Genomic DNA, 461,373 nt, shown 5'->3' with positions numbered 1-461,373 from the left:
TCAGCGTTCTTGCGGATGTTGGTCAGATTGCCGGTCGTGGTCCAGATGATCGCGGCCTTCTTTTCCAGGAAGTCCTTGGGCGTGGTGCCCCAGTCGATCGTGCCCGTCGGCATGATCTTGTGCTTGGCCGACAGGTCATGCCAGAACTGGGCGGCTTCCACCACCGCAGGCTTGTCCAGATAGACCTCGTTGCCGGCTTCGTTCATCAGGATCGCGCCGTTGGGCGTGGTCAGCGCCTGGAACAGCCAATAGGCAAAGGCGCCGCCCGACGGGATCTCGATGCCCCATTGCGTCGTGTTGCCCGAGGCGTCCTGCTTGGTCAGCTTCTTGCCGTAGTCGACGAGCTCGGCCCACGTTGCAGGCGCGCGTTCGGGGTCCAGGCCGGCAGCCTTGAACAGATCCTTGTTGTAGTACATGACGATGGTCGAACGCTGGAACGGCACGCCCCAGGTGTGGCCGCCCGAGCGGCTGTTCTGCATGAAGGCGTCATAGAATCCGCCCAGCCACTTCTTGTCGGCATCGCTCTTGGCCAGCGAATCAACCGGAACAATCGCGTCCTCGTCGATCAGCGTGAACATGTCGGTGGACAGCAGCACGGCCAGTTGCGGCGGCGTGCCGCCCTTGAGCGCCGTCAGCGCCTTGGCAATGGAGTCCTGATAGGAACCCGCATAGATCGGCTTGATCTTGATGTTGGGATTTTCTTTCTGGAAATCCGTCACCATGTCATCAACGATCTTGGTGATCGGGCCGCCGACAGCGACCGGGTAATAGAATTCGACTTCAACGGGCTTGGTCTGTGCCTGCACAGGCAGGGACAGGCAGGCGGCGGCCAGGCTGGCGGCCAGGGTCTTCAGTACGATGCGTCGCATGGTGCGTTTCCTTCCTGTGGATTGGGCGTCTTCTAGCGCCCGACGGTGTTGATGACCGCCGAATCGGCGGCAAAGAAATGTTGTTGCCCATCCGGCCAGGACAGGCGCAAAGCTTCGCCGGCGCGGGCGAGCAGATGGCCGCCAACCCGCACAGCGACGCCGCTCGTGTCGCCAACGCGGCACACCACAATGGAGTCCGCGCCGAAGTACTCCACGCTTTCCACGATGGCGGGAATGCCGTTGTCGTCGATACGCATATGTTCGGGGCGCACGCCCAGTTTCACGGCGCCTTCAGGCGCGCCCGCGATCGCAGGGCCTTGCGTGCCGGTGATCGTCGTCGCGCCCTGCTGGCTTGTCAGGCCAATCAGGTTCATGGGCGGGGTGCCAATAAAGCGCGCTGCGAATTCCGTGGCGGGGCGTGCGTACAGGCCTTCAGGCGTGTCGTGCTGTTCGATCTGTCCGCCGCGCAACAGCACTACCTGGTCGGCCATGCTCATGGCTTCGGTCTGATCGTGCGTCACGTAAACCATCGTGATGCCCAGGCTCTGCTGCAAGGCGCGTATTTCGCGCCGCATTTCATGGCGCAGCTGCGCATCCAGATTGGACAGCGGTTCATCCATCAGGCACACCGGGGCTTCAGAGATCACGGCGCGGCCCAAGGCGACCCGCTGCTGTTGTCCGCCCGACAGCTGTGACGGCTTGCGGTCCAGCAGATGGCCCAGGCCCAGCAGGCCAGCCACACGTTGCAGGCGGCGGTCGAAATCACGCGCTGGCTCTTTGCGCACTTTCAGGCCGAACAAAATGTTCTCGCGCACCGACAGATGCGGAAACAGCGCATACGACTGAAATACCATCGAGATGCGGCGCTTGGCGGGGGGCAATTGCGTCACGTCGCGATCGCCGATGTGGATGGTGCCCGAGGTGGGCGTGTCCAGTCCGGCGATCATGCGCAGCGTGGTCGACTTGCCGCAGCCCGAAGGGCCCAGCAACACCGTAAAGCTGCCAACCGGCACCGTGAAGCTGACGCCGTGGATCGCGGCCGCGTTGCCGTATTGTTTGGTGAGGTTATCCAGAACGATGGATGACATGCTGTCTCGACGATCTAATTGTTAGATCCGCATTGTTGCCTGTTATGAAAACCTTTTCATTGTGCAGCGCAAACATGACGGAGTTATGGCAAAGCGCCCTACTGATATTCCGAAACCGGCCCTAGCCGAAGGGATACGGACCGGGGTATTCCCCAATCACTGCGTGATGCGTGACCAGGTTCTTTCCCTGCCACCAGTGCAACTGATATCCCGGCGGTTCCATGATGTATTGCAAGGTCGGGCGCGGTCCCAGTTCCAATGCGAGCTGGTGCGCAGTGCCCGGACAAGTAGATGCAATCGTGCCGCCAAACCGCTGGAAGATGGTGCGATGCAGATGGCCGCAGAGCACGCGCTCCACATTGGGAAAACGAGACACAATGCGCTCCAGTTCCGGCGCGCCAGCCAACAGGCCAATCGCATCCATGTGTTCAATGCCCGTCAGGAATGGCGGATGGTGCATCAGCACCAGCGTGGGACGGTCGGGCTGCTCCGCCAGACGAGCAGCTAGCCAGTCGAGCCGGTCCTGACAGAGTTCGCCGTGGCTCTTCATCGGCACCACCGTGTCCAGCGCCAGCATACGCAACGGATAGCTCTCCACCGCGTATTGGATGAATGTGCCGCTGCCTTGCAGATAGCCGTGATCGGGGAATGCGTTGCGCAGTTGCGCGCGGTCGTCATGGTTGCCCGGCAGCAGAAAATACGGAATCTCCAGCGCCTGCAGATGTTCGCGCAGCGCCTGGTATTCCTGCGGGCGGCCAAGGTCTGTCAGGTCGCCCGTGATCAGCACGCAATCAGGGCGTGGGGTCAGCGCATTCAGTGCACGCACCGCAGGGCCCAGAAAAGCCGCCGGATCAATGATGCCGTAGGCCTTGTCGCCCGGGGTGCGCATATGCAGGTCGGTGATTTGAGCGATGAGCATGATACGTGTGGCTGGAATTAGAGGTCGTGTGAAGTAGCGATTAGCGGCGCACCGACGCTGCGGTGCCGCCGACGACGATGCAATGCGGCAGCCGGTTCGATTGCGGCGGCTGGCCATGAATCTGCGCAAGCAGGTTTGAGCAGGCGGTCTGCCCGATACCGTCGCTGGGTTGCGCTACCGTGGTCAGCGGCGGGGTCAGCAATGCGCCAAAACGCATGCCGTCAAACCCGCAAACCGAGATATCAGAGGGTACGGACAAGCCTAGTGCGACCAGGTCCGCAATGACGGCAGTGGCCAGCAGGTCGTTCGAACAAAACAAGGCGGTGGGCGCCTGCTTGCCGCGTAACGCGGCTTTCAGCGCGTCGGCGTCGCTACCCGTGTGCGAACTCATCGCGATGTGCTGCACGGTTTCCAGCCCCAGCTTCTTGGCGCAGGCTCGCGCGCCCATCAGCCGGCGGCGAGCGCGGTCAGATGCGGTCAGGGGGCCTGTGACCAGCGCGATGCGCCGGTGGCCCAGCGCCGCCAGATGCGCCACCATGTCGCTGGCCGCGGCGCGATTGTCGACAGAAGCAAAGGGATGCGTGGACGACTCGTTATAGACCAGCACATACGGCATGCCCGAGCTGTCCAGATCATCCAGCGTGGCGCTTTTGTTCACGTCGGCAACGGTCAGAATCAGACCATCGACCTGATGGTCCATCAGCCCTTGCACTGCCGCCGACTCGACGGCTGGGTCGTAGCCCGTCGCGGTCAGCATGACGCTGTAGCCGGACTCACGGGCGCGCCGCTCGGCGCCTTCAAAACACTCGGCGAAGACGGGGTTGGACAGCGTCGGCAAGATCAGCCCGATGGTGCGCGTGCTGCCTGAGCGCAGGCTGCGGCCAACCCGATTCGGCCGGAAGCCAGCGCGTTTGGCCACATTGCGGATGTGCGCCAAGGTATCGGGATGCACGATTTCCGGCTGGTTGAACGCGCGCGAAACCGTCGCCGGAGAGACCCCTGCTTTGCGGGCCACTTCGATGATGGAAAAGCGGGGAGACGGGCGCGTAGCCATATCCAAATTACTGTCTGTTTACTGAAAACGATTTCATCTTACAAGAGGAATATGACCTTTGTATTGCACGGGTTTGCGCTATGCTGATAGCGACGCAACAACAAAACGCCTAGGCGTGGCGCAGCAGGTTTACTCTGTAAATCAGGGTCTTTTCGGTGTTTTTACCAATTGACGCGGCGCGCACAATGGCAGGGATGGGCTCACTCGAACCATGCAGCAAAGATGCTGCGTTGCGGGATTGGGCAGATCCCCGGTCAAGGGGACCGGGTGCGGAGTTCAGCTGCCGCGCATGATGCGCGGCACCGGTAAAGAGGAAAGGATCATGTCTACTGCCTTAAACAGCCTTGGCGCGCTTGAAGCCGCGCACAAGCTGCAACGGCGTGAATTAACGGCGGTGCAATTGGTGCGTGCCTGCTTTGCGCGCATCGAGCAGCGCGAGAACACCGTCCATGCCTGGACGGCGCTGCAAAAGCAGGCCGCGCTGGATCACGCGGAAATTCTCGACAACGGCGCGTTGCGCGGTCCGTTGCATGGCCTGCCGATCGGCGTCAAAGACCTGTTCGATACCGTCGATCTCCCGACCCGCTACGGCTCCCCTATTTACGAACGTCACCGCCCCGGCCTGGATGCCGCCTCGGTCGCGCTGTGCCGCGCATCGGGTGCGATTGTCGTGGGTAAAACCGTGACGACCGAATTCGCCACCTATCAAGCCGGCCCCACCCGCAACCCGCGCAACGAAGCCTACACGCCGGGCGGGTCGTCCAGCGGCTCCGCGGCGGCGGTGGCTGATGAGATGGTGCCGTTCGCGTTGGGCTCACAAACCGCAGGCTCCATTATCCGTCCCGCGTCGTATTGCGGCATCGTGGGCTTCAAGCCCACCTTTGGCGCGATTCCTCGCGCGGGCGTTAAAAGCCTGGCGGAATCGTTGGACACCGTTGGCGGCTTTGCGCGCTCGGTGCAGGACGTGGCGCTGTTCGCCTCGGTCATGATGCGCGATCCGCGCATGCTGAATCTGGCCTATGAGGGCAAACCGCGTATCGGCATGTGCCGCACGCTGCAATGGCGCCACGCTCAAGCCGAAACCAAAGAAGCATTCGCGCAGGCCGCAGCAACGCTGTCACGCGCCGGCGCCGTGGTGGAAGAAGTGCCGCTGCCGTCTCAGGACTGCATGCTGGTGCAGTTGCACGCAGACATCATGGCGTTCGAGTCTTCGCAGTCGCTGGCATACGAACGGCTTGAGCACGCGTCGCAGCTCAGTCCCAAGATCCAGGCCATTCTTGAAGCCGGTTCGCAAATTACCGCGGAAGAACATATCCGGAACCTGGCCCGCGCCGAGGAATCCCGGGCCCGCGTGAACAGCTGGTTTCAGGACTTTGACGTGGTGCTGGCGCCTAGCGCCGCCGGCGAAGCGCCGTTCGCCGATCTGGGCACGGGTGATCCACAGTTTTCACGCGCTTGGACGCTGTTCGGCCTGCCCTGCCTTAACTTGCCGTTCGCAACCGGACCGCAAGGGTTGCCTGTGGGCCTGCAAGTGATTGGGCAGCGCTATGACGACCATCACACGCTGGCCGTCGCCGCATGGGTTCACGAACGCTTGCTGGCCGCCAATGCGCCCGATATTGGCGCGTCGGACATGTGGCCGCGCGGCTGATTACGCCGCGCATAAAGAGAAAGCCCGCCGGATAAAGGCGGGCTTTTTTTGCTATACAGGCGCTTCAAGATGCCGGTGTGCTCTTGGGGCCGGCAAGCCCATGTGACGGGCTTGCCTGTTTTAGCTCAATGCCGGTCTGCGGATCACGCAGTTTCAGCAGTTTCCTGTTCGGCGGCCGTAACGGCGCCCGAATTGATATGGCGGTTGACGGCGCTCAACACAGCCTGGAACGATGCCGTCACGATGTCGCGGTCGATGCCTACGCCAAAGCCCGTGCTGGACTCGCCGACGCGCAATTCCACATAGGAGGCGGCGCGCGTGCCGGTGCCGGTGCCGATGGCGTGCTCGTGATAGTCCATGATGCGCACGGGCACGTTCAGCGCGGCCACGAAGGCCGAGATCGCGCCATCGCCCTTGCCGGTCACAATGCGGCGTTCGCCGTTGTATTCAAGTTCGGCTTCGATGCTGAAGTGCTGGCCTTCGCCTGCCGACGGATTGCCGTCAATGCGGTGGCGGATCAGCTTCCACGGGGTCTTCTGTTCCAGGTACTCGCGGTTGAAGATCGTGTGCACGTCATCAGCGGTGACTTCGCGGCCGGTCTCGTCCGTCACGCGCTGGATGGCGCGGCTGAATTCGATTTGCAGGCGGCGCGGCAACACCAAGCCGTGTTCTTGTTCAAGCAGGTACGACACGCCGCCCTTGCCCGATTGGCTGTTCACGCGGATGACGGCGTCATAGCTGCGGCCGAGGTCGGCGGGGTCGATCGGCAAATACGGCACTTCCCAGACGGCATCGGCCTGTTGCAAGGCCAAGCCCTTCTTGATGGCGTCCTGGTGCGAACCAGAGAAAGCCGTAAAGACGAGGTCGCCGGCGTACGGGTGGCGCGGGTGCACGGGCAATTGGTTGCAGTATTCGGCGCAACGGCGCACTTCGTCGATGTCGGAAAAGTCCAGGCCGGGATGCACGCCCTGCGTGTAGAGGTTCAAGGCAAGGGTAACGAGGTCAACGTTGCCGGTGCGTTCGCCGCTGCCGAACAGGCAGCCTTCGATGCGGTCGGCGCCGGCCATCACAGCGAATTCGGCGGCAGCCACGGCGGTGCCGCGGTCGTTGTGCGGGTGCACGCTAAGCACGATGCTGTCGCGGCGGGCCAGGTTCTTGTGCATCCACTCGATCTGGTCGGCGTACAAGTTGGGGCTGGTGGCCTCGATCGTGGCGGGCAGGTTCAACACCATCTTGTGGTCGGGCGTGGGCTGCCATACGTCAGCTACGGCATCCGACACTTCAAGTGCAAATTCGGGTTCGGTCGTGCTGAAAACTTCGGGCGAGTACTCGTAGCTCCACTTGGTTTCGGGACGCTGCGACGTGTACTGCTTGATCAGGCGGGTGCCAGTGGTGGCGATGTTCTTGATCTCGTCCTTCGACATGTTGAACACGACCTTGCGGAAAGCCGGCGCGCAAGCGTTGTACATGTGGACGATGGCTTGCTTGGCGCCTGCGGCGGCTTCCACCGTGCGGCTGATCAGGTCTTCACGCGACTGGGTCAACACGATGATGGTCACATCATCGGGAATGCGCTTTTCGTCGATGAGCTTGCGCACGAAATCAAAATCGGTCTGCGAAGCCGAAGGGAAACCCACTTCGATTTCCTTGAAGCCGATCTTCACAAGCTGTTCGAAGAAGCGGACCTTGCGCTCGACGCTCATCGGCTCGATCAACGCCTGGTTGCCGTCGCGCAAATCCGTGCTCATCCAGATCGGCGCCTTGGTGATACGGCGGCTGGGCCAGGTGCGTTCGGAAAAGTCGCGGGTAAAGGGCGCGAAGGGGACGTATTTGGTGGCGGGGTTGGCAAGCATCATTACTACACCTCGATCGGTTTCTTGTGAATCCCGTGAGCATCAGGCTCATCAGCGCAAGCGGCCGGATAACGGACTTGTGCCAGGGTTTGCCGGATTCAACCGGCAGGATTCAGAGATAAAAAGGGGAAATCGCGTGTGGCAAACGTGGATGCCGAGCTACCACGGGACACTAGGCCCGGCAACCGATCGGTAGGTATAGCGATAGCGCGGCAATCGACAAGCAGCGAGCGCGCAGGCCGGCGACCGGAGCGGCGGAGCGTCCGGTGGCAATCGCGAGGGGGGTGCGGTGAGCGGCCATAGGTTGCTAGTCAAACATACTTTTCCGGCAAGCGCAAATGCTAATGCCGAAAAAGATATAAGGGCCGGAACAAGCTTCGTACGGATTCGTCCAGGCCGCTGAAGCGTTTCATGGGCAGCCTGGGGAGGCTCGAAACAAAACAGGCCGCCAAAGTTGGCGGCCTGCAAAAAAGATGCTGGTGAAGCGTGCCGTTAGCGGCCCGTGCCGCCGATGCGGGGCTCAACGTAGCGGTCCCCGCGCGTTTCGCCTCGGACTTCACTACGGGGCTCACGACGGCTTTCATCACGCGGATCACGAGACGGCCGGCTGGCAGACGCGTCCAGAATCTGCGCCTGATCGGCCACCATTTCGATCTTAGCGATGCGATTGTGGCGAATTTCAGACAAAGAGCGGCGCAAGTCGCCTACAGTGAAGGGCTCCTGGCGGTCGCCCCAGGTCCAACGCAGTACGCCCAGCGACTCTTCAGACAGGTTCGGGGCCAGATTGGCCAGCACGTCAGTGCCAACCGGCGTTGCGCTGCCGGCGGCCAGGCTGGCGCTAAACCATGCGCGCACCGAGAAAAACACGATCAGCGACCAGATGCCGGCGGCGACCCACCAGATGTAGGGCGCGACCTTCTGCACCATGTCCATGGTCGGCTGACCCAGGGAATGGAGGAAGTCGTAATTCATGCGCTTGCCGAAATCCAGTATCCAGGAGGCGACCAGATACCAAAGAACGAGGGCGACAGCGATGACTATCGCGCGCACAACGAGTCGGGGAAGCGCCAGTTTGAGCAGGGTCTGACCGATTAGTCGGCAGTCCTGGCGAACGCTTGCGGGCGAAGTCAGATTCATCATGCAAAATATTGTACCTATGACCCGTCCAATTTTAGAACTGCGACCTGGCCAGCACCTGACGCTGACGCCGCAACTGCAACAATCCATTCGATTGTTGCAGCTGTCTACGCTCGACCTTGAGGCGGAGATCTCGCAAGTCCTCGCGGACAATCCCCTGCTTGAACGGGACGACGAGACCCCCGCCGCAGAAGCGCAAGCGGAATCCGAACGCGAATCCTCGGTGCAGGATGACGAACCCGCCGCCGAGCGCGAGTCTCCGGTTGACGAGATGCCGGGGTCGGGCGGGGTGTATTCCGATGATGATTCCAGCCTGCCCGAGGCGGCCCGCCCAGACACATTGCGTGAATATCTGCTTGGCCAGCTGGTTCTGACCCGGGCAGCGCCCCGAGACGCCGCGCTGGCGTCCTTGCTGATCGATGAGCTGGACGAAAACGGCTACCTCGGTTCGCCTTTGGACGAAATATTGAGCTGGCTGCCCGCCGAACTGGAGCCGGACATCGATGAATTGCGCGCGGCTTTGTCGCTGCTGCAATCATTTGATCCCGTGGGTATCGGCGCTCGTGACATGGCCGAATGCCTGCTGTTGCAACTGCGCAACCCAGATCTCACCCGCTTGCCCGAGGCGGCTGACCCCGCTGTGCTGGCCTGCGCCCGGGTGGTGTGCGCGCAGCACTTGCCTTTGCTGGCGACGGGCAATGCCGCTCGCCTCTGTGCCGCCGTGGGCTGTGACGAAGCGACGTGGCGCGTGGCTCATTCCTTGATTCTGCGGCTGGAACCGCGTCCAGGGCGCGCCTGGACCGTGCCAGCAGCCGACTACGCGGTGCCGGACGTCATTGTGAGGAAGACCCGCCGGGGATGGCAGGTGACACTTAACAGCGCTGCCGTGCCGCGTTTGCAGATCAACGGGCTGTATGCGCAGATGCTGGGCAACCAGAAAGAGTCGGCGCACGCCGGCCTGCAATCCCAGTTGCAGCAAGCCAAATGGATGATCCGCAACGTCGAGCAGCGTTTCGACACGATCCTGCGCGTGGCGCAGGCCATTGTGGAACGGCAGACCGCCTTTTTCAGCCAAGGCCCCGTCGCAATGCGCCCCTTGATTCTGAAGGACATTGCGGGTGAACTCGGTATGCACGAATCGACCATTTCACGCGCTACAACGCAGAAGTACATGCTCACTCCGTTTGGTACGCTGGAGCTCAAGCGCTTCTTTGGAGCGGGCGTATCGACCGATGGCGGGGACGCGACGTCGGCCACTGCGGTGCAGACCTTCATCCGCCAAATGGTGGCGGACGAGAACCGGGCCAAGCCTTTGTCCGACAGCCAGATCATGCAGAAACTGGCTGATCAGGGGATAGTCATTGCCCGCCGCACGGTGGCAAAGTACCGCGAAGCGCTGCGGATTGCTCCGGCTACGTTGCGCAAGGCACAGGCCTCTGCCCGTTGAAATTAGGGACGACATTAGGAAATTTGTCCCTTTTTTTCAACCACTTGCGTGACAAATAAGTTGCAATTTTTTTTGCTGCCAAGGGCTTGCCAGTTCCCGAATAATTTTCGATAATCATTCGCATGTACATTTGCGTATGTAATGCCATCACCGAACGCCAAGTCCGCGCCAGCGTGGACGGTGGCGCAACGACGCTCTCCGACCTGCAATTCGAGCTGGGCGTAGCCACGTGCTGCGGCTGCTGCGCGGCCACCGCCGCCGAATACCTGCCGGGCGGCCGCTGCTCCAGCGTGTGCGACGTGCGCTCCATTGCCGTTCCGGTCAATGCTCCGCCCGCCATGGTTGAATCGGGGGCTTCGGCTGCCAACAGCAGCTTCCCCATTCCGCTGGTCGCCATCGCCTGAGCATTGCCCTCTTTTTCCGGCTCGCTGCCGTTGTGCAGCGGGCCGCGTCGTTTTATTCCCCACCGTGTTCTTGATTCCTAACCCGTCCTTGCCCGGGCCGATCGCTTGCGCGCTATCGCGGTAAACCGTTAGTCATCGGACTCTCTGAAGCGCAGAATGCAGGCTCTGCGCTGCATGCGTGGCGCGCCGTTTTCCGGGACTCTCGATGAAGGCTTCGTCAGCCGTATCCGCCGTTCTGCCTTCCAATGGTTCGCCCGGCATCAGCTGGGCGCCCATTGCGGCGTTCTGCTTCTTATGGAGTTCGGCGTTCGCAGCGGCCAAGATCGCGGTGCGGGACTGTCCCCCGCTGACCCTGCTTACCGTCCGCTTCCTGATCGCTGGTCTGTTGATGTTGGGTATTGCGGCAATAAGCCAGCGCGGCAGGTGGCCGCGCGGCCGCGATCTGGCGTCGCTGATTCTGCTGGGCGTGTTGAACAACGCGCTATACCTGGGCCTGAGCTGGATGGGCATGACGACCGTGTCGTCCGCATTCACCGCCGTACTCATCAGCACCAACCCGCTTCTGATCGGCGTGCTGGCCGGTCCGGTTTTGGGCGAACGCCTGAGCTGGCGCAAGCTGCTGGGGTTGTGCCTGGGGCTGGCCGGCGTGGCGCTGGTGCTGCGCTCCCGCTTGTTGGGGATGCAGGAGGACATGCATGGCACGCTGCTGGTGACTGGCGGTCTGGTGGCACTGGTGGCAGGCACCTTGCTCTACAAGCTCCTGAAGCCGTCTGCGGGCTTGTGGGCATCGACAGGCATTCAGTCTTTGGCCGCGGCAGTGGCTCTGCTTCCATTCGCGTTGCTGGGCGAAAACCAGAGCGATGCGCATCTGACGGCCAGCCTGATCGGCAGCATGCTCTACATGATTGTTGCGGTGTCGATGGGCGGTTATTACCTGTGGTTCATGATTCTGAGCCGAGCCAGCGCTACGTCCGCCAGTGCTCTGCACTTTTTGATGCCGCCACTGGGTTTGCTGTTTGGCTGGCTGGTGTTGCGTGAACCCGTATCGTGGCTGGATCTGCTGGGTATTGTGCCCATCGCGTTTGGCATCTGGCTGGCCACTCGTAAAGGGGAATAATCCGCTCGTCTTCGATGCGGCCTTTGATGTGCCGATTTTGGGTTGCCGATATGCAACGGCGCGGAAACAATGATTCTCGCATCCGTTTGGGCGCGTCAACATAGCCAGATCGCAGCGCATTGACGCTTTGCGCGTACGAATAACTCGGTACAGCCATCCGGCAGGCCGCATGCAGCCTGACTTGCGTGAGCAAGGCATCAAGTACGCATACTCATTCTCATTAGCTTGTCGCTTTCTTGTAGCGGTTCTAAAGCCGTTTACCAAATGCAGCGCAAGGCTAGGCGAGGCCTAGCGGCTGGTGTTAGTCTGCCGGGGTTGCGTACGCGCGGCATCGTGCGCTCCTTTGTCGCGATGTATTCGCGTCGCGCCTGACTGCAAGGAGTCCATTATGAAAGGCGACAAAACCGTCATCCAGTTTCTGAACAAGCAACTGACCAATGAACTGACGGCCATTAACCAATATTTCCTGCATGCCCGCATGCTGAATCATTGGGGCTTCGACAAGCTGGGCAAGCACGAGTACGAAGAGTCCATCGGCGAAATGAAGCATGCGGATCGTCTGATCTCGCGCATCTTCATGCTGGATGGCCTGCCCAACCTGCAAGATCTGCATAAGCTGCTGATCGGTGAAGACGTGCCGGAACTGCTGGCCTGTGATCTGAAGCTTGAGCAAGCGGCTCATGCCACGGTCGTGGAAGCCATTGCTTATTGCGAATCGGTGCGTGACTACGTTTCGCGCGATCTGTTCCAGGACATCCTGGACGATACCGAAGAGCACATCGATTATCTGGAAACGCAGATTGACCTGATCGACAAGGTCGGCATCCAGAATTATCTGCAAAGCCAGATTTCCGTGCCTGAGTAACAGGCGTAGCCGGACAGTAGAAAGGCGCCCTTTCCGGGGCGCCTTTTTCTTGTCTGGTCCGGCGTGAAAACCGCCGGCCGGAAAGCGGTAGTACTACCGCTGCATTACTGCGCCGCTGCATTACTGCGGACGGGCCGGGCATTCGGCCATGGTGCCCCACGCGCGGTTCGGCGCGCAGTACTTGTTCCGCGCATTCCATGAGCAGGACGGGCGGTCAAAGAAGCCTTGGGCGGCGCATTGGGCCAGCTCGCGCTTTAACGCGTCTTGCCAGCCTGGCGCACCAGGAGCCGGCGACGTATTGGGCGGCGGCGGCGGAGCTTGCACCATTTGTGGAGTGCCATAGCCGCTGGCCTGCGTCTGGCTGCCATTGACCGCCGTACCCGTACCGGGCACTTGCAGATCCAGCGTGCTGACGTCCGACGTGCCCGAGGGCAACGGCACTTCAGAGGCCGCCGCGATCTCGCGGGCTTGTTCGGGGCTGATGCGTTCGCGGGACAGTTTCACGGCGGGATCACTGACGGAGTCGAACAACGACACCGTATTGACCTGCCATTGACGGTCAGCGGGCTTGTCCGGCACGCCTAGCGTGCCATCGATGCGCGGCTGCGGCGGCTGCGCCACATAGGGGCGTCCGTTGGCATCCAGAACCGGCTGCTGTGACGCTGCTGCATCCTGCCCAGGAGCCGGTATGGCCGGGGGCGCATGCGCTACCAGCCAGTCGCCCAATTGAATCCCGCCCCAGGCCGACGCGCCAAGCGCGATCAGGAGCGTTGCGAATAATAAACGCCAAGACATTGCTACCCTCATCTGCCGTGCGGAACCCGAACGGGTTTACGCCTTGTCCCCGAAAACCTTACCGCCGTGCTCTCGCATGGCGTGGAATTTCACATCGGGATACAGTTCCTCGGCTACGCGCAACTGCGCAGGGGAACTGACCAAAAACGCCGCCGCATCGACCACATCATAGGCGATATGAGCCGCATTGGCATCCATGAACTTGCGCAATGCCTTTGGGTTTTCAGACGTAATCCAACGTGCCATTGTGTAGCGGGAAGGCAGCATCCGGGCGTCCGCGCCATACTCGGTCTTCAGGCGGTGGGCCACCACTTCAAACTGCAACTGGCCGATAGCGCCCAACAGCAACGAGCCGCCAGCAGCCACGGGACGGAACACCTGAATGGCGCCCTCTTCACCCAATTGGGTCAGGCCGGTACGCAGTTGTTTGGTGCGCAGCGGGTCTTTGACTTCGACGGCCTGGAACAGCTCGGGCGCGAAGAACGGCAAGCCGGTGAATTGCAGCGTCTCGCCTTCCGTCAGCACGTCGCCCAGTTGCAGCACGCCATGGTTGGGGATACCAATCACGTCGCCGGCATAGGCTTCGTCCAGCAGCTCGCGCCGTTGCGACAAGAAAGACACCACGTTATTCGGGCGCATTTCCTTGTTGGTGCGCGCGACCTTCAATCGCATGCCGCGCTCGAAACGGCCGGAGCTTACGCGTACAAAGGCGACGCGGTCGCGGTGGGCCGGGTCCATGTTGGCCTGCACCTTGAACACCACGCCGGTGAACTTGGGTTCTTCGGGCAGCACTTCGCGTTGCAGCGCGAGGCGCGGGCCGGGAGGCGGCGCGTGGTCAACCAGCGCGTCCAGCACTTCTTGCACGCCGAAGTTGTTGATGGCCGATCCGAAGAACACGGGCGTCTGCTTGCCCGCCAGAAACTGCTCGCGGTTGAACGCGGGCGCGGCTTCATTGATGAGCTCGATCTCGCCACTGGCCTGCTCGAATGCCGAGCCGTAACGACGGCCGATTTCGGGGTTGGTCAGGCCTTCGATAACGTCATCGTTGTCCGAGCGGCGTTCCTGCCCGGGGCGGAACACGCGCATGCGGTCGCGGCGGATGTCGAACACGCCGCCGAACGCCTTGCCCATGCCAACCGGCCACGAAAACGGCACGGCATCCATGCCCAGGTGGCCTTCGATTTCCGATAACAGTTCCAGCGGTTCGCGCACTTCGCGGTCCATCTTGTTGATGAACGTGATGATGGGCGTGTTGCGCGCGCGGCAAACTTGCAGCAGGCGGATGGTTTGCGGTTCGACGCCGTTTGCGGCATCGATCACCATCAGCGCGGCATCCACTGCCGTCAGCACCCGGTAGGTATCTTCAGAGAAGTCCTGGTGGCCCGGGGTGTCGAGCAGGTTGATGACGCAGTCGCGGTATTCCATCTGCATCACGGAAGACGCTACGGAAATGCCGCGCTGCTTTTCAATTTCCATCCAGTCGGACGAGGCATGGCGCGACGCTTTGCGCGCCTTCACGCTGCCGGCGATCTGAATCGCGCCTGCGAACAGCAACAGCTTTTCCGTCAACGTGGTTTTACCCGCGTCAGGGTGGGAAATGATGGCGAATGTTCGGCGCCGCGCAACTTCTTGAGGAATAGTCATGATCGGGGGATTTTATTCAACGCCGCATTTAATCCGGCGCGGTCCGGTGTCGTGCATGAAAAGCGAGGGGCACGCGCTGCTGCCAGCGCGTGCCCCTCGCATCATATTCAGGAATGGCGGCGGAACGACGCCAGGAACACGCCGGCCAGGATAAACAGCGAACCAAAGGTCCGGTTCATCCAGCGGATGTGTTTGACATCGCGCAGCATGCGCAGCACGCGCGCAGCCAACAGCGTGTACACGCCCATGGCCACCAGGTCGGTAAACGCCAGCGTGGCCGCCAGCGCCGCGTATTGCGAGGCCAGCGGCAATGCCGTGTCTACGAATTGCGGCACCACGGCCAAGAGGAACACCGTGCCTTTAGGGTTCATGGTGTTGATCAGGAAACCGCGCATGACCAGATCACGAATCGAAGCCCGCTTCGGATCGCCCGAATCGACCGCGACAGGCGCGGCGTCGGTGCGGATCTGACGCACGCCCAGATAGATCAGGTAGGCCACACCCAGATACTTGACCACATTGAAGGCCATTTCCGAGGTGGCAAGCACCGCGCCCAACCCGACGGCAACGACGACAAACTGGAACAGGATGCCCATGATGAGGCCCGCCGTGTTCCAGTAGCCGCGCGCAAATCCGTACTTGAGACCGGAAGACATGGCCGAAATCGCGCCCGCCCCGGGTGAGAACGAAATGGCCCAGGAGGCCAGGAAGAACGTCAACCAGGTAGATAAGGGCATGATGGCGCGGGTCCGTCGGTCGCAGGTATGGGTTAGGCGGTGATATTACTTGCTTCGGATTACTTGCTTAGCAATGCCGCGCGCGGGCCACCGGACGGGCGTCCCTGAGCGGGGCGGGAAGCCCCTTCAGGACGGCGCTGGCTTTGCTGCGGACGGCCTTCGCCACGGCCGGCGTGAGCCGGACGGTCTGCGGGCTTGCCGTCGCGCGGGCCGCCGTTGCCGCGGCCTTCGCCGCCAGCACGAGCCGGCGCCGGGGCGCGGCCGCCAGCGGCAGCGCGGGGTTGGCCGCCTTGAGCCGGGCGTGAACGCCCCGCGCCTGCATTGCCGCCACCGTTGCTACGGCCTGCATTGCCGCCGTTACCGCCACGGCCGCCGTTGCGATTGCCGCCGCGCGGGCTGCGCGCGTCTTCATCGCGCTCTTGGCGTTCGAAAGCGGCCGCGCTGGTGGGCGACGGGGTCCAGCCTTCCACGGGCTTGCGCTCGATCGTCTTCTTGATCAGGCGCTCGATGTCCTTCAACAGCTTGATTTCGCTGTTGTCGACCAGCGAGACCGCGGCGCCGGTGGCGCCTGCGCGGCCCGTGCGGCCGATACGGTGGACGTAGTCTTCCGGCACGTTGGGCAGTTCGAAGTTAACTACCTGGGGCAGTTGGTCGATATCCAGGCCACGGGCGGCGATATCAGTCGCAACCAGCACCGTTACCGTGGCGTCCTTGAAGCCTGCCAGCGCGCGCGTGCGGGCCGATTGGCTCTTGTTGCCGTGGATGGCGGCGGCGGTCAGGCCGTCCTTGACCAGCTTTTCAGCCAGGCGGTTCGCGCCGTGCTTGGTGCGGGTGAAAACCAGCACCTGATGCCAGCCGCTTTCACGGATGATGTGGCTGATCAGGTCGCGCTTGTGGTGCTGTTCCACCATGTGCACCGTCTGGGTGACCAGTTCGGTGGCGGTGTTGCGCGGGGTGACGGAAACTTCACCCGGGTTATTCAATACACCGCGAGCCAGGGTGCGGATCTCGTCGGAGAACGTGGCCGAGAACAGCAGGTTCTGGCGTTGCTTGGGCAGCAGCGCGAGAATCTTGCGGATGTCGCGGATGAAGCCCATGTCCAGCATGCGGTCGGCTTCGTCCAGCACCAGAATTTCAACGCCGGACAAGTCCACCGTTTTCTGGCCGCAGTGATCCAGCAAGCGGCCGGGCGTGGCCACCAGGATGTCCAGCGGCTTACGCAGCGCGGAAATCTGGGGATTGATGTTGACGCCGCCAAACATCACCATGGACGTCAGCGAGGTGTATTTGCCGTAGGTTTGCACCGATTCCGCAACCTGCGCGGTCAATTCACGCGTCGGGGTCAGAATCAGGCAGCGGGGGCGGCCGGGCTTACGCAGCTCGGGCTTTTGTTGCATCAGCAGATGCAGGATCGGCAATGTGAAGCCGGCGGTTTTGCCGGTGCCGGTCTGGGCGGCTGCGAGCAGGTCGCCGCCTTTCAGAACTTGCGGAATGGCCTGGGCTTGAATAGGCGTGGGTGCGGTGTAGCCGGTATCGGCAATAGCGCGCAACAGGGAATCAGCCAGCCCGAGGTCGGCAAAAGGGGAAGAGGTAGTCAAAACAACTCCAGCGGCAGCCCGTCGCTCAAGTTGAGAGACTCCAATCCAGGCGGACGAATAAGGAGAAAAGGGAAGCGCCCTGATGGGCGAAGCTTGGCAGCGAAGGGCCTAGCGAACGTGTGCAGATTGGCAAAGCACACGCCGCGATTGTAGCTGATGTCGCGGTGCAGCACCGGATCGATTTAATGGAATGGCAATATTCAGCAACAAATCGCAACCGGTATGAACGAATTAAGTGTTTTCCCTAGGCGGCTCTCCCTATAATTCGATCGCTTATATCCATTTCAAGAATAAAGGATCGCAATGAAAAAGTCGGCAATATTGGGGATCGTCGTGGTGCTGGGCGCAGCCTGGACTGGCGGGGCTTGGTACACGGGCCAAAAGGCCGAGGATTTCATTAAAAACGAAATCGCTGATGGCAACGTGCAGCTGAAGAAGGGCTTCGATAAGTGGGGCATCGCTTCGTCCATGGAGCTGCTGTCGTTTGAGCGCGGCGTTTTCTCGTCCACCGCGCACTATCGCGTCCGGCTCACGACTCCTGCTGCCCAAGGCAAGCCGGCGCAAGAGCGCGACGTGCTGTTCGTCGAGCATCTGAATCATGGCCCCTTCCCCCTGTCCAACCTGAAGGCCGGCAAGTTTGCGCCCGCCATGATGGCCAGCGACTTCGCGCTGGAAGAATCGCCTGCCGTGCAGGAATGGTTCACCGCCGCCAAGGGCGCCGTTCCTCTGTCGGGTCATTACAGCGTCAGCTACAGCAAGAACGTCAGCGGCACGTTTGACGTGGCTCCGGTGACTTTCGCCCAGGGCGATACCAAGCTGACCTTCACGGGTATGAAGGGCGACATCGATTACACGACCAGCAGCAAGCGTGCCGTGTTTGCGCTGAACTCCGATGGCCTGGACCTTTCCGGCCCGTCCGACACCAGCGACATCGTGAGCATGTCGATGAAGGGCATCGCCATCAACGGCGACCTGACGCAGAACGGCGATTCCATGTACCTGGGCAGCCAGAAGGTGGCGTTCAAGAACTGGACGATCACCTCCAAGGAACGTCCCCCGGTCCAGTTGAAGGACACCGCTATTGCCGTTGACTTGACGGAAGCGGGCGCGGCCATGGGCGCCAAGATGGTCCTGGACTTCGGCATGATCAATGTGCAGGACAAGGACATGGCCGGCCTGAAGCTGGCGATTGATTTGCAGAAGGTGGATGCCAAGGCATTCAAGGCAATCAATGCTGTCTATGAAGCCGCGTCGACCCGCATGCTGCAAAGCAAGGGCGCGCAGCAGACGCCTGAGTTCACGGACGAAGAAAAGCAGATCATGAAGACCAATGCCGAGCTGATTCTGGCCGGCAACCCGACCTTGGCCGTTGCCCCGCTGGAAGTGCGCACCGCCAACGGCAAGTCCACCTTCAATCTGAATCTGGACCTGACCAAGCCGGCGGCGATGGATGGCGACGCTTCGCAAATGCTGATGCAAGCCGTGCGCAAGCTGGATGCCAAGCTGGTGCTGTCCAAGGGCAACCTGGGCGACCTGATGGCGATCGAACCGCAGGTGCGCGGTGTGCCGGCCGAACAAGCCGCGCAAACCGCCAAGGGCCAGGTTGAAATGATCGGCACGATGGCAACCGCGATGGGCGTGGCCAAGGTTGAAAACGACAGCATCGTTTCCTACCTGAACTACGCTGACGGCCAAGTGGACTTCAACGGCAAGAAGATGCCGGTTGAACAGTTCCTGATGATGGTCATGAGCGGCGCCATGGGGCGCTAAGCAGCGCTAGTAAGATAGCCGCCTTGAACAGAGGCGCAGGCGGGCTGTGGCGCGAGAGTGTGCCGCGGCCCGTTTTCATTTAAGGGTGCGCCCGTGGGTCAGGTGGCGGCCATAACGGTAAACCAGGGGCATCATGAAGAAACGGGTGTGGGTAATCGTGGCGGTGCTGGCGTTGGGCGCGGCCTGGACGGGCACCGCCTGGTACACGGGGCAACAGGCGGAGATCCGGCTTGCGCAACAGGTCGAACGCATCAATGCAGACGTGGCGCATTTGGCCGAGAAGCTGGGTCTGACAGCGGCTGTAGAAACGATGTCGTTTGAGCGCGGCGTATTCACGTCCCGCGCGCGCTACGGCTTGAACGTCACGAAACGTGCAGAGGCGGGGCAACCCGCCAAGGAATCCAGGCTTGAGTTCCTGGCGCAGATTGAGCACGGTCCATTTCCCTGGTCCAGACTCTCTGCCGGAGACCTTGTGCCGGCCCTGGCGGCCACCCGCATTCAGGTTGAGCAGACGCCGGACTCTGAAGCGTGGTTCGCGGCGGCCAAGGGCGTGACGCCCATGCACGCCGAGATATTGGCCCGCTTTGGCGGCAATGTATCCGGCAATATGGAAATGGCGCCTGTTGAATACACCAAGGATGGCACCACCCTGAGTTTCTCCGGAATGACGGGTCAGGCCAGCCGCCAAGCAGGCGGCAAGGGTCTTGTGTTCTCGGTCGCGTCAGATCGCGCAACGTTTTCCGAACCCAACCCAAAGGGTGATCGTCGTCTGTCCATGCAAGCATTGGCAGTTGCCTATGATGCGTCCGTGTCTTCCGACGGCATCGAGAAAGAGGTCACGAAGGTAGCGATAAAGCAGTGGGATGTGGTGTCGGATAAGTCGGTATTCACGCTGAAGGACATCGCGCTGGCGATAGACACGAGCGAAGCCGCCACTAGCACGGATGGCAATCTGAGCCTGGATTTAGGCGGTATCAGCGTACGCAACAAGCATGTGGCGAAGGCGCGGCTTGTTGCGGGTATGCGCAACGTGGATATGAATTCGCTGAGGGCGTTCAGAGAATTCTACGAAGCGCGCGAAAAGGAAAAAGCGGCGGGCGTTGAGCGCGAACGAGGGCTGGGATCAGAGCTGGTGGGCATGTCGCACGTCGTGAAGTTTCTGTCGGCCAAGCCGGAATTTTCGTTGTCGTCGCTGGAGCTCGAAACGGCCAGCGGCGTTTCCACGTTGCAATTCGACGTCAAACTGGATTCACCGATGTTCTGGAACCGGTCGCTCGCCGGAATCCTGAAAGAACTGATTCAGAAGTTGAATGTGCGGCTGGCGATCTCAACGGACAATCTTGCGGATTTTCTGGCGGCGGACCTTCAGGTTGAAGGGGTGTCAGATGCCGAAGCGCTGAGTGAGGCCCGGAGACGTGTGGAAGACATGCGCGACCAGATGGTCCAGCGCGGTTGGGGCAAGATTGAACAGGGAAAATTCGTGGTGAACCTGGCCTACAGCGATGGGCAAGCTGACTTCAACGGCGAGCGGTTTCCTGTCGAAGAGTTGTTCGCAAAACTCGTTCTGGGCGCGAAATAATGCGCTGCGACGCCCATGCCAGTCATGGGCGTCGTCGAGCTGGCGGCCGAGTTCAGCCAGGCAGCGCGCCTGCCGCGACCTCGCCGTTGCGCAGCACCGCAACATGGAAGCGCTTGTCCGCCGCTTTCAAGATGTCTTCGGTGGGGTCGCCCTGCACCAGCAGCAGGTCTGCCACGTTGCCATTGGCGATGACGCCGTGCTGGTCCATCCCCATCAGGTCATGGCCGCGCGACGTGCCTGCGATAAGCGCATCAACAGGCGTCATGCCGAATTCCACCATGAAGGCCAATTCCATGGCGTTGTCGCCGTGCAGATTGAACGGCGTGCCCGCGTCCGTGCCCATCGCAATGCGTCCGCCCGCCTTGTAGTACATCTGGAATGATTCGCGGTGGCGCTGTTCGACGGCGCGCGCCTTTTCCACCGCGTACGCCGGGATGCCGTTGTCGGCGTTGGCAATGATGTTGCGCACCGCCGCGATGGTGGGCACCAGATAGGTTTGCGCTTCCAGCATTTCGCGTAGGCAATCGTCGTCCATGAAGATGCCGTGCTCGATGGAATCGATGCCGGCCCGCACAGCATTCAGAATGCCTTGCGTGCCCTGCGCGTGGCTGGCGGTGCTTTTTCTGAAGCGCTTGGCTTCGTGCACGCCCGCTTTCAATTCATCAAAGCTGTAGTGGGCATCCATGGGGCTGACGCCGGGTGTCATCACGCCGCCCGTTGCCATGATCTTCACCAGGTCGCAGCCGGCATGGACTTGTTCGCGCACGGCGCGCACCACGTCATCACAGCCGTCGGCGATGCGGCCGATACGGTTGCCGTGGCCGCCCGTCATGCAGATGATGCGGCCCGACGCTTTGATGGTGGGGCCGGGGAAAACGCCGCGTGCAATCGCGTCCCGCACGCCGAATTCCAGATAATCCTTACCGCCGCAATCGCGTAGCGCGGTAACGCCGCCGCGCAGGCTGGCCTGTGCATTCTCCAGCGCCGTCAGCGTGATCTGAGCGGGTCCCTGCTTGTTGAGCTGCGCATTGGGATCTGCACTGCCTGTATAGACCAGGTGAACATGGCAGTCCGCCAGACTGGGCAATAGCGTCAAGCCTGCGGTGTTGATCTTGATGCCGCTAAAGCCTTCGAATTCGCCAGCCGGCGCTACGCGCAAGATACGCTGGCCCTCGACCAGTACGCCGTGGTCACGCAATACCTTGCCCTTGCCATCAAAAATCTGGCCGCCAATGAAAAGGGTCTGTCGTGTCGCCGTCATGTCTCGCTCCGGTTTGCGCTTGAGGCCGTCAGCCCACCACGTCCAGGCCCTCCCGGGACATGGATTGCAGGCGGGGCATCAGGCCAAGCAGGTGTTGGCTGTATGGATGTTGCGGATGCTGGAAGAGCGTTTCGGTGTCTGCCACTTCCAGCAGTTCGCCGTAACGCATCACGCCCACCCGATCGCACATCTGGCGGATCACGGGCAGGTCGTGGCTGATGAACAGCATGGTCAGGCCCAGCTCTTCTTGCAGGTCTTTCAGCAGGTTCAGGATTTGCGCCTGGATGGATACGTCCAGCGCAGAGGTGGGTTCGTCACAGATCAGAAAGCGGGGGCGCGTGGCCAGCGCGCGCGCGATGCAGATGCGCTGGCGCTGGCCGCCCGAGAATTCATGCGGAAAGCGCTCGGCGGCGCGGTCGCCCAGGCCCACCACGTCCAGCAGATTGGCCACAATGCGCCGCGCCTCGGCTTCGCTTGAGGCCAGCTTATGAAAGCGGATGGGTTCGGCGATGATGTCCAGCACGCGCATGCGCGGGTTCAAGGACGAGAACGGATCTTGAAAGATCATCTGAATCTGGCGCCGGAACGGATTGAGCTGCTTTTCGCCCTTGAGCGCGGTCAGGTCAGTGCCGCCAAAATTGACCGAGCCTTCCGACGGTGTGTACAGCCCGGAGATCAGGCGCGCGACGGTGGACTTGCCCGAACCGGATTCGCCGACCAGCCCGAAAACTTCACCTTCGCCGATTGAGAAGTTCACGCGTTTTACCGCGTCCAGCGTGCGTTGGTTGCGCTTGAGCAATGCGGGCTTCAAGACAAAACGCATGCTCAGGTCGCGCACCTGCACCAGCGGGCCATCCGTGTGTGCGCCAAAGTCGCGCCGCTGGCCCAGCCAATGTGTGGCCAGATCGAGCGGCTGGGATGGCGTCTTGACGTCTTCGATATAGGTGACGAGGGGAAAGCGCTTGAGCTTGATGTCGGGGCGCGGCACGGCCGAGATCAGACTGCGGGTGTAGGGATGGTCGGGGTCGCCCAGAATCTTTGCGGTAGAACCCTGTTCAACCAGCTTGCCGTGATACAGCACTGCTACACGATCAGTCACTTCCGCGATCACGCCCATGTCGTGCGTGATGATGATCATGCCCACCTGCTCTTCGCGGCACAGCTTTTTAAGCAGCTCCAGAATCTGCGCCTGAATGGATACGTCCAGCGCCGTGGTGGGTTCGTCGGCAATGATGACTTCGGGCTCGCAGCACAGCGCCAGCGCAATCACCACGCGCTGACGCATGCCGCCTGAGAATTGGTGCGGGTATTGTTTGACGCGCAGTTCGGGCTGGTCGATGCCGACCTGAACCAATAGCTGTATTGCGCGTTTCTTGGCCTCAGCGTGCCCCAGATTCAAGTGCACCTGCATAGTCTCGACCAACTGGCTCTCGACCGTTTGCAGCGGGTCCAGCGAGGTCAACGGATCTTGAAAGATCATGCCGATGCGGCGGCCGCGCACTTTGCGTTTCTGCGCGGGCGTCAGGGTGTCGATGCGCTCGCCGTTCAACAGTACCGAGCCTGCCGCCAGGCGCCCGGGGGCTTCCAGCAATCCGATTACCGCATTGCCTATGGTTGACTTGCCGGCGCCGGATTCACCCACCACGCCCAGGATCTCGCCTTTTTCCAAAGCCAGCGATACGCCGTCCACGGCCACCAGCGTGCCGCGGCGGCTGGGAAATTCAATACGGATGTCTTCAATGTTCAACAGGGCCATGACGTCCTCAGCGCAGCTTGGGGTTGAGCGCGTCGCGCAGCCAGTCGCCCAGCAGGTTGACTGATAGCACCAGCGCCACCAGCGCAATGCCGGGGAAGATGGAAATCCACCACATGCCCGAGAACAAATAGCTGTTGCCGATGCGGATCAAGGTGCCCAGCGATGGCGCGGTGGGCGGCACGCCGACGCCCAGGAACGACAGCGTGGCTTCGGTGATGATCGCGATCGCCAGGTGAATGGTGGCAATGACCAGCACAGGGCCCATGACGTTGGGCAGGATGTGGCGGCGCAAAATCGTGATGGGGCCAATGCCGATCAGGCGCGCGGCTTGCACGTATTCCTTGTTGCGTTCGACCAGGGTGGAACCCCGCACCGTGCGGGCGTATTGCACCCACCCGGATATGCCGATAGCAAAGATCAGCACGTACAGCGCCAACTGATCATGCATGTCGCGCGGCAGCACGCCGCGAGCCACGCCGTCGATCAACAGTGCAACCAGAATGGCCGGAAACGACAGTTGGACATCCGCGATGCGCATGATGAAGCTGTCGATGCGGCCGCCGGCGTAACCGCTGATCAAACCTAACGAGACACCCAGCACCATCGAAAACAGAACCGAGGCAAAACCCACCAGCAGGGACACGCGCGATCCATACAGCACGGCTGAAAGAATGTCGCGGCCCTGGTCGTCAGTGCCCAGCAGAAAGTCAGCGCTGCCGCCCTCTTCCCAGGCTGGCGGCGTGTTGGCGTCCATGATGCTCAAGGAGGCCAGATCAAAGGGGTTGTGCGGCGCGATGATAGGCGCGAACAGCGCGCCCAGCAGAATGGCCAGCGTAACGATCGCGGCGATGATGGCGCCGGGCGAACGCTTGAAGCTGTGCCAGATGTCGCTGTCGGCCGCGCGGGCGAAGAAGGGAGCGATGCGAGCAATCATACGGATTCCTTTACTTGCTCTGCACGCGCAGACGCGGGTCTACGGCGAAGTACAGCAGGTCGACGACCAGATTGATGACCACAAACATGAAGGCAATCAAGACCAAATAGGCGGCCATGACCGGGATGTCCACCATGCTGATCGCCTGGATGAACAAGAGTCCCATGCCGGGCCATTGAAAGACGGTTTCCGTGATGATCGCGAATGCGATGATGGAACCCAGCTGCAGGCCGGTGATGGTGATGACGGGCACCAGCGTGTTTTTCAAGGCGTGGCGAAAGTTGATCAGCCGTTCGGGCAGACCGCGGGCCCGCGCAAACTTGATGAAGTCAGCGCGCAGCACTTCCAGCATCTCGGCGCGCACCAGCCGCATGATCAAGGTCATCTGAAATAACGCCAGCGTGATGGCCGGCATGATCAACGCCAGCCATCCTGACTTGGTGAGAAAGCCGGTGGTCCACCACCCTATGCTCACAACATCGCCGCGTCCGAAACTAGGCAGCCATCGCAACTGCACGCCAAAGACCAGAATCAGCAGAATGCCGATGAGGAAAGTCGGCAGCGAAATACCCGCAAGCGAGATCGCCATGAACGCCTTGGACAGAACGCCGTGGCGTTTGAGCGCGGTGTAGATACCCATCGGGATACCCAGCGCCAGCGCCATGACGGCAGAGACAAAAGACAGTTCCAGCGTGGCGGGCATGCGTTCTTCGAGCAGTTCGCTGACTGGCCTGCGCTGGCGGTAAGAGATACCGAAATCGCCTTGCACCGCATTGCCGACAAAACGTGCGAACTGCACGACAAAGGGATCGTCCAGGCCAAGCTCGCCGCGCAACTGCGCGCGTTGCTCGGGCGTGGTGTCTTGCCCGACCATGCTGGCGATCGGGTCGCCAACATACCGGAACATGGAGAACGCGATCAGCGCTACCGTCAACATCACCAGCACCGACTGGATAAGCCGTTGCGCAATAAAAGAAAGCATTATTGAGTGCCCTCGAATTCAGAAAACGCCGGGCCGCGTTCCCGGGCAAGGCCGGAAGCGGGGCTGGGCCGGGCGCGCCCGGATGGCGGGCGCCATCCGGGGCTCACATCAGCCAGGGTTACGGCAGGACGACGTCGCGCAGGTCAAGCACGTCGTCGGCGCGCTGGATGACCTTGATGTTGTCCTTCACACCCCACGACATGGGCTGCTGATGCAGCGGCAGGTAGCCGAAGTCTTTGCGCACGATCTCGAAGGCTTCCTTGATCATGGCATTGCGCTTGGTCTGGTCTGTTTCCACACCGATCTTGTTGGTCAGATCGTCCACCGTCTTGTTGCAGTAACCACCCAGGTTGAATTGGCCGGCTGCGGTTTTGGCGTCGCGGCACGACGTCAGGTTCAAGAGCGCGTTGTGTGCGTCGGTGGAGCTGGGCGTCCAGCCCAACATGTACATGCTGGTCTGATTGCCGGCTTGCAGCAGGATCTTGCCGAAGTACTTAGACTTGGTCTGGGCCAGCAGGTTGATCTTGATGCCGACGCGGGCCAGCATGCCGGCCACCGCCTGGCAGACCTTTTCGTCATTGACGTAGCGGTCGTTCGGGCAGTCCATCGTGACCGTGAAGCCCTTCGGGTATCCCGCTTCGGCCAGCAGCTTCTTGGCGCGTTCGGGATCGGGCTTGTACGGCGCGCCGTAGGATTCGTCGTAGCCGTTGATGGCGGTGGCCACCAGCGAACCCAGCGGCTTGGCCGCGCCGCGCATGATCTTCTCGTTGATGGCCTTGGTGTCGACCGCCAGCACGACGGCTTCGCGCACCTTGGGATCTTTGAAGGGGTTCTTGCCCTTCACATCCGAGAACAGCAATTCGTCGCGGTCCTGGTCCATGCCAATGAAGATGGCGCGGGCTTCGGGTGCGGTCAGCGGTTTTACGCCCTTGGCGTCTTCCAGGCGCTTCCAGTCCTGAACGGGCACGGGTTGCACCAGGTCCATTTCGCCCGAGATCAGCGCGGCAACGCGTGTGGCTTCTTGCGTGATCGGCTGGAAGATGACCTCATCGACATTGGTCTTGATGTTCTTGTTCCAGTAGCCGTCATAGCGCTTGAGTACGGTCTTCACGTCAGGCTGGCGCGAAACCAGCATGAAGGGGCCAGTGCCGTTGGCGTTCAGGTTGGCGTAGTTGCCCTGGTTGTCGCCCTTGACGTTGGTGGCCTCGGTGGTCTTGTTCTTTTCGGCCCACGTCTTGCTCATGATGTACAAGAACACCCATTCACGCGGCAGGATGGGGTTCGGCGTGGGCGTGGTGACTTCAACGGTGTAGTCGTCCACCTTCTTGATGTCGGACGCTTTGGCGCCGTAGCCCTTCATGTCGGAGCCGGGCGTCAGGCTGCGCTTCCAGGAAAAGATCACGTCGTCCGCAGTGAAGGGCGAACCGTCGTGGAACTTCACATCCTTACGCAGCTTGAAGATCCACTTCGTGGGCTCGGGGTTTTCCCAGCTTTCGGCCAGTAGCGGAGTCAGTTTCAGGTTGCCGTCGTAGCCCGCCAGCGTTTCGTAGATATTGCCCTGGAAGCCCAGCGTGAACGTTTCGTTCAGCGCCATCGGGTCCATTGATGTGGCGTCGCCCTGATAGGACCAGTGGAAGGTCTTGGCCGAAGCGCCAGCGCTGAATGCCAGCGAGGCGGCGATGGCGGCGGCCAGCGCAGCTTGCTTTAGGTGAGGAAAAGTACGCATAGCCCTCATGCTCCGTGTGATGCGCGGATCGCGCGACAGAAGTGACAGGGCCCCGGCCCCATTAGGACGCGGGGCATGGCGTTGCTGCTTACGACGAAAGATGGTGTGGGGACGAGCGGCGCATGGCGCGAGAGGCGCACAGGCCGAAGATGGCGATGGCGGAAATCACTGCTGTGGACTTCGACTTCACGATAGACCCAACCCCTTGTGATTGTCATGGCGGGGACAGGCCCGCGCCGATGCAAAGCGAATCTTATAGATCGATTCGTTTAAGCGTCAATCGGTTTGGATTGGGGTTAGTACTTGCTTGCCGGCAAGCGTGAATGGTGCGTTTGGCGCGGCCTGCGGCGATGCGGCTCAGATCGCTTGTGGCGGTTCGCAGGCAAGGGTTTTCGCCAATTCCTGCACCACGTGCTTGCGGCGGTCGCTGTCTTCGTGGTGTTTGCCTAGCGCTGACCACTCGGGCCGGCTGCGCGCTTCTTTCAATGCGTCGGGCAAGGGGCCTTTGCGCCAGGCATCATCGTCTGGAAGCGCCAGCTTCAAGGGCTCGCGCGCGGCGTGGCCCCGGCGTTCCAGCGCATCAATCAGCTGGCGTTCACGCAGCGCCAGTAAACGCAGCACGGCATCGTCCACACTGATCTCACGCCAGCCGCGCAGCTTGCCTGCGACGCGTTTTCCCAGTTTTTCCACGCCCTGCCAGAGGCCGCCCGCCGCAGCTCCAATCAAGGTGCCTGTGCCCAGCGTGAGGCCAGCGCTGAACAGGTCCACAGCCGCGCCCGCCATGGCTCCGGCAGCAGCGCCCATGCCTACCTGCACGCCCATGTCCATGAGCGCCTGGGGGTGGAACAGATCCATGCTCCATCGCTCGCCTTGCAGCGGCAAGGTGTCTTCGGTGAAGTCGGAGGGTTTGAAGTTGTAGAGCGCGAGCAAGGCGGTCACGCAGGCCTGTTCACGCTGGCGTACTTTTTCGCGCAATTGGTTCGATGCGGCAGCCAGCGCGTCGTCGTTGCTGGGACTGGAAAGATGGAGCGCCGCGACGTCGATCAGCAGATCGGCCAGCAGTTCGTAGGCGGCAGCATGGCGCGCCTGCCGTTGGGCGCTCAGGCTTTCGGACAGCCGGTTCAGCGTGGCGGCGTGCCGGTCCAGCAGGACGCCGAGTTTGGCGTAGAGCTGTTGTTCGCCATCCAGCGCGGGTGCGACGGTGTCGAATTCCACAACGGCATGCAGGCCCAGCCGCGCCATGGCGGCGCGCCATTCATCTGCCCGATGGGCAGGCGCGTTCACGAAATTCAGTACCGGCAGCAAGGGGCGGCCGCAAGCCGCAAGAATGGCCAGTTCATCGCGATGTTTGCCCAGCACCGGATCGCGCGCGTCGATGACATACAGCGCGGCATCGCAATCCAGCATTTTCGTCAGGACGCGGGCTTCCTGTTCGTAGCGGCCATGCGCTTCGGGCGTATCCAGAAAACGGCGGATGCGCGAAGGGCCATCCAGGCGTTCGTCCGGGCGGGCCAGGCGTTCCAGGTATTCCAGCAAGGCGATGCTGTCTTCCATGCCGGGGGTGTCGAACCATTCCAGCACGGGGCGGCCTTCCAGCCGCAAGCGCGCGCCTTCTACGTGGCGTGTCGTACCGGGGCTGTCGGCAACATCGCCAAACGTGGTGTCGCGCGTAAGCGTGCGCAAGAGCGACGTTTTGCCGGTATTGGTGTGGCCAACCAGCGCAATCTTGATCAGCTCATCAGCCATGACCGGACTCCAGCCACTTAAGAGGCGCGTTAGGGGTTTGCAGGATGTCGGGGGCGGTCAGTCCCAGCGCCAGCAGGCGTTCGCGCCATAACGGCTCACGGGTGGCCGCAGCGCCAGCATCTGGCGTGATCAGCCACACGCGAGTCTGCCCCGCGTGGGCGGACAGTTCGGCAATCAATGACAAGGTGCCACGGTCAGGCGTCTGGCGCGCATCACAGGCGATCATCAGGCGCGAGGCAGCAGCCTGCGCCAGCGCGTCCAGCACGCGATTGCGCTCTTCCCGCGAGTCCAGATTGCCCGCAAGTTGAACCGACGCTGGGACACCTGCTGGCGGCCAGTCCAGGTCGGCGGGCAGTTCCAGCCCCAGCAGTACCGGTTGACCGCCCAGGCTGGCAAGAGAGGGGGCATGCACCCGCGGTTCGTGCAAAGGGTCCACGGGCCGGTCGATGCCGGTGGACTGCGCGGCAGGCTCCAGCCTGTCATGCAAGGGCAAGAAACCGGCCAGCAGGGGATCAATGCGCAAAGCGCGCAGGGTACGCAGCGTGGCGGCCACGCAGAGCGCGCCAGCCAGCAGACGGGGCAAGATGCCGTAGACCACCACGACACCGATAAGCCATAGCGACCATTGAACCTGGGCCTCGGCAGATAGCGTCTGCGAGCCATCGCTCGCGCGAACGGTCGCGGCGTCCGGCAATGGGAAACCCAGATGCGCCGGCAGCCAGCCGATGACCTGCGTCAGCCAGACAAAGGTGTCGGGGGCCAAGAGCGTAGTGGCCCAGATGAAGCGGTAGCTGGCGGTGGACAGCACCGCCAGCAGGGCCGCCAGGGCAGCGCACAGCGCCGTCAGCCACAGCAGATGACTCACGGCGCCAAAGACCCAGCGCAAGGCGCCAGCGCGTGCCAGCAGGTTCAGGAACGCCTGCGGAACCAGTGCGCTATCGGGCCCGCGCGCCAGTTTGCGTGTGGCCCATAACCACAGCCGGCCCAGGCCGGTCATGGCGGAAGGCCGCAGCAAGAAGCTGGCCAGCCATAGCAGAAAGGTCAGCGCATGCAGCCCAAGCAAGGCGCCTAGCGCCCACAGCACATTGACTGGCCGGGAACCATCGCCCAAAGCGCCGAGGGCGACGCCGATGCCCGATACCAGGGCCAGCACGAATAGCGCCGCCAGGATCGCGCGGGCGCTGCGGCTCCATGTGTCGACCAGCGAGGTCAGGTTTTCGCGTTGGGCCAGCAGCGCAGCGCGCGCCAGAATACGCGATGGCAAATCCGTGTTCAGTTGGCGCACGCGGCGGACGGCGTCCGTGTCGTCCAGCGGACCCCAATGCGTTTCACGCAGGCGGATCAGTTCGGCCAGCCAATGCGCGCGCAGGGCGCGCGGCTGGGCGGGGTCGGCCAGGTGAGCAGTGTCGCGAGAGGTCGGGGACGGCATCGCGTCGGATTGGGGGCGCGGTTGGACCGCGTCGTCAGGCCGCTATGGGCGATGCGCCATTGTAGACCCGGCCGATCGACAATCGGGGCCGGACAAACGTGCCGGTCAGTGTTGGCGGCGCGCGTTGCGGTACTGGCCAGGCGTGACGCCAACAGCCTCGTGAAACACCCGCGACAGATGACTGGCATTGCCAAAACCGCTGGCCTGAGCAATGCCGGCCAGATCACTCTTGCCTGCGGTTAGAAGGCTGCGGGCATGCGCCAGCCGGCGTCCGCGTACCCAGGCGTGCGGCGGTTCGCCAAACGAGGTGTGGAACATCCGCGCAAAGTGATAAGTGGACAGCGCCGCCACGCCTGCCAGCTGGTCCAGCGTCAGCGGTTCGCTCAGGTGGGCGTCCACGTAGTCCATGATGCGCCGGCGCACAGCGGGCGCCAGGCCGCCGCGGGAAGGCGGGCTGGACTTGCGGGCGACCCCTTGGTTCAGCAGGTGGTGCAGCACCGTTTCCGCTGCGCTGCTGGCCGCCAGGCGGTCTGCCGGTTGCGTCCAGTCGGTGCCTAGCAGTTGCCGGCACACATCGATCAGGGAGTCGTCCTGGATATAGGTGCGGTCGCGCAATTCCAGCGTGCGGGGTTCACAGTCCAGCCGCATGACGGCTTCGCGCGCCAGGCGTTCAGGGGCAATGTACAGATGCAGGAAATGCACCGTGTCGTTCATGCTCCAGCGCGAATAGTGCTCGGCCGGCAGCACGCAGAATTTGCCTGCCCCGCCATGCAGCGTGTCATGCCCGAGCCGGTAGGATTTATCGCCGCCCTGCAGGTACAGAGACAGCGTGTGATGTCCGGGCGAGTCATAGCCCAGCGTTTCGCGGGCGCTGCGCGACCATTGCGAAATAGCCATGCCCTCGCCCAAGGGGGCGGCGCGTTCCAGACTGGCGGTGGAACGCGACAAAGTGCGAAAGACGGAGAAATCGGCCGGGGCCGAGGCAGCGGAAGCCATAGAAGAGAAATGCTACTGCGAACTTGTTCACCGCGCGCGTGGCTGTTGAGCAAAAACCGCAAGATCAGGCAATTACGTCAGGCCGGACCCGCGCACACTGGTAGTCCGGCTGGCCGTATGAATGGCCAGCGTCATGTCCCCAATTCTTGCCGCGCATCGCATCGTGAATCTCTTTCTGTACTTTCTGACTGTCGTTATCTGGGGCACCACCTGGATTGCCATCAAGCTTCAACTGGGCGTGGTGGCGATTCCCGTGTCCATTTTTTATCGCTTTGCGTTAGCGGGCCTGGTGTTGTTTGTGGCTTTGCTGCTGGCCCGAAAGCTGCAAAAGATGGACCGGCGCGCGCATGCGCTGTGCGTGGGCCAAGGGCTGTGCCTGTTCTGTTTGAACTTTCTGTGTTTCTACACGGCAACGCAGTGGATACCCAGCGGCCTGGTCTCGGTGGTGTTTTCGGCAGCAACCTTGTGGAATGCGCTCAATGCTCGCTTGTGGTTTGGTACCCGGGTGGCGCCGCGCGTGATGGTGGCGGGAGTGTTTGGATTTTCGGGCCTGGTGCTCTTGTTCTGGCCGGAACTCGCCAGCCAGCAGGCCAGCCATGAAACGCTCTTGGGCCTGGGTTTCGCCTTGTTGGGCACGTTTTGTTTTTCCACCGGCAACATGCTGTCGTCCTTGCAGCAGCGCGCCGGCATCCGGCCGCTGACGGGCAATGCGTACAGCATGCTGTATGGCGCTGCGATCCTGCTGGCGGGTTGCACGGTGGCAGGCGTGCCGTTCCGCTTCGACACGTCATCCGCCTACGTCGGTGCCCTGCTCTATCTGGCGATCCCAGGGTCCGTCATCGGCTTTACCGCCTATCTGACCCTGGTGGGGCGCATGGGACCTGCCCGCGCCGCGTATTGCACGGTGCTGTTTCCCGTCGTAGCGTTAACCGTCTCTACGGTGGCCGAGGGTTATCAGTGGACCCCAGCCGCTTTCGCGGGTCTGGGGTTGGTGATGTTCGGCAACCTGCTGGTGTTTACGAAGTGGTCGCCGTTCAAGGCCCACGTCGCTGCGTAGCGACGGCGGGCGTGCGGTTTCAGCGAGTCAGCTGCCGCAACGCATCCAGCAAGCGGCGCACCTCGGCATCAGTGGTCAGGTAGCTGACCGACGCTCTTGCGATCTGCGTGAGTCCGCGTGCCTGCATGTCCAGCGGGGTATAGGGCACGCCGTTACTGCCGATGGTGATGCCCTCTGCCGCCAGGGCGCGTTGCACGGCAACGGCATCGTGGCCGGCCAGATTGAAGGCCACCAGTCCGGATTGTTCACGCCCCTGATCCAGCACCGTGATACCTGGAATAGCCGCCAGTTCGGTACGCAGGGTCTGGGCCGTGGCAGCAATAGTGGCGCGGATGGAGTCCAGGCCGATGTCCAGGGCTTCCTGCAAGGCGTTGGCCAGGCCGCAACGAAGGGCCAGCGAATTCTCGGCTGATTCCATACGCGCGGCGTCCTGGCGCAGCATGGGCTGGCCTTCCGCGCCCAGCGGCGCGGAATAGGTATCCACAAAGGCGGGCGTAATCTGGTCCAGAAATGCACGCCGGACGTATAACAGGCCCGTGCCGCGCGGGCCGCGCAAGGCTTTGCGGCCGGGGGCGGTCAATACGTCGCAAGCGATCGCCTCGACATCGACGGGCAATTGGCCCACGGCTTGGGCGGCGTCGACGAAATAAGGAATGCCGTGCTGGCGGGCCACGCGTCCGACCGCAGCAGCCGGGTTGATCAGACCGCCATTGGCGGGCAACCAAGTCAACGCTATCAAGCGCACGCGGTCGTCCAGCATGGCGGCCAAGGCATCGGGGTCCACGCAACCGCTGTCGTCTGACGGGATGGTTTCCAGCACTGCGCCGGCGCGCTCCGCCGTGAACCGCATCGTGGCCAGATTGCCGCCCCATTCGTGACGGCCGACCAGGATGCGGTCGCCGGGCCGCCATGGCGGCAGCGCGGCGAAGGCGGCGCCCCAGCCCGCTGAATGTCCAGTGGTCAGCGCGATTTCTTCCGGCTGCGCATTGAGCAGCCTCGCACCCAGCGTGCGTGCGCTTTCGGTCAGCGCACGCGAGGCGACGCCGGCCTCCATCGGTCCTTGCGTGGCTTCACGCTCCAGATGCGCGCGGATGGCTTGCAAGGTCGCCGCGGATGGCAGCGATGAGCCCGCGTGGTTGAAATGAACGCTGTGTTGCGCACCTGGCGTCAGGGCGCGTAGATTGCGGACCGCGTCTGCGGACAAGGGGGCGGGCATACGGAATTCCTAGTCTCGCGCCGGACGGGCGCCCGGCGCGGTCTGTCTCGGATCAGGCTTGCGTCAGGGCGATGACGGCTTCGACTTCCACGGCGACTCCCTGCGGCAAGGACGCCACGCCGACGGCGCTGCGCGCATGACGGCCGGCATCGCCGAACACTTCTACCATCAGGTCGGACGCGCCGTTGGCGATGGCGCTCTGGCGGTTGAATTCAGGCGTGCTGGCCACAAAAACGCCCAGGCGCACGACACGCGCAACCCGGTCCAGCTTGTCGCCGGTGGCGGCGGCGATCTGGGACAGGAGGCCAAGCGCAGATAGCCGTGCTGCTTCTACGCCGTCGGCATCCGACACCTGATTCCCCAGTTGGCCCAGATGAGCGGCCTTGCCGTTCTTGCGCGAGATCTGGCCCGAGATGTAGAGCAGATTCCCTTCCAACACATAGGGGACGTAATTGGCGGCAGGGGCGGCGGCGGCTTCCAGGGCCAGGCCCAGTTCGGCCACGCGGCCGGAGATCGTGCGGGTCATATTGGTTCACCTGAGTGGGAAAGTTGAAGGGGCAAGCGTTGATGCTATCGGTACCGGCGGCAGGTGACCAATCAATTCTTGCCCTGTACGCATGAGCAAAACTAATGCGTCTTCGGGGAACCCTATGCGCCGGATGTTGACCCCGTTTCCTTTAGCCAGTCATGCAGCGCCTGAGCTGCGGCGCTGGGTGTGCCGCGCGGCGTGACGAACCACCATCCAATGCGGGGATCGTCCAGCACCGCGTCAGGCAACACCTCCACCAGCGCGCCGCTGGCCAAGAAAGAAGCAATCAACCGGTGCCGGCCCATCGCTAGTCCCTGTCCCGCTATCGCGGCTTCGATGACGATGTTGTAGTCGTGCAAATGCACGGTTTGCGCGGGGCCCAAGTCCATGCCGAAACGCCTTGCCCAGGCGTCCCATTCAAACGGCTGCTGGGCGTGCGAGGTCAGGATGGGATGGCGCAGCAAGTCTGCGGGCGTGCGCGGACGCCGGCGGTCCGCGATCAAGGCGGGGGCGCAGACGACGGACAGCCGCTCCGTCATCAGCAGGCGGGATTTCACGCCAGGCCATGCGCCACGGCCGTAGCGGATGGCCACATCCACCTCTCCGCCTGCCACGTCGGCCAGTCCGATATCGGGCTGCAGTTGCAGATCGATGCCGGGATGTTCAGCGGCAAAGTCCGGCAGGCGCGGCGCGAGCCAGCGCGTGGCAAACGACGCCAGCAATCCGACTTTCAGCGTGCTGCGTGTTGCGGCCGGGGCGCGAATTACGTCGGTGCCCTTGCGCAACAGTTCGAAGGCGGTATGCACATGTTCGAAGTACGTCTGACCCGCAGGCGTCAACGCCACGGCGCGCGTGCGCCGTTCAAACAGCGCGATGCCCAGCTCGGCTTCCAGACGCTGAATATGGTGGCTGATAGCGCTTTGCGTGACGAATAGTTCCTGCGCCGCGAGCGAAAAGCTCAGGCGCCGTGCTGCCGCTTCAAAAGCGCGCAGTGAAACCAGAGCAGGCAGGGATCGCGTGGAACGCATGGTGATCGGACGTGAAGGCGCGAAGAGAAGATGCGCGTCATCCTACGCCCAGAAGGCCGCAATGCAAGAACCCACAATGCAAAAAGCCCGCAATCAAGTTGCGGGCTTTTTTAGGGGTACTGCGAGCAATGCCGGAAAAGAATGCATTGCCAAATTCTTGGCTCCCCGAGCTGGGCTCGAACCAGCGACCTGCGGATTAACAGTCCGTCGCTCTACCGACTGAGCTATCGGGGAACAGGTAGAGGGGGCGAATTATGCACAAAAATTCGAAAGAATGCAAAGCGGCCTGAAAACGCCCGGGAGCCGGGCCGCCTGCCCCCATGCGCTTGCCGCATCCTGCGGCACCCGGGGCTCGTCCAAGCGTCACAAGAACGAGGCGTCGAACGCATCCCCCTGAAGCACGGTCTTGAACAGGTCCACATCACTAGCCACACCTAGCTTTTTCATCGCGCTGCGTTTTTGGGAACTGACCGTTTGCACGCTGCGATGCAGAATATCTGCGATTTCGCTAATGGTGGTGCCTGAGCAGAATAGCCGGACGATTTCGGATTCGCGTGGCGTCAATCGTTCCCGGTCTTTTGCCAGAAAATTGATCAGCAAAGAGTCCTTAATCGTGGGCGAATAATATTGTGTGCCGCGATGTGCCGCGAATACCGCCTGCGTCAGATGTTCGGTGGAATCTCGTTTATTAACGATGCAATTCACGCCCTGCTTCACAATCGCCCAGACAAGCGCCGAGCCGTTAACCATGGTGTAAATAACGATTTTCAGTCGGGGATAATGGCGGCGCAAATAAGAGATCAACACCAGGCCATCGCCATATTTGCCGCCAGGCATGCTGTAGTCAGCCACCAGCACATCAATGGACCGGTCATTCAGCATTTCCATCAGATCTGTTGAGTTCGAGCAGTGTCCCTCCACGGAAAGGTCGTGGCTACGGCTTAATTCGGATGATATTCCGAGCGCCACCATTGGGTGATCATCCGCCAAACCCACGCGTATGCTCAGATCTGCCACTGTCATTCCCCAAAAAATAAAATTATCTCAATAAAAACCAGCGTGAATGGTCACTAATCATTCGGCGACGATCGCGCGTCAGCATCATTGGTTGGTGCCCTATTCTCAAACATCTTGGGGCATGCGCGGTAAATCGATTAGGTTTCCTATTTATATCTGAAAAAAGACAGGTAATTTTCATATTTATCTTAGAAGAATTTCAGATTTATATGGGATACGTGTTTGTGCTCGGCACGTATAGTCACTTCGATATGCAATCGAACGTTGCCAAAATAAAAACACTCTGCTGTTTATCCGCCTAAAACCGTCTGGTTTTCAAGCGCTTCACCTACCAAGTAAGTGAATCACAGAGCGGCAGTGTCTCGATTCCATTCCGGAAACTAAGACGAAAAATAGGACGGATGCCCGGCCGGGTATCCGCGGATCGTGAATAAAAATAATCAACTAGCCGTGTCCAGGCGCATTCCAACGCCTTGTCTGCACAGAGTTTTTCCACGTATACCCGCCCGCCGCGCCGCTCGAACTTTTATCTCAGGCATTGCGCTCTTTGCCACCACACTGCTCGCGAACGCGCAGATTCCCGACGCAGGCCGCGCCATGCGGGAAATCGAATCCACGTTGCCGGCATTGGGCCCCGCATCCTCGGAGCCCAAGCTTATTGTTCCGTCAGCAGAACCCTCCGCCGGCACTTCATCGGATGATGACGATTCTCCGCGTGTGCGGGTCGCGGCGTTTGTCATCAGCGGCGTCCACGTTTTTGACGATGCGACGTTGCAGTCCCTATTGCGCGATCTGGAACAGACGGACCAAGATCTTGATGGTCTTCGCGCCGCTACCGCCCGCATCACGGACTACTACCGCCGCCACGGCTACTTGTTGGCGCGTGCCTATTTGCCGCCGCAAGGCGTCGAGGACGGCAAGGTCAAAATTATCGTGCTCGAGGGTGTGTACGACGGGGTGGCGATCGATAACAACAGCCGCGTGCAAGATTCTGTGTTGCGCCGGATGCTTGCTCCGCTCAAGGCAGGACAGGCCGTGCACCTTGAGGAACTGGATGATCGGCTAGCGCGGATCAACGACCTGCCCGGGCTCAACATACAAGGCACGCTGCGGCCCGGATCTTTGCCAGGGTCCACCGAGTTGCTGTTGCAGGCCGAGCCTGGGCCGCTGATATCTGGCAGCGTGGACGCCGATAACTTTGGTGGCTACTACACGGGTGAGTACCGCTTGAGCGGCAGCTTGAACCTGAACAATCCGCTGCGTCTGGGCGATCAACTCAACTTGCGAGTGCTGGGCAGCGACAAAAAGCAGCGCTATTACCACGCCGCCTATCAGATCCCGTTCGGGCCTTCGGCCACGAAACTAGGCGTTAGCGTATCTGAGATGCGCTATGAGCTGGGTCGAGACTTTTCCATTCTTGAAGCCAATGGCCAGGCGCGCATTTCTACGCTGTTTATTCAGCATCCCTGGTTGCGCGGCAGATCCTTGAGTCTTCAAACGCAGCTTCAGTACGAGGACAAGTCCATGCGCGACAACATGGATGTTTTCGGCATCAGCAACCGCAAGCGCATCGGCCTCTGGACTCTGTCGGTCAACGGCACTGCCGAAGATGCGTGGCTGGGTGGGGGCCGCAGCGCGGCCTATCTGTCCTACTCCACGGGCAATCTGCGGTTTGGCGATTCCAACAGCAGGACGGGCGATCGCTTCTACAAGCGCGCGGCAGGCGCATTCAGCAAGGCCAATCTGACCCTGCTGCGGCTGCAGAACCTGCCCGGCCCCTTCTTGTTCCATGGCCTGATCACTGGCCAGCTCCCGTCCAAGAACCTGGACAGTTCTGAGCAGTTCAGTCTGGGCGGGCCATATGGTGTGCGCGCATTCCCTAACGGCGCCGGTTCCGGGGACAAGGGGTGGCAGGCCACCGCCGAGCTGCGCTATATGCCTGCGCCCGGATGGCAGATGGCGATGTTTGTGGACAAGGGCGGCGTACGCATCAACAAGCGTTCCTGGACCCGCGAGACGAGCGGCGTGCAACTCGGCGCTTACGGCGTGAGCCTGACGCAAGCCGGCCCGCAGCACCAGATCACGTTGACCGCAGCGTGGCCTATGCAAGTCCGCAACTACCAGCCGGACGGCCCCAAGCGAGAGCCGCGCATGTGGTTGCAGGCCACCCGCATTTTCTGAAGACCTCATCACGTTTTCGCAGCACCGCGCGCGTAGCGTTCTCGCGCGCGTCACCAACCTGAAGGAAAGCTATGAATAAGTCCTACACCGTTGTCTGGAATGAATCCAAAGGATGCTGGAGCGTTGCCGGTGAGTCCGCCAAACATCGCGGCAAGTCCAGCGTGGGCGGGGTACGCGTGGTTGCCGCCGCCTTGGTAGTGGCAGGCCTGATGGCGCTGATACCGGTGGCAAACGCCTTGCCGACGGGGGCCAAAGTCACCCATGGCACAGCAAGCGTCTTCTCGGCAGATGGCAAGAACTTGGTTATCAACCAGAGCACACCGAAAGCGGTCATCAATTGGAAAGCGTTCGGGGTGGAGACGAATGAAACGGTGACCTTCAATCAGCGTCCGACCGACATGACGCTCAACCAGGTTGCTTTCGGCGGGGCGCAAACCGCCATCAACGGCAAGATCACGGCCCCCGGCAAGATTTTTATCGTCAACCCATCTGGCGTCGTCTTCAACTCCTTAGCCAGTGTCAACGTGGGTAGTTTGGTTGCGTCAACGCAGCCTGTCGACCCCGCTCATTTCTACACGAACACAAGTGGGGCATACGTCTTCGAAGGCGGCGGCTCAGGTGCTGTCGTCAATAATGGCGAAATTTTTGCAGGTGACGGCGGCGATGTGGTGTTGCTTGGCCGCTACGTCAGTAATAGAGGCGCAATTCGAACCAATGGGGGCACTACAGCCCTGGGTGCCGGCAAGAAGTTCACGGTCACAATCGGCAGCGGCTTGCTCAAGTTGCAGGTAAACGCGGCGGATGCTAACGCCGTGGCGGAAAACATGGGCAGCATCCGGGCCGACGGCGGGCAGGTGCTGCTGAGGGCGCGGGCAGATGGCGCTGCCAACATGGTTCACACCGTGGTCAACAATGCGGGCGTGATCGAGGCCAACACGCTGAACGGCACGCGGGGGAGGATCGTGCTGGATGGCGGCTCGCGCGGCGTGGTCGAGGTGGCGGGACGTCTGAGCGCCAGCGCACTGACAGGCCACGGCAACGGCGGCACTGTTGACGCGAAGGGCAGGACGGTTCAGGTGCGCCTGAGCACCGAGGTCGACACGCGTTCGAATAGCGGAGCCACTGGCACCTTCAAGGTGAGTAGCCAGAACGTAAACGTGGAGAACACGACCGTCATCGCCCAACCAACCATTTATGCCGATACGTTGAATGCCAATCTGGCCACCACGAACATTGAGTTGGCTGCTACGAAAGGCAATGTCGTCGTTAATGCCGCAGTGGACTGGAAGAGCGATCACCGCCTTACATTGAATGCCAAAAGCGGCAATAGTGGCGTGACTCGGATCAATGGGATGGTGAACGCATGGGGCAGCAAGGCTGCCTTGAGTCTGTTGGCTGACGAGCGGATTGAATTGAATAATCGGGTGTTTGTCCGCGGTGCGGGTGCCAGCTTGAATGTGCAGACCACCACTGCGGCAGCAGGCTCCGGTGGCGCACCCAACAAGCCGGCCCTCGCCAACTTGGTGCTGTCGCCCGGGCAGCAGTCAGCGGTGACATTGGGCGTGGGCGCGTCGTATGTGTCAAACGGTATTGCGCACACGGTCATCCACAACCAATACCAACTTCAGTCAATCACCAACAATCTGAACGGATATTACGTTCTAGGCAACGGCGTGCTGGGTACGTTCTTTAATTCAATAGGGGGCTCGGGCACATTTGGCGGTGTGTTCGATGGTTTGGGTCATACATTGAAGGGCTTCGCGGTGATCAATGGCGGCAGCAATGTGGGACTGTTTGCGGCCTCTTCGGGGGTGATTCGCAACGTGGCCCTGGACGGCGTATATATTTCACCGGGCAACGCCAATGCCGCAAATATGTCCATCGGCGCTCTAGTCGGCTACAACTCGGGCGTCATCACCAATGTATCGGTCAAGAATGGCCATGTTAATGGCAATAAAGACCGTTCCAATATTGTCGGAGGCTTGGTAGGCACCAATAGCGGCGGCACCATTGATCGCGCTGTTTTCAGCGGTGTGGTGTCAAGCGGAGCTTCCACGCACACCATGGGTGGGCTGGTTGGTCTTAATACGCTGAATATCAACGGCGAAAAGGGCCGTATTCTGAACAGTCAAAGTCATGGCACCGTGAAGGGCGACTTGCAAAGGAGCTATGAGGGCGGAATGGGCGGTCTGGTGGGTGTCAGCCGCTACGGTGACATCCTTGACTCGGCCAGCACCGCCAACGTGGCAACGTCGAGTGCGCATGTCAACGTGGGCGGCCTTGTTGGCTATGCGCAGAATAGCGCGCTCACAAACGTTGCCAGCACAGGCGGCGTCAGTGCTGGACCCTCCAGCAACGTGGGCGGCCTGATAGGCCTTTCTGAGAACTCCACCGTTACCCATGCCCGGAGCAGCGGTAAGGTGAAAAGCGAGAACGGCGCCAACACTGGCGGCCTCGTCGGCGTCAACAAGGGAGGAACGATCGGAGAGTCCGAGTCGACTGGCGCTGTCCTGAGCGAAAACGGTCTCAACACGGGCGGTTTGGTCGGTTTGAACAGCGACAGAGGCCAGTTGATTAACGTCAGCGCAAGTGGCTCTGTGCATGATGCTGCCACAGCAGCTTACATAGGTGGGCTGGTAGGCACGAACGGATGGGCAAGCACGATCGTGGATAGCGAGGCCAAGGGCGCGCGAGTCTCGACAACCCGCAGTGCCGCCGGGACGGCCATAGGCGGTCTTGTGGGTTACAACAGCGGCGACGTAAGCTATAGCCTGTCGCGCGTGGCCGACGTATTTGCGGGCGACTCAGCCGCAGTTGGTGGGCTCGTGGGTCATAACACCGGCACCCTTTCGGAAACTAGGTCCATCAGCAATGTCGAGGGTGGGAATTCCAGCAATGTTGGCGGACTCGTTGGCATCAATGCCGGTGAAGTTTCGGGCAATGCGATGGGTAACGTGTACGGCACGCATTCTTCCATCTTGGGTGGTTTGGTGGGTCAGAATCAGGCCGGTGCAACCATCAAGCATTCGAGTGCATCGGGACTCGTAGGAGGCTCGAGAGATACCATCATCTACAACGTCGCAATGGGGGGGCTGGTTGGTATCAACGAAGGTATGGTGCATTCTTCAACGACCAGTAGCCAAGTCAGTACGCGCTATCACCAAAACTCGACCATCGGAGGTTTGGTAGGCAAGAATTACGGAACATTTAAAGGCAATACAACTACCGGGCAAGCCTCGACGATCAATGCGGCGGGGGTTAATCAGGGCACAATTGATTGACGCTTATTAATTGATCCGCTTGCCGGCCCCAAACCTAGGGGCCGGCTAATCCAATGCGGCGGCCATTTGTTGGACGCCGCATTTTTTTGATTATCACTAATCGTAGACGATGCGGAAATTCACCTGGCTATTGGCGGCGCCTGGTTTGACTCCTTCACCCTCCTGATCTATCCGCATGTACCGAGCGGCAAGATCAATACCTGCCGCACTGGCGTCCGCAACGCCGTCAGGCGGAATATCGTCGAACATGTAGGCGGCGCCTACAGACGCACCCTCACCAATCGACAGCGTTTTTTCTGGCTCTTTCGGCCTGACGATAACGATGCCCAGGTTCTTCGCTGTCTTTTCTAGCGGCTCAAGCTTCAGCGCTTGGTAGCCCGGTCCCGATATGACCCCATAGGGCGCATTGAATGAAATCTGCGGTTTGGCACCTTTCACGCATTGACTCACTGACACTCTGAAAGGGGCAGGCGCGCTCAGGGTGCCATTCTTGGGAAAATCACCAACGTTGAATGTGCCCATGTTTACGCGGTGACCGTTGCCGCCAAATTGTGAATCTACGGTGCATGTGACTTTGATTGGAGGCGGCGGTTCGTTCAGGACGTAGAAGATGTCTCTCCAATCGAGCTCTTTTTTCGCGTTGCAAGTATTTTTTGAGTATATGCCCGAGTAGTGGCCGGTATTGATCACAGAATCAGCGATCGGGGGGGTATCTTGGAATTGTGACACCCATCCCTCTAGCGTCGTCGCCTCGTAGCCCTTGGCGAAACCCGTGACTTCGTGCTTACCCGTCTCAACAGTGCCTGTCACAATCAGTTCCGCCAACAGGGTAACGTCCCTATTGAAACTGGCGTTAGGCGCTTCGGAAACTTGCGTTCGGATGATATCGGCAAACAGCAGGGTGGTTTTTCCAGATGGCTGAATCATTATTGGCAGTGATCTGTCGGCAGTCGTAATACGAAGACTTATCCCCTGCACGTTCGTGGGAAATATTGGGCTGATGCCAGACTTGGTGTTCCAGCGTGCGCCATAGAGCAGGTAGGATGCGCCGGGCGCCGGCACCCGGGTACCGTATTTGTAGTTGGCCGATAGGCTAATCGTTCGAAAAGCCACAATGTTGCCGAGCGTGGCTGCATTATCCCGGGCCCTCCAAGGGATGAGGTTTGATGACCCTTCACCGGGCTTGTCAATCTTGCATAAGTTAGCGTAATAATTTGCCAAATCCGCCTTGGCCAGTCCTGGTCCAGCGAGCAAGGCGGCCGCAATCAGCAGGCCCGCCCAATGTTGCGGCAGTGCGGTGGCGTGAAGTGGGAAGCGGTCTGTCATTGCTAATCCTCCGTGGTGTTGCGCCTTAAGGTATGCACCTGGGCGCGCAGGCGGCCAAGATCACAATCCTTCGGGGATCAGCCCGAGTGTTGCGCTGCCCGGTGCGGGCAGGCCAAAATCGTCGACCGCTTCATAGGTCAGCCGTGTGCCGTTTGCCCGCGGTGCCGCCGTGATTGCAGGCAATTCAAATCGGCTGGTGGAAAAGGGCAAGATGTTCAGGTTCTTGAGTACCACCGGCTTGTGCGTGGCGCTTAACGTCACGGTCGTCAGGGATACGGTATAGGGGGTGGGGTTCTGGGCCTCAAGGAATGGCGCCAAGCCCTTCGGGCCGCTGCCGGGCAATACACGCCATCGGATCTGTGCCGGCGCAAGCTTGGGATCGCCCGGCAGGCCCGCAGGCCGGTACAGAACCTTCATGACCGAGGTCAAGGCGATGCGCAACACGGCGTCATCGGTTTGTCCTGCGGGCAGATGCAGAAAGTTGATCCAGAAAACAGACTCGCGATCTTTTGGCAGCGCTTCACCGGTATGACGAAGTTGCAAGGCCTTTTTTTCCGCGGGCTCCAGCCGGAGCAATGGCGGCAACAGGATGAACGGCAAGCGCAGCTCGCTAAGGTCTTGTCCTGGTTCACCATGGTCCAGCCAGGTCTGCACCAATATGGGATGTTGGCCCGTATTGCGCACTCTGATGAGGACGGACTTCTCCTGCGCGGGATAGATGAAGCGGGTAGCTTCGATTTCCAGTCCCGCCATTGCTGCAGGAACCGCCAGGCAGCCAAGCAGGATGCTGCCAAGCCGGCATCGCCAACGTCCGGTGCGGCGCCACGGAAATGGAATCATCGCGAGGCCACCGGCGCAGGCACGCGTGGGGCCGCAGGCATGGGCATGCAGGTCAGCGTCAACATGACGTAGCCGTCCTGCTTGCCCGGCTCTTGCTGCGGCAAGGCGTAAGAGATCAGACACTGCTGTTCCGGCTTGGGTCCCCATGCCACCCTGGCCATGCCCTGCTCTGACGGCGTACGCATGACGATGCGGCTGCCTTGCCCGACTCCGCCTAGGGCCTCACCGCTGTCCGCGTCGAACACTTCGGCGCCAAAGGGCAGCGTGCCGCCATTTTGGAGCCTGCCGTCGACCAAGACCAGGCGGGCCTTGCGGGTGGGATACGACAGCAGCACCACGGCGCCAGCGGTAGGCGCAATGCTGCGGGAACTGGCCAGCAGTTCGATATCGTCAGACATCTCACCTGGGTTGAGCTCGACCGTATTGAGCCGGTAAGGGGATAGGCTTGTGACCAGCCCATAACCCCGGCTATCGATCCGGCTCGAACCGGAAGAGATCGCTGCGTCTTCAGCATCTGGCGCGTACAGCAAGCCTACCGTTTCACCCATCATGGGCGCAAACGTGATGCCGCCGCGGTGCGCCAGTACGCTGCCCGATGCTTGCAAAGTGCCTTGGCGATATCCCCTGCCCTGCGACACGCTAGCGCCCAGATGGGCGACCGAGGTCAGATAGTTCAGACTGCCACTGGCAGAGCGGGCGCCTTCGCGGCCACTGCGTGCAGCAGAGATCGCATAGCTCAGATCGCGGCTCTCGCCCAAGCTGCCGCCGACGCCCGTTGAGATCGTGGAGCCGCTGTCGCTGTCATTGCTGATAAACGTGTTGAGTACGGGGGCATTGCCAGACGTGGCGCGCCCTAGAGGAATAGAGATGTTGAAGGTCATCAGCGTGTTCTTGTAGCGGCCCGGCGCGTACGTCGCGCTACCCGGGTAGGCGCTTTGTGTCCGCTGCACACTGATCGAGTAGAACGTGTTGCGCCATTGGTTGGAATATCCCAGGCTGTAGCTCATCATGCTGTCGCCGTGTTTCCAATATTGCTGGGCCGATCCATTCGCAAAAATCACGCCGCTGGCCGAGCCGAGGTTTTGACTGATATTGACGTCAAGACGATGGCGCATGCTGCCCAAATTGGTATAACTGCTGGTCTGGTTCGTAGAACGTAACGCGAGCGCGTCGCTGAAGCCGATGTAGCCAGGGGTGGAATAGCGATACGCCAACAACGAGAAGTTGGTGCCGCTGTTCGGCAGGTTTTTGCTATAGGTTGCGCGGTAACTGGCGCCCGAGGTCGAGCCGCCGCCCGGAAGATTCGCCGACGCCAGGGTCAAGTCTCCGCTGATCGCGCCAATGGCCGTATTCATTGCCAGTCCGCCCATTGCAGAGCGGTAGTGTTCGCTTAAGGCCAATCCCCCAAAGCCGGTGAACCGATCGCTTAGCCCGACCCGCAACATGCCCTCGAAAATGCTCTGCCCGCTGCTCTGGTTGAGCGCGGACATGGCGCGTCCCACGGACACCGAATAGCGAGAGGTGCCAGGGCGCAGCAACTCGACTCCCGTGGCAAAGGGCACGACAAAATGGCGTTCTGAGCCATCGGCCTCGGTTACCGTAACGGTCAGGTCGCCGCCATAACTGGCGGCAGGAAGATCGTCCAGCGCAAAGGGGCCGGCGGGTACCGTGACTTCGTAGATAAGATAGCCGCGCTGCCGGACCGACACCGTGGCATTGCTGGTGGCGGTGCCGCGCACAACGGGCGCATAGGTGCGCTGGCGCGCCGGCAGCATGCGTTCGTCGCTGCTTAGCCTGAACCCACGAAACGACACGGCGTCGAAGTACGTGCCATCGGTGGAGATCTCTCCGATTTGGAACTGAGAGCGCCAGGGGGCAACCTCGGTAGTGGCGTAGAGCTGTCCGCGTTGATACGATGCGCCGCCCGCCGATGACCAGGTCAGCGTGCCGTACTGGCGCAGCCGCCAGGCGCCCACATTCAATCCTGAGGTCAGTCCGGCATAGCCGCGAGAACTGCGCCCGGCGCTGGTTTGCGTAGTGCCCAGGTTGGCGTTGTAGTTCAAGCGCCCTGCCGTGACGCCCTTGTCCCAGGAGGATGGGTCAATCGCGTTGTCGGACAGCCCCGAGTCGAGGTAGTAGGTGGGTATCGTGAGGTACAGCTGTTGTTCGCCGATGTCTGTTTTGACGACTGCCCCCGGAACGAACAGGGCCAGATCTTCGCAAACCCCGTCATCGCTTAGGGGTTCACGGCCGTTTTCAGCGCTGAAACGCGCGCTTTTCTGCACGTCCACGCCCGCGCGCAGCAGAAAGTTGATGTTGTAGCAAGGCTGTGCGCTCAGATCACTGTCTGCGGCACGATACGTAATTTCCTGGGTGCCGCGCCATCTTCCGTTGACGTAGATTTCCAGCTGATACTTGCCGGGCGCGATATAGCCCGCTTTTTCGAAGCGGGATAAATCTATCGACTCGATGCCAATGCCCTGGACCAGGGTCGCCGCATCGAAGCGCACGACCCGGTTGCCGCCTTCGGCGTTGATGTTTTCGGCTTTCACGCCCGCGATGGGTGTCAAAGTAAGGCAGGCTACCAATAGCTTCGGTAGCACACCGTGGCCGGATGTATTGTGGCGACGACGTTCGGCAAGTGCCCTCGCCTGCGCGATTGCCTGCATTGCTTCATTCCAATGTGTCCGCAAATTACGAATGTGCGTGATGCCTTTAATTCGACAAAGGCCGCTCCAGCGTGATTTGCGCTCCGTAATCGGTGATGATCGTGTACTGAATGCGCGCGTGGCCCGGCAGTTGCACACCCTTTGGCAGCTTGAAGTACTCGCTTGAATAGGGCGCGACCATGCCGTTGCCTATCAAGGTTGCCTTCTGGTTTATCAGAGCCTTGATGGACGCAAAAGACACGTGGTACGGGGTGGGGTTCTTGACCTCTAGTGCGGTGTCTGCGGCGCGTCCGGTCGTTCGCCAGGTGAGTGGCTCGGGCGCATCTTCCACTTCGCTGGGAAGGCCTGCCGGCCGAAAGAACAGCTTGATACGCGTTCTGAACGAAAAGCCTGCCGCTGCAGTGGCGTTCGAACTTGGCGCAGATTCCAACACGTTGAGATAAAAGAGGCTCTCGCGGTCATCCGGCAAGTGCGTCTTGTTGTACATCAGGCGAATGACGATGCTGGAACTGGGATCAATACGCGCGATGGCGGGCGACACAATAAATGGCACAGCCATTTCGGAAGGCAAAACACTGACCCGGCCGTCATCCACCCAGACCTGAGCCAACATCGGAATAGCCCCGTTGTTGACCGCGCGTATCGTCACATCCTTGGCATTGGACGGATAGACGACGCGTGTCCCCATCAGTACCAGCGCGGCCTGTGACGCACTGATGTCCGCTGCCCAGGCCATGACGCCAGCCGCAAGAATTGAACTCACTTTCCGCACTACTGGCGCCATGGTTGTCATCGCAGTCGCCAGCCTTTTAGTTGTACACAACCATGAAGGGGATAATCGATACGGCAGGCCCGGTGGTGACGGACCCCTCGCCCCTGACGTAGTGGGCGGTAAATTTCAGTTCAGCCGTGCCGCCGTCTGCCGCGATGACGGCTTTCTGAGGATCTGTTTCTCCTCTGCTCAAATTGATTTTTTCATCACCCGAGGCGGTTACGTTGTTGATTTGGATTCGTACCCCCCTCGCGCTACCCGTCAAACCTGCAAGGTTCAGCGTGCCCGAAGGGCCGTCGATATTCTGCGAGGTTGTGTCGAATGCAATCGATACGCTGGTGTCTTTAGGGCACGTGCCATCTCCGCCGACTTTGATCGAGAACGGCTTGGCATCGGTCTTGGTAACGGTGTCCGTAAAGAAGCCCTTCACGTACGAACCCAGTTCCACCTCAAGGATGTTGCCCATACCCGGCGCTTGGCCGTTGACGTTGCAAGTGATATCAGAGATTTTTCCTGTGAATCTGACTTGGCCGTCGAATTGCGCGAGGGCCGGCGCGGATGCGGCCAGCAATACGCTAGTCGCAATAAGGGATGCCAAATGATTGAGTTTCATGTGTGGAATTCCGGACACTGGATTAAGAGGTACACCGCCATGCCGGCGGGGTATTCGTGCTGGCGTCAGGCGCGGCGCATCCGTGATCTCTGACTGCCTTTGCTGTCGTGGGTGCCGGTGAGAACCGGGGGCACGAGTCAGCCAACGAAAGAATAGGATTTGTAGGGATAGGAAGCACTGGGAGAAGAACGAAAATGCCTTCGGATTTCTCTTAGTTCTTCTGTAACTGACCAAGCAGCGCTCTTTACGCCCGCGTGATCAATGCCTGCAAGGCATGAGATCAGTTGCGTGAAAGGCCGATCCCTTATCATGGCAGGCGGAAGGCTCGCAACCTCTCTTGTCTTTTTGGGTTCCCCTATGTCCTCGTTCGACATTCAATTGCTGCTCACCGCGTTGGTGAGTGTTTTGGTGCTGGTCGCACTTATCGTTTCGCGGATACGCATGCATCCGCTGTTGGCGCTGCTGATCGTTTCCATCGGCGTCGGCTTTGCCACGGGCATGGAACCCGTAGCCATCGTGAAAAGTCTGACCGATGGCGCGGGCAAGACGCTGGGCGCGGTGGGCGTGGTGATTGCGCTGGGCGCCATGCTGGGCAAGATCCTGGCGGATTCGGGTACGACTGAGCGGCTGGCCAATGCGATCTTGCGTCGCACTCCGGCGCGGATGATTCCATGGGCGATGACGCTAGTGGCGTTTGTCATCGGCATCCCCATGTTTTTCGAAGTGGGTCTGGTGGTAATGCTGCCGCTGATTTTTAGTGTGGCCCGCAAACTGGAGACCCAAGAGCGCTTTAAAGGGTCGGCTTATGTGTACGTGGGTGTGCCCGTAATATCGGCCCTGGCCGCCATGCACGGCATGGTGCCCCCGCACCCCGGCCCGCTCACTGCGATTGCCACCCTGAAAACCACGGTCGGTCCGACCATGATCTATGGCTTTATCGCCGCCCTGCCCGCCATGATTCTTGGCGGCCCGCTGTACGGCGCTTTCATCGCTCCGCGCATGACCACCCGCCCGGACGAGGCCTTGCTCGATCAATTCACAGCCCCGCAGGAAGCTCCCGTCGGCCGCGGTACGCCGAGCGTGGGCTTGGGCATTGTGGCGGCCCTGCTGCCCGCCTTGCTAATGCTGGTGCATGCTGTGGCCGAGATGCTGCTGCCCAAGGATTCCCGCGTGATGCACGTGGCGGCCTTTTTGGGCAACCCGGTGGTCGCGATGTTGCTGGGCGTGCTATTTGCCGCGGTCACTCTGGTCTTTCTACGCGGCGGCGATGCCGAAAAACTGCGTGATTCGCTGGGCAAAAGCTTGAAACCCATTGCGGGCATCATGCTGATCATTGCTGGTGGAGGCGCTTTCCAGCAGGTGCTGACCAGCGCCAAGGTCGGTGATGCCATCGTGCATCTGACGCATCAGTTTGCCTTTCCGCCGTTGATCCTGGGCTGGCTGATCGCCATGCTGCTGTCGGTGTCCACCGGTTCCGCCACGGTGGGTATTGTGGGCGCCGCCGGTTTGCTGGCGCCCTTGGCAGGCTCGGACGCTGCTTTGAATCTGCCGCTGCTAGCGCTGTCGATCGGCTGCGGTTCGCTCTTCTTTAACTATGCCAACCATGCAGGCTTCTGGATGGTGAAAGAGTCGTTCGGCATGACAATGGGCGAAGCCACCAAAACGATATCGGTCGTGCAATCGATTGTGTCGGTGGTTGGCCTGATCATGGTCTTGCTGTTCAACATGCTGCCGGCGCTGGGCTGATAGGGTTCGCGCGATCGCTGAAAAACAAATGCCCAACTGAATAGTTGGGCATTTTTTTAGAGATCAGTTGAGAATTTATGACCAGTTGGGAGCGGGTCGTACAGCCGGATTCATCGATTGCAAAAAGGCTATCGGGGGCGCCTTTCTCTGGATTTATGCGGGAACCATTTTTTTCAGTGGCGATGGGGGACCGGCATCTTCCCGGGCTCCTTGCCGAATGCCCGAGCTTCCGCTTGTAATCGCACGTACACCAAAGTCAGTAAGCGTCAGTTCACGGACTTTGATGACTGCACCGGGCCTTGAAATGAGCTTTGACTCTTTAACAAAAGGCTCTGACGACTTCTCGGGAGCAGCGTGCATATCAATACCTTTTCGTGACAAAGTCGCTAATGGCTTTCGTGCCAGCACCAACAATTTCCACAACATCGTCGCGCTCAAACAGAGCGCGGTCACTTGAATCCAAGTAGATCACGCCAATCGGATGCTGTCCAGATCGGTCCAAAACAGGCACCGCCATCGCTGAGTAGCGTCCAGGCCCGAGTTTGCGAGCCTCTGCTTCTGTGTATCCCCATTCGCTTACCAGCTCGGTGCGCAGTTGTTCTTCCGTTCCGTTTTGACTCGACATGACCAAGGGCTTTTTATTTCGGATGGCTCTGCCCGTGATGCCTGTATGGACTAGAAAAGTCCGGCCGGCACCTTCGCCATGAGCGCCCGCGTAATTGATGATTTGCTCGATCTCTCGTGGATCGTGAATGGGGGGAACGACCCGATGGAAGGTGGCTCGGATGTCCCCTCCGCATTTGCGTTTATCGCACCATTCAGAAAGCATGGTGTGTACGGTGGAGACCGCAGCATATAGTCCCTCGTGGATTACATCGGGGCCATCCTTTTGATCCTCGGCATGGGCAGTGGCGACGCGAACCAGGGTCGCTACGATCAACCACAGGCATGCAGCGGTTGCCAAGCCAAACATCCATGGATCAAAGATGGGGTCGCGCCAACTTTTTACAGCCGCAGAGCCTGCCACGATGATGGGTGGTCCATTAAACAAAACCTCTCTGGGCCATTTCTTTTGCCAGAGGCGTTTTTGCTGTGCCCCCGGAAGATGATTTGCATACATGCCGCCGAGCCTCCCCGAATCAAAGAGTGAGGCAAGTGTATTGCGCTGTTACCGTGGAATGGTTGGATTTAATGTCCCAAGCTAGCGCAAATCAGACGAAGGCTAGCGCTCAGCGCAACTAGATGATGAACGCTTGCACTGTCTCGCACGCAATAAAAAACCCGCATTGCCTTAGCAGGTGCGGGTTTCTCAAGCTGTCTGGAACTGATTTTTACTTTGAATTGGTGCCGGTGAAAGGAATCGAACCCTCGACCTTCTCATTACAAGTGAGCTGCTCTACCAACTGAGCTACACCGGCACGGCGTGCCAAGGCACGCGCAGGGACTGCATTGTAATGAAAAAATGAAGTCGCTGTGCGCGAGGTGCTGGAAGATGGGGTTAGCATCGTCCAGCGCCTTGCTTTACTGCGTCATTTGACGATGGTCAGGCGCGGGCGCTTGGGTTCATCGTCGTCGCCGCCATCGTCGCCAGGTGCGGCGGTGGCGTCGGAGCCTTCGGGCGCGGCGGTGTCTGCCGCGTCCTGGGCGCCTGGCGCTGGCGGTTCATAGGGCTGCACTTCGAAGCCCATGCCTGCGCCGGTTTCCCGGGCGTAGATGGCGCTGACGGCGCCAACAGGAACGTACACGTTTTCGGTCACGCCGCTGAAACGGGCTTGGAATTCAATGAATTCATTGCCCAGTACCAGACGGTTGGTGGCCAGCGTGCCCACGTTCAAGGTTATCTGACCATCACGCACATGCGCGACGGGCACCATGGTGTGCTCGTCGACCTGCACGGTGACGTACGGCGTGTAGCCGTTATCGGTGCACCATTCGTGCAGGGCTCGGATCAGATACGGTTTGGTCGAAGTTTCACCCATCACACAACCAGCCTTAACGACGCATCACTTTTTCCGAAGGCGTCAGCGCTTCGATGTAGGCCGGGCGCGAGAAGATGCGTTCGGCGTACTTTTGCAGCGGAGCCGCATTCTTGGGCAGTTCGATGCCGTAGTGGTCAAGGCGCCACAAGAGCGGAGCCACGGCCACGTCGAGCATGGAGAATTCCTCGCCCAGCATGTACTTGTTCTTCAGCAGCATGGGAGCCAGCTGTGCCAGGCGATCGCGAATGTTCTGGCGCGCATTGGCCAGCTTCTTCTCGTCGGGTTTGGCGCTGCGGTCTTCCAGCGTCGAGACGTGAACAAACAGTTCTTTCTCGAAGTTGTAGAGGAACAGTCGCGTGCGTGCGCGCATCACCGGATCAGCGGGCATCAGCTGCGGGTGCGGGAAGCGCTCGTCGATGTACTCGTTGATGATGTTCGACTCGTACAGGATCAGGTCCCGTTCGACCAGAATGGGCACTTGACCGTACGGGTTCATCACCGAAATATCTTCGGGCTTGTTGTACAGGTCGATGTCGCGGATCTCGAAATCCATCCCTTTTTCGAACAACACGAAACGGCAGCGTTGCGAAAACGGACACGTGGTTCCGGAATAGAGCACCATCATGGCGGTAAGTCCTTTATGAAAAACGAAAGGCCAGCGCCTAAATCTAGCAGGCGCTGGCCCCGATTGCCAGGCGGGATAGGCGTACAGCCCTATCCGCCAATACCGTCCCCGTTTAATATTAGGGACAGCTTACTTGCCTGGCGGGGCGTTGCGGTTAGCGCACGTGTTTCCAGTACGAGGCGTTCAGGCGCCAAGTAACAAGGAAGAACAACAGCAGGAACAACATGACGCCGACGCCGATACGGACGCGTAAAGTCTGGACGGGCTCGGCCATCCAGGACATGAACGCGGTCAGGTCTGCGACGTCGTTGTCGTATGTTGCGACTTGGGCCGGGTTGGCGGCCTTAAATTTGGCATCAAAGGTGGCATGGCCCCGGTAGTCAGCTACCGGTTCGGCCTTGACCGTGGAAAAACCTTGAGCATCGTACACCGTCGTGACCCGTTCCCAGGTTTTCGGTGTGCCTTCCTTCGCGCCTTTGACCTCGACTTCATGCATGGCCACGGTGGTCAGCTGTTGCGGACCCTGGCGTTCCCAGAAGGCGTGGGGCATGCCCACGGCCGGGAAAACCAGGTTGTTCCAACCGGTGGCGCGCGATGTGTCGCGGTAGAAGGTGCGCAGGTAGGTGTAGATGTAGTCGCTGCCGGACGGGCCGGCGTTGACCGATTTGGCGCGGGCGATCACGGACAAGTCCGGGGGCGTCGTGCCAAACCACTTCTTGGCGTCTTTGGGCGTCATGGCGATATTCATCATATCGCCCACCTTTTCGCCGGAAAACAGCAGGCTTTCCTTGATTTGCTGGTCGGTCAGCCCAATGTCCTTCAGCTTGTTGTAGCGCATCGAAGACGCGCTATGACAATTCAGACAGTAGTTGACGAACAGCTTCGCGCCGTTTTGCAGCGACGACATGTCATTGACGCGGTACGGCGCCTTGTCCAGCGGGTAGCCGCCTTCGGCGGCGAAAGTGGCGGTACACGTGAGCATCAAGGCCACGGCACCAATCAGCTTCTTGATCATGGTTAATCCGTTATCTGGTGGGCTCAGTGGGCGTGGAACGTCACGCGCTCAGGCACTTGCTTGAAGGTGCCAAGGCGGCTCCAGACCGGCATCAAAAAGAAGAATGCCAGGTACAGCAGCGTGCCGATTTGCGACGTGATGTTCAACGGCGGACTGGGCGGCTGCGTACCGATGTAGCCGAGCACCAGGAAGTTGACCATGAAGATGCCGTAGATCCACTTGTGCCAGGTTGGGCGGTAGCGGATCGACTTGACCGGGGAATGATCCAGCCAGGGCAGGAAGAACAGGATGACGACCGTGCCGCCCATGGCGACCACACCCCAGAACTTGGCGTCGATGGCGCGCAGCAAGATGGCCACGACGATCAGGATGCCGGGGATGGCGATGCGCATGACGCCCTTCAGGTTGCTCTTTACGAGCAACGCGATGGCGCCCAGCACGGACGCGCCTGCCAGCACCCACGTGAATTCGTCGGTAGTGGCGCGCAGCATCGAGTAGAACGGCGTGAAATACCAGACCGGTGCGATGTGCGGAGGCGTCTTCAGAGAGTCAGCAGGGATGAAGTTGTTGAACTCAAGGAAGTACCCGCCCATTTCGGGAGCGAAGAACACAATGGCTGCGAACACGAGCAAGAAGCCCGCTACGCCCACCAGGTCATGCACCGAGTAGAACGGGTGGAACGGAATGCCATCCTTCGGGCGGCCGTACTTGTCTTTCGGGCCTTGCTTGATCTCGATGCCGTCCGGGTTGTTCGAGCCGACTTCGTGCAGCGCAACCAGGTGAGCCGCTACCAGACCCACGAGCACCAGCGGAATCGCGATGACGTGGAAGGCAAAGAAGCGGTTCAGCGTGGCGTCCGACACGACATAGTCGCCGCGAATCCAGATCGACAATTCAGGACCGATGAACGGAATGGCTGCAAACAGGTTCACGATCACCTGCGCGCCCCAATACGACATCTGGCCCCAAGGCAGGAGGTAGCCGAAGAAAGCTTCGGCCATCAAACAGAGGAAGATCGCCACGCCGAAGATCCACACGAGTTCGCGCGGCTTACGGTAGGAACCGTAAAGCAGCCCGCGCAACATGTGCAGGTACACGACGACGAAGAACATCGACGCGCCGGTGGAGTGCATGTAGCGCACCAGCCAGCCCCATGGGACTTCGCGCATGATGTATTCGACGGATTGGAACGCGCGTTCGGCATCCGGCTTGTAGTGCATGACCAGGAAAATGCCGGTCACGATCTGCAGCACCAGCACCAATAGCGCGAGCGACCCAAAGAAATACCAGAAGTTGAAATTCTTCGGTGCGTAGTATTCGGACAGATGTGCTTTCCAGGTGGATGTCACCGGAAAGCGCCGGTCCAGCCAACCCAACAGGCCTGTCGTCTCGACGGTTTTCTCGCCAGCCATGTAACGGCTCCTTCTCTAATACGTGGCGTATTTGTTTTACTTACGTAATTCGGGAAAAAAGCGCGACGCGAGCGTCAGGCCTTGTTGTCTTCATCGACGCCCACGATGATGCGGGTGTCGCTGAGATACTGATACGGCGGAACTTCGAGATTATCGGGAGCAGGCTTGTTCTTGTAGACCCGGCCAGCCAGGTCGAACGTGGAGCCATGGCATGGACAGAGGAATCCGCCTTGCCAATCTGCGCCCATGCCGCCACCGCCGCCCGTTTCAAAGTGCGAGGTGGGCGAGCAGCCCAGATGCGTACAGATACCCACGCAGACGAACAGCTCAGGCTTACGCGAACGAGCTTCGTTTTCGGCATATTTGGGCGTGAAGCCGGGCCGTTTGGAATCTGGATCGGCCAGCAAAGGATCCAGCGCTTTCAGCGCGGCGAGTTGCTCGGGTGACCGGTGCATGATCCATACCGGTTTGCCGCGCCATTCCACGGTTTTCATGGAGCCGACGGGAATATCGCCGACGTCCACTTCCACGGGAGCCCCAGCCGCGCGGGCTTTGTCAGAAGGGGAAAACGTGCTCACAAGCGGCAATGCCGTTGCGACACCTGCTACACCACCCACAGCACAGGCCGTGGTAACCCAGAAACGTCGCGAAGGATCGGGTGGCAGGTTGGGATCAACCGCACCGTCATCATCGTGCACCAGCGTATCCTGACTCATCTTCCTATCCTTGTTGATGCGCCCGCTCTACGAGTAGCATCACTTCTGCGGCATCGGGTTCGCGGGAATATGTAACAACATAGCAACCGCGTATTATAGCGTCAGCCCACCGACGGGCGTATCACGAATGGAGTGCTTTTATGAGCAAAGCCACTGGTTTCGTCAAAGAATTTAGAGATTTCGCTGTAAAAGGCAATGCGGTGGACCTCGCTGTTGGTGTAATCATCGGCGCGGCGTTTGGCAGGATCGTTGATTCGCTGGTTAAAGACATCGTCATGCCGCTTGTCAACTTCATTCTTGGCGGTTCCGTCGATTTTTCGAACAAGTTTCTGGTGCTGTCCATGCCTGCCGGCTACAACGGTCCGATGACCTATGCCGAGTTGTCCAAGGCGGGCGCCAACGTGTTCGCGTGGGGCAATTTCGTCACCATCATCATCAACTTCGTGCTGTTGGCGTTCGTGATCTTCTGGATGGTCAAGGCGATCTATAAGGCTCGCAACAAGGCCGAGGAAGCGCCGGCCGCACCCGCCGCGACGCCCGAAGACGTGGCGCTGCTGCGAGAAATTCGCGACCTGCTCAAACGGCAATAACAAAGCGCCCCTCGGGGCGCTTTTTGCTGGCTCATGCAATGTGCTGGGCTAGCGGCGGCATCAGGCCGGGTTGTCCAGATCTACGAATTCGACCTTGATGCCGAAGTGTTCGGCCACGGCCTGCCCCAATGCCTGGGCGCCATAGCGCTCGGTCGCGTGGTGGCCGGCGGCGATGAAGCCAACGCCGGTTTCGCGCGCCAGATGCACGGTGGATTCCGACACTTCGCCCGTGATGTACGCATGGGCGCCGGCATCTACGGCGTCGGCCAGCATGCCTTGCGCACCGCCCGTACACCAGGCCACGCGTGAAATGCGCTGGTCCGGGTCACCCACGACAAGCGGCTGGCGGCCCAGGCGTTCCGCCACACGGGCGGCCAGTTGCCCCAGCGTTTGCAGGCCGGGCGCCTCGCCTTGCCAGACCAGATTGTCCTGGCCAAAGGTGCGTGGCGTGCCGTCATCGCGCAACGCCGGTGTCAGGCCCAGCACGCGCGCCAATTGGGCGTTATTGCCCAAGGTCGGGTGCGCGTCCAGCGGCAGGTGATACGCGTACAGGTTCAGATCGTTTTTCAAGGCCAGCGCCAAGCGTGTGCGGCGCGTGCCGATGACGCGGCGGTCCTCGTTGCGCCAGAGCCAGCCGTGATGCACCAGTACGGCATCGGCGCCGCGCTCGACGGCGGTGCGCAACAATGCTTCGCTGGCCGTGACACCGGTGATAATGTGTCCGACTTCAGATTTGCCTTCCACCTGCATGCCATTGGGGCAATAGTCCTTGAAGCGCGCGGCTTGCAGGGTGTCGTCCAGCCAGCTGGCCAGCACGTGGGAGTCCACTTTTTTCATTGCTCGTCCTATCAGAAACATGCGCCGATATTGGCTGATCTTTGCTCAGGCCGTCACGGTCTGCCTGGCTATTCTATTCGTGGTCACGACCTTGCGGCCCGACCTGTTGCGCCTGGCCGGGCCGGCCTCGGCGCCACAAGCGGCAGCCGCTGGCGTGCGCCCCGCTGCCGGCAGCGGCACGGGCGTGGTGTCATATGCCGACGGCGTGGCGCGCGCGGCGCCCTCGGTGGTCAATGTCTACACCACCAAACACGTCAATGTGCCGTTGATTCCGCTGCCCGATGATCCGGTGCTGCGCCAGCTCTTTGGCCAGATGCCGGGCATGAGCCGCCGGCAGGCTTCGACCAGCCTGGGGTCGGGCGTGATCGTGAGCCAGGACGGCCATGTGTTGACGAACTATCACGTTGTGCAAGCGGCCGACGCGATCGAAGTGGCCCTGACCGACGGCCGCCGCGATACCGCCAAGGTGGTTGGCGCTGACCCAGACACGGATCTGGCAGTGCTGAAATTGGCCACGTTGCGCGAGCTGCCCGCTGCCACGCTGGCATCTGACCGGGGCTTGCGTGTGGGCGATGTGGTGCTGGCGATTGGGAACCCGTTCGGCGTCGGACAGACCACCACGCAAGGCATCGTATCAGCGCTGGGCCGCAACGGCCTGGGCCTGAACACCTACGAGAACTTCATCCAGACAGACGCGGCAATCAACCCGGGCAATTCGGGCGGCGCATTGGTGGACGCCGAAGGCAGGCTGGTGGGCATCAATACCGCAATTTATTCCGAATCCGGCGGATCAATGGGCATTGGCTTTGCCACGCCTATCGACATTGCGCGCCGGGTCATGGACGACATCGTGAAGACAGGCGGGGTCAAGCGCGGCTGGCTGGGAGTAGAGCCGCAGGACGTGACGCCTGAACTGGCGCGGGCGTTCAACCTGGGAGCCGATGCGGGCGGCGTCATTATTGCAGGCGTGATGCGCGACGGCCCCGCTGCGCGCGGCGGCTTGCGGGTGGGCGATATTGTGCAATCGATCAATGGCAAGCGTATGAGCGACACCGCCACGCTGCTGTCGCAGATTGCGCAACTGCCGCCGGGCGAACGCGCCACGCTGGGCATTCTACGTTCGGGTAAATCAGCCGAGCTGGCAGTAGTGGTGGGCGCGCGCCCCGGTTTGCCGCGTTAAGCGGCGACCCGCTATTCAACCATCAGCCGTACGACGGTCAGCACTTTCTTTTTAGTGCTGACTGGTTGATGGCGCAGCAATGCGCAGATTTCGGCGCAATAGGCATCGACCGTAGCGGCATCCATCGGCTGCGCGGCGCCATAGCCTTGCAGCAACGTGCGCGGGCCCGGGTCGGTGACGCTGACGACGCCATCCGTCAACCATGGCACGCTGGTTTCCAGCGCATGAGCCAGCCGCAACAACGTGCCGCGCTCGGGCGAATAGCGGTCTTCGCGGGTCAGTATGCGATGGATACAGGACTGCGGCACGCCGGAGATGCGTGCAAGCTGGTTTTGGCTGTGGATGCCGCGCCACCGCATCAGGGTGCGCAGCCGTTGGGCGAGCGACATGCTTGCAATGTAGGGTTGCAAGCATGTTGCCGACAAGAGTCAAACTGTCTGACTTTGCGCAGGACCCCGGCTGGGGCGGCCTGCGCAGCGCCGCATCGAACCGCCTGCTTGGCGGCTGTGTGGCGTGATGGATCAGTGACGTTCAGACAGTGAATCCGATGTGGCGTCGTCAGCGGCGCCCGCCTTGGGCGTCACCATGCGGGCGCAGATCAGGCCCACTTCATAGAGCAGGCACAGCGGCACTGCCAGCATGAATTGGCTGACCACATCGGGTGGCGTGACCACGGCGGCGATGATGAAAGCGCCCACCACAACGTAACCGCGCGCGGACTTCAATTTGGACAGTTCAACAATGCCCATCTTTACCAGCAGCACTACCACCACGGGCACTTCGAACGTGATGCCAAACGCCATGAACATCGTCATGACGAAGCTCAGGTAGGCCTCGATGTCAGGCGCCGGGGTGATGGACTGCGGCGCGAAAGTGGCGATGAAGTGAAATACCGTGCGGAACACCACGAAATAGCAGAACGCCATGCCCGCGATGAACAGAAAAGTGCTTGAGATGATCAGCGGCAGTGCCAGGCGCTTTTCATGCCGGTACAGCCCCGGCGCAACAAACGCCCAGGCCTGATACAGCACCACCGGCAGCGCCACGATGAAGGCGGCCATCATGGTGACTTTGACGGGCACCATGAACGGCGTAATGACGCCTGTGGCGATCATGCGCGTGCCTTCGGGCAGCGAAGCCAGCATCGGGGCCGCCAGAATGTCATAGATGGTGGACGCGCCGGGATAGATGAACAGCACGATGAATACCGCCACCACGGCGCCAACGGCGCGCAGCAGGCGGGTACGCAATTCGACCAGGTGAGAGATGAAGGTCTCTTGCTGGCCTTCTTCTTGGGAGGCGTCCTGGGTCACGTCGGTGTTCCAGAGGGCGGGACGGGCTTGGCGGCGGGCGCGGCGTCGTCAGCCTTGGGCGCGCTGGGCGCCGCGGCGGGTTGTTGGGGGGCGGCGGCGTGGGCCGGGGCGGGCGTGGGCGCTTGCACCAGCACGGGCTCGGCTGACGGGCTCAGGTCCAGGTTCAGATTGTGATTCTGAGCGGGTGGCGCAATGCTGCGGGCGGCGTCTGCTGAGGTGTCTCCCACAATGACAGGATCGACCTTGCCGCTGGCTTCGCGGGCCACTTCGTCAAGCTCCGCGCGGAATTGCTGGACGGGCTCTTGCAGCGATGCGTGGGTGTCGTTCAGCGACTGTTGCACGCCTTGCGCGGCGTCTTCCATTTCGCTTTTGAACTTGCGCAGTTCGTCGAGTTCGATCTCGCGTTGGATATCGGACTTCACGTCATTGACGTAACGCTGCGCGCGCCCAAGCAGGTGCCCGACGGTGCGGGCGACTTTGGGCAGACGTTCGGGGCCAATGACGATCAAGGCGACGACGCCGATCACCATCAGTTCAGTGAGGCTGACATCAAACATTCGACGGCCGCTCGGGAATTGAAGCAATAAGGGCCGGCCCGATCAGGGCAGGCCCGGGAGACGAGCGGTGGCTCAGGAGTTGGATTTTTCCTTGGCCTGCACGTCGATGGTTTCGCCGGATACGCGCTGCTGCGCGATCGGGTCGGCAGTTTTTTCACCGTTGGCGTCTTTCATGCCTTCTTTGAAACCCTTGACCGCACCGCCCAAGTCCGAGCCGATGTTGCGCAGCTTCTTGGTACCGAAGATCAGCGCCACGATGACCAGAACCACCAACCAATGCCAAATGCTGAAACTACCCATGATGTTTCTCCGAATTACGCAGTGGGGGCTACGCGCCCTTTCCAGGGCCGCGAACCGCCGATGATGTGGAAATGCAAATGCGGGACTTCCTGGCCGCCTTCGACGCCAGAGTTGATCATGATGCGAAATCCGCCATCAGGGCCCGGACGGCAACCGTTCTCGGCTGCGAGCCGCGGCGCCAACGACATCATTCTACCCAACCAACCTGCGTCCTCGCCGGTAATATCCTGCATGGATGTGACATGACGTCGAGGGATCAGCAGTAAATGCACCGGTGCGGCCGGATTGATATCGTGGAATGCAACAAAGTCCTCGTCCTCGAAGACTTTCTTGGACGGGATGTCGCCAGCGGCGATTTTGCAGAAAAGACAGTTGTCGCTCATTTTTCCGGGCTCCGGGTTCAGTCTTGCGGACGGCTCGCTTTTTCCACCAGGCCCGACAGGCCTTCTCGGCGGGCCAGCTCGGCCAGCACCGCTTCCGGCCGCAGGTTGAAGTGCGTCAGCGCCACCAGGCAGTGAAACCACAAGTCGGCTGTTTCGCTGACGATGCGGTCAGGAACGCCGTCTTTGGCGGCCATTACCAGTTCCGTGGCTTCTTCACCGATCTTTTTCAGGAAGGAATCGGGGCCTTTGGCCAGCAGCTTGGCAGAATAAGACGCCGTGGGATCACCGCCGTTTTCAGGGCGGCGGGTTTCCAGGGTGTCGGCGATGCGCGCCAGGATATCGGCGGCGCTTAAGGTTTGATCGGTCATTTGTAGATCATTTCCGGGTCTTTGAGCACCGGATCAACCGTGACCCAGGACGCCTGGTCCGTCTGGCCTTCCAGGCGGCGGTAGAAGCAGCTGGCGCGCCCGGTGTGGCAGGCAATGCCGCCTTCCTGGTGAATTTTCAGCAGGATGACGTCGCCATCGCAGTCCAGGCGCAGTTCATGCACTTCCTGAAAATGGCCGGATTCTTCGCCCTTGCGCCACAGGCGCTGGCGCGAGCGTGAAAAGTACACGGCGCGGCCGGTTGCTGCGGTTTCGGCAAGCGCTTCGCGGTTCATCCAGGCCACCATCATGATTTGGCCGTTGTCGGCGTCTTGGGCGATGGCGGGGATCAGGCCGTTTTCGTCGAAGACGACGTCGGCCATCCAGGCGGGTTCAGTGCTCATGTCAGTTATCCAGTCTTACGGCAATGCCCTGTTCGGCCATGAAGCGTTTGCATTCGCCAACGGTGTGCTGCCCGAAGTGGAAAATGCTGGCGGCCAGCACGGCGCTGGCGCGGCCGGTGGTGACGCCATCGGCCAAGTGTTGCAGGTTGCCCACGCCGCCAGAGGCGATGACGGGCACCGGCACGGCGTCAGACACCGTGCGCGTCAATTCCAGGTCAAAGCCGGACTTGGTGCCGTCGCGGTCCATGCTGGTCAAGAGGATTTCGCCTGCGCCGTAAGAGGCCATGCGGCGCGCCCATGCCACGGCGTCCAGCCCGGTGGCCTTGCGGCCGCCGTGCGTGAAGACTTCCCAGCGCGGGGGTTCGCCCGCAGCGGACACCCGGCGCGCATCGATCGCCACGACCACGCATTGCGAGCCGTGATAGTCGGAGGCGGCGCGAACCAGTTCCGGGTTGGCTACGGCGGCGCTGTTGATGCTGATCTTGTCGGCGCCGGCATTGAGCAGACGCTGGATGTCCGACACCTGGCGCACGCCACCACCCACCGTCAGCGGGATGAAGACCTGCGAGGCCACCTGCTCGATGATGGGCAGGATCAGGTCGCGGCCGTCGCTGGTGGCAGTGATGTCCAGGAACGTGAGTTCGTCTGCGCCCTGCTCGTTGTAACGGCGAGCGATTTCGACGGGGTCGCCGGCATCAAGCAGGTTGACGAAGTTCACGCCCTTGACGACGCGGCCAGCCGTGACGTCCAGGCAAGGAATGATGCGGCGGGTCAGCGCGCTCTGAACGGGCGCGCCGGCCCCGGGGGTGCTGCTGGAAGTGGTCATTTTGCCAATTCGTCGGCGCGGGCTTGCGCCGCTTGGAAGTCGAGCGTGCCTTCGTAGATGCTGCGGCCCAGAATGGCGCCTTCGACGCCCTCTTCTTCGACGGCGCACAGGGCTTCGATGTCCTGGATGCCGGCGATGCCGCCCGATGCGTACACGGGAATGCGCACATGTTGAGCCAGGCGGACCGTGGCTTCGACGTTTACGCCCGACAGCATGCCGTCGCGGCCGATGTCCGTGTAGATGATGGCTTCGCAGCCGTAATCTTCGAACTTCTTGGCCAGATCCAGCACGTCGTGGCGGGTCAGCTTGCTCCAGCCGTCGGTAGCGATTTTGCCGTCGCGGGCGTCCAGGCCGACGATGATCTGGCCGGGAAAAGCGCCGCAGGCGTCGTGCAGGAAACCTGGGTTCTTGACCGCGGCGGTGCCGATGATCACGTAGGAGATGCCAGCATCAAGGTAGCGTTCGATGGTGTCGAGGTCGCGAATGCCGCCGCCGATCTGGACGGGGATGTCGTCGCCAACGGCGTCCAGGATCGCCTTGATGGGCGCTTCGTTCTTCGGTTTACCGGCAACAGCGCCGTTTAAGTCGACCAGATGCAGGCGGCGCGCGCCTTGGTCTAGCCAACGAGTGGCCATGGCGGCGGGGTCTTCGGAGAACACCGTTGCATCGTCCAGGTCACCCTGGCGCAGGCGCACGCAGCGCCCGTCTTTGAGATCGATGGCGGGGATCAGCAGCATGGTTGGCAGCAAGAAAAATAAAAGGTTGAATGGGCTGGTGCGCGCAGGCGTTTGGCCTACGGTTGCCAGTCTACAAAATTGCGATACAGGCGCAAACCGTGCTCGGCACTCTTTTCGGGGTGGAACTGCACCGCGAAAATGTTAGCTGCCGCCACTGCGCAGGTAAAGGCGACGCCATAATCGGTTTCACCAACGGTCAGGTCCGCATCGACCGGGTCGGCGTAGTAACTATGAACGAAATAGAAGTGCGAGTCGTCCGGAATGCCGTCCCAGAGGGGATGAGAGCGCGTATGGCGCACTTTGTTCCATCCCATGTGCGGAACTTTGAGCTTTTCAGGACGGACGTCGACCTGGCCTGCAGCGCCGGTGTCGGCCGCGCAGGCTTCGTCATCAGCCGGGATCAGGTCGGCGAAACGCGGGCCCGTGAAGCGGCGGACGACGCCGGGGAATATGCCCAGGCACGACGTGCCGCCTTCTTCACTGGAGTCGAACAGCATCTGTTCGCCAACGCACACGCCCAGCAGGGGCTTGGCGCGGGCGGCGCGCACGACGGCTTCGCGCAGGCCGGATTCATTCAGGGTGCGCATGCAGTCCGCCATGGCGCCTTGGCCGGGAAACACCACGCGGTCGGCCGCGTCGATGTCTTTAGGCTGGTTGCAGATGCGGATGTCCGCATCGGGGGCGGCGAACTTCAGGGCGCGTGCGACGGAGTGGAAATTGCCCATTCCATAGTCGACGATAGCGATAGTGGTCACTTCTTTCTGCCTGCTGCAAAGTGGAATTGGCGGACGTTACAGCACGCCCTTGGTGGAGGGCACGACGTCGCCCATGCGAGGGTCAACTTCCATGGCCATGCGCAGCGCGCGGCCACAGGCCTTGAAGACCGTTTCCGCCTGATGGTGGGCGTTAAAGCCGCGCAGGTTGTCGATGTGCAGCGTGATGAGCGCGTGGTTGACCAGGCCCTGGAAGAATTCACGCGTGAGATCGACGTCGAAATTGCCGATGTGGGCGCGGGTGAAAGGGATGTGATATTCCAGGCCGGGGCGGCCCGAGAAGTCCACCACCACGCGCGACAGCGCTTCATCCAGCGGCACATAGGCGTGGCCGTAGCGGCGCAGGCCGGCCTTGGTGCCGACTGCCTTGGCGATGGCCATGCCCAGCGTGATGCCCACGTCTTCCACCGTGTGATGCGCATCAATGTGCAGGTCGCCCTCGGCCTTGATGTCGAGGTCGATCAGGCCGTGGCGCGCGATCTGGTCCAGCATGTGGTCCAGGAAGGGCACGCCCGTGTCGATCGTCTGCTTGCCGGTGCCGTCAATATTGATGGCCACGCGGATGCGGGTTTCGTTGGTGTTGCGGGTGATCTCTGCGGTACGCATGTTAAGCACTCAAAATCTCTTGCAAGGCAGCCAGCAAGGCGGCGTTTTCAGCCGGGGCGCCCACCGAGATGCGCAGGCAGTTGGCCAGGAGCGGGTGGGCGTTGGAGAAGTTACGAATCAATATTTTGCGCGTTTTCAGCGCAAGATGCACGGCGTTGCCATCCAGCTTGCCGGAAAAGCGCGCGAGTACGAAATTACCGGACGAAGGGAATACCCTGGCGCCGGGTAGTGCGGCCAGCGCGGCGGCGAGCGGCGCACGGTCGGCGCGCAGCCGGGCGGCCTGCTCGTCCAGGACCGATTTGTGGCGCAGCACTGTCAACAGCGTGGCTTGCGTGAGCACGTCCAGGTTGTAGGGCGGGCGAACCTTGTTCAGCTCGGCAATCCAGGACGGATGTCCGGCCAGATAGCCAAAGCGCAGGCCGGCCAAGCCTATCTTGGATACCGTGCGCATCACGACCACATTGGACGCGTCCAGTACCTGCGGCATCCAGCTGCGCTCGGCAAAGGGCTGGTAGGCCTCGTCCAGCACCACGAGTCCGGGGGCGGCAGCGATGATCGCCTGCACGTCTTCATCGGCCCACAGGCCGCCCGTGGGATTGTTGGGCACGGCCAGGAACACCACTTTGGGCTGATGTGCGCGGATGGCGGCCAGCATGGCCGGCAAATCCAGCGTCAGATCGGCCGTCAGCGGCACGCCCACGAAACGGGCGTGGTCGAAGCGGGCCGCCATGTCGAAATAGACAAATGACGGCCACGGCGACATCACCGTATCGCCGGGGTTGCAGCAGGCTTGGACGATGATGTGAATCAGTTCGTCCGAGCCATTGCCAAACAGAACGTCAGCGCCATCCGGCACGCCGAAAGCGGACTTTACGGCCTGTTGCAAGGCGGACAGATCCGCGGCCGGATAGCGGTTCAGCGGGGTATCGCGCAGCGTGCGGGCGATGTCGTCCCGCACCGCTTCGGGCAATTCGTAGGGGCATTCCATCGCGTCCAGCTTGATGCAGCCGTCGGCGTTGGCCACCGGGTACGCCGCCAATTCGCGGATGTCGGCGCGGACCGTGCTGGCGATGCGGTCCGGCAGGTTCATGGCTTGTCGATCCGGTACTGGGCGCTGGCGGCGTGCGCTTGCAGCCCCTCGCCCAGCGCCAGTTCGGCTGCAATGCGGCCCAGCGTTTGCGCGCCCTGGTGCGAAACCTGGATCAGGCTGGAACGCTTTTGGAAGTCGTACACGCCCAGCGGCGACGAGAACCGGGCCGTGCGCGACGTAGGCAGCACGTGGTTCGGGCCCGCGCAGTAGTCGCCCAGCGCTTCCGAACTGAAGCGGCCCATGAAGATTGCGCCAGCGTGGCGGATCTTGGCGGTCCAGATCTCGGGCTGTTCCGTGGAGATTTCCAAGTGCTCAGGCGCGATGTCGTTGGCAATCTGGCAGGCTTCTTCCAGGCTTTGAACCTGGATCAGCGCGCCGCGGTTGGCCAGGCTGACGCGCAGGATATCGGCGCGCGGCATCGTCGGCAGCAAACGGGCGATGGAGGCTTGCACCTCTTCGATGAAAGCGGCGTCCGGACAGAGCAGGATGGATTGCGCCAGCTCGTCGTGCTCGGCTTGCGAGAACAGGTCCATGGCGATCCAGTCGGCCGGCGTCTTGCCGTCGCAGATGACCAGGATTTCGCTGGGTCCGGCGATCATGTCGATGCCAACCACGCCAAACACGCGGCGCTTGGCGGCGGCGACATAGGCGTTGCCCGGGCCGACGATCTTGTCCACGGCAGGCACGGTAGCCGTGCCGTAGGCCAGCGCGCCCACGGCCTGCGCGCCGCCGATGGCGAATACGCGGTCCACGCCGCTGATGGCGGCTGCGGCCAGCACGATGGGGTTGCGTACGCCGTCGGGCGTAGGCGTGACCATGATCAGTTCCGCGACGCCGGCGACCTTGGCCGGAATGGCGTTCATCAGCACCGAAGACGGATAGGCGGCCTTGCCGCCCGGCACATACAAGCCCACGCGGTCCAGCGGCGTGACCTGCTGGCCCAGCATCGTGCCGTCGGCCTCGGTGTAGGTCCAGGTCTCGGCGCGTTGGCGCTCGTGGTAGGCGCGTACGCGGTCAGCGGCGGCTTCCAGCGCATTGCGCTGGGCAGCGGGCAAAGTGGCCAGCGCGGCATGCCAATCGGCCTTGGGAATTTCCAGCGTGCCGGCCGATGCGGCAGGCATGCGGTCAAAACGTTGTGTGTATTCCACCAGCGCGGCGTCGCCACGGGTGCGCACGTCGGCCAGAATGCCGGCCGCGGCACGGTCGATGGACTCGTCCTCGGTGGCCTCAAAGGCCAGCAGCTTGGACAGGGCGGATTTGAATCCGGGATCGCGGGAGTCGAGACGATTGATCAGTGCCATGGCGTCATGGAGTAAAGCAGAAAACGGCTAGCGGCCGCCGCAATGACGCGGCGGGCGAAGGTCAGGCGTTACGGGAGGCGGCTCTTTCGAAAGCGTCCAGCAAAGGTTGCAGGCGGGCGCCGCGGGTTTTCAGCGCAGCCTGGTTGACGATCAGGCGCGAGGAAATCGGCATGACGTCTTCAACGGCGACCAGATCGTTGGCGCGCAACGTGCCGCCGGTGGACACCAAATCGACGATGCAATCGGCCAGGCCCACCAACGGCGCCAGTTCCATCGAACCATACAGCTTGATGATGTCAACGTACACACCCTTAGCCGCAAAGTGTTCACGGGCTGAGTGCACGTATTTGGTGGCCACGCGCAGGCGCGCGCCTTGGTGCACCGCGCCTTCGTAGTCGAAGCCGTTGCGCACAGCCACGGCCAGACGGCACTTGGCAATGTTCAGGTCGATGGGCTGATACAGGCCGCCCGGCTGTTCCTTGGCGTGCTCGATCAGCACGTCCTTGCCGGCAATGCCCAGGTCGGCCGCGCCGTACTGCACATACGTGGGCACGTCCGACGCGCGCACGATGATCAGGCGCAGGCCGGGGTCGCTCGTCGGCAAGATCAGCTTGCGCGAGCTCTCCGGGCTTTCCGTCACTTCGATGCCGGCTTCGGCCAGCAAGGGCATGGTTTCTTCAAAAATCCGGCCCTTGGACAGTGCCAGGGTCAGGGGCTTGATATTGGCATCACTCATGCCTGTTCCTTGCCGGTAACGCGTTGGATGTTCGCGCCCAGGGCGCGCAGTTTGACTTCCATCTGGTCGTAGCCACGATCCAGGTGGTAAATGCGGTCGACCAGTGTTTCGCCATCGGCGGCCAGGCCGGCGATGACCAGACTGGCCGAAGCCCGCAGATCGGTCGCCATGACGGTCGCGCCTGACAGACGCTTGACGCCGCGGACGATGGCGGTGTGGCCATCGATATCAATATCCGCTCCCATGCGGCACAGTTCCTGCACGTGCATGTAGCGGTTCTCGAATATGGTTTCGACAATGACCGAGGTGCCGTCGGCCACCGTGTTCAGCGCCATGAGCTGGGCCTGCATGTCGGTGGCGAAACCGGGGTATTCATGGGTGCGGAAACCCACGGCCTTGGGGCGCGCGGACATAGAGCCGCGGATCCAATCGGGTCCGGTTTCGATGGTGAGGCCAGCTTCGGTCAGCTTGTCCAGCGTAGCGCCCAGGATGTCGGCGCTGGTGTTCTTCAACAGGATGTCGCCGCCTGCCGCGCCGACGGCGCACAGGAAGGTGCCGGCTTCAATGCGGTCAGAGATGACGCGATGTTGCGCGCCATGCAGGCGTTCAACGCCATCGATCACAATGCGGTCGGTGCCGTGGCCGTGGATACGGGCGCCCATCTTGATGAGCAATTCGGCCAGGTCCACCACTTCCGGTTCGCGGGCGGCGTTTTCCAGCACGGTCTGGCCTTCTGCCAGCACGGCGGCCATCAGCAGGTTTTCGGTGCCGGTGACGGTGACCATGTCCGTATGGATAGAGGCGCCCTTTAAGCGCTTCGCGCGCGCCACGACAAAGCCGTGCTCGATGCTGATGTCCGCGCCCAGTGCAGCCAGGCCCTTGATGTGCTGGTCCACAGGCCGTTGGCCGATAGAGCAGCCGCCCGGCAGGCTGACGCGGGCTTCGCCGAAGCGGGCCAGCAAGGGGCCCAGCACCAGAATCGACGCGCGCATGGTCTTGACCAAGTCGTACGGCGCTTCCAGGTTATCGACCTGATTGGCTTGCAGGGTCACCACGCCGTCTGCGGCGCGGTCCGCACGCACGCCCATCCGGCCCAACAAACGCAGCATCGTGTCGGTGTCGTTCAGGTGAGGAACGTTGGCAAGCGTCAGCGCATCGGCGGTCAGCAGGCTTGCGCACAAGATCGGCAGCGCCGAATTCTTGGCACCCGAGATCGAGATCTCGCCGTGCAGCTGCGCGCCGCCGGTGATGCGGAGTTTGTCCATTACTTGCCTGCTTGCTCGTATTCGTCTGGGGTCAGCGTGCGCATCGACAGGGCGTGGATTTCGGCCTTCATGCGGTCGCCCAGGGCGGCATAGACCAGCTGATGGCGCTGAATCAGGCGCTTGCCCTCGAAGGCGGCGCTGACAATGACGGCGTCGAAATGCGAGCCATCGCCTTGCACGTCAAGATGTACACAGGACAGGCCGTCCGCGATGTATTGGCGGACTTGGGCGGGAGTGGGAAGCATGGACGTCAGTTCCTGAGTTTGTAGCCGCTGGCCAGAAGCCGCAGCGCATAAAACGACAGTGCTAGGAACACCCCCGTCACCACCGCCAGACTGCGCCAGGGCGAGACGTCCGACACCGAGAAGAATCCGTAGCGGAAACCGTCGATGGTGTAGAAGATGGGGTTCCAGTGGGACACGCTTTGCCAGAAAGGCGGCAGCGTGTGAATGGAATAGAACACGCCGGACAGAAAGGTCGCCGGCATGATCAGGAAGTTCTGGAAGGCCGCCAGTTGGTCGAATTTTTCAGACCACAGGCCCGCGATCAGGCCCAGCACGCCCATGATGCCGCAGGCCAGCACCGCAAAGACCAGCAGCCACAACGGGTTGGCAGGCACAAGCGATACAAAGAACAGGGCCACGAGCCACACGCAAATGCCGACGGCCAGGCCGCGCACGATCGCCGCCAGCACATAGGCGCCGAAGATGTCGCGGTGCGACAGCGGCGGTAGCAGCATGAAAACGAGGTTGCCGGTAATGCGACTTTGGATCAGCGACGATGAAGGGTTGGCGAACGAATTCTGCAACATGCTCATCATCATGAGCCCGGGAATCAGGAACGCGGTATAGGGCACGCTGCCGTAGACCACGACCCGCCCTTCCAGCACGTGTGCGAACACCAGCAAGTACAGCAGCGCCGTGATCACGGGTGCCGCGATCGTTTGAAAACTGACCTTCCAGAAGCGCAGCAATTCTTTGCGCAGCAGCGTCGGAAAACCGGAGCCCGCATCCAGGCGGGGCTGCACCAGCGGCTGGCTGGCGGTCGCGTCGGGCTGCGTCATGACGAAATCTCTTCGGGTTGCAAGGCGGGCGTGGCGGGCTCGTCGCCCTGGTGCATGATGCGTACGAAAGCGTCTTCCAGGTCGACACCGCCAACGCGGGCCATCAGCGCCTGCGTCGTGTCCAGCGCCACGATACGGCCGCGCTTGAGCATGGCAATGCGGCCACAGAGCGCTTCTGCTTCTTCGAGGTAATGGGTGGTCAGCATGATGGTGTGGCCGGCCTTGTTCAGGCGTGAGATGAATTCCCACAAGGTGCGGCGCAGATCTACGTCTACGCCCGCGGTGGGTTCGTCCAGCACGATCACGGGGGGGCGGTGCACCAGCGCCTGGGCCACCAGCACGCGGCGTTTCATGCCGCCTGACAAGGCGCGCATGTTGTTGTCGGCTTTGTCGGCCAAACCCAGGTTGAACAGGATTTCGTCGATCCAGTCGTCATTTTTGCGCAGACCGAAGTAACCGGACTGAATGCGCAACGTCTCTCGCACCGTGAAGAACGGGTCATAGACCAATTCCTGCGGCACCACGCCCAGCGAGCGCCGTGCCGACTTGTAGTCGGCAACGACGTCATAACCACAGACCGATGCGCGGCCGGAGCTTGCATGTGCCAGACCGGCCAGGATCGAAATCAGCGATGTTTTGCCCGCGCCGTTGGGTCCGAGCAGGCCGAAGAATTCGCCGTGCTCGATATTCAGGCTGACGTTGTCCAGCGCTTGAAAGCCAGCGGCGGGCGCGCGCCCAAGCAGCTTTTGCCACCCGCGTTGGCGCGGTGAGTAGACCTTGGAGACGTTTTCTAGACTGACGGCAGACATGACGGCGGGGGTAGCCCGGAAAAGAGCGAATTGATCATTATATAAGCGCACGGTGACGCCAAGCGCCTATGGCCCCGGGAGCCGCGGGGGGATGGCTAGGTGCGTCCCCAAATTAATCGGCCCGGCGGGCCTCTGGGGGCGCGCCGGGCCGGTGTCAGCCGGGACTGTAGGGTTACTGATTGCGTTGGTTCAGCGCCTGGATCAGACCGTCGATGCCGTTTTGGTTGATCTGCTGCGCGAACTGATTGCGGTAGTTCTCGATCAGCCAGATGCCTTCGACGTTCATGTCGTAGATCTTCCAGCCCTGGGGCGTTTTTTCCAGACGGTAGTCCACGCCAGTGGGCTGGCCATTGGCTTGGCTGATCAGCGTGCGGACGACCACATCATCGGCATTGGCGTCACCGCGGAAGGGCAGCGCGCGGACATTGGTGCTGGGCGTTACACGGGTCAGGGCGCCGCTATAGGTGCGCACCAGCGTGCCGCGGAAAGCCTCGGCCAAGGCCGTCTTTTGCTGCTCGGTGGCTTGACGCCAGAAGCGGCCAGCAGCCAGGCGCGTCGTCTTCTGGAAGTTGACGTAGGGCAGGATGTGCTGATTGACGACTTCGTTGATGCGCGCGGTATTGCCGGCTTTCACCGCGCCGTCGGCCTTCAGTACGTCGAGGGCTTCGTTCGCGGTGGCCAGCACGAATTGGTCGGGCGGGCCGTTAGGGTTGGGCTGAGCCTGCGCAGCGCTGGCCACGGCCAGGCCGAGAAGGCCCGCGAAGGCCAGCCGTTGCAGCAGGGAAATAAAAGCAAATTGCATCAAAACTCCTTACTTGACCTGATAACGCACTCCGCAGCTTACTTGGCAGCGGGTTGCGGGGCCGGGGCGCCCTTGGCGGCAGCAGGGGCATCGCCCTCGTCGTCTTCGTAGTTGGGCAGCGCGTCCTCTTCGTTCACGCGGTGGCCCAGGACCATGGCGTTACGGCGTTGCAGATAGGCGTCGCGGATGAAGCTGTACGGATCTAGCGCAACGCGGTCGATCGTGTCGGTTGCGCTCAACAGGCTGGCGCGCGTGTCAACCACACGCAGACCCCACAAGGAGTTGCGCAGGCGGACGTTGTCGATGGAATCGATCCCCATGTAGCCGTAGGTCGTGCCGGCGAAATCGCCGATCAGGCCGGCGCCGTCACGCACGGTGGACGAACCGAAGATCGGCAGCACCAGGTATGGGCCTTGGCTGAAGCCCCACACGCCCAGCGTCGTGCCGAAGTCGTTCGGGATCTTGCGCGCGCCATTGGCCGAGGCGACGTCGAAGCAGCCGCCCACGCCCATGGTGGTGTTGAACAGGAAGCGTCCCAGCGTGTTGACGAAGTCGTGGCCGCGGCCTTGCAGGAAGCTGTTCGTGCCGGACCAGAGGTCGCCGATGTTGCTGAAGATGTTGTGGACACAGCTGCGCACGGGTTGCGGCGTGACAAAGGTGTACGCCTGGGCAACGGGCTTGAAGACCGCGCGGTCGACTGTGTCGTTGAACTTGTAGACGCCGCGGTTAAAGCCTTCCCAAGGATCGCGCGGGTCCGGATTTTGCGGCGCTGCGCAGCCGGCCATCAAGGCACCCGCCACTGCGATAGTGGCAATCCGGGAAAGAGCGTACTTGTTCATGATCAGGAAATCCCTATCAACAATTCTTATGATATTGCGGCGAGCCACGCATTGTGGTTACGGCGTCTTTCACATCGCCTTTAATTTGGCGATTTCGCGGCGGGTTCGGACGCAGCGTTAGCGCCTTGCTTTTCGGCGGTTCCATAAAGGAACTGGCTGATCAGCTGCTCAAGCACAACGGCGCTTTGTGTATAGCGGATATTTCCGCCGTCGGTAAAGTTTTCCTCTTCGCTGCCCGCGGTCAGGCCCAGGTACTGCTCACCCAGCAGACCGGACGTCAGGATCGACGCCGAGGTGTCCTTGGGGAACTGGTAAGCCTTTTCCAGATTGACCGTGACAACGGCCTGGAAGGTCTTGTCGTCAAACGAAATGTTGGCTACCCGGCCCACCACAACACCGGCGCTTTTTACCGCCGCGCGCGCCTTGAGGCCGCCTACGTTATCGAACTTGGCCGACAGCGTATAGGTCGGCGCGAACGAAAACGCGCTTAAGTTGCCGGCGCGCAACGCCAGGAATGCCAGCGCGACCGCGCCCAGCAAGATAAACAGGCCTACCCAGAAGTCGGTTTTTTCGCGTGACATGATCGATCCGTATCAATTTCCAAACATCAAGGCGGTGAGCAGGAAGTCCAGCCCAAGTACCGCCAGCGAACCCACGACCACGGTACGCGTGGTGGCGCGAGCAACGCCTTCAGGGGTGGGCTTGGCCTGCCAGCCTTCGTAAAGCGCAACCAGCGTCACGGTGACGCCGAACACCAGACTTTTAATGACGCCGTTGGCCACGTCGTTCCAGACATCGACGCCGCTTTGCATCTGTGACCAGAAGGCGCCGGCATCAACGCCGATCATCAGTACACCGACGACCCAGCCGCCCAGAATACCCACCATGGAAAACACGGCGGCCAGAATGGGCATGGCGATGATGCCGCCCCACAGGCGCGGCACCAGAACGCGGCGCACGGGGTCCACGGCCATGACTTCCATGGCGGATAACTGTTCGCCAGCTTTCATCAGGCCGATCTCGGCAGTCAGCGACGTGCCGGCGCGTCCCGCAAACAGCAGCGCGGTCACGACAGGTCCAAGTTCGCGCACGAGCGACAGGGCCACGAGCAGACCCAAGGCCTCTTCGGAGCCATAGCGGTTCAGTGTGTAGTAGCCCTGTAGACCCAGCACAAAGCCCACGAACATGCCGGACACGGCGATGATCAGGAGCGAATAGTTGCCAATGAAATGGACCTGTTGCGACACCAGGCGCGGCCGCGACAACGCAATGCCGCTGCGCGCCAGCATGGCGCCGAAGAATCTGGCGAAACCGCCAATGGCGGAGACGCGGGTGCGGACCCAGCCCCCCAGCGCGCTTACGGCGTTATTTTCTCCGCTCATGCTTTGCGCCCCTTCTGTGCGGTAAGCCACTTTTGGAAAGCGGGCGTTTCGGGGTACTGGAACGCGACGGGGCCGTCGGGCTCGCCCTTCAGGAATTGCTGGACATACGGATCTTGCGACGCCGACAGCGATTCCGGGGTGCCCGCGGCAGCCAGCTTGCCCTGCCCCACCAGATAGACCTGGTCGGCAATGGCAAAGGATTCCTGCACATCGTGCGTGATCAGTACGGACGCGCATCCCAGGCGATCGGCCAGGCTGCGGATCAGGCGGGCGGTGATGCCCAGCGAGATCGGGTCCAGGCCGGCAAAGGGCTCGTCATACAAGATCAGTTCGGGTTCCAGCACGACGGCGCGGGCCAATGCCACGCGGCGCGCCATGCCGCCCGAGATTTCAGCAACCTTCAGATGCGCGGCGGCTCGCAGGCCGACGGCGTCCAGTTTGTCCAGCACGCGGTCGGTGACTTCCGCTTCGGTCAGCTTGGTGTGTTCGCGCAGCGGGAAAGCCACGTTTTCGAACACATTCAGGTCGGTGAACAGCGCGCCTTGCTGGAACAGCACGCCCATGCGCTTACGCAGGGACTGGAGTTCAGCCGGTTTGACGCGCGCCATGTCCTGGCCAAAGGCGATCACCTGACCCTGCTGGGCGGTGAGCTGGCCAGTCGCGGCCCGCAGCAGAGTCGTCTTGCCCGACCCCGATCCGCCCATGATGGCGACCACCTGGCCTGCGCGCACGTCCATGGAGATGTCGCGCAAGACGGTGAAATCACCATAGCCTAGCGCCACACCTGTCAGGCGCAAGGCAAATTCGGGGGTGTTGCTGGTTTGAGCGGACATGGGCAACGAAAGGGTGTTTCGGTGGCGGAGCTGGCCGTGCTGTCCTGGGACGCGCAGGGCGGATAACCGGCCAGCGCGGGTAAGACAGGCTGCGTCGGCAAGCGCCCTGTTACTCAGATGCGGGGGCAAGGTCGGGCTATGGCCCCCAGCGGCGAGGCGCCATTGTAGCCCGACGCATTGTAATCACAATGCGATAGGCCGCCCGTGGAACAGTGTTTTCGGGATCAGGAACAATCAAGCCCCCCGGGCGCGGTCCTGGCCGGGGGGCTGATTGCCATGTCAGGCGCTTAGCGGCGGGTTTGGGCCGCCCGCGTCTCGCTCGCCAGCCGGCGAACCAGATCGGCGGTCGTCTCGTGCCGTGCCAGCGGCGCGCCTTGGCCGGCCCACAGGGACAGCACGTTGATATTGCCCTCCTTGCCGCCCGCAGTGCGCATAGGACGCGTCAGGGCGTTCTGCAAGGGATAGGGCAGGATGTCGGCAGCGAGTGCGTCGGCATCGCGCATGAAGGCATTGACGATGCCCCGGGCCGGACGGCCGGAAAAGGCACGGGTGATGCGTGATTGTTCGGAACGGGATGCCGGCAGGACGGCCTTATAGGCATCGCTGATGCCGGATTCAGCCGTCGTCAGGAATGCCGTCCCCAATTGTGCAAGGTCGCCGCCCAGGGCCAACGCGGCGGCGATGCCCCGGCCGTCCATGATGCCGCCAGAGGCGATTACCGGGATAGAAACGGCGTCGGCTACCTGTGGCACCAAGGCCATCGTGCCAATCAGGGACTGATCGAAATCATCAAGGAAGGTGCCACGGTGTCCGCCTGCCTCGGCGCCCTGGGCCACGACGGCATCCACGCCGTCCTGCTCCAGCGCCACCGCTTCCCGCACCGTGGTGGCTGTGCCTACGGTCAGGATGCCCAGCTCGCGGCATTGCGCCAGCACCTGGGCGGGCATGCGGCCAAAGGTAAAGCTGAAGACCGCCGGGCGCAGCCGCAGAATGGCGTCTATCTGCCCGGGCAGCGGGTCGGCCTGCGGTCCGGGCAAGGCAGGCGCCGGCAATCCCAATTGCTCGTGATAGCGGGCCATCAGGGCTAGCATCCGGCTGGCGTCGCCCTGCGTGGGTTGCTCGGGCACGGACGCGAATAAATTGATGGCGAAAGGCCGCGAAGTGCGCGCGCGGATCGCGGCGGCGGCCGCTTCAATCTGTTCGGGGCTCATGTAGGCCGCCCCGAGCGATCCCAGCACCCCCGCCTTCGATGCCTCGCTCACCAGGTCCACCGTCGTCGCGCCGCCCGCCATGGGCGCCTGGATGATGGGATGGTCCAGTTTCAGCAGTTCAAGCAGACGGGTGGCCATGGGACGACTCCTAAAGGTTATTGAAGCTGGATGTTTCCAGCCTTGATGACGTGGGCCCACTTGTCGGTTTCGCTCTTGATGAACGCAGCGAATTCCTCGGGCGTGCCGCCGCCGGCCTGGCTGCCGGTGTCGGCGATGGCTTTTTGCACATCCGGTTCTTTCAGGATGCGGTTGAACTCGGCGTTGAGTTTGGCGATGATCGGCGCGGGCGTGCCGGCCGGCGCAACAATGCCCTGCCAGTTGTACGACTCGAAACCGGGCAGGCCGGATTCCGCCATGGTGGGCACGTCAGGCAAAACGGCCAGGCGCTGGGCGGACGTGACTGCAATGGGATGAATTTTCTTACCCTGAATGGCCGGTAGCGCCGAATAGCCCATTTCGAACATCATCGAGATATGGCCGCCCATCAGGTCGGTGGCGGCAAGGCTGCCGCCCTTGTACGGAACGTGCACGATATCGATCTTGGCTTGCTCGCGGAACATTTCACCCGACAGGTGATGCGCGCCGCCCACGCCCGACGAGCCAAACGACAGCTTGCTGGGTTCTTTCTTGGCCAGCGCGATCAGGTCAGCCAGCGTTTTGACCGGCAGCTCATTGTTCACGCTAAGCACCAGCGGGCTGTTCTCGATCAGGATGATGGGCGCCAAATCCTTTTGCGGGTTGTACGGCATTTCTTTCATCAACGACGGGTTGACCGCCATCGGGGCCAGATTGCCGGTGCCGATGGTGTAGCCGTCTGGGGCCGAGCGCGCGATCAGGTTGGTGCCCACCACGCCGCCCGCGCCCGCCTTGTTCTCCACCACGACGGGCTGGCCCAGCGAGTCGCCCAGCTTGCGCGCCAGCAGACGCACGCGGGTGTCGGCAAAACCGCCCGGCGCGTACGGCACGATCATCGTGATGGGTTTGGCGGGCCAGTCGGCGGTTTGGGCTTGTGCGGCGCCGCTGAAGGCGGTGATTGCCGCCAGGGCGGCAATCAGGGGGCGCAATGATTTCATGCTGGGTGCTCCTCGTTCTCTTTTCTAATGTGTACGGCCCTGGGGGCCGATCGCATTATGCCCAGCGCTACTGTCATCTGTCGTGATTTTTCCCAAGCGCCATGCCGACAGCGCCAACATCGCCGCACCGGCTCCCAGCACTTGCGGCAGACCCGCGCCCCAGTGTTCCGCCCAAGAGGCCAGCAGCGGTCCCAGAATCTGGCCCGCGGCGAACGCCGCGGTCATGACGGCGGCTGCACGCGCCGCCGAGGCCTTGGCCGCGCGCCTTGCGGTCAGCATGCCAGCCTGCGTGATCACCATGAACGTGCCGCCCACCAGCAGCGATGCCACGATCACGGCGGCAATGTGGTGCCAGACCGCGACGGTCACCATGCCCAACGCCATCAAGGCTTGGGCGCCCTGCCAGACGGCCTTCTCGTCGCGTCCGCGCGCCAGCCGCGGAACCAGCAGGCAGGACACGGCGGCAGCCAGGCCGAACAAGGGCCAGGCCCATCCAAAGATGGCCGGGTCGGGAATGATCTCTTTCGCCATTGCGGGCAGGAACGTGGCGGGAATGATGTAGCCGATGCCAAAAACGCCATAGTGCAGCGCCAGCCTGGAGATCGAGCTAGGCAGGCGGGCAGGTGCCGCGGCTGCGGCCGAACGGGTGACGGGCGCCGCGTGACGGTTCAGGCCCGGCCACGCGATCGCCGACAAGGCCAAGGTGATGGTGCCCAAGGTCAGCCACATGCCGTCCGCCCGCACATTGCCTGCCATCAGCGCCAGGCAGGCCAGGCCGGTCAGGGCAATGCCCGCCCCTACGCCTGCGTAGGTCACGGCGGCCGCCCCGACTTCGCGCGGGTCGCCAGGCGGCACGGGGCGCCATGCCACCACGCAAATAAAGGCGCTGGCGCTGGCGTAGCCCGCAGCCAGACGCAGCGCAGACCAAGCGGCCACGCTATGGAACAGGGGCATGGCAAGCGTCAGTAACGCCACGGCGAGCAAACTGACCGCCAGCCGGCCACGCAGGCGGCGTACAGGCCAGGCAACGGCGGCCAGCGCACCCAGCAGATAACCGATGTAGTTGGCCGAGGCCATCCAGCCGCCTTGGGTCAGCGACAGCCCGCCCTCTTCGGCCATCAGCGGCCACACGGGCGTAAAGGCGAAACGGCCAATACCCATGGCGGCGGCCAAAGCCAGCGCGGCCGGCCAAGCCAGGCTGGCGGCGTTTTGCGAGGCAGAGACAGAAGGGTAAGCAGGCGTTGACATGCACCTACTCTACGGCTGTACTAATATCTTTAATAGTGAATTATTAAGAACATAGGTTCTTGAAATGAGAAACTTGGATCTGGACGCGTTGCAAATATTCAAGGCGGTGGCCGACCAGGGCGGCGTGGCGCGCGCGGCGCTCCACCTGAACCGGGTGCAGTCGAATGTATCGACGCGGCTCAAGCAGCTAGAAGCATCATTGAACGCCCCGCTCTTCCGGCGTCAAAACCGCCGGCTGGTGCTGTCCGATCAAGGACGCGTGCTGTTGTCGTACGCCGATCGTTTGCTGCGTCTGTCGGATGAGGCCCAGGCTGCTGTACGTGATGGAGCGCCGCAAGGCGTACTGCGCATCGGGACCATGGAAAGCACGGCCGCCGCGCGGCTGCCGCCTATTCTTGCCGCCTATCACGCCGCATGGCCGCAAGTGGGTATTGAGCTGGTGACGGGCACGTCGGGGGCGCTGGCCGCCAAGGTCCGCAACTACGAGATCGAAGCCGCATTTGTGGCGCAGCCGTTTCCCGCTGACGGACTGACGGCAATCGATGCATTCAATGAAGAGCTGGCGTTGATTTCACCGCTGGCTTGGGGCGAGATCAAAAGTCCGCGCGAACTGGGCGATCGAACCGTCATCGCGTTCGCATCGGGGTGCTCGTACCGGCGCATTCTTGAGTCGTGGCTGAACCACGAAGGCATGGCGCCAGGCAGGGTGATGGAGTTTGCGTCGTATCACGCCATCGTGGCGTGCGTGGCCGCCGGGTCCGGCATGGCGATTGTGCCGCGTTCGGTGCTGGCGGTGCTGGCGGCGGAACACTCGGTCCGCGTCAGCGCTTTGTCGGGACCCTTTGGCCGGGCGCAGACTCAGCTGGTCTGGCGCGCCGATGACGATACTCCCGCCTTGCAGGCGCTGCGGCAAGAGCTGCAAGCGTCACAGGCCTGAAGGTTGCGCGGCAACGGCGCGCAACCTTCAGGCCTGCGGATTCAATAAAAAATACTTTAGAAGCGGTAGCCGACGCCGATGGTCGCGACCCACGGGTCGATGCGGGCGGTGCCGATGTGTTGGCCGTCCAGCTTCACCTTCGACTTGATGTCGATGTAGCGAATGTCTGCGTTCATGAACCAGCGTTCATTGATCTTGAAGTCGGCGCCCAACTGCGCGGCCACACCCCAGGAATCGCCCATCTTCAAATCAGAACCCTTCAACGCGCCTTCAGCCTTCGTGTCGAAGAAGTGCGTGTAGTTGATGCCCACACCGATGTAGGGTTGGATCATGCTGTCAGGCAGGATGTGCCATTGCAGGCTCAACGTGGGAGGCAATTGCTTGCTGGAGCCGATCTTGCCCAGGCCGCTGCCGCTGACATCGTGCTGGAACGGCCAGGCGCCCAACAGTTCGATACCGATGTTGCGCGTCACCATATAGCCCAGCGTGAAGCTGGGACGTACGTTGTTGTTGGCGTCCAGCTTCACCGAGCCGTCGAGCACGGTGCCGTTGTTGGAAGAGGGGCGAACCTGCGTCACGCCAACCCGGAACAGCACATCGCCCGCTTCGTGGGCATGCGCGGGAGCGGCGAATGCACCGGCTGCAATCAGGCCGGCGATAGCGGTGGCGCGAATACGCCCGTTCAGCGAAAACATTTTTCTTCTCCGATCTTTCCGTAGGGGTAAGACCACAGGTTCGCAGACCTGCCGCCCGGCACGATTGATATGTGTCAAACCGTGAAAAGATGGAGAACGGGCCGTGGCTGCACTGCAACAAGCAGCGTGTCAGAAGGCGCTACCCCCGGCTCACGATGGCGGCATTGGAAAGAACCATCAAGAAAGCGCCACCAGAAAAACGGCAGCGCCCAGGCCCAGCATGATGAATGGGCTGATGCGTGTGTAGACGAGTGCGGCGGTGGATGCGGCCGCAACGCCCCAAGCCCATGCGCCGCCTTCGGCCGCGCGCAAAATCGTGCATGACGACGCCAGGATCATGCCCGCCGCCACCGGCACCAGCCCGGCTTCAATCGCCCGGATGCAAGCGGTGTGACGGTATCGCGCCCAGACGCGCGCCAGCGCATAAATCAGCAGCGAGCACGGCAGAAAGATTGCGATCGACGCAGCGATGGCGCCGCTCCATCCGCCCACATGCCAGCCTATCAAGGTCACCAGCAGGGACGCCGGGCCCGGCGTAATGCGCGAGAGCGCAAAGTAGTCCAGGAACTGCGCATCGTTGATCCAGCCATAGCCGTCCACTGCCTGGCGGTGGATATCCGGCAGGATGCTTTGTCCGCCGCCCACCGTCAGAAAAGAAAGCGGCGTGAAGACTGAAAACAGATCGTGCAGGGTCGCCAGATTCATGGGCGCGGCTCCTGCCGGCGGATGCGCGTGTAGGCGATAAGGATCGACAGCGGCGCCATCGCGCCCACTACCCACAAAAGCGGCAGCCGCAACAGAAAGATGGCGGCAAACGTCGCGGCCATGATCACTGCCGGCACCACGCCAACCAAGGACCGCCGCGCTGCGCGCAGACCCGTTTGCAGCGATACGCCCACCGCCGCCGCAGCAACGCCGGCCATGCCAACGTGCAGCCCGTGCGACTGCGCCATGCTGGCAAACAGCGCTGCCAACGCAATTGCTACCAACATCGGGGGCACGGTGATACCCAAGCCACCCAGCAAGGCGCCGGGGCCGCCGCGCAGCCGAAACCCGATCCAAATGGCCAGGTTCACCACATTCACGCCGGGAAAGGACTGGGCCAGCGCCAGGCCGGAAAGAAAATCCGCTTCGGACATCCAGCGCCGCTGCTGTACAAATTCGCGCATCATCCAGCCGCTCAAACCCCCTCCGAAACTGGTCAGGCCCACTTTTGTGAATGCCAGGAAAATCTGCGGCAGGGTCGGCGAAGCGATGGGGGCGGTGGACATGAATGCGTACGCGGCAAAGGGATGCCGCATCTTACGGAATTGAAATTGTCGGGCGCCTGAATGGCATTCGCCGCCTTGCACCGGGGGCGCAAGGCGGCGAATGCAGGATGCAGTGCGCAGGGGTGTTACTCCCCGCACACAGCAGGAAAAATCAGCGCGGCAGTTCGCTGCTGCCCATCAGGTACGCATCGACTGAACGGGCGCACTGACGGCCTTCGCGGATGGCCCAGACCACCAGCGATTGGCCCCGGCGCATGTCGCCAGCGGTAAAGACTTTTTCCACATTGGTGCGGTAGTCGTCGGTGTTGGCGCGCACGTTGCCGCGCGCATCGCGATCCACGCCAAAGGCGTCAAGCACGGTCTGCACCGGCGATACAAAACCCATCGCCAGCAGCACCAGATCGGCCTTGATTTCGAATTCCGAACCTTCGACTTCGCGCATCTTCATCTGGCCGGTGGCTTCGTCCTTGAACCATTCCACGCGCGAGCCGATCAGCTTTTCGACCTTCCCATTGCTGCCCTGGAACAGCTTGGTGGTCACGGACCAATCGCGGTCGCAGCCCTCTTCGTGCGAGGACGAGGTGCGCATTTTCAGCGGCCAGTACGGCCACGTCATGGTCTTGTTTTCGGACTCGGGCGGCTGGGGCATCAGTTCGAATTGCGTGACCGAGGCCGCGCCATGGCGGTTGCTGGTGCCCACGCAATCAGAACCCGTGTCGCCGCCGCCGATCACGACCACGTGCTTGCCTTTGGCCAGCGTCTGGTCGGTCAGGCGGTCGCCTGCCACGGCCTTGTTCTGCTGGCGCAGGAAATCCATGGCGTAATAAACGCCCGACAGTTCGCGTCCCGGCACCGGCAGGTCACGCGGCGTTTCCGAACCGCCGCTCATGACCACGGCGTCGAATTCAGCCAACAGCGAATCCGGCGTGCGCACGGTCAGGCCATCGGCCACGGGGTCTTTCGGGCTGCCGATGTAGGTCGACGGCGCGAACTCGACGCCTTCGGCTTCCATCTGCGAAATGCGGCGATCGATCTGGTGCTTTTCCAGCTTGAAGTCGGGAATGCCATAACGCAACAGGCCGCCGATCCGATCGCTCTTCTCGAACAAGGTCACGGCATGGCCCGCACGCGCCAGCTGCTGCGCGCACGCCATGCCGGCGGGGCCTGAACCCACCACGGCAACCTTCTTGCCCGTCTTGCGAGCAGGCACCAGCGGCGCAACCCAGCCTTCCGCCCAGCCCTTGTCGATGATGGCGTGTTCGATCGACTTGATACCGACCGCGTCGCTGTTGATGTTCAAGGTACAGGCAGCTTCACACGGCGCCGGGCAGATGCGGCCCGTGAACTCCGGGAAGTTGTTGGTGGAGTGCAGCACATCCAGCGCACGGCGCCAGTCCTGCTTGTACACCAGGTCATTCCAGTCGGGGATGATGTTGTTGACCGGGCAGCCGTTGTTGCAAAACGGAATGCCGCAGTCCATGCAGCGCGCGGCTTGCTGCTTGGCCTGGTCATCGGTCAAATGCAGCACGAATTCGCGCCAGTTCTTCAGCCGCTTCTGCGGGGCCTCGGAGGCCTCCTGCAGACGCTGAAATTCCATAAAGCCGGTAATCTTTCCCATGGTATCCCTCACGCAGCCAATTGTTGCTGGTTGGCTGCACGCCACATTTCACCCAATGCGCGACGGTAGTCCGTCGGCATGACCTTTACGAATTTGCCGCGCGACGCTTCCCAGTCACCCAGGATCTCGCGGGCGCGGTAGCTGCCGGTGTAGCGGAAGTGGTCTTCCACCAGGCGGCGCAAGATGGTTTCATCCGTCTCGCGTTCGTGACCGCGTTGCGCGCTGTGCCAGACGTCGATGTTGTTCAACGCCTGTTGCTCCGCGTGCGCGGCCACGCCTTCCAGTTCAACCATCGACATGTTGACGCGATGCTTCAACGTGCGCTCCGGGTCCCACACATACGCCACGCCGCCCGACATGCCGGCTGCGAAGTTGCGGCCCGTAGCGCCCAGCACCACCACCGTGCCGCCCGTCATGTATTCGCAACCGTGGTCGCCCGTGCCTTCCACGACCGTGGCGGCGCCCGAGTTACGCACCGCGAAACGTTCGCCAGCCACGCCGTTGAAGAAGGCTTCGCCCGCCAACGCGCCGTACAGCACGGTGTTGCCGGCAATGATGTGGTCGGGGCCAAAGCCGCGGAAGTCGTTAGGCGAGCGCACGATGATGCGGCCGCCCGACAAACCCTTGCCCACGTAGTCGTTGCCTTCGCCCACCAGATCCATCGTGATGCCATGCGCCAGGAACGCGCCGAAGCTTTGGCCGGCGGTGCCGTTGCACTGAATATGGATGGTGTCGTCCGGCAAGCCGTCATGGCCGTAGCGCGAGGCCACAGCGCCCGACAGCATGGCGCCGATCGTGCGGTTGCGGTTGCGCACCGGAACGATGAAGGACACCTTTTCGCCGCGTTCCAGCGCGGGTTTGCTGCGTTCGATCAACTGGTGATCCAGCGCGCCCGCCAGGCCGTGATCCTGTTCTTCGGTCTGACGCACGGATGCGTCGGACTGCGTTTGATGGAACACGCGGGCGAAGTTCAGGCCTTGGGCCTTCCAGTGCTCGACGCCCGAACGCATGTCCAGCAGATCGGCGCGGCCGATCAGGTCGTCGAACTTGCGGATGCCCAATTGAGCCATGATTTCGCGGACTTCTTCAGCGATGAAGAAGAAGAAGTTCACCACGTGCTCGGGCTTGCCTTGGAATTTCTTGCGTAGGACCGGGTCTTGCGTCGCCACGCCCACCGGGCAGGTGTTCAGGTGGCACTTGCGCATCATGATGCAGCCTTCGACCACCAGCGGAGCGGTGGCGAAGCCGAATTCATCGGCGCCCAACAGCGCGCCAATAACCACGTCGCGGCCGGTCTTCATCTGGCCGTCGGCCTGCACGCGGATGCGGCTGCGCAGGCGGTTCAGCACCAGCGTCTGCTGCGTTTCGGCCAGACCCAGTTCCCACGGCGTACCCACGTGCTTGATGGACGACACCGGGGACGCGCCCGTGCCGCCGTCATGGCCTGCAATCACAACGTGATCGGCCTTGGCCTTGGCAACGCCGGCGGCCACCGTGCCCACACCCACTTCGGACACCAGCTTGACCGACACCGAGGCCTTGGGATTCACGTTCTTCAGATCGTGAATCAGTTGGGCCAAGTCTTCGATCGAATAGATGTCATGGTGCGGCGGGGGGGAAATCAGCCCCACGCCCGGCACTGAGTAGCGCAGCTTGGCGATGTATTCCGACACTTTGTGGCCGGGCAACTGGCCGCCTTCGCCAGGCTTGGCGCCTTGCGCCATCTTGATCTGGATCTGATCGGCAGACGACAGGTATTCGGCGGTCACGCCAAAACGGCCCGACGCCACCTGCTTGATCTTTGAGCGCAGCGAGTCGCCCTTCTTCAGTTCCACATCGGCTTCGATGCGGTCAGAGCCCAGCAGCGAGGCCAGCGTGTCGCCGTCCTTGATGGTGCTCTTGCCTTCGCGCATTTCGGCGCGGTAGCGCAGCTCGTCTTCGCCGCCTTCGCCGGTGTTGGACTTGCCGCCGATACGGTTCATGGCCACTGCCAGCACCGAGTGCGCTTCGGTCGAGATCGAACCCAGCGACATGGCGCCGGTGGCGAAACGCTTGACGATATCCTTGGCCGATTCAACATCGTCCAGCGGGATGGCGCGCGACGGATCAAAGCGGAACTCGAACAGGCCGCGCAAGGTCATGTGGCGACGGCTCTGGTCGTTGATGATCTGCGCGTACTCCTTGTACGTGCGGTAGTTGTTGGCGCGCGAAGCGTGTTGCAGCTTGGCGATCGAATCCGGGGTCCACATGTGCTCTTCGCCGCGGACGCGGTAGGCATATTCGCCGCCGGCGTCCAGGTCGTTGGCCAGAACCGGGTCGGTGCTGAACGCAGCGCGGTGCTGGCGCAGCGCCTCTTCAGCAACCTGGAAGATGCCGATGCCTTCAATGTTGGACGAGGTGCCGGTGAAGTACTTGTTCACCAGGCCGCTTTGCAGGCCCACGGCTTCGAAGATCTGCGCGCCGGTGTAGGACATATAGGTCGAGATGCCCATCTTGGACATGACCTTGTTCAATCCCTTGCCAATCGCCTTGATGAAGTTCTTCACGGCCTTTTCGGGGTCATTCATCTTGCCCAGCGATTCGAGCGCCAGGTAGGGGTGAATGGCTTCGGCGCCGTAGCCACCCAAGAGCGCGAAGTGGTGCACTTCACGAGCCGAGCCGGTTTCCACGACCAGGCCGGTATTGGTGCGCAGACCGGCGCGGATCAAGTGCTGGTGAACGGCGGAGGTTGCCAGCAGCGCGGGGATGGCCACGCGTTCGCTGTCGACCAGGCGGTCCGACACGATCAGGATGTTGTAGCCGCTTTGCACGGCATCGACGGCGCGCGCGCACAGCGCGGCCACGCGGGCTTCAATGCCCTCGGGGCCCCAGGCGGCGGGGTACGTGATGTCCAGTTCAAAGCTGCGGAATTTCTTGCCCGTTACCTGCTCGATGTCGCGGATCTGCGCCATCGCGGCGAAATCCAGCACCGGCTGGGACACTTCCAGACGCAGCGGCGGGTTGACGTTGTTGATGTCCAGCAGATTGGGCTTGGGGCCGATGAACGACACCAGCGACATCACCAGCTGTTCGCGGATGGGGTCGATAGGCGGGTTCGTGACCTGCGCGAACAACTGGCGGAAGTAGTTGTAGAACGGCTTGGCGCGATCGGACAGCACGGCCAGCGGGGCGTCATTGCCCATCGAGCCGATAACTTCTTCACCGGTCGACGCCATGGGCTCCAGGATGAACTTGTAGTCTTCCTGGGTCCAGCCAAAAGCCTGCTGGCGATCCAGCAACGCGACGGACGATTGCGTAGCAACAGCCGCCTGGCGCGGAGCCGGAAGCGATTCCAGCTTGATCTGCAAACGTTCGATCCACTGGCGGTACGGGCGGCTGTTGGCCAGTTGCAGCTTGATCTCGGCGTCGTCAATGATGCGGCCTTGTTCCAGGTCGATCAGGAACATCTTGCCCGGCTGCAGGCGCCACTTCTTGACGATGCGGTTTTCCGGGATCGACAGCGTGCCGGCTTCGGACGCCAGGATGACCATGTCGTCGTCGGTCACCAGATAGCGGGCGGGGCGCAGGCCGTTGCGGTCCAGCGTGGCGCCGATCTGGCGGCCATCGGTGAACGCGACGGCGGCGGGGCCGTCCCACGGCTCCATCATGGCGGCGTGATATTCATAGAAAGCGCGGCGGCTTTCGTCCATTTGCGTGTGCTGTTCCCAGGCTTCCGGGATCATCATCATCATGGCGTGGGCCAGCGAGTAGCCCGAGTTCACCAGCAGTTCCAGGCAGTTATCGAACGTAGCGGTGTCCGACTGGCCTTCGTAGACGATGGGGTACAGCTTTTTCAGGTCGTCGCCCAGTACGGCCGACTGCATCATCCCTTCGCGGGCGCGCAGCCAGTTGAAGTTGCCCTTGACCGTGTTGATTTCGCCGTTGTGGGCAATCATGCGGTACGGGTGGGCCAGCGGCCATGCCGGGAAGGTGTTGGTCGAGAAACGCTGGTGCACCAGCGCCAGCGCGGACACGGCGCGGGTATCGGCCAGGTCGCGGTAGTAGCGGCCCACCTGATCGGCCAGCAGCAGGCCCTTGTAGACCACGGTGCGAACCGAGGCCGACGGCACGAAGTATTCCTTGCCGTGAGCCAGATGCATGTTCTGGATGGCGTGGCTGGCCGTCTTGCGAATCACGTACAGCTTGCGTTCCAGCGCGTCCGGCACCATCACGTCGGCGCCGCGGCCGATGAACAGCTGGCGGATCACGGGTTCGCATTCGCGCACAGTGGGCGACATCGGCATGTCGACGTCCACGGGCACATTACGCCAGCCCAGCACGACCTGGCCTTCGGCGCGCACGGAACGTTCCAGTTCCTGTTCGCAGGCCAGGCGCGAAGCGGTTTCCTTGGGCAGGAACACCATGGCGACGCCATATTCACCCGGCGGCGGCAGGATGATGCCTTGCTGGCCCAGTTCGTCGCGGTAAAGCGTGTCCGGGATCTGAATCAGGATGCCAGCGCCGTCGCCCATCAGCTTGTCTGCGCCGACCGCACCGCGGTGATCCAGGTTTTCCAGAATCTTCAGACCCTGCTGGATGATCGCGTGGCTTTTCTTGCCCTTGATATGCGCAACAAAACCGACGCCGCAAGCGTCATGTTCGTTTTTGGGGTGGTAGAGACCCTGGGCCGCGGGCATACCAATGCGGCTGGCATCGATAGGGGTCGCCTTGGGGGTGGGACAGGATTCGATCGGGGTAATTTGGGGCATGGCGCGCTCCGCAGTGAGCCTGCGTCGTAATGTTGCAGTGCAGGAGACGGACAATACCCCCGCTGCAAGTAGGGTGCAATAGGAACAATAGGGGTGTGACCCTAATTATTACTATGCTCCATCATAGGGCATAAATATAGGGACATAACAACAGCCGCATGCTTATTGGCTTGGCGCCAAGGGTGTCCTTGCCAGCGCAGGCAGGGCTTAGTGAAAGTCCCGATTTTGGCGTTATGCGTCCCTAATTTAATAGGGCTGTTGGATGCGAAATATCAATTGAAGATGTGGCAAAAGATGAACACTTTTGCCCGGTATGCCGGTCATCCGTAGGTTGTGGGCCAATCAAGCACGAATCGTCCGCCGCTGCGCCAGCGCGGACGGACGGAGAGACTTGGGACGTCGGAAAAGCAGAACCCGCCTTGAAGGCGGGTTCTGAGTCAGGACGTAGACGGGGTCGGCGTCGAAGTCGGTTCGGTGTCGGCAGGTGCAGCCGTGGCGGCGGGTTTCTTGCGCGGCCGGCCACGCTGGCCTGGGGCCACGCGGCGGCTGGCGGTATGGGCCAGACTGGCAATGAAGCTAGCGCCGCCCAATGCCCACTGGCCGGATACGGCTTGATCGATGCGCTGGGTTTCCTCGCGCGACAGACCGTCGTGCAGCCGCTTGCGGTAATTGGCCTGGCGGTCAAACGGCGTGTTGCCGCAAGCCCAGTAATCCGCATGGTCGGATTGCCATTGGGCAGGCGCCGCAGTCGTATTGCCGGTATGACTGGCCGCGGACGACCAAGGCCAGGAATCGGGGTCTTGCGAGGCGCCGCTGCGCACCGGGTAGGTTTCCAGCCAGACCAAGGCCGGCAGCACCCACGCCCCGGGTTCAAGCAGCGCGGACCGGTATCGGCCTGCAAACACCCGGCCGCCGCGCAATCGCGCCGCCAGGTTGCGGCCCAATGTTTGCATCAGCCTGGGCAGGCCTTCTTCGTCGGCCGGTGTGGCCAGAAGCAATATGCGGTCATTCGCGAGCAGCCAGCCATGCACCGACACGCGATGGCGTTGGGCGGATTCGCCCAGCCAAGTGGCTAGCTGGTTCAGGATGTCGGCCGGCGCGGGTTGCGATGGCGCAGCCAGCGGCGAAATGAAGTTGGCCTGCACCAGTTGGGGCAGCCCGGGGGCGTACAGACGGGGCAGACGGGCCATAGTGTCAGGGCTTGCGTATCTGGAAGAACGGGTTGTCTTCGCTCACGGTATATAAATAGTGCCACGATGAGCGCTGGTCAAGTCCCGTGATCACAATATGGGCACGGAACCGGTTTTTTTTTGTCGTTCGGACCCTATGAGGCGCAGGTTAACATTCGGCGACGGAACGTCGTACCGTGGATATACCCTAACCTGTCCGCGAATTTTTCACCCCCCCAGACCGGAGAAAACCATGCCTGTGGCCTTGGAACTCATTTCCCAGCATCGCTGCTTTGGCGGTTCGCAGCGTTACTACCGCCATGAGTCCGTCGAAATCGGCCTGCCCATGCGTTTTTCGGTCTATGTGCCGCCGCAGGCTGAACACGGTCCGGTTCCCGTGCTGTTCTATCTGGCGGGCCTGACCTGCACCGAAGAAACCTTCATGATCAAGGCGGGTGCCCAGCGTGTGGCGGCCGAGCTGGGCGTCATGCTGGTCGCACCCGATACCAGCCCGCGCGGCGCCAATGTGCCGGGCGAAGAAGAAAGCTGGGACTTGGGCACGGGGGCAGGCTTCTATGTCAACGCCACCACGCCAGCGTGGCGTGATCACTACCGTATGTACAGCTATGTGACCGAAGAGCTGCACGCTATCGTCACGGGCGAAGCGCTGCCGGGCGACGCGTCACGTACCGGCATCTTTGGCCACTCGATGGGCGGCCACGGCGCGCTGGTTCTGGCCCTGCGTAATCCTGGCAAGTTTCGGTCGGTGTCAGCGTTTGCGCCGATCGCCGCGCCCAGTCAATGCCCGTGGGGCAAGAAGGCGTTTGGCGCTTACCTGGGCGACAACGCCGAGGACTGGGCGGCTTATGATGCGTCCGCCTTGATGCGCGCCGCCAGGCAGCCTTTTCCGGGCGGCATCCTGATCGATCAGGGCGAATCAGACCAATTCCTGGCCGAACAGTTGTATCCCGAGGTATTCGAAGCCGCCTGCGCGGCCGCCGATCAGCCGCTGCTGCTGCGCCGGCAAGCGGGCTATGACCATGGTTACTACTTCATCTCGACGTACCTGGAAGATCACATCCGGTTTCACGTCGAACGGCTTGGAAAACCGGCCGGCTGAAAACCGGCTTTTATACTGGGGAGCCTGCCGCCGCAGGCTTGTGGCGCCCTGGGCGCCCCGGGCTGGCGTCTGCGGCGTTTAATTAGGAACGGCTGATTTGATTAACGGTATCGCTCCCTTCGTCTGGATACTTCTGGGCGCCATCGTCGTCCTGCTGCCTGGCATTGCCATGTTGCTGGGCCGCGGCGGTCCGCGCGACGAGCGTGGCCGCCGGATTTTTCAGTTCCGTCCAGTGCGGCGGCTGTTCGGTCTGATGCTGGTGCTGCTGGGTTGTGTGTCGGGTTTGCTCGCGCTGTCCCTGGTGCAGTTTTTCCGGCTGACGACTGACGAGCCCGTCGCCCGCATTGAAATGCGCCAGCAGGCCGAAGGCCAGTTTCAGCTGACCGCAACCGCGCCCGGCGTCAGCCCCAAGCAGTATGTGCTGTACGGCGACCAGTGGCAGATCGATGCCAGGGTAGTCCGGTGGAAGCTGCCGGCTTTGATGGCGGGCGTGCCGCCTCTTTATCGCCTGGAACGCTTGTCCGGGCGGTATAGCGACGTGGCTCGCGAGGCTTCTGCCACGCGCTCGGTGCATGCGTTGGACGACTGGCCCGCTCCGGACCTGGGGTCACTCAAGAAGAGTTTTCCGAACTGGTTCCCCTTCGTAGATGTCCAATTTGGCAGCGGCGCCTATATGCCGATGTTCGACGGGGCCAAATACCAGGTCTATATGGACCCGCGTGGCGCGCTCTTCGTGCGCCCCGATGGTGAGGCTACCGCTGAAGGCTTAAAGCGCTTGGGCTGGTAGGTTGGGCGAGGCCCGCCCAAGGGGCGTAGTCCAAAAAATAAACGGGGACGCGTCAACAAAAAGGAAACTTTGACGCGCCGCAATAGTCGAATTAGCACTCCATCTACTAGAGTGCTAACATCGAATCCATGTCGTTACCCCTTCGCTTTCCGGAGACCCCCGCTATGAAACAACCCAGTACCTCGTTGGCCGCTTCTGGCAACGCCCTGGCGTTGGCCATTGCCAATCCGGGCGCACTTGGCACGATCGACGCTTATATTTCCTCGGTCAACCGCTTGCCGGTACTGTCCGCGGAGCGTGAAACCGAACTGGGCCGTCGCCTGCGCGACCAGGAAGACCTGGGCGCCGCGCGCGAACTGATTCTGTCGCATCTGCGTCTGGTGGTGTCTGTTGCCCGCCAGTACTTGGGCTATGGCTTGCCCCACGCCGACCTGATCCAGGAAGGCAACGTTGGCCTGATGAAGGCCGTGAAACGTTTCGACCCCGAACGCGGCGTGCGTCTGGTGTCGTTCGCCGTGCACTGGATCAAGGCCGAGATTCACGAATACATCATTCGCAACTGGCGCCTGGTCAAGGTGGCAACCACCAAGGCTCAACGCAAGCTGTTCTTCAATCTGCGCAGCATGCGTCCCGATGGCCAGACGCTGGACCCTGAGCAGGTCGATCACATCGCGCGTGAATTGAACGTGCGCCGCGAAGATGTGAGCGAAATGGAAGTGCGCCTGTCCGGCCGCGAGATGTCGCTGGAAAATCAGGATGATGACGATGACAGCTACGCGCCCATCGCCTACCTGTCTGATGATGGCCGTCAGGAACCTACCCGCGTACTGGAACGTGCTGCCCGTGATGAGCTGCAAAGCACCGGTCTGAACAGCGCGCTGGAAGCCCTGGATGCGCGCTCACGCCGTATCGTTGAGGCCCGCTGGCTGCAAGACGATGGCGGCTCCACGCTGCATGAACTGGCGCAAGAGTTCGGCGTATCGGCCGAACGCATTCGCCAGATCGAAGCGGCAGCGCTGAAGAAGATGCGCGGTAATCTGGCTGCTTGAGCTTTCCCTGCCGTGCAAAGAAGGGCCGCAAATAAATATGCGGCCCTTTTCCTTTTGGGCGCGCGAATGAGATGCGTGGTGCTTCCCATGAATAAATTGATACAAATTTGACGCGAAATTTGTCGTTATTACAGAAACTTAATGGGGATCGCACCGCCTAACTTTATGTAGACAGCGAACTCCGGTTAGCAGTCTTGTCATCCGTCTCGGCTTCTCCTCTTTCCCCTCCCCTATGAGACGGATGCTTGCGGGGCACCAAAGATCTATTTGGTGCCCCGTTTTTTATGGTGCCGCGGCAGCGCTCGATGGATGACGCGCGCTCACGCGTCGCCTGATCTGTCAGGCAACTCAGCCTACGCCCGCTCAAGCCGCTTGCGCATCGTCTGCCGCCAGCGCCGAATACCACAGCGCATCCTGCACGCGGCGTACGCCCGTGGCCATTGATCCATCCTGGTAAAGCTTGATCCAGCGATATCCGGGCGCCATGTTATCCACCGCATGCTTGCCGTCGCGAATGCTGAATTGAAAGCAGGTTGAGGGCGTGGCCAGCATGCGCAGATTGTGGCGGCGGCGATCGAACTCATGATGCACGTGCCCCCACAACAGCACGCGGGCCTGCGGCCAATGCGTCAGCTGCTTAAACAAAGCTTGCGGGTTGTCGATCATCATCGAATCATGCCAATGGCTATCGATTTGCATGGGGTTGTGATGCATCGCGATCAGCGTATGCCGGTCTGGAGCTTCGGCCAGCGCGGCCTCCAACATATCCAACTGGCTGTCGGGCAAATGACCGGCGTTGGAACCCGGCACGGTCGTGTCCAGCGTCACGATGCGCCACGCGCCCACATCGGTGACGGGCGCTGACCACTGAGGAAGTTCCTGGCGCAACACCGCGGGCAGATCATGATTACCGGGCAGACAACGGATCTGCGCGCGGTCTAGCGCCGGGCTGGCGCGCAGGATATCGGCAAAACGCCGATACGCGGCGGCCTCGCCGTCTTGAGACAGGTCGCCCGTGGCCAGCAGCAGGTCGGGATGTTTGCCATCCGCTTCAATCTGGCGCAGGACGGCGCGCAGACTGGCGTCGGTGTTGACGCCCAGCATGGCGGTGTCGGGTTCGCCAAACAGATGGCTGTCGGTCAGCTGGACGAGCATGGCGGGCGCGTCGTCGCGCCGGGCCAGGGAGTGGGCGCGAGGCAAGAGCCGCTCCTGCGAAGTTTGTACGATTGCACATTACCCAAAAAACATCGCGCAGCATGTATCGCACGCGGCTAATGGGGTAACGAAACGTGCATTCTCTTCGATTCTTCCCATTTTTCGGCCCGGACCCTCGGAAAAAAGCCGCTATTCTTGTGAAACTTCTCACAAGCTTCATGAACGGGACGCGGCACTACCCATGGATGTAGGTTTTCTCGTATTCGGCCTGGCCGGTCTGCTCACACTGGTTTGCTTCATGCCTCCGCTGGCTGGCCGCCTCAAGCTGCCGTACTCGGTGCTGCTGGCTATCGTCGGCTGTCTGCTCGGTATCATTATTCACGTCCACGGCTGGGCGCCCAGCTGGATCGGCGACTTTCTGGATTCGCTGGAACGCTTCGAGATCTCGTCCGAGACCTTTCTGATGGTGTTTCTGCCGGTGCTGTTGTTTGAGACCGCGTTATCCATGAACGTGCGGCGTTTGATGGACGACATTGGGCCAATCCTCATGATGGCCATCGTGGCCGTTGTGGTGTGTACGGTCGTGGTCGGGCTGACGCTGGACGCGATTTCGTCCTATGGGCTGATCGTTTGCCTGCTGCTGGGCGCCATCGTGGCTACGACGGACCCGGTGGCGGTGGTCGGAATCTTCCGCGAGGTCGGTGCGCCCAAGCGGCTGACGACCCTGGTCGAAGGCGAAAGCCTGTTCAATGACGCGGCGTCGATCGCCTTGTACTCGGTGCTGCTGGCCGTATTGAGCGGCCATGGAGAGCTGACCGTCAGCGGCATCTTCAACGACTTCATCGTCCACTTCATTGGCGGCGGCATTGCCGGGTTCGCCATGGGACGGCTGGCCTGCTTCCTGTTTGCGTGGCTGCGCGGATTTCCCACGGCCGAGATCACGCTGACGCTCACGCTGGCGTATTTGTCCTTCTTCATTTCCGAGCACTATCTGAATGTATCGGGTGTGGTCGCAACGGTGATTGCAGGCCTGGTTGTCGGCTCCACCGGCCGCACGCGCATGTCGCCCACCACGTTCGAATACCTGTCCAGTGCCTGGGAGCAATTCGGGTTCTGGGCGAATTCGCTGATCTTTCTGTTCGCGGCCATGCTGATTCCCAAGCTGATGGCCGCCGCGGATTGGCAGGAATTGGTGCTGGTGGCAGTGGTGTTCGTCGCGACGCTGATCGCCCGCGCCATTGTGGTGTTTGGTCTGCTGCCGCTGCTGGGGCTGACCAAGCTGGGAACCAAGGTCAGCAATCCCTATAAAGTCGTGATGCTGTGGGGCGGGCTGCGTGGCGCCGTATCGTTGGCGCTTGCGCTGGCCGTGACCGAGCAGACTGGCGTAGCGGAAGAGGCGCGCCAGTTCATCGCGGTGGCCACCACCAGCTACGTGCTGCTGACGTTGTTCATTAACGGGATCAGCCTGCGGCCGTTGATACGTATGCTGGGCTTGAACCAGTTGTCGCCGGTGGAGCGCACCATCCGTAATCAGGTGCTGGCCGTGGCGCTGGAAGACCTGCAAGGAAAAACGGACGAAGTCGCCAAGACCGAACACATCGGGACCGAGGTTCGTGACCGTATCCGGGCCGTGTTTGACGCCAGCCTGACCAGCGTGCATGACGGCCAGGTCAGTCAGATGAGCGACGAGCAACGGGTGTCAGTTGGGCTGGCCATTGTGGCCCAGCGCGAAGAGGAAATGTTCTTCGACATTCTGAAAGCGCAGCTGGTGGACTGGCGCATGGCCGAGGCGCTGCTGGCTCGCGCGGAGCGGCTGGAAGACGCCATTCGGCTGGGCGGCGTGCCGGGTTTCGAGCGCGCCATTGTGGCCGACGTGCGCTATTCCACCTCCTTCCGCCTGGCGCTGCGCATGCATTATGTGTTTGGCTTCCAAGGCTGGCTGGCCCGGGAACTTGGCCAGCGCTTCGCGAACCTGATGAGCAAGCGCTCAGTGGCGCAGCGGCTGATCGTGTTCGCGCGCGAACAGATCACGCCCTTGCTGGGCGAAGACGCGACGCAGCGTATTGTTGCTTTGCATCAGCGCCGCCTGGACCTTATTGAAAACGCGATGCAGGCGCTGAACCTGCAATACCCGTCTTATGCGCAGTGGTTGCAGGAAAGCTATTTGGGCCGCGTAGCGCGCGAGCTGGAACGCATGCGCTATCGCGACATGCTTGAGCAATTTTTGATCAGTGGTGAAGTCTATGCCGATCTGATGGCGCAATTGGAAAGCCGCTGGGCGCATATCGACACGCATCCACCGCTGGATATCGAAATGAGCGCGGCCGAATTGATCAAGCGCGTGCCGTTGTTCGAGGGCTTGTCGCCCGATTCGCTGCGCGCGATCAGCAAGCTGTTGAAGCCCAGGCTGTCACTGCCCGATCAGCAGGTGCTGACCAAGGGCCGTCATGGCGAAGAGATGTGCTTTGTGGCGTCGGGCGCCGTGGCCGTGCACCTGCCCGACAACACCATGATCGAGCTGGGCAGCGGCGAATTCTTTGGCGAACTGGGCTTGCTGGGCGAGCAGCAGATTGCGCCAGAGGTGACCTCATTGGGTTACAGCAAGCTGCTGATGCTGACGTCGCGGGATTTCCACGCCCTGCTGGCGCGCGACGAGCATTTGCGCGAACGCATTCAGGTCGTGGCCAAGCAACGTCTGCGTGCAATCGAGGTCTGGAAACAGTTCTCGCAGGCTTCCGCCGCCGCAGCCGTGCCGACCCCGGCGCCAGCTACCGCACCCAGCGCCGCGCAGGCGGCCGAGGCAGCAGAAGCGGCGGGTTCCGAGCCGGCGCCTGCACATGAGATTCACGGACCGCAGGCGCATCCTTCAATTGACCCGCAAGCCGCTCGCGAACTTCGAGAAGACGAAACGCCAGCGAACCCGATGCTTGGCGAGCCGGGGGTAGCGCCCCGCTAAGTTCAGATCTGGCCAGCGGCCTGGCGTTGCATGATGTCTTCGAGGATTACCAGCGCCGCTTCCAGCGTGAACTCGCCCTCGGCAACATGATGCACGGCGGTCGCCACATCAATCGTGGCGATCTCCATGACTTCGCCGTCGCGGTTGGCGGGCCGGGCGTCGGCTGCCAGCACGCAGGTGCTGGTCAGTACGTCTTCCACCTGATAACCCTCGGGCAGGCGGCGGTGAATGCGCAGAATGGTGCGCAACGGCGTGCGTTGTGTCAGATCGGGCGCATCCAGACCGGCTTCTTCGCCGCATTCGCGCACGAGCGCCAATTCCAGATCTTCACCGCAACCCGCCAGCCCGCCTACCAAGGTGTCCCACATTCCGGGATCGGTGGATTTGCTCAGGGCGCGCCGCGCGACCCACAAGCGGCCGTCGGGCGTCCACGCGTTCAGGTGCACGGCTTTGGTCAGCAAGCCCAACGGCCTGACCGCTGCCCGTTCAATCACGCCCAGCGATTCGTCGCCGTCCATCACGTCCAGCAGTTCGTTGCGCCAGCCGCGCAAGCAGTTGGCTCGACGCAACAGTTCGGCGGCTTGTTCCAGCACGGCATTCAGATCCGGACCCGGTGTCATGTCCGCGCCGATATGCAGCGCCGTGCCGTCCGATTGGATATGCGGCGCATCTCGCAATGCGTCGCAGGCGGCGTGCGTGGCCCAGCCGCAGCGGCGCCCCGCTATATATAGAGCGCGTGCGCCTTCCGGCGAAGGCTCCTGCGCGCGTGCGCTCAGGGCGGCATAGAGATCGGGCAACGGCTTGGGCATCGTGTGGCGGTATGAATAGGATGCGGATGATTTTAAGCCACCGGGTTTATGCGGCCTGCGTCTTGCTGCGGTTTATGCCATCCTGTTTATAGAGCGCGGTCAAGCGGCGCGTGCAGATGGGGGCATGCGCCCTTAAATCAAGAGCCTTGTCTTACATCTGTTTGCGTCTCCGCTATAATCCGCCAGTTTCTTTGTGATTTCGAGTGGGAATGCGGGGGCCGCTCTATCTCCCTGCCTAGCCCTGCCATCTAATAATTGCGCGTAGTCCTGTTGCAGTGACATCCGTGCCACTAGGCGACAAGGGCCCTCGCGTCGTGTTTCGAGGTAAGCATGAAGAAGTGGAGAGGGGTACTGGGAGCTTGTGCGATGCTGATTGGCAGCGTGGCCAGCGCTCAGGTGCAAGACATGCCCGGCGGCCCGAAGGTCAATCAGCTGAACCTGCATGAAGGCGTGACTTCAATTTCACGCGACATCATGTGGCTGCACTGGATGCTGCTCACGATCTGTATCGTGATTTTCATCGGTGTGTTCGGGGTGATGTTCTATTCCATCTGGGCACACCGGAAGTCCCGTGGGCACAAGGCTGCGACCTTCCACGAACATCTAGGCGTAGAAGTCGCCTGGACAGTCATCCCTTTCATCATCGTCATTGCCATGGCGTTGCCGGCTACCAAGACGGTCGTCGCCATGAAAGACACCTCCAGCCCTGACCTGACTATCAAGGTCACCGGCTATCAATGGAAGTGGGGCTACGAATACCTGGACGGCGCAGCCGCCGGGGTCAAGTTCCTTTCCACGTTGTCGACCCCGCGCGCGCAAATCGAAAACCGCGAGCCCAAGGGCGAGTTTTATCTGATGGAAGTGGATAACCACATGGTTGTCCCCGTGGATAAAAAAGTCCGGGTCGTGCTGACCGCGGCCGACGTTATTCACTCCTGGATGATTCCCGACTTTGGCGTGAAGCAGGATGCCATCCCCGGCTTCCTGCGCGACGCCTGGTTCCGCGCCGACAAGCCTGGCATCTATCGCGGCCAGTGCGCGGAGCTCTGTGGCAAGGACCACGCCTTCATGCCCATCGTCGTGGAAGTCCTGGCGCAAGCCGACTACGACAAGTGGGTTGAAGACCAAAAGAAGAAAATGGCGGCAAACGCCGACGATCCTAATAAAGAGTGGACGGAAGCCGAACTGGTTGCCCGTGGCGAAAAAGTATTCGCAGCGAATTGCGTGGCCTGTCACCAGGCCAACGGCAAGGGCATCCCGGGCACTTTCCCACCACTCGACGGAGACAAGGTTGTTCTGGGCCCCAAGGCGGCTCAGATCAACACCGTGCTCAAGGGCAAGCCCGGCACCGCCATGGCGGCATTCGGCGGGCAGCTCAATGATGTCGAGATCGCAGCGGTCATCAGCTATACGCGCCATGCCTGGAGCAATGCAGGCAAGGGGCAGGACCCGACGGTTCTACCGAAGGACGTTGCGGCTGCGCGTTGAACGCGCAACGCTCGTCACTGACCGATAGAACCGGTTCCGTTTAGTTAGAGATACCCTGCCGGCTTCGTGGAACGAGGCCGGCACTCAGCAGGAAGGAGTCCATCATGAGCAGCGTCACTGTAGACCACGTGTCGCCGGGCCACGGCCACGGTCACGATGACCACCACGCTATGCCCACGGGCTGGCGCCGCTGGCTTTTTGCCACGAACCATAAAGACATCGGGACGATGTATCTCATCTTCTCGTTTGCCATGTTGCTGGAAGGCGGCACGCTGGCCTTGCTGCTGCGTACCGAGTTGTTTGAGCCGGGCCTGCAGTTCTTCCGCCCCGAGCTCTTCAACCAGTTCACCACCATGCACGGCATCATCATGGTGTTCGGCGCCATCATGCCGGCCTTTGTGGGCTTTGCGAACTGGATGATCCCGATGCAGATCGGCGCATCCGACATGGCATTTGCGCGCATGAACAACTTCAGCTTCTGGCTGCTGCCGGTGGCTGCAATCATGCTGACGGCATCGTTCTTCGTGCCGGGCGGCGCCACCGCCGCAGGCTGGACGCTGTATGCGCCGCTGTCCTTGCAGATGGGCCCCGGGATGGATCTGGGCATCTTCGCGATGCACATCATGGGCGCGTCTTCGATCATGGGCGCCATCAACATCATCGTGACCGTGCTGAATATGCGCGCGCCCGGTCTGACGCTGATGAAGATGCCGCTGTTCTGCTGGACCTGGCTGATCACCGCTTTCCTGCTGCTGGCCGTGATGCCGGTGCTGGCAGCCGCCATCACCATGGTGCTGACCGACCGCCACTTCGGCACGGGTTTCTTCAACGCCGCTGCTGGCGGTGATCCGGTCCTGTATCAGCACGTGTTCTGGTTCTTCGGGCACCCCGAGGTCTACATCATGATCTTGCCGGCGTTCGGGATCGTGTCGGCCATCGTGCCCGCGTTCGCCCGCAAGCGTCTGTTTGGTTATGCCTCGATGGTGTACGCCACGGCTTCCATTGCCGTGCTGTCGTTCATCGTGTGGGCGCACCACATGTTTACGACGGGCATGCCGGTGACAGGCCAGCTCTACTTCATGTATGCCACCATGCTCATCTCCATCCCGACCGGGGTGAAGGTTTTCAACTGGGTCGCTACGATGTGGCGCGGCTCCATGACGTTTGAAACCCCGATGCTGTTCTCCATCGGCTTCATCTTCGTGTTCACGATGGGCGGCTTTACCGGCCTGATCCTGTCGGTGGCGCCTATCGACATCCAGGTGCACGATACCTACTACGTGGTGGCGCACTTCCACTATGTGCTGGTGGCCGGATCGCTGTTTGCCTTGTTTGCCGGCGCCTATTACTGGGTGCCCAAGTGGACGGGCCGCATGTACAGCGAAAAGCTGGGCAAGCTGCATTTCTGGTCGACGCTGATCTCGTTCAACGTGACCTTCTTCCCGATGCACTTCCTGGGTCTGGCCGGCATGCCGCGCCGCTACGCTGACTACGCTGCGCAGTTCACGACGTTCCATCAGATCGCCACCATTGGCGCGTTCTGGTTCGGCCTGTCGCAACTGATCTTCCTGTGGGCGATGTTGCGTTGCTACGCAGGCAAGGGCGAACGCGCTTCCGCCAAGCCGTGGGAAGGCGCCGAAGGATTGGAATGGACGGTGCCTTCGCCCGCGCCCTTCCACACCTTCGAAACGCCGCCCGAAGTGAAGTGAACAAACAAGCCTTTCATGTTTCAGGTAGCACAGCAATGACACCCGAGCAGCGCCGCCGTAACAAGATTGCAGGACTGGTCCTATTGGCTTTTGTTGTCGCCGTGTTTGCCTGGACTGTGGTGCGCGGTTCAGCGCTGCTGACCGGCAACGCGGTCAGCTAAGGCCAGGCCATGAGCGACGACCTGCACGAAACTTCTCGGCGCAAGCTGAGTTTCCTTCAGACGATGAAGGCGGTGGCGTGGGGGTTTTTCGGCGTGCGCAAGGGCGCGGGCTACCGGGAAGACAGCGCCAAGCTGAACCCGGTGCACGTGATCCTTGCCGGGCTGCTGGCAGCGGCTATCTTCGTTACTGTGCTGGTATTAATTGTGCGTTGGGCTGTAGCCAGCCTGACTTGACTCACTTAATCTATAAATCTGTACCAGGGAGAAAGCCATGAGTGCAAGCCACTCGGTTCAAGGTAAAGAGGCACCGTACTACTTTGTGCCCGCCGACTCGGGGCATCCCGTGCGTACGGCGGTGGCGCTGTTGTTCATGGGGCTGGGCGCCGCAGCCTGGATCAACGGCGTCAGCTGGGCCAAGTGGTCTGTGCTGGCCGGATTTATTGGCTTGATCGTGGTGCTGTATTACTGGTTTGGCGACGCCATCCAGGAATCCGAAGCGGGCATGAACAGCAAGCGCATCGACGGTTCGTACCGTTGGGGCATGAGCTGGTTCATCTTCTCCGAAGTCATGTTCTTTGCCGCATTCTTCGGCGCGCTTTGGTACACCCGCACCATCACCACTCCGTGGCTGGGCGACCTGGACCATCGCCTGATGCTGTGGCCGGACTTCAAGGCTGCCTGGCCCAACTTCGGCCCGGCCGGCGTGGTGGAAGACTTCCAGACGGTTGGCCCCTTCTGGCTGCCCACGATCAACACCGCGTTGCTGCTGTCTTCGGGTGTGACGCTTACCATCGCCCACCATGCGCTGCGTGAAAATCATCGCGGCAAGACGATGTTCTGGTTGGCCGCAACGGTCATCCTGGGCTTCATCTTCGTGGCCTGTCAGGCCGCCGAATATCACCATGCCTATACCGAGCTGAACCTGAAGTTCAATTCGGGCGCGTATGGTTCGCTGTTTTATATGCTGACCGGGTTCCACGGCTTCCACGTGATCCTGGGCGCCACCATGCTGACCGTTATTCTGATCCGGCTGATGCGAGGCCACTTCACGGCTGACCATCACTTCGGGTTTGAAGGCGCGGCCTGGTATTGGCACTTTGTGGACGTGGTGTGGCTGGGCCTGTACCTGTTTGTGTATTGGTTCTGACCGGCAACTGGCTGAAATTGCAGGATGGGGGCGCGCGAAAGCATCTGGGCAAAATCCCGGCGCCAGCGCGCGTAACCCATCAGGCAGCGCTGCGGCGATGGGCGGCCTCAGCTACACGGTAGTTGCTGCAACAGGTGTGTGTTTTGCCCTGGCATCTTGCCTGAAGGCTTGTTGCGCTTCATGGGCGGCAGTCAGGCCCAAGACGATGATGGGTTCATGCCACGCGTTTGAGGCAAGCGGGAACCAGTGTCCCGCCAGCCTATCTAAGTCCGGTGCTTTCGATCCAGCCCATGTGATGGGCGAACAGCACAAACAGGAACAAGGCCACCGACAGCCCGATGCGTATCGTCAGCGCATTGACGGTGCGGTTGGTGGAACCTTTGTCCCGCATCAGGTAGACCAGGGCGGATGCCAGACTGGCCAGAATACCGATGAAGGCCAGTACGACGAAAACGCGCATGGTGGTCTCCGGACAAATCAGAGTTAGTAAAGACACATGGCCAGACCGCATTCAACCAGGCTCACGGTAGCCGCCCTACTTCTGCTTGGCATCGCTGTGGTGATTCTGGTGTCGCTGGGGCAGTGGCAATTGCGCCGCAGCGATGAGCGACGCGCCATTCTGGCTGCTATCGAAGCAGGCCGCAAGCAAGCACCGCTTGTCTTGACCCCGGCAACGCCTTCCGACACCTTGAACGCATGGCGCGTAGCCCAGGCCCGCGGTTCGTGGCTGCCGCAGTTCAGTGTACTGCTGGATAATCGCAACCACGATGGCAGGCCGGGTTATTGGCTGGCGACGCCGCTGCTGCTGGATACGTCGTCACGCCAGGCGGTGCTGGTATTGCGCGGCTGGTTGCCGCGCGTGATCCAGGGCCAGGGTGACCCCGCGCTTCCCGCCACGCCGGCGGGTGAACTGACCATTACGGGTGAGCTGTCAGAACGCGTGCCGCGCATGTTTGAACTGTGGTCCATGGGCGGACATGATCAGTCCAGCTTGCCCGCAACCTTGCCCGTGGAAGGCGGGCGCGTGCCGCAGGTGCAGAATCTGCCGCTGGACGCTTACGCGCGAGCCACGGGGCTGAATCTATTGCCCACGGTGCTGAGCCAGACGCTTGCCGCTACGCAGACTGCGCCGTCTTCCCTTGGTGCGCAACCCGTGCAGACTGCGCAGGGCGCCGACGACGGACTGGTGCGAGATTGGCCTCAGCCGTCGGTAGATTTTCAGAAGAACACGTCTTACGCCGTGCAGTGGTTCGCGTTTGGTTTGATTGCCGCCATCGCATGGCTGGTGGTGCTGGGGGGCGCCATCAAGCGCATGCGCCAGCGCGCGCGGGCTGGGTCCCAGACCTGATCCGGCGCGTTAATAAACGATTCTTTCAGGATATAAAGTGGCTCGCGACATTTCATCTACCCGGCCTGCAGGCAAGCGTTCATTGACGCCCATGCTGCTGGTGTTTCTGTGTTCACTGGCGCCGATCGTGGCGGCTTTTGTGGTGTATATGAATCCCCAGTGGTGGCCGGCGGATTCCAGCAATTACGGCACCTTGGTGACGCCGCAGCGGCCCATGCCGGCGGCCAGCGAATTGAAGCTGACGACGCTGGATGGCAAGCCCTTTGATCTGCAAAGCCTGAAAGGCAAGTGGCTGCTGGTGGCGGCCGATGGCGCGGCATGCCCTGAAAGTTGCGCCCGAAAGCTTTATATTGCGCGCAATAGCCACGCCAGCCAGGGCAAGAACGTTGATCGCCTGTCGCGGGTTTGGTTCATCACCGATGACGCGCCCGTGCCGGAAAAGGTACTGGAAGCCTACAAGGGCACCGTCATGCTGCGCGTGAATCCGGACCAACTGGCGCGCTACCTGCTGGCGCGCGACACCGCCGCCGGCCAGCCGGGCTTGCAGGACCCGATCTGGGTGATCGACCCGTTGGGCAACCTGATGATGCAGTACCCTGCCGAAGCGGATGGGGTGAAAGTCCGCAAAGACATCAGCAAGCTGGTCTATAACTCCCGGATTGGTTGAGTTGCAAAACTTGCTCCCACTTTTTGGGGGGCAGCAAGCGCCCGAAGGGCGCGCAGCGTGGGGGCATTTTCTTTTTTTTGGTTGATATGGAACGCATCAAAGCGCGTTATCGCAAGCTCGTATTTTTCACCTGGTTCCTGACCCTGGACCTGATTATGTTTGGCGCCTTTGTGCGGCTGACGGATTCGGGCTTGGGCTGCCCCGATTGGCCCGGCTGCTACGGTAGCGTGACGCCGCTGGGCGCCATGGGCGATATCCACGAAGCATCCCAGGCCATGCCGTTTGGCCCGGTGACGCTGTCCAAAGCCTGGATCGAGATGATCCACCGCTACGTCGGCACCATCCTGGGCATGCTGATCATCGGCATTGTGTATATGGCGTGGCGATACCGGCGTGAGCTGGGCCGCTCGCCGGCGCTTGCCATCACCACGCTTGTCGCCGTGTGCGTGCAGGGCGCGTTTGGCGCTTGGACCGTCACTCATAAGCTGATGCCGGTGGTTGTGACGTCGCACCTGGTGTTTGGCTTGTCGGTGCTGGCGCTGATGACATGGCTGTCTGCCCGGGAGCGCCCGCATCTGGCCGTGGCTGCTGCTGCGGCTCGCTGGAAACCGTGGGTAGCCGTGGGTTTTGGCCTGCTGCTGGTTCAGGTGACATTGGGCGGCTGGGTCAGCACCAACTATGCCGCGCTGGCTTGCATGGACTTTCCGATGTGTCACGGCCAGTGGGTGCCGGACATGGACTTTCATGGCGGTTATTCGGTGATACGCGCATTGGGCGAACTGCCTTCGGGTGAAATGATCTCGCAGCCCGCGCTGACGGCCATACACTGGGTCCACCGCAATTTCGCCTTTGTCGTGTTTTTGTATCTGGGCATACTGGCCTGGCGGTTGCGGGCCGAACCGGGCCTGCGCGGCCCGGCCACGCTGATGCTGGCTTTGCTGGCGGCACAGCTATTTACCGGACTGACGACGATCTTCTTCCAGTGGCCGTTGCTGATCGCGGTGCTGCACAATGGGGGCGCCGCCGGCCTGACCTTGGCTGCTGTGGTGCTGATGGTGCGTTTGTCTACGGCGGGATGTGCGCCGGCCGGGGGGCTATGGCCCCAATTCGGTGCGCGTTTAAAATAGGGTCCACTATGACCAGTCTTGCCGCCCCTCAACCCGGTTTATTCCGCCAATACTTCGTACTCACCAAGCCGCGCGTCACGCAGCTGGCCGTGTTTTGCGCAGTCATAGGCATGTTTCTCGCCTCGCCGGGTATTCCTGATATGCGCCACGTGCTCTTTGGCACCGTTGGCATCTGGCTGCTGGCCGCAGCCGCTTTCGCCATCAACTGCCTGATCGAACAGGAAGTGGACGCCCGTATGTTGCGCACGGCGCGACGCGGCACCGCCCAAGGCACCATTTCCGCGTTTCAGGTGTTGAGCCTGTCTGGCCTGTTGGGCGGCGCGGGCATGTTCGTGCTGTACACACTGGTGAACCCGCTGACCATGTGGCTGACCTTTGCCACTTTTGTGGGTTACGCCGTCATCTACACCGTCATCCTCAAGCCGCGCACGCCGCAGAATATCGTGATCGGCGGCTTGTCGGGCGCGATGCCGCCCGCGCTGGGTTGGGCTGCCGTTGCGGGTTCCGTACCCGCTGAAGCCTGGATACTGGTGCTGATCATCTTCATCTGGACGCCACCGCATTTCTGGGCGCTGGCGCTATACCGCAACCACGATTACGCAAAGGCCGGACTGCCCATGTTGCCGGTGACGCACGGCAACCAGTTCACGCGCCTGCATATTCTGCTCTACAGCATTGCGCTGGTGGCGACGACGCTGTTGCCCTACATCATCCGCATGAGCGGCGTGCTCTATCTGCTGTCGGCCCTGGTGCTGGGCGGCATGTTCGTGTCGTATGCGTGGCGTTTGTATCGCGCCTACAGCGACGAGCTGGCGCGCAGCATGTTCCGTTTTTCCATTCTCTACCTGGCGTTGCTGTTCGGAGCCCTGCTGGTGGACCACTGGGTCGGCCTGTTGCGCTGACCCCCTGGAGGTTGTTGATGTCCATGTTTTCCGCCACCCGCCGCCTGGCCCTGCGCCTGGGCGTTGCCGCTGCTTTCACCGCCGCTCTGGCTGCATGCGGCGATAGCGCTCCCAAATTCAAGGGCAGCGACATCAGCGGCACCCAGTTGGGCCGCGGCATGGAACTGTCCGACTACAACGGCAAGACGCGTCAATTGTCTGACTTTGCCGGCAAGGTGGTGGTGGTGTTCTTTGGGTTCACGCAGTGCCCCGACGTGTGCCCGACCTCACTGGCCGAGCTGACCGAGGTCATGAAGAAGCTGGGCCCGGATGCGGACCGCGTGCAGGTGCTGCTGATCTCGGTGGACCCGGAGCGCGACACGCCTGAAGTACTGAAGCAGTATGTGACGGCATTTGACCCGCGTTTTCTGGGTCTTACCGGCACGCCGGACCAGGTCAAAAAGACGGCTGCGTCGTTCAAGGCGTACTACGCCAAGGCGCCGACCAAGGACGGCAACTACACCATGGACCACACGGCGGCGTTCTATCTGCTGGATGGCAAGGGTGAGTCGCGCGTGCTGGCCAATAACAATATTGGCGTGGATGCCCTGACGCAGGACATCCAGGCGTTGCTCAAGAATTAATCAATTGCAGTGGGTCAGGCGCGCGCACGACGCGCGCTGATCAGGGCTGGGCCTTGGGCTGCGCACTGGGTTGCGCGCCTGCGGCAGCCAGCCAGCCGGCCAATGCAGCCTGTGCTTTTTCGTTCAGTTCGGCGACCGGGATATCGTGGCGGTGAGCCATGATCATCAGCGCATAGGGCGTTGCCAGTGCGGCGGCCTCGGGGCACAGGCGAGACTCGTCGCCAACAGACGGCGAGACATTGCGCCAATAGTTGATTGCCTGTTCAAGCTGGGGCAGAGAAATGGAATTCATCTGCGTATTGTCCACGAAAGAACATCGCTGTCCACTTGCCTCTGCCTGCAAAGAAGCGTCACCATCGCAACATGCCGAAACCGCGCCTGAATGCTATACCGACACCCGGTTAGTTACGATGGAGCATCGTCATGAATACATCCACCCGAATTGATAACCCGCGCCGCGGCCTGCACCCGCTGGTGGCTGCCGCGGCGATTGCCGTCATCGTTATGTGCGCGGTTGGTGTTGCCGCCGTCATGGGCTGGCTGCCCTCGCCGTCGGCCAATCCGCACGCCGATGAGCCTGTGGCCGAGGCCGGTCCGGAAAGCGCCAATCTGGCGCCCGCGCCGCAAGCTGCTGCGCAGGCACCGCAGGCGCAGCAGGGCCAGCAGGCACGTCCGGCATCTGCCGCCGCCCCGCGTCCCCAAGCCCCGCCGCCTGCGCAGCAAGCTTGCCAAAGCTGCGGTGTGGTTGAGACCATCCGCCAGGTGCAGGTGCCGGTCAAAGACAACAGCGACCATCTGGTCGGCACCATTGGCGGCGGCGTGGTGGGGGGCGTTGTGGGTAATCAGTTTGGCGGAGGCAACGGCAAGACGGCGTTGACCGTGCTGGGCGCTGTGGGCGGCGCTTTGGCAGGCCGTGAAGTTGAGCGTAATATCAGACAGCAACAAACGGTGACGCACTATGAGCTTACAGTCCGCATGCGCGACGGTAGTGCACGCCAGTTCCGTAGCGCACAGCCGTTCACCTTCGCGTCCGGCGATCATGTGCGTGTGGAGAATAATCAGCTGCTGCCGGGTTGATCCCGGCAGCCAGCGGTAACCATCCGTCTTTGGGGAGACCTGGCATGAGCGATCAATTCACGAATCCGTTTGTCCTGCCCGGCATGGGGCAGCAATCCGATCTGTCGGGCAACCCCCTGCTGGCCAGCATGGAAATGATGCGCCAGGCTTGGGCTGGCCTGACCGGCCCGGGCGGGCTGGCCAGCAGCCTGCCCATGGCGCCGCCCATGAATCTGGAAGATCTGGATCGCCGCATCGCCGAGCTGCGTTCGGTGGAAAGCTGGCTGCGCATGAACTTGTCGATGCTGTCTTCCACCATTCAAGGCATGGAAGTGCAGCGTTCAACCATCAGCACTTTGCGCGCCTTTGTGGATAGCGCAGCCAGTATGGATTTGGGCGCGGTCCGCGACAGCGGCGCCGCCTCGCCGCTGGAAGTGGTGCTGGGCTTGAAACCCGCGCCCAAGACGTCTGCCCCGGCGGCGAGCGCTCAGGAAAACAAGTCGCAAGACGCTTCTGCGAACAAAGATGCTGGCCAGGAAGCAAATCCCAATGCTGCGCCGGATTCAGGCGCCGCGGCGATGAGCGAGCAAATGGGCGCCGCAGCGCAGTCGGCGTCCAAAGCCTGGTGGGATCTGCTCCAGCAGCAGTTCACCCAGATTGCCACGGCGACGGCCGCATCCATGCCGGCAAGCCCTGCCGCGCCTGGCGCGGACGCGGCATCTGCCTCCAAGGCCAAGCCGGGCGAATCCAAGGCTGCGGCCAAGACCAGCGCCAAGGCTTCCAAGCCTGCCGCAAAGAGCGCCGCCAAGACAGCAGTTAAACGCGGCACGGCTGCCGCCAAGAAAACCGGGCCTGCCGACGGCAAGCCCTGACCCTCTCTTTCAATCGACACGCGAGCCGGCCGCAAGGCCGCTCTGCCGTCTTCAAACCTGATAGAACTTATGCTTAATGTAGTGATTCTTGCCGCCGGACTGGGTAAACGCATGCAGTCCGACCTGCCTAAAGTACTGCACACCCTGGCGGGCAAACCGATGCTGGCCCACGTGCTGGACAGCGCGCGCCAACTGAAACCGGCGCGCATCATTGTTGTCGTGGGCCATGGAGCAGACCGCGTCAAACAGGCGTTCCAGGGTCAGGAGGATCTGCACTTTGTATTGCAACAGCCGCAGCAAGGCACCGGCCACGCCGTGCAGCAAGCCGTGCCGCTGCTGCTGGATGGCGACGGCAAGGACGATGTGACGCTGGTGTTGTACGGCGACGTGCCGCTGGTGCAGCCTGAGACGCTGCAACGCCTGCTGCAAGCCCGCGGCGCCGGTAGCGCTGTGCTGACAGAAGTGCTGGCGGACTCCACCGGCTATGGCCGCATTGTGCGCGACGACAAGGGCAACGTGTGCCGCATCGTCGAGCACAAGGACGCCTCTGAAGCCGAGCGCGCCATCAAAGAAGTGAACACCGGCATCCTGACCGCGCCGACGGCGAAGCTGAAAGACTGGCTCTCGCGCATCGACAATAAGAACGCGCAGGGCGAGTACTACCTGACCGATGTGGTCGGGCTGGCCGTGACCGACGGCGTGCCGGTGGGTGCTGCGCAACCGGGCGCTGGCTGGGAAACGCTGGGCGTGAACAGCCGCGTGCAGCAAGCAGAACTGGAACGCCGTTGGCAAGGCGAGCAGGCTCGCCGCCAGCTTGAAGCCGGCGTGACGCTGGCCGATCCGGCGCGCTTTGACGTGCGCGGTTCGCTGACGTGCGGACGCGACGTGTTCATCGACGTGGGCTGCGTATTTGAAGGCAACGTGTCGTTGGCTGACGGCGTGCGCGTGGGCCCGCATTGCGTGTTGCGCGACGTATCGGTTGGCGCGGGCACGCAGATCGAAGCCTACAGTCATCTGCACGAAGCCGAGGTTGGCCGCGACGCGCGCGTTGGTCCGTATGCCCGCTTGCGTCCGGGCGCTGAACTGGGCGACCGCAGCCACGTCGGCAACTTCGTCGAGATCAAGAAGAGCGTGCTGGGTGCGGACAGCAAGGCCAATCACCTGGCTTACATCGGCGATGCCGACATCGGCGCGCGCGTGAACGTGGGCGCTGGCACCATTACCTGCAATTACGACGGCGTGAACAAGCACCGCACCGTCATTGAAGACGACGCCTTCATTGGATCGGATACGCAACTGGTGGCGCCGGTGCGCGTGGGCCGCGGTGCGACGCTGGGCGCGGGCACCACTTTGACCCGCGATGCGCCGGCTGACAAGCTGACGGTGTCGCGCGCCAAGCAAATCACCGTTGAGGGTTGGCAGCGTCCGGTCAAAAAATCGTGACGCCCGAGAACGACCCAGCCAAGGGCGGCGGCGCCAAGTGCGTCCCGCCCGACGGTCTGCCGACGCCGCGCCGCTACTGGGCGGCCGCGACGGTGATGATAGGCATCAGCCTGTCTGTGCTGGACACCACCATCGCCAACGTGGCGCTGCCCACGATTGCCGTTGATCTGAACGCAACACCTGCCCAGGCGGTATGGGTCGTCAACGCCTACAACCTGGCGGTGGTGATGATGCTGCTGCCCTTGTCGGCGCTGGCCGAGCGTATCGGCTTTCGCCGCATGTTCACGTTTGGCCTCGTGCTATTCACCCTGGCTTCTCTGGGGTGCGCGCTGGCTGGCACGCTGTGGCAGTTGACGGCAGCGCGCGTGTTCCAGGGCGTGGGCGCCGCGACCCTGATGTGTATGTTCGGCGGTCTGGTGCGCAACATCTATCCCCTGAAAATGCTGGGACGCGGGATCAGTATCAACGCCACCACGGTGGCCGTGATGTCGGTCCTGGGCCCCACTATCGGGTCCGCCATTCTGGAAGTGGCGCCGTGGCCGTGGATCTTCGCGGTCAACTTGCCGATCTGCATTCTGGCCATGTTCGGGCTGCGTCATCTGCCCGAAGTGCCGCGCAATGACGTCAAGCTGGATTGGTTCAGCGCCCTGCTGTGCATGATTACGCTGGGCGTGTTCATTTCTGGCGTGGACATGATGGGCGAGGATCTGCTGCGCGGCATCGGTCTGGTGGCGATTGCAGCGGTGGTCGGCGTGGCGCTGGTGCGCCGGGCCAGCAAGCAGCCGGCTCCCTTGGTACCGGTCGACTTGCTTCGCATCCGCCCGCTGGCGTTTGCCGTGGGCGCATCAGCCTGCACCTTTGCCGCGCAGATGGCGTCGTATGTGTCGCTGCCTTTCTACTTTCAGCAGGTGCTGGGCCGGCCCTACCTTGAGGTCGGCTTGCTGATGGGCGCCTGGCCCGTGGGGACGGCCCTCATCGCTCCGCTCGCCGGACGCCTGTCCGACCGTTATTCCGCCGCCACCCTCAGTGGCGTGGGGGCGGCTGGCATGGTGGCGGGCATGTTGTGGTTGGCGCTCTTGCCCACCACGGCGTCCAATGGGGTCATCGTGGTGGGCATGTTCGTGGCGGGCGTGGGTTTTGGCTTCTTTCAAACCCCGAATAACCGCGCCATGCTGTCGGCGGCGCCCCGCTCACGCAGTGGCGCCGCAGGCGGCTTGCAAGCCACGACCCGGGTGTTCGGTCAGAGCTTTGGCACGGCGCTGGTGGCCATCGCCTTCAGCGTCAGCGTTGCGCATGGCCCGGGGCTGGCGCTGGTGCTGGGGACGTTTTGCGCCGCCCTGGCGGTGGTGGTAAATACGGTCCGTTTCAGCAAGCTGCGGCCCTAGTCCCCGGCCGCTTCTATAATGGCGGCCGGCGCCTGGTTCCAGAGACCAGGCGCAAAAGATTCCCCATTTTTGAAGGCGTGCAGGCATGAAAATCACGGTCGTGGGTACCGGTTACGTTGGGTTGGTGTCGGGTGCGTGCCTGGCCGACATGGGTAACGATGTCATGTGCCTGGACGTGGACGCGGCGAAAATCGCCCTGTTGCGCCAAGGCGGCATCCCCATCTATGAGCCCGGCCTGGAAGATCTGGTCCGCCGCAACGTGCAGGCGGGCCGCCTGCATTTCACGGACGATGTGGCGCAAAGCGTGGCCTTTGGCGACGTGCAATTCATCGCCGTGGGCACGCCGCCCGGCGAAGACGGCTCCGCCGATCTGAAGTACGTGCTGGCCGCCGCGCTGAACATCGCGCGGCACATGACGTCGCGCAAGCTGATCGTGGACAAGTCGACAGTGCCTGTGGGCACGGCCGACAAGGTGCGTGCCGTGGTGGTCAAGGAACTGGCTGCTCGCGGTGTGGATATTCCTTTCAGCGTGGCATCCAACCCCGAGTTCCTGAAAGAAGGCGCGGCCATCAACGACTTCATGAGCCCCGACCGCGTGGTGGTGGGCGCTGATGACGACTACACGGTCAGCGTGATGCGCCGCATCTATGAACCGTTCCAGCGCACCCACGACCGTCTGATGGTGATGGATGTGCGTTCGGCTGAACTTACCAAGTACGCCGCCAACGCCATGCTGGCCACGCGCATCTCGTTCATGAACGAGATGGCGAATCTGGCCGAAGCACTGGGCGCCGACATCGAGCAGGTGCGCCGTGGCATCGGCGCGGACCCGCGCATTGGTTATCATTTTCTGTATCCCGGCGCGGGCTACGGCGGCTCCTGCTTCCCCAAGGACGTCCAGGCGCTGGTCAATACCGCTGCCGAAAACTCGCTGCCCATGCGCGTGATCGAGGCCGCAGAAGCCGCCAACCACGCGCAGAAATTCCGCTTGTCCGAAAAAGTTGTGGCGCGGTTTGGCGACGACCTGCGTGGTCGCAAGATCGCGCTGTGGGGCCTGTCTTTCAAGCCCAACACCGACGATATGCGTGAAGCCCCCAGCCTGACGGTTATTGCCGAGCTGACGCGCCGTGGCGCCGAAGTCCGCGCCTACGACCCGGTTGCCATGCACGAGGCCGCGCGTATGCTGGTCGGCCAGCCTGGCATCAGCTTTGCCACCGACATGTATGACGCGCTGGATGGCGCCGATGCGCTGCTGATCGCCACGGAATGGAAGGTATTCCGCGCGCCCGACTTTGATCGTGTCAAAGCGCTGCTCAAGACCCCCTTGATCATCGACGGTCGCAATCTGTACACGCCCGCTGACGTGCGTGGTCTGGGCTTTGAGTATTCGGGCATCGGGCGCGCATGAAGATCCTGCAACTGAACTTCGAGAAAGGCTGGCGCGGCGGTGAGCGGCAGACGCTGTATTGCATGCGCGCCTTCCGCAAGGCGGGCCATGATGTCGAAGTGATGTGCCGTGAAGGCGCGCCGCTGGCCGAACGTGCGCGCCAGGAGGGCTTTGTGGCCCATACCTGCCGCAACGTGCCCGGCCAGTTGGCGTTCCTGGCCGGCGCCGGCCGTTACGACATCATCCACGCGCAGACCGCCAACACCATTACGTGGGCGGTGCTGACCAAGTGGCTGCATCGAAGTCCGGTTGCCTTTTCACGCCGTACCTCTTTCGTCGTGAAGCCGGGCGACGAATGGAAGACCGGTTTCAAGTGGCGTCATGCCAACCTGTTCGTTGCCATCAGCGAGATGGCGGCGGGCGAGCCGCGCCGCCTGGGAATCGAGCCCGTCATCATCCGCAGCGCGGTGGAACCCCACACGATAAACACCGAGAACGTCGCCAGCCTGGTGCGGGAATTCGACCTGGCCGGCAAGAAGGTGATGGCAACGTCCGCCGCGCTGATCCGCGACAAAGATCCGGTAACGCTGGTGCGCGCGATCGGGGAATTGGCCAAGACGCGCCGCGATTTTGTTTTTCTGCATTTCGGCGCCGGTGGCGACCGCGAGCAACAGGCCAAAGACGAAGCCGCGAAACTCGGCATCGAAGACGTTTATCGTTTTGCCGGTTTTCGCAAAGGCGTCGAGGACTTCTACAGCATCCTGGACGTATTCGTCATGAGCTCCGAGGAAGAAGCCCTGGGCAGCAGTGTGCTGGACGCCTTCCTGCAACGCGTGCCTGTGGTATCCACGGATGCTGGCGGCCTGAAGGAAAGCCTGGCCGATGGACGCGGGGTGCTGGTCGCGGTGGGAGACCATCAGGCGATGGCGGCCGGCATGGCGCGCTGCCTGGACGACGCGGCGTTCCGCCAGGACGTTACGGAACGCGCGTATGAGTACGTGCGCAACGAACATGATGTGCAGAAGATGGGAAACCGGTATCTGGCGCAGTTTGAGCGCTTGTTAGGGCGCGGTTAGGCCCGACTAGCCCCGCACAGCTATCCGCGTTTCAAACTTGGCGCGATGCACCGAGAAGAACGTGCGCACATTGCGCACGTTGGCTTGCGCGGTGAACGCGCGATGCACCAGCGCGTGATAGGCCGGCATGTCTTTCACCTGCGCAATCACCACGAAATCCGGGCCGGGCGACACCCGGTAGCATTGCAGCACGGCGGGTTCGTCCAGCATGCTTTGCTCGAAGATATCCAGGCTTTCCGCCGCCTGCACATCCAGCGTGATCTCAACAATCGCCGTTAACGTGCTGCCCAGCTTTTCGGCCGCCAGGATGGCGACCTGTCTGTCGATCACGCCCTCGTCCACCAATCGGCGCACCCGGCGCAGGCAGGTTGGCGGCGATGCGTGCACGCGCCCCGCCAGATCCTGATTGGTCAGCGAGCTGTCTTCTTGTAACTGTTCAAGAATGCGCAAGTCCAGATCATCCAAGTCTGGCAGCGGAATCGGCGGATTTTGCATAAATAATCCAAAAATCTATCTTTGATGAAAGATTATTTAATCACAAATATGTAAGGGAATTAACTTACAAAAATAGCTATATTAAGAAATCAAATTTCTTACGGGGTCGCGCACAATGCACCGGTACACGAACTTACCGGAGTCTCTCCTATGTGCGGCATTGTTGGCGCCGTCGCCCAGCGCGACATCACCCCGATTCTTGTTGAAGGCCTGAAGCGCCTGGAGTATCGCGGCTACGATTCTTGCGGCGTCGCCGTTTACGCCGACGGCAAGCTGCGCCGCACGCGCAGCACGCAGCGTGTGGCCGAATTGGCCGAGCAGGTCGCGCAAGACAAGGTGCAGGGTTTTACGGGTATCGCCCACACGCGTTGGGCCACCCATGGCGTGCCGGCCACGCACAACGCCCATCCGCACTTCTCGCACCTGGGCAACGAGGAACCGCGCATTGCGCTGGTCCACAACGGCATCATTGAAAACCACGACGAACTGCGCGCCGAGCTGCAGGCCGTGGGTTATGTGTTTGAAAGCCAGACCGACACCGAAGTGATCGCGCATCTGGTCAACCACCTGTACGCTGGCGATCTGTTTGAAACCGTGCAGAATGCCGTGCGCCGTCTGCATGGCGCATACGCCATTGCCGTGTTCTGCCGCGATGAACCGCATCGCGTGGTGGGCGCTCGCCAAGGCTCGCCGCTGGTGGTGGGCGTGGGCCAGAATGAGAATTTCCTGGCCTCTGACGCGCTGGCTCTGGCCGGCACGACCGACCAGATCATCTACCTGGAAGATGGCGACGTCGTCGATCTGCAGCTGTCGCGCGTGTGGATTGTGGACGCTGACGGCAAGAACGTGAATCGCGAAGTGCACACGGTGCACGTGCACACCGGCGCTGCCGAGCTGGGCCCGTACCGTCACTACATGCAAAAGGAAATCTTCGAGCAGCCGCGCGCCGTTGGCGACACGCTGCAAGACATCGAAGCCATCACGCCCGAATTGTTCGGCGACCAGGCCTACAAGATCTTCAAGGACATCGATTCGCTGTTGATCCTGGCTTGCGGCACCAGCTACTACGCGGGTCTGACGGCCAAGTATTGGATCGAGTCGGTTGCCAAGATCCCGGTTGCGGTCGAAATCGCCAGCGAATACCGCTACCGCGACAGCGTGCCCAATCCGCGCTCGCTGGTGGTGACCATCTCGCAATCCGGCGAAACCGCCGACACGCTGGCCGCGCTGAAGCACGCGCGTTCGCTGGGCATGGACAACACGCTGACCATCTGCAACGTGTCTACCAGCGCCATGGTGCGTGAGTGCAAGCTGTCGTACATCACGCGCGCCGGGGTTGAAATTGGCGTGGCATCGACCAAGGCTTTCACGACCCAGCTGACCGCGCTGTTCCTGTTGACCCTGACGCTGGCGCAAGTGCGCGGCCGCCTGACGGAAGAGCAGGAAGCCGATCACCTGAAGGCGCTGCGCCACCTGCCCGTCGCGATTGGTTCGGTGCTGGCGCTGGAACCGCAGATCATCGCTTGGGCCGATCGCTTCGCATCCAAGGAAAACGCCCTGTTCCTGGGCCGTGGCATGCACTACCCGATCGCGCTGGAAGGCGCGCTGAAGTTAAAGGAAATCAGCTACATCCACGCCGAAGCCTACCCGGCTGGCGAACTCAAGCACGGCCCGCTGGCGCTGGTGACGGAGCACATGCCTGTCGTCGTGATTGCGCCCAAGGACGAGCTGCTGGAAAAGCTGAAGTCCAACATGCAGGAAGTGCGCGCGCGTGGCGGCGAGCTGTATGTGTTTGCCGATGCCGACAGCAAGATCCAAAGCGTGGATGGCGTGCACGTGATCCGCATGCCCGAAAACTACGGCAAGCTGTCACCGATCCTGCACACGATTCCGCTGCAACTGCTGTCGTATCACACGGCATGCGTGCGCGGTACGGATGTGGATAAGCCGCGGAACCTAGCGAAGAGCGTGACGGTGGAGTGATGTGGGGGGATGGGCGGTGTTTCTGAATGGGAACAATAGCGCGGGTCGCTGACGGATACTGCCATTCGCTCACGAACTTCGTTAAGTTCAGATCCCCATGACTTTCTCTAAGGGCCGCGATTGCGGCCCTTAGCTTTTGAGTCAATCTCTTGTAGGCGCGTGCCGCATCAATTCGGAGTACGAGGTACTTTGTACGGCATCCACGAGATTACGTTGTTCGTCAGTGCTAGTGCGAGCCTAGGCAGTTGGGGGCGGACTGGCAGATCTGTGAGGTTGGGAATGCTTGGCGTGCTGTACCTAAGTTACATGTTTAAGGTACAACAAAGCGGACACTCCCGCGCTTGACCTAAAAGAGTATTTTGACCCCCTCCAGCTAAGGGCGCAGACAGGGGGCGGCGGTGCTGGGTCATGGGTCATCCCTGACATGCCCGGATTCACACTGGACTTTGTCACGCCCAAAACTACGCGCGAAGGCGAGGCGTTCAAACACGAGCAGTTAGGCATCGTTTTGCAGCCGTTGCGCTTCATGGAATATTCATTTGAGGACGTGCAACAGACTGTCATCTTCGACACGAACAGCGCATGTTCGCGCGGAGTGCAACGCAGAGCGGCCTTTTTCGCGTAATCCGCCCCTACCGTTTTCGAGGCGGCACCACCATGAAGCCTTGTTCGAATTGCCGGACTTCTTTGGTGTTGCCTTGCAGCGTCCACATGGCGGGGCCGGTGCTTTGGTTGGCGGCGATGGCGGGAGGAGCGCTGGTGACAGGGGGAGCCGATGAAGCCACGCTTGTCAACGCGCCAGGGCGGTACGCCGCCATGATCCGGCGCACGTAGTTGCGCGTTTCCTCGTAGTCGGGGATGCGGTTGCCGGCGCGTTGGACTGCGCCTTCGCCGGCGTTGTAGGCGGCCAGCGTCAGCTCCAGATTTCCGTCGTAGCGGTCCATCAGCGCGCGCAGGTAGCGGCTGCCGGCATCGACGTTCAGATCCAGCTTCCTCAAATTGGATTGCAGCGTGGCATGGCTGCCCGGCACGCCGTACTGGCTGGCTGTGGCCGGCATCAGCTGCATCAGCCCGACCGCGCCCTTGGGTGACACGGCCTCGGTGTCAAAACCTGATTCGGCCTCTGCCACCGCATGCAATAGCCCGTAGTCCAGCTTGTGGCGGTCCGCGGCCAGTTGCAGCGCCTTTCTGATTTCGGGCGTGGGTTCCGCTGAGCGGCGTGCGCCGCGCGCCCCGGAAGACATGTCGCGAAATAGCAGCCGATAACTGTCGTCGATGGCGGTGGGGGCAAAACGCGCGATGCCGTCCGCATCGAAAGAGACGTAGACATCGGCTGCCCAAGCGGGGACCGCGTGCAGCAAAAGGGCCGCGCCCAGCCAACAGCTGGTTCGTGCAAGAAGAGAGGACATGGTCGAAACGGGTGGCGGGCAAGGCGAATGTTGCCGCCAGGCCAGGGTCAGAAGATCGAACCGTATCTTACAAGAATGACAATCATTATTATTTAGAATAGAATTAAATCTTGTTAATTTTCAGCCCCTGCCCGTTGCCAGACGAATCGTGATCCCGTAAATACGTAGCCTGGCGCAAGCCGATCGGCTTGGGGGTTTGGGTTTGAGGCGCATGCGGCATGACGGGTTCGGCGAAAAACGCTGGCGGAATGAAGTGAAACGCGAGCGAGGGAATGCATGCGAATACTGCTAATCGAGGACGACAGCAAAGTCAGCTACTGGCTGGCGAGCAAATTCCAGGCTAGCGGTCACCATTGCGTGTCCGTCGATTCCGGGGAGCAGGCGCTATTGGCGCTGGACCGGCAGGCGTTTGATATCGTCGTGCTGGATCGCATGCTGCCGGGGATTGACGGCATAGAAGTGCTGCGCCGCCTGCAAGGGCGTCCGCACCCGCCTGTCATCATTCTGTCCGCCGTGGATCAGGCGTCCGACCGCGTCGAGGGCCTGCGCGCCGGCGCTCAGGACTATGTCGGCAAACCCTTTGATTTCTCCGAGCTGATGGTGCGCATGGGGCTGCTGGTGCAACGCAATGGCGACACGCCCAGCAACACCGCCCGCCTGTGCGTGCGTGATCTGCAGATTGACCTGCTGCGCCGCAAAGTCACCCGGTCGGGGCGCGACATCAACCTGACCGATAAGGAATTCCTGTTGCTGTGCACACTGGCTGAACACGCAGGCCAGACCGTGCCGCGCGGCATGTTGTTGGAAAAAGTCTGGGGCCTGCAGTTCGACCCGCAAACCAACCTGATCGATGTCCATGTCTCCAAGCTGCGTTCCAAGATCGACAAGGATTTTGCCCAACCCCTGCTGAAGACCGTGCGGGCCATGGGATACGTGCTTAGCTGACATGAGTACTGCGCCATTTGATATTCCCGAGTCGCTGCGGGCGCTCAAGCGTGGGCCGCTGGCCGGCCTGTCGCGCTCCTGGCAGTCGTTCTGGCGCGATGGGCGCGCCCACGAGCCCACAGCCGCGTTGCCGCCGACGCAGACCACGAGCCACTTCCGCCACACCGCCTGCTTCGCATTTATCTTTCTGCTGGTGACGCTGGGTTCGATCGCCTGGGGCCAGAACTTGCTGGAACATGTGATGGTCCGTCACGTGAAGGACATGGTGGCGGCGGAACTGCGCGCGCACCAGACCCTGAGCAGCCGCGACAGCGCATCGCAATTGGCGCGCGCATTGAGTCTGCGTGAAGCCACCGTGGCGCGCCGTGAGCGTGCGATTTCGGTGCAGGGGTCCGACGGCAACCTGTTGTATGGCGCGGCGGAGCTGCTGTCGCCTGCGATGTGCCAGGGCGGCTTGCAGCCTTGCCGCGGCTGGTTGCGCGCCACGTTGAACACGGAAGACGGGCAAAGTGAATGGCTGGGGCACGCGTCGCTGCTGCCTGACGGCGGGCGCTACGTCATCGCCTATGACATTTTGCCTATGCTCAACCGGATCTATCCCGTGCCGCTGGTGGTGGGTTTGAGCGTGTTCACGGCGCTGTTGCTGAGTCTGGGCGCAGGCCTGTTTTTCAGCATTGGCGCAGCCAATCGCATTACGCGGATACGGCAGACCATGGCGCGTTTTGCGCGGGGCGACCTGGAAGCGCGCGTCATGCTGCATGGCCGCCAGGATGAATTCGACCAGTTGGGCAAAGACGTGAATCAGGCGTTGGAGCGCATCGACTTCCTGATGGAAGAGGTCCGCAATGCGACCAATCACATTGCCCACGAACTGCGCACGCCGCTGACCCGCTTGCAGCAGCGCCTGAGCAATGCGGCTGACTCGATACGCGACAATCCCGCCGCGGAAGCCGAGATGGCGTTGGCTGAAGATGAGGTCCGGCGCATCCTGTACCTGTTCCGCGCCGTCATGCGCATCAGCGAAATCGAAACGGGGCGCTGCCATCATTCACCGGCAGAGCTGGACGTGCACGCCCTGCTGGCCGATCTGCATGAGTACTACGACGTCCTGGCCGAACAACGCGCCCTGACTCTGCTGACCCGCATCCAAGAAGACACGCCGCTGCTTGGCGACCGCGCCTTGTTGTTCCAGGCACTCGTCAATCTGCTCGACAACGCCATCAAGTACGCCCCTGCAGGTACGACCATCACGCTGCTGGCGCGCCGGCAGGGGGCGTGGTTGGAGCTGGGTGTTGCCGACCAGGGGCCCGGCATCGATGCCGGCCAGCGCGGCCAGGCCGTGCAGCGATTTCACCGCCTGACACGTGACAGAACGATTGCTGGTCATGGTTTGGGCCTGGCGCTGGTGCATGCGGTGGCCGCTCTGCACGGCGGCACTTTGGTGCTTGCCGACAACGATCTGGCCGACCCGCAACAGGATGCGCCGCGCACCTTGCGCGGCCTGCTGGCGGTGCTGCGGCTGCCCTGTAAACCCCCGGCTGGCATGGGTTCCTGAACGACTCTTAATGATTCGCTCGTTGCTCGCCAGCTGCAAATGAATCCTAATATCGTCTGTGCACTGAAGGCTCATGCAGCCCTCGATTTTCTTTCACGACGATTTATTTTTTGGACTTTTCCGTGACTTCCCGCATCCAACAATTCCTTCGTGACGAAAGCGGCGTGACCGCAATTGAATACGGCATTCTGGCCGCCGCCATGGCGGCCGCAGTCGGCGTGATCTTCGGTTCGGACGGCGCCTTCATTACGGCGTTGCGCGAGAAATTCGGCGCTATTGCCAACGACATCACCGAAGCGGGCACCGACTCCCGCTCCGGCGGCTGATCCACTGATTTCCGTGGCGTTCTCTCTGCCCAGCATCATCCTATTGCCAGCCCTGGCATGGGTGGTCGTGTCCGATCTGCTCTATCGCCGCATCAGCAACCGTTTGGTATTAGCGTTGCTGTTGATGTGGGCGATCTATGCCGGCTGGACGCTGATGCAGGGCAACGCCGCGATGCGCTCGTCGCTGCTGACCGGTGTGCTGGCCAGCGCCGGCGTATTGGTGGCGGGTTATTGTCTGTTCGCCATGCGCTGGATGGGCGCGGGCGACGCCAAATTGATGGCGGTGCTGTGCCTGTGGCTGGGTGAGCACACGTTCGTGTTCCTGATCGTGACCGCCTTGGCGGGCGGGGTGATGGCGCTGGCGCTGCCGCTCTTGCGTGCGCTGGAACGCGCATTGGCGTTAAGCCTGGTCCGGCTCAACGTCTGGCTGTCCGGGCTGGTCATTCCCACGCCGCACGCGCTGGGCGAAGAACCCATGCAAGGCATCCCGTACGGGTTGGCCATTGCCTGCGGCGCCATCTTTGTGCTCTGGAGCAACAGCTAGCTTCTATCGCGCAGGACCCCGCACCCGATTCGCGTGCAGTCAAGGCGACGTCCTGCCTTGATCGTAAATAAAAAGCCAAATCAATCTCATTTAATATGAAAACCCGATCATTGATCCTGCTTGCCTCGGCGATCACCTTGGCCGCTGGAGCCGCCCTGGTGGGCCGCGCCCTGATGCGCCCGCCGCCGCCCGTGACGATCGTCAAGCAGGTCGAAGCGCCGCGTGCGCCCGTGCGCCAAGTGCTGTCTGTCGCGGGAACACTCGCGCCCGGCGAATTCGTTGTTGGCCGTTCGCTGGTCTGGCGCGAGTTGCCCGCAGGCGAGATCCGGGCCGGGTATTACGCCGCTACGACGGACGAAGAGCGCCGCGTGGCCGAGCGCGCCGTGGCTGGCTCCACGCCGCGCCGTGCGCTGCAAGATGGCGAACCGCTGACGCGCGAGGGGCTGGTGTTCAACGGCGACCACGGTTTTGTGGCCGCTGTGCTGAAACCCGAGCTGCGGGCGGTATCCATACCGACCAGCGCTGTGACAAGTAATTCCGGGCTGGTGAGCGCCGGTGACCGGGTGGATGTGATTCTGCATCTGGAGCGCGACGAGACACAGCCGCAGACAATCGGACAGCCCGACGCGTCCTACACCGCTCTGGCGTCCCAAACCATCGTGCGCAATGCGCGAGTGCTGGGGTTGAACGGCAACCCATCAGGCATTGCCCCCGCTGCCAGCGGCCCCGCCGAAGCCGGTGTTGCGGACAAAAAATCCGCACCGCCACGCAACTACTACGAAAGCATCACGCTGGAAGTGTCTCCGAAGGATGCCGAGCGATTGGCGCTGTCCCGCGAAGTGGGCTTGCTGCAACTCGCCCTGCGCAGCGTGCAAGCCGATAGCGTTGCGCAAGTGTCTGACGAAGACAAAAGCGTTACTCGTGTTTATGACGCCACGGACATTTTCAAGAAGCCCGCCCGTCCGCCCATCATCGTGCAGACCTTTCGCGGCGACAGGGAGACAGCGCAAGTCTTCAGGTCGCCGCCGCAGCCGAACGATGAGCAATCTTTGGCCTCGGCCGCCCGATAACTGATGCGACCCCACCGCCAGCCTGCGGCGCAGCCCGCGTTTCCTACTGCCCTCCCCCTCGAACACGACATGATTCACCATAAGCCCCGACTGGGAGCCGCCCCTTTATTGTCCCGGCTTGGCCTGTCCGCGTTGCTGTGCCTGCTGGGCAGCGCCAATGCGCTGGCACAGTCTGCGGCTGTACGCCCGGCCGTAGAAGTCAAGAACACACCGACGTCGCTACCCAGCAGTTTGCAGAAGATTGCGCCGACCGGCGAGATCACCTTGCATGTGCGTGAAGGCCAGCTGCTGAAGCTGAAATCGGATGCCGCGAAGGTGCTGGTCGCTGACCCGCGCGTCGCCAGTTTCCAGGTGCCATCGCCAAACAACATCTTCGTGTTCGCGCAGTCCGTCGGCACGACAACGTTGTACGCGCTGGATGCGCAAGACAAGGTCATTGCCGCCGTCCGCGTCGTGGCCGAACATGATCTGTCGACGCTGCGCCAGCAGATCCTGCGATCCGTGCCAGGTGCGGACATCGAGCTGGAACCATCGCTGAACAACCGCATCATCGTGCGCGGCAATGTGCGTACCCCGATCGAAGCGCGTCAGATTGCCGATCAGGTCCAAGCCTATCTGGACGGCGTGTCGGCTGGCGCACAGGGCGGTGGCGGTGGCGGCGGTGCACGTGGTGCGCGTGAAGGCGTCATCAACCAGCTCAAGGTCGAGCTGTCGTCGCAGATCAACATTCAGGTTCGTGTGGTTGAGGTGTCGCGAACCTTGTCGCACGAGCTGGGCTTTGACTGGGCCGCCACGCTGAATTCAAGCAGCGGAGCCTGGGGGATCATGAGCGGCAGCGCGGCGGGCGGGTTTGCGCCTTCCACCGAAACCATCAATCCGTCGCTGTTTGATTCGGTGACGGGCAAGAACTTCTCCAGCCTGATCCCGGGCCGGACCACATCGCGTTTTGCGGCTGGGGGCATGACGACGCGTGGACGCTTCACCATGGGCGGCCTGATCTCAGCGCTGTCGGCTGAAGGTTTTGCTTCGGTCCTGGCCGAACCCAACCTGACCGCCATGTCGGGCGAAAGCGCTGCATTCGCGGCGGGCGGCGAAGTGCCCATCGTCATCATCACCAACAACAACGTCCAGATCGACTTCAAGTCCTATGGCGTGATTCTGCGCATGACGCCGACGCTGCTGTCGGCCAACCGCATCAGTCTGCACATTGCGCCGGAAGTCAGCGAATTGACGGAAGACGGCGCCGTGACGCTGCAAGGCATTTCGATTCCGGCATTGAAGGTGCGCCGCGCCGACACCACGGTGGAACTGGCGAGCGGCCAGAGTTTTGCGCTGGCCGGCATGTTGCGTTCAACGCAGGCACAGACCGTGTCCGGCGTGCCGGGCTTGAGCAGCATTCCGTTGTTTGGACGGCTGTTTGAACACGAGGTCTCGGCCAAAGACGAAACCGAACTTGTGATTCTGGTGACGGCCAACGTGGTCGATCCGGTGGCGGCGGGCGAACTACAGGTGCCGGGTCAAGGCCTGTCCGGCATTGACGATCTGCTGCCCCCACAAGCCCCTATCGGCTACCTGTACTGACCGCCGCTTACGAGACACGCCATGCACTACGACAAGACTCTCCCCACGAAAAAGCCGGCGCCCTGGCGCATGCTGTCGCTGGCGCCGCTGGCGTTGGCGCTGCTGTTGAGCGGATGCGGCACCCAACTGAACGACCTACGCTCCAAGCGTTTCGGCGCGGGCGAACCGGCCAAGGCGCCCGCCGTGGCGCCGCGCGCCGTGGCGTTGGCGTTGCAGGCCGCGCCGGATGGCAATGGCCTGACACCCGAATCGCTGAGCGCCGCCAACGAGATGCTCACGCGTCAAGGCCGCATTGAAGCGCAGGTGCTGACGCTTACCCCGTTTAACGCCCGCGGCGAAGAACTGGCACAGCGGCTGGCCAAAGCGCTGGCTCGGAGCGGCGCGCGCGCGCCGCGCGTGGAGTCCGTGCCGGTGGATGCGCAACGCCTGGAGCAAGCGTCGCAGGCGGGTTGGGACCTGGAGCTGCAATCCGAAGCGTTGACGGTGCAGACGACGCGTTGCGGTATTGCCAAGCCCGACGATTGGACCATTCACCCCTACTACGGCGTTGGCACATTGGGCTGCGCCAATCGCGCCAATCTGGCACGCATGGTCAGCGACCCGCGCGACCTGACGCGTCCGCGCACCTTGGAAGGCGCGGACGGCAAGGCTGCCGCTGGCGCCGTGGACCGATATCAGACCGGCGAGATTCGCGATCTGATCGACATCGACTTCGACAATTGACCGCCATGAGCAACACGACATCGACACGCAGCGGCGCGCCTTCCAACGGCCCGGCCGTCTTTGCCGCGCAGGCCGACCTGGCCGTCATTGGCGACCAGCTTATCCGCCTGCAACGCCCCGCCGTTTCGTTGCAAGCGGGCGGTCCGGATGCCGCGGCCGCCTGGTGCGCCGCGAACGAGTTGCCCAGCGTGCTGTTGGTAGACATCAGCGGCCATGCGCATCCCATCGCCGCGCTGCTGGAATTGGCGGCCCTGACCGGCCCGGCCTGCCGCATCGTGGCGTTGGGCGATAAGCAAGACGTGGATCTGTACCGCCAGTTGCTGCAAGCCGGCATTTTCGACTACCTGATGAAGCCGCCCAGGCTGGACCTGCTGACGGATACCCTGGCCCGCGCCGACGACGACGCGCCGCTGGGCCAGGGGGGCAATGCGCGCGCCGGACGGTCCGCGGCCATCGTGGGCGCAGCGGGCGGACTGGGCGTCAGCACGCTGACGGCAGCGCTGGGTCTGTGGCTGGCGCACTCGCGCCAGACGCCCACGGTGCTGGTGGACTTTGACCGCCGCAAGGGCGATCTGCCGCTGCTGCTGGGGCTGGAGGCGGACGCGGGTCTGGCCAGCCTGCTTTCCGCGCCGGATATCGACCCGCGCCTGTTGCAGCGCACGTTGCTGGCGGCGGGCCACGTTGAATCTCAAACGCCTGACCAGCCGTCCGCGCGCTTGCAGCTGCTGGCGCAGCGGCCGGGACCCGAGACGCCATTTGATCCGGAACGCGCGCTGGAAATCGGCGGCGCGCTGTGCCAATGGTTTTCGCTGTCGTTGTGGGATCTGCCTTCGCACCGCCCTGCCGGGGCCGACGAAGTGCTGGCGCACGCTGACATACGCGTCGTGCTGACCGAGCTGACCGTGCAAGGCGCCCGCAATACCCATCGCGTGCTGGCCGAGCTGGGCGACAGTGGGGGTAGCCAGCGCCTGGTGCTGGTGGCCAGCGAAGCGCGCCATGCACAGCACGCCCCGTTGGAGCTGGCGCAGTTCGAAGATTTTGTGGGCCGCCGTATCGACCAGCATCTGCCGTATGCAGGCCCCGCGCTGGCAGCCAGCCTGCTGAAAGGCCCGTTGTCTTTGCAAGCGGCGCCCGTCTACGCGCAAGCCGTTGCGCAACTGGGCACACGCATTCTGGGCCTGCCATCGGCAGCAGCCACTAAGGACGAGGGCGCGCTGCGCCGGCTGCGCTCCTGGTTGAACCGCCCGGCGCCGGCCCGACGCACCGCGCGCGCCTGATCCGTTACGCCACACACGACCGACATCATGCTGCCACGCCGCAAGACCGCTACTTCTTCCTCCCTGCCGGTGACTCATGCGCCGGCGGCTCCTGTGACGGCTGCGTTGGCGCAACCTGCGCCGCCGCTGGCCGCGCAGCCAGTGCAAGCGCCGGTTGCCGCGCCGCGCATGCCGCCGCCCGCACCCCGGCCGGTTGTTGCCCCCACGGCCCAGCAGACGGCGGAAAGCAACACGCAGCGCCGTGTCATCCGCGATGAGCTGTTCACGCAAATCGATCCGCTCAAGGCCTCGGCGATGCCGCGCGACCGGCTGCAAGCGCAGATCGATGCGCTGATCCGGCGCATCTGCGACGAGCAGCGCTTGCAGTTGTCGGGTCAGGAAGAAGAACTCATCTCGCGCCAGATGCTCGATGAAATGGTTGGCGTGGGCCCCATCGAACCGCTGCTGGCCGACGATACGATCAACGACATCCTGGTCAACGGCGCCGGCCAGATCTTCGTTGAGCGTTTCGGCAAGCTGGAACGGTCGTCCATCACATTCATCGATGAAGAGCACGTCTTCAATACGGCGCAGCGCATCGCCGCGCGCGTCGGACGCCGCATCGACGAAGCCAACCCCATGGTCGACGCGCGTCTGCCAGACGGCAGCCGGGTCAACGTCATCACGCACCCGCTGGCGCTGGACGGCACCACGATCTCGATTCGCAAATTCATGCGCCGCGATCTGTCGCTGGAGTCGCTGGCGCAGCGTGGCGCGATGTCGATGGACATGGCCGTGCTGCTGCGCCGCGCGATGGAAGCGCGGCTGAATGTCGTCGTGTCTGGCGGCACAGGCGCGGGCAAGACGACGCTGCTCAATGCGCTGTCGCAAAACATCAGTCCGTTTGAACGCATCATCACCATTGAAGATGCAGCCGAACTGCAACTGCAACAGGAGCACGTCATCCGTCTGGAAACCCGGCCGGAAAGCGCCGAAGGCGGCGGCCGCGTTGACCAGCGCGACCTGATGAAGAACGCGCTGCGTATGCGGCCCGACCGGATCATCCTGGGCGAAGTGCGCGGCGGCGAGTGCTTTGACATGCTGCAAGCGATGAACACCGGCCACGACGGCTCGCTGTGCACCGTGCACGCCAATACGCCTCGCGACGCGCTGATGCGTCTGGAAAACATGGTGATGATGGCCAATATGCAGCTGCCGCTTGCTGCCATACGCCGCCAGATCGCCAGCGCCGTGGACTTGATCGTGCAGATCGAACGCATGCGCGACGGCGCGCGGCGCGTGGTGTCCATCATGGAAATCTGCGGCATGGAAGAAGAAGTCATCCAGTCGCAAGAGCTGTTTGTCTTCCGGTCGCGGGCAGGATCAACCGCTACGCAAGTGATCGGTGAACACACTGGCAGCGGCCTGCGTCCGAATTTCTACACCGAGAAATCTCACCTTTTCGATCAGGACATCGCCTGACAGCGATAAGGCTACCCTGACATGCTCGATCTTTTCACTCTGCTGGTTTTTCTGCTGGTGTTTGTGGGCTTCTACGCTCTGCGCGCCAATAGCCGCCGTCAACGGCGGGAAGATGCCATGGCCGCCCGCCTGGCTGCGCTGCGCTTGCAGATGCAGCGGGAAAGCGGAATGGCGGCCGCCGTTCTGCAATCAGCCGATTCGATCGCGCTTCCTGGACAGGACGATCTGGTGTTGCGCTGGCGCTGGCTGGGTCAACGCCTGACGCGATTGCGCGGCGGGTTGCGGTCGCTGGGCTGGTTGCGGACGTTGCGCCAGCGGATTCTGGTGTCTGCCGCCGTGGCACTGATTGGCGCCCTGGCGCTGGTGCGCATGACCGGCACGCCGATTGCGCTGGCGCTGCTGGTAGCGCCGGTGTTGTGGGTGACGTTGTGCACCTTGCTATACCAGCAGGCCATGGGCAAGCATCTTGCCGCGCTGGCGCGCAGCCTGCCCGAAGCCATCGATGGCATTACGCGTATCTGCCGGTCTGGCGTGCCGCTGCACAGCGCGTTCGGGATTGCCGCCGACCACCTGCATGGACCGCTGGCGCCCGAGCTGCGTGAAATAGAAAACTGGTTGAAGCTGGGTGTGCCGTTGAAGCAAGCGATGCAGTCGTCGGCCGAGCGGGTGCCGCTGCCCGAATACCGCTTTTTTGCCGTCATTCTGATCATCAGCCAGGAATCCGGTGGCCGTCTGGGCGACACGCTCGAACGCCTGTCGGCCACGCTGCGCGCCCGCGCCGAGCTGGGCATGAAGGTACAGGCCAAGACTTCCGAGGCTCGTGCATCGGCCAAGATCGTCGCCATGCTGGTGCCGGGCGTGCTGCTCTACATGTACGCGAATTCTCCCGAGGACTTCCGCTTCATGTTCAACGATGCGGCGGGCGTCAAAGTCATGATCTATGCGGCCGCCAGCGTGGGCCTGGGCCTGTTCATCACACATCTGATGGTCAAGCGTATCCGCTGACCTGCACGACACATCGACATGCCATTCCTATCTGACCCCTTAGTGCCGATTCTGTTGCTGGCCTTTCTTGCCGGACTGGCACTGGTTGCCTGGCTGCTGCGCGCTGAAGCGCGGCGCAACCCATTGCACGAGCGGCTTGGCCGTCGCGGTGGCGAAAGCGCCACGCAAACCACGGTGTCCATTGCGCTTGACGACAACACGCCGCTTTCGCCGCTGGCGCAAAGCCTGGCCGCCTTCGGAATGAAGCTGGCGGGAACCGAGCAGGACAAACGCGCCATTGAACGGCTGCTGGCGCAAGCCGGCTGGCGCCGCACAGAGGCAAGCGGCCTGTTCATGGCGGCCAAGTATGGCAGCGGCGTGCTGTTGTGCGGCCTGGCGCTGTGGTGGCTGACCAGCCCGCAAACCCGCTTCGGTCTGACGGGACTGGCTGTGGGTCTGATCTCGTTGTTCGTGGGCACCACCTTGCCGGAGCTGCTGGTCAAGCTTCGTGCCGGCCGCCGCCACGAAGCCCTGTCGCGCAGCATGCCCGACGCCTTGGACCTGATGGTGATCTGCGCCGAAGCTGGTTTGCCGTTTCCGAGAATTCTGAAAGTGGTGTCGCGTGAACTCGCGTTCAGCGCACCGGCCATGGCTGACGAACTGGCCTACACCAGCGCCGAATTGCAATTGCTGCCCGACCGCGCCGCCGCGTTGCGCCATCTGGCCGACCGTACCCGCGTGCCGACCATCGAAAGCATGGTGGGCTCTCTGGTACAGGCTGAACGCTACGGCACGCCGCTGGCGCAGGCGTTGCGCACCATTGCCGAAGAAAGCCGCAGCCGTCTGATTCTTGAATTGGAAGAGAAGGCCGGCAAGCTGCCCGCGCAGTTAAGCGTGCCGCTTATGACGTTGATTCTGCCGCCTGTGGTCGCCATTGTGGCCACGCCCGCGCTCATGCGCGTTATCCGGACCCTGATGCAATGAACGCAACCCTTACTCTGTTTCCGATGCCCGTCGTGCGCGTTGGTAAAAGCGCCGGCATGCTGTTGATGCTGGCCATGTTGAGCGCATGCAGCGCCTTCTCCAGCAAGCCCGATTCCGCTGCCGCGCCCAGCAGCCGCAATTTGCTGACGCAATCCAGCGGGGCCAATGCGTCGCCGCGTCCGCCAGTGAGCAGCGGCGATACCGTGGCCGAAGGTCTGAAGCTTGCGCGGCTGTTGCGGGACCAGGGCCGCTACGAAGGCGCGGCTGGCGTCTACGCACAGCTGGAACAGCGCGGGAGCTTGAAGCCCCTTGAACTGTTGGAATACGCCAGCGTGGCGGCGCCCACGCAGTCTCCCCGTGACAATCTCGCATTGTTCGGCCGCGCTCGCCGCGCCCTGACCGAGGCAAGCATCAAGCTGACACCGGCGGCGACGGTCACGTTGTGCAATGGTCTTGGTCGCGCTCGCATGTCGCTGGGCCAGCGCGACGCGGCCATGACGGATTTCGATTGCACGCTGACGGCGGACGCCAACAATGTGGCCGCGCTGAACGCCAAGGGCGTGTTGCTCGACGCAGGCGGCGATCACGAACAGGCTCGCAAACTGCTGGGTCAGGCTTGGGAGTTGGACCCGTCCGACTTCCGGGTGCTGAACAACCTGGCGTTGTCGCACCTGGCCAGCGGCGATGCGCAGCAGGCCATACGCCTGCTGTCCCAGGCCGATGCGGCGCAACTGCCTACGCTCAAACTGAACCTGGCGTTTGCGCAAGTATTGCAAGGCGATGAAGGCAGCGCGCGCAAGACGCTGGAAACCATCATGGCGCCCGCGCTGGTGCCGCTGGCGCTGGAAGACTTCGCGCAGCGCCGTCAGCGCATCCGCGATGGCGCTGCGGTTGCCGCTGAACTGATGGCCGCCAGCCGTCACGTATTGCGGCTGCGCGAAAAAGAGGCCAGCAACAATGGCTGATCTCATTGAACGAAAGCAGCGCTTCCTGCGCAGTCAGCGCGGGTCGCTGTCGGTGGAAGCTGCCTATGTGCTGCCCGTTGTCATCGCTGCGGCAATGATGTTCATGGAGCTGGCCAACATCGGCCTCACCATCAATATGGGCGCCAGCGCACTGGAACGCGCAGTGCAGCAGTTTCGTCAGGACGGGGCTGCTGCGCTGGACGGCGGCTCGATGGAATCGCTGGTGCGCCAGCGCATGGTGGCGGCTTCGCACAATTATCTGGACGATGAGAACATCGCGACCGTCGAGGTGGAACGCTTCGCGTCGCTGGATGCGATGGGCGGCGGCGCGGCGGAAGATGAGACGGCATCCAAGGCGCTGACCAACGTGCCCGCATGGCGGATTGAGGTGGACGTGCGCAAGGACTTCATTACGCCTTTGCCGCGCTTGCTGGGCGTGGACAGCGGCGCGTTCCGATACCGCTATCAGCAAGTGCTGGCTTATCTGCCGCAACGCGCCGAGGAATCGCGCCCGTGAGGATGCTGCCAAGGCCCTTTCGCCGTGCCGTGCCTGCGGCTTCGTCCCGCCGCCGGCAACGCGGGGCTCTGGCCGTTGAAGCCGCGATTGCGCTGCCTATTTTATTGGGCGTTGGCATGATCGGCGCCGACATGCAGCGCATTCACAGCGAGCGCATCCGTGTTGAAAACGCGGCGGGTGCGATGGCGTTGAACCTGGCCGCGCAGCCCAAGCTGACTGCGGGCGGCGTCGATGCGCTGGCAGAGCTCGCGATGCAAGGGCATACCAATATGCAGCAGCTCATCATTCTGAATGTATTGCAGTCCGGGCGCATCGCCTGGGCGTTGCAGCGCGGCGGGGCGCGCGCGCTGTGCGAGGCGCCCGCTGCCGGCGGCCGCTACACGGGCACCTTGCCGGAAGATCGGCCCGATACCGGTCAAAGCAACGTCGACAACAGCACCATGTCGATGATTGTGGTCAAGGCGTGCCGCGACACCACCGATATTTCCTTGTGGGCGGGTATCCCGCTGCCCGAAGTGCTGGAAACCACCGGCATTTTCCGCGCTACCTCCAGAACCATCACGCTAGACGAAGCGCTGCGCGCTGAAAGCATTGCAACTGGCCTGGCTTATTCCGAACCATGAAGAAACGTTCCAATAGGGTCCCATCGCTAGCGCGGCAACGCGGCGCGTCCGCCGTGTTTCTGTTATTGCTGATCGCTGCGGTTGCTGTGCTGGCCGCGTTTGCGTCGGACGGCACCCGCATGACGGCGGATGCTGCGCAGATGAAACGCGCAACCGATGCTGCGGCGCTGGCTTCTGCCGCCGCCTACGCCAAGTCGCGTGATGCGGATCTTCAGGAGATTGCCGAGCGATACGTGGCCGTCAATCTGGGCATGGACCGTTCGCAATTGAGCCGGGCGTTGTCCGTCAAGGTCGAGACCATCACGAAGAACGACATGCCGGGTACGCGCGTGACGGCCATTTTCGAGGCGTCCAGCATGTTGTCCCAGACGCCGGCCGAATCCGTCACGGTGGCGTCCGCGGCGGTATCGCGTCAACGATCGCTAGAGGTGGCGCTGGCATTGCCCAACACGCTGGGCGAAGACGCCGCCAACCTGGCTGTGCTGCGCCGCTTGGGTAAGTCGTTCGCGTCCCGGTTGATCGAAGACGCTGAGAGCGCGTGGCTCGCGCTGGTTCCCTACAGCCAGTCCGTCAATATTTATGACCCGGCGCATGACAACCGCATCCGGCTGTGGAGCTCACCGGGCGCGCTGAATCCGGTGGAGTTGACCTCGCTGTTCCGCACCGGCTACGCCAGCCTGGCTGACCGCCGTATTCCCGACCGGCGCGCCAACCTGCTGTGCATGTATCGCGGCCTGAACCGCGGCAACAACTATTTCTGGACGGACCCGCCTTCGGGTCAATTCGGTGTTCATTACCGCCATGACCTGCCCATCAACGGCAGTCCGGGTGCTACGCCCATCCGCTGGATCGGCCCCAACCCGGACTTCGGCCTGGCAAACGGCGTGAACGATACGCGCTTTATGGTGGCTGACCGAGGCTGCCCGCAAGCCGCCTTGCTGCCGCTGTCCAAAAATCTGAACGATATCGGCGAACGGCTGGACCAGATGTCCACGCGCTTTAACGTGAATTACGCGATTGCTATGGGCTGGAGCGCGATGGCCTTGGCGCCGTCATTCCGTGGCGGTTCGGGCTGGGGGTTGGACGACGACTTGCCCAAGGACTTCGACGACGGCACGGGCGACCGGGTCAAGGCCATTGTGTTCCTGGTGAATTCCAGCGACCAGCGGTGGTTCGACACGGACTCGTACAACGCCTACACCGGTCAGAAGATCGATGGCGATTCAGATACGGGCGGAGGCGAAGCCAGCGTTGTGACGGAACGCTTTTCCCGCCTGTGCAGCAGCTTCCGCGCCCGTGGACTGAAGTTCTACCTGATCGTCACCGGCAACGACGAAGCCACCGACGAAGACGGCCAGATTCTCAGCGCGTCCGCGTTCCGCCGTATTGCCGGCCCTGGCTTATTGGTTTGCGCCGAAAAGGGTTCGGATCAGGTCTATCTGTCGGGCAAGGATTTCGTGGCCTCGGAAGGCCGCATTCAAAGCCGTCTTGACGACATCGTCGACGAACTGCGTCAGCTTGCCGCGCTGACCACGCTAGTCGAATAAGCCCATCTACGCACCATCCCATTCCCCAGGACTGCCATGACTTCCCGTCGACTCTCTACGCTCCGCCGCCAGGCACTGGCTTTAGAACCCCGTTTCCTGCTTGATGCGGCCGCCGTCGCAACAGCGGCGGACGTTGCCAAGAATGTGGCGCCCACCGACACGGCGCCAGGAGTGGAAGCGACGCCGAACCACGCCACGGTCACCATCACCGACAGCACGGACAGCATTCCCGATGTGGATCTGTTCAACAGCGTGCATGTGTCGCTGGATAACAGCAGTCAAGAGTTGACGAACCTGGTCATTACGGTGGATCGTACCGGCGCCAGCCATGCGCTGGTCATCGACGGCACCGAGATCAAGCTGCAATCAACATCCGCCGCCGGCAGCACCGCGAATAACGACTACTCCTACTCGGTGACGGTCAGCGGCAATATCACCACCATTACCTTGTCCATCGATTCGTCGGCGGCCAACAGCACGGCCAATGTCTCCTCAATGATCGACGGCATTGCTTACCGCGCGCTCGACACAAAGGTTGAAAGCGGCACCATCCATGTGCGGTTGGCGAGCTTGAGCGATTCCGGCGAAGAGACAGCGGTGTTGGATATCGGCGCCCAGGTCGAGATCCGAAACAACATCAACGTTGCACCGGTGCTGTCGGATACGGGTGTACCCAGCGTGGCGCAAACGTTCACGCTGGCGGACTTGGGCAGCAGCCGCGAGATCGCCTATTCCAGTGACGGCAAGTATCTGTATGCCGCCAACGCATCCGGGGCGATCGCGGTGTTTGCCGTGGGCGAGCACGACGAGCTGACGTTCAAGACGATCCACGCGGGTATCAATGGCCTGAGCAATATCGCAGACCTTGCTTTGAGCGCGGACGGCAAGCAGCTGTATGCCATCACGGGCGGCAATATCGTGGCCCTGGATATTGGCGTGGATGGCACGTTGTCCAATGCGCGTTCAACGGCCACTGGCGACAGTGTGCGCAATATTGCGCTGTCGGATGACGGCAAGCAGGTTTACGTCACCATGCAGTACAACGGCATGGCGGTGTTCAACCGCGACCCCGCAACCGGGAATCTGACGCACCTACAAAATCTGGATGAGGGTTCGCTGGGCGGCGGGCGCAGCCGGACAGTGACGAGCGCAGGCGACTATGTGTTTGTGGCGTCGGGCAACAATCTGGTGACCTTGCACCGCAATGCTGACGGCACGTTGGCCAAGCTGGATGCGGGGTCGCAAATAACCGGTATCTCTGTTGGCACGGAGCCGTCGCTGGCTGTGTCGGCCAATGGCAGCATGGCATTCATTGGCGACGGCTCCACCATCCGCATCTATGCCCTGCGTGATGGCGCTCTGGAAGCGCGCGGCACTTTGACGCTGAACGGCGTCAGTGCGCTGGCCGTGTCCCAGGATGGCTCGCGGCTATACGCAACGTCCAGCAACGGGTCGATGGCCATCTACAGCATCTCGGCCACGGGCGCGCTGACGCTGACCGGCACCTTGACCGGCGTCAGCGGCGGCGCGGCGCTGGCCTTGTCGCCCGACGGCGAGAACATCGCGGTGGCGGGCAACGGCGTCACCCGTCTGAGCATGACTCAGGCTTACACGGTGGGCGGTGATCCGATCCGCTTTGCCGGCAACCTGTCTCTGTCTGACGTCAACGCTGATCCGTTGGCCAATGGAGCGGGCGACTACAACGGCACTCGCATCGTTATTGGCGCGGGGGTCAGTACCGGCACGTTCGGTTTTGCCGTTGGCAACGGTCTTGAACTGTCGGGCGGCGTGATCAAGCGGGATGGCGTGGCCATTGCCACGTTTGCCGCTAGCGGCGATACGCTGACGATCACGTTCACCGCGTCAACCACGGCGGCGACCGCCAACCAGGTGCTGCGTCAGCTCACTTACGCCAACACTGACGCTGCCGCCGGCAGCCAGATCACCTTGACGGTGCGTGGCAATGACGGGGCGCTGGATAGCAACGCCATTGTCGTGGTCCTGCCCGTGAATCATGCGCCGCAGATCGACACCGGCGTGGCGGCCGGTTATGTCCTGGACAAGGCCACCAGCGAGACCAGTTATAGCGTCTCGCTGCCTGCCGACCTCTTCAAAGACGCAGATGGCGACACGTTACGCTGGAGCGTGACCGGCCTGCCCGCAGGCCTGAGCTTCAACGCCGATACCCGCACGCTGTCGGGCACGACACAGGCGACTGGCAGTTTCACCGTCACCATAACGGTCACCGATGCGTACGGCGCCACTGCAGAGCACACGCTGACGCTGGACGTGGACCAGATCGCCAATCGTGCGCCCGAGGTCAGCGTGAACGCGCCCGATACGTTGCCGCTGGCGCCCGCAGGCAAGCCGGGCTACAGCGTGACGCTGGACGCCGGTATGTTCCACGATCCGGACAGCCTGTACGCGGGCAGCACGTTGACGTGGAGCGTTGGGACGCTGCCGGCGGGTCTGGTGTTCGACGCAGCCAGCCGAACCCTGAGCGGAACGCCGGTTACGGCGGGCGCATACCAGATCACCGTCACCGTTACCGACGAAGACGGCGCAACCGCCGAGCACACGATGACGCTGCGCGTGATCTCGGAAGCCGAGGCCAGCAACAGCGCGCCAGCCTTGACGCCAGGGGCCGACACGTTGGGCTACACCAGCGACGGCTCCCTGAGCGGCTTCAACAGCTACGTCAACAGCCTGACGCTGTCGCATGATGGCAGCACGCTAGTGATTGCAGGCAGCAGCGGGCAGCTCGCTGGCGGCGACGGCACGCTTTATGTCTACAGCCGTGATACCGCCACAGGCGCCCTGACGCTGCTGCAAAGCTTCGTCCTGCCCGGCATCACGTCAGTGTCGTACACCGACGATGGCAGCCTGATGTATGTGGCCACGGGCAGCGGAACGGCGTATTCGATTGCGGTCTTTCATGTTGAGGACAACGGCGGCTTGACCAAGATTGGCACCGTTGCCAACCTGACGGAGAAGGTGCTGGAAATCAAGGCCGGCCAGGACCGCGATGCGTTGTACGTGTTGACCGCCACCACGTTGCGAGCCTATGGCACGGACGCGGATGGCGCATTGACGTTGCTGGGTACGTATGCGCCTGCTGCGGGGTTTGGTACGGCGGTGTCGCTTCAGTTGGGCGAAGACGGCACGGTCTATGCACTGAGCGGCGGCCGTCTGACCATCTTTGCAGCCTCGGCCGATGGCAGCCTGTCTTATTCGGGTCAGCTGACACGCAGCGCCTTGGTGTTGACTTGGACGGACGCGACGGGCGCGGCTACCCAGATTGCAACGCTGGGCAATAGCAACGCGTTCAGTGGCGCCAATGCTTTTGTTGTGTCGAAAACGGGCAACATCTATATCACCACCGATAACTTCTTTTTGACCACGTTGCGCTACGACAGCGCGGCCGGCAAGTTGAGCCTGGCCGGTACGACCAGCGTTTCCATCGGTGGCCAGACGGCATACGGACTCACGCTGTCGGACGATGGCAAGGTTCTGTATCTGGTTACTGCGGCAGGCACTGGCATCAGTCTCTATTCCGTGGGCGCGGATGGCCTGCCGACATTCTCGGAAACGATCGGCACGGCGGGCGGGATGTCGCGCGTGGTCGTCAGCGCTGACGGCCAGTCCATCTATGGAGGCAAGCATCGCTTCTTTAGTACGATCACCCTCAGCATGCTGAGCGCTGGGAGTGACAGCCGCGGCGCATATACCGAGGGTGCAACAACAACGCCTGCGTCGAGCATCACATTGTCTGATGCCGACTATGACGCGCTGGCCAACGGCGCAGGCGACTACCACGGCGCCACGATCACCATCGGACGTGATGTTGCCGCCAATACTGGCGACCGTTTCGGTTTTGTTGATGGCAATGACTTGAGCCTGGTGGGCTCGGAGATTCGATACAACGGCATCAAGATTGCCGACTTTACGAATGCGGGTGGCGTGCTGACTATCGCCTTTACCGCGCAGGTGAGCACGGCGACGGCCAATGCGGTGCTGCATCAAGTCAGCTATACGCACGATGGCAAGGACCCCGGCGCCATGATTCGTCTGAAGATCCAGGTGCAGGATCAGTTCGCCAGCGGTACTGACAGCGCGGTGGTGGCCCTGGCCGTGACTCAAGTGAACGACGCGCCGGTCGTTGTCTCTACTCCCGCCAACACAACGTACAGTCCGGGTGGCGCGGCCGTCGGCCTGTTCAACGGCACTACAGTTTCTACCGTGGAAAGCGGCCAGACCATCACCAGCCTGACTGTGGTGGTGTCGGGCGTCGCCAACGGCGCCAGCGAAACGCTGACCGTTGATGGCGTTGCCATTGCGCTTGCCGCAGGCCAGGGAGTGACGGCCGCAGGCCATGCCTACACCGTTACCGTTAGCGGCGGAACCGTCACGGTGGTCGTGACGTCGACGGCAGGCCTGACAGGCGCCGACGCCGCAGCGTTGATCAACGGGCTGGGTTACGCCAACAGCAGCGCCGCGCCGACGGTGGGGGAACGCAGCATCACATTGACCGCCGTGCGCGATAGCGGCGGCACCAGCAATGGAGGGCACGACACGGCCGAACCGGACCTGAGCGCCAAGGTGAACGTGCAGTTTGAAGCGCCCGTTCTCAACACGCCCATCGACTCTCTTGCGATGGCCGAACTGATCAAGCTGCTTGGCGAAGATAACTGGACCAATTTGCTGGAAGGCATTCTGGACGTGGCGAACGTAGACGGAAAATTCTACGTGTTGCGCACCACGACCGAATGGAACTCGGAAGTGTTCGAGGACATTGAAGTCAACACGTTGTTTGTCTTGCAACGAGGGGCAGATGGCACGCTGAGTATCGTGCAGTCCTTCGGCAACGGTGACGTAAGCGCGCTGGCGGGTGCGTCGGATCTGCGTGTATCGGCAGACGGAAAATCCTTGTATGTGATCGGCAATCAGGGCGTCGTGCTGTTCTCGCGTGATGCCGCCACGGGTGCGCTCACCACACTCGGAAGCTTTGGCGCGAACGTCGTGGCCGACTACGGCATGATCCGCGATGTGCTGTCCAGCAATGGAAACGTCTATGTGACGGCGGGCGACAATCTGCTCGTCTTCAAACAGGACGGCGCCACGTTGACGCTGGCGCACACGTATGCGGACGCCGGTGATAGCGGCCTGCAACTCGATGGCGCCAATGCCTTGACGTTGTCGGCTGATGGCCGCTACTTGTTCGTGGGTACGTCGGGCGGCAGCACACTGGTCAGCGTGTTCCGTTTGGACGCCAACGGCGTTCCTGCTTTCGTGATGGCGGCCCAGGGCAAAGACCCGGCGGCCTCGGAGCAGTACTACTACACGACGTCGATGACGGTTTCCGCGGACGGCAAGAGTTTGTATGTCGTTGACTACGACAACAATGAGTACCGTGTGCACACGCTGTCCATCAGCGCGGATGGACAGCTGACAGCGCTTGGCGCCATCCTGCCCGGCGGCGACGTCAAACAAGTCATCGTGTCGCCTGATGGGTCTGGCGTGTTTGTGATCAGCGCCGACAAGATCGGCGTCTACAGCCGTGGCGCGGATGGTGTGCCATTGCTGGTGAGTGAAATCACGAGTTATGACGGCTTGGACTTCACCGAGATACGCAGCGCGACCCTGAGCGCCGACGGCACGAAGCTGTATCTGACGGGCGAGTTTTCATACGACGCGGGCGTGCTGGTGCTGGACTTGAAACCGGCATCGGCGCATTACAAGGAAGGCACCGATCCGGTTGCCGTTCTGCCGGTTGGGACGCTGTCAGATCCGCAGCTGGACGCATTGAACAATGGCCAGGGCAACTACCAGGGCGCCAGCATCACGATCGCACGGGCCGAAGGCGCTCATGGTGACGACCGGTTCAGCTTTATCGACGGCGGCAACTTGCAGCTGGATGCGGCCAATGGCGTGATTTTGCTGAACGGCATGGCGGTAGCAACGTTTGCGCAGAGCGGTGGCGAACTGACGTTGCGTTTTACCGCTGCCATCAGCCAGGCCGATGCGCAGAACGTATTGCGCCGTATCGCCTATAGCAATGCCAGCAGCGACCCGACCCGCGACGGTAACGCCATTACCTTGCGCACCGTGTTGAATGACGGTGATGGCCACAGCGATGAGCTGCTGACCGGAGTTGATCTGGAAGGTGTCAACGATGCGCCCATCGCTGACACGACGCCGTTGAATCCGACATTCCACGCCGAGGGTGAAGCGGTCAAGCTGTTTGAGAACACCACCATTGATACCGTTGAAGCGGGTCAGAATGTGGCGCGGGTGATCGTGACAATCAGCCCTTCGGGCGCGCAGGACATCCTGGGCGCGGATGGCGGCCGGATTGCGCTGGACAAGGACTCCAACGGACCGCAGCGCACCGCGACAGGCCTGGAATACATGGTGACCCTGTCCAATGGCGTTGCGACCGTCACCATTTACCTGAACGCATCGCCTGCGCGTGCGGCCGAGGTCATCAACAGCCTGACCTACCGCAACACCGGCAGCTCGGTTACCGGTACGCGCACGATCAGCCTGACGGTGCAGGAATTCGGCAGCGAGAACGCTTCCACACAGCTCGCCAAGGAGGCGACTGTGACGTTGGCGGCCGCAACTGGCGTCAATACGCCGCCCTCGCTGGGCGGCGGAGCCACCGTGGATTACACGGAGCGTGCAGACGCCGTTCAAATTGCCCCGGGAGCAGTCATTGCCGATGCCCAGATGGATGCCTTCAACGGCGGCGCGGGAAATTATGACGGCAGCGTGCTGACCATCGAGCTGGGTGCAGGCAAGAGCGCGTCGGATACGATTGGCTTCCTGGCGGACAATGGCTTGACGCTGGAAAACGGCAGTCTGAAGAAAGATGGCGTGACCATCGGCTCCGTGTCCCAAGCCAACGGCGTGTTGGTCATACGCTTTAGCGATGCGGCGGGTTCGATTCCGACCACCGCTGATGTGCAGAACACCTTGCGTCAAATCACCTACGCCAACAGCAGCCACGCACCCGCCGAGAGCGTCCAGGTCAGCGTGACGATGACCGACCAGCGCGGGCTGACCTCATCGGTGATGCAGTTTGAGATCGACATTGCCGCCATCAATGATGCGCCTGTGGTCGGCGCCGATCCGGTGTTGTCCTTGGGCGACCTGACGCATGTGCAGGAACTGGCCACGATTTCGGGGCTGGGCACGCTGACCTCTAGCGTTGTGTCTGCGGATGGGTCCCGCGTCTATGTCGCGGATGGCAGGGGCGCCATCGCCGTGTTCAGCCGCGATGGCCAAACCGGGGCGCTGACCTACACCGGCGTCTTTGCAGGCGTGGGCAGCCTGACGGGCATCAGTCAGTTGGTGATGTCCGTCGACGGCAAGAGCTTGTACGCCCTGCGCGCGGACAGCAACGCCATCGGCGTGTTCAGCATCGCCGCAGACGGCGCGCTGACGCATCAGTCCACCCTCACCAGCAACTATGCGGTGGATGCCGGCAATCTGAACGACATCAAGGGCATCACACTGTCGCAAGACGGCAAGAATCTGTACCTGGTCAACAACTACAACCTGGCGTATTTCAGCCGCAACGCAGAGACGGGCGCGCTGACCTATGTGGGTGCGGTCGCCGGCGATATGTCGGCCGAACCCTATCTGTGGGCAGCCACCGATATGGTGTCGCGCGGCGACCTGGTTTTTGTCGTGACCCATGCCAGCAACGGCTCGGCCTTGATTGTCTATCGCCGGGACGGCAACGGTATGCTCACGGCGCTGGCGCACCTCTACGCCAACGATACCGATGCGGCGGGGCAGGCGGTGTCGCTTGCCAACCTGCAACACATTGCCGTCAGCGCCGATGGCAGCACAATCTTCGTCTCCAACAGCCGAACTTCGAGTTTCAATGGCTGGACGGGCGAATACGAGGTGCATGAGAACACGCAAGTCATCGACGCGTTCCGGCTGAATGCCGCGACCGGCGCATTGACCCATCTGGGCACGTTGACCGGCGACAAGACAGTGGAAGGCATTGCGTTGTCCGCAGACGGCAAGGCGCTGTTTGTCACCTTGGCCGATGGCACGTTGAACTACTACGCCACGGCCAACCTCAGCCTGGTCGGGTCCCGGAGCGGACTGGATGGCGCAGGCCAGATCGTTGTGTCGGCAGATGGCGGCGTCATCGTGGTGGGCAACGCGCTGGACGTCTTGAATGCGCCGCCCGCCGCTTCGCCCGTCTATGTGATTGATGGCGAGCCGGTGTTGCTGGCGCCGGTCTTGACGTTGAGCGACGCGGAGCTGGACGCCGCCGATAACTACCAAGGCGCCAGCCTGACCTTCACGGGCCAGGCTGGGGACCGCTATGCGGTGCAGACCGGTGACGGCTACACGCGCAATGGCGACGTCATCTTGTTCAACGGTCAAGCCATTGCCACGTTGACGCAAGCCAACGGCGTGGCGACGCTACGGTTCACGGCGGCGATCAGCAGGGCCGACGCCAATGCGCTGCTGCATCGCGTGACCTACGCCAGCACGGATGCGACGCCGGGCGCACGCAGCATCACCATCAGCCTGAACGATGGCCAAACGGCCAGCACGGGTTATGGCGTGGATGTCACGCTGGCCCTGCCCAATCAAGCGCCCGTAGAAGGCAACACGACTTACACGCCAGATGCGGCGCTGGCGGGCCGGCCCTATTCCGTTGTGCTGCCGGAGTCGCTGTTCAGCGATCCCGATGGCGACAAGTTGGCGTGGAGTATCAGCGGCCTGCCTGACGGGCTGGTCTTCAACGCGGAAACACGCACGATCTCGGGCAGAGTGACCGTGACGGGTCAGTTCACGTTGGTCGTCACCGTGACGGACCCTGATGGCCTTTCGGCCTCGCGCGAGCTGACGCTGGACGCTGCCCTGCCGCCCAACACGCTGCCGGTGGACAGCGGTATTCCGCTGGCTCCGGATACGGTACGCGTCGGTGTAGCCTACGTCTACACCCTGCCTGCCGGGCTGTTCACTGACGCGGACGGTGATGCGCTGACGTGGCAGGTCAGCGGCTTACCCGAAGGCCTGGTCTTCGATCCGGAAACGTTGACGATACGCGGCACGGCAAGCACGGCGGGCAGCGTTGCGCTGGTGATCAGCGCAACCGATCCATCGGGCGCCAGCGTGTCGCGCATCGTGACGCTGACGGTGGCCGCAGTCAGCGCCGAACCCAGCCCGGGTACGAATCCTGGGACGAATCCTGGTACAAGCCCCGGCGCCAATCCCGATCCCAACGCCAATCCGAATCCCGGCACACCGGCAATCTTTCCTCCGCCTGACCTGAGCACGCAGCAGCGTCCTGTCTTCTTCACTGGGGACGCGCAAGCCGGCGCCGAGGAAGACGCCTTGCAACAGCGTGCGCAACAGGCGGTTGAGCGTGCGCCGATAGCGCCAGCGCTGGAGTTCGGTGTTTCGCCGCGCGACGGGCTGACGCCGCAAGAACCGTGGACATCGTCGTCGCTGCTGGATGCCTTGCTGGCAGATTCGCTGGAACGGCGCGATTCGGATGCGGTACGGCCGTTCACGATGGACGCGCCAAACGGAATACGCACGCCGCTCGCGGTGCTGGCCAGCCCCGATGCGCCCGGCCTGTCATTTGCCGCAGCCGCGTTCACGGGTTATTGGCGCGCCGACGCGGCGGGCAACCGGCACGTCTATGCCTTGCCAGCGGGTCTGATCCGCAGCAGCAGCCCGGTTGCGACATTGGTCCTGCGCATGGCTGATGGCACCGAATTGCCACCGGGCGTGCGGCTGGATGCCGCGCGCGGACTTATCGTCGCCCCGGGGCTTGCGGGCGCCCAGACGCTAGCCCTGCAACTGGTGGCGCGCACCGTCAGCGGCGAGGTCAAGGTGGTACCCGTGACCGTGTCCGCCGATCGCCTGGGTGCTTGGCGCCATGGCAACGTTGCGGCGCGTGACGACGCACCGGCTGCTGCCGATAAGCCAGCGCTGTCCCAACAACTGCGCATGAGCGCTGCACAAGATGTGCTGGCGCAAGCCCAGCAGTTTCTCGCTTCCCTGGACGATGACGCCGCGGCGGGCGACTCCATTCATACGAACGCTGGCGCCCGGCCGTTCACTTCCATCAATGTAGCAAGCTGATCCCGACATGAATCTCTCTTCCCAATCCAAGCCGCCCATGACACACCGCGCCCGCCGTTTTGCGCTGACGGCGCTTGCCACTGCCGTCCTTGCGGGTTGCGCAGTCGCCCCGCCCGAGACGTTGAGCACGCAAGATCTGCTCAAGCTTGACCAGACCGACCGCAGCGTCATGTTTGCGCAGCAAGAGCCGGTGACGGGTCCGATTACGCTGGACGAGGCCATTGCACGCGCGGTCAAGTACAACCTTCAGCAGCGCCTGGCCTTGATGGAGCGTGCGCTGGAAGACGATCTGGTGGATGTGCAGAAACAGGGCATGCTGCCCAAGCTGACGGCGCGCGCTGGCATGCGTGCCCGCAACAATGACTATGGTTCGTCAAGCGAATCGCTGGCCACGGGCGTGCAGTCTTTGGTGCCGTCGACAAGCCAGGAACGCGACACCCACACCGCCGACTTGCAGATGACGTGGAACGTGCTGGACTTTGGCTTGAGCTATTTCGGCGCCAAGGCGCAGGGCAACAAGGCGTTGGCGGCCGAAGAGCGCCGCCGCCGCGTGGTGGCCGACATCATCCGCCAGACGCGCACTGCATACTGGAACGCGGTCACGGCCGAACGCCTGAAAGACCGAGTGACGTCGACTTTGGCCGAAGCCCGCCAAACGCTGGAATACGCGCGTCAGACCGAACAGAAGCGCCTGGTAGCGCCCATCCTGGCGCTGCGCTATCAGCGGGACTTGCTGAACATGGTGCGTCAGACCGAAGCGCTGGACAACGAGCTGGCGCAAGCCAAGGCCCGTCTGGCCACATTGATGAATCTGCCGCTGACGACAGACTTCACGCTGGCCGCGCCGGACGCTTCTACGCTGACGTCGCCCAATCTGGCCTATGAGCTGGCGGATCTGGAAGCGCTGGCCATGGTTCGCCGCCCCGAGCTGCGAGAAGAAAGCTATCTGGCGCGCAATGCAGTGCTGGAGACGCGCATGTCCCTGCTGCGCCTGTTTCCCAATGCGTCGCTCTTTGGCGGCCTGAGCTACGACAGCAACAAATATCTGGCTAACAACAACTGGGCGGATGCGGGCGTGCAGGTCAGCTGGAACCTGTTGAACGTGCTGTCGTGGCCTGCGATCAGCCGCGCGGGCGAATCGCGCGAGCAGGTGGCCGAGTTGCGGCGTCAGGCGCTGCGTATGACCGTGCTTAGTCAGGTGCATATTGCGTGGCTGGAACGCCAGCGCGCCGAGATCGCTTTCCGTCGCGCCAATGAATTGAGCCGCTTGCAGGATGCGATTCAGGTGCAGACTGAAAACGCCGCGCGCAGCAGCGCCGAAACGCATCTGGAAGTGGTGCGCGCCAAGGTCGAAACACTGCTGGCCACACGTGCCCGGGACCTGAGTTATGCGGAACTCGTCAACGCGCAGAACACGATCTACCAAGCTGCGGGCATCGATCCGCTGCCCGAGCGTATTGCCGACGAAACCCTGATGAGCCTGGCGCGCGATATCGCCGAGACCAACCGGAAGATCGAAAGTGGCCATGTGGAAGTGCCGCGGCTGGCTGTGGCGGAACCGGCGGCGGTCGCTGCGGCCGGGCAAGCCGTGGCCGAATCGGTGGCGCAGGCGGTTGCAAGCGAGCCCGCTCCGGCCCCGCTGCCTGCGTTGCGTACCGTCTCGGGCAGTATGTGGAGCCACCTGGGATCGGTGGCAGGCTCCAGCCAGGTCGCGGCGACCGCCCCAGTGGAATCCTTGCCTGTAGTTGTGCGCTGATATGGCTTCGTTGATTTTTCCTGCTTTGCGTCCGCGCGCCGGCTTGATGCTGGCCGCGTGGATGGGTGTATCGACGATAGCGTATGCAGAAGCGCCAATCCCGCCTGGGCAGGCGCTGTCGGCGACGCCCGCCGTGGACAGCGCCCGGGCGCAATTGGTGGCGGCGCGCCGCGCGGTTATTTCAAGCGGACTGTCCGGCAAGATCGACACGTTGCCGTTTCGCGAAGGCGACCGCTTCAAGAAGGGCGATGTGCTGGTGGCCTACGACTGCGCGCTGAATCGCGCTCGCCTGGAACGTGCCGTGCTGGCGGAGTCCGCCGCCCGCAAAAAGCAGGCAGTGGCCGAGCAGTTGGAGGTTTTGAAATCCATCAGCAGGTCCGATGTCGAACAGGCGCGGGCGACGGTGGCCGTCGCTCGCGCCGAAAGCAGTGCTGAACGCGTGCTGGTGGACCGCTGCACTATTACCGCGCCGTTCGCGGGCCGGGTCGGGGAAACCTATGCGCGCGCGGCAGAAAGCGTGGCCGAAGGTGAAAAACTCGTCAGCATCTACGACGACTCCGCCTTCGAGCTGGAAGCGATTGTGCCCTCACGCTGGCTGGCGTGGCTCACGCCCGGTTCGCCGCTGCGCATTACCGTTGATGAGACGGGCCGTACTTACGAGGCTGCCGTGTCGCACATTGCGGGCGCAGTGGATCCAGTCAGCCAGTCGGTCAAGATCATCGGCCGTCTCGAGGACAAGCAGAGCGCGTCGGTGGATCTTCTGCCTGGCATGAGCGGCAGCGTCCGCGTGGATCTTCCCGGCTCAGGCGCGCCGTGACAGAAGCCGTATCGCGAGACAAGCTGCTGGCCACGTTGTTGCAGCTGGAAAAGCGCGCACGCGCCTGCGCCAATACGCAAGAGCTGGCCTTCTTGATGGTCAACGACACCCACGCGCTGGCGCCGTATCGGCAGGCGGCGCTGTGGATGCCGGGCACGGGCGGTGATGGCGAGATTGCCGCGCTGTCGGGGCTGGCCGTGCCGGATAAGAACGCGCCTTACACCGTGTGGCTGGCCAGCGTGCTGGCAGACCGTGCGCGGGATGGCGCAAGCGGCGTCCTGCTGCCGCAGCCGGACGAGCAGGCCATGTGGGCAGAGCATCTGCCGGCCCATGGTCTGTTGTTGCGCCTGCCGTTGACCGCGCAAGATAGCAAGAAGCCTGGTGACGCGCTGTTGGCCTTGTGGCGCGACACGCCCTGGCCAGGCTCGGAATCAACAATGCTGGGACTGCTGGCCGATGCCTACGCTCACGCATGGCGTGCATTGACGCCCGTGGCGCGACGCAGGCGTGCGTCCGCCTGGTGGGGCCGGCTGCGCCACGGTGAGCGTCGTACGCGCTGGTGGCTGGGCCTGGGCGCGGCCGTGGCGGTGTTGATGTGCGTGCCCGTGCGTCAATCCGTTCTGGCGCCTGCTGAAGTCGTGGCGCGCGCGCCCATGGCGGTGCGTGCGCCGCTGCAAGGCGTGGTCGACCGCATTGCTGTCACGCCGAATCAAGCGGTGGAGAAAGGCCAGTTGCTGGCAGCGCTGGATGTGCGCGACCTGGAAGGACGGTTGGAAAGCGCGCGTCAGGCGCTGGCGGTGGCCGAAACAGAGCTGCGGCAAAACCAGCAGCAAGCGCTGGTGGATGACCGCAGCAAAGCGACGCTGGCTTTGGCGCAAGGTAAGCGCGAACAAGCCGCGAGCGACATGGATTTCTACGCCAAGGCGGTGGCGCGCGCGCAGTTGCGCGCTGAACGCGCTGGCATTGCCTTGTTCGATGACCCGGCAGATTGGATCGGCAAGCCGGTCGCGTTGGGTGAACGCATCATGATGGTGGCTGACCCTGCGGATGTCGAGCTAGAGATCCACTTGCCGGTTGGCGATGCCATCGAACTTCCCGCCCAGGCGCCGGTGCAGTTGTTCTTGAACACTGCGCCCGTCGCGCCTTTGTCCGCCACCTTGCTGCGCGTGGGTTATCGCGCCGCGCCAACGGCCGACGGCGCCATGGCCTATCGCGTGCGTGCCCGGTTTGACGAGGCCGGCGCGCAGGAAGTGCAGCCGCGCGTGGGGTTGAAGGGTACAGCCAAACTCTACGGTGAACGCACGCCGCTCGTGGGTTATCTGTTGCGCAAACCCCTGGCAACATTGCGCGTATGGCTGGGAATGTGAGCGGCGTGCCGTCACAGGCGGTCAGCCCTGCCGCATTGCCTGGCGCGTTGGCTGCCGGCGAGCGCCCGGCGGCGGACCTGCCTGCGCTGCGCGAAGAGCTGCTGTTGCATCGCGCACCGCCCAATCACGACGGCTCGCCTGCATGGACGCTGGAAGACCCGGGGCGCGGTCTGTTCTTTCAGATTGGCTGGGCCGAAGCGGAGATGCTCGCCCGCTGGCGGCTGGGCAGCGCCGAAGCCATCGCCAGCGCTGCGGGCAAAGCGACCACGCTGCCGATCGGCGCGGAGGACGTCAAAGACTTTGCGCAATTTCTACAGGCCAATAGCCTCGTGCAGATGCGTGGCCCCGACGCCATCGCGCGTTATGGCAAAGAGGCCGATGCGCGCCGCAGCAGCCATTGGCTGAAAAGCCTGGTGCACCAATATTTGTTTTTTCGCATTCCGCTGGTGCGGCCCGACGCCTTTCTGGCCCGCACCTTGCCGATGGTGCGGCGGTTGTTCCTGACGCGCACGTTCGCGCGATTGACGTTGGCGGCGGGCTTGCTGGGGCTGTACCTGGCAGCACGCCAGTGGGACCAGTTCGTGCACACGTTTCTGCACTTCTTCACGTTGGAAGGCGCGCTGGCTGCCGGCGTCACGCTGGGCGCGGCCAAGGTGCTGCACGAATTGGGGCATGCCTATGCGGCCAAGCACCATGGTTGCCGCGTGGCGACGATGGGTGTGGCTTTCATGGTGATGTGGCCCGTGCTGTACACCGACTCGTCCGGCGCCTGGCGTCTTTCCAGCCGCCGTAAGCGCATGTCTATCGGCGCGGCAGGAATGCTGGCTGAAACGGCGTTGGCCGCCTGGGCGACGTTGGCGTGGAGCTTCCTGCCCGACGGCATGCTGCGCAGCGCGGCGTTTACGTTGGCCACTACGACGTGGTTGTTGACGCTGGCCGTGAACCTGAATCCGCTGATGCGCTTTGACGGCTACTTCCTGCTGACCGATGTGCTGAATGTGCCCAATCTGCAAAACCGGTCGTTTGCGTTGGCCCGGTGGCGGCTGCGCGAATGGCTGTTTGGACTGGGCGAAGACAAGCCAGAGGTCTTCGCGCCGTGGCGCGAGCGGGCGCTGATCATCTACGCGTTCAGCGTCTGGATTTACCGCTTCTTCCTGTTTCTTGGCATTGCCCTGCTGGTGTATCACATGGCTTTCAAACTGCTGGGCATTGTCTTGTTCGCCATCGAGATCGTGGCGTTCGTGCTGCGCCCGATCTATACCGAACTGCGCGCCTGGCGCGAGCGCCTTTTGGGCAAGCCCGGCGCGGGCTGGAACCGCCGCAGCCGGCTTACGGCCTGCGTCGCACTGTTGTTCGCTATTGCCGCCGTTGTGCCCTGGCGCACCCGCGTTGAAGCGCCCGCTCTGCTGCGGGCGGCGAATCAAGCGCGCATCGTGGCGCCCGTGGGTGCGCAGATTCAGCAGATCGCGGTGGCGCCGGGCCAGGCGGTCCGTGCAGGTGCGCCGTTGTTCGTGCTGAGCGCGCCAGACATGACGCACGAGATCGAGACGCTGGCGCGTCGCATCCGGCTGTTGCAATGGCAGCAATCCTTCCAGGCCATGAATCGCGTCACTGCGGGGGCCGTGCCCGTTGCCGTGGGCGAACTGCACGCGGCGCGTGAACGCCATGAGGTGTTGATGCGTCAGTACGATCAACTGACAGTTCGGGCGCCGTTTGGCGGTGTGATTGCCGAACTGGCTGAACCGTTGGCGACGGGGGAATGGGTCGGCGAAGGGGAGTGGCTGGCATCGCTGGCAGACCCCTCGCAGGCCGTTGTGGAAGCCTATGTGTCGGAAGAGGATCTGCATCGTTTGCAGGCGGGCGGCCATGCTCGTTTCCTGCCGGAAGACCCAGGCCAGGAATCGATAGCGCTGGTGATATCGGACATTGCCGCCACGGCGACCCGGCGCTTGAGCGCTGCTCCCGAATTGAGCTCCACGCACGGCGGGGCCGTGCCCGCAATGCAGGCGCCGAATAACAGCGCGCGGCCGGACCCCGAGTCGCAGGGTCTGGTGCCGGAACGGGCCGTGTATCGCCTGACTCTGCGTCCCGCCGATTCCGGTAACGCTGCATTGCCCCGCTTGCAGGCGATGCGCGGTATCACGGTGGTGGATGGACAAGCCGAAAGCTTGTTGTTGCGAGTGTGGCGGCGCGGAGCGGCGATTGCCGTGCGTGAACTGGGCTTTTAGCAGCGTGGTGAGGCGGATTTCTTAAGCAACTTTAACGTGTCAATTGCGACCCGCTAAGAAATAATAAGACGCATCATCATCCAAGAACACACATCCACAATGACCACCGAAATTCTCGAACGCCCGTCGCTGTCGCAGCGCCTAAAGCACGAAACCGCGGACCAGCACGAGCGCATGCATCGCTTGATGGAACGTGGCGCCCCGTTCTCAAGCCGGGAGTCCTATGCCCGCTTCGTCGCCGCGCAGTACTTGTTCCAGCGCGATGTCGAACACCTGTTCCAGAACGACGCTATTAAACAAGCGGTACCGGACCTGGAAGCGCGCGGCCGGGAAGACGCGTCGTTGGCCGACTTGCGCGATCTGGGCGCCAGCGCGCCTGAAGATGGCATTGCGAGCGTGGGTGTGGGCATGCCTGAAGCGCTGGGCTGGCTGTATGTGTCCGAAGGGTCGACCCTGGGCGCCGCCTTCCTGTTCAAGCAGGCGCAATCGGACCTGGGCTTGTCGGCCGAGTTTGGCGCCCGCAACCTGGCTGCCTATCCGGATGGCCGCGCTGTCGTGTGGCGCCGCTTTGTGGCGTCTTTGGACAGCGACGCCCTCAGCCCCGAGACCCACGATGCGGTCATCGCTGGCGCCAACGCTGCTTATGACCGGTTTGGCGAATTGCTTGAACGGCACTTCGATCTCGGCGCATGACGCCACGCAAATCCTGGGTACGCGCGCTGTACCTGGTGCTGGCGATTGTTAGTATCGGGGTCGCAATCGCCGGCGTATTTCTGCCGGGCCTGCCCAGCACCGAATTCGTGTTGCTGGCCTCGTGGGCGGCGGCGCGTAGTTCGCCGCGCCTGCATCGCTGGCTACACGAGCACAAGTGGTTCGGCCCTATGCTGCACAACTGGAACAACGGGCGCCGCATTGCACGCCGATCCAAGTACATGGCGACGGTGTCGATGACGGTCTGCGCGGTAGTGATGGTGTATACGATTCCGCATGCGTGGGTCGTGTGGCCCGCATGCGCCTGTATGGCAGTAGTGCTGGCGTGGTTGTGGCGGCGTCCCGAACCGGCAGACGGGCGGGACCTTGCAACGCCTGCCGTAGCCGGATTCAGCAACGCGCCGCGATCTTGATGTTCTTCGCGGAGTTCCTATTAGGCGCATGAGCGGAGTGGCCGAATCTGGATGTCCGGCATTCCAACTGACCAAAAACAGCTGCCATTCATGGCAGCTGTTTTTTTTGCGCTGCAATTTTCACGCAAAGCGTTACGCATGGATGCGTAAATTCCGCTACAGCATTAATTAATAACCTCTGGCTTGCTATTATATTTTTTCAGTTTGGTTAAACAAAAATAAGATATACGTTTATTAATATTTATTAACAACCGGACAGCGGTGCTGTGTTGCGGTTTGTGTAATGAATGTAATTATTTGAGGGATTTCCCGGGTTTATTACGGGGCGGCTCTGATTTATTTCCACAGCAATAAACATTTTTAGAAAAAAAGTTTGCTGTGTACGCCCTCTACCATTCGTTGGCTCATCAACTCACACGTTTGATTGAGTATCTAGTGGTAATAATTCTTTAGTAATACGCCCGCCCAAATAGCACAATCGTATTTCGATTTCGCGTCGATTTCTTGTCTCTGGGCGTCAATTTCTAGTGTTCGCAACACGACGAAAACAGTGAGGTCCCCAGTGGTAAAGAGAATCGCAGTGTGTGGCCTTGGATATGTCGGCCTGCCCGTAGCCGTCGCATTTTCCAAGCGTTTTGATGTCATCGGCTTTGATGTAGATAAGCGGAGAATCGCACGGCTGAAAGAAGGGGATGACTGGACTGGCGAGATCGAACGCGATGCGTTGCTTGCCTCGCCCATGCAGTTCACCGATCAGGTGACGGAACTGGAGGGTTGCGACTTTTTCGTTATTGCCGTCCCGACTCCCGTGGACGAGAGAAATAATCCCGATTTTTCCCTGCTGGTGCGGGCTTGCCGCTCGATAGGCCCCGTGCTGCGCCCGGGCTGCATTGTCGTCTTCGAGTCCACCGTCCACCCAGGCGCCACCGAAGAAATCTGCGGGCCGGAACTGGAAAAGGTGTCTGGCCTGCGCTGCGGGATCGACTTCAAGCTGGGCTACAGCCCCGAGCGGATCAATCCGGGCGACCGTGAACACCCGCTGGAGAAGATCGTCAAGATCGTGTCCGGACAGGACGAGGCGTCACTGGAAATCATTGCAGGCGTCTACGAAAAAATCATTGATGCGGGGGTGCATCGCGCCTCGTCGATCAAGGTTGCTGAAGCCGCGAAGGTGCTGGAAAACACGCAGCGCGATATCAATATCGCACTGATGAACGAGATGTCCAAGATCTGCGATCTGGTTGGCATCCGCACCTCGGAAGTTTTGGCGGCCGCGGGCACCAAGTGGAACTTCCTCAAGTTCACGCCGGGTCTTGTGGGCGGCCACTGCATCGGCGTCGATCCCTACTACCTGACCTCCAAAGCGCAGGAACTCGGTTATCACCCGGAAGTCATCCTGTCGGGCCGCCGGATCAACGACGGCATGGCCAATCACGTTGCGTCGCGCATCGTTCAAACCCTGGCCCGCAACGGCCGCCTCAATGCGTCGACTCGCGTCGGCATCCTGGGTATGACGTTCAAAGAGAACGTGCCCGACATCCGCAATTCGAAGGTTGTCGATCTGTACAAAGCCCTCGGCAACTACGGCATTACCCCGGTTGCGTGCGACCCCATGGTCGATCCAGACCAGATGGTGCACGAGTACGGCATCCAGCTCGTGGAGCGCGACCAGTTCCGTGACATGGATGTGCTGATTCTGGCCGTGCCGCACCGTGAAACCATGGACTCGATCTGGGACGACATGCCCAGTCTGGTCAAGAGCGGCGGCTTGGTGTGCGACCTGAAGTCAGTGCTTGACAGCAAACGGCTTGCGCCCGACCTCGTGTACTGGACTCTCTGAGTCCGGTCGCGTCATCCAACAATCCAGGAGAGGCCCTGAATGACTGCTTTTACTATCGCTCCGATTGGAACCTGCCGCATCCATACGCCGCTGCGTGATGCCGTGGGACGCTACCCGATCAAGCTGCAACTCGGCCGCAACTACGGTTTCGTGCATACCAGCGCAGAGGCGCTGCAACAGGCGCGTTTCATGTACGGGCAGGGAGACATTCCCGCCGACGTGCAACGCCTGATTTTCCGGCCGTCCAATGGCGAGCAGGCTCGCCTTGCGGCGCATAAGCCGGCAGACCTGTACATGGTCGAACTGTCTTCGCGCAAGCTGCTGACCATCGACGGTTATCCCATCCAGTCCAACTATCTGGTGCGCTACTTCAGCGAGTTCTTCGCGGATCGTACGCGAACCCGGATGTTCTGGTCCCTGGCCAGCGCTGACCGGCTAGCCGAGCGCCGCACCTTGTTGGATCAAGACCCGCTCTTCAAGAGTCTGTCTTCGGATGACCGGGAGCTGCTTGCACGTATCGTCAAGCGCGATCTGGCAGACGACGAGATCGAGGGCGAAATGCGCCAGATCGTCGATCTGCTCGGCCGGGACAAAGTGGTGTTCGTTACGCACGTCAATGCCTTGACGCCGGACAACGTTCCGATTGAACAGCGAGAGCAGTTGATTGCCGCAGTAGCTGCGGCGGCGCAGCGCATCGGCGCGCCTTGCTACGATCCGACGCCGCTCATGAACAAGTTGGGGCAGAGCGATGCGATGGAAGACGGCGGGCTCGACCTGACCCACTATACGCAGAGCTTTGCCGAGCGCCTGTGCGCAGATTGGTTCAAGAACTTCATGCGTCCGCGGATGAGCGCCACCACGGTGCAGCCCGCCGTGCCCAAGCTGGGCTCCGACGAAAGCGCCGAACGCATTGAAAAGGTTTGGGATTCGGGTCAGTTGCGCGAGGCCTCGCGCCGCGTGCGCGATGTGCTGCGCCGTTACCCCGGCCTGCCCGAGCACATGTTGCTGTTCGCGAAAATCCAGGAAGAGCTGGGCGATTACGAAGGTTCGCTCGCGCTGCTGGAAAGCGCGGATGGCGCGCTGGCTTCCGGCAGCAAGGCCGAGCAGATCCTGATGCGCAATCAGTTCAAGCTGGGGCGCCATGATGTGGCGTACTCGCTTGCCGCCGGTCTGCTGGGCGATGAGATCGAGACGCCTGAAATCGTACGGATCGCCGCCGTTTCCGCAGGGCAATTGGGTCACGCGGACGAGGCTCTGGGCAACTGGAAGCAGCTGTTCCGCATCTCGTCCCCCGCTGATGCCGGGGCAGTGGAAGCAGCAGACACGGTGCTCTCGCTGTTGCAGGCAAGCGGCGACATGGAAGCCGCCATCCGTTGGGTGCATGAGGTTCGTGCCGCCAACCCTGCATATGGCCGCGGATTCGCGGTGCTGTGGCGTGATCGCCTGTTAGCCGGCGATCGCGCGGGCCTGCGCGCCTTGGCCTCTGAGTCTCCTGCCCTTGAAGACGCTGATGCGCTTGAACTCGTCAAAGAAGCGTCGTGGCGCGGTTGCATCATGGCAGGCGCCGCGCTGGCCGTGTCTTGCGACCTGGCAAATAGTGAGCAAGAAGATATTCGTGCGTGGCTGCTTGCGCAGTCGTCGGCGTGGGCCGAAGAAGGCAATCGCGCACTGGAAGAAGGACGCTTGCGTGACGCGGCTGAAAGAATCTGCGCGCACCGTCTGCTCAACCCCGACGCACTGGCTGGCATACGCGCCCAGCGCGCATTCGAGCGAGCGATGCGTCTTGGCGTGCGCGCCGCGCTTCTGGCCGGCAACCACAAGGAAGTGATGGACCTGACGGATATCGCACTGGATACCCAGGTCGACTTTCCTGAGCTTGACGCCATGCGCGGCCGGGCTGCCGATGCGTTGGGAGACAAGCAAACCGCCATGCGGCACCTTGAGCAGGCGGCCGCGAATGAGTCCGCCCCATTCAGCACGCAGCTGTACTTTGCGCGGGTGGCATTCAACGGCGGCTGGTTCGGTGAAGCCATCGACGCCTACAAGATGGTGCTGGCTAATGCGGCGGCTGACCAGAGCGCAAAAGAAGAAGCCGAGCGTCAGCTGGGCAGACTCGGACCTCGTGCGATTCGCGGCGCTCGCGAAATCTTGTCCGCTGGCGATCCGTTGAAGGCATGGACCTTGTTGGATCGTGTCGCGCAGTCGTGGCCGGAGATGACCGAAGTCGACCACGAAAAGCGCCGCATCATCGCCGTCTTGTATGCCGAAGCCCGTGCGCTGGAACCGTCGAGCACTACGGAACGTCTGGCGCTTGGCGAGCGGATCGTGCAACTCGTGCCCGACGATGCCATCGGCCTGCGTCTGGCTGCTGTCGGCGCCATGCGTCTGCATCGCTTTGAGCAAGCCTTGCCGTACTGGAAAAAACTACAGGAACGTTCCGAGAACCCGGCGCAGTTCGATCACTACATCGAACGGTGCCAGGTGTGGATCGAGAAGATGAACCGGAGGAAGGCAGCATGAATCCGCCGCTGATTTCCGAGCAGGCGGACGCCAAGTCCGATCTTCAATGGGTGCAAGCTCAATTGGAGGAGATAGTCGCGGCATCGGGACGGGTACAAGTTGCACTCGAAAACCTGACTCGCGCGAAAGTGCTGGCTCGCAATCATGTGGCAGATTCAAAGGTCCGCTTTCTTCTGCTCCGGTTGCAGGAGTCGGCGGGCCTGAACGAGGGCTTGTCTGAACAGTGGGCAACGCTGTTGCAGGAGTGCCCGGATGATCTTCAGATCGTGCGCTATTGCGCGACTCGCCTGGTGAAGGAACGGCATGTCGACGAGGCGTTGTCCTTGGTCGACCGCCACCTGCCCGAGTCCGCCGAGAGCCCCGACCGTTTGTTTGCCAGGGCCAAACTGCTTAGTGACATCCGTGCACACAAGCAGTCGGACGAGCTTTTTCGCCGGCTGATCTCGCAATACACGGATCGGAACATGCGTGTCGAATTCGCCAAGCGCCTGCGTAAGCGCGGCTTGCTGGCGGATGCGTTCGAGGCGATTGCGCCCGTTGCGAAACATCTGGCGCCGGGCAGCAAGGCGGCGGAGCTTGCCGAGGGGTTGGCAAGCGACTATGCGTTCTACCAGCGTTTCGAGTCCGAAGAAGGGCTGGCGGGAAAAGACATCAGGATCGTGTCGATGAAACACGCGATCCTGCACTTTCGCGATCGGCAGGTTGCCGAGAACTCACCGGATAAGCCGGTATCGGTGGCGCTTGTGACCGGCAGCTTGGGGCCTGGCGGCGCCGAGCGTCAGCTGACGCGGCTTGCTGGCGAACTGACTCGCCTGGCGGAGTCTCCCGATCAGCAGTTGGCCGATGTGCTCATGCGACCCAAGAAGGTCGAAGTGCTGGTTAAACAGCACACCGAGCCTTCGGGCGCGCCAAAGAAGCAGGAGGATTTTTTCCTGCCTGTGCTGATCAAGGCGCAGATCCCGGTGACGGAAATCAACCGACTGCCCGCTATTTCCGTATCGCATCAAACCGTGCCCGAGGGAAGCTTGGGCCGCCTGCTGGAACAATTGCCGCCGCCCGTTCACTACGGCGTGACGCGGCTGGCGCCAGTCTTGCGAGCCGATCCGTTTGACGTGGTGAGTCTGTGGCAAGACGGCACTTGCCTGTTTGGCGCGCTGGCTGCGCTACTGGCAGGCGCTCCGACCATACATCTGGTGTTTCGCGGACTTCCGCCGAATATCCGCAAAGACCGTTTCCGCGAAGAGTACCCCGAGCTGTACCAGGCCTTGGCTCAAGTGCCAGGGGTGGTCTTCGTGAGCAACAGCCGCAAGGCCGCAGAGGCCTATTCGGAGTGGCTGGACATTCCCATCATGCGCTTTCACATTCTGTACAACGGCGTGCCGGACCTGGCGACTGACGCGTCGGCCGCCGACGAGGAAAAGTGGAAGGCTTTCCAAGAAAGCACGACGGACGCCACCGAAACAATCGGCGGGGTATTCCGGCTGGAACCGGACAAGCGGCCGCAACTGTGGATCAAGCTTGCCGCCCTGTATCTGAAAGATCGTCCGCTAGCGCGCTTTGTCATCGTGGGCGACGGCCGCTTGCGCGAGATCATTGAGGCGTTGGCAGAAGAGCTGAGTGTGACTGACAGGTTGTTGTTGGTCGGGCTGTCCAACCACGTTGGCTACTGGTATTCGCAGATGGATGCCAGTGTGCTGCTGTCCCGGTACGAGGGCCTGCCGAACGTGCTGATCGAGGCTCAGTTGCTGGGCGTTCCAGTGATCTCCACACCTGCGGGCGGCGCGGGCGAGTGCTTTGTGGAAAACGAGACCGGTCACTTGCTTACCAGCGTCGATCACCCCGATCTGCACGAGGCATGCGAGAAAGTCGCGTCAATGGTGGATCAGGTCCGCAGCAATGAGCAATTGCGAGAGCAAAGCCGTCATCGCGCTCAGAAGCTGTTTTCGCTCGACGCAATGCTGACCAAGTTCCTGGGTTTGTGCATGCCCGTCATGTCCATGTCCGAGAACGATGAACGCATCGATGTCCCGGCCATGCGCAGGATGACCGCCTGATCGTCAAGCCCCACTTCTGGCTTGTCTTTCCGAGGTTCAAAAATAAAGGTTCTTATGCAAATGAATGTCCCAGCTTCGGGCCCGTGGCGCAAAGCAGGCTTGGCCACGGTGCTGCTTGCTGCGCTTTCACTCTCTGGATGCCAACTGCCGCGCTCCGGCCCGATGTTGAGCGAGATGACGGGCGCACACGATGACAAGGATGTCATCGTGATGCCCGTCTCGCGCCAACTCGCGCAGGCAAGCAGGGTTCCCGAAGTTGCCGATTTTCCCGTGCGCTATCGTGATCTCACGCAAGCGGGATTCGACAGTCTGGTTCCCGGCGACGGCATCAATGTAAAGGTGTGGGAGCGTGGCGGGCTGGGCGTTTTTGCAGCAGACCCTTCTGGCGTGAGCGACCTGGGAAATCAGGAGATAGACCGGGCGGGGAACGTTAATTTCCCCATCCTGGGAAAATTCAGGGCCGAAGGCCTGACGCTGGGCAAGCTGCATGACGCCATCGTTGCGCGCTTGGCCAAGCTTGTCGTGGGTGCTGACGTGAGTGTGACGCGCGCGGCCGATGCACGCGGGCAGATGGTGACGGTTCAGGGCAATTTGACCAAGCCCGGCATGTTTCCCATCACGCAGACAGCTCAACGCCTGAGCAGCGCGTTGGCGCAGGCAGCGCCGGTGCAGACGAATCCCGAGCAGCTCGTCATCAGCCTGCGCCGCGATAATCAGGTGGCGTCGGTGCGGCTGTCGGATGTTTACCGCAATCAGAACAATGACATCCTGCTGCGCCCGGGCGACGTCATTACCGCCTATGACTCGCGAGAGTATCTGACCGTATTGGGCGCGGCAGGGAATCAAGGCCGCGTGGCCATCAGCAAGCGCAACTACACGGTGCTGGATGCGCTGGCTGATTCCAAGGGTCTTGATGACAAGACGGCGGACCCGCGTTCCGTGTTCCTGTTCACGCCCGCAAAGGCTGGCGTCGAAGGAAAGCCGGACATGCTGCCGGTGGTTTACCAATTTGACCTGACTCGCCCGGAACAGGTGGCGTTGGCTCGTGAATTCACCGTGCATGAAGGTCAGGCCATCTATATTTCGGACGCGCCATTTACGCAGGTGCAGAAGGTTCTTTCGGCATTCCGCGTCACGATGAGCGCCGGTTTCAGCGCCACGCGAGCGATCGACAGCGATTCGGGCTCCAGCTCGGGCGTGTCTCAATAGCGTGTCGATGAGCAACGAGGACCGGATAAAGGGCTGGCGCTCGCGCCGCAAGGACAGTAACTACGCGGTGGGAACAGGCGTCGCCGATTGGCGTCTGGACCCGGCCGCGCTGTTTGAAGCAAAGGCGACTCCAGCCGTCTTGCTCAAGCCCTTGCTCGCGCGCCTGCAAGGCGAACCGCACGACTCTGTGGCCGCCCGGCGAGCGGTGTACGAAGCCGTGCAGGCGGAGTTGGATGCGGAGATTACGCGCAGCGAGATCGACGAGACGCTTGCCGATTTTTCCCGGCGGCGGCTGCGTCTCATCGTTCGCCTGCTTGAACAGGACATCCGCGCGGGCGCACAGGTGTTTGCGCCGGGCTACATGCCGGTCAAACTGGTGGCGGAAGACGAACGCCTGGCCGCGGCGCATGCACGGCGGGTTGATCGCCGTAAGCAGGACGAGGCGCGCGAAGCGCGCCGTCATGCCTCCCGCAACGACATTGCGTTTGAAATTGAGCTGCCGCAGGGCGAGGCAGGCGATCTCACGATTCTGCGGGAGCGTTTGCACGCGCTGCATGAAGGCCATCACCCGCTCAACGCAGGCAAAGGCCGGCCGGTCGGGCGCACGTTGTTGGCGTTGTTCGTCTATCAGTTGCGCGTGATACACGGCGAGAGCCGGATTGCATTGCTGTGGGCTCTGGTTGGCCCCGTGGTGCTGTTGACGCTGATTTCGTCGCTGTACATCCTGATGGGAACGCATTTCATCCTGGGCATGGATGTGCAGACGTTCTCGCTGCTGGGGGCAACGACGTGGATCATGTTCCGGCAGATCGTCTTCAGAAGCAGCACGGCCTATATATCGGCCCGTGGCATGCTGAATTTCCAGGGCGTCACGCCATTGATGTGTGCGTTGGTACAGGCGTTCATCTATGTATCGGTGTATCTGGTGGTGTTCGCGGTACTGATCAGCGCCGGTCACGCGCTCGGGCTCATCACGCTGCCGCAAAGCTGGGCAGGATTCATTCTGTATGTGGTGCTGATGGGATGCTGCGGCGCTGCGATGGGTGTGCTGTTCGGTTCTATTGCCACCTTCTGGCACTTCTTTCTAAGGCTCGCGCCGGTTATCGAGCGATTTCTTCAGATTTTCTCAAGCGTCTTCTTTGTGTCGGAGCAGTTACCGGAGCATTTGCGGCCTTGGATACTCTGGTCTCCATTCGCGCACGGCATGCAGCTTCTGCGCTCCGCCTACTTCGAGGCCTACGATTCGCAGGATGCGAGCCTGGGCTATTTCCTGACGTCGTTGGTGTTCATGATGGTGGTCGCCTTGGCGGCAGAGCGTCTTGCCCGCCCCAATGTCCAGCCCATGTGAGGAAAGACGATGATTCATCTCAATGGCGTCACTGACGAACCTTACGCATTTGGTAGCAGGCAACCGCTGTTGCTCAACGCCACGCTTGAAATTCCGGTCGGGCGCTATGCCTTGCTCTCGCAGTCGCCGGAACTGCATCGTCAGATTGTCGACGTGTTGTGCTGCCTGCGTCCGCCGCGCCAGGGTTTCGTCAAACACGATGGCAATGTTTCGTGGGCCATCGGCCGGCAAGGCTTCATCCGTGGCAAGGCAGATGGCCTGAGCATCATCGATTTCGTGTGCGAGATGTATGAGATCGATGCGGACGAGACGTACGAATTGGTCGCGGACCTGGTCAGTGATCCCAAATGCCTGGCCAAGCCCATGGAGCATTGGCCGCTCTACGCACGGCAAGAGTTTTCGTTTGCGCTGGCGCTGGCTCCCGCGTTCGATGTCTACGTCATCGAAGGGGCGATTCCTTTCGAACCTTGCCGTTTCACCCGCCTCTGGCTGGCTCTGTTTGAAGAGCGGCTGATTGGCCGGACACTTATTCTTTCCAGTTACCGCCAGAATCAGATGGCGGACTACTGCCTCAAAGGCTTGATCTATGAACGAAGTGCTCTCAGCATCGAAGACGACCTCGACCAGTGCATCAGCAAATTCCCCCCGAGACGATCTAGGAGCGAATCCGGCACAGGCGACGACGGCTTCGGAGGCGGCTTCGAGGACGGCGTCGGGCTCTGACGGCGGGTCCGAGATCGAACGCCGCCGCCGCGAGCGGCAGTCGTTGATGCGCGAGCGCCGCCGCCATCGCTGGATCAATGCGCTTATCGTGATCGCACCGGTCGCGTTTGCGCTGGTCTATGTGCTTTGCATCGCGACGCCACGCTACGAAGCGGAGTCGCGGTTTTTCGTGCAGTCGGGCTCGGGGCAGCAAGGCGGCGGTGGCGGCGCAGCCAGCCTGCTTACCACCGGGAACATGGGCGGCATGCTGGGCGGCTTTGTGGACGGCTGGGCGGTCAGGGATTTCCTCCAATCGCGCGACGCCATGCAGCAGCTTGATCAGAAAGTGGGCCTGCGCCAGTACCTGATCCATACCGGCATGGACCCGCTCAACCATCTTTCCGAAGATTCGAGCGAAGACGATCTGTATCGCGCGTACAAAGCGTCGGTTCAAGTGTCGTTCAACGCCTTGGAGCAGATCGATGTACTGCGCGTGAGCGCATTTTCCTCGGAGCACGCCGCGATATTGTCGAAGGCGCTTATCGGCTTGGCGGAAGAGTTTGTCAGCACGATGAACGAAAAAGGCGTGGCCGACAAATTGAAGGTGAGCGAGGAGTCGGTCAAGCGGGCAGAAAAAAAGGCGCTTGCGGCCCGGGATGCGTTGACGGCGTGGCGGACCACCCACGGCAACATCGATCCGACGGCGACGGTGGCCATGCTGTTGAACCTGTCCAGCCAACTTGAGGGAGAACTCAGCAGCGCGCAAATCAATCTCGACAAGATTCGAGCGCTGGGCAATAAGGATCACTTCATGCTGAAACCTGCCGAGCTTCAGGTCGCGGCCCTGAACAAGCGGATCAGCGCCGTGCGCCGCCGCTTGAGTGGCGAAGGTAATACCGAAGCGACACAGCTCAAGTCCTATGAGGCGCTGAGGAATACCCAGGCGTTCGCGGATTCGAATCTGACTTTGGCGCAGCAGTCGTATCAGCAGGCCGTGACGGATACCCTGCGATTGCAGCGGTACTTGTCCATCATCGCGCAGCCAGTTCCCACGGACCGCCCGAGCAGCCCGCGCACCGGAATTCTGCTGCTCCAGGCACTGGCGCTGGGCTTTGTTTTGATGTTTATTTCTCGTGTGGCGATGGCATTGTTGAGGGGGTTGCGTCATGGTTGATACGGTGATTGAAACGCGTCGCGCTGATGCCGGCGCTGCCACCCGGCTACGCGATGTCATCCAAGAAATCCATGGCGCGCAGGACCCCGTACGCGCCATGGCCATGCTTGCACCGGCGCTGGTGCAGGTTGACGAAGGCTGGCGGGACGTACGCCGATTGCTGGTTTCGCCGTACGTGCGAGAGAGCAAATTCGCGCCTGCGATCGCCGCGCTTGAGAGTCTTGCCGCCGCATATCCGGCGCGCGCCGACGATCGCCGGCTGCTCGCGAGCCTGCTGGGGCGTACGGAGCAATGGGAGCAGGCCATCGCCCAGGCGGATGCCGCCGCCCGCATTGAGCCGGATTCTGCGGCGCTGCATGGGGCGAGAATTCAATTGCGGGTGCAGGCCGGACGGGTCGCCGATGCGGCTGAGGTGGCCCGCGCAACCATAGCTGTTGCGAAGGGGGAACCCGGCGAAGCGTACTTCTGGATGTTGGCCTTTGCGCGCAATGGCGATGTGGCCGAAGCGGCAAGCATTGCGGCGGTTCTGGAGCCGGAAAAGCTGCAAAACGAACGCTTGGCGACGATGGCTATTCGTGCCTTGACCGAAGATGGCAGGGTGGAAGCGGCGATCCGGTTTGGCGCGGCGGCGTTGAGCGCTGGCCACGATAGCGCTGCGCTGCGCTCATCGCTCGGCATATCGCACCTTCGTCGCGGCAACGAAGACGACCGCAAGGTACATGCGTTGGAACACTTCAAGGCCGGCTTGAGTGCGGCGCCCGCGGACGTAAGACTGCTTTCGCTGTATGGCGAAACGTTGTTGCGCGCCGGGCGCTACAAGGAAGCCGTGGCGCCGCTGACGCAGGCCACTGAACTGGCGCCGGATTTGGAGCAGACCCGGGCCCTGTATGCGCGTGCCTTGCGATACACGTTGCAGTATGACCAGGCCGCCGATCAAATGATGAAACTGGTCGAAAAATCACCGGAGAAAATGCTTTGGCAGCGCTCGGCTATCGGCGCGCTGTCTCAAGCGGGCCGCAAGCAAGAGGCCGAAGCGCTGTACGATCAATACGTCGCAAAGCGCAGCAGCCATCTTCCCAAGACTTTCCAGGAGGCCCTGAGCCAGTTGGACGAACGGCTGGATACGGCTCCCATACCGCAGGCCCGGCTGGACTGGGCGTGGTCGTTGCGCGGTGATGCCGGCGCCGATCGCGTGCAGTGGGAACGGCGGGCGCGTTGGGGTCACCTGGTGGATCATCTTTTGTTCGATTGGCTTGAGTGCCGCGAAGACAACGTCGAAGAGGCCATGCAGGTGCTGGGTGAGCTGGATACCGGCGAACGTTTCTTTGCGCCGCTGTTGGCATCCGGCCGGGGCGTTGTGGTGGCTACTGCTCACGTCGGTCCTATGTACGCCGGGCTGATGGCGTTGGAATTGCTGGGCATACCTTCGCGCTGGCTTGCAACCGCGCCCAGCATCGCCAAAAGCAGCTATTCTGCGGCCTTGATTTCCACTGCGGATCAGACCGAGGCGCAGGTTGCCAAGTCCTGCCTGCGTGCGCTTGGAGCGGGCAACGTGCTGTGCCTGGCCATCGACGGCGCGGCGAACCCGGCCGCGCCGCGCACGACTTTCGAAGGGCAGGAAGTGACCTACTCCAGCTTTGCGTCCCATTTGGCACATCGTCTTGGCGTGCCATCGGTGTTCTACGCGCCTCGCTGGGAAAACGGCCATATGGCGTATACGCTGGAGATGCTGCCAGCAGTCAATCCCGGCGAGGATGCCGAAGCGTATTCATTGCGTTGGCAGAAGGCTTATTTCGACAGGCTGCGCGACCATGTGGCAGGCCCCCCGGAGAACCTGCGCCTGAGCGGCGGCATCTGGCGGCACGTGACATCGGCTGACCGGTCGGCGTTGGGGAGTGATCGATGAAGTCAGGAACCACTGCGATACGTTGGCTGCTTGCCTTGGCCACCTTGTATGGCGGCGCGGCGGCCGCGAGCGAGTCGTGCAAAAGCCCGGATGAACACTGCCCGTTTGTCTCCGCGCTGCTTGCTCAACGCGAAGGCTATGGCGCGAAGGCTACCGGCGGCTTGGGCGGAAAGTTTATCGAGGTTACGTCCGACAAGGACGCGGGGCCGGGTACGTTGCGGGACGCGCTGGCGCAAGCCAAGAAAGGACCCACATGGGTCCGCTTCGCTTCCGACATGACGATCGTCCTGGATTCACAGCTGCGTGTGCCGTCGAACATAACAATCGATGGACGCGGCAAGCAGGTCACCTTGATTGACGATGGGCTGGGCGTGTATGGCAGCAAAAACGTCATCCTGACCCATCTCACGATAGACGGGCGCTTGAACCGGCTGACGCAAGCGGTGAATGTGGCCAATGGCAGCCGCGACGTGTGGGTGGATCATATGGATCTTTCGCGGATGTCGGACAGGCTGCTGAACGTGAAGAACGGCTCGACCGACGTCACGATTTCATGGACGAAATTCCATAACTCGAACAAGGTCATGTTGCTCAACAACATAACCTCGAAGAATCTGTTCGAAAACTACGACCGCGATTCGATCGCGCGGGTAACGCTGCACCACAACTATTTCTTCAATACCGTGCAGCGCAATCCAAGAGGGCAATTCGGCACGTTCCATTTGTTCAACAACCTGCTGGAGAACTGGGATTTCTACGGCATGAGTTTCAGCCTGGAGGCCCGCGCGCTGGTCGAAGGGAACATATTCAACAACACCACGCAGCGCAAATGCGTGGAGCCCGAATTCTTCCCGACAGTGGAAGGAATCAACGTGAACTACTGCCGTTATATCCCCATCGCCGCCCAACGCAGTGCGCTGGACAATGGCGAATCAGATCGCGGCGCCTATGAAAAGTTGAAGACGCAGCATGGCTACACGCGCGACTACAAGGCCTTCCTGCGGCTGAAAGACAATCTGTATCTGGGCGACGCGAAACCGGTGCTGCAAGACTACCGCCCTGAATCGGCTCCGACGCCGCCGTATTGCTACGGCTACGAACGTCCGACGCCCGACCTGGCGGAGAAAATTCGTAAGTTCGCCGGGAATACCGCTGGCGATACGCCGTTGCCAGGGTCACAGACGGGGTCGGGTTGCACGCGTTGACACCGTGTGGTCAGGCCTTTTCATCCCAAGCAATCCCCAGCTCGGCGGCATAGCTTGCGAGCTGGTCGCCCACGTGCAGTTTGAGCGCATCGACGAATAGTTTGGTCTTCGCATCGACGAATTGACGTGAGGGGTAAAGCGCGTACACGTTGCGCGCGTTGGTGTAGTACCCGGGCAGCACGCGCACCAATGTGCCCTTGCGCAAGTCTTCGATGGCCGAGAATCCAGCGATCAGGCCCAGGCCTGCTCCATCTCGCAACGCTGTTGCCATGGCATCCATATCATTGACGCCCAGATGAGCCCCTGTTGGGCAGTGGGTGAAAGCGCCTTCGGGTCCTTCCAGATGCCACGCATCCGGGGCGTAGTCCACCGTGCTGAGTAACACGCAACTGTGGCGGGCAAGATCCTGGGGCGAGCGTGGGGCGGAGTGTTGTTCAAGATAGGCAGGGGACGCCGCCAGAATGCAGTGGCTGACACCGATTTTCTGCGTAACGTAATTTGAGTCTGGCAGCGAGCGGGCAATCACGATGCCGACATCCAATTGTTCTTCAAGCAGATTCGGCATGCGTTGAGAGAGCAGCAGGTCTACTGATACGTCGGGATAGATTTGCCGGTACGCCATCGCTGCGCGTGCGACAAGCTGCCTCCCCAAACCAGGCACCGCATGGACGCGCAAGACGCCCCGGGGTGCGATCAGTGCGTCGCCCGCTTCGGCTTCGGCGCGCTCGACGTCGCCCAGGATGGCGACGCAACGCTCATAGAAGCGGCGGCCGGCGTCCGTGACGGCCAAGCGCCGCGTGGAACGCTGAAGCAGGCGGGCATTGACCCCTTCTTCAAGCACAGTGACCGCGCGGGAGATGTTGCCGACCGTGGTGCTGAGGTGGTTGGCGACGGCGGTGAAGCTGCCCATTTCCACGACTTTCGTAAACACTGACATGTTGTATAGCTTGTCCATCGCCTGAGTCCATGGTGGTCATTCTGCGGCGCTTGCCCGCTACATGGGCATGCCGATTATGGAGATCCCATCTCCTGCGCGGCTGGCCGCCCTGTGGCGCAGTCCAGCACACCCCTGCATCAGACGACTTTTCCTCCTGAAAGAAAAGTCATTCCTTCGTATAGGGCTAAATCCCCGCGCGGCTCGCGCCTAGACTTTGGTCCATGGTCAGTCGCCGGCAGTTCCGCCAAGCAGAATTGACCCCGGCATGTGCCGGTCACCCTAGTCGGAGTGTGCAGTGATGAATGGCAACTATGATCCGCTTTATCTATTTATTAACGGTGAATGGATAGGCGCGAGCGAACGCGGCACGGCAAGCGTGGTCGATCCCGCCACCCGCAAAGAATTGGGCCGGGTGCCGTTGGCGACGGCCGCGGATCTGGATCGCGCGCTGCAAGCCACACAGCAGGCCTTCAACGTCTGGCGCGCTGCATTTCCCATCGAGCGGGCCCGGATTCTGAAACGCGCAGCGGACCTGATGCGCGAACGCGCCGAGCACATCGCCACCTTGATGACGCTTGAAGAGGGCAAGCCCTTGGCCGAAAGCCGCGATGAAGTGTCCCGTGCCGCAGAGTACTTCGAGTGGTTTGCAGAAGAAGCGAGGCGCATAGAGGGACGAGTCGTGCCGGCAAATCGTCCCGGTGTACAGCAGCTGGTAAAGCGTCAGCCCATCGGCCCGGTGGCCGCTTTCACACCGTGGAATTTCCCGGCGATTACGCCAGCGCGCAAGCTTGCGGCGGCGCTGGCCGCCGGTTGCAGCGTCATCATCAAACCTGGCGAGGAAAGCCCGGCGACCGCGCTCGCTCTGGCCCGCGCCCTGGATGATGCGGGTTTGCCCAAGGGAGTGTTGCAGGTGGTGTTCGGTGTGCCGGATGAAGTTTCCCGGCATTTGATCGCCTCCCCCATTATTCGCAAAGTGACGTTCACGGGGTCGGTGCCCATTGGCCGGCTGCTGTCGGCGCGTGCGGCCGAAGGCGTCAAACCCATCACTCTGGAACTGGGCGGGCATGGGCCAGTGCTGGTGTTTAACGACGCTGATGTTCAGCGCGCCGCAGTCGAAGGCGCAGCCAACCGCTATCGCGGCACGGGTCAGGTCTGCATATCGTCCACACGCTTTCTTGTTCAACGTGGCGTCTATGACGCGTTTCTTGAACACTTTGTAAAGGCGGCCAAGGCATTGAAGGTGGGCAATGGGCTTGACCCGGCTACTCAAGTCGGGCCGCTGGCCAACCCGCGTCAATTAGAGAAGATGCAAGCGCTGGTCGCCGACGCCGTGGACTGCGGCGCCACCGTATTGGCGGGCGGAAAACCCATCGAAGGCGAAGGTTATTTCTTTGAACCGACGGTGTTGGCCAATGTGCCGATGCAAGCCCGGATCATGCACGAAGAACCCTTCGGACCGATTGCCGTGGTGATGCCATTCGATGAGCTTGCCGACGGTCTCCAGGAAGCCAACCGATTGCCCTATGGCCTGTCGGCCTATGCCTTTACCACCAATGCACGCACGGCGATTGACGTGGCTGACGGCTTGGAAGCCGGAATGATCGGCATCAACCAGTATCGAATCGTGGCAACGGAGCTGCCCTTCGGAGGTATGAAGGAAAGCGGTCACGGGTCGGAAGGCGGTGTTGAGGGTATCGAGTACTACCTGACGCACAAATTCATCAGCCAGGCTTGAAAGGGAGAACACGATGTCCAATATTGATTTCAGCCATCCGCGCGAGGCTGCACGCGCCTTCACTCCCGAGCTCTCAGCATTTGTCGACAACACGCTTTATCCCGTCATCTGGGGCGACCCTGCGCTGGCGCCGCGAGACCGAAGCCTGATCACCGTGGCTGCGCTGATAGCAGCGGGCCACGCCGATGAATTGCCAGCGCATCTGCGGCGCGCCATCGGCAACGGGGTAAAGCGTGAGGAACTGGCCGCCGCCATCACGCATCTTGCGTTCTACGTGGGATTTCCTGCGGCAATTACGGCATCGGCCATCGCGCAAGCGGCATTGGCTGCGGCAACAACCGGCAACGGCACCAAGGACAAGCAATGAAAGCGATTATTTTCGACACGTTTGGCGAGGCCGATGTGCTTCAGGTGGCCGAGGTGCCCCAACCGGAAGTCAGGCCCGACGATCTGCTGGTCCGCGTATACGCGGCAGGAGTGAATCGTGCAGACTTGACTCATCGCCGTGGAGGTTACGGCCGGCCAAATTTCGGCGACTCAACCATCATGGGCCTGGAGATTGCCGGGGAGGTGCTGCAAGCAGGTAGCGCCGTGCGCGGCTACAAGGTTGGCGACCGGGTAATGGGTGTGGTCGGCGGCGGTGCTTACGCGGAGATCGCCAGGCTGGATTGGCGGATGGCGATGCCTATTCCACAAGCTCTGGATTACGTCCATGCCGCAGCCATTCCCGAAGTGTTCGTCACAGCGCACGAGGCCATGTTGCACTTGGGCCGTCTGGGGGCCGGTGATTCCGTGCTTATTCATGCGGCTGCCGGCGGCGTGGGCTCTGCTGCGGTTCAACTCGCCAGGGCGACGGGCGCCACCGTTTACGCGACGGCCGATGCCACGAAGCTGGATCAAGTCAGGCGGCTTGGCGCGGATTGCGTCATCGACTACCGCACGCAGGATTTTGCGCAGGTTGTGGCAGAACAGACCTCGCAACGTGGAGTGGACGTCGTGGTGGACTTTATCGGCGCGCCCTACTTCGCCCGCAATATTGCGTCCTTGGCCCACGGCGGACGGCTGGTGCAGGTTGGCATCTTGGGTGGCGGCGGCGAGGTCAGCATTGCGTTGGAGCACATTCTGTATCGGCACCTGCAGATTTTCGGCACTGTAATGAAGTCGCGTCCGCAGGCCGATAAGCACGCAATGGTGCGCCGCTTTCGCGAGCATTGGTTGGATCGCTTCGCACATGGAGCGGGTCTGGCTCCTGTGGTTGACAGTGTTTTTACATTGGAACAGGCGGCCGGCGCGCATCGGCGGATGGAATCGTCCGAGAACGTAGGAAAAATTATTCTGACGATGACGGCATAACGGAGCGGTGAGCGGTTTTTGAGTATCAAGACCCATAGTCCGGGTTTTCCGCCTTCAATAAAGATCACCATTACCCGAAAGAGGCCAGCGGCTGTGCGCTGGCCTTTATTTTGGCCGGCTTTGACCGTTTTTTAGAATGCTCGAATGTTGGAGCTCATCTTTACGCCGCCAGATGTATCGGATGTATTGCAATGCAAGGTGCATGGAATCCGGAGTTGCTGGTCACGGTTTGCGTAAAGAAGATAAATAAATAAGACACATAACTGATTTATTTCGACATCTAAATGATTTGAGGCGTTCGAGAGCTGGGAATAACCCTAGGCGTTCGGATTTATTGATGCTTTACCTATTTAGTTTCTCCGCAAGATGCCGTTCTTCTCCACGACCTTGCCCATCTTCATGTGGCAACCCTCTGTGAGACCGGCATAAATACACCGTCGCTCTCCTAAATTGTTGGAAAGCGAAAATGCCAATTTTTGTACGGAAACCACAATCGACACTTTTCGGCCTGCGGGTCGCTGGGTGGACAGGGGCTTACGCTCTGAGCTTGTTGTCGGGCTCGGCAGTTGCCCAGAACATAACGTGGACGGGCGCGTCAGGCGCGGATTGGGCGGATCAGCAAAACTGGTCGACTAATACGGTTCCCACAGGAGCTGGCTATACCTTCGTTACCGACGTGTCGGCGAATATGCCCGTCGTTTCCAATGGCGCCGCTCAAGCGGGAATTCTGTTTGTGGGCGGTGGCGGTAGCGGCGTGCGGCCCAGCCTTACCGTGAAAGATGGCGGCCAGTTGACCAGCGGTGCTGCACTCATTGGCAATTCCAACAACGGCAGCATCCCCGGTACGTCTGAGCTGGAGTCGGGTAGCGCGAAGATCACCGGCGTCGGTTCGCAATGGACGGCTGACTCCTTCACGCTCGGCCTGTTTGGTACGGGGACAATGACCGTGGAGTTGGGCGGGAAAGGAGTGACGGCCACCACGACCACGCTAGGGGCCAGCGCTGATGCCACAGGTTCGCTGACGGTGACCGGCTTAAACAGTTCCTGGCAATCGGGGCAGCTTACTGTCGGCAGTGCTGGCACGGGTTTCCTGACGGTTTCCAATAAGGCGCAAGTGAACAGCGCGAGCTTGCTGATGAGCTTCGCGGCAAATTCGACGGGCACTGCCGATATCACTGGCGCAGGCAGTTCCTTGCAGACCACCGGCAACGTCACCGTAGGTTCCGGTGGCACGGCAACGCTCAATATCACCAACGGCGGCAAAGTCACGTCAGGAGGCCGCACGTACGCAGGCCTGCAAAACGGCAGCGTGGGTACGGTGAATATTTCCGGCGCGGGCAGTATGTTGTCGTCGCTGGTTGATGCTTTTAACGTTGGCGCCCGGGCAGGATCGCAAGGGCAACTGCAAGTGAACGCCGGTGGCGGCGTCGATGCCTATCAGATCATCGCTGGGCTGGAGTCGGCTAGCCGGGGTGCTATCACCGCTGACGGCGCGGCCACCCGCCTGATGAGCACAGGGGCTTTTATTGTTGGTTACCAAGGCGCCGGCACGGCCACTATGTCCAACGGCGCCACGATAAGCACCGTCAATCGTGTACGTATCGCTGATCAGGTCGGCTCGACCGGTACGCTGAACATCGGCTCTGCGGCTGGCGACGCTGCCGTCGCACCAGGCTTGGTGCAAGCCGCGCTAGGGGTTCGTTTTGGCAACGGCACCGGCAAACTGGTGTTCAACCATACCAGCAACAACTATGTTTTTGATGCGGGTATCAACTCGCTGGTTGCGCAAGCAGGGGTTATTGATGTGCTTGCCGGCACGACGGTTCTTTCCGGCGATTCAAGCGGATTCAGTGGCACTACCAATGTGCACGGCGGCGCCTTGTCGGTGAATGGCATCTTGGGAGGCCAGGTCGCGGTAGGCCCCAATGCCACGCTGAATGGCTCGGGAACCGTTGCGCAAAATGTCGTCCTGACCGGCGGCGTGCTGCAAGGCACGCAAGGGCAAACCTTGAAGATCGGCGGCAATCTGACGCTGGATAGCGCGAGCCAAGTGAACGTGGCGCTGGGTGCGGCGTCTTCCCAGCTTCTTTTTGATGTGGGCGGCAATCTGGCGCTGGCCGGCAAACTGAATGTGAGCGACCAAGGCGCCTTCGGCGCGGGTGTCTACCGTTTGTTCGACTATGGCGGCGTGTTGACGGGCAGCGGACTGACGGTTGGCGCAATGCCAGCAGGCGTCAGCGCGGGCGCCTTGACCGTGCAGACGGTAGTGCCGGGTCAGGTCAACCTGGTGTCTACAGCCGCTACCGGACTGGGCTTTTGGAACGGCGGCAACGGCACCTGGAGCGCGGCTGGCAGCAACTGGACCAACGCGGACGGCACGGTGCGTGGCGTCTACCAGCCGAACCCGACGTTTGCCGTATTCCAGGCGCCGGCCGGAACGGTCACGGTGGACGCGTCCGCGGGTGCCATCGGCGTGACCGGCATGCAGTTTGCGGCTGACGGCTACCGCGTCCAAGGCGACGCGATTGCGCTACAAGGCGCGGGCGGCGAGACCATCATTCGCGTGGGTACGGGTTCAGCCGCAAGCGCTGGTATGACCGGCACCATCGCTTCCAGCCTGACAGGCAACAGCAAACTGGCCAAGACGGACTACGGCACGCTGGTGCTGGCGGGCGACAACACCTATACCGGCGGCACGGATATCCGTTCGGGCACGCTCTCGGTATCCAAGGACACGAATCTGGGCGCAGCAACTGGCGGCGTGACTCTGGACGGAGGCGTGTTGGCCGCCACGGGCAGTTTCGATACCGCCCGCAGCATCTTGGTGGCGCAATCCAGCGGCATCGATGTTGCGGCAGGCACGGCATTCGGCCTGACTGGCGCCATTGCCGGCAGCCAAGGTCTGACCAAGACGGGCGCAGGTACGCTTACCGTCGCGGGCGATGGCAGCGCCTACACCGGCCACACGCAGGTGCAGTCCGGCGTGTTGAACATTGCTTCCACCGGGCAGTTGGGTGGCACCTTGGCCATCGCCAGCGGCGCATGGCTGCAAGGCGCGGGCCGGGTTGGACCGACCACGCTGCAAAGTGGCGCCGTCTTGGCGCCGGGCAACCGCAACGAAACCCTGGGAGTGTCGGGCAACCTGACGTTGTTGCCAGGCTCGGTCTACCAGGTTGCCGCGGATCGGCAATCGCAAACCAGCACCCGCGTGGACGTGAGCGGCACGGCCAATCTGGCTGGCTCCGTCGTGCGCATTGCGCCGGACACCGGTTATGACAGCGGGCGTCAATACACCATCCTGACCGCAGGCGCGATCAATGGCAAGTTCGACTCGGTGTCGTCCAACTACGCCTATCTGAACCCGGCGTTGAGTTACGGCGCGCAGAACGTCACGCTGCAACTGAACCGCAAGCAGGTAACGGGAAGCGATGGCGCGACCCGCCCCATTACGTTTGCCGATGTGGCGCAAAGCACTAACCAGCGCGCTGTGGCTAGCGCCCTGGAGAGCCTGCCCGCAGGCAATGCGTTGCACAACTACATCCTGACGCTGCCCGAGGGCGCAACGACCGCGGTCTTCAACAGCCTGTCTGGTGAAGCACACGCTAGCGCCACGTCTAGTCTGACGGGTTTCAACAATACGATACGCACCGTGCCCCTGTCTTATCTGCGCACCAACCTGGGCGCAGGGTTGCGGGCGGGTTCCCCGACGGCGCAAGCCGGAGGCACCTTGTCCGCAGCGGCGCTGCCGTCGTCTAATGCGCAGCCCGCATGGGCCGAAGTCATTGGCAACTGGCAGACCTGGAAAGGCGGCGCCAACTCGGCACAAGTGCGCCAGCAGACGGGTGGTGTCTTCGCTGGTGTCGACCACGCCGTTGGCGGTGGCTGGCGTCTGGGCGGAGCGGTGGGCTTCACCGACGGCAATATCCGCGTGGACGACCGTTCGTCCAAAGCCGATGTCGCCAGCTATAGCGCAGCGTTGTATGGCGGCAAGACGTTCGACATCGGAGCGGGCAAACTGAATCTGATGGTGGGCGCGTCCTACACCTGGCACGACATGAATACCGAACGCTACGCGAGCGTTTCCGGTGGAGCGCAAAAGCTGACCGCCGACTACGGCGCCAGCACGACGCAGCTTTTCTCTGAGCTTGGCTACTTGGTGCCCTTGTCTGAGCGCGTCGGTATTGAGCCCTTCGTTGGCCTGTCGTGGGCGGACACGCGCACCCGGGGTTTCTCGGAATCTGGCGGATACGCAGCCTTGCGCGGGCATAGCGGCAGCGATAAGCAAACCAGCAGCACGCTGGGCTTGCGCACGCGGACGGACTTTACGATTGGCCGCACGGAAGCGCGTGTGCTGGCCACGTTGGGATGGCGGCACGCTTTTGGCGATGTGCTGCCGCAGTCGACGATGTCCTTTGATGGCGGACAAGCCTTCAGCGTGGCGGGCGCCCCGATTGCCCGTAATGCTGCGCTGGCCGAGCTTGGCGTGGAAATGGCGATCACCCGGAACGCATCGATTGGTCTGAACTACAGCGGCCAATTCGGCGAAGGAAACCGTGAAAATGCCGGTTCGATCAATATGACCTGGAGGTATTGAGCGCCAGCTCAACCTCTGCCTGATGGGTGCCACGCGCACCCATCAGGCAACCGATGCCGGCCTGAATGCCGCTACACATGACGGGTTACACCCCAGCTGGCAAGGAACCAGCCGCGCAGTGTTATCTTCTGCACATCTCCCGCCATCCCCTTCTATCCATGTCCGACGTTACTGCCCCTGCCGATTCATCCCTGCCCGACGAACCGGCGGCCATACACAGACCCTTTATTCAGAATGCCGGAACCCGGCGCACGCTGCATTTCACGCAGAAAGAAATCCAGAGCAGCATGTCTACGCTGAATCCGGATGCGCTTGAGCTTGAATACACGCGAATGATGATGGGTTTTGTGCTGTTCAAGCCCGAGCCCGCTCATATGCTGATGGTAGGTCTGGGGGGCGGGTCGTTGCCCAAGTTTTGCTATCGCTATCTGGCGGGCGCGGACATCTCGGTGGTTGAGATTGATCCTGCGGTCATCGGTTTGCGCGACGCTTTCATGGTGCCGCAGGACAACGCGCGGTTTCGCGTGATTCAGGCGGATGCCGCCGATTATCTGCATGATGCGCCGGATCAGGCCGACGTGATCTTTCTGGATGGCTTTGGCGTGGGCGGCATACCCGATGCGCTGTGCTCCACGGCGTTCTACGCCGATTGCTATCGCGCGTTACGCGATGATGGCATTCTGGTGATCAACTTTCACGTGAATCATCCGCTGCATCACGAGTATCTGGATCGTGTGCGCGAGTCGTTCGGGTCTTCCATGTTTGAAGTCGTCGATGACGACATGACCAACAGCATCGTGTTTGCCTGCAAAGGCAATCTGCTGGATGACCCGGCGGCTGCGGAACTCAAGCGTCCCGCAGCCATCCCCAAAGATGCCTGGCGTCAACTGATGCCGACGTTGCGCGTGATCGGCGCGACGTTGGAATTGAAGTGAGGGTTGCGCCCGTGCGTTACGCCGCCTTCTTGATCAACACCGGAATCGACTTATAACTGGGCGTGCCGCTTTGCTTGTCCTGGTAGTCCAGCGGGCAAAGATTGTTGGCTTCGGGGTAGTACGCGCCTACCGAACCCGGCGCGATATCGTAGGCAATCGCGGTCAGCCTTAGCTGCCGATGCGACTCGCCGGGCAAGCCGGTGCAGATGTCGACCGCTTCGCCATGTTCGATGCCCTGCTCCTTCAGATCCGCCGCGTTCATGAACAGCACGTCGCGCCGGCCGAACACGCCGCGATAGCGGTCATCCAGCCCGTAGATCGTGGTGTTGTACTGATCGTGGCTGCGCAGCGTGGTCAGTTTGAACGTGCCTGCCGCTGCGGCATCTTCTTGCAGACCATCGAACGGCAGGAACTCGGCCTTGCCTGACGGCGTCTTCCAGATGCGTTCGGTGGGCGGCAGCGGCAGGCGGAATCCACCTGGTTTCAGGATGCGTTCGTTGTAGCCCTGGAAGTCCGGGTAGACCTTTTCGATCTGGTCGCGGATACGGCTGTAGTCGTCGACCAGATGCTGCCACGGCACCTTGCTGTTGGGCAGCGTCGCTATGGCCATGGCGGCAATGATGGCGGGTTCAGAACGCAGGTGTTCCGATGCGGGCGCAAGCTTGCCGCGCGATGCATGCACCATGGACATAGAGTCTTCGACGGTAATGGATTGCGCGCCGCTTGCCTGGACATCGCTCTCGGTTCGTCCCAGAACCGGCAGGATGATCGAATCGCGGCCTAGCAGCAAGTGCGACCGGTTCAGCTTGGTATTCAGATGAACGGCAAGATCCAGTCGCTGCATGCCTGCGGCGCATTGTTCGGTGTCAGACAGCGCAACGGCAAAGTTACCGCCCAAGCAGATCAAAACGCGCGCGTCGCCGCTGATCATGGCTTTCATGGCGTCGACGGCATCATGCCCGTGCCGCTCGGGCGGCCTGAATCCAAAAGTCTTTTCGATGTTGTCGAACATGACCGGATCAATCTTTTCAGTGATGCCGACGGTACGGTTGCCTTGCACGTTGGAGTGTCCGCGCAACGGGCAGATGCCAGCGCCCGGCTTACCGAAGTTGCCGCGCATCAGCAGCAACGCCGCAATCTGCTGCACATTGCGCGTGCCCTTCGCGTGCTGCGTGATGCCCATGCCGTACGTGACGATGGTGGCGTTGGATTTGGCGTAGGCTGCGGCGACTGATTCCAATTCAGCCCGCGCCAGACCGCTCGCCTGCTCGATGCCGTCCCAATGTGTGTTGTCTAGGTCCTGTGCAAAGTCGTCAAAGCCATGCGTGTGTTCGGCAATGAAGGCGTGGTCCAGCACGCCTGGATTGATTCTGTCCGCTGCCAGCAGGGCTTTCATGATGCCTTTGAGGGCCGCTGCGTCGCCGCCCACCTTCACCTGGTAGTAGGTGGAGGCAATGCGGGTGGACCCCAGAGTTCCCATTTCGACGGCGTTCTGCGGATCGGCAAAGCGTTCCAGGGCGCGTTCGCGCAGTGGGTTGAACACAATGATGGGAACGCCGCGGCGCGCGCATTCGTGCAGCGTGCCCATCATGCGGGGGTGATTCGTTCCCGGGTTGTGGCCCATCGAAATGATCAGGTCACAGGTGTCGAAATCGTCCAGCGACACGGTGCCCTTGCCGATGCCGATCGCTTGCGGCAAGCCGACGCTCGTGGCTTCGTGACACATGTTCGAGCAATCGGGGAAATTATTGGTTCCATACTCCCGTGCGTAGAGGCTGAACAGAAAGGCGGCTTCGTTGGAGGCGCGGCCAGAGGTGTAGAACTCGGCCGCATGCGGGTCCGGCAGCGCGGCCAGCGTGCTGCCTATGCGGGCAAAAGCCGCATCCCATTCGATGGCCTGATAGGTGTCGCTGGCGGCGTCATACACCAATGGGTGCGTCAGGCGGCCGGCGTCTTCCAGATCATGATCCGTCCAGGTCCGCAATTCGGTGACGGTGTGGGCCGCGAAAAATTCTGGTGTGACGCGTTTTTTGGTGGCTTCCCATGTGACGGCTTTGGCGCCGTTTTCGCAGAACTGGAAAGTGGACGTGTGCGCCTTGTCCGGCCACGCGCACCCCGGACAGTCAAAGCCATCCGGCTTGTTGGTGCGCAAGAGCAGCAGCGGGGCTTCTGCTACGCGCATCTGGTCGGCGACGGCTTGGGCAGTCGCCTTGAGGGCGCCCCAGCCGCCGGCTGGCGCGTCGTATGGATGGATGCCTTTCAGGTTGCGTTCGGTCATGAATGTGCTTCGCTCAAGAGGTGCTGCGTACCGGCTCGTTTGCCGCTGCCGGGATTCTGGCCGCGCGTGCGGTGCAAAGTTGGTGAGTCAATGTGGAGCCCGCCACGGCCAGAATGATAGGCACCAGAAAACTCTGGTCGACACGTGTGAATTCCGTGATCAGTACGATGGCGGTCAGCGGCATGCTCATGGATGACGCCAGAAATGCTGCGGCGCCCACGACGGCGTAGGCGCCGGGTGGCGCGTCGGGCCACAGCAGACTCCATGCCGTGCCCAGCACCGTTGCCAGCAACGCGCCAATCGCGATGCCCGGCGTGAGCAAACCGCCGGAGGCGCCCGCGCGCAACGTGGTGGCGCAGATCGTCACCTTGAAAACAAGCAACAGCAGGGCGAGTCCCAGCGTCAGTTCGCTGCTGAATCCCAGTTGCGCGGGGCCCTTGCCGTTGCCCAGCAGCGCTGGCAGGTAAATAGCCAGGCAACCGATGAAGGTGAAGTTCAGCAAAGACGCGACGGGCAGTTGCCAGCCCCGGGCCGGGTGACGCCGCGCGGCAGTGGTCAGCCTGACGAAGCCATACGCAGCGGCGCCAAACAAGGGGCCAGTGAGCGCCGCCCAGACAATCAGGCTGGCGCTGACCGACATGGCGGGCACGATGTACTGGGTTTCGTTGCCCAGGCCGATCCACGCGACCACGGCGCCGATGCAGCAGGTCGCAAGCGCCATGGCGGCGGCGGGCCAGGCGAAGGTGACCAGCAGCACTTCCAGCACAAACACGGCCGCGCCCAAGGGCACGTTATAAACGGCTGCCAATCCGGCGCCGGCGCCGCAGGCGATCAACAGGCGCCGCTGCTCGGGTGGCAACCGTGCCCGGTCCGACAGCCAGCCGCCCGCGAGCGCACCGACTTCGCGCGGGGCAACCTCACGCCCCAAGGGCGAACCTAACGCAACGGTGATGATTTGCAGGATGGCGTGCGCCAGTGTGGTCGCAGGCGGCATTTTCAGCGTGGGGTCTTTCACGGTCTGCGCCACGCTGAGCAGGGGCCGGCCATAGCGGTAGATCAGCCACCAGCCGCCACCGGCCACCAGACCGCACAGGGTCAGCACCAGCAAACGCCGCGATCCGCTTGCGGCTTGGACGCCTTGCAGGAAGGTCTCTTCGCTGATTACGTGGCCCTGGCTGTAGCCATACGCCAGGTGCTGGACGGCGTGCAACAGCATCCCTAGCAACATGCCGCCCAGGCCAGCGCAGACCCCGGTCAGGATGACCGCCGCGAACAGGATGGGGCGCCGTAATGGCTGATCGTCATCCGATGATTTATTCATGCCAGATCAACCTTTTTCCGTGCGGTGCGGACCGGGGCCGGAAGCGTATTGCGATCAGGCAGTTTAAGCCCGGCAACGTCAATATTTGGTTAAGGAAAGCCCCCCGTTACCTTCGGTAGAACAGGACTAAGTCGCAAACAACCCTGTCCAATTTCTGAATGTTCTTAGAGTTTTCGCACCCGCTTCGCTCATATAGTTCTAGCCAGTTAATCAACGGCTTCTTGCGTACTCGCAGTGCAGGAATTTCTGCTGCGTTAGCGCAGGGTTACGCATCGATTAATGGGGATAGGACAAAAATACGGGGTATTTGGCACTTAATTCAATTGGTATCTATTGTATTAATTTGTATATACTCCCTGCTCGAATTCACGCTGTATTGCCGTCTTTCGCCTGTGGGTGACAGGGGCGGCCGGAGAGAAACAATGCTGAACAAGGTCGTAAAAATTGGCGCGCTGGCAGTTCTGTCGGCGGTAATTGCAGGCTGCGCTACCGAGCGTTCGCAAGCCGTGGCCGTACCCGCAACCGCCGCCGCAAGCAAGCCGTACGCCGGCGTGCGCAGCCCGATCTCGGTGGGCAAATTCGATAACCGTACGAACTATCTGCGCGGCGTGTTTTCCGATGGCGTGGATCGCCTGGGCGGCCAGTCCAAAACGATTCTTGTCAGCCACCTGCAACGCAGCGGCCGTTTCCAAGTGATGGATCGCGAGAACATCTCGGAGATCAAGCAGGAAGCCGCATTCAATAAGAAAGCCAACCAGATCAAGGGCGCGCGCTACGTCGTCACGGGCGACGTCACCGCGTTTGGCCGCAAGGTAACGGGCGACCAGCAATTGTTTGGCATTCTGGGCCGCAGCAAAGAGCAGGTTGCCTATGCCAAGGTGGACCTCAATGTCGTGGACGTCACCACGTCTGAAGTCGTGTATTCCGCGTCAGGCGCAGGCGAATACGCCCTGTCGAATCGCGAAGTGATCGGCTTTGGCGGCACGGCAGGCTACGACTCCACGCTGAACGGCAAGGTGCTGGACCTGGCGATCCGCGAAGCCGTAGACCGCCTGGTCGATGGCATCGAGCAAGGCGCCTGGCAGCCGACCGCTAACTAAAGGGGCTGGCCTTGAACCATCAATCGAACTCGTTTGCGCGAGCTGGCCGCGGCTTGGCCATCGTTGCCGTCGCCGTGTTGTTGAGCGCATGCGCACAGCCGCGCGCCAAGCCCTTGTACAGCTGGCAGGCTTACCAACCGTCGGTCTACGCCTACCTCCAGGACGATGGCGCGGACAGCGCGGTACAAGCCCAGGCACTGGAAAAGAACATTGAAACCGCGCGGTCGGCGAACGTTGAGCTGCCCCCGGGATTCCGTGCGCACCTGGGCATGCTCTACCTGAAGATGGGCGACGGCGATAAGGCCGTCGAGCAATTGCAGGGCGAGAAGGTGGCGTTTCCCGAGTCCACGCAGTTTATGGATTTCCTGATGCGCAACGTGGGCAAGGCCCCTGCGCAGCCAAGCGCCAGCGCGCCTGCCGATGAATCGGCCAGCGCCACCAAGCCGGAGTCGGCAAACGCCGCCGTTTCGAAGAAGGGATCATGATGATGACCAGCATTTTCCGAGCAGGTTTGTTGGCCGTTGTTGCCTTGCTGGCAGGTTGCGTCGCTCCGCAAAAGAGCAACCTGGATTACACCGCGTTCCGCGAAAGCAATCCGGCGTCCATTCTGGTCCTGCCGCCGCTGAACTCGTCGGTGGATGCCAGCGCGGCAGCAGCCGTGTTGTCGCAAGCCACGCGGCCGCTGGCCGAGTCGGGCTACTACGTGATTCCGGTGGGCGTCATGGACGAGACGTTCAAGCAGAACGGCATGACCACGCCCGACGAGATCCACGAGCTGCCCGCCGTCAAGCTGCGCGAGATCTTCGGCGCTGACGCCGCGCTTTACATGACGGTCAAGCAATACGGCTCAAGCTATGCGGTCTTGGCCAGTTCGGTCACGGTCGAGGTCGATGCCGAGCTGCTGGACTTGCGCAACGGCGCGAAGCTGTGGAGCGGGTCGAAGAAGGTAGTCCAGGGCAACAACAATAGCGGCGGCGGTTTGCTCGGCATGCTGGTGCAAGCCATGGTCGACCAGATCGTCAACACGCTGTCGGATCGCAGCTACGGCGTGGCTGGCATGACCAACAACATGCTGCTCAGCGCTGGCGGTTCGGGAGCCATTTTGTACGGCCCGCGCTCGCCGCACTACGAGTCGCAGCAAGCGGTCACCACGCGCTAGGCGCGATGGCGCGGTGGCTCAGTGTCACCGCGCCGCGTCGTCCGGTGTATGCCATTGCCGGGCCCAGGACAGCAAGGCATGATCCTGGTCCGGCCGTGCAACCCACTGCACTCCTACGGGCAAACCGCTTTCGGTGCGGCCAGCGGGCAAATGCAGTGCAGGCCAGCCCAGCAACGACCAGACTCGGTTGAACAGCGACGAACCGGTGGATTGCAAACCCCTAGGCGCCTCGCCAGGAGCGCTGGGCGTAATGATGAAGTCGACATCTTTGAAGCGATCCAGCCAGTCTTGCGACAGGCACAGACGCGCTTGTTGAAGCGACACATATTCGGCATGCGAAATCGACAGACCGTGCGCGATGGCATCTAGCAGCACGGGTGACAGCAAGGCGGCCTGTGAACTACGCAAAATTGGCAGCAGGGCACGCGCCAGTTCGGCATGCATGATTTGCGCGTGCAAGTGCAACACGGTATTTACGTCCAGGTCCTCAGGCGGGACGAGAACCGTTGCGCCTTTATCGCGCAATCGCGCAGCGCAGTCGTTTAGCGCCTGCCGTGCTGCGGCGCTGATTGCGCCTATGTCATCGCAGGGCAAGAGCGCGACGCGAGGCGCGCGCGTCTCCGCGCTTTCCTGATTCGTGCCATCTTCCGCCAACAGCACGGATGCCACGGATTGCGACTGAGCGACCGTGCGGCTGAACCAGCCGATGGTGTCCAGGGAATCGCACAGTACGTTCATGCCGTGCCGGTGGACCCGGCCGAAAGTGGGTTTGAATCCGACCACGCCGCAGAACGCCGCCGGCCGGATCATCGAACCGCCAGTCTGTGTGCCCAATGCAATATCCACCATGCCTGCCGCCACCGCAGCGGCAGAGCCGCTGGAAGACCCGCCTGGAGTATGAGCAAAATTGTGTGGATTGCGGGTGGGGCCGGGAGACGCGTAGGCGAATTCCGCGGTCACGGTTTTGCCTATTGGCACAGCGCCTGCGGCCCTTAATTGGGCTACACAACTGGCGTCCCATCTAGCGGGCGCGGATGACGTGGCGGGCGAGCCGGACCGTGTCGGCATACCGGCGACGTCGATCACATCTTTGACTCCAAACCCCACGCCAGCCAGGGCGTGCAGGGTCTGTCCGGAGCTTTGTGGCAACGGGCCGGCGGTTTCGGCCAAGTAAGCCCAGGCGCGGGTCCCGGCGTCCTGAGCCCTGCTTCTGGCCCATGCTTCTTGCGCGTTGAGCATTACTGAACCTTGATCTGCTTTTGACGGATCAATTGCGTCCAACGCTCGCTTTCGCTGGCTATGAAGGCCTGGAACTGTTCGGGCGTGCCGCCTGCGACCTCTCCGCCTTGTGACTCAACCACGCCGCGGTACTGCTTGTCTTGCAGGGCGCGGTTGATGTGTTCATTCAAGGTCTTGATGACTTCGGGCGGGGTGCCGGCGGGCGCGACGACGCCGAACCAGTTGGACACCACCATATCGGGCAAGCCAAGCTCTTTGAAGGTCGGCACGTTGGGCAGGCCGGGGACGCGCTTGGCGGATGCAAGCGCCAGGATCTTGATGCGCGGCGTGGCGCCGGTAGCGTGGGGCAGGAACAGGCTGGGCAATTCGATATAGAAGTCCACATTGCCTGCAATCAAATCGTTGACGGCAGGCGCGCCGCCCCGATACGGTACGTGGGTGGCATTGATGCCGGCCTGCTCCTTGAGCAGTTCGGTGGTCAAGTGTGATGCGCTGCCCGCACCCGTCGAGGCGTAATTCAGTTTTTCGGGGTTCGCCTTTGCATCTTGAATCAGCGCTGCCGGATTTGCGTATGGCGACTTGTCGTTCACGCCCAACGCCATAGGCCCCAGTTCGATAAGCGCCACGGGAGCCAGATCCCGTGCCGGATCGAAGGGCATCTCGTACAGCGCCTTGTTGACGGCCAGCGGTGCAAAATTGCCCAAACCGATGGTGTAGCCATCGGGTTTGGCCGTGGCAATCTGGCCGGTGCCAATGTTGCCGCTGGCGCCCGGCTTGTTGTCCACCACGACCGGCACGCCCAGCGAATCACTGAGTTTCTGGGCGAGTTGGCGCGAACGCGTATCCGAGCTGCCGCCAGCTGCATAGGGCACGATGAACTTGATCGCCTGGCTCGGATAGGCAGCTTGCGCCCAGGCATTGGCAGAAGCCAGGCACAGGCTGGTGGCGAAAGCGCTAGCCAGCAGTCTGATCGTTCCGGATGTCGCGCGCATAACTTTCCCCTGAGTTGGAAGGTGGGGATATCTCCCACCATTGATTGTCAGCGCATAGTAGGAAAGGCGTGATTAGGTTGTCTAATACCTTATTCTCTGAGTATTGATTCGTAGGAAAAATAAATGCTGATCGACAGCCGTTTGCTTCAGGTGTTTGCGGTGGTCGCCGAAGAGCTGCACTTCGGCCGTGCGGCGCAGCGGCTGCATTTGAGCCAGCCGCCCTTGAGCCAGAGCGTGCGCAAGCTGGAAGAAACATTGGGTGTGCAGCTGCTGGAACGAACTACCCGTACGGTCAGGTTGACGTCGGCCGGCGCCGAGCTGCAGCGCCGCATTCGGCTGATGGCCGTGGAGCACGAAGCCGCGGTCCGCTATGTGCGGCAGGCGGCCAAAGGCGATGCGGGCCAATTGACCATCGGACTGACGCCCAGCGCGGCCTATTCAAACGTGCCCCAGGCATTGTTCGTGTTCCGGAAGCGCTATCCGGGCGTGATGCTGGACCTGCAAGAAATGAACTCAAGCGACATGCCTGAAGCGCTGCATCAGCGGCGGTTGGACTTGGCGTTGTTGCGGCCTCCATTCGCAGATGCAGACCTGTCGCCAGTGCCGATCTATTCCGAGCCGATGGTGCTGGCGCTACGGCGCGACCATCCGCTGGCTGCCAAGCGTTGGGTGACGATGGCGCAGGTGCTGGATTTGCCGCTGGTGGGCTATGCGCGTGAACGCTCGCGCTATTTCAGTCAGGTGCTGCGCCAGATGATCGAAGCCGCGGGCAAGCCCGCCAACATCGTGCAAGAGAGCATGATTCCGACCATCCTGACGCTCGTCGAGGCAGGTTTTGGCGCTGCGGTTGTGCCGGCCTCGCTCGCGCGGATGCGCATGGACATTCTTGCGTATGTGGGTATCCGCGGACCGGGCGCTTTCCGCGCGGAGCTGGCCGCCGCGCGCCATCCAGATGATCCCAATCCGGCGATCGATGCCCTTCTGAGCATCATGCGTGAGATCAAGCAGCAGACTGCCTGAGTTGGGCGGGCGAGCCCCCTGCCATGTCACCTTACAACCGCAGCTCGCATGCGATCCAATCCAGCACGCTGCAGTGGGCTGGCAGTAAAGCCGCTGGCTCCGGTGACAACTATCTTCATACAACACGCTCCTGGCGCGACGGATAAGACGGGTAGTCGGTCAAACCCCGGGCGCCGCCGCCGAACAGCGTCGCGCGGTCATGCTCGGCCAGCGGCTCGTCGTTACGCAGACGATGCGGCAGGTCGGGGTTGGCGACGAACGGACGGCCAAAGGCAACCAGATCGGCCCAGCCGCTTTCCAGCGCTTCGCGTGCGCGCTCTGCGGTGTACTTGCCGGCGTAGATGAGCACGCCGGGATAGACGCGGCGCAGGGTTTGCTTGAAAGACAAGGGCATGTCCGGCGCGTCGTCCCAGTCGGCTTCGGCAATGTGGATATACCCGACGCCGATCTCGCCCAGGCGCTGGGCGGCGGCGGTATAGGTTTGCACCGGGTCCGCGTCCACGCAGCCGTTCAACGTGGTCAGCGGCGCCAGACGGATACCGACGCGGCCTGCGTCGCCGACCGCGTCGATCAACGCCCGCGCCACCTCGTCCAGAAAGCGAATGCGATTGTTCAGCGAGCCGCCGTATTCATCGGTGCGCGCATTGGCCTGCGAGTCCAGAAATTGATTGACCAGGTAGCCATTGGCCGCGTGCAGTTCCACGCCGTCAAAGCCGGCCGCCATGGCGTTGCGCGCTGCCTCTCGGTATTCCTCGACGATGCCCTTGATCTCGTTGATGGACAGCGCGCGCGGCGCCGACGCCTGCACGAAGTTCGGGCTGCCGTCTTCGTTTTCGATGAAGACGTTGACGCCGTCGGCCTGTATGGCAGAGGAAGACACGGGCTGGCGGCCGCCCAGCAGACTGGTGTGGCTCAAACGCCCCACATGCCACAGTTGGGCATAGATACGGCCTCCGGCTGCGTGAACGGCGTCAGTCACGCAGCGCCAGCCTGCCACTTGCCGAGGCGTGCACAGGCCCGGCGTGCCGGCGTAGCCCTTGCCCAAGGGTGAAATGTAGGTGCCTTCGCTGACGATCAAGCCGGCGCTGGCGCGTTGCGCGTAGTAGTGCGCCATCAACGCATTGGCCTCGTCGCCAGGCTGCGTCGCGCGCGAGCGCGTCATGGGGGGCATGACGATGCGGTTGGGCAGCGTCAGGGGGCCTAGCGCAAGCGGCTCAAACAAGGGATCGTGTGTCTTCATGGGGATGCTCTACGCGGGATTCAGTGGGGGCGCGCGTTAGTCGCTCTTGCGCAACGTAACGCGCCGTGATCATGGCCTTTACCCTTTAGTCCCAGGCGGCGGCCAAGCCGTCCGGGCTGACCTCACGGCCATTGCGTTCCAGCGTGGCGATCTGCGCCATGTCTGCGTCGCTTAAGCGCAGCTGCTGGGCGAGCAGGTTGCTGGCTAGATTCTCGCGTTTGGTTGACGAAGGGATGACGGAATAACCCAGTTGCAGCGCCCAGGCCAACGCGACTTGCGCGGGCGTGGCGTTGTGGCGTTCGGCAATCTGGCCGATGACCGGGTCCTTCAGCACCTTGCCGTAGGCCAAGGTCATGTAAGACGTGACGTGGATGCCCTGTTCCTTCAAGAACGACGTCAGTGCAGCGTTTTGCAGATACGGGCTGAGTTCAATCTGGTTGGTGGCGATTTGCTCACGGCCGACGGCGGCAATGGCTGCGCGGGTTTCGGCGATGGGGAAATTGGAAATGCCGATCTGACGCGTCAGGCCTTGGGCGCGGGCATCGGCCAGGGCCGTCATGAATTCCGCAACCGATACGCCGTTGCCGGGCGCCGGCCAGTGGATCAGTGTCAGATCTACGTAGTCCGTGCGCAGCTTGGCCAGGCTGGCCTTCAGGCTGGGCACGAGCTTGTCTTGAGCGTAGTTGGGCACCCAGATCTTGGTGGTCAAAAACAGGTCTTCACGCGCGACGCCCGATTCAGCGATGGCCTGGCCGACCTCGGCTTCGTTCTCGTAGATCTGGGCGGTGTCGATAGCGCGGTAGCCGACGTCCAGCGCATTGCGCACGGAATCAATGACGACCTGGCCTTGCAGGCGGAACGTGCCAACGCCAAATGCGGGAATGCTCATGTGAAACTCCTGGGGGATTCGTTGATACAGACAGGTAAAGTCTGGGAATGGATGTAGTGTGCCTGCCGGATACTTGCGGAAAAAGCCCAGTATCAGCGAAATACTTTTGATATAACGTCAAATATGAAAACCACACTCGACGAGATGCAGGTCTTTATCGCCATCGTCGACAGCGGCTCCATTACCGCTGCCGCCGACGTGCTGGGACAGACCATTTCCGCCACCAGCCGCAGCATGAGCCGGCTGGAAGAGAAGCTGCAAACCACGCTGATGCGCCGGACCACGCGCCGGCTGGAGCTGACCGAAGAAGGCAAGACTTACCTGGAGCAAGTGCGGCGGATCATCGCGTCGGTGGAAGAAACCGAAGAGCTGATGAACGTGCGGCGCAACCAGCCCGCCGGACTATTGCGCGTGGACGCCGCGTCTCCGTTCATGCTGCATGTGATTGCGCCGCTAGTGCCCGGTTACCGCAAGCGTTATCCGCAGGTGGAGCTTGAACTCAATAGCAACGAAGGCAACATCGATCTGCTGGAACGGCGTACCGATCTGGCCATACGCATCGGACGGCTGAAGGATTCGTCTTTGCACGCGGTGCCGCTGGGTCACAGCCGCGTGCGCGTGCTTGCCAGCCCTGCTTATCTGTCGGCGCACGGTACGCCCAAGCGCGTAGCGGATCTGGTCTCACACACGCTGTTGGGCTTTAGTCAGCTGGAATCGTTGAATGAATGGCCGCTGCTGGAAGCAGACGGGCAAGCCCTGCACATCAAACCGGATGTGCGCGCGGCAAGCGGCGAAACGTTGCGCCAGCTGGCGTTGAACGATGGGGGCATCGTTTGCCTGTCTGACTTCATGACACGCGGCGACCGTAAGTCGGGCGCCTTGCAGCAACTGCTGGTCAAGCAGACGCAAGACGTCCGGCAGCCGATTCACGCGGTGTACTACCGAAACACCGCGATCTCGTCGCGCATCAAATCGTTTATTGATTACGTCGTGGAGACGGTCGGGCCGCAGGGCTTCACGGAATAGCGCGAAAACGTATACTGCCCCCGTTTATTTTCATTGCCCTGGACACCTATGAGCATCTTCTCCCGTTTCTTTGGCCGCAAAGAAGAACCCACCGACGCGGCGGCGCTGTCGGCCAATCCGGCTATCGAGAATCCGTTGAGTTTGCAGGTGCTGTTTGCCGCGCCGCTCTCGATTGCCGAAGACACGCTGGCTGCCGCCCTGCGCGCCTATCATCCGTCCATGGACCGCGCGCGCGTCGAGATTGCGCCGGACATGCCCGAGATTCTGGGCCTGGCGGGTTGGGACAAGCATGTTGTGCGGCTGGTGGGCTTCAACGCGCCCTACCCCAAGGATGCGCTGGAAGCCTGCGTGGCGCCGGCCCACTATGCCCAGGCGGTCAAGGATGAAGTCCGCGGGCACGCCAGTCACATCATTCTGTATTACGCGGGCTTCGAGGAAGATCCGCTTGAGCAGTACGTGGCGATGGCCGCAGTGGCGGGCGCACTGACGGGTTTTCAAGCCATGGCGGTGCTGAACGAACATGCGCATACCTCGCTGCCGGCAGGCGTGTTCGACGCGGAATCGCTGGGTGAAGAAAGCCTGGACCTGCTGCGCACCTTGCCGCTGAACATGCTGTATTGCGGCTTTGTGAAATACGAAGTGGAAGGCGTGCAGGGCGTATGGATGCGCACGTATGGCGCCGACAAGTTCTCGCTGCCTGACTTCGCGGCGCTGGCCAGCGGCCATGATGAAGGTGAGTACTACTCCAATATCTTCAACAACATCATGGGTTATATGCTGGAGAGCGGCGCAGAGCTGGCCGCCGGGCACACCATGCAGATTGGCGAGAACGCGTTCATGAAGCTGCGCGACCCGGCCCAGGAAGAGTACTACCTGGATGGGCCGGGGGCGGTGCTGGTGGCCGAGATCATTACGTCCGACGAGATCAATACGCCGGAGTAGATGCCCGGCTTGTTGCTGGCCACAGGCGCATTGCCAGTGCGGCGGCTGCCGCGCCTGTCGCCACGACCGTCACGCCGGTCCAGCCCCAGTGGGCCAGCGCCAGGCTGCCCAAGGCGCCGCCCGCTGCCATGCCGATGAACACGCCTGTCATCAGGATGGCGTTGAGCCGGCTGCGGGCGGCGGGATCGATGCCGTAGACGATGCTCTGATGCGCAATCAGAGACGTCTGGATGCCCAGGTCGAAACCAATAGCGCTGCCGGCGATCAGCCAAAGCGCGGCATGCGCAGACAGGAAGGGCAGGAAGATCATGGCGGCAAAAGACACCATGGTCAGCCCTGCCCCCAGGCTGGCGACGGCCAGCGGACCTCGGGTGTCAGCCACTCGGCCTGCCAGCGGCGCGGCCAACGCGCCTGCTGCGCCAGCCAGGCCGAAGGCGCCGGCAGCGCCCGCGCCCAGATGGAACGGTTCGCCGTGCAACATCACTGCAAGCGTGGACCAGAACGCGCTAAAGCCCAGCGACAGCAGCCCTTGCGCCGTGGCGGCGCGGCGCAGGCTGGGGTGCTGACGCCACAGGGTCAGCAGCGAACCCAGCAAGTCGCGGTACGCCATCTGCGTTGACGGAACAAAACGCGGCAGGCCGCGCCACAGCGCTGCGCCGAGCGCCACGATGCTGACGGCGGCCGCAACAAACATCATGCGCCAGCCGAATTGTTCGGCCACGAACCCGCTGACCACTCGCGACAGCAGGATGCCCAGCAACAGGCCGGTCATGACGGTGCCGACGATTTTGCCGCGTTGTTCGGCGGGCGCCAGGTGGGCGGCGGCCGGCACGATGTCCTGCGCCAGGGTGGCCGACAAGCCGATGGCAAAGCTTGCCGCCAGCAGCAGGCCCACGGTGGAAGATACGCTGGCCAGCAACAGCGCCAGACTCAGCACGGCCGCCTTGATCAGAATGATGTGCTTGCGGTCATAACGATCGCCCAGCGGCGCCAGCATCAGAATGCCGAACGCATAACCCAGTTGAGTCAGGGTAGGAATCCAGCCCAGCGTTTCGCCGCTGGCGTGGAGATCTGCGCCCAGCACGCCCAGCATAGGTTGGCTGTAATAAAGGGACGCAACGCCCAGGCCAGCGCCGATGGCAAGAAGAAAGACCAGGCTGCGTGAAAGTGTCGTAGAGGAAGTCGGGGACATGATGGCTATCCGGTGGATCAGGTACGGGGCAGATTCTGTTCCTGCGACGTCCGCTTTGGTAGCCGGCCCAGGGGTACATCCGTTATACGATAGGCGTATGACCACCCCTGCCCAGACCGCCGCAGCCGGCACCGACCGCATGCTGCTGATCGAGACGTTCGTCCGCATCGTCGAGGCCGGCAGCTTGTCTGCCGCCGCCGCGCAAATGGGCGGCACGCAACCTACCGTGAGCCGCCGTCTGCAACTGCTGGAACGCACCATGGGCGTGCGCTTGCTGCAACGTTCCACCCATGCCATCCGGCTGACGGAAGACGGACAACGCTGCTATGAGCGCGCCAAGGAACTGATCGCCACCTGGCAATCGTTTGAAAGCGAAGTGCGGGGGGCGGACGACGAGCCGTATGGCACGCTGCGGGTGGTCGCGCCGCATGCCTTTGGACAGGATCAGTTTGTCGACCCGCTGGCCAGGTACTTGCAGCAGTATCCGAACATGCGCGTGGAGTGGCTGTTGCATGACCGGATGCCGGACCTGATCGCCGAGAATGTGGACTGCGCCATACGCGTGGGCGCCGTGACGGACCCTTCCGTGATCGCCGTAAAGCTGGGCGTAGTGCCGCGCATTGTCATTGCTTCACCGGATCTGCTGCGCGGAGAACCCGCGCCGCAACATCCGTCCGAACTGGCCCGGCTGCCGTGGCTGGCGCTGCGCACCTTTTATCGCACCGAAGTCAGCCTGACCCATTGCGAAACGGGCGAGACTGCGCGCTTTGGCATCCAGCCGCGCTTGTCCACTGATGGTCTGCATGCGTTGCGCAAGGCGGCGGTATTGGGTCTGGGCGTGGCGCTGGGCTCTGAGTGGGCCATGCAGGACGATCTGGCCGCAGGCCGGCTGGTGCACGTTGCGCCGCAATGGCGCGCCGACCCGCTGCCGGTATCCCTGGTGTACGCGCCGTCTCGTTTTCAACCGGCGCGTTTGCGGCGGTTTATCGAGATCATGCGCGAATATTTGCCGGTGGAATTGGGCGGGCCGGCTGACGCGGGTTTACTTCGCCGCTGACTCGTACACCAGCGTCGCCAGCGTCAGGTCTTCCAGCGCGCTGCCTACCGCTTTGAATACGGTGATTTCCTGGTCATTGCGCCGGCCGGGACGGGCGCCGGTAGTCAGCTGCTGCAAGGTGCCTTGGATGTCATCCAGGGTCAGCACGCCTGCATCGAAGGCCGACAGCAGATCGCCGGATTTGGTGGGCGCCTCGTCGGTATCCACGTAAACGGTAGTGCCGTCAAAGCAGGCCGTATCGGTTTCGCGCATCTCGGGTTTGAAGCTGCCGATCAGGTCCAGGTGCACGCCGGGGCGCAGCCAGGCGCCTTGGATCAGCGGCACAGTGGACAAGGTGGCGCAGCTTATGATGTCCGCCTGACGCGCAGCGCTTTCCAAATCCGTCACGGCCTGGGCGTCAAAGCCTTGCGCGCGTAGCTGCTCCGCCAATGCTTCGGCTCCTGCCGGACGCACGTTCCAGACCAGCACGCGCTCGATGGGGCGCACGGTGCGCATGGCTTGCGCGACCAGCCCCGCGATGCGGCCGGAACCGACGATCAGCAACGTGCTGGCGTCGGCGCGAGCCAGGTAGTCCGCGCCCAGCGCGGCGGCGCCTGCCGTGCGGTAGACGGTGACGATGTCGCCATCGACCTGCGCAATGGGTACGCCGGTGGTGGCGCTATACAGGTTGTAGGTCGCATGCAGCCCGGGCAGGCCCTGATGCGTGTTCTCGGGAAAGATGTTGATGATCTTCACGCCGAAGTACCCGCGGTCGCTCCAGGCCGGCATGATCAGCGTGGTGCCATGCGACGAGCCTGACTGGATGGCGTGGACATGCCGGGGCGGCACCGTTGCGCCGGCTTGAAAAGCTTCCCGCAACGCGGGAATGACGGCGTCAAAGGACAGCGCGTCCCGGGTTTGTTCTGTGTCGATAAAGCGCATCGGATGCGTACCTGCGTAGGGTCTGTCAATCAAAGGGCTTGGGGCAGTCTAGCAGCGCGGGTCCCACACCGCCCCGCGCCCGTTACAGACGGGCCCGCGCGGTCTATCAATCTTTGCGCAGGCGTCATAACGCCCCGTTATCGGATAGGCAATCAGCCGCCTCTGGAAAACCAATAAATCCATTGCATATCAATGCCTTGCGTAGTGATCGATGCGCGCCTGTGAAATGCCTGCATAGTGGATTTCCCTGGGTCCACGCGGCTCGGGCGCACTGGCATTCTTCGACCACCGTAAGCCCTCGGGCGCACCAAGAGAGGTTGTTTTATGCCGAGTTCCGTTCACCCCGCCCAAACACAGGCCGGTTCAGCCTGCTGCGTTGGCGGGCCGAATCCCGCGGACGGAGCCCGTCGCGCATGATCCGGCAACTACTCAACCGCTTGTACATCTCTTTGCCCGTCCTGCTGGGCGTAGTGGTGGTGTGCTTTGTGCTGCTGCAAGTGGCCCCAGCCGACCCCGCCGCGGTCATCGCGGGCCCCACCGCAACGGCTGATGAACTGGCGCAGGTCCGTCAGGAGCTGGGCCTGGATAAGCCGCTGTTGGTTCAGCTGACGGGCTATATGTGGCGTCTGGCTCATCTGGATCTGGGCCGCTCGATGATTTCCAACGTGCCCGTGATCGACGAGATCGGCAGCACGATCGGCGCCACCGTGGAACTGATGCTGGCCAGTGTGATCTGGTCGATACCGCTGGCGATTCTGCTGGGCACGCTGGCTGCCTACCGCCGCGGCAAGCTGATTGACCGCTTTGTCATGACCTTGTCCGTGGTCGGCGTGTCATTGCCGGTGTTTTGGGTGGGCTTGCTGCTGGTGCAACACGTCGGGGGCGCGGGCATCCTGCCTTACATCGGCCGCAACGGCCCCTTGTGGACGCTGGCCGGCCTGGAATCCGTGGCCCTGCCCGCGTTGACGCTGGGGTCTGTCTTGATCGGCCCGGTTGCGCGCATTACGCGCACTGCCGTGATCGAAACACTGAGCGGTGACTACGTGCGCACGGCGCGTGCCAAGGGCGCGGGCGAAAGCCGGGTCGTATTGCGCCATGCGCTGCGCAATGCCTTGCTGCCCATCGTGACGCTGGTGGGCCTGCAAGTGGGCAACCTGCTGGGCGGCGCGGTGGTCACCGAACAGATCTACTCCTGGCCCGGTGTCGGCCGCATGGCGGTCGGCGCCATCTTTGCGGGCGACTTCCCGCTGGCCCAAGGCGCGATCCTCGTCACTGCGCTGGGGTTCATCATCATCAACCTGATCGTGGATCTGCTCTACGGCTATCTGGACCCGCGAGGACACAAATCATGAGCGCAGGGTCGACTTCATCCATGGGCGGCCTGCCGCCCCAAGCCATGGCGACGCCGCTGGCGCGCATCGCATCGCGGCTGCGCCGCGACCCTATCCTGCTGCTGTCTCTGCTGGCAGTGATCGTGATTGTGCTGACGGCGGTGTTTGCGCCGTGGCTGGCGCCGCACGATCCCTATTCCACCAATATGTCCATTGCGCGCAAGCTGCCGGGCTGGATGTCGTCGGACGGCATCACCTACCTGCTGGGCACGGACGTGCAAGGCCGCGACATCCTGTCACGCATCATTTACGGCATCCGCGCCACCTTGATGCTGAGTGTGCTGGCTGTGATCGGCGGTTCGGGTATCGGCGCCATCCTGGGCATTCTGGCGGCGTACTACCGTCCGCTGGAAGGCGTGATCATGCGCGTCGTGGACGTGCTGCTGTCGTTTCCGGCGATTCTTTTCGGCTTGAGCCTGTCGGCCCTGCTTGGCCCCGGCACCTTGGCGATGGTGCTGGCCTTGGGTGTCTCTGCCATTCCCGGCATGGCGCGCATCGCCCGCGGCTCGGCCATGGTGGTGATGAAGCAGGAATACATGGAAGCCGGCCACGCCATGGGTTTTGGCAACTTTTATCTGATCACGCGCTACCTGCTGCCGAACTGCTCATCGATGCTGATGATCTACGCCACCTTGCAGCTGGGTCACACGATTTTGCTGGGTTCGGTGCTGTCGTTCCTGGGTTTGGGCCCGCAGCCGCCGTTCGCGGAATTGGGCAGCATGGCCGCCGATGGCCGCAAGTTCCTGCAGATCTTCCCGCACATATCCACCATTCCTACGATGACGATTTTCTTCATCGTGCTGGCCTTCAATTTGCTGGGCGACAGCCTGCGCGATGCGCTGGACCCCAAGCTGCGTTTCTGAATCGCGCCTGACCACACAACACACCACAACGGGGAAACCACCATCATGAAGCTCATCAAAGGCCTGGCCGTTGCGCCCTTGGCGCTGACCTGCCTGCTGGCCGCGCCGACGCATGCCGTTGCGCAGTCTGACAAGACCGTGCTGATTCTGCGCGAACTGGACACCGACAAATACGATCCGCATCGCACCACCGCGCGTGGCGCGGCGGAAGTGCTGTTCATGGCGGCCGACACCATGGTCGGCCTGGACTACGACATGAAGACGCCAGTGCCCGCGCTGGCCAAGAGCTGGACGGTGTCGCCGGACGGGCTGACCTACACCTTTGCATTGCGCGACAACGTCACGTTCTGCAGCGGCAAGAAGATGACGGCCAAAGATGTCGTGGCCAGCTACGAGCGTTGGTTGAACCCCGAGACCAAGGGCCTGGAGCGCTGGCGCGCAGGGCCTGTGGACAGCATCACGGCGCCTGATGACGTAACCGTGGTCTACAAGCTGAAGAAGCCCTACAACGAGCTGCTGCAACAGATGGCGCATTACATGCACTCGGTCATCAATATCGACCAGGTCAAAGCGCTGGGCCAGGATTATGGCGTGAAGGCGTTTGACGGCACCGGCCCGTACTGCTTCCAAAGCTGGACGCCGCGCAACGAAGTCGTGCTGACCAAGCACGCGGGCTACAACTGGGGCCCGTCGATCTACAAGGACTCCACGCCCAAGGTCGATAAGATCATCTGGAAGATCGTGCCGGAAGAAAGCACCCGTCTGACCGCGCTGCAAAGCGGGCAAGCGGACCTGTCGCGCTATTTGCCGCAGTGGTCCATCAAGGATCTGAAGGCGGACAAGCGCTTGTTCGTCAGCAAGGCGGACCCGTTCTACTGGACGTTCTTTTTGGGCTTCAAGATCGATAAGCCCATGCTGACCGACGTGAACGTGCGCCGCGCCATCAATCTGGCCATCAATCGCAAGGCATTGACGGAAGCGATTACGTTTGGTGAAGCCACGCCGGCTACCGGCATGCTGGCTACCAGCACGCCCGCAGGCAGCAATGACGCCTACCGCTACGATCCTGCCGCTGCCAACAAGCTGTTGGACGAAGCGGGCTGGAAGAAGCAGTCGGACGGCTTCCGCTACAAAGACGGCCAGAAGCTGTCGCTGCTGCACTACGGCATCACCGGCTACTGGAAAGACATCATGGAAGCCGTGCAAGGCGACATGAAGAAGGTGGGTGTGGACCTGCGCGTGCAGCTGTTTGATTCCACGTCGGCCTGGGGCAAGCTTGCCACGCAAGAGTTCGATGAATTCAGCATGAGCTTTGGCTACATGAGCACGGGTGAAGCGCTGAACAGCTACTTCCTGTCCAGCAGCATCCCCACGCCAAACCGCATGAACTGGAAGGATGCCGACACCGACAAGTGGCTGGCCGAAGGCGGCGAGGCGCTGGACCCCAAAGAAGGCGACGTGATCCTGTCCAAGGCGCTGACCAAGATTTCCGACGGCGCCGCATGGATTCCGCTGTACCACGACTCGCTGTACCTGGTGGGCGGCCAGCGCATGAAACCCATGCGCGCGCACGGCATCTTTGGCGCGGCGGCCTACAAGGGCCTGGACATCGAATTGAAGTAAGCGACGACACGGCGGCGCGGCCCTTGCCGCGCCGCCGCTACACCTTTTTTATGCAGCACAGAGAGCCTTCCGTGAGCGATACCAATCAAACCCGCATCACCCATTTCAAGAACCTGTCCACGCTCGTGGCATGGGACGCGGAACTGGGTTCGCACGTCTATATAGCAAACGCTGACCTGGTGATGCGCGGCAACACCGTTATCCACGCTGGCACGGGCTACACGGGTTCGGCCGATAGCGTCGTTGACGGCAGCGGCCTGATGGCGATGCCCGGGCTGGTCAACGTGCATACCCACCCCTCATCTGAACCCGGCAACCGCGGCCTGTTGGAAGAATTGGGCAGCGATAAGCTGGGCCAGAGTTCGCTGTACGAATACATGCCGGTGTTCCGCATGGGCATCGAAACCGCGCAGTACGCCAATCAGGTCGCCGTATCCGAGATGTTGTTGAGCGGCGTGACCACCTTTGTGGATATGTCCTTGCCGCGTCCGGGTTGGGCCGATGTGGTGGCTGGCACCGGCATCCGCGGCGTGTTGGGTCCCATGTTCCGTTCAGCAGCATGGCGCACAACGGACGGCCATTCCGTGGAATACACCTGGGACGAGGCCGCCGCCACAAAATCGTTCGAAGCTGCGCTGGACGTGGTGGACAGCGCCATCAACCATCCCAGCGGACGCCTCAGCGCCATGCTGTGCCCGTCGCAAGTGGACACCTGCTCGCCAGAACTGTTGAAAGAAGCGCAAGCTGCCGCGCGCCGCCTGGGCATTCCGATGCAGATCCATGCGGCCCAAAGCGTGGTGGAGTTCTCCGAGATGACGCGCCGCCACGGCCGCACGCCGATTGAATGGCTGGACGATCAAGGCCTGCTGGACCCCGACCTGATCATTGGCCATGGCATTTTCCTGAATGATCACCGCACGCTGTACTGGCCGCATGCCGACGACTTTGGTCTGCTGCAACGCTCTGGCGCGCACGTGGCGCACTGTCCCACCGTGTTCGTGCGGCGGGGCATTGCGCTGAGTTTTCTGGGCCGCTATCTGCGCGCCGGCATCAACGTAGGTCTGGGCACGGATACCTTCCCGCACAACATGCTGGATGAAATGCGGCTGGCTTGTTATGTGGCCCGTTTGCAGGCCGGGCACTTCCGCGCAGCTTCCACTGAAGAAGTCTTCAATGCCGCAACCGTCAACGGCGCCAGGATGCTGGGCCGCGAAGACATCGGGCGCATCACGGTGGGCGGCAAAGCCGACTTCTCGCTGGTGGACCTGTCGCACCCCTATATGCGCCCCGGCCGCGAGCCGCTGCGCAGCCTGATCTATTCCGCTGGCGACCGCGCTATCAAGGATGTGTATGTGGATGGCGCGCAAGTCGTGCAGAACGGCAAGCTGCTGACCATCGATATCGAGCGCTGCATGCAGGAAGTGGAGCGCGCCCAGGCGCAGACGATCGCCACGGTGTCGCAGCGCGACTATGCCGGCCGCAGCATCGACGCCATGTCGCCGCGCGTATTTCCCAGCCGCGCGTAACGGAGAGCTTTGATGAGCGAGACACTGCTGGCGGTTCAAGGGTTGTGCGTGGAGTTTGGCGCGCGCGCCAAACCCTATCGCGCCGTAAAGTCGCTGGACTTCACCATCGGGCGCGGCGAAACGGTGGCGCTGGTGGGCGAGTCGGGCTCCGGAAAATCGGTGACGGCGCTGTCTCTGCTGCGCCTGATCGAACGCGCAGGCGGCCGTATTGCAGCGGGCGCCGCCCGCTTCGTGCCGCGCGACGGCAAGGAAGTGGATCTGTTCGCCCTGGAAGAATCGGCGTTGCGCCGCATCCGCGGCAACGAGATCTCGATGATTTTCCAGGAGCCCATGACGTCGCTGAACCCGGTCATGACCGTGGGCGACCAATTGGCCGAAGTCTATTTGCTGCATCAGGATATCTCGCGCGAACAGGCCTGGGCCAAAGCCGAAGCCATGCTGGTGGCGGTGAAGATGTCTGAGCCCGCCCGGCGTATGACGCAATACCCTGGCGACCTGTCAGGCGGCATGCGTCAGCGCGTGATGATCGCCATGGCACTGGCCTGCCGTCCGCAATTGCTCATCGCGGATGAACCGACCACCGCGCTGGATGTCACGGTGCAGGCAGAAATCATCGACCTGATCCGAGACCTGCAACGCGAAGTCGGCATGGCCGTCTTGTTCATCACGCACGATATGGGCGTGGTGGCCGAGATTGCCGATCGCGTCGTGGTGATGCGCCATGGCGACAAGATCGAAGAGAACGCCACGGTGGCGTTGTTCGACGCGCCGCAACAGACTTACACGCGTGACTTGCTGGCCGCTGTGCCCAAGCTGGGCGACGGGTCTCCCGACGAAGCGGCCGTGTTTGACAGGCCGACAGTGCTGGAAGTCAGCGGCCTGGCCAAGCGCTTTCCCGTGAAGGCGGGGGCGTTTGGCAAGGTGGTGGCCAATGTGCATGCGGTTGAAGGCGTGTCGTTCAATTTGCGCGCGGGCGAGACGCTGGCGCTGGTGGGCGAGTCCGGGTCAGGCAAGTCGACCACGGGCCGCTTGCTGATGAAGCTGGTGCAGCCTACGGAAGGATCGATCCGCCTGGTGGGGCAGGATGTGACGCATATGTCGCCTGACAAGATGCGAGACATGCGGCGTCACATCCAGATGATTTTTCAGGACCCGTATGCGTCGTTGAATCCGCGTCTGCATGCCTGGGATCTGGTCAGTGAACCGCTGAAGGTGCACGGCGGCTACACGCGAGAGCAACGCCGCGAACGGGCGGCGCAGTTGCTGGAACGCGTCAACCTGCCGCGTGAGTTTCTGGACCGGTACGCGCACCAGTTCTCTGGAGGCCAGCGTCAACGCCTGTGCATCGCCCGCGCGCTGTCGGTGAATCCGAAGATCATTGTGGCGGACGAGCCCGTGTCCGCGCTGGATGTATCCGTGCAGGCGCGCGTGATCGAGCTGATGAAGGAATTGCAGGCCGAAATGGGCCTGTCATACCTGTTTATCTCGCACGACATGGCCGTCGTGGAAAAGGTCAGCCACCGTGTCGCCGTGATGTACATGGGGCAGATTGTCGAGATGGGTCCCACGCAGGAGGTGCTGCACCGCCCGCGCCATCCGTACACGCAACGGCTGCTGTCGGCGGTGCCGATTCCTGATCCGGCCCGCCGTCAGCAGCGCACTGTGCGCGCTGCGCGGGATATTCCCAGCCCGATTCGCAAAGTGGGAGACAACCCGCAGGTGGCGCAATTGGTCCAGGTTGCTGCAGGACATTTTGTGCAGCAAGGAACCTGACGGGCTGGGGGTAGCGGGCGCCCCTAGCCGCCCCGCCCAAACAGCCGGCCCGCTGCCATCGCCACCGCCGCCTGCGTCGGTTCCACTACCGGCAGGCGGCATTCGTCTTCCAACCGCTTGCGCAAGTCCGCCATGCCGGCGCAGCCCATGATCAGCACATCGGCGCCGTGCACGTCGCGCAGCGTCTTGCCGACCGTCACCATACGCTGGAACGCCAGTTCGGCGTCGGCCAGGTCGCTCACTTTCATATCCAGGGCCAATTCACCGCAGATACGTTCTGCCACGCCCATTGCGCGGAAGTAGCGCAAGTGACGCGGGATGGATGCGCCGGCGATGGCGATCACACCGATGCGGGTGGCCATGCTCATGGCCGTCAATACCGAGCACTCGCCGATGCCCAGGACGGGCGCTGACACCAGATCACGCAGTCCGTGCAGGCCCGGATCGCTAAAGCAGGCCACCACGAAAGCATCGGTCGTGGCAGCTTCGCGCAAAAATAGTTGCGCCATGGGCGCGATGCTGGCGTCAGCTTCAGCCTGCGTCTGAATGCCGGCGGGGCCATCGGCGGACGTCAGAAAGCGGAATTCCAAGGGAAGGCGCTGGAAAGGAGCGACGGCGCGCTCAATCGCTTCGGTGACCTTGATCAGTGAATTCGGGTTTACGAGAGTGATGCGGGCGTTGGACACGATTGAGTAGAATCCCTTGATAAGTAGTGGTGGACAGGCGCCAGGCGCACATCGCTCAGGTCAACAGGAAAGAAAGCAGCATGTCGGAATTACCCGGAAAGGTCCGGTCTGGGCCGTTGAACCTGCGGCAGATCGAGGTGTTTCACTCCATCATGATCACGGGATCGCTCAGTGCCGCAGGCCGGTTGCTGCACGTGACGCAGCCCGCCATCAGCCGCGTGCTGGCGTCGATCGAGCTGCGCTTGGGTTATGCGCTGTTTGAGCGGTTCAAAGGCCGCCTGCATCCCACCAAAGAAGCGCGCAAACTTTTCCAGGAAGTGGAATCCATTCAGGCGGGCGTCAACCGCCTGAATGACATGGCCGCGGGTCTGGCGGGGCATGGCGGGGGACTGGTCAGCGTGGTGTCCAGCCCCAGTTTTGGCGAATGGCTGATTCCAGCTGCGACCGCGAAATTCTGCGCCCGCAATCCGGGCGTGCGTATTCGCTACCGGCCGCTGGGCATGGACGCGCTGCTGCCCCAATTGCTGTTGGGGCACGCGGATATCGCTATCTCCACCTTCAAGCCCGAGCACCCCAATCTGATCACCAGCGAATTGGCGCAGGGCGAGATTGTTTGCGTGTTGCCGGCGGGCCACCGGCTGGCCCGGGAAAGTGTGATCGAACCGGCCATGCTGGCGGGCGAGATGCTGGTGGGTTATGGCCGCGATACGCCCTTGGGCGAAACCCTGTTTGCCTATTGGGCGAAGCTGGGGCAAGAGTTCGACCCGGCCATCGAGGTGCGCTCGTCCCAGACGGCGTGCTCGTTCGTGCGCCAAGGCGTGGGTGTGGCCCTGGTGGATTCTTATGGCCTCACGGACGCGCTGATGCACGGCATCGTGGTGCGCCGTATCGAGCCAGCGATTGCGCTGTCGGTGCACGTCTCTCATTCCCGGATTGAACCTCCGCCATCCATTGCCAAGGCGTTCCTGAACCAGTTTTCCCAGATCGTCAAAAAAGAATTGCCTGCGATGACGCAGGCAATTATCAACCGGGCTTAGACCACTTCCGGCACGGGCAGCGGTTCGCCGGCGCCTGTGCGTTCGGTGATCAGCTTGTAGTGATGCGGGCTGCGGTGCTTGGCGAAGTTAAAGACGTGGTCGCGGAAGGTCTGGCCCATGCCCAGATCAATGCGCGCCGTGATCACTTCGTCTTCTTCGCCGCTTGCGCGCGCCACGATCTCACCTGACGGCGCCACGATCATCGAGCTGCCAATCATGTGGTGGCCGTCTTCATGGCCGCACTTGGCGGCGGCGCCAACCCATACCGCGTTCTGGTAGGCGCTGGCCTGCAGGACGATCTCGTGAGTGGTGGTGCGCCAGTGCGCGGGTTCGTCCCAATGGATGTTCAAGGACGGCGTGTTGTAGCCCAGTACGATCAGTTCGGCGCTTTGCAGCGACATGACGCGATAGGTCTCAGGCCAGCGGCGATCATTGCACAGGCACATGCCGATCTTCACGTCATTGGTTTCCCACACGCCAAAGCCCAGGTCGCCCACTTCAAAGAACTTCTTTTCCAAGTGCTGGAACGGTGCGTCGATCTTGTGGTCGGAGTGTCCCGGCAGATGAATCTTGCGATACTTGCCGATGATCTTTGCGCTGCGATCGACCAGGATGGCGGTGTTGAACTGGCGGCCTTCGGGCGTCAGTTCGGCATAGCCCAGATAGAAGCCGATGCCCAGTTCGCGCGCCGTGTCGAACAGCGGCTGCACGTCGGCGTTCGGCATGGTCTTTTCAAAATAGCGGTCCACGGCCTCCGCGTCTTCCATCCAGTAGCGCGGAAAGAAGGTGGTCAGCGCCAGCTCGGGGAACACGACGAATTCCGCCTTGCGGGCGGCGGCCTCGCGCATCATGTCGACCAGGCGGCGGACGACAACCGCGCGGGTGTCGGCCAGGTTCACGGCGCCCATCTGGGCGACCGCCAGGCCCATTTTGCGGGAGGGGGATGCGTTACTCACGATGTCAATCTCCAGATGTTCTTATCGCTGTGGATTAAGTGCTTGGCGCCGGATTACGGCTCGATCACGTTCGGAAAAATCTTGCGCAGCAAGGCGGCGCGCGGCGAGATCTCGCGCGTTTTCTGCAGCGGGGCCGGCAGGCCGCGCGCAATGAATCGGCCGCGGCCGCGTTCGGCGTGCAACGCGCCGTCGTCCACGATGACCTCGCCGCGGCTGATCACGGTGGTGGGCCAGCCTGTTACCTGGCGGCCTTCGTACGGCGTGTAGCCCACGTTGTCGTGCAGGCGGTCTGCGGACAGCGTGACGACGCGCTCGGGGTCCCAGATGGCGATGTCGGCATCCGCGCCGACGGAAATCGTGCCCTTCTTCGGGTACAGGCCATACATGCGGGCATGGTTGGTGGACGTGAGTGCCACGAACTGCTGCAAGGTCAGGCGGCCTGTGCGCACGCCTTCCGAGAACAGCAGCGGCATGCGCACTTCCAGGCCGGGCAGGCCGTTGGCGATCTGCTTGAACGTGGTGGCGTCGCCCGCAGGCAGCTTGCCGGATTCGTCGTAGCGGTACGGCGCGTGGTCGGACGACAGCAGCGCCAGCGTGCCGCTGTCCAGGCTTTGCCACAACGCCTGTTGCGACACCGGGTCACGCGGCGGCGGGCTGCAGCAGAACTTGGCGCCTTCGACGCCAGGGATATCGATGTCTTCCGCCGTCAGCAGCAGGTAGTGCGGGCAGGTTTCGCCGTACACGGGCGCGCCCAGGGTCTGCGCGGCATGAATGGCCTGCGCGCCGCCTTGCGTGGAGACGTGCACGATCAGCACAGGCACTTCCAGCACGGCCGCCAGGCTGATGGCGCGTTGCGTTGCTTCGTTCTCGGCGATGGGATCGTGGCTGACCGCGTGATACTTCGGCGCGGTAAGGCCGGCCGCCAGCAGATGCCGCGCAATCCAGCTGATGACGTCATTGTTTTCGGCATGCACCATGGGCAGCGCGCCTTCACGCGCGGCAATCGCGAACACGTCCAGCAGCTGTTTGTCGTCCAGCTTGAGCTTGTCGTAGGTCATGAAGACCTTGAACGACGTGATGCCCGCGCGGATGAGCTCGGGCAGATCGTGATTCAGCGTTTGCGGCGTGGGGTCGGAAATGATCAGGTGGTAGCTGAAGTCGATCACCGATTTCGCGGCCGCCGATGCGGCGTATTCATCCGCGACCTGGCGCAGCGACTGCCCGCGATGCTGCGCCGCGAAGGGCACGATGGTGGTGTTGCCGCCGTGGGCCGCGGACACGGACGCGCTGTACCAATCGTCGGCGCACAGCACGCCCATGCTGGACAACTGCTCAACGTGACAGTGGCTGTCGATGCCGCCAGGCATGACCAGCCGGCCGGTTGCGTCGATTGCGCGTCTGCCAGCAGGAAGTTTGGCCGCGACGGCGGCAATGACGCCGCCTGCGATGCCGATGTCGCCAATGAAATCGGCATCCGCCGTGACGATGCGGCCGTTGTGCAGAGTCAGATCGAAGTCGGTCATGAGGGGTCTGGACGCAAGGGTTGCTTGCCGCATGACGCAAAAAGCGTGCGCGGCTGAAGATGCAAGCATGCATGCGTCAGACGAAATCCGATACGGCGCGATGGCGCGGCGGGGCGGCCCGCAAGGCGCCCGGGATTGAGCGCTAAGACACTGATTACAAGGACTATTTAATGGCGGCCGGGTATGTGACCCGGTGGCACGCATAACGCTGGATCATGGACGCTATGCAAAGTTTTATATCGGGTTTCCCCGCGCAAACGGCGCAAAAGCCCGCAACTAGAACGCCTTGAACGTCTTTAGATGGATGCTGGTTTCCGTGGCAGAGATGCCCTTGAGCGTGCGCAGCCGGTCCAGTACGTCAGAGAGTTGTTCGATCGTGGGCACGCGCAATTCGGCCAGCAGGTCCCATCGGCCGTTGGTGTCGTGCAGCCCTGCCACGCTGGGCTCGCCCATCAGCAGATTCACGATCTTGCGGGTTTCGTGGCCTTCAACGGCGATGCTCATCCACGCGACGATATCTTCGGTTTCGACTTCCGGACGCAGCCGCACGGTGTAGCCCACGATGATGCCGCGGTCTTCCAATTTTTGAATGCGGTTGTCGATGGTGCCGCGCGAGACATCAAGCTTTTTGGCTAGGGTCGCGACAGAGAGTCGGGCATTGGCGCGTAAGAGGCCAAGCAGGTTCTGATCTAAGGTGTCCATTGTGAAAAGTGCTATTTTTGGCTGTCACAATGCCAGAATCTTAGCGTTTCGTGTGGATTGTTGTCACTATGAATTGGTTTGGCCATCCCCCAGAATTTCTGTTCCATAACAACTGGGGAAAAATATGACGACTCTGCTGACGACTTCGGACGTAGCAAAAATTGTGGCCTTGCAAGGCCCCCGCAAGGTTTTTACCGACCTGCTGGACTATGTGCTGGCGGACTTTCTGCGATGGCAGGAATTCGATAAATGCGCCCGTGTAGCCAGCCATTCCGCCACCGGCGTCATTGAATTGATGCCCACCGCCGACAACGAGCTCTACAGCTTCAAGTTCGTAAACGGCCACCCCGACAATCCCCAGGCAGGTTTGTCCACCGTGATGGCTTTCGGCGCCCTGGCGCATGTCAGCACGGGCGAACCGTTGCTGATCAGCGAACTGACGCTGACCACCGCCTTGCGCACCGCCGTCACTTCAGCGCTGGCCGCCCGCGCATTGGCCCGGCCGGACTCGCGTTCCATGGCCTTGATTGGCAATGGCGCACAGGCGGAATTCCAGGCGCTGGCCTTCCACTACATCCTGGGTATCGACACCTTGCACGTCTACGACGTTGATCCCGACGCCACGAGCAAGCTGGAAAGCAACCTGGCATCTGTCGTGCCCGGCTTGCGCATCGTGCGCTTTGCCAGCACGGCGCAGGCGGTCAAGGGTGTGGATATCGTGACCACGGTCACGGCGGACAAGGCTTACGCCACCATTCTTACCGGCGACATGATTGAACCCGGCATGCACATCAATGCGCTGGGCGGCGATTGCCCGGGCAAGACGGAACTGCATGCAGACGTGCTGCGCGCGGGCCCGGTGTTTGTGGAATACGAACCGCAGACGCGGATCGAAGGCGATTTGCAGCAAATGCCGGCGGACTTCGCGGTGACGGAGTTGTGGCGCGTCCTGACCGGCCAAAGCGCCGGACGCCAACGGCCTGATGAGGTCACGATTTTCGATTCGGTTGGATTTGCGTTGGAAGATTTCTCGGCGTTGCGGTGGCTGCGCGATAGTGCTGTCAAGCATGACATCGGCATCCGCATTGAAGTCGCGCCGCAGTTGCAAGACCCCAAGAACCTGTTCAATGTGGTGCGCATGGCCCGTAACGGCCAATCCGCTCTGGTGCAGAGTTAAGAGGCCGGCGAAATTCGCCAAAAAGAGACGCCCATCCCGCCGGATGGGCGTTTTCGTTTCGAAGAAAGACGTGTTGCTGTTACATTGCCTTACGCGCTTGGGGTGAATCCTCGGTTCTCCGTCCGAAGCGCCGTCAGTGTCCACCTCCTTCCCGATGTCACGTATCCGAATTTCGGCTGTAGTCTTGATGATGTCGGCGCTAGGTTTCCTGGCGGGGTTGGCAGCAGGACGCCTGATTGAACTGCACCAGGCCGACGACCGGCTGGCCCGGCATAACTCGCGTCTCTTGGCCCATTCCATTCGTGTGGCCCAAGAGAGCCAACGCCTGATCGCTGCCGCCACGCACAGCGCTGACCAGTGTTCAGAGTCCGACATTGCGACCCTGCGGGTGCTGTTGTTCAACGCCACCTTTCTGCGCGATATCGGCCGGCTCCGTGACGGCATGCTGGTGTGCTCGGCGGCTTGGGGGGTACTGTCCTGGCCGCATGACATGCCGCCTGAAACTTTCACTACGCGTAGCGGCGTGAAACTCTGGGTGGGGGCGGCCAATATCATTGACCGCCGGATCATCGGAGACATGGCCGCACGTGGCGATGTGGTGGTGTTCACGGCGCCCGGCGCATTCGATGGCTTTCCAGAGGCCGGTTCTGGCATTGATGCCAAGGTGTTGACTAGCGATGGCGCGCACGTCTTCCGGCGTTTTGGCCGGACGGATGGTCTGGAGCTGTTCTTGGGCGAAAGCCCCTCGGCGCATAGCCTGCGAGCCGAACGTGTCATCAGCGAATGCGCCGCGCCCGGCACATTCGACATGTGCGCCGTGTCCCGGGTCCAGTCTCAAGACTGGTTTCTGTTGCCGGCATTGACTCTTGCGTTGACCGGCGCGCTGGCCGGTGGCTTGCTCGCCGGTTTGTGCGTGCTGTGGCGCCAGCAATCAAAAAGCGAACGTGCCGCGTTGCGCAAGGCCATCCGCTCTGGCGATATTCAGGTCCGCTATCAGCCCCTGCGGGACCTGGCGACGCGCCGCCTGGCCGGCGTCGAGGCGTTGGCGCGCTGGCGCGCGCGCGACGGCGAAGCCGTGCCGCCGACGGTGTTTGTGCCCTTGGCGGAAGAGATGGGCCTGGGCCGCAGCCTGTCACGCCTGGTGACCACGCAAGCCTTGCGCGACCTGAGTGCCCGCTTGCGCGCCGCTTCCGCGTTTTACGTCAGCATCAACGTGTCGGCAGCCGACTTGCAAGATGATGCGTACGCCGATTTTCTGTTGCGCTCAGTGAACGAACAAGGCATAGCGCCGCAACGTGTCGCGTTGGAAATCACCGAGGGGTCGCCGCTGTCCGATAGCCATGTTCTGGCCATGATCAGAACGCTGCGCCGGCAGGGCTTCATGATCTTCATCGACGACTTCGGCACTGGCAATTCCAACCTGAATTATCTGGCCGAAATGCAGGCCGATGCGATCAAGCTGGACCGCCGGTTCACACAAGCGATCGGAGCCGAACAGGCGGGCACGTTAATCATCGATCACGTCATCGATATCTCGCGCGAGCTGGGTATCGGGCTGATCGTGGAAGGAATAGAAACAGAAGCGCAGGCGCAGTATCTGTCGGCGCGCCAACCCGCGACGATAGGCCAGGGCTGGTTGCTGGGGCGGGCGGTGGCAGCGGACGAGATTCCGCTGGTTTAGCGGCATTTTCGGGCCTCGTATACTGGCCCCTTTTAGTCGCCCCAAGGACCTGCCCTGATGACGCACACCGCCGGTGATATCCAACGTAACGTGCGAGCACGATGACGCGCGGCCTGATGACCGCCGCGTTGGTGTCTGCGTGTGCGGCGCTCTGGACTGGCGCGGGTGTGGCGGCGGACGTTGCAGTTGCTCAAGCGGACACAGCAGCGGACACAGCAGCGGACACAGCATCTTCTTTGGCGGCTGACGCGCCGGCATCCGCAGAAGCGCAAATCGCGATTTTCGACAAACGTGGCGCCAGCCAGGACGCTATTTCGCAATTGCTCACGATGGCGATCCGAGAAGGCGCGGCCGCCGGCGAGTCTGCCGAGGTGTCCCGTTTGCAGGAACGGGTCTACGCGCAAGGCAATGCCTACCCCGGGCAATGGAACCGCGATGGCGCCGCGCGCCGTTTGGACTATGTTCTGGCGGATATGAGCCTGCCGCTGTCAGTGGGCGGCTGGGCGAATGGGAGAGTGCCGCCCGATCAGATGGTGTTCTGGGTGGTGGACCGGGGCAGCAGCCGCTCAATTCTGCGCGCGCCATTGCCCGCAAATGCCGGGAAGAGCGGCGCGGGAAACTTTGCGGAAATGCTGGCCTGGTAACTGTGGCGTACCACCCTATTCACCTAAGCTAGGAGCACGATGGGCTTTGCGCATTTCATCTTGATCGCGGTGGTGTTCGTGGGAATGGTGGCGGGTTTCATCGCGTTGTGCGCGCTGGCTATGCACATCATTGAGACGGCGTGCAATCGTCTGTTGCCGAAGGCGCGCGCAGAACGCTGGGTCTCGCGTGCCACGGGAGCGGTGGTTGTGGTCGCCTTGCTGTCGTTCGTGACGCTGTTGATTACGACGGTTGTCCGCTTGCCGGACGAGGCCGAGCTCCGCGTGTTGCTATCCAAGGCCGTCACCTACGAGTCCAGCCGCATCCGCATTGACTTGAACGATGCGAGCGAACAAGAGCGTCAGGACCTGATTCAGCTCTTGACGCCCATGATGCAGGAGCAGGCGCTGGAAGTGCGCTATCGGGTGGCGTCCCGGCATCGCAGTTATTGGGTCAAGGCAACCCTGCCGACGTACTACCGAGTGTCCGAAGACAGCTTGGAGATCGCGACTGGCCGTGCTCTTGAATCACACCAGAACACGCCGATGTACATGCAGATTCTGGAACGGGCGGCGATGGCGCCCGATACCCAGCGGCTGCCGGCCCGCCTGGATGCGGAAATGGTGTTGCGGGATGGGGAACCGATAGCCGTTGGCCTGCTGCCCGGGTCGGTGGCGCTTACCGTAGCGGAGCCGAAATCCATGTTTGCGCAATCTGGCATGCCGATGACTTGCCGTCTGGAGATCCAGGGGCTCGTGTCGACCGACTACTTCAATGCGGTGTTCCGTTCGGGAGTTGCGGGCGTTAGCCGGTCGGCACGGCTGAAGGTGCCGGCCGCCGCGGGCGCGCCCGCGCGGGAATTCGAGATACGCGCGTTGGCCGCCGTGCCGGGCGCGCGCGGGCGTCTGGTGAAGGAGCTGCCTGAAGACCGCACACAGATCTACGTGCGCTTGCAACTGGTGCCGCTGGGAATGTCGGCGGAAGGTCAAGGTTGCGATGTGCGCTTGTTCAATGGCCTGGACCGGCCGTGGGTGGTCGCCGCGCTGCACAATCTGTCGCCCTTGCTGACGCGTGTGGTCCGGCAGGCCTCGTTGGAACGCAGCGTCCGTTATAGCCCTTGGTACGCCGCAGGAAGCTGGACCCCTGCCGCGCTGGTTGAACCTGGAAAATAATAAGAAAGCGCGGGCGCAAGACCCGTGGTCCGGCGTCCGCGCATCGGTCAGCTTGGCGGCTGATCAGCCGCTTGAACCGGTATCGGTGTCACGCGCTTTTGGGCGCGTCAGCCGGGGGCGTGCCCTCGCGGAACATCGACTTGAGCTGCGTGCGCAACTCGGGCGTGTCTGAGTGTTTGTGCACGGTGGTGGCATGCTGCACGGCGGCTTCCAGCAGTTCGCCATCGGAATCCGCGGCCAAGGAAACCGAACAATTCAACTCGCTCGGATACTCGCGGCAGTCTATGTATTTGCGTGTCATACAGCTCTCCCTGCGCAGCGCCCGCCATGGCGGGGTGCGTGATGGAACATCCGACGCGCGGCGCCCAGCACCGGGTTCGATGGCGCGTCGCAGCGCACCCGGTGATTTAGAAAGTATAGGTCTGGCGCCGCAAGATGGGGGTTGTCTTTAGCGGGGACAGCCCCTGTTTGCCGCGTGCTAAACGGACTCGTCTGAGGGCGTATCGTGAGATACCGGCCGCCCCAGCAAATACCCCTGAAAGTGCGAGCAGCCTTCTTGCGTCAGCCGGTCCAGCTGCTCCGTCGTTTCTACGCCTTCGGCCGTGGTGGGTATGTCCAAGCTGCGTCCAATGCCATTGATCGCACGGATAATGGCCAGCGCTTCCTTGCTGGATTCCACATCCTGCGTAAATGATTTGTCGATCTTGATCTTGTCGAATTCAAAGCTGCGCAAATAGCCCAGCGATGAATAGCCAGTACCGAAGTCATCCAGCGCAACCTTCACTCCCAGCGCTTTCAGCCGGTTAAGCGTATTCAGATTGGCGGCCGAATTAGCCAGCAGCACGGATTCCGTAATCTCCAATTCCAAACGGCGCGCCGGCAGGCCGGATTGAGTCAGCGCCGATTCCACCAGCGACACCAGCGCGCCATTGGTGAACTGGCTGGCCGACAGGTTGACCGCCACGGTTTCGTGATCGTCCCAGCGCATGGCTTCTACGCAGGCTTCGTGCAAGGTGAAGGCGCCCAGCTCATGAATCAGCCCGGTTTCTTCCGCAATGGGAATGAAGTCGATGGGCATGATGAGACCCTTGACGGGGTGCTGCCAGCGCATCAGCGCTTCGCGGCCCACGATGCGTACGTGGCTCACGTCCATGATCGGCTGGTAGTGCAATTGCAGCTGCTGGAACATGATGGCCTGGCGCAAGTCCATCTCGACTTCGTGGCGCTTGAGCGCGGCGGTTTCCATCTCGGGCTTGAAGAAGGCCAGGCAGTTGCGGCCATTGCGTTTGGCCTCGTACAAGGCCATGTCGGCGTAGCGCAGCAAGTGATCGGCCGAAGTGTCCTGGGATTCGGCCAGCGCGATACCGATGCTGACGCTGATGGGTACGGTATGGCCGTCAATCTCGAAGGGCTGGCGCACCGCGTCGATCAAGCGTTCGGCCATTTGACGCACATCGTCTTTCTTGCCGATGTTGGGCAGGACGACGGCGAACTCATCGCCACCCAGCCGCGCCAGCGTGTCCTGCTCACGCAGGGACTTGGGCAAGCGCTTGGCCAACAGGCGCAGCAGTTCGTCGCCGTAGGGATGGCCCAGCGTGTCGTTGACGCTCTTGAAATTGTCCAGATCCAGGCACAGCACCGCTGTCGTGCGATCACCGCCACGGCTATTCAAGGCCTTGAGCAACTGTTCGCGGAACAGCCGGCGATTCGGCATACCCGTCAAGGTGTCGTGGTGCGCCATGTAGCGCACCTGCGCGTGGGCGGCGTTCTCGTCCGTGACGTCGTCGGAGATCAGCAGCACATACCGGGACCGCGGGTCGTTGCTGTGGAAGACCAGTGTTTTGGTGCGCAGAGTGCGCGTTCCGCGCGCCGTGGCCAATTCCTCTTCCTCTTCACGCATGCCGCCATCAGAACGCAAGGCCTCGTTGGTGAGCCGCTCGAAGAATTCGCAGACGGGCGCAGGCAGGCATTGCTGCGCGGTCTTGCCCTGCATGTCGGCGCGGCTGCCGCCAAAGGTCGCTTCGGCCTGCCGGTTGGCGAGCAGGATGCTGCGGGATACGCCATCCAACACGAGCACGCACGAAGGGATGTGCGACACCACGGCTTCCAGGAAACTGGACGTCGAAGTCAGCTCTGCGTTGTAGTGTTCGGCCAGTTCCTTGGCTTTCAGCAATTGCAGCTCGCGTTCGCGGCGCTCAGTGTTGTCGCGCGTGACCTTGGCATAGCCGATCAGGACGCCGTTGTCGTCGCAGATCGCGTCAATCACAACATGCGCCCAGAAGGTCGAGCCGTCTTTGCGCAGGCGCCATCCTTCGGCCTCGAAGCGGCCCTTGTCCCGGGCGGTATCCAAGCCATGCTGGGGCAGGCCCGCAGCTTGGTCTTCTGCGCTGTAGAAGCACGAAAAGTGCCGCCCTACAATTTCTTCTTGCGTGTAGCCCTTGGCGCGCTGTGCGCCCGCATTCCAGTTGGCGACGATACCGTCTGGACGCAGCATATAGATGGCGTAGTCGACGACGCCCTGCACAAGGTGCCGGTACATGACGTCGGAATTGTCGAGGATCATTGGATGTGGCGGGGCTTGGCGCCAAACGCAACATGCGCGAGTCGCGCAGCGTGGGTCAGCCCGCAAAAAGACAGAGGGATATACGGCTTTACGTCTCACCTGCCCCAATATTTAACGCGTTAGCATAAAAATCATGATTCTTGCGAATGTTGTCGCATCAATACATGTTTTTGCATGTGCAGCGCATTCTTCGGCCGCTTTTGCGGGCCGGCGGCGTCAAGCGTAGGACGCGATGATGGCCTTGGATTCCACCAGTTCACTGACTATCCAGTCTTCCACCAGTTTCACTTGCCGGCGGTGGCGCAGCGCTGGCCGCCGCACCAGGTAGTACGACACCCCGGTCGGCACGGCCTTGCGCAAGGGCACTATTACCCGGCCATCCTGAATGGCCTGGTCGGCCAACACGACGTCGGCGATGGCCACGCCCAGCCCTGCCTCGGCAGCGCTCAACGCCATGTCCAGCGCATCAAAATCCAGTCCCCCGCGGGTGTAGAGTTCGATGCCGGTTTTTTCGGACCATGTGATCCAGTCCTGGTGGTCAGGCAGCGGGTGCAGCAGCGTGGCCTGGCGCAGGGCGCGTTCGGGGTCGGTCACGTCAATGTGGCCAGGCGCGCAGACCGGTACGATCCATTCGGCGTAGAGTTCGGTCGCGTCTTCGTGTGAAAAATTGCCCAGCGCGTAGCGGATGCCCAGGTCGGAGTCGGTCTCGTCGGCCGTCATGTCGTTTAACCGCGTGCGGACCACGACCTTGATCATCGGGTACTGCTCGTGGAAACGCCGCAACCGGGGAAACAGCCAGCGCAGTGCAAACGTCGGGATCACGCGCAGCGTGACGATGTCCTGGTCGGTGTGGGTGGGGTCCAGGGCGTTGGCGATGTGGTCGAACGCTTCCTTGACTGTCGTGGCCAGCTTGCGCCCGGCTTCGGTGATTTCCAGACCGCTGTGCGTCCGCAGGAACAAGGTCAGGCCCAGTTGCTCTTCCAGGATGCGGACCTGACGGCTAACCGCGCTTTCGCTGACGTTCAGAATCTGGGCGGCCTTTTTGACGCTGGTGTGGGCCGCCACGACTTCAAAGCAGCGTAGCGCGTTCAGCGAGGGCAGGCGTCGTTGCATCCCGTTCTCCAGGGCTTGGGTGATTAGACTCGGCTCGGATCAAGGGGACCGGCTGACGCGCCGGCGGGTCGATTCACTGGCTGCGCGGCTCGAGTATATTGCGCAGGCCCTCGCCGATGAAGTTCACGCTGGTAACGGTTAGCGCGATCGCCACACCCGGCACGATGGCCAGCCACGGCGCGGACGTCAGATAGATCTGCGCGTTGTTCAGCATGTTGCCCAGGCTGGCAACCGGCGGCTGTATGCCATAGCCCAGGTAGCTGACGTAGGACTCCAGCAGGATCGCGCGCGCCACGTTCAGGGTGGCCACGATGATGATGGGGCCCATGGCATTGGGCAGCAATTCCACGATCATGATGCGCAGTCCCGACGCGCCAGCCGTACGCGCGGCGGCGGCGTACTCGGTGTTGCGCAGCGACCGGTACTGGCCTTCCACCAGACGCGCCACTTCCATCCAGCACGTGGCCGAAATCAGGATGGTCGTGGACACAATGCCTGGCTTGACCAGCAAGGCCAGGGCCAGGATCAGGAAGATGGTGGGAAATGCCAGCATCGCATCAACGAAGCGCATCAGCAGTGCGCCCACGAATCCGCGCCGGTAACCGGCGATCATCCCCACGATGGTGCCGATCAGCACCGAGATCAGCATCGCTGCGAATCCGATCGTGAGCGAGATCCGTCCGCCCGCCATCAGGCGTGCCAGCACGTCGCGGCCCAGTTCGTCGGTGCCCAGCACATGCCCGGCAGATAGCGGCGGGGCAAAGCGGTTCAGCACGTCGATATAGCTGGCGTCCACGCGCAAGACCAACGGGCCAGCAAAGCACATGACCACCATAAACGCGATGGTGAGGACGCCCGCCAGCGCGAGCCTGTTGCGCGTCATGCGCTGCCAGCCGGCACGTATCGGACCGGGCGGGTAGAGCGGGAGCGAAGCTGCGGCCGGGTCTGAGATTCCAGAGGCTTTCATCATGCTCAGTCCATCCGAATACGAGGGTCGGCGATGGCATACAGCACATCAGCCAGCAGAGAGCCCAGCATCACCATGATGGCGGACAGCATCAGAATGCCCATCACTACGGGGTAGTCACGGTATTCCAGTGAATCGAAGAACAGCCGCCCCATGCCAGGCCAGCTGAAAACAGTTTCGGTGATCAGCGCGCCGCCCAGCAAGGTGGGAAACTGCAAACCCACGAGTGTGATCATCGGCAGCAGCGCATTGCGCAGCGCGTGCGACACGATGATCGCCCGGCCGCCCACGCCTTTGGCGCGCGCGGTGCGGATGTAGTCCTGCTCCAGAGTCTCGATCATGGATGACCGCATGAAGCGGGCCCACACGGCAGTCTCGACAAGCGCCAGCACCATGACCGGCGCGATCATGTGATGCGCCAGATCCAGAAACGAGCCATCGCCAAAGGTCTGCTGATTTCCCGCCGGCAGCCAGCCCAGTTTGATCGAGAACAGGTAGATCGCCATCAGCCCGAACCAGAATGTCGGAATGGACAGCGCAATCATGGCGCCCACCGACGACAGCGCATCCATCAGCGAATGGCGGCGCACGGCGCCCCAGATGCCGATCACGCCGCCCAACAGCGCGGCGATCACGGTGGATACCGCCATCAGCGAAAGCGTCGCGCCTATGTGCGATCCAATCGTGGCCAGCACGCCGATCCCGTCGCGGTACGACGCGCCCCAGTCGCCGCGCACCATACGCAGCAGCCAATCCGCGTACTGGATCAGAAAGGGCCGGTCCAGGCCCATGCTGCGGGTCAGGCGGTCGATATCCTCTTGCGCCATGTTCGACGACTGCGCCAGCTGAGACAGCGGACCGCCCGGCGACAGATAGAGGATGCCGAATCCAATTAGCGAAACCAGCAGCAACAGCACCAGAGACTGGCCGCCGCGCTTGAGCAGATACTGGGTCATCTGATTGCTCCGCCCCGTCATCCTGCCCAGTACCAACTGCGCATGTTCCAGCAGTTGGACGAGCTGTTGATGTTGTTCTCATAACCGACAAGCTTTTCCTTGACGGCTTCAATGATGACGGTCTGAGACACCGGCAAGAGCACCAGGTCGCCGCGGACGATTTCCTGGATACGGTGATAGATGCGTTTGCGTTCGTCCAAGTTGAATTCACGCGTGCCCTGCGCCAGCAGCTGGTCCATCTCAGGGTTTTGGTACTGGTAGGTATTGAGCCCGCTGCCGCCTTTTGCAGGTATGGATGCGCTAGAGAAACGCGCCGTCACATCGGGGTCGCTGCCTTGAAGAAAGTTGGACGCCACCATGACCGACTGGTATTGCGATTTTTGCCAGAAGTTGCCCCAGATCACGGCGGCAGGCATGTTTTCAATCGTCATTTCCACGCCGATCTGACGCCAGTCCTGCATCAGCAATTGCTGGGACTGTTCGCGCGCCTGAGCGCCCGCCGTCGTGGAATTGCTGAATGCCAAACGCTGGCCGTTCTTCACGCGGATGCCATCGCTGCCCGGAACCCAACCGGCCGCATCCAGCAGGGCGCGCGCCGCTTTGGGGTCGTGGCGATGCGCGGGCAAGGCGTCGTTGTACGCCCAGTGACCCTTGGGAACATACGATTCCGTCGGCAAAGGCCGGCCTTGATAAATGGCCTGGATGCGGGCCTCTTTGTTCATGCCCAGATACAGGGCTTCGCGCACTGACTTGTCCGCAAAGGGGCCAAAACCCAGATTCAGCGCCACGTGTTCGATAAATGGAGTGGGCACCGGCATGATGCGCACGCCACGCAGTTTGGCAGCTTCTTGCTCAAAGCTGGGCTGGATGCCTGACAGCCCCAGGTAGTCGATCTGGCCGCTGCGGAACTGCGTGTACAGCATCGTCTGATCAGGGATGTACTTGAAGATGACGCGCAGCAGGTAGGGGCCCTGGCCGTGGTATGCCGGGTTGCGATCCAGCTGGATGTGGTCGCCTGCGCGGCGGGCGCCCCAACGGAAGGGGCCGGTTCCAACCGGGGCCTGGTTATAGGGCGCGGTATTGGGGTCGGCCGCCGCGCCCAGAATGTGCTCGGGCACCATGAAGGTCTGCGACAGCACCGACATGTAGGGCGTGAAGCTGCTTTCCATGCGCCAGTGGATCTCGTCATCGGCCACGACGGTGATGTCGCGCACCAGCGAGTGTCCAACGCGGTTGCGTGCGCGGAATGCCGGGTTGTTGATCAGATCCAGCGTGTATTTGACGTCGCGGGCGGTGAACGGCTTGCCGTCGTGCCAGGTGACGCCGGGTTTCAGCTTTACCTTCCAGACCAGCCCATCGGCCGACAGTCCGCCATTGGCCACTGACGGCACCTCGCGCGCCAGGTCGGCCACGGTATTGCCTTGGGCATCGATGAACCACAGGGTGCTGAACAGTTGCCACCAGACCCCCTGGTCGACTTCGCTGCCCGGCATCAGCGGATTGAATACCGTGGGTTCCTGCGAGATGCCGGCAACGACCTGACCGCGCGGCGCGGCGGGTGGCGCCGATGCCCCCTGTTGCGCCCAGGCAGGCGCCGCCAACAGCGTGCCGGCGCTGGCCGACAATTTCAGGAAATCGCGTTTGGAAAGCTTATGGTGGATCATGGCTTCCGTTTCCCCGTTTTGTGGTTTGTATGCTTGGTGGTTGATGCTGGAGTCAGGCGGATTTGAGCGTGTCGCGATCGGGTGCCAGCGCGGCGGGCGTCAAGCCGCGTGCTTGCAACGCATCGGGTAGCGGCAGGCCCTGCGCCAGCGCTGCCACGGCCTGACCCATGGCGGGCGAGGTCAGCACGCCGCAGCCGCCCAGCGCTGCATACCAGATGAAACCGGGATGGCCTGCGCCCGCGCCGCAGACCGGGTTGCGGTCGCGCACGTAGCTGCGCACGCCCGCCCAGGTGCTGATCGGGCGCGGCACGCGCAGCGTCGTTTCCTGTTCGATGTTGTAGATGCCTTGCGCTACGTCCAGCTCATCGGGATAGACTTCGCCGGGCGTAACAGGCTGCGCGTCGGCGGGAGATCCCATGAAGCAGCCGTGCTCCGGCTTCACATACCATTGGTAGTCTGCATTGCACACGTGTGGCCAGCGCGCGCCTTCCGAGCCGGGCAGCAAGGGGAAGGTAAAGGCGGTGCGCTTGTACGGCGTGATGCCAATGGGCGGCACGCCCGCCATGCGCGCAACGGTGTCGGCCCAGCCGCCGGAAGCGTTGATCAGCACGCGGGCCGTGTAGTCTTCATCCCGCGTGCGGATGCGCCACGCGCCTTCATGCCGCTCAATGTCTTGCACCTGCGTATTTACCGCCAGGACGGCGCCGTTGCGCTTGGCGCCTTTCAAATAGGCTTGCAGCAAGGTGTTTACGTCAATGTCCTGAGCATCCGTCTCATGGACGCCCAGATCGAACTTGTCGGCGAGCAGCGCGGGAAACAACGCCATGGCTTGCGCGCGGTCCACCCATTCTGCGGTGCCGCCGGCTTGTCCGATGCGTTCATGCAGCTTGTCCAGCACGCCCTTCTGGCTATGGCGGCCCAGCGTAAGGCTGCCGCGCTGTTCGATCAGTGGCAGTTCGGAAAATCCTTCCGGGGGCGCCTGGAAGAACTCACGGCTGGCCGCCGCCATTGCTCGCATCTGGTCGGCAGAAATACCCACCGTGAACTGGCCGGCCGTGCGTCCCGAACTATGGAATCCAAAGTGCGGTTCCTGTTCGATCAACACGACCTTTCCGGCTTGAGAAAGAAAGTAAGCGGCCGCCGCGCCTGAAATCCCGCCGCCGACAATTGCAAAATCCACCTGCATTCTATGGTTCCCCTGTCATCTGGAAAGCCGCCGGTCTGTTGCCGCGGCGCCGGGGTGCTCCCGGAATGAACCGATTGAATCCCAACGCCTCTGGCACTGTCGAGTCGAATAAATCGAATCGAAACCGCAATAATCTGCACCGGGTCCGGCTCCCCCTGGCTGAAGGGGGCAGCGCTACGGGAAAACCATGACCCGCCGGCATCGCCTGCCGCACCCGTCGTTCTATTAATTGCACTCAGCCCTCGATTTTTTGAAATCGACGGCGCGGCCCAGTTGCGCGATCCTGCTTGCCAACGAAGCTCTCCAGGATCAAAACCGACATGAACGACATCACACGTCAGCGCTCCGGCCGGCAAGCCATCTACTCGGGCAGCGAGTATGAACGTACTTACAGCTATGCGCGCGCCGTCGCGTTAAACGGCCATGTTCGTCTGTCTGGCACGACTGGCTACGACTATGTGGCGGACATCCTGGCCGATGGCGCCCAGGCGCAGACCGAGCAGATCTTCCGCAATGCCGCCACGGCGTTTGCACAAGCGGGCGCGTCGTTGCGTGACGTGGTGCGCGTGCGCATCTACATTGCCCGCCCCGAAGACTATGACGCCGTCATGGATGTGTATGCCGAGGTGTTTCGCGGCGTGGACCCTGCGTGCACCACCGTGCAGGCCGGCCTGTTCGATCCCGCCATCCGGGTCGAGATCGATATGGACGCAATAGTCGATGCCGCCGATTAGTCTGTTGCGTCACGCGCCATCGGATGCGGTGTCGCGTCTGATGGATCGGACCGAGCCGCTGCCCGCCACGGCCGACGTCATCATCATTGGCGGCGGCATCATGGGATGCAGCGCAGCCTGGTATCTGGCGCGTGCCAATCTGAAAGTGGTGCTGTTGGAAAAGAACCGGATCGCGTCGCAGCAGTCTGGACGGAATTGGGGGTTTGTCCGCTCGCTGTACCGAGACCCGGCTGAACTTCCTTTGGCCGCCCAGGCGTTGTCGTTGTGGCCGGACTTGCGCGCAGAGTTGGGCCACGAGACTGGCTGGACCCGCAGCGGCTGCCTGTTCCTATGCGCGGACGAGGACGAGCGCCGCTCCTATCAAGCCTGGCTGAACGCCGCCGGCGGCATGGTGAGCCAGACGCGAATGTTGAGCCCGGATGACGTGGCGGCGCGGTTTCCCCGGATATCTCTGCGCACCGAAGGCGCCATCATCGCCGAAGCGGACGGACAGGCTGAACCCACGCTGGCGACTTTGGCGTTCGCCCGGGCGGCGATCAACGCTGGTGCGATCGTGCTGGAAGACTGCGGCGTCAGTGCGCTGGAAACGGCGGGCGGCAGCGTGTGCGGCGTGCAGACCGAGCACGGCCCGGTGCGCGCGCCTATTGTTATCTGCGCAGCTGGCGAGCAAACGTATCGCCTGTTGCAAGGGCTGGACGTGCAGTTGCCGCAGAAGGTCGTGCGGAGCACGGTGTCGCTGACCCAACCCTTGCCGGCCATGGATCTGCCTTGCTTTGTCGGGTATGGGTTGGGCTTGCGCCAGCGTCCCGACGGTTCCTGCATCATCGCTACCGACGCGGGCACAGACATCGACCTGACGCTGGACTCCCTGCGCGCATCGCGCTACTTCCTGCGCGAAGTGGTGCGTAATCACAAGGGCTTTTCGTTCCGGCTGGGAAAACCCTTTGTCAGCGACCTGTACACCCGCTTGTCGGTGCCGAAGTCCGATTGGGCCATCAAGCCCCGCGACCCCGATATCGCGCCTAATGCGCGTCGCGTGCAAGAGAACCTCAAACGTTTCACGTCGCTGTTTGCGGAGATGCCGCCGGTGGAAATCGTGAAGTCCTGGGCCGGGAATATCGACGTCATGCCGGATGCGCTGCCGGTTATTGATGCTTCGTGGCCCGCGTCAGGTCTGATCATCGCCACGGGCTTCTCCGGTCATGGTTTTGGGCTGGGGCCTGCTGTGGGCAGCACGCTTTCCGCGCTGGCCCGCGGCGCCCAACCCAGTACCGATCTGAAACCATTTTCGGCCGACCGTTTTCTGCGGGGGGCGTACTCGCGTCCCTACGCGGCCATCTGATTCATGGAGCAATGATGTCCGATACCGCCCTGCCCACTCTCAGCCATGCAGAGTTGTTGCGCGTTGCCACCGGCCTGCGGCTGCCCGACCGCGCATTCATCGACGGCGACTGGTCGGCGTCCGACAATGGCGCACTGATCGAAACCAGCAACCCGGCGACCAACGCGGTACTGAGCACGCTGGCGCATTGCGGCCAGAAGGATGTGGACCGCGCGGTGTCGTCGGCGCGGCTGGCGTTCCGCGGGGGCGCATGGTCACGCTGCGCGCCAGAAGTGCGCAAGGAAGCCTTGCTGAAACTGGCGTCGCTGATCCGGCGCGACGGGGTCAAACTCGCCGTCATGGAAAGCCTGGAAAGCGGCAAGCCCATCCGTGACTGCCTGCGCGAGATCACGCAGGAAGTGCCAGCCATCTTTCAGTGGTACGGCGAATTGGTCGACAAGAGTTATGGCCATGTGGCGCCCACCGGGCAGGAAGATTGCGCCCTGGTTGTGCGTGAGCCCATCGGCGTGGTGGCGGCCGTATTGCCCTGGAATTTCCCGCTGCTGATGGCAACATGGAAGCTGGCGCCGGCACTCGCCAGCGGCTGCTCCGTCATCGTCAAACCGGCCGAGGAAACATCGCTCACGGCCTTGTCGCTTGCCGCGCTGGCCATCGAAGCCGGCATTCCGGCTGGCGTGCTGAACGTGTTGACGGGGCCGGGCGAAACCACGGGCCGGCTGATCGGTCAGCATGGCGATATCGACTCCGTGTCGTTCACCGGTTCCACGGACGTGGGGCGGCTGTTCCTGCAATATGCGGGCAGCAGCAATCTGAAGACAGTCGGGTTGGAGATGGGCGGCAAAAGCCCCTTTATCGTGCTCGACGATGCGGACCTGACCGAAGATCTGATCGACAATGCCGTGACGGCCGCGTTCTGGAATGGCGGTCAGAATTGTTCGGCCAATATGCGCCAACTGGTCGCGCGGTCACGGCAGGACGCCTACGTGGAGAAGATCATCGCCCGCACCAAGCAAATCGTGATTGGCGACCCGCTTGATCCGGCCACTGACATGGGGCCGCTGATTTCCGCCGGGCAGCGCAATCGCGTGCTGTCTTACGTGGCCAAAGGCATCGATGAAGGCGCGCGCCGCGTCCTGGAGGCAGGCGGCGGACTAGCGGGCGCGCGCGGGCACTATCTGGGACCCACGGTGTTCGCGGATCTGCGCCCCGAGATGACGATCGCGCGTGAAGAAATCTTCGGCCCCGTCCTTGGTGTGCTTCCCGTGGACAGCATGGACCAGGCGCTGCAAATCGCCAACGGCACCGATTATGGCTTGCATGCCACGGTCTACACCCGCGACCTGGACCGCGCCATGTACTTCGCGCGGCGTCTTGAATGCGGCACGGTCGCGGTCAATGGATTTACCGAAGGCGACATCAAAACGCCTTTTGGCGGCTACAGGCGTTCGGGGTCGCTGGCTCGCGACAAAGGGCTGGAAGCGATGGCGCAGTACCAGCAGATCAAGACGATCTGGCTGAAGCTGTCTGCAATGGGATTGAACGCGTGAACGCGCCCGTGCTTCGCGTCGCCGGTCTGAGCACCCGATTCCGGGTGCAAGGCGGGTGGAAGACGGTCGTCAACGGCTTGAACTTCGAAGTGGCTGCGCGTGAGACGCTGGCCGTTGTGGGGGAGTCGGGTTCGGGCAAGAGCGTCACCGCCATGTCCATCATGCGCCTCTTGAATCCGCGCGACACGCAGATATCGGGCAGCATCATGCTGGGCGAACGTGACCTGCTGTCCTTGCCCGAGCGCGAGATGCGCAAGATCCGCGGCGCGGATATCGCGATGATCTTTCAGGAACCCATGACCAGCCTGAACCCGGTGCGCACGATCGGGTTTCAGGTAGCTGAATCGCTGATGCTGCATCGGGGGCTGGACTGGGCGGCCGCGCAGGCCGAGGCGCTGCGCCTGCTGGAAAAGGTGCGCATTCCGGCGGCGGCGACCCGCTTGAAAGACTATCCGCACCACCTGTCGGGCGGCATGCGGCAACGCGTGATGATTGCCATGGCGCTGGCCTGTCGGCCCCGGCTGCTGATTGCGGATGAGCCCACCACCGCGCTGGACGTCACGATTCAGGCGCAGATTCTGGCGTTGATTCGCGAACTACAGCAGGAAGACAGTATGTCGGTGCTGTTTATTACTCACGACATGGGGGTGGTGGCCGAAATCGCAGACCGGACGGTGGTGATGTGCGGCGGTGAGCAGATTGAATGCGGCAGCACCGCCGATATTTTCGATGCGCCCGCAAGGCCCTACACGCGGGCCTTGCTGGCCGCTGTGCCGCGCCTGGGCGCGATGCAAACCGTCGCGCATCCACTGCCCTTTCCCGCCATAGACCGGCAGACCGGCATCAAGACGCAGGCGCCGGACGCCGCCGACACGGTACGTGCGGACGCTCCGCCAGCGCTGGAAGTCTCCGGCCTGACGATGCGCTACCGCATGAATGCCGGACTGTTGTCGCGTGAACGCGGGCTGGTGCATGCGGTCGAGAACGTGTCTTTCAGCGTGCAGCCTGGCGAAACCCTGGCACTGGTCGGCGAATCGGGTTGCGGAAAGTCGACCATCGGCCGCAGCATCATGAATCTGCTGACGCCCACGTCCGGTCAGATTCGGGTCAACGGGCACGACATTCATGCAGCGCGCGGTGATCGCGGCGCCATGTCGCGCCATGTGCAGATGGTGTTCCAGGACCCGTTTTCCAGTTTGAACCCGCGCAAGACCGTGGCGGCGGCTGTGGCCAGCCCGCTAATCGTCAACAAGATCTGCAAGGGTGAGGCGCTGCGCGCCCGCGTTGCCGAACTGCTGGAGTGCGTGGGGTTGGACAGCGCCGCGGGCAGCCGGTATCCGCAGGAATTTTCTGGCGGGCAACGTCAGCGTATTTGCATTGCGCGCAGTCTGGCGTTGCGGCCGTCGTTGCTGGTGGCGGACGAGGCCGTCTCCGCGCTGGACGTGTCGATCAAGGCGCAGGTCATCAATCTGATGCTGAGGCTGCAACAGGAGATGGGGCTGGCGTATTTGTTCATCTCGCACGACATGGCGGTGGTCGAACGCGTCAGCCATCGCGTGGCCGTGATGTACATGGGTGAAATCGTTGAAATCGGCTCCCGTGCAGCGGTCATGTACGACCCTCGGCATCCCTACACCCGTCGTCTGTTGGATGCTGTGCCCGTGGCAGATCCCCGGGCGCGGCTGGCGCAGCCGCGCGGCCTGGACCTGCACGAGATTCGGCATACGCTGCGCCCGCCCGGCTATACGCCGCCCATGCGGCGTTACCAGGAAGTCGCTCCTGGACACTTTGTGATGCTGGACGAGTAAGGCCGCGCGCCCCTCTTCCGCCCTATGACTATGAACCGGAACCATCCATGAACATGACCCCCGCCCTGAAAGCGCACCTGATGCGTTTCTACGACGGCACTTTGCTACCCGACGAGCTCACTCTGGCCCTGTCTCGCGATCCGGGCTGGTTCGCATCGGACACTGTGGCGCGTGGCGACCGCGTGCGCGACCTGCCATTGCGGCCGGGCGGATTGCCGGCCCTGCGCATCGAAGACCAGGGCCGGGTCTTCGATCTGTACGACTATCTGGCGGTCAACGGCGTGGCCGGTCTGCTCGTCATGAAGCATGGGCAGGTGGCGTTCGAGACCTATCAGCGCGGCATCACGCCGCTTACCCGCTGGAACTCGTGTTCGCTGGCCAAGTCGGTGGCGGCCACGCTGGTAGGCATTGCATTAAAGGAAGGCGCCATCGATTCGCTGGATGATCCCGTGACGAAATACGCGGACCTGGGTGGCGTGTACCGTGAGGTGTCGTTGCGCCAGATGCTGCGCATGTGCTCCGGCGTGCGCTGGAACGAGGATTACGGCGACCCGGCGTCCGAGCGGCGTCAGCTTCTGGACATTCAGACGCGCTGGCAGCCAGGCGGCATCCGTGACTTCATGAAAAGTCTGCCGGCGCGGCAGCCCGCTGGCCAGGCTTGGGCCTACAACACGGGCGAGTCGTATCTGTTGAGCGCCGTCATGGAAGGCGCGACGGGACAGCGGCTGGCCGACTACCTGCAATCCCGGCTGTGGTCGCGCATAGGCATGGAGTCCGACGCCACGTGGTGGGCGGAGTCTCCTGGCGGCATGACGATCTCGGGCAGCGGCATGAACGCAACGCTGCGTGACTACGCGCGGTTCGGGCAGTTTGTACTGGACGGCGGCCAGTTGGACGGCGAGCGCTTGTTGCCGGATGACTGGGTGGCGCAGGCGGGCTCGCCCTACCGCATCGGCGAGACCGAAATTCCTTATGGCTACATGTGGTGGGTGCCGGAGCTGAAAGACCCTGCCTTGCAAGGCGCGTTCCAGGCGGAAGGCATCTATGGCCAGTTCATCCACATCAATCCGGCACACAATCTTGTGGCCGTGGTGTTGAGCGCGCGCGGAAAACCCAGCTACAAAAAGCGCGTGGAAATCAACGACGACGCGTTTTTCGCTGCCTTGGCCAAAGCGTTCTGACCAGCGGGACGGATCAGAACTTGACCCGCTCTTTCAGCGACTGCGCGATCATGGCGATGTCGATGTCGCGGCCGGGATTCTTCTGGCAGAAATCGTACAGAACGGCCACATAGGCGTTGCCCATCATCTTGGTAATGGCGCCAGCGGTGGTGGCCGCGATGGTTCCGCCCACTGCGCTGCCCGCTCCGGGAATGAACTTCAGCAGGCCCGACACGACCGAGCGGCCAATCAGCGTGGCGGCGGATGCGCCCAAGGTGGACGTCACCAAGGTCGTAATGGCGGTGGTGTCCAGCTCCATGCCGAACGTGATGCCGATCTTGGCGATCATGCCTACCTGAATCGGCACCAGCGCAAAGGCATCCGAAAACGGAATGGGCGCGGCGGCAGCCGATGCGGCCAGCCCCGCCGCCACATTCACCTCAATCTCGGCCCGCTTTTTTTTTACTTCCAGGGCTTTCTTATTCCGGGTGGACAGCGCGTTGGCATAGGCGCGCTGCTGCCCCTCTGGAATGTATTCGGCGGTGACTTCGATCAGGTTGTCCAGCCCCATCGGTGGGAGTTCGGCGTCCAGTTCTTCAATCCATTCCGCCAATGCGCGCACCGCCACAACCTGCTTGGCGCGTGGCAGCAGCTTGCGTGCTTCATCCACGAAGGGGCTGTTCTTGCGCGCCTTGGTCAGCACGGCGATGACAGGGATGCCTGCGTTGGCCAGTATGTCGCACAGTTCGATCTCGGCATCTTCAACGCGATGACTGCTGTCCTGGATGCAGAGCCAGGCCACGTGCAGGTGCTTGTCCTGATCGTCGGCCGTGGAGCGTTCCAGAATCAGGTCGGCCAACTGCTGGCGCGAGCGCGCATAGTCGCTGACTTCCAGGCCGCGCGTGTCGATGATGGTAAGCGGATGGCCGGGTTTGGTGAATTCCTGAGTGGATTGCGTGACAGGCTTGCCTGAGCCAGTCTTGGCCAGTTCGCCGCGAAAGACCGCGTTGATCAGCGTGCTTTTGCCCACGCCGGTCTTGCCGGCGATCAGAATATTCACGCGGCCAGCGCCCCGCGTCGCGGTGCTGATGGCGTCCGCAATGGCGTCCTGCAAGTCGGGGGAGTCGGGGCGAAGAGCGGTCATCGAGTGGCCAAGAAAAACAGGGAGGGATGCGGGAACAATATCAGATCGCGCCGCGATCTCCCGCGCTTGCCCGTCTCCGTCTTCTGGTTTGGCTCTGGAAGTCTGGAAATCGCCCGATCGCTTTGGCGTAAAAGGTAATTGAAAGTGTTTATGCGGTCGGCGCCGTGTTCCACCAGCCGGTCCGAAAAGCAGGGTCCATCTGCACTAAATCAGTGCGCCTTCGCAACTTCTGCGGGTGAAATTTTCGCGATGTGAAACCGCAGTGAATTTTGCTGCCCGTCGATTGAAATAGGGACGCGCGAAAGCAGCTTGAAAGCTGTTACATCTCAAATGTTTCTATCGCTTTTTCAACAGTATTGCCTGCGTAGAATCAGCCGCTCATCAGGTCAGGCCGTGATTTTCGCGCACCCCCTTCATGCCCCGTTTTGCCATTGTTCGCCGCTTGCTTTGCTCGCGCCCGTTGACCAAGAGTTTTCGATATTTCTACCGCTACACACGAGGTGGCGCGTATCGGCACAACGAGACGCTATGGCCGTTGGTCAAAGTGCGCAGGGATGGCAGCGATCAGTTGGTGGGTTGTGATGTGCTCGGCGTGCGCGGCCCGGCGACGCTGCCGCTGTCGCAAGTCTCGCGCGGGCTCGCGGGGGATGCTCACCTGATTCTAAGCGGCCCGTCAGTGGCGAAAATCGACTATGCCCAGTGCCGTCTTGGCACGGTCATGGGGGTGAACGGTTCCATCGCATTGCGCCGCCAACACGCGTCGCTGCGTTTTGACTACTACGCGATGTTGGACGCCGGCTTCGTCAAGCGCCGGCGCGATCTGGTGGCCGAGGTGCTGTCGCAAGATCTGCTGCTGTTCGTCACGCCCGAGGTTTACCGGTGGATTGCATTGCTGTTCGATGCGCAGGTCATCCGCTGCCGCATTGCCCTGTTTGAAGAAGTACACCAGCGCGCTTTGCAGCCGCGTGCCCGGCCGGATGAACTCGAGGCCCAGTTGGCTGCCGACCCGGAACTGGTGCTGTTCGATGCGCATCATGCACAGCACGCGCATGGTTTTAGTCTGAATGCCGCACGCGGCCTGTTCGGTGGTGGAACGGTGGCCTACACCGCGTTGCAGTTATTGGCCTGGATGGGGGCGCGCACCTTGTATTTGCACGGCCTGGATCTGACCGCTGCTGCGGGCCCGCGATTCTATGAAAGCGCGGGCGCGCAACTGGCCACCGCGTTGGACAAGCAGTTCTCAGGACACATCGAACCTGCGTTCAGAGAAGCCGGCCGGCTTCTCAGCGCCCGGGGTATCAAGGTCTACAACTTGTCACCCGACAGCCGCCTGGGCGGCGATGTGTTCGAAAAGCGCCATTGGAGCTGTTTGCTTCATCAGGGGGCGTCCCCCCCTCACCTGCTCGCGAGTGCCACATCATGAAAATTCTCTACACCAATTTCCATCAAGGCGATGGCGGCGGGCATACCACCTACGTGATGTCTCTGGTGCGCATGTTGCGTCAGAAATCCCAGATTACGGTTGCCGCTCCGCGTAGCAGCCGGCTGCTTGCCGAGGCGGAAGCGCTGCCGGGCGTTGAGTCGATCGCTCTGGAATTCAAGGGGCGGCCATTGCAGCAATGGAATGCCCTGCGCCAGCTGCGCGCCTTGCTGCGCAAGGAGCGGTTCGACGTTATCCACGTCAACGGCTCTGCCGACCACCGCCTGTGCATGCTGGCCACGGCGGGCATGGGCGCCAAGCGCCCTTTCATTGTCTACACCCAGCATACGGATCGGACCGCCAACAGTCTTGGTGTGCGTATGCGCGCCAAGTGGGGCACCAACCGCGTTATCTGCGTTTGCGGGCACACGTTCCGGCGCATGAAGCAGTCGGTATTTCGCGATGAAGACCTGCGCGTGGTGCATAACGGTGTAGACACCGACCAGTACCAGCCCGCCAGCCGCGAAGACGTGGTGCGGGCACGTGCTGCGCTGTTGCCCGCCGCCATGCGCAACCGGTTTGTCATCGGTAGCAACGCTGGGACGGCCAGCTATAAGAATTGGATGGACATGGTCAGCGCTGTGTCCTTGTTGCCCGACCACGAACGCGGACAGGTTGTGATTCTGATCGCGGGCAAACTGCCAGACGATGAACAGCGTCAGCGCGTCTACGAACTGGGCATGTCGGATCAGGTGGTATTTACCGGCCTGTTGGACGATGTAGGCCCATTCCTGGCGACGCTGGATGTGGGCTTTGTCCTGTCGTCCCGCCTGGAAACGATCTCGTTTGCTTGCCGCGAAATGATGGCCGCGGGCAAGCCTGTCATTGTCAGCAAGGTGGGGGGCTTGACCGAAAACGTCACCCACGGCCGCAATGGCTGGGTCGTGCCGCCGGCATCCGTCGCCGGGGTGCTGGAAACGGTGTCCACCATCTTGCACGACCGCGCCATTCTCAAATGGATGGGTGCGGATGCGCGTAGTACGGCAATGCGCGAGTTTTCGCTGGCAACATTCGTGGGGCAGACAGAAAGCGTCTATATGGAAGGCAATGGGCAACCTGATGCGCGGATGCGTTTGACTTCGTGAGCCGTGAGTCCGCGCTTTATTAACGCGGATTCAATCAGCAGCACGCCCCGCGCCGTCGTCGCCATGCAAAAAGCCCCCGTGCATTGCCGGGGGCTTTTTGTCGATCAGCTGCTTTAGAAGTGGATCACAGTGCGGATCGACTTGCCTTCATGCATCAGGTCGAACGCTTCGTTGATGCGTTCCAGCGGCAAGGTGTGCGTCACGAACGGGTCCAGATCAATCTTTCCGCTCATGGCGTCTTCCACCATGCCCGGCAGCTGCGTGCGGCCCTTGACGCCGCCAAAGGCGGAACCGCGCCACACACGTCCCGTGACCAGCTGGAACGGGCGGGTGCTGATTTCCTGGCCTGCGCCAGCCACACCAATGATGATGCTCTCGCCCCAGCCCTTGTGGCAGCATTCCAGCGCGGCGCGCATGACATGCACGTTGCCGATGCACTCGAACGAGAAGTCCACGCCGCCGTCGGTCAGTTCAACAATGACGTCCTGAATGGGCTTGTCGTAATCCTTGGGGTTGACGCAATCGGTCGCGCCCATGGCGCTGGCCAAGACGAACTTGTTCGGGTTCGTGTCCACCGCGATGATGCGGCCAGCCTTGGCCTGCACCGCACCCTGGATCACGGCCAGGCCGATACCGCCCAGGCCGAACACGGCCACGGTGTCGCCTTCCTTGACCTTGGCCGTGTTATGCACAGCACCCAAGCCGGTCGTCACGCCGCAACCCAGCAGGCAGACCTTTTCGTGCGGGGCGGCCGGGTTGATCTTTGCCAGCGAGATTTCGTTCACGACCGAGTATTCGCTGAACGTCGAGCAACCCATGTAGTGGTACAGCGGCTTGCCTTCGTAGCTGAAACGCGAGGTGCCGTCGGGCATCACGCCTTTGCCCTGGGTTGCACGGACTTTCTGGCACAGATTGGTTTTGCCGGACAGGCAGAACTTGCACTCGCGGCATTCGGCGGTGTAGAGCGGAATGACGTGATCGCCCGGTTTCAGCGAGGTCACGCCTTCGCCGACTTCGACCACGATGCCTGCGCCTTCATGGCCCAGCACGGCAGGGAAAAGACCTTCGGGATCATCGCCGCTCAACGTGAAGGCGTCGGTGTGGCAGACACCCGTGTGGGTGATTTGCACCAGCACCTCGCCGCGCTGCGGGGGCGCGACGTCAATTTCAACGATTTCCAGCGGCTTGCCGGGTCCGAATGCGACTGCTGCGCGTGATTTCATAGCGTTACTCCACGAATGTCAGGTGGCTTATTTCAAATAGGAACGGACGATGCGCATCAGCTGGTCGACCTCGGCTTGGGGATCGATCCTGGAGACTTCAGGTCCGCCTTGGGCGGTTTGTAGGAAGGTTTCCCGGAGATGGCTTTCAAGCACTTCGGCCATCAAACCGGTGGCGGCGCCGCGCAAAGCGGCCAATTGCTGCAGCAGCGCACCGCACTCCGTGCCTTCATTGACCGCGCGTTCCAATGCTAGCGCCTGCCCCTGAATACGGCGCAGGCGTGTGACCACGCGTTTTTTCTCTTCCGGCGAGTGCGGCACGGCAAAGCCTTGAAACGATACAGGGGGGGAGTATACAAAATCTGACTATTCGCGTCTACCTGTCCGCAGGGCAAGAAACAGCAGCGCGCCCACGACAGTGATGCCCGCCAGCAGATTCAACCCGGCGCTGGACGACGCAAATACCTGTTCTGCTGCCGTCTTCAGGTTGGGCGCAACAAACCCGCCGAGCGCGCCCAGCGAGTTGATCAGCGCGATGCCGCTGGCGGCGGCCGCGCCGCTCAGGTAATTGGTGGGGAATGTCCAGAACAGCGGCTGCACGGAAATGAAGCCCGCAGCCGCAAGGCACAGCGCAAGCATTGCGATCAGCGCCGAACCGGTATTGACCGACACCGCGATGCCCATGGCGCTGATCAGCAAGGTGAACATGGCTAGTGTTGCGTGCCGGCCGTGGCGTTCGGCATGGCGCGGGATGACATAGGCGGCGGCCAGCGCGCACACCCAGGGAATGGCCGTAACAAGTCCGACCTCGATGCCGACGCTTTTTCCCAGCAGATTGGCAACTTGAGTCGGCAGATAAAAAATGACGCCGTAGACGCTCACCTGGATCAGGAAATAGATCAGGGATAGAAACAGTACGCGCCTGTCCGCCAGCGCGCGCCAGCCCGAGCTGGGTCCATGTGCGGTCTTTTGCGCGTCTTCACTCGCAATCGCGGCGGTCAGCAGCGCGCGCTCTTGCGGAGTCAGCCACTTGGCGTCGCTCGGTTCGTTGTCCAGATACCACCAGGACCACACGCCGACTGCGGTCGCCATCAGGCCTTCCACCAGGAACAGCCATTCCCAGCCGCGCAGCCCCAGCAAACCGTCCATGTCCAGCAGCAGACCCGAGAGCGGGCTGCCAAAGATGAAAGCAAGCGGCGGGCCAAAATAGAACATGCCCAGCACACGCGTGCGGGCGGCTGCGGGGAACCACTTCGTCAGGTAATAGATGACGCCAGGGAAAAAACCGGCCTCGGCCACACCCAGCAGGAAACGCAGCGTATAGAACGCAGTTTCCGTGGTGGCGAACATCAAGGCGGCGGATATCAGCCCCCATGTGACCATGATCCGGGACATCCAGGCGCGCGCGCCAACGCGATGCATGATCATGTTGCTGGGCACTTCAAACATGGCATAACCCAGAAAGAATATTCCCGCGCCGAACGCGAACATCGTGTCGGAAAGACCGGTGTCCAGTTGGAATGTCTTTTTGGCAAAGCCGATATTGGCGCGGTCCAGGAAGGCCAGCACATACATCAGCAGCAAAAAGGGGATCAAGCGTTTGATGGTCTTGGCGGTGACGCGCGCTAGCGCGGCATCCTGCGGGGTGTTCATGGTGGAGTCTCCTGGTTATATTCTTGAAACGGCAGCGGATGCGCGTCGCGCCCGCGCAAGGCGGGCTGATCCATTCCAATCAATATTCCCGGCAAAGACATGCTTTTCCGCAGGATTTCGGACGGACTCTTGGCCGCACCTGGCAGTTTTCCGGGTGGCGCGTAGCCAGTACCCGGGCGGATCTGGAACAGGCGCGCGTGGATAGGATGTCTATACCTGTCTATACTGGCTCTTGTCGCCGTATTGCATCCGTCGAACACAACAGGACTTCTCGTGGCCCCATCCCCTCCCAGGCTTCCCCCGCAGACCAACGCCTTGCCTGCCCCGCTGTATGCGCAGGTCAAGCAGATGATTGCGCAGCAGATCCGTAGCGGTGCGTGGCCTGCTCATTACCGCGTGCCATCGGAAAGCGAGCTGGTCGACGAACTGGGCTTTAGCCGCATGACCATCAATCGCGCGTTGCGCGAGCTGACCGCTGAGGGGCTGTTGGTTCGCATGCAGGGCGTGGGCACGTTCGTGGCGCAGCCCAAGACCCGGTCAGCGCTTTTCTCCGTCAACAACATTGCTGACGAAATTGCAGCGCGCAACCACCGCCATCACAGCCGCGTGGTGCGTCTGGCAGAGGAGCCTGCAGGCGCGGAACAGGCGCTGGCGCTGGACATCCGGACGGGACAACCGGTTTTCCACTCCGTCATCGTCCACTTTGAAGATGACGTGCCAATTCAACTGGAAGACCGCTACGTCAACGTGAAGCTGGCCCCGGACTACCTCAAGCAAGACTTCACACAGGGAACACCGTACGAATATCTGACTCGTGTCGCGCCTTTGAGCGAAGGCGAACACGTGGTCGAGGCCATTCTGGCCAAACCGCGCGAATGCCAGCTGTTGCAGATCAATCGCGATGAACCCTGCTTGTTGATCCGCCGGCGCACCTGGTCCGGAGAACGCGCCGTTACGCTGGCTCGTTTGATTCATCCGGGTTCACGCCATCGCCTGGAAGGCAAGTTTTCCACATGACATCGTCCGACGCACATCCCCGCATTCAGCTCTATCGCGCCGAGGACTACCCGCGCATGCCATGGCGCAATGGTGGGGGAACCACGCAAGAGGTCGCCTGCAATCCCGGCGGAAGCACGGCACGCTTCGACTGGCGGCTGTCTATAGCAGATGTCGGGCAGGACGGCGGGTTCTCGGCCTTTAGCGGCTACCAACGCATCCTCACCGTGCTGGAAGGCCCGGGCATCGAACTGACGGTCGACGGATGCCTTCAGGCGCCACTGGCTCCCAGGCAGGCTTATGCTTTTTCAGGTGATGCCAAAGTGGCATGCCGTCTGCTGGACGGGCCGATCCGCGACTTCAATTTGATCTACACGCCAGCGCTATACCACGCCCGCCTGCAATGGGTTTCGGGCGCAGGTCCCTGCTTGTTTCACAGCAGCGCCCGTACTGTGCTGCTGATGAACGCGGGCAGCGCAGTGACGCTGTACGTCAACGGCGTAGCCCACGCCGTGCCTACGCAATACGACTGCCTGCATATCGAAGGCCTGGATGCGCTGGTGGAATATCGCCTGGAGGGCGCGGGCATGCTGGACGCCTGCATTATCGAATTGCTGCCGCGCTCGACCTGAGCGTCATACCGTGGCCGGGCTGGCCGCGGGCTTCTAATTCTTATCGGTTATTGCTTCCCGCCGGGATGCCCCTGGTGCCGCCATATCGGTACGGGAAATCCCTGAGAAAATTTCGGTTTTATGTACTTGTATATACAAGCATAGGCATCCTATGATCCGTTCAACAGCCGCGCACAAGAAAGGCGCGGCGGAACTCATCAAGGAGAGCCTCTTGGACCAAACCCACCGATACCGCGACGTCGTCATCCGCGCGCCGCGCGGCAACACGCTGACTGCCAAGAGCTGGCTGACCGAAGCCCCCTTGCGCATGCTGATGAATAACCTTGATCCGGACGTGGCCGAAAACCCCAAGGAATTGGTGGTGTATGGCGGTATCGGCCGCGCCGCGCGCGATTGGGAGTGCTACGACAAGATCGTAGAGTCGCTCACGAACCTGAATGATGATGAAACGCTATTGGTGCAATCGGGCAAGCCGGTAGGCGTATTCAAGACCCACGCCAACGCGCCCCGTGTGCTGATTGCAAACTCCAATCTGGTGCCGCATTGGGCCACGTGGGAACACTTCAATGAACTGGATGCCAAGGGCCTGGCGATGTACGGCCAGATGACCGCCGGCAGCTGGATCTACATTGGCAGTCAAGGCATCGTGCAAGGCACTTACGAGACCTTTGTCGAAGCCGGCCGGCAACATTACGGCGGCGATCTGACGGGCCGCTGGGTGCTGACCGCAGGGCTGGGCGGCATGGGCGGCGCCCAACCGCTGGCAGCTACCCTGGCCGGCGCGTGCTCGCTCAATATCGAGTGCCAGCAGACCAGCATCGACTTCCGCCTGCGCACGCGTTATGTCGACGAGCAGGCCACGGATCTCGACGATGCGTTGGCCCGCATTGAAAAATACACAAAGAGCGGCCGCGCCGTGTCCATCGCGCTGTGCGCCAACGCCGCCGATGTGCTGCCTGAATTGGTACGCCGTGGCGTGCGCCCAGACATGGTGACGGACCAGACCAGCGCGCACGACCCGCTGAACGGCTATCTGCCTTCCGGCTGGACCTGGCCGGAATACCGCGAGCGCGCCGCGCGTGAGCCCGCGGCCGTCATCAAAGCTGCCAAGCTGTCGATGGCCATACACGTGCAGGCGATGCTGGCGCTGCAACAGCAAGGCGTGCCCACGTTCGACTACGGCAACAACATCCGCCAGATGGCCAAAGATGAAGGCGTGGAGAACGCTTTTGATTTTCCGGGATTCGTGCCGGCATATATCCGGCCGTTGTTCTGCCGCGGCGTGGGGCCTTTCCGCTGGGTGGCGCTGTCAGGCGACCCGCAAGATATTTACAAGACAGACGCCAAGGTCAAAGAACTGATTCCCGACGATGCGCACCTGCATCAGTGGCTGAACATGGCGCGCGAGCGCATCAGCTTCCAGGGCTTGCCCGCGCGTATTTGCTGGGTCGGCCTGGGCCAGCGCGCCAAGCTTGGCCTGGCCTTCAATGAAATGGTACGCACGGGTGAGTTGTCGGCGCCTGTCGTCATTGGCCGCGACCACCTCGATTCTGGCTCGGTCGCCAGCCCCAACCGCGAGACCGAGTCCATGCGGGACGGTTCGGATGCCGTGTCGGATTGGCCATTGCTTAACGCGCTGTTGAATACCGCAGGCGGCGCGACATGGGTGTCGCTGCATCATGGGGGCGGCGTGGGCATGGGTTTCTCGCAACACTCGGGCATGGTGATCGTGTGCGACGGCACTGACGAGGCCGCCGAACGCATCGCCCGCGTGCTGACGAATGACCCGGGCACGGGCGTCATGCGTCATGCAGACGCGGGTTACGACATTGCCATCGATTGCGCCCGGGAACAGGGGCTGAATCTGCCCATGGTTACCGGAAATCGCTAAAGCAGCGCGTTCTTTCACCACCTGCGGGGGACTGCGGCCGCGACGGCCGCAGTACGGACCCCCAAGATCGAGGCAATGCGATGACCCAGGCCAGCGAGACACATGCGGCGCCGCTTATTGAGCGCCGTTCCATCGACCACATTCCGGAGTCGGAACGGCACGGAAAGCTATACAGCCAATTCACGTTGTGGATGGGCGCCAATCTTCAGATCACCGCCATCGTCACGGGGGCCTTGGCCGTTGTGCTGGGCGGAGACGTGTTCTGGTCTTTGATCGGATTGTTTATTGGACAAGTGCTAGGCGGCGCGGTCATGGCTCTTCATGCGGCCCAAGGCCCCAAGCTGGGTCTGCCGCAGATGATTTCAAGCCGGGTGCAGTTTGGCGTGTACGGCGCGGCGATTCCCATCGTGCTGGTGTGCCTGATGTATCTGGGCTTCACGGCAACCGGTACCGTGCTGTCGGGGCAGGCCATTGGCCAATTGCTTGGCGTGAGCAATACCGTGGGCATCTTGATCTTTGCTGCGGCGATCGTCGTGGCGACCCTGTTTGGCTATCGTGTCATCCACGTGATCGGCCGTGTTGCAACGGTGTTTGGCCTGCTTGCTTTTGTGTATCTGTTCAGCCGCGTTATCGCCGTGGGCGACGTCGGCCAACTGTTGCAGATCCGGCATTTCAGCTGGAGCTCGTTCCTGTTGGCCGTGTCGCTGGCCGCATCCTGGCAGATCGCCTATGGGCCCTATGTCGCGGACTACTCGCGCTACCTGCCCTCGTCCACCTCATCCGTGAAGACCTTTCTGGCGGTAGGGCTGGGATCGGTGCTGGGCGCACAGATTGCGATGGTGCTGGGCGTGCTGGCGGCCGCCATGGCCGCGGGCCAGTTCGCCGGCCGCGAAGTGGCCTACATCGTCGGTCTGGGCGGCACGGGGACCATGGCGGCGCTGCTGTATTTCAGCATCGCGTTCGGCAAAGTCACGATCTCTACGTTGAATTCCTACGGCAGTTTCATGTGCATCGCGACCATCGTCAGCGGCTTTCGCGGCAGTGTCGAGATTACGCGCCGCCAACGTACCGTCTTCGTGCTGCTGATCGTGGGCGCAGCCACTTGCGTGGCGCTGGTGGGCCAGCATTCCTTCCTGAATGCGTTCAAGTCCTTCATCCTATTCCTGCTGGCGTTCTTCACACCCTGGAGCGCCGTGAATCTGGTGGACTACTACTTCATCAACCGCGAGCGTTATGACGTGGCCGCGTTGAGCGACCCTGATGGGCGTTATGGCCGGTGGAATATGCCGGGCATCCTCGTGTACAGCTTTGGCGTTCTGGTACAGATGCCATTCATTTCCACCAAGCTCTACACCGGCCCGATGGTTGAACGTCTGGGCGGGGTCGATATCTCCTGGATCATCGGCCTGGTGGTGCCCAGCATTCTCTATTACCTATTTGCGCGGCGGGATCACTTCCCTGAATCCCGCACGGCGCTACGTTCAACTGCCTGAGCGCGTCACAGCATGAGGCCGGTATCCGGCCCTGGAGATCAAGAATGGAATTGCATCTGAAACCTGGTCACATGACGCTCGCCGACCTGCGGCGCGTTTACCAGCAGCCCTTGCGGTTGACACTGGACCCGGCCGCGGCGGGCCCGATCGAGGCCAGCGTCGCTTGCGTGGAACGCATCATCGCCGAAGGCCGCACCGCCTACGGCATCAATACCGGATTTGGCCTGCTGGCATCGACCAAGATTGCCCGCGAAGACCTGGAAGCGTTGCAAAGTTCGCTGGTGCTGTCCCATGCAGCAGGCGTGGGCGAACCGCTGGACGATACCATGGTGCGGCTGATCATGGTGTTGAAAATCAATAGTCTGGCTCGCGGTTACTCGGGCATCCGGCGCCGCGTGATCGACGCGCTGATTACGTTGGTCAATGCCGAGGTCTATCCGCACATCCCGCTGAAGGGGTCGGTGGGCGCCTCGGGCGACTTGGCGCCGTTGGCACACATGTCTTTGTTGTTGCTGGGCGAAAGCAAGGCCCGCTATCAGGGTGAATGGCTGCCCGCCAAAGAGGCGCTGGCCAAGGCTGGACTGCAACCGCTGACGCTTGCCGCCAAAGAAGGTCTGGCCTTGTTGAACGGAACGCAGGTGTCCACAGCGTATGCGTTGCGCGGCTTGTTTGAAGCCGAGGACCTGATGGCCGCGGCGCTGGTGTGCGGCAGCCTTAGCGTGGAAGCCATGCTGGGATCACGCGCGCCGTTCGACGCGCGCATCCATGCGGCGCGAGGCCAGCAGGGCCAGATCGACGTGGCCGCCGTCTACCGCGGACTGCTGACCGATGACAGCGAGGTCGGCCATTCACACGCGGACTGCGACAAGGTGCAAGATCCCTATTCTTTGCGTTGCCAGCCCCAGGTGATGGGCGCCTGCCTGACGCAGATCCGCCATGTGGCGCAGGTGCTTGAAGTCGAGTCCAACGCGGTGTCGGATAACCCGCTGGTGTTCGCGGACGCGGGCGACGTGATCTCGGGCGGGAACTTCCATGCAGAGCCCGTGGCGCTGGTGGCCGACAACCTGGCGCTGGCCATCGCCGAGATCGGCGCGCTGTCGGAACGCCGCATCTCGCTGATGATGGATAAACACATGTCGCAATTGCCGCCGTTTCTGGTCAGCAATGGCGGTGTGAACTCGGGATTCATGATTGCTCAGGTGACGGCAGCCGCTTTGGCCAGCGACAACAAGGCCCTGTCGCATCCTGCCAGTGTCGACAGCCTGCCTACGTCGGCCAACCAGGAAGACCACGTATCGATGGCGCCCAACGCCGGCAAGCGGCTTTGGCCCATGGCCGAGAACGTGCGCGACATCCTGGCGATTGAATGGCTGGGCGCCTGCCAGGGTCTGGATTTCCGCAAAGGCCTGAAGACCTCGCCCAAGTTGGAGCGCGCGCGCGCGTTGCTGCGCGAAAAAGTCGCTCACTACGAACGCGACCGATTCTTTTCACCGGACATCGTCGCGGCCAGCCAATTGCTCGCTTTGCGTGGGCTGACGGACCTGGTGCCGCCGGGGCTGCTTCCCAGCCTTTGATTAACTGGGAATGTGTTGATGCTGCACTGAACACTTTCCCTCTTCGACTCCGTGCGTGAGCGTCTCGCAGAGGGCGCGCGCACGGGGATTATTGCTGCTTGAACATAAATTGGTGCGGAGACATAGTGATGCCAACAAGTACGCAGGATCTGAAAAGAGGACTTAACGCGCGGCACATTCGTTTCATGGCTTTGGGGTCAGCCATTGGAACGGGGCTGTTTTATGGTTCGGCCAAGGCCATTCAAGAGGCCGGCCCGTCTGTGTTGATCGCCTACCTGGTCGCCGGCGCGGCCGTGTACATGGTCATGCGCGCACTGGGAGAGATGGCGGTTCACAACCCCGTGTCAGGCTCGTTCGGGCAATACGCGACCAGCTACCTGGGGCCCGTAGCGGGATTCCTGACGGGTTGGACTTACGCCTTTGAGATGATCATCGTGTGTCTGACCGACATCACGGCGTTCGGCTTGTATATGGGATTCTGGTTCCCCGATGTGCCGCGATGGATTTGGGTGCTGTCGATCGTGTTTTTCATCGGCGCCATCAACCTGTGTTCCGTCAAGGTGTTTGGTGAACTGGAATTCTGGTTGTCCCTCTTGAAGGTCGGTGCCATTGTGGCGATGATCGTGGGCGGACTGGGCATCATGCTGTTCGGATTCGGCTTGAATGTGGACAGCGCCGCCACGGGTGTGCAAAACCTGTGGGAGCACGGCGGTTTCATGCCGAACGGAGTCGGCGGGCTGGTGGCGTCGTTGGCGGTGGTTGTGTTCGCCTTTGGCGGCATCGAGATCATCGGCATTACCGCCGGTGAAGCCAAGGACCCCAGCCGCACCATTCCGCGCGCCATCAATGCCGTACCGCTGCGAATTCTGTTGTTCTATGTGCTGACGCTGTTTGTGCTGATGTCGATTTTTCCCTGGACGCAGATCGGCAGCAAAGGCAGCCCCTTTGTGCAGATCTTCGATAGCCTGGGCATTGCGTCGGCGGCGACCATCCTGAATATCGTGGTGATTTCGGCGGCGGTGTCGGCGATCAATAGCGATATCTTCGGCGCTGGCCGCATGCTCTACGGGATGGCCAGGCAGGGCCAGGCGCCGGCGGGTTTTGCTGATGTGTCCAATAACGGCGTGCCATGGATGACGGTACTGGTGATGACGGGCTCGCTGTTGTTCGGCGTGGTGCTGAACTACCTGATTCCCGAAGACGTGTTCGTGCTGATCGCGTCGATCGCCACCTTTGCCACTGTGTGGGTCTGGCTGATGATTCTGTTGTCCCAGGTTGCCATGCGGCGCAAGATGAGCCAAGAAGAGGTGGCCGGATTGCAATTCCGGGTGCCCTTCTGGCCGGTAGGCCCGATCGCTGCAATCGTGTTCATGGTGTTCGTGATTGGCGTTCTGGGGTATTTCCCCAAGACCCAGATGGCCTTGGTCGTGGGCAGTGTATGGATTGCGTTGCTGTGCGTGGCCTATTGGCTGTGGGTGCGTCCGCGCACACCCGGCGGAGGCAAGCTGGTGCCGGTAGCGCACGGGGCGGACTAGGCGGCGGGCGCCGCCGTAAATCAGGAGAGCAGGCATGAGACAGGTTTGGCGTAACTGCCACGCGGCCACAATGGCGCGTGGCGGGTATTCGGTGATACAGCATGCCGCCATCGTGACGCGCGGCATTCGCATCGAATGGATAGGCCCGGATAGCGCGCGGCCGAATACGCCGGACGCTCAGGTTCACGACCTGGGCGGGGCCTGGGTGACACCAGGACTGATCGACTGTCACACGCACTTGGTTTTCGGCGGCAACCGCAGCCAGGAGTTCGAGCAACGGTTGCAAGGCGTGGATTACGCCGACATCGCGGCAAAGGGCGGCGGTATTGCCAGTACGGTGCGCGCTACGCGGGCGGCTTCAGAGGATGCTCTGTACGTCAGCGCGCGCCGCCGCGCCTTGCATCTGTTGCGGGATGGCGTGACAACGCTGGAAGTGAAGTCGGGATACGGGTTGGATCTGCCCAATGAGCGCAAGATGCTGCGCGTGGCGCGGCGTCTGGGGCAGACCCTGCCGTTAACCGTCAGCGCCACGTGTCTGGCAGCGCACGCGCTGCCTCCGGAATTTGCTGGGCGCGCCGACGACTACATCGATGAGGTGGCTCGCCGCATGTTGCCAGTGCTGGCGGCCGAAGGATTGGTCGACGCGGTGGATGCTTTCTGTGAGCATCTGGCGTTCTCGCCTGAGCAGGTCGAGCGCGTCTTCAAGGTCGCTGTGCAATTGGGGCTGCCCGTCAAACTGCATGCCGAGCAATTGTCGTCTTTACATGGCGCAAGTTTGGCAGCGCGCTATGGGGCCTGGTCGGCGGACCATCTGGAATATCTGACCGAACGCGATGTGCTGGCGATGGCCTTGGCTGGCACCGTGGCGGTATTGTTGCCGGGTGCCTTTTATGCGCTGCGCGAAACTCAACTGCCGCCTGTTGGCCTGTTGCGTCATCACGGCGTGCCGATCGCCATTGCCAGTGATCTGAATCCGGGGACTTCACCGGCCTTGTCGCTACGGCTGATGTTGAGCATGGCATGCACCCTGTTCAGAATGACGCCCGAAGAGGCGTTGGCCGGCGCCACGGTGCACGCTGCGCGGGCCTTGGGGCTTCAAGCGACGCATGGGGTTCTGGCGGCCGATATGGTGGCAGACTTTGTAGCGTGGGATGTGGAACATCCGGCCGAACTGGCCTACTGGATCGGTGGCGACTTGCCCAAGCGCGTGATACGGCATGGCGCGTTGGTGGACATGGAAGGGCTGGCCTGAGTCCGCCGGATTCAGACCAATACGCATCTGATTCGGACCCGCTGGTCTGCGGGCGCCCTATTCTCGCGTCTGCCGTTCTACGATGTGGCCGGATGCCGCCCGCTACCGGGCGCGCAACGCAACACATCGACGAGGCGGGCGTATGCGGATTTGCATGATGGAAGGGCCGGTGGATCTGATGCCGGATGGCGCAACCTGGGAAGGTCTTGCAGAGCGTATTGGCGAGCTCTCGCCCGACCTGCTGGTGACCAACGAAATGCCTTTCGGGCCTTGGTTGGCCTCGTCGTCTGTGTATGACCCGGAGCGTGCGGCGGAATCGGTGCGCATCCACGAGGCGGGCTTGGTTGCGCTGGCCGCGCTGAATGTGCCTGCCATCGTTTCCTCCCGGCCGGTGCCAGCGGGAGAGCGTCTGGCCAACGAAGCGTTTGCTCTGCAAAACGGACGCTATACGCCGCTGCATCACAAACAGTACTTTCCGGAAGAGCCCGGTTTTTTTGAAGCGACCTGGTTTCACTCGGCGCAGGACGGCTTCGAGGTGTTCGACTTGGGTGGCGTGCGTCTTGGGGTCCTGCTATGTACCGAATTGATGTTCAACGAGCGCTCGCGCCGCTATGGACGCGCAGGGGCGGAGTTGATCGTGGTGCCGCGCGCCAGCGGCGCATCCACGGGCCGCTGGTTGACTGCTGGCGCCATGGCGGCCTTGGTGTCCGGCTGCTACGTCGTCAGTTCCAACCGCGCGGGACGCACGGCCGAAGGGCAGGTGTTTGGCGGCATGGCGTTTGCGTTTCAGCCTGACGGCGAACCGTTGGCGCAATCCACCGATACGGAATCGATAGTGCTGATTGAAATAGACCCCGCAAGGTCACGGGCACAGCAGGCGCTGTACCCGTGCTACGTGCGGGAATAGGACCGTTGCAGCCCGTTCAGGCGGCGAGCGCGACGTGGCGCTGGTCCTGGATCAGGGCAGGCAGCCGGAATGCGCTGACCGCGCCTTGCAGGCGTTGCGCCTGAATTTCAAGCGAGGATGCGGCAGCGGCTGCTTCTTCGACCAGGGCCGCGTTCTGCTGCGTGACCTGATCCATCTGGTTCACTGCGGTGTTCACCTGATCAATACCGGTCACCTGCTCGTGCGAGGCCGATGCGATGTCGTTGACCAGCAGGGTCAGCCGTTCAATGGTGGACAGAATTTCTTCCATCGTGCGGCCGGCAGCTTCGACCTGAGCTGAACCCGCCTGCACCGTCGCGCCTGACGTGCTGAGCAGTTGCTTGATTTCCTTGGCTGCGCCCGCGCTGCGCTGTGCCAAAGACCGGACCTCGGCGGCCACTACCGCGAAGCCCTTGCCTTCTTCGCCTGCCCGGGCAGCCTCCACCGCCGCATTCAGCGCCAGAATATTGGTTTGGAATGCGATGCCATCAATGACGCTGACGATGTCTTCAATACGGCCGGAATCATGGGCGATTTCGCGCATGGTGCTGACGGCGTCCTTCACCGCCTGACCGCCGCGCTGGACAACTTCGGTGGCGGTAGCGGCCATCTGGTTGGCTTGACGCGCGTTTTCGGCGTTGCTGGTGACGGTGGACAGCAACTGTTCCATGCTGGCCGCGGTTTCCTCAAGCGAGGCTGCCTGCTGCTCCGTGCGGCTGGACAGGTCCTGGTTGCCTGCGGCAATTTCGCTGGAACCGGTATGGATCTCCACCACGCCGTCTCGCACGGCATGCACCGTACGGACCAGACTGGCCTGCATTTCCTGCAGATAAGGAATGATCTGGCCAACGCAGTTGGTGCCAAAAAGCGGGATGGCGGCCGTCAGATCACCATCGGCAATGCGCCGGAAATGCGCCTGGATGGAATCCAGAGGCCGCTTGACGAACGACACCACATAGCGGTCGCCCAGCACCAGCAGCAGCAAGCAGATGCCCAGCACGACGCCCATGCCGATGTAAGCACGCTGGCGCTTGGCGGCGGCATCGTCCCACAGCAGGATTTCGCGATCCTTGGCGTAGGCTTCGTAGTTTTCGATGCTCTTGCCAAAGCTCCGGCTGGCCGTGACGACAGCGCTGGCGGCATGTGCGCGCGCCTGGGCGATATTCCCGGCTTCCAGGTGCTGGCGCTGCACGGTGATGCCGCCGTTGACCAGCGCCTCGAAGCTGGTTTGCATCGGGTCCAGAATCGCTGCGGGGGCATCTGTCTTGGCAAGCCCCACAAAGATCGCTTGCTGTTTCTTGGCTTCAGCCAACGCGGCGTCGATGCCGCGCCCTTCTTCAGCCGCCTGCTCGGTTTTGCCTTCGCCCGCGTATTCCAGCTGGCGCGACAGACGCAGCCGGGCGCGCATGATTTGATCGTTGACCCGGGACAGGGCGGACACTTCGTGTAGGAGTTCGCTACTGGCTGCGAGGGCGTCGCCAGAGCTTTGCAAGCCATTAACGCTGATGGCCGACAGGCCGGTTAGCAGGGCGCTGATCATGAGCAAAGTGCACAGAATCATGCGGCGAATCGTAATGTCTTTCAAAAACTGAGTCATACGCGTCGTTCCAAAAAACAGCGGGTGCTGCAGTGGGAACAACGGCCCAATTTCAGCGATATTTAGCGACTGTTTCATAACTTACGAATATATCCACGGGCCATGGAATATATCGACAGACAGCGCAACAGTGTTGCGTTTTCAGGGTTGGCGCGTTGTCGTAGCCTGCGCCGGCTCTGACGCGTCGAAGCGCAGCCGCGAAAAACTGGCAACGCAGGCGAGCGCGGCGCACAAACCGCCCAGCCATAACGCGGCGATCGCGCCATGCGTCGTGGATACGTTGAAGCAGGCGGCAACCAGCGCCGCACCCGTGGCCTGTCCCAGCAGGCGCACGGTACCGATCATGCCGCTGGCGCCGCCTGCCCGCGAGGCAGGGGCGGACGTCATGATGGCGCGCAGATTGGGTGATTGAAAAAAGCCGAATCCCGCGCCGCAGATGGCCATGCGCCAGCAGATGTCCAGGACCGACGGCGTGGGGGGCATCAGCGCAAGCAGCACCATGCCCAACGCTAATAGCGCAAGCCCGACGCCGCCAAGAATGCCAGCAGGATAATGGTCGGACAGCCGGCCAGCGATGGGCGCCATGATGGCGACCACCACAGGCCAGGGCGTAATCAGAAAGCCGGTGTGGATTTGGCTGTATCCCAAGACGGTTTGGAACAGAAAGGGCAACGACACGAAGGCCAGCGCCTGTGCCGCGAAGGCGCACACGGCTGTGGCAGCGGACAGAGCGAACAAGGGCCGCCGCAACAGGTCCACCGCCAGAATCGGCGCGGGGTGTCCTGCTTGCCTGCGCATCAGCAGCCACAGGCTGGCGATCGCGCCGCCCCATTCAAGCGCCACACGCGGCCAGGGCGCGCTGTGTGCCAGTTCGTTTGAACCCAGTACGAACAGGCCCAAGGTCAACGCACACAGCAAGGCCGCCAAACCGTCAAAGCCATGCGGCGCCCGCGCCGTCTCGGGCAGGCCGCGCAGACCCAGTACCGCCGCCACGATGCCGATGGGCACGTTGATCAAAAACAGCCAATGCCATGATCCGAAGACCAGGATGGCCGAAGCCGCCGTCGGACCCGCCGCAAAAGACAGGCCCACCACCATGGCGTTCAACCCCAAGCCACGGCCCAGCATGTGAGAGGGGTAGATAAAGCGTAGCAGTGCGCCGTTTACGCTCATGACGCCGGCCGCGCCCAGGCCTTGCAGAATACGCGCGACCACCAGCGATGGCAGCGATGGCGCCAAGCCGCAAGCCAATGACGAGAGCGTAAATACCACCAACCCCACGATGTACACGCGCCGGTGGCCCAGGATTTCGCCAAGGGCGGCCGCAGGCAGCAAGCCGGCCACCATGGCCAGTTGATAACCGCTGATGACCCAGATGGAACCCGCGTCGCTGGCCTGTAGATCACGCGCGATGGTGGGTAGCGCCGTATTGGCGATGGCGGTATCCAGACTGGCCATGCAGACCGCCAGCATGACGGCCAGCAACGCGCCCAGCCGTTCCGATGCAGGCAAGCCGGCGCCAGCCGGGTAGACGGTATTGCGGGAGAACGAAAGCATGTGGATGCGGCGATCGAGTCGTCCGGGCGGAGCGTCCGGAATCGTGAGCAACGATTCTAATGCGGCATGGGGATTCAACGCTTCGTCAGCGGGGCGATCTGGGGCAGGCCGGGCAGCGCAAAAGCTGGATCGATCCATTAATAATGCGACCAGGCGGTCACATCGATTAATCGAAAATTTAATCCGACTATGGGTGCAGAATCAAAACTATCCCGGCCATTGTCACTGTTTGAAACTCCCTAGATCGCCGATTTACAACAAGATATTCCACGACGAAGGGCCTGGGTTTTCATAGAGAAAATCGACTATTGAGCAGGCCAAACAATCTCATAAAAATTCGAAATCGTATTGGCCGGGGGTTAAAAATGAAACCATTTCGTGCCGGATCGGTTTATTAGACGTACGATTAATCCCGCAGGTTTGATGGTGCAACTGTATTTCGTGGAGATTTTCATCATGAAACGCTTATCTTTGTGCGCAGCAACCTTGTCTTTGATCGGTGCTAGTTCGTTACCTTGCATGGCGGCGGCGCAATCTACGTCCACCGCTACGTTTAACGTCACCCTGACCATTGCCGCGAACTGCATCATTGCGGCAAACAATCTGGCATTTGGCAGCCATGGTGTGTTGAACACTGCGTTTACGGGTAGTACGACGGTTAACGTGACGTGCAGCAATACCACGCCCTATTCGGTTGGCCTCAGCGCGGGATCGGGTACCGGCTCGACGCAAACGACCCGTTTTCTTAGCGGCACCGGAGCAAACGTCAGCACGATTTCCTATCAGCTCTATAAGCCCACTGGCACATCTGTCGTATGGGGTGATGCGCAGGTGGCTGACCGGGTCAGCGGCACGGGCAACGGGTCAGCGCAAGCGTTGGTGGTCAATGGCTCAGTACCAGCACAGGCCACGCCCGCGCCCGATAATTACTCTTCCACGGTTACTGCAACGGTCTATTTCTAGTGGCAACGCCAGTGCGGACGCTTCTGCGGACCATATTTGCGTTGTGCATGGGAACTGGCAGCAGCTTGGTGTTTGCGGCGGCTTTGCAAATATCACCGGTATTGGTTGATATTGCGCCCCAGCAAGCGGCTAGCGGCATCATGCTGCGTAATCCAGGCACAACTCCCGTATACGGTCAGGTGCGGATATACCACTGGGACCAGACCAGCGGCGATGATGTGTTGTTGCCTACCGAGGAAATCCAGGCCAGTCCGCCGATTATCCAGGTGCCGCCTGGTGGAGAACAACTTGTGCGGCTGGTGCGCGCGTCCAGGGAAATGGGCGCAATCGAACGCGGCTACCGTCTGATCATTGATGAAATTCCAGACCCTGCCACGCCCGGTATTAACGGTGTGGTGCTGCGCTTGCGGTATTCCGTGCCCGTGTTTGTGCAAGGGGCCGCGCCGTCGCCCGCGCCTGAACTGATTTGGAATTTGGCGCGGGAAGGCAATGCCTGGGTATTGCGGCTGACCAATGCCGGAACCCGCTATGCGCAGGTCGCGGCCTTGCAGATTCTGAATAGTGCCGGAAAGCCGTTGGCGAATATCGATGGTTTAGTGGGATATGCATTGGCGCAGCGCGCGCGCGAATGGCGGTTCCCAGCAAAGAATGACGCCTCGGGCCCGGTGCGGATCAAAGCCCTGATCAATGGTGATGCTGTCACCGTGTCCCCCCGCGTTGAGTGATCGGTCGCGTGCTGGCGCGTCTAGGCGCATGCCGGCGGTCAACAGGAAGATAGTCCATGGCGGTATGCGCTCCCCGGTTTTGCGGGCGACGCGCCTGGTGCCTCGCACTCTTCTTGCTGGGTGCGCCAGCACAGGCGGTGGATACGCCCGATCAACTGATCAGCTTCGGCAATATCGCCGAGCGCGACGTGTTTCTGGAGGTAAGTATCAATGGCCACGGCACGTCCCAGCTGTTGCGATTCCGGGATGCGCAGGGCCGTTTGTCGGCCAGCGCGGACGCGTTGCGTTCGGTGGGCGTGGACCTGTCGGGCATGGGCGTGTCTGGAGACCGCGAAGTGCAGCTGGATCTTATTGCGGGGCTGCGATACGCCTATAACCCGGGGACGCAGACCGTGGACATCATGTTGCCCGACGAGCTGCGGATGCCTTTTCAGTTAGATACGCAGGGCTTGGCGAAGACGCCCCGGGCGACGTCCGGGCGCGGCCTCGTGCTGAACTACGACGCCTACACGCAGACGGATGCGCAGTATCGGGTTTCGCTCTTTACCGAGCAGCGCTATTTCGATCCCAGCGGACTGTTCAGCAATACCGGCACGGCGTATCTAGGGGGCGCTGGCGATCGTTATGTGCGCTACGACACCTATTGGACACGTTCGGACCAGGACACCCTGCGCACGCTGCGTTTGGGCGACACCATTACGTCGTCTTTGAACTGGTCGCGTTCCGTGCGCGTGGCGGGTATTCAATGGGGCCGGAATCTTGCGCTGCGTCCTGACTTGGTGACGTTTCCCATGTCTTCGTTAAGTGCGTCGTCCGTCGTGCCGTCATCCGTCGCGCTCTATATCAACGGGGTGCAGCAATACACCGGCAATGTGCCGCCCGGACCGTTCGTGGTGAACCAGATTCCGGGTATTACCGGCGCGGGCCAGGCGACTCTCGTGACGCGCGACGCGCTGGGCCGGACGGTCAGCACGTCGGTGCCGTTGTATATCGATACGCGCATGCTTGCCCGCGGGCTGTCCAGCTATTCCGTCGAAGCGGGTTTTGTAAGGCGCCAGTTCAGCGTCCGCTCGTTTGATTACGACAATAAGCCGGTGGTGACGGCGTCCGGCCGGTACGGATACAGCGACGATCTGACTCTGGAGGCCCACTCTGAAGCCAGCGCGGGCATCTATAACGCAGGCGCCGGCGCCTTGGTGAAACTGGGTCAGGCGGGTGTGGTCAGCGGCTCTGTGTCGGGCAGCGCAGGAAATTACGGCGGTGGCCAGGTCAGTCTGGGTTACCAATATGTGCGGCCGGAGTTCAGCGTGGACACGCAAGCCACGCGTGCCCTGGGCGACTACGGCGACCTGGGGTCGCGAGAAGACGCGCCCGTGCCCCGCCAGACTGAGCGGATCACGTTGTCATTGCCCCTGGCTGCGTCGCAAAGCGTGGCGTTCAGCTATATCGGCTATCGCATGCCGCAGGTGCCAGCCGCCAGGCTGGGCTCGGCGTCTTACACGGCCAATCTGCATAGCCGGGTCGTTATGAGCCTAAGCGCCTACAACGACTTCAATCAGTCGAATTCGCGCGGTGTCTATCTGGGCCTGACCCTGATGCTGGGTGATCGCACGCAAGCGACCGTGTCGGCGGGCCGGCAAGGGGGGCAGGACTCGTACAGTGTGGGCGCGCAAAGCAGCGTGCCCTACGAAGGAGGCTGGGGCTGGGGCGTGCAAAACGGGCGCATGGGCGGCATGCAATACAACCAAGGGCAGGCGCAGTTCCTCGGCAGCTATGGACAATTGACGGGCCTGGTTCAGGACTACGGCGGCAGAACGCAAGCCGCCGCGCAGGCGTCGGGGTCGCTGGTGTTGATGGATGGCGCCCTGCTTCCCACACGCCGCATCAACGACAGCTTTGCGCTGGTCTCGACGGATGGCGTGCCAGACGTGTCGGTGCTGCACGAAAATCGGAAATTGGGCACCACCAACAGTGGCGGACATTTGCTCGTGCCCGATCTGAGTTCGTATCAAACGAACCGGCTCTCGATTGACCCCGAAGACCTGCCCGTCGATATGAAGCTGGACACCACCAAGGCCGTGCTGGTGCCGCAAGCGGGCTCCGGCGTGCTGGCAAAGTTCCAGATCGGGAAGTACGCGGCGGCGTCAGTCATTCTGAAGTTTGCTGACGGCGCATTCGTGCCGGTGGGGGCCGAAGTGGCGCATGTTGAAAGCGGCAAGCGTTCGGTCGTGGGTTATGACGGCCTGGCATTTGTGGAGGATCTGGTGGAGCGAAATCATCTGCGTGTGAAAGGCGCAGGCGTCTCGTGCCTGGTTGAGTTTGATTACGAGCATGGGGCCCATCGGCCGCTGCCCACGCTAGGGCCCTTTGTTTGCGAGCCGTTGAAGAGGGCCAGCCAATGAAGCTCCTGCCCGCCAGCTGCTTGGTGGTGTTCGTGTGCCTGGGCGTTTCCGGGGCGGCCAGGGCCAACAGCTGCGTACTGGCTGCCGGGACGACCGCCACGACGGACTTCGGCCCCGTCAATCCCCTGCTGGCGACCGACACGTTCAGTGATGGCGGGCAAGTGGTCGTGACGTGCACGTTCACCGCGTTGGGACTGCTGGCGCGGGTGTGCTTTAACGCGGGGCTGGGCAACACCAGCACGTCCACCAATCCGCGCACCTTGGGGGCGGGGACGAACCGGATGAACTACAACCTGTACACGGACGCCTCGCATACGCAGATATGGGGTACGTCTACGAACGCCGCGCCGACTTCCGTCCTGATAACCGGCCCCATTCTTGGCCTGGGCAGCCCGGTGACCACCACCTTCAAGTTCTACGCAAAATTGCCGGGCAACCAGCCCCTGGTCAAGACGGTGGGCAATGCCAACACGCAGTACACGGAAACGTACTCCACCACCAATACGGTGGACGTCGCGTTCGGCTTGCTGGGCGCCCTGTCGGCCTGCCCCTTGTCTACCTACACGCAACGAATTCCCATTCCGCTGACGGTGACGGCGCTGGTACAGAAGAACTGCACGATCAACGCCACGGACCTGGCGTTTCCGCCCAAGGGACTGCTTACGTCTACGGCGGCGGCCAGTAGCCAGATCACCGTCAAATGCACCAACAACAATGCGTATTCGGTGTCGTTGAATGGCGGTTCCGTGGCCAACAACGTACTGGCGCGCAAGATGAAGCATGAGACGGCCGCTGACACGGTCAACTACCAGCTCTACCAAGACAGCGCTTACGCCACCATTTGGGGCGACGCGACCGGCGGCTTGCCCCTGGTGGGTCTGGGCTCGGGCGCCAATCAGGTCTTTACGGTGTACGGGCGCGTGCCGGTGCAATCGACCCCGCGTCCGGGCAATTACAAAGATGTCATCACGGCCACGATTACGTTCTGATCGGGCTGGCGGGTGGCTGGTCTTTGCCCCGGCGCTGTTTATTGCTGGTCGGGTGCGGGCCGGGGCTTGATCGGCCAGAACAGCGTGGCGGGCCGTTGCCAGATGCGTTGACGCACGCTGGCCGACAAAGAATCGCGGTCGCCGCGGCGCAGATTGCGTGAACGCAACGCCACGTTAAAGGCCAGCGCAAAGCTGACGCCCACATTCAGCAGACCGGTCACTGCGGTACCGGCCACCGCCATCCAGAATGCATTTGTGTGTACGACTTGCCAACCCAAGGTGCCGATCGCCGTGCCTATCTGACCTGCGCTGAGCGTCACATGGCGTACCTCGACATGAGGGCCGAAGAAGCTGACGATGGCCGGGCCCAGTCCCAGCATCAGGCCCAGCGACACGTTGCCCGCAATACCCGAGATGTTGCGCTGCCAGAAGCCTGCCCAGCGCACCGCGCCGCGCTCACCAAAAAGATGCCGCGTGCGGCGGTCGTACGCCATGACATCGTGTACGCGATGCAGCGCAAACCAATTGTCGGCCCAGCCGGCAATCAGGCTGGATAGCCACAGCAGCACGCCGGTGGCGGCGGCATAGATGGGTGTTGCGCCCCAGATCGAAAACGAGGCCAGCGTTTCGTGCGCCTTGTCCGCGTTGATCAACGGCATGTCCAGGCCGTTCACGGCCACCCATTGCACCGCCCACGCCAGCGGAAAGACCACGGCCAGATTGCCCAGGATGGCTGCGGCGTTGGAACGGATCATGGCCATGGTGTCATCCAGGAAGGCCTCGCGTCCTTCAGGCGTGTACGCGTCATCCAGCCTGTGAGCCAGCGCGGGCCCGGTCATGGCGGGCTGTTTGGTGGCCAGGGTGAAGTGCGCAAAGTGAATCACCAGAAATCCGCCCGCATAGTTCAGCGATGCCAGCAGCCCTTCGATGAACTTGTCCAGGTGCATCGAGACAATGAAGAATTTCAGGTACACCGTGAATACCATGACGAAGCCGCCGCCCAGCGACGCTTTGAGCATGGTCAGATATTCCACGGTGTCGCGCGCGATGTAGTGCTCGCCGGTTTGTGCGGTGCGTTCCATGACCCGTCGCGCCAGTTGCGCAAAGGACGAGGCCGCCAGGTGACGGATGCTGCTGCGCGCCTGCGTCGACCGGATCAGTTCGGCGATCAGGTGTACATATTTGTGCCGCTGCGTCGGGTCCACCCACACGCTCAACAGCAGTTCGATGCGCGCCAGACGCAGTTTCATGCGCTCTATCTGGAACACGACCTCAACCGATACCCCGTTTTTTTCCAGCTCGTCGTAGACGCCTTGAGACGCGGTGCGGCAGCTGTCCAGCAGCGCCCGGAATACATTCAGCCTGCGGCCGAAGACCTCGCGGGGCGTGTCGGGCGGGCTGTCGCACAGCTCGGCTGCCGCTGCGGCCAGCGCGAAAAATGGCGTGTCCTGCACGCGCCCCGGCAGGCGCGACCGTATGTCTTGACTAAGCCCAGTGGCGCGCACCTGACTGACCAGTACCTGGATGCTGCTTGTCAGCGCTTGTTCCAGTCGTGGGGCGGGCGTTTCGTGTCCGTCGCTGTTGATGCGTTCGGTGCCGTCGCCAAGCCAAAACAGCGCCCGCATGCGGGCAAGCGTGTCTTCGTCCAGCGCTTCTATCCATTGCGCATCGCCAGCGCGCCGGAAGATCAGCGAGAACAGGCCGAACATATCGCTCCGGTTCGGGGGCGGTGGCAGCAGCCGTGATTGCGCGCGTTCCCAGAATTCTCCCCAGAAGCCAGGATGCGAGGCCACGCCGGTGTCGCACAGCAGCGAGGTGGGGTCGTTATCGGTCACCAGGGAACGCAGTGTGGCGGCGACCGGGGCGGCGCGCTCGGGGTTGTGTTCCAGCACCTGCAACAGATAGCGCAACCGCGCATGCTGCGGATGGCGCACGGCGTCGGCCGGATCGGGCGGCGCCGGGCTCTGGCTGGCGGCTTTAGACGGGCTGCCGGGGCGGTCCAGCCATCGGCACAGATCCACCATCCACAGATTGCGTTCCGCTAGCGGGGCATCGGGATTGGCGCTGGACAGGATGGTGTCCAGCTGCGGCCCCCCGAAACGGGCGGCCCGCCATTTGCGCCAAAGAGAGGTGAACATGGGCGGGCCTCAAGGGTCATAGGGATTCGGGATCGCGGCGCAAAGAGAATCCTTGCGCTTCGTTCATGGCCAGATAACTGACATTGCGCGACACCACGGGCGGTTTGTCACCGCTGTGCAGTGCCCGCACTTCGTCCAGCACCATCTTGTCCGCGAGCGTCAGGCGGTCAATCATGCGCAGGTATTGCATCCAGCTTTCAACCAGGAACACTTCGCGCCATACGCCCTCGCGCTCCAGGTCTCGAAACAGCTGCCATTGCTGCGCGCCATTGCGTAAGCGCAGCAGGCGCAGCGGATGGGCGGCGCCAATCAAGGCGGATAACTTTTCTTTGGGAATCAGGTATTCCACGGCCACCAGCACCGAGCCGTGCTGCGTATTGAAACCCGCCGCCGCCATCGCCGGTTCAGTGCTGTCCACGCGTGCAAGTGATTGTGTGTTGACCTGTTCGGGCAGCCGCGAGCGATACAGCAGGGCCACGGTGATGCCCAGCATGACGCCCGCTGTCGCCAACGCCCCGGATACCCCCATGGTGCCGGCAAAGTGCCCCCACATGAACGAACCCGCCGCCAGGCCGCCGAAGATCGACGTCTGATACAGCGCCAGCGCTCGCGCCTTGACCCAGTCGGGCACCAGCATCTGGACGGTGGTGTTGTAGGTCGCCAGCACGCCGATCCAGCAACTGCCTGACAGCAGCAGGGCGGGAAACACCACCCACAGGGTGCTGGTCAGCCCCAACGCCAGCAGGCAGGCGGCCAGTAAGGCGGCGGTCACGGTGACCAGGCCGCTTGCGCCCCACGCCGCTTGCACGCGACGCACAACGGCGCTGCCCAGGATAGCGCCGACGCCCAAGGCGCCCAGCATGTAGCCGTACAGCAAGGCGCTGCCAGCTTCGTGATCGTGCGCCAGCAGCGGCAGCAGCGCCCACAAGGCGCTAGCCGACAGGCCAAAGGCGAAGGAGCGCAACATCACGACGCGGGTGACCGTCGAGTGCTGCGTGTAGCGCAGCGCCGCGATCACGCCTTCGAATATGCCTTCTGGCGGCAGACGGCGAACGGGCAGGTCGCGCTTCCAGCGCCAGATCGCCCAGATCAGGCCGCCGTAGCAGAAGCAATTCAGCAAGAAGACCCAGGGCGCGCCCATGGCGCCCAGGAGCAGACCGCCAATGGCTGGGCCGACCGCGCGGGCTACGTTGTAGTTGACGCTGTTGAGCAGCACGGCGCTGCCCACATGGGCGCGCGGCACCTGTTCACCCACCGCAGCCTGCCACGCGGGCGTGACGACCGCGCTGCCGATGGCGATGCAGAAGACAGAGGCGATCAGCGTAATGGGGTGCAACAAGCCGGCAAAAGCCAGCACGGTGATGAAGACGCCGCCTGCCAGTTCCAGCAGCATGCCGATCAGCATCACTTTGCGGCGATCGTAATTGTCGGCCAGCACGCCGGTCAGGATCGACAGGGCAACCAGCGGGAATGCCGCGGCCACCTGGATCATGGCGACCATCAGGGGGCTGCTTTGTTCGGTGGTGATGATCCACGCGGCGGCGACGGATTGCGCCCAGGTGCCCAGATTGGCAAACAGGTTGGCGATCCAGATGATGCGGAACGCGGGAAAAGCCAAAGGGGAAAGCGTGCTGACCGTCAGGGCCGGCGCCGGCGCGGCAGGAGCGTCAGCGGGCAAATCGGCAGAGGGGGAGACGGGCTGGAGCATAGTGGCTCGGGGGCGTCTTTTTTACCCTGAAATCGGGTGGGGTTTGAGTCGGTTAATGGTACGCCTTAATTGGGGGCGGGTGCGCTTCAATGGGAAACGCCAACTGCGCGCAATCTCTTTACCAACGCGCGCTCCGAGCCCGTCCCGTGGATAACTCTGTGGGTAAGCCGGTGAATAGCCAGTGGATACCCGGTGGATAACCTGGGATAACTTTTGGTGACACCGAGCCGGCTCTGATTGTCGGGTTTTCCCGGATTTTTCTAGTACCCTCCCCGGTGGCTCAGGTCGTCTGGGCCACGTCGTGAACCCCGTGCGCCGATCCCTGCACGCGGTCCGTTCCGGCCGTCTCAATACTGTCTCTTTTGGTAGCCATGACCCTGACTTTCAATGGGCGCGCGTTTGCCGCCCTGCTCGCCGTGACCGCGCTGCTGGCGCTGATTGCCATGTATGGCGCGCCGTATCCTTTCTTGCGCGGATTCGTGGGCGATGTGGTGGCGGTGGGCTGGGTGTATCTGGTTTACCGGACCGTGATTCGCGCGAACGTCCTGCCGCTCGCGGTGGCAGCGTTGCTGACCGGCTACGCCGTGGAGTTTGCCCAGTACCTGGCGCAGCACTTTGGGTGGCGCATCGAGCAGCCGGTACTGCGCATCATCTTGGGCAGCGTGCCTGACTGGTGGGATGTGCTGGCCTACACCGTCGGCTTCGCATTGGTGTTGGTACTAGCGTTAGGCAATGAGCGCCGCCAGCAAACCGCCGCCTTGGCGGACGCGCGGCAACGGGCCAGTTTGCGCGCCCGCCGCTAAACCGCGCGGGGCGTTTCGGACGGGGCATCCGCCCCGGCTTCCATCAAGACTCAGCCTGCTTGGCAGACCGGCTCGTCGCTGTTGCGGCGCGCTGCGGGCGCGGCTGCGCGCAGGGGTTGCAGACGGGCGTTGCGGAACGGGGCAAACAGTTCGGTCCAGGACGACGGAAACAAGGGAGTCGCGTGGCGCACGGCGTCGCGGCGGGCGTAATGCGTCAGCAGTTGCTGGCCGATCGGGGTGTCTCCGAGAGGGTGGCGAGTGTTCATGGTATTTCCGTATTGCATTGAAAGTGTATTCATTGTACTTCCAAGATGACTTAGGGTCTACCCCTACTCATCCGCGCCCAAGTGATTGAAATCAAACACTCTGTCCCTATCCCCAGCCGTTTTCTTCGGGATTGCCCTAGCGGTTCAAAACAGTAGACGGTATACAATGTTCATCATGGCCGGGCTGGCTTCAGCCTGGAATCTCTCCCACTGGACTGGAGCGCGTCATGGCAGAACTGATGAACCGAGATGAATTCCGTACCGCGTTGGAAAACGCGATCAAGGGCAAAAGCGCTAACGCGTCGCCCTTTTCCATTGCCTGGGCCGAAGGCAAGCTCAGCCGCCAGCATTTGCAGCGTTGGGCAGAAAACCACTATCACTATGTCGGTCCGTTTGCGGACTACCTGGGTTATCTGTACGCCCGCACGCCCGACACGTACACCGAGGCCAAGGATTTCCTGCTGGCCAACATGTACGAAGAGGAAATCGGCGGCGATCGCCATACCGACCTGCTGATCCGATTTGCCGAAGCCTGCGGCACCACTCGCGAACGGGTCACGAATCCCGACAATATGTCGCCCACCACGCGTGCCTTGCAAAGCTGGTGTTATGCCGTGGCCATGCGCGAGGACCCCATCGTGGCCGTGGCCGGTCTGGTGGTGGGCCTGGAATCGCAGGTGCCGTCCATTTACCGCAAGCAGACGCCGACCTTGCGTGAAAAGTATGGATTTACCGACGAAGAGGTCGAATTTTTTGACCTGCACATCGTGTCAGACGAAATCCATGGCGAACGCGGTTATCAGATTGTGCTGGAGCATGCCAATACGGTAGAGCTGCAACAACGCTGCCTGAAGATCTGCGAGATCGGTGCGCAGATGCGCTTGCTCTACACCACGGCGCTCTACACCGACTACGTGCAGCAGGAAATCAAGCTGCCCGAACTGGGCCTGGCCGCCTGACTTTCTCTGGCTTGCGCCGCGCCGGCCTGCGTGCCGCGCGGCCTGGCCGGTCCCAGATCCTGGACGACAGACTTATGCCTACCGTTGTATTTCATAAAGGCGGCCAGACCTACACCGGCGAGGTGAAGGACAACACCAACCTGGTGGTGCGGGCCGGCATCAAGCAGTTCCCGTTTCCCCACCTGCGTTATGAATGCGGCATGGGCAAATGCGCCAAATGCGCTTGCCGCGTGCTGGCTGGCGCCGAGCATCTGCCGCCGGTGAATTGGAAAGAAAAAAAGCAGTTGGGCGAACGCGTCGGCGAAGGCTACCGGCTGGCCTGCCAGCTTTGGCTCAACAATGACATTGAGCTGCTTCAGGACGTGGAGGCATAGCGGCGATGGACCCCGTATACGTGATTCTGACGAGCAAACCAGGCGTGTTTCGCACCGAGGTCGGTGCAGAGGTCGACATTATCGAGACGTATGACTACGTGTTTTACGGACGCGCGCTGGCGGTGTTCAGCATCGCCCGGTTGCAGGGCGACATTCGCCTGATCGTGACGGAGGAAACGCCGCCGTATGTGGTGAATCGCGTGCCGTCCAAGTTCCTGGAAAAATTCGCATCGATAGAGGCCGCCCGCAAGGAGCTTGGTCATCTGACGCGCTTTGGCAGCATGGAATCAACGTTAACGCTGCGGACAAACGATGCGGCCGGAGCCGCCCCAGGTTCTGGCTCCGAAACCGTGTTCATGGAGCACTGAACGCTATGGTCCAGATTACCTTTCTGTCCAACGGCGGTCTGATAGCCACGGCGCCTGAAAACAGCAATCTGCTACGTGTATCGCTGAAGGAAAAAGGCGGCATCCCGTTCAAATGCGGAGGCGGCCTGTGCGGCACATGTAAATGCCGCATCGAAGAAGGGTTGGAACATACCGACGCGATCAAGCCGAAAGAGCGCAAGCACCTGCGCCCCGAAGACTTCGAGGCTGGCTATCGCATGGCGTGCCAGACGTTTGTGACTGGCGACGTCAAGGTTTCGTGGGTTGTTCAGAACGGCAAAGGGGTGGTGGCGGGCACGTCCGCAGACCGGGTTGAGGCGTCAACCTGAAGTGGCAGCCCGGGCCCAGCGCGCCGCCTAGCCGTTCGCGGCGTGCTGCTGTTGCGCTTCGGTGTAGGCCTTAGCCGCGTTATGCACATGCTGGCTGGCCAGCAACGCCGCCAGATCCCCATTGCCGGCGATGACCGCATTCAGAATCTGAGAGTGCTCGTCCCAGTTGGCTTTGGCACGGTGCATATTGCTGGGCGCGAACAACAGGGCCGTGCGGTCGCGCAAAGAGCGCATCAGATCGGTCAGGACCATGTTGCCGCCGATGGTCGCCAGCATTTCATGAAACTGCGAATTCAAGGCCAGGAATTTGTCCAGCTGCTCGCTGCGGGCGGCTTCCGTGCCCTCGCGCAGGAACGCCTGCAACCGTTCGACTGTTTTCGCGTCACGGCGTTGCGCCGCCAGCTTGGCGTTCAGCCCTTCCAGCGTGGCGCGCACTTCCACCATGTCATAGGCCACTGCATCGGACAGTACCGATACAGAAGCGCCCCGCCGGGGTTCGATCGTGACCAAGCCTTCAGCGGCCAGCGCGCGCAGCGCCTCGCGCACCGGAATGCGCGATACGCCCATTTCCTCGGACAGCCGCCCTTCCACCAGGCGATCGCCCGGCGTGAATTCGCCGCTCAAGATGCGTTCGCGCAGCTTGTCGCGAATGACGGCGAACAACTGCGGATGCTGCTCGCCAATCTTCAGCGGAGCGGAAGAATGCGTTGCGACGGCTTGCGGGCTGACGGGCGAAGTTGTCATGGCGAGCAGAGTTGGATTAATGGATACAGTCTCCATTGTATTACCGGGTGTAGCCATGCGCCGCATCAGCTGGCCCAGGCTTTGACCAGCACCCCCACAGCGCCAAGTGCGCAGACGGCTAGCAGCACGTTGCGCACGGCATGCGGCGGCAATAGGGTGCGCAGCCGGTTGGAGACCGCAAAACCAGCCAGCAGAAAGGGCGCCAGGCTAAGCGCCAAACCGGCGTGGTAGCCGGTATACCGGCCGGTCGCCGCCAGCATGGCCAGAGAAAAGATCGATCCCAGAAACAGCACAATGCCCAGCGTAGCGCGCAACCGTGGCGGCGCAGCGTGCTGCAACACAATGGCGATCGGGGGCGCGCCTACGGACGTCATCGTGCCCATGATGCCGGACGCGACCCCCGCGCCCGATACTCTTCCCGGCGTAGCGGCAAAGCGCAGGCCCGCCACGCTAAGTGCGACAGCAGCCAGAATCAGGCAGGCGAACAGCACGCCCAGCGCCTGCGGCGCAAAACGCGCCATGGCGTAGATGGCAATCAAGGTGCCGACGGCGCGGCCCGCCAGCGCATACGACACTGCGGACCAGTCGATTGCCGAACGTTCGCGCAGCGCAGTCAGCAGCGAAATGAAACCGCCCAATGTCAGCAAAGGGCCGGGCGCCAGCTGGGGAAAAAACATGGCCGCAACAGGCGCGGCAAACATTGCGAAACCAATGCCCCCCACCCCTTGCGCCACGGCGGCGCCAAAGACAACCAGCGCCATGGCGGCGTAGTGCCAAACATCGGGGAATGACAGTGCAGCGGGCATGCAGGGGAAGATCCGTAATGTATGTATACGATAGTCTGAACGAATAAATGCCCAGACTGATCAATCAATTGAAAATCTAGGGTAATCCCTTGATTTAACGCCGATATTCAAGCAATTTTCAGAATTATCGGTTTCCCTAGGCTCTGCATATTTCGGTTGGTATGCCTCATAACGAAATATAGTATACCGATTGTGGCGACCTAACAGCCACGTCACAAGGGGAATCGCGCATGCAATCGGACGTCGTGCTCAATGCTGCTCATTGGATGTACCTGATCAGCGTGGCCGCCATCATCTTGACGATGGTGTTTCGGGCCAATGTGGTGGTGCCATCGGTAATTGGCACATTCCTGGTGGTGCTGGCCATCACAGGCAACCCGATCAGCGCGCTGATCGGCATCTTCTCGGCAAGCTTTGTCGCCGCCAAAGAGCTCTTCAACATTTTTCTGGTCATCACCTTCATGACCGCGCTGCTCAATGCGTTAAAGACGTTGCAGGCGGACGTGCGCATGGTGCAGCCGTTTCGCCGCGTCATGCGGGGCGGGCATTCATCGTTTGTGATCATCGCCCTCTGTACGTATGTGATTTCACTGTTTTTCTGGCCGACGCCCGCCGTGCCTCTGGTGTCGGCCATTCTGCTGCCCGCGGCCATTGCTGCCGGACTGCCGCCTTTGGCCGGCGCCATGGCCATCGCCATTGCCGGCCAGGGAATGGCTCTGTCGTCTGACTATGTGATCGGCGTTGCACCGAGCATCAGCGCCAAGGCGGCAGGCGCCGCAGTCAGCGCCGCCGTGGTGGCGGACCGGGCGCTGGTGCTGTCGCTGATTACGGGGGCGGTGGCACTGGTGGCCGCCTATCTGTTGATCCGCAAGCACATCGTGCCCGCCAATCCGGCTTTGCTGGACGCATGGCAGGCGCGCGCGCAGGACGGCAGCCTGGCCAGCATCGAGCACTCCGGTTCGTTCGATAAGGCGGAACTTGCCCGCGGCACCATGGGCGCGAATCCGTCGCTGCCCCAAACCGCCGGTCTGGACGAAGAAGAGCGGCGGCGCGTGCGCTGGTCCAAAACCTTTGCCGTGGTGACGCCCCTGGCCTTTCTAGGCGTGATCGCCGTCATGGTGCTGCCCCGCCTGTTCCCGTCCCTGCCCGCCTTGCGCGGCGGCGACGCGGCGGCGCTGGTGGGCGGCGTTGCCTTTGTCGTGATGATGCTGGTGACGCTGGCGGCTGAAGGCCCCCGCAAGATGCTGGATGTATGTCCGGAGCACGTGACCGATGGCTTTGTATTCGCCTTCAAGGCCATGGGCTCGGTGCTGCCGATTGCCGGCTTCTTTTTCGTGGGCGCCAATGAAACCGCTGCACAGATCTTGGGCGTGCCGCAAGCGCAGGCGCCAGGACTGCTGTTCGAAGCCATCTCCGCCGCCCAGCACCTGATCCCTGAAAACCACTTCCTGGTGGCGTTCGGCGTGCTGCTGGTAGGCATGATCACCGGCATCGACGGTTCCGGTTTTGCCGGCTTGCCGCTGACCGGAACGTTGTCTGGCGCGCTGGGCCCGGTGGTGGGCGTAGACCCCGCAACGCTGGCCGCCGTGGGGCAGATGGGCGCGGTCTGGACGGGCGGCGGCACCTTGATCGCCTGGTCATCGCTGATCGCGGTGGCGGGTTTCGCGCGGGTCAACGTGCTGGAACTGGTACGCGCCCTGCTATTGCCTGTCTTGCTTGCGCTCTTCGTGTCAACGATCTGCGCCGTGCTGATCTGGAGCTGAGAACCAATCCTGCGTGGACGATAAAAGGGCCCGCCGGGGCCCTTTTATCTGGCCCCTCGGCCTGGGGTTTCCACGTATCGCCCTAAAGTGATTAAAGTATACAATGTTCATAAGTTACCTCAGACGCCCTATTCCCGGCCATTCCCGCCTCAATAAAGGAAGCGCTCCCGTGGACGATCTTTCGCAGCAATCCTTCATGAACTACGTCGGCGGCGCCTGGGTGCCTAGCGCCACCGGCCGTACGGCTCCCAACATCAACCCGGCGGACACGTCAGACATCGTGGGCCAGTTTCCCGTGTCGGATGCCGGGGATGCCGCTCGGGCGGTCGAGGCCGCGCAGGCAGCATTCGCAGGCTGGCGCGATACGCCGATCTCAAAACGGGCCGCCATTCTTTTCCGTGCGGCGCAGTACCTGGAAGATCACGCCGATGCCTACGCCCGCGAATTAACCCGGGAAGAGGGCAAAGGCCTGAATCTGGCCAAGGACGAAGTCCTGCGTTCGGCGCAAACCATCCGCTTCTACGCGGTCGAGGGGCAGAGTTTCACGGGTGAAACCTTTGCCAATGATGATCCGGACATGATCGTTTACAGCCAGCGCGAGCCGCTGGGTGTTGTGACGGTGATTTCTCCATGGAATTTCCCCATCTCGATTCCCGCTCGCAAGATCGCGCCCGCGCTGATCACGGGCAACACGGTGGTGTTCAAGCCATCGTCTGACGCGCCCCTATCCGGCTACCGGCTGACCGAGGCCTTCGTGCATGCCGGTTTGCCGGCAGGGGTGTTGAACTTGTTGATCGGTCCCGCAGGCGCCGTCGGCCCGGCAATCACTGCTGCGCCCGCCGTGCGCGCCATTTCGTTTACGGGATCGACCGCGGCCGGTGAACAGATCCACCGCAGCGCGGGGCTCACCACCCGGACGCAGATGGAGCTGGGTGGCAAGAATCCCTTGATCGTCCTGGCGGACGCCGATCTGGACCGCGCCGTCGACCTGACCGTGAAGGGCGGTTTTTCACTCAGTGGCCAAGCCTGCACTGGCACCAGCCGCGTGTTGGTCGACGCCCGCGTGCGTCAGGCTTACACGGACAAGCTACTGGCCAAGATCAAGACGCTCACGATCGGCAACGGGCTGGAAGGCAACTTCGATCTGGGGCCGCTCGCCACCCGCAAACAGCTGGACAACGTATTGAGTTACGTCGCGGTGGGCAAGCAAGAGGCAACCCATCTGTGCGGTGGCGAACAGTTGAAAGGCGCAGGCTTTGACCGGGGTTATTACGTGACCCCCGCGCTTTTCACTGACGTCACGCAGCAAATGCGTATCGCTCGCGAAGAAATCTTCGGCCCCGTCATAGCCATCATTGAAGTCGATGGCTACGAAGACGCCATTGCCAAAGCCAACGACACCGAATACGGCCTGTCCGCCGCTATCGCCACCACTGACGCGCGTTATGCGCATCGCTTTGCCCGCGATATCCAGGCGGGAACGGTGAAGATCAACCGCACTACCACCGGCAATCTGATCAATGCCCCGTTCGGCGGGTTGAAGCACTCAAGCACGTCCACCTTCCGCGAATCCGGACGGGTGGGGTTGGAGTTCTACACCCAGATCAAGACTGTCTACCGCGCGGGTTAAGCGCGCTCCCCACACGAAAAAAGGTTAATTCCCATGAAGCAGATCTACCGCCTGGAACTGGAAGAAGCGCGTGTGATGGTGCGCGCCGCCATTGCCAAATCCGAAGCAATCGGAGTGCTGGAATCCATTTGCATTGTGGATGACGGCGGTTATCCCATCGCGCTTGAACGCATGGATGGCGCCCGTATCACCGGTCCCCAGATTGCGTGGAACAAGGCGTTCACCGCGGCTGGGCACAAGCGCTCGACGCATCTGTTCAACACCCCGCCCAACGGGCCGGCATTGCCGGGCAACGAAGCCTTCGGTATTCAGTGGAGCTTTGATGGCAAGTTTGCGGTGTTCGTGGGTGGCTTTCCCATTGTGGTGAACGACGAAGTCATTGGCGGCGTGGGCTTGAGCGGCGGCAACGGCGAACAAGACACGCAGGCAGGCTTGGCCGCGCTGACGGCGTTGGCTGAACTGCTGGAGCCGCGTGGCATGAAAGTCCTGGTCCAGGCGGACATCAAGAAATAGGCGAGGTCGGTCATGGCATACCGCGTGCATGTTCTGGAAACGGACGCGTCATTCAGCGTCGAAACGGGCGAGTCCGTGCTGGATGCCGCGGAGCGCGCGGCCGTCAAGCTGCCGCATGAATGCACCTTTGGCGGTTGCGGCACCTGCCGCATCAAGCTGGAATCCGGCGCCGTGCGCTATGACGAATTCCCCATGGCGCTCACGCCGGAAGAAGCTGCCGAAGGTTATGCGCTGGCGTGTCAGGCCAAACCGGAAAGCGATCTTTGCATCAGCGTAGCCAGCAGCCGCCAGACCTTTCCCGAACCGCGCAATCTGCCAGCAACCATTGATCGTATCGACGCCTTTAGCGCCGACGTGATTCATCTGACCTTGGCGCTGCCCGAAACGGGGCTGGACTACGTGCCCGGCCAATACATGAATGTGCTCTTGCCCGACGGCGAAACCCGCAGCTTTTCGATGGCTTCCGCGCCGGGCGGCAGTCTGGTGGATTTCCATGTGCGCCGTATACCGGGGGGACGTTATACCGATCAATGGCTTGGCCAGGCACAGCCCGGCGCAGAAGTCATGATTGAAGCGCCGCTGGGCGTGTTCAGCTATCACGAAGAAGACTGGCGTCCGCTCATCATGATGGCCACCGGCACGGGCATTGCGCCAATCAAGGCGATTCTGGAATCCTTGCTGGACAAAGAGGACTGTCCGCCAGTCAGCCTGTACTGGGGCGTGCGCACCGAGGCGGATCTGTACCTGCGTGATGTGATCGACAGCTGGGCGGGCCGCTTGTATGAGTTCAACTTTGTGCCCGTGTTGTCGCGTGCTGGCGGGCAATGGCAGGGCAGACGCGGCCACGTGCAGGACGCTGTCCTGGAAGACCACGCGGATCTATCGGAACACGCCATCTATCTGTGTGGCGCTCCGGCCATGATTCAAGACGCCAAGCACGTGCTCGCCCAGCGCGGCGCCAGTCTTGCGCACATGTATGCCGACAGCTTTACCTTTCAGCATGCGTTGGCTGCGGCCTGACTGCGGTCCAGCTGTTGCGCGTTAGCGGAACACCAGCACGGGCAGCCGGGTTTTTGCCAAGACGCGCTGCGTCTCGCTGCCCAGCAAAAAGCCCGTCATGCCGTGGCGGCCGTGTGAGCCCATGATGATCAGGTCGCAGTGTTGGCTTTGCGCGGTCTCCACGATGGCTTCGTGCGGATGATCATTCACCACGACAACGATGTTGCAAGGCACCAGCGCGTGGCGCGCTTCCATTTCCAGCCCGTCCAGATAACTTTGCGCGTTCTTGCGCGCCTGGTCGGTGTGATGCCCCTGCGTGGTGCCCAGCATCTCGGCCTGGTAGACCAGCAGATGGTCCTCCGGAATGGCGCGGATAAGGGTGATGGTGGCGCCCATTTCCTTGGCGAAAACGAGCGCGCGCTTGAAAGCCGATTCGGACAACAACGAGCCATCCACGGCGATGAGCAAATGCCTGTACATGTTGCCTCTCCTTTAGGAAAAGGAATGTCGAGCAACGGCGAAACCAGTATAGGCTTGCTGCTGCGCGCAATCCAGTCCCGCATAAGGACTAGGCAGCGTCAGGCGGTTTTGCGCAACGGCTCCCCGCGGGCTGCCAGACCCTGGGGCAGGGCGTCGATCAGGCTGCGCGTGTAAGGGTGGCGGGCGTCCCGCCAGAGTGTAGCGTTTGGGCCTTCTTCGACGATGCGGCCCGCATTCATGACCAGCACTCGGTCGGCCAGATAGTGAACGACCGACAAGTCGTGCGAAATGAACAGGTAGGACAGCTGAAACTCTGATTTCAGGTCGACCAGCAGATTCAGAATCTGCGCCTGCACGGACACGTCCAGGGCGGATACGGGTTCGTCGCAAATCACCAGTGCAGGGCGCAGCACCAGGGCGCGGGCAATGCCGATGCGCTGGCGCTGGCCGCCGGAAAATTCGCTGGGATATCGCGCCAGCGCCTCGCGTGGCAGGCCGACGGCATCCAGCATGTGGGCGATGCGGCGGCGGCGTTCCTGGCGGTCCGGCACATGATGGATGCGCAGCGCGGCCTCCAGAATGTCCTGCACGGTATGCCGGGGGTTGAGCGAGGCGTAGGGGTCCTGGAAGATCATCTGCACGCTTTGCCGGTAAGCGGCCAGTTGGCGCCGGTCGAGCTGGGTAGTGTCTTGGCCGCGCAGCAGAATCCGGCCAGACGCGGGGGACAGCAGGCGCACCAAGGTACGCGATAGCGTCGACTTTCCGCAGCCGGATTCCCCGACCAATCCCAGGGTTTCCCCGGGAGCAAGCTGGAAAGAAACGCCGTCCACTGCCGTACTAATGCCATGCCGCGTTTGGTATTGCACACGCAGATCCTGTACTTGCAGCAACGGCGGACCGTCGGCGGGTCCTGGATCGTTGGCGGATGGCGGCGCAGGCGGGGGCGTCACCAGGCCGAAGACCGGTTTTCCCGAGGCAGGGTCCAGCCGGGTACGAATTTCTGGCAGCCGCAGCGTGCGGTAGTGGGTCGCGTCGTCCAAGCGCAGTGATGCGCCCAGCAAACCTTGGGTGTAAGGGTGGCGCGGCTGCGCAAGCAAGGTAGACGCGGCCCCCTCCTCAACTTTTTCGCCGCCCACCATCACTGCAACGCGATCCGCCCATTCGCCCACAACCGCCAGATCGTGCGTGATCAGCAGCAGGCCCATGCCCAGTTCAGCGCGCAGATCGTCCAGCAATCGCAGGATCTGCGCTTGCACCGTGACGTCCAGCGCCGTGGTGGGTTCATCGGCCACCAGCAAGGCAGGCTGGCAGGCGATCGCAGCAGCAATCATGGCGCGCTGGCGCTGGCCGCCCGACAGGTGATGAGGGTAGTCATCCACGCGGCGCTGCGGTTCCGGCACACGCACCAGATCCAGCAGTTCGATGGCACGGGCGCGAGCCGCGCGGGCAGTCGCGCCGCGATGCAGGCGCAGCGCTTCACCAATCTGATCGCCCAGCGTCAGTACCGGATTCAGGCTGGTCATCGGCTCTTGGAAGATCATTGCGATGCGATCCCCACGCAAGGCGCAACGCTGGCGTTCAGGCAGTGTCAGCAGGTCCTGGCCTTCGAACAGAATGCGGCCTTGAACTCGCGCGTGACGGGGCAGCAAGCCAAGCAAGGCGAGGGCGGTAGTGGATTTTCCGCAGCCGGATTCACCCACCAGCGCCAGTGTTTCGCCGCTACGGATTTGCAGGTCCAGTCCGCGTACGGCCTGATGGCCGGGGAAGGCGACGTTCAGCCCTTGGATATCGATCAGCGTGCTCATGGGTGCTTGTGTGGATTACTGCGCGGGGGCGGTAGCGGCGCGCACACGATGGCGCCGCAGCTTGGGGTTGAGCGCGTCGTTGATGGCGTCGCTGAGCAGGTTCAGCGCCAGGACTGTCGCCATGATGGTCAGGCCAGGCAGCGCCGTCATGTACCAGGCAGTGCGCAAGGCCTCGCGGCCTGCGCCGACCATGCTGCCCCAACTGACTACATTGGGATCACCCAGGCCCAGGAATGACAGACCGGCTTCGGACAGAATGGCTTGCGCCACCAGCACGGCGGTGGTCACGATGATGGGCGGCAGGGCGTTGGGCAGAATTTCACGAAAAATAATACGGGCATGGCCTGCGCCCAGCGTTTGCGCCGCGCGTACGAATTCACGTTCGCGCAGGGAAATGAACTCGCCCCGCGTCAGCCGTGCAATGCCGGTCCAGGACGTCACGCCCAACGCGAAAATAATCGTCGACAGCGAAGGCCCCAGAATTGCGACCAGCACGATGGCCAACAGGAACGAAGGCACGGTCTGGAACAACTCAGTGATGCGCATCAGCACGGCGTCCGTGCGGGGTCCGGCGTAGCCGGCAAAAGCCCCCACCAGCAGTCCGATGACCAATGCAATGGCGGCAGAGGCGCCGCCCACCAGCAGCGACACGCGCGCGCCATGAAACAGGCCGGCCAGGATGTTGCGGCCCATCAAATCCGTGCCTGCGGGAAAGCTCGCATCCTCGCCCGGCCAGGTGAACGGGGCGCCCACCATCTCCAGCGGATCATCGGGGAACAGCCAAGAAGCGGTGGCGGCCGCGCCCAGCACCAGCAAAAGTATCGTCGCGCCCACGGCGGCGGATGGCGCGCGCAGCAGATGCCATGCGGCAAGCAATATCCGTTTCATGTTTTTCTCACGCGGGGATCAAGCAGGCCGTAGCAGGCGTCTACGGCAATGTTCATCAAGGCCACCAACGCCGCGCTCATCAACAGGATGCCCAGCAACAGGTTGACGTCGCGGCTGGCGATGGCCTCGAACGACAACTGGCCCAGCCCGGGCCAGGCGAACACGGTTTCCACCACAATGCTGCCGCCCAGCAGCGCGCTGCTTTGCAGCCCCAGCATGGTGATGACGGGCAGAATGGCATTCTTCAAGGCATGCCGCCAGATCACCCGCGCTTCACCGTTGCCGCGGGCGCGCGCGGTGCGGATGTAGTCTTCCTGTAGCGTTTCGATCATGGATGCGCGCGAGAGCCGGGCGTAGATGGCAACGTAGTAGATGGCCACCGTCGCAACCGGCAGCGCCAGGTGGCGCGCATAGTCCAGCCACAACGCCCAGCCTTGATAACCCGCGCCGACATCGCGTATGCCGCCCACGGGCAGCCAGTTCAGATGAACGCCGAAGCCCACGATCAGCATCAGCGCCGTCCAGAACATGGGCGCGGAATACCCTGCCGTGGCCAGCCCCGACAACAGCGTGTCCAGCATCCCATGCGGCCGGCGGGCGGCCAGCACGCCCAGCAGCACGCCAACCGCGACTGATAACGCCAGCCCGGTGCCAATCAGCGCGAGCGTGGCCGGAAGCCGGCCAAAGATCAGATCCGCTACCGGTTCCCCGTAGCGGAAGGAGTAACCCAGATCCAGCGACAGCAGGCTCTTTACGTAGTAACCCAGCTGCGCCAGCACGCTTTGGTCCAAGCCGTAGGCCACGCGTAGCTGGGCCACGTGCTCGGGTGTGATGCCGCTGTTCTCGGATGCAATCACATCGACCAGATCGCCCGGCACCAGCTTGAGCAGAAAGAAGTTGGCGATGGCGGTCGCGCCCACCACAAACAGAATTTGCAGCAGATACCGCAGCGGACGGGGCAGGCGCAAGGACATGGCGGGTTCCCGTCGGCCGTCAGGCCTTGCCCAGCCAGACGTTGGCGAAGTTGTTGCGCGAGTGTGAGGATGCGTCCGTCACATTGCGCACCTGCTTATCCCACACGCCAAACCAGCGGAACTCGAACAGGCCGATCAAGGGCAGGTCACGTTGCGCCAGGCGCTGCACCTCGTTGTATTGCTCGATGCGCTTCTTGGGATCTGTCTCCACCTGCGCGGCTTCAATCGCGCGGTCCATGTCCGGGTTGCTGTAACCCGACGCGTTATACCAGGGGGTGCCCTTGGCTTCGGCCTTGCTCCAGTAGCGTGTCTCGACTCCCAGTTGCGGGTCAATCAACACCGTGCCCCAAGAGCTGATCAGCTGGAAGTTGTAGTCAGTGAAGACGTTGCGCGTCCAGGTCGCCAGATCCAGTCCGCGCAGCGTCACGTCAATGCCGATCTTGCGCAGGGCCTGGCGGACGAATTCGCCCGTGCGGCGGTAGTCGTCGCCAAAGGGAATGTAATCGTGCGTCAATGCGAAGCGCCAGCCGTCAGCCTTGCGCGGAAAACCGGCCTCGTCCAGCAGCTTTTCGGCCAGCGCCGGGTCATACGGATACTGCTGCACATCGGGGTTGTGATAGGGCTTGACCAAGGACGGCACCGGGCTGACAAAGGGCTCGGCATAGCCATTCCACACGGTCTTTACCAGCACCTGCTTGTTGACCGCGTGGGCGATGGCCTGACGCACTTTCAGTTGCGACAGAATCGGGTCGCGCAGATTCGCTTCCAGCCAGAGCCAGGCGGAAAACCCGTTGTAGCCCGAGGTGTCGACAGACAGCTTGGGCAGCTTGGACAAGCGTGTTGCGTCGGTAAACGCTACCGGGTTGCGTTCGCCATATGACACGGCGCCCGTCTCCAGCGCGGTGGCGCGGCCGGAAACGTCGGGAATGATCTTCCATACGATCCGGTCCAGATACGGGCGTTCGGGCTGCCAGTATTTCTCGTTCTTTTCCAGCACGATGTAGTTGCCCCGGTTCCACTCTTTGAATACAAAGGGGCCTGTGCCGATCGGCTTGTTGTTATACGGATTGTTCTGAATGTCCGTGCCTTCAAACAGGTGGCGCGGCAGAATCGGTGCGCCCAGCGAATCGATGGCGTTAAGCGCGACAGGCGTGGGCTGGGACAAGTGCAGCACAACGGTGTGGTCGTCTGGGGTCTCGACTTTTTTCAGGTGTTGGAAAACCCGGCGCGCGCTGGGCGCGTGTTTTAGCCAGACTTCTTCGGCGGACCACTTCACGTCAGCCGCCGTGAAAGGTTTGCCGTCGTGCCACAACACGCCTTGGCGCAGCTTGAACGTAATCGTCTTGCCGTCTTCCGATACGGTCCAGCTTTCCGCCAAGACCGGCCTTGGCTTCAAGTCAGGGCCGTACTCGACCAAGCCGTCAAAAATCTTGCTGACCACCGCGCCCGTGGGCGTGGACGAGTTCAGGTAAAAAGCCAATGTGGGCGGCTCGGGATGCACCACGGCGTTGAGCACGCCGCCGCGCACCGCGCCATCTTGCGTGTTGGGCAGGCTCTGGGTATCGGCATAGGCGGGCGCGAAAATGACGTTGGGAAACAGCGCGCCCACCCCCATTAACGCGCCGGCGCTCATCAGCCAGCGTCGCAGGGGATTCGCGGGTTCGTCGTCCGCGCCGGGTTCTACGGAGGGAGGCAATTGCTGCGTCATGAAGGTGTCCTTCTATCGTGCTGTCGTTAGGATGCCGGCCGGTGGTTTCAGGCGGCCAGGCTGGTCAGGGCGGGAAGATCGTGGGGGTCGCGGCGCAGCAGCGTGGCCAGCAATTCGCGGCGCCATGTGTCGTAGAGCTCGATGTGGTTGCGTGTGTCCAGGCCGGTTGCGCGATAGTTCAATTGCCACGAGTCACGCAGATAGGGGCCAAGAATGCGTTGAGCATCTTCGTCCGCCTGTATCAACCCATCTGTCCAGTCCTCGCGTTCGGCAGGATCGGCATGCTCAAGCTTCCTTAACCACCATTGCGTAATGCGGATGCGATGCGCCTCTTCATCGGGCAGGATGCGGTTTTCGCCGAACTCGCGGTGGCCAAAGTCCAGCACCTTTGCTGTGCGCCGGTTCACGAACAGCCTGGCCAGGATGTAGTGTTCGTAATGGAATTGCCAAGCCAGAAAGTTCTGCCAATTGCGCAGCGCAAAGCCGCCGATCAGGTCCCAGGCTTCCTGGACGCCGCGCTCAACCTCGGGCAAGGGGTCTGATCCCAGCAACACGGCGGCGCGTCCCAGCGAGAACTCCGCGTGTGCGGCGTCGTCACCCAGTTGACGGGCCAGGGCGAACTGGAAAGCGGTGTCGTCCTTGAAAATTCCCGCGATGGCGTGGGCCGCGACCTGGGTGATGAACAGGTCGTGCACGGTATTCCAGATGGCGTAGTCGCCTGCGGCGCGGCGTTCGCTGTCGCTGGCCAGATCTCGTGGCGCCTCGATACGAGCGGCGGGCAGATGCGGCGCAACGGCCAGCCGGATGTCGTCGAACAATTGCGCTTCCAGCGCGCCGTCATAGTCCAGCGTCAGGGGCAGGCGGGGCAGATCCAATTCGGGCATGGCGGAGTCATCGACGCGGAAAAGTCTCGACTCTAAGCAAGCGCCGCCTCTGCCACCAAACATTCTTTGGTGATTTCGATATGTGTGCAAGCAGGCCGCTAACAGGTGCGACGGGGCGCCGTGTACGCATATACCGATTCCAAATAACTGCATAAGAAATCCGTCCTTCCGTGCCCGCCCTGGCGCCGATAGGCTGCATCTTTTCCCAACGCCGGGGTGCAACATGACGCAAGCTTCAAGCACGTATCCAAGTTCGCAGAGCGAGGAGGCGCCGCGTATTGTTCCCGCCGCACGCATTCAGGACGATGAGCAAGCCATCGAAATCGCCCATACGTTGGCCGCGGATTTTGCTGTGGGCGCGGCCGAGCGGGACCGGGCGCGCGGTTTGCCATGGCGTGAAATCGAACGCTATTCCGCAAGCGGCTTGGGCGGCATTACCGTGCCACGGGAGTTCGGCGGCGCCGAGGTGTCGCACGTGACGCTGGCTGATGTGTTCCGCATCATCAGCGCGGCAGATCCGTCCTTGGGGCAGATCCCGCAGAATCACTTCGGATTCTTGAACCTGTTGCGATTGACGGGTACGCCCGCTCAACAGCGACGCTACTACGAAGGCGTGCTGGCCGGACGCCGGCTGGGCAACGCTGGACCCGAGCGGCACACGAAGCACACACGCGATATCGAAGCGCGGCTGGTAGCCGATGGCGACGGCTATCGGGTCAGCGGGCGCAAGTTCTATTCAACGGGTGCGCTGTTTGCACATTGGATTCCGTCCAAGGTGCTGGATACCGAAGGGCGGTTGGTCACGGTGATTCTGGAGCGCGGCGCGCCCGGACTGTCTGTGGTGGACGACTGGTCCAGCTTCGGCCAACGCACCACGGCCAGCGGGACGGTGTTGCTGGATCAGGTGCGCGTCGAGGCCGACAGCATTCTGCCCGCCTGGCAGATTCAGCAAGCGGCCGTCGTGCAAGGCCCCTTCGCGCAACTGTTGCAGGCAGCGATTGATGCCGGGATTGCAGAGGGCGCCTTGCAGGACACCGTCAAATTTCTACGCGAGCGGGCGCGCCCCTGGGTGGAAGCGAATGTCGAACGTGCCACGCAGGACCCTTATGTGATTGCGGATGTGGGCCAGTTGTACATCGAGCTGCACGCGGCTCAAGCCCTGCTGACAGAGGCCGCGCAAATCCTGGATGACTTGAGGGGCCGCGTGTTGAATGCAGACGATGTTGCGGCAGCGTCAATCGCGGTTGCGCGTGCCAAGGCGCTATCGACTGACATTGCATTGGCCGCGAGCGAAAAACTGTTCGAGGTATCTGGCGCGCGGGCATCGCTGGCCGAGTTCAACCTGGACCGGCATTGGCGAAATGCACGTACACATACCTTGCATGATCCCGTGCGCTGGAAATACCACGCGGTAGGGAATTACGTGCTGAATGACCAGCGGCCCAACCGTCACTCCTGGATCTGACGCCATGCCATACGAGAAGATTTCGACCTTGGCGTCGCGTCGCGCCGCCATCATTGATTCCGACGCGCAGGCGTTGGAAGTGGCGCGCGCGCTGGCCGAGGATTTTGCGCAGGAAGCTTCACAGCGCGACCGGGAGCGGCGGCTGCCGCTGCCGGAGCTGGAACGCTATTCGCAATCGGGCTTATGGGGCATTACCGTGCCACGCGAACACGGCGGGGCAGGGGTGTCGCGCGTGACGCTGGCCGAAGTCACCGCGATCATCTCGCGTGCAGACGGCTCGTTGGGGCAAATTCCGCAGAACCATTATTACGCCTTGGAAGTGCTGCGGGTAAATGGCACGGCTGACCAGCAGCGCCGTTTTTATGCGCGGGCGCTGGCAGGGGAACGCTTTGGCAACGCCTTGGCAGAGACCGGCACGCGCACGGCATCCGAGCGCCGCACCAGCCTGACCGCCGACCGACAGGGCGGATGGCGTATCAACGGCAGCAAGTTCTATTGCACGGGCGCGCTCTATGCGCAATGGATACCCACCGCTACCGTGGGCCCGGACGGCATTCAACGGCTGGCGATTGTCCGCCGGGATAGTCCGGGAGTTGAAGTCATCGATGATTGGTCGGGCTTTGGCCAACGGGTCACGGGTAGCGGCACCGTGCACTTCAAGGACGTGGCGGTGCCTGATGAAGACGTGATGGTGCTGGCAGACCCAGCGGCCGCGCCCAACACCATCAAACCGCTGGCGCAGATTATTCATGCGGCCATTGACCTGGGCATCGGTCAGGCCGCGCTGCAAGATGCGCTGGTCTTCGTGCGTGAACGCTCACGCCCGTGGATTGATGCCGGCGTGGAGCGCGCAGCCGACGATCCACTGACCATCAGCGAGTTCGGCCGGCTGTCGATCCGTCTTGAAGCGGCGCGCGCGCTGGTTGCGCGGGCTGGCCGCATTCTGGATGTGGCAACCGCTGATGGCACGCCAGCCCATGTGGCTGCTGCCGCTATCGCGGTGGCAGAAGCGCGCGTCCTGACTACTGAGGCATCGCTTGCGGCCGGCACCAAGCTGTTCGAACTGGCGGGCACGCAATCCACGCTGGACCACCTGAATCTGGATCGCCATTGGCGCAATGCACGTACGCATACGCTGCACGACCCGGTGCGCTGGAAGCGGCATGCGGTGGGAAATTACTACCTGAATGACATCGCGCCCGGTCGCGTGGGCACAACCTGATCCTGACGGAACGGCACATCATGGCGAAGAAGCAAATCCTTTTGAACGCGTTCAATATGAATTGCGTCGGGCATATCAACCACGGGCTGTGGACCCATCCGCGAGACACCTCGACGCAGTACAAGACATTGGAGTACTGGACCGATCTGGCGCGCTTGCTGGAGCGCGGGCTGTTCGATGGCTTGTTCCTGGCTGACATTGTGGGCGTCTACGATGTTTATCAGGATTCCGCCAACCTGACGTTGCGCGAATCGATCCAGCTGCCGGTGAATGACCCGCTGCTGACGGTGTCCGCGATGGCCGCGGTGACCAAGCACCTGGGCTTTGGCGTTACGGTGAATCTGACCTACGAAGCGCCCTATCTGCTGGCCCGCCGATTTTCCACGCTGGACCATCTGACCAACGGCCGTATCGGCTGGAATATCGTGACCGGTTATCTGGAAAGCGCGGCGCGTGCGATGGGGCTTTCCGGCCAGATCGCGCATGATGAGCGCTACGACCGCGCCGATGAGTTTCTGGAGGTCGCCTATAAATTGTGGGAAGGCAGCTGGGATCGCGATGCGGTCCGGGCGGATAAGCTGGCTCGCGTATACGCCGACCCCGAAGCCGTGCGGCGCGTGGACCACGCCGGCAAGTATTACCAGGTGCAGGGTTATCACTTGTCTGAGCCGTCGCCTCAGCGCACGCCGGTGCTCTATCAGGCCGGATCATCCGGCCGCGGTCAGGCGTTCGCCGCCCGTCATGCCGAATGTGTGTTCGTGTCGAGCCAGACCAAGGAAGGCTTGCGCAAATTGGTCGCAAGCGTAAGAGAGTCGGTGGCGCGCGAAGGCCGGAATCCGCGTGACATTAAATTCTTCATGGGTGTGACGGCGGTGGTCGGACAGACCGAAGCCCAGGCGCGTGAAAAACATGCCGAGTATTTGCGCTACGCAAATCCTGAAGCCGGCCTGGCGCACTACGCCAGCTCGACGGGCATCGATTTTTCACGCTACGCGCAAGACGAGCCCATCCGCTATGTGAAGAACAATGCCATCGAATCAGCGGTACAGAGTCTGACCGTTGCTCGTACCGATCGGACGGTGCGGGATCTGCTTGCAGACATGGCGCTGGGCGGGCGGTACCCGGCCCTGGTGGGCAGCGCGAGCCAAGTGGCGGATGAACTCGCGGCATGGGTGGACGAAACGGATATCGACGGCTTCAACCTGGCGCGCACGGTTACGCCGGAATGCTATGGCGACTTTATCGATCTGGTAATTCCCGAACTGCAATCCCGAGGCGTTTACAAGACGGCCTATGCAGAAGGGGGATTACGGCAAAAGCTGTTCGGCGCGGGCCGGGGGGAGCTGCCGGCGGAACATGCCGGGGCAGCGTATCGGGCAGGAGCGGCGGCGTTTGTGTCTGCATAAGCCGCGCCTGGCCCGCCCCGCCACGATCACATTGCCGTCAAATCACCAGCACGCAATCCAGTGCCTCTGGCGCGGCAAGCTTCACGCGGAATTCCCGTAACTCGTCACGCCGGAAAACGTGGACCGACACCCGGTCGCCGATCTGATATTGCGCCAACAGCAAATCCAATCCTGCCGGCGCGTCCACGCGCAGCCCATCCACGGCCACCAGTACATCTCCGGCAGACAGGCCGCCCTTGTGTCCGGCGCCGCCTTCAAGCACGGTGGCCAGCGTCAGCGCATCACCTTGCTTGCGCGTGCGTACGTCGAGCGTCGGGATATTGACGGATGATTTCCATTGCAGCGTCACGCCTTGTGTTGCCAGCAGCTCGGCCAGCGGCACATCGGCCGTGCCGTAGGCGTGGCGGGCAATGAAGCGGCGGGTATCGACACCGGTGGCTTCGCGTATCAGTGCGGGCAGAGCATCTTCGGGCAGGCCTTGCGGTTTGCCTAGATAGAAGTCACGGCCATAGCGCTCCCACAGCAAGCGCATCACGTCGTCCAGCGAGTGCTTGCCGTTGCTGTCGCGGCGGATGAGCAGGTCCAGACCCAACGCAACCAGCGCGCCCTTGGTGTAGTAGCTGACGAGAGCATTGGGCGAGTTCTCGTCCTGCTTGTAATAGCGCGTCCATGCGTCAAACGAGCTTTCGGCAACCGATTGCTTGTGGCGGCCCGGCGTGCGGGCCACGCTGGTAATGGTTTTAGCCAGCAGGCGCAGGTAATCGGATTGTGTGATCGCACCGGAGCGCAGCAACAGCAGGTCGTCGTAGTAGGAGGTGAACCCTTCGAACACCCACAAAAGGCGCGTCAGGTCCGGCTGTTCCAGATGGTAGGGGGCAAACGCATCCGGCTTGATGCGCTTGACGTTCCACGTATGGAAATACTCGTGGCTGACCAGACCCAGAAAGCCGCGATACCCTTCGCCCTGGCCTTGCTGGCCCAGCACCGGCAAGTCTTTGCGCGCGGTCATCAGCGCGGTGCTGGCGCGATGCTCCAGGCCGCCGTAGCCGTCGCCCGTCACCATGGTCATGAAGACATAGCGGTCGGAACTGTCCAGGAACGGCGCGCGTTTGCTGCGCGGCTCGAAGAAGGCGATCTGCGTTTCACAGATTTTCTTTACGTCATCCGTGATGCGGGCAAGATCCAGATTGGGCGCCACGCCCGTGAATACCAATTCATGTTCGGCGCCGTGCGCAACAAAGCGCGCGACTTGCGGCGTGCCCATCTCGACCGGATGGTCGATCAGCGCGTCGTAGTCCGGAGCCACATACAAGCCGAAACCATGCCGGCGCGCGGCGCCCTTGTGGCCGCGGGCTTCGGGCAGGCTGGTATAGACCTTCCAGCCCTCAACGCCACGCGGCGGCGCCAGATCCACCAGGCAGGGCAGATGATCCTGGCCGTGCACGCGCAGAAACACGCTGGTGCCATTGAAGAAGCCATGGGTTTCGTCCAGATGCGCGCCACGCACCGACAAGTCCCAGGCGTACACCACATACTCGACGCGTAATGGTCCATCGCAAGGCGCGGCCTGCCAGGTGTGGTTGTCGGTTTTGTCGACATTCAACCGTCGCGTGCCCGAATATGCTGTCACCGATTCGATCTGGCGCGAGAAATCGCGGATCAGGTAGCTGCCGGGAATCCAGGCTGGCAGCGACAGGCGTTGGCCCTCGGGGGACGGCGTGTCTATGCTTAGGGTTATCCGGTAGCGGTGACCGGCCGGGTCGTGGGGCGCAAGGCGGTAAAGTATCGGAAAAGCGGCATCTATTTTTTTCATGCGCATATCTTATTCTGGAGACATTCAATGAGCGAGTCGTTTGTACTGGTCGAAACCCGGGGCCGCGTTGGCCTACTGACGCTGAACCGTCCCAAGGCGCTCAACGCGCTGAACGATCAACTGATGGATGAGCTCGGCGCGGCCTTGCTGGCTTTCGAGTCGAATGCAGACATCGGCTGCGTGGTCATCACGGGCAGCGAGAAAGCCTTCGCCGCTGGCGCCGACATTGGCGCGATGAAAGACTGGTCGTACATGGATGTGTACAACAGCGAATACATCACCCGGAATTGGGAAACACTCAAGCGCATCAAGAAACCTGTGATTGCTGCGGTAGCCGGATACGCGCTGGGCGGCGGCTGCGAACTGGCCATGATGTGCGACATCATCATTGCTGCCGACACCGCGAAGTTCGGTCAGCCTGAAATCAAGCTGGGCGTGATCCCGGGCGCAGGCGGCACGCAACGTTTGCCGCGCGCGGTAGGTAAAGCCAAGGCGATGGATCTGGCGCTGACCGCCCGCATGATGGGCGCCGAAGAAGCCGAACGTGCGGGACTGGTCTCGCGTGTGGTCGCGGCCGACAAGCTGATGGAAGAGGCGCTGGACGCAGCCACCGTCATCGCGTCGATGTCGCTGCCGTCGGTCATGATGGCCAAAGAATGCGTGAACCGGGCTTTCGAAGGCTCGTTGAACGAAGGCTTGTTGTTCGAACGCCGCGTGTTCCATTCGCTGTTCGCAACCGAAGACCAGAAAGAAGGCATGGCCGCGTTCACCGAAAAGCGCAAACCGGACTTTAAACACCGTTAAGGTTTGTTACGTCCCCGGATTACGCCCGGACGACCCTGATTTCACCCGGCGCGCCCTCTCAGGGCGCGTTTTTTTCGGGCCTTACAAAGGCGGTGGCCTTGTAGTGCGTTGAAACGTTTAGGCAGCACCTTGTTTCAGGGTTCTTCCCTATCCTGGGTAAGCGTCATCAGAGGTGCCGCGCCAGAGAGGCTAGCCTGAACTGGACAGTCTTCGCGCGGCGGCTCGCTTGCAAACAAAAACCAAGAAGGAGCCTTGCATGCGTACATCTATCGCTACACGCCGGTGGTCCACTGCTGTACTTGCCGGCGCGTTGAGCGTCTGCTTCGTGGGCGCCGCCCAGGCTCAATCGCCGCGCCCCTCGCTTCGGTTGGTGTCCGAAACCCCGTACCCCGGGGCATCTGCGCCCGCCCCGCAAATGAGCGAACAGGAACTGCGCGATACGGCCATTGATGCCTATGTCTACGCTTATCCCATGGTGCTGATGGAGCTGGCCCGCCGCAAGGCGACGGCTGTGCAAAGCCCGTTGGACGGCAAGGCCCCGGTGAATCAGTTCGGCCACAAGGCCGCGTTTCCTGATCCTCGCGCGGGCGACACGCCTTGGCCCAGCGCCGATGCGCTCTATTCCAGCTTGTGGTTTGACGTGTCGCAGGCTCCGTTGATTGTGAACCTGCCTGACACGGGCGGCCGTTACTCGGTGCTGTCCGCGCTGGATATGTGGAGCGATGTATTTGCGTCACGCGGCACGCGCACCAATGGTCCAGGCGCGCAGTCTTTCGTCATCGTCGGCCCCAACTGGCAAGGCACCGTGCCTGCCGGTATGGACGTTATTCATAGTCCTACGTCGACGGGCTGGCTGATCGGTTGGATTCAGGCGGGCGGCCCGCAAGACTACGCGGCGGTCAATCAGATTCAGGCGGGCATGACGGCTACGCCGCTCGTGACGCCCGTGGCATCCAGCTCGACGGCTCGCGGCCGCAACGCGGGCAATGCGTATCCGCTCACCGGTCCTGGTGTTGGCTCGGCGCCCATTGGCGCGGGATTGCCGATGCCCATGCCAGTCACCGTGCCGGATGGCACCCCGGCCGAGCAAGTCGCGACCATGGACGCCGCGTCGTTCTTCACGCTGTTCTTTGACGTGCTGCGCAATAACCCGCCACATGCCAATGACACGCCCATTCTGGACCGCATGCGCCGCATCGGGCTGGACGGCAGGCAACCGTTCTCGTTTGGCCGCTTGAGCCCAGCCGTGCAACAGGCGCTGGCCGACGCGCAGCCACTGGCGGGCCGCCGCATTGCTGATACCGTGGGCCGTCTGGCCACGCCCATCAACGGCTGGAACACGGTACTGTCCGGCATCGGCACGTACGGGACGGACTACGCGCGCCGCGCCGCCGTCGCCTATGCGGGTCTCGGTGCGCCGACGCCGGAAGACGTGTTGTACCCGGTGACCGTGTCGGACTCCAAGGGCCGCATCCTCAATTCCAATGAGGACTACGTGCTGCACTTTGACAAAGGCCAACTGCCGCCTGCCAATGCGTTCTGGTCGCTGCATGTCTATAACGACAAGCATGGTTTTGCCGACAATCCGGCCAATCGCTATGCGATTCGCAGCACTGACGGACTGAAGTACAACTCCGATGGTTCGCTGGACATCTACATCCAACGCCGTGACCCGGGCGAACGCAAGCGCTCCAACTGGATCAGCTCGCCGGCTTCCGATGGTCAGTTCCTGCTCAGTATGCGTTTGTACTGGCCGCAAGATACGGCGCTGGACGGGCTGTGGGCGCCGCCTCCGGTCAAGAAAGACTAAAATCCGTCATTGCTTGATGAACAGCGGCCCCTGCACAGGGGCCGCTGTTTCACTTCTTGGCTGCTGGTCTGCGCAAGGTGTGAGCAGGCAGCGGGAAGGGCCGATGCGCGTCCCCAATTTTGCTCACGGCCTGCCGTTGTTTACACCTTACAAACCGCCGAAAGTTCATTTGCTTGAGAAAAAAGAATCACGCTATACTCTGCGGGTTTGACGCTTGCGGGATAAGAACACGTGGCGGCTGGTAAGCAGTGGAAGGATGCTTGTTGAAGGTGTGGTGAGTGCAAATGCGAATGCAAGCTGTGGGGTGATAAGCCCCAAGCGCGTGCACATTCCAAACACCTTTGGCCTGTTTTCCGGACACTAGCGCGTACAGAAAAGCAGGCATTGATCCAATGATTGGGTCGAAGCCGCAGATTTCAAGTACGGGCACGCCGGTTCTGATAGGAGCAAGAAGTAACGCGGGGATGTTTGATGCAGCAGAACTCGATGCAAAGTGTGCAGCAGGGTTTGTTGGACCAGGATGGTGACCAAAATGAAATGGTTAAGGTTCTGGTTCTCAGTGACGCGGATCGCGCGGCGCTGAATGCTCAAGCAAGCCGTGGGCTCCTGTTGGCATTGGCGGCGCAAGGCGCCATGGGGCTCGCAGCAGCAGTAATTGCGGGGGTTGTCGGAGGGGCGGCTGCGGGTTGGTCGGCGTTGGCAGGGGCAGGAGCGTATTTCATACCCAATGCGTTGTTCGCATTGCGCCTGGTTGTCAGCGTTCGGGCCGGTAAAGCCAATCCCTTTACCTTTCTCTCTGGTGAGTTGGTCAAGTTGTTCGCAACAGCATTGCTGTTGGGGCTGCTTTCGCGTGTGGCGCAGGATAGTTTGGTTTGGCCTGCCGCGCTGCTCGGTCTGATCCTCACATTGAAGGGCTATCTCCTGCTCTTGATGTTCCGCAAGTTGTCTTAGCGCCGAGTAGTTAGTAGCGGCAAACGTGATCGTGGAATCGTCCGGCTCGCAAGGGTTCGGGCATACAGCAAATAGGGTAGGATTCAAATGGCTGCTGCCAGCGACGTGTCGCCTCAGTCCGCGTATATTCAGCATCACTTGGTGCATCTGAACAATACCGGTGAGAAACAGAGCGCAATTGCTCAGTTCGACATCATCAATTACGACTCGTTGTTCTGGTCCGGCCTGATGGGTCTGATCGTCATTTTCTTCCTGTGGCGCGCTGCTCGCCGCGCCACCAGTGGCGTGCCGACCCGCTTCCAGGCATTCGTGGAAATGGTTGTCGACATGGTCGACGATCAGGCCAAGGGCATCATCCACAACGCCAAAAGCCGTCTTTTCATCGCCCCGCTGGCGCTCACCGTGTTCCTCTGGATCATCCTGATGAACGCGCTGGACTTGCTGCCGGTTGATCTGCTGCCCTCCATCTGGCGCCTGACGGGCCTGGGTGCAGAGCATGGCGATCCCCTCTATTACCACCGTGTTCTGCCGACGGCCGACCTGAACGTGCCGATGGGCATGTCGCTGGGCGTGCTGCTGCTGATGTTCTATTACGGCATCAAGATCAAGCACCCGGGCGGTTTCGTCAAAGAACTGTTCACCGCGCCGTTCCACGCGCATGGTTTTGCTGCCGTTGTCCTGGCGCCGTTCAACCTGCTGCTGAACCTGATTGAATACGCTGCTAAGTCCGTTTCGCTGGGCATGCGGTTGTTTGGCAACATGTTCGCCGGCGAACTGATTTTCATGCTGATCGCCCTCCTGGGCGGGGCTTGGACCGGTTTCAACGGTGCAAGCATTGGCTTGGGCATTGGCCACGTGCTGGCCGGCTCCATCTGGGCGATCTTCCACATCCTGATCGTTCTGCTGCAAGCCTTTATCTTCATGATGCTGACGCTGGTTTATCTCGGCCAGGCACACGAAGGTCACTGATCCCCCGAATTTCTTGCGCTGGCCACCCGGCCAGCGTGGGATAGCAAGATTATCTTGCATTGAGCTGTACCTCTCATTTTTCAATTTTTGACTTCAGATTTCTAACCAAGGAGTTGTCATGACCAACGTCGCTTTCGTTGCCCTCGCTTGCGGTCTCATCATCGGTTTGGGTGCTATCGGCGCTTGCATCGGCATCGCACTGATGGGCGGCAAGTATCTGGAAGCTTCGGCTCGTCAGCCTGAGCTGATGAACGCTCTGCAAACGAAGATGTTCCTGCTGGCTGGCCTGATCGACGCGGCATTCCTGATCGGCGTGGGTATTGCCATGCTGTTCGCTTTCGCCAACCCGTTCGTCGGCTAAGGCAACGCCCGCCGGCGAATAGGCGGGTCATGACGCTGGCGGCGATGCGGGCAATAGCCCCATCGCCGGTCAGCAAAGTATCGAGTGCTCCGTGACGCCCCTTTCCGGGTGCGGTCGGAGCCGCATGGTGTTAAAGGAACGACCGTGAATCTGAACGCGACGATCATTTTCCAGATGCTCGTGTTCTTCGTTCTGGGCTGGTTCACGATGAAATTCGTGTGGCCTCCTCTGACGAAGGCGATGGACGAGCGCCGCCAAAAAATCGCCGACGGCCTTGCCGCCGCGGAGAAGGGCAAAGCCGACTTGGCTCAAGCCCAGGCGCGTGTCAGTCTTATCGAGGCTTCTGCCAAGTCCGAAAACCACGCCCGTATCATTGAGGCCGAGAAGCAAGCCGCCTCCCTGATCGAGCAAGCCCGCCGTGAAGCGGAAGCTGAACGCGCCCGTATCGTGGCTCAAGCAGCTCAGGATGCCGCGCAGGAAGTCCAGCGCGCTCGTGACTCGCTGCGCGACGATGTTGCCGCGCTGGCTGTCAAGGGTGCTGAACAGATCCTCAAGCGCGAGGTTGACGCCCGCGCCCACGCCGAGCTGTTGAACCAGCTTCGCGCGCAGCTTTAATCCGGGACCGTCATGGCTGAACTTTCCACTGTTGCCCGGCCCTACGCTGAAGCTCTCTTCAGCGCAGCGCGCGACGACAAAGCCGGCTTGCCGGCTTGGGCCGACCTGGTCAGCGAATTGTCGCAGGTCGCCTCCAACCCCGACGTGCGCGAGGCCATGGCCGACCCGCGTCTGGGTGACAAGCAGCGCGTCGAGCTGTTCACCGGCCTGATCAAGGCCGAACTGCCCCAAGCCGCCCGCAATTTCATCGAGCTGCTGGTCGAAAATGACCGGCTGCTGCTGCTGCCCGACATCGCCACGCAATTCGTGGCGCTGCGGAACCGTCACGAGGGCACGGCGCAGGCGGAAATCACCAGCGCGTTCGAATTGAGCGCTGAGCAGGTCAAAGACCTGGTCACAGCTCTCGAACACAAATTCGGCCTCAAGCTCAAGCCCAACGTCACCGTCGACCAGTCGTTGATTGGCGGCGTGCGCGTGGCTGTCGGCGACCAGGTGCTCGATACTTCCGTACAAGCCCAATTGGTCCGCATGCGCGATCAGCTCGCCGCTTAAGGCAACTAACAGGATTCCAGGAGTCAATATGCAACTCAATCCCTCCGAGATCAGCGAACTGCTCAAGAGCCGCATCGAGGGCCTGGGCGCTTCGGCTGATGTCCGTACTCAGGGCACCGTCGTGTCCGTGACCGACGGTATTACCCGCATCCACGGCTTGTCCGATGTGATGCAGGGCGAAATGCTCGAATTTCCCAACAACGTTTTCGGTCTGGCGCTCAACCTTGAGCGTGATTCCGTCGGCGCCGTTATTCTCGGTGACTACACCGGCATCTCCGAAGGCGACCAGGTCAAGACGACCGGCCGCATTCTGGAAGTTCCGGTTGGTCCTGAACTGAAAGGCCGCGTGGTCAACACGCTGGGCGAGCCGATCGACGGCAAGGGCCCGATCAATGCCAAGGCTACCGACATCATCGAAAAAGTGGCGCCTGGCGTTATTGCCCGCCGCTCGGTGTCGCAGCCGCTGCAAACCGGCGTCAAGGCTATCGACTCGATGGTCCCGATCGGCCGCGGCCAGCGCGAACTGATCATTGGCGACCGCCAGACCGGCAAGACTGCCGTCGCTGTCGACACGATCATCAGCCAGAAGGGCAAGGGCGTCACTTGCGTGTACGTCGCTATCGGCCAGAAGGCTTCCACGATCAACAACGTGGTTCGCAAGCTGGAAGAACACGGCGCGATGGAATACACCATCGTCGTGGCCGCTACCGCTTCTGACTCGGCCGCCATGCAATACCTGGCTGCTTACGCCGGTTGCACGATGGGCGAATACTTCCGCGATCGTGGCGAAGACGCCCTGATCGTTTATGACGATCTGACCAAGCAAGCTTGGGCCTATCGCCAAGTGTCGCTGCTGCTGCGCCGTCCGCCGGGCCGTGAAGCCTACCCGGGCGACGTGTTCTACCTGCACTCGCGCTTGCTGGAACGCGCTGCCCGCGTGAACGAAGACTACGTCGAAAAGTTCACCAATGGCGCCGTCAAGGGCAAGACCGGTTCGCTGACCGCACTGCCGATCATCGAAACCCAGGCAGGCGACGTGTCCGCCTTCGTTCCGACCAACGTGATCTCGATCACCGACGGCCAGATCTTCCTGGAAACCGACCTGTTCAACGCCGGTGTCCGCCCCGCTATCAACGCCGGTATCTCGGTGTCGCGTGTGGGTGGCGCTGCTCAGACCAAGGTCGTGAAGAAGCTGTCCGGCGGTATCCGTACCGACTTGGCGCAGTACCGTGAATTGGCCGCCTTCGCGCAATTCGCTTCCGACCTGGACGACGCAACCCGTCGCCAGCTGGAACGCGGCAAGCGCGTGGTCGAACTGCTCAAGCAGCCGCAATACCAGCCGCTGCAAGTGTGGGAATTGGCCGTCACGCTGTACACGGTCAACAACGGCTACCTGGATGACGTGGACGTGGCCCAAGTGCTGTCGTTCGAGAAGTCGCTGAAGGATCAGTTGAAGGCCAAGCATGCGGCCATGATCCAACGCATCGAAGACACCAAGGAACTGTCCAAGGACGACGAGGCCGAATTGGCCACCGCCGTTCAGGAATTCAAGAAGCACGGTGCTTTTTAAGAAAGTGATGGGTTAGGCGTCTGCAACGCCTCACCCATCCCTACCGGATGGTTGAGGCGTGAGCGGAACCCATCGGCCAGTCTTCACAGGAAAGCGCAATGCCCGGAATTAAGGAAATCCGAACCAAGATCAAGAGCGTGCAAAACACGCGCAAGATCACCAAGGCGATGGAAATGGTCGCCGCATCCAAAATGCGCAAGGCGCAGGAACGGATGCGTGCTGGTCGTCCGTACGCCACCAAGGTGCGCGAGATTGCTGCGCACCTGATGCAGGCCAACCCCGAGTACAGCCACCCGTACCTGGTCGAACGCGAAATCAAAGCGGTCGGCGTGGTGATGGTGACGACTGACAAGGGTTTGTGCGGCGGCTTGAACACCAACATCACTCGCGTGACGTTGGGCAAGCTGAAAGAGTTCGAGAAAAACGGCGTTGCCGTGCAAGCGACCGCTTTCGGCAATAAGGGCGTGGGTGTACTGACCCGTATCGGCGCCAATCTGGTTTCCCAGGAAGTGCAACTGGGCGACAAGCCGCAACTCGACCGCCTGCTGGGCGCGATCAAGGTGCAGCTGGACGCCTACCTGGATGGCCGTATCGACGCGCTGTACGTGGCTTCGACCCGCTTCGTCAACACGATGAAGCAGGAGCCGTTGTTCCTGCGTCTGCTGCCGTTGGCCAGTGGTTTGGAAGATCCGTACCAAACGGGTGCTGATAGCCTGGCCAAGACGTCGGAAGTGAAGTCGGACTACAGCTGGGATTACATCTACGAACCCGACGCCCGTAGCGTGATCGACGACCTGCTGCAGCGTTACGTTGAAGGTCTGCTGTATCAAGCCGTGGCCGAGAACATGGCTTCGGAGCAGTCGGCCCGGATGGTCGCCATGAAGGCGGCGTCGGACAACGCCAAGAAGGTCATCGGAGAGCTGCAACTGGTCTACAACAAGACCCGTCAGGCCGCGATCACTAAAGAAATTTCGGAAATCGTAGGGGGCGCTGCCGCCGTTTAAGGCAGGCAGCTCCCGTCTAAAGCTATCAAGCAAGGAATCGACATGAGCAACGGAACCATCGTTCAGTGCATCGGCGCCGTGGTGGATATTCAGTTCCCCCGCGATCACATGCCCAAGATCTATGAAGCGCTTACTCTGGCTGACGACGAGGCCTCCTCGTTCGCCGAAAAGGGTCTGACGCTGGAAGTGCAGCAACAGTTGGGCGACGGCGTGGTGCGTACCATTGCGCTGGGCTCCAGCGACGGTCTGCGCCGCGGCATGAAGGTGAATGGCACGGGCGCCCCGATCTCGGTGCCGGTCGGCACCGGCACGCTGGGCCGCATCATGGACGTGCTGGGTCGTCCCATCGACGAAGCCGGCCCGATCCAACACGAAGAAAAGCGTGGCATCCACCAAAGCGCTCCCCGCTTCGACGAACTGTCGCCGTCGGTGGAACTGCTGGAAACCGGCATCAAGGTTATTGACTTGGTGTGCCCGTTTGCCAAGGGCGGCAAGGTCGGCCTGTTCGGCGGCGCCGGTGTGGGCAAGACCGTGAACATGATGGAACTCATCAACAACATCGCCAAGCAGCACAGCGGTTTGTCGGTGTTTGCCGGCGTGGGTGAGCGTACCCGCGAAGGCAACGACTTCTACCACGAAATGGAAGAGTCGAACGTTCTGGACAAGGTTGCGATGGTGTTCGGTCAGATGAACGAACCCCCGGGCAACCGTCTGCGCGTGGCACTGACCGGCCTGACGATGGCCGAGAAGTTCCGTGACGAAGGCCGTGACATCCTGTTCTTCGTGGACAACATCTACCGCTACACGTTGGCCGGTACGGAAGTGTCCGCACTGCTGGGCCGTATGCCGTCGGCAGTGGGCTATCAGCCCACGCTGGCTGAAGAAATGGGCAAGCTGCAAGAGCGCATCACGTCGACCAAGACGGGCTCGATCACCTCGATCCAGGCCGTGTACGTCCCTGCGGATGACTTGACCGACCCGTCGCCTGCCACGACCTTCCAGCATTTGGACTCGACCGTCGTGCTGTCGCGTGACATCGCTTCCCTGGGTATCTACCCGGCCGTGGACCCGCTGGATTCGTCCAGCCGCCAGCTCGACCCGCAAGTCGTCGGCGAAGAACACTACGCCGTGGCGCGTGGCGTGCAGCAAACGCTGCAACGCTACAAGGAACTGCGCGACATTATCGCGATTCTGGGTATGGACGAACTGTCGCCCGACGACAAGCAGGCCGTGGCCCGCGCTCGTAAGATCCAGCGTTTCCTGTCGCAGCCGTTCCACGTTGCTGAAGTGTTTACCGGCTCGCCCGGCAAGTACGTTCCGCTGGCCGAAACCATCCGTGGTTTCAAGATGATTGTTGACGGCGAGTGCGACTCCCTGCCGGAACAGGCCTTCTACATGGTCGGTTCGATCGACGAGGCCTTCGAGAAGGCCAAGAAACTGCAATAAGGAACCGATATGGCTACCCTGCATGTGGATGTCGTCAGCGCAGAGGAAGCGATCTTCTCCGGTGAGGCGAAGTTCGTGGTGCTGCCTGGCGAAGCGGGTGAACTGGGCATTTTGCCCGGCCACACCCCGCTGATTTCGCGCATACGCCCCGGCACGGTCAAGATCGTTCGTGCCGACCAAGGCGAGGAAAACATCTTCGTCGCCGGTGGCATTCTGGAAGTGCAGCCGGGCAGCGTGACGGTTCTGGCCGACACGGCTATCCGTGCCGCCGATCTGGACGAAGCTCGTGCCCTGGAAGCTCGCAAGAAGGCCGAAGAGGCCCTGGCGAACGCCAAGGACAAGGCTGACATCGCTGTCGTCGAAGCGGAACTCGCCATGCTGGCTGCACAAGCCATCGCGGCGCGCAAGCTGCGTCAAGGCGGTCGGTCGCACTAAGCGGCACAGCAGTACGCCGGGGTTCGCCCCGGACTGAAAAAAGCGGCCTTTGGCCGCTTTTTTCACGTCTGCGCTCCGGGTGTCCAGCGTGGCCTATCCTTCGGCGGGTAGCGCCCGCAATGCGTTCACTACGAATAGCTACACAGGTTTTGCAACAGTAGCCTTCAACTTTGCCTATCAAGCCAAAGGGGGAGAGCGTGCGAGATGTTCTGGATTGCGGCGTTCTGCTGGTGCCGGACCACGAAGAAGCCATGCGCGACTGGGTGGCGCTGCATCAAAGCCGATTGACGCGCATCCGTCTGCATCTGGTGGCGTTGGACAAGAGCGGGCCGTTGGCGGCTGCGGCATTGCCCGCTGGCGGCAGTCATTTCCAAGATGTGCAGGTACTGGCGCGCTTGGCGGTATCGCTCAAGCGCTACGACAGTTGCATCCTGCCGGTAGCGCCGTCTTCGGTTGCGTGGGCTCGTATGGCCTTGCAAGAGGCCGGCGCGTCGCTCACCACTCCTATCCTGCTGCTGATTCACGGCATGACGGCGCCCGCCATTGAAGACTTGCTGAATCTGGGTGCTGCAGACTTTCTGGCGCAACCTGCCTGCCTGGAAAGCATGCGGGTCCGCTTGAGCCGATTGAAGCGGCGGGCGTTGTGGCGCGCCGCTGCAAGCCTGGATATTCAAGAACCCGACTCCAACTATGGTCCGCCTTTGATTGGCGGCGCGCCAGTTGGAATCTCGCGGCCCCGTGTGCCGGCAGAGATCATGGAGCAGGCGCTGGCGGGCTTGCGCCATCATCGGCGCCAACCCAAGGCCGAATCCTTCAGGCTGGCCAAGGCGCGGGTCGTCGATGGCTTTGAGCGCGACTACATCCGTCATGCGCTCTCGCGCCACGGCGGCAACGTGGCCCAGGCGGCGCGCGCGTGCGCCAAGCACCGGCGGGCTTTTTGGGCGCTGATGCGCAAGCATGGCATTGACGCGACGCCTTATCGGCTGGCGGCGCAGGCAGCTGCCGCTAGCGACGATTAAGCCGCTGAGAAACCCGGGCGATGGTCAGCACTGCTGAGAGATCCGGACAGCTGGCCAGCTTTGAGCCTGGAAAGCACAGCTCAAAGCACCTGATTTGCGCGCAAACAAGGGCTGATACCGGGCTTCCCACACCCTGTCAGCTGGGGGAAGTAAAATCACGGCTTCCGATCATCGAGGATAGTCGTGTCTGCTTCCAGCTTGAAGAACGATGTGTTCTTGCGCTCGCTATTGCGTGAGCCCGTGCCTTATACCCCGATCTGGCTGATGCGCCAGGCCGGTCGTTATCTGCCCGAATACCGCGCCACGCGCGCCCGGGCAGGATCTTTCATGGGCCTGGCTCAGAATCCGGACTATGCAATGGAAGTCACATTGCAGCCGCTGGAGCGTTTCGACCTGGACGCGGCCATCCTGTTCTCGGACATCCTGACCGTACCGCACGCCATGGGCCTGGGGCTGGACTTCGCTGAAGGCGAAGGCCCGCGCTTTGCCCGTCCCGTTCGCACCGAGGAAGATGTGGCGCGTCTGGCGGTGCCCGACATGGACTCGCTGCGCTACGTGTTCGACGCGGTCAGCGTCATCCGGCGCGAGCTGGACGGCAAGGTTCCGCTTATTGGTTTTGCCGGCAGCCCCTTCACCATTGCCTGTTATATGGTCGAAGGCAAGGGCAGCGACGACTACCGTCTGATCAAGACGATGCTGTATTCGCGTCCCGACCTGCTGCATCGCATTCTTGAAATCAACGCCGAAGCCACGCTGCAATACCTGAATGCGCAGATCGCCGCGGGCGCCCAAGCCGTCATGCTGTTCGACAGCTGGGGCGGTGTGCTGGCCGATGGCTTGTTCCAAGAATTCTCGCTGGCGTACACGAAGAAGGTTGTCGCCGGCCTGACCCGTGAGCACGAAGGCCGGCGCGTGCCGGTTATTGTGTTCACCAAGGGCGGAGGCCAGTGGATCGAGCAGATCGCAGCCTGCGGTTGCGATGCGGTGGGCCTGGACTGGACGGTGGATCTGGCGGCAGCCCGCCGCCGCACGGGCGACTCGGTGGCCTTCCAGGGCAACCTGGACCCGATGGCGTTGTTTGGTGGCGCATCGGCTATCCGCAGTGAAGCGCGCCGCGTGCTGGACGCGTTTGGGCCGGTGGGCAAGGGCGGTCACGTGTTCAACCTGGGCCACGGTATTTCACGTTTCACCCCACCCGAAGCGGTAGCTGAATTGGTCGACGAAGTCCACCAACACAGCCGCTTGCTGAGGGGGTAAGTGAGTGAACGCTTCGGTTCTAAGGGCCGAGGTTTGAGGGCCCCGACGCGGACTTGTGCACAGCAAGATTTCGCTCGGGGAAAACCCTCTAGAAGCTAGTTTACAATCTTGAAAGTTTACTTAAGTCTCTGATTTATAGAGAGAAAAGCAAATTTTTCAAAGGATTGCATGACCACATGCGATCTTGGCTTATGCCAATTTCCAATGTTGCTCCAGCCTTTTCCCCAAAGTTATCCACAGGCGGGGCCAGAGCAAATTGGCGCGTAGGCGCGACAATCGCCTGTCGGCCATTCCTAAGTCCACACCCGTCCTTTTGGCCCTTTCCGCTCTATGCACCGTCCCAGCACCCATGTCTGATCAGCAGCCAATTACGACCCCTGCAGCCGTCTGCTGGGTGCGCGTGGCGCTGGACGTGCCCCTGCCCGGTCCCTTCGACTTCTGCCACGACGCACCCGTCACCGTGGGCTTGCGGGTCATCGTGCCGTTTGGCCGGCGCAAGATGATCGGCGTGGTGGTGGAGAACCCGGCCGAACCCTCGTTCGACCCCAAGAAGATCCGCCCGATTGAAGCCGTGCTGGATGATCTGCCCCCCTTTGACGAAGACTGGCTGCGTATGGCTCGTTTCGCGGCGGATTACTACCAGCGGCCGTTGGGCGAAGTGATGTTGCCCACCTTGCCGCCGCCGTTGCGCAAGCCCACCGCTTATCAGGGCAAGAGATCGGCGGGCGGACCCGTCGCGCGGCTGGATGGACGCAAGCGCAAAACCGCGCGTGAGCCGGCCAAGGCGGACCAGCCGCCGCAGTTGAACGATGCGCAGCAGACGGCCGTCGACACGATTGGCGCGCTCACCGGGTTCAAACCTGTGCTGCTGCACGGGGTGACGGGTAGCGGCAAGACCGAGGTGTATCTGCGCGCCGCTGAAAAAGTGCTGGGTCAGGGGCGCCAGGTGTTGTTGATGGTGCCCGAAATCAACCTGACGCCACAACTGGAAGGGTCGCTGCGCGCACGCTTGGAAGCGGTGGTGGGCCAGGACGGTCTGGCCGTCATGCATAGCGGTTTGTCCGACGGCGAACGCCTGCAAGCGTGGGCCCGCGCCCAGCGCGGCGAAGCACGCATGGTGCTGGGTACGCGCATGTCGATCTTCGCGCCCTTGAGCAAGTTGGGTCTGATAGTGGTGGACGAAGAACACGACGCGTCCTACAAGCAGCAGGATGGTCTGCGCTATTCCGCCCGGGATCTTGCAGTGTGGCGCGCCCATGATCTGAACATCCCGGTCGTGCTGGGTTCGGCTACCCCGTCCCTGGAAACCTGGCAACACGCCGAGCGCGGCCGCTACCTGCGCTTGACGCTGCCCGGCCGTGCGCGTTCCAGCAGCCTGCCTTCCATGCGTCTGGTGGATACCCGGCGCCTTCAGATGAAGCAGGGCATGTCTCCTCAGTTGGTAGAGGCAATCGGCCAACGATTGGAGCGTAAAGAACAGTCGCTTATTTTTCTGAACCGGCGCGGCTATTCGCCGGTGTTGCATTGCCAGTCTTGCGCCTGGGTCAGCAACTGCCCGCGCTGCACGGCCTTTACCGTCCTGCATCGCACGGACGGCCGCGGTCATCGCTTGCAGTGTCACCATTGCGGCTACCAAGCGCCGGTGCCGCATGCTTGCCCGGAATGCGGCGACCAGGATCTGGCGCCCATGGGGCGGGGCACGCAGCGCGTGGAAGAACATCTGGCGGAATTGTTTCCCGAGGCGCGCATCTTGCGCATCGATGCCGACAGCACGCGCAAAAAAGGCAGTGCCGAGGCGCTGTTTGCTTCCGTTCACGCGGGCGAGGTGGACATTCTGGTGGGCACGCAGATGGTGGCCAAGGGCCACGACTTTGCCCGGCTGGGTCTGGTGGGCGTGCTGAACTCCGATTCCATGTTGTTTGCGCATGATTTCCGCGCGCCTGAGCGCTTATTCGCGCAGCTGATGCAGGTGGCGGGCCGAGCAGGCCGTCACCAGGGCAATGGCGAGGTGCTGATTCAAACCGGTTATCCCGATCAGCCCGTTTATCAGGCGCTGTTGCGTCACGATTACGCGGGCTTTGCGCGCCATGCGCTGCACGAACGCGAAAGCACAGGTCTGCCGCCCTTTGTGTATCAGGCGCTGTTGACGGCCGAAGCGCGTGAGTTGAAAGTGGCGCAGGCGTTTCTGGAACGCGCTCGGGTGCTGCCCAAAGGCGAGTGGGCAGCGGACTTTCCGGGCCTGGACGCGATCGAGATGTATGACCCCGTACCGCTGCGTGTGGTGCGCGTGGCCAATATTGAACGTGCGCAGTTGCTGGTCGAAAGCAGCAGCCGGCCGGCGTTGCAAGCGTTCCTGGCATCGTGGTCGCACCACCTGCCGTATCTGGCCAACGAAGCGCGCGTGCGCTGGCAACTGGAAGTCGATCCGCTGGAAATCTGACGCGCGGCTGCTACCGATGCGCCGGCGATCCGATTGTTCTATGATCTTTTTCCTCTCTCTCGCTGCCTGACTATCTCAACTCACATGTCCGCAAGCGAATCTATAGCTCAAGGTATGAACCCCGCCCAACGTGAGGCGGTGCTCTACCTGGACGGCCCCTGTTTGGTGCTGGCTGGCGCCGGCAGCGGCAAGACGCGCGTGATTACGCAAAAAATCGCGTATTTGCTGCGCGAATGCGGCTACATGGGCCGCAACGTGGTGGCGCTGACATTCACCAACAAAGCCGCGCGCGAGATGGACGAACGCGTGAAGACGTTGGTGGATCGCAAGCTGTCCAAGGGCTTGATCATCAGCACGTTTCACTCGCTGGGCGTCAAGATGCTGCGTGAAGAAGCGCGCAACGCGGGATTGAAGCCCACGTTCTCCATTCTGGACGCGGATGACGCCATGAGCATCATTCAGGAGCTGCTGGCCACTACAGATAAGGGCCGGCTGCGTCACGTGCAAGGCATCATCTCGTTATGGAAAAACGCGCTGATGGAGCCGGATGATGCCGCGCGCGAAGCCATCACGCCGGGCGACGTAGAGGCCGCCAACATCTACCGCAGTTACGCCGCGACGCTGGCCGCCTATCAGGCGGTGGATTTCGACGACCTGATCCGCATTCCCGCGTTGCTGTTGTCCAGCAACGAAGAAGTACGCACGCGCTGGCAAAATCGCGTGCGCTACCTGCTGGTGGATGAATACCAGGACACCAACGTGTGCCAGTACCGTTTGGTGCAACTGCTGACAGGGTCGCGCGCCATGTTCACCGCAGTGGGCGACGACGATCAGGCCATCTACGCCTGGCGCGGCGCCACTATCGAAAACCTGGCCAAGCTGACAACGGACTACCCCAGCATCAAGCTGATCAAGCTGGAACAGAATTACCGGTCCGTGCAGCGCATTCTGGCCGCGGCGAACCAGGTAATCGAAAAAAACCCCAAGCTGTTCGAAAAGAAGCTGTGGTCGGATCTGGGCGTGGGCGAACCGATACTGGTGTCGGCCATGGACGGCGAAGAGCAAGAGGCGGAATCCATTGCTATGAAAGTGTCTGCGTCGCGCTTTGAGCGTCAGGCGCAGTGGAAGGATTTCGCCATCCTGTACCGCAGCAACCATCAGTCGCGCATTCTGGAACAAGCGCTGCGCAACCTGAAGATTCCGTACACGATCTCGGGCGGGCAGAGCTTTTTCGACAAGGCCGAAGTGCGTGATGTGCTGGCCTATCTGCGGCTCTTGGCCAATGACGACGATGACCCTGCGTTTATTCGCGCGGCCACCACGCCCAAGCGTGGCATCGGCCAGACCACGTTGCAGGCTTTGGGGCAATACGCGGCCAGCCGTGAAATATCCTTGCTGGCTGCGGTGGCCGAGACGGGCCTGGAAAGCCAGTTGGCGCCGCGCCAGCTGGACCCCTTGCGCACGTTTGCCGAGTTCATCCGCCGTATGCAGTGGCGTGCGGGACGTGGCGCCGCATCGGGCAAGGACGCCGCGCCAGCCGAACCCGCTGGTGTCATTCTGGATGATCTGGTCGAAGCCATTCAGTACGAGCGCCATCTGTTCGAGCTGTTCGAAGAACGTCCCGCGCAGACGCGTTGGCAGAACGTGCTGGAACTGACGGGCTGGCTCAAGCGCAAAGCCGAAGAAGACAACATGACGCTCTTTGACCTGGTGCAGCACGTAGCGCTGGTCACCATGCTCGAGCGCGGCGAGGAAGACGAGCCCGACGCGGTGAAGATGTCTACGCTGCACGCGTCCAAGGGGCTGGAGTATCCGCACGTGTATCTGGCGGGTGTGGAAGAGGGGCTGCTGCCTCACCTGGGTAAAGACGACGAAGATGGCGACCCTGCGCGTGCGGCCGAGAACCTGGCTACGCGTATCCAGGAGGAGCGCCGCCTGATGTACGTGGGCATTACACGTGCGCAACGCAGCCTGAATTTAAGCTGGTGCAAGCGCCGCCGCCGTGCGCGCGAAGATCTGGTGCGGGAACCGTCTCGCTTCATCGAAGAAATGGGGCTGGGCGATGTGCGTGTGCAAGAAGACGAAGCCACTGCCGCCATGAATCCCAAAGAACGCATGGCCATGCTGAAGGCGCTGCTGAAGAAGTAGTTTGATTGCCAGTCCCGTCGCTCCTACACTGGGCAAGTCTGGAACGAAGGAGCGCATCATGTGCCGCTGGCTGGCTTATACCGGTAGTCCCTTGCAGATGGAGAGTGTGCTGTTTAAGGCCAAGCACTCCCTGATTGACCAGAGCCTGCATGCGCGCCTGGGCGCCACCACCACGAATGGGGACGGATTCGGCCTGGGCTGGTACGGCCGGCCCGCGGCAGGCCGGCCCCTTGAGGCGCCATTCCGATACCGTAGCGTGCATCCCGCGTGGAACGACCGCAATCTGCGCGAAGCCGCGCGCGCCATCCACGCGCCTTTGTTCGTCGCGCATATCCGAGCCGCCACCGATACGCCCGCTCAGGAAACCAACTGCCATCCGTTCCGTCATGGGCAATGGCTGTTCGTGCATAACGGCGTCATTCGCGACTATCCATTGCTACGCCGTGACCTGATGCTGATGATCGCGCCGGCGTATTTCGGATCGCTTGAAGGCTCGACGGATTCCGAGGTGATGTTTCTGCTGGCGCTGACCTTCGGGCTGGAAGAAGATCCCATTCCCGCATTGGCCCGCATGGTTGGCGCAGTGGAAGAGACGGGGCGCCGGCATGGCGTGACCCACCCCATCAATATGACGGTCTGCGCGCTGGACGGAGAACGTCTGATCGCGGTGCGTTACTCCAGCGAAACCGATTCGCGTACCTTGTTTCACAACACCTGCGTGCGCCATCTGCGCGAACTCTATCCCGAAGATCCGCAGATTGCCGCGTTGGACGAGGACGCCTTCCTGCTGCTGTCCGAACCCTTGACCGAAATGCCCGGCGTCTGGGAAGAGGTGCCCGAGGCCACGGCGATTATCGCGGGGCGCGGAGACGTGCGGCACTACCCGTTTGTGCCGATTCCGCCCGGCGCCTGAAGGCTTTGTTCAAAGCAGGGCCGGGCATTCGGGCAGTGCGGGCGGTGTTTAGAGCATCGTGACCGTCGGATTTGGACGGAATGCGGCCTAATGGGGGCATCAAGCACGTAATCGTCAGATAGGGGACAATGCCGGTCGCATGTACTTGCGACGTCCTGGGCCGCGAAAGCACCCTAACTGAATAAGGAAGTTGCATGACTGATGTAAAAACTCCGCCCGTCTCTAAAGCGCTCGCGGTGTTTACCCACGGCCGGAAGTTGCCGATTTTTCTGGGTATATTCGCCGCCGTGCTGTTTGGCGTGGCCGGGTTTGTGCTGTATCTGACCACCATTTTTCCCGAGAAGACGCTGAAAGAGTCCACTGCCGTGACGTTGGGCAACGGTATCAAGCTGGGCACCTACAGCAATTTGCACTATCTCTACGGCGCGGCTGCGTTCGTCGCGGTGATCGGGTTGGTCGTGTTGGTGATGTGCGTGATCACGATCAATCTACGCAAGAACCGCTTTGAACTGCATGAAGACGGCGTGGTTCACAACGCTGCTGGCAAGCGCAGCTACACCCGTTTTGCTGACATCCAGGATCTGTATCTGTTCGCCGGCGGGCAGACCGCATTGGGCGGCCTGGTCAACAACTTTGCGTACCGCACCAGCCCCGACAAAGAATGGGTGCTCGCAACCGGCGGAATCAAGGGCTTTTTCGACTTCATGGACGAGTTCCGCGCGCGTTGCGTGGAATACCGCATGCCTGTCGTCGAGCAGAAGCTGGCTGATGGCGGCAAGGTCACTTTCCGCTATCTCAACAGCGGACAGGTCTACAAGAAGCGCTTCTTTGGCGGCTTCCTGAAGATCAAGACGCAAGAGCTGACCGTGTCGGCCGAGGGCCTGCATGTGGACGGCGTGACGTTCCGGCGTGAAGACCTGCAAAGCGTGGACTTGAACGATTGGACCGAGAAAGTGGCCATCAAGGACAAGGCAGGCAAGACGGTGTTTTCGTGCATGAGCACGGGCATTCTGAGCTCTGACGTGTTCGTCAACATGATCTACGATCAGATCGGCCAGGCGCCCCAGCCGGCTTGATGCGCGGTCAAACAGGCGGGCCATGCAAGACGGCCCGCCGCGCTCTAGTGCCCCGCGTGCAACGCGGGATTCAAGGCTCCCCAGGCCGCAGTGCGCACCAGGCACTCTACCGCCCCGGTCTGTGAGTTGCGGCGAAACAGCAGGCCATGCTGGCCCGCCAGCGACACCGCTTTCACGACTGCGCCTTCCGGCGTGAGCACGCGCGTCCCGGCGGTGACGTAGCAACCTGCTTCCACCACGCAGTCATCCCCAAGCGAAATGCCCAGGCCGGAGTTGGCGCCCAGCAGGCAACGCTTGCCGATGGAAACGACTTGCTTGCCGCCGCCCGACATGGTGCCCATGATGGATGCGCCGCCGCCGATATCGGTGCCGTCATCGACGATCACGCCTGCGCTGATGCGGCCTTCGACCATCGATGCGCCCAGTGTGCCGGCATTGAAATTGCAGAAGCCTTCGTGCAGCACGGTGGTGCCGGGGGATAGGTGCGCGCCTAATCGCACGCGAGCGGTGTCGGCGATGCGCACGCCCGCGGGCACGACGTAGTCGGTCATGCGGGGGATCTTGTCCACGCCGCGAATTTCCAGAATCTGGCCCGATGCGCGTAGTTGCCAGCGCAGGGCGTCTACCTGATCCACGGCGCAAGGGCCGGCAGAGGTCCATGCAACGTTGGCCAGCACGTTGAACAGGCCATCCAGATTGGCTTGGTGCGGGCGGATGAGGCGATGGCTGAGCAGATGCAGGCGCAGGTAGGCATCGTGCGCGTCGACGGGCGGTTCGTCCAGCGAGGCAATCGCGGTTCGTACCGCGACGATGTCGACTTTGCGGCGCGTGTCGCGGATCAGCGCCGTGGGCACATGTTCGCCTAGCGCGGCGCGGGCTTCTTCGGGAGTGAGATGCCTGGTGCCAGTCGCGGGGGAGTTGTCGGCTAGCGAGGGGCGGGGGTACCAGGTGTCTAGGATGGTGCCGTCTGCGGTTAGCGTGGCTAGGCCGTAGGCGATGGCGCTGGGGGTGGGGGGCGACATGGCGGGTGTGTTTTTGTAGGGTGGCTCGTGGGGAATATTCTAGGCGAATGTGGGGGGGGCGTAGGTGGCGGTGCTAGTGCTTCGTAGGCCGCCCCTCGCCGCGGGCGCCGTGGCTGCTCGCGCCCGCGATTGCGGTCCGGAGCCTTCGCTCCGGACTTGCCTAGGCGGCCCCCCCCTTCGTCATCTTCGTCCGCCTTCGGCTACCTTCAGATTCCCTCGGGCGCATCGAGGTTGCTCGCAGCCACGTCGCCCGCGTCGAGGGGCTCTCGCTGTCTTAAGCCGGTGCGCTGCTAGGGCGCTTGTTACTGACGAGGCTTGCGTTGCCCGCCTCTGCGGCCGCCCGGGCGGCGCGCTATCGGCTTACGCGTTGTCGTGCGTCGTAGCGGTGGTCGCTTCGCGCATGCGTTGAGCGGATTGCTATTGGTGCCGCCGTTGGGGGTGGGAAAAGCGATGGGCGGCGCGCGGTGGGTATCTACGTTTGAATGTAGATCCTTCCGCGCGCCGCCCATCGGTTTTGGTGACGGATTTCTTGGTTTGAGCTTGCGGGCGTTTTATTGCCCGCCGTGGGCATCGTTATGCCAGTTCTTTCAGCAGCAATTCCCAGAACTTCAGGCGCTGTTCCAGCGTGGACACCAGGATGTATTCATTCAATGTGTGCGCGCCGTCGCCGTCTGCGCCCAGGCCGTCGAGCGTCGGGATGCCCATTGCGGACGTGAAGTTTGCGTCGCTGCCGCCGCCGGTCATCGGAGCATCTTCCAGCAGGAAACCGGCGCGGTCTGCGTAGCCTTGAACCAGGGCTAGCAGGTTTGCGGCGGCTTCGGTTTTTACCATCGGCGGGCGGTTCAGTTCTACGTTGATGTCGAGCTCAACGTCCGGACCCACTGCGCACAATTCGCGCATGCGGCGCAGCACGTCTTCGGCGGCGCCCATGTCGGGTACGCGGAAGTCGACGACGCAACGGCACAGCGCGGGCACGGTGTTGGTGACGGTGCCGCCGGCGATGGTGCCGACGCTGACGGTGATGCCGCGGTCGTAGTCGGTCATGGCTTCCAGCGCCAGGACCTGGTGCGCCATTTCACGGATGGCGCTGCGGCCTTTCTCGTGTTGCATGCCGGCGTGGGCGGGGCGGCCCTTGACGTTCAGGTTCAGCATGCCGGTGCCTTTGCGGGCAGTGACGCACTTGCCGCCGTTGGGACGGGCGGGTTCGCAGACGAGCGCGTACTTGGCGTTGGCGGCAAAGCGTTCGATGTGTACGCGCGATGCGTGGCTGCCGGTTTCTTCGTCGGGCACCACCAGGAAATCCACCGGCAGTTGCGTGGCGCCGGGGCGGGCAACGCCTGCCAGGGCCGTCAATGCCAGGTAGATGCCGGCCTTCATGTCATAGCTGCCGGGGCCGTAGAGGCGGTCGCCGTCGATGCGCACCGGGTTCTCCAGCAGCGTGCCGACCGGGTGCACGGTGTCCATGTGCGCCAGGATCAGGATGCCGGGGCGGGTGTCGCCGGGGGCGCGGTTGGTCGCGTACAGCAGAGGACCCGTGGTGGGGCCCAGCGACGACAGTTCCACGGTCAGGCCGGCGGCGGCTGCGTAGTCGGCGATGATGCGGGCCATCGCGGCGATGCCGTCGGGGAAGTTCGACGGCGATTCGCATTGCAGCCAGCTTTGAATGCCAGCGACGATCTGTTCAGTGCTCTGAGTATTGGACATGGCGGTATCGGAATTCAGCAATGGAAAAAGGGCGGTCGGTCAGGCGACCTGCTGGCCAGCCAGGCGGGCCAGTTCGGCGTCGTCAGGCATCTGGCCGTCAAACCACAGGCTGGCGCAGACGGCCGACATGGCGCGGCCATCGTGGCCGATGCCGGGCACCACTTGCAGCTTCCAGCCAAACGGCACGCCGCGGCGCTCGGCTTCTTTGCGGCCGAACTCGTAGTAGTTCTGAGCGCGCGCGAAGCGATGCGGGCCCTGGCGCATGGCGGCGGGCTCGGACGGCAGGTTGGGATCGTCGGTGGCGATGTCCTGGTCACCGGCCAGGATGGTCATCGGGTAGGCCAGCAGCTTCACCAGATGGTCTTCGGTCATGCCGACGCCATCCATGCCTTCGGGGAAGGGGTGGTCGAAGGTCGGCAAGGTGTACCAGCCCGGGTTGCCGGCGGTGACTGCCTTGAACGGCGCGTGCGACTGGCTGCTCATCAAGCGGTGCACGAATTGCCCGCCTGCGGAGTGGCCGAACAGATAGGTGTTCTGGCCGTCGATGATTTCCCCGTCGATCATGTCCTGAAGGACGTTGCCGACCAGCGCGTAGGTCCAGCCGTCGATATGGCGCGGATTGCCGCCAGCGGAGAACACCCGGCCGTTGTTGTAGCTTTCGACGCCGGGCCAGATCTCGTTGGAGAACGTCAGCGCCACGATCAGCAGCTTGTGCTTGTCGGCGGCCGGCACCCAGAAATCGCGGTATTCGTCACCGTTGCGCAGCACGCCGTGCTGCACGATGACAACCGGGCGGTCCGGCGTGTAGCCGTAAGGGCGGTAGGTCTGCAGCTTGAACGGGCGATCGGAGTTGCGATCTTCGTCGATGTAGGCAATGGTGTTGCGTCCCGCATGGCCCATTTCAATGGCGATGCGGTCCACGTTGGACATATCAGAGGGTTTCATCAGGCGCTCGCTTCATTCAGATGACAGGCCGACCAGTGGCCTGCGGAGATTTCTTTCAGGGCCGGCGCCTGCTCGCGGCATCGCGGCATGGCGTGGGGGCAACGGGGATTGAAGGTGCAGCCCGGGGGCGGATTCAGCGGCGACGGGATCTCGCCCTTGATCGGCGTGAACTTGCGGCCACGGCGCGCGACGTCCGGCACTTCAGCCATCAAGGCTTGAGTGTAGGGGTGATTGGCCCGCGCGAAAATCTCGGCCGACGTGGAAATCTCCACGATCTTGCCCAGGTACATGATCGCAACGCGATCCGAGATGTGCTTGACCACGCCCAGGTCATGGCTGATGAACAGGTACGTGAATCCGTGCTGTTCGCGCAGATCCATGAACAGGTTGATCACCTGCGCCTGAATGGACACGTCCAGCGCGGCCACGGGTTCGTCGCAGACCAGGAACTTGGGCGCCACCATCAGCGCGCGGGCAATGCCGATGCGCTGGCGCTGGCCGCCGGAGATCTGGTGCGGAAAGCGGTCGCGGTATTCCGGGTCCAGGCCCACTTCCTTCAATGCCTGGTCAATGCGGCCAGGGATATCGGCAGGGGGCGCCAGCTTGTGAACCTTCAGCGATTCGCCCAGGATCTGGCGCAGACGCTGGCGTGGGTTCAGCGAGGCCTGCGGGTCCTGGAAGATCATCTGCACGCCCAGCGTGTAGGCCAGCTTTTCAGCGCCGCGCAGACGGATGGCGTCCTGGCCTTGATACAGCAGCTCGCCTTCGGTCTGGCGATGCAGGCCGGCCACGACGCGGCCCAAGGTGGACTTGCCGCAGCCGGACTCGCCCACCAGTCCCACCACTTCGCCACGCTTGATCGACAGGTCTACGCCATTGACGGCGTACACGGTGCGGCGATCAATGGGGCGGCCAGTCAGGGACAGGATGCGTTGGGCCAGGTCAGGGCGCTGTTCGAATCGCTTGTGGACGTTCTTGAGCTCGATGACGGGAGTATCGGCTGGGCTCATGCTTGCTGTGCCTCGCGGGCTATCGGCACGTAACAGCGGAAGCTGCGCGGACCTTCGGTGGTAACGGAGGGGGCTTGTTCGGTGCAACGCGTGACCGCTTTGGGGCAGCGCGGGCGGAACGCACAGCCGGACGGACGGCCCGCCAGACTGGGCGCCATGCCGTTGATCTGGTGCAGGCGCGCGCCGGGCTGGGTGGCGCCGGGCATCGAATCCAGCAGTCCCTTGGTATAGGGATGGCGCGGCGATTCCAGCACTTGTTCGACCGGGCCGCTTTCAACGATGCGGCCGGCATACATGACGGCCACGCGGTCGGCCAGTTCGGCGACCACGCCCAGATCGTGGGTGATCCAGATCAGCGCCGTGTTGTGCTCGCGGCAGATCTCTTGCATGCGGTACAGAATCTGCCCCTGGATGGTGACGTCCAGGGCAGTGGTCGGCTCGTCGCAAATGATCAGGTCGGGCTTGTTCAGCATGGCGATGGCGATGGCCACGCGTTGACGCATACCGCCCGAAAACTCGTGCGGATAGCTCTTCAAGCGCGATTCCGGCGACGGGATGCCCACCATGGCCAGCGCCTCGCGGCAGCGTTCCTGGGCCTCGGCGCGCGACACGTTTTCGTGCGTCAGGATGGCTTCCATCATCTGCTCGCCGATGCGCAGCACCGGGTTCAGCGTCATCAACGGGTCCTGGAAGATCATGGCGATGCGGTTGCCGCGCAACTGGCGCATCTGCTCTTCGGACAGCGAGCGCAGGTCGGTGCCCTTGAACTTCACTTCGCCGTCCACGACTTCTCCGGGCGGGTCGATGAGACCCAGCAAGGAGAAGCCCGTCACGGATTTTCCGGAACCCGATTCGCCGACCAGACCGACGATCTCGCCGCGCCGGACGGTAAGGTCCACGCCGTCGACCGCCAGCCATGCGCCGGCTTCGGTATGAAATGCAGTGCGCAGGCCGCGCACATCAAGAAGAATGTCGCTCATGCTCGTCGCGGGTCCAGGCTTTCACGCAGGCGGTCGCCCACGATGTTGATGGAAAGAATCAGCACCAGCAGTGCAATGCCCGGGAACAGGCTGATCCAGTAGTCACCCGACAGCAGGTATTGGAATCCGTTGGAGATCAACAGGCCCAGCGACGGCTCGGTGATCGGCACGCCGACGCCCAGGAACGACAGCGTCGCTTCCAGCGCAATCGCGGTGGCGATCTGAATGGTGGCAAACACCATGACCGGGCCCAGGCAGTTGGGCAGCAGGTGATAGAGCATGATGCGCCAGGCCGGATAACCCAGATTGGCAGCAGCTTCGACGTATTCCTTGCGGCGCTCTTGCAGCGCGCGGCTGCGCATGATGCGGGCGTAATGGCCCCACTGCACCAGCACCAGCGCCAGGATCACCTTGTCGACCCCGCGCCCCAGCACCACCAGCAGCACCAGCGCCACCAGAATGGTCGGGAAACCCAGGATGAAGTCGACGATGCGCATCAGGATGGTGTCGACCACGCCGCCGACATAGGCAGCGACGAGGCCAATTGCGCCGCCTATGGCTGTTGCCAGCACGACGGCAGACAGGCCCACCATCAGGCTGATGCGCAGGCCATACAGAATGGCGCTGAGCATGTCACGGCCCTGATCGTCAGTGCCCAGCCATGCGATGCTGCCGTCCATCAAGGCTTGGCGCGGCGCCAGACGGCCGTCCATCAGTGACAGGTTGGCCAGGTCGTACGGGTTCTGCGGCGCGAAGTAGGGCGCGAAGATCACCAGGATCACCAGGATGGCCAGGGCGATCACGGAGCCGCGCACCGTGGGGCGCGCATGCAGTTTTTTCAGGATAGAGGCGCGCTTGGGCGTCTCAGCCAGAGGCTGGACGGTGCGGGTGCGGCCGGGATTCGGAGAGTTAGCCATGGCGGATTATTGTGCGGGGGTCACGAGCTGCACGCGCGGGTCAAGCGCGGCGTACAGAATGTCCACAACCAGGTTGATGACCACGAAGATCAGGGTGACCAGCATCACGTAGGCCACGACGACAGGGCGGTCCAGCTGGTAGACGCTATCGATCAGCAGCTTGCCCATGCCCGGCCACGCAAACACGGTTTCCGTGATGGTGGAGTAGGCGATCAGGCTGCCGAATTCCATGCCGATCACCGTGACGACGGGGATCAGAATGTTGCGCAGAATGTGGCGGCGCACGATGCGGCCGGGCTTGACGCCCTTGGCCCGCGCGAACTTCACGTAGTCCTGGCTGCGCGCTTCAACCACGCCGGAGGCGGTCAGGCGTAGCACCAGCGCGATGTTGGCCAGCGCCAGGTTGATGGCCGGCATGATCAGATGTGACCAGCCGTCGGCCGTCAGAATGGACAGGCGCACACCCAGCACGGTGACGGTGTCGCCGCGTCCGGTGGCGGGCAGCCAGCCCAGCCATACCGCGAACAGCAGGATCAGCATCATGCCCTGCCAGAAGTTCGGCAGCGAAAAACCCAGTACCGACGACGCCATGATGCCGCGGCCCAGGTATTCGTCGCGGTACAGGCCCGCCACCAGACCCAGCGGAATCCCGACCACACAGGTCAGCATGATGGCGACCAGCACCAGCTCGAACGTGGCCGGAATGCGCTGCACGATCAGTTCTATGGCGGGAATGCCGTGGACAAAAGAGGTGCCCAGGTCGCCATGCAGCGCGCGCCACAGGAAACCTATGTATTGCTGCCACACGGGCAGATCCAGGCCCAGGCGGGCAATCATTGCCTCGCGAGCGGCCTGACTGGCTTCAGGGCTGACCAGCAGTTCGATCGGGTCCCCCACGGCATACACCGCGAAGAAGACCACGACCGAAACGGCCAGCAGCACGAACAGACTCTGTATCAGTCTGCGTAGGATGAACAAGGCCACTTGATGATTTCCTTGGTGGGCTCAGGGTTTCTTGGCGCCGCGTGTTTACTTGGCGGGTTTGGCCGACATGGCCAGGGTGTATTGATCGGCCCGGCCTTCGTAGACCAGTCCCTTCTTGAACGCCCAGATGCTGCTTTCAAAATGCAGGGGAATGCTGGGCAGGTCGGCCAGCGCAAGGGTCAGAGACGCTTGCAGCAGCTTTTCCCGCTCAACCGGGTCCACGGTCACCAGGGCGCGTTTGAATACGCCGTCGAACTCGGGGCTGTCGTAACCGCCGTAGTTGCTGGTGCCCAGGCCCTGCTCTTTGTCGAACTTGCTGACCCAGTATTGTAGGAAAGACGAGGCTTCCCCGGTTTCCGACGACCAGCCGCCCATGGCAAAGCTGAATTCGCGCTTGGCGCGTTTGGGGAAGTACACCGAACGCGTCATGGCGTCGACGGTTGTCTTGATGCCCACGCGCGACAGGTATTGCGCCACGGCTTGCGAGATCTGGGCGTCGTTGATGTAGCGGTCGTTGGTGGAAGAAATCGTCAGCTCAAAGCCATTCGGGTAACCCGCGTCAGCCAAGAGTTTCTTGGCGCCGTCTGGGTCGTATTTCAGCTCGGGCGGATGGGGCAGGGTGCCGAACATGCCGTCGGGCAAGAATTGGTTGGCGGGCGTGGCCGCCCCGTCCATGATGCGCGCCGCGATGGTCTTGCGGTCTATCGCCATCGAGATCGCGCGGCGCACCCGCACGTCTTGCAAGGGATTCTTGCCGTCTGCCGCCTTGACCGTGGGGCTGGGATTGCGCGCCACGTCAAACTGGAAATACACCACGCGTACCGACGGCGTGATCACGTGTCCGAAACCCGGAGTTTCCGAAATGCGCTTCACATCGCGGGCGGCGGGGTTTTCGATCAGATCAAAATCGCCAGCCAGCAGCCCCGTCAGGCGCGGGCCAGCTGCGGGCACAGGGACCAGCTTGACGTTCTGCCAGGCCGGTTTGTCGCCCCAGTAGCCGTCATTGCGGGCCAATTCAATGGCCGTGCCTTTTACGTAGGACTTCAAGGTGTAGGGGCCGGTGCCGACCACGTCGCGGCCGCCATTGAAGTCGGCCACGGTGGGCCAGGCGCCCGTCACGCCGCATTTGTTCTTCAGGTCGAACGTAATGGGGCCGTGTTCAACAATGCCGCTCCACAGCATGGCCGTGCGCGTCAGATCGTTGGGCAGCAGCGGGTAGGGCTTGTGCGTCTTGATGACCAGCGTGGTGGCGTCACGGGCCTGCACGTCGGCAAATTTCTGGACGATGCCGGCATAGGAGCCGCCGATCGATTGTTCGTTGTTCATGACGCGGCAGAACGTAAAGATCACGTCCTGCGCCGTGAACGGCTGTCCGTTGGAAAACTTGACGCCGTCGCGCAGCTTGAATTCCCAGGTGTTGTCGTCAACCGGCGTCCAGGCCGTGGCCAGGCGCGGAATCAGGTTCATCTTGGCGTCCTGCCCCACCAGCGTCTCGAACATATGCGAGGTCATCGCATCATTCGGGGTGGCTTGGTGGTAGTGCGGGTCCATCGAGGTCGGCTCGGAAGACAGGCCGATCTTCAAGGTAGCCGGCTGGGCCTGTGCCAGCGCGGCGGGCGCACAGGCGGTAAGCGCACAGGCCAGCAATGCGCTGCGAGTGAAAACCTTGGCTGACATATTTTTCCCTGGTTGTTATGGGTGTTGCCGGCGGCGCCTCTTGATGGGCGCCACGCGTTTCTTGCTTAAACGATGGGTTGCGCCAGCCGGACGACGGTTACGCCAGCCCGCAGATTCGCGGTCGACGGCATGATCAGCACGCAGTTGTCGTAGGGGGTGGTGACGGGTTCGCCTTCGGACCAGCCGATGATGGTGCCGGCAGCGGGCAGCGTTTCCAGTCCCTTCCACGGCTCTGCAAAACGGAAGTCGGCGCTTTTGGCGGCGACGGCATGCGTCACGCGCAGCGCGCGTTGAATCGGTGCGCCCGGGGTGAACCAGTCCGCCGGGATGTCGTTGCGATCGACCGTGCCGGCTTCTACCAGGAAGCGGGCCATCTGATCAACGGCCACGCCGCGCGCTTCGGGCGCGCCGTGGAAACCGCATTCAATCAGCAGGGAGCGGGTGCCGTTGTCGCCCGATTCGCCGAACCGGCCGTAGTCGCGCATGCGCACGCCTGCGGCGTGGCCGGCGTCGGCAATGATGGTGGCGGGGTTGCCCAGCGCCAGCGCCAGGTCGATATTGCGTTGTTCCATGCCCGTCAATTGCAAGGGCACGTCGGAATTGCTCATTGAATGGAAGTCCAGCAGCCAATCGGCTTGCTGCAACCACGGCAGGATCTCGGCCGCACGGCGGCGCTCCTGGCTGATCGGCAGCGCCAGCTTGTCGTCGCTCCAGACGCGGTTCATGTCTTCATCGACAAAGCGCGCGGGGGCGTAATTGGCGGAGTCAAAGCGGTCGAAGGCGGCCAGATTACAGAAGGCCAGGGTCAGTGAACCGCGGCGCGGCAGCAGCTTCGCCGCCAATGCTTCTTTCAATGCCCACGCGCCGCACAGCTCGTTGCCGTGGACCAGCGCGCTCAACATCACATGTTTGCCCTGCACGCCGGAGTCAAAATGCCAGACGCCGGGCGTATCCGTATTGCCCAAGCGTTCCGCCGACAGATCCGGACAAGCAAGAAGAAAGGGACGCGGCAAGGGCGCGGGGATGGTCGTGGGCATGGGAACTCCGATGAAGCGAAGGGATTGTATAGGGGTTGGAGCTTCGGGGGCGGCGGCTGGGCGCCTATTTGACGCGCGCGCGAGCGCAATAGAAAAAATTGGCGCGACAGGCGCTGGAGATGGCTGCTGACACTGTTTTTCCCTTTTATCCGGGCGCGTCATGCGCGCGCCTGCTTGGCATATTGAGCGAATTCTAGGAGCTTGGCAGCTTTCTCTACAATTAGAATATTTATCGCAAGCTTTGCTTAAAAGGCAAAGGTCTGTTCAATAGCCCGTTCTGTCGACGAGGGTTCAGCGTGCACGGCATCGCCTTAAAGTACTTTCTGGAGGTTGCCCAGGCGGGTAGCCTGAGCGGCGCGTCCGAACGCCTGCATGTGGCGGTGTCGGCCATCAGCAGGCAGATTGCCAAGCTGGAGGAAGAAGCGGGGGCCCCGCTATTTGAGCGCGCCGCCCGGGGCATGGTGTTGAGCCAGGCGGGTCAACTGATGCTGGCGCATGCCAGGCGCACGATGCTTGAGGCTGAATCGGTCCTTCAGGAGATAGCGGCGACCAAAGGCGAGGCGCGCAATGAAATCCGGGTCGCGGCCGTCGAAGGCGTGGCCCGCATTTTTGTGCCGTCGGTGATGGCGCGCTTCCGCCAGGAGCGGCCGAATATTCGCTTCGACCTGCACGTGGGTTCGCCCGCCGATGTCAGCCGCCGGGTCGCGGAAGGCAGCGTCGAGCTGGCCATGACATTCATTGCCGAGCGCGTCAGCGGGGTCAGCGTCCGTTATTCGCGCCGCGCGCCGGTTCACGCGGTGATGGCGGCCAACCATCCTCTGGCTGGCCGGCGCAGCGTCAGTTTGCAGGACTTGAGCCACTATCCCCTGGCGTTGACGGGGCCAGGCACTACCACGCGGCAACTCTTCGAAATGGGCTGCGCGCTGGAATCGGTGCAGTTGGAACCGGTGCTGACCTGCAACGATTCCTCGCCACTGCACGGTTTTGTGTTCGGCTCGGACGCCATCATGCTCAGCGGCTACATCTCGGTGGCGTGGAGTCTGCGGCGCGACGAACTGGTCGCCGTGCCGATTTCCAACGCGGAACTGCAATCGCGGACCCTGCAGATCCAGGTGATGCCCGGGCGTGTCCTGCCGCCCAAGGCGGAAGCCTTCATCGAGCTGTTGTCCCGCGAGCTGGACCGCGCGCTGGAGGCGGGGCCGGCGGGGTGAATGACGGGAGGCGGACTGAAAAGCCCATAAAAAACGGCTGCCATTGGCAGCCGTTTTGGTTCAGGCGGACCTGATTACTTCTTATCGGGCGTGACCGAAGTGGCCAGCGTGTACTGGTCGCGGCGGCCTTCGTAGGTGATGCCCTTGCGGAAGGCCCAGATGCTGCTTTCAAAGTGCAACGGGATCAGCGGCACGTTGTCCAGTGCGATCTGGGTGGATTGTTGCAACAGCTTCTCGCGCTTGGGCACGTCCACCGTCACGATGGCTTCCTTGTAGATCTTGTCGAAGTCTGCATTGGAAAAGCCGCCGTAGTTGCTGGTACCCAGGCTGTTGGGGGAATCCAGGGATGCCACCCACAGTTGGAACAGCGCCGAGGCTTCACCCGTTTCCGCCGGCCAGCCGCCCATCGAGAAGCTGAACTCGCGCTTGGCGCGCTTGGGGAAGTAGATGGAAGCCGTCATGGCGTCCACATTGGTCTTGATGCCAACGCGGGCCAGGTACTGGGCCACGGCTTGGGCGATCTGGCCGTCGTTGACATAACGGTCGTTGGTGGACGACAGCGTCATTTCAAAACCGTTCGGGTAGCCAGCTTCGGCCAGCAGCTTCTTGGCGCCTTCCGGGTCGTACTTGATTTCCGGAGCCTTGGGCAGCGCGCCGAACATGCCGTCGGGCATGAACTGGTAGGCCGGGGTGGCCATGCCGTCCATGATGCGGGCGGTGATCGTCTTGCGGTCAATGGCCATCGAAATAGCCTTGCGCACGCGCAGATCCTGCAGCGGGTTCTTGCCGTCGGTGGTCTTGACGAACGGGCTCGGGTTGCGGCCCACGTCCGGCTGGAAGAACACCAGGCGGGTGGAAGGCGTGGCAACGAAGCCGTACTTGGGGTTGTCCTTCAGGCGCGGCAGGTCGCGGGCGGCGGGGTTTTCGATCATGTCGAAGTCACCCGACAGCAGGCCAGTCAGGCGCGGGCCGGCGGACGGCACGGGCACGAACTTCACTTCCTTCCAGTATGGCTTCTCGCCCCAGTAGTTTTCGTTGCGAACCAGCTCGATGCCGGTGCCCTTAACGTAGGACTTCAGGGTGTACGGGCCGGTGCCGATGGCATCCTTGCCGTTGTTGAAGTCAACCACGGTGGGCCATGCGCCCGTGACGCCGCAACCCTTCTTCGGATCGAACGTCAGCTTGCCGTGTTCAACAATGCCGTTCCAGACGATCGGCAGCGAACGCGCCAGTTCCGCGGGCATCAGCGGGAACGGTTCGTTGGTCTTGATGATCACGGTGTGCGCATCCGGCGTCTGCACATCGACGAAACGCTTGGTCATGTCCATATAGGACTGCGACACGTTGGTTTCGTTGTTCAGGGTGCGGCAGATCGTGAACAGCACGTCTTCGGACGTGAAGGGCTTGCCGTTCGAGAACTTGACGTCGTCACGCAGCTTGAATTCCCAGGTCAGGTCGTCCAGGGTCTTCCAGGACGTAGCCAGTTGGGGCGTCAGTTTCATGTCGGCGTTGCGGCCAACCAGGGAGCTGTAGACGTGCGCCGAGAACGCATCGTTCTGCGTCATCTTGTGATAGTGGGGGTCTGCCGAAGTGGGTTCAGCCGACAGGCCGATCTTCAGCGTCTGGGCGTGGGCGGCAGCCAAGGGGATGGCGGCGGCCACAAGGGCCAGGGTGGTGCGCAACTTCATGATGACAACTCCGGATGGAAAACGAACCGGATCGTGCTTGGGTAAGAACCACCTGGGCCAGCGGGCAGGCTGCTGCCAGCCGGGGACTGCTCGGGGTCTTGGCGTCAGGCACGACGGCAAGGGGCCGATTATCGGTAGGCGGTTCGCGCGCTGTCAATGAAGAAATCGGGCGCTAGGGAAAACGCCGAGAGGCAGAAAATGCGGGGGGAGAGCAGGGAGGGCGTCGCGGGGACCCCACTGCTTAGTGGGGCCGGCGCGGCGCGATGGCGCCAGGGAGGGCAGGCGCCGAAGGTCCGCAGCAACGGGCGCTTATTCAGCTAAGCGGGCGTTGCAACGGCAGCGCGCCGGATGAAATCGCGGGAGATCGGTCGCGATTCAGTCCAGCGCGGCTGGTCTTACCACTGCGAGCCGGAGAAGCGCGAGCTGGCGGCGCGGGCCTTGTTCATCGATTCGTTCACTTCGTCGATGAAGGCAAAGACACCAGCAACAGCGGCGACTACAGCTTGGCCAGCCTTCTTCAGGTTGGTCAGCGGATGGGAATTGGGTTGGTTCTCGAGAGCGCCGCGGAGCAGGTCGCGCTCCAGCGCATCGGTCAGGCGGATAGTGTGGTTCAAGGTCAGTTCGCTCATGGTGTTCTCCAGTCCGTTTCGTCTTGGGGTAAACCATTATAGGGATAACCCTAAATTAAAAGCAACGACCTTTTTAGGGAAAACCCTAGTATGTTGTAAAAATGTTTAGTTCCGGGGACTTAGCCCTGATTTCGCAGGGTGCGGGCCGCGTCGGCGAGCTCGCCGGCAGTTAGCCCGATGGGGCCGACTCCCCGGGCGACCAGCGCGTCAGCAGCGGCGCCATGCAGCCAGACTGCCCCCGCCACGGCTTGCTCCAGCGGCAGCTTTTGGGCAATCAGAGAGCCCAGCATGCCTGCCAGCACATCCCCGGTTCCGGCTGTGGCCAATCCGGGATTGCCGCTGGTATTGACCCTGCATCCACCGGCCGGGTCGCAGACCACGGTTCCCGCGCCCTTCAGCACGATCCACGCTTTGTAGCGCTGCGCCAACTGGCGGGCGGCGCCCAGGCGGTCGGCCTGCACGTCAGCCGTGCCGATCCCCAGCAGACGGCCGGCTTCGGCCGGGTGCGGGGTCAGTACCACCGGGCCGGAAGACCAGTTGGGTTGAATGTCGCCCCAGGCCAGCAGGTTCAGGCCATCGGCATCCAGCACCAAGGGCGCTTCGCGCCGCAGGACAAACAATTCGGACAGCGCATTGGCGGCCAGCGCGCCTGTGCCGAGTCCGCAACCCGCCACCCAGGCGGTAACACCCCAGTCCTCGTCCAGCAGGGAGCGGAAGTCGCGCAGCATCAATTCGGGTTGCAGGACGTCGCAGGGCAAGGGGGCGCTTTCCTGGGCAAAACCCACAAGCACCTTGCCGGCGCCAACTTTCAGGGCGGCCCGGGCAGCCAGCAGCGCCGCGCCGGTCATGCCCGGGCCGCCGCCCACTACTCCGACAGTGCCAAAACTGCCTTTGTGCGTGTCCAACCCGCGGGGAGTGAACAGGGCTGGCAGGCTGGCGCGGTCGATGGCGGCGGCAGGGGTGTTCATGGGCTGAGTCTCCTCGGGGAATCGGCGCGGTGGATAGAGGTGTATCCACTATAGTGCGCAAAAACACGCTGGCCTTCGGCTTGCTCCATTGAATAGACAACGCGGAGTAGACAATGACTGATATCACGCTGGAACATTACTCAGCCTATGAATCGCTGAAGTTGCGCAGGCATCCCGGCGGGGTGCTGGAGCTGATCATGGGCGCCAAGGGCGGGCTGCCGGGCAAGCTGTCCACGGCGGATGACCGCATGCACCGCGAACTGGCCGACATCTGGCGTGACATCGACACCGACCCCGATACCCGGGTGGTGGTCATTCGAGGCGAAGGCAAGGGATTCTCGGGCGGCGGCGACCTGGATCTGGTGCAGCAGATGGCGGACGACTTCGACGTGCGCACGCGTGTCTGGCGCGAGGCCCGCGATCTGGTCTACAACATCATCAATTGCAACAAGCCCATCGTGTCCGCCATGCATGGCGCGGCAGTGGGGGCGGGGCTGGTGGCCGGCCTGCTGGCTGATATCTCGATCGCGGCGCGCGATGCGCGGATCATCGACGGCCACACCCGTTTGGGCGTGACGGCTGGCGACCACGCCGCCATCGTCTGGCCGCTTCTGTGCGGCATGGCCAAAGCCAAGTACTACCTGATGCTGTGTGAGACCGTCACGGGCGAGGAAGCCGAGCGTATCGGGCTCGTGTCCTTGTGCGTCGACGAGGCGGACCTGATTCCCCGCGCCTTTGAAGTCGCCAACAAGTTGGCCGCCGGGTCGCAAACGGCCATCCGGTGGACCAAGTATTCGCTGAATAATTGGCTGCGCATGGCCGGACCCAGCTTTGATACGTCGCTGGCGCTGGAATTCATGGGTTTTGGCGGGCCGGACGTGAAGGAAGGCATCCAATCCTTGCGCGAACGCCGGGCGCCGAATTTCCGCCCGGATTCGCCGTTTTAAGGGGGCAAGGGGCGCGCGCCGCCCCTATTTCTTGAAAAACTTCGCGAACGCGGTCTGCGCTTCTTCTGTTTGCAGGCGGGCGCGGAATTGTTCGGCTTCGTAGTCCAGCGTGTCTGCAATGGCCTGGCGGTCCGCCCGCTTCATCATGGCTTTTGTCAGGCGCAGGGCTGCGGGCGGTTGACGGGCAAGATCGGCGGCGGTGGCCTCGGCCGCCGCCAGTGCCTGCCCTTTGGGCGTCACGGATGTCGCCAAGCCGCCTTCAAGCGCATCCTGCGCGGAAAAGGCTTTGCCTTGCAGCAGCCATTCAGCCGCCCGGCGTCCCGCCAAGCGGGGCAGCAGCAGGCTGGACGCGCCTTCCGGGCACAGACCCAGCGCTACGAAGGGCATCCGCAAGGTGGCGCCTTCGCCTACGTGAACAAAATCGCAGTGCTGCAATAAGGTCACGCCTATGCCGATGGCGTACCCCTCGACCGCCGCAATGACGGGCACGGCGGCGGTGGTCAGCGCCCGCAGAAACGTGAGGCCAGCGCTGTCGCCCGCGCCGCGCGCTTCCTGGAAATCCCGCAAATCATTGCCCGCCGTGAAGTGCTCGCCCGCCCCGGTCAGGATCACGGCCGATACCGATTGATCGGCAGAAGCCAGGGAGATTTGCTCGGTCAAGGCCGCGTAGGTGGCCCGGTCCAGCGCGTTACGGCGGTCCTGACGATCAATGACCAGCGTCAGCACAGCCCCGTCGCGGGTGATGGTCAGGCCCGCGCTCATGCGAAAGTCCTGGCAGCCAGTTGGGCTTTGGCTGCGTCATACTCGTGGCGCAAGGTTTCGACGATTTTTCGCGTGGGTTCCACGCTCGCAATGCTGCCCACGCCCTGGCCCGCGCCCCAGATGTCCTTCCACGGTTTGACGCGGGACGATCCAAAGTTGGACGCGCCGCTGTCGGGCTGCGGCAGGTTGGCCGGGTCCAGGCCCGAGGCCGAGATGCTGGCTTTCAGGTAGTTGCCCGGGATGCCGGTGAAAAACGGGGTGTACAGAATGTCCGCCGCGCTGGCCTCGACGATGGCGGATTTGTAGCCTTCGCTGGCATTGGCCTCTTCGCTGGCAATAAAGCGCGTACCCATATAGGCGAAGTCTGCGCCCATGGCCAATGCTGCCAGCACGTGCGCGCCAGAGGTGATGGCGCCCGACAGAATCAGCGGGCCGTCGTAGAAGCGGCGCACTTCAGACAGCAGGGCGAACGGACTCAGCGTGCCGGCGTGGCCGCCCGCGCCCGCGCAAACCAGGATCAGGCCGTCTACCCCGGCTTCCAGCGCCTTTTCAGCGTGGCGAATCGTGGTCACGTCGTGGAACACCTTGCCGCCCCAGTCGTGCACGCCTTTGACCAGGTCGCCGGGGGCGCGCAGGCTGGTGATGATCAGCGGGACGCGGTGGCTGGCGCATACGGCCAAGTCTTGTTCCAGCCGGTCATTGGATTGGTGAATGATCTGGTTGACGGCATAGGGCGCCACGACGGCGCCGGGGTGGGCTTCGCGGTGCGAGGCCAGCCCGGCCTGGACTTCATCCAGCCAATCGGTCAGCAGGCTTTGCGGCCGTGCATTCAGGGCGGGGAACGAGCCCACGACGCCGCTTGTGCACTGAGCAATCACCAGCTTTGGGTTTGAGACGATGAACATGGGGGCGCTGATGACCGGCAGGGACATCTGGCCATACAAATCTGTCACGAGAGAGTGGGGCATAGCGTCGTCGCGTAGTGTTCAGGGTCAGTCCAGAAGAGGCTCCACCGCCTGGCTGCAAGCACGCTTGAGCATCCTTGGCAGTTGTGCCTATAATTACCTACCGACCGTCCGGTAATTAATTAATCTTTATTTAACGGCATGGGCCGAACTGCTGTCAATGGAGGGAAGTTCAAACCTTCGGCAGCGTTGGGCGCCACCCTTGAAAGGCTGTCATGGCGACCTCCGCCCCACCCGCCCAGAAGCGCGCACGCGCCGGCCGGCCGCCCACGCTGGCGGCCCCGCGAGAACGCATTCTGGAAGAAGCTGCCAAGCTGTTTGCCCGCAGCGGCTACGACGGCAGTTCCGTATCGGATCTGGCCGCCGCCATCGGGGTGTCCAAAGCGGCCATCTATCACTACTACACCACCAAGCAAGACATCTACGACGCGATCATTCTGGGCGTGCTGAACGGCCTGACGCAGACCGTGGGCCAGCACGTTGCAGGCGCCGACGGGGCAGCCGCCCGATTGCGCGCGTTCATGATTGGCCACGCGCGCTACTTCGAACAACATCACGCCGAATTCGTCACCATGCTGATCGGCTATTCCGGCATGGCATTGCCCGAGCGAGAAGACGCGGCGAGGCTGCGCGACGGCTACGAGAAGCGCCTGCGCGAGCTGATTGCTCAAGGCGTGGCCGACGGCGTGTTTCGCCCGTTGGACGTGGCCGCCACTGGCCGCGCGGTGCTGTCCATGCTGAATTGGATGGTGCGTTGGTACAAGCCGGGGCAGGGCGACAGCGCAGAAGCCATCGCTGCCGGGTACTTCGATTTATTGGTTGGCGGCATGCGCGCCTGAACGCGCCGCCGCTCTGAATTCATGCCGCATATCGTGAGACTTCCATCATGGCCCTTGATACCGAAACCCTGAACCTGCTGTTGGATGCCGTGCGCCGCTTTGTGCACGAGCGCCTGATCCCCGCCGAAGACGAACTGGCCACGAGCGGCCAGGTGCCGCCGGCGATCGTGAACGAGATGCGCGAACTTGGCCTGTTCGGTCTGTCTATTTCGCCCGATTTTGGCGGATTGGGCCTGACCATGGAGGAGGAGGTACGCGTGGTCTTTGAGCTGGGCCAGACCTCGCCCGCATTCCGTTCGCTGGCTGGCACCAACATCGGCATCGGCTCGCAAGCCATCGTGCTGGCCGGCACCGACGAGCAGCGCAACCGCTATTTGCCCAAGCTGGCCAGCGGCGAGCTGATCGGTTCATTCGCGCTGACCGAGCCGGATGCCGGTTCGGACGCCATGGCGCTGCGCCTGTCCGCTGAACGCGACGGCGACAGCTATGTGCTGAACGGCACGAAGCGCTACATCACCAACGCGCCCATCGCTGGCTTGTTCTCGGTCATGGCCCGCACCGCGCCCGAACGCCGCGCGAATTCGATCTCGTGTTTCCTGGTGGAAGCCGGCACGCCGGGCCTGATCATCGGCAAACCGGACAAAAAGATGGGCCAAGCCGGCGCGCTGACCAGTGACGTCGTGTTCGACAACTGCCGTGTACCCGCCAGCGCCTTGCTGGGCGGCGAAGAAGGCAACGGCTTCAAGACGTCTATGCGTGTGCTGGACAAGGGCCGTCTGCACATCTCCGCGCTGTGCGTCGGCATCGCCGACCGTTTGTTGAGCGACGCCGTCAAATACGCCATGGACCGCAAGCAGTTTGGCCAGCCGATTGCCGAGTTCCAGCTCATTCAGGCAATGATTGCCGATAGTCAGGCTGAACTGTATGCCGCGCGCTGCATGGTGCTGGACGCCGCCCGCATGCGCGACCGCGGCGAAAACACCACGATGCAAGCCGCCTGCTGCAAGCTGTTCTCGACTGAAATGGTTGGCCGGGTTGCTGACCGGGCGGTGCAGATTCATGGCGGGGCGGGTTATATGTCTGAGTATGCGGTGGAACGCTTCTACCGCGATGTGCGCCTTTTCCGTATCTTTGAAGGCACTTCGCAGATCCAGCAGTTGGTGATTGCGCGCGAAACGATCAAGGCGCACTCCTGATCGGGTGTTGACGGCTGCGCTATTTCCATCGTCCGCGCGTCGGCCGCTCGTACATCGCAGCGACCGGCCCGGGGTTTGAGCGGCTAATATCGCAGGTGACGCGCTACCGGCCCAGGCCGCTGGCATGACAGAACTCCAGACTGGCTTGCGCCGTGCCGCAAGCCAGACGTTTTCATCTCTCTTCTAGCGAAAAGATTACAGATGTCGCAACGTCCCGCTCCCCTTACCGGCATACGCGTGCTGGACCTGACCCGCGTGCTGGCGGGCCCATGGTGTACCCAGAACCTGGCCGACCTTGGCGCCGAGGTGATCAAGATTGAACGGCCGGGCGCGGGCGACGATACGCGCGCCTGGGGTCCTCCTTACCTGAAGGACGAAGCGGGCAACGACACGACGGAAGCCGCTTACTACCTGTCGGCCAACCGCAACAAGATGTCGGTGGCGCTGGATATCGCGTCGCCGCGCGGCGCTGAACTGGTGCGCGAACTGGCGTTGCAAAGCGACATCCTGGTGGAAAACTTCAAGGTTGGCGGCCTGTCGAAATACGGCCTGGACTACGAAAGCCTGAAGGCCATCAACCCGCGCCTGATCTATTGCTCGATCACGGGCTTTGGCCAGACCGGCCCGTATGCCAGCCGTCCGGGTTATGACTTCATGATCCAGGGCATGGGCGGCCTGATGAGCATCACCGGCGAACGCGATGACCTGGCTGGTGGCGGCCCGCAGAAGGCTGGCGTGGCCGTGGCGGACCTGATGACCGGTATGTATTCCACCGTCGGAATCCTGGCGGCGCTGCTGGAACGAGCCAAGAGCGGCCTGGGGCAGCACATTGATATGGCGCTGCTGGACTGCCAGGTCACGATGCTGGCAAACCAGAATCTGAATTTCATGACCTCTGGCGTCGCGCCCAAACGCGCCGGCAACGCGCATCAGAACCTGGTGCCCTACCAGGTGTTTGCGGCCAGTGACGGCCACCTGATTGTGGCGGTCGGCAACGACAGCCAGTTCCGCAATTACTGCGGCGCTATCGGCCTGCCCGAGTTGTCGGCCGATCCGCGCTTTTCCACCAATCCGCAACGCGTGAAGAACCGTGCGGAATTGGTCCCGCTGCTGACCGAACGCATGGCCACCGGCGCGCGTGATCACTGGCTTGCCGCGCTGGAAAGCGTTGGCGTGCCGGCTGGCCCCATCAATACGCTGGACCAGGTCTACGAAGACCCGCATGTGCTGGCGCGCGGCATGAAGCGCGAGCTGCCGCACCCGGCGGCAGGCAAGGTGCCGATGGCGTCCAGCCCGCTGAAATTCTCGGACAGCCCGGTCGAGTACCGCCGTCCGCCGCCCATGCTGGGTGAGCACACGGCGCAGGTCCTGTCTGAAAAGCTGGGCCTGTCGGCTGAAGAAATCCAGGCGCTGGCGCAGAGCCAGTCTTGAACGGAAACGGAGCGGTCTGGCGGACGCTCCGTTTTCCATTGCGCCACGCCATGCCGGGGCGCGCACAATCCATTCCAATACAGGCAGGAGATAGGTGATGACGGAGATTCAAACCATCGGCGTCGTGGGCGCCGGTGCCATGGGGCGCGGCATTGCGCAGATCGCGGCGCAAGCCGGTTTGCGCGTGCGCTTGTACGACACCAGTGCTGATGCGGTTGCCGCCGCGCGCGAGTCCCTGCGCCAAACCTGGGAAAAACTGGCCCAGAAGGGCAAGCTGACCACCGCCGACGCGCAAGCCGCGCTGGAACGTGTGGAATCCGCGACCGCCCTGACCGATATGTCGGTGTGCCAGTTGGTGGTGGAAGCCATCGTCGAACGTCTGGACGTCAAGCGTGACCTCTTCGCCGCGCTGGAAGGCGTGGTGTCCGAGGACTGCATTCTGGCGTCGAACACGTCGTCTTTGTCCATTACCGCCATCGCGGCCGCCTGCAAGCATCCGCGCCGCGTAGTCGGTTATCACTTCTTCAACCCGGTCGCGTTGATGAAAGTGGTTGAGGTGATCGACGGCCTGCGCAGCGCGCCGGAAGTCGGCGATGCGCTGGCCGTGCTGGCGCGCCGCATGGGGCACACCCCCGTGCGTGCCAAAGACATGCCTGGCTTTATCGTCAATCACGCTGGCCGCGGCATGAATACCGAAGGGCTGCGCGTGGCGCAGGAAGCAGTCGCGACCTTCGCGCAGGTGGATGCCGTGATGCGTGAGCAGGCGGGTTTTCGCATGGGCCCGTTCGAACTGCTGGACCTGACCGCGCTGGACGTGTCGCATCCGGTGATGGAATCCATCTACCGCCAATTCTTCGACGAGCCGCGTTTCCGCCCGTCGCCCATCACCACGGTGCGCCTGGCTGGTGGCCTGATCGGCCGCAAGGCGGGTGAAGGCTTTTACGTCTATGCCGACGGCCAGAAGCAAGTGCCGCCCGAAGCGCCCGTGCCCGCGCTGCCGGAAGGCCTGAAGGTCTGGGTCAGCCCCAAGCATCCCGAAGGTTATGCGCGCGCTTCCGCCTTGATCGAAAAGCTGGGCGCCACCTTGGTCACCGGTTCTACGCCGGACGCTGACGCGCTCATCATCGTCACGCCTTTTGGCGATGACGTGTCTACGTCGGTTTCCGCTCAGGGCCTGAACGCAGCTCGCACGGTGGGTCTGGATACGCTCTATGCGTTCGACGCAGCCAAGCGCCGCACGATCATGGTGTCGCCGGCCACTGAAGAGAAATGGCGTGACGCCGCGCATGCGTTGCTGGCCGCCGACGGTGTGGCAGTGACCGTGATCGAGGATTCGCCGGGTTTCATCGCCCAGCGCATCGTAGCCATGATCGTCAACATCGCCAGCGACATCGCGCAGCAGCAGATCGCCACGCCGGAAGACATCGATCAGGCCGTGACCTTGGGCCTGGGTTATCCGGTGGGCCCGCTGTCGCTTGGCGACAAGCTGGGTGCCGAGCGCATCCTGGAAATTCTGAAGAGCATGCAGCGCGTGACGGGCGACCCCCGTTATCGCCCCAGCCTGTGGCTGCAACGCCGCGTTCAACTGGGCATGTCCCTGTTGAAATAACGCACGGCGGGTGACAGACCCGCGCGAGGGGCATAGGCAAGAATTCCTATGCCCCTCGCGGGTCATCCAGCATGCAGCGGTCCAAAAGAAAAGCGCCTTGAATACTCAAGGCGCTTTTTTCTTTCCGAGGCTGCGTGATGGGTTACGCGTGTTGCTTACTTGGCAGCGTCAACCATGTATTGCACAGCGGCGCGGATGTCGTCTTCCGAGGCGTTGGCAGCGCCGCCCTTCGGGGGCATCGGCGGCTTGCCTTGCATGGCGACCTTCACCATCGCGTCCATGCCGGTCTTGATATACGGGTCCCATGCGGCCTTGTCGCCAAACTTGGGCGCGTTGGCGATGCCGGTGGCGTGACAAGCGAAGCAGACGCTCTTGTAGAGCTTTTCACCGGCCGGGTTGACGGCGGCGGTCTGCGCGGGGGCGGGGGCTTGCGCGACAGGAGCGGCGGCTGCCGGTGCCGGTGCAGCCGGTGCTGCTGCTACCGTTGCGGGAGCCGCAGCGGCAGCCGGGGCAGGAGCTGCTGCCGGGGCGGCGGCTTCCTTCTTTGCGCCGTCGGCAGCGGGTTCTGCGGGTTCGGCCAACGATGCGCCGGACTTGTTCGCCATGTAGACCACGGCGCGCGCGACTTCAAAGTCGGACAGCGTGGGGTTGCCGCCCTTGGCGGGCATGCCGCCCTTGCCGTGCAGGGCCACATTCAGCATGGTGTCGTAGCCTGCCTGGATGAAAGGCGCCCAGGCGGCGTTGTCACCCATCTTGGGCGCGCCAGCGATGCCGGCGGTATGACAGGCCGTACAGACCGCGGCGAAGACCTGCTCGCCCGTCTTGAAGACCTTCGGCGCATTTGCATCGACCAGCGCGAAACCCGCGACAGGGGCGATGCGTTTGGTGACCGCTTCGTTAGAGAGGGTGTCCGAGCCGGCGCCAACCTTGGTGCCTGAAACCACCATATTCACCAATAGGATGATGATGGCGATCGGGATCACGAAAGACAGAATGATCGTGACGACCAATTGCTTCGGAGTCTTGATGGGGGAGGAGTGCTCTTCTATGTGTTCCTGCTCGTTGCTCATGACCAAATCCTGCTAACGGGTGGGGCGCCTGACGGCGGCAACAGAAAATCAGTACTGCACAAGTGGCGGGCCAAGAGAGAGTCCGCCTGCAAGCAAACGACGGATTATATAACGGTGTCATAGACGGTAGTCCAATGCAACAGACCGGGTTTTCAATGAGATTGACAGAAGATTTGATCCACTTCATGCAGGTCTCAGAAAACTAGGTACAATGTCGCCTCCTTGCGCTGCGCCCGTAGTTCAATGGATAGAATGAGAGTTTCCGAAGCTCTTGATACAGGTTCGATTCCTGTCGGGCGCACCACTTAAGCATCAAAAAATCAAAGTCTTGGATTCAAGACTTGCAGGTTGGGCCCGCAATGGTCCCGAAAAAAGCACCTGCTCCAATCCCTTCGATTTGAAAGACACTGTCAGAAAGACAAGAAGCTCAAACAGGCTGCTTTTTGGGCGACGCCAGCGCAACACGCTGGCGCATCCTGTTTTTTTCAGCTGATTTTCGGTCTCGCCGGTTCACTTCGAGCAAATCCCGATACGGATCTTTGCGCATCGCGCCACGGAGCATCAGTTGCACGTGGGCCAGGGGCGGGGCGCTGGACGTAGATAATGGCCAACAGAAAGTTCGGCCAGATGCGAACGACGGAAAAAGGAAACTTGATGGGTTTGATTTCGTGGGTTGCGGCGGCTTTTATCCTGGCCTTGCCTTCAAGTTATCAACTTGAATCCCAGCGCATTGAGCAAGTCCCTGGCCCTGGCGGCATAGGGTCAACCATTGAGACGGAGTGCGTCTGGAAGAACGATCAGGGTGAAACCGTGATGTTCTCGTGGTGGAATCCGTTCCCCCCGCGACCCGGAGAGCCTATGGTTGCTGCCCGGGAGACACAAGGCGTGTGGGCAGGCGAATCGGCTTCTTTCGTCGAAACCAAAATCTACAACGGCGCAGCCAGTCGTGTGGCGGTTGCCTATCAGCAAAGGCCGAGTCTTCAGGCGCAAACAAGAATCGTCGCGACAGGGCTGGAACTGGATGAGCTACAGGCTTTGCTGAAAGCATCCACGCTGAAAGACATGACAGCCGACGCTGCAAGCAAAGCCGGATGTGGGGCGATACCGCCGAAGTAAGCGGGGCGGAAAATCGAGGACCGCCATGCAATTGCGGCCACGGCCAGGTGGCGCCGCGTGATGCGCGCGCCCGCTCAATCCTTCAGATCAAGCGGGGCGGTTTTCCGCGTTCAATCGTCCAGCGATGGCACGGTGCCTATTTGCGCCAGGATGCGCGGCGATTCCATATCGCCGGTTTCCTTGTCGATCATGACTTCGTAGGCGGCAACCCCCGCAAATTTTGAGGCCATTGAATTGGCGATACGGATGGCTCCGAACTCACTGCTGGCCGAGCGGATTTCACCTGGCGACACACCGTTGGCGACTGTGCGATAGGGAACGACGATGTACTGCAGGACATGGTTAGCGACTTCGGCTGCTTCGGACACAGGATTCTCCTGGACGGCTGTTTTTCGGGCGATCGAAATGTATCACGACGCACTGTGTTTTTGTACAGTATTTTTTGCTGTGAAGCCAACTAATTCGTGTGCGCAGATATTTCTAAAGGAAAACCCCTAGCGGGCAATGATTGCTCAATTCTCTGCTCGCCTCTAATATTTTCGAAAATCTGATGATTTTTATAAAAAGAGGTCAAGGGATGGAAGCGAACCGGTACGACGCCTACCGCGAGGACACCGCAGGCCGAGCCAATGTGGCCGACTCGCCCGAGCGCATCGCGTATTACAAGGAGCTGGCGCGCCTGGAAACAGGCGCCCTGTGGACGGTAGCGAACAAGATCGAGCCCTGGGCGCCGCGGTCGGTCTCGGTGCCGGTGGTGTGGCGCTATCAGGAATTACGCGGGCACGTACTGCGTTCGGCGGAATTGGTATCGCCTGAAGAGGCGGGCCGGCGCGTCATCTATCTGAACAACCCCGGCCGGCGTGACGTGGCGGCCGCTGTGGGCTGGCTCTATTCGGGCTTGCAGGTGATGCAGCCCGGTGAACTGGCCTCCGCCCACAAGCATTCGCATTCCGCACTGCGCTTCATCATGGAAGGCCGTGGCGCCTACACCGTGGTGGACGGACACAAGATGACCTTGGGCGCGAATGATTTCGTGCTGACGCCCAACGGCACGTGGCACGAGCATGGCGTAGCCGAAGACGGCACCACCTGCATCTGGCAGGACGGTCTGGATATCCCGCTGGTCAACGCGCTGGAAGCCGGGTTTTACGCGGTGCACCCTGATCTGAATCAGGCGGTGACGTATCCGGTGGATGACACCAGCGCCGCCTGGGGCGGCGTGGCATTGCGGCCGCAGGTATCAGGCTGGACCAAACCCTATTCGCCGCTATTCAAGTACGAATGGGAACCCACTTACGAGGCGCTGCGCCGCTACGCGCGCACCACCGCAGGCAGCCCTTTCGACGGAATTTTGCTGGACTACGTCAACCCGGCGACGGGCGGGCCCGTGATGCCTACCATCGGCGCCAGCATGCAGATGCTGCGGGCCGGAGAACACACCAAGGCCCACCGCCACACCGGCAGCTTCATCTATCAGGTGGCCAAGGGCAGCGGCTTTTCCATCATCGACGGCAAGCGCTATGACTGGACTGAGCGCGACATCTTCTGTGTGCCGTCATGGTCCATTCACGAACACGCCAATCTTTCTTCTAACGACGACGCCTGCCTGTTCTGCTTCAACGACCTGCCCGTGATGCGGTCGCTGGGGCTGTACCGCGAAGAAGCGCTCAAGGAAAACGACGGCCATCAAATCCTGATCTAGCGCCGCCAATCCCTATTCGATTTTTTATCCGCCGCCGGGGCCTGCCCCGCGCGCCTGACCCAACTCGTTCTGAATTTCTGGAGATCCTATGCGCTTGGTGACTTTTCGCGCTCATCCCACCGCCGCCGCACGGCTTGGCGCGCTGGCTGAAGGTTATGTGATTGACCTGGCCCTGCTGGGGCAGGCCGGCGGCGTGAACCTGCCCGCCGACATGCTGGCGTTCATCGATCTGGGGCCCGTTGCCGTGCAACAAGCCAGCCGGCTGTTGGACGCATATCGCGGCGATTGGCCTGTGGGCACGGCCTTGCCGCAAGAGAATGTGAAACTGCTGGCGCCCATTCCGCGGCCGCGCAAGAACATCTTTGGCATCGGGTTGAACTACGTTGAACACGTGGCGGAATCGAGCCGCACGCTGGATACCTCGGCGGATTTGCCCAAGCAGCCGGTCATCTTCTCCAAGCCGCCCACTACCGTCATCGGCCCGGGCGATGCAATCGAGCACAACGCGAAGATCACGCAGCAGCTGGACTGGGAAGTGGAACTGGCCGTGATCATGGGCCGGCGCGCAACACGCGTGGCGGAAGAGGACGCGCTGTCTTACGTCTTCGGCTATAGCGTCATGCTGGATATGAGCGCGCGTGATTGCCGCCGTGCGGGCCAGTGGATTTACTCGAAAGGACAGGACACCTACGCGCCGTTTGGACCCTGCATCGTGACCGCCGATGAGATCCCGGACCCGCAAGTGCTGGATCTGTGGCTGACCGTCAATGGCGAGAAAAAACAGGGTTCCAACACGCGCCACATGCTGTTCAAAGTGCCGTTCCTGATCTCGGACATCAGCGCTGGCATCACGCTGGAGCCGGGCGACATCATCGCCACCGGCACGCCCGAAGGCGTGGGCGCGGGCAGGAAGCCGCAGGAGTGGTTGTGGCCGGGCGACGTGATCGTGGCGTGCGTGGAAGGCATCGGCACGTTGCGGCATCCGGTGGTTGCGGTCTAGCAGGAATTGTCTGGCATACGCCCGGCCGCCTGGCGGCGGGCAGCGCCGTCTTCAAGGGGAAAACATGACTAAAAAACACGTATCCGGCGGCATGGCTGCCTGGCTGGCCGCAGCCCTGGGCGCTGCGGCTTCGATGGGCGCGGCCTATGCGGCAGAGCCCGTGAAAATCGGCTTTATCGCCACCTTGTCCACACCGGCCGGCTACATCGGTGAAGACGAGCGCGATGCCTTCAATCTGGCCATCAAACAAGGTGACGGCAAGCTGGGCGGCGTGCCGGTGCAACTGGTCATCGAAGACGATGGCCTGAAACCCGCCAATGCCAAGCAGGCAGCCGACCGGCTGCTGCAATCGGGCGTGAAGCTCTACACCGGCGTGAACTTTTCGAACGTGCTGGCAGCGGTGGTGCCAAGCGTGGTGAAGTCGGGCGCGTTTTATGTCAGCCTGAATCCGGGTCCGTCGAATTTTGCGGGCGAAAAATGCGATCCCAATTATTTCGTGGCGTCCTATCAGAACGACGCTTTCCACACCGCAGGCGGCGTGGCAGCCAACGAATTGGGCTACAAGCGTGTGGTGTTGCTGGCGCCGAATTACCAGGCGGGCCGTGACGCGATCGAAGGTTTCAAGCGCACCTACAAGGGCGAAGTCGCCGCCGAGATCTACACCAAGCTGGATCAGTCCGACTTCTCGGTGGAGTTGGCGCGGGTACGCTCATTGGCGCCGGAAGCCATCTACCAGTTTCATCCTGGCGGCACCGGGATCAACTTCGTCAAACAATACGCCGCGGCGGGCCTGAACAAAACCATCCCTATGCTGATGCCCAGCTTCTCGATGGATGCGCGCATGATCCAGGCCACGGGCGACGCGTCGGCGGGTTCTTACACCACCGGCATCTGGTCGCAGGATTTCGACAACCCGCAGTCCAAAGCCTTTGTGAAAGCGTTCAAGGACGCTTATGGCCGGGTGCCAACGGACTACGCCATGCAAGCGTATGACACGGCGCAGCTGATCGGCGCGGGGCTGAAAGCGACGGGCGGCGATCTGTCCAAGGCAGCAGAGTTTCGCGCCGCGTTGCGCAAGCCGGAATTCACGTCCTTGCGCGGCAAATTCAGCATGAACACCAACCAGCATCCGATCCAGGATCTTTACCTGATGCGTATCGAGAAAGGCAGCGACGGCGTCTTGTCGCCGCACCTCGTGCGCAAGCTGGTGTCCGACGATAAAGATGCCTACGCGCAATTTTGCAAGATGCCATCATGACGCTCCTGTTTGAACAGCTGCTCAACGGCTTGCAGTTCGGCGCCATGCTTTTCATGCTGGCTGCCGGACTGACACTGATCTTCGGGATCATGGGCGTGGTCAATCTGACGCACGGGTCCTTCTACATGGTGGGCGCGTACTGCGCGGCCTATGCCATCGGCACGACCGGTTCCTTTCTGGCTGGCGTGCTGGCGGCATTGCTGGGCGCGGGTCTGTATGGCGTGTCGGTCGAAGTGCTGGTGATACGCAAGCTGTACAAGCGCGATCACCTGTATCAGGTGCTGGCCACCTTTGGCCTGCTGCTGTTCTCCAATGAAGCGGTCAGCCTGATCTTTGGCCGTCGCCCGCCGCTGGTGGGCATTCCGACGTTTCTGGAAGGCGCGGTGACGCTGGCACCCGGTTTTCAATATCCCCTGATCCGTTTGTCATTCATTGCCATTGGCGCGCTGGTGGCAGTGGGGCTGTGGTGGCTGGTGAATCGCACGCGCATCGGCATGCTGATCCGCGCAGGCGCCGATGACCGTGAAATGGTGGATGCGCTGGGTGTGGACATCAAGAAGCTCTACACGCTGGTGTTCGGCCTGGGCGCGCTGCTGTGCGGTCTGGCAGGCGTGATGGCAGCGCCGCTGCTGGCGGTTGAGATCGGCATGGGTGAACGGATTCTGATCACAACGTTCGTGGTGATTGTGATCGGTGGCGTCGGGTCCGTGCGTGGCGCTTTGGCGGGTGCGTTGCTGGTGGGCATGGTCGACAGCATGGGGCGCGCGTTTCTGCCGCAGGTGTTGTCCACGATGTTCTCGCCCGCCACGGCAGACCCGCTGGCTGCCGGCATGGCCTCGGCCAGTATCTATGTCTTGATGGCGATTGTGCTGATTGCCAAGCCGGGCGGATTGTTTCCGGCGCGAGGATGATGATGGGAAAGACACTTTCGAATCGCGCCCGCTGGGGCTTGGGCGGCCTGGCCGTGCTGATCCTGCTGCCAGCAGGAGCGTTGTTGTCGGGCTCGCCATTTTTGATCGGCGTGGTCACGCGTTTTCTGATCTATGGCCTGGCCGCAGTCAGCCTGGATCTTGTGATCGGCTATGGCGCCATGGTTAGTTTTGGGCACGCCATGTTCTTTGGACTAGGCGGCTACGCAGTGGGCATCATTGCCTTTCATACTGCCGAGGCCGGCCCGATCTTCGGTTGGGCGGGCAGCAATGCCGCGCTGGTGGTGTGGCCGATTGCTCTGGTGGTGTGCGCGTTGGCTGGCTGGGTTTTCGGCTATCTGGCGCTGCGCACGCGTGGCGTGCAGTTCATCATGATTACGTTGGCGTTTGGCCAGATGGTGTATTTCATTCTGGTGTCCTTGCAGTTCTACGGCGGCGACGATGGGTTGATGATTCCGCAACGCAACGTGCTGCCGGGCATCAATCTGGAAAGCCCGATGGTTTTCTACTACGTATGCCTGACGCTGCTGGTGCTGTGGACGCTGCTGTGCATCCGCGTCACCAACTCGCGTTTCGGCATGGTGCTGCAAGCGCTGCGTCAAAGTGAACGGCGTGCCCTGAATCTGGGCGTGGCGCCTACCCCATACCGCTTGAGCGCCTTTGTGCTGTCGGCGGTGGGCACCGGGTTGGCAGGCGTTTTGTGGGCGAACTATGCGGGGCTGGTCACGCCCGACATGGCGGCGTGGACCAAGTCCGGCGAGCTGATGGCCATCGTGATACTTGGCGGTGTGGGCACGTTGCTGGGGCCGATCGCAGGCGCTGCGGTGTTTCTGGGATTGGAGCAACTGCTGTCGTCGCTGACCGAGCACTGGCTGCTTTACATGGGGCCGATCCTGGTGCTGGTGGTGTTGTGGGGGCAGAAGGGCCTGTTCGGCAAGTTGCTGGAGACGCGCCATGCAGACTGATGCCGGCGTAAGCCTGCTGCGCTTGACGCAGTTGCGCAAAGCCTTTGACGCGGTGGTCGCCACCAACGGCGTGGATCTCGATGTGCGGGCAGGCGAAATCCACGCCATCATCGGCCCCAACGGCGCGGGCAAGTCCACGCTGATCGCGCAGATCTGCGGCGAGATCCGGCCGGACTCGGGCACCATTCATCTGGACGGCCGGGACGTGACTGCGCTGCGTGCTTTCGAGCGTGCGCGGCTGGGCCTGGGCCGGTCGTTTCAGATCACCGAGCTGTGCCACGAGTACACCGCGTTGGAAAACGTGATTCTGTCGCGCATGCTGAAGAACGGCCGCGCGTTTGGCGCCTGGTCCAATCCGCGTCATGACGTAGGCTTGAAGGCCGAGGCCATGCAATGGCTCACACATGTGGGTCTGGAAGACCGGCGTCACATGCGCACGGCCGACCTGGCGCACGGCGAAAAACGGCAGCTGGAGTTGGCGGTGGCGCTGGCGCGGTCGCCTCGGCTGTTGCTGCTGGATGAACCGATGGCGGGGATGGGGCCAGAGGAATCGGCGCGTATGACGCGGCTGCTGCAAGGTATGAAGGGCGACTACGGAATTTTGCTGGTCGAACACGATATGGACGCCGTCTTTGCGCTGGCCGACCGCATCAGCGTGCTGGTCTATGGCCGCGTGGTGTTCAGCGGGGCGCCTGACGAAGTGCGGCGCAATCCCGAAGTGCGCGCGGCCTATCTGGGAGAAGAACATGTTGAAGGTTGACGGCCTGACAGGCGGCTACGGGTCCAGCAAAGTGCTGTTCGGCATGTCGTTTGAGGCCAGCGAGGGCGAGGTGATCTCGCTGATCGGCCGCAACGGCATGGGCAAGACCACCACGATCAAGACGCTGATGGGTATGTTGCCGGCCACAGGCGGCGCCGTGCAGTTTCGCGGCCAGACGCTGGCGCGGTCCGCGCCCAGCACCGTGGCGCGTCTGGGCGTGGGGCTGGTGCCGGAAGGGCGGCGCGTGTTTGGGTCGCTGACGGTGCAGGAAAACCTGGTGGCGACGGCGCGTGCCGCGCCGGGGGGATGGGATCTGGAACGCGTCTATGCGCTGTTTCCGCGTTTGAAGGAACGCCGCGGGCAGTCGTCGCGCACCCTGTCGGGCGGGGAGCAACAGATGCTGGTGGTCGGGCGCGCGCTGATGACCAATCCCAAGTTGCTGATTCTGGATGAAGCCACCGAAGGCCTGGCCCCGTTGATCCGCCAGGAAATCTGGCGCTGCCTGCGAGCGTTGAAGGCCGAAGGCCAGACCATTCTGGTGATCGACAAGAACCTGCCGGAGATGGCGACGCTGGTCGATCGCCACTACATCGTGGATAAAGGCCGCGTGGCTTGGGCAGGCAAACCTGCCGAACTGTCCGGCCAGCCTGAATTGGCACAGCGGTATCTGGGTATTTGAACGGTTGTCTGGCTTGTGGCGTCAGACGCGGCGAGCAGTAGGCGCGAGTAGAATGAGCCGCCTGTGCGCGGGCCGGCGGGCAAGCCGCTGACATCTGGAGAGCAAGTTGAAGCCAAGAATCAAAGCTTCCCGCCAGGACGATCCAGGATCGGACGGGAATGCGGAAGTAGAGGAAATCACGCTGTCCGAGCAGGTCTACCGCTTGCTTCGGCGTGACATCATGAGCGGCGTCTTTTCGCCGGGCCAGTCTTTGCGGCTCGAATTGCTCAAGCAACGCTACGGCAGCAGCTTTTCGCCCATCCGCGAGGCGCTCAACCGGCTGCGCAGCGAACGCATGGTGATCAACACCACGTCGCGCGGATTCAGCATCGCGCCCCTGTCCGTCGAGGAAATGTGGGACGCCTGTGAGACCCGGATTCTGATTGATTGCGATGCCCTGCGCCGTTCATTGGCCAATGCCGACGATGCCTGGGAAGCCCGTCTGGTGGGCGCGTATCACGCGTTGACGCTGGCCGCGCAGCGCGCGGGCGATGCGCCCGCGCCGACCCAGGAACTGGAAGAACTGCTTGAAGCCCGCCACCTGGATTTCCATCATGCGTTGATTGGCGCGTGCCGTTCGCATTGGCTGCTGGATCTGTCCACCCAGCTCTATGCGCAAACTGAGCGCTACCGCCGTCCGGCGCGCGCCGGCGCCACGGCCTACGGGCCGCAACGCAATGTCGACGACGAACACCGGCAGTTGCTGGATGCCGCGATCTCGCGCGATGTTGAAGGCTCGGTCGCCATGCTGGCCGCGCATTACCGCAAGACCGCACAGTTCATCGAACAGATCATTTCGCAGCCCGACGCTCAGGCCCGCCATGCATAACGACGATATCGACCTCTTCTTTTCCTCCATCGCAGAGCGCGAGGTGCAGTACAACGCGCGGGAATCCGTTGCGGATTTTGATGCCTGCGTGCGGCGCTATGCGGAGTCGTCCGCCCGCGTGAAATCGCGTCGCCCCGGCGTGCTGGATCTGCGCTATGGCATGGGCCACGACGAGCGGCTTGACCTGTTTCTACCCGCCGCGTCTCGCGCGCCAGCTCCGCTTTTTGTGTTCATCCACGGCGGCTACTGGCGGGCGCAGCGCAAGGAAGACGCCCCGGTGATGGCCGAAGCGTTCAACGCCGCAGGCGCTGCCGTGGCCACGTTGGAATACACCTTGGTGCCTGAGGCGACCTTGGCCGAAGTTGTGCGGGAAGTGCGCTCTGCGGTGGCCTGGCTGCATCGGAACGTGGCCGCCTATGGCGTGGACCCTGAGCGGATTTACGTGGGCGGCAGTTCCGCAGGCGGTCATCTGGCCGGCATGTTGGCCGCGCCCGGCTGGCCTGCCCGCTATGGCGTGCCAGACGACGTGATCAAGGGCACGCTGGCGCTCAGTGGCCTGTTCGACTTGCGGCCGCTGTGCGACATCTTGCCCAATACCTGGCTGCGGCTGACGCCGGAGCAGGCCGCGCATCAAAGCCCGATCTTCCATCTGCCCGAACAAGCCGGTCCGATGCTGCTGGCAGTCGGGGGCTTGGAAACCCAGGGTTTCAAGAATCAGACGAGCGCTTTTGAAGCGGCCTGGAACGGCGCCGGCCTGGCATCCACCCGCATCCCCACGCCCCATTGCAATCACTTTGATCTGGTCAACGAGCTTGAAGACCCGGCCAGCCCGCTGACTCGCGCCACCTTGGCGATGATGGGGCTGTCCGCCGGCTGATGCTCAGACTGGCGCCGCTGATGGCGTAAGCTTGCGTCTCATGGCCGACCTGAAACTCCTTGAAGACCTGATCGCGCTGGCGCGCACGGGCAGCTTTGTGCGCGCCGCCGAGCTGCGTCACGTGACGCATCCTGCTTTCGGGCGGCGTATCCGTGCGCTGGAGGCGTGGGCGGGCGCGCCTTTGGTCGACAGGCAGCACCTGCCGGTCACGCTGACGCCAGAGGGCGAGGCGCTCTTGAAGACCGCCACGCAGGTGGTCGAACAAATGGGCCTGGTGCGGCACCGCATACGCAGTTCCGGCGCAGGCGGCGAGGCCGTGCTGCGCATTGCCACCGGCCGCAGTCTGGCTCGCACGCTGGTCGCGGATTGGATCGCGCGCCTGCGCCACCGCACGCCCAAAGTGCTGACCGAAGGCACTCAGGTGGAACTGTCTACCGGCAAGGCGCAGGACCTGGTGGTGAAGTTGGAGCAGGGGAATGTGGACCTGCTTTGCTGTTACGAGCATCCGGCCCTGTCTGTTCCGCTCAGCCCTGCACGCTACCGTTATATGACCTTGGCCACCGACAAACTGGTGCCTGTCAGCCAGGCAGATGCTCGCGGCCGCGCCCGGTACATGCTGCAAGACGGCGGTCCGCCCGTGCCATTGATTACGTATACAGGCGGTCTGGCCATGGAGCGCATTGTTGGCGACCGCCTGGAAACGACCCCCTACGCGCTGACCCCATTCGTGCGCAGCGATTCGCTGGATGCCGCGCATGGCGCCGTGGCTAAAGGGGTAGGGGTGGCATGGCTGCCTTGGTCCATGGTGGCCGCCGATTGCCGCCGGGGCGTGCTGGCCGCGCTGGGCGGGCGCAGCGAAGAGATCGCCTTTGAGGTCCGCCTGTACCGTCCGCGTGCCCGGCTGACGGATCTGGCAGAAGCCGCCTGGGAAGCCACCGCCAATCGCAAGGCTTGACGCGCCAGCCTGAACGGCAGGTGACAAATGGCAGTTGGCAATAGGCCAAGGCGTAGAACCAGATCAGCACGGCAATGTGCCGTTTTGGCACGGATGGCATACAGGCCGCCCGCGAAAATACTTCCCGAAACCTCAAATGAGACGGCTCCGCCGTCCACCACAGCACCCCAGGGAAGAAAATATGAAGTCCGTTCTACATCCGTTGCGCGGCGCAATTGCTGCGTTCTGTGCAAGCTCGGCGCTGATTGCCGCACCCGCGGCCTTTGCCGCTGATTACCCCGCCCGCAGCGTCTCGCTGATTGTGGGTTATCCCGCAGGCGGTAGCCTGGACCTGACGGCTCGCCTGTTGGGCGAAGAACTGGGCAAACGCCTGGGCCAGACGGTTGTAGTGGAAAACGTGGGCGGCGCTGGCGGCACGATCGGCGCGCAACGCGTGGCACGCGCCGCGCCGGACGGCTATACGATTTTTCTGGGTTCCACCAATGAAATGGTGATTGCCCGCATGATCAACACCGCCGTGAAGTACGACAGCGCCAAGGATTTCACGGCGTTGGGCATCGTGGCGTCGCAGCCGATGCTGCTGGCTGCCAGCAAGAATTCGGGCGTGAAGACGGCGGCTGATTATCTGCAAAAACTGCGTGGCGCAGAGCCGGGCACGTTCAACTATGGCTCTTCTGGCGTGGGCACGACGCTGCACCTGGCTGGCGAGATGATCAATCAAGCCACCAGTACGCGCGCCGAACATGTGCCGTACCGTGGCGTGTCGCCGCTGGTCACCGACCTGATGAGCGGTCAGCTGGACTACGGCATGCTGGTGCTGTCTTCCGGCCTGCCGCAAGTGCGCAGCGGCAACATCGTGGCGCTGGGCCTGACCGAGAACAAGCGTTCGCCGGCTGCGCCCGAGATTGCGCCTCTGGCTGCGACTCCGGGCTTTGAATCCGTGGATATCAATCTGTGGTTCGCGCTGTATGGTCCGGCAGGTTTGCCGGAGCCGGTGGCGGCAAAGCTGCGCGCCGTGCTGGATGAAACGCTGAAGTCCGAAGCGTTCCGCGCCAAGATGCAGGAAGCGGGCGGCGAAGTGGCCAAGCCGGGCATCGACCCCGTGGCCTATCAGGCTGAAGAAACGAAGAAGTACGGCGCGCTGGTGAAGGCCGCCAAAATCGAAGCGCAATAAGTTTCAGGCGCGGCATTCCTCTCATTGCAATACCAGGCAGACAAGCGGATCACACCATGGAATTCAAGCTTCCCGTTCCCGACCTGAGCGCCGAGCGCGCCGGAAATACCGATACGCCGGGCGTATGGCATTTTGATTCGGGCGTGCCGGGACGGGCGCTCATGGTGTCCGCACTGGTGCATGGCAACGAGTTGTGCGGCGCTTGGGCGTTGAAGGATCTACTCGCGGCAGGCGTCAAACCTCGCCGCGGCAGCCTGACGCTGGCGTTTTGCAATCTGGACGCCTTTGACCGTTTTGATCATTCCAATCACGACGCATCGCGTTTTGTCGTCGAAGACATGAACCGGGTCTGGAGCGCCGAACGTCTGGACAACCCCACGACGCCAGACCGTCAGCGCGGCGCGGCATTGCGCCCGTGGGTGCTGCGCGCCGACTGGCTGCTGGATCTGCATTCCATGCACGAGGCGGGCGCGCCCTTGTTATTGACCGGCGTCTTGCCCCGCAACATCGACCTGGCCCGCCGCTTGAAAGCGCCGCAACACGTCATCGTGGACGCGGGGCACAAAGATGGCGTGCGTATGCGTGACTTTGCACAATTCGGCGACCCGGCGCGAGAAGATGCGTGCGCGTTGCTGATCGAGTGCGGATTCCACGGCGACCTGTCGTCGCGCGACGTGGCCCGCGATATGGTGGCGCGCATGCTGGTGGAATCGGGAGTGCTGGACGCAGCGGATCTGCCTTCGGGCTGGTTGCTGCCGGACCCCGCAAACCAGCGCGTGCTGGAAGTCACCAACGCCGTGGTCGCGCCGTCTATGGACGTGCGATTTGCCGAGGCGTGGACGGGGTTGGAGACGTTTGAACAGGCGGGCTCGGTGATTGGTTGGGCCGATGGCCAGCCAATCGTGACGCCCTATGATCAATGCACATTGATCATGCCGTCGCTGCGCCAGCTCAAGCCCGGCGTAACGGTGGTCAGACTGGCGCGTAATTACGCGGGCTGATCAAAGCGAATGGCGGGCCGGTTGTTGACCGGCCCGGCTGGTGAAAAGCGCGACGTGCCTTGGCCGCCGCGCTTTTTTTATCCTACTTTTGCGGCGTGTAGCGCAGCTCGTCCAGCTGGTAGCCCTGCGCGGTGGCGGCGGCCAGCGCTTTGTCCAGTTCTTCCTTGGGCAGCTTCGGCGAACGAGACAGTATCCACAGGTACTTACGGTCTGGCGTGCCGACGACGGACCAGCGGTATTCCGGGTCCAGTCCAATCACCCAGTAATCGCCCTTGAAGGGCTTGGCGAACGAGACTTCCAGCTTGGCGTTGTTGCTGCCTTCCACCACGGTGGCGGTGCCCGAGGCGGAATCGACATCGCCATCTTTGGTGCGGCAGCGATTGTTCACGCCGATGGTGCCATCGGCATGCGCCGTGTATTCAGCGGTGGTGTCTCCGACGCAGTTGCGTTGGAAGAACATGGGGAAATTCGCGATCTCGTACCACATGCCGGCGTAACGCTTCAGATCCACCGATTGCACAGTCTGCATGGGCGGCGGCGCGGCATGAGCGATCCCCGTCATGCTGGCGGCCAGGGCCAGCAGGAATGTTGCGGTGCGACGCATGGGGAAAACCTCCTTGGTGACAAACGCGGTTCACGCTGCCTGACATGCAGGCGGCGTGAACCAAAACCCTAACGATACGCTTTATTTGCGCGGGGCTTTCAGCGCTGCGTGATACTGGGCGACATAGGTCCCGAAATCATCCGTGTCCGATTGCTCAATACGCAGCTGTTCCGCGGTGGATTGCGCAGCGGCCTCTTCATAGGCTCGCGCCAGATCCGAAGGCAGCGGCTCAGCGCGCAGCGCCTCGGCGTGCTTGCGGCTCAGGTCCAGCGAATAGTCATGGAACGACAGGCCGCTGTCGATCAACGAAGACAGCAGTCGGGCCGACGGCGTGGCATCGGGCTGGTCCAGCTTGACGCGTTGCGCGGCCAGCGCTTCGGCATAGGCGCTGCCGCCAAGCGCCGAGTCAAACAGGGCGGCGTACGGTGCAATCTGGTCCAGTAATTCGTGGCCCCACTGCGCCAGACCAATGGCTTGGCCTTCACGGTCAAGCATCAGGCCAGGCTTGCGGCCTTCCTTGACGACGAGCGAGAAGTTGTCCGCGCTGCGCTGACAGTAACCGCTGGCGGGGAAGAAGGGGCTGTCCGAGGCGGTGCAAAACAGCAGGAATGCGTCTACGAAACGGCTGGTGCTGGCGTCGATGCCAACGGGGGATGTCGGGTCGATATCCAGGCAGCGGACTTCCACATACTGCACGCCGCGTTCCGTCAATGCCGTGATCGGGCGTTCGCAACGGCCGGTGGCGCGCTTGGGCCGGATGCTGGAGTAGTACTCGTTTTCGATCTGCAGCACGTTGGTGTTGAGCTGGATCCATTCACCGTCGCGCTGCGTGCCGATCTTTTGATATTCAGGCCATGGTTGCGTCACGGCGTCATACAGACGGCCAAGGAAAGTATCCAGATCGTTGTAGCAAAGCTTGAGCTGCGACTGGGCTTTGTTCTGATAGCCCAGATCGCTCATGCGCAGACTGGTGGCGTGCGGCAGGTACAGCGTGTGATCACCCAGTTTTTGCAACGGGTGTTCTTGGCCGCGTAAAAAGTCGCTGGCCAGCGCAGGAGCGGCGCCAAACAAGTACATCAGCAGCCAGGAATAGCGCGTGAAGTTGCGGATCAGTCCGATATAGCCGCGCGAGCGGCGGTCTTGCACTGAGCCCGGCTGCGTATCCAGCACCGACCACAGGTCTTCGGCCAGAGAAAAGTTGTAGTGAACCCCGGCGATACATTGCATCGTTTTGCCATAGCGCTCGGCCAGGCCACGGCGGTACACATGCTTGAGCATGCCGGTATTGGACTTGCCGTACCAGGCGATGGGAATGTCCGCTTCGGGGGGCAGCGTGGCGGGCATGGACTGATTCCAGATCAGTTCATGGTCCAGCACGCTGTAGACATGGCGGTGGGTGTTCGTCAGTTCGGCCAGCAACGCGTCCACATTCGTGTGCGTGCCCGTGATGAGTTCCAGCAGCGATTCGGAGTAATCGGTGGTGACGTGTTCGTTGGTCAGCGCCGAGCCCAAGGCTGCGGGGTGCGGCAAGCGGGACAGGATGCCCTGCTCGTCCACGCGCAGGCCCTCTTTCTCAATGCCCCGCAGGGTTTGAGTCAGTAGCGAGCGGTTGGCCTCTAGGCGGGAGAGACGGTTGGCGGCGGTATCGGTCACGGATTATTCTCGTTGGGGTCTGTCGCCAGATTTTACGGGGTGCCGGCCTCCTGTGCCGAGGGAGCCAATACAGGGCGCAGGGACAATGCCTGCGCGGTGCGTGCCAGCCACTCGTCCAGGTCTGCGTAGACCGGGTCGGAAATAGGGGCCGTTTCATTGAAAATTTCGTGCCAGGCGGTGTCGTACCAGCGCAGGGTCAGCAATTCAGCTGGCGCCCGCTGGGCAAACTGGCGGCTGCCCTCGGCTGCCACGATAGAGTCATCACCCGCCACCATCAGCAGGGTGCGGCAGGGTAAAAGCGCGGCTTCGCGCAGGGATTCCTGGCCGCCTTCGTCCACAAAACGCGCCAGTCGGCCCGTCATGCGGCGGCGCACCAAGGGGTCGGCCCGGTAGGCCTTGACCACCGCCCGGTCGTGGGAAATCCGGGCGGGCGCCAAGCCATGGGGCACGCGCAGGTCGGGCGCGTGCAGGGACATCCAGGTCAGGGTGCGGCGTACCCACAGTGGCACATTGACCACAAAAGGCGGGGAACTGAGCACCAAGGCGTCCAGTTCGGCCATCCGCCGCAGGGCGATCCGTACCGCAACCAGGGCGCCCAGGCTATGCGCCAGCAGGATGGGCGGACGGCCGTGGGCCAGCGTCCAGGCGCGCAGCCGGTCTACGGCGTCGGTCACCAGGTCTTCCTGGTGGCTCAGCGTGGCGGCCGGACCGCCAGAGCGGCCGTGGCCGCGGTGGTCGTGCGCCCCGACGGTCCAGCCGCGGGCGGTCAGCCAGCGGGCCAGGCGGTCGTACCGGCCGGCGTGCTCGCTAAGACCGTGCAGCAGGTAGATACTGGGCGTGCCCGGGCCGACGATAGGCGGGGCGACATTGGGGGCGGCGGGCCATACATAGTTGGCCAGTGGCGTGCCGTCGGGCGCGGGGGTCATTGAAATCGGCGACAATTTCGTGATTCCTTGAATTGAAAGACTGTCCTGGTCCACGGGTAATGACGATTTCATCGCTGTTTCGTTTCATGTTCAAGAAAGCCGGCCTGATTGTGGGGTTGGCGGTACTGGTGGCTGCGTGCTCGCCCCGTTACAACTGGCGGGAAGTCGACGTAGCCGACGGTCACGTGCGGGCCGCCTTTCCCGACCGGGTCATGACGGATACCCGAGACTTGCGGCTGGATACCCATACTCTGCGTTTTACTCTGGCTTCTGCCACCGTGGGCGAAGCCGTTTTTGCCATAGGGTCGGCGCCCTTGCCGCCGGAAGTTGCGGCAGACCCGGGCGCCCGGCGGGCGCTGGGCATGGCATTGATGCGCTCGCTGTATACAAATATGCAGGCGACTCCCCCAATGGAGTGGCCAGCTTACGGGCAGGAAATTGAGGTTCAGGGCCAGGCGATGGGCAAGCCGGGTTGGCTGCAAGCCAAGGTTTGGGTGACCGACACGATGCTGATCGAAGCCGTGGCCGCTGGCACCCAGGAGAGCCTGCCCGCCGAACGCGCGCGGGAATTCCTGCGGTCGGTCGTGCTTAAACCGTGACGGAATCCAGTAAGCCCAGCCGCAGTGCCGCCACCACGGCGGCGCGCCTGCCGCGCACGCCAAGCTTGTTGCAGGCGTTGCGCAGATGAAAATTAACCGTGCTTTCGCTGACGCCCAGGATACGGGCGGTTTCCCAGCTGGTCTTGCCTGCGGCGGACCAGTGCAGGCAAGCGGCCTGACGTTCAGACAGGGTTTTGCGGGGTTGCCCCGCTAGCGACGCAAGCGAGGGAATGGGCGGATGCTGGGTGGATAGCGGCAGCGATGAACGCAGCACCGCGGCGCGGCTGATGGATGGGCCGGCGGCGGCGGAACGGTGGCTGGCTGTACGGTCGGTAGCGGACATGGCGGGTGGGTGCTGGGCGCTCTTTCATTAACAGGTTGCCTTATGCTGCTGGTCGCGGCGGCGGCAGGCAAGCATTGATGCCCCGACGCATCAATCTCCTTATCTCTGACGGAATAGTTGTATGTTGGCCATCGCGCAGTTCTACCTCACAACCCTTGTGCTGATGCTGCCGTTGTTGTTTTGCGTGGGCATCGGGGTGTTCTGGGGCAAGCGCGATGTTCCCTTCGGGGGCGCATTCATCACGACGCTGGTGACCTCGGTGACGACGCCCGCCCTGGTATTCCACACCTTTGTCACCACGCATCTGGACGACCGCGCGCTGGCTGACGTGGCTGCGGCCACCTTGCTGGCGCTGTTGCTGTGCGCCCTGGTCAGCGCTTTGCTGCTGAAAGTGTGGAAACTGCCGGTGCGCACCTTGCTGCCCACCGCGTTCCTGCCTAACGCGGGCAATCTGGGCCTGCCGATTTCTCAGCTGGCATTTGGCGATGCGGGCCTATCGGTCGCGGTGGCATTTTTTGCCGTCAATTCTTTTGTCATGCACACGTTTGCCGTACGTCTGCTGCCGGGCGTGAATACCAAAGGCAGTTGGAAGAGTCCTATTTTGTTGGCGTCCGTTGTCGCGGTGGCGATGCGCATGTTGCACATTCCCGTGCCCGAATGGCTGATCGAGACGGCCAGGATGCTGGGCGCCGTCACGGTGCCGCTGATGTTATTGAGCCTGGGCCATGCGCTGGCGCTGATTCCCTCCAACGGCATGCGCGATGGCGCCAAGGTGGGAGCCATCAGGCTGGTCGTGGGGGTGGGGTCGGGGCTGGCGGTCGTGTGGGCGCTGGACCTGGAGCCCGTGCTGGCGGGCGCATTGACCTTGCAAATGGCCATGCCGTGCGCGGTGGTCAGCTATATGTACGCCAAGCGCTACACGCAGCTGGGTGATACCGCGGCGGGCGCCGTGCTGGTGTCCACCGTGGTGTTCCTGCTGCTGGCACCCTTGATGCTGTGGTTTTCCCACGGCGCCTAGGGGCCAGCGCAATCCTGGATCAAGGGGGCGTCAGCTCAGGTCAGTCAGCGCCTGCCATGGCGCGCAACTGCGCCATCAACGCATCTGGAATGTCCACGCCGTGCTTCTGGGCTTCGTCGCGCAGTTTGCGGCGGCGGTCTCCGGGCAAGCGTACGCCCTCGTCTTCCAGCATGGCATCCACCAGCGTTTCGACACGCTCTAGATAGGTGTTGTTGCCGGCCAGCGCACCCGGATCAATGGCCATGAACGCCTGGCCCAGACGCGCTGGGCCGCCTTCGTCGACAAAGAAAGATTCGGTCTCAAAGCCAAAATGCGCGCCCGTCAGCGCGCAAGCCAGCAGTTCGACGATCATTGCCAGCATTGCGCCTTTGACCCCGCCTGCCGGCAACATGCTGCCGGCCAGGCCGGCCTTGGGGTCCGTCGTCGGTTGGCCATCGGCATCCAGCGCCCAGCCCAGCGGTATGGGCTGGTTATCGCGGGCGGCGATCATCAGCTTGCCGCGCGCGACTTGCGACAGCGACAGATCGATCACCAGACGGGCGCCGCCGCGCCGCGGAAAGACGGCTGCGATGGGATTGGTGCCGAACAGAGGACGTTTGCCGCCCCATGCCGGCATTGCGGCCGGCGAATTGCTCAACGCCAGCGCCACCAGACCGGCGTCAGCCAGGGCCTCCAGGTGATATCCGGCTTCGCCAAAATGATGGCTATTGGCCACGCCGATGAAAGCGATGCCGTGTTCCCGCGCGCGGGTGGCCGCCTCTTCGACGGCCATGGCGCAGGCGGGGAACGCCAGGCCAGAGCCGGCATCGATCAGCGCCGCGCCGCCACGCTCGTGTACCAGGCGCGGCACGGCTGAACCGATGGCGCGGCCGGCGCGCAGGTGACCCGCGTAAAACGGCACGCGTGACAGGCCGTGCGAGCTGAGACCCTGGCTTTCGGCAAAGACCAGGGCGCGGGCAGTGCTGTCCGCCATGGCCGGGTTGGCGCCGGCTGAGGCCAGACCGGCCGCCGCCAGGTGTTGAAGTTCGTCCAGATAGATGTGAGCCATATCCTTCCTGTCAGGGGCGCGTGCCACGCATTATCGGGCGCGGCCGCCAAGCGCTATTGTCACACCGGCGGCCACCATGTTGGAAACCCTTACGTTCGCCTCTTGCGTCAAGCCGGCGATGTGCGGCGTCAGGATCAGGTTGGGCGCATCGGCCAAAGCGCTGCCAGCGGGTAGCGGTTCCTGTTCGAAGACATCCAGTGCCGCGCCCCGCAGGCGGCCGGAGCGCAACGCCGCAGCCAGAGCCGCTTCGTCGACGATGCCGCCGCGCGAAGTGTTGATCAATATTGCGCCCGGACGCATGCGGCCGATGCGCTCGGCGTTGAGCAGGTGGCGGGTGCCGGGGGTAAGCGGCAGATGCAATGTGACCGCGTCGGCCTCCGCCAAAAGCGCGTCCAGCGCCAGCGGCGCCGCTCCGGATTCCGCCCAGACGGGATGGCCGGGCGGCAAGGCTGCGTCGCAAGCCACCACGCGCAGCCCCAAACCGCGAGCCAGTTGGGCGGTCAACTGGCCGATACCGCCAAAACCCACCACGCCCAGCGTGCGGCCTTGCGCTTCCAGCCCTTGGGAAAGGGCGGCGCGTGGCCACCGGCCCGAGGCGACGTCGGGGGTGGCGTGGTACGCGCCCCGCAGCAGCGACAGCAGGGTGCCGATGACGTATTCGGCCACGGCGCGGGCGTTGGCGCCCGTTGCCGGCACCACCTGGATGCCGCGCGCGGCGCACCCGGGCAGGTCGATGTTGTCCAGCCCCACGCCCAACCGGCCCACCGCAAGCAGGCGCGGGGCGGCCGCCAGCAACTCGGCATTCACCTGGCTGCGGTTGCGCACGATCAGCGCGTCGGCAGCGCCTACGGCTTCCAGCAACGCGCCGCGCTGCTCGACCATGTCCGGCGCGTAGTGCACATCAAACTGTTGCCGCAAGGTCTCGACGGCCGGGGTATCCATGAACTCTGAAATCAGCACTCGCATCTGCCGGGCTCCTTTTGTCGGTGGGCAGGATATTCAGGTCTTTCGGGCTCAGGCCACTTGAATGTTGGCGTCGCGGATGATCTTGGCCCAGCGTTCCACCTCGGACTGGAGGTAGGCGCCGAACGCCTCGGGTCCGCGAGGCTGCGGCACAAAGCCCAGCTGCAACAGCGCCTGCTTCATGGCGGGTTGCGACATCTGTTTAACGATGGCTCCGCCTATGCGTTGCACCAGTTCGGGCGGCGTGCCCGCGGGCGCAAGCACGCCGGTAAAGTTTTCGACAATCAGATCCGGCAGGCCCGCTTGTGCCACGGTGGGCACGTCCGGCAGATCGGGCGTGCGTTCGCGCGTGGTGATGGCCAACGCGCGTAGTGAGCCGTTCTTCACATGCGACAGGGACTCGGGGTAATTGGAAAACACCACGTCCAGATGCCCGCCGATCAGGTCCGTGAGCGACGGGGCGCCGCCCTTGTATGGCACGTGCATTAGCGGCACCCCCGTGAGCTTTTGATAGAGCGCCAAGGTCAGGTGGGGCGGAGTGCCATTGCCGCTGGAGCCTGCCGCCAGCGCTTTGGAGTTAGCGGCGCGCGCCAGATCCGCCATGGATTTGATCGGGCTCTTGGCGTTGACGACAACCATGATGGGCGAAGACGCCAGCCCCGCAAGCGGCGTCAGGTCACGTGTCAGGTCGTAGCCTGCCTTACCCGCGAACAGGGTGGCATTGGCGGCGTGCGACAAGGTAATGGCAAGCCAGGTATAGCCGTCGGGCGCCGCGTGCGAGACGTGCGCCGCGCCGATGTTCGCGCTTCCGCCCGGCTTGTTTTCCACCACGACGTTCCAGCGTTCCGACTCACTGAGCGCGCGTCCAACCTGCCGGGCCGCAACATCAGTCAGGCCGCCGGGCGGGAAGGGCACCACATAATTGATGGGGCGCGCGGGCCAGCTGTCCTTCTGTGCCAGCGCCTGCTGCCAGGGGCCAAGCGTACAGAGGCCTGCGGCGCCCAGTGCGCCAAGCAAACGCCGGCGCTGCTTGTTCTGCGGTGGGTGTTGCGGATCGCTACTCATCATTGTTCCTCCTTGGGGGTGGCGCCCGGGTAGGAATGCATACGCCTTTGCTGCCGCGGTCTGCGCCCGGGTCTGCTGGTTTTTATGCGTGGTGCTGCGATGGTGCTGCGAGGGGCCGGCGCGTTGTAAGACGCGCCGGCGGCGTAGATTTACGCGCTTTCGAATATTCGCGTCAGTACAAATTCGCGGTGGCCCAGTGCTTCGGCCGCGGTCCATCTGCCGTTGGCGGTGGCCAGCATGCACTCCAGCAGTTTGTCTCCCGCCTGGTTCAGATCGATATCGCGCTGCAACAGGCCGCTGGTGTCCACATCAATGTGTTCGGACATGGTGCGCACGGTGCGCGGATTGGCGCAGATCTTGATCACCGGCAAAATTGGATTGCCAATGACGTTGCCCTGGCCGGTCGGGAAAAAGTGCACCGCATAACCCGATGCCGCGCACAAGGTCACCATTTCCGCCGCCGCCGAGGAAGAGTCCATGAACCACAGGCCCGGGCCGTCGGGTATTTCGGCCTTGTCGATGACGCCGTCCACGCGGCACTGCTTGCCTATCTTCTGGATGTTGCCCAGCGCCTTTTCCTCGATGGTGGTCAGGCCGCCAGCGATGTTGCCTTTGGTGGGTTGGGACTCCGACAGATCGCTGGTCTTCCAGCGGTCGATCATGGCTTGATAGCGGTTGAACATGAACATGAAGCGTTCGCGCACCGCGTCATTGGCGCAGCGTTCGGCCACGATATGTTCGCCGCCCGTCAGCTCGGAGGTTTCCCCAAACACCAGCGCGGAACCCAGCGCATAGAGCTTGTCGAAGGCGTTGCCCACGGTGGGGTTGGCGCCACAGCCTGATGTGGTGTCGGATTCGCCGCATTTCGTCGAGACCCACAGGTCTGAAATCGGGCATTCGCTGCGCGTGAGCGCAGTGGCGTAATGCACGTATTCCTTGGCGCACCGGGACGCGCGCATGATGGTGTCGTGGTCGCCGTGCAATTCGATGCTGAAGCCCATGACCGGTTTGCCCGTGGCGGCAATGCCATCCACGACGCGTTTGGTCCAGCCTTCTTCGATGCCTATCACCACCACGGCGGCGACGTTGGGATTGCAGCCCGTGCCGATCAGCGTGCGGAAGTGCAGTTCCAGATCTTCGCCGAATTGCAGCCGGCCGTAGGGGTGGGGCAGCGCCAGAGTGCCCTTGATGTTATTGGCAACGGCTTCGGCCGCAGCGTTGGAGATGTCATCCACCGGCAAGACGATGACGTGATTGCGCACGCCGACGCGGCCATTGTCGCGGCGATAGCCTTGGAAGGTGGTCTGAGCAGTAATGATGGACATGGTGGTTTCCTGTGCGGTCTGTGAAGGCTTACCAGCGCTTGGTCTTGATGTTGTGCACATGGGCGTGCTGGCCGGCCTTGATAGGCGCCACCACGCGGCCAATGTCCACGCCGTACTTGAAAACCGTGTCGCCTTCCGCCATGTCTTTCATCGCTACCTTGTGGCCGATGGGGATGTCTTGCGACGCCCGCACATGGATGATCTTGTCCTCGTCCATGATCCAGGCGTTGAGCTCTGTTCCGGCGGTCAGGCCTTCCACCACGGCGACCGCCACCGTGTCTTTCGAATCGTGCAATACGGCGTGAATCATTGTCTTCCTCTCTTTGGCTGGGGGGCGCCTTGGGGTGCTGCGCGCGGCGCGGATCACAACGTTTGCAAATCTTATGGCCGGCTTTTTTTCATGTCAACTAAATCATATATATGAATTGTATGACTTGAATGAGGCGCGCCAGCGCCGCTACACTGGAGCCCTCTGAATATTGCGATGCACCCATGAACAACAGCCTGTCATCGACGGTGCCTTTGGGCAGCCCCTTGTACGAGCAGGTCAAGCAGGCAGTGCTTGCCGCGCTGGCGCAAGGCGAGTGGAAGCAGGGCGAGGCAATCCCGCCCGAAAAGAATCTGGCCGAACGCTTCGGCGTGTCGATTGGCACGTTGCGCAAGGCCATCGACGAATTGGCCGCGGAAAACATACTGGTCCGCCATCAGGGCCGTGGCACCTATGTTGCGGTGCATACGCGCAATCATCACTTCTTCAAGTTCTTCCGGATCATCAGGCAGGACGGCAACAAGTCATACCCCACCACCGAGCTGCTGCGGTTTCGCCGCGTCAAAGCATCCGCGTTGGTGCGCGAGAAGCTCGCCTTGCCCGCCGGCGCCTACGTGTATGAATTCCAGAACGTCTTGTCGCTTAACGGCGACGTCGTCATGGCCGATGACGTCTGCCTGCCGGAATCCCGGTTTCCGGGCCTGACAGACGCGCATCTGCGCGAACGCGCCAGCACCTTGTATGCGCTCTACCAGGACGTCTTTGGCGTGAATGTCATCGCTACCGATGAGCGCCTGCGGACCTGCCTGGCCGAGAGCGCCCATGCGCGGTGCCTGGGCGTGCCAGAAGGCAGTGCGCTGCTGGAGATCCGCCGCGTGGCTTTTTCGTACAACCGTCAGCCGGTGGAGTGGCGGGTGTCACGCGTGAACACCGAGCGCTACGAATATCTGGGCCAGGAACCCTGGGAGACCGGCGCCTGAACTGCCTGCCTGTCGGCAGCCCCTTCTGCGCCGCCTTCAAGCGGTGCTAGAATTCTTGTCGCAGTACAAAATTTTCGGCGCCGATTTGCCTGATCCGCTTGCGGGCGCCTTCCAATAAATCCAGCTAAAGAGGTCCGTATGACCACTCCTGCCCAAAATTTGGCCGGTGATTCGGCCAGCGGGTTCGTACCCGCAACCGTCACGACTTCCGACTCCGCTGATCCCGGTTCTGTCGGTCTGGTCGCACCCACGTTCATCCGTTTCGATGAGCCGCTGCCATTGCTCAGCGGCCAGTCTCTTGCCGCCTATGAACTTGCCGTGGAAACCTACGGCACGTTGAACGCGCAGCGCAACAACGCGGTTCTGATCTGCCACGCGCTCAATGCCTCGCACCATGTGGCGGGGCAGGCGGCAGACAACCCCAGCGACGTGGGCTGGTGGGACAACATGGTTGGCCCAGGCAAGCCGGTAGACACCAACATCTTCTTTGTCATCGGCGTCAACAACCTGGGTTCTTGTTTCGGGTCGACCGGCCCGGCCAGTATCAACCCCGCCACGGGCAAGCCCTGGGGCGCGGCATTCCCTGTTTTGACAGTGGAAGACTGGGTGCGGGCGCAGGCGCGCGTGGCGGATCATTTCGGCATCGAACGCTTTGCTGCGGTGATGGGCGGATCGCTGGGCGGCATGCAAGCGCTCAGCTGGGCCATTACCTTGCCTGACCGCGTGGCCAACTGCGTGGTGATCGCCAGCACGCCGCGCCTGTCGGCGCAGAACATCGGTTTCAATGAGGTGGCGCGCCGCGCCATCATCACGGACCCGGATTTCCACGGCGGCGACTATTACGCGCAAGACACCGTGCCGCGCCGCGGCCTGTCGGTGGCGCGCATGATTGGCCACATCACCTATCTGTCCGATGACGACATGGCTGAAAAGTTCGGCCGCGCGCAGCGTGCGCCGGCTGAAAATGGCGCCTATCACTACGGCTACGACGTCGAGTTTGAAGTGGAATCGTACCTGCGGTATCAGGGCGAGAAATTCACCCGCTACTTCGATGCCAACACCTATCTGCTGATCACGCGGGCTCTGGATTATTTTGACCCCGCGCGTATGACCGGCGGCGATCTGGCGCGTGCGTTGGCGCCCGCCAAGTCTGACTTCCTGCTGGTGTCGTTTTCCACGGATTGGCGTTTCCCGCCCGAACGCTCGCGCGAGATCGTGCGTGCGCTGCTAAAGAACGCCAGCCCGGTAACGTACGCTGAAATCGATGCGCCCCATGGGCATGACGCCTTCCTGCTGGAAGACGCGCGTTACCATGCCGTGGTGCGCGGTTATTACGAACGCATCGCGCGCGAGCTTGGGTTAGCCCCAGCCGCTCAGATCGAAGGACGCTCTGAATGACTCCCGTGACCCCCCGCTATGCCCACAGCGCGCTGCGGCCCGACCTGGCGCGTATCGCCGGCTGGATCGAGCCTGGCAGCCGCGTCCTGGACTTGGGCTGTGGCGACGGCGCCTTGTTGGCGCACCTGCGCGACCACCGCCAGGTGCGGGGTGCAGGTGTTGAGTTGGACGATACCTGCGTGATCGCGTGCGTGCGGCGCGGCGTGGAAGTCATTCAACAAAACCTGGAAGACGGGCTGGCGCTGTTTGACGACAAGCAGTTCGATACCGTTGTGCTGTCTCAGACGTTGCAGTCGATGCACCGCACCGAACACATTCTGCGTGAAATGGCGCGCGTGGCGCGCTATGGCATCGTGTCGTTTCCCAACTTTGGCTACTGGCCGCACGGCTGGGCCATTTTGCGCGGGCGCATGCCGGTGACCGGCCAGATGCCTTACCAGTGGTACAACACGCCGAATATTCACCTGTGCACCCTGCGCGACTTTGAGCAGTTGGCCGACGAGGTGGATGTGCGCATTCTTGAGCGCGCCACGTTCAATGAAGGGCACGAGGTCAAGCTGTTCCCAAGCTGGCGCAGCACGCTTGCCGTGTACCGTTTCGAATCGCCCTGACATTCCGAAACGCCTGCCCCTGACGGCGCGGGCGAACAAGCCCTAAAATGCCGCAAGCCCTGCGGCGCAACACCTGTTGCGCCGCGCCGCCGCGTTTCAGGAGACCGTCATTTCCGCTGTATCCAACGTCTACACCAGTCCCCGCGTGGCCCCTTTGCTGGTCCTGGGCTTTGCCAGCGGACTGCCCTTGGCGCTGACCAGCGGAACCTTGCAGGCCTGGGCCACGGTGGAAGGCGTGCCGCTTCAGGAGATCGGCTTCCTGACGCTGGTTGGCACCGCCTACACCCTTAAATTCCTTTGGGCGCCCTTTGTAGACCGCTATGTGCCGCCGCTTTTGGGGCGGCGCCGCGGCTGGATGCTGGTGACCCAGGTGTTGCTGGCCCTGGCGATCATGGTCATGGGCACCCTGTCGCCTTCATCGTCGCTACAGGCGCTGGCGCTTGTGGCAGTGGTGGTGGCCTTCTTGTCCGCCACGCAGGACATCGCGTTCGACGCGTATTGCACGGATGTGCTGCGCAAGGAGGAACGCGGTGCTGGCGCGGCCATCAAGGTCATGGGGTACCGGCTGGCCATGATTGCGTCGGGCGGCCTGGCGTTGATCATGGCGGATCAATGGCTGGGCTGGGGCCACACTTATATGGTGATGGGCGGCCTGATGCTGCTGTGTACGGTGGCCACATTGATGGCGCCCGAACCCGAAAACGTAGCCCGGGCGCCGCGCACGCTGGCCGAGGCGGTGGGCGAACCTCTGTACGAATTCTTCACCCGGCGCGGCGCGCTGGCCGTGTTGCTGTTGATCGTGCTGTACAAGCTGGGCGACGCTTTTGCGGGCGCTCTGTCCACGACCTTTCTCATCCGCGGGGCCGGGTTCACGCCAACCGAAGTCGGTACTGTGAACAAGGTGCTGGGTCTGGCGGCTACCATTATCGGCGCCCTGGCTGGCGGGTCCTTGATGTCCCGCTGGGGCCTGTACCGGTCGTTGATGGCCTTTGGCCTGCTTCAAGCCGTGTCCAACCTGGCGTACTGGCTGATCGCGATCAGTCCGAAAAACCTGTGGCTGATGGCCACGGGCGTAGGCATCGAGAACCTGTGCGGCGGTTTGGGCACGGCATCCTTTGTAGGCCTGTTGATGGCCTTGTGCCAGCAACGGTTTTCGGCGACGCAGTTCGCCTTGCTGTCGGCGTTGTCAGCGGTAGGCCGTACGTATCTGGCGGGTCCGCTGACGCCGCCCCTGGTGGACTATCTGGGGTGGCCGGGTTTCTTTCTGGTGACGGTGCTCATCGCCGTGCCCGGGCTGGTGCTGTTGAAGATGCTGCGCGGCACGATAGAAACCATGGAAAAGCAGGGCGATTCGTAGGGCGGGTTACGCGTGATCCGCCGCCGTGTTCTTTGACGGCGGTCTCGCGCTGCGTCCATCCTGCGGCCCGGCCGAAACCGCTCTTGGCCCTATTGGTCGTCGGTCAATCTGACAATCAGCACGTCACTGGGCAGCGATTCCAACAGGCGTTCAGCCACGCTGCCGATGGCGGTGCGCAAGAGGCCCGTGCGGCCGTGGGTGCCTGTTACGACCAGATCCGAGCGATGGTTGAACGAATATTCCGACAGCACCGTTTCCGGTTGTCCGGGCTCCAGCACAATCTTGGGCGCCGCCACGTTTGCCAGTTCAGGCGTTTCGGCGGTGAACTCCCGGGCGCTTTGTTCGGCGGCTTTATAGAAGCTGCGCGTGATGGCGTCGTCGGGCACGTTCTTGCCCTGGAACGGAATATCGTAGGCGTGGAACAGCGTCAGGTCGGCGTTGGGCACCAGTTGCAACGCGGCGCGCAAGGCCTGGCGTGATCCGGCGGAAAAGTCGGTGGCGATCAGCACGTCGCGATAGGGCTTGCGTGGGCGGGTCTTGACCACCAGCACCGGTTGGCGCGCCTGGCGGGCCAGTTTTTCAACGGTCGTGCCCAGCAGCAAGCGGCCCAGCGTTTCGTCGCGCGCGATGCCGGTGACAATCAGCGAGCAGCCATAACTGTCAGCGGTTTCCATGATGCGGCTGAGGGGGTCCCCCGAGACCACCACGACTTCCGTCGGCACGTCGGCGGCGGCCAGGTCTTCGGCCAGTTCACGCTCTGCCAGCATCTTGTGATCCGTGGACAGGCGGCGCCAGACCGGTGTGGTCAGGCGTGCGGGCGTGGCATGGGATTCCATGACATGCAGGACGATCAGCTTGCTGTTGAGTTCCTTGGTCAGCTGCAACGCGCGATCCAGGGCGCGGTCGCCTCGTGCGCTCAGGTCGGTGGCCAAGAGGATGGGGCCGGTTTGCTGTGTCATACGTTTTCTCCCGGTGTAGCCAGGATGACGACTCCCGCGTCCGTGCAACCTGGCATTGTCCGCCCGTGCGGGCATATATCCATTCTCCCGCCGCGACGCGGGAGGCGGTTTGACGCAAATCAACGCCAGGTCCAGGGTACGGGATGGGGGGGCAGCCGGGCAATGGCAGCTTGTTTCTGCGCAGGCTCAATACAATGAGGCCTGATCAATCCGTGCCAACCCATCGCCCGCCCCATGTTTTCCGATATTTCCCCGGTTTTGCTGCATACGCTGTATCTCGTCGCCATCGTGGCTGAGGCCATGACTGCGGCGCTGTCGGCGGGCCGCCGGGATATGGATTGGATGGGCGTTTGCATCATTGCGTGCGTGACGGCGTTGGGCGGCGGTTCGCTGCGCGATGTGTTGTTGGGGCATTACCCGCTGACCTGGGTCATTCATCCCGAATACCTGTGGATGACGGGCGGCGCCGCGATCTTGACTGCGCTGATCGCGCCTGTCATGCGGCGCCTGCGCAGCCTGTTCCTGCTGGCCGATGCCCTGGGTCTGGTCGCGTTTACGGTCATCGGCTGCCAAGTAGCCCAATTGATGCAATTGCCGATCACCGTGGTGTTGATCAGCGGCATGATCACCGGTTGCGCGGGGGGTGTGCTGCGCGACGTGCTGTGCAACGAAGTGCCGCTGCTGTTCCGCAAAGAGCTGTACGCCAGTGTGTCGGTAGTAACGGGCGCCTTGTATCTGGGGGCCCAATCTGTGGGTTTGTCGGCCAACGCGGCCGTGCCCATAGCGCTGGCCGTGGGGCTGACCCTGCGGTTGCTGGCCCTGCGCTTTAACTGGCAGATGCCAAAGTTCGTTTACCGCGACGATTGGGACTGATCGGGCCCAAAAATCAGACCTGTCCTGTGCTCTGCAACAATATTCTTATTTGTGTTTCAAGAGTTTTCTAGTATCTTCTCGATGTCTCATACCATGCATCGCGCAGTACAAGGGGAGCCGATTGGACATCAAAGCGCCCGCCACGATTCCGTATTTCCTTCAGGAACAGATTCGTGAGTTGATAGTGGATGGCACTATTCGGCCCGGGCAGCCCTTGCGGGAACAAGAACTAGAGCAGCGTTTTGGCACCAGCCGCAGTCCCATCCGGGAAGCGCTGCGTTTGCTGGAGTTAGGCGGCCTGGTTTCGCATATCCAACGCAAGGGCTTCAGGGTCACGCTCTACACCGAAGCGCAGATTCGGCATCTGTACCAGTTGCGCGCGGAACTCGAAGCCTATTGTTTCCGGCAGGTCGCCGAGACGGCGGACCTGTCGCCGCTCGTGGCCGAATTACGCAGCTACGACGACGCCATTGCGGCGTCGATGGCCAAGCGCGACATCCGCGCCAGCATTGCCGCATCACGCGAGTTCTATCTGGCGGCTGCCCGGTACACGGGCAACACGCCGCTGGTCAGCATGCTCAGCAAGCTCTACGAGCAAGTCGAGCCGCTGCGCTACCTGCTGGCCAAGCGGTCGATGGAAACGAACAATATCCAGTCTTACACGCAGGGCATTACGCAAGCGTTGAGCGAACGCAATTTTGATCGCGCGGCCGAACTGAGCCGTGGTTATGTGGTGGAAGTGTTGCCGGGCATTCTGCAGGCATACCATGATGCCGCGTTGCAGGACGCGGAAGACCTGGCGCCCCGTTACGGGCGCGCCTGATCAGGCGCGCGCGGGCGTGCGGACTTCAATGCCCGCCTGCTCAAGCGCCTGACGGATACCGTGGGCAAACAGCAGCGCGTTGGGCTGATCGCCATGGATACACAGGGTGTCCGCTTGCACCGGCACGTCATTGCCGTCCACTGAACGCACCTTGCCGTCTCGCACCATGCGCACAACCTGCGCTACCGCCTGATCCAGATCTTCGATCATGGCGCCTGCGCGCGTGCGCGGCGTCAACGAGCCGTCATCTTGGTAAGAGCGGTCGGCAAAGACCTCGTTGGCGGCTGTCAGGCCGATGGCGCGCGCGGCGTCGATCAGTTTGCTGCCTGCAAGACCATACAGAATCAGCGACGCGTCCACATCCTTGACGGCCTGGCAAATGGCGCGCGACAACCCTTCGTCTTTGGCGGCCATGTTGTACAGCGCGCCATGGGCCTTCACGTGATGCAGGCGCGCGCCTTGCGAGGCCGCCACGCCTGCCAGCGCGCCGATCTGATACACCACGATGTCATAGGCTTCGTCGGGCGTGATCTGGATGACGCGGCGGCCGAACCCCGCCAGATCCTGCAAGCTGGGGTGGACGCCCAGCGCCACGCCCTGCTTTAACGCTGCCGCGACGGTCTTGCGCATGGTGGCCGGGTCGCCGCCATGAAAACCACAGGCGATGTTGGCCGAGCTGACGTACTGCAGCACGGCGGCGTCGTTGCCCATGGTCCAGGCGCCATAGCTTTCGCCCATGTCGCAATTCATATCGATGCGGGTGGTCATCGCGGTTTCCTTTAGTTCTGGGCCAGAAGGCCGCGCAGCGGCTCCAGCGCTTGATGCAATTGGTTGAAAGCGCGCTCGCGTTCGCCGTCCAGCCGCTGCGCCTCGTCCAGCTCGATCAGCTGGAAGCGCAGGGTCTGGCCGGGCGCGTACTGCGCCAGCACGGGCAGGTCCACCGTGGCAATTTGCGCAATCTTGGGATAACCGCCAGTCGTCTGCCGGTCTGCCATCAGGATGATGGCCTCGCCGCCCGAGGGCACCTGCACGGTGCCAAAGCACGCGGCTTCGGACAGCATCTGGCGCGGCTGGCTCATGGATAGCGCCGGCCCCAACAAGCGGTAGCCCATGCGGTCGGATTGCGGACTGATGCGGAATTCAGCGCCGCCGAAGGCGTGGCGCGTGGCTTCTGAGAACTCTTGCCAGTGCATCCCCGGCAGGAATCGAATGAACTCGCGGCGCTTGTTGCCTAGCGAACCCGGCAGATACACGCGCAGATTCCACAGGTCTTTTTGCAGCGCGTCCAGATCGCGGTCAGCGGCTAGCGCAGCGCGTAGTGGCACTTGGTCGCCCTTGACCAGCGCGCGGCCCTGAAAGCCGCCGAAGCCGCTGCGCAAATAGGTGGTTTCGCTTTCCATGACAGCAGGCAGCGCAAAGCCGCCATGCACCGCCAAATAGCCGCGCACGCCCACGGCGGGTTTGGCGCCGAAGGCCAGCGTATCGCCTGCGCGGGCCACCAGCGGGCGGTGCAAGGGAATGTCTTGACCGTTTAACGTTGCGCCCAGATCGGCCCCGGCCAGCGCAAAACAAGCTGGCGCGTCAAAGCGCAGGGTGGGGCCGGTCAGGGTCATTTCCAGCGTGGCCGGGTCGCCCGCATTGCCCGCCAGCGCATTGGCCAGCCGGTGCGCGCGTTCGTCCATGGCACCGGCCGCCGGAATGCCCTGATGTTGATAACCTTCGCGGCCGCGATCCTGAAAGCTGGACAGCATGCCGGGCTTGATCACGGTCACGCTCACAGCTGGCCTCCCTTGATGCGGTCGAACTCTTCGGGACTGATGGGCACGAATCGGACGGAGTCACCGGGCTGGAGCAGCGCGGCGGGCTCACGAGCCGGGTCGAACATGGTTAACGGCGTGGCGCCGATGATGTTCCAGCCGCCCGGCAACCGGTTCGGATAGATCACGGTCTGGCGATTGGCAACCGCAACGGCGCCGATGGGCACCGCAGTGCGCGGCGAGGGGCGGCGCGGGATATTCAGTTTTTCGTCGTGCACGCCCAGATACGCATGGCCGGGAGCGAAACCCAGCATGAACACCATGCTGCGGGGCTGGCTGTGCAATTGGATGACGTCTTCGGGCGTCAGGCCGGCGGCTTGGGCCACATCGGCCAGGTCGGGGCCGTGTTCACCGCCGTAACAGACCGGGATGTCGACTTCGCGTCCGCCCGAGGCGTCGGCGGGGATACCGTCCGCCAGCAGCGCTTCGATGCGCTCGGCCAGTCCGGCATAGGTGGGTCCATTGCCCAGCCCATCGGGCCGGTAATGCACCGCCACCGCCACAAAGGACGGCACAACGTCAGTGACGCCGGGCAACTGCGCATCGCGCAGCTTGCGCGCGGCGGCCAGGCAGGTTTTGCCGACCGACGCGTCGATCTGATCGCCAAAAGAAATGATCAGGCAGCGATCACCCTGGGGCAGGATGCGCCAAGAGGTTTCGGCCGAAGAAGGGGGGTCTGAAATTACGTTCAACGGCGCGAAACCTGTAGGGACGGATTACTTGGCGAACAAAGAGTCCATGTTCTTGAATGCCTTGAATTCCAGCGCGTTGCCCGACGGATCGAGGAAGAACATCGTGGCCTGTTCGCCCACTTCGCCCTTGAAACGGATGTAGGGTTCGATGACGAATTCGGTGCCTGCGTCGATCAGGCGCTTGGACATGGCTTCCCATTGTTCCATGGAAAGCACGGCGCCGAAATGGCGGACGGGCACATTATGCGAATCTACGGCGCTGGTGGCCTTATGGCCGCATTCGCTGGGCGCCAGGTGGGCGACGATCTGGTGGCCGTAGAAGTTGAAGTCGATCCAATCGGGCGAGCTGCGGCCCTCCGGACAGCCCAGCTTTTCGCCGTAGAAGGCGCGGGCTTCGGCCAGGTCGCGGACCGGGAAGGCCAGATGGAACGGCGGCAGGTTGGTTTGGGCGGTCATGAAAAGCTCCGGGGTATGACAAAAGGGGTGGGGCGGCTGACAGGCCCATCGCAAGCGCGGGCGGGTCTGTAGCACCAGTCCGTAGTTTAGGTATTGTTTTTTTGATTGAAAAACGATATTTTTTGTGTCTTAGCATCAAAAATATTGATCGTGATCAAAGAATTCAAAACCTTCATCGCCGTGGCGCGGGATGGAACCTTCACGGGGGCGGGTGCGCACCTGGGCTTGACCCAGTCTGCCGTCAGCGCCCAAATCAAGCGCCTGGAGGAATACTTGGGCGTGGAGCTGTTTGACCGCAGCGCGCGCGCCGCCGTGCTCAATGCCAACGGGCGGGAGATGCTGGCGCAGGCCGAAGAGCTGGTCGCCATGGCGGAACGCATGGTGACCACGGCGGGGGCGGGCCACGTCAGTGGCTCCTTGCGCATCGGGGCGATCGCATCGGTGCAGCAAGACTTGCTGGTTCGCGCTTTGAGCCGGTTTCGCGCGGTGTATCCCGATGTGCGCGTGCGCATCGTGCCAGGTGTGTCGCTGTCGCTGCTGGGGCAGGTGGACGCAGGCGAAGTTGATATGGCCGTGCTGATCCGCCCGCCCTTCACCTTGCCTCCGGAGCTGGGCTGGCAACGCTTGATGAGCGAACCGGTGGTGCTGGCCATGCCTGAATCCATGCCTCTGGCGCCGTGGCGCGACCTGCTGGCGACGCAGCCCTTCATCCGGTACGACCGGGCCTCCTTCGGAGGGCGGGTGGTGGATATCTTCTTGAAGAAGCACCGCATCAATGTGCACGAGGCGGTGGAACTGGACGAAATCGAGGCCATCGCCAACATGGTGCGGCACGGCCTGGGCGTGGCATTGCTGCCGCAACTGCGGCGGCTGGATATGACCGGGCTGCGCCTGGTGCCGTTAGGCGAATTGGCGTTTCACCGGGATATCGGCATTATCGGCCGGCTGCCCTTTGATCCGGGCAGCGTGCGCGAAAAAATGGCGGAATGCCTGCTGGCCGCCGCCACGGATGGGGAATCGTAGAAGGGGGGCGACAGATACCGCCGTACCCCCTGGCTCCCGATTTACAGCCGGTCGCAGCGGACCGTGATCGGGTGGTTGCGCAAGGTCGTCATGACGATGTCGTCCACCTGGCCTTCTACGTCGGTGATCACGTAGCCGATCTGGCCTTTGGTCTGCAAGGTCTGGCTGACAATGTTCAGGCCGTGTTGCGCCATCAGATTGTCCAGCGTACCCAGCGCGCCCGGGGCGTTGCGGTGCACGTGCAGGATGCGGGTGGCGCCGGCCGGTTCCAGATACGGCAATTCCGGGAAGTTGACCGCGCCCTTGGTCGTGCCGGCTTGCAAAAAGCGCACCAGTTTCTCGGCCACTTCACGGCCGATGTTCTCTTGCGATTCCTGCGTGCTGCCGCCAATGTGCGGGGTCAGGATCACGTTGGGCAGGCCGATCAGCGGGCTGGCCAGCGGCTCATCCGCGCCCTTGGGTTCGGTCGGGAACACGTCCAGGGCCGCGCCTGCCAGATGGCCGGATTTCAGCGCGGCGTGCAGCGCATCGATATCCACGACCGTGCCGCGCGACGCATTGATCAGGATGGAGCCGCGGCGCATGCGCGCAATGGTCTCCGCATTCATGATGTTCTCGGTCGACTTGCCGCCCGGCACATGCAGCGTCACCACATCGGCCTGCTCCAGCAGGTCGTTCAGCGTCCCGGCGGGCCGGGCATTGCCCAGCGGCAGCTTGGCTTCGACGTCGTGATAGATGACGCGCATGCCCAGGCTTTCGGCCAGGGTACTGATCTGCGATCCGATATTGCCGTAGCCCACGATGCCCAGCGTCTTGCCGCGGGTTTCAAAGGCGCCCGAGGCGCTCTTGTCCCAATGGCCCAGATGCACCCGGGCGTTCTTTTCCGGGATGCGGCGCAAGAGCAGGATGGCCTCGCCCAGCACCAGTTCGGCGACCGAACGGGTATTGGAGAACGGTGCGTTGAACACCGGGACGCCCCGCTGCATGGCCGAATCCAGGTCCACCTGGTTGGTGCCAATGCAGAAGCAGCCGACGACGCGCAGATCGGGGCTTGCCAGCAGGTTGGCGTCCAGATGCGTACGAGAACGGATGCCCGCCACATGCGCGCCACGCAGAGCTTCCTGCATTTGGGCCGGCGGCAGAGCCGCGCCATGCGTGACGATGTCGGTGTAGCCGGCGGCTTCGAAGACCGCGCGGGCGCTCGGGTGGATGTTCTCGAACAGGACGATTTTTGCCATGACTGCCAGGGGGTGTGGTGAGAAATGCGTTTTATTTATTGTGGCGCATTTTTGCTGCAGTGCAAGGAGTAGCCATTGAGACGGTGTGGATGAATTGTTTCAATGGCCGGGTGCCGTATGCCGGTATCTCGCCCTTTATTTATCTACCGATAGGCTTGGAATACCTTGGCGCCGCCCTTCTTGTCGATCAGCAGCACGTCGTGCGGGGTTTTGCGGCCGCCGTATTCCGGGCCGTCCATGCCGGGGGAACCCAGCGGCATTCCGGGGGCGGCCAGTCCGGCAGCGTCAGGTTTTTCCAGCAGCAGGCGGCGGATGTCGCTGGCGGGCACATGGCCTTCCACCGCGTAGCCGTCCACGACGGCGGTATGGCAAGAGCCGTAGTCCGCCATGCCGGCGTTGCGGCGGATCGGGCCTGTGTCCTGCACGTCATGCGTGGTAACGGCGAAACCGTTGTCGCGCATGTGTTTGACCCAGTCTTCACAGCAGCCGCAGGTGGGCGTTTTCCAGACTTCGACCTTGGCGGGCGTTTGCGCGATGGCGAAGGCGGGGGCGCACAGAGCCGCGGCAAGAACCAGGCGGCGCGTAAGGCGGGGAACGTTCATGATGCTCCGGGCAAGAAAGGGAAAAGGGGTAATACCGGGTTCAGAACCAGAATCGCACGCCAGCCATGACGGCCGTCTGGGAACGGCTGGCCCCGGCGTCGGACGCATAGCTGGCGGTCTGGCCGAACTTACGTTCAAAGGATACGCCGATATACGGCGCGAATTCGCGCGTGACCTCGTACCGCAGCCGCAGCGACAGCGAGCCCGTGGACAGGCCCGACCCCACGCCGCGCTCCGCGTCATTTTTGCCGTAGAGGCTGGCTTCGAGCTCTGGCGTGAAGATAAGGCGTTGCGTCAACAGCAGGTCGTACTCGGCCTTCAGCGCCAGCGCCGTGCGGCCGGACGCGCCCGCGTAGGCGGTGGCTTGCAGCTCTATGTTGTAGGGCAGCACGCCTTCGATGCCAACGGCGGCCCAGTTGCGCTTGGGGCTGCTGCCAACGTCACGGCGGGCGCCCACTTGCAGATCCCAGAATGGCGATACCGCATGGCTCCAGAACGCTTCGACTTTGGCGTCCGATCCGCCGCCGTTTTCACGCTCGCCTTCACTCTTGATCAGCAAGCGGTCGGTCGCGGTGCCGAACCAGAAGCGGCCATCCCAATTCAATGCGTTCTGCCCGTCGCGGTTGCGCTCGATGCCGAACTTGTCGAACAGCACCTGCCACGCTGGCGCGTTGTCCATCATGTGAGGATGGATGCCGTAGCTGTCGTAGCCGCGCTCGCCCGCGCCGTCGCTGGCGGGCAGGCTGCCCACGGGCGGGTTGGCCGTGTTGGACCCGGCATCATGGTTCATGGAACCGTGGTCCATGCCCGGCATGCTGGAATGATCCATCGCAGCGGGCTGCGGCGTTGCGCCATGGTCCATTGCGCTGTGATCCATTGGTGCGGACTGCGCGCTGGCGCCGGTTGCAACCAGTGCCATCATGAGCGCGCTCACGCCCAGAAATTTTGTTTGGGAACTCTTGATCGGCATTGCTTACTCCACCACGACCGCTCTGAACATGCCGGCCTCCATGTGATACAGCAGATGGCAGTGGTACGCCCAGTGCCCGCGCGCGTCGGCACTGACGCGGTAGCTCAGGCGTTGCGCCGGGTTGAGCGTAATCGTGTGCTTGCGCACCTGGAACGCGCCGTCGGGCGATTCCAGGTCGCTCCATAGACCATGCAGATGGATCGGATGGGTCATCATCGTGTCGTTGACCAGCACGAAACGCACGCGCTCCCCGAAACGCAGCACGATAGGCTTGGCATCCGAGAACTTCACGCCGTTAAACGACCACATATAGCGTTCCATATTGCCGGTCAGATGGAGCTCGATCTCGCGTGAGGGCGCGCGGTTGTCCTCGGGTTCGCGGATGGAATGCAGATCCGCGTAAGTCAGCACACGGCGGCCGTTGTTGCGCAGGCCGACGCCGGGATCATCCAGCCGGGTCGACACGACATCGGGCAACATGGAGTTGCCCACGCCGCGTTCGGTGGCATAGGGGTGTTTCACCTCAACCATGCCGCCCTGTCCTGCGGCTGCGTCATGGCTGCTGCCGTGGTTCATGCCAGGCATGGACCCGTGATCCATCGCGCCGGCAGATCCGCCTGTACTCATCGCGGCCATGTCGTGCGCCATGCCCATATCCATCATGCCCAGCAGCTGCACGCGATCCAGGGCTGGCACCTCGGCCTGCATGCCGGCGCGCGGCGCCAGCGTGGCGCGGGCATAACCCGATCGATCCATCGCTTGCGAGTAGATGGTGTAGGCGCGATCTTCCTGCGGTTCAACGATGACGTCATAGGTTTCCGCGACACCGATGCGGAATTCTTCGATATCCACTGGCCGCACGTCCTGTCCGTCGGCGGCCACCACGGTCATCTTCAGCCCGGGGATGCGCACATCAAAGTACGTCATGGCCGAGCCGTTGATGAAGCGCAGGCGTACCCGTTCGCCCGGTTTGAACAGCCCCGTCCAGTTGCCCGCAGGTGTCGCGCCGTTTGTCAGATAGGTATAGGTGGCGCCCGACACGTCCGCCAGATCTGACGGATTCATGCGCATCTGTTCCCACATAAGACGTTCCGACAGCGCGGCGCGCCAACCCTTATCGCCGGCGTCGGCGGCCAGGCTTTGGACGCTGGGCTGGATGCGGTTGTAGTAGTCCGGCATGACCTTCAGTTTGTCGAAGAGCCGCATGGGGTCTTCGTCCGTCCAGTCAGACAACAGCACCGTGTAGTCGCGGTCAGACGTGATCGGGTCGCGACGGCGCGGGTCGATGACAATCGCCCCATATAAGCCGGTCTGTTCCTGAAAACCGGAATGGCTGTGATACCAATAGGTGCCGCTTTGACGCAGGGCGAAGCGATAGGTGAAGGTCTGGCCCGGATCGATGCCGGGAAAGCTCAAGCCCGGCACGCCATCCATTTCGGTGGGCAAGAGAATGCCGTGCCAGTGGATAGAGGTTTGCTCGCGCAGGCGGTTCGTGACGTGCAGGGTCACGGTGTCGCCCTCGCGCCAGCGCAGGATTGGCGCGGGCAATTGCCCGTTGACGGTGGTTCCGATGCGGGCGGCGCCCGTGAAATTCACCGGGGTCTCGCCGATCTCCAGATGGAATTCGGTGCCGCGCAGTTCGGTAGCGGGCTGGGCCGGGGTTTGGGCCAGTGCGGCGCGCCAGTTGCCCAGAGCAGCCAGGGCACCGCCTGCGGCCAGCCCTTGCACGAAGCGCCGGCGGGAAGGGAAGAGGGACGTGGTCATTGGACGCGGGCGCGATGCATCAAAGCACCGACACCGATCCCTTCATACCTGCCGAATAGTGGCCCGGCTCCAGGCATCCAAAGGACACCGTGCCCGCCTGATCAAAGCGCCAAATGATCTGGCCGCTTTTGCCGGCGTCCAACGATACCGAGTTCGGTTCCTCGTGCCGCATGCCCGGGTCTTTCATCATCATGTCGTAGTGCGCTTTCAGATCGGCGTCGGTTCCCAGCACCAGCTCGTGCCGGATCTTGCCCGAGTTGCGCACGTTAATACGTACGGTCTCGCCGGCCTTGACCTGGATACGGTCGGGGGTAAAGCGCATGGCGTCGGTCATGTCGACATCAATGACGCGGCTGACGCGGGCGGCATCGCCCGGTTTGCCGATTGGCGCCGTGGCAGCCGGCATGGACATGGCGTGCCCGCCGTGGCCGTCATGGCCGCCGGCGGCTTGCGCGGCAGCGGCGGTAAGCGTCAGGGCCAGCAATGCGGCCTGGGTCATGCGTAGCAGCGTGTCTTTCACGTGAATCCTTAAAGGAGTAACCGTGATGACACTGTAGGAAAACCGGGGTGACCCGATTCTGTCGGCTGGATTACGTTTCTGTAATGTGAGGAGCCGCAAGCGGTTCAACCGGGCTCGCTGGCCCGCGCAGCGTAATACCGACGACCGTGCCGCCGGCGTCCGATACCGCATCCACTTCGCCGCCGTGCATGCGCGCAATGGCGCGCACGATGGCCAATCCCAACCCATGGCCTTCGCTGCGCGGAGCACGCGTTTGCCCCGACCGGAAAAAGCGGTCGAAGATGCGGGGAAGATCGGCGGCTGGGATCGGTGGTCCGGGGTTGCGGACTTCAACGCGAGCGCCGCGCGGCGACGCCGAGCAACTCAACACGATTTCGCGTCCTGCGGGCGTCGCCTTGATGGCGTTGGAGATCAGGTTGGCCATGGCGCGGCGCACCAGACCCGGGTTGGCGGCGACGGTGGCGTCGCCCTCGCAGCGCAGATGAACACCTTTGGCTTCCAGCGTGGCTTCGTAGTATTCCGCCACACGCCGGGCCTCGGCGGCCAGCGACACGGGCGTCAGGTCGGCGGCGCGTTCGCCGCGATCCGCCCGGGCCAGAAACAGCATGTCGTTGACCAGCGTCTTTAAGTCTTCCAGCTCTTCCAGGTTGGATTCCAGCGCGTCGCGCAGTTCCGCGGCATCGCGTGGCGACGACAGCATGACTTGGGTGCCGTTGATCAGGGTGGCAAGCGGCGTGCGCAGTTCGTGCGCGACATCGGCGTTGAAGCCTTCCATCTGCTGGTAGGCCGCCTGCAACCGTTCCAGGGTGCGGTTAAAGGAGCGGACCAGCTCGTGCAGCTCGCGGTCGGTGTCTTCCAATGGCAGGCGCCGCGCCAGATTGTCGGGTTGTATACGCGCGGCCTGCTCCGACAGCCGGCGCGCAGGCGCCATGCTGCGCCGGACAGCCCAGGCCGCCAGCACCACGGTCGCCCCGACCCATAGCGCGCAGATCAGGACCAGGGCGGTGCCGTAGGCATAGAGGAATTGCGAGCTGGTGCGCGTGCTGACCGCCACGGTCAGTTGCGCGCCGGGCAGGATGCGGTCGTTCATGGCGACGCGCAGGCCGCGCATACGGCCGCCATCGGCGGCTTGCAGCACGACTTGCTTGCCGTCCACGGTCTCCAGCAATTCCGGGGGCGCGCCGCCATAGACGGCGTGGCCCTGCGCATCCACGATCCAGATGCCCAGTTGGCCTTGGCCCGCCCGCATTTCATCAAAGGTGGCCGCCAAATCGTGCAGGCCGCTGGCGCTGTTCTGCATGTCGATCAGGTGGTCGATCAGTTCCAGCTTGCCGCTGACTTCAGTGATTTCCTGGCGTTCCACCTCGCGCTTGAGCGCCCAGAACAGCGTGGCGCCAGCCAGGCTGGATACCAGCAGCGCGATGGCGCCCAACAGCAGCGTCAGCCGCGCCTGCATGGAGCGCACGCGCAGCGATTTCATGCGGGACGCGATTCCAGCACATACCCCATGCCGCGCACGGTGTGCAGCAGCTTGGTGTCGTAGGGATCATCCAGTTTGCCGCGCAGCCGCCGCACGGCGACGTCGATGACGTTGGTGTCGCTGTCGAAATTCATGTCCCAGACCTGCTCGGCCAGAGTGGTGCGCGAGAGCACCTGGCCTTGGCGCCGCATCAACAGCGCCAGCAGATTGAATTCTTTGGCGGTCAGATCCAGCCGCCGTCCGCCGCGTTGGGCCCGGCGGCGCGCCAGGTCCAATTCCAGGTCTGCCAGGCGTAGCAGCGTGGGTTCCTGAGACCGTCCGCGGCGCAGCAACGCTTGCACGCGCGCCAGCAGTTCCGAAAACGCGAAAGGCTTGACCAGATAGTCGTCCGCGCCGCCTTCCAGGCCGCGCACGCGGTCTTCCACGGCATCGCGGGCGGTCAGCATCAGGATGGGAGTGTCTTTCTGCGCGCGGACAGACGCCAGGATGCCGAAACCGTCCACGCCCGGCAGCATCACGTCCAGCACGATCAGGTCGTAAGCGCCTTCCAGCGCCAGATGCAGGCCGTCGACGCCGTCGCGGGCCAGATCCACGATATGGCTTTGTTCCGACAGACCCTTCTTAAGGTAGTCGGCAAGTTTGGGTTCGTCTTCAATGACCAGGATGCGCATGGCCGAAAATTTACCATTCGCGCCGCGGTCGCGGCGCGAATGGCAAGATCAGGCGATGCGTTCGTACGGAAAGCGCAGCGCAAAGACGCTGCCTTTGCCGGATTCGCTGGTGATGAGCAGTTCGGCGTCGTGACGCATGGCAATGTGTTTGGTGATTGCCAGCCCCAGACCGGTGCCGCCCACGGCGCGCGAGCGGCCACGGTCGACACGGTAGAAGCGTTCGGTCAGGCGCGGCAGGTGGCGGGCGGGAATGCCGATGCCCGTGTCCTGCACGCTGTAGCGCGCGCCGCCGTCGGGCTCGCGAGCCCAGCGCACGGTGATCGTGCCGCCGTCCGGCGTGTAGCGCACAGCGTTGGTCAGCAGGTTGGACAGGGCCGACGTCAACTCGGTTTCCGCGCCCAGCACGTCCAGCGTGTCGTCAATATGCCATTCCAGAATATGGCGGCCGCCCGACAGCGCCTCGATCTGCTGGCGCGCCTTTTGCAGCAGCGCGCTCATGTTGATGGCGCGCGGGTCGCTGCCCGGAGAGGACTCCAGCGTGGATAGCGTCAACAGGTCTTCGACAATCGCCTGCATGCGCTGGGCCTGCTCGTGCATCATGTCGATGTATTGCGCCCGTTGTTCTGGGGGCAAGGCATCGGTGGGCATATCGCGCAGCGTTTCCAGAAAGCCCGCCAGCACGGTCAGCGGCGTGCGCAGCTCGTGCGAGACGTTGGCCACAAAGTCGCGGCGCGTGGTTTCCAGGCGTTCGATCTGGGTGACGTCACGCGTGATGAGCAGGCGCTGATTGCTGGCGTAAGACGTCAGCTGCATCATCATCAGGCGTTCCTGGCCCTGCTGGCCCAGACGCACCAGAATTGGCTCGGGCCATGACGGCCGGTGCGCATATTCCACGAATTCGGGTGCGCGCAGCAGATTCAGCAGGTTGTGGCCGCGATCGGCGGGCAGGCGCAAGCCCAGATGCTGGCGCGCCATGCGGTTGCACCAGTCAATCTGAAAGTCTTCATTCAAGGTGACCGCGCCGTCCGGCAGCGCCTGAGCGGCGGCCAGCATGCCTTGCATGGTCTCTTGAGTTTCGGTCAGTTCACGGGCGCGGGCACGTGTGTAACGGTAGAGCGGGGCGAGGATATCGTCCCAGGGGCCGACAGACGCCGGGGGAGAGGTGTCCGGGTGTTGGGCCCAATGGGAGACCAGCGTGAGCCGCCAACTGCGCCATAACAGCGTGGCGGCCAGCGCGGCGGAAAACACTATCCAGCCTGCCGGGTCTCCAAGAAGCCATTGCGCCAATAAGGCAACCACCGCCCAAAGGGCGACCAGGAAAAGTGTGCGCAACCAGATCATCGTGGTGCAGAAGTTACCGCGTCGGAAGCTGTGCCGTAAACCGGTAACCGCTGCCGCGAACCGTTTCCACATGCGCATCATGGCCGCTGGGTTCCAGGGCTTTGCGCAGGCGGCGGATATGGACGTCTACGGTACGCTCTTCGACGAACACGTGGTCGCCCCAGACCTGATCCAGCAGTTGCGAACGTGAGAACACGCGCTCGGGGTGGGTCATGAAGAAATGCAGCAGGCGGAATTCAGTGGGGCCGATTTGCAGCGACTGGGCATTGCCCGACAGGCGATGCGTGACGGGGTCCAGCTTCAGGCCGCCCACGTCGATCACGTCGTCAGTCAGCTGGGGCGCGCGGCGGCGCAGCACGGCCTTGATGCGGGCCATCAGCTCTTTCGGCGAGAACGGCTTGGTGATGTAGTCGTCGGCGCCGGCTTCCAGGCCATCTACCTTGTCTTGCTCGGAACCCTTGGCGGTCAGCATGATGACCGGGACGGCGCGGGTGCGTTCGTCGTTGCGCAGCTTGCGCGCCATGGCCAGGCCCGACGTGCCGGGCAACATCCAATCCAGCAGGATCAGATCGGGGAGTTCGGCGCGGATCAGGGTTTGGGCCTGGTCCGCGTCGAAGGCGCGCAACACTTTGTGCCCCGCGAAGGACAGGTTGACGGCGATCAGTTCCTGGATTGCGGGTTCGTCTTCGACGACGAGGATAGTGCTGGACATGGCGAATTTGGCACACTTCGGAGCGCCGGCGCGGCGCGAACATTGCGATAGTATGGCCGCAATATTTCAGGTATGTGACCGCTGGCTGCTGCTGTGACAGGTTTAGCGGCCGCCGCCGGGTTCCCGATAGGCTACCATTGCCCGATATATCGGGAATTCACCATGCAAAACCCCTCCGAATCGCAACATTCCGCAGATTCCGCTTCGCAGTCCACTCATTTTGGTTTCCAAACGGTGCCAGAAGGCGAAAAAGCGCGCAAAGTCGCTGAAGTCTTCCATTCAGTGGCCCAGCGCTACGACGTCATGAATGATTTCATGTCGGCCGGCCTGCACCGCATCTGGAAAGCCTTCACCATTGGCCGCGCCGCCATTCGTCCGGGCATGAAAGTGCTGGATATTGCCGGCGGCACTGGCGACCTGGCCAAAGCCTTCGCCAAGCGCGCGGGTCCCACGGGCGAGGTCTGGCTGACTGACATCAATGATTCCATGCTGCGCGTTGGGCGCGATCGCCTGACCGACGCGGGCCTGTTGCTGCCCACCGCCGTGTGCGACGCCGAGCGCCTGCCGTTCCCCAACGGGTATTTCGACCGTGTCAGCGTGGCCTTCGGTCTGCGCAACATGACCCACAAGGACCGCGCCCTGGCTGAAATGACCCGGGTGCTCAAACCCGGCGGCAAGCTGCTGGTGCTGGAATTTTCCCGGGTTGCCAAGCCTTTGTCGCCCGCGTACGACTGGTATTCGTTCAATGTGCTGCCATGGCTGGGCAAAAAGATTGCCAACGACGAAGCCAGCTACCGCTATCTGGCGGAATCCATTCGCATGCATCCCGACCAGGAAACCCTGGCTGACATGCTGCGTACCGCTGGCCTGGACCGGGTGCAGTATTTCAACCTGACTGCCGGTATCGCCGCCCTGCACGAGGGTGTGCGCCTGGGCTGACGGCCCGGCTGTCCACTGGATATTTCATAAGCCCACGGGGAACTTGTGGGGCGGCGTCTTGTCCGTTATTCTTACGTCATTCAGATTATTGTAAGAAAAGTCGCGCCGAAGGTCCCGCGGTCCGTGGGACTCCCTGTTGCTCGGGGCAGCGGGGGCGCGAGTACGAGGGAGCAAACATATGACCAAATTCTGTCTTTCGCGGTTTGTCGCCGCGGCGCTTATCGCCGTTTCCGGCGCGGCGTTGGTAACGGCGTCGTTTGACGCTGAAGCCCGTCGTGCAGGTGGCGGTTCCAGCGCCGGCCGTCAATCTTCCAACGTGACCCAGCAGCGTCAGGCTACTACGCCTCCCGCCGCCGCTAACAATACCGCTGGCGCCACCGCCGCTCCGGCAGCTGCCGGCGCTGCAACGGCGGGTGCCGCAGGCGCCGCCGCCAAGAGCGGTGCTTCGCGCTGGCTCGGCCCCATCGCCGGCATTGCCGCTGGCCTGGGTATCGCTGCCTTGCTCTCCAGCATGGGCCTGTCGGGCGCATTTGCTGAAATGCTGGGTTCCGCCCTGTTGATCGGCCTGGTCATCTTTGCCGTCTTGTTCATCGTCCGCCGTCTGCGCGGCGCTTCTGCCCCCCGTACCGCCACGCAAGGCGCGTTCGGTGGCGCAAACAATGCGCCGGGCCAGCAACAGCAGCCCATGTGGCGTGAGACGCTGAATCCGGCAGCCGCCGCGCCTGCCGCAGCCGCTGCACCGGTCGCCGCAGCGCCCGTCGCTCCGCCCGCCGTGCTGCCCAAGGCTGGTGAAGACAACAACTGGTTCGTGCCGGGCGACTTTGATACGCCTAACTTCCTGAAGCAGGCCAAGGATCAGTTCGTCCGCATCCAGGCCGTGTGGGACAGCGGCAGCACCGACGGTCTGCGCGATTTCCTGACCGACGACCTGATCACTGAACTCAAGCCGCAATTGGCCGAGCGTGGCGCGGCCCCTAACAAGACCGAAGTCGTCTTGCTGAACGCCGAAATGCTGGGCATCGAGACCGTGTCCGACGGCCACCTGGCCAGCGTGCGCTTCTCCGGCATGTTGCGTGAGACCCCGGGCGCCGAGGCTTTCCGCTTCGAAGAAGTCTGGAATCTGTTCAAGCCTGCCAACGGCGGCTGGTTGCTCGCCGGCATCCAGCAGATCCCGGTGGATCTCGCCAGCTAATAAAATCGGCTGGCCGGGACAATTCCCGCCTTCTGCCGCGGACGCCGCAAGGCTTCCGTATGAACCGGCCCTAGATGGGCCGGTTTTTCCATGTGCCCGCACGTAAACGCCCTCCGATCTAACCCGTTACACTCCCGATTTACCCATCAACTTCGGCAACCCCGGCGATCGGGCTGTTGCAGACCCCCATGCTGCCTTTTTCGTTTCTGCCCACTCCCTCGCGATTCGCTGTCAGTGCGCTCAACGCTTTGTTGCGGCGCGAGGACTGGGCGCGCGAGCGTCTGGTCCGGCATGCCGGCAAGACCGTGCGTTTTGCCCTGGGGGGATTCACGCTGGGCCTGACGATCGACAGTGAAGGGCTGGCGTCTCAGGCTGACCCGGCCGTGGTGCCCGATGTGACTCTGACGGTATCCCCTGAAAAGCTGCCATTGCCTCGCCTTGGTCCTGATGCGGGCCGCGACAAGCCTGACTTTGCTGAAGCCACGCATATCTCTGGCGATGCCGCTCTGGCTCAGGTGGTGGCGGATCTATCCAAGCAGTTGCGCTGGGACCCCGAGGACGCCCTGGCGCGAGTCGTAGGCGATATCGCCGCGCTGCGCATTGTGGGCGGGGCCCGTGCGGCAGCGGACGGCGCGCGAACCGTCAGCAAACGCCTGGCCGGGAACGTGTCTGAATATCTGGCCGAAGAAAGCGGTGTGCTGGCCGGACGTCCGGCGTTGGAACAATGGCGTCTGGATCTGGCCGAGCTGAATGAGCGCGCCGACGCGCTGGCCCGTTCAGCCGCCGCCCTGCAATCTCGTCTGGCAACTGCCAGCGCAAAGCGGGGCGCCTGATCCATGTTTCCTTTGCTGCGCCTCTTACGCATCATCCTGGTTTCGCTGCGCTATGGCTTGGACGAGCTGGTGTTGTCCAGCCTGAATCATCCGCTGGCCACCTGCCTGCTGCGCGTTATCCGGCTGGGTACGCGGCCGCGCCAGCCGCGCGGTCAGCGCCTGCGGCTGGCTCTGGAATCGCTAGGCCCCATTTTTGTGAAGTTCGGGCAGGTACTGTCCACCCGGCGCGACCTGATTCCCGCTGACATCGCCAACGAGCTGGCGTTGTTGCAAGACCGCGTGCCGCCGTTCCCGTCCGCGCAGGCTGCCGCTTGCATCGAAGCGGCACTGGGCGCGCCGCCGGCCAAGCTGTTCGCGCAATTCGATGTCGACCCGGTTGCATCGGCCTCGATCGCCCAGGTTCACTTTGCGGTGCTGCACGATGGCCGGGAAGTCGCAGTGAAGGTGCTGCGTCCGGGCATGCTGAACATCATCGAAAAAGACTTGTCGCTCTTGAAGATCGTGGCCCGCATCATCGAGCGCCTGGGCGCCGATGGCCGCCGCTTGAAGCCGCGCGAAGTCGTGGCCGAGTTCGACAAGTACTTGCATGACGAACTGGATCTGGTGCGCGAAGCCTCCAATTGCAGCCAGTTGCGCCGCAACTTCGGCCCCGAGTCCGGCCGCGGCGACATGCTGATCGTGCCCGAGGTGATCTGGGAATACACGGCGTCCACCGTGTTCACCATGCAGCGCATGTACGGCATGCCGGTGGGCCAGATCGAGCGTATGCGCGAGGCCGGCATCGATATCCCGACGCTGGCGCGCACGGGGGTCGAGATTTTCTTCACGCAAGTGTTCACCGACGGCTTCTTCCACGCCGATATGCACCCGGGCAACATCTACGTGTCGGACCGCCCTGGCACGCTGGGCAGCTACATCGCCCTGGACTTCGGCATCGTCGGGTCGCTGTCCGAGTTTGATAAGAACTATCTGGCGCAGAATTTCCTGGCCTTCTTCCACCGCGACTACCGCCGCGTGGCGCAGTTGCATATTGAGTCGGGCTGGGTGCCCGCCGACACGCGCGAAGAAGAGCTGGAGGGCGCCGTACGCGCCGTTTGCGAACCGTACTTTGACCGGCCTTTGTCTGAGATTTCGCTGGGGCAGGTGCTGCTGCGCCTGTTCCAGACCTCGCGCCGGTTTAATGTTGAGATCCAGCCGCAGCTGGTGTTGTTACAAAAAACCTTGCTGAACGTTGAAGGATTGGGCCGCCAGCTTGATCCCAACCTGGATCTCTGGAAAACTGCGAAGCCCTATCTGGAACGCTGGATGCGTCAGCGTGTCGGATTCAAGGGCTTGCGTCAAAGCCTGGAAAAAGAAGCCGTGCAGTGGTCTCAAATGCTGCCCGCTTTGCCCAGGCTGGTCCATGACCACCTGAGCCGCCCGAATGTCTCGCCCGCGCTGTTGTCCGAGATGATTCACCTGCGGCGTGCTCAAGAGCAGAACAACCGGCTGGTTGCAGCGCTGGTTGGGGTGGTGGCGCTTGCGATCGGGGTCGCAATATGGGCCCTGACCCGATAGGCGGCGCGATGGTCTAGACGAACTCTGTCATGTTTCATTCATGAAACAGTCATCATAGCTACGCGGGAGACGGCGAAAAATAGCGCTGCGGTGGATAAATGCAGCGCCTACGCTGGCGTGACGCGCGCATTCATTAATTTCTATAGCCCCACTAGCGGGACGAATACAAGGGCAGACCATGCTTTATCCTGAACTATTCAAGACCATGGAAGCCGTGCGCTGGAATATGGCGCATGACATCCCCTGGGGGGATTTTGATCGCAGCAAGCTCTCGGACGAGCAAGCTCAGACGATCAAAATGAACGCCATTACCGAGTGGGCGGCACTGCCGGCCACCGAGATGTTCCTGCGCGACAATCGTGGAGACAGCGATTTTTGTGCGTTTATGTCGGTGTGGTTCTTTGAAGAACAGAAGCATTCCCTGGTGCTGATTGAATATTTGCGCCGCTTCCGTCCCGACCTGGTGCCCACCGAAGAAGAGCTGCACAACGTGCGCTTTGAATTCGATGTTGCGCCAGAACTGGAAACGCTGATGCTGCATTTCTGCGGCGAAATCCGCTTGAATCACTGGTATCGCCGTGCGGCTGAATGGCATACCGAACCGGTGATCAAGGCCATCTACAAGACAGTTGCCCAAGACGAAGCCCGCCATGCCGGCGCTTACTTGCAATACATGCGTCGCGCGCTGCATGACCGCGGCCAGGACACCAGCGAGCAGGCTCGCGTAGCGTTCTCGAAGATCGGCGTGTTGATGGCCTCGGCTGGCCGCACCCAGCAGGCGTTGCATCCGACCAACCTGCACGTGAACAAGGACTTGTTCCCCAACGACACGGTGCAGTCGCGCCTGCCCGAGCCGGGCTGGCTGGAACATTGGCTGGATACGCAGATCCGCTTTGACGGCTTGTGGGAACAGAAGGTCGCTACCCGCATCCTGCACATCCTGTCCAAGCTGATGGATCGCAGCTTTGAAACCGTGAAGGACCTGAACCGTTACCGCAAGGAAATGACGGCGCTGGTTGTACCCAAGGAAAAGAAGATCATCTTGGGTGATGCCTGATCTCAGCCGCGCTGGGGCCGGCTGATCGCCGGCCTTAGTGCCTGCACATTGCATTCAGGGCGGCAGACGCGCGGATATAATCGCCGCATGTCTGCCGCCCGTTTCGAATCCAAGGTCTTATCCCGCGACGAATGCGTCGCCGCTATTGCCAGCGGCCGCTTTCCGCGTCCGCTGGTGTTTACCAATGGCGTCTTCGATATCTTGCATCGGGGGCACGCCACCTATCTGGATCAGGCGGCCCAGCTGGGCGCCACCCTTGTCGTGGCAGTGAATACCGATGAGTCGGTACGCCGTTTGGGCAAGGGCGATGAGCGCCCGTTAAACCGCATGGAAGACCGCGCCGCGCTGTTGGCCGCGCTGGGTTTCGTGACCGTGGTCACGTCTTTCCACGAAGATACGCCCGAAGCTTTGATTGGCGAGCTCAAGCCCGACCTGATCGTCAAGGGCGGCGACTACGACATGGAAAAACTGCCCGAGACCGCGCTGGTCAAAACCTGGGGTGGCCGGGCGGTGGCGATTCCGTTTGAATTCGAGCGTTCGACGACGGCGCTGGTGAAGAAGATTCAGGGCGCCTGAGTTGGGCCGCATCAAGCGGCGCCGCAGTCCCTATGCCGTTCAGCAACGCGACCCAACGCGCAACACTTCAGCGCGGTTCGCGCAGCAAGCGGTTGATCGCTTCCAGATCCGACTCGGCCAGAATGCCGCTGGTGGCCTTCAGGCGCAGGCCTGACAGCACCGTGCTGTAGCGCGCCAGTGCCAGGTCGCGCTGGGTGGCGTAGAGCTGCTGCTGGGCGTTAAGCACGTCCAGATTGATACGCACACCTACTTCGTACCCTGTACGGTTGGCTTCCACCGCCGCGCGGCTGGATTTCTCGCCGGCCTCTAGCGCCTGGATACGGGCCAGGCCGCTCGTGACGCCGCTGTAGTACTGGCGGGCGGCCTGGATGGCCTGGCGGCGCGCCGTTTCAAAATCGTGGCGCGCTTTTTGTTCCAGTTGCACCTTTTCCGTGACTTGCGACGATACGCCGCCGCCAGAATAGAGCGGAATGGAAAGGACCACGCCGATCGTGTTGTCGATCGGTTTGCCGGGCGCCGCGTTGCGCATGACGGCGTCGCTGGCGCTGCCGCTGGTGGCCCGCAGGTTCAGGCTGGGGTAGTGGCCGCTCTTGGCGATCTGGATTTCGCGGCCGGCAATGCGGGTCAAGAGCTGCGCGCGCAATACGTCCAGGCTGGACGATTCTGCCTGGGTGCTCCAGTCATTGACGCGGGCGGGCTGGGGCGCGGGCAATTGCACGCCGTAGGGCAATTCGGCCAGGGCGCCGGGCTGCGTGCCGATGATCTTGGCCAGTTCGTCGCGGCGCACATCCAGATCGTTTTGCAGACGCAGTTCCTGCGCCAGAACCAGGTCATAGCGCGCCTGCGCTTCATAGGTGTCGGTGACGGTGGCGTTGCCCAGTTCAAAATTGCGCTTGGCGGACTCCAGTTGCCCGGCGACGGCGGCCTTCTCGGCTTCCGTGGCGGTCAGCGTGTCTTGCGCATAAAGCACGTTGAAGTAGGCATCGGCCACGCGCAGCAGCAAGTCTTGCAGGGCCTGTTGCAACTGCACTTCGACGTCAGCGACGATCAGCTTGGATTGCTCGTAATTCTGCCAGCGGCCCCAATCGAACAGAGGCTGGGTCAGTGCCAGATCCCAGACGCCACGCCCGCCGCTGTAGGCTATGCCGGCGCCACGGGTGCTGCGGGTTTCCTGGTAGGCGCCGCCGGCTTCCGCGGTTATCAGCGGCAGCAGCAGGGACCGCGCCTGCGGCTCTTTTTCCAGGCCGGCGCGGTAGTTGGCGCGGGCGGCGGCGTAGGTCGGGTCATTGCCCAGGGCCGATTGCCAGACCTGGATCAGGTTCTGCGCAACAGCGGGCGACGGGCCGACGCTTGCGGCAGAGGTAAAAACCAGTAAAGCCGTAAGCAATCGGACGCGCATGATTTTCAACGATACGCCGGGCCGCCCCGTTATGCGCTGGCCCCGTCGGGGCGCAAGCGCGGGGCGGCAAGGTGGGGGTTTAGAACTTGAACTGGGACACCGTGGTGCCACGCAGCGGTTTGATGACTGTTTCGAACAGGTTGACCGTTTCAAAGCTGGCCGCCGTGGTGCGGGTGATGCGACAGGCCGTCATGACGGGGGCTTGGCCCACGACCACGACCAAGCGGCCGCCCACGCGCAGTTGGTACTTCAGGGCGTCCGGCACGACCGGCACGGAACCCGTCACCAGAATGGCGTCATATTCGGTCGAGCCCCAGCCGTTGCGGGCGTCGCCGGTTTCAACCTTGACGTTGGTGACGTTGTTCATTTGCAGGTTTTGCTGCGCGAACGTCACCAGACGGCTGTCGATTTCCACCGACGTAACCTGTTGGGCCAGATAACCCAGCAGCGCGGCCTGATAGCCCGAGCCGGTGCCGATTTCCAGCACACAGTCAGCCTTCGTCAGTTGCAGTTCTTGCGCCAGGCGGGCTTCCACCTTGGGCGCGAGCATGGTCTGACGCGTATTGACCGCGTTGATTTCCAGAGGCAGTTCCAGATCGGAAAACGCCAGGGCGCGCAGTGCCGGCGGAACGAATTGTTCGCGGCGCACATCGAACAGCGCTTGCAGCACGTTGGCGTCCAGGACGTCCCACGGGCGGATCTGCTGTTCCACCATGTTGAAGCGGACTTGTTCTACGTCGGGCAGGGTCGAAGCGTTCATGACGGTGAGGAAAAAAACAGTGGAATCAGCCGACCATTGTACCGATTCGTAGCGTCCTGTGACGGCGTGCCCGGCCGGCAGATGTTTCAGCCTGGGATCGGGCAGGCTGAAATGACGGCGGCGCCCCATGGGGCGCCGCTTTCGGCCGCAGGCGGCTTATCCCGCCGCGCCCCTACCACCAAGCGTGGAAGTGGTGGACCGGGCCGTGGCCCGAACCCACCGACAGGCGTTCCGCGTGGCGGATAGCCTCGGTCAGGTAAGCCTTGGCCCGTTTGGCGGCTTCGGGCACGTCGTCGATTTGCGGCAGCAGCGCGGCCAGCGCTGCCGACAACGTGCAACCCGTGCCATGGGTGTTGACCGTTTCAATACGATGCCCAGGCAGTTCAATCATGCGGTCGCCGTCGTGCAGCAGGTCGATGGTTTCATTGCCGGGCAGATGGCCGCCTTTGACCAGCACCCAGCGCGCGCCCGAATGCGCCATCTTGTTGCGCAGGCGTTCGGCCACGCGGCGCATTTCCTTCACGGTTTCCACCGGCCGCTCCTCGAGCAGCACGCCAGCTTCGGGCAGGTTCGGCGTCAGCAGTGTGGCCTGGGGCAGCATGGCTTCGCGCATAGCGCCGACGGCCTCTTTCTCAAGCAGCAAATCGCCGCTTTTTGCCACCATGACCGGGTCCAGCACGACATGGGCGGGGGCCCATTTGGCCAGTTTTTCAGCCACGACCTCGATCACGGGCCGCTGGCCCAGCATGCCGACCTTGACGGCGTCGATGCGCACGTCGGTGAACAGCGTGTCGATTTGCAGGGCCACGAAGGCGGGCGGCACGGGCGAGATACCGGTGACGCCCTGGGTGTTCTGGGCAGTCAGCGCCGCGATAACGGCGCAACCATAGGCGCCCAGGGCGCTCATCGCTTTGATGTCGGCCAGGGTTCCGGCGCCGCCGGAGGGGTCGACGCCAGCGATGGTCAGCGCGTGGGGGATGGGACGGCTTTTGGCCGCTTCGCGGGAGCTCATTTGGCGGGTCCGCCGGTGATCAGGCCTTCAGTGGGCGAGCTGGGCGCGCCGCTGTACAGCTTCTTGGGCATGCGGCCGGCCAGGAAGGCCTCGCGGCCGGACTCCACGCCCTTTTTCATGGCGCTGGCCATCAGGATCGGATCGCGCGCGGCGGCGATGGCGGTGTTCATCAGGACGGCGTCGCAGCCCAGTTCCATCGCGATGGCGGCGTCGGATGCGGTACCCACGCCCGCATCCACGACGACTGGCACCCGGGCTTGGTCGATGATCAGGCGCAGATTCCAGGGGTTCAGAATGCCCATGCCCGAGCCGATCAGAGACGCCAGCGGCATGATGGCCACGGCGCCCATGTCTTCCAGCATGCGGCACTGGATGGGATCGTCGGTGCAATAGACCATGACCTTGAAGCCTTCATCGACCAGCGTCTTGGTGGCCTTGAGCGTTTCGGGCATGTTGGGGAACAGCGTGTGCGGGTCGCCCAGCACTTCCAGTTTCACCAGATCATGGCCGTCCAGCAGCTCGCGCGCCAGACGCAGGGTGCGCACGGCATCGTCGGCGCTGTAGCAGCCGGCCGTGTTGGGCAGCAGGGTGAACTTGGACATCGGAACGTAGTCCAGCAGATTCGGCTCGCCCGCGTTTTGCCCGATATTGGTGCGGCGGATAGCAACCGTCACGATCTCGGTGCCGCTGGCGTCCAGCGCCGCGCGGGTCTGTTCGAAGTCCTTGTACTTGCCGGTGCCGACGAGCAGGCGCGACGAATAAGCGCGGCCGGCGATGGTGAGAGTGTCTTGTGTGGTCATGGCGGTGTTTCAAAGGGCGGGGAACGCACGATGCGAGGGCCCGCAAAGGCTGGCTGATGTTCAGGCGAATGATAAAGCACCGGACTGGCTGCGGACCGCAATCCCGTACTCAGCGCAGCCGGTCCAGGTCGGCGCAGATGGATTCGGCAGCGTCGATCAGGCGGGGGCCGGGGCGGTACAAGGCGTCGGCATCGACCCCATAAACATGGCCCTGGCGGGCGGCGGGCAACCCAAGCACCTGCCACGCAGCCAGATTCTGGCGCGTGTCTTCTGGCCTGGCTACGCCCGCCAGCACCGCTTCGGGACGGGCGGCCAGCACGCTTTCCAGTGTGACCTGGGGCGCCACGACGGGCGCTTGCCCAAAGACATTGACCCCGCCGCACAGGCGTAGCGCGTCGCTGACGATGCTGGTGTCGTTCAGGGTGTAAATGGGGTCCAGACCGGCCTGGATGAAGACCCGTACGGGCCGGCGGCCGGCATAACGGGAGGCTAGCGCGTCCAGGCGGGCGCGCAGAGCCTGGGCTGCGGGGCGGGCCTGGGCTTGGGTGCCAAACAGCTCGCCCATGCGCTCCACGGCGCCAGGGATGGCGTCGAGCGTCAGGGGGTCGCTAAAGAAAACGGGAACCTGCAACTTGTCCATGACGCGGACCAGCGGTTCGGCCGCGGCAGGCTGCCAGGCAATCAGCAGATCGGGCCTGACCGCCGCCACGCGTTCGGCATCGGGTTGCGTGCCGTCGCCGATGACGGGCAATTGGCGGGCGGCAGGGGGATAGTCGCTGCCACGGATGGTGGCGATCAGCCGGTCGCCTGCGCCAGCGGCATAGACGAGCTCGGTGGCGTGCGGCGCCAGGGTGACGGCGCGCCGGGCGGGCGCGGCCAGCAAGACCGTGCGGCCTTTGTCGTCCTGAACCTGAATGCCTGCGCTGATCGGCGTCTCTGCCCGGGCAAGCGTTCCGCCCAGGGCCAGAATCAGCCCCGGAACGATACGTAGGAATGCGCTTGGGAAGGTCATGCCAGGGGTGCCGATATAGTCAGCGAACAACGCCGACTATATCGGAATGCCGCGATCAGTAGCGCAGCGTGAGCGACGCGTAGAAGTTGCGGCCCGGGGCGGGGTACAGGTTGTAGTTGGCGACAGGGCCCAACATTTCGAACGACGCATTGCCGCCACGGATACCGTAGGTGGCGTACTGACGGTCGAAAATGTTGTTCACGCCGATGGCGCCTTCGATGTTGCGGGTGAACTTGTACGCAACCTTGGTGTTGAACAACACGTAGGCGTCGAGTTCTTTGCCGAACTGGTTGGCCTGGTCGTTATCCATGCGCGACTTGCCCACATATTGCGCCGCCACGTTCCACAGGAACGCGTCGGTGGGGCGCCACGTCACACCGGCGTTGGCCAGCCACTTGGGGGCCAGCGGCACGGTCTTGCCGGCCAGATCCACACCTGCGTAGGTGCCCGAGCGGAATTGCGCTTCCATCCAGGTCACGTTGGCATCCAGCGTGATGCTGCTGGAAATGGCGGTGCGGCCTTCCAGTTCAATGCCTTGGCGGCGGGTCGGGTCCAGGTTGGTATTGGCGCCCGTGCCCGGGCCCCACATGCCGTCAGCCAACGGGTTGTACTGGATTTCGTTGGTCAGGTCATAGCGGAAGTACGACAGGCGGGCGCTGCTTGCGGCCGATTGCCACGTCACGCCGATTTCCTTGTCAGTGGACGTTTGCGCAGCCAGCGGCTTTTGCACCGACAGCAGTTCGTCGGCGTTGGGCAAGCGGAAGCTGCGGCCGACCTTGCCGTACACGCCGAAGCCTGAGGGCAGATCCTGGCGCACGCCCAACTGCCAGGCGGTCAGGTGGTTGCTGCGGTCAGAGGCGGTGCCCGAGCCGGAAATCACGTCCAGGTCATCAGACGCGTACTGGCGGCGCACGCCGGCCGTCACGTAGGTCGTGTCGGTTGCGCGGATCTGGCCTTCAGCAAACAGGCCGTATTGGTGCTGGCGCGATTGCCACTTGGACGGCTCGAAGTCGTAGTAGGCGTTCTGGTCGGCGGTGGTCTTGGATTCTTGCGCGTCGGCGCCAAAGACGATGCTGTGGCCGCCGTTGATTGGCAGGCGATAGCGGACGCTGGCAATGTTCTCTTCCAGCTTCTGATCGCGCAGCGTGTCGCCGAACCCGTCATACGACAGACCGTTGAGCTTCTTCTCACGCGTGGACAGGTCGGCATACAGCATGCCGGTGCCAATCGCCTGTTCAAGTTGCAGGCCGAAGGTGGTCGTCGTGGTCTTGACGAAATCGACGTCGTTCTTGGAGCCGCGCGGGTCGTTTTCGAACTGGTTCACGCCGGTCGACGGGCTGATCAAACGCGGGCCGGGCAATTCCAGCTTTTGCGTGGTGGTGCGGCCGTACAGACGGATCGAGCCGTTGTCGTGGCGCAAGGTGATGCCGCCGCCGCCGCCTTCACGGCGTTCGCCGCTGTGGTCGCGGTAGCCGTCGCTGTGCAGCGACTGCATGTAAGCGTCGACGCCCACCTTTTCGTTGTTCATGGCAACGGCGGCGTCGTATTGGCGCAGGCCGTAGCTGCCGAAGGTGGCGGTGGCCGTGGCGGACACCGGTTCCTTGGAGAATTCTTTGCGCGTGATGATGTTGATCACGCCGCCGGTCGTGCCGCCGCCGTATTGCACCGAGCCGCTGCCGCGCACGATTTCAATGCGTTCCACTTGATCCAGCGGCACCACGCCCAGGCTGGGGGCCGACAGGTCGTTGGTGTTTTGCTTTACGCCGTCGATCATGATCAGCGTGTTGCTGGCGCCGGTGATGCCGAAGCCGCGCAGGTCAACGATGGCGTTGTCGCTGGAGCTGCTGGTGTTGACCAGATGGATGCCGGCCTGGGTCGACAGCAGGTCCTGCATGGTGCGGGCGCTGCTGGCGGCGATGTCTTCGGCCGTGATGACCGAAATGGACACGGGCAGCGTACGGCCGTCCGTCGGCACGCGCTGCGCGGTGACGGTGATGGAGTCGAGTTCGGGGGTGGTGGAAGCGGCTTGCTGGGCGGCAGCGATGGCCGGAGCGGAACAGAGCAGCGCGCCGGCGTAGCGGCGGATGGAGCGGGCTTTCATCTATGTAAACCTCGATGCGACCCGCGACCCCGCAGGTCTTTCACGATGGGGAGGACGCCCATGCGTCGCGGCGGGCTATGAAGCCTGGCGGCGTTGAATGGACATCCTGACGATCGAACAGGCCGGTATCGGGCTGCCATGGGCGGTATGCGCTCATGGGGACCGTTGCGGGGGCAGCACAGGCTGGACGCCGGGACTTCGCGCCGCCTTGTGGGCGCTGCGGCAGCCCTGGCGGGCGTCTTCCTGTTTCCCGTTTATCTTTCGCGCGCGGCTGGCAAGTGTTGCGTTCTTGCAAGCCTGTTGCGCCGAAAGCACCGGTTCGGGGCCGAAACTGTATCACTACAGGGCGTAACAGAGCCCGTTTTGTTACGATCGGGTCTTGTTTTTCCAGTGGTTTTTGCTTTTTAGCCACAACTTCAATACCGAAGCCAACCCATTGCTGGATCTGCCCCGTGTCGTATCCCCGTCTGCCTTACCCGCCCGAAGCCTATACCCAGGGCAGCGAATTCGCCCGTCTATTGGGCAAGCGCATCCTGATCCTGGACGGCGCGATGGGCACCATGATCCAGCGCTACAAATTGGGCGAGGCCGACTTCCGCGGCCAGCGTTTTGCCGATCACGGCAAGGACGTCAAAGGCAATAACGAACTGCTGTCGCTGGTGCGGCCCGACGTGATCTCCGAGATCCATCGGCAGTACCTGGAAGCCGGCGCTGACGTTATTGAGACCAACACCTTCGGCGCCACCACCATTGCGCAGGGCGACTACGACCTGCCGGAACTGGCCTACGAATTGAACCTGGTGTCCGCGCAGCTGGCGCGCGAGGCCTGTGACCTGTTCAGCACCCCGGACAAGCCGCGTTTTGTGGCCGGAGCCCTGGGCCCGCAACCCAAGACGGCATCGATCTCGCCTGACGTGAACGACCCGGGCGCCCGCAACGTGACGTTCAACGAACTGCGTGTTGCCTATATAGAGCAGCTCAATGGTTTGCTGGACGGCGGCATCGACATCGTCCTGATCGAAACCATTTTTGACACCCTGAACGCCAAAGCCGCGATCTTCGCCACCGAAGAAGTCTTCGAAGCGCGGGGCGTCCGCCTGCCCGTGATGATCTCGGGCACCGTCACCGACGCATCCGGCCGCATTCTGTCAGGCCAGACCGTCGAAGCCTTCTGGAATTCAATACGCCACGCGCGCCCCATCACCGTGGGTCTGAACTGCGCGCTGGGCGCCGCATTGATGCGCCCGTATGTGGCCGAGCTGTCCAAAATCAGCGACACCTACGTTTGCGTGTATCCCAACGCCGGCCTGCCCAACCCCATGGCCGAAACGGGCTTTGACGAAACGCCCGCCGATACGTCCGCGCTGCTGGAGGAATTCGCCCGCGCCGGACTGGTGAACATGTCGGGCGGCTGTTGCGGCACCACGCCCGACCACATCCGCGCGATTGCCGACAAGGTCACCGCGCTGACGCCGCGCGCCGTGCCGGACATTCCGGTGAAGACGCGCCTGTCCGGCCTGGAACCGCTCAACATCGACGAAGACACGCTGTACGTCAACGTGGGCGAACGCACCAACGTGACGGGCAGCAAGATGTTTGCCCGCCTGATCCGCGAAGAAAAATACGACGAGGCGCTGGCCGTTGCCCGCCAGCAGGTCGAGAACGGCGCGCAGATCATCGACATCAACATGGACGAGGCCATGCTGGATTCGGTGGCGTGCATGCACCGCTTCCTGAACCTGATTGCGTCCGAACCCGACATCGCTCGCGTGCCCGTCATGATCGACAGTTCCAAGTGGGACGTGATCGAGACCGGCCTGAAGTGCGTGCAGGGCAAGCCGGTTGTGAACTCGATTTCCATGAAGGAAGGGCTTGAGCCCTTCCGCCGCCAGGCGCGCCTGTGCCGCCGCTACGGCGCCGCCGTGGTGGTCATGGCATTCGACGAACTGGGTCAGGCCGACACGCTTGAGCGCCGCAAGGAAATCTGCGGCCGCGCCTACAAGATTCTGGTCGAAGAAGAAGGCTTCCCGCCGGAAGACATCATTTTCGATCCCAACGTCTTTGCCGTGGCAACCGGTATCGACGAGCATAACCACTACGCGGTGGACTTCATTGAAGGCACCCGCTGGATACGCGACAACCTGCCGCATGCCCGCATTTCGGGCGGCGTGTCCAACGTCAGCTTCTCGTTCCGCGGCAATGAGGCCATGCGCGAAGCCATCCACACCGTCTTCCTGTACTACGCGGTCAAGGAAGGCATGACGATGGGCATCGTCAACGCCGGCCAGTTGGGCGTGTACGCCGATCTCGATCCCAAGTTGCGCGATCTGGTGGAAGACGTGGTGCTGGACCGGCCCGAACCCGTCGGCAAGACCGAAGCCGATGACGAACGCACGCCGACCGAACGTCTGGTGCAGTTCGCCGACACGGTAAAAGGCTCGGGCGCCAAACGCGAAGAAGATCTGACCTGGCGTAACGCCGAAGTCGAAAAGCGCCTGTCGCACGCGCTGGTGCATGGCATCACCGCCTTTATCGTCGAAGACACCGAAGAAGTGCGCCAGAAGATCTTCGACCGCGGCGGCCGCCCGATCGAAGTCATTGAAGGCCCGCTGATGGACGGCATGAACGTCGTCGGCGACCTGTTCGGCGAAGGCAAGATGTTCCTGCCGCAGGTGGTTAAATCCGCGCGCGTCATGAAGCAGGCCGTGGCCCACCTGATTCCCTTCATTGAAGAAGAAAAGCGTCAGATCGCAGCTGCCGGCGGCGATGTGCGCGCCAAGGGCAAGATCGTCATCGCCACCGTCAAGGGTGATGTGCACGACATCGGCAAGAACATTGTGTCGGTCGTCTTGCAGTGCAATAACTTCGAAGTCGTGAACATGGGCGTGATGGTGCCCTGCGCGCAGATCCTGGAAAAGGCCAAGGAAGAACAGGCCGACATCGTCGGCTTGTCCGGGCTTATCACGCCCAGCCTGGAAGAAATGGCGTACGTGGCATCCGAGATGCAGCGCGACGAATACTTCCGCAGCCGCAAGGTGCCGCTGATGATCGGCGGCGCCACCACCAGCCGCGTGCACACCGCCGTGAAGATCGCGCCGCATTACGACGGCCCGGTTATCTATGTGCCGGACGCCAGCCGTTCGGTGGGCGTGGCTACCAACCTGATGTCGGATCAATCGGAAACCTGGCTGGCGGATCTGGCCCAGGAGTACGAAGAAGTGCGCCGCCGTCACGCCAATCGCAAGGCCACGCCGATCCTGCCGCTGGCAGATGCGCGCGCCTCGCGTCCCGTGATCGACTGGGACAACTACACCCCGCCGCGCCCCAAGTTTATCGGCCGCCGCACGTTCAAGAGCTATGACCTGGCCGAAATCGTGAAGTACGTGGACTGGGGTCCGTTCTTCCAGACCTGGAGCCTGTTCGGCCCGTTCCCCGCCATCCTGGACGACAAGGTCGTGGGCGAGCAGGCCCGCAAGGTCTACGCCGACGGTCTGGCCATGATGAAGCGCATCGTCGAAGGCCGCTGGCTGACCGCCAACGGCGTGGTCGGCTTCTATCCGGCCAACAGCGTCAACGACGAAGACATCGAAATCTACAAGGACGAGACGCGCAGCGAAGTGCTGTTTACGTATCGCAACCTGCGCCAGCAAGGCGCCAAACGCGAGGGCGTCAGCAACAAGTCCTTGTCCGACTTCATCGCGCCCAAGTCCTCCGGCAAGATCGACTACATCGGCATGTTCGCCGTTACGGCCGGCCTGGGTATCGAGAAGAAAGAAGCCGAGTTCGAAAAGGCGCTGGACGACTATTCCAGCATCATGCTGAAGTCCCTGGCCGACCGCCTGGCCGAAGGTTTCGCTGAATGCCTGCACGCCCGCGTGCGCCAGGACTTGTGGGGTTATGCGCCCGATGAAGCGCTTTCCAACGAAGACATGATCGCCGAGAAATACGTCGGCATCCGCCCCGCGCCGGGTTATCCGGCTTGCCCGGAACACGTGGTCAAGACCGATATGTTCCGCGTGCTGGACGGTGCTGACATCGGCATGATGCTGACCGACAGCTACGCCATGTTCCCGGCGTCCAGCGTCTCTGGCTTCTACTTCAGCCACCCGGATTCTCAATACTTCAACGTGGGCGTGATCGGGGAAGATCAGGTGGAAGATTATGCCAAGCGCAGCGGCCGCACGATTGAAGACCTGAAGCGTACGCTGTCGCCGAATCTGGGCTGATGCGCATTGCGCCCGGCATGCCGGGCGCAATGCGCCGTCAATGCGGACGCGCTGTCAGCAGCTTTAGTCGTCCACAGGTTTCCAAAGCATTCCGTGTTCATCGGTGCTTAGAAAATCATCCATGAGTTTCTGGTTTGCCTCGGCCTGCGCGCTTGACACCGGGGACGGTGGACTTTCAACGGGTCGAGGAGGTGTCAACGCACCGCTACGGATTCGGGTGCTGGCGACCATGGCATCCCAAACTTCAAAGAACTCTTCTTCTGTCGGGCCGTTGGGCATATCTTCAATTTTAGGGAAACCGCCGGCGGGGGAGGGCATGTCGTTCGTTTCTATGCCGAATACCGACAAATCCACCACGATTTGTGGCGCGGGCGAATCTGCTCCTCTGCCGGGAAATTCCCATGTCCCTCCGATCTGCGTTTGGTAGGGGGCGTCCGATGCCCCTTCCAGGCTTCCCACCACGACCTCTTCTCCAACCAATTCACCAACCGTGCGATTGGCGATTCGGAACATGTGCTCTTTGAATACTTGGTCAGATGATCGGGATGCCAGGTAGGCCGCCCTGAACGCAGCCGAAGCGCTGGCTCTCTTTGTGATAGATCGCGCGGGTCCCCAGACCTTCGTGTGACGTATCACGGCGGTCATGTTCCGAGGAAGATTGAATTTCCAGGTGACGGATTCATCCCTTTCCATGTTGTACGGTTCAGCGATGAAAATGCCATCCAGGCAGAGACCGGCTTGCGTCGGAAACTGTTCCGGCGACCGCGCCGAAATAGCCGGCAGCAACTGCGAAATCAGATCTTTCCCGTCAACGTCTGATCGGATCTTCACCAATGCGCCATCCAGCCAGACATATCCTTCAGCGTTGTGAAATATACGGTTGGCCCAGACCCCGTAGAGGTCGGGAACATGCAACGATTTATATTGGTACGCGAAGATGAATCCAAGTTCGTTGGAACCGATTTTTTCGGAAGGACGGATGTATTGCTTTCCGTAGTTGTCGTGCGTTAACCCCTGAAGCGCTTGCCAGCGAGCTTCCAGTATTTCCTCATAGCGCTGACGACTGACGCCGGTGGTTACGCTCACATCCAGTCCGCGGACAATGGCGCCACTGGCATTGGCAGGTGTGGTCGTGCCATCAGGAAGGTCAATCTGTAGTCGACCAATACAGTGCGTGCGCATGTTCTCTGTCAGCGTTGTCATCGCATGAACCCTTTGTGGATGGGCCAGTCGCCATTGATCAATGCCAACGGCTGTAGCGGCGATCAGGCAGGCGGTTAGCAGAATGTGTATGAGGTATTTGCGGTTCATGCCCGAGGGAGTTCGATTGCCGTTGCGCCAATACGAAGAATTGAATACAAAGTGACCGCTTGTACTTTGGCGTCTTTGTACGAGTCTTGATGCCCAAAGCCCGTCATGCGGGCGACAAACTTTGCTTTGTGACCCGACGCCGCGGCTGAATGCGCAGGTACCGTCTCGTCTCCCGCTTCGTCCTGACCCTGGAGGTCTGCCATGTACCTATCGCCGCGAGTGTCATGCGTGATTCCCCAGCCGTGTTGTTCCAGCCACTGCGCTTCGCTTTGGTCGTTGATCATTGTTACTCTGCCGGCCATGTTGTCCGTGACCAGCCGCAAGTTCATCGCTTGCTCGGCTGTCGGCACTGGAAGACGGGTGCTGGGAAGACCATGCGTCTGCGAGGGAACGTTTCCCACAGTCAGCTTCCAAGTGATGCGGTGAAATGCCTTGTACTGTTCGTCTGCGCCATAGTGCGAATAGGTGTTCGGATGGTAGTAATCAGCCAGAAGATTATGAAACGCTTCCGCGGCGCGAATCTGTTCTGAGTAGTTTTTCCATGCAGCATGAACGGAGTGGGTTCGGTCGGTTTTCGAGTCGCTGTCTTCGGGCGGGTCCAGCCATCCAGGCAACATCAGACGCCACCACGCCGTGGAGTTCAGATATATATCCGAATAGGGGTTTGCGATGCCTTCGAAGTTGATGGAGGGGGCACTGAAAATTTCTTTTCCCTCACATATCACTTTTAACCATCCTTGGCCGTATTGCTTGTTGGGCAGCAGTTCCAATGGTCCTGCCGCATTCCCGAAAACAGGCATTAGTTCATGCCCTCTTTCCGCCAATGCATTGGCCCCTAGCATGGAGACGACGGTGTCTTTAGGATTCCAGCTTGCTTTCCAGTCCCACCCGGCGCGTACCCGGCGATATGCGGTAGCGGCGCCTAGGGCAGGTTGCACGCCGTGTACCACTCCTTGAATAAGATCAGGATTCCGTTTTGCGCACATGCGGGCCACCAGCCCACCCATGGAATGAGTCACTAATATGGCGCCGTGCCTGCACTTCACGGGCAAGGTCGCCTCGCATCGGGCCATGATTGCGCGTATGCAGTTGGCAAGGTGATCGGCCGCTTGATCGTTTGATTCAAGCCAGTTATAGCCAACCGCGTACACAGGATATTGAAACTTACTTGCCTTGCTCAGTGCTGCTTGATTTAGCGGGGCGTAGCCTGTTAGCTGCCCCCACTCGGAAGGGTCGTGGGGCATGCTGCGAAGAATGCCTGGATATGGCTTGCATTCAGGGGTGGCAATGAATCGCAACTGTGCTTCTAAGAAATCAAGTATCGGCCCATAGGAGCTGACCATGACTGATGCCCAGCCGCGGCGTATGGCTTCGTCAGGCCAAAGCGTTTTCACATGACTCTTTAACAAGGCCCGTAACTCGCGGCCCTCTGCGCTATTTTCGGGTTCCATAATCCCGCGGGTGCTTGCCTCTGATAGCGCTCTTGTCGTAGCAGGGTTCAACAGGCGTTTTCTTTCTGCGGGGCTGAGGTTGGTGTAGCTGCCGCGGAGATTCGCCATCCATAAGGGCTTGTCCGGATACCACGCCCATTTCGTTTTCTGTTTGATGAGCTCGCTTGCGGATGACAGGGATAACAAAGGACTTCCCATAATTCCCGGAACGAAAATTACGGGAATCGCTCTGTCCGGAGGCACCTCGATGTGACACCGGCGCGTATTGGATTCGGAGCTCATTAACACATGCGCAGTTTCCGTGCCTTCCGGCGAGAGTGTTGTTGCGATTTGATGTGTCGGCTGTGCCATTCATAGATCTCCCGTCGCATTGGAACGGCGAATGCGCAAGTTGCTTCCGAACAGATGCCCTCGATCTGCCCCTTGGAAAGAAAGCGTTCTTATCATTCAGCGGGCCCCAATAAAACAAAATCATACGGTTCCATGGTGAGACCTCTTTGCAGATCAGCCCAGCCATCGGCGTCCGTAATGCCTTCCATTTGCGCCCCATCTTTGCGAATAATGGCGTATCGGTAATTCGGTACGGGGGTGCCGTTTCGGACAATTCGTACTCGTTCATCAAACGTAGACTGGGGCCAACTGTTCGCCTCAATCGACGCATATCCTGGCCCCACAAACTCATGCTTGGCCGCCTTCACCGTCAGCGTCCCCGGCATGCCCAACTCGATATTCCCATCGGCCATCTTGATGTAGGCGCCGCCGCACAACAGCGTGATGTGCTTCTCCGCAGCAATCAGCACGTGCTGTTTGCTGGATGTGATCTCCGCGCTTTGGTCCGCCTGAATGCGGATATGGTTGTGCTGCGCCTGTAGCAGTAATTCGCCTTGGTGCGCAATGTGGCGCAGGTTGCCGCCCTGGCTGAACAGGCCCATGTCTCCGCCGGCATTGATCACCACTTTTTCACCGGCCGTCATTTGCAGATGCTGTTGCGCGATGGCGTCGATGTGCTTGCCGGCGCTTAGCGCAATGGTTGCGGGCGTTGCCGCTGCGATGCCGGCGGGCGCGCTGATGGCGATGGCGGCTTGGCCGCCGCGACCCGCGCCGTCTGCTTGGTCGTTGGCGCCGTGGCCCAAGTCGCGGACAGCTTCGGTAAGCGATTGCTGTGGCTTGGCGTCGTGGGTTACCCCTTCATGCTCGCCCGCGTAGCCGCCCAGGTTTCGCGCCAATTCCAGTGCGGCTTCCAACACGCTGACCACTTCCGAGCGCTCCAGATGGCCCGCGCGCGCTTTCATCTGGGCCTCGGTGGTCAGCAGCAAACCCTTGGCTGCGCGTAGCGCCCCGTGCTCATCGGTGCGTAGCTCGAAGCCTTCGCCGCGTGGCGCGCCGCCTGCTGGCCGGGGGTGCGTCAGATATCCCAGGTGTAATTCAGTGGCGCCGTGTTCGCTCATCAACGCCGCGCTGATTTCAGCGGACGTGTCGTCCAGCCGCAATTCGTTGGCGCGGTTGCCTTTGTGTTCCTTGCTCTTTACGGTATTCAGAATGTTGTGCCGAGGCAGTTCGTAAGGCGGCAGGTTGGTGGCGCGATAGGTGCGTCCGGTGATGATGGGCTGGTCGCAATCGCCATCAAGGAAGTCCACGATGACTTCCTGACCGATGCGGGGAATGGCCATGTGGCCCCAGATTGCGCCCGCCCAGTTCTGTGACACGCGGATCCAGCATGAGCTGTGTTCGTCCTGATTGCCCAGGCGGTCCCACGGGAATTGCACTTTGACTCGGCCGAAGTCGTCGCAGTAAATCTCTTCGTTTGGCGGACCGGTGATGGTGGCGATCTGCGGCCCGTCGATGCGGGGTTTAGGGGCGGGTTCCGGTTTCCAATCGACTTTGTCGGGCACGATGTCGGCGCTGTAGCGGTACTGCGTGCCTTGCTGGGCGCCCGCGCTATCTTCCTCCTGGCTCGTGTGCTGTACGCCGTGATGCCGCATGCGTACGGGACGCCAGCCGTGATTCCAGTCCTCGCGGGGATGATCCGTCAGGTCGAACGCCACGCCTGGGATCAAACGCGCATCGTTGCCTTCCACCTGGGCGACCCGCGCATCACGGCGCCGGCCCAGCAGGCGGTTGAGCGTGAAGGGCTTGCCGACTTCGTCGCGTTTGTAGCGGCCTGGGTAGTCGTAGCGTTCGTAGCGGGTGTCCTGATGGTTCAGGTTCGCCGCCACGGGCGTATGTTCCTGCCCGTATTGCGGGTGCGTGTAGGTGTAGTCGCGCTGGGTTTGGACAGCGGTGCGCACGCGCTCGGCGTAGGTAAACCGGCGCAATGCCGGCTCGGCCGGATCACCGCCCGGCGCGGGTTGGTAGACGACCGGGCCGCCCGCGATCTCGCCGTGGACGTAGATGCGATCTCCGTGAATCAAACGGTGACTGTTGCGGGTATGGGCGTAGCGATAGAAATAGCCTTCTTCGGCGGCAAGTCTGTACAGGAACTGCAAGTCTGTGTCCCCCGCCTGCACGCAGTATTCCCGTGGCAGGTGTTCGTGGGTCGTGACCTGCTCGTAGTTAGTGATGCCGTGACGCTTGATCACGTCGGCCAGGATCTCGGGCACGGACAGTTGCTGATAGATGCGCCAGTCGGAGCACAATGCCATCCGCGCTAGGGATGGTTCAACAATCGCGCGGTATCGGGTGCGGCGAAAGCCGGTATCGCCTTGTTCGAACTCGGTCACGATGCCGTGAACGTGGCGCACGGGGTCTGTACCGCGCCATAGCGTCAACAAGGCGGGCTGATCCAGCATGCTGCCGAAGTCCAGCGATGGATCGAAGCTGGATAGTTCCACGCACAGCCGGAAAGGCTCGGACAAGGCTTCGTCCAGCGTGAACTCAATGACGTCGAACGCTGCACCGCAAACGGGTTCAAACGTGAAGCGCAGCTCGGATGAATAGGGCATGCCAATGCTCCCCTTGCGGAATGCAAGAAGCCAAGCCGGTCATCTTGGGAATTTGCCCGCGCACCGTCCATAGGATGATTCAGAAATTTGGGGGCATAAGTTCGCTAATGACGCCGCGTTGACGGCAGCTCCTCTGGCGTGCGGCGACTCTACGGTTTACCACCTTGATAGTGGTAAACCATGATGCTCAAAAGTGGTGAACCATTTACTATTTGGTCCAACCACTTTTGATCGCCATGACATTGCAACTGATCCCCAAACCCGAAGAGCCGGCCAGCAAGCCGGCTGCGGACCGCGCCTATGTCCGGCTTGCTGCTCAAATTCAGGCCCTGGTCGCACAGGGCGAATTCGAAGCCGGCAAGCGCTTGCCCGCCGAACGCGCGCTGGCGGAACGCTTTGATGTCAGCCGCACGTCGCTGCGCGAAGCCATCATTGCGCTGGAGCTGCAAGGGGTGGTGGAAGTGCGAGGCGGTTCGGGAATTTACGTCTGTGAACCCAAGCCCGGCATTGCCCGGCTGCCCGCCGCTCAAGAGGCCGGCGCCGGACCGTTCGAATTGCTGCGCGCCCGCTGCCTGATTGAATCCGAAATTGCGGCGCTGGCCGCGACCACTCGCAATGACGCTGATCTGGATCGCATCTTTGAAGCGCTGACGGCCATGCGCGAACAGATGATGAACAAGGCGGCCAATGAAGAGGCCGACCGCCGTTTCCATCTGCACATTGCGCAGTCCACGGGCAACAGCGTGCTGCTGGCAACCGTGACGTCCATGTGGGATCAGGCCCAAGGGCCGATCTGGGAAAAGATTGAACAGCATTTTCATACTCAGGACTTGCGGCAGGCATCGCAGGAAGACCATCAGCGCATATTCAGCGCGCTGGTTGCCGGCGATGCGCAGGCCGCAAGACAGGCGATGCGCGGCCATCTTGAGCGCGTGATCGGCGAATTCGCGCAGGGGTGGCGCTAACCGTACCGCAGGCAGCCCCCGGCAGAGCGTGGAAGATACCGCGCCCCGGACCCGGGCTTTTCAAGTTCAGGAGACAAAGGATGCAGCAACAGAACAAGGGGAGCAGCGCGTTTGCCCGCTGGGCGGCGGCTGCAATGCTGGCGGCGGCGATGCCGGCGTTGGCGCAGGACGTTGCGCTGCCCGCGCAAAGCGCGCGTATTGACGCGATCCGCAAGGCTGGCGAGTTGCGAGTGGGCGTGCTGCAAAACGCGCCCTGGCTGATTCAGGACATCTCCGGCAAAAGCGGCGAAGCATGGAGCGGCCCCGCCTGGTTGCTGGCCAAGGAGTATGCGCGGCAGCTGGGCGTCAAAGTCACCGCAGTGCCGGTATCGCATGAGACCAAGGTGCCGGTGCTGGCGGCCAATCAGGTAGACATGACCGTCAGCCCGCTGGCAGAAACAGCCGAACGGCTGAAAGTCGTGGACTTCGTGCTGTATTCCGCAACCAGCGTCTGCATGTTTGGCCGGGCGGGAAACGACAAGCTGGCCAAGATCACCTCGGTCGATCAACTGAACCAGCCTGACATCACCATCGCCTATTTCACGGGCGGGGCCGAAGAGGCTTGGGTGAAAGAGCGCTTTCCCAAAGCCCGTCTGCGTGCCGTGGCGAACTCCGGCGCGACCGCGCCCATCGAGGAAATCATGGCCAAGCGCGCCGACGCCGCACCGATCAATCGCGTGCCCTGGGTAGGGCTGAACCACAAGGTGCGCGGCTTGGTGGTGTTTCCGGCCGAGGCGAACTGCCAGCAGAGCACCGAGAAGGCATCGCCCGTTGGACTGGCGATCGACAAGAATCAACCCGGCTATCTGGCCTGGCTGCGGCAGGTGGCGGAGGCGATGAAGCCCACGCTGATGGCAGACGAAATGCGCATCATCGAACAGAGCAAGTAGGCCGTCCGGCCGCTTTCCATCCGAATTACTCAAGTACGCGCGTGGCGCGTGCGGATCTGGCGATACCGCCGGCGCTTAAACACGCCGGTACCGGACGCGCCGCCCCAGGGCAATGGCCGGCCGGGATCACAACAAGGAAGCATGTCATGCAACAACGTTCACCCTCGCGCCTGACCACCGTGCGCTTCTTTCTGTCCGCCGTCATGTTGGCGGGCGCAGCAACCGCGCACGCGCAGACGCCGCCCGCGCCGGGCGAAAGCCCCCGCATCGATGCGATCCGCAAAGCCGGCGTGCTGCGAGTCGGCGTGGTCAACAACCCGCCTTGGCTGGTGCAGAACACCAGCGGTTCCGGGGAGCCGTGGATGGGGTCGTCGTGGTTGCTGGGCAAGGAGTTCGCGCGTCTGCTGGATGTGAAGATCGTGCCCGTGCAGGTCAGCCATGAAACCAAGGTGCCTGCGCTGATTGCCAACCAGATGGACATCATGATCGGTCCGCTGAACCAGAACGCCGAGCGCGCCAAGATCATCGACTTCGTCACCTTCTCCAACACCAGCGTCTGCATGTTCGGGCTGGCGTCCAACCCCAAGTTCACCAACGCCACCAAGGTTGAAGACTTCAACCAGCCGGGCATCACGATGGCCTACTTCTCCGGTGCGGGTGAAGAGCCGCTGGTACTGCAGAACTTTCCCAACGCCAAGCTGCGCGGGGTGACGAATTCCGGCTCGGTCGCGCCGATTGAAGAAGTGCTGGCTGGCCGGTCCGACGTGGCGCCGCTGAACCGCATGCTGTGGCCCAACATCAGCAAGAAGGTCAAAGGGCTGGCGGTGTTCCCCAAAGAAAACGACTGCCAGGACAGCAAGATCTTTGCGATCGACGCGGGCATGGGCGTCGCCAAGGACCAAGCGGTCTATCTGGACTGGCTGCGCAAGGTGGAAGCGCGCATGCATCCACAGCTGGCCGCCGAAGAAGTGCGCATGACCCAAACGCTGAAGTGAGGCACGCATCATGTTGAACTGCGCCATTCATGGGGCCCAGGACCTGCGCCTGGACGAACAAGCGCCCGAGCCGCTGGGGCCGACGCAGGTGCGCGTCGGTGTCAAGGCTGTGGGCATCTGCGGGTCGGATCTGCATTATTACCGTCACGGCAGAGTGGGCGACTTTGTCATTCGCGAGCCGCTGACGCCGGGCCATGAGGCCTCGGGTCAGGTGCTTGAAGTGGGCGCGGCTGTTACCGCCGTCAAGCCGGGCGACCGCGTGGCACTCGACCCGGCGCGCACCTGCGGCATCTGCCGCTATTGCCGACAAGGTGATTCCAATCACTGCGAAGCGGTGCATTTTTTCGGCAGCGCCAGCCGCTATCCGCACATGCAGGGCGCGATGCGCGAACAGGTGGTGGTGCAAGAAAAGCAATGCCTGCCGGTGCCGGACAGCCTGTCGTTTGAACTGGCAGCCTTTGGCGAACCGCTGGCGGTCGCCTTGCACGCAGTGCGCAGCGCGGGTTCGTTGCTGGGCAAGACCGTCATGGTGGTGGGGGCGGGTCCGATAGGCGCGCTGATTCTGATGGCCGCGCGGCTGGCCGGCGCCAGTCAGGTGATTGTGGTGGACATCGTGGACCAGACGCTGGCCACGTGCGCCCGAGTGGGGGCAACGCGCACCATCAATGCCGCCACCGACCCCGGCGCCATCGATGCGTTGGCGGCGGGCAAGGGCACAGTCGATGTGTGCTTTGAGGCGTCTGGCAATTACGCTGGGCTGGCCAACTGCATCCGGGCGGCGCGTCCGCGCGGTGTCGTCGTCACGGTGGGCACGCTGAACGGCAGCAGCGAGCAATGCCCCTTTAACCAGATCATGGTCAAGAGCTTGTCCGTGATTGGCAGCTTCCGCTTTGTGGACGAATACGCCTGGGCCGTGGACTACCTGAGCCGCGGCCTGCTCGATGTATCGCCGCTGCTGACCGCGGCGGTGCCGGTGCAGAACGTGCATGACGCGTTTGCACTGGCGGCGGATCGCCATCAGGCCATGAAAGTCATGGTGACGTTCTGAACCGCCGGCCGTTGTCCGCGCGCTAGTTTCACGGAGATCCTATGGATTTCGATTTTTCCCCGATTGTCGAGAACTGGCGATTCTTCGCCGGTGGCCTGGGCATCACCGTGGCACTCAGCGCTGTGACCGCGCTGTCCAGCATTGTGCTGGGCTTGGTGATCGCGTTATTGCGCCTGTATGGACCGCGTTGGCTGCGCGTGTTGCTGGTGTTCTACATCGACAGCATGCGCGCAATTCCCGTTCTGGTCGTGCTGGTCTGGATCTATTTCGCCTTCCCGCTGATGGCGGGCGTGACTTTTGCGCCGTTCTGGGCCGCTCTGGTAGCGCTGACCTTGCACATAGCAGCCTATTCGGCCGAGGTGATACGCGCCGGTATTGAATCGGTGCGCCCGGGTCAGATGCGTGCTGGCCTGGCGCTGGGCATGTCGCGCGCCCAGGCGTTGCGCAAGATCATTCTGCCGCAAGCCACCATCCGCATGTTGCCGGCGTTTGGGTCAGTGTTGACGGTAGCGATCAAGGACACCGCTATCGCCACGGTGATTGCGGTGCCGGAGCTGATGCACAAAGCCGAGACCATCGCTGGCCAAAGCTACCGGCCCATTGAAGTCTTTACCGCGGTGATCGTTGCGTACTTCGTGATTCTGTTCCCGGTCACGCGCGGCGTGGACCGGCTGTATCAACGCTACGCACATCTGGGGCGCTCATGAATCTGGACTGGGGAATTATCTGGGACTCGCGCCAGGTCCTGCTGCAAGGCGCAGCCATGACCATCATGCTGACAGTCGTGACCATGGCTTTGGCGGTGCCTGGTGGGATCGTGCTGGCGCTGATGCGTCTGTCATCGAACCGGCTGGCCAATGGCATTGCTGTTGCCATCGTGGAGTTCTTCCGCAACTTGCCGCTGATTCTGGTGATCTATTGGGCGTTCTATGTGATGCCCATGGCGCTGGATGTGCAGTTTTCGGCGGTGACGACAGCGCTGGTGGCACTCGTGCTGAATGTGTCGGCCTACAACTCAGAGACCTTTCGCGCCGGCATCAATTCGATTCGCAAGGGGCAGATGGAGGCCGCGCTGGCAATGGGCATGTCGCGTCGCCAAGCCATGTTCAAGGTGCTGATTCCGCAAGCCGCGCGCCGCATTCTGCCGGTGCTGGCCAGTACCTGGATTTCGCTGTTCAAAGACACGTCACTGGTATCGGTGATTGCGGTCAGTGAACTGGCCTATGCATCCATGCAGGTGCGCGCGCAGACCTTCCGCGTGCTGGAAATGCTGACCGCGATGGCGGTGATCTATTGGTTGATGGGTTATCCCCAAGCCAAGCTGGTCGATTGGATCCATCGCAAATACGGAGTCAAAGAATGAACGACATGATCCTGGAACAAGAAGCCGTTGCGGCAGCCGATGCTGCGGCAGCATCGGTCCAGCGCAAGGGGGCGGATCAGCCGCCCGTGCTGGTCTATGAACACGTACGCAAGGTCTATGGCGATTTTGTGGCGTTAAACGACGTGTCTTTGCAAGTGAACAAGGGCGAGGTGATGTGTCTGATCGGGCCGTCCGGCTCGGGCAAGTCCACGCTCTTGCGTTGCACCAACGCGCTGGAAAAGCTGGATGGCGGCAAAGTCTCGCTGGACGGCGTGGCGCTGCCGGAGGCTGAGTCGGAAGTGCGCAAGGTACGCCAGCGCATGGGCATGGTGTTCCAGAGCTTTGAACTGTTTCCGCACAAGTCCGCGCTGGACAACGTGGCGATGGGACCGATCACCGTGCTGGGCATGACGCAAGAGGCAGCGCGCGCCCGGGCGATGGCGCTGCTTGAAAAGGTAGGCCTGGCCACGAAGGCGGCAAACTTTCCGGCCAATCTGTCCGGAGGGCAGCAGCAGCGCGTGGCGATTGCGCGTGCCTTGGCCATGGAACCCGAAGTGATGTTGTTCGATGAACCGACGTCGGCGCTGGACCCTGAAACCGTGGGCGAAGTGCTGAACGTCATGAAGAAGCTGGCGCAAGAAGGCATGACGATGATTGTCGTAACGCACGAAATGAGCTTTGCGCGGCGGGTGGCCAATTGGGTGGTGGTGTTTGAAAACGGCGCCATCCTGGAGCAAGGTCCGCCCACGCAGATTTTCGACAACCCGCAGGTCGCCCGTACCAGAGACTTCCTTAGCCATTTGGGCTGGGAAGGCTAGGGCGGCGCGAGTCTTCTTATTGTGTGAACAGGCCCAGAGCCTTTCCCGTTTCCTCGGAACCTATGATGAAAATTACGAACGCACGCGTGATTGTTTGTTCGCCGGGCCGCAACTTTGTGACCCTGAAGATCGAAACCGACCAGGGCCTGACCGGTATTGGCGACGCCACGTTGAACGGGCGCGAACTGGCCGTGGCGGCCTATCTGACCGAACATGTCATTCCCTGCCTGATCGGGCGCGACGCGCATCAGATCGAAGACATCTGGCAGTACCTGTACAAAGGCGCCTACTGGCGGCGCGGGCCGGTCACCATGACCGCGATCGCCGCGGTGGATACAGCGCTGTGGGATTTGAAGGCCAAGGCGGCCGGGCTGCCGCTGTACCAGCTGCTGGGCGGCAAGAGCCGTAGCGGCGTGATGGTCTATGGTCACGCCAATGGATCGGACATCGAGCACACGGTGGACGAAGTGCTGCGCTATGCAGACATGGGCTATCGCGCCATTCGTGCGCAAAGCGGCGTGCCCGGACTGGACAAGGTCTATGGCGTGGGCCGGGGCAATTTGTTCTATGAACCCGCGGATGCCGATCTGCCCAGCGAGCACGACTGGTCCACCGAGAAGTACTTGCGCCATGCGCCCAAACTGTTTGAGCGCATCCGTGAAAAGCTGGGTTTTGATCACCATCTGCTGCATGACGTACACCATCGATTGACGCCCATCGAGGCCGGCCGGCTGGGCAAGTCGCTGGAGCCCTACAACCTGTTCTGGATGGAAGACGCCACGCCTGCTGAAAACCAGGACGCCTTCCGTTTGATCCGTCAGCACACCACCACGCCTTTGGCCGTAGGTGAAATCTTCAATTCCATTTGGGATTGCAAGGACCTGGTCCAGAACCAGCTGATTGATTACATCCGCACAACCGTCGTCCACGCAGGCGGCATCACGCATTTGCGCCGCATCGCCGATCTGGCCTCGTTGTATCAGGTGCGTACCGGATGCCATGGCGCGACCGATCTGTCACCGGTCTGCATGGGGGCCGCGCTGCATTTTGACTTGTGGGTGCCCAATTTTGGCATTCAGGAATACATGCGCCACACGGATGAGACCGATGCCGTCTTCCCGCATTCGTACACGTTTGATCAGGGCATGCTGTATCCGGGCGATGTGCCCGGTCACGGGGTGGATATCGACGAAAAGCTGGCGGCCAAGTATCCGTACAAGCGCGCCTATTTGCCGGTGAACCGCTTGCAACAGGACGGCACGTTATGGAATTGGTAGCCGCGCCGCCGCCGCATCCCGCCGCACGGCTGCACCCCGCCCGCCTGGACGCGCTGGCGCAGGGCGTTGCACGTCCCGCATACGTGCGCGGCGCACTGCGCGCGGGCATTGTGCATCTGGGCTTGGGCGCGTTTGCACGCGCTCATCTGGCGGCAGTGAATGAAGCCGCGCTGCATGCGGGCGCGGATCGGGGCTGGGGCATCTGCGGTGTGTCGCTGCGCCAGACCGATACGCGTGACGCGTTGGCGCCGCAAGACGGCTTGTATACCTTGGCGCTGAGAAGCGCCAACGCAGCCGGTCAAGCGGAACAGCAGGCGGCGGTGATTGGCTGCCTGCTGGAAACGCTGGTCGCGCCCGAGGACCCGCAGGCCGTGCTTGACCGCATCGCAAATGCGGATACGCGCATCGTCAGCGTTACCGTCACAGAGAAAGGTTATTGCCATGATCCGGCCACCGGGCAGTTGAACCTGGGGCATCCAGATATCGTGCATGACCTGTCGCAACCGGCCGCACCCCGCAGCACCATCGGTTTTCTGGTGTGGGGGCTGCAACGGCGGCGGGCGGCGGGGCTGGGTCCCGTCACGCTGTTGTCGCTCGACAATCTGCCCAGCAATGGTCATCTGCTGCGGGGCATGGTGTTGGCCTTCGCTGGGCAAGTCGATGGGGGGCTGGCGGCGTGGATCGCCTCGTCATGCGCCTTTCCTTGTTCGATGGTGGACCGGATCGTTCCGCGCACAACAGACGAAGACCGGAGTTGTGTTGAAGCGGCCATCGGTTTGCGAGACGCTTGGCCCGTGTTGGCAGAACCCTATCTGGAATGGGTGATTGAAGATCAGTTCGCCGCCGGCCGCCCTGACTGGACGGTGGGGGGCGCCCGATTCGTGGACCAGGCCGCACCCTTTGAAACGCTGAAGCTGCGCATGGTCAATGGCGCGCATTCCGCGCTGGCCTATTTGTCGGTCATGGCGGGCTGGAGCACCGTGGATCAGGCGGTGTCGCAGCCTGCGTTAAGACGCTATCTGGCCGAGTTGATGCGCGACGAGATTGTGCCGACCTTGCCCGCTTTGCCTGGGTTGGACCTTGCGCAATACCAAGCGCGGCTGTTGCAGCGTTATGCCAATCCGGCGCTAAAGCACCAGACCCGGCAGATCGCGATGGATGGTTCGCAGAAGATGCCGCAACGACTGTTGGATACGGTGCGGGCGCGTTTGGCCGCGGATCAGCCGATTCCTGGATTGGCGTTGGCTGTTGCGGGCTGGCTGCATTTCTTGCGTGGTGTGGATCAAGCCGGCCGCCGCTACGACATCCAGGACCCGATGGCCGATACGCTGGCGCGCCAGTACCTCTTGGCAGAGCAGGCAGCGGCGCAGGCGGACGAGCAAGCCAAAGAGCAGGCAGGAGAACAGGCAGGAGAACAGGCGGGCAAGGGACCGGCGGCCATGCTGGCCTGGGCCACATCGCTGACCGGGCTGGCTTCCGTCTTCGGCGATCTGGGCCAGGACCCGCGTTTTGTGCGGGCCGTGGCGCAGGCGGCGCAATCTCTGCGCAGCCAGGGAGTGGCCGGCGCATTGGCCGCGCTGGCCCCGTCGAAAGTGGGCTGAATCAGCCGGGCTTCTTCACCACGATCGTTGCCGTGTCGCTGGTGAAGGAGCTGTCTTCTTGTACGTCGAAATGCGCGCGCACCACGTCCGGCGCGATGCCGAACATGTGGCGCAGCCCGGCCACCAGCGTGTCGGGCGTGCGCATGCGAGTGACCCAGGTCTGGAATTCCAGCGGCAGGCGGCGCGGGACCAGGCCTTGCAGCGTGAAACCGGCTTCGGTCAGCATGCGAGTCCACTCGGCCACGGAATAGTCGCGCACGTGCGAGGTGTCGCGCAGCACTTCAATGGTTTGCAACCAGGTGTCCAGCAACGGTTCGCCCGGCGACACCACATCGGCGAATACCGCAATGCCGCCCGGCTTGAGCACGCGGAAGGCTTCGCGCAGGCCGCGTCCGGCGTCCTGCCAGTGGTGCGTGGAATAACGCGACATCACCAGATCAAACTCGCCGTCAGCGAAGGGCAGGTATTCAGCCTTGCCCTGACAGGTCGCCAGGTTCGCCAAGCCGCGCTTGGCGGCTTCGCCTGCCACCACGTCCAGCATCTGTTGCGACAGATCGTAGGCGGTGACGTGCTTGACCTCGGGCGCCACGTGAAAGCTCACGTGACCGCCGCCACAGCCCAGGTCCAGTACGCGTGCGTCAGGATGCTGGCGGGCGATGCCGGCCATTTGCAGCAGGTCTTCGCCTTGGGCGTGAACGGCGCTGGTCAGGTAGGCGGTGGCGCGAGGGCTGAACTGGCGGTCCACAGCGGCGTCATGGGTGCTGGCGGTCATGAAAATCCTTTGAAGGGGAAAGCGGAAAGTAAGGGCGCAGGCGCTAAGATAGGCGCGTCCGTATACACGTACAAGTCCATTGCTTATCCTGGTATGACTACTTCCCCCCTTAGTGCCGCCACCAGCCAAGACGGTTCGCCCTTGCGTCGTCAGGCCTTGGGCGAATTCGTGCGCAGCGCCCGTTCCCGCATCACGCCTCAAATGGCGGGTCTGCCCGAAGGCATGAGGCGTCGCACGCCCGGCTTGCGGCGTGAAGAAGTCGCGCAGCTTTGCGGCATCAGCGTTACTTGGTACACCTGGATCGAGCAGGGGCGCGAGGTCTCGGTATCGCCATCGGTCTGGTCGCGCATTGCGGGGGTGTTGCAACTGGCGCGCGCCGAGCGCGCCTATCTGTTTGACCTGGCCGACTGCGCCGATCCCCAGCACGCCCGGGACGACGGCGGCGGCACGCCGGGGCCTTTGCAGGAATGCGTCAATGCGATCAATGCGCCAGCTTACGTGCTGGACCGCGCGTGGAACGTGCTGGCGTACAACGAGCCGCTGCGCGATCTCTTTGATGACTGGCCCACGCGTGATCCGGAACCGAATTTGCTGCGCTACATCTTCCTGGACGATGCCGCCCGCGAGCTGGTGGTGGATTGGGACCAGCGCGCGCGCCGCGTGGTGGCGGAGTTTCGCGCCGACGCAGGCGCGCATCTGGACGAGTCCGGGGTGCTGGCATTGCTGGATAGCTTGAGCCGGCAAAGCCCGGTGTTTGCGCATTGGTGGACGCGCCACGCCGTGGTGGAGCGCGAAGGGGGGCTGCGGGAATTCCAGCACCCCCGTGACGGCAAGCTGGCCTTTCAGCAGATCACGTTCCGGTTGGCAACGCACCCGGACTTGAAGCTTGTGATGCTGTTGAGCGGCGGCCAGCAGACGCCGGTCTAGGGCGAAGGCCCTGGCGCGTCAGGTTTTGCTCGTGGTGAACAGACTGTTCTGCATGCCGGCGTCCACCAGCCCTTGCAGCAGCTTCTTGACGGGCGCGGGCAGCGCCATCGATTCCAGCTTGTCCGCTGGCACCCAACGTTCAGGCAGCGCCGATTCACGCAGGCTGACTGCGCGCACGGGTACAAGCCATGGGCGGATATGCAGCCGGTAGTGCGTGAAGGTATGGGCGAAGGCAGCCAGTTCATAACGCTGCTCGGGCTCCAGGCCCAACGCGCGCGACGCGCTGTCAGGATCATCCGCCACGTCAAATTCCGGCAGGCTCCACAGCCCGCCCCAGATGCCGGGTTCAGGCCGTTGCTGCAACAGAAAAGATCCTTCGTGTTGCAGCACCAACATACAGGTTTCGCGTTCCGGAATGGCCTTGCGCACTTTGCGCGTCGGCAGTTCTGCCTGACGGCCGTCACGGCGGGCGATACAACTGTCAGCCATGGGACACCTGTCGCAGGCGGGTTTTCCGCGTGTGCACAGCGTGGCGCCCAGGTCCATCAACCCTTGCGTGTAGGACGCCATGTCCAGACCGGGCGCGGCCTCGACCTGCGCTTCCGCCAACGCCCACAAACGCTGCTCGACTTCGCGTTTGGACGGATCGCCAGCAATGCCAAAGTGCCGCGTGAATACGCGTTTGACGTTGCCGTCCAGAATGGGTGAGCGCTCGCCATAGGCGAACGCCGCAATGGCGGCGGCGGTCGACCGGCCGATGCCGGGCAGGGTGGTGATGGCTTCGGCGGTTGGCGGGAAGCGGCCGTTCCAGTCGCGCATGATTTCCACTGCGCAACGATGCAGGTTGCGGGCGCGGGCGTAATAACCCAGTCCGGCCCAATACGGCATCACGTCTTCCTGGTCAGCTGCGCCAAGCGCCGCCACGTCTGGAAAGCGTTGAAGAAAGCGCTCGTAATACGGGATCACGGTGGCGACTTGGGTTTGCTGCAACATGATCTCGGACAACCAGATCCGATACGGGTCGCGCGTGTTTTGCCAGGGGAGATCGTGGCGGCCATGCTGGCGCTGCCAGGCGACGATACGAGGGGCGAAGTCCATGACGGCAATTATCGCATCGCCCTATTGCCGGGGGTGGGGCGACCGGTTACAACCGGAAGAATCAGAAGCGCAAACGCGCCAGAACTTCACTTTCACGGCCCTTGTTGGCCCGCGTGTACGTTTGATGAGCGATACGCGACGCTGGTGGGGGCATCCAGGATCTTGGAGTAGACATGAATGCCCCCCTCTCGCCCGCCATTCGCGCGGCGCTTGAATCCGTCCAGCTGGACGACAAATACACCTTGGATTCTGGCCGCGCCTGGATGAGCGGTATCCACGCCCTGGTCCGCCTGCCCATGATGCAGCGTGTGCGGGATGCGCGGGCAGGGCTGAATACGGCGGGATTTGTGTCCGGCTATCGCGGTTCGCCGTTGGGCGGCGTGGACCAGAACATGTGGAAAGCGGCCAAGCACCTGAAGGCCCATCACGTTGAGTTCCAGCCGGGTATCAACGAAGATCTGGCGGCCACGGCGGTGTGGGGTTCGCAGCAGGTCAATCTGTTTCCGGGGGCCAAGTACGACGGCGTCTTTGGCATGTGGTACGGCAAAGGCCCCGGCGTAGACCGTTGCGGCGACGTGTTCAAGCATGCCAATGCGGCGGGCACGGCGCGCCATGGCGGCGTGCTGGTCGTGGCGGGTGATGATCACCCGGCCAAATCGTCGACGTTGCCGCATCAGAGCGACCATATTCTGAAGGCCTGTATGATCCCGGCGCTGTTTCCGTCCAGCGTCCAGGAAGTGCTGGACTTCGGCCTGCATGGCTGGGCGATGAGCCGCTATGCCGGCGTGTGGGTCGGCATGAAATGTATTACCGATATCGTCGAGGTCTCGGCGTCGGTGGACGTGGACCCGCACCGCGTGCAGATCCTGTTGCCCGAAGACTTCGTGCTGCCCGCCGATGGCCTGAACATCCGCTTGCCGGACACGCCGCTGCAACAAGAGGCGCGCCTGTTGGACTACAAGCTTTACGCCGCGTTGGCCTATGTGCGCGCCAACAAGCTGAATCGTGAGCTGTGGCATGTGCCGCAGCGCGATGCGCGCTTCGGCATCATGACGTCCGGCAAGGCCTATCTGGATACGCGCCAGGCGCTGTCAGACCTGGGCCTGTCCGAAGCCGTCTGCCAGCGCATCGGGCTGCGCTTGTTCAAAGTGGGCATGGTCTGGCCGCTTGAGTCCACCGGCATGCAGCACTTTGCCGAAGGGCTGGACGAAATTCTGGTGGTCGAGGAAAAGCGCCAGGTACTGGAATACCAGCTAAAGGAAGAGCTGTTCAGCTGGATCGGCAGCGGCAAGAAGATTCCGCGCGTGGCCGGAAAGTTCGACGACAAGGACGGCGGTGAATGGTCGGTGCCGCAAGGCAATTGGCTGCTGCCGGCGCATTACGAGTTTTCGCCCGCGATCGTGGCGCGAGCAATCGCGGCGCGGCTGCTGCGATTTGAACTGCCCGAAGATGTGCGCGCCGGCATCGAATCCCATCTGGCGTTCATACGCGAGCGCGAACAGGCGCTGGCGCGTCCGCGCATCGTCGAAGACCGCAAGCCCTGGTTCTGTTCGGGTTGTCCGCACAATACCTCTACGCGTTTGCCTGAAGGCTCGCGCGGCATGGCGGGCATCGGCTGCCACTATATGGTGACGTGGATGGGCCGCAATACGCAGGTCTACACGCAGATGGGCGGCGAAGGCGTGCCGTGGGTGGGCCAGGCGCCGTTCACGGAAGAGAAACACGTTTTCGCCAATCTGGGGGACGGCACCTATTTCCATTCGGGTCTGCTGGCAATCCGCGCCGCAGTCGCGGCCAAGGTGCCAATCACTTACAAGATCCTGTTCAATGACGCCGTCGCGATGACGGGCGGACAACCGGTGGACGGTCCCATCAGCGTGCCAATGATCAGCCGGCAGATGGCTGCCGAAGGCATCGAGAAAATTGTTGTGGTCACTGACGACCCCGATAAGTACAAGTTCGTCACCGACCTTGCGCCGGGCGTGCCGGTCAAGCATCGCGACGAGCTGGATGCCGTGATGCGCGAATTGCGCGAGTATCCGGCCGCGTCGGTGCTGATCTACGATCAGACCTGCGCTACCGAGAAGCGCCGCCGCCGCAAGCGCAATGCGTATCCCGATCCCGCGCGCCGCGTCATCATCAATGAGCGCGTGTGCGAAGGCTGCGGTGATTGTTCGCAGAAATCGCATTGCCTGTCGGTGGAACCCTTGGAGACGGAACTCGGCCGCAAACGCACGATCAACCAATCCAGCTGCAACAAGGATTTTTCCTGTCTGAAGGGCTTTTGCCCCAGCTTTGTGACGGTGGAAGGCGGCAAGCTGAGAAAGCCGCAAGCGTTGTCGCATACGGGTGTCATCGACGAAGGCGTGCCGCATCCGCGTGTGCCGGGCCTGGATCAGTCCTACGGAGTTTTCATCGCGGGTGTGGGCGGAACCGGTGTCGTCACCATCGGCCAGTTGTTGGGGATGGCAGCGCACCTGGAGGGCAAGGGCTGTTCGGTGCTGGACATGGCGGGTCTGGCCCAAAAGGGCGGCGCCGTGTATTCGCACGTGGTGCTTGCGGCCACGCCAGACCACCTGATGAATACGCGGGTCGCCATGGGCGAGGCCGATCTGCTGCTGGCAGGCGATTTGGTTGTGGCGACCAGCGCCGACGCCATGGCTCGCTTGCGCCCAGGGCGCACGCGCGCGCTGTTGAATACCGACACCGCACCCACCGCAGCCTTCGTCAGCAATCCTGATTGGACACTGCCGGGCGCCAATCTGACGGCGGACCTGCAAGCTGCATGCGGCAAAGATAATCTGAATACGGTCGATGCGTCAGCGATCGCTGTCGGCTTGCTGGGCGACGCCATCTATTCCAATCCGCTGATGATGGGTTATGCCTACCAGAAAGGCTGGATTCCTTTGTCGCAAGACGCGCTGTTGCGCGCCATCGAGTTGAATGGCCAGCAAGTGCCAAACAATCTGGCGGCTTTTGCCTGGGGCCGGCGCGCCGCGCACGATATGGCCGATGTGGCGCGTTTGCTTGCGAATGGCGGCGTGCCGCTGGCGCCGCGTGAAGACATCATCGAGATCAAACGCCCGCGTACGGCCAGCCCCGTGACGGAATTGAAAAAGCCCGCAGGTGAATTGGCGCAGATCGTCGCGGTGCGCAAGGCATTCCTTGCGCAGTACCAAGACGCGGCCTACGCCAAGCAGTACACCGATCTGGTGGATAAGGTGGCCCATGCCGAACACGAGACGACGGGCACCCATCGGTTGGCGATAGCCGTGGCGCGCTATTACTTCAAGCTGATGGCCTACAAAGATGAATACGAAGTTGCGCGCTTGTATTCGGATGGCGAGTTCGTCAAGCGCGTCGGCGCTCAGTTCGAAGGCGACTGGAAACTGCAATTTCATCTGGCGCCGCCGCTGTTCGCGCGGCGAGACAAAGACGGGCATTTGATCAAGCGCAGCTACGGGCAAGGGATGCTGAGGGTGTTCCGTCTGCTGGCGAAATGCCGCCGGGTGCGCGGGACCAGGCTGGATCTGTTTGGATACACCGCAGAGCGCCGTGCGGAACGCGCGTTGATACAGGAGTACCGGGAAACGCTGACCGCAATTCTGTCAAAGCTGAACCGTGGCAATCTGGATCGTGCCGTGGCGCTGGCGAGTGTGCCGGAGGAGATCCGGGGTTATGGACACGTGAAGGCAGCGGCGATGGAACGTGCGGCTGTACGGCGCGAAGAGCTGTTGAAGGAGTTCACGGCCCGGGTCGTGGCGATTGGAGTCAGGGCGGCGTGAGGTTCGCGGCTTCGGTGTATTGATGAGGGGCGGTGCGTTCCTTACCAGGCACGCACCGCTTCACGCAGAAATCTACTTCGGCGCGCCTGCCGCCCAGCCCTTCGACAATTCCACTGCCTGCCGCCACCGTTTCATCCGGGCGGTTCGCACGGATTCCGGCCAGGTCGGCTCAAATGTGCGTTCCGCCTGCCATTTGGACGCAAACTCGTCCAGGCCTGACCAGAACCCGACGGCCAGCCCGGCCAGACCCGCGGCGCCCAGCGCCGTCGATTCAGACACGCGGGGGCGTACCACCGGCACGCCGAGCAGGTCGGCCTGCATTTGCATCAGCAGGTCATTGCGGGCCGCGCCGCCATCGACACGCAGCTCGGTCAAAGCGATGCCGCTGTCGCCGTTCATGCACGTCAGCAGTTCGGCGCTTTGCAGGGCAATGGCTTCCAGGGTGGCGCGCGCGATGTGGGCGCGGGTGGTGCCGCGCGTCAGGCCCACCAGTGTGCCGCGAGCATAGGGGTCCCAGTGCGGCGCGCCCAGGCCCGCAAAAGCGGGGACCATGAAGACGTCGTCCGTGTCGGAAACGCTGGCAGCCAGGGATTCGATCTCTTCTGAGCGCTGGATGATGCCCAGGCCGTCACGCAGCCATTGGACGGCCGCGCCGGCCACGAAGACGCCGCCTTCCAGCATATACGTGGGCTGCCAGCTGCCGCCGCTGGTTTGGGGCAGGCCCCAGCCAACGGTGGACAGCAGATGATTCTGCGATTGCACAGGCTTGTCGCCCACGTTCATCAGCATGAAGCAGCCGGTGCCGTAGGTGTTCTTTGCCATGCCGGGCGTGAAACACGCCTGGCCGAACGTGGCTGCCTGCTGGTCGCCCGCCACGCCTGCGATCGGGATGGAGCCGCCCAGCCATTCGGGCAGTGCGGTGCCCACCACCGCGCTGCTGGGGGCGATCTGCGGCAACACGCTGCGGGGAATCTTCAGCAGATCCAGGATCTCGTCGTTCCAGCCCTGAGTGTGCAGGTCAAACAGCATCGTGCGTGACGCATTGCTGGGGTCCGTGCTGTGTACGGCGCCGCCAGTCAGTTGCCAGATCAGCCAGGTATCTACGGTGCCGAAAGCCAGTTCGCCGCGATCGGCCATCTGGCGCGCGCCGGGTACGTGATCCAGCAGCCAGGCCAGCTTTGTGCCTGAAAAATAGGCGTCCAGCACCAGGCCGGTTCGCGATTGCAGAAAGTCGGCGTGACCGTCTTGCCGCAGCTGATCGCACATAGGGGCGGTACGGCGGTCTTGCCAGACGATGGCGCGCGCCAGCGGGCGGCCAGTGGCGCGTTCCCAGATCAGCGTGGTCTCGCGCTGATTGGTGATGCCGATAGCTGCTACGTCGGCGGCGGTAGCCGCGGCGTTGCGCAGGGCTTCACGCGCCACGTCCAATTGGCTGTGCCAGATTTCGCTGGCATCGTGCTCCACCCAGCCCGGGCGCGGATAGTGCTGGCGGAATTCTCGTTGACCAACGCCGCGCACTACGCCCGCACGATCAAATACGATGGCTCGGGAGCTGGTCGTGCCCTGGTCCAGGGCTAGGACAAATTCATTCGTCGTCACTTTGTTTGGCGCCGTTCAGGTGTGCCCCGGCTTGTGGCTCAAGGCGTCTAAAGGAGAAGGTCGAGGCCATGCACAGCAGGCCGACGACGATGAAGCCGGCGACGACGTCGCGGATGGCCAGCGTCTCGGCGCCGCGCAGTGTCATGCTGACGTTCAGCGTAACCGCGGCCACTCCCACGCCAAGGCTGATGCCCAGCTGTTGCGCCATCGCGGCGAAACTGCTGGCGCGGCTCATCTTGCCGGGGGGAATGTCGGCATAGGTTAGCGTATTTACCCCGGTGAACTGCAACGAGCGGAAGAACCCGCCGACCAGCAGAATGGCGATCAGCAACCACACCGGCGTCGTCGGGGTAAAGGTGGCGCACACCATGATGAAGATGCCGGTCAAGAGCGCATTCACGGTCAGCACGCGGCGAAAGCCGAAATGCCGGACGATGGGCGTGGCCACGAATTTCATCAGCAGCGCGCCCGCGGCGCTGGCAAAGGTGATCAGCCCGGCGGAAAACGGCGACAACCCAAAACCCACTTGCAGCAGCATGGCCAGCAGGAACGGCGTGGCGCCCACGGCAAAGCGGCACAGGTTGCCGCCCAGCGTTGAAATAGCGAAGGTGGGGATGCGCATCAGCGACAGGTCGATGATGGGGTGCTCAACGCGGCGCGCGTGCCAGGCGTACAGAAATCCGCAGCCGGCGCCCAAGGCGATCAGGCCGAGCAGCATGGGCAGCGGCATGATGTCCCGGCCAATGGCCTCAAAGCCGCTTACCAGCGCCGCCAGACAGACGGCACTCAGCAGAAAACCCAGCCAGTCCAGGCGCGGGGCGGATTCTTCGCGGATCTCGGCCACGTAGCGCAGCACCAGCGCGATTCCCAGGATGCCGATGGGAATGTTGATCAGAAAGATCCAGTGCCATGACATATAGGTGACCATGAAGCCGCCCAGCGGCGGACCGATCACCGGCCCCAGCAGCGCCGGGATGGACAGAAAAGACATGGCTTTCAGCAAATCCTGCTTGGGCACCGTGCGCAGCAGGATGATCCGCCCGACGGGCACCATCATGGCCCCGGCCATCCCCTGGATGATCCGGGCGGCAACCAGCTGGGGAAGGTCCTGCGAAAGGGCGCAAGCGATGGAACTGAGCGTGAACAGGCCGATGGCGGCGACAAACACGCGCCGGGCGCCGTAGCGGTCGGCTGCCCAGCCGCTAACGGGCACGAAGACGGCCACGGACAGCAGATAGGACGTAATGGCAACGTTCAGGCGGACGGGAGTGGAACCCAGGGCCCGGGCCATGGCGGGCAGGGCGGTGGCCACGACGGTGGCGTCCAGCATCTGCATGAATAGAGCACACCCCACAATGAAGGGGATCATGCGCGCCGCTCGCAGCGCGTCCGGATTTTGGGGCGGAGCGGGATTGGCTGCTATTGCGGATTCGGCTGACATGGCGGAGGGGGGCGTTGGGTGCCGGACGATTGTAACGCCGGGGTGTGGGCCAGCGTGAAGTAAACTCCCGAGATCCGCAACCTATTGAAATTGGTGCCATGGCAACCAACTACGAATCCGAGATCACCCTTTTCTTGAAAGACTTCAAGCAATCGCACCCTGGCACTGAAGAACGCCAGCGCGAAGGCCGTGCTCGTCTTTGGGACAAACCGCAAGACTCGGAACTGCTGGAAGGCTTCCGCGCGGCCCGCGTGCCGCAAAAACCCTACGTGTATTCGGCAGACTGATCGCATTGCGGCAGATATGGCCCAAAAACCTTCAGTTCCTGGCGAGGCTCTGGCCAAGCTAGTGGAACCGTCTGTGGACAGCACGCCCGACACGGTCGATACCGTGGCGTTCGCGCGCCTTTATGGCGAGCCGCTGTTCCAGATGCCGACGGATCTGTACATTCCGCCGGACGCGCTCGAAATTTTCCTGGAAGCGTTTGAAGGGCCGCTGGATCTGCTGCTGTACCTGATCCGCAAGCAAAACTTCAACGTGCTGGACATCCCCATGGCGGATGTCACGCGGCAGTATCTGTCCTACGTGGACCAGATACGCATCGTCAATCTGGAACTGGCCGCCGAATATCTGCTGATGGCGGCCATGCTGATCGAGATCAAGTCGCGCATGTTGCTGCCGGTCAAGAAGACCGACACCGGCGAAGAGGCCGAAGATCCCCGCGCTGAACTGGTCCGCCGTCTGCTTGAGTACGAGCAGATGAAGCTGGCCGCCCAGAAGCTGGACAAGATGCCGCAACTGGGCCGTGACTTCGTCAGTAGCCAGGCGGTCGCCGAGCTGAGCGTCGAGCGCGCGATGCCCGAAGTCAACGTGGATGATCTGCGCCTGGCGTGGGCAGACATCATGAAGCGGGCCAAGCTTAATCAACACCACCACATCACGCGCGAACAGCTGTCTGTGCGCGATCACATGACGCATATTCTGCGGCGTCTGAACGATGTGCGTTTCATCGAATTCGGCGACCTGTTCATGGAGCGCGTCCGAGAAGGCGCGCCTGCGGCCGTGGTTGTCGTGCATTTCATCGCTATGCTGGAACTGGCCCGCGAATCGCTGCTGGAGATCACGCAGGCGGAGCCTTATGCGCCCATTTATGTGCGCCTGGCCTATACCAGCGTAGCGGCGGCCGCGGCCTGATCCTGACCGGGCTGCCCCCAACCCCGGAGACTCCCCTTGAAAGTCGTACACACCATCCAGGAATTGCGCGATCACCTGCGCGGACAGAATCGCGTGTCGTTCGTGCCCACGATGGGCAACCTGCACGAAGGACACTTGTCCCTGATGAAGCTGGCGCGTCAGCATGGCGACCCCGTGGTGGCCAGCATTTTTGTGAACCGCCTGCAATTCGGTCCCAACGAGGACTTCGACCAGTATCCGCGCACCTTGGCGGCGGATATCGAAAAACTGGAGCAGGCCCGCGACGTCTATGTGCTGTTTGCGCCGAACGAGCGCGAGATGTATCCCGAGCCGCAAAGCTACCGGGTGCAGCCGCCGGACGACTTGGGCGACATCCTGGAAGGCGAGTTCCGGCCCGGTTTCTTTGAAGGCGTCAGCACGGTGGTGCTGAAGCTGTTTTCCTGCGTGCAGCCGCGCGTGGCTGTCTTTGGCAAGAAGGACTATCAGCAACTGATGGTGGTGCGAAACATGTGCCGCCAGTTTCAGCTGCCGGTGGAAGTGCTGGCCCACGAGACGGTGCGCGCCGATGACGGCTTGGCGCTGTCTTCGCGCAATCGCTATCTGACCGAAGGCGAGCGCGCCGAGGCGCCCGCGCTGTATGCGGCACTGCAAAACATTGGCCAGCAACTGGCCCAGGGCCAGCGCGATGCACTTGCTCTGGAACGCGCAGCCTCCGACGAACTGACCCGGCGTGGCTGGAAGGTGGACTACATCGCCTTGCGCCGCCAGCGCGACCTGAAGCGCCCGGAAGCCGCCGACCTGCAAGCCGGTGAACCCGTGGTGGTGCTGGCGGCCGCCAAGCTGGGCGCGACTCGCCTGATCGACAACCTGGAACTGGTCTACACGGCCTGATTGTTGCGGGAGCCAGGGGCGGCGAATTTGTCTACCCCTGGCAGAATTGCTAGCTTACGGCGCGTCTACGGGGCGGGCAGACTGAATGCAATCCTACATTGCAGAATGAGTCGCCCATGCAAGCGCCCCGTCCCGACCTTGAAGCGGTGCTCTCCGCTCTTACACCCCGCGAACGCCAGATCGTCGGCTATGTTGCCGCTGGCCGGCCCAACAAAGTCATCGCCATTGATCTGGGTATCTCGCTGCGCACGGCAGAAGCCCACCGCGCCCGCATTTTCGTCAAACTTGATGTCCGCAACGCCATGCAACTGGCGTGCCGGTTGTGCGCCCATGGCCGTTCCGGCGCATCGCCCATTCTGGGTGCGCTAGAAGCGCCAGTGGAGGCTGATCTCATGGCGCCAGATCAGGCTACGGCTGAACTGCCCAGGGCAGACCCGACCGAGGTTGATCTGACCAGGGCCGACCTGGCCGGGTCAGATCTGACGATGGCAGGCCTGATCGCGGCGGAGCGGCCCGCCATTATCTTCGCAGTTGTGAACGCAGCGCCGTTCCGCGTACTGCATTGTCCACAGCCGGAATATGGGCCCGAACCGTCTGGCGCTGGCAAGCCCGATCACGACACCTAAGCCTGCCGCCACAAAAGAATCGGGCCTGGCGAACGGAAAGTTCGTCAGGCCCGGGGGCATGGTATCGAGCTGATCAGCAGGTGTCTCTGGCAGCGGGCTACGCCTTTATGCGTTGTGCCGCTCTACCGCCAGGGGGACCTGTGTCACGGGCACTGCGGCGCTTGGGCCTTGGCCAACTCGTCGATCGGGTCCAGATCCGGCTGGCGGGTCAGGTTGTAGTTCAGGTTGGGCGTTTGGCCTGCAATGGAACGCACGCGCAGCACGTTGTTGGCAGCCACCAGGAATTCCGCGCGGGCGTTGCCCTTGCCGTCCATCAGGATGACGCGCGGCGGGCGCTCGTCGGTGGCGTCCCAGCAGCCTTGCTCGGTGACAGCGGGGCCTTTTTGGGGATCATTATCCAAATAGGCCGTGCGCCCACGCCAGCGGCCATTGGGTGCCAAGGTCAGCGTCACGCGCTGCGCCGTGCATTGCATGGCGGGCGAGAAACACGGCAAGGTGCCCATATAGGTTTGCGGCTGTGGCACCAGGCTTTGCACCGCGGCCTTTGGCGGAGCAGCCGGCGCCGTGGAAGATGCTGCGGCCGAGTGGTCGGCGCCTTCGGGTACGGCTTGGCCGTCTTCGGTGGTTTGCCCACCTGCGGCTGCCTGTGCATTCTGGCTTTGCGGCTTGCGGGCGTCGGGCTTCAGTGCAATTTGCACTTGCGACGGTGCTCGAATGACGCTGCGGTAGCCCGCACCAGCGCCCTGATATTGGGCGTCAGTGACGGTGCTTTCGGTAGGCAGGTCGTAATAGCCTTCGGTTTTCTGTTGGGCGCAGCCTGCAGCGCCTAGCGCAGTACCGGCTATCAGCAGCCCCATGACGCTGATTTTGCGGGATCGGGTAACGATATCGACGCGGGCGGTCATGTCAGCTTGTCCGTGAATTGAGTCTGTCTCCGATTTTACGCACTTATGCGAAGATTCGATACGTAACCTTAGCCGCTCTAGGGCGAAGCCAGCACTTTATGCACAATTTACGACACGGCCATGGCCGCGAAGTCCGCCTTTTTGCCATCAGCCAGATGGGGGACGCGGGCATTTTTGCGCGTCAAACCGGTTTATGACCAGCGTGCGGCAGGTCTTTGATATTCCATTGGGCGTTTTTATCGCTCTGGCGGCGCTATTGGGTTTGTTCATTGGCAATTGGCTAACGGTACTGACCTATCGCCTGCCTCGCATGATGGAGCGCGAATGGCAGGCCCAATGCCTGGATGCGGTGGGCAAGGCGCGTCCGTCCAGCGGCTATGGCCTGTTGCGGCCAGCGCCCCATTGCCCCTCTTGCAGTACGCCTGTGGCCAGTTGGCGCAAGCTCCCGCTGCTGGGTTGGCTGCTGTTGCGCGGCCGTTGCGCGGCTTGTAGCGGCGCAATCAGTTGGCGGTACCCCGCGATTGAGCTGCTGACTTGCGTGTTATTCGCCGCCTGTGCCTGGCGCTACGGAGCGACCCCCATTGCGCTGTTCGCCATGGGCCTGGCAGCCATGCTGGTCGCGCTGGCGTGGATTGATTTTGAATCGACGCTGCTGCCTGACGTGCTGACGCAGCCGCTGGTGTGGGCGGGCCTGCTGGTCAACTTGTTTGCTGCGTTCACGACCTTGCAACTGGCGGTGGCGGGCGCAGTGGCCGGCTATGTTTTCCTGTGGGTTATCTTTCATGTGTTCCGTCTGATCACCGGGCGCGAAGGCATGGGTTATGGCGATTTCAAACTGCTGGCCGCCCTGGGCGCGTGGTTTGGCGTGGAGTCCTTGCCCATGTTGCTGCTTGCCGCGTCGCTGGTGGGCGTGCTGATTGGCGGGGGCCTGACATTGAGCGGACGCGCCAGCCGCGGGCAACCGCTGCCCTTCGGCCCCTACCTGGCGCTTGCCGGTATCGTGATGCTGTTGTTGGGCGGCGAACAGGGTTTATGGCATTTCATGCGCTAGGCAGCATGGAAGCGACAGGCAAGAGGAAAGGCGGAATGTTCAAGATCGGTCTGACAGGCGGTATCGGTTCGGGCAAGTCCAGAGTGGCGGACATGTTGGGCGAGTGGGGCGCGACGCTGGTCGACACTGACGAGATCGCGCGTACTCTTACGGCCGCGCACGGCGCTGCCATGCCCGCGATTGAACGCGAGTTCGGCCCGCAGGCGCTCGCACCCGATGGCGCGCTGAATCGTGAGTGGATGCGCGAACGCGCTTTTGCCGATCCGCAGGTGCGCCTGCGGCTGGAAGCCGTGCTGCATCCCGTCATCACCCAGGAAACCGGGCGGCAGGCGGCCGCTGCAACTGGACGGTATCTGGTGTTCGTGGTGCCGCTGCTGGTGGAGTCCTTGCCCAAGTGGCGCTCGCGCGTGGATCGCATTTGCGTAGTGGATTGCGACCCCGATACGCAGGTGGCTCGTGTGCAGTCACGCAGCGGGCTGACGGAGCCAGCCATCCGGCGTATTATGGCGGCACAGGCTGCGCGGGCAAGCCGGTTGGAGGTTGCTGACGACGTCATCACGAATGACGGATCAACAACGCCCGAACAATTGCGTGCGCAGGCAAAAACACTGCATGACCGCTGGCTGACGCTGGCGACCACTACGTGCCGGTAAGCCGCAAGCTTGGCCGGCCCTTTAGAATCATCTCGGCCTGTGGGCCGACCTTTGATGGGCCTGTCGAAAAGCGTGATTGTTTACGAATACCCCTTCAATGAGCGCATCCGCGCTTATCTGCGATTGGAATACCTGTTCGACAGGTTGTTCTTCTTTGCTCGCGAGGGAGATTCACGCCTGCATCAGGTGGCGGTCACTTCTCTCTTTGATCTGCTCGAAGCTTGCGATCGCACCGACGTCAAAGGCGCCGTATTGCAAGACCTTGAGCGTCAGCGTATGGCGCTGGTGGGTCTGCGCGACCATCCCGGCGTTGCTCAGGATGCGCTCGAAGCCATGCTGCGCGAACTGGAAAAAGTAGCCAGCACGCTGGCGGCACCTGGCAAAACCGGACAATCCCTGCGCGAAAACGAATGGCTGACCAGTCTTCGTGGCCGCCTGTCCATGCCGGGTAGCGCCACTCAGGTGGACATGCCTTCGTATTTCGCCTGGCAGAACAAATCCGAGGCCTCCCGCTGTGCGGATCTGCAGGCCTGGGTGTCGCCCTTCATTCCCCTGTACGACGGCCTGACCCTGGCTTTGCGCTTGCTGCGAGAATCCGGCCGCAAGGCGGATATCGTGGCCGAGCAGGGCGCATATCAGCAGATGATGGGTGGCAAGCAATTCCAGTTGCTGCGGGTCTGGGTGGACCCGGCGCAAGGGGCCTTCCCCGAAATCAGCGCCAATAAGTACATGATCTGGATACGTTTTTCCACTCAGGACGGCGAGTTCAAGCCCCAGCAGGTGGCTCGCGACGTGCCCTTCCAGATGACGCTCTGTAGCTCGTAGCCGCACAGACAATCGGTTGCTCCGCGCAACTCATGCGGGTGCGGGGGGCAACAACTCGGTGCCTTTGAGGCGGCGCAGCACTGCTGCACCTTCCGGCACAACCCAACTTCGGCCATATCGCTGCCTTCGTCCGATGGGTCACGGGCGCTGAATCTTTGCATTTTTGTTTCGATTTTTTTGCGCTAGGCTGACCCTACGGGTCCCGAGGGTATTTTTCTGGGCGCTTGCTGGCTGAAATGTCCCGCGAGCCCGATTCTTGTTGCTGGCAGTTTCAACTTTTGGTCATCAAGCCCGAAACGGGGACCGTCTAGTAGACAATACCGCTTTCCTCCGTCTGTGCCGGAACCGTTTCCATGCCCGATAGCCGTCCTGTTTCCCCGCCCTCCCGTTGGACCCGCCGCCGCGTTGCCGGTCTGGCGGTGCTGTTGATTATTGTGGCGGGCGCTGCCTGGCTGGTGTTGCGGCCCTCTGCCAAGCAAGGCGGCGCGGGTGCCCCTGGCGGACGGCCGGGGGGCGGGCGGCCGCCTATGGCTGCGATGGCCAATCTGGCTGTGCCGGTGCGAGTGGCTACGGCCGTTCAGCAAGACATCGACATCTATCTGAAGTCGCTGGGCACGGTCACCGCCTACAACACGGTTACGGTCCGCAGCCGGGTCAGCGGCGAATTGGTGGAGGTGGCTTTTCAGGAAGGCCAGCAAGTCAAGGCTGGCGATTTGTTGGCGCAAGTGGACCCGCGGGCGTTCCAGGTGGCGCTTGATCAGGCGCGCGGCACGCAGATGCAAAATCTGGCGCAACTGGAAAATGCGCGCCGCGACTTGCAGCGCTATCAGGCCTTGTTCAAGCAGGACTCCATCGCCAAGCAGCAGGTCGACACGCAGGCCGCGCTGGTGCGCCAATATGAAGGCACCGTTAAAAGCGATCAAGCCAACGTCGACAACGCCAAGCTGCAACTGGACTACGCCCGCATTACCGCGCCGATCAGCGGCCGGCTGGGCTTGCGGCAGGTTGACCGCGGCAACCTCGTGTCCAGCTCGGACACCAATGGTTTGGTGGTGATTACCCAGACGCAGCCGATTGCCGTCGTGTTCACGCTGCCCGAGACGCAGTTGCCGGAAGTGCGCGGCGAGATCGCTGCTGGCAAGACGCTGACCGTGGACGCTTATGACCGCGCCGACACGCGCCGCATTGCATCGGGCGTGCTGGAAACGCTGGACAACCAGATCGACGTCACGACGGGCACTCTGAAGTTAAAGGCCAAGTTCGACAATGCGGACGACGCGCTGTTTCCGAATCAGTTCGTCAACGTGCGTCTGCATGTGCTGACGCGCAAGGATGTCACGGCGATTCCCACCGCGGCGATTCAGCAGGGTTCGGCGGGCGCCTTTGTCTTCCTGGTGCAGGAAGACAACACGATCGCGGTGCGTCCGGTGAAGCTGGGCGCCATCAATAACGGCATGGTCGCCGTGAACGACGGGCTGAAACCCGGCGACAAGGTCGTCACGGAAGGCACCGACCGTTTGCGCGCAGGCGCCAAGGTGGAAGTGGTGGGCGGCGCGGATGTGATTCCCGCAGCCAGCGGCAAGACGCTAGGGGCGGGCGCCCCGGCCGGCACCACACCCGCATCCAAATAGACCGAGAACGCCGTGAGTCCGTCGCGTCTGTTCATCCTGCGCCCCGTCGCCACCACCTTGGCGATGGTGGCGATCCTGATTGCCGGGTTCATTGCCTATCGCCTGTTGCCTGTTTCGGCGCTGCCCGAAGTGGACTACCCGACGATCCAGGTCGTGACGCTATACCCCGGCGCCAGTCCGGATGTGATGACCTCTTTGGTCACGTCTCCGCTGGAACGGCAGTTTGGGCAGATGCCGGGCTTGAACCAGATGTCGTCCACCAGTTCGGGTGGCGCATCGGTCATCACCATGCAGTTCAACCTGACGCTGCCGCTGGATGTGGCCGAGCAGCAGGTGCAGGCGGCGATCAATGCCGCGTCGAACCTGCTGCCCAACGATCTGCCGGTGCCGCCGACCTACAACAAGGTCAACCCGGCGGATGCGGCGGTGGTGACGCTGGCCATTACGTCGCCCACCATGCCGCTGCCGCAGGTGCGAGATCTGGTCGACACGCGAATTGCGCAAAAGCTGTCGCAGATTCCCGGCGTGGGCCTGGTCAGCGTGGCGGGCGGCCAGCGGCCGGCGGTGCGGGTGCAGGTCAATCCGCAGGCGCTGGCGGCCAACGGCCTGGCCCTGTCGGATCTGCGCGCAGCGGTGGTGGGCGCCAACGTCAATCAGCCCAAGGGCAATCTGGACGGACCGCAACGGTCCACCACGATCAATGCCAATGATCAGTTGAAGACGCCTACCGACTACAACGACCTGATCATTGCGTACAAGAACAATGCGCCGCTGCGTCTGAAGGACGTGGCGCGCGCGGTGGAAGGCGCCGAGGACACGCGCCAAGCCGCCTGGGCGGGCGATAAACCGGCCATTCTGCTGAACATTCAGCGTCAGCCCGGCGCCAACGTGATCGACGTGGTGAACCGGATTCAAAAGCTGCTGCCGCAGTTACGGGCCTCTTTGCCCGCGACGCTGGATGTGACCGTGGTGTCCGACCGCACGCAGACCATCCGCGACTCGGTAGCCGATGTGCAGTTTGAAATGCTGCTGGCGGTAGCGCTGGTGGTGATGGTGACCTTTGTCTTCCTGCGCAGCCTGACGGCCACGCTGATTCCCAGCGTGGTGGTGCCGCTGTCTTTGGTTGGCACGTTCGGCATCATGTATCTGGCCGGTTTTTCGATCAACAACCTGACCTTGATGGCGCTGACCATCGCCACGGGTTTTGTGGTGGATGACGCCATCGTCATGATCGAGAACATTGCCCGCCATATCGAAGAGGGCGAATCGCCCATGCAGGCGGCGTTAAAGGGCGCATCGCAGATTGGCTTCACGCTGATCTCGCTGACCTTTTCGCTGATTGCCGTGCTGATCCCGTTGCTCTTCATGACGGAAGTCGTGGGGCGGCTGTTCCGCGAATTTGCGATCACGCTTGCCGTGTCCATCCTGATCTCGCTGGTGGTGTCGCTGACCTTGACGCCGATGATGTGCGCGCGCTTGCTGCGTGCCGAGTCCGAGCAGAAGCACGGCCGTTTCCATCAAACTACCGGCGCCTTCATTGACCGGGTCATCGCGGCTTACGACCGGATGCTGCAAGTGGTGCTGCGGCATCAGCCGCTGACGTTGATGGTGGCGCTGGGTACATTTGCGCTGACCGTCGTGCTGTACATGGTGATTCCCAAGGGCTTCTTCCCGCAGCAAGACACCGGGCTGATCCAGGCCATTACGCAAGCGCCGCAATCCATTTCCTTCCCGGCCATGGCCGAGCGCCAGCAGGCCGCGGCGCGCTTGGTGCTGGAAGACCCTGATGTGCAGTCCGTGTCATCGTTCATTGGCGTGGACGGCAGCAATGCCACGTTAAGCGCAGGGCGCATGCAGATTGCGCTGAAGCCTCAGGCCGAACGCAACGGCGATCTGCGCACGGTGATGGCGCGTCTGCAAGACACCTTGAGCAAGCAGGATGGGCTGACCGTCTACATGCAGCCTGTGCAGGACCTGACCATCGAAGACCGGGTCAGCCGCACCCAGTATCAGATGACGCTGTCCAATCCTGATCTGAAAGTACTCAGCGAATGGACGCCCAAGCTGGTGGACCGCTTGCGGCAGGTGCCGGGTCTGAAAGACGTGACCGATGATTTGCAGGACGACGGTTTGCAGACCTGGGTCGAGATTGACCGCGATGCGGCATCGCGCCTGGGCATTACCGCTGCGGTGATCGACGAAGCCTTGTACGACGCATTTGGCCAACGGCTGATTTCCACGATCTTCACGCAGTCCAACCAGTACCGTGTGGTGCTGGAGGTGCAGCCGCAGTTCCAAATGAATCCGGCGTCGCTCGGGCAGATTCATGTGCCGACGTCGGCGGGAGCTCAGGTGCCCTTGTCGTCGGTGGCGCACATTACGGAAGGCAGAACGGTGCTGGCCGTGAACCGCCTGGACCAGTTCCCCATGGTCACGGTGTCGTTCAATCTGGCGCCGGGCGCGTCATTGTCCAGTGCTGTCGAGGCGATCACGGCGGCGGAGGCCGACATCAATTTGCCTGCCAGCGTGGAAACGCGCTTCCAGGGGGCGGCGCTGGCATTCCAGAATTCGCTGACCAGCACCTTGTGGCTGATTCTGGCGGCCATTGTCACGATGTATATCGTGCTGGGCATTCTGTACGAAAGCTATATCCATCCCATCACCATTCTTTCCACGCTGCCGTCGGCGGGCGTGGGGGCCTTGCTGGCCTTGCTGATCAGCGGCACAGAGCTGGACATGATCGGCATCATCGGCATTATTTTGCTGATCGGCATCGTGAAGAAGAACGCGATCATGATGATCGACTTTGCGTTGGACGCCGAACGCAAGCGCGGCCTGAGCCCGCGCGCCGCCATCCACGAGGCCGCGTTGCTGCGCTTTCGTCCCATTCTGATGACGACGCTGGCAGCCTTGTTCGGCGCCTTGCCGCTGATGCTGTCGACCGGCACGGGCGCTGAATTGCGTCAGCCTCTGGGTCTGGTGATGGTGGGCGGTTTGCTGCTGTCGCAGGTGTTGACGCTGTTTACGACCCCCGTGATTTATTTGATGTTTGACCGCATGTCGCGCCGTTGGCGCGGCGTGCGCGAGCCGGCTGCCGGGGACGTGTCATGATTTTGTCGGCGCCCTTCATCGCCCGGCCGGTGGCGACGACGCTGCTGAGCCTGGCGGTTGTGCTGGCGGGCCTGCTGTCATTTTTCCTGTTGCCCGTGGCGCCCTTGCCGCAGGTGGATATTCCGACCATATCCGTATCTGCAAGCCTGCCGGGCGCCAGCCCCGAGACCATGGCGTCCAGCGTGGCCACGCCGCTTGAGCGGTCATTGGGCAGCATCGCAGGCGTGACGGAAATGACGTCCAGCAGCTCGCAGGGTTCTACCCGCATCACGCTGCAATTCGATCTGTCCCGCGACATCAATGGCGCGGCCCGCGATGTACAGGCCGCGATCAACGCCGCACGGTCGTTGTTGCCCACCGGCTTGCGCAGCAACCCCACGTATCACAAGTCCAATCCATCCGACGCGCCCATCATGACCTTGGCGCTGACGTCCGATACGCTCAGCCAAGGCCAGCTGTACGACATTGCCTCGACCATCGTGGCGCAAAAGCTGGCGCAGGTTGATGGCGTGGGAGAAGTCACGGTGGGCGGCAGCTCGCTGCCCGCAGTGCGCGTCACGGTGCTGCCGGGCGCGCTTGCCAACCGCGGGGTGTCGCTGGATGAACTGCGCGCAACGCTGGCCAACGCCAATGCCAACCGGCCCAAGGGCGTGCTGGAAAATGACCGCTATCACTGGCAGATCATGGTCAGCGACCAGCTCAGCCGGGCCGAACAATACCGGCCGCTGATCGTGGCCTGGCGCGATGGCGCGCCGGTTCGGGTCTCGGACGTGGCCAAGGTTGAGGACTCGGTCGAAGATCTGTATCAGACCGGCTTCTTCAACAACCGCAATGCCATTCTGATGATTGTCCGGCGTCAGGCAGACGCCAATATCATCGAAGCTGTCGATGCCGTGCGCGCGCAACTGCCCGTCTTGCAGGCATTGATGCCGGCGGATGTGAACATGACGGTCGCGCAAGACCGCACGCCCAGCATCCGGGCGTCGTTGCACGAGGCCGAACTGACGCTGATCATCGCCGTGGGTCTGGTGGTTCTGGTTGTGCTGCTGTTCTTGCGGCGCTGGCGTGCGGCCATCATTCCCAGCGTTGCCGTGCCCGTGTCCCTGATCGGCACCTTCTGCATCATGTATTTGTGCGGATTCACGCTGAACACCATTTCGCTGATGGCGCTGATCGTGGCGACGGGATTTGTGGTGGATGACGCGATTGTGGTGCTTGAGAACATCATGCGCCACGTGGAAAACGGCATGACGCCCATGCGCGCCGCGTTGCGCGGATCGCGCGAGGTGGGTTTCACGGTCTTGTCGATGAGCCTGTCGCTGGTGGCGGTCTTCATTCCCATTTTGCTGATGGGCGGTGTGGTTGGCCGCCTGTTCCGCGAGTTTGCCGTGACCTTGTCGGCGGCGATTCTGGTGTCGCTCGTCGTGTCGTTGACCTTGACGCCGATGATGTGCGCGCGCCTGCTGCGTAACGAGCCCAAGGAAACCAAGCCTCCGGGGCGTCTGGCGCGCTGGTCCGAAGGCGCGTTCGAGTGGATGCTGGATGGTTACCGCCGGTCATTACGCTGGGCGCTGCTGCATGGCCGGCTGATGATGCTGGTGCTGGCCGTTGCAGTGGGGCTGAACGTCTATCTGTATATGGTGGTGCCCAAGGGCTTTTTCCCGCAGCAGGATACGGGTCAACTGCTGGGATTCTTTCGGGTAGACCAGGGCACGTCGTTCCAGGCCACCTTGCCCAAGATCGAAGCCTTGCGCAAAGTCGTGCTGGCCGATCCGGCCGTGCAGAGCATGACGGGTTACGCCGGCGGGCGCGGCGGCAGCAACAGCAGCTTCATGCAGATCCAGCTGAAACCCCTGGAAGAGCGCAAGGTATCGGCAGACGTGGTGATCAACCGGTTGCGCGGGAAACTGCAAAACATGCCTGGCGCCCGCATGTTCCTGGTGTCGCAACAAGACATCCGCATTGGCGGACGCCAAAGCCAGGGTTCGTATGACTACACGCTGATGTCGGGCGATCTGGAATTGCTGCGGAGCTGGATGCCGAAGGTGCAGCAGGCCATGGCTAAGATTCCCGAGATCACGGACGTGGATACCGATGTGGAAGACAAGGGCCGCCAGATCAATCTGGTGATCGACCGCGAGGCCGCAACACGGCTGGGCGTCAGCATGGCCACCATTTCGACGGTGCTGAACAACTCGTTCAGCCAGCGTCAGGTGTCGGTCATGTATGGCCCGCTGAATCAGTACCACGTGGTGCTGGGCGTAGAGCCCAAGTTCGCGCAGGATATTGAATCGCTCAAGGATGTTGAGGTGATCACGTCCACAGGCGCGCGCGTGCCGCTGTTGGCGTTTGCGCGGCTGGAAAACGCCAACGCGCCCCTGAGCGTGCAGCATCAAGGGTTGTTCGTGGCGGACACGGTGTCGTTCAGTCTGGCGCCCGGCGTGTCGCTGGGGCAGGCCACTGCGGCTATCGACGCGGCCGTGGCACGCATTGGTCTGCCATCGGATCAGATCCAGGCGGGTTTCCAAGGTACGGCGGCAGCCTTGCAGCAAACCTTGGCGCAGCAGCCGTGGCTGATTCTGGCGGCGCTGGTCACCATGTATATCGTGCTGGGCATTCTGTACGAGAGTTTCGTGCATCCGCTCACGATTCTCTCCACCTTGCCGTCTGCGGGCCTGGGCGCGCTGCTGGCTTTGCTGCTGGTGCGATACGACTTCACGCTGATCGCATTGATCGGGGTGTTCCTCTTGATCGGCATCGTGAAAAAGAACGCCATCATGATGGTGGACTTTGCGCTGGAGGCCGAGCGCGTGCAGGGCATGTCGCCGCGCGACGCGATCTTCCAGGCCTGCATCACGCGCTTTCGCCCCATCATGATGACCACGATGGCCGCAATTTTTGGCGCGCTGCCGCTGGTGCTGGCTACCGGCGCGGGCGTCGAGATGCGCCAGCCCTTAGGCATTACCATCGTAGGCGGCTTGATCCTGAGCCAGATTCTGACGCTGTACACCACGCCCGTGGTCTATCTTTACCTGGACCGTTTTCGTCTGTGGGCTGCGCGCGGGCGCACCCCACGCGGCGAAACCCCTGATTCCATAGAACACACATGATCCGTAACGCCAAGCAGTTCTCGAATGCCTTTCTTCCCCGCAGCGCGGTCACGTTGGCGCTGTGCGCGCTGCTTGGCGCGTGCGCGGTCGGACCGGATTATCAACGTCCTGAACTGGATGTGGGCGCGAACTACAAGGAAAGCCTGGGGCAAGAACAGGTCGAGGGCTGGAAGCCCGCAGAGCCGCGCGACGATGCAGACCGTGGCGCCTGGTGGCGGGTCTACAACGACCCCACGCTGGATGGGTTGATCGCGCAGTTGAATACGTCGAACCAGACGATTGCGCAGGCCGAGGCCAACTACCGGCAGGCGTTGGGCCTGGTACGCGCTACGCGCGCTGGCTTCTACCCCACCGTGGGCGCGGGCGCCGGCATGACGCGCGGCGGCAGCGGCAGTGGCTCGTCGTCATCGTCGTCCAATGGCAGCAATGTGTCGAACCAGTATTCACTGACCGGCAACGTCAGCTGGGAATTGGATGTGTGGGGCCGCGTGCGCCGCAGCGCCGAATCCTCTGAAGCCAGCGCGGCAGCCAGCCTGGCGGATCTGGCGGCGACGCGCTTGAGCGCGCAAGCGGCTCTGGTGCAGACCTATTTGCAACTGCGCGTGCTGGACGAGCAGAAGCGCTTGCTGGACGCGACGGTGGCGGCCTACGAAAAGTCGTTGCAGCTGACGCAGAACCGCTACGAGGTTGGCGTGGCCGGGCAGTCTGACGTGGCCGTGGCCCGCACGCAGGTCGAAAGCACGCGTGCCAATTCGATCGATCTGGATTGGCAGCGCGGCCAGTACGAACACGCGATTGCGGTGTTGATGGGGCAGGCGCCGTCCAAGTTCAGTTTGCCGCCCGCCGTGTTTACCTTGCAGCTGCCGCAGATTCCAGTGGGCTTGCCCTCTGAGTTGCTGGAACGCCGCCCAGATATCGCTGCCGCTGAACGCCGTGCGGCGGCCGCCAACGCCCAGATTGGCGTGGCGCAAGCGGCGTGGTTCCCTTCGCTGACCTTGTCTGCCGACGGGGGTTTCCGCAACGGCCAGTTCGCTGAACTGCTTACCGCGCCTGCGCGCTTCTGGTCCCTGGGGCCAGCGCTGGCGATGACGATCTTTGATGGCGGCGCCCGTGCGGCCCAAGTGGAACAGGCGCGTGCATCCTATGACGCGCAAGCAGCGGCGTATCGTCAGGCGGCGCTGGTCGGCTTGCGCGAGGTTGAAGACTATCTGATCCAGTTGCACGTGATGGAAAACGAACAGGTGGTTCAACGCCGCGCGTTGGAGTCTGCCCGGGAATCGCTGCGCCTGATCCAGAACCAATACAAGGCTGGGTTGGTGGATTACTTGAGCGTCGCCGTGGTGGATGCCACGGCGCTCAACAGCGAACGCAATGCGCTCAGCCTGATGGGCACGCGGCTGGTTGCCAGCGTGAATCTCATCGTGGCCTTGGGCGGCGGCTGGGACGGCTTGCCGGCTACCGAAACGCCCGCCGCCAATGCGGCCGCCACGGACACGGCTACGACCCAGTAACGCCTAGGGATAACGCCTAAACCCGCCCGCTTTTATTGACAAGCATTCGGCCCAGGTTCCTAATGCGCTAAAAGTGACCATATGGTCACCTTAGCGCGCAGTACCGATGCACCGAATTCCGTTTGATCAATCGAACACACTTCATACGAAGGGGAAAGAGGATGGGCTGGTTATCTCGTGGGCGGGTATCCGCCGGGCTTGGACGCTGGGCTGGCGTCGCCATGGCGGCAACATTGGGACTGAGCGGGGCGGCGGCGGCAGCGGAGTGGCCCGCGCGGCCGATCACCCTGATCGTGCCATTCCCGCCAGGCGGCACCACCGATATCTTTGCGCGCACCATCGCTGAACACATGCGGCCCGCCTTGGGGCAAGCCATCGTGGTTGAGAACAAGCCGGGCGCGGCCGGCAATCTGGGCGTGGCAGCAGCTGCCCGCGCGCAGCCTGACGGCTACACCATCGTGCTGGGCTCCGTCGGCACGCAAACGGTCAACCAGTATCTCTATAGCAATATCGGCTTCAACCCCGCGACCGATCTGGTGCCGCTGGGCATGATCGCTTCCACGCCTAACGTCATGGCGGTGGCTGCCGGTTCGCCGTGGCGCAATCTGGAAGACGTGATGAAGGCGGTGAAGAAAGATCCGGGCAAGTATTCCTATGCCTCGCCCGGCATCGGTTCGTCGGTGCATCTGACGGGCGCCTACTTCGAATCCATGGCGGGCTTGCAGATGCTGCACGTGCCATTCAAAGGATCGTCGGCCGCCATTCCTGCCGTCATTGGCGGGCAGGTCGATATTCTGATGGATAACCTGCCCAGTTCCATGGCCTCGTTGAAAGCGGGCGATCGATTGCGCGGCATTGCCGTGACGTCGGCCGAGCGCAGTCCTGCCGCGCCTGATTTGCCCACGATGGCCGAGGCCGGTCTGCCGGGCTTCGAAGTCACCGCCTGGTCGGGACTGTATGCGCCACGCGGCACACCCGCGCCAGTGGTGGAAAAGCTGATCGCCGCCATGAAGCAGGCGTTGAAGTCGCCGGAGTTGCAGAAGTCGCTGGGTCAGGGCGGGGCTACCGCGGGGAATGTCTTCGGCGCCGATCTGGCCGCTTTTGAAGTGAAGGAACGCGACAAGTGGGGCAAGCTGATTCAGAGCCGCGGTATCAAGGCCGATTAAGCAACGGCGCCCTGTAGAGGCCAGGGCGCCGCCTGCGCCAGCTACGCCAGGGCGAAGGGCGTGGCGTCTACGGCGGGGCTGCGGCCCCGCATCAGATCCGCCAGCATCTTTGCGCTGCCAGCGGCCAACGTGAAACCCAGGCCGCCATGGCCAGTGTTTAACCACAGATTGCGATAGGGCGTGGCGCCGATCAGCGGTTTGCCATCGGGGCGCGCAGGCCGCAGACCGGCCCAGGCTTGCGGCGCCTCTGCGGGATTCAGGCGCGGAAAAAACTGCGCCACGTCACGTTCCAGGCTGCGCACACGGGCAGGATCAATGCCGTGGTTGCGCGTGCCGATATCCACCATGCCAGCTACGCGCAACCGGCTACCCAAACGCGCATAAACCACTTTGCGGCGGATATCGCTGATGCTGGCCTGCGGCGCAATGCTGTCCGGGGCCAGTGCGTAGGTCAGGCTGTAGCCCTTGAGCGGATGAATCTGCAGGTTCAGGCCGATGCCTTGCGCCAGTGATTGCGCGCCCATGCCGCTGGCCAATACAAACTGATCCGCGTCCAGCTCACCGGCTTGTGTCGTGGCAGCCACCACGCGGCCGCGTTCGGTGCGCAAGGAGCGGACCGCAGTATTGAAATGGAAGCGCGCCGGGTCGGGCGCTGCGCGCAGAATGCGTTCCAGCTCGGTACATAACCGCAGACAGTCGCCTGCGTCTTCCGTTGGGGTGTAGATCGCGCCCTTGATGCTGGGTCCGATATCGGCCAGCGCGGGCTCCAGATCCAGGCAAGCCTGACGATCCATCACGCGCTGCTCGCACCCCAGCGTGGCCTGGTAGTCGCGTTGCGAAAGCGCATGCGCGTAGGCGGCGGCGTCCTGGTAGACCAGCAACTTTCCCGATGACGAAAAATCGAAGTCCGGGTTGACCTGCCGGATCATGTCGTGAACGCATAAACGGCTATACAGGCCCAGCGCCAGCAGTTCTCGAGTGGTGGAGCGGCTTTTGGAACGGGTGCAGGCCCGCAGGAAGGCGAGGCTCCAGCGCCACTGATCAGGGTCCAGCCGGGGCCGAAAGCGCAGCGGCGTGTCCTGGCCCAGCAGCCACGAAGGCAGCTTGGGCAGCACCGCTGGATCGGCCAGCGGCGCCACAAAGCTATAGCTGAGTTGAGCGCCGTTGGCCATGCTGGTGGCCTGCCCGGGGCCGGTCCCGGCGTCCACGACCGTGACGCGATGTCCCTCGCGATGCAGGAAATAGGCGGTGGTCATACCGACCACCCCCGCGCCGATGACGACTATGTGCATGATGCTCCAGAGCGGCGCCGCACCGGAGCGCGACGAATGGGGAGGGCGCCCGCGCATGCCGGGCGGTACGCGGCGAAAGATGGCGTCAAGCCGCCCAGGCCGGAGTCTCGAAGCCGGGCGCGGCGCGGTCGTCGCCGCGCAGCAGCCGGCCCGGGCGGGCGCCGGTGGGCGCGCCGTTTTCCTCGACCAGCAGGCCGTTGACAATGACTGCCTGGATGCCCGTGGACGGCAGCGTGGGTTCGGCAAAGCTGGCCAGGTCAGTAACGGTGCGCGGGTCGAAGATCACAACGTCGGCATAACAGCCGGCGCGCAGGACGCCACGGTCTTTCAGGCCGAACTGGGCGGCCGTCAGGCTGGTCATGCGGCGTATCGCTACTTCCATGCCCAGCACGCGCATCTCGCGCACATAACGCGCCAGTACGCGTGAGAATGCGCCCCACAAGCGCGGGTGCGGCCGCTGGTCATGCGGAAGGCCATCGGAGCCGATCATGACGCTGCCGTGGCTGATGACGCGCTTGACGTCCTCTTCGTCCATCGAGAAGTAAATGGCGCCGCCCGGCGACAGCTCTTCAGCCAGAGCGGTGGGATCGCGGCCTTCGCGCGCGGCCAGTTCGCGCAGATCCACGCCCTGGATTTCCGGGCGCGTTTGCGACCACGTCACGATGATTTTTTCGCCGGCCGACACACGGCGCGGCTCCAAAATAGTGGAGGACGCCGCGTAGGGATACACGTCCATGCCCAGCGGCTGATTGGCTCGCGCGCGGTCATAGAGCGCCAGCGTTTCGGCGGTGCGCCCGTGGTTGTGTTTGCCGGTGACTTTGTGGTGCGAAAGAATGGCGGGTACATCGGCGGCGCGCCCGATCAGGAAGGCTTCTTCCATGGAATCGCAGACGTGGTCGGCCTCGTCGCGCAGATGGGTCGTGTACAGACCGCGCCATGCGGCCAGCGGCTCGGCCACGCCGATGACTTCTTCCGTGCTGGCATGCATGGCGGTGGGGTAGTACAGGCCGGTGGACAGCCCGGCTGCGCCGGCCGCCATGGCCTGGTCAAGCGCGCGGCGCATCGTGGCGACCTCGTTCTTGTCGGCTGGTCTGTCCAGGCGGTCCATGGCGGACACGCGCAGACTGGAGTGGCCCACCAGTGCCAGGCTGTTGACGGCGGCAGGCGCCGCGTCCAGCGCATCGGCATAGTCCTGCATGCGGGCGTATAGCTCACCCGTGTGTTTGGCCAGCAGGTTCAGCGGCGGCGGGACGATGTCGCCCGGCGTGCGCACCGGCGCCAGGCTGATACCGCAGTTACCGGTGACAACCGTAGTGATCCCCTGGCTGACCTTGGGCCGCATCAGGGGGGTGTTCAACAGGGCGCGGTCATCGTGGGTGTGGCAGTCGATGAAACCCGGAGACACCACCTTGTCCGTCGCATCGATACGGCGCTTTGCCCGCCATTGGGCGCCATCGCCAACAGCGGCGATGCGCTCGCCGTGAATGGCGACATCGGCTCTGCGGGCGGGGCCGCCCAGGCCGTCGGCGACGTGGCCACCGGTGATGATGAGGTCGTATTCCTGCGGATCGGTATGGGCGGTCATGAGTGGAAGAGGCTCAGGTTTCGGGATCAGGGGGCGGCCGGGGTTTGCCGCGGCGCGCCTCCAGGTTGGCTAGCGATTCGGTATTCAAGGGGGCGGGGAAACCGTGGGCCACCAGATGTTCCAGGGCGCCATTGATGCGATCCCAGCCTTCAGGCGTGCGCAGCGGCACACCCAGAAAATGGGATTCAGTCTTGGCGCGCAACATCAGGTACAGGACCCCCGCCAGCATTACGCTGACCATGGCGGGCATGTCTGCGTCGGGAGTCAGGCCGTCAACGCGGTCGATGAAACCGCGCGCGGCGCGTTCACGGCGTTCGGCCAAGGGCGCGGACACTTCATTGCGTTCGATCAATTCCCAGCGGCGCACTTCACGCAGTGTTTCGTTGCCGGCAAGCGCGTCGATCTGCGCGCGCAGCATTGCCAGCACCAGTTCGCCTGGTGTGCGCTGGCTGGATTCGTCCGCGGCCAGCAGGTCTGGGTTGCGGGTCCAGAAATCTTGCTCTTGCATCCAGGCCAGCATCAGGCCGGGCATGCCGTCAAAGTAGCGGTAGATGAGTTCCTTGCTGACACCGGCTCGCTTGGCGATGGCATTGATGCCTACGCCGCCCATGCCTGTTTCCAGGATCTGGGCTTGCAGCGCCTGCAGTATCTGCCGCTCGGTGTTTTCGCGTCGGGACATAGGCCTATTCCTTCATGAAGATGAGGGAGCGGGCGGGGTCCGGCATGCCGAACGCCCGGCCGTCGGCCGTGTCGGCGTTGGGTTCGCAGACGGAATGGCCGATATGCCTTCCATCTTGCCAGACTTCGCTACCCAGGATCGGCCCACGCTCATCGGCATGATGGTGCGCGAAGGCGTTGAGGGCGATAGGCCGCAAAGCAGGGGCGCGATAGGGCGAGGCTGCACCGGTCAAAGAAGACGATTGAAACGTTGTGACCATATGGTCACATCAGGCGTTCAAGATATGGCTTCAGGGGGATGGGCAGCAAGGGGGGAGTTTCCCTAAGCGGGATTCAACATCACGATTGCGCCGGCGACACTACGCGCCGGCGCATCGACATGCGTTTTACAGACCCAGGGAAGACAGATCGGGCTGGCGGCGGTGCCAGTCGGTCACGGTCTGGAATGCCATGCCGATCTTGCCCAACGCGCCTTCAGCATTGGGTTTGCCTAGCAGTTGCACGCCCAGCGGCAGGCCGCCAGCCGTAAAGCCCGCCGGCAGGGCAAGGCCGGAGGCATTGACGTAGTTGCCTGCGCGGGTAAAGGCGGCCAGGGGCGTGGCGGCTTCGTCCACTTCATCCAGGCGGCGGGCGCCAAAGGGCGCGCAAGGTGTCAGCACCGCGTCGATATCGCGCATCCACTCAAGCCATGCTTGCCGTGCCTGCGCGTGCGCTTGCAGAGCCGCGATGTAGTCCGCGGCGGACAGGCCCTTGCCCGACAGCACGCGGCCGCGCACGTATTGGCCGAAGGGCAGGGCGGCGTCCTCGATATAGTCCCGGTGCATCGCATAGGCTTCGGCGGCAATGATCTGCCCATTGCGCAGCATCATGTCGCGGAAGTCGAAGGGGAAGGGCGTCTCGGCCACCTCCGCACCCAAATCGGCGAGCGCACGGCGGGCATCGTCCAAGGCATTGAGCGCGTCGGCATCGACACCGATGGGATACTGGGACGCGGGCATCATCGCGATGCGCATGCCACGCAGCGGCTGCGCGCCTGCTTCGGGTTCGCGAAATTGAAAGGCGGGTATGCCCTGCGTGATTGGATCTTGCGCGTCCGGGCCTGCCATCAGCGCGGTCAGCAGCATGGCGTCGCGGGTGTCACGCGTGAGCGGGCCGATGGAATCCAGCGTTGTCGACAGGGCCACGGCGCCATACAGGCTGATCAAACCGCGCGTGGTCTTCAACCCCGTGACGCCATTCAGCGCAGCGGGAATCCGCACCGAACCGCCGGTATCCGAACCCAGGGCGGCGGGCGCCAGGCCTGCGGCAACGGCCACGCCGGAACCGCTGGATGAGCCGCCGGGAATGCGCGCGTGTTGAAGATCCCAGGGATTGTGCGGCGTGCCCATGACCGGGTTCGTACCCCAACCCCCGAACGCGAACTCAACCATGTGTGTCTTGCCCAGCAGCACCATGCCCGCATCCAAAAGGCGGGTGACCGCCGTGGAGGTGACGGTGCTGCGGCGGTCGCGCCACGCTTGCGAACCAGCGGTGGTGATCTGGCCTTGGATGTCGCACAAATCCTTGACGGCTACCGGCACGCCGTCCAGCCGGCTAAGCAACCCGTAGCCCGCACGGCGGCGGGCGTCGGAGGCTTCGGCCAGGCGCAGGGCCGCTTCATTGTCCACGCTGACGTATGCGCCCAGCTTTGGATTGGCCTGGGTGATGCGGTCCAGGAAGTGCTGCGTCAATTCCACCGAGCTGTAGCGGCCTTCGGCCAGGCCGCTCGCCAATTCGTCCAGCGTGGCAAATGCGATTTCAGACATGTTTTCCTCAGGTTGAAGTACCGGCCGCGCCTGCGGGCGACGGCCGGTTGCTCATGCGCGTTTAGCGCTTGGTCCAGTCAGGGGTGGGATAAACGGGTTTCTGCACGGCAACATCTGCCGGCCACACGGGCACCATGCCCTTGCCCGGCAGCAGTTGCACGATCGGGAACGGCATCAGCAATTGCTTGCCGGTGTCATCGATGGCGTAGGGGCCAGCCATCACCGTCAGCTTGCCCGACAGATCCAGGGACGCCTGCTTGAGCGCCGCGGCGTCAGCGGTGCCTGCCTTCTTCACGATTTCTTCGGTTACCGCGCCCGCGCCATAAGCCAGCGCCGTCTGAAAATCGGGCGGGAACTCGGCCTTGGGGAACTGGCGGTCATAGGCCGCGGCAAACTGCTCCCGCGTCAGGCCGGCGTTGACCTTCCAATTGATCGCGGGGTGGTAGTTGGTGTGGCTGTAGATGTAGTTGGCGTCAGCGCCGATGGCCTGGAATTGCGGCGTCGATGCATACACCATGAAGACATACGGGAAGTTGATGTCCAGCTGCTTCATCTGCCGCGTCATGCTGATCAGATCGCCCTCGTACGAGGTCGGCACCAGCGCTTCCGCTCCGGCGGCGCGTGCTTTCTGCAAGATGGTGCTGAAGTCCTTCTGGCCCTTGGGATACTTTTCGAACAGCACGACTTGCATGCCATTCTTGGTGGCCTGTTCTCGACCGCCTTCCGCCAGGCCCGCAGGAAATGGTTCGTCCGAATACAGCAGCGCCACTTTCTTCACGCCCTGGTTCGCGGCCAATTCCATATTGGCGCGCAGCATGGCGGATACGGGCATTTGCGTGCCCGACACCATGTTCTTGAACCCTTGCTTGTACAGATCGTCGCTGGCGGCCGACCAGACCATCATGTATTTGCCCAGCCGTTCCGTGACGGTGGCGGCGGCAGCCGTCAGCGTTGAGCCGAAAGGCGCAAACACCAGATCTACTTTTTCATCGACAATCAGGCGTTCGTAAACACGAGTCACCATTTGCTTGTCGCTGCGGTCGTCCAGTTTGACCAGCTCGACGGGATATTTCTTGCCCTTGATTTCAATGCCGCCCCGGCGGTTGACGTCGTCCACCCACAGTTCTACACCGCGGACTCCTGATTGAGAAGCCAGGGCGAAGCTGCCAGTAGACGACACTGTCATCCCGACCCGGAACTTGTCCGAAGTCTGGGCGGCGACGATGGCGGGGGTGACTGCGGCCATGGCGAGAGCCAGGGCGGGTAAGCGGAACAACCAAGATTTTGCGAACATGGAATGTCTCCTATCGTTATAGATTTTGGGGGCCTCGCCTTGCCGTGTAGCCGGTGGCTAAACCCCGGTATTGGGCAATAATTACCCAATACGCGAGAAAGCGTATAACAAATAGGCATGGAGCGCACGCCTTGAATAAATTGAATTACCGGCAGACCGAAATGCTCTGGGCCATCGTCATGGCCGGGTCCATCAGTGGCGCGGCCCGCTTACTGAATATTTCCCAGCCAGCAGTCAGCCGGATGTTGGCTCAGACCGAGAAAGGCATGGGGGTGACCTTGTTCGAGCGGGTGCGGGGGCGGCTTCGTCCCACGCCGCAAGTGCATAGCCTGTTTGAGGAAATTGAAAAAACCCAGCGCATGATGCAGCGTGTCAACGATTTGGCGGATGCCTTGTCGGAGCACGGCACGGGCGTGCTGCGTCTGGCGTCCATCCCCAGCCTGGCGCAGTTCCTGGTGCCCCGGGCGGTGGCGCGCTTTCAGCAGAGGCATCCCGAGGTGTTGCTGAGGATGAATACCTCGGTTCTGCCCAGCCTCATTACCGACGTTTTGCAGGGTGAGGCAGAGCTGGGTCTGGTGGTGATGCAGGCCGAGCACCCCTTTTTGACGTCGCAGTCCTTGCATGTGGGGCGCATGGTGGCGGCCATACCCAAGGCTCACCCCTTGGCGTCGCGCGACCTGGTCAGTCTGGCTGATTTGTCTCCGCATCCCCATATCGTGGTGGGGACGCGCATGCCCTTCGGCATGCTCGTGCTGGGGGCTTTCGAGCAGGCCGGCTTGCCTTGCCGCATGTGCGCGGACGTGCCCTGGAGCCAGTTGGCCTGCGCGCTGGTCAATGCGGGTGTGGGAATTGCCATCGTGGATGAATTTACGGTCATGCAGAACACCATGCCGGATGTGGTGATCGTGCCGCTGGCGGAGTGCATTCCCTTGAATATTTCGGCGGTATACGCCAGTGCGCGCGAGCCTTCGCAGATTGCGTTGCAGTTCATCAAGGAGCTGCGCGTGGTGTTGGACGAGGCGTTTCCAAGGTTAAATTAGGGTTAGTCCTTAACTTGCAGTTATGGTTTGAACTGTTCATAATCGCCTCCACTAATGAGCGGCCGTCCATACCGAGACGGCCCCGGAGGAAGACATCATGAGCAGCAGTCCCGCCTTGGCGGCGGGCGCGGCTTCGCATCGCGCGCAGGATCAGCGCGCCGTGCGATTGCGCACCCGCATTGCAGTGACCCTCTTTGCCGCGCTGGCCGCCGGCCTGGCAGTTATCCCGATGGCGACGTCGAACATTTCGTTCGCGTTCTACCTGATGCTGTGGATCACCATGGCCAGCGCCATGAACATCTGCGTGGGCTTTACCGGCTATCTGCCGTTTGGCTACGTGGTGTTCTACGGCGTGGGCTCGTACGCCACCGGCATCTGCTACAAAATCCTGGGCTGGCCCATCCTGCCCGCCTTGCTGGCGGCTGGCGGCGTAGGCGTGGCGATCGCGCTGCTGCTGGCGCCCACACTACGGCTGCGCGGGGTCTACTTCGGCATCGTGAGCCTGGCTCTGGCCACCATCGTCAAACTGGTCATTTCCAATCTGCCGCAGTCGTTCACGGGCGGCAGCATGGGCATCATCTTGTCCAGCGCCAACAATCCCACGCACAGTTATTACGCCATGCTGATCGTGATGGGCGCCACGCTGGCTACCGTCACCTGGCTGTCTGTGTCGAGGCTGGGCCGCGCGCTCAAAGCCATACGCGACGACGACGGCGCAGCTGCTTGCGTGGGCATCCATGTGCCCAACACCCGGTTGAAGGCATGGTTGCTGGCGGCGTTGTTTCCGGCGCTGGCAGGCGGCATCGAGGCCTGGTACACGAACGTGGTGGACCCGGAATACGCATTCCACGTGTTGATCACGGCAAAAAGCATTATTTACGCAATGGCAGGCGGCTTCGGCACCATTCTTGGACCGGTTGTCGGAACGTTGGCGCTGCTGGGCATCGATCACGTGATCTGGCAGAAATTTCCAGTGGTGAACCTGCTGCTGCTGGGCCTCATCATTGTGCTGCTGATGCTGTTTCTGCCGCGGGGCATCGTCGGCAGCCTGATCAAACGCAAGCCGCAATTGCGCCGCTACATTGCCTGAGGGAATTCCGTCATGACCGGACTGCTTATCCAAGGCCTGATCAATGGCCTGATTCTGGGCGCTATCTACGGCCTGATTGGCGTGGGGCTCAACGTCGTCTTCGGCGTGCTGCGCGTGGTGAACTTTGCGCACGGCGAGTTCCTGGTGCTGGGCGCGTACTTCGCGTTCTACCTGATGGAGTATGCGGGCATCAATCCGCTGGTGGCATTGCCGCTGGCTTTTGCCGCCTTCTTCCTTGCGGGTTACCTGTTGTACTTCGTGCTGATTCCGCGCCTGTCCAAGGCGGACGACCCTGAAATCAGCTCTTTGCTGCTGATGTTTGGCGTGTCTATCATGCTGGGCGCGTTGATGCTGCTGGCGTTTGACGCCGATGCGCGTTCCCTGCCGTATGAAATCGAGCCGGTCTTTCTGAAGTTCGGCCCGGTGCTGATTCCTACGGTACGCCTGCTGGCGCTCGTGATTGCGCTGGCCATCATTGCCGCGCTGACCGTCTTCCTGTATCGCACGCAGCTGGGCAAGGCGCTGCGCGCCATCATCATGAACCGTGATGCCGTCCGGATTGTGGGCATCAATGCCGAACGGCTGTCCGCGGTGGCGTTCGGTTTGGGCGTGGGCCTGGCAGCCGCCAGCGGCGTGCTGGTGGCCATGGTGTTCCCGGCATTCTCGCCGTTCATGGGCAACGACTACACGCTGATCGGCTTCATCGTCATCGTCCTGGGCGGACTGGGCCATCCCGTGGGCGCCCTGGTCGGCGCGCTGCTCTTCGGCATTACCGAGCAGGTGTCGGTCGTGTTCTTCAATCCGTCCATCGCAACCATCTGCGGTTTCGCATTGATGGTCGGCATGATCTTCATCCGGCCTAGCGGCCTGTTCGGCCGCCAGGCCTTGCGCTGACCGGGAGCCGGGTTATGTTGAAAGTCACGAATCTCAAGAAGCGCTTTGGCGGCCTGGTGGCGTTGCAGGGTGTCGATCTGGATGTGCCGCGAGGCTCCATTCTGGGCGTCATCGGCATGAATGGATCGGGCAAGACCACGATGCTCAATTGCATCAATGGGATCTACACGCCCGACGAAGGCAGCATAGAACTGGATGGCAAGGAGATCGCCGGCCGCCAGATTCACGAGGTGGCGCGGCTGGGCGTGGGGCGCACTTTTCAAGTTCCGCGCATCTTCCGCCAGTTGAGCCTGCTGGACAATCTGGATGTAGCCCAGCAGCATACGGGCCGCAATGCCGACGAGCGCTACGCGCAATCCGAGTATTGGCTGCACAAGGTGGAGCTGCACCGGTTGCGGCACAACTATGCCGAAGAACTGTCTGGCGGCCAGCAAAAACTGGTGGAGCTTGCGCGCATCATGGTGGCCAAGCCCAAGGTCGTGCTGCTGGACGAGCCGTTCGCGGGCGTCAATCCAGCGCTGGCGCAGTTGCTGATCTCGGTGATCCGCGAGTTGCCGACCGGGCATGATTGCTCGGTAGTGCTGGTCTCGCACGACCTGACTTCGATCTACCAGCTGTCTCACCACATCATTGTCATGAACGAAGGCGCCATCCTGACCCAGGGCAATGCCGATCACGTGCGCGCCGACCCCCGGGTGGTCGAAGCCTATCTGGGAGCTTGACATGAGCACCGCGATCCTTGCGCTGGAAGACGTGACCGTGGCCTATCACGGCGACATCACGATCCTGAATCACATCAATGTCCAGGCGCGCGCCGGCAAAGTCACTGGGGTGATTGGCCCCAACGGCGCCGGGAAGTCCACCGTGCTCAAGACCTTGTTTGGTTTTCTGCCGCCTCGCACAGGCCGCATCACGTTGCGGGGGCAGGATATCAGTGCGCAGCCGTCACACGAGCGCGCAGCCAACGGCGTGGCCTTCGTGCCGCAGCATCGCAGCCTGTTTGGCGAGCTGTCCGTGCACGACAACCTGCTGTTGGGCTGCTGGCCGTTTCGCCGCGACAAGACGCGGGTGCGCGCACGCATTGATTCGGTCTATGACCGCTTTCCCATTCTGGCGCAAAAGCGCAATGATCCCGTATCCAGTATGAGCGGCGGTCAACAGCGCTTTGTGGAGTTCGGCCGGGCCTTGTTGATCGAGCCGTCGGTCATCTTGCTGGATGAACCCACTGCAATGCTGGCGCCCAAGATATCCAAGGAAATCTATACGCTCATCCGCGGTTTTGCCGACGAAGGCATGACCGTGGTGCTGGTAGACCAGAATGTGCGCCGTTGCGCCGAGATCTCCGACTATATGTACATCCTGGAACTCGGACGCAACAAGGCGGAAGGTTCGCGCGAGGCGTTCGAAGACGGGGGCGGCTTGCGCGAGATGGTGGCGTCCTGGATGGACTACAAGATCGACTGAGCGGCGCGCGGACTGCCTTGCTGGCACGTCCGCGCGTTTCCGTATTGCCGCGTTACCCGTAGATCAGATGACGCCGCGGATTCCCGCGATGCCATGCGCCGCATGGCGCAGCGCGTGCGACACGGTCTGAGTGGATTGCCCGCCCAAGGCAAACACCGGAATGCCAGCGTCGCGGTTGCCTTCCACAAAGCCTTCCCATCCCAGCGTTTGCGCGCCGGGGTGGCTGGGCGTGTCCAGCACGGGACCCAGCACCGCGAAGTCGGCGCCCAATTCCCGGGCGTGGACAATTTGTGCGTTGTCATGGGCCGACACACCGACCAGCGCGCCCTCAGGCAAGGCCGGGCGGGCGGAAAGACGCGCCGCGTCAGCCGTGCGCAGATGCACGCCGTCCGCTTCTTTCCACCAGGCAGCAGGGTGCGCGCTGTTGACCAGCACGCGGGCGCCGGCTGCGCGGCAGCGCTTCAGCACCTGTTGCAGCACTTCATGCAACGACGATGCGCCAGCGCCGTCGGGCCATTGCGGTTCACGGAATTGCACCAGTTTCACGCCGCGCGCCAATGCGGCATCCAGCCGGCCCAGAAACGCCGCGACGCCTGCACGCGAACCGATGGAGCTGATGCCGTAGGTGGTGGGCAATTGCAACCAGCGCAAAGGCGGAAGGGCCGCTGGCAACAGGTTGCCGACAGCCGCTGCGTCGGCGGGCCAGACCCATTCCAGGCGCTGGTTTTCCAGGCCCTGCGGCGCGCCTTCCCAGCCGGTGACAAAGCAGAACGCCAGCCGGACCGTGGTGTGCGGATAAACGTGCACATACGTCACCCATGGGCGAGACTGCGTGACGCGGATGCCGATTTCTTCGTGCAACTCACGCGCCAACGCCTCCAGCACGGTTTCGCCGGGTTCCAACTTGCCGCCGGGCAATTCCCACCAGCCCGCCCAGGGTTTGCCTTCGGGGCGCTGCCCCAACAGCAGCATGCCGTCTTCGCGCATGATCATGCCGGCGGCGACGTCAACGATCTTCTCAGACATGGCGGGCCGCCCAATCACGAGCAAATTGATAGGCGACGCGGCCGGACCGCGAGCCGCGCTCAATCGTCCATTGCAGCGCTTCGGTGCGTGACGGCGCAATGTGTTCCTCCGGGCAGCCCAGTTCGCGCAGCCAGTGGTAGACGATGTCCAGGTAGTCGTCCTGCTTGAACGGGTAGAAAGACAGCCACAAGCCAAAGCGTTCGGACAGCGAAATCTTCTCTTCGACCGTTTCGCCCGGATGGATTTCGCCATCGGGCTGATGCTTGGCCTGCAAGTTCTCGCTCATGTATTCCGGCATCAAGTGACGCCGGTTGGACGTGGCGTAGATCAGCACGTTATCGCCCGAGGCCGACACGGAACCGTCAAGCACGGACTTGAGCGCTTTGTAGCCGGGCTCGCCTTCTTCAAACGACAGGTCGTCGCAGAAGACGATGAAGCGTTCGGGGCGCGGCGCGACCAGTTCAACGATATCGGCCAAGTCACCTAAGTCAGACTTGTCGACTTCGATCAGGCGCAAGCCGCGTTCACCGTAAGCCGCCAGCATGGCCTTGACCAGCGAACTCTTGCCCGTGCCGCGGGCGCCGGTCATCAGCACGTTGTTGGCGGGCTTGTGTTCCAGGAACTGGACGGTGTTGCGGTCAATCGTTGCCTTCTGGCGCTCGATGTGTTGCAGGTCTTCGCGATCGATGCGCGCCACGTGGCGCACGGCATCCAGCCAGCCGCGAGCGCCGCGTTTGCGCCAGCGGAAGGCGTGCGCCGTCCAGTCGATCTCTGGCGTGGCCGGGGGCAGAAAGGCCTCAAGCTGCGCCAGCACGCGCTCGGCGCGCTGGATCAGGGTGGAAAACTCGGTTGCGGTCACGTCTGCATCCTGCCTTACGAACGGTAGTCGGCGTTGATCGACACGTACTCGTGCGAGAAGTCGCAGGTGTAGACGGTGTCGCTGACCTGTCCGCGGCCCAGCGCGATGCGCACCGAGATCTCGGCCTGCTTCATCACGCGCTGGCCGTCGGCTTCCTGGTAGTCGGGATTGCGGCCGCCGTTCTTGGCCACCAGCACGTCATCGAGCCACAGGCGGATGTTGGACACGTCCAGATCGTCGATACCGGCGTAGCCGACGGCGGCCAGGATGCGGCCCAGGTTGGGGTCCGATGCGAAGAAGGCGGTCTTGACCAGCGGCGAATGGGCCACGGCGTACGCGACCTTCAGCGCTTCTTCGGTGTTGCCGGCTTCTTCGACGCGGATGGTCATGAACTTGGTGGCGCCTTCGGCGTCACGCACGATCTTCGTGGCCAGTTCCAGCGCGGCGGCGGTCAGCGCGTCGCGCACGGCAGCGTAGGCGGCGTCGGATTCGCTGTTCACGTTAACGCCGGACTTGCCGGTGGCGGCGATGATGAACGAGTCGTTGGTGGACGTGTCGCCGTCAACCGTGATGCGGTTGAACGAGGCGTCGGCGATTTCCACGGCCAGCTTGCGCAGCAGCGGCTGGGCAATGCCCGCGTCGGTGGCCAGGAAGCTCAACATGGTGGCCATGTTGGGGCGGATCATGCCTGCGCCCTTGCTGATGCCGGTGAACGTCACGGTCTTGCCGTCAATCTGCACCTTGGCTGACGAGATCTTCGGCAGCGTGTCGGTCGTCATGATGCCGTGGGCAGCGCTGGACCAGTGGTCAGATGCCAGGTTGGCGATAGCGGCAGGCAGGCCGGCGACCAGGCGGTCCAGAGGCAGCGGTTCCAGGATCACGCCCGTGGAGAACGGCAGGATCTGCGTGGCGGGAACGCCCAGCAGCGCGCCCAGCGCGTCGCAGGTGTCTTTGGCTTTTTTCAGGCCTTCTTCACCGGTGCCGGCGTTGGCATTGCCGGTGTTGATGACCAGCGCGCTGATCGGGCCGCCTGCGGCCAGATGGGCCTGGCAGACCTGCACGGGAGCGGCGCAAAAGCGATTGCGCGTGAACACGCCGGCAACGCTCGTGCCTTCGGCCAATCGGAATACCGTCAGATCGCGCCGGTTGGCTTTGCGGATGCCGGCCTCGGTGACGCCGATTTCAACGCCGGCAACAGGAAAAATTTCGGACTCGGAGGGGATCTGCAAATTAACGGCCATGACTTCGTCTCTTCAGTGAGCAGGACGGAATCGCCGCCAGGCTAGGCGGCGCGTGGGGGAAAGCTTCGTATTATCCCACCGCTTTGCGGCAGGGGTTTGTCAGCGGGCGGTCAGGGGCCGATCCGCATGTCGGCCACGTCCAGCACGCCAGCGTCGTGGTTGCTGAGCACGCTGCGCACGGTGCCATCGGGGGCCTGCAAGACGGATTTGCCCGCCGCGACTTCTGCTCCGCCGTTGCGTCGGGCCGAGCGGCCCCGGGCCGGCGAAAACAACAGGTCGCCTGGCTGGACGCCCGGCAAACGCGGGTTGGCTGACAGCACGCGGGTGCCGGCGGGGTAGGTCATGACGCCTAAAGCGGTTTCGCGGGCCAGCAGCCCTTCAAACTGGCTGGCATGGCGCTGCCCATCCAGCCGCATGTCCACTTTCAGTAACGGCATTTGCGCAACGGTCAGGGCTTCGCTGCCTTCGGTGCGCAGCAGCCAGCGCGGCGTGGCGCTGGCCGCGTCCAGCGTGGTGCCACGTGCGGGCTCATCCACTTTCAGCCAGGTGCCGGGCGGGACAGGTTGCTGGTTCAGCGTATTGCCGATGGCCAGGTGGCAACTGGCAAAGCGGGGCTCGCCGCCTTGCATGACAAATTCAATCCTGTGGCCGTGCGCGCAGAGCCAGCCTTCCTGGGCTTGGTCGCGCGTGATTTCAGCCGACAAGGTTTCGGGTTGCTTGCCGCTGGCGGGATAGCGGAACAGGCGCGAGGCCACGACGCCTTGTATCGGGGCGGGCTGGGTCTCTGGAAAGACGGCGCGGTCAAAAGAATTCAAATCGCCCGGCGTCGTCAGACTGAGGACGGTGCCTGCCGGCATGTCCACGCCCGCCAGCCTGGCACTGTGGGCCAGCACCGTCTTGCGTCCGGCTTCCGCCTGGGCATCGCGATGCGCCGAAAACCACAGGCTGAACTGCTGATAGGGGAAGATGGCGCCGATCAGCGCCAGAATGGTCATCAGGATGGTGCCGGCGCGGCGGTGCTCGCCCAGCCACAGCCGGGCATTTCGAGTGGTGGCCAGAACGGCCAGCCAAGTCAGCAAGGTGCTCAGGCAGGCCAGCGAGACCACCATCAGCACATAGAAATTACCGCCAGGAAGAGAAACCGGAATCATGGCGGCAATTATGCGCCAAACCGGGCGCGGATTTCAGGGCCGGAGGCCGTTCAGGACTTGGCGGATTCCAGCCGGGTGGCCACGACTTGCAGCTTGAGTTCGCCCAAGGCCTGGAACAAGGCATTGCGGCTGGCTTCCGGCAGCTCGCCGAACATGGACTTGACCCAGGACTCATGCGCGCGGGCCATGCGGGCAAAGGTCTTCTTGCCCTGCGGCGTGAGCTTGATGAGCGAGCTGCGCCGGTCGGATTCGACTTTGGTGCGCACCACCAGGCCTTCTTTTTCGAGCTGGTCGGTGATGCCGGTGATATTGCCGTTGGTGACCATCATGTGGCGCGACAGATCCCCCATCTTCATGCCCTTGGGCGCGCGTTGCAGTTGCGCCATCAGGTCGAAGCGGGGCAGCGTCGTGTCGAATTCATTGCGCAGGCGGCTGCGGATTTCGCCTTCGATGAGATTGGCGCAAGTCAGCATGCGCAGCCACAAGCGCAACGCATGGTGATCGTCGGGCGCGGCGCGGGATTCCAGGTCGGGGGCGTCAGTCATGGCTAGGGAGGATACCGGGAATGCGTGAAGAGGCGGGCGCCAGACCCATCTGCTCGAAGATGGCGCGGGTCAGCGGGCTGTCGGGATCGTTCAGCGTCAGAACGATGTCGTAATGATTGGTGCCGGGCATCGGAACGTATTGGCCAGGAAATCCGCGTTCGCGCCAGGCGGCAAGATAGTCGTCGCTTTGGCGTTTGAACTCGGCGGTTTCGGATTCGCCATAACTGACCACCAGCGGGCAACCGGTCTGCGGCAGTTGCAGCGCAGGACTGTTGCGGATGGCGCTGGCTTCGTTCAGGCGCATCCATTCATTGATATGCGTGTGAACCAGCGGGCGCAGGTCAAACAGGCCCGACAGCGGCGCGGCGCCCCGGATCACGTCGTGCGGCACTTCGTAGCTGGCATGCCAGCCGCTGGACAGGAGCGCGCCGACCAGATGGCCGCCTGCGGAACTGCCGCAAATATGAATGCGCTTGGGATCGCCGCCGTATTCGGCGATGTGGCGGTGAATCCAGGCCAGCGCCCGGCGGTTCTGGTCCACGATGCGGTCCAGCGTGACGGCAGGCGCCAACGAATAATTCACCGACACGACCACGGCGCCGGCTTGCGTGAACGCGGGCGCCATGCCGCTGGAATCGCTTTTGGACAGCAGGCGCCAGTAGCCGCCGTGGATAAACACAAATACCGGTGCATTCGCCGTTCCGCTGGCCGCTGGCGTGGCGCAGGCTGCCGGAAAGATGTCCAGCAACTCGTCGGGATGATCGCCGAACGGCACATCCAGCGCGCAGTCCAATGACTGCCGCGCCGTGGCGCTGTCATCGGCGTATTTCTTGAGTATCGGCAGGATGTCGGGTACTGTCGCGCGAGCGTTGTACTGGACGTCTAATCCGGCGCGATCGTAGTTTCGGTAGAGAGTAACCATGGCGGCAGCTGATTGGTAAAGCTCTGGTATTTTTGGTATTTGGTCGGGTAAGCGCTTATCCGTAATGCCCGGCGTTTTCAGACTGACGATATTAGGGCTATCGGCGCGAAAACCATTGATGGTTATCAGCTTGCTATGGGTTAGTAATTACCCTTCGGTAAAAACCCTAGTCTTGTTTTGACGAATACTTTAAACCTAAACTATGAACCACGCCAGTACTCGCTATGCTGCACAACGGGGTCCTGGTGTTGCAAGCAATATTTTTTGCAAGTACCTGTTTGACGGCGGCGCAATGGCGCCGGCAGGCCGGGCATAGAAGTCATTCGAATCGCACCCTCAAAAAGAACACCCTCTGCGCGGGCTCGCGCACGGAGCACACCACCATGCGTTTGATCACTTCCCTTATCGCCGCCGCCGCGCTGGTTCCGGCCGTGGCGTTGGCCGATACCGTCAAGGTCGGCATCGCCAACGATATTTCGGGTCCCTTCTCGGCGCTGGGCGCCGAAGCCCGCGACGGCTTCAATCTGGCCATCAAGCAATTGGGCAGCAAACTGGGCGGACAGCCCGCCGAATTCGTGCAGACGGACATGGGCGGCAATCCCGACCAGGCCCGCCAACTGGTCACGCGCTACATCCAGCGCGACAAGGTCGACTTCTTCACCGGCCCCATCGGTTCGAACGTGGCGCTGGCCGTAGGCCCCGCACTGTTCGCCGCCAAGGTGCCCTATCTATCGAACAACCCCGGCCCCAGCCAGTTCGCTGGCGCCCAATGCAATAACTACTGGTTCGGCACGTCCTACCAGAACGACGCTTTCCACGAAGCCGCCGGCAAGGTTGCCGCCGACCGCGGTTTCAAGAAGATGTTCATCATGGCCCCGGACTATCCGGCGGGCAAAGATGCGCTGACGGGTTTCAAGCGCGGCTACAAGACGGCCCCAGGTGACGAGGTCTACACCAAGCTCGGCCAGATCGACTACGCTGCCGAAATCGCGCAGATCCGCGCGGCCAAGCCGGACGCCGTCTACATCTTCCTGCCGGGCGGCATGGGCATCAACTTCGTCAAGCAGTTCGTGTCCGCCGGCCTGTCGCAAAGCGTCAAGCTGATCGGCCCGGGCTTCTCGGCCGATGAAGACGTGATCCAGGCTGTGGGTGAGCCGATGCTGGGCATGTACAACACGGCGCAGTGGGCGCATGACCTGGACGTGCCGCAGAACAAGGTGTTCGTTGATGCCTTCCGCAAGGAATACAACGGCCGCTACCCGTCCGTGTATGCCGCCCAGGCGTACGACGTGATCATGGCCATGGATGCTGCCGTCAAGCAGGCGGGCGGCAAGGCGACCGACCGCGAAGCCATCATCAAGGCGCTGGAAAAAGCCGATTACCCCTCGGTGCGCGGCAACTTCACCTACGGCAAAAACCACTATCCGATCCAGGCCTACTACCTGCGCGTCGTCGACAAGGACGGCAGCGGCCGCATCACCAACAAACTGGTGGGCAAGGTGTTCGACAAGTACCAGGACGTCTACGTCGGCGACTGCAAGCTCTGATGTAGGACGCCTGAGCGGCTCGCGGCCACGGGGTCCGGCAATGCCGGCCCCGGCTGTGAACCGCCACCGGCCATCGTTGTATCGATCGCACGCGGGCCGCCTCTAAGGTTCGCGGCAGGGGGAAGTTTTCATGACGTTTACGCTGATCGTCGAGCAATTGCTGAACGGTCTGCAGTTTGGGTTGATGTTGTTTTTGATCGCTGCCGGGCTGACCCTGGTGTTCGGCATCATGGACATCATGAATCTGGCTCACGGCTCGCTCTACATGGCCGGCGCCTATGTCGCCGCCGAAACCATGCAGCGCACAGGTTCATTTACCGCTGCCGTCCTGGTGGCGGCCGTCGCGACCGGCGCGGTCGGCGTGGCGTTGGAATTGACCCTGATCCGCCGTCTGGCGCTGCGCGATCACTTGGCCCAGGTGCTGGGCACCTACGCTGTCATTCTGATCGCCAATGATCTGGTCAAGATGATCTGGGGCCCCGCTCCGGTCATGCTGAACATGCCCGCCGTGCTGTCGGGTCCCGTTCGTCTCTTGCCTGATCTTCTGTATCCCGCCTATCGCCTGATGATTATCGTCTTTGGCGTGGCTGCTGCGGCCGGGCTGTACTGGTTCGTGACGCGCACTCGCGCGGGCGTGCTGGTCCGGGCCGGGGCTTCCAACCGCCAGATGGCCACGCTGATGGGCGTGCGCGTGCCGATGCTGTTCCTGGGTGTTTTCGTGCTGGGCGCGATGCTGGCCGCATTGGCTGGCGCGCTGCTGGGCCCGATCACGTCCGTGCAGGTGGGCATGGGCGAAGAAATCCTGATCCTGGTGCTGGTGTGCATTGTCATCGGCGGCATCGGTTCGATCCGCGGCGCCTTTGTCGGCGCCTTGCTGGTGGGCATGGTGGACACGGCGGGGCGGGCCTTTCTGCCCATGTTGTTGCGCCAGGTCTTTTCGCCGGCTGTGGCTTCCAGTGTCGGTCCGACGCTGGCCGCCATCGCTATTTACGTATTGATGGCGGCGGTGCTGGTGTTCCGGCCCTCCGGCTTGTTTCCGGCGCGGGGTTGATCATGAGATCCACAATCTGGACAGTGGCGCTCTTGGCTGCGCTGGTGGCCTTTCCGCTGGTAGCGCCAGCCTTGGGCCTGGACTTCTACATTTCCTTTGTGCGCCGCGTGCTGATTTATGCGCTGGCGGCGACCAGCCTGAACCTGATCCTGGGTTATGGCGGCATGGTGGCGTTGGGCCACGCTGCGTTCTTCGGCGCGGGCGCTTACGCCGTGGGTATCCTGGCGATGTCCGGCGTTACGTCGGCGTTGATCGTCTGGCCCGTGGCAATGGCGCTGGCCGGTGTGCTGGCCTGCATCACGGGGGCGATCTCGCTGCGTACGCGCGGCGTGTACTTCATCATGATCACGCTGGCTTTCGCGCAGATGCTGTTCTATATCTTCATCTCGCTGCGTCAGTACGGCGGAGAAGACGGACTGAACCTGCCCGGCTATTCCACGCTGCCGGGTATCGACTTGTCCCATGACGTCAGCTTCTACTATTTAGTGCTGGCGCTGTTTGCGCTGCTGATGTGGGTATTCAGCCGCGTGGTGTCCTCGCGCTTCGGCATGGCCTTGCAGGGCATCCGTGAAAACGAGTCGCGCATGGAATCCATGGGCTACCCGGTCTACCGCATCAAGCTCGTGGCCTTCACGCTCAGTGGCGCGGCAGCCGGTCTGGCCGGTGCGCTGCTGGCCAATCACAACTTGTTCATATCGCCCAGCCTGATGCATTGGACGCAGTCGGCCAATCTGCTGATCATGGTGCTGGTCGGCGGTATTGGGCTGCGCTGGGGCGGCGTTGCGGGTGCGGTGGTGATGTTGACGCTGGAAGAAGTGCTGCGCCTGTGGACGGAATATTGGCATCTGCCCTTGGGTGTGCTGCTGTTGTGCGTGGTGTTTGGCGCGCCCCGCGGTCTGGTCGGCCTGTTCGGGCCGCTGTTTGGCGGACGCGCTGCGGCGCAAGCCGGCAAGGTGGGATCATGAGTTCAACGATAAGCGCCAATACACAGGCCCAGGCGGCGTCCGCGCCCGCCTTGCAGGCATCCGGGCTGGTGCGCCGCTTTGGCGCGCTGGTGGCGACGGATAACGTGTCCTTGTCTTTGAACCCGGGCGAAATCCACGCGCTGATCGGCCCCAACGGCGCGGGCAAGTCCACCTTGATTCATCTGCTGTCCGGCACGCTTGCCGCCGATTCGGGCACGCTGACCGTCGGCGGCCGCGATGTGACGGGCATGAATGCCCACCAGCGTGTGGCGGCGGGCTTGTCGCGGTCGTATCAGATCACCAATATCTTTAAGCAGTCGTCGGTGCTGGACAACCTGGTGCTGGCGGTGCAGGCGCACGCGGGCAGCAGCTTCCGCTTCTGGAAGCCGCGCGCGGCCGAGTCTGCGCTGTATGAGCAGGCCCGTGAACTGGCCCAGGAATGCGCGATCGACGCCAGTCTGCTGGAACGTCCCGCCGGGACCTTGCCGCATGGCGAGCAGCGCAAGGTGGAATTCGCGCTGGCGCTGGCCGCTCGGCCCAGCGTGCTGCTGCTGGACGAGCCCATGGCCGGTATGGGGCCGGACGAAACCGTCCGCCTGACCGAACTGATTGAATCCATGCGCGGGCGGGCCGCCATGTTGCTGGTGGAACACGATATGCAGGCGGTATTTCGTTTGGCGGACCGTTTGTCGGTGCTGGTGTATGGCCGCGTCATTGCGACCGGCACCCCCGACGAAATCCGGGCCAACCCGGAAGTGCGGCAAGCCTATCTGGGCGACGAGGAGACCGCGTGATGCTCACCATTGAATCGGTCAAAAGCGGATATGGCGCCAGCCAGGTGCTGTTTGGCGTGGACCTTCAAATTGGCGCCGGACAGGTCGTGACCCTGCTGGGACGCAATGGCATGGGCAAGACCACGCTCTTGCGCACCTTGTTTGGCCAGTTGCCGCTGCGCGGCGGCAAGATCCATTTTGCAGGGCAGGACATCAGCGGCTGGAGCTCCGACCGCATTGCGCGCGTTGGCGTGGCCATCGTCCCGGAAGGGCGCCAGTGCTTTCCCAACCTGACCGTGCGCGAGCATCTGACCGCTTTCGTCGCTGCCCGCAACCCCGACATCGGCGAACCCTGGACCCCGGAACGCGTGTTTGAACTCTTTCCCCGTCTGGCTGAACGCGCCCGCAACATGGGTAATCAGTTGTCCGGCGGCGAACAACAAATGCTGGCCATCGGCCGCGCGCTGGTCACGAACCCCCGCTTGCTGATCCTGGACGAAGCCACCGAAGGCCTGGCGCCCAAGATCCGCGAAGAAATCTGGAATTGCCTGGCGCGGCTGCGGCAGGCAGGGCAGACCATCCTGGTCATCGATAAATATGTCGAAAGGTTGCTCACTCTGGCGGATCAACACGTCATCCTGGAACGCGGGAAAGTCGTGTGGACCGGGGACTCCAAGGCCCTGGACGCCGACCGGGGTCTATGGGAACGCTATCTGGGCGTGTAGCAAGAAAGCCGCAACCAAAGCCGACAGCGTGCAAAAATCAAGAAATAAAACGCAATAAATCAGCATTTATATTGCTAGGTTGAAACTTAAGGTGTCTGGAGAGCATCCAGACGTTTGCACCTGTTTCAATTGGCCCCACTGTTCTCTACACTTGTTGAGCTGGGCCTGCTGCGCGCCTATCAGGCGCCTGCGCCCCACAACAAGCTCATTGGCTCATCAGGCGGGGCGAAAGCGCGGCGACCCGCCGTTTTTACGGTTCAGGCGCCAGCCCACGCATTCCCCGTTTTACGTTCGTTACGTCTTATCAAGCTGTCAGGAAGACTTCGCATGGCGAAATGGGGTTTGCGCAAAAAATCATTAATGGCGCTGTTGCTGGCGTGCGTGGTCGCCTTGGCGCCCGCCGCGATCATTGGCTGGCTGGTGCTGGACGGGGTAAGAGACCACTTCGGACGGGCATTTGCCGATAACTTCACGCAGTTGAACCGGCAGCGCATTTTGGCCCCGGTGTCGCGCGAACTGGCCCTGTCGTTACGGCTGGCCGACAGCGAAGTCACCCGCCGCTGGCTGCGCAATGAAAGTGATCCGGCTGCTCGCGAATTGTTCTTCCGTGAAGCCGACGGCTATCGCCGGGATTTGTTGGGACGCGCCTATTTCATCGCCAGCGCCGCCAGCGGTCATTACTACTTCAACGACGAAAAGCCGTTGTCCGAGGCGCCCCGGTATACGCTCAGCCCAAGCGCGCCTGACGACGGCTGGTTCTATGCCACGTTGAAAGCGCCCGCTAAATACAACATCAACGTCAATCCTGACTTAAAGCTCAAGACCACGCGCGTCTGGATCAATGCCCAGGTGCGCGACGGCGACAAGGTCATCGGCCTGACTGGCGCGGGTTTGGATGTGGGCGGATTCTTGCGCGAATTCGTCAACAGCGGGCAGCCGGGCGTGACGCCGATCATCATCGACGAGGAAGGCGCCATCCAGGCCCACATGGATGCGTCGCTGATTGCCTATAACTCGGGCGCAGGCGGAGCCGCAGACAGCCGCGGCAAGGTATTCAATCTGCTGGAAGACGCGCAGGGCCGGGACGAACTGCGCTCGGCCATGCACGCGGCCCAGGCTGATCCGCAATCGGTCCAAACCGCCTGGGTCAAGCTGGACGGCACGCGCCAGCTAGTGGCCGTGGCCTATATGCCCGAATTGCACTGGCATGTGCTGACGGTCGTGGATCTGGGCGCCGCTCGGGTGCTGGATACCGGCTGGCTGTGGCCGGCGGGCATCGGTCTGGTGCTGCTGTTTGCCGCCATGCTGCTGTGTTTTGGTTATGCCATTGAACGGCTGATGCTGCGCCCTTTGCGCCGCTTGCAACAGTCTGCCCGCGCCATCGCCGACGGCAGCTACGACGTGCGCCTGCCCCCGGGCGGCCAGGATGAGATCGGCGACTTGAGCCGCGCCTTTGGCGTGATGGCTGACAAAGTGCGCCAGCACACCGCCGAGCTGGAGTCTAAAGTGCGCGAACGCACGTCCGAGTTGGAGGACGCCAACCGGGCCATGGCCGCCGCGCACAAGAAAATCGGCGATTCGATTGACTACGCCAGCCTGATCCAGCGTGCCATCCTGCCGGATCGCCAACTGACGCAGTCCCTGGGCGCGCACCACTTTGTGCTGTGGAAACCGCGCGATGTGGTCGGCGGCGACTTCTACGTATTCCGTTCAGACGGCGGCAACTGCCTGCTGGGCATCATGGATTGCGCGGGCCACGGCGTGCCCGGCGCGCTGATGACCATGCTGGCCCGCGCCGCCATTGACCTGGCCATTACCGAGGTCGGCCCGGGAGACCCCGCAGGCATCCTGACCCGCACGGATAATGCCATCCGCGCAATGCTTGCGGATGCGCAACTGCCCCGGGCTCTGGCCACGAATACCGATGCAGGCCTGGTATATATTGACCGCCAATCGGGCCGCCTGCTGTATGCGGGTGCAAAGATCAGCCTGTATGCAAGTGACGGCAAGACCCTGCGCGAAGTGCCCGGAGGCAAGCGCGCTCTGGGCGACAAGCGCGCCGGGCTTTACGAAAACATAGAGCTGCAGATGGAACCCGGCTGGACCTATTACCTGGCGACCGACGGGTTCCTGGATCAGGCGGGCGGCGAGCACGGATTTGGGTTCGGCAACACGCGTTTTGCGGAAATGCTCAAGAGACACGCGCAGCAGCCGTTAACAGAGCAGGCTGTCGCCTTTACGCAAGCGCTGGCCGAATACCAAGGTGGGCGTCCGCAGCGCGACGACATCACTTTGCTGTCTTTCCGATTCGAATAAACGTTATCAGGGCGGTAACTCCCATGAATGCCTCCGATCTCTACGCGTTAGGTGAACGGTTCAACCAAAACCGCACCCTGCTGTGCTTTAACGGGCCGATATCTCGCAGCCTGATCGAGGAAATTGGCAACGCGCTCAAGAATTACCTGAGCGCCGAACACGTGCGTCCGGCGGAAGCCATGGATGTGTTCTCGGTCTACATCGAGATGATCCAGAACATTCGCCAGTACGCCGCCGCGAGCGGCGACGCCGAAGCAAGCGCCACGGTCGTGATCGGCCGCCGCGACGAAAGCCGCTATGTGGTGTCAGCGGGAAATCTGGTCAAGTCCGATGACGGCCATGCGTTGGTCGCCCGAATTCAGGAGCTGGCTGCGCTGGACAAGGCAGCCCTGAAGGCCGAGTACAAGGCCCAGCTGCACAAGCCCCGTACTCAGGGCGTGGCGTCGGGCGCCGGCCTGGGGCTGATCGATATCGCGCGCCGCGCCGGCGCTCCGCTGGAAGCCAGCCTGACCCCAGCCGCGGAGGAGGGTCGGGCATTCTTCAGCCTGAGCGTCGTGGTCTGAAGGTACGCATTCAAGGATTATTTTCGGAGTAATTGATGAAAGATCTGAACATTCCCGGGACGCAGTCCACGCCTGCCATTACCACGGACGCCGCAGCCGGCGTGCTGGTAATGCGCGGCGACTCCTATCCCGAGAATTCCTTCGAACTGTTCGGCCCCGTGATTGAATGGGTCGAATCCTACTTGCAGGGCCAAGCCGCCCCGTTGAGCCTGGAACTGGAACTGCTGTATCTGAATACCAGCAGTATCAAGTCCGTCATGGACATCTTTGACGTGCTTGAGGCCGCCCATCGCAACGGACGCTCCGTCAGCGTCACCTGGTTCTACGACAAGCGCAACGAGCGCGTTGGGGAACTGGCCGAGGAATTCAAGGAAGACTGCTCCTTTCCGTTCTCGGTGGTTGGCCGCGAATGAAACCCGGCGCCGCCGAACTGGATCGACGCATCACTGAGCTGCTGGCGGACCCGGCCTACGCCGGTCACCCCCTGCGCGAAGCGCTGGATGCGCTTTGGCAGTACACAGCCGAGCAGATGTCGCGCATTGAGCGCGTGACCCAGTTGTCGGACGCCTATCAAAGCATGGCGCACGAGCGCGAACTGGGTCTGTGCGATCAGTTCGACCGGCAATTGCGCCGCCTGAGCCGGATTGCGCGGATATCGGATCACTATCAAAACATGATGCGAGATCTGAATGCCGCACTGGAAGAGACGTCTAGCCGGGACCCGCTGACCAGCTTGCTGAACCGCCGCGCCCTGATGGAAATGATCAAGCAGGAAGTCCAGCGGGCTTCTCGCAGCGGCGAGAGCTTTGTCGTCGCGATGTTGGACGTGGATCACTTCAAGGCGGTCAATGACCAGCACGGTCATGAAACGGGTGACCGCGCACTGGTCGAGCTGGCCGGCGCGTTGGTGCAAAGTCTGCGTGAATACGATCTGTGCGGCCGCTGGGGCGGCGAGGAATTCCTGGTGCTGCTACCCAACACGCAACCCGATGCTGCTCAACACGTGATGGACCGCCTGGTTGGCGCGGTGCGCGGGCTGGCGGTGCAGGCAAGTGACGACGTATTACGGCTGACAGTCAGTATTGGCATGGCGCATCACCAGTTGGGAGAAACCTTCTCCGAAACGCTCAGTCGGGCGGACCAGGCGCTGTATCTGGCCAAGCAAGATGGACGCGACCGCGTCGCGCTTGGCTTTCCAAAGCGCTGAATGAAACCGGAATCGCTGTTTTCCGGTATGGAGCCCCTTATGCTTGATTCTCATGTAAGCGTTTCGAGTGCGGCCCCCGAGGGCGCCGCGTGGCATGCGGGCAATTATCTGGCGTCGATGGATCGGGCGCTGCTGCTGTTCGATTTCGACCCGAATGGCTCGCTGTTGAACGCCAACCCCAATTTTCTGGCCGCCGTGGGTTATACCCGCGAAGAGGCTCAGGCACTAAGCCACGACATGCTGTGCGACAGCATGGACGAAGGCAAGGGCATCGCCAGCGGAGAACGGATCTGGACCCGCTTGCTCCGGGCCGAACACTTCTCGGGCACCTGCCGCTATCGCAAGAAAGATGGCAGGACCTTGTGGATCGAAGCGACCTATATGCCCATGTTGGGCGACGACGGAGAAGTCGCGCGCATTTCGGTCATTTCCCGCAAATCAATCGCGGACGCCGAACGGCAGGAAGAAATCCGCCTGCTGCTGCTAGGCATCAATGAAACCGGCAACGCGGTTGCCGTGTCAGGCTGCGATGGCCGCATTCTGTATGTGAACGACGGCTTTCATCGCATGCTGGGTTTCTCGCGGGGCGATGCCCTGCACCAAGAACTGGGCGAATTGCTGGCCGGCGGCCGGCCGGATGGCGGCACCCGCGAAGAGCTAGGCCGCCGCATTGCCTGCCGCGAGGGTTATCACAAAGATGTGCTGGTCTATGACCGGGGCGGCAAACCGCTGTGGGTATCGGTCATGGCGAACTCGGTGTTCGATGACCGGGGCACGCTCGTCAATATTGTGGATGTGCTGACCGACATCACGCCGACCAAGGTGCACGAGGTGCTGCAACGCCGCGTGTTGCAAGCCATGGTCAACGAGGCCTCGGTGGTCGAGGTCATGAACATGGTGTGCCGCGAGGTCGAACGCCTGGCGCCCGAAGTCGCAGCAACTGTGATGCGCGTCGATGACACGGGCCATTTACGGCCCCTGGCCGCGCCCAGCGTGCCCAGCGCGTTCAGTGATGCGCTGGACGGCTTGCCGATCGGTCCGCAGGCGGGCGCCTGCGGCACGGCCGCATTCCTGGGCCGGCCCGTCATCGTGCCGGATATCGCCACGGACCCCTTGTGGGACGACTACCGCCACCTGCCGCTGCCTGAAGACGTCAAGGCGTGCTGGTCGTCACCCATCAAATCCAGCGACGGCCGGGTGATAGGCACCTTCGGTTTCTATTTCCGCGAACGCCGTCTGCCAGACGATTTTCATCATCGGCTGGTGGATGTATGCGTCTATCTGTGCGCCCTGGCGCTGGAACGCGAGGAAGCCCGCGCCCGCATCCGCCAGTTGGCCTTTTATGACGAGCTTACCGGCCTGCCCAACCGCAACCTGTTGCTGGCTCAAGCCGAGCAGGCCATCGCGCGCGCCGAGCCGGAACGCAAGCGCGTAGCCGTGCTGTTCCTGGACCTGGACCGCTTCAAACAGGTCAACGACACGCTCGGCCACCCCATCGGTGACGCGTTGCTGCGCGACGTGGCGCAGCGCCTGCGCCGGCTGGCGCGGCCCACCGATATCGTGGGCCGCTTGTCCGGCGACGAATTCGTGATGATGATGCCGGACTTCGAACATGGCCGCCTGACCGCAGCCGCCGAGCACATCCTGGTCGCACTGGCCCAGCCGTTCAGTGTCGGCGGCATTACCCTGAACCCGTCGGTCAGCATCGGCATCAGCGTCTTCCCCGAAAACGGGCGCGACATGGACACGCTGCTGCGCCACGCCGACATGGCCATGTACCAGGCCAAGACAGCGGGCCGCAACCGTATCTCTTTCTTCAGCGCCGAGATGAACCGCCAGGCGCAAGAACGCCTGGCCCTCGAAGCCGCCTTGCGCGATGCACTGGAAGCCAAAGCGCTACGCCTGCACTATCAGCCGCAGGTTGGCCTGAAAAACGGCAGTCTGTACGGCGTAGAAGCCCTGGCCCGCTGGCGCCACCCCACCTTGGGCGACATCTCTCCGGTACGCTTTGTACCGCTCGCCGAAGAGTGCGGCCTGATCGGCGACCTGGGCGACTGGGCGCTACGCGAGGCATGTTCACAACTGGCAATCTGGCGCCACAACGGTCTGCGCGTACCGTCGGTATCCGTAAACCTGTCCGCCACCAACTTCCACAACCTGAACCTGCCCCGGATGATCGCCGCCACCCTGGCCGAATTCGGCCTGGCGCCCGCCGACCTGATGCTGGAAATCACCGAAGGCGTAGTCCTAGACGCCACCGCCGGCACCTTGCGCACCATCGCCGAACTGCACCGCCTGGGCGTCAGGTTGTCGATGGATGACTTCGGCACGGGCTACTCCAGCCTGGGCCACCTACGCCGTCTGATCGTCGACGAACTGAAACTAGACCGCAGCTTCGTGCAAGGCCTGGAAAGCGACGACGCCGCCCGCGCCTTGACCAGCGCCGTGATCCGCATCGGCGAAAGCTTGAGCCTGCCAGTAGTCGCCGAAGGCGTAGAGAACGAAGAGCAACGCCGATTCCTGATCGAGCAAGGATGCGCGGCAGGCCAGGGCTTCCTGTTCTCGCCGCCGTTGCCCGCGAAAGATCTGGAAGAGTGGTTACGCGCAAGACCGTAATGGACAGAGGCAAATGAAGATGGCAAAGACCATCTTCATTTTCCCGCCTCATCGAAAGCACTCCTCCAACTGCATCACCCACCCCAAGACGACCGTCACCAAAACCGATGGGCGGCGCGCGGAAGGATCTACATTCAAACGTAGATGCCCAACGCGCGCCGCCCATCGCTTCCCCCCCCACAACGGCGGCGACACTAGCACCGCGCCCCACGCAAGCGCGAAGCGACACCCCCCCGACGCACAAAAACGCGTAAGCCGATAGCGCGCCGCCCGGGCGGCCGCAGAGGCGGGCACCGCAAATCTCGTCAGTAAACGCGAACCTAGCAGCGCGACGGCTTAAGACAGCGAGAGCCCCTCGACGCGGGCGCGAGCAGTCACGGCGCCTGCGGCGAGGGGCGGCCTACGAAGCCACCCCACACCAGCCACGAAGCCACCCCACACCAGCCACGAACCCCACCCACGAAAACCAACAACCCCGTCCCCCATTACCCCCCCCATCTACTAGCTTTCCCTCATTTGCGATCCCTCAACTTCAGGTATATATTTCAAGCCTAAACTATCCAGACCTAAATATCTGCGGCGCCCCGCTCCAGTACCCCGAGCGACTGTCGCGTACCACGGAGCGTATACGGCAATGAAAATAGTCTGCATCGGCGGCGGTCCCGCCGGCCTGTATTTCGGTCTGCTCATGAAATTGCAGAATCCCGCCAACGAAGTCACCGTGGTGGAACGCAACCGCCCCTACGACACCTTTGGCTGGGGCGTGGTGTTCTCGGACGCCACCATGCAGAACCTGCGCGAAGCGGACCCCGTGTCTGCTCAGACCATCGGCGATGCGTTCAACCATTGGGACGACATCGACATCAACTTCAAAGGCCGCAGCATCCGCAGCAGCGGCCACGGCTTCATCGGCATTGGCCGCAAGAAGCTCCTGAACATTTTGCAGGCACGTTGCGAAGACGTCGGCGTAAAGCTGGTGTTTGAAAACTTCGTTCAGGACGATCAGGCAATCGCCCGTGAATACGACGCCGATCTCGTGATTGCGTCCGACGGCATCAACAGCCAGATCCGCACGCGCTACGAAACCACCTTCCACCCCGACATCGACCAGCGCCGTTGCCGCTTTGTGTGGCTGGGCACGAAGAAAGTCTTTGACGCCTTCACGTTTGCCTTCGTGCAGACCGAGCATGGCTGGTTCCAGGCTCACGCCTACCGCTACGAAGACGGCATGTCCACCTTCATCGTGGAAACGCCCGAAGAAACCTGGCAGGCTGCCGGCATCGAGCAGATGAGCCAGGAAGAGGGCATCGCCTATTGCGAAAAGTTGTTCGCGCCCTGGCTGGATGGCAATGCCTTGATCAGCAATGCTTCGCATCTGCGCGGCTCCGCCATCTGGATTCGGTTCCCGCGTGTCATCTGCAACACCTGGGTGCACTGGAACACGCTGGAAACCGCACGTGGCCAACGCCGCGTGCCGGTTGTTCTGATGGGTGACGCCGCCCACACCGCCCACTTCTCCATTGGGTCCGGCACCAAATTGGCGCTTGAGGACTCCATTGAGCTGGCGCGCTGCCTGAGCGGCGCCGAAGGCAGCGTGGAAGCCGGCCTGAAGCACTACGAAGAAGTGCGCAGCGTGGAAGTGCTGAAGATCCAGAACGCCGCCCGCAACTCCACCGAATGGTTTGAAAACGTCGAACGTTATGCCGACCTGGAACCGGAACAGTTCGCCTATTCGCTGCTGACCCGTTCACAACGCATTTCGCACGAAAACCTGCGCCTGCGCGACCCGGCGTGGCTCGAAGGCTTTGAGCGCTGGATCGCCGAGCGCTCGGGCGCCGCCGCTTCCGCGGACCAGCGTCCCGCCATGCCGATGCTGACGCCATATCAGGCGCGCGGCGTGCAGTTGAAGAACCGCATCGTTGTGTCGCCGATGGCCATGTATTCCTGCACCGATGGCGTGCCGGGCGACTTTCACCTGGTGCACTTGGGCGCGCGCGCCATGGGTGGCGCCGGGCTGGTGATGGTGGAAATGACTTGCGTGTCGCCTGACGGCCGCATCACGCCGGGCTGCCCGGGGTTGTGGAACGACGGGCAGCAAGAGGCGTTTGCCCGCATCGTGAATTTTGTGCACGGCAATAGCGACGCCCGCATCGGCGTCCAACTGGGCCATGCCGGCCGCAAGGGCTCCACGCAACTGGGCTGGCAAAAAATCGATCATCCGTTGGCCGAAGGCAATTGGCCGCTGGTGTCGGCTTCGGCCTTGCCTTACATCGAGGGTGTGTCGCAGATGCCGCGCGCCATGACGCGCGCCGATATGGATCAGGTGCGTGACAACTTCGTCGCCGCAGCGCGACGCGCTGCCGAAGCCGGTTTCGACTGGTTGGAACTGCACTGCGCCCACGGCTATCTGCTGTCCAGCTTCATCTCGCCGCTGACCAACCACCGCGAAGACGAATACGGCGGCAGCCTGGAAAACCGCCTGCGTTTCCCGCTGGAAGTCTTCCACGCCGTGCGCGCCGTCTGGCCCGAAGATAAACCCATGTCGGTGCGTATTTCCGCCAGCGACTGGGTTGAAGGCGGCATCACGGCCGATGACGCGGTAGAAATCGCGCGCCACTTCAAGGAAGCAGGCGCCGACATGATCGATTGCTCGTCGGGACAGGTCAGCAAGGAAGAAAAGCCCGTCTACGGCCGCATGTTCCAGACCCCGTTTGCCGACCGCGTGCGCAACGAAGCCGGTATTCCGACCATTGCGGTCGGCGCCATCTTTGAAGCCGACCACGCCAACGGCATCATCGCCTCGGGCCGCGCCGACCTGTGCGCGCTGGCGCGTCCCCATTTGGCTGACGCCTCTTGGACACTACGCGAAGCGGCTCGGGTGGGCTACCGTGATGTGGCGTGGCCGAATCAATACTTCGCCGGCAAGCGCCAACTGGAAACCAACTTTGAACGCGCCGCCGCCATGGCGCAACTGGACGTTAAATGAATACAACCCCGCAACCGCTTGCCGGGCGTCATGCTCTGGTAACGGGCGGCGCGCGCGGCATCGGGCTGGCCAGCGCCCGCGCGCTCTTGCAGCGCGGCGCCCGCGTCACGCTCCTGGGCCGCGATGGCGCGGCGCTGGATGCTGCGGCCGACAGCCTGGCCAGTCTGGGTCAAGTGCAGGCCGTCAGCGCAGACATTGCAGATGAAGCGTCGGTGCGAGCGGCCTTCGCCCAGGCCGAATCTGAGTTCGGGCCGGTGCTGGTATTGGTGAACAACGCGGGTCAGGCCGTCAGCCAGCGCTTTGACCGTACCGATTCCGCGCTGTGGCAGCAAATGATCGCCGTCAACTTGACCGGCACCTTCCACTGCATCCAGGCCGCTTTGCCGGGCATGCTGCAAGCGCAGTGGGGCCGCGTGATCAACGTGGCCAGCACAGCCGGCCTGATCGGCTATGGGTACGTTAGTGCTTACTGCGCTGCAAAGCACGGAGTTATAGGCCTGACTCGATCGCTCGCGCTTGAAACTGCCCAGAAAGGCGTGACCGTCAATGCGGTGTGCCCGGGCTACACCGAGACCGACATCGTGCGCGGCGCGGTGACGAACATTGTGGAAAAAACCGGCATGACGCCGGAAGCCGCCCGCGCCAAGCTGGCCGAACGCAACCCGCAGGGCCGCCTTGTGCAGCCCGAGGAAGTGGCCGAAACGGTGGCTTGGCTGGCGCTGCCAGCGTCGGCGTCCATCAACGGCCAGGCGATAGCGGTAGATGGCGGCGAAGTGATGACCGGCTGATACCGGCGCCGCGCCTGCCCCCCATTCCAGAATTCACGAACAGGAGACACCATGACCACCCAGTCCGAAGAGCACACCATGAAGCACCACAAACGTCCGATGGCCGGTTATCAGGCCAAGACGTTTCTGTGGCAGGTGTCGGCCGACGGCAAGATCGGCACCGTCACCCTGAATCGCCCCGAACGCAAGAACCCGCTGACGTTTGATTCCTACGCCGAGCTGCGCGACCTGTTCCGCTCGCTGGTGTATGCCACCGACGTCAAGGTAGTGGTGGTGACGGGCGCGGGAGGAAACTTCTGCTCGGGTGGCGACGTGCACGAGATCATCGGTCCGCTGACCAAGATGACCATGCCTGAACTCCTGGACTTCACCCGTATGACGGGCGATCTGGTCAAAGCCATGCGCGCATGCCCGCAGCCTATCGTGGCCGCCGTGGACGGTGTGTGCGCTGGCGCAGGCGCCATGGTGGCGCTGGCCTCGGACATGCGTCTGGGCACGCCCGCCGCGCGTACAGCCTTCCTGTTTACGCGGGTCGGGCTGGCGGGCGCCGATATGGGCGCCTGCACCTTGTTGCCGCGCATGATCGGCCAGGGCCGCGCCTCTGAATTGCTGTACACCGGCCGCGCCATGACTGCCGAAGAGGGCGCCAGCTGGGGTTTCTTCAATGCGCTGCATGACTCCGCCAAGCTGGGCGATGCCGCCCAGACGCTGGCCGCGCAATTGGCCGCTGGCCCGACGTTTGCACACGGCGTCACCAAGAAGCTGCTGCATCAGGAATGGAACATGGGTGTGGACGAAGCCATTGAGGCCGAAGCCGAGGCCCAGGCCATTTGCATGCAGACGCGCGACTTCCATCGCGCGTACGAGGCCTTTGTGGCCAAACAGAAGCCCGTGTTCGAGGGGAACTGATGATGCGTGACGCAAGCTGGCTGGACTGGCCCTTTTTTGACGAAACGCACCGCAAACTGGCTCACGACGTTGACGCCTGGTGCGAGAAGTCTCTGGGCAATGTTGACCATCACGACGCCGACGCCGCCTGCAAAAAGCTGGTGAAAGCGATGGGCGAAGCTGGCTGGCTGCGCTACGCGGTTGCGGGCGGCCCTGGCGGCGCCTGGGGCGGCGCGCTGCCCGACGTGGATTCCCGTTCGGTTTGCATTCTGCGCGAAACCCTGGCGCGCCACGAAGGGTTGGCAGACTTCGCGTTTGCCATGCAGGGCCTGGGCAGCGGCGCAATTTCGCTGATGGGTTCCGACGAACTGCGTGAGCGCTACCTGCCACGCGTGTCGCGCGGCGAGGCCATCGCCGCTTTCGCACTGTCTGAACCCGATGCGGGCTCGGACGTGGCTGCGTTGTCGTGCGAAGCCACGCTGGATGGCAACCATTATGTGCTGAACGGCGCCAAAACCTGGATTTCCAATGGCGGCATCGCCGACTTCTACTGCGTGTTCGCTCGTACGGGTGAAGCGCCGGGCGCACGCGGTATCAGCGCTTTTGTGGTGGATGCCGACACTCCAGGATTTGAAGTCAGCGAACGCATCGAGCTGATTGCGCCGCATCCGTTGGCCACGATCACATTCGATAACTGCCGCATTCCGGTATCGCATCGTCTGGGCGATGCCGGCCAGGGGTTCAAGCTGGCCATGATGACGCTGGATATTTTCCGCGCATCGGTGGCCGCGGCCGCGCTGGGTTTTGCGCGCCGCGCGTTGGACGAGGGCCTTGCCCGCGCCAAGTCGCGCCGCATGTTCGGGCAGGCGCTGGCCGACCTGCAACTGACGCAAGCCGCGTTGGGCGACATGGCAACTGCCATCGACGCTTCGGCGCTGTTGACGTACCGCGCCGCGTGGATGCGCGACGTGCAAAAGCTGCGCACCACGCGTGAAGCAGCGATGGCCAAGATGATGGCCACTGAATCGGCGCAGACCGTGATCGACCGCGCATTGCAGATGTTTGGCGGTGCGGGCGTGGTGTCGGGGATGCCGGTGGAGAAGCTTTACAGGGAAATCAGAGCGCTACGTATCTACGAAGGCGCCACCGAAGTCCAGAAGTTGATCATCGCCCGTGAACTGCTGAAGGCGTAGAGAGCCATCGAGCTCTCGTCTTCAGCGACGCAAACCACACAGCACAAGGCAAGGGGAACCACATGGAAGTATCTGCCCACATCGACACGTTTGCCCGGGACAACCTGCCCCCGGGCGATCAATGGCCCGAATTCCTCTTGGACGGCCCCGACGTGGCTTACCCCAAGCGCTTTAATTGCGCCGTTGAATTGGTGGACGCCATGGCCGATCGCGGCTTTGGCGACCGCCCGGCGTTGCGCTGGCTGGAAAACGGCAAGCCTGCGTCGATGACCTATCGCGAGCTGGCCCAACTGACCAACCGCATTGCACGCGTGCTGACCGAGGACATGAAGCTCGTTCCCGGCAACCGCCTGCTGTTGCGCGGGCCGAATAATCCGATGATGGCGGCGTCTTGGCTGGCCGCGATCAAAGCGGGTCTGGTCACCGTGCCGACCATGCCGCTGCTGCGCGCGAAAGAACTCAAGCAGATCATCGAAAAAGCGCAGATCCAGGCCGTGCTGTGCGATGCACGCCTGAAAGAAGAAGCGCAGTTCTGCACCCAGCCCGAGCACGAGCATCATTGCGCCGGCCTGTCTCAAGTCATGTACTTCAATGATGCCGCTCCAGACGCGCTGGATGCCTTGGCGGCAGCCAAGCCGGATACCTATACTGCCTGCGATACGTCCGGCGACGACGTCTGCCTGATCGCTTTCACCAGCGGCACGACGGGTTCGCCCAAGGGCTGCATGCATTTTCACCGCGACGTGCTGGCGATGTGCGATCTGTTTCCCAAGCACGTCATCAAGCCCGGCCCCGACGATATCTTCTGCGGCACGCCGCCATTGGCATTCACGTTCGGATTGGGCGGCCTGCTGTGCTTCCCGCTGCGCGTGGGCGCCAGCACGGTGCTGGCCGAAAGGCTGACGCCGGAAAGCCTCTTGGAACTGATCCAGGATTTCCGCGCCACCATCGTCTTCACGGCCCCGACGTTCTATCGCCAGATGGCGGCGCTGGTTGGCAAGTTTGACCTGTCTTCATTGAAGAAAAGCGTATCGGCAGGCGAAGCCTTGCCAGACGCCACGCGTCAATTGTGGAAGCAGGCCAGCGGCCTTGAAATGATCGACGGCATTGGCGGCACGGAAATGATCCACGTGTTTGTGTCCAGCCCGCCCGAGTCGGTCAAGCGCGGCGCGATCGGCCGTGTGGTGCCGGGTTATGTGGCGCAGGTCGTGGACGATGATATGAATCCCTTGCCTAACGGCACGGTGGGCCGCCTTGCCATCAAGGGCCCGACCGGCTGCCGCTATCTGGCCGACGAGCGCCAGCGCCGCTTTGTGCAAAAGGGCTGGAACCTGCCGGGCGATACCTTCATGCAGGACGATGACGGCTATCTGTATTACCAGGCGCGCAACGACGACATGATCGTATCGGCGGGCTACAACATCGCCGGCCCGGAAGTGGAAGACGCCTTGCTGCGCCATGAGGCCGTGGCCGAGTGCGGCGTGGTGGGCGCGACTGACGATGAACGCGGTCAGGTGGTGAAAGCCTTTGTCGTGCTGAAACCCGGCTTTGAAGCTAGCGATGAACTCGTCACTGCAATGCAGAACTTTGTGAAGGCCAGCATCGCGCCGTACAAGTACCCGCGCGCGATCGAATTCGTGGCGGCGTTGCCCCGTACCGAAACCGGCAAGTTGCAGCGCTTTGCGCTGCGCAAGATGGCTTGAACAAGGCAACAGGAAATCATCATGGCCAACCCTTTCTCAAGCCAGGTCGAAGTCCGGTTCCGTCATTGTGATCCGGCGGGCATTGTTTTCTACCCGCGCTATTTCGAGATGATCAATGACTTTGTCGAGGAGTGGTTCGACAAAGGCATGGGGTTGCCGTTCCATACGCTGCATGTGGACCGGCACATCGGTACGCCCATGGCGTCGGTCACCTGCGATTTCAGCGCGCCCAGCCGTTGGCACGAACGCTTGCACCAGACGCTGGAAGTGCAGCGCATCGGCGGCGCATCGTTCAAGGCGCTGGTGCGCTTTGAAGGGCCGGATGGTCAGTTGCGATTGTCAGCCATGCTGACGATCGTGACGGTGGATTTGCGGACGATGAAGTCCATGCCGCTGCCTGCGGACCTGCGGGAACGCATGCAGGCTTATCTGATTCCTGCGGCTTCTGCCGCAAGAGTCACCCTGTAGTTTGTTTTCTTATAAATAGGATGAGACGTTATGAAGATTCTGCAACCGCCGGATTGGATGGCGCCCCGGGGCTATTCGAATGGTGTGCTTACCGAAATGCAGGTGGGCAGCAAGCTCGTGTTCGTGGGCGGGCAGGTGGGGTGGAATGGTCAGCAGCAGTTCGAAACGGATGATCTGGCAGAGCAGGTGCGCCAGACCTTGTCGAACATTGTTGCCATCTTGGCTGAAGGCGGCGCCAAGCCTGAACACATAGTCCGCATGACTTGGTATGTGACGGACAAGGAAGAATATGTGGCGGCGTATCCCGCCATCGGCAAGCACTACCGCGAGTTCATCGGAAAACACTTTCCGGCGATGACGGCGGTCGAGGTGGCGGATCTGGTAGAAGATCGCGCCAAGGTCGAGATCGAAGTCACCGCAGTGGTGCCAGCGGCTTGATCGCTGGGTTGTACTGAGCACTTGAGGTCGCTGCATTGGCTTTTCAGCCGGCACTTGAAGTTGGTGTGGCGGCCTTTGGTGCTTGGTGTCATTGTTCTGCCTGGGCGCGCGGATTCTTCATCATGAGTCTTGCGCAGAGCGCCATCCGATGCTCTCAACCGCCCGATCGCCGCGTCTCTCGCGGCAATTCTCCAAATCGTTCGCGGTAATACTCCGAGAACCTTCCCAGATGCCCAAATCCCACGCCTAGCGCCACTTCCGTGACGCTGACGGCGGCGTCTGACTTCAGCTGTTGTCTGGCAGTGTCCAGCCGTAGCGCCCGCAGGGCGTTCATCGGCGTGGTATCGCGGTGTTCCTGAAACAGGCGGGTCAGAACCGTGGCGCTGGCGCCGGCGTGGCGGGCGATGTCGGGCAGCGTCAGCGGCGCGGATAAATGTGCACGCATGTAGGACTCGGCCAAGGTCAGGCGGCGCGGCTCGGACGGGGCCGTGCCCGCATGGTGCTGCCAGGTGTTGGGCTGGTTGTAGAGCAGATGCAGGATCAGCGTGTCCTCGATGTGTTCGAGCCATGCGGCCGGAGGCCTGGGCGCGCCGTCATCCAGGGTGGGCAGCAAATGGATCATGCCGGTCACCATGCTGCGCCAGGCGGCGCCGATGGGGTTGTCCAGGCGTAGCGCGGGGCTGAAATCCAGCGGGCGGTCAGCGGCGTCGCCAAAGGCGCGGCGGCCTATGGCTTCCAGCTTGCCCCGGGGAATCTTCAACAGCAGTTGTTCACAGCCCGCTTCCCAGTGCAGCCGCAGGGGCCGGTTGGGGGCGATGACGGCTGCGCAGTCCGGCGTGGCATCGACGCGGTCATCGCCGCATTCAATACAGGCGCGTCCGCGCAGCGGCACCTGCACCAGCATGAAGTCTTGCAAACGGTCGGGCTCAATGTGGACTTCGGCGCCGTAGCGCAGCGTACAGACTGTCAGTGAGCCGAAGCGGCCCCGGTTCAGCTCGGCGTCCACGCGGCCGCTTTTCCAGGTGAGGCGGTGGTCCTTCAGCGCCTCAGAAACACGGGTGAGGGTCTCATCCTGTTGGGTGGAGCTGAACACGCGCCGCTTGAACAAGGGCGCAAGGGTGAGTCGGGACCAGTCTTGCATGGATGCCTCCGGGACGGGAACGCTCCCGTATCTGTGGCCAGAGTAATTTAATCATCAAGGGTTTGGAATTAAGTGAATCCCGGATAAGAGTGACCGTATTCGGATAGAGCCCCAGCACGCGGCGGCCTACTCTAGCCGAGCAGGCCCTGCAGGATTTTCCAAGTCTATTGGAGGGCAGCGCCGCGGCGCGTAAGCTTGGCGGCTTTGACCGGCAGCATGCGTAAACCGACGGCAGACGGTTTCTGTCAGCTTCCGCCAGCATCGCTGACGGACAAAACGGGGTGGCTCATGAATCGACATCTTTGGAGCCGGCGCGCGCTGGCAGCGCTGGTTTGCATGACAGCCGCGGCAAGCGCCACGGCAGCTGACAAGATCAAGGTGGGCTTGCTGACGACGCTATCCGGACCGGGTTCGGCGTTGGGTAATGAGATTCGCGATGGCTTCAATCTTGCGCTGCAACATACCGGCGGCAAGCTGGGCGGACTGACGGCGGAAGTGGTCGTGGCCGATGACCAGCAAAAAGCGGACACAGGCCGTCAGGCGGTTGAACGCCTGCTCAAGCGCGACAAGGTCGACGTGATGACGGGCATCGTATTTTCAAATGTGCTGCTGCCTGTGATGCCGGCCATTTTGCAATCGGGCACGATCTATCTCAGCACCAATACGGGCCCGGAAAACTACGCCGGCGCGGGCTGTAATCCCAACTTTTTTGCGGTGGCCTGGCAGAACGAAGATATTCCCGCCGCCATGGGCAAGTATGCCGCCGACCAGGGTTACAAGAGCGTCGCCCTGATTGCGCCGGACTATCCGGGCGGACGCGAGTCGCTCAATGGTTTCAAGCGTCTGTACAAAGGCGGGCTCTCTGAAGAGATCTACACCCAGCTGGGCCAATTGGACTATGGCGTCGAGATCACGCGGCTGCGGGCCAGCAAACCCGATGCCGTGTTCTTCTTTCTGCCCGGCGGTATGGGCGTGAACTTCATCAAGCAGTTCAACGGCGCGGGTCTTTCCAAAGACATCGCGTTGCTGGCGCCGGGTTTCTCTGGCGACGAAGACACGATCGCGGCGGTGGGCGCGCCGATCGCGGGCTTGCGCAATACGTCGCAATGGGCGGCCGATCTGGACAACCCGGCCAATCGCAAGTTTGTCGAAGACTTCAAGAAAACCTACAACCGCAGCCCGACCTTGTATGCCTCGCAAGGATATGACGCCGCCATGCTGCTGGATAGCGCGGTGCGCAAAACAGGCGGCAAGCTGGAAGCCGACGCCTTGCGTCCGGCCTTGCGGCAGGCGGACTTCAAGTCGGTGCGTGGTGACTTCAAATTCAACCGCAATCAATACCCGGTCCAGAACTACTACCTGCGCATTATCGAAGCGGGCGCAGGCGGAAAGCTCGTCAACAAGCTGTCGGGCACGGTGCTGACGCAGTACCAGGACCCGTTCGCTGCCGCCTGCCAGATGAAGTAAGGCGGCCCGCAGCCAGCATCACGCTGTACGCATCAAGGAGAGACGCATGACTCAGAACATTTCGACGCGCCAGGTTCAGGTGGCCTCGCACGATGGCAAGTCTTTTGGCGCTTATCTGGCAGTGCCCGCCAGCGGCCACGGCCCCGGGCTGGTGCTGTGCCAGGAGATCTTTGGCGTCAACGACGTAATGCGCCGTGCGGCGCAATTGTTGGCAGAAGAAGGGTATGTGGTGCTGGTGCCCGATCTGTTCTGGCGCCAGGAACCCGGCATTCAACTGACGGACGGCCCCGCAGACATGCCGCGCGCCTTCGCGTTGTACCAGGGGTTTGATCTGGAACTGGGCATGCGCGACATTGCCTCCACGATTGCCGCCCTGCGCGAATTGCCCGAGCAGCAGGGCGGGGTGGGCGTTGTGGGTTACTGCCTGGGCGGCAAGCTGGCGTATCTGGCTGCTTGCCGTACCGATGTGGACGTGGCCGTGGGTTACTACGGCGTGGGCATCGAAGACAGCCTGGAAGAAGCATCCAAGCTGCGCGGCCGTCTGGTGCTGCACATTGCCGAGCAGGATGGCTTCTGTCCGCCAGCGGCGCGTCAGCGCATTCTGGAAACGCTGGGTGGCAAGCCGGGCGTTGAGCTCTATGTCTATCCGGGTATGGAACATGCGTTTGCGCGCACCGGCGGCGATCACTACGACAAGCCTGCTGCGTTGATGGCGCACCAGCGCAGCATGGCTGCCTTGCAGCGCGCGATTGGTCCGGAGTTCGACTATTCCTATTTGTGGGACAAGCACTGCGAATACGAATTCGGCACGCGCGACGTAGCCGCGACGATGGCCACGATGGTGGCCGAGCCCTATGTCAATCACATCCCCACCATGACGGGCGGCGTGGGCCACAAGGAACTGTCCCGCTTCTACCAGCATCATTTCGTCAACAGCAATCCGCCGGACACGCGCCTGATTCCGCTGTCGCGCACGGTCGGCGCCACGCAGATCGTGGACGAACTGCTGTTCTGCTTTACCCACACCACCGAGATCGACTGGCTGCTGCCAGGGGTGGCGCCCACCGGACGTACCGTGGAAATTCCGCTGGTCGCCATCGTGAAGTTCCGCGGCGACAAGCTCTACCACGAGCACATCTATTGGGATCAGGCCAGCGTGCTGGTGCAGGTGGGTCTGCTGGACCCCAAGGGGCTGCCCGTGGCTGGCCGCGAAACCGCGGCCAAGCTGCTGGATGAAACCCTGCCGTCCAACACGCTGATGGCGCGTTGGCAAACCAGCGCGAACAAGTAAGAGGCCGATATGTCGTACACCGAAGAGCAACTGGCCGCGATGGTGCGCGGCGACAGCGTGCATCGTGGCGTCTACACCGATCCTGCCATTTTCGACCTGGAGATGCAGCGTATCTACGGGCGCGCCTGGGTCTATGTCGGGCATGAAAGCCAGGTGCCCAAGACAGGCGACTATCACACCACCCGCGTGGGCGACCAGGACGTGCTGATGGTGCGCGCCGCCGATGGCAACGTGCACGTGCTGTACAACCGCTGCCCGCACAAGGGCGCGAAATTGGTCGCCGATGGCGAGGGCTGTGTGGGCAAGTTCTTCCGTTGCCCGTATCACGCCTGGACATTCAAGCTGGACGGCAGCCATCTTGGCGTGCCGCTCAAGCAGGGCTTGGAAGGCACGTCCTACGATCCCGCTGATCCGTCATTTTCAATGCGGCGTCTGGCCCGGGTGGATGCCTATCGCGGCTTTGTGTTTGCCAGCCAGTCCAAGGAGGGTCCTGCGCTTGTGGACTTTCTGGGCGGGGTGCGCTCGTCCATCGACAATCTGTGCGACCGCTCGCCAGTCGGCGAGGTCGAAGTCGCCGGCGGCATTTTCCGCGTCATGCAGCGGTCAAACTGGAAGGTTTTCTACGAGAACCTGCACGACACCATGCACGCCCGAGTCACGCACGAGTCCTCTTACGCCGCCGCGCGCGACGAAGCCAAAGAGATGGGCGAAATGCCGCTGGAGCTGCACATCATGGACGGCAACGGCGAGCCCTATGAGTTCTGGGAAAAGCTGGAACTGCGCGCCTATGACAACGGCCACGGCTACATGGAAGGCATCTTCAACCCAGGCGCTGCCGAGCGCGATCCGGTGTCGCGGGCGCATTTCGATACGCTGACCACAGCCTATGGCGAAGAGCGTGCCCGCGAAATCCTGGGCATGAACCGCCACAACACGGTCATCTACGGCAGCGGGTCGCCGCATACCGTGTTTCAGCAGTTCCGCGTGATCCGCCCGATCGCGGTGGACCGTACGCTGATCGAAATTCAGACCTTCCGCTGCAAGGGCGCGCCGGATGGCGTGTTCAAGCGCGCCATGATGTATGCCAACGTGATCAACTCGCCGTCGTCTAACGTCATGCCGGACGATATCGAGCTCTATAACCGCTGCCAGGAAGGCAACGCCACCCGCGGCGGAGAATGGGTCAGCATGCACCGCTACCACGGCAGCGACCGCAGTGATGCGGATGGCATGGTGTCCGTCAACGGCACCAGTGAACTTCCCATGCGCAATCAATTCCGCGCCTGGAAAACCTATATGGAAGCTGGCGCGACTGCCGCCGGAGCCGCAACGGGAGACAGCACATGTTGCTAGACCTGGATTTTGACGTAAGCACGACTGGCCTGTCTCCGGCAGATGTGCCGGCCGATACCTACCACCGCATCGCCCAGTTTCTGTACCGCGAGGCGTGTCTGCTGGACGAGCGCCGCTACGATGATTGGCAGTCGTTGTGGACCTCTGACGGTATGTATTGGATGCCGAGGGTCGTGGGGCAGCAGAGCCCTTTCGATCATATCTCTCTGTTCTGGGAAGACCGGATGTTGCGCGACGTACGCATCCGGCGTCTGGAGCATCCCCGCAACTGGTCGCAGCAGCCGCCGACGCGCAGCGTGCGTCTGGTGGGGGGCGTCCAGGTCGAAGGCGTGGACGCGGGCGGCAACCTGGTGGTGCATTCCGTGTTTCAGATGACGGAGTGGCGCAAGCGTCAGCCGCGTCAGCTGGCTGGCCGCTACACACATAAACTGGCCGCTGAGGGTGACAGCTGGCGCATCCGTATGAAACGCGTAGACCTCGTGAATTGCGACGATGCGCATGACGTGTTCGAGGTGTTCGTTTGATCATGCCGGACGTCGCGGTGCTGGCGCTGCACTATCAAAATGATGTGCTGCATCCAGATGGCAAGATCCGTGTCGGGCTGGACGCCGACAGCGGGGCGCGCCAACGGTTGCTGGACAATGCCGCGGCGCTGTTGGACGGCGCGCGGGCGCAGGCGTTGCCCATCGTGCATGTGCGCATCGCTTTCCGCCCGGACTACGCGGATCTTCTGGCCAACTGCGCGATTTTTCGCAATGTGGCCACGATAGGCGCGGTACCCGAAGGACAGTGGGGCAGCGCCTTCTACGAAGGCCTGCAACCGCTGGCCGGCAGTTCGCGGGAGTTCGTGGTCAAGCACACCCGCATCAGCGCCTTTTACGGCACGCCGCTGGAAGAGACGCTGCGGGTTATCGGCGCCCGCCGGCTGATCGTCGCGGGGGTGGCGACGCATTCCGTCGTTGAGGGAACGGTGCGTCACGCCGCCGATATTGGTTTTGATGTCATGGTGGCTGCCGACGCCTGTGCTTCCGCCGATTTGGCGGTGCACGAGGCGTCCTTGGCCAGCATGCGATTGATTGCACAAACCGGCACGGTGGCGGAAGCTGTGCGCTGGGCCGCCGCGCCGCATTGATCAAGGATGTTCCATGGATTTTTCAGGCTTTCCCGGCTTGGCCGGCAAGACCGCCATCGTCACGGGCAGTACGCAGGGATTGGGCGCGGACATTGCGCGCGGTTTGGCTGCGGCCGGCGCCAATGTGGTGCTGGTGGGCCGCAACGCGCAGGCGGGTCAGTCGTTGGAGCAGGAACTGGGTGGCAACGCGCTGTATTGCGAAACCGACATCGGCCAGGACAGCCAGATACAGCGCTGCATCGACGCTGCTCTGGCGCGGTTTGGCCGCCTGGACATCCTGGTTAATAACGCCTGCCAGTACACCGATCGCGGGCTGGCGTCTTCACGTGAGGAGTGGCACAGCACCCTGGACACCAATCTGGTGTCGGCCGCCATTTTCACGCAGCTGGCGGCGGGGCATTTGCAGCGGGGCGGGGTAGTCGTGAACATGGGCAGCACGGGCGGCAAGTTCGGCGCGGCCGGGCGGGCGCTGTATCCCGCGTCCAAAGCGGCGATGTTGCAGATCACCAAGAATTTCGCGGTGGAGTTGGCGCCAGCGGGCGTTCGGGTATTGGCGGTGTCGCCTGCCTGGACCTGGTCGCCGTCGGTTGAGCAGCTATCAGGCGGATCGCGTCAGGCGGCAGACGCCGTGGGCGCGCACTTCCACCCGCTGGGCCGGGTCGGGTCGGGCGATGAAATCGCTGCTGCCGTGTGCTTTGCGTGTTCGGATGCCGCGTCGTGGATGACCGGCGTGGATATCCCGGTGGACGGCGGATTTTCCATCTTGGGGCCAGACCGCGGGATTTCACCGCGAGTCTGGTTTAAAGAGCTGGCGCCTTGATAGCGCCAGCGGCCCGCGTCAGCGGATGACGATCTCGCCTTCTTCCAGACCGGCTTTACCGCCCACCTGATCTTCCAGGAATTCCTGCATCTTGTTGCCCAGCTGAATCTTCACGCCGCTGCAAAAGCGCCGAGTCGCGGCGATGGTGGCGGTGTGCAGGGGTTGCAGGTCCCGGATCAGCTGGGCTTCTTCTGTTTCCAGCGCCAGCAGTTCGGCAACGAGCTTGGTGTGGGTGTTGCGGGCGCGCTCCACCACGTCGCCAGGCGCCCGTTGCGGGTTGGCCTGCAGGAACATCAGCAGTTGTTCCAGCTTGGACTTTTCCT

General features: G+C 62.3%; 399 protein-coding genes, 3 tRNA genes and 1 riboswitch (2 of these 403 only partly in view). Of the genes, 223 read left to right on the top strand and 179 right to left on the bottom strand.

From position 1 onward, the window contains the following. From RAS12_RS21095 to RAS12_RS21080, 4 genes are all read right to left on the bottom strand, one after another. Positions 1 to 869 carry the 5' portion of an ABC transporter substrate-binding protein gene (locus tag RAS12_RS21095; protein WP_306939863.1) on the bottom strand. It extends 427 nt beyond the left edge of the window, so 869 of the gene's 1,296 nt are visible here — the first part of the coding sequence; it begins with the start codon at positions 867 to 869; its stop codon lies beyond the left edge, outside the window. A 32-nt stretch (positions 870 to 901) separates the two neighbouring features. Next, the gene (locus RAS12_RS21090) at positions 902 to 1,957 is read right to left on the bottom strand and encodes an ABC transporter ATP-binding protein (RefSeq protein ID WP_306939862.1); all 1,056 of its coding nucleotides are present in this window, start codon (positions 1,955 to 1,957) and stop codon (positions 902 to 904) included. A 121-nt stretch (positions 1,958 to 2,078) separates the two neighbouring features. Beyond that, complete coding sequence (locus tag RAS12_RS21085; protein WP_306939861.1) at positions 2,079 to 2,876, bottom strand: phosphodiesterase; 798 nt, start codon at positions 2,874 to 2,876, stop codon at positions 2,079 to 2,081. A gap of 40 nt (positions 2,877 to 2,916) precedes the next feature. Next, positions 2,917 to 3,930, bottom strand: coding sequence for a substrate-binding domain-containing protein (locus tag RAS12_RS21080; RefSeq protein ID WP_306939859.1), 1,014 nt, complete (start codon positions 3,928 to 3,930; stop codon positions 2,917 to 2,919). Between the two features lie 322 nt (positions 3,931 to 4,252). On the opposite strand from RAS12_RS21080, the gene RAS12_RS21075 reads away from it, so the two are divergent. Further along, entirely contained in the window at positions 4,253 to 5,581 is a 1,329-nt protein-coding gene (locus tag RAS12_RS21075) for an amidase (protein ID WP_306939856.1), read from the top strand. A 143-nt stretch (positions 5,582 to 5,724) separates the two neighbouring features. On the opposite strand, the gene leuA is transcribed toward RAS12_RS21075, so the two are convergent. Together leuA and RAS12_RS21065 are read right to left on the bottom strand one after the other, a co-directional pair. Then, a complete protein-coding gene (leuA, locus tag RAS12_RS21070) occupies positions 5,725 to 7,437 on the bottom strand; it encodes a 2-isopropylmalate synthase (protein ID WP_306939855.1) in 1,713 nt (570 codons plus the stop codon). A 489-nt stretch (positions 7,438 to 7,926) separates the two neighbouring features. Then, positions 7,927 to 8,574 (bottom strand): hypothetical protein, encoded by a 648-nt coding sequence (locus tag RAS12_RS21065; protein ID WP_306939853.1) that lies wholly within the window; start codon positions 8,572 to 8,574, stop codon positions 7,927 to 7,929. 16 nt (positions 8,575 to 8,590) lie between these two features. Here RAS12_RS21065 and rpoN point away from each other — a divergent pair, with 16 nt between their 5' ends. From rpoN to bfr, 4 genes are all read left to right on the top strand, one after another. Beyond that, positions 8,591 to 10,018, top strand: coding sequence for an RNA polymerase factor sigma-54 (rpoN, locus tag RAS12_RS21060; RefSeq protein ID WP_442538724.1), 1,428 nt, complete (start codon positions 8,591 to 8,593; stop codon positions 10,016 to 10,018). A gap of 122 nt (positions 10,019 to 10,140) precedes the next feature. Continuing rightward, positions 10,141 to 10,422 carry a (2Fe-2S)-binding protein gene (locus RAS12_RS21055; protein ID WP_306939849.1) on the top strand — a complete coding sequence of 94 codons (282 nt, stop codon included), beginning with the start codon at positions 10,141 to 10,143 and terminating at the stop codon, positions 10,420 to 10,422. 205 nt (positions 10,423 to 10,627) lie between these two features. Continuing rightward, positions 10,628 to 11,539 carry a DMT family transporter gene (locus RAS12_RS21050; RefSeq protein ID WP_306939847.1) on the top strand — a complete coding sequence of 304 codons (912 nt, stop codon included), beginning with the start codon at positions 10,628 to 10,630 and terminating at the stop codon, positions 11,537 to 11,539. Positions 11,540 to 11,927: 388 nt separating this feature from the next. Next, positions 11,928 to 12,404 carry a bacterioferritin gene (gene bfr / locus RAS12_RS21045; RefSeq protein ID WP_306939845.1) on the top strand — a complete coding sequence of 159 codons (477 nt, stop codon included), beginning with the start codon at positions 11,928 to 11,930 and terminating at the stop codon, positions 12,402 to 12,404. 120 nt (positions 12,405 to 12,524) lie between these two features. Here the strand turns inward: bfr and RAS12_RS21040 are convergent, their stop codons facing one another. From RAS12_RS21040 to RAS12_RS21025, 4 genes are all read right to left on the bottom strand, one after another. Continuing rightward, a complete protein-coding gene (locus tag RAS12_RS21040; protein ID WP_371321213.1) occupies positions 12,525 to 13,211 on the bottom strand; it encodes a hypothetical protein in 687 nt (228 codons plus the stop codon). A 24-nt stretch (positions 13,212 to 13,235) separates the two neighbouring features. Continuing rightward, positions 13,236 to 14,843 carry a peptide chain release factor 3 gene (locus RAS12_RS21035; RefSeq protein WP_306939841.1) on the bottom strand — a complete coding sequence of 536 codons (1,608 nt, stop codon included), beginning with the start codon at positions 14,841 to 14,843 and terminating at the stop codon, positions 13,236 to 13,238. A gap of 107 nt (positions 14,844 to 14,950) precedes the next feature. Further along, positions 14,951 to 15,580, bottom strand: a complete 630-nt coding sequence (locus RAS12_RS21030) for a LysE family translocator (protein ID WP_306939840.1) — start codon at positions 15,578 to 15,580, stop codon at positions 14,951 to 14,953. Positions 15,581 to 15,639: 59 nt separating this feature from the next. Next, positions 15,640 to 17,178 (bottom strand): DEAD/DEAH box helicase, encoded by a 1,539-nt coding sequence (locus RAS12_RS21025; protein ID WP_306939839.1) that lies wholly within the window; start codon positions 17,176 to 17,178, stop codon positions 15,640 to 15,642. A gap of 303 nt (positions 17,179 to 17,481) precedes the next feature. Between RAS12_RS21025 and RAS12_RS21020 the strand changes: the two genes are divergently transcribed. Continuing rightward, positions 17,482 to 18,948 carry a YdgA family protein gene (locus RAS12_RS21020; protein ID WP_306939837.1) on the top strand — a complete coding sequence of 489 codons (1,467 nt, stop codon included), beginning with the start codon at positions 17,482 to 17,484 and terminating at the stop codon, positions 18,946 to 18,948. 133 nt (positions 18,949 to 19,081) lie between these two features. Next, positions 19,082 to 20,527 carry a YdgA family protein gene (locus RAS12_RS21015; RefSeq protein WP_306939835.1) on the top strand — a complete coding sequence of 482 codons (1,446 nt, stop codon included), beginning with the start codon at positions 19,082 to 19,084 and terminating at the stop codon, positions 20,525 to 20,527. 52 nt (positions 20,528 to 20,579) lie between these two features. Here RAS12_RS21015 and RAS12_RS21010 read toward each other — a convergent pair whose 3' ends face one another. From RAS12_RS21010 to RAS12_RS20975, 8 genes are all read right to left on the bottom strand, one after another. After that, positions 20,580 to 21,788 (bottom strand): metal-dependent hydrolase family protein, encoded by a 1,209-nt coding sequence (locus RAS12_RS21010; RefSeq protein ID WP_306939833.1) that lies wholly within the window; start codon positions 21,786 to 21,788, stop codon positions 20,580 to 20,582. Between the two features lie 28 nt (positions 21,789 to 21,816). Beyond that, complete coding sequence (locus RAS12_RS21005; RefSeq protein ID WP_306939831.1) at positions 21,817 to 23,544, bottom strand: dipeptide ABC transporter ATP-binding protein; 1,728 nt, start codon at positions 23,542 to 23,544, stop codon at positions 21,817 to 21,819. Positions 23,545 to 23,551: 7 nt separating this feature from the next. Next, the gene (locus RAS12_RS21000) at positions 23,552 to 24,478 is read right to left on the bottom strand and encodes an ABC transporter permease (RefSeq protein ID WP_306939828.1); all 927 of its coding nucleotides are present in this window, start codon (positions 24,476 to 24,478) and stop codon (positions 23,552 to 23,554) included. Positions 24,479 to 24,488: 10 nt separating this feature from the next. Then, on the bottom strand, positions 24,489 to 25,460 hold the full coding sequence (locus RAS12_RS20995; RefSeq protein ID WP_306939826.1) for an ABC transporter permease: 972 nt from the start codon (positions 25,458 to 25,460) through the stop codon (positions 24,489 to 24,491). Between the two features lie 118 nt (positions 25,461 to 25,578). Next, positions 25,579 to 27,186, bottom strand: coding sequence for an ABC transporter substrate-binding protein (locus RAS12_RS20990; RefSeq protein ID WP_306939825.1), 1,608 nt, complete (start codon positions 27,184 to 27,186; stop codon positions 25,579 to 25,581). 357 nt (positions 27,187 to 27,543) lie between these two features. Next, the gene (locus RAS12_RS20985; protein ID WP_306939823.1) at positions 27,544 to 28,932 is read right to left on the bottom strand and encodes a GTPase/DUF3482 domain-containing protein; all 1,389 of its coding nucleotides are present in this window, start codon (positions 28,930 to 28,932) and stop codon (positions 27,544 to 27,546) included. Continuing rightward, on the bottom strand, positions 28,925 to 30,361 hold the full coding sequence (locus RAS12_RS20980) for a DUF2868 domain-containing protein (protein WP_306939821.1): 1,437 nt from the start codon (positions 30,359 to 30,361) through the stop codon (positions 28,925 to 28,927). The genes RAS12_RS20985 and RAS12_RS20980 overlap by 8 nt, the downstream gene beginning before the upstream one ends. Positions 30,362 to 30,466: 105 nt before the next feature. Next, positions 30,467 to 31,357 carry a helix-turn-helix domain-containing protein gene (locus RAS12_RS20975; RefSeq protein WP_306939819.1) on the bottom strand — a complete coding sequence of 297 codons (891 nt, stop codon included), beginning with the start codon at positions 31,355 to 31,357 and terminating at the stop codon, positions 30,467 to 30,469. Positions 31,358 to 31,520: 163 nt separating this feature from the next. Here RAS12_RS20975 and RAS12_RS20970 point away from each other — a divergent pair, with 163 nt between their 5' ends. Beyond that, positions 31,521 to 32,414: a DMT family transporter gene (locus RAS12_RS20970; RefSeq protein WP_306951549.1), complete on the top strand. Its 894-nt coding sequence runs from the start codon at positions 31,521 to 31,523 to the stop codon at positions 32,412 to 32,414. Between the two features lie 19 nt (positions 32,415 to 32,433). On the opposite strand, the gene RAS12_RS20965 is transcribed toward RAS12_RS20970, so the two are convergent. The 5 genes from RAS12_RS20965 to RAS12_RS20945 form a co-directional block, all read right to left on the bottom strand. Next, positions 32,434 to 33,630 (bottom strand): aminotransferase class V-fold PLP-dependent enzyme, encoded by a 1,197-nt coding sequence (locus RAS12_RS20965; protein WP_306939818.1) that lies wholly within the window; start codon positions 33,628 to 33,630, stop codon positions 32,434 to 32,436. A 52-nt stretch (positions 33,631 to 33,682) separates the two neighbouring features. Further along, positions 33,683 to 34,156: a RidA family protein gene (locus tag RAS12_RS20960; RefSeq protein WP_306939816.1), complete on the bottom strand. Its 474-nt coding sequence runs from the start codon at positions 34,154 to 34,156 to the stop codon at positions 33,683 to 33,685. Positions 34,157 to 34,278: 122 nt separating this feature from the next. Continuing rightward, positions 34,279 to 35,187, bottom strand: a complete 909-nt coding sequence (locus RAS12_RS20955) for a LysR substrate-binding domain-containing protein (protein WP_306939815.1) — start codon at positions 35,185 to 35,187, stop codon at positions 34,279 to 34,281. Between the two features lie 158 nt (positions 35,188 to 35,345). Then, positions 35,346 to 35,421, bottom strand: a tRNA-Asn gene (locus RAS12_RS20950). Positions 35,422 to 35,550: 129 nt separating this feature from the next. After that, positions 35,551 to 36,204 (bottom strand): response regulator, encoded by a 654-nt coding sequence (locus RAS12_RS20945; protein ID WP_306939813.1) that lies wholly within the window; start codon positions 36,202 to 36,204, stop codon positions 35,551 to 35,553. Between the two features lie 597 nt (positions 36,205 to 36,801). Here RAS12_RS20945 and RAS12_RS20940 point away from each other — a divergent pair. Continuing rightward, positions 36,802 to 38,385, top strand: a complete 1,584-nt coding sequence (locus tag RAS12_RS20940) for a ShlB/FhaC/HecB family hemolysin secretion/activation protein (RefSeq protein WP_306939811.1) — start codon at positions 36,802 to 36,804, stop codon at positions 38,383 to 38,385. 71 nt (positions 38,386 to 38,456) lie between these two features. Beyond that, complete coding sequence (locus RAS12_RS20935) at positions 38,457 to 41,666, top strand: two-partner secretion domain-containing protein (protein WP_306939810.1); 3,210 nt, start codon at positions 38,457 to 38,459, stop codon at positions 41,664 to 41,666. A gap of 96 nt (positions 41,667 to 41,762) precedes the next feature. Here the strand turns inward: RAS12_RS20935 and RAS12_RS20930 are convergent, their stop codons facing one another. The 5 genes from RAS12_RS20930 to RAS12_RS20910 form a co-directional block, all read right to left on the bottom strand. Next, positions 41,763 to 42,992: a fimbrial protein gene (locus tag RAS12_RS20930; RefSeq protein ID WP_306939808.1), complete on the bottom strand. Its 1,230-nt coding sequence runs from the start codon at positions 42,990 to 42,992 to the stop codon at positions 41,763 to 41,765. Positions 42,993 to 43,052: 60 nt separating this feature from the next. Then, the gene (locus RAS12_RS20925) at positions 43,053 to 43,832 is read right to left on the bottom strand and encodes a fimbrial biogenesis chaperone (RefSeq protein WP_306939805.1); all 780 of its coding nucleotides are present in this window, start codon (positions 43,830 to 43,832) and stop codon (positions 43,053 to 43,055) included. Next, positions 43,829 to 46,384 (bottom strand): fimbria/pilus outer membrane usher protein, encoded by a 2,556-nt coding sequence (locus tag RAS12_RS20920; RefSeq protein ID WP_306939803.1) that lies wholly within the window; start codon positions 46,382 to 46,384, stop codon positions 43,829 to 43,831. The genes RAS12_RS20925 and RAS12_RS20920 overlap by 4 nt, the downstream gene beginning before the upstream one ends. Positions 46,385 to 46,547: 163 nt before the next feature. After that, a complete protein-coding gene (locus tag RAS12_RS20915; RefSeq protein WP_306939801.1) occupies positions 46,548 to 47,264 on the bottom strand; it encodes a fimbrial biogenesis chaperone in 717 nt (238 codons plus the stop codon). A 46-nt stretch (positions 47,265 to 47,310) separates the two neighbouring features. After that, positions 47,311 to 47,886, bottom strand: coding sequence for a fimbrial protein (locus tag RAS12_RS20910; RefSeq protein WP_306939800.1), 576 nt, complete (start codon positions 47,884 to 47,886; stop codon positions 47,311 to 47,313). A 357-nt stretch (positions 47,887 to 48,243) separates the two neighbouring features. Between RAS12_RS20910 and RAS12_RS20905 the strand changes: the two genes are divergently transcribed. Continuing rightward, a complete protein-coding gene (locus RAS12_RS20905) occupies positions 48,244 to 49,632 on the top strand; it encodes a GntP family permease (RefSeq protein ID WP_306939798.1) in 1,389 nt (462 codons plus the stop codon). Positions 49,633 to 49,993: 361 nt separating this feature from the next. Here RAS12_RS20905 and RAS12_RS20900 read toward each other — a convergent pair whose 3' ends face one another. From RAS12_RS20900 to petA, 7 genes are all read right to left on the bottom strand, one after another. Further along, the gene (locus tag RAS12_RS20900) at positions 49,994 to 50,752 is read right to left on the bottom strand and encodes a GAF domain-containing protein (RefSeq protein WP_306939796.1); all 759 of its coding nucleotides are present in this window, start codon (positions 50,750 to 50,752) and stop codon (positions 49,994 to 49,996) included. 222 nt (positions 50,753 to 50,974) lie between these two features. Next, a tRNA-Thr gene (locus RAS12_RS20895) sits at positions 50,975 to 51,050 on the bottom strand. Positions 51,051 to 51,161: 111 nt separating this feature from the next. Next, the gene (locus RAS12_RS20890; protein WP_306939794.1) at positions 51,162 to 51,611 is read right to left on the bottom strand and encodes a ClpXP protease specificity-enhancing factor; all 450 of its coding nucleotides are present in this window, start codon (positions 51,609 to 51,611) and stop codon (positions 51,162 to 51,164) included. Between the two features lie 13 nt (positions 51,612 to 51,624). Then, entirely contained in the window at positions 51,625 to 52,236 is a 612-nt protein-coding gene (locus RAS12_RS20885; RefSeq protein WP_306939793.1) for a glutathione S-transferase N-terminal domain-containing protein, read from the bottom strand. Positions 52,237 to 52,390: 154 nt separating this feature from the next. Continuing rightward, complete coding sequence (locus RAS12_RS20880) at positions 52,391 to 53,251, bottom strand: cytochrome c1 (protein WP_306939791.1); 861 nt, start codon at positions 53,249 to 53,251, stop codon at positions 52,391 to 52,393. A 23-nt stretch (positions 53,252 to 53,274) separates the two neighbouring features. Next, positions 53,275 to 54,663 (bottom strand): cytochrome b, encoded by a 1,389-nt coding sequence (locus RAS12_RS20875; protein ID WP_306939789.1) that lies wholly within the window; start codon positions 54,661 to 54,663, stop codon positions 53,275 to 53,277. A 74-nt stretch (positions 54,664 to 54,737) separates the two neighbouring features. Next, entirely contained in the window at positions 54,738 to 55,379 is a 642-nt protein-coding gene (gene petA, locus RAS12_RS20870) for a ubiquinol-cytochrome c reductase iron-sulfur subunit (protein WP_306939787.1), read from the bottom strand. A gap of 140 nt (positions 55,380 to 55,519) precedes the next feature. Here petA and mscL point away from each other — a divergent pair, with 140 nt between their 5' ends. Further along, positions 55,520 to 55,969, top strand: a complete 450-nt coding sequence (gene mscL, locus RAS12_RS20865; RefSeq protein WP_306939786.1) for a large conductance mechanosensitive channel protein MscL — start codon at positions 55,520 to 55,522, stop codon at positions 55,967 to 55,969. Between the two features lie 60 nt (positions 55,970 to 56,029). On the opposite strand, the gene RAS12_RS20860 is transcribed toward mscL, so the two are convergent. Then, entirely contained in the window at positions 56,030 to 56,806 is a 777-nt protein-coding gene (locus RAS12_RS20860; RefSeq protein WP_306939784.1) for a Nif3-like dinuclear metal center hexameric protein, read from the bottom strand. Positions 56,807 to 56,825: 19 nt separating this feature from the next. On the opposite strand from RAS12_RS20860, the gene RAS12_RS20855 reads away from it, so the two are divergent. Further along, positions 56,826 to 57,986, top strand: coding sequence for a trypsin-like peptidase domain-containing protein (locus tag RAS12_RS20855; protein ID WP_306939782.1), 1,161 nt, complete (start codon positions 56,826 to 56,828; stop codon positions 57,984 to 57,986). 11 nt (positions 57,987 to 57,997) lie between these two features. Here RAS12_RS20855 and RAS12_RS20850 read toward each other — a convergent pair whose 3' ends face one another. From RAS12_RS20850 to RAS12_RS20725, 26 genes are all read right to left on the bottom strand, one after another. Continuing rightward, a complete protein-coding gene (locus tag RAS12_RS20850) occupies positions 57,998 to 58,375 on the bottom strand; it encodes a helix-turn-helix domain-containing protein (RefSeq protein ID WP_306951547.1) in 378 nt (125 codons plus the stop codon). Positions 58,376 to 58,507: 132 nt separating this feature from the next. Next, positions 58,508 to 59,299: a twin-arginine translocase subunit TatC gene (gene tatC, locus RAS12_RS20845; protein ID WP_306939781.1), complete on the bottom strand. Its 792-nt coding sequence runs from the start codon at positions 59,297 to 59,299 to the stop codon at positions 58,508 to 58,510. Continuing rightward, positions 59,296 to 59,856, bottom strand: coding sequence for a Sec-independent protein translocase protein TatB (gene tatB, locus RAS12_RS20840; protein ID WP_306939780.1), 561 nt, complete (start codon positions 59,854 to 59,856; stop codon positions 59,296 to 59,298). Before tatB ends, tatC begins: the two co-directional genes overlap by 4 nt. Before the next feature lie 72 nt (positions 59,857 to 59,928). Next, complete coding sequence (tatA, locus tag RAS12_RS20835) at positions 59,929 to 60,156, bottom strand: Sec-independent protein translocase subunit TatA (RefSeq protein ID WP_306939779.1); 228 nt, start codon at positions 60,154 to 60,156, stop codon at positions 59,929 to 59,931. A 14-nt stretch (positions 60,157 to 60,170) separates the two neighbouring features. Continuing rightward, positions 60,171 to 60,539 carry a histidine triad nucleotide-binding protein gene (locus RAS12_RS20830; RefSeq protein WP_306939778.1) on the bottom strand — a complete coding sequence of 123 codons (369 nt, stop codon included), beginning with the start codon at positions 60,537 to 60,539 and terminating at the stop codon, positions 60,171 to 60,173. Between the two features lie 17 nt (positions 60,540 to 60,556). Beyond that, complete coding sequence (locus RAS12_RS20825; RefSeq protein ID WP_306939776.1) at positions 60,557 to 60,907, bottom strand: phosphoribosyl-ATP diphosphatase; 351 nt, start codon at positions 60,905 to 60,907, stop codon at positions 60,557 to 60,559. Beyond that, positions 60,904 to 61,308: a phosphoribosyl-AMP cyclohydrolase gene (gene hisI, locus RAS12_RS20820; RefSeq protein WP_306939775.1), complete on the bottom strand. Its 405-nt coding sequence runs from the start codon at positions 61,306 to 61,308 to the stop codon at positions 60,904 to 60,906. Before hisI ends, RAS12_RS20825 begins: the two co-directional genes overlap by 4 nt. A 1-nt stretch (position 61,309) precedes the next feature. Next, positions 61,310 to 62,134, bottom strand: a complete 825-nt coding sequence (gene hisF / locus RAS12_RS20815; protein ID WP_306939773.1) for an imidazole glycerol phosphate synthase subunit HisF — start codon at positions 62,132 to 62,134, stop codon at positions 61,310 to 61,312. After that, complete coding sequence (gene hisA / locus RAS12_RS20810; RefSeq protein WP_306939771.1) at positions 62,131 to 62,871, bottom strand: 1-(5-phosphoribosyl)-5-[(5-phosphoribosylamino)methylideneamino]imidazole-4-carboxamide isomerase; 741 nt, start codon at positions 62,869 to 62,871, stop codon at positions 62,131 to 62,133. Before hisA ends, hisF begins: the two co-directional genes overlap by 4 nt. 56 nt (positions 62,872 to 62,927) lie before the next feature. After that, complete coding sequence (hisH, locus tag RAS12_RS20805) at positions 62,928 to 63,626, bottom strand: imidazole glycerol phosphate synthase subunit HisH (RefSeq protein ID WP_306939770.1); 699 nt, start codon at positions 63,624 to 63,626, stop codon at positions 62,928 to 62,930. Between the two features lie 36 nt (positions 63,627 to 63,662). Beyond that, positions 63,663 to 64,250 (bottom strand): imidazoleglycerol-phosphate dehydratase HisB, encoded by a 588-nt coding sequence (gene hisB / locus RAS12_RS20800; protein WP_006216836.1) that lies wholly within the window; start codon positions 64,248 to 64,250, stop codon positions 63,663 to 63,665. A 1-nt stretch (position 64,251) separates the two neighbouring features. After that, the gene (gene hisC / locus RAS12_RS20795) at positions 64,252 to 65,340 is read right to left on the bottom strand and encodes a histidinol-phosphate transaminase (protein ID WP_306939753.1); all 1,089 of its coding nucleotides are present in this window, start codon (positions 65,338 to 65,340) and stop codon (positions 64,252 to 64,254) included. Further along, positions 65,337 to 66,641 carry a histidinol dehydrogenase gene (gene hisD, locus RAS12_RS20790; protein ID WP_306939750.1) on the bottom strand — a complete coding sequence of 435 codons (1,305 nt, stop codon included), beginning with the start codon at positions 66,639 to 66,641 and terminating at the stop codon, positions 65,337 to 65,339. The genes hisC and hisD overlap by 4 nt, the downstream gene beginning before the upstream one ends. Positions 66,642 to 66,702: 61 nt before the next feature. Next, on the bottom strand, positions 66,703 to 67,377 hold the full coding sequence (gene hisG, locus RAS12_RS20785; protein ID WP_306939749.1) for an ATP phosphoribosyltransferase: 675 nt from the start codon (positions 67,375 to 67,377) through the stop codon (positions 66,703 to 66,705). Then, the gene (gene murA / locus RAS12_RS20780) at positions 67,374 to 68,642 is read right to left on the bottom strand and encodes a UDP-N-acetylglucosamine 1-carboxyvinyltransferase (RefSeq protein ID WP_306939746.1); all 1,269 of its coding nucleotides are present in this window, start codon (positions 68,640 to 68,642) and stop codon (positions 67,374 to 67,376) included. Before murA ends, hisG begins: the two co-directional genes overlap by 4 nt. Next, positions 68,642 to 68,887, bottom strand: a complete 246-nt coding sequence (locus RAS12_RS20775; protein WP_306939744.1) for a BolA family protein — start codon at positions 68,885 to 68,887, stop codon at positions 68,642 to 68,644. The genes murA and RAS12_RS20775 overlap by 1 nt, the downstream gene beginning before the upstream one ends. Positions 68,888 to 68,892: 5 nt before the next feature. Next, entirely contained in the window at positions 68,893 to 69,705 is an 813-nt protein-coding gene (locus RAS12_RS20770) for an ABC transporter permease (protein WP_306939742.1), read from the bottom strand. Next, positions 69,702 to 70,514 (bottom strand): ABC transporter ATP-binding protein, encoded by an 813-nt coding sequence (locus tag RAS12_RS20765; protein ID WP_306939740.1) that lies wholly within the window; start codon positions 70,512 to 70,514, stop codon positions 69,702 to 69,704. Before RAS12_RS20765 ends, RAS12_RS20770 begins: the two co-directional genes overlap by 4 nt. A 172-nt stretch (positions 70,515 to 70,686) precedes the next feature. Beyond that, complete coding sequence (locus RAS12_RS20760) at positions 70,687 to 71,316, bottom strand: MlaC/ttg2D family ABC transporter substrate-binding protein (protein ID WP_306939738.1); 630 nt, start codon at positions 71,314 to 71,316, stop codon at positions 70,687 to 70,689. A gap of 38 nt (positions 71,317 to 71,354) precedes the next feature. Next, a complete protein-coding gene (locus RAS12_RS20755; RefSeq protein WP_306939737.1) occupies positions 71,355 to 72,155 on the bottom strand; it encodes an MlaA family lipoprotein in 801 nt (266 codons plus the stop codon). A gap of 80 nt (positions 72,156 to 72,235) precedes the next feature. After that, positions 72,236 to 72,736, bottom strand: coding sequence for an outer membrane lipid asymmetry maintenance protein MlaD (mlaD, locus tag RAS12_RS20750; RefSeq protein WP_306939735.1), 501 nt, complete (start codon positions 72,734 to 72,736; stop codon positions 72,236 to 72,238). A 12-nt stretch (positions 72,737 to 72,748) separates the two neighbouring features. Further along, positions 72,749 to 73,537: a lipid asymmetry maintenance ABC transporter permease subunit MlaE gene (mlaE, locus tag RAS12_RS20745; RefSeq protein ID WP_306939733.1), complete on the bottom strand. Its 789-nt coding sequence runs from the start codon at positions 73,535 to 73,537 to the stop codon at positions 72,749 to 72,751. Beyond that, positions 73,534 to 74,370 carry an ABC transporter ATP-binding protein gene (locus RAS12_RS20740; protein WP_306939731.1) on the bottom strand — a complete coding sequence of 279 codons (837 nt, stop codon included), beginning with the start codon at positions 74,368 to 74,370 and terminating at the stop codon, positions 73,534 to 73,536. The genes mlaE and RAS12_RS20740 overlap by 4 nt, the downstream gene beginning before the upstream one ends. 287 nt (positions 74,371 to 74,657) lie before the next feature. Next, the gene (locus tag RAS12_RS20735) at positions 74,658 to 75,719 is read right to left on the bottom strand and encodes an NAD(P)H-dependent flavin oxidoreductase (protein ID WP_306939729.1); all 1,062 of its coding nucleotides are present in this window, start codon (positions 75,717 to 75,719) and stop codon (positions 74,658 to 74,660) included. 17 nt (positions 75,720 to 75,736) lie between these two features. Next, positions 75,737 to 76,714 (bottom strand): Bug family tripartite tricarboxylate transporter substrate binding protein, encoded by a 978-nt coding sequence (locus RAS12_RS20730; protein WP_306939727.1) that lies wholly within the window; start codon positions 76,712 to 76,714, stop codon positions 75,737 to 75,739. A 24-nt stretch (positions 76,715 to 76,738) separates the two neighbouring features. Beyond that, positions 76,739 to 77,962, bottom strand: coding sequence for a YbfB/YjiJ family MFS transporter (locus tag RAS12_RS20725; protein ID WP_306939725.1), 1,224 nt, complete (start codon positions 77,960 to 77,962; stop codon positions 76,739 to 76,741). 64 nt (positions 77,963 to 78,026) lie between these two features. On the opposite strand from RAS12_RS20725, the gene RAS12_RS20720 reads away from it, so the two are divergent. Next, positions 78,027 to 78,899 carry a LysR family transcriptional regulator gene (locus tag RAS12_RS20720; protein WP_306939723.1) on the top strand — a complete coding sequence of 291 codons (873 nt, stop codon included), beginning with the start codon at positions 78,027 to 78,029 and terminating at the stop codon, positions 78,897 to 78,899. Positions 78,900 to 78,955: 56 nt separating this feature from the next. Here the strand turns inward: RAS12_RS20720 and RAS12_RS20715 are convergent, their stop codons facing one another. The 6 genes from RAS12_RS20715 to RAS12_RS20690 all read right to left on the bottom strand — a co-directional run bounded on the left by RAS12_RS20715 (position 78,956) and on the right by RAS12_RS20690 (position 88,421). Then, positions 78,956 to 79,594 carry an OmpW/AlkL family protein gene (locus RAS12_RS20715; protein ID WP_306939722.1) on the bottom strand — a complete coding sequence of 213 codons (639 nt, stop codon included), beginning with the start codon at positions 79,592 to 79,594 and terminating at the stop codon, positions 78,956 to 78,958. A gap of 177 nt (positions 79,595 to 79,771) precedes the next feature. Continuing rightward, a complete protein-coding gene (locus RAS12_RS20710; protein WP_306939720.1) occupies positions 79,772 to 80,299 on the bottom strand; it encodes a chromate transporter in 528 nt (175 codons plus the stop codon). Next, positions 80,296 to 80,865 carry a chromate transporter gene (locus tag RAS12_RS20705; RefSeq protein WP_306939718.1) on the bottom strand — a complete coding sequence of 190 codons (570 nt, stop codon included), beginning with the start codon at positions 80,863 to 80,865 and terminating at the stop codon, positions 80,296 to 80,298. Before RAS12_RS20705 ends, RAS12_RS20710 begins: the two co-directional genes overlap by 4 nt. A 151-nt stretch (positions 80,866 to 81,016) precedes the next feature. Beyond that, a complete protein-coding gene (locus RAS12_RS20700) occupies positions 81,017 to 82,483 on the bottom strand; it encodes a glutamate synthase subunit beta (RefSeq protein ID WP_306939716.1) in 1,467 nt (488 codons plus the stop codon). An 8-nt stretch (positions 82,484 to 82,491) separates the two neighbouring features. Then, positions 82,492 to 87,231 carry a glutamate synthase-related protein gene (locus RAS12_RS20695; RefSeq protein WP_306939714.1) on the bottom strand — a complete coding sequence of 1,580 codons (4,740 nt, stop codon included), beginning with the start codon at positions 87,229 to 87,231 and terminating at the stop codon, positions 82,492 to 82,494. 437 nt (positions 87,232 to 87,668) lie between these two features. After that, positions 87,669 to 88,421, bottom strand: coding sequence for a hypothetical protein (locus RAS12_RS20690; protein WP_306939712.1), 753 nt, complete (start codon positions 88,419 to 88,421; stop codon positions 87,669 to 87,671). Between the two features lie 232 nt (positions 88,422 to 88,653). On the opposite strand from RAS12_RS20690, the gene fghA reads away from it, so the two are divergent. The 3 genes from fghA to rpoH all read left to right on the top strand — a co-directional run bounded on the left by fghA (position 88,654) and on the right by rpoH (position 91,356). Then, positions 88,654 to 89,520: an S-formylglutathione hydrolase gene (gene fghA, locus RAS12_RS20685; protein ID WP_306939711.1), complete on the top strand. Its 867-nt coding sequence runs from the start codon at positions 88,654 to 88,656 to the stop codon at positions 89,518 to 89,520. A 97-nt stretch (positions 89,521 to 89,617) separates the two neighbouring features. After that, positions 89,618 to 90,307 carry a hypothetical protein gene (locus RAS12_RS20680; protein WP_306939710.1) on the top strand — a complete coding sequence of 230 codons (690 nt, stop codon included), beginning with the start codon at positions 89,618 to 89,620 and terminating at the stop codon, positions 90,305 to 90,307. A 128-nt stretch (positions 90,308 to 90,435) separates the two neighbouring features. Next, a complete protein-coding gene (rpoH, locus tag RAS12_RS20675) occupies positions 90,436 to 91,356 on the top strand; it encodes an RNA polymerase sigma factor RpoH (protein ID WP_371321212.1) in 921 nt (306 codons plus the stop codon). A gap of 363 nt (positions 91,357 to 91,719) precedes the next feature. Here the strand turns inward: rpoH and cpdA are convergent, their stop codons facing one another. Next, the gene (gene cpdA / locus RAS12_RS20670; RefSeq protein ID WP_306939708.1) at positions 91,720 to 92,556 is read right to left on the bottom strand and encodes a 3',5'-cyclic-AMP phosphodiesterase; all 837 of its coding nucleotides are present in this window, start codon (positions 92,554 to 92,556) and stop codon (positions 91,720 to 91,722) included. Between the two features lie 196 nt (positions 92,557 to 92,752). Between cpdA and RAS12_RS20665 the strand changes: the two genes are divergently transcribed. Continuing rightward, entirely contained in the window at positions 92,753 to 95,467 is a 2,715-nt protein-coding gene (locus RAS12_RS20665; RefSeq protein ID WP_306939707.1) for a cation:proton antiporter, read from the top strand. Positions 95,468 to 95,469: 2 nt separating this feature from the next. On the opposite strand, the gene RAS12_RS20660 is transcribed toward RAS12_RS20665, so the two are convergent. Beyond that, the gene (locus tag RAS12_RS20660) at positions 95,470 to 96,276 is read right to left on the bottom strand and encodes an NUDIX hydrolase (RefSeq protein WP_306939706.1); all 807 of its coding nucleotides are present in this window, start codon (positions 96,274 to 96,276) and stop codon (positions 95,470 to 95,472) included. Between the two features lie 330 nt (positions 96,277 to 96,606). Between RAS12_RS20660 and coxB the strand changes: the two genes are divergently transcribed. The 5 genes from coxB to RAS12_RS20635 all read left to right on the top strand — a co-directional run bounded on the left by coxB (position 96,607) and on the right by RAS12_RS20635 (position 100,781). Beyond that, the gene (coxB, locus tag RAS12_RS20655; RefSeq protein ID WP_306939705.1) at positions 96,607 to 97,764 is read left to right on the top strand and encodes a cytochrome c oxidase subunit II; all 1,158 of its coding nucleotides are present in this window, start codon (positions 96,607 to 96,609) and stop codon (positions 97,762 to 97,764) included. 104 nt (positions 97,765 to 97,868) lie between these two features. Beyond that, on the top strand, positions 97,869 to 99,473 hold the full coding sequence (gene ctaD, locus RAS12_RS20650; protein ID WP_306939704.1) for a cytochrome c oxidase subunit I: 1,605 nt from the start codon (positions 97,869 to 97,871) through the stop codon (positions 99,471 to 99,473). 35 nt (positions 99,474 to 99,508) lie between these two features. Next, positions 99,509 to 99,634 carry a cytochrome c oxidase system small membrane protein gene (locus tag RAS12_RS20645; protein WP_306951545.1) on the top strand — a complete coding sequence of 42 codons (126 nt, stop codon included), beginning with the start codon at positions 99,509 to 99,511 and terminating at the stop codon, positions 99,632 to 99,634. 9 nt (positions 99,635 to 99,643) lie between these two features. After that, positions 99,644 to 99,868 (top strand): DUF2970 domain-containing protein, encoded by a 225-nt coding sequence (locus tag RAS12_RS20640; RefSeq protein ID WP_306939703.1) that lies wholly within the window; start codon positions 99,644 to 99,646, stop codon positions 99,866 to 99,868. 37 nt (positions 99,869 to 99,905) lie between these two features. Next, on the top strand, positions 99,906 to 100,781 hold the full coding sequence (locus RAS12_RS20635) for a cytochrome c oxidase subunit 3 (protein ID WP_306939702.1): 876 nt from the start codon (positions 99,906 to 99,908) through the stop codon (positions 100,779 to 100,781). A gap of 259 nt (positions 100,782 to 101,040) precedes the next feature. Here the strand turns inward: RAS12_RS20635 and RAS12_RS20630 are convergent, their stop codons facing one another. Continuing rightward, positions 101,041 to 101,241 (bottom strand): twin transmembrane helix small protein, encoded by a 201-nt coding sequence (locus tag RAS12_RS20630; protein ID WP_306939701.1) that lies wholly within the window; start codon positions 101,239 to 101,241, stop codon positions 101,041 to 101,043. A 36-nt stretch (positions 101,242 to 101,277) separates the two neighbouring features. On the opposite strand from RAS12_RS20630, the gene RAS12_RS20625 reads away from it, so the two are divergent. The 5 genes from RAS12_RS20625 to RAS12_RS20605 all read left to right on the top strand — a co-directional run bounded on the left by RAS12_RS20625 (position 101,278) and on the right by RAS12_RS20605 (position 105,448). Then, entirely contained in the window at positions 101,278 to 102,129 is an 852-nt protein-coding gene (locus RAS12_RS20625; RefSeq protein WP_306939700.1) for an SURF1 family protein, read from the top strand. A gap of 91 nt (positions 102,130 to 102,220) precedes the next feature. Beyond that, a complete protein-coding gene (locus tag RAS12_RS20620) occupies positions 102,221 to 102,796 on the top strand; it encodes an SCO family protein (RefSeq protein WP_371321310.1) in 576 nt (191 codons plus the stop codon). An 86-nt stretch (positions 102,797 to 102,882) separates the two neighbouring features. Beyond that, complete coding sequence (locus tag RAS12_RS20615; protein WP_306939698.1) at positions 102,883 to 103,923, top strand: COX15/CtaA family protein; 1,041 nt, start codon at positions 102,883 to 102,885, stop codon at positions 103,921 to 103,923. Between the two features lie 8 nt (positions 103,924 to 103,931). Then, a complete protein-coding gene (gene cyoE, locus RAS12_RS20610; protein WP_306939697.1) occupies positions 103,932 to 104,825 on the top strand; it encodes a heme o synthase in 894 nt (297 codons plus the stop codon). Positions 104,826 to 104,842: 17 nt separating this feature from the next. After that, entirely contained in the window at positions 104,843 to 105,448 is a 606-nt protein-coding gene (locus RAS12_RS20605) for an SCO family protein (RefSeq protein WP_306939696.1), read from the top strand. Between the two features lie 40 nt (positions 105,449 to 105,488). Here the strand turns inward: RAS12_RS20605 and RAS12_RS20600 are convergent, their stop codons facing one another. Then, on the bottom strand, positions 105,489 to 105,740 hold the full coding sequence (locus RAS12_RS20600; RefSeq protein WP_306939695.1) for a DUF3717 domain-containing protein: 252 nt from the start codon (positions 105,738 to 105,740) through the stop codon (positions 105,489 to 105,491). A 131-nt stretch (positions 105,741 to 105,871) separates the two neighbouring features. On the opposite strand from RAS12_RS20600, the gene RAS12_RS20595 reads away from it, so the two are divergent. From RAS12_RS20595 to RAS12_RS20570, 6 genes are all read left to right on the top strand, one after another. Next, entirely contained in the window at positions 105,872 to 106,525 is a 654-nt protein-coding gene (locus RAS12_RS20595; RefSeq protein WP_306939694.1) for a glycine zipper 2TM domain-containing protein, read from the top strand. Between the two features lie 44 nt (positions 106,526 to 106,569). After that, entirely contained in the window at positions 106,570 to 107,376 is an 807-nt protein-coding gene (locus tag RAS12_RS20590) for a PhaM family polyhydroxyalkanoate granule multifunctional regulatory protein (RefSeq protein WP_306939693.1), read from the top strand. 69 nt (positions 107,377 to 107,445) lie between these two features. Further along, positions 107,446 to 108,819, top strand: a complete 1,374-nt coding sequence (gene glmU / locus RAS12_RS20585; RefSeq protein ID WP_306939692.1) for a bifunctional UDP-N-acetylglucosamine diphosphorylase/glucosamine-1-phosphate N-acetyltransferase GlmU — start codon at positions 107,446 to 107,448, stop codon at positions 108,817 to 108,819. Then, on the top strand, positions 108,816 to 110,204 hold the full coding sequence (locus RAS12_RS20580; protein WP_306939691.1) for an MFS transporter: 1,389 nt from the start codon (positions 108,816 to 108,818) through the stop codon (positions 110,202 to 110,204). Before glmU ends, RAS12_RS20580 begins: the two co-directional genes overlap by 4 nt. A gap of 85 nt (positions 110,205 to 110,289) precedes the next feature. Continuing rightward, entirely contained in the window at positions 110,290 to 111,612 is a 1,323-nt protein-coding gene (locus RAS12_RS20575) for a UDP-glucose dehydrogenase family protein (protein ID WP_306939690.1), read from the top strand. Next, positions 111,609 to 112,667 carry a glycosyltransferase family 4 protein gene (locus RAS12_RS20570; protein ID WP_306939689.1) on the top strand — a complete coding sequence of 353 codons (1,059 nt, stop codon included), beginning with the start codon at positions 111,609 to 111,611 and terminating at the stop codon, positions 112,665 to 112,667. The genes RAS12_RS20575 and RAS12_RS20570 overlap by 4 nt, the downstream gene beginning before the upstream one ends. Before the next feature lie 6 nt (positions 112,668 to 112,673). Here the strand turns inward: RAS12_RS20570 and RAS12_RS20565 are convergent, their stop codons facing one another. Next, positions 112,674 to 113,162, bottom strand: coding sequence for an Lrp/AsnC family transcriptional regulator (locus RAS12_RS20565; RefSeq protein ID WP_306939688.1), 489 nt, complete (start codon positions 113,160 to 113,162; stop codon positions 112,674 to 112,676). A gap of 150 nt (positions 113,163 to 113,312) precedes the next feature. On the opposite strand from RAS12_RS20565, the gene glmS reads away from it, so the two are divergent. Beyond that, positions 113,313 to 115,145, top strand: a complete 1,833-nt coding sequence (glmS, locus tag RAS12_RS20560) for a glutamine--fructose-6-phosphate transaminase (isomerizing) (protein WP_306939687.1) — start codon at positions 113,313 to 113,315, stop codon at positions 115,143 to 115,145. A gap of 632 nt (positions 115,146 to 115,777) precedes the next feature. Here glmS and RAS12_RS20555 read toward each other — a convergent pair. Continuing rightward, entirely contained in the window at positions 115,778 to 116,554 is a 777-nt protein-coding gene (locus RAS12_RS20555; protein WP_306939686.1) for a lytic transglycosylase domain-containing protein, read from the bottom strand. Between the two features lie 276 nt (positions 116,555 to 116,830). Between RAS12_RS20555 and RAS12_RS20550 the strand changes: the two genes are divergently transcribed. The 31 genes from RAS12_RS20550 (at position 116,831) to RAS12_RS20400 (ending at position 163,031) form a co-directional block, all read left to right on the top strand. Next, positions 116,831 to 117,499, top strand: coding sequence for a response regulator transcription factor (locus RAS12_RS20550; protein ID WP_306939685.1), 669 nt, complete (start codon positions 116,831 to 116,833; stop codon positions 117,497 to 117,499). Between the two features lies 1 nt (position 117,500). Next, a complete protein-coding gene (locus tag RAS12_RS20545) occupies positions 117,501 to 119,054 on the top strand; it encodes a sensor histidine kinase (protein WP_306939684.1) in 1,554 nt (517 codons plus the stop codon). 122 nt (positions 119,055 to 119,176) lie between these two features. Next, the gene (locus tag RAS12_RS20540) at positions 119,177 to 119,380 is read left to right on the top strand and encodes a Flp family type IVb pilin (protein ID WP_306939683.1); all 204 of its coding nucleotides are present in this window, start codon (positions 119,177 to 119,179) and stop codon (positions 119,378 to 119,380) included. A 13-nt stretch (positions 119,381 to 119,393) separates the two neighbouring features. After that, positions 119,394 to 119,924: an A24 family peptidase gene (locus RAS12_RS20535; RefSeq protein ID WP_306939682.1), complete on the top strand. Its 531-nt coding sequence runs from the start codon at positions 119,394 to 119,396 to the stop codon at positions 119,922 to 119,924. A gap of 95 nt (positions 119,925 to 120,019) precedes the next feature. Beyond that, entirely contained in the window at positions 120,020 to 120,994 is a 975-nt protein-coding gene (cpaB, locus tag RAS12_RS20530) for a Flp pilus assembly protein CpaB (RefSeq protein ID WP_306939681.1), read from the top strand. Between the two features lie 69 nt (positions 120,995 to 121,063). Then, entirely contained in the window at positions 121,064 to 122,575 is a 1,512-nt protein-coding gene (locus RAS12_RS20525) for a type II and III secretion system protein family protein (protein WP_306939680.1), read from the top strand. Positions 122,576 to 122,596: 21 nt separating this feature from the next. Then, positions 122,597 to 123,298 (top strand): CpaD family pilus assembly lipoprotein, encoded by a 702-nt coding sequence (locus RAS12_RS20520; protein WP_306939679.1) that lies wholly within the window; start codon positions 122,597 to 122,599, stop codon positions 123,296 to 123,298. Between the two features lie 5 nt (positions 123,299 to 123,303). Beyond that, positions 123,304 to 124,575, top strand: coding sequence for a CpaE/TadZ family protein (locus tag RAS12_RS20515; protein WP_306939678.1), 1,272 nt, complete (start codon positions 123,304 to 123,306; stop codon positions 124,573 to 124,575). A 27-nt stretch (positions 124,576 to 124,602) separates the two neighbouring features. Next, a complete protein-coding gene (locus tag RAS12_RS20510; protein WP_306939677.1) occupies positions 124,603 to 126,036 on the top strand; it encodes a TadA family conjugal transfer-associated ATPase in 1,434 nt (477 codons plus the stop codon). A 21-nt stretch (positions 126,037 to 126,057) separates the two neighbouring features. Next, positions 126,058 to 127,041, top strand: coding sequence for a type II secretion system F family protein (locus RAS12_RS20505; RefSeq protein ID WP_306939676.1), 984 nt, complete (start codon positions 126,058 to 126,060; stop codon positions 127,039 to 127,041). A gap of 18 nt (positions 127,042 to 127,059) precedes the next feature. Then, positions 127,060 to 128,004 carry a type II secretion system F family protein gene (locus RAS12_RS20500; protein WP_306939675.1) on the top strand — a complete coding sequence of 315 codons (945 nt, stop codon included), beginning with the start codon at positions 127,060 to 127,062 and terminating at the stop codon, positions 128,002 to 128,004. Next, the gene (locus tag RAS12_RS20495; protein WP_306939674.1) at positions 128,001 to 128,969 is read left to right on the top strand and encodes a tetratricopeptide repeat protein; all 969 of its coding nucleotides are present in this window, start codon (positions 128,001 to 128,003) and stop codon (positions 128,967 to 128,969) included. Before RAS12_RS20500 ends, RAS12_RS20495 begins: the two co-directional genes overlap by 4 nt. Continuing rightward, the gene (locus RAS12_RS20490; RefSeq protein ID WP_306939673.1) at positions 128,962 to 129,486 is read left to right on the top strand and encodes a TadE/TadG family type IV pilus assembly protein; all 525 of its coding nucleotides are present in this window, start codon (positions 128,962 to 128,964) and stop codon (positions 129,484 to 129,486) included. Before RAS12_RS20495 ends, RAS12_RS20490 begins: the two co-directional genes overlap by 8 nt. A 2-nt stretch (positions 129,487 to 129,488) precedes the next feature. After that, the gene (locus RAS12_RS20485) at positions 129,489 to 130,109 is read left to right on the top strand and encodes a TadE/TadG family type IV pilus assembly protein (protein ID WP_306939672.1); all 621 of its coding nucleotides are present in this window, start codon (positions 129,489 to 129,491) and stop codon (positions 130,107 to 130,109) included. Beyond that, a complete protein-coding gene (locus RAS12_RS20480; protein ID WP_306939671.1) occupies positions 130,106 to 131,656 on the top strand; it encodes a hypothetical protein in 1,551 nt (516 codons plus the stop codon). Before RAS12_RS20485 ends, RAS12_RS20480 begins: the two co-directional genes overlap by 4 nt. Before the next feature lie 36 nt (positions 131,657 to 131,692). After that, entirely contained in the window at positions 131,693 to 141,781 is a 10,089-nt protein-coding gene (locus tag RAS12_RS20475; protein ID WP_306939670.1) for a putative Ig domain-containing protein, read from the top strand. Between the two features lie 7 nt (positions 141,782 to 141,788). Beyond that, positions 141,789 to 143,537, top strand: coding sequence for a TolC family protein (locus RAS12_RS20470; protein WP_306939669.1), 1,749 nt, complete (start codon positions 141,789 to 141,791; stop codon positions 143,535 to 143,537). A gap of 1 nt (position 143,538) precedes the next feature. Next, positions 143,539 to 144,354: an efflux RND transporter periplasmic adaptor subunit gene (locus RAS12_RS20465; RefSeq protein WP_306939668.1), complete on the top strand. Its 816-nt coding sequence runs from the start codon at positions 143,539 to 143,541 to the stop codon at positions 144,352 to 144,354. Further along, entirely contained in the window at positions 144,351 to 145,721 is a 1,371-nt protein-coding gene (locus tag RAS12_RS20460) for an efflux RND transporter periplasmic adaptor subunit (protein WP_306939667.1), read from the top strand. The genes RAS12_RS20465 and RAS12_RS20460 overlap by 4 nt, the downstream gene beginning before the upstream one ends. Continuing rightward, positions 145,706 to 147,949, top strand: coding sequence for an HlyD family efflux transporter periplasmic adaptor subunit (locus RAS12_RS20455; protein ID WP_306939666.1), 2,244 nt, complete (start codon positions 145,706 to 145,708; stop codon positions 147,947 to 147,949). The genes RAS12_RS20460 and RAS12_RS20455 overlap by 16 nt, the downstream gene beginning before the upstream one ends. Before the next feature lie 99 nt (positions 147,950 to 148,048). Continuing rightward, positions 148,049 to 148,642 carry a biliverdin-producing heme oxygenase gene (locus RAS12_RS20450; protein ID WP_306939665.1) on the top strand — a complete coding sequence of 198 codons (594 nt, stop codon included), beginning with the start codon at positions 148,049 to 148,051 and terminating at the stop codon, positions 148,640 to 148,642. Continuing rightward, positions 148,639 to 149,073 (top strand): YbaN family protein, encoded by a 435-nt coding sequence (locus RAS12_RS20445; protein WP_306939663.1) that lies wholly within the window; start codon positions 148,639 to 148,641, stop codon positions 149,071 to 149,073. Before RAS12_RS20450 ends, RAS12_RS20445 begins: the two co-directional genes overlap by 4 nt. 580 nt (positions 149,074 to 149,653) lie before the next feature. Continuing rightward, on the top strand, positions 149,654 to 150,913 hold the full coding sequence (locus RAS12_RS20440; protein ID WP_306939662.1) for a nucleotide sugar dehydrogenase: 1,260 nt from the start codon (positions 149,654 to 149,656) through the stop codon (positions 150,911 to 150,913). A 39-nt stretch (positions 150,914 to 150,952) separates the two neighbouring features. Continuing rightward, the gene (locus tag RAS12_RS20435; RefSeq protein ID WP_306939661.1) at positions 150,953 to 153,433 is read left to right on the top strand and encodes a hypothetical protein; all 2,481 of its coding nucleotides are present in this window, start codon (positions 150,953 to 150,955) and stop codon (positions 153,431 to 153,433) included. Then, on the top strand, positions 153,430 to 155,487 hold the full coding sequence (locus RAS12_RS20430) for a glycosyltransferase (protein WP_306939659.1): 2,058 nt from the start codon (positions 153,430 to 153,432) through the stop codon (positions 155,485 to 155,487). Before RAS12_RS20435 ends, RAS12_RS20430 begins: the two co-directional genes overlap by 4 nt. Before the next feature lie 54 nt (positions 155,488 to 155,541). Then, complete coding sequence (locus RAS12_RS20425; protein ID WP_306939657.1) at positions 155,542 to 156,696, top strand: polysaccharide biosynthesis/export family protein; 1,155 nt, start codon at positions 155,542 to 155,544, stop codon at positions 156,694 to 156,696. Between the two features lie 7 nt (positions 156,697 to 156,703). Next, positions 156,704 to 158,044, top strand: coding sequence for an ABC transporter permease (locus tag RAS12_RS20420; protein ID WP_306939655.1), 1,341 nt, complete (start codon positions 156,704 to 156,706; stop codon positions 158,042 to 158,044). Positions 158,045 to 158,053: 9 nt separating this feature from the next. Beyond that, positions 158,054 to 158,767: a P-loop NTPase family protein gene (locus RAS12_RS20415; protein ID WP_306939653.1), complete on the top strand. Its 714-nt coding sequence runs from the start codon at positions 158,054 to 158,056 to the stop codon at positions 158,765 to 158,767. Positions 158,768 to 158,888: 121 nt separating this feature from the next. Then, the gene (locus RAS12_RS20410; protein ID WP_306951543.1) at positions 158,889 to 159,920 is read left to right on the top strand and encodes a KpsE/RkpR family capsule polysaccharide export protein; all 1,032 of its coding nucleotides are present in this window, start codon (positions 158,889 to 158,891) and stop codon (positions 159,918 to 159,920) included. Further along, positions 159,913 to 161,826, top strand: a complete 1,914-nt coding sequence (locus RAS12_RS20405; protein WP_306939651.1) for a tetratricopeptide repeat protein — start codon at positions 159,913 to 159,915, stop codon at positions 161,824 to 161,826. The genes RAS12_RS20410 and RAS12_RS20405 overlap by 8 nt, the downstream gene beginning before the upstream one ends. Next, a complete protein-coding gene (locus tag RAS12_RS20400) occupies positions 161,823 to 163,031 on the top strand; it encodes a pectate lyase family protein (RefSeq protein ID WP_306939650.1) in 1,209 nt (402 codons plus the stop codon). The genes RAS12_RS20405 and RAS12_RS20400 overlap by 4 nt, the downstream gene beginning before the upstream one ends. 10 nt (positions 163,032 to 163,041) lie before the next feature. Here the strand turns inward: RAS12_RS20400 and RAS12_RS20395 are convergent, their stop codons facing one another. Beyond that, positions 163,042 to 163,986, bottom strand: a complete 945-nt coding sequence (locus tag RAS12_RS20395; protein WP_306939648.1) for a LysR family transcriptional regulator — start codon at positions 163,984 to 163,986, stop codon at positions 163,042 to 163,044. A gap of 280 nt (positions 163,987 to 164,266) precedes the next feature. On the opposite strand from RAS12_RS20395, the gene RAS12_RS20390 reads away from it, so the two are divergent. From RAS12_RS20390 to RAS12_RS20370, 5 genes are all read left to right on the top strand, one after another. Beyond that, positions 164,267 to 165,703, top strand: a complete 1,437-nt coding sequence (locus RAS12_RS20390) for an NAD-dependent succinate-semialdehyde dehydrogenase (RefSeq protein WP_306939647.1) — start codon at positions 164,267 to 164,269, stop codon at positions 165,701 to 165,703. Positions 165,704 to 165,716: 13 nt separating this feature from the next. Next, positions 165,717 to 166,070: a carboxymuconolactone decarboxylase family protein gene (locus tag RAS12_RS20385; protein WP_306939645.1), complete on the top strand. Its 354-nt coding sequence runs from the start codon at positions 165,717 to 165,719 to the stop codon at positions 166,068 to 166,070. Beyond that, positions 166,067 to 167,056 carry an NAD(P)H-quinone oxidoreductase gene (locus RAS12_RS20380; protein WP_306939643.1) on the top strand — a complete coding sequence of 330 codons (990 nt, stop codon included), beginning with the start codon at positions 166,067 to 166,069 and terminating at the stop codon, positions 167,054 to 167,056. The genes RAS12_RS20385 and RAS12_RS20380 overlap by 4 nt, the downstream gene beginning before the upstream one ends. Positions 167,057 to 167,744: 688 nt before the next feature. After that, entirely contained in the window at positions 167,745 to 171,650 is a 3,906-nt protein-coding gene (locus RAS12_RS20375; RefSeq protein ID WP_306939642.1) for an autotransporter outer membrane beta-barrel domain-containing protein, read from the top strand. A gap of 287 nt (positions 171,651 to 171,937) precedes the next feature. Further along, a complete protein-coding gene (locus RAS12_RS20370) occupies positions 171,938 to 172,585 on the top strand; it encodes a fused MFS/spermidine synthase (RefSeq protein WP_306939640.1) in 648 nt (215 codons plus the stop codon). A 16-nt stretch (positions 172,586 to 172,601) separates the two neighbouring features. Here RAS12_RS20370 and RAS12_RS20365 read toward each other — a convergent pair whose 3' ends face one another. Then, positions 172,602 to 174,863 (bottom strand): FdhF/YdeP family oxidoreductase, encoded by a 2,262-nt coding sequence (locus tag RAS12_RS20365; RefSeq protein WP_306939637.1) that lies wholly within the window; start codon positions 174,861 to 174,863, stop codon positions 172,602 to 172,604. A gap of 13 nt (positions 174,864 to 174,876) precedes the next feature. Next, positions 174,877 to 176,184, bottom strand: coding sequence for a chloride channel protein (locus RAS12_RS20360; RefSeq protein ID WP_306939636.1), 1,308 nt, complete (start codon positions 176,182 to 176,184; stop codon positions 174,877 to 174,879). A gap of 422 nt (positions 176,185 to 176,606) precedes the next feature. On the opposite strand from RAS12_RS20360, the gene RAS12_RS20355 reads away from it, so the two are divergent. The 3 genes from RAS12_RS20355 to RAS12_RS20345 are packed head-to-tail and all read left to right on the top strand — an operon-like array spanning position 176,607 to position 178,443. Beyond that, the gene (locus RAS12_RS20355; RefSeq protein WP_306939635.1) at positions 176,607 to 177,284 is read left to right on the top strand and encodes a CsgG/HfaB family protein; all 678 of its coding nucleotides are present in this window, start codon (positions 176,607 to 176,609) and stop codon (positions 177,282 to 177,284) included. Between the two features lie 11 nt (positions 177,285 to 177,295). Next, on the top strand, positions 177,296 to 177,769 hold the full coding sequence (locus RAS12_RS20350; protein ID WP_306939633.1) for a DUF4810 domain-containing protein: 474 nt from the start codon (positions 177,296 to 177,298) through the stop codon (positions 177,767 to 177,769). Continuing rightward, positions 177,769 to 178,443 (top strand): DUF799 domain-containing protein, encoded by a 675-nt coding sequence (locus RAS12_RS20345; protein WP_306951541.1) that lies wholly within the window; start codon positions 177,769 to 177,771, stop codon positions 178,441 to 178,443. Before RAS12_RS20350 ends, RAS12_RS20345 begins: the two co-directional genes overlap by 1 nt. Before the next feature lie 24 nt (positions 178,444 to 178,467). Here the strand turns inward: RAS12_RS20345 and RAS12_RS20340 are convergent, their stop codons facing one another. Both RAS12_RS20340 and RAS12_RS20335 read right to left on the bottom strand, forming a co-directional pair. Beyond that, complete coding sequence (locus tag RAS12_RS20340; protein WP_306939631.1) at positions 178,468 to 179,682, bottom strand: amidase; 1,215 nt, start codon at positions 179,680 to 179,682, stop codon at positions 178,468 to 178,470. After that, positions 179,682 to 180,674, bottom strand: a complete 993-nt coding sequence (locus RAS12_RS20335; RefSeq protein WP_306939629.1) for a Bug family tripartite tricarboxylate transporter substrate binding protein — start codon at positions 180,672 to 180,674, stop codon at positions 179,682 to 179,684. Before RAS12_RS20335 ends, RAS12_RS20340 begins: the two co-directional genes overlap by 1 nt. A 123-nt stretch (positions 180,675 to 180,797) precedes the next feature. Here RAS12_RS20335 and RAS12_RS20330 point away from each other — a divergent pair, with 123 nt between their 5' ends. After that, entirely contained in the window at positions 180,798 to 181,694 is an 897-nt protein-coding gene (locus tag RAS12_RS20330) for a LysR family transcriptional regulator (RefSeq protein ID WP_306939627.1), read from the top strand. Positions 181,695 to 181,809: 115 nt separating this feature from the next. On the opposite strand, the gene RAS12_RS20325 is transcribed toward RAS12_RS20330, so the two are convergent. Together RAS12_RS20325 and dkgB are read right to left on the bottom strand one after the other, a co-directional pair. Next, positions 181,810 to 182,934, bottom strand: a complete 1,125-nt coding sequence (locus RAS12_RS20325) for an alkene reductase (RefSeq protein WP_306939626.1) — start codon at positions 182,932 to 182,934, stop codon at positions 181,810 to 181,812. Between the two features lie 85 nt (positions 182,935 to 183,019). Further along, complete coding sequence (gene dkgB, locus RAS12_RS20320) at positions 183,020 to 183,823, bottom strand: 2,5-didehydrogluconate reductase DkgB (protein ID WP_306939624.1); 804 nt, start codon at positions 183,821 to 183,823, stop codon at positions 183,020 to 183,022. Between the two features lie 123 nt (positions 183,824 to 183,946). On the opposite strand from dkgB, the gene RAS12_RS20315 reads away from it, so the two are divergent. Continuing rightward, positions 183,947 to 184,849: a LysR substrate-binding domain-containing protein gene (locus tag RAS12_RS20315; protein ID WP_306939623.1), complete on the top strand. Its 903-nt coding sequence runs from the start codon at positions 183,947 to 183,949 to the stop codon at positions 184,847 to 184,849. A gap of 48 nt (positions 184,850 to 184,897) precedes the next feature. After that, positions 184,898 to 185,791 carry a DUF4261 domain-containing protein gene (locus RAS12_RS20310; protein WP_306939622.1) on the top strand — a complete coding sequence of 298 codons (894 nt, stop codon included), beginning with the start codon at positions 184,898 to 184,900 and terminating at the stop codon, positions 185,789 to 185,791. Here the strand turns inward: RAS12_RS20310 and RAS12_RS20305 are convergent. Then, positions 185,775 to 186,983, bottom strand: coding sequence for an MFS transporter (locus tag RAS12_RS20305; RefSeq protein ID WP_306939621.1), 1,209 nt, complete (start codon positions 186,981 to 186,983; stop codon positions 185,775 to 185,777). The two genes, RAS12_RS20310 and RAS12_RS20305, sit on opposite strands and share 17 nt — an antisense overlap. Positions 186,984 to 187,080: 97 nt before the next feature. Here RAS12_RS20305 and RAS12_RS20300 point away from each other — a divergent pair, with 97 nt between their 5' ends. Next, the gene (locus RAS12_RS20300) at positions 187,081 to 188,040 is read left to right on the top strand and encodes a LysR family transcriptional regulator (RefSeq protein WP_306939620.1); all 960 of its coding nucleotides are present in this window, start codon (positions 187,081 to 187,083) and stop codon (positions 188,038 to 188,040) included. On the opposite strand, the gene lhpI is transcribed toward RAS12_RS20300, so the two are convergent. Next, a complete protein-coding gene (gene lhpI, locus RAS12_RS20295; protein ID WP_306939618.1) occupies positions 188,026 to 188,961 on the bottom strand; it encodes a bifunctional Delta(1)-pyrroline-2-carboxylate/Delta(1)-piperideine-2-carboxylate reductase in 936 nt (311 codons plus the stop codon). The genes RAS12_RS20300 and lhpI overlap by 15 nt on opposite strands. 413 nt (positions 188,962 to 189,374) lie before the next feature. On the opposite strand from lhpI, the gene RAS12_RS20290 reads away from it, so the two are divergent. From RAS12_RS20290 to RAS12_RS20270, 5 genes are all read left to right on the top strand, one after another. Beyond that, the gene (locus RAS12_RS20290) at positions 189,375 to 190,313 is read left to right on the top strand and encodes an ABC transporter permease (protein ID WP_306939616.1); all 939 of its coding nucleotides are present in this window, start codon (positions 189,375 to 189,377) and stop codon (positions 190,311 to 190,313) included. Beyond that, on the top strand, positions 190,310 to 191,215 hold the full coding sequence (locus RAS12_RS20285; protein ID WP_306939614.1) for an ABC transporter permease: 906 nt from the start codon (positions 190,310 to 190,312) through the stop codon (positions 191,213 to 191,215). Before RAS12_RS20290 ends, RAS12_RS20285 begins: the two co-directional genes overlap by 4 nt. Positions 191,216 to 191,260: 45 nt before the next feature. Next, entirely contained in the window at positions 191,261 to 192,838 is a 1,578-nt protein-coding gene (locus RAS12_RS20280) for an ABC transporter substrate-binding protein (protein WP_306939611.1), read from the top strand. A 71-nt stretch (positions 192,839 to 192,909) separates the two neighbouring features. Next, on the top strand, positions 192,910 to 194,364 hold the full coding sequence (locus RAS12_RS20275) for an amidohydrolase family protein (RefSeq protein ID WP_306939608.1): 1,455 nt from the start codon (positions 192,910 to 192,912) through the stop codon (positions 194,362 to 194,364). 12 nt (positions 194,365 to 194,376) lie between these two features. Continuing rightward, positions 194,377 to 196,137, top strand: a complete 1,761-nt coding sequence (locus RAS12_RS20270; protein WP_306939606.1) for an ABC transporter ATP-binding protein — start codon at positions 194,377 to 194,379, stop codon at positions 196,135 to 196,137. A 23-nt stretch (positions 196,138 to 196,160) separates the two neighbouring features. Here the strand turns inward: RAS12_RS20270 and RAS12_RS20265 are convergent, their stop codons facing one another. Then, positions 196,161 to 196,823 (bottom strand): aspartate/glutamate racemase family protein, encoded by a 663-nt coding sequence (locus RAS12_RS20265; protein ID WP_306939604.1) that lies wholly within the window; start codon positions 196,821 to 196,823, stop codon positions 196,161 to 196,163. An 80-nt stretch (positions 196,824 to 196,903) separates the two neighbouring features. On the opposite strand from RAS12_RS20265, the gene RAS12_RS20260 reads away from it, so the two are divergent. Then, positions 196,904 to 197,860, top strand: coding sequence for a LysR family transcriptional regulator (locus tag RAS12_RS20260; protein ID WP_306939602.1), 957 nt, complete (start codon positions 196,904 to 196,906; stop codon positions 197,858 to 197,860). Here the strand turns inward: RAS12_RS20260 and RAS12_RS20255 are convergent. The 3 genes from RAS12_RS20255 to RAS12_RS20245 all read right to left on the bottom strand — a co-directional run bounded on the left by RAS12_RS20255 (position 197,857) and on the right by RAS12_RS20245 (position 201,041). After that, on the bottom strand, positions 197,857 to 198,789 hold the full coding sequence (locus RAS12_RS20255) for an N-carbamoyl-D-amino-acid hydrolase (protein WP_306951539.1): 933 nt from the start codon (positions 198,787 to 198,789) through the stop codon (positions 197,857 to 197,859). The genes RAS12_RS20260 and RAS12_RS20255 overlap by 4 nt on opposite strands. Before the next feature lie 80 nt (positions 198,790 to 198,869). Beyond that, on the bottom strand, positions 198,870 to 200,339 hold the full coding sequence (gene hydA / locus RAS12_RS20250; protein WP_306939601.1) for a dihydropyrimidinase: 1,470 nt from the start codon (positions 200,337 to 200,339) through the stop codon (positions 198,870 to 198,872). A 276-nt stretch (positions 200,340 to 200,615) separates the two neighbouring features. Continuing rightward, positions 200,616 to 201,041, bottom strand: a complete 426-nt coding sequence (locus tag RAS12_RS20245; RefSeq protein WP_306939600.1) for an Lrp/AsnC family transcriptional regulator — start codon at positions 201,039 to 201,041, stop codon at positions 200,616 to 200,618. A gap of 124 nt (positions 201,042 to 201,165) precedes the next feature. Here RAS12_RS20245 and ocd point away from each other — a divergent pair, with 124 nt between their 5' ends. The 4 genes from ocd to RAS12_RS20225 all read left to right on the top strand — a co-directional run bounded on the left by ocd (position 201,166) and on the right by RAS12_RS20225 (position 205,713). Then, positions 201,166 to 202,218: an ornithine cyclodeaminase gene (gene ocd / locus RAS12_RS20240; protein WP_306939598.1), complete on the top strand. Its 1,053-nt coding sequence runs from the start codon at positions 201,166 to 201,168 to the stop codon at positions 202,216 to 202,218. 187 nt (positions 202,219 to 202,405) lie between these two features. Continuing rightward, positions 202,406 to 203,899, top strand: coding sequence for an EAL domain-containing protein (locus RAS12_RS20235; RefSeq protein ID WP_306939596.1), 1,494 nt, complete (start codon positions 202,406 to 202,408; stop codon positions 203,897 to 203,899). 116 nt (positions 203,900 to 204,015) lie between these two features. Further along, positions 204,016 to 204,543, top strand: coding sequence for a hypothetical protein (locus RAS12_RS20230; RefSeq protein ID WP_306939594.1), 528 nt, complete (start codon positions 204,016 to 204,018; stop codon positions 204,541 to 204,543). 39 nt (positions 204,544 to 204,582) lie between these two features. Then, positions 204,583 to 205,713 carry a hypothetical protein gene (locus tag RAS12_RS20225; RefSeq protein ID WP_306939592.1) on the top strand — a complete coding sequence of 377 codons (1,131 nt, stop codon included), beginning with the start codon at positions 204,583 to 204,585 and terminating at the stop codon, positions 205,711 to 205,713. Between the two features lie 88 nt (positions 205,714 to 205,801). Here the strand turns inward: RAS12_RS20225 and RAS12_RS20220 are convergent, their stop codons facing one another. The 7 genes from RAS12_RS20220 to RAS12_RS20190 all read right to left on the bottom strand — a co-directional run bounded on the left by RAS12_RS20220 (position 205,802) and on the right by RAS12_RS20190 (position 214,162). Further along, complete coding sequence (locus RAS12_RS20220; RefSeq protein ID WP_306939591.1) at positions 205,802 to 206,014, bottom strand: DUF1059 domain-containing protein; 213 nt, start codon at positions 206,012 to 206,014, stop codon at positions 205,802 to 205,804. Between the two features lie 177 nt (positions 206,015 to 206,191). After that, on the bottom strand, positions 206,192 to 208,276 hold the full coding sequence (locus RAS12_RS20215) for a putative bifunctional diguanylate cyclase/phosphodiesterase (RefSeq protein ID WP_306939590.1): 2,085 nt from the start codon (positions 208,274 to 208,276) through the stop codon (positions 206,192 to 206,194). Between the two features lie 216 nt (positions 208,277 to 208,492). Beyond that, on the bottom strand, positions 208,493 to 209,389 hold the full coding sequence (locus RAS12_RS20210; RefSeq protein ID WP_306939589.1) for a LysR substrate-binding domain-containing protein: 897 nt from the start codon (positions 209,387 to 209,389) through the stop codon (positions 208,493 to 208,495). 73 nt (positions 209,390 to 209,462) lie between these two features. Then, the gene (locus RAS12_RS20205) at positions 209,463 to 210,359 is read right to left on the bottom strand and encodes an ABC transporter permease (RefSeq protein ID WP_306939588.1); all 897 of its coding nucleotides are present in this window, start codon (positions 210,357 to 210,359) and stop codon (positions 209,463 to 209,465) included. Between the two features lie 2 nt (positions 210,360 to 210,361). Then, on the bottom strand, positions 210,362 to 211,312 hold the full coding sequence (locus tag RAS12_RS20200) for an ABC transporter permease (RefSeq protein WP_306939586.1): 951 nt from the start codon (positions 211,310 to 211,312) through the stop codon (positions 210,362 to 210,364). A gap of 17 nt (positions 211,313 to 211,329) precedes the next feature. Then, positions 211,330 to 212,976: a peptide ABC transporter substrate-binding protein gene (locus RAS12_RS20195; protein WP_306939584.1), complete on the bottom strand. Its 1,647-nt coding sequence runs from the start codon at positions 212,974 to 212,976 to the stop codon at positions 211,330 to 211,332. A gap of 52 nt (positions 212,977 to 213,028) precedes the next feature. After that, on the bottom strand, positions 213,029 to 214,162 hold the full coding sequence (locus RAS12_RS20190; protein WP_306939583.1) for an NAD(P)/FAD-dependent oxidoreductase: 1,134 nt from the start codon (positions 214,160 to 214,162) through the stop codon (positions 213,029 to 213,031). A gap of 320 nt (positions 214,163 to 214,482) precedes the next feature. Here RAS12_RS20190 and RAS12_RS20185 point away from each other — a divergent pair, with 320 nt between their 5' ends. The 5 genes from RAS12_RS20185 to RAS12_RS20165 are packed head-to-tail and all read left to right on the top strand — an operon-like array spanning position 214,483 to position 220,774. Then, positions 214,483 to 214,896: a Rid family hydrolase gene (locus tag RAS12_RS20185; protein WP_306939581.1), complete on the top strand. Its 414-nt coding sequence runs from the start codon at positions 214,483 to 214,485 to the stop codon at positions 214,894 to 214,896. Continuing rightward, positions 214,883 to 216,238 carry an NAD(P)/FAD-dependent oxidoreductase gene (locus RAS12_RS20180; protein WP_306939579.1) on the top strand — a complete coding sequence of 452 codons (1,356 nt, stop codon included), beginning with the start codon at positions 214,883 to 214,885 and terminating at the stop codon, positions 216,236 to 216,238. Before RAS12_RS20185 ends, RAS12_RS20180 begins: the two co-directional genes overlap by 14 nt. Before the next feature lie 14 nt (positions 216,239 to 216,252). Next, positions 216,253 to 217,785, top strand: a complete 1,533-nt coding sequence (locus RAS12_RS20175; RefSeq protein WP_306939578.1) for an aldehyde dehydrogenase family protein — start codon at positions 216,253 to 216,255, stop codon at positions 217,783 to 217,785. Further along, the gene (locus RAS12_RS20170; protein WP_306939576.1) at positions 217,782 to 219,593 is read left to right on the top strand and encodes an ABC transporter ATP-binding protein; all 1,812 of its coding nucleotides are present in this window, start codon (positions 217,782 to 217,784) and stop codon (positions 219,591 to 219,593) included. The genes RAS12_RS20175 and RAS12_RS20170 overlap by 4 nt, the downstream gene beginning before the upstream one ends. A 47-nt stretch (positions 219,594 to 219,640) precedes the next feature. Then, on the top strand, positions 219,641 to 220,774 hold the full coding sequence (locus RAS12_RS20165; protein ID WP_306939574.1) for a serine hydrolase domain-containing protein: 1,134 nt from the start codon (positions 219,641 to 219,643) through the stop codon (positions 220,772 to 220,774). A 13-nt stretch (positions 220,775 to 220,787) separates the two neighbouring features. Here RAS12_RS20165 and RAS12_RS20160 read toward each other — a convergent pair whose 3' ends face one another. Beyond that, a complete protein-coding gene (locus RAS12_RS20160; protein WP_306939572.1) occupies positions 220,788 to 221,897 on the bottom strand; it encodes a YcjF family protein in 1,110 nt (369 codons plus the stop codon). A 415-nt stretch (positions 221,898 to 222,312) separates the two neighbouring features. Between RAS12_RS20160 and RAS12_RS20155 the strand changes: the two genes are divergently transcribed. Together RAS12_RS20155 and RAS12_RS20150 are read left to right on the top strand one after the other, a co-directional pair. Beyond that, positions 222,313 to 223,320: a WaaZ-like lipopolysaccharide core biosynthesis protein gene (locus RAS12_RS20155; protein ID WP_306939571.1), complete on the top strand. Its 1,008-nt coding sequence runs from the start codon at positions 222,313 to 222,315 to the stop codon at positions 223,318 to 223,320. Further along, entirely contained in the window at positions 223,317 to 224,462 is a 1,146-nt protein-coding gene (locus RAS12_RS20150) for a glycosyltransferase family 4 protein (protein ID WP_306939569.1), read from the top strand. Before RAS12_RS20155 ends, RAS12_RS20150 begins: the two co-directional genes overlap by 4 nt. A 113-nt stretch (positions 224,463 to 224,575) precedes the next feature. Here RAS12_RS20150 and RAS12_RS20145 read toward each other — a convergent pair whose 3' ends face one another. The 3 genes from RAS12_RS20145 to RAS12_RS20135 are packed head-to-tail and all read right to left on the bottom strand — an operon-like array spanning position 224,576 to position 227,335. Continuing rightward, complete coding sequence (locus RAS12_RS20145) at positions 224,576 to 225,685, bottom strand: S-(hydroxymethyl)glutathione dehydrogenase/class III alcohol dehydrogenase (protein ID WP_306939568.1); 1,110 nt, start codon at positions 225,683 to 225,685, stop codon at positions 224,576 to 224,578. A gap of 27 nt (positions 225,686 to 225,712) precedes the next feature. Then, entirely contained in the window at positions 225,713 to 226,003 is a 291-nt protein-coding gene (locus RAS12_RS20140; protein WP_306939567.1) for a metal/formaldehyde-sensitive transcriptional repressor, read from the bottom strand. Positions 226,004 to 226,048: 45 nt separating this feature from the next. Continuing rightward, the gene (locus RAS12_RS20135; RefSeq protein ID WP_306939565.1) at positions 226,049 to 227,335 is read right to left on the bottom strand and encodes an MFS transporter; all 1,287 of its coding nucleotides are present in this window, start codon (positions 227,333 to 227,335) and stop codon (positions 226,049 to 226,051) included. A gap of 273 nt (positions 227,336 to 227,608) precedes the next feature. On the opposite strand from RAS12_RS20135, the gene hutC reads away from it, so the two are divergent. The 8 genes from hutC (at position 227,609) to RAS12_RS20095 (ending at position 237,615) form a co-directional block, all read left to right on the top strand. Next, positions 227,609 to 228,352: a histidine utilization transcriptional repressor HutC gene (hutC, locus tag RAS12_RS20130; protein WP_306939563.1), complete on the top strand. Its 744-nt coding sequence runs from the start codon at positions 227,609 to 227,611 to the stop codon at positions 228,350 to 228,352. Beyond that, a complete protein-coding gene (locus RAS12_RS20125; protein WP_306939562.1) occupies positions 228,349 to 228,963 on the top strand; it encodes a HutD/Ves family protein in 615 nt (204 codons plus the stop codon). The genes hutC and RAS12_RS20125 overlap by 4 nt, the downstream gene beginning before the upstream one ends. Positions 228,964 to 229,174: 211 nt before the next feature. Next, on the top strand, positions 229,175 to 230,854 hold the full coding sequence (gene hutU / locus RAS12_RS20120) for a urocanate hydratase (RefSeq protein WP_306939561.1): 1,680 nt from the start codon (positions 229,175 to 229,177) through the stop codon (positions 230,852 to 230,854). Positions 230,855 to 230,934: 80 nt separating this feature from the next. After that, positions 230,935 to 232,347: a purine-cytosine permease family protein gene (locus RAS12_RS20115; RefSeq protein ID WP_306939559.1), complete on the top strand. Its 1,413-nt coding sequence runs from the start codon at positions 230,935 to 230,937 to the stop codon at positions 232,345 to 232,347. A gap of 44 nt (positions 232,348 to 232,391) precedes the next feature. After that, positions 232,392 to 233,921, top strand: coding sequence for a histidine ammonia-lyase (gene hutH / locus RAS12_RS20110; protein WP_306939558.1), 1,530 nt, complete (start codon positions 232,392 to 232,394; stop codon positions 233,919 to 233,921). Positions 233,922 to 234,049: 128 nt separating this feature from the next. Continuing rightward, positions 234,050 to 235,456 (top strand): L-histidine transporter HutT, encoded by a 1,407-nt coding sequence (locus RAS12_RS20105; protein ID WP_306939556.1) that lies wholly within the window; start codon positions 234,050 to 234,052, stop codon positions 235,454 to 235,456. A gap of 34 nt (positions 235,457 to 235,490) precedes the next feature. Next, positions 235,491 to 236,708 carry an imidazolonepropionase gene (hutI, locus tag RAS12_RS20100; protein WP_306939554.1) on the top strand — a complete coding sequence of 406 codons (1,218 nt, stop codon included), beginning with the start codon at positions 235,491 to 235,493 and terminating at the stop codon, positions 236,706 to 236,708. A gap of 154 nt (positions 236,709 to 236,862) precedes the next feature. Next, positions 236,863 to 237,615 carry a carbon-nitrogen hydrolase family protein gene (locus RAS12_RS20095; RefSeq protein WP_306939553.1) on the top strand — a complete coding sequence of 251 codons (753 nt, stop codon included), beginning with the start codon at positions 236,863 to 236,865 and terminating at the stop codon, positions 237,613 to 237,615. 16 nt (positions 237,616 to 237,631) lie between these two features. On the opposite strand, the gene RAS12_RS20090 is transcribed toward RAS12_RS20095, so the two are convergent. Both RAS12_RS20090 and RAS12_RS20085 read right to left on the bottom strand, forming a co-directional pair. Beyond that, positions 237,632 to 239,230 carry a methyl-accepting chemotaxis protein gene (locus RAS12_RS20090; protein ID WP_306939552.1) on the bottom strand — a complete coding sequence of 533 codons (1,599 nt, stop codon included), beginning with the start codon at positions 239,228 to 239,230 and terminating at the stop codon, positions 237,632 to 237,634. A 141-nt stretch (positions 239,231 to 239,371) separates the two neighbouring features. Next, positions 239,372 to 240,787 carry an MFS transporter gene (locus RAS12_RS20085; RefSeq protein ID WP_306939549.1) on the bottom strand — a complete coding sequence of 472 codons (1,416 nt, stop codon included), beginning with the start codon at positions 240,785 to 240,787 and terminating at the stop codon, positions 239,372 to 239,374. Between the two features lie 456 nt (positions 240,788 to 241,243). On the opposite strand from RAS12_RS20085, the gene RAS12_RS20080 reads away from it, so the two are divergent. From RAS12_RS20080 to RAS12_RS20065, 4 genes are all read left to right on the top strand, one after another. Continuing rightward, on the top strand, positions 241,244 to 241,750 hold the full coding sequence (locus tag RAS12_RS20080; RefSeq protein ID WP_306939547.1) for a Csu type fimbrial protein: 507 nt from the start codon (positions 241,244 to 241,246) through the stop codon (positions 241,748 to 241,750). Between the two features lie 47 nt (positions 241,751 to 241,797). Continuing rightward, positions 241,798 to 242,475 (top strand): fimbrial biogenesis chaperone, encoded by a 678-nt coding sequence (locus RAS12_RS20075; RefSeq protein ID WP_306939545.1) that lies wholly within the window; start codon positions 241,798 to 241,800, stop codon positions 242,473 to 242,475. 137 nt (positions 242,476 to 242,612) lie between these two features. Further along, positions 242,613 to 244,877, top strand: coding sequence for a fimbria/pilus outer membrane usher protein (locus RAS12_RS20070; RefSeq protein WP_306939544.1), 2,265 nt, complete (start codon positions 242,613 to 242,615; stop codon positions 244,875 to 244,877). Continuing rightward, the gene (locus RAS12_RS20065) at positions 244,874 to 245,866 is read left to right on the top strand and encodes a Csu type fimbrial protein (protein ID WP_306939542.1); all 993 of its coding nucleotides are present in this window, start codon (positions 244,874 to 244,876) and stop codon (positions 245,864 to 245,866) included. Before RAS12_RS20070 ends, RAS12_RS20065 begins: the two co-directional genes overlap by 4 nt. A 38-nt stretch (positions 245,867 to 245,904) precedes the next feature. Here RAS12_RS20065 and RAS12_RS20060 read toward each other — a convergent pair whose 3' ends face one another. Together RAS12_RS20060 and RAS12_RS20055 are read right to left on the bottom strand one after the other, a co-directional pair. Beyond that, positions 245,905 to 248,004: a site-specific recombinase gene (locus tag RAS12_RS20060; protein ID WP_306939540.1), complete on the bottom strand. Its 2,100-nt coding sequence runs from the start codon at positions 248,002 to 248,004 to the stop codon at positions 245,905 to 245,907. A 16-nt stretch (positions 248,005 to 248,020) separates the two neighbouring features. Then, positions 248,021 to 249,712, bottom strand: a complete 1,692-nt coding sequence (locus tag RAS12_RS20055) for an MFS transporter (protein ID WP_306939538.1) — start codon at positions 249,710 to 249,712, stop codon at positions 248,021 to 248,023. A 371-nt stretch (positions 249,713 to 250,083) separates the two neighbouring features. Between RAS12_RS20055 and RAS12_RS20050 the strand changes: the two genes are divergently transcribed. Beyond that, positions 250,084 to 250,515, top strand: coding sequence for a ribosomal maturation YjgA family protein (locus tag RAS12_RS20050; protein WP_306939537.1), 432 nt, complete (start codon positions 250,084 to 250,086; stop codon positions 250,513 to 250,515). 50 nt (positions 250,516 to 250,565) lie between these two features. Here the strand turns inward: RAS12_RS20050 and RAS12_RS20045 are convergent, their stop codons facing one another. Continuing rightward, the gene (locus tag RAS12_RS20045; protein ID WP_306939534.1) at positions 250,566 to 250,781 is read right to left on the bottom strand and encodes a hypothetical protein; all 216 of its coding nucleotides are present in this window, start codon (positions 250,779 to 250,781) and stop codon (positions 250,566 to 250,568) included. Positions 250,782 to 251,008: 227 nt separating this feature from the next. On the opposite strand from RAS12_RS20045, the gene RAS12_RS20040 reads away from it, so the two are divergent. The 4 genes from RAS12_RS20040 to RAS12_RS20025 all read left to right on the top strand — a co-directional run bounded on the left by RAS12_RS20040 (position 251,009) and on the right by RAS12_RS20025 (position 252,829). Further along, a complete protein-coding gene (locus RAS12_RS20040; RefSeq protein WP_306939533.1) occupies positions 251,009 to 251,740 on the top strand; it encodes an iron-containing redox enzyme family protein in 732 nt (243 codons plus the stop codon). Between the two features lie 74 nt (positions 251,741 to 251,814). Then, positions 251,815 to 252,114, top strand: a complete 300-nt coding sequence (locus RAS12_RS20035; RefSeq protein ID WP_306939531.1) for a 2Fe-2S iron-sulfur cluster-binding protein — start codon at positions 251,815 to 251,817, stop codon at positions 252,112 to 252,114. A 5-nt stretch (positions 252,115 to 252,119) separates the two neighbouring features. Further along, the gene (locus tag RAS12_RS20030) at positions 252,120 to 252,482 is read left to right on the top strand and encodes a ferredoxin (protein ID WP_306939529.1); all 363 of its coding nucleotides are present in this window, start codon (positions 252,120 to 252,122) and stop codon (positions 252,480 to 252,482) included. Further along, positions 252,479 to 252,829: a 2Fe-2S iron-sulfur cluster-binding protein gene (locus RAS12_RS20025; RefSeq protein WP_306951538.1), complete on the top strand. Its 351-nt coding sequence runs from the start codon at positions 252,479 to 252,481 to the stop codon at positions 252,827 to 252,829. The genes RAS12_RS20030 and RAS12_RS20025 overlap by 4 nt, the downstream gene beginning before the upstream one ends. Positions 252,830 to 252,856: 27 nt before the next feature. Here RAS12_RS20025 and RAS12_RS20020 read toward each other — a convergent pair whose 3' ends face one another. Together RAS12_RS20020 and RAS12_RS20015 are read right to left on the bottom strand one after the other, a co-directional pair. Beyond that, positions 252,857 to 253,573 (bottom strand): GntR family transcriptional regulator, encoded by a 717-nt coding sequence (locus RAS12_RS20020; RefSeq protein WP_306939528.1) that lies wholly within the window; start codon positions 253,571 to 253,573, stop codon positions 252,857 to 252,859. Positions 253,574 to 253,638: 65 nt separating this feature from the next. Next, positions 253,639 to 254,379, bottom strand: a complete 741-nt coding sequence (locus tag RAS12_RS20015; protein ID WP_306939527.1) for a sulfite exporter TauE/SafE family protein — start codon at positions 254,377 to 254,379, stop codon at positions 253,639 to 253,641. 230 nt (positions 254,380 to 254,609) lie between these two features. On the opposite strand from RAS12_RS20015, the gene RAS12_RS20010 reads away from it, so the two are divergent. The 4 genes from RAS12_RS20010 to RAS12_RS19995 all read left to right on the top strand — a co-directional run bounded on the left by RAS12_RS20010 (position 254,610) and on the right by RAS12_RS19995 (position 259,305). Beyond that, positions 254,610 to 256,142 carry a hypothetical protein gene (locus RAS12_RS20010; RefSeq protein ID WP_306939526.1) on the top strand — a complete coding sequence of 511 codons (1,533 nt, stop codon included), beginning with the start codon at positions 254,610 to 254,612 and terminating at the stop codon, positions 256,140 to 256,142. Positions 256,143 to 256,338: 196 nt separating this feature from the next. Then, positions 256,339 to 257,772: an aldehyde dehydrogenase family protein gene (locus RAS12_RS20005; protein WP_371321309.1), complete on the top strand. Its 1,434-nt coding sequence runs from the start codon at positions 256,339 to 256,341 to the stop codon at positions 257,770 to 257,772. Between the two features lie 33 nt (positions 257,773 to 257,805). Then, positions 257,806 to 258,285 carry a GlcG/HbpS family heme-binding protein gene (locus RAS12_RS20000; RefSeq protein ID WP_306939524.1) on the top strand — a complete coding sequence of 160 codons (480 nt, stop codon included), beginning with the start codon at positions 257,806 to 257,808 and terminating at the stop codon, positions 258,283 to 258,285. A gap of 12 nt (positions 258,286 to 258,297) precedes the next feature. Then, complete coding sequence (locus RAS12_RS19995) at positions 258,298 to 259,305, top strand: 2Fe-2S iron-sulfur cluster-binding protein (RefSeq protein ID WP_306939523.1); 1,008 nt, start codon at positions 258,298 to 258,300, stop codon at positions 259,303 to 259,305. Positions 259,306 to 259,326: 21 nt separating this feature from the next. Here RAS12_RS19995 and RAS12_RS19990 read toward each other — a convergent pair whose 3' ends face one another. The 6 genes from RAS12_RS19990 to RAS12_RS19965 all read right to left on the bottom strand — a co-directional run bounded on the left by RAS12_RS19990 (position 259,327) and on the right by RAS12_RS19965 (position 266,023). Beyond that, complete coding sequence (locus RAS12_RS19990) at positions 259,327 to 259,764, bottom strand: universal stress protein (RefSeq protein WP_306939521.1); 438 nt, start codon at positions 259,762 to 259,764, stop codon at positions 259,327 to 259,329. 98 nt (positions 259,765 to 259,862) lie between these two features. Further along, complete coding sequence (locus tag RAS12_RS19985; RefSeq protein ID WP_306939520.1) at positions 259,863 to 261,569, bottom strand: ABC transporter ATP-binding protein; 1,707 nt, start codon at positions 261,567 to 261,569, stop codon at positions 259,863 to 259,865. 15 nt (positions 261,570 to 261,584) lie between these two features. Further along, positions 261,585 to 262,457, bottom strand: coding sequence for an ABC transporter permease (locus tag RAS12_RS19980; RefSeq protein ID WP_306939518.1), 873 nt, complete (start codon positions 262,455 to 262,457; stop codon positions 261,585 to 261,587). Then, complete coding sequence (locus RAS12_RS19975) at positions 262,454 to 263,431, bottom strand: ABC transporter permease (protein ID WP_306939516.1); 978 nt, start codon at positions 263,429 to 263,431, stop codon at positions 262,454 to 262,456. The genes RAS12_RS19980 and RAS12_RS19975 overlap by 4 nt, the downstream gene beginning before the upstream one ends. A 19-nt stretch (positions 263,432 to 263,450) precedes the next feature. After that, positions 263,451 to 265,139 carry an ABC transporter substrate-binding protein gene (locus RAS12_RS19970; protein WP_306939514.1) on the bottom strand — a complete coding sequence of 563 codons (1,689 nt, stop codon included), beginning with the start codon at positions 265,137 to 265,139 and terminating at the stop codon, positions 263,451 to 263,453. Between the two features lie 47 nt (positions 265,140 to 265,186). After that, a complete protein-coding gene (locus RAS12_RS19965) occupies positions 265,187 to 266,023 on the bottom strand; it encodes a hypothetical protein (protein ID WP_306939512.1) in 837 nt (278 codons plus the stop codon). Positions 266,024 to 266,246: 223 nt separating this feature from the next. Between RAS12_RS19965 and RAS12_RS19960 the strand changes: the two genes are divergently transcribed. The 3 genes from RAS12_RS19960 to RAS12_RS19950 are packed head-to-tail and all read left to right on the top strand — an operon-like array spanning position 266,247 to position 270,116. Next, positions 266,247 to 267,488: an SfnB family sulfur acquisition oxidoreductase gene (locus tag RAS12_RS19960; protein ID WP_306939510.1), complete on the top strand. Its 1,242-nt coding sequence runs from the start codon at positions 266,247 to 266,249 to the stop codon at positions 267,486 to 267,488. Between the two features lie 4 nt (positions 267,489 to 267,492). Next, on the top strand, positions 267,493 to 268,710 hold the full coding sequence (locus RAS12_RS19955; RefSeq protein WP_306939508.1) for an SfnB family sulfur acquisition oxidoreductase: 1,218 nt from the start codon (positions 267,493 to 267,495) through the stop codon (positions 268,708 to 268,710). A 20-nt stretch (positions 268,711 to 268,730) separates the two neighbouring features. Next, positions 268,731 to 270,116 (top strand): LLM class flavin-dependent oxidoreductase, encoded by a 1,386-nt coding sequence (locus RAS12_RS19950; RefSeq protein WP_306939506.1) that lies wholly within the window; start codon positions 268,731 to 268,733, stop codon positions 270,114 to 270,116. Positions 270,117 to 270,153: 37 nt separating this feature from the next. Here the strand turns inward: RAS12_RS19950 and RAS12_RS19945 are convergent, their stop codons facing one another. Then, positions 270,154 to 271,929, bottom strand: coding sequence for a M61 family metallopeptidase (locus tag RAS12_RS19945; RefSeq protein WP_306939504.1), 1,776 nt, complete (start codon positions 271,927 to 271,929; stop codon positions 270,154 to 270,156). Positions 271,930 to 271,956: 27 nt separating this feature from the next. Here RAS12_RS19945 and RAS12_RS19940 point away from each other — a divergent pair, with 27 nt between their 5' ends. From RAS12_RS19940 to RAS12_RS19860, 17 genes are all read left to right on the top strand, one after another. Beyond that, positions 271,957 to 272,733: an enoyl-CoA hydratase gene (locus tag RAS12_RS19940; RefSeq protein WP_306939503.1), complete on the top strand. Its 777-nt coding sequence runs from the start codon at positions 271,957 to 271,959 to the stop codon at positions 272,731 to 272,733. Between the two features lie 256 nt (positions 272,734 to 272,989). Continuing rightward, positions 272,990 to 274,543: a DUF1254 domain-containing protein gene (locus RAS12_RS19935; RefSeq protein ID WP_306939502.1), complete on the top strand. Its 1,554-nt coding sequence runs from the start codon at positions 272,990 to 272,992 to the stop codon at positions 274,541 to 274,543. Between the two features lie 537 nt (positions 274,544 to 275,080). After that, entirely contained in the window at positions 275,081 to 275,494 is a 414-nt protein-coding gene (locus RAS12_RS19930) for an ATP synthase subunit I (protein ID WP_306951536.1), read from the top strand. An 87-nt stretch (positions 275,495 to 275,581) separates the two neighbouring features. Further along, positions 275,582 to 276,463 (top strand): F0F1 ATP synthase subunit A, encoded by an 882-nt coding sequence (gene atpB / locus RAS12_RS19925; protein ID WP_306939501.1) that lies wholly within the window; start codon positions 275,582 to 275,584, stop codon positions 276,461 to 276,463. Positions 276,464 to 276,581: 118 nt separating this feature from the next. After that, positions 276,582 to 276,824 carry a F0F1 ATP synthase subunit C gene (atpE, locus tag RAS12_RS19920; protein WP_003815363.1) on the top strand — a complete coding sequence of 81 codons (243 nt, stop codon included), beginning with the start codon at positions 276,582 to 276,584 and terminating at the stop codon, positions 276,822 to 276,824. Positions 276,825 to 276,968: 144 nt separating this feature from the next. Continuing rightward, positions 276,969 to 277,439: a F0F1 ATP synthase subunit B gene (locus RAS12_RS19915; RefSeq protein ID WP_006227275.1), complete on the top strand. Its 471-nt coding sequence runs from the start codon at positions 276,969 to 276,971 to the stop codon at positions 277,437 to 277,439. Between the two features lie 12 nt (positions 277,440 to 277,451). Continuing rightward, positions 277,452 to 277,991, top strand: a complete 540-nt coding sequence (locus RAS12_RS19910) for a F0F1 ATP synthase subunit delta (RefSeq protein WP_306938333.1) — start codon at positions 277,452 to 277,454, stop codon at positions 277,989 to 277,991. A gap of 28 nt (positions 277,992 to 278,019) precedes the next feature. Beyond that, positions 278,020 to 279,561 carry a F0F1 ATP synthase subunit alpha gene (gene atpA / locus RAS12_RS19905; protein ID WP_054421222.1) on the top strand — a complete coding sequence of 514 codons (1,542 nt, stop codon included), beginning with the start codon at positions 278,020 to 278,022 and terminating at the stop codon, positions 279,559 to 279,561. Between the two features lie 98 nt (positions 279,562 to 279,659). Continuing rightward, on the top strand, positions 279,660 to 280,565 hold the full coding sequence (gene atpG / locus RAS12_RS19900; protein ID WP_306938329.1) for a F0F1 ATP synthase subunit gamma: 906 nt from the start codon (positions 279,660 to 279,662) through the stop codon (positions 280,563 to 280,565). 42 nt (positions 280,566 to 280,607) lie between these two features. Further along, on the top strand, positions 280,608 to 282,011 hold the full coding sequence (atpD, locus tag RAS12_RS19895; protein WP_306938327.1) for a F0F1 ATP synthase subunit beta: 1,404 nt from the start codon (positions 280,608 to 280,610) through the stop codon (positions 282,009 to 282,011). Positions 282,012 to 282,020: 9 nt separating this feature from the next. Beyond that, positions 282,021 to 282,446 (top strand): F0F1 ATP synthase subunit epsilon, encoded by a 426-nt coding sequence (locus RAS12_RS19890; RefSeq protein ID WP_006227271.1) that lies wholly within the window; start codon positions 282,021 to 282,023, stop codon positions 282,444 to 282,446. 197 nt (positions 282,447 to 282,643) lie between these two features. Next, on the top strand, positions 282,644 to 283,465 hold the full coding sequence (locus RAS12_RS19885) for a helix-turn-helix domain-containing protein (protein ID WP_306938322.1): 822 nt from the start codon (positions 282,644 to 282,646) through the stop codon (positions 283,463 to 283,465). 183 nt (positions 283,466 to 283,648) lie between these two features. Continuing rightward, positions 283,649 to 284,722, top strand: a complete 1,074-nt coding sequence (gene hemE / locus RAS12_RS19880; RefSeq protein WP_306938321.1) for a uroporphyrinogen decarboxylase — start codon at positions 283,649 to 283,651, stop codon at positions 284,720 to 284,722. A gap of 349 nt (positions 284,723 to 285,071) precedes the next feature. After that, positions 285,072 to 287,162 carry a primosomal protein N' gene (locus tag RAS12_RS19875; protein WP_306938319.1) on the top strand — a complete coding sequence of 697 codons (2,091 nt, stop codon included), beginning with the start codon at positions 285,072 to 285,074 and terminating at the stop codon, positions 287,160 to 287,162. Between the two features lie 84 nt (positions 287,163 to 287,246). Beyond that, complete coding sequence (locus RAS12_RS19870) at positions 287,247 to 289,310, top strand: UvrD-helicase domain-containing protein (protein WP_306938316.1); 2,064 nt, start codon at positions 287,247 to 287,249, stop codon at positions 289,308 to 289,310. A gap of 58 nt (positions 289,311 to 289,368) precedes the next feature. Then, positions 289,369 to 290,223 carry a class II glutamine amidotransferase gene (locus RAS12_RS19865; protein ID WP_306938315.1) on the top strand — a complete coding sequence of 285 codons (855 nt, stop codon included), beginning with the start codon at positions 289,369 to 289,371 and terminating at the stop codon, positions 290,221 to 290,223. Between the two features lie 194 nt (positions 290,224 to 290,417). Beyond that, positions 290,418 to 291,299, top strand: coding sequence for a hypothetical protein (locus RAS12_RS19860; RefSeq protein ID WP_306938314.1), 882 nt, complete (start codon positions 290,418 to 290,420; stop codon positions 291,297 to 291,299). A gap of 44 nt (positions 291,300 to 291,343) precedes the next feature. Here the strand turns inward: RAS12_RS19860 and dapD are convergent, their stop codons facing one another. The 9 genes from dapD to RAS12_RS19815 all read right to left on the bottom strand — a co-directional run bounded on the left by dapD (position 291,344) and on the right by RAS12_RS19815 (position 301,575). Next, entirely contained in the window at positions 291,344 to 292,321 is a 978-nt protein-coding gene (dapD, locus tag RAS12_RS19855) for a 2,3,4,5-tetrahydropyridine-2,6-dicarboxylate N-succinyltransferase (protein ID WP_306938312.1), read from the bottom strand. A gap of 573 nt (positions 292,322 to 292,894) precedes the next feature. Next, positions 292,895 to 294,025: a M20 family metallopeptidase gene (locus tag RAS12_RS19850; protein WP_306938310.1), complete on the bottom strand. Its 1,131-nt coding sequence runs from the start codon at positions 294,023 to 294,025 to the stop codon at positions 292,895 to 292,897. Between the two features lie 39 nt (positions 294,026 to 294,064). Beyond that, entirely contained in the window at positions 294,065 to 294,970 is a 906-nt protein-coding gene (locus RAS12_RS19845) for an alpha/beta hydrolase family protein (protein ID WP_306938308.1), read from the bottom strand. Continuing rightward, positions 294,970 to 295,980 (bottom strand): ABC transporter ATP-binding protein, encoded by a 1,011-nt coding sequence (locus RAS12_RS19840; protein ID WP_306938306.1) that lies wholly within the window; start codon positions 295,978 to 295,980, stop codon positions 294,970 to 294,972. The genes RAS12_RS19845 and RAS12_RS19840 overlap by 1 nt, the downstream gene beginning before the upstream one ends. Further along, positions 295,977 to 296,960, bottom strand: a complete 984-nt coding sequence (locus RAS12_RS19835) for an ABC transporter ATP-binding protein (protein WP_306938304.1) — start codon at positions 296,958 to 296,960, stop codon at positions 295,977 to 295,979. Before RAS12_RS19835 ends, RAS12_RS19840 begins: the two co-directional genes overlap by 4 nt. Beyond that, positions 296,957 to 297,877, bottom strand: coding sequence for an ABC transporter permease (locus RAS12_RS19830; RefSeq protein WP_306938302.1), 921 nt, complete (start codon positions 297,875 to 297,877; stop codon positions 296,957 to 296,959). The genes RAS12_RS19835 and RAS12_RS19830 overlap by 4 nt, the downstream gene beginning before the upstream one ends. A gap of 6 nt (positions 297,878 to 297,883) precedes the next feature. Next, a complete protein-coding gene (locus RAS12_RS19825) occupies positions 297,884 to 298,861 on the bottom strand; it encodes an ABC transporter permease (protein ID WP_306938300.1) in 978 nt (325 codons plus the stop codon). Between the two features lie 45 nt (positions 298,862 to 298,906). Next, on the bottom strand, positions 298,907 to 300,538 hold the full coding sequence (locus RAS12_RS19820; RefSeq protein ID WP_306938297.1) for an ABC transporter substrate-binding protein: 1,632 nt from the start codon (positions 300,536 to 300,538) through the stop codon (positions 298,907 to 298,909). Positions 300,539 to 300,603: 65 nt separating this feature from the next. Beyond that, positions 300,604 to 301,575, bottom strand: a complete 972-nt coding sequence (locus tag RAS12_RS19815; protein WP_306938296.1) for a M14 family metallopeptidase — start codon at positions 301,573 to 301,575, stop codon at positions 300,604 to 300,606. A 296-nt stretch (positions 301,576 to 301,871) separates the two neighbouring features. On the opposite strand from RAS12_RS19815, the gene RAS12_RS19810 reads away from it, so the two are divergent. After that, positions 301,872 to 302,786, top strand: a complete 915-nt coding sequence (locus RAS12_RS19810) for a LysR family transcriptional regulator (RefSeq protein WP_306938294.1) — start codon at positions 301,872 to 301,874, stop codon at positions 302,784 to 302,786. Between the two features lie 74 nt (positions 302,787 to 302,860). Here RAS12_RS19810 and RAS12_RS19805 read toward each other — a convergent pair whose 3' ends face one another. From RAS12_RS19805 to RAS12_RS19795, 3 genes are all read right to left on the bottom strand, one after another. After that, on the bottom strand, positions 302,861 to 304,474 hold the full coding sequence (locus RAS12_RS19805; protein WP_306938292.1) for an ABC transporter substrate-binding protein: 1,614 nt from the start codon (positions 304,472 to 304,474) through the stop codon (positions 302,861 to 302,863). 395 nt (positions 304,475 to 304,869) lie between these two features. Continuing rightward, entirely contained in the window at positions 304,870 to 305,103 is a 234-nt protein-coding gene (locus tag RAS12_RS19800) for a hypothetical protein (RefSeq protein WP_306938291.1), read from the bottom strand. Between the two features lie 119 nt (positions 305,104 to 305,222). Then, positions 305,223 to 306,071: an NAD(P)H-hydrate dehydratase gene (locus RAS12_RS19795; protein ID WP_306938290.1), complete on the bottom strand. Its 849-nt coding sequence runs from the start codon at positions 306,069 to 306,071 to the stop codon at positions 305,223 to 305,225. Positions 306,072 to 306,184: 113 nt separating this feature from the next. Between RAS12_RS19795 and RAS12_RS19790 the strand changes: the two genes are divergently transcribed. Then, on the top strand, positions 306,185 to 307,018 hold the full coding sequence (locus RAS12_RS19790) for an enoyl-CoA hydratase/isomerase family protein (protein ID WP_306938289.1): 834 nt from the start codon (positions 306,185 to 306,187) through the stop codon (positions 307,016 to 307,018). A 24-nt stretch (positions 307,019 to 307,042) separates the two neighbouring features. Here the strand turns inward: RAS12_RS19790 and RAS12_RS19785 are convergent, their stop codons facing one another. Together RAS12_RS19785 and RAS12_RS19780 are read right to left on the bottom strand one after the other, a co-directional pair. After that, complete coding sequence (locus RAS12_RS19785) at positions 307,043 to 307,780, bottom strand: enoyl-CoA hydratase-related protein (protein WP_306938287.1); 738 nt, start codon at positions 307,778 to 307,780, stop codon at positions 307,043 to 307,045. Continuing rightward, entirely contained in the window at positions 307,777 to 308,748 is a 972-nt protein-coding gene (locus tag RAS12_RS19780) for an NAD(P)H-dependent flavin oxidoreductase (RefSeq protein ID WP_306938285.1), read from the bottom strand. Before RAS12_RS19780 ends, RAS12_RS19785 begins: the two co-directional genes overlap by 4 nt. 212 nt (positions 308,749 to 308,960) lie before the next feature. Here RAS12_RS19780 and RAS12_RS19775 point away from each other — a divergent pair, with 212 nt between their 5' ends. From RAS12_RS19775 to RAS12_RS19760, 4 genes are all read left to right on the top strand, one after another. Then, positions 308,961 to 309,584 (top strand): TetR/AcrR family transcriptional regulator, encoded by a 624-nt coding sequence (locus RAS12_RS19775; protein WP_306938283.1) that lies wholly within the window; start codon positions 308,961 to 308,963, stop codon positions 309,582 to 309,584. 47 nt (positions 309,585 to 309,631) lie between these two features. Further along, positions 309,632 to 310,780, top strand: coding sequence for an acyl-CoA dehydrogenase family protein (locus RAS12_RS19770; protein ID WP_306938282.1), 1,149 nt, complete (start codon positions 309,632 to 309,634; stop codon positions 310,778 to 310,780). Between the two features lie 201 nt (positions 310,781 to 310,981). Next, positions 310,982 to 312,211, top strand: a complete 1,230-nt coding sequence (locus RAS12_RS19765) for a CaiB/BaiF CoA transferase family protein (protein ID WP_306938280.1) — start codon at positions 310,982 to 310,984, stop codon at positions 312,209 to 312,211. Positions 312,212 to 312,308: 97 nt separating this feature from the next. Beyond that, on the top strand, positions 312,309 to 313,820 hold the full coding sequence (locus RAS12_RS19760) for a 3-hydroxyacyl-CoA dehydrogenase (protein ID WP_306938279.1): 1,512 nt from the start codon (positions 312,309 to 312,311) through the stop codon (positions 313,818 to 313,820). 155 nt (positions 313,821 to 313,975) lie between these two features. Here RAS12_RS19760 and RAS12_RS19755 read toward each other — a convergent pair whose 3' ends face one another. Continuing rightward, positions 313,976 to 314,890: a c-type cytochrome gene (locus RAS12_RS19755; RefSeq protein WP_306938278.1), complete on the bottom strand. Its 915-nt coding sequence runs from the start codon at positions 314,888 to 314,890 to the stop codon at positions 313,976 to 313,978. A 229-nt stretch (positions 314,891 to 315,119) separates the two neighbouring features. Here RAS12_RS19755 and RAS12_RS19750 point away from each other — a divergent pair. Both RAS12_RS19750 and RAS12_RS19745 read left to right on the top strand, forming a co-directional pair. Next, positions 315,120 to 315,194 (top strand) — tRNA-Arg (locus RAS12_RS19750). A gap of 299 nt (positions 315,195 to 315,493) precedes the next feature. Then, positions 315,494 to 316,006: a hypothetical protein gene (locus RAS12_RS19745; protein WP_306938276.1), complete on the top strand. Its 513-nt coding sequence runs from the start codon at positions 315,494 to 315,496 to the stop codon at positions 316,004 to 316,006. A 110-nt stretch (positions 316,007 to 316,116) separates the two neighbouring features. Here the strand turns inward: RAS12_RS19745 and RAS12_RS19740 are convergent, their stop codons facing one another. Then, entirely contained in the window at positions 316,117 to 316,374 is a 258-nt protein-coding gene (locus tag RAS12_RS19740) for a hypothetical protein (protein ID WP_306938275.1), read from the bottom strand. Positions 316,375 to 316,583: 209 nt separating this feature from the next. On the opposite strand from RAS12_RS19740, the gene RAS12_RS19735 reads away from it, so the two are divergent. From RAS12_RS19735 to RAS12_RS19680, 12 genes are all read left to right on the top strand, one after another. Beyond that, complete coding sequence (locus RAS12_RS19735) at positions 316,584 to 317,708, top strand: cupin domain-containing protein (protein ID WP_306938273.1); 1,125 nt, start codon at positions 316,584 to 316,586, stop codon at positions 317,706 to 317,708. Between the two features lie 88 nt (positions 317,709 to 317,796). Continuing rightward, positions 317,797 to 318,708 (top strand): fumarylacetoacetate hydrolase family protein, encoded by a 912-nt coding sequence (locus RAS12_RS19730; RefSeq protein WP_306938271.1) that lies wholly within the window; start codon positions 317,797 to 317,799, stop codon positions 318,706 to 318,708. A gap of 64 nt (positions 318,709 to 318,772) precedes the next feature. Next, a complete protein-coding gene (locus RAS12_RS19725; protein WP_306938270.1) occupies positions 318,773 to 319,966 on the top strand; it encodes an ABC transporter substrate-binding protein in 1,194 nt (397 codons plus the stop codon). Beyond that, positions 319,963 to 320,877, top strand: coding sequence for a branched-chain amino acid ABC transporter permease (locus RAS12_RS19720; RefSeq protein ID WP_306938269.1), 915 nt, complete (start codon positions 319,963 to 319,965; stop codon positions 320,875 to 320,877). Before RAS12_RS19725 ends, RAS12_RS19720 begins: the two co-directional genes overlap by 4 nt. Continuing rightward, the gene (locus tag RAS12_RS19715) at positions 320,874 to 321,860 is read left to right on the top strand and encodes a branched-chain amino acid ABC transporter permease (RefSeq protein WP_306938267.1); all 987 of its coding nucleotides are present in this window, start codon (positions 320,874 to 320,876) and stop codon (positions 321,858 to 321,860) included. The genes RAS12_RS19720 and RAS12_RS19715 overlap by 4 nt, the downstream gene beginning before the upstream one ends. Next, entirely contained in the window at positions 321,850 to 322,620 is a 771-nt protein-coding gene (locus tag RAS12_RS19710; protein WP_306938265.1) for an ABC transporter ATP-binding protein, read from the top strand. The genes RAS12_RS19715 and RAS12_RS19710 overlap by 11 nt, the downstream gene beginning before the upstream one ends. Further along, complete coding sequence (locus RAS12_RS19705) at positions 322,607 to 323,299, top strand: ABC transporter ATP-binding protein (protein WP_306938264.1); 693 nt, start codon at positions 322,607 to 322,609, stop codon at positions 323,297 to 323,299. The genes RAS12_RS19710 and RAS12_RS19705 overlap by 14 nt, the downstream gene beginning before the upstream one ends. A gap of 106 nt (positions 323,300 to 323,405) precedes the next feature. Continuing rightward, entirely contained in the window at positions 323,406 to 324,167 is a 762-nt protein-coding gene (locus RAS12_RS19700) for a GntR family transcriptional regulator (protein WP_306938262.1), read from the top strand. Continuing rightward, positions 324,160 to 325,044: an alpha/beta hydrolase gene (locus RAS12_RS19695; RefSeq protein WP_306938260.1), complete on the top strand. Its 885-nt coding sequence runs from the start codon at positions 324,160 to 324,162 to the stop codon at positions 325,042 to 325,044. The genes RAS12_RS19700 and RAS12_RS19695 overlap by 8 nt, the downstream gene beginning before the upstream one ends. Before the next feature lie 40 nt (positions 325,045 to 325,084). Continuing rightward, positions 325,085 to 325,999 carry a LysR family transcriptional regulator gene (locus RAS12_RS19690; protein WP_306938258.1) on the top strand — a complete coding sequence of 305 codons (915 nt, stop codon included), beginning with the start codon at positions 325,085 to 325,087 and terminating at the stop codon, positions 325,997 to 325,999. Positions 326,000 to 326,180: 181 nt separating this feature from the next. After that, on the top strand, positions 326,181 to 327,173 hold the full coding sequence (locus RAS12_RS19685; RefSeq protein ID WP_306938256.1) for a Bug family tripartite tricarboxylate transporter substrate binding protein: 993 nt from the start codon (positions 326,181 to 326,183) through the stop codon (positions 327,171 to 327,173). 56 nt (positions 327,174 to 327,229) lie between these two features. Then, complete coding sequence (locus RAS12_RS19680; protein ID WP_306938252.1) at positions 327,230 to 328,174, top strand: M14 family metallopeptidase; 945 nt, start codon at positions 327,230 to 327,232, stop codon at positions 328,172 to 328,174. 82 nt (positions 328,175 to 328,256) lie between these two features. Here the strand turns inward: RAS12_RS19680 and RAS12_RS19675 are convergent, their stop codons facing one another. The 3 genes from RAS12_RS19675 to RAS12_RS19665 form a co-directional block, all read right to left on the bottom strand. Beyond that, entirely contained in the window at positions 328,257 to 328,778 is a 522-nt protein-coding gene (locus RAS12_RS19675) for a lipocalin family protein (protein WP_306938250.1), read from the bottom strand. An 81-nt stretch (positions 328,779 to 328,859) separates the two neighbouring features. Then, positions 328,860 to 330,431: a glutamate--cysteine ligase gene (gene gshA, locus RAS12_RS19670; protein WP_306938248.1), complete on the bottom strand. Its 1,572-nt coding sequence runs from the start codon at positions 330,429 to 330,431 to the stop codon at positions 328,860 to 328,862. Positions 330,432 to 330,463: 32 nt separating this feature from the next. Continuing rightward, positions 330,464 to 331,372, bottom strand: a complete 909-nt coding sequence (locus RAS12_RS19665) for an alpha/beta hydrolase (protein WP_306938247.1) — start codon at positions 331,370 to 331,372, stop codon at positions 330,464 to 330,466. Between the two features lie 44 nt (positions 331,373 to 331,416). Here RAS12_RS19665 and RAS12_RS19660 point away from each other — a divergent pair, with 44 nt between their 5' ends. Further along, the gene (locus RAS12_RS19660; RefSeq protein ID WP_306938245.1) at positions 331,417 to 331,956 is read left to right on the top strand and encodes a hypothetical protein; all 540 of its coding nucleotides are present in this window, start codon (positions 331,417 to 331,419) and stop codon (positions 331,954 to 331,956) included. On the opposite strand, the gene RAS12_RS19655 is transcribed toward RAS12_RS19660, so the two are convergent. Further along, positions 331,946 to 332,188: a helix-turn-helix domain-containing protein gene (locus tag RAS12_RS19655; RefSeq protein ID WP_306951534.1), complete on the bottom strand. Its 243-nt coding sequence runs from the start codon at positions 332,186 to 332,188 to the stop codon at positions 331,946 to 331,948. The two genes, RAS12_RS19660 and RAS12_RS19655, sit on opposite strands and share 11 nt — an antisense overlap. A gap of 232 nt (positions 332,189 to 332,420) precedes the next feature. On the opposite strand from RAS12_RS19655, the gene RAS12_RS19650 reads away from it, so the two are divergent. Further along, positions 332,421 to 333,317: an AEC family transporter gene (locus RAS12_RS19650; RefSeq protein ID WP_306938243.1), complete on the top strand. Its 897-nt coding sequence runs from the start codon at positions 332,421 to 332,423 to the stop codon at positions 333,315 to 333,317. 40 nt (positions 333,318 to 333,357) lie between these two features. On the opposite strand, the gene RAS12_RS19645 is transcribed toward RAS12_RS19650, so the two are convergent. The 5 genes from RAS12_RS19645 to RAS12_RS19625 form a co-directional block, all read right to left on the bottom strand. After that, positions 333,358 to 334,365, bottom strand: coding sequence for an Ldh family oxidoreductase (locus RAS12_RS19645; RefSeq protein WP_306938241.1), 1,008 nt, complete (start codon positions 334,363 to 334,365; stop codon positions 333,358 to 333,360). 30 nt (positions 334,366 to 334,395) lie between these two features. After that, positions 334,396 to 335,331 (bottom strand): hydroxyacid dehydrogenase, encoded by a 936-nt coding sequence (locus RAS12_RS19640; RefSeq protein WP_306938239.1) that lies wholly within the window; start codon positions 335,329 to 335,331, stop codon positions 334,396 to 334,398. A gap of 48 nt (positions 335,332 to 335,379) precedes the next feature. Further along, positions 335,380 to 336,393, bottom strand: coding sequence for a Bug family tripartite tricarboxylate transporter substrate binding protein (locus RAS12_RS19635; protein ID WP_306951533.1), 1,014 nt, complete (start codon positions 336,391 to 336,393; stop codon positions 335,380 to 335,382). 149 nt (positions 336,394 to 336,542) lie between these two features. Beyond that, positions 336,543 to 337,718, bottom strand: coding sequence for a UxaA family hydrolase (locus tag RAS12_RS19630; RefSeq protein ID WP_306938238.1), 1,176 nt, complete (start codon positions 337,716 to 337,718; stop codon positions 336,543 to 336,545). A 28-nt stretch (positions 337,719 to 337,746) separates the two neighbouring features. Next, a complete protein-coding gene (locus RAS12_RS19625; RefSeq protein WP_306938237.1) occupies positions 337,747 to 338,028 on the bottom strand; it encodes a UxaA family hydrolase in 282 nt (93 codons plus the stop codon). Positions 338,029 to 338,210: 182 nt separating this feature from the next. Between RAS12_RS19625 and RAS12_RS19620 the strand changes: the two genes are divergently transcribed. The 4 genes from RAS12_RS19620 to RAS12_RS19605 all read left to right on the top strand — a co-directional run bounded on the left by RAS12_RS19620 (position 338,211) and on the right by RAS12_RS19605 (position 342,332). Next, a complete protein-coding gene (locus RAS12_RS19620) occupies positions 338,211 to 338,966 on the top strand; it encodes a GntR family transcriptional regulator (protein ID WP_306938236.1) in 756 nt (251 codons plus the stop codon). Between the two features lie 67 nt (positions 338,967 to 339,033). Next, a riboswitch (SAM riboswitch) is annotated at positions 339,034 to 339,115 on the top strand. Next, on the top strand, positions 339,105 to 340,364 hold the full coding sequence (metX, locus tag RAS12_RS19615) for a homoserine O-succinyltransferase MetX (RefSeq protein ID WP_306938234.1): 1,260 nt from the start codon (positions 339,105 to 339,107) through the stop codon (positions 340,362 to 340,364). (Overlaps the previous riboswitch by 11 nt.) Continuing rightward, positions 340,361 to 340,975 (top strand): methionine biosynthesis protein MetW, encoded by a 615-nt coding sequence (metW, locus tag RAS12_RS19610; RefSeq protein ID WP_306938232.1) that lies wholly within the window; start codon positions 340,361 to 340,363, stop codon positions 340,973 to 340,975. Before metX ends, metW begins: the two co-directional genes overlap by 4 nt. A 76-nt stretch (positions 340,976 to 341,051) precedes the next feature. After that, complete coding sequence (locus RAS12_RS19605; RefSeq protein WP_442538723.1) at positions 341,052 to 342,332, top strand: muropeptide transporter; 1,281 nt, start codon at positions 341,052 to 341,054, stop codon at positions 342,330 to 342,332. Positions 342,333 to 342,421: 89 nt separating this feature from the next. On the opposite strand, the gene RAS12_RS19600 is transcribed toward RAS12_RS19605, so the two are convergent. Beyond that, complete coding sequence (locus RAS12_RS19600; RefSeq protein ID WP_306938231.1) at positions 342,422 to 343,291, bottom strand: universal stress protein; 870 nt, start codon at positions 343,289 to 343,291, stop codon at positions 342,422 to 342,424. A gap of 234 nt (positions 343,292 to 343,525) precedes the next feature. Between RAS12_RS19600 and RAS12_RS19595 the strand changes: the two genes are divergently transcribed. Beyond that, positions 343,526 to 344,164 carry a trimeric intracellular cation channel family protein gene (locus tag RAS12_RS19595; protein WP_306938230.1) on the top strand — a complete coding sequence of 213 codons (639 nt, stop codon included), beginning with the start codon at positions 343,526 to 343,528 and terminating at the stop codon, positions 344,162 to 344,164. Between the two features lie 121 nt (positions 344,165 to 344,285). Next, positions 344,286 to 344,987, top strand: coding sequence for a GntR family transcriptional regulator (locus RAS12_RS19590; protein WP_306938228.1), 702 nt, complete (start codon positions 344,286 to 344,288; stop codon positions 344,985 to 344,987). Here the strand turns inward: RAS12_RS19590 and RAS12_RS19585 are convergent, their stop codons facing one another. The 4 genes from RAS12_RS19585 to RAS12_RS19570 are packed head-to-tail and all read right to left on the bottom strand — an operon-like array spanning position 344,988 to position 347,952. Beyond that, the gene (locus RAS12_RS19585) at positions 344,988 to 345,755 is read right to left on the bottom strand and encodes a LamB/YcsF family protein (protein ID WP_306938227.1); all 768 of its coding nucleotides are present in this window, start codon (positions 345,753 to 345,755) and stop codon (positions 344,988 to 344,990) included. Between the two features lie 11 nt (positions 345,756 to 345,766). Further along, entirely contained in the window at positions 345,767 to 346,765 is a 999-nt protein-coding gene (locus RAS12_RS19580; RefSeq protein ID WP_306938226.1) for a 5-oxoprolinase subunit C family protein, read from the bottom strand. Continuing rightward, a complete protein-coding gene (gene pxpB / locus RAS12_RS19575) occupies positions 346,762 to 347,496 on the bottom strand; it encodes a 5-oxoprolinase subunit PxpB (RefSeq protein ID WP_306938225.1) in 735 nt (244 codons plus the stop codon). The genes RAS12_RS19580 and pxpB overlap by 4 nt, the downstream gene beginning before the upstream one ends. 24 nt (positions 347,497 to 347,520) lie before the next feature. Then, positions 347,521 to 347,952, bottom strand: coding sequence for a VOC family protein (locus RAS12_RS19570; RefSeq protein WP_306938223.1), 432 nt, complete (start codon positions 347,950 to 347,952; stop codon positions 347,521 to 347,523). 150 nt (positions 347,953 to 348,102) lie between these two features. On the opposite strand from RAS12_RS19570, the gene RAS12_RS19565 reads away from it, so the two are divergent. After that, positions 348,103 to 348,975 (top strand): LysR family transcriptional regulator, encoded by an 873-nt coding sequence (locus RAS12_RS19565; RefSeq protein ID WP_306938222.1) that lies wholly within the window; start codon positions 348,103 to 348,105, stop codon positions 348,973 to 348,975. A 41-nt stretch (positions 348,976 to 349,016) separates the two neighbouring features. On the opposite strand, the gene serA is transcribed toward RAS12_RS19565, so the two are convergent. The 9 genes from serA to phoB all read right to left on the bottom strand — a co-directional run bounded on the left by serA (position 349,017) and on the right by phoB (position 358,273). Continuing rightward, complete coding sequence (gene serA, locus RAS12_RS19560; RefSeq protein ID WP_306938221.1) at positions 349,017 to 350,213, bottom strand: phosphoglycerate dehydrogenase; 1,197 nt, start codon at positions 350,211 to 350,213, stop codon at positions 349,017 to 349,019. Between the two features lie 143 nt (positions 350,214 to 350,356). Continuing rightward, positions 350,357 to 350,815: a DUF411 domain-containing protein gene (locus tag RAS12_RS19555; protein ID WP_306938220.1), complete on the bottom strand. Its 459-nt coding sequence runs from the start codon at positions 350,813 to 350,815 to the stop codon at positions 350,357 to 350,359. A 40-nt stretch (positions 350,816 to 350,855) separates the two neighbouring features. Next, positions 350,856 to 351,785 (bottom strand): copper resistance protein B, encoded by a 930-nt coding sequence (locus RAS12_RS19550; RefSeq protein WP_371321211.1) that lies wholly within the window; start codon positions 351,783 to 351,785, stop codon positions 350,856 to 350,858. Between the two features lie 3 nt (positions 351,786 to 351,788). Beyond that, a complete protein-coding gene (locus tag RAS12_RS19545; protein ID WP_306938218.1) occupies positions 351,789 to 353,549 on the bottom strand; it encodes a copper resistance system multicopper oxidase in 1,761 nt (586 codons plus the stop codon). A gap of 19 nt (positions 353,550 to 353,568) precedes the next feature. Continuing rightward, the gene (locus RAS12_RS19540) at positions 353,569 to 354,048 is read right to left on the bottom strand and encodes a cupredoxin domain-containing protein (RefSeq protein ID WP_306951528.1); all 480 of its coding nucleotides are present in this window, start codon (positions 354,046 to 354,048) and stop codon (positions 353,569 to 353,571) included. Positions 354,049 to 354,139: 91 nt separating this feature from the next. Further along, entirely contained in the window at positions 354,140 to 355,549 is a 1,410-nt protein-coding gene (locus tag RAS12_RS19535; RefSeq protein WP_306938216.1) for a heavy metal sensor histidine kinase, read from the bottom strand. Then, positions 355,546 to 356,220 carry a heavy metal response regulator transcription factor gene (locus tag RAS12_RS19530; protein ID WP_306938214.1) on the bottom strand — a complete coding sequence of 225 codons (675 nt, stop codon included), beginning with the start codon at positions 356,218 to 356,220 and terminating at the stop codon, positions 355,546 to 355,548. The genes RAS12_RS19535 and RAS12_RS19530 overlap by 4 nt, the downstream gene beginning before the upstream one ends. A 48-nt stretch (positions 356,221 to 356,268) precedes the next feature. Continuing rightward, positions 356,269 to 357,561 carry a phosphate regulon sensor histidine kinase PhoR gene (gene phoR, locus RAS12_RS19525; protein WP_306938213.1) on the bottom strand — a complete coding sequence of 431 codons (1,293 nt, stop codon included), beginning with the start codon at positions 357,559 to 357,561 and terminating at the stop codon, positions 356,269 to 356,271. A gap of 13 nt (positions 357,562 to 357,574) precedes the next feature. Further along, positions 357,575 to 358,273 (bottom strand): phosphate regulon transcriptional regulator PhoB, encoded by a 699-nt coding sequence (phoB, locus tag RAS12_RS19520; protein WP_306938212.1) that lies wholly within the window; start codon positions 358,271 to 358,273, stop codon positions 357,575 to 357,577. 162 nt (positions 358,274 to 358,435) lie between these two features. On the opposite strand from phoB, the gene ubiE reads away from it, so the two are divergent. The 6 genes from ubiE (at position 358,436) to rfaE2 (ending at position 364,427) form a co-directional block, all read left to right on the top strand. Beyond that, a complete protein-coding gene (gene ubiE, locus RAS12_RS19515; RefSeq protein WP_306938211.1) occupies positions 358,436 to 359,212 on the top strand; it encodes a bifunctional demethylmenaquinone methyltransferase/2-methoxy-6-polyprenyl-1,4-benzoquinol methylase UbiE in 777 nt (258 codons plus the stop codon). A 178-nt stretch (positions 359,213 to 359,390) separates the two neighbouring features. Further along, positions 359,391 to 360,404, top strand: a complete 1,014-nt coding sequence (locus tag RAS12_RS19510) for a Tim44 domain-containing protein (RefSeq protein ID WP_306938209.1) — start codon at positions 359,391 to 359,393, stop codon at positions 360,402 to 360,404. Between the two features lie 188 nt (positions 360,405 to 360,592). Beyond that, positions 360,593 to 361,237: a ubiquinone biosynthesis accessory factor UbiJ gene (locus RAS12_RS19505; protein ID WP_306938207.1), complete on the top strand. Its 645-nt coding sequence runs from the start codon at positions 360,593 to 360,595 to the stop codon at positions 361,235 to 361,237. 3 nt (positions 361,238 to 361,240) lie between these two features. Further along, the gene (ubiB, locus tag RAS12_RS19500) at positions 361,241 to 362,794 is read left to right on the top strand and encodes a ubiquinone biosynthesis regulatory protein kinase UbiB (RefSeq protein WP_306938205.1); all 1,554 of its coding nucleotides are present in this window, start codon (positions 361,241 to 361,243) and stop codon (positions 362,792 to 362,794) included. Positions 362,795 to 362,972: 178 nt separating this feature from the next. Beyond that, positions 362,973 to 363,851: a ferritin-like domain-containing protein gene (locus tag RAS12_RS19495; protein ID WP_306938203.1), complete on the top strand. Its 879-nt coding sequence runs from the start codon at positions 362,973 to 362,975 to the stop codon at positions 363,849 to 363,851. 87 nt (positions 363,852 to 363,938) lie between these two features. Next, complete coding sequence (gene rfaE2, locus RAS12_RS19490; protein WP_306938202.1) at positions 363,939 to 364,427, top strand: D-glycero-beta-D-manno-heptose 1-phosphate adenylyltransferase; 489 nt, start codon at positions 363,939 to 363,941, stop codon at positions 364,425 to 364,427. Between the two features lie 67 nt (positions 364,428 to 364,494). Here the strand turns inward: rfaE2 and RAS12_RS19485 are convergent, their stop codons facing one another. The 6 genes from RAS12_RS19485 to RAS12_RS19460 form a co-directional block, all read right to left on the bottom strand. After that, positions 364,495 to 365,826, bottom strand: coding sequence for a TolC family outer membrane protein (locus RAS12_RS19485; RefSeq protein WP_306938200.1), 1,332 nt, complete (start codon positions 365,824 to 365,826; stop codon positions 364,495 to 364,497). Positions 365,827 to 365,905: 79 nt separating this feature from the next. Beyond that, entirely contained in the window at positions 365,906 to 366,586 is a 681-nt protein-coding gene (locus RAS12_RS19480; protein WP_306938198.1) for a protein-L-isoaspartate O-methyltransferase family protein, read from the bottom strand. A 172-nt stretch (positions 366,587 to 366,758) separates the two neighbouring features. Continuing rightward, positions 366,759 to 367,598 carry a bifunctional hydroxymethylpyrimidine kinase/phosphomethylpyrimidine kinase gene (gene thiD / locus RAS12_RS19475; protein WP_306938196.1) on the bottom strand — a complete coding sequence of 280 codons (840 nt, stop codon included), beginning with the start codon at positions 367,596 to 367,598 and terminating at the stop codon, positions 366,759 to 366,761. After that, complete coding sequence (locus tag RAS12_RS19470) at positions 367,595 to 368,398, bottom strand: thiazole synthase (RefSeq protein ID WP_306938195.1); 804 nt, start codon at positions 368,396 to 368,398, stop codon at positions 367,595 to 367,597. Before RAS12_RS19470 ends, thiD begins: the two co-directional genes overlap by 4 nt. Before the next feature lie 109 nt (positions 368,399 to 368,507). Beyond that, entirely contained in the window at positions 368,508 to 369,410 is a 903-nt protein-coding gene (locus tag RAS12_RS19465; RefSeq protein WP_306938193.1) for a cobalamin-binding protein, read from the bottom strand. Positions 369,411 to 369,465: 55 nt separating this feature from the next. Further along, the gene (locus RAS12_RS19460) at positions 369,466 to 371,511 is read right to left on the bottom strand and encodes a TonB-dependent receptor (RefSeq protein WP_306938192.1); all 2,046 of its coding nucleotides are present in this window, start codon (positions 371,509 to 371,511) and stop codon (positions 369,466 to 369,468) included. Between the two features lie 452 nt (positions 371,512 to 371,963). On the opposite strand from RAS12_RS19460, the gene metH reads away from it, so the two are divergent. Beyond that, complete coding sequence (gene metH, locus RAS12_RS19455; RefSeq protein ID WP_306938190.1) at positions 371,964 to 375,737, top strand: methionine synthase; 3,774 nt, start codon at positions 371,964 to 371,966, stop codon at positions 375,735 to 375,737. A 63-nt stretch (positions 375,738 to 375,800) separates the two neighbouring features. Here the strand turns inward: metH and RAS12_RS19450 are convergent, their stop codons facing one another. The 3 genes from RAS12_RS19450 to RAS12_RS19440 form a co-directional block, all read right to left on the bottom strand. Continuing rightward, positions 375,801 to 377,048, bottom strand: a complete 1,248-nt coding sequence (locus RAS12_RS19450) for a T6SS immunity protein Tli4 family protein (protein ID WP_306938188.1) — start codon at positions 377,046 to 377,048, stop codon at positions 375,801 to 375,803. After that, on the bottom strand, positions 377,045 to 378,850 hold the full coding sequence (locus RAS12_RS19445) for an alpha/beta fold hydrolase (RefSeq protein ID WP_306938186.1): 1,806 nt from the start codon (positions 378,848 to 378,850) through the stop codon (positions 377,045 to 377,047). Before RAS12_RS19445 ends, RAS12_RS19450 begins: the two co-directional genes overlap by 4 nt. 92 nt (positions 378,851 to 378,942) lie before the next feature. Continuing rightward, positions 378,943 to 381,441: a type VI secretion system Vgr family protein gene (locus tag RAS12_RS19440; RefSeq protein WP_306938183.1), complete on the bottom strand. Its 2,499-nt coding sequence runs from the start codon at positions 381,439 to 381,441 to the stop codon at positions 378,943 to 378,945. Between the two features lie 236 nt (positions 381,442 to 381,677). On the opposite strand from RAS12_RS19440, the gene RAS12_RS19435 reads away from it, so the two are divergent. From RAS12_RS19435 to RAS12_RS19395, 9 genes are all read left to right on the top strand, one after another. Beyond that, entirely contained in the window at positions 381,678 to 382,406 is a 729-nt protein-coding gene (locus RAS12_RS19435; RefSeq protein ID WP_306938182.1) for a FadR/GntR family transcriptional regulator, read from the top strand. A gap of 80 nt (positions 382,407 to 382,486) precedes the next feature. Next, positions 382,487 to 383,335 carry a substrate-binding periplasmic protein gene (locus tag RAS12_RS19430; protein ID WP_306938181.1) on the top strand — a complete coding sequence of 283 codons (849 nt, stop codon included), beginning with the start codon at positions 382,487 to 382,489 and terminating at the stop codon, positions 383,333 to 383,335. A gap of 146 nt (positions 383,336 to 383,481) precedes the next feature. After that, a complete protein-coding gene (locus RAS12_RS19425) occupies positions 383,482 to 384,330 on the top strand; it encodes a transporter substrate-binding domain-containing protein (protein WP_306938180.1) in 849 nt (282 codons plus the stop codon). 10 nt (positions 384,331 to 384,340) lie between these two features. Continuing rightward, positions 384,341 to 385,378 (top strand): L-idonate 5-dehydrogenase, encoded by a 1,038-nt coding sequence (locus tag RAS12_RS19420; protein ID WP_306938179.1) that lies wholly within the window; start codon positions 384,341 to 384,343, stop codon positions 385,376 to 385,378. Between the two features lie 41 nt (positions 385,379 to 385,419). After that, positions 385,420 to 386,085: an amino acid ABC transporter permease gene (locus RAS12_RS19415; RefSeq protein WP_306938178.1), complete on the top strand. Its 666-nt coding sequence runs from the start codon at positions 385,420 to 385,422 to the stop codon at positions 386,083 to 386,085. Beyond that, a complete protein-coding gene (locus tag RAS12_RS19410; protein WP_306938177.1) occupies positions 386,082 to 386,741 on the top strand; it encodes an amino acid ABC transporter permease in 660 nt (219 codons plus the stop codon). The genes RAS12_RS19415 and RAS12_RS19410 overlap by 4 nt, the downstream gene beginning before the upstream one ends. Positions 386,742 to 386,746: 5 nt before the next feature. After that, on the top strand, positions 386,747 to 387,559 hold the full coding sequence (locus RAS12_RS19405; RefSeq protein WP_306951526.1) for an amino acid ABC transporter ATP-binding protein: 813 nt from the start codon (positions 386,747 to 386,749) through the stop codon (positions 387,557 to 387,559). 65 nt (positions 387,560 to 387,624) lie between these two features. Next, positions 387,625 to 388,836 (top strand): D-mannonate dehydratase ManD, encoded by a 1,212-nt coding sequence (manD, locus tag RAS12_RS19400; protein WP_306938176.1) that lies wholly within the window; start codon positions 387,625 to 387,627, stop codon positions 388,834 to 388,836. Next, positions 388,824 to 390,437 (top strand): mannitol dehydrogenase family protein, encoded by a 1,614-nt coding sequence (locus RAS12_RS19395; RefSeq protein WP_306938175.1) that lies wholly within the window; start codon positions 388,824 to 388,826, stop codon positions 390,435 to 390,437. The genes manD and RAS12_RS19395 overlap by 13 nt, the downstream gene beginning before the upstream one ends. 1 nt (position 390,438) lies before the next feature. Here RAS12_RS19395 and RAS12_RS19390 read toward each other — a convergent pair whose 3' ends face one another. Beyond that, entirely contained in the window at positions 390,439 to 391,209 is a 771-nt protein-coding gene (locus RAS12_RS19390) for a class I SAM-dependent methyltransferase (RefSeq protein WP_306938174.1), read from the bottom strand. Positions 391,210 to 391,302: 93 nt separating this feature from the next. Here RAS12_RS19390 and RAS12_RS19385 point away from each other — a divergent pair, with 93 nt between their 5' ends. Further along, complete coding sequence (locus RAS12_RS19385) at positions 391,303 to 392,136, top strand: helix-turn-helix transcriptional regulator (protein WP_306938172.1); 834 nt, start codon at positions 391,303 to 391,305, stop codon at positions 392,134 to 392,136. Between the two features lie 18 nt (positions 392,137 to 392,154). Here the strand turns inward: RAS12_RS19385 and mutY are convergent, their stop codons facing one another. Then, entirely contained in the window at positions 392,155 to 393,234 is a 1,080-nt protein-coding gene (gene mutY / locus RAS12_RS19380) for an A/G-specific adenine glycosylase (RefSeq protein ID WP_306938170.1), read from the bottom strand. Positions 393,235 to 393,407: 173 nt separating this feature from the next. On the opposite strand from mutY, the gene RAS12_RS19375 reads away from it, so the two are divergent. Then, positions 393,408 to 397,019 carry an indolepyruvate ferredoxin oxidoreductase family protein gene (locus RAS12_RS19375; protein WP_306938169.1) on the top strand — a complete coding sequence of 1,204 codons (3,612 nt, stop codon included), beginning with the start codon at positions 393,408 to 393,410 and terminating at the stop codon, positions 397,017 to 397,019. Between the two features lie 72 nt (positions 397,020 to 397,091). On the opposite strand, the gene glpK is transcribed toward RAS12_RS19375, so the two are convergent. Together glpK and RAS12_RS19365 are read right to left on the bottom strand one after the other, a co-directional pair. Further along, positions 397,092 to 398,618 carry a glycerol kinase GlpK gene (gene glpK / locus RAS12_RS19370; protein WP_306938167.1) on the bottom strand — a complete coding sequence of 509 codons (1,527 nt, stop codon included), beginning with the start codon at positions 398,616 to 398,618 and terminating at the stop codon, positions 397,092 to 397,094. After that, positions 398,605 to 400,059 carry a DHA2 family efflux MFS transporter permease subunit gene (locus RAS12_RS19365; protein ID WP_306938166.1) on the bottom strand — a complete coding sequence of 485 codons (1,455 nt, stop codon included), beginning with the start codon at positions 400,057 to 400,059 and terminating at the stop codon, positions 398,605 to 398,607. Before RAS12_RS19365 ends, glpK begins: the two co-directional genes overlap by 14 nt. A gap of 98 nt (positions 400,060 to 400,157) precedes the next feature. Between RAS12_RS19365 and RAS12_RS19360 the strand changes: the two genes are divergently transcribed. From RAS12_RS19360 to RAS12_RS19345, 4 genes are all read left to right on the top strand, one after another. Continuing rightward, positions 400,158 to 400,346 (top strand): DUF3460 family protein, encoded by a 189-nt coding sequence (locus RAS12_RS19360; protein ID WP_050447026.1) that lies wholly within the window; start codon positions 400,158 to 400,160, stop codon positions 400,344 to 400,346. Between the two features lie 16 nt (positions 400,347 to 400,362). Further along, entirely contained in the window at positions 400,363 to 401,253 is an 891-nt protein-coding gene (locus tag RAS12_RS19355) for a segregation and condensation protein A (RefSeq protein ID WP_306938163.1), read from the top strand. A gap of 36 nt (positions 401,254 to 401,289) precedes the next feature. Continuing rightward, a complete protein-coding gene (panC, locus tag RAS12_RS19350) occupies positions 401,290 to 402,144 on the top strand; it encodes a pantoate--beta-alanine ligase (RefSeq protein ID WP_306938161.1) in 855 nt (284 codons plus the stop codon). Between the two features lie 116 nt (positions 402,145 to 402,260). After that, positions 402,261 to 402,770: a LuxR C-terminal-related transcriptional regulator gene (locus tag RAS12_RS19345; protein ID WP_306938159.1), complete on the top strand. Its 510-nt coding sequence runs from the start codon at positions 402,261 to 402,263 to the stop codon at positions 402,768 to 402,770. Positions 402,771 to 402,913: 143 nt separating this feature from the next. On the opposite strand, the gene RAS12_RS19340 is transcribed toward RAS12_RS19345, so the two are convergent. After that, positions 402,914 to 403,675, bottom strand: a complete 762-nt coding sequence (locus tag RAS12_RS19340; RefSeq protein ID WP_306938158.1) for a copper resistance protein NlpE N-terminal domain-containing protein — start codon at positions 403,673 to 403,675, stop codon at positions 402,914 to 402,916. A 193-nt stretch (positions 403,676 to 403,868) separates the two neighbouring features. On the opposite strand from RAS12_RS19340, the gene RAS12_RS19335 reads away from it, so the two are divergent. The 8 genes from RAS12_RS19335 to RAS12_RS19300 all read left to right on the top strand — a co-directional run bounded on the left by RAS12_RS19335 (position 403,869) and on the right by RAS12_RS19300 (position 416,733). After that, entirely contained in the window at positions 403,869 to 404,726 is an 858-nt protein-coding gene (locus tag RAS12_RS19335) for a prepilin peptidase (RefSeq protein ID WP_306938157.1), read from the top strand. A 35-nt stretch (positions 404,727 to 404,761) separates the two neighbouring features. Then, positions 404,762 to 405,379, top strand: coding sequence for a dephospho-CoA kinase (coaE, locus tag RAS12_RS19330; protein WP_306938155.1), 618 nt, complete (start codon positions 404,762 to 404,764; stop codon positions 405,377 to 405,379). A gap of 72 nt (positions 405,380 to 405,451) precedes the next feature. Continuing rightward, positions 405,452 to 406,204, top strand: coding sequence for a cell division protein ZapD (gene zapD / locus RAS12_RS19325; protein WP_306951524.1), 753 nt, complete (start codon positions 405,452 to 405,454; stop codon positions 406,202 to 406,204). Positions 406,205 to 406,557: 353 nt separating this feature from the next. Beyond that, positions 406,558 to 407,835, top strand: coding sequence for an MdtA/MuxA family multidrug efflux RND transporter periplasmic adaptor subunit (locus tag RAS12_RS19320; protein WP_306938153.1), 1,278 nt, complete (start codon positions 406,558 to 406,560; stop codon positions 407,833 to 407,835). A gap of 12 nt (positions 407,836 to 407,847) precedes the next feature. After that, complete coding sequence (locus tag RAS12_RS19315; RefSeq protein ID WP_306938151.1) at positions 407,848 to 410,946, top strand: MdtB/MuxB family multidrug efflux RND transporter permease subunit; 3,099 nt, start codon at positions 407,848 to 407,850, stop codon at positions 410,944 to 410,946. Continuing rightward, a complete protein-coding gene (locus tag RAS12_RS19310; protein WP_306938149.1) occupies positions 410,943 to 414,056 on the top strand; it encodes a multidrug efflux RND transporter permease subunit in 3,114 nt (1,037 codons plus the stop codon). Before RAS12_RS19315 ends, RAS12_RS19310 begins: the two co-directional genes overlap by 4 nt. Beyond that, positions 414,053 to 415,567 (top strand): efflux transporter outer membrane subunit, encoded by a 1,515-nt coding sequence (locus RAS12_RS19305; RefSeq protein WP_306938147.1) that lies wholly within the window; start codon positions 414,053 to 414,055, stop codon positions 415,565 to 415,567. Before RAS12_RS19310 ends, RAS12_RS19305 begins: the two co-directional genes overlap by 4 nt. Positions 415,568 to 415,788: 221 nt before the next feature. Continuing rightward, entirely contained in the window at positions 415,789 to 416,733 is a 945-nt protein-coding gene (locus RAS12_RS19300) for a Bug family tripartite tricarboxylate transporter substrate binding protein (protein ID WP_371321308.1), read from the top strand. A gap of 41 nt (positions 416,734 to 416,774) precedes the next feature. Here RAS12_RS19300 and RAS12_RS19295 read toward each other — a convergent pair whose 3' ends face one another. The 6 genes from RAS12_RS19295 to RAS12_RS19270 all read right to left on the bottom strand — a co-directional run bounded on the left by RAS12_RS19295 (position 416,775) and on the right by RAS12_RS19270 (position 423,387). Beyond that, positions 416,775 to 418,025 carry a D-amino acid dehydrogenase gene (locus RAS12_RS19295; RefSeq protein ID WP_306938145.1) on the bottom strand — a complete coding sequence of 417 codons (1,251 nt, stop codon included), beginning with the start codon at positions 418,023 to 418,025 and terminating at the stop codon, positions 416,775 to 416,777. An 85-nt stretch (positions 418,026 to 418,110) separates the two neighbouring features. Continuing rightward, on the bottom strand, positions 418,111 to 419,610 hold the full coding sequence (locus RAS12_RS19290; protein ID WP_306938142.1) for an N-acyl-D-amino-acid deacylase family protein: 1,500 nt from the start codon (positions 419,608 to 419,610) through the stop codon (positions 418,111 to 418,113). Positions 419,611 to 419,623: 13 nt separating this feature from the next. After that, on the bottom strand, positions 419,624 to 420,289 hold the full coding sequence (locus RAS12_RS19285) for a TetR/AcrR family transcriptional regulator (protein ID WP_306938140.1): 666 nt from the start codon (positions 420,287 to 420,289) through the stop codon (positions 419,624 to 419,626). A 4-nt stretch (positions 420,290 to 420,293) separates the two neighbouring features. After that, positions 420,294 to 420,548: a DUF7259 domain-containing protein gene (locus RAS12_RS19280; RefSeq protein ID WP_306938138.1), complete on the bottom strand. Its 255-nt coding sequence runs from the start codon at positions 420,546 to 420,548 to the stop codon at positions 420,294 to 420,296. Between the two features lie 126 nt (positions 420,549 to 420,674). Then, positions 420,675 to 422,093 carry an amidase gene (locus tag RAS12_RS19275; protein WP_306938137.1) on the bottom strand — a complete coding sequence of 473 codons (1,419 nt, stop codon included), beginning with the start codon at positions 422,091 to 422,093 and terminating at the stop codon, positions 420,675 to 420,677. Between the two features lie 61 nt (positions 422,094 to 422,154). Further along, a complete protein-coding gene (locus tag RAS12_RS19270) occupies positions 422,155 to 423,387 on the bottom strand; it encodes an amino acid ABC transporter substrate-binding protein (protein ID WP_306938136.1) in 1,233 nt (410 codons plus the stop codon). 161 nt (positions 423,388 to 423,548) lie between these two features. Here RAS12_RS19270 and RAS12_RS19265 point away from each other — a divergent pair, with 161 nt between their 5' ends. From RAS12_RS19265 to RAS12_RS19245, 5 genes are all read left to right on the top strand, one after another. Beyond that, a complete protein-coding gene (locus RAS12_RS19265) occupies positions 423,549 to 424,427 on the top strand; it encodes a LysR family transcriptional regulator (protein ID WP_306951522.1) in 879 nt (292 codons plus the stop codon). Between the two features lie 97 nt (positions 424,428 to 424,524). Further along, positions 424,525 to 425,517, top strand: coding sequence for a branched-chain amino acid ABC transporter permease (locus RAS12_RS19260; protein WP_306938133.1), 993 nt, complete (start codon positions 424,525 to 424,527; stop codon positions 425,515 to 425,517). Between the two features lie 12 nt (positions 425,518 to 425,529). Continuing rightward, positions 425,530 to 426,411, top strand: a complete 882-nt coding sequence (locus RAS12_RS19255) for a branched-chain amino acid ABC transporter permease (protein ID WP_306938131.1) — start codon at positions 425,530 to 425,532, stop codon at positions 426,409 to 426,411. A gap of 14 nt (positions 426,412 to 426,425) precedes the next feature. After that, on the top strand, positions 426,426 to 427,133 hold the full coding sequence (locus RAS12_RS19250) for an ABC transporter ATP-binding protein (RefSeq protein WP_306938130.1): 708 nt from the start codon (positions 426,426 to 426,428) through the stop codon (positions 427,131 to 427,133). Between the two features lies 1 nt (position 427,134). Continuing rightward, the gene (locus RAS12_RS19245; RefSeq protein ID WP_371321210.1) at positions 427,135 to 427,875 is read left to right on the top strand and encodes a branched-chain amino acid ABC transporter ATP-binding protein; all 741 of its coding nucleotides are present in this window, start codon (positions 427,135 to 427,137) and stop codon (positions 427,873 to 427,875) included. 63 nt (positions 427,876 to 427,938) lie between these two features. Here RAS12_RS19245 and RAS12_RS19240 read toward each other — a convergent pair whose 3' ends face one another. From RAS12_RS19240 to RAS12_RS19215, 6 genes are all read right to left on the bottom strand, one after another. Continuing rightward, positions 427,939 to 428,901, bottom strand: coding sequence for a Nudix family hydrolase (locus RAS12_RS19240; RefSeq protein WP_306938126.1), 963 nt, complete (start codon positions 428,899 to 428,901; stop codon positions 427,939 to 427,941). Further along, complete coding sequence (locus tag RAS12_RS19235) at positions 428,894 to 429,760, bottom strand: ATP-binding protein (protein ID WP_306938124.1); 867 nt, start codon at positions 429,758 to 429,760, stop codon at positions 428,894 to 428,896. The genes RAS12_RS19240 and RAS12_RS19235 overlap by 8 nt, the downstream gene beginning before the upstream one ends. Before the next feature lie 14 nt (positions 429,761 to 429,774). Continuing rightward, entirely contained in the window at positions 429,775 to 431,001 is a 1,227-nt protein-coding gene (gene argJ / locus RAS12_RS19230) for a bifunctional glutamate N-acetyltransferase/amino-acid acetyltransferase ArgJ (RefSeq protein WP_306938122.1), read from the bottom strand. Between the two features lie 110 nt (positions 431,002 to 431,111). Further along, positions 431,112 to 432,152, bottom strand: a complete 1,041-nt coding sequence (locus RAS12_RS19225; RefSeq protein WP_306938121.1) for a hypothetical protein — start codon at positions 432,150 to 432,152, stop codon at positions 431,112 to 431,114. 50 nt (positions 432,153 to 432,202) lie between these two features. Next, positions 432,203 to 432,697, bottom strand: coding sequence for a MarR family winged helix-turn-helix transcriptional regulator (locus RAS12_RS19220; protein WP_306938120.1), 495 nt, complete (start codon positions 432,695 to 432,697; stop codon positions 432,203 to 432,205). Beyond that, positions 432,690 to 433,619, bottom strand: coding sequence for an alpha/beta hydrolase (locus tag RAS12_RS19215; protein ID WP_306938119.1), 930 nt, complete (start codon positions 433,617 to 433,619; stop codon positions 432,690 to 432,692). The genes RAS12_RS19220 and RAS12_RS19215 overlap by 8 nt, the downstream gene beginning before the upstream one ends. Positions 433,620 to 434,002: 383 nt before the next feature. On the opposite strand from RAS12_RS19215, the gene RAS12_RS19210 reads away from it, so the two are divergent. From RAS12_RS19210 to RAS12_RS19130, 17 genes are all read left to right on the top strand, one after another. Then, positions 434,003 to 435,166, top strand: coding sequence for an ABC transporter substrate-binding protein (locus tag RAS12_RS19210; RefSeq protein ID WP_306938118.1), 1,164 nt, complete (start codon positions 434,003 to 434,005; stop codon positions 435,164 to 435,166). 130 nt (positions 435,167 to 435,296) lie between these two features. Beyond that, positions 435,297 to 436,217, top strand: a complete 921-nt coding sequence (locus RAS12_RS19205; protein ID WP_306938117.1) for a branched-chain amino acid ABC transporter permease — start codon at positions 435,297 to 435,299, stop codon at positions 436,215 to 436,217. Then, positions 436,217 to 437,182 carry a branched-chain amino acid ABC transporter permease gene (locus RAS12_RS19200; protein ID WP_306951521.1) on the top strand — a complete coding sequence of 322 codons (966 nt, stop codon included), beginning with the start codon at positions 436,217 to 436,219 and terminating at the stop codon, positions 437,180 to 437,182. Before RAS12_RS19205 ends, RAS12_RS19200 begins: the two co-directional genes overlap by 1 nt. Next, positions 437,179 to 437,976 carry an ABC transporter ATP-binding protein gene (locus RAS12_RS19195; protein ID WP_306938116.1) on the top strand — a complete coding sequence of 266 codons (798 nt, stop codon included), beginning with the start codon at positions 437,179 to 437,181 and terminating at the stop codon, positions 437,974 to 437,976. Before RAS12_RS19200 ends, RAS12_RS19195 begins: the two co-directional genes overlap by 4 nt. Next, entirely contained in the window at positions 437,976 to 438,680 is a 705-nt protein-coding gene (locus RAS12_RS19190; protein WP_306938114.1) for an ABC transporter ATP-binding protein, read from the top strand. The genes RAS12_RS19195 and RAS12_RS19190 overlap by 1 nt, the downstream gene beginning before the upstream one ends. A 327-nt stretch (positions 438,681 to 439,007) precedes the next feature. Continuing rightward, on the top strand, positions 439,008 to 440,996 hold the full coding sequence (gene siaA / locus RAS12_RS19185; RefSeq protein ID WP_306938112.1) for a biofilm regulation protein phosphatase SiaA: 1,989 nt from the start codon (positions 439,008 to 439,010) through the stop codon (positions 440,994 to 440,996). 23 nt (positions 440,997 to 441,019) lie between these two features. Further along, the gene (gene siaB / locus RAS12_RS19180; protein WP_306938110.1) at positions 441,020 to 441,559 is read left to right on the top strand and encodes a biofilm regulation protein kinase SiaB; all 540 of its coding nucleotides are present in this window, start codon (positions 441,020 to 441,022) and stop codon (positions 441,557 to 441,559) included. 35 nt (positions 441,560 to 441,594) lie between these two features. Next, positions 441,595 to 441,972 carry a biofilm regulation phosphoprotein SiaC gene (gene siaC / locus RAS12_RS19175; RefSeq protein ID WP_306938108.1) on the top strand — a complete coding sequence of 126 codons (378 nt, stop codon included), beginning with the start codon at positions 441,595 to 441,597 and terminating at the stop codon, positions 441,970 to 441,972. Then, entirely contained in the window at positions 441,969 to 442,766 is a 798-nt protein-coding gene (gene siaD / locus RAS12_RS19170) for a biofilm regulation diguanylate cyclase SiaD (protein WP_306938107.1), read from the top strand. Before siaC ends, siaD begins: the two co-directional genes overlap by 4 nt. Before the next feature lie 39 nt (positions 442,767 to 442,805). Then, the gene (locus tag RAS12_RS19165) at positions 442,806 to 445,382 is read left to right on the top strand and encodes a sensor domain-containing protein (RefSeq protein WP_306938106.1); all 2,577 of its coding nucleotides are present in this window, start codon (positions 442,806 to 442,808) and stop codon (positions 445,380 to 445,382) included. 634 nt (positions 445,383 to 446,016) lie between these two features. Next, complete coding sequence (locus RAS12_RS19160; protein ID WP_306938104.1) at positions 446,017 to 448,368, top strand: bifunctional salicylyl-CoA 5-hydroxylase/oxidoreductase; 2,352 nt, start codon at positions 446,017 to 446,019, stop codon at positions 448,366 to 448,368. Further along, entirely contained in the window at positions 448,365 to 449,156 is a 792-nt protein-coding gene (locus tag RAS12_RS19155) for an SDR family NAD(P)-dependent oxidoreductase (protein WP_306938103.1), read from the top strand. Before RAS12_RS19160 ends, RAS12_RS19155 begins: the two co-directional genes overlap by 4 nt. A 51-nt stretch (positions 449,157 to 449,207) precedes the next feature. Next, the gene (locus RAS12_RS19150; protein ID WP_306938101.1) at positions 449,208 to 450,065 is read left to right on the top strand and encodes an enoyl-CoA hydratase family protein; all 858 of its coding nucleotides are present in this window, start codon (positions 449,208 to 449,210) and stop codon (positions 450,063 to 450,065) included. Positions 450,066 to 450,067: 2 nt separating this feature from the next. Further along, positions 450,068 to 451,237 (top strand): acyl-CoA dehydrogenase family protein, encoded by a 1,170-nt coding sequence (locus RAS12_RS19145; RefSeq protein WP_306951519.1) that lies wholly within the window; start codon positions 450,068 to 450,070, stop codon positions 451,235 to 451,237. Positions 451,238 to 451,299: 62 nt separating this feature from the next. Beyond that, complete coding sequence (locus tag RAS12_RS19140; RefSeq protein ID WP_306938100.1) at positions 451,300 to 452,940, top strand: AMP-binding protein; 1,641 nt, start codon at positions 451,300 to 451,302, stop codon at positions 452,938 to 452,940. A gap of 21 nt (positions 452,941 to 452,961) precedes the next feature. Continuing rightward, complete coding sequence (locus tag RAS12_RS19135; RefSeq protein ID WP_306938099.1) at positions 452,962 to 453,408, top strand: acyl-CoA thioesterase; 447 nt, start codon at positions 452,962 to 452,964, stop codon at positions 453,406 to 453,408. Between the two features lie 30 nt (positions 453,409 to 453,438). Further along, positions 453,439 to 453,846, top strand: a complete 408-nt coding sequence (locus RAS12_RS19130; protein ID WP_306938098.1) for a RidA family protein — start codon at positions 453,439 to 453,441, stop codon at positions 453,844 to 453,846. Positions 453,847 to 454,000: 154 nt separating this feature from the next. On the opposite strand, the gene RAS12_RS19125 is transcribed toward RAS12_RS19130, so the two are convergent. Next, complete coding sequence (locus RAS12_RS19125; RefSeq protein WP_306938096.1) at positions 454,001 to 454,987, bottom strand: AraC family transcriptional regulator; 987 nt, start codon at positions 454,985 to 454,987, stop codon at positions 454,001 to 454,003. Between the two features lie 288 nt (positions 454,988 to 455,275). Here RAS12_RS19125 and RAS12_RS19120 point away from each other — a divergent pair, with 288 nt between their 5' ends. From RAS12_RS19120 to RAS12_RS19095, 6 genes are read left to right on the top strand one after another with little or no spacing between them, the layout of a single operon-like run. Continuing rightward, positions 455,276 to 456,454, top strand: a complete 1,179-nt coding sequence (locus RAS12_RS19120) for an ABC transporter substrate-binding protein (protein ID WP_306938095.1) — start codon at positions 455,276 to 455,278, stop codon at positions 456,452 to 456,454. Positions 456,455 to 456,500: 46 nt separating this feature from the next. After that, positions 456,501 to 457,745, top strand: a complete 1,245-nt coding sequence (locus RAS12_RS19115) for a dienelactone hydrolase family protein (RefSeq protein ID WP_306938094.1) — start codon at positions 456,501 to 456,503, stop codon at positions 457,743 to 457,745. Between the two features lie 9 nt (positions 457,746 to 457,754). After that, positions 457,755 to 459,098, top strand: a complete 1,344-nt coding sequence (locus tag RAS12_RS19110; RefSeq protein ID WP_306938093.1) for an aromatic ring-hydroxylating dioxygenase subunit alpha — start codon at positions 457,755 to 457,757, stop codon at positions 459,096 to 459,098. Next, complete coding sequence (locus tag RAS12_RS19105; protein WP_306938091.1) at positions 459,089 to 459,622, top strand: aromatic-ring-hydroxylating dioxygenase subunit beta; 534 nt, start codon at positions 459,089 to 459,091, stop codon at positions 459,620 to 459,622. The genes RAS12_RS19110 and RAS12_RS19105 overlap by 10 nt, the downstream gene beginning before the upstream one ends. Before the next feature lie 2 nt (positions 459,623 to 459,624). Further along, positions 459,625 to 460,230: a cysteine hydrolase family protein gene (locus RAS12_RS19100; protein ID WP_306938090.1), complete on the top strand. Its 606-nt coding sequence runs from the start codon at positions 459,625 to 459,627 to the stop codon at positions 460,228 to 460,230. A 13-nt stretch (positions 460,231 to 460,243) separates the two neighbouring features. Next, a complete protein-coding gene (locus RAS12_RS19095) occupies positions 460,244 to 461,050 on the top strand; it encodes an SDR family oxidoreductase (protein ID WP_306938089.1) in 807 nt (268 codons plus the stop codon). An 18-nt stretch (positions 461,051 to 461,068) separates the two neighbouring features. Here the strand turns inward: RAS12_RS19095 and RAS12_RS19090 are convergent, their stop codons facing one another. Next, positions 461,069 to 461,373, bottom strand: partial view of a flagellar assembly protein A gene (locus tag RAS12_RS19090; protein ID WP_306938087.1) — the final stretch only. 1,513 nt of this gene lie beyond the right edge of the window; 305 of the gene's 1,818 nt are visible here — the last part of the coding sequence; the start codon falls outside the window, past its right edge — the gene reads right to left on this strand; it ends in the stop codon at positions 461,069 to 461,071.

The sequence above is a fragment of the Achromobacter seleniivolatilans genome, assembly GCF_030864005.1.
Lineage (GTDB): Bacteria > Pseudomonadota > Gammaproteobacteria > Burkholderiales > Burkholderiaceae_B > Achromobacter > Achromobacter seleniivolatilans.
This window is presented reverse-complemented; position numbering and strand designations above follow the sequence as displayed.

Bases quoted from the DNA above. Each gene is read 5' to 3' on its own strand.
- RAS12_RS19735 (WP_306938273.1), top strand. From the start codon at position 316,584: ATGGAAGCGAACCGGTACGACGCCTACCGCGAGGACACCGCAGGCCGA.
- RAS12_RS19755 (WP_306938278.1), bottom strand. From the start codon at position 314,890: ATGAGCAACGAGCAGGAACACATAGAAGAGCACTCCTCCCCCATCAAG.
- RAS12_RS19470 (WP_306938195.1), bottom strand. From the start codon at position 368,398: ATGACCACACAAGACACTCTCACCATCGCCGGCCGCGCTTATTCGTCG.
- mlaD (WP_306939735.1), bottom strand. From the start codon at position 72,736: ATGTCACGCGAAAAAACCGACTTCTGGGTAGGCCTGTTTATCTTGCTG.
- RAS12_RS20200 (WP_306939586.1), bottom strand. From the start codon at position 211,312: ATGACCCAGTATCTGCTCAAGCGCGGCGGCCAGTCTCTGGTGCTGTTG.
- RAS12_RS20255 (WP_306951539.1), bottom strand. From the start codon at position 198,789: ATGGGCCTGGCGGTCGCCCAGATGGGCGCCGTGAACCTGGCCGACACC.
- RAS12_RS20185 (WP_306939581.1), top strand. From the start codon at position 214,483: ATGAACGACATCACACGTCAGCGCTCCGGCCGGCAAGCCATCTACTCG.
- hisF (WP_306939773.1), bottom strand. From the start codon at position 62,134: ATGACCACTTCCAGCAGCACCCCCGGGGCCGGCGCGCCCGTTCAGAGC.
- RAS12_RS19440 (WP_306938183.1), bottom strand. From the start codon at position 381,441: ATGCCCTATTCATCCGAGCTGCGCTTCACGTTTGAACCCGTTTGCGGT.
- RAS12_RS19190 (WP_306938114.1), top strand. From the start codon at position 437,976: ATGCTCACCATTGAATCGGTCAAAAGCGGATATGGCGCCAGCCAGGTG.
- RAS12_RS20215 (WP_306939590.1), bottom strand. From the start codon at position 208,276: ATGATCCTCGACAATTCCGACGTCATGTACCGGCACCTTGTGCAGGGC.
- RAS12_RS21040 (WP_371321213.1), bottom strand. From the start codon at position 13,211: ATGAGGGTAGCAATGTCTTGGCGTTTATTATTCGCAACGCTCCTGATC.
- RAS12_RS21035 (WP_306939841.1), bottom strand. From the start codon at position 14,843: ATGACTATTCCTCAAGAAGTTGCGCGGCGCCGAACATTCGCCATCATT.
- RAS12_RS19430 (WP_306938181.1), top strand. From the start codon at position 382,487: ATGCAGCAACAGAACAAGGGGAGCAGCGCGTTTGCCCGCTGGGCGGCG.
- RAS12_RS20450 (WP_306939665.1), top strand. From the start codon at position 148,049: ATGACCACCGAAATTCTCGAACGCCCGTCGCTGTCGCAGCGCCTAAAG.
- RAS12_RS19545 (WP_306938218.1), bottom strand. From the start codon at position 353,549: ATGACCACGTCCCTCTTCCCTTCCCGCCGGCGCTTCGTGCAAGGGCTG.
- glmU (WP_306939692.1), top strand. From the start codon at position 107,446: ATGCTTAATGTAGTGATTCTTGCCGCCGGACTGGGTAAACGCATGCAG.
- RAS12_RS19535 (WP_306938216.1), bottom strand. From the start codon at position 355,549: ATGAAATCGCTGCGCGTGCGCTCCATGCAGGCGCGGCTGACGCTGCTG.
- RAS12_RS20910 (WP_306939800.1), bottom strand. From the start codon at position 47,886: ATGAAACTCAATCATTTGGCATCCCTTATTGCGACTAGCGTATTGCTG.
- RAS12_RS19935 (WP_306939502.1), top strand. From the start codon at position 272,990: ATGCGTACATCTATCGCTACACGCCGGTGGTCCACTGCTGTACTTGCC.
- serA (WP_306938221.1), bottom strand. From the start codon at position 350,213: ATGGCAAAAATCGTCCTGTTCGAGAACATCCACCCGAGCGCCCGCGCG.
- RAS12_RS21030 (WP_306939840.1), bottom strand. From the start codon at position 15,580: ATGCCCTTATCTACCTGGTTGACGTTCTTCCTGGCCTCCTGGGCCATT.
- RAS12_RS20205 (WP_306939588.1), bottom strand. From the start codon at position 210,359: ATGATGAAAGCCTCTGGAATCTCAGACCCGGCCGCAGCTTCGCTCCCG.
- RAS12_RS20260 (WP_306939602.1), top strand. From the start codon at position 196,904: ATGTCGGAATTACCCGGAAAGGTCCGGTCTGGGCCGTTGAACCTGCGG.
- RAS12_RS20040 (WP_306939533.1), top strand. From the start codon at position 251,009: ATGGCAGAACTGATGAACCGAGATGAATTCCGTACCGCGTTGGAAAAC.
- RAS12_RS19620 (WP_306938236.1), top strand. From the start codon at position 338,211: ATGAACAACAGCCTGTCATCGACGGTGCCTTTGGGCAGCCCCTTGTAC.
- RAS12_RS19990 (WP_306939521.1), bottom strand. From the start codon at position 259,764: ATGTACAGGCATTTGCTCATCGCCGTGGATGGCTCGTTGTTGTCCGAA.
- RAS12_RS20270 (WP_306939606.1), top strand. From the start codon at position 194,377: ATGAGCGAGACACTGCTGGCGGTTCAAGGGTTGTGCGTGGAGTTTGGC.
- RAS12_RS20905 (WP_306939798.1), top strand. From the start codon at position 48,244: ATGTCCTCGTTCGACATTCAATTGCTGCTCACCGCGTTGGTGAGTGTT.
- RAS12_RS20850 (WP_306951547.1), bottom strand. From the start codon at position 58,375: ATGTCGCTCGCCCAACGGCTGCGCACCCTGATGCGGTGGCGCGGCATC.
- RAS12_RS20975 (WP_306939819.1), bottom strand. From the start codon at position 31,357: ATGGCTTCCGCTGCCTCGGCCCCGGCCGATTTCTCCGTCTTTCGCACT.
- RAS12_RS20125 (WP_306939562.1), top strand. From the start codon at position 228,349: ATGACATCGTCCGACGCACATCCCCGCATTCAGCTCTATCGCGCCGAG.
- RAS12_RS19585 (WP_306938227.1), bottom strand. From the start codon at position 345,755: ATGACCACCCGCATCGATATGAATTGCGACATGGGCGAAAGCTATGGC.
- RAS12_RS19780 (WP_306938285.1), bottom strand. From the start codon at position 308,748: ATGCCCCACTCTCTCGTGACAGATTTGTATGGCCAGATGTCCCTGCCG.
- RAS12_RS20855 (WP_306939782.1), top strand. From the start codon at position 56,826: ATGCGCCGATATTGGCTGATCTTTGCTCAGGCCGTCACGGTCTGCCTG.
- RAS12_RS19410 (WP_306938177.1), top strand. From the start codon at position 386,082: ATGAATCTGGACTGGGGAATTATCTGGGACTCGCGCCAGGTCCTGCTG.
- RAS12_RS19570 (WP_306938223.1), bottom strand. From the start codon at position 347,952: ATGACCGCCCAAACCAACCTGCCGCCGTTCCATCTGGCCTTCCCGGTC.
- glmS (WP_306939687.1), top strand. From the start codon at position 113,313: ATGTGCGGCATTGTTGGCGCCGTCGCCCAGCGCGACATCACCCCGATT.
- RAS12_RS20000 (WP_306939524.1), top strand. From the start codon at position 257,806: ATGAAGCAGATCTACCGCCTGGAACTGGAAGAAGCGCGTGTGATGGTG.
- RAS12_RS20500 (WP_306939675.1), top strand. From the start codon at position 127,060: ATGCCATTCCTATCTGACCCCTTAGTGCCGATTCTGTTGCTGGCCTTT.
- RAS12_RS19335 (WP_306938157.1), top strand. From the start codon at position 403,869: ATGACCAGCGTGCGGCAGGTCTTTGATATTCCATTGGGCGTTTTTATC.
- RAS12_RS20755 (WP_306939737.1), bottom strand. From the start codon at position 72,155: ATGAACAAGTACGCTCTTTCCCGGATTGCCACTATCGCAGTGGCGGGT.
- RAS12_RS20515 (WP_306939678.1), top strand. From the start codon at position 123,304: ATGAGCAACACGACATCGACACGCAGCGGCGCGCCTTCCAACGGCCCG.
- RAS12_RS20775 (WP_306939744.1), bottom strand. From the start codon at position 68,887: ATGCTTCCCACTCCCGCCCAAGTCCGCCAATACATCGCGGACGGCCTG.
- RAS12_RS19260 (WP_306938133.1), top strand. From the start codon at position 424,525: ATGAGCAGCAGTCCCGCCTTGGCGGCGGGCGCGGCTTCGCATCGCGCG.
- RAS12_RS20570 (WP_306939689.1), top strand. From the start codon at position 111,609: ATGAAGATCCTGCAACTGAACTTCGAGAAAGGCTGGCGCGGCGGTGAG.
- hisC (WP_306939753.1), bottom strand. From the start codon at position 65,340: ATGAACCTGCCGGACCGCATCGCCAGCACGGTCCGCGCCGACATCCGC.
- RAS12_RS19680 (WP_306938252.1), top strand. From the start codon at position 327,230: ATGGAATTCAAGCTTCCCGTTCCCGACCTGAGCGCCGAGCGCGCCGGA.
- RAS12_RS21065 (WP_306939853.1), bottom strand. From the start codon at position 8,574: ATGATGAATCTGACTTCGCCCGCAAGCGTTCGCCAGGACTGCCGACTA.
- RAS12_RS20600 (WP_306939695.1), bottom strand. From the start codon at position 105,740: ATGAATTCCATTTCTCTGCCCCAGCTTGAACAGGCAATCAACTATTGG.
- RAS12_RS19530 (WP_306938214.1), bottom strand. From the start codon at position 356,220: ATGCGCATCCTGGTCATTGAAGACGAACCCAAACTTGCCGACTACCTT.
- RAS12_RS19910 (WP_306938333.1), top strand. From the start codon at position 277,452: ATGGCTGAACTTTCCACTGTTGCCCGGCCCTACGCTGAAGCTCTCTTC.
- bfr (WP_306939845.1), top strand. From the start codon at position 11,928: ATGAAAGGCGACAAAACCGTCATCCAGTTTCTGAACAAGCAACTGACC.
- RAS12_RS20415 (WP_306939653.1), top strand. From the start codon at position 158,054: ATGATTCATCTCAATGGCGTCACTGACGAACCTTACGCATTTGGTAGC.
- RAS12_RS20715 (WP_306939722.1), bottom strand. From the start codon at position 79,594: ATGTTTTCGCTGAACGGGCGTATTCGCGCCACCGCTATCGCCGGCCTG.
- RAS12_RS19800 (WP_306938291.1), bottom strand. From the start codon at position 305,103: ATGAGCGAACTGACCTTGAACCACACTATCCGCCTGACCGATGCGCTG.
- RAS12_RS19390 (WP_306938174.1), bottom strand. From the start codon at position 391,209: ATGACCGCCAGCACCCATGACGCCGCTGTGGACCGCCAGTTCAGCCCT.
- RAS12_RS19720 (WP_306938269.1), top strand. From the start codon at position 319,963: ATGACGCTCCTGTTTGAACAGCTGCTCAACGGCTTGCAGTTCGGCGCC.
- RAS12_RS19630 (WP_306938238.1), bottom strand. From the start codon at position 337,718: ATGTCCATCATTACTGCTCAGACCACCTTCCAAGGCTATCGCCGCGAC.
- RAS12_RS19930 (WP_306951536.1), top strand. From the start codon at position 275,081: ATGGTTAAGGTTCTGGTTCTCAGTGACGCGGATCGCGCGGCGCTGAAT.
- RAS12_RS20035 (WP_306939531.1), top strand. From the start codon at position 251,815: ATGCCTACCGTTGTATTTCATAAAGGCGGCCAGACCTACACCGGCGAG.
- RAS12_RS20935 (WP_306939810.1), top strand. From the start codon at position 38,457: ATGAATAAGTCCTACACCGTTGTCTGGAATGAATCCAAAGGATGCTGG.
- RAS12_RS19960 (WP_306939510.1), top strand. From the start codon at position 266,247: ATGACGCAAGCTTCAAGCACGTATCCAAGTTCGCAGAGCGAGGAGGCG.
- RAS12_RS19305 (WP_306938147.1), top strand. From the start codon at position 414,053: ATGATCCGTAACGCCAAGCAGTTCTCGAATGCCTTTCTTCCCCGCAGC.
- RAS12_RS20400 (WP_306939650.1), top strand. From the start codon at position 161,823: ATGAAGTCAGGAACCACTGCGATACGTTGGCTGCTTGCCTTGGCCACC.
- RAS12_RS21075 (WP_306939856.1), top strand. From the start codon at position 4,253: ATGTCTACTGCCTTAAACAGCCTTGGCGCGCTTGAAGCCGCGCACAAG.
- RAS12_RS20080 (WP_306939547.1), top strand. From the start codon at position 241,244: ATGAAACGCTTATCTTTGTGCGCAGCAACCTTGTCTTTGATCGGTGCT.
- RAS12_RS19695 (WP_306938260.1), top strand. From the start codon at position 324,160: ATGCATAACGACGATATCGACCTCTTCTTTTCCTCCATCGCAGAGCGC.
- RAS12_RS20315 (WP_306939623.1), top strand. From the start codon at position 183,947: ATGAAAACCACACTCGACGAGATGCAGGTCTTTATCGCCATCGTCGAC.
- RAS12_RS19485 (WP_306938200.1), bottom strand. From the start codon at position 365,826: ATGCGCGTCCGATTGCTTACGGCTTTACTGGTTTTTACCTCTGCCGCA.
- RAS12_RS19240 (WP_306938126.1), bottom strand. From the start codon at position 428,901: ATGTCTGAGAAGATCGTTGACGTCGCCGCCGGCATGATCATGCGCGAA.
- RAS12_RS19295 (WP_306938145.1), bottom strand. From the start codon at position 418,025: ATGCACATAGTCGTCATCGGCGCGGGGGTGGTCGGTATGACCACCGCC.
- RAS12_RS20340 (WP_306939631.1), bottom strand. From the start codon at position 179,682: ATGCTCAACGCGCAAGAAGCATGGGCCAGAAGCAGGGCTCAGGACGCC.
- RAS12_RS19715 (WP_306938267.1), top strand. From the start codon at position 320,874: ATGATGATGGGAAAGACACTTTCGAATCGCGCCCGCTGGGGCTTGGGC.
- RAS12_RS20760 (WP_306939738.1), bottom strand. From the start codon at position 71,316: ATGCAATTTGCTTTTATTTCCCTGCTGCAACGGCTGGCCTTCGCGGGC.
- RAS12_RS20980 (WP_306939821.1), bottom strand. From the start codon at position 30,361: ATGCCGTCCCCGACCTCTCGCGACACTGCTCACCTGGCCGACCCCGCC.
- RAS12_RS19250 (WP_306938130.1), top strand. From the start codon at position 426,426: ATGTTGAAAGTCACGAATCTCAAGAAGCGCTTTGGCGGCCTGGTGGCG.
- RAS12_RS20940 (WP_306939811.1), top strand. From the start codon at position 36,802: ATGCGGGAAATCGAATCCACGTTGCCGGCATTGGGCCCCGCATCCTCG.
- RAS12_RS19970 (WP_306939514.1), bottom strand. From the start codon at position 265,139: ATGACGCAGCAATTGCCTCCCTCCGTAGAACCCGGCGCGGACGACGAA.
- RAS12_RS20060 (WP_306939540.1), bottom strand. From the start codon at position 248,004: ATGTTCACCTCTCTTTGGCGCAAATGGCGGGCCGCCCGTTTCGGGGGG.
- RAS12_RS20990 (WP_306939825.1), bottom strand. From the start codon at position 27,186: ATGCGTACTTTTCCTCACCTAAAGCAAGCTGCGCTGGCCGCCGCCATC.
- RAS12_RS20615 (WP_306939698.1), top strand. From the start codon at position 102,883: ATGGAACGCATCAAAGCGCGTTATCGCAAGCTCGTATTTTTCACCTGG.
- RAS12_RS20770 (WP_306939742.1), bottom strand. From the start codon at position 69,705: ATGACGCAGCCCGACGCGACCGCCAGCCAGCCGCTGGTGCAGCCCCGC.
- RAS12_RS20005 (WP_371321309.1), top strand. From the start codon at position 256,339: ATGAACTACGTCGGCGGCGCCTGGGTGCCTAGCGCCACCGGCCGTACG.
- RAS12_RS20050 (WP_306939537.1), top strand. From the start codon at position 250,084: ATGACCCTGACTTTCAATGGGCGCGCGTTTGCCGCCCTGCTCGCCGTG.
- RAS12_RS19275 (WP_306938137.1), bottom strand. From the start codon at position 422,093: ATGTCTGAAATCGCATTTGCCACGCTGGACGAATTGGCGAGCGGCCTG.
- RAS12_RS20520 (WP_306939679.1), top strand. From the start codon at position 122,597: ATGCACTACGACAAGACTCTCCCCACGAAAAAGCCGGCGCCCTGGCGC.
- mscL (WP_306939786.1), top strand. From the start codon at position 55,520: ATGAGCAAAGCCACTGGTTTCGTCAAAGAATTTAGAGATTTCGCTGTA.
- RAS12_RS20510 (WP_306939677.1), top strand. From the start codon at position 124,603: ATGCTGCCACGCCGCAAGACCGCTACTTCTTCCTCCCTGCCGGTGACT.
- RAS12_RS20465 (WP_306939668.1), top strand. From the start codon at position 143,539: ATGGCTTCGTTGATTTTTCCTGCTTTGCGTCCGCGCGCCGGCTTGATG.
- fghA (WP_306939711.1), top strand. From the start codon at position 88,654: ATGCCTGTGGCCTTGGAACTCATTTCCCAGCATCGCTGCTTTGGCGGT.
- RAS12_RS20665 (WP_306939707.1), top strand. From the start codon at position 92,753: ATGGATGTAGGTTTTCTCGTATTCGGCCTGGCCGGTCTGCTCACACTG.
- thiD (WP_306938196.1), bottom strand. From the start codon at position 367,598: ATGAGCTCCCGCGAAGCGGCCAAAAGCCGTCCCATCCCCCACGCGCTG.
- RAS12_RS19805 (WP_306938292.1), bottom strand. From the start codon at position 304,474: ATGAAGTTGCGCACCACCCTGGCCCTTGTGGCCGCCGCCATCCCCTTG.
- cyoE (WP_306939697.1), top strand. From the start codon at position 103,932: ATGACCAGTCTTGCCGCCCCTCAACCCGGTTTATTCCGCCAATACTTC.
- RAS12_RS20055 (WP_306939538.1), bottom strand. From the start codon at position 249,712: ATGCTCCAGCCCGTCTCCCCCTCTGCCGATTTGCCCGCTGACGCTCCT.
- mlaE (WP_306939733.1), bottom strand. From the start codon at position 73,537: ATGAGCGGAGAAAATAACGCCGTAAGCGCGCTGGGGGGCTGGGTCCGC.
- RAS12_RS19270 (WP_306938136.1), bottom strand. From the start codon at position 423,387: ATGTTCGCAAAATCTTGGTTGTTCCGCTTACCCGCCCTGGCTCTCGCC.
- RAS12_RS19870 (WP_306938316.1), top strand. From the start codon at position 287,247: ATGTCCGCAAGCGAATCTATAGCTCAAGGTATGAACCCCGCCCAACGT.
- RAS12_RS20555 (WP_306939686.1), bottom strand. From the start codon at position 116,554: ATGTCCTCTCTTCTTGCACGAACCAGCTGTTGGCTGGGCGCGGCCCTT.
- RAS12_RS20890 (WP_306939794.1), bottom strand. From the start codon at position 51,611: ATGGGTGAAACTTCGACCAAACCGTATCTGATCCGAGCCCTGCACGAA.
- RAS12_RS19865 (WP_306938315.1), top strand. From the start codon at position 289,369: ATGTGCCGCTGGCTGGCTTATACCGGTAGTCCCTTGCAGATGGAGAGT.
- RAS12_RS20020 (WP_306939528.1), bottom strand. From the start codon at position 253,573: ATGACAACTTCGCCCGTCAGCCCGCAAGCCGTCGCAACGCATTCTTCC.
- RAS12_RS19705 (WP_306938264.1), top strand. From the start codon at position 322,607: ATGTTGAAGGTTGACGGCCTGACAGGCGGCTACGGGTCCAGCAAAGTG.
- RAS12_RS20995 (WP_306939826.1), bottom strand. From the start codon at position 25,460: ATGCTTTCTTTTATTGCGCAACGGCTTATCCAGTCGGTGCTGGTGATG.
- atpA (WP_054421222.1), top strand. From the start codon at position 278,020: ATGCAACTCAATCCCTCCGAGATCAGCGAACTGCTCAAGAGCCGCATC.
- RAS12_RS19255 (WP_306938131.1), top strand. From the start codon at position 425,530: ATGACCGGACTGCTTATCCAAGGCCTGATCAATGGCCTGATTCTGGGC.
- RAS12_RS20355 (WP_306939635.1), top strand. From the start codon at position 176,607: ATGCTGAACAAGGTCGTAAAAATTGGCGCGCTGGCAGTTCTGTCGGCG.
- RAS12_RS19365 (WP_306938166.1), bottom strand. From the start codon at position 400,059: ATGTCAGCCGAATCCGCAATAGCAGCCAATCCCGCTCCGCCCCAAAAT.
- RAS12_RS20015 (WP_306939527.1), bottom strand. From the start codon at position 254,379: ATGCCCGCTGCACTGTCATTCCCCGATGTTTGGCACTACGCCGCCATG.
- RAS12_RS20505 (WP_306939676.1), top strand. From the start codon at position 126,058: ATGCTCGATCTTTTCACTCTGCTGGTTTTTCTGCTGGTGTTTGTGGGC.
- RAS12_RS19435 (WP_306938182.1), top strand. From the start codon at position 381,678: ATGACATTGCAACTGATCCCCAAACCCGAAGAGCCGGCCAGCAAGCCG.
- siaB (WP_306938110.1), top strand. From the start codon at position 441,020: ATGAATGCCTCCGATCTCTACGCGTTAGGTGAACGGTTCAACCAAAAC.
- RAS12_RS20475 (WP_306939670.1), top strand. From the start codon at position 131,693: ATGACTTCCCGTCGACTCTCTACGCTCCGCCGCCAGGCACTGGCTTTA.
- RAS12_RS19450 (WP_306938188.1), bottom strand. From the start codon at position 377,048: ATGAACCGCAAATACCTCATACACATTCTGCTAACCGCCTGCCTGATC.
- RAS12_RS20710 (WP_306939720.1), bottom strand. From the start codon at position 80,299: ATGAATCTGGCGACCCTGCACGATCTGTTTTCAGTCTTCACGCCGCTT.
- RAS12_RS19115 (WP_306938094.1), top strand. From the start codon at position 456,501: ATGACTCAGAACATTTCGACGCGCCAGGTTCAGGTGGCCTCGCACGAT.
- atpD (WP_306938327.1), top strand. From the start codon at position 280,608: ATGAGCAACGGAACCATCGTTCAGTGCATCGGCGCCGTGGTGGATATT.
- RAS12_RS19415 (WP_306938178.1), top strand. From the start codon at position 385,420: ATGGATTTCGATTTTTCCCCGATTGTCGAGAACTGGCGATTCTTCGCC.
- RAS12_RS20485 (WP_306939672.1), top strand. From the start codon at position 129,489: ATGCTGCCAAGGCCCTTTCGCCGTGCCGTGCCTGCGGCTTCGTCCCGC.
- RAS12_RS20155 (WP_306939571.1), top strand. From the start codon at position 222,313: ATGCCCCGTTTTGCCATTGTTCGCCGCTTGCTTTGCTCGCGCCCGTTG.
- RAS12_RS19095 (WP_306938089.1), top strand. From the start codon at position 460,244: ATGGATTTTTCAGGCTTTCCCGGCTTGGCCGGCAAGACCGCCATCGTC.
- RAS12_RS20160 (WP_306939572.1), bottom strand. From the start codon at position 221,897: ATGACCGCTCTTCGCCCCGACTCCCCCGACTTGCAGGACGCCATTGCG.
- RAS12_RS20115 (WP_306939559.1), top strand. From the start codon at position 230,935: ATGACCCAGGCCAGCGAGACACATGCGGCGCCGCTTATTGAGCGCCGT.
- RAS12_RS19105 (WP_306938091.1), top strand. From the start codon at position 459,089: ATGTTGCTAGACCTGGATTTTGACGTAAGCACGACTGGCCTGTCTCCG.
- RAS12_RS20925 (WP_306939805.1), bottom strand. From the start codon at position 43,832: ATGATTCCATTTCCGTGGCGCCGCACCGGACGTTGGCGATGCCGGCTT.
- RAS12_RS19445 (WP_306938186.1), bottom strand. From the start codon at position 378,850: ATGGCACAGCCGACACATCAAATCGCAACAACACTCTCGCCGGAAGGC.
- RAS12_RS19125 (WP_306938096.1), bottom strand. From the start codon at position 454,987: ATGCAAGACTGGTCCCGACTCACCCTTGCGCCCTTGTTCAAGCGGCGC.
- RAS12_RS19165 (WP_306938106.1), top strand. From the start codon at position 442,806: ATGCTTGATTCTCATGTAAGCGTTTCGAGTGCGGCCCCCGAGGGCGCC.
- RAS12_RS20875 (WP_306939789.1), bottom strand. From the start codon at position 54,663: ATGGCTGGCGAGAAAACCGTCGAGACGACAGGCCTGTTGGGTTGGCTG.
- RAS12_RS19245 (WP_371321210.1), top strand. From the start codon at position 427,135: ATGAGCACCGCGATCCTTGCGCTGGAAGACGTGACCGTGGCCTATCAC.
- RAS12_RS19775 (WP_306938283.1), top strand. From the start codon at position 308,961: ATGGCGACCTCCGCCCCACCCGCCCAGAAGCGCGCACGCGCCGGCCGG.
- RAS12_RS19640 (WP_306938239.1), bottom strand. From the start codon at position 335,331: ATGCGAGTGCTGATTTCAGAGTTCATGGATACCCCGGCCGTCGAGACC.
- leuA (WP_306939855.1), bottom strand. From the start codon at position 7,437: ATGATGCTTGCCAACCCCGCCACCAAATACGTCCCCTTCGCGCCCTTT.
- RAS12_RS20730 (WP_306939727.1), bottom strand. From the start codon at position 76,714: ATGAAATCATTGCGCCCCCTGATTGCCGCCCTGGCGGCAATCACCGCC.
- RAS12_RS20480 (WP_306939671.1), top strand. From the start codon at position 130,106: ATGAAGAAACGTTCCAATAGGGTCCCATCGCTAGCGCGGCAACGCGGC.
- RAS12_RS19425 (WP_306938180.1), top strand. From the start codon at position 383,482: ATGCAACAACGTTCACCCTCGCGCCTGACCACCGTGCGCTTCTTTCTG.
- hisB (WP_006216836.1), bottom strand. From the start codon at position 64,250: ATGCGTACCGCAGAGATCACCCGCAACACCAACGAAACCCGCATCCGC.
- RAS12_RS19830 (WP_306938302.1), bottom strand. From the start codon at position 297,877: ATGGCTAACTCTCCGAATCCCGGCCGCACCCGCACCGTCCAGCCTCTG.
- RAS12_RS20210 (WP_306939589.1), bottom strand. From the start codon at position 209,389: ATGCAACGACGCCTGCCCTCGCTGAACGCGCTACGCTGCTTTGAAGTC.
- RAS12_RS21000 (WP_306939828.1), bottom strand. From the start codon at position 24,478: ATGATTGCTCGCATCGCTCCCTTCTTCGCCCGCGCGGCCGACAGCGAC.
- RAS12_RS19340 (WP_306938158.1), bottom strand. From the start codon at position 403,675: ATGACCGCCCGCGTCGATATCGTTACCCGATCCCGCAAAATCAGCGTC.
- RAS12_RS20455 (WP_306939666.1), top strand. From the start codon at position 145,706: ATGGCTGGGAATGTGAGCGGCGTGCCGTCACAGGCGGTCAGCCCTGCC.
- RAS12_RS19995 (WP_306939523.1), top strand. From the start codon at position 258,298: ATGGCATACCGCGTGCATGTTCTGGAAACGGACGCGTCATTCAGCGTC.
- siaD (WP_306938107.1), top strand. From the start codon at position 441,969: ATGAAACCCGGCGCCGCCGAACTGGATCGACGCATCACTGAGCTGCTG.
- RAS12_RS19955 (WP_306939508.1), top strand. From the start codon at position 267,493: ATGCCATACGAGAAGATTTCGACCTTGGCGTCGCGTCGCGCCGCCATC.
- RAS12_RS19860 (WP_306938314.1), top strand. From the start codon at position 290,418: ATGACTGATGTAAAAACTCCGCCCGTCTCTAAAGCGCTCGCGGTGTTT.
- RAS12_RS20190 (WP_306939583.1), bottom strand. From the start codon at position 214,162: ATGCAGGTGGATTTTGCAATTGTCGGCGGCGGGATTTCAGGCGCGGCG.
- RAS12_RS20165 (WP_306939574.1), top strand. From the start codon at position 219,641: ATGAACATGACCCCCGCCCTGAAAGCGCACCTGATGCGTTTCTACGAC.
- rpoH (WP_371321212.1), top strand. From the start codon at position 90,436: ATGTCGTTACCCCTTCGCTTTCCGGAGACCCCCGCTATGAAACAACCC.
- RAS12_RS21055 (WP_306939849.1), top strand. From the start codon at position 10,141: ATGTACATTTGCGTATGTAATGCCATCACCGAACGCCAAGTCCGCGCC.
- RAS12_RS19850 (WP_306938310.1), bottom strand. From the start codon at position 294,025: ATGTCCAATACTCAGAGCACTGAACAGATCGTCGCTGGCATTCAAAGC.
- RAS12_RS20285 (WP_306939614.1), top strand. From the start codon at position 190,310: ATGAGCGCAGGGTCGACTTCATCCATGGGCGGCCTGCCGCCCCAAGCC.
- RAS12_RS21010 (WP_306939833.1), bottom strand. From the start codon at position 21,788: ATGACGGCGACACGACAGACCCTTTTCATTGGCGGCCAGATTTTTGAT.
- RAS12_RS19290 (WP_306938142.1), bottom strand. From the start codon at position 419,610: ATGACCGCCCATACCGATCCGCAGGAATACGACCTCATCATCACCGGT.
- RAS12_RS20090 (WP_306939552.1), bottom strand. From the start codon at position 239,230: ATGACTCAGTTTTTGAAAGACATTACGATTCGCCGCATGATTCTGTGC.
- RAS12_RS20330 (WP_306939627.1), top strand. From the start codon at position 180,798: ATGCTGATCGACAGCCGTTTGCTTCAGGTGTTTGCGGTGGTCGCCGAA.
- RAS12_RS20305 (WP_306939621.1), bottom strand. From the start codon at position 186,983: ATGTCCCCGACTTCCTCTACGACACTTTCACGCAGCCTGGTCTTTCTT.
- RAS12_RS19465 (WP_306938193.1), bottom strand. From the start codon at position 369,410: ATGACCTTCCCAAGCGCATTCCTACGTATCGTTCCGGGGCTGATTCTG.
- argJ (WP_306938122.1), bottom strand. From the start codon at position 431,001: ATGGCCGTTAATTTGCAGATCCCCTCCGAGTCCGAAATTTTTCCTGTT.
- hutH (WP_306939558.1), top strand. From the start codon at position 232,392: ATGGAATTGCATCTGAAACCTGGTCACATGACGCTCGCCGACCTGCGG.
- RAS12_RS20965 (WP_306939818.1), bottom strand. From the start codon at position 33,630: ATGCCCGCCCCCTTGTCCGCAGACGCGGTCCGCAATCTACGCGCCCTG.
- RAS12_RS20960 (WP_306939816.1), bottom strand. From the start codon at position 34,156: ATGACCCGCACGATCTCCGGCCGCGTGGCCGAACTGGGCCTGGCCCTG.
- RAS12_RS20955 (WP_306939815.1), bottom strand. From the start codon at position 35,187: ATGCGTTCCACGCGATCCCTGCCTGCTCTGGTTTCACTGCGCGCTTTT.
- RAS12_RS20010 (WP_306939526.1), top strand. From the start codon at position 254,610: ATGCAATCGGACGTCGTGCTCAATGCTGCTCATTGGATGTACCTGATC.
- RAS12_RS20280 (WP_306939611.1), top strand. From the start codon at position 191,261: ATGAAGCTCATCAAAGGCCTGGCCGTTGCGCCCTTGGCGCTGACCTGC.
- RAS12_RS20985 (WP_306939823.1), bottom strand. From the start codon at position 28,932: ATGGCTGATGAGCTGATCAAGATTGCGCTGGTTGGCCACACCAATACC.
- RAS12_RS20880 (WP_306939791.1), bottom strand. From the start codon at position 53,251: ATGATCAAGAAGCTGATTGGTGCCGTGGCCTTGATGCTCACGTGTACC.
- RAS12_RS20660 (WP_306939706.1), bottom strand. From the start codon at position 96,276: ATGCCCAAGCCGTTGCCCGATCTCTATGCCGCCCTGAGCGCACGCGCG.
- RAS12_RS20095 (WP_306939553.1), top strand. From the start codon at position 236,863: ATGATGGAAGGGCCGGTGGATCTGATGCCGGATGGCGCAACCTGGGAA.
- metW (WP_306938232.1), top strand. From the start codon at position 340,361: ATGACTCCCGTGACCCCCCGCTATGCCCACAGCGCGCTGCGGCCCGAC.
- RAS12_RS20180 (WP_306939579.1), top strand. From the start codon at position 214,883: ATGCCGCCGATTAGTCTGTTGCGTCACGCGCCATCGGATGCGGTGTCG.
- RAS12_RS20390 (WP_306939647.1), top strand. From the start codon at position 164,267: ATGAATGGCAACTATGATCCGCTTTATCTATTTATTAACGGTGAATGG.
- RAS12_RS19495 (WP_306938203.1), top strand. From the start codon at position 362,973: ATGCTTTATCCTGAACTATTCAAGACCATGGAAGCCGTGCGCTGGAAT.
- RAS12_RS20405 (WP_306939651.1), top strand. From the start codon at position 159,913: ATGGTTGATACGGTGATTGAAACGCGTCGCGCTGATGCCGGCGCTGCC.
- dapD (WP_306938312.1), bottom strand. From the start codon at position 292,321: ATGTCGCCCCCCACCCCCAGCGCCATCGCCTACGGCCTAGCCACGCTA.
- siaC (WP_306938108.1), top strand. From the start codon at position 441,595: ATGAAAGATCTGAACATTCCCGGGACGCAGTCCACGCCTGCCATTACC.
- RAS12_RS20075 (WP_306939545.1), top strand. From the start codon at position 241,798: ATGGGAACTGGCAGCAGCTTGGTGTTTGCGGCGGCTTTGCAAATATCA.
- hutI (WP_306939554.1), top strand. From the start codon at position 235,491: ATGAGACAGGTTTGGCGTAACTGCCACGCGGCCACAATGGCGCGTGGC.
- RAS12_RS19945 (WP_306939504.1), bottom strand. From the start codon at position 271,929: ATGAAAAAAATAGATGCCGCTTTTCCGATACTTTACCGCCTTGCGCCC.
- ctaD (WP_306939704.1), top strand. From the start codon at position 97,869: ATGAGCAGCGTCACTGTAGACCACGTGTCGCCGGGCCACGGCCACGGT.
- manD (WP_306938176.1), top strand. From the start codon at position 387,625: ATGAAAATTACGAACGCACGCGTGATTGTTTGTTCGCCGGGCCGCAAC.
- RAS12_RS20030 (WP_306939529.1), top strand. From the start codon at position 252,120: ATGGACCCCGTATACGTGATTCTGACGAGCAAACCAGGCGTGTTTCGC.
- RAS12_RS19980 (WP_306939518.1), bottom strand. From the start codon at position 262,457: ATGAAACGGATATTGCTTGCCGCATGGCATCTGCTGCGCGCGCCATCC.
- RAS12_RS19690 (WP_306938258.1), top strand. From the start codon at position 325,085: ATGGCCGACCTGAAACTCCTTGAAGACCTGATCGCGCTGGCGCGCACG.
- RAS12_RS20640 (WP_306939703.1), top strand. From the start codon at position 99,644: ATGAGCGACGACCTGCACGAAACTTCTCGGCGCAAGCTGAGTTTCCTT.
- RAS12_RS19505 (WP_306938207.1), top strand. From the start codon at position 360,593: ATGCTGCCTTTTTCGTTTCTGCCCACTCCCTCGCGATTCGCTGTCAGT.
- RAS12_RS21050 (WP_306939847.1), top strand. From the start codon at position 10,628: ATGAAGGCTTCGTCAGCCGTATCCGCCGTTCTGCCTTCCAATGGTTCG.
- hisA (WP_306939771.1), bottom strand. From the start codon at position 62,871: ATGCTGCTGATCCCCGCCATCGATCTCAAAGACGGGCGCTGCGTGCGC.
- RAS12_RS20495 (WP_306939674.1), top strand. From the start codon at position 128,001: ATGAACGCAACCCTTACTCTGTTTCCGATGCCCGTCGTGCGCGTTGGT.
- RAS12_RS20700 (WP_306939716.1), bottom strand. From the start codon at position 82,483: ATGGGAAAGATTACCGGCTTTATGGAATTTCAGCGTCTGCAGGAGGCC.
- rpoN (WP_442538724.1), top strand. From the start codon at position 8,591: ATGACCCGTCCAATTTTAGAACTGCGACCTGGCCAGCACCTGACGCTG.
- RAS12_RS20385 (WP_306939645.1), top strand. From the start codon at position 165,717: ATGTCCAATATTGATTTCAGCCATCCGCGCGAGGCTGCACGCGCCTTC.
- RAS12_RS19205 (WP_306938117.1), top strand. From the start codon at position 435,297: ATGACGTTTACGCTGATCGTCGAGCAATTGCTGAACGGTCTGCAGTTT.
- coaE (WP_306938155.1), top strand. From the start codon at position 404,762: ATGTTCAAGATCGGTCTGACAGGCGGTATCGGTTCGGGCAAGTCCAGA.
- RAS12_RS19595 (WP_306938230.1), top strand. From the start codon at position 343,526: ATGTTTTCCGATATTTCCCCGGTTTTGCTGCATACGCTGTATCTCGTC.
- RAS12_RS20765 (WP_306939740.1), bottom strand. From the start codon at position 70,514: ATGTCTGCCGTCAGTCTAGAAAACGTCTCCAAGGTCTACTCACCGCGC.
- RAS12_RS20705 (WP_306939718.1), bottom strand. From the start codon at position 80,865: ATGTCCACCGCCCCCATCGCTTCGCCGACCCTGCCGCAGATTTTCCTG.
- RAS12_RS19280 (WP_306938138.1), bottom strand. From the start codon at position 420,548: ATGGTCACAACGTTTCAATCGTCTTCTTTGACCGGTGCAGCCTCGCCC.
- RAS12_RS20695 (WP_306939714.1), bottom strand. From the start codon at position 87,231: ATGCCCCAAATTACCCCGATCGAATCCTGTCCCACCCCCAAGGCGACC.
- cpaB (WP_306939681.1), top strand. From the start codon at position 120,020: ATGAAAACCCGATCATTGATCCTGCTTGCCTCGGCGATCACCTTGGCC.
- lhpI (WP_306939618.1), bottom strand. From the start codon at position 188,961: ATGCGCTTTATCGACACAGAACAAACCCGGGACGCGCTGTCCTTTGAC.
- RAS12_RS20375 (WP_306939642.1), top strand. From the start codon at position 167,745: ATGCCCGTCGTTTCCAATGGCGCCGCTCAAGCGGGAATTCTGTTTGTG.
- mutY (WP_306938170.1), bottom strand. From the start codon at position 393,234: ATGGACTTCGCCCCTCGTATCGTCGCCTGGCAGCGCCAGCATGGCCGC.
- RAS12_RS19320 (WP_306938153.1), top strand. From the start codon at position 406,558: ATGCCCGATAGCCGTCCTGTTTCCCCGCCCTCCCGTTGGACCCGCCGC.
- RAS12_RS20420 (WP_306939655.1), top strand. From the start codon at position 156,704: ATGAGCAACGAGGACCGGATAAAGGGCTGGCGCTCGCGCCGCAAGGAC.
- RAS12_RS19950 (WP_306939506.1), top strand. From the start codon at position 268,731: ATGGCGAAGAAGCAAATCCTTTTGAACGCGTTCAATATGAATTGCGTC.
- RAS12_RS19155 (WP_306938103.1), top strand. From the start codon at position 448,365: ATGAATACAACCCCGCAACCGCTTGCCGGGCGTCATGCTCTGGTAACG.
- RAS12_RS20830 (WP_306939778.1), bottom strand. From the start codon at position 60,539: ATGAGCGACAACTGTCTTTTCTGCAAAATCGCCGCTGGCGACATCCCG.
- RAS12_RS19765 (WP_306938280.1), top strand. From the start codon at position 310,982: ATGTCGCAACGTCCCGCTCCCCTTACCGGCATACGCGTGCTGGACCTG.
- RAS12_RS20365 (WP_306939637.1), bottom strand. From the start codon at position 174,863: ATGACCGAACGCAACCTGAAAGGCATCCATCCATACGACGCGCCAGCC.
- RAS12_RS20550 (WP_306939685.1), top strand. From the start codon at position 116,831: ATGCGAATACTGCTAATCGAGGACGACAGCAAAGTCAGCTACTGGCTG.
- RAS12_RS19790 (WP_306938289.1), top strand. From the start codon at position 306,185: ATGACTGATATCACGCTGGAACATTACTCAGCCTATGAATCGCTGAAG.
- hisD (WP_306939750.1), bottom strand. From the start codon at position 66,641: ATGGCACTGATCAATCGTCTCGACTCCCGCGATCCCGGATTCAAATCC.
- RAS12_RS20380 (WP_306939643.1), top strand. From the start codon at position 166,067: ATGAAAGCGATTATTTTCGACACGTTTGGCGAGGCCGATGTGCTTCAG.
- RAS12_RS19815 (WP_306938296.1), bottom strand. From the start codon at position 301,575: ATGCCCACGACCATCCCCGCGCCCTTGCCGCGTCCCTTTCTTCTTGCT.
- RAS12_RS19140 (WP_306938100.1), top strand. From the start codon at position 451,300: ATGGAAGTATCTGCCCACATCGACACGTTTGCCCGGGACAACCTGCCC.
- RAS12_RS19405 (WP_306951526.1), top strand. From the start codon at position 386,747: ATGATCCTGGAACAAGAAGCCGTTGCGGCAGCCGATGCTGCGGCAGCA.
- RAS12_RS20900 (WP_306939796.1), bottom strand. From the start codon at position 50,752: ATGTATGCAAATCATCTTCCGGGGGCACAGCAAAAACGCCTCTGGCAA.
- RAS12_RS19460 (WP_306938192.1), bottom strand. From the start codon at position 371,511: ATGAAAGCCCGCTCCATCCGCCGCTACGCCGGCGCGCTGCTCTGTTCC.
- RAS12_RS20335 (WP_306939629.1), bottom strand. From the start codon at position 180,674: ATGCGCGCGACATCCGGAACGATCAGACTGCTGGCTAGCGCTTTCGCC.
- coxB (WP_306939705.1), top strand. From the start codon at position 96,607: ATGAAGAAGTGGAGAGGGGTACTGGGAGCTTGTGCGATGCTGATTGGC.
- RAS12_RS20345 (WP_306951541.1), top strand. From the start codon at position 177,769: ATGATGACCAGCATTTTCCGAGCAGGTTTGTTGGCCGTTGTTGCCTTG.
- RAS12_RS20590 (WP_306939693.1), top strand. From the start codon at position 106,570: ATGAGCGATCAATTCACGAATCCGTTTGTCCTGCCCGGCATGGGGCAG.
- RAS12_RS19975 (WP_306939516.1), bottom strand. From the start codon at position 263,431: ATGTCCTTGCGCCTGCCCCGTCCGCTGCGGTATCTGCTGCAAATTCTG.
- RAS12_RS20150 (WP_306939569.1), top strand. From the start codon at position 223,317: ATGAAAATTCTCTACACCAATTTCCATCAAGGCGATGGCGGCGGGCAT.
- RAS12_RS20825 (WP_306939776.1), bottom strand. From the start codon at position 60,907: ATGACCGATCAAACCTTAAGCGCCGCCGATATCCTGGCGCGCATCGCC.
- RAS12_RS19345 (WP_306938159.1), top strand. From the start codon at position 402,261: ATGCAAGCGCCCCGTCCCGACCTTGAAGCGGTGCTCTCCGCTCTTACA.
- metX (WP_306938234.1), top strand. From the start codon at position 339,105: ATGACCACTCCTGCCCAAAATTTGGCCGGTGATTCGGCCAGCGGGTTC.
- RAS12_RS19785 (WP_306938287.1), bottom strand. From the start codon at position 307,780: ATGAGCGCGGGCCTGACCATCACCCGCGACGGGGCTGTGCTGACGCTG.
- RAS12_RS20620 (WP_371321310.1), top strand. From the start codon at position 102,221: ATGCTGCTGGTGTTTCTGTGTTCACTGGCGCCGATCGTGGCGGCTTTT.
- RAS12_RS20645 (WP_306951545.1), top strand. From the start codon at position 99,509: ATGACACCCGAGCAGCGCCGCCGTAACAAGATTGCAGGACTGGTCCTA.
- RAS12_RS20525 (WP_306939680.1), top strand. From the start codon at position 121,064: ATGATTCACCATAAGCCCCGACTGGGAGCCGCCCCTTTATTGTCCCGG.
- RAS12_RS20175 (WP_306939578.1), top strand. From the start codon at position 216,253: ATGTCCGATACCGCCCTGCCCACTCTCAGCCATGCAGAGTTGTTGCGC.
- RAS12_RS19965 (WP_306939512.1), bottom strand. From the start codon at position 266,023: ATGCCCGAATTGGATCTGCCCCGCCTGCCCCTGACGCTGGACTATGAC.
- RAS12_RS20735 (WP_306939729.1), bottom strand. From the start codon at position 75,719: ATGGCCACCCGTCTGCTTGAACTGCTGAAACTGGACCATCCCATCATC.
- RAS12_RS20545 (WP_306939684.1), top strand. From the start codon at position 117,501: ATGAGTACTGCGCCATTTGATATTCCCGAGTCGCTGCGGGCGCTCAAG.
- RAS12_RS20860 (WP_306939784.1), bottom strand. From the start codon at position 56,806: ATGAAAAAAGTGGACTCCCACGTGCTGGCCAGCTGGCTGGACGACACC.
- atpG (WP_306938329.1), top strand. From the start codon at position 279,660: ATGCCCGGAATTAAGGAAATCCGAACCAAGATCAAGAGCGTGCAAAAC.
- RAS12_RS19985 (WP_306939520.1), bottom strand. From the start codon at position 261,569: ATGAGCACGCTGATCGATATCCAAGGGCTGAACGTCGCCTTCCCCGGC.
- hydA (WP_306939601.1), bottom strand. From the start codon at position 200,339: ATGACCGACTTCGATCTGACTCTGCACAACGGCCGCATCGTCACGGCG.
- RAS12_RS21080 (WP_306939859.1), bottom strand. From the start codon at position 3,930: ATGGCTACGCGCCCGTCTCCCCGCTTTTCCATCATCGAAGTGGCCCGC.
- RAS12_RS19845 (WP_306938308.1), bottom strand. From the start codon at position 294,970: ATGAAACCCTCTGATATGTCCAACGTGGACCGCATCGCCATTGAAATG.
- RAS12_RS19650 (WP_306938243.1), top strand. From the start codon at position 332,421: ATGTTGGCCATCGCGCAGTTCTACCTCACAACCCTTGTGCTGATGCTG.
- RAS12_RS19635 (WP_306951533.1), bottom strand. From the start codon at position 336,393: ATGAGTAGCGATCCGCAACACCCACCGCAGAACAAGCAGCGCCGGCGT.
- RAS12_RS19265 (WP_306951522.1), top strand. From the start codon at position 423,549: ATGCTCTGGGCCATCGTCATGGCCGGGTCCATCAGTGGCGCGGCCCGC.
- RAS12_RS19660 (WP_306938245.1), top strand. From the start codon at position 331,417: ATGACGATTTCATCGCTGTTTCGTTTCATGTTCAAGAAAGCCGGCCTG.
- RAS12_RS19215 (WP_306938119.1), bottom strand. From the start codon at position 433,619: ATGGTTACTCTCTACCGAAACTACGATCGCGCCGGATTAGACGTCCAG.
- petA (WP_306939787.1), bottom strand. From the start codon at position 55,379: ATGAGTCAGGATACGCTGGTGCACGATGATGACGGTGCGGTTGATCCC.
- RAS12_RS20235 (WP_306939596.1), top strand. From the start codon at position 202,406: ATGATGTCGGCGCTAGGTTTCCTGGCGGGGTTGGCAGCAGGACGCCTG.
- RAS12_RS20885 (WP_306939793.1), bottom strand. From the start codon at position 52,236: ATGATGGTGCTCTATTCCGGAACCACGTGTCCGTTTTCGCAACGCTGC.
- RAS12_RS20595 (WP_306939694.1), top strand. From the start codon at position 105,872: ATGAATACATCCACCCGAATTGATAACCCGCGCCGCGGCCTGCACCCG.
- RAS12_RS20740 (WP_306939731.1), bottom strand. From the start codon at position 74,370: ATGTCCGCTCAAACCAGCAACACCCCCGAATTTGCCTTGCGCCTGACA.
- ubiB (WP_306938205.1), top strand. From the start codon at position 361,241: ATGTTTCCTTTGCTGCGCCTCTTACGCATCATCCTGGTTTCGCTGCGC.
- RAS12_RS19300 (WP_371321308.1), top strand. From the start codon at position 415,789: ATGGCGGCAACATTGGGACTGAGCGGGGCGGCGGCGGCAGCGGAGTGG.
- phoR (WP_306938213.1), bottom strand. From the start codon at position 357,561: ATGATCTGGTTGCGCACACTTTTCCTGGTCGCCCTTTGGGCGGTGGTT.
- RAS12_RS19710 (WP_306938265.1), top strand. From the start codon at position 321,850: ATGCAGACTGATGCCGGCGTAAGCCTGCTGCGCTTGACGCAGTTGCGC.
- RAS12_RS19135 (WP_306938099.1), top strand. From the start codon at position 452,962: ATGGCCAACCCTTTCTCAAGCCAGGTCGAAGTCCGGTTCCGTCATTGT.
- ubiE (WP_306938211.1), top strand. From the start codon at position 358,436: ATGCAAAACCCCTCCGAATCGCAACATTCCGCAGATTCCGCTTCGCAG.
- RAS12_RS19770 (WP_306938282.1), top strand. From the start codon at position 309,632: ATGGCCCTTGATACCGAAACCCTGAACCTGCTGTTGGATGCCGTGCGC.
- RAS12_RS19360 (WP_050447026.1), top strand. From the start codon at position 400,158: ATGGCAACCAACTACGAATCCGAGATCACCCTTTTCTTGAAAGACTTC.
- RAS12_RS20220 (WP_306939591.1), bottom strand. From the start codon at position 206,014: ATGACACGCAAATACATAGACTGCCGCGAGTATCCGAGCGAGTTGAAT.
- RAS12_RS19820 (WP_306938297.1), bottom strand. From the start codon at position 300,538: ATGTCAGCCAAGGTTTTCACTCGCAGCGCATTGCTGGCCTGTGCGCTT.
- RAS12_RS19385 (WP_306938172.1), top strand. From the start codon at position 391,303: ATGACTACTTCCCCCCTTAGTGCCGCCACCAGCCAAGACGGTTCGCCC.
- RAS12_RS19160 (WP_306938104.1), top strand. From the start codon at position 446,017: ATGAAAATAGTCTGCATCGGCGGCGGTCCCGCCGGCCTGTATTTCGGT.
- RAS12_RS19725 (WP_306938270.1), top strand. From the start codon at position 318,773: ATGACTAAAAAACACGTATCCGGCGGCATGGCTGCCTGGCTGGCCGCA.
- RAS12_RS20635 (WP_306939702.1), top strand. From the start codon at position 99,906: ATGAGTGCAAGCCACTCGGTTCAAGGTAAAGAGGCACCGTACTACTTT.
- RAS12_RS19420 (WP_306938179.1), top strand. From the start codon at position 384,341: ATGTTGAACTGCGCCATTCATGGGGCCCAGGACCTGCGCCTGGACGAA.
- atpE (WP_003815363.1), top strand. From the start codon at position 276,582: ATGACCAACGTCGCTTTCGTTGCCCTCGCTTGCGGTCTCATCATCGGT.
- RAS12_RS19795 (WP_306938290.1), bottom strand. From the start codon at position 306,071: ATGAACACCCCTGCCGCCGCCATCGACCGCGCCAGCCTGCCAGCCCTG.
- RAS12_RS19890 (WP_006227271.1), top strand. From the start codon at position 282,021: ATGGCTACCCTGCATGTGGATGTCGTCAGCGCAGAGGAAGCGATCTTC.
- RAS12_RS21005 (WP_306939831.1), bottom strand. From the start codon at position 23,544: ATGGCCCTGTTGAACATTGAAGACATCCGTATTGAATTTCCCAGCCGC.
- rfaE2 (WP_306938202.1), top strand. From the start codon at position 363,939: ATGTCTGCCGCCCGTTTCGAATCCAAGGTCTTATCCCGCGACGAATGC.
- RAS12_RS19395 (WP_306938175.1), top strand. From the start codon at position 388,824: ATGGAATTGGTAGCCGCGCCGCCGCCGCATCCCGCCGCACGGCTGCAC.
- RAS12_RS20490 (WP_306939673.1), top strand. From the start codon at position 128,962: ATGGCTGATCTCATTGAACGAAAGCAGCGCTTCCTGCGCAGTCAGCGC.
- RAS12_RS19645 (WP_306938241.1), bottom strand. From the start codon at position 334,365: ATGGCTCACATCTATCTGGACGAACTTCAACACCTGGCGGCGGCCGGT.
- RAS12_RS19150 (WP_306938101.1), top strand. From the start codon at position 449,208: ATGACCACCCAGTCCGAAGAGCACACCATGAAGCACCACAAACGTCCG.
- RAS12_RS20605 (WP_306939696.1), top strand. From the start codon at position 104,843: ATGTCCATGTTTTCCGCCACCCGCCGCCTGGCCCTGCGCCTGGGCGTT.
- RAS12_RS19760 (WP_306938279.1), top strand. From the start codon at position 312,309: ATGACGGAGATTCAAACCATCGGCGTCGTGGGCGCCGGTGCCATGGGG.
- RAS12_RS20395 (WP_306939648.1), bottom strand. From the start codon at position 163,986: ATGGACAAGCTATACAACATGTCAGTGTTTACGAAAGTCGTGGAAATG.
- hisG (WP_306939749.1), bottom strand. From the start codon at position 67,377: ATGAGTGATGCCAATATCAAGCCCCTGACCCTGGCACTGTCCAAGGGC.
- RAS12_RS20565 (WP_306939688.1), bottom strand. From the start codon at position 113,162: ATGCAAAATCCGCCGATTCCGCTGCCAGACTTGGATGATCTGGACTTG.
- RAS12_RS19100 (WP_306938090.1), top strand. From the start codon at position 459,625: ATGCCGGACGTCGCGGTGCTGGCGCTGCACTATCAAAATGATGTGCTG.
- RAS12_RS21020 (WP_306939837.1), top strand. From the start codon at position 17,482: ATGAAAAAGTCGGCAATATTGGGGATCGTCGTGGTGCTGGGCGCAGCC.
- RAS12_RS19375 (WP_306938169.1), top strand. From the start codon at position 393,408: ATGAATGCCCCCCTCTCGCCCGCCATTCGCGCGGCGCTTGAATCCGTC.
- RAS12_RS20145 (WP_306939568.1), bottom strand. From the start codon at position 225,685: ATGAAATCACGCGCAGCAGTCGCATTCGGACCCGGCAAGCCGCTGGAA.
- RAS12_RS19480 (WP_306938198.1), bottom strand. From the start codon at position 366,586: ATGAACGCTTCGACCCTGCCCGACGTAGAACAAGTCCGCTTCAACATG.
- RAS12_RS20720 (WP_306939723.1), top strand. From the start codon at position 78,027: ATGAGAAACTTGGATCTGGACGCGTTGCAAATATTCAAGGCGGTGGCC.
- RAS12_RS19835 (WP_306938304.1), bottom strand. From the start codon at position 296,960: ATGAGCGACATTCTTCTTGATGTGCGCGGCCTGCGCACTGCATTTCAT.
- RAS12_RS20370 (WP_306939640.1), top strand. From the start codon at position 171,938: ATGTCTACGCTGAATCCGGATGCGCTTGAGCTTGAATACACGCGAATG.
- RAS12_RS20105 (WP_306939556.1), top strand. From the start codon at position 234,050: ATGCCAACAAGTACGCAGGATCTGAAAAGAGGACTTAACGCGCGGCAC.
- RAS12_RS20135 (WP_306939565.1), bottom strand. From the start codon at position 227,335: ATGAACACCCCGCAGGATGCCGCGCTAGCGCGCGTCACCGCCAAGACC.
- RAS12_RS19285 (WP_306938140.1), bottom strand. From the start codon at position 420,289: ATGTCCCGACGCGAAAACACCGAGCGGCAGATACTGCAGGCGCTGCAA.
- tatB (WP_306939780.1), bottom strand. From the start codon at position 59,856: ATGTTTGATGTCAGCCTCACTGAACTGATGGTGATCGGCGTCGTCGCC.
- atpB (WP_306939501.1), top strand. From the start codon at position 275,582: ATGGCTGCTGCCAGCGACGTGTCGCCTCAGTCCGCGTATATTCAGCAT.
- RAS12_RS20065 (WP_306939542.1), top strand. From the start codon at position 244,874: ATGAAGCTCCTGCCCGCCAGCTGCTTGGTGGTGTTCGTGTGCCTGGGC.
- RAS12_RS19675 (WP_306938250.1), bottom strand. From the start codon at position 328,778: ATGCGTCGCACCGCAACATTCCTGCTGGCCCTGGCCGCCAGCATGACG.
- hisI (WP_306939775.1), bottom strand. From the start codon at position 61,308: ATGAGCACTGAACCCGCCTGGATGGCCGACGTCGTCTTCGACGAAAAC.
- RAS12_RS20445 (WP_306939663.1), top strand. From the start codon at position 148,639: ATGACGCCACGCAAATCCTGGGTACGCGCGCTGTACCTGGTGCTGGCG.
- RAS12_RS20690 (WP_306939712.1), bottom strand. From the start codon at position 88,421: ATGGCCCGTCTGCCCCGTCTGTACGCCCCCGGGCTGCCCCAACTGGTG.
- RAS12_RS19310 (WP_306938149.1), top strand. From the start codon at position 410,943: ATGATTTTGTCGGCGCCCTTCATCGCCCGGCCGGTGGCGACGACGCTG.
- RAS12_RS20470 (WP_306939669.1), top strand. From the start codon at position 141,789: ATGAATCTCTCTTCCCAATCCAAGCCGCCCATGACACACCGCGCCCGC.
- RAS12_RS19130 (WP_306938098.1), top strand. From the start codon at position 453,439: ATGAAGATTCTGCAACCGCCGGATTGGATGGCGCCCCGGGGCTATTCG.
- RAS12_RS19510 (WP_306938209.1), top strand. From the start codon at position 359,391: ATGACCAAATTCTGTCTTTCGCGGTTTGTCGCCGCGGCGCTTATCGCC.
- murA (WP_306939746.1), bottom strand. From the start codon at position 68,642: ATGGACAAACTCCGCATCACCGGCGGCGCGCAGCTGCACGGCGAGATC.
- RAS12_RS20245 (WP_306939600.1), bottom strand. From the start codon at position 201,041: ATGGACACCTTAGATCAGAACCTGCTTGGCCTCTTACGCGCCAATGCC.
- RAS12_RS19555 (WP_306938220.1), bottom strand. From the start codon at position 350,815: ATGAACGTTCCCCGCCTTACGCGCCGCCTGGTTCTTGCCGCGGCTCTG.
- RAS12_RS19940 (WP_306939503.1), top strand. From the start codon at position 271,957: ATGAGCGAGTCGTTTGTACTGGTCGAAACCCGGGGCCGCGTTGGCCTA.
- RAS12_RS20930 (WP_306939808.1), bottom strand. From the start codon at position 42,992: ATGACAGACCGCTTCCCACTTCACGCCACCGCACTGCCGCAACATTGG.
- RAS12_RS19355 (WP_306938163.1), top strand. From the start codon at position 400,363: ATGGCCCAAAAACCTTCAGTTCCTGGCGAGGCTCTGGCCAAGCTAGTG.
- RAS12_RS19600 (WP_306938231.1), bottom strand. From the start codon at position 343,291: ATGACACAGCAAACCGGCCCCATCCTCTTGGCCACCGACCTGAGCGCA.
- phoB (WP_306938212.1), bottom strand. From the start codon at position 358,273: ATGTCCAGCACTATCCTCGTCGTCGAAGACGAACCCGCAATCCAGGAA.
- RAS12_RS20045 (WP_306939534.1), bottom strand. From the start codon at position 250,781: ATGAACACTCGCCACCCTCTCGGAGACACCCCGATCGGCCAGCAACTG.
- RAS12_RS19875 (WP_306938319.1), top strand. From the start codon at position 285,072: ATGTCTGATCAGCAGCCAATTACGACCCCTGCAGCCGTCTGCTGGGTG.
- RAS12_RS20225 (WP_306939592.1), top strand. From the start codon at position 204,583: ATGGGCTTTGCGCATTTCATCTTGATCGCGGTGGTGTTCGTGGGAATG.
- RAS12_RS20230 (WP_306939594.1), top strand. From the start codon at position 204,016: ATGACCGCCGCGTTGGTGTCTGCGTGTGCGGCGCTCTGGACTGGCGCG.
- RAS12_RS20430 (WP_306939659.1), top strand. From the start codon at position 153,430: ATGAATCCGCCGCTGATTTCCGAGCAGGCGGACGCCAAGTCCGATCTT.
- RAS12_RS20425 (WP_306939657.1), top strand. From the start codon at position 155,542: ATGCAAATGAATGTCCCAGCTTCGGGCCCGTGGCGCAAAGCAGGCTTG.
- RAS12_RS20360 (WP_306939636.1), bottom strand. From the start codon at position 176,184: ATGAATAAATCATCGGATGACGATCAGCCATTACGGCGCCCCATCCTG.
- RAS12_RS19120 (WP_306938095.1), top strand. From the start codon at position 455,276: ATGAATCGACATCTTTGGAGCCGGCGCGCGCTGGCAGCGCTGGTTTGC.
- RAS12_RS19110 (WP_306938093.1), top strand. From the start codon at position 457,755: ATGTCGTACACCGAAGAGCAACTGGCCGCGATGGTGCGCGGCGACAGC.
- RAS12_RS20195 (WP_306939584.1), bottom strand. From the start codon at position 212,976: ATGATCCACCATAAGCTTTCCAAACGCGATTTCCTGAAATTGTCGGCC.
- RAS12_RS19145 (WP_306951519.1), top strand. From the start codon at position 450,068: ATGCGTGACGCAAGCTGGCTGGACTGGCCCTTTTTTGACGAAACGCAC.
- RAS12_RS19625 (WP_306938237.1), bottom strand. From the start codon at position 338,028: ATGATTCACGCCGTATTGCACGATTCGAAAGACACGGTGGCGGTCGCC.
- RAS12_RS19550 (WP_371321211.1), bottom strand. From the start codon at position 351,785: ATGCCGATCAAGAGTTCCCAAACAAAATTTCTGGGCGTGAGCGCGCTC.
- RAS12_RS19220 (WP_306938120.1), bottom strand. From the start codon at position 432,697: ATGACTGACGCCCCCGACCTGGAATCCCGCGCCGCGCCCGACGATCAC.
- RAS12_RS20630 (WP_306939701.1), bottom strand. From the start codon at position 101,241: ATGCGCGTTTTCGTCGTACTGGCCTTCATCGGTATTCTGGCCAGTCTG.
- RAS12_RS20300 (WP_306939620.1), top strand. From the start codon at position 187,081: ATGACCACCCCTGCCCAGACCGCCGCAGCCGGCACCGACCGCATGCTG.
- RAS12_RS19540 (WP_306951528.1), bottom strand. From the start codon at position 354,048: ATGACCCAGGCCGCATTGCTGGCCCTGACGCTTACCGCCGCTGCCGCG.
- RAS12_RS19685 (WP_306938256.1), top strand. From the start codon at position 326,181: ATGAAGTCCGTTCTACATCCGTTGCGCGGCGCAATTGCTGCGTTCTGT.
- RAS12_RS19210 (WP_306938118.1), top strand. From the start codon at position 434,003: ATGCGTTTGATCACTTCCCTTATCGCCGCCGCCGCGCTGGTTCCGGCC.
- RAS12_RS20325 (WP_306939626.1), bottom strand. From the start codon at position 182,934: ATGAAGACACACGATCCCTTGTTTGAGCCGCTTGCGCTAGGCCCCCTG.
- ocd (WP_306939598.1), top strand. From the start codon at position 201,166: ATGACGACTCTGCTGACGACTTCGGACGTAGCAAAAATTGTGGCCTTG.
- RAS12_RS20290 (WP_306939616.1), top strand. From the start codon at position 189,375: ATGATCCGGCAACTACTCAACCGCTTGTACATCTCTTTGCCCGTCCTG.
- RAS12_RS19225 (WP_306938121.1), bottom strand. From the start codon at position 432,152: ATGATTCCGGTTTCTCTTCCTGGCGGTAATTTCTATGTGCTGATGGTG.
- RAS12_RS20725 (WP_306939725.1), bottom strand. From the start codon at position 77,962: ATGTCAACGCCTGCTTACCCTTCTGTCTCTGCCTCGCAAAACGCCGCC.
- RAS12_RS20085 (WP_306939549.1), bottom strand. From the start codon at position 240,787: ATGCTTTCGTTCTCCCGCAATACCGTCTACCCGGCTGGCGCCGGCTTG.
- RAS12_RS20435 (WP_306939661.1), top strand. From the start codon at position 150,953: ATGACTGCTTTTACTATCGCTCCGATTGGAACCTGCCGCATCCATACG.
- RAS12_RS19745 (WP_306938276.1), top strand. From the start codon at position 315,494: ATGGCCAACAGAAAGTTCGGCCAGATGCGAACGACGGAAAAAGGAAAC.
- RAS12_RS21090 (WP_306939862.1), bottom strand. From the start codon at position 1,957: ATGTCATCCATCGTTCTGGATAACCTCACCAAACAATACGGCAACGCG.
- tatA (WP_306939779.1), bottom strand. From the start codon at position 60,156: ATGGGTAGTTTCAGCATTTGGCATTGGTTGGTGGTTCTGGTCATCGTG.
- RAS12_RS20310 (WP_306939622.1), top strand. From the start codon at position 184,898: ATGAGCATCTTCTCCCGTTTCTTTGGCCGCAAAGAAGAACCCACCGAC.
- RAS12_RS20625 (WP_306939700.1), top strand. From the start codon at position 101,278: ATGGCCAGACCGCATTCAACCAGGCTCACGGTAGCCGCCCTACTTCTG.
- RAS12_RS20575 (WP_306939690.1), top strand. From the start codon at position 110,290: ATGAAAATCACGGTCGTGGGTACCGGTTACGTTGGGTTGGTGTCGGGT.
- siaA (WP_306938112.1), top strand. From the start codon at position 439,008: ATGGCGAAATGGGGTTTGCGCAAAAAATCATTAATGGCGCTGTTGCTG.
- RAS12_RS21085 (WP_306939861.1), bottom strand. From the start codon at position 2,876: ATGCTCATCGCTCAAATCACCGACCTGCATATGCGCACCCCGGGCGAC.
- RAS12_RS19840 (WP_306938306.1), bottom strand. From the start codon at position 295,980: ATGAGCCCAGCCGATACTCCCGTCATCGAGCTCAAGAACGTCCACAAG.
- RAS12_RS19730 (WP_306938271.1), top strand. From the start codon at position 317,797: ATGCGCTTGGTGACTTTTCGCGCTCATCCCACCGCCGCCGCACGGCTT.
- RAS12_RS21015 (WP_306939835.1), top strand. From the start codon at position 19,082: ATGAAGAAACGGGTGTGGGTAATCGTGGCGGTGCTGGCGTTGGGCGCG.
- dkgB (WP_306939624.1), bottom strand. From the start codon at position 183,823: ATGAGCATTCCCGCATTTGGCGTTGGCACGTTCCGCCTGCAAGGCCAG.
- RAS12_RS19195 (WP_306938116.1), top strand. From the start codon at position 437,179: ATGAGTTCAACGATAAGCGCCAATACACAGGCCCAGGCGGCGTCCGCG.